This is a genomic window from Macrococcus epidermidis (assembly GCF_024205965.1).
In the GTDB taxonomy this organism is placed as follows: Bacteria; Bacillota; Bacilli; order Staphylococcales; family Staphylococcaceae; genus Macrococcoides; species Macrococcoides epidermidis.
On the sequence record NZ_CP073819.1, the window covers coordinates 1 to 461,373 of the forward strand.

498 protein-coding genes, 2 tRNA genes, 8 pseudogenes, 4 riboswitches and 2 other annotated features (1 of these 514 only partly in view) are annotated in these 461,373 nt (G+C 33.5%); of the genes and pseudogenes, 374 read left to right on the forward strand and 134 right to left on the reverse strand.

The features are described 5' to 3' along the window. Window positions 1-104: 104 nt before the first annotated feature. From dnaA to budA, 12 genes are all read left to right on the forward strand, one after another. Window positions 105-1,442 carry a chromosomal replication initiator protein DnaA gene (gene dnaA, locus KFV12_RS00005; protein WP_111716956.1) on the forward strand — a complete coding sequence of 446 codons (1,338 nt, stop codon included), beginning with the start codon at window positions 105-107 and terminating at the stop codon, window positions 1,440-1,442. A gap of 173 nt (window positions 1,443-1,615) precedes the next feature. Beyond that, window positions 1,616-2,752, forward strand: coding sequence for a DNA polymerase III subunit beta (gene dnaN / locus KFV12_RS00010; RefSeq protein WP_239242259.1), 1,137 nt, complete (start codon window positions 1,616-1,618; stop codon window positions 2,750-2,752). Between the two features lie 170 nt (window positions 2,753-2,922). Continuing rightward, the gene (locus tag KFV12_RS00015) at window positions 2,923-3,819 is read left to right on the forward strand and encodes an ABC transporter ATP-binding protein (protein ID WP_254256953.1); all 897 of its coding nucleotides are present in this window, start codon (window positions 2,923-2,925) and stop codon (window positions 3,817-3,819) included. Continuing rightward, entirely contained in the window at window positions 3,812-5,053 is a 1,242-nt protein-coding gene (locus tag KFV12_RS00020) for an ABC transporter permease (protein ID WP_111716952.1), read from the forward strand. The genes KFV12_RS00015 and KFV12_RS00020 overlap by 8 nt, the downstream gene beginning before the upstream one ends. A 129-nt stretch (window positions 5,054-5,182) precedes the next feature. Continuing rightward, on the forward strand, window positions 5,183-5,902 hold the full coding sequence (locus KFV12_RS00025) for a DsbA family protein (protein ID WP_254256954.1): 720 nt from the start codon (window positions 5,183-5,185) through the stop codon (window positions 5,900-5,902). Further along, window positions 5,902-6,321, forward strand: coding sequence for a disulfide oxidoreductase (locus tag KFV12_RS00030; RefSeq protein WP_099581655.1), 420 nt, complete (start codon window positions 5,902-5,904; stop codon window positions 6,319-6,321). Before KFV12_RS00025 ends, KFV12_RS00030 begins: the two co-directional genes overlap by 1 nt. 149 nt (window positions 6,322-6,470) lie before the next feature. After that, on the forward strand, window positions 6,471-6,689 hold the full coding sequence (gene yaaA / locus KFV12_RS00035; protein ID WP_096077751.1) for a S4 domain-containing protein YaaA: 219 nt from the start codon (window positions 6,471-6,473) through the stop codon (window positions 6,687-6,689). After that, window positions 6,689-7,798, forward strand: coding sequence for a DNA replication/repair protein RecF (gene recF, locus KFV12_RS00040; protein ID WP_240838293.1), 1,110 nt, complete (start codon window positions 6,689-6,691; stop codon window positions 7,796-7,798). The genes yaaA and recF overlap by 1 nt, the downstream gene beginning before the upstream one ends. 7 nt (window positions 7,799-7,805) lie before the next feature. Next, the gene (gyrB, locus tag KFV12_RS00045) at window positions 7,806-9,728 is read left to right on the forward strand and encodes a DNA topoisomerase (ATP-hydrolyzing) subunit B (RefSeq protein WP_302054721.1); all 1,923 of its coding nucleotides are present in this window, start codon (window positions 7,806-7,808) and stop codon (window positions 9,726-9,728) included. A 27-nt stretch (window positions 9,729-9,755) separates the two neighbouring features. Next, entirely contained in the window at window positions 9,756-12,419 is a 2,664-nt protein-coding gene (gyrA, locus tag KFV12_RS00050) for a DNA gyrase subunit A (protein WP_254256955.1), read from the forward strand. A 191-nt stretch (window positions 12,420-12,610) separates the two neighbouring features. Further along, window positions 12,611-14,278, forward strand: a complete 1,668-nt coding sequence (gene alsS, locus KFV12_RS00055; RefSeq protein WP_254256956.1) for an acetolactate synthase AlsS — start codon at window positions 12,611-12,613, stop codon at window positions 14,276-14,278. Window positions 14,279-14,288: 10 nt separating this feature from the next. Then, window positions 14,289-14,990 carry an acetolactate decarboxylase gene (budA, locus tag KFV12_RS00060; protein WP_254256957.1) on the forward strand — a complete coding sequence of 234 codons (702 nt, stop codon included), beginning with the start codon at window positions 14,289-14,291 and terminating at the stop codon, window positions 14,988-14,990. 42 nt (window positions 14,991-15,032) lie between these two features. On the opposite strand, the gene KFV12_RS00065 is transcribed toward budA, so the two are convergent. Beyond that, the gene (locus KFV12_RS00065) at window positions 15,033-15,842 is read right to left on the reverse strand and encodes an NAD(P)H-hydrate dehydratase (protein ID WP_099581668.1); all 810 of its coding nucleotides are present in this window, start codon (window positions 15,840-15,842) and stop codon (window positions 15,033-15,035) included. Window positions 15,843-15,941: 99 nt separating this feature from the next. Continuing rightward, window positions 15,942-16,149, forward strand: a binding site (T-box leader). Window positions 16,150-16,200: 51 nt separating this feature from the next. On the opposite strand from KFV12_RS00065, the gene serS reads away from it, so the two are divergent. From serS to KFV12_RS00100, 7 genes are all read left to right on the forward strand, one after another. Further along, window positions 16,201-17,472, forward strand: coding sequence for a serine--tRNA ligase (gene serS, locus KFV12_RS00070; protein ID WP_111716938.1), 1,272 nt, complete (start codon window positions 16,201-16,203; stop codon window positions 17,470-17,472). Between the two features lie 263 nt (window positions 17,473-17,735). Further along, window positions 17,736-18,251 (forward strand): YceI family protein, encoded by a 516-nt coding sequence (locus tag KFV12_RS00075; protein ID WP_111717025.1) that lies wholly within the window; start codon window positions 17,736-17,738, stop codon window positions 18,249-18,251. 140 nt (window positions 18,252-18,391) lie between these two features. Then, window positions 18,392-19,309 (forward strand): DUF2232 domain-containing protein, encoded by a 918-nt coding sequence (locus tag KFV12_RS00080; RefSeq protein WP_170122549.1) that lies wholly within the window; start codon window positions 18,392-18,394, stop codon window positions 19,307-19,309. A 24-nt stretch (window positions 19,310-19,333) separates the two neighbouring features. Further along, window positions 19,334-21,301, forward strand: coding sequence for a DHH family phosphoesterase (locus KFV12_RS00085; protein WP_111716934.1), 1,968 nt, complete (start codon window positions 19,334-19,336; stop codon window positions 21,299-21,301). A gap of 2 nt (window positions 21,302-21,303) precedes the next feature. Continuing rightward, window positions 21,304-21,750 (forward strand): 50S ribosomal protein L9, encoded by a 447-nt coding sequence (gene rplI / locus KFV12_RS00090; protein ID WP_111716932.1) that lies wholly within the window; start codon window positions 21,304-21,306, stop codon window positions 21,748-21,750. An 18-nt stretch (window positions 21,751-21,768) separates the two neighbouring features. Further along, window positions 21,769-23,166 carry a replicative DNA helicase gene (dnaB, locus tag KFV12_RS00095; RefSeq protein WP_099581677.1) on the forward strand — a complete coding sequence of 466 codons (1,398 nt, stop codon included), beginning with the start codon at window positions 21,769-21,771 and terminating at the stop codon, window positions 23,164-23,166. Window positions 23,167-23,487: 321 nt separating this feature from the next. After that, on the forward strand, window positions 23,488-24,783 hold the full coding sequence (locus KFV12_RS00100; RefSeq protein ID WP_254256958.1) for an adenylosuccinate synthase: 1,296 nt from the start codon (window positions 23,488-23,490) through the stop codon (window positions 24,781-24,783). A gap of 81 nt (window positions 24,784-24,864) precedes the next feature. Here KFV12_RS00100 and KFV12_RS00105 read toward each other — a convergent pair whose 3' ends face one another. Then, entirely contained in the window at window positions 24,865-25,752 is an 888-nt protein-coding gene (locus KFV12_RS00105; protein ID WP_240838285.1) for a YitT family protein, read from the reverse strand. A 132-nt stretch (window positions 25,753-25,884) separates the two neighbouring features. Between KFV12_RS00105 and KFV12_RS00110 the strand changes: the two genes are divergently transcribed. From KFV12_RS00110 to KFV12_RS00170, 13 genes and pseudogenes are all read left to right on the forward strand, one after another. Continuing rightward, window positions 25,885-25,959: transfer RNA gene (locus KFV12_RS00110), tRNA-Glu, on the forward strand. Between the two features lie 17 nt (window positions 25,960-25,976). Further along, window positions 25,977-26,049, forward strand: a tRNA-Asp gene (locus tag KFV12_RS00115). A gap of 170 nt (window positions 26,050-26,219) precedes the next feature. Next, window positions 26,220-26,921, forward strand: coding sequence for a response regulator YycF (gene yycF, locus KFV12_RS00120; RefSeq protein WP_096077737.1), 702 nt, complete (start codon window positions 26,220-26,222; stop codon window positions 26,919-26,921). Between the two features lie 6 nt (window positions 26,922-26,927). Then, a complete protein-coding gene (gene walK, locus KFV12_RS00125) occupies window positions 26,928-28,766 on the forward strand; it encodes a cell wall metabolism sensor histidine kinase WalK (RefSeq protein WP_111716928.1) in 1,839 nt (612 codons plus the stop codon). Further along, window positions 28,759-30,072 carry a YycH family regulatory protein gene (locus tag KFV12_RS00130; protein ID WP_239242217.1) on the forward strand — a complete coding sequence of 438 codons (1,314 nt, stop codon included), beginning with the start codon at window positions 28,759-28,761 and terminating at the stop codon, window positions 30,070-30,072. The genes walK and KFV12_RS00130 overlap by 8 nt, the downstream gene beginning before the upstream one ends. Further along, window positions 30,072-30,863 carry a two-component system regulatory protein YycI gene (locus KFV12_RS00135; protein WP_239242216.1) on the forward strand — a complete coding sequence of 264 codons (792 nt, stop codon included), beginning with the start codon at window positions 30,072-30,074 and terminating at the stop codon, window positions 30,861-30,863. Before KFV12_RS00130 ends, KFV12_RS00135 begins: the two co-directional genes overlap by 1 nt. 17 nt (window positions 30,864-30,880) lie before the next feature. Then, on the forward strand, window positions 30,881-31,672 hold the full coding sequence (locus KFV12_RS00140) for an MBL fold metallo-hydrolase (RefSeq protein WP_254256959.1): 792 nt from the start codon (window positions 30,881-30,883) through the stop codon (window positions 31,670-31,672). Window positions 31,673-31,971: 299 nt separating this feature from the next. Next, window positions 31,972-32,451, forward strand: a complete 480-nt coding sequence (rlmH, locus tag KFV12_RS00145) for a 23S rRNA (pseudouridine(1915)-N(3))-methyltransferase RlmH (RefSeq protein WP_096077733.1) — start codon at window positions 31,972-31,974, stop codon at window positions 32,449-32,451. A 77-nt stretch (window positions 32,452-32,528) separates the two neighbouring features. Further along, entirely contained in the window at window positions 32,529-33,047 is a 519-nt protein-coding gene (locus KFV12_RS00150; RefSeq protein ID WP_164952774.1) for a GNAT family N-acetyltransferase, read from the forward strand. After that, on the forward strand, window positions 33,044-33,424 hold the full coding sequence (locus tag KFV12_RS00155; RefSeq protein ID WP_164952775.1) for a cytidine deaminase: 381 nt from the start codon (window positions 33,044-33,046) through the stop codon (window positions 33,422-33,424). The genes KFV12_RS00150 and KFV12_RS00155 overlap by 4 nt, the downstream gene beginning before the upstream one ends. Before the next feature lie 73 nt (window positions 33,425-33,497). Beyond that, window positions 33,498-34,169 (forward strand): type 1 glutamine amidotransferase, encoded by a 672-nt coding sequence (locus tag KFV12_RS00160; protein WP_164952776.1) that lies wholly within the window; start codon window positions 33,498-33,500, stop codon window positions 34,167-34,169. Further along, entirely contained in the window at window positions 34,159-35,094 is a 936-nt protein-coding gene (locus KFV12_RS00165) for an alpha/beta hydrolase (protein WP_164952777.1), read from the forward strand. Before KFV12_RS00160 ends, KFV12_RS00165 begins: the two co-directional genes overlap by 11 nt. 138 nt (window positions 35,095-35,232) lie before the next feature. Beyond that, window positions 35,233-35,435: pseudogene (locus KFV12_RS00170) on the forward strand (elongation factor G-binding protein); the annotation flags it as partial. Between the two features lie 261 nt (window positions 35,436-35,696). Here the strand turns inward: KFV12_RS00170 and KFV12_RS00175 are convergent. Together KFV12_RS00175 and KFV12_RS00180 are read right to left on the reverse strand one after the other, a co-directional pair. Next, window positions 35,697-36,074, reverse strand: a complete 378-nt coding sequence (locus KFV12_RS00175; protein ID WP_164952778.1) for a BlaI/MecI/CopY family transcriptional regulator — start codon at window positions 36,072-36,074, stop codon at window positions 35,697-35,699. 16 nt (window positions 36,075-36,090) lie between these two features. Next, complete coding sequence (locus tag KFV12_RS00180) at window positions 36,091-37,794, reverse strand: M56 family metallopeptidase (protein ID WP_164952779.1); 1,704 nt, start codon at window positions 37,792-37,794, stop codon at window positions 36,091-36,093. A gap of 99 nt (window positions 37,795-37,893) precedes the next feature. On the opposite strand from KFV12_RS00180, the gene mecB reads away from it, so the two are divergent. Together mecB and KFV12_RS00190 are read left to right on the forward strand one after the other, a co-directional pair. Continuing rightward, window positions 37,894-39,921, forward strand: a complete 2,028-nt coding sequence (mecB, locus tag KFV12_RS00185) for a PBP2a family beta-lactam-resistant peptidoglycan transpeptidase MecB (protein ID WP_210152341.1) — start codon at window positions 37,894-37,896, stop codon at window positions 39,919-39,921. 456 nt (window positions 39,922-40,377) lie between these two features. Further along, window positions 40,378-40,662, forward strand: a complete 285-nt coding sequence (locus KFV12_RS00190; protein WP_275952341.1) for a phosphotransferase — start codon at window positions 40,378-40,380, stop codon at window positions 40,660-40,662. A gap of 143 nt (window positions 40,663-40,805) precedes the next feature. Here the strand turns inward: KFV12_RS00190 and KFV12_RS00195 are convergent, their stop codons facing one another. Beyond that, window positions 40,806-41,309 (reverse strand): hypothetical protein, encoded by a 504-nt coding sequence (locus tag KFV12_RS00195; RefSeq protein WP_164952753.1) that lies wholly within the window; start codon window positions 41,307-41,309, stop codon window positions 40,806-40,808. Window positions 41,310-41,322: 13 nt separating this feature from the next. Further along, the gene (locus KFV12_RS00200) at window positions 41,323-42,003 is read right to left on the reverse strand and encodes a colicin E3/pyocin S6 family cytotoxin (RefSeq protein ID WP_168869161.1); all 681 of its coding nucleotides are present in this window, start codon (window positions 42,001-42,003) and stop codon (window positions 41,323-41,325) included. Between KFV12_RS00200 and KFV12_RS00205 the strand changes: the two genes are divergently transcribed. After that, on the forward strand, window positions 41,885-42,199 hold the full coding sequence (locus KFV12_RS00205) for a MepB family protein (RefSeq protein WP_164952782.1): 315 nt from the start codon (window positions 41,885-41,887) through the stop codon (window positions 42,197-42,199). The genes KFV12_RS00200 and KFV12_RS00205 overlap by 119 nt on opposite strands. A gap of 46 nt (window positions 42,200-42,245) precedes the next feature. Here the strand turns inward: KFV12_RS00205 and KFV12_RS00210 are convergent. Then, window positions 42,246-42,663, reverse strand: a pseudogene (locus KFV12_RS00210) (VOC family protein). A 159-nt stretch (window positions 42,664-42,822) separates the two neighbouring features. Here KFV12_RS00210 and KFV12_RS00215 point away from each other — a divergent pair. The 5 genes from KFV12_RS00215 (at window position 42,823) to KFV12_RS00230 (ending at window position 44,555) form a co-directional block, all read left to right on the forward strand. After that, window positions 42,823-43,113 (forward strand): hypothetical protein, encoded by a 291-nt coding sequence (locus tag KFV12_RS00215; protein WP_254256961.1) that lies wholly within the window; start codon window positions 42,823-42,825, stop codon window positions 43,111-43,113. A gap of 11 nt (window positions 43,114-43,124) precedes the next feature. Then, window positions 43,125-43,304: a helix-turn-helix transcriptional regulator gene (locus KFV12_RS00220; protein ID WP_436970152.1), complete on the forward strand. Its 180-nt coding sequence runs from the start codon at window positions 43,125-43,127 to the stop codon at window positions 43,302-43,304. Window positions 43,305-43,329: 25 nt separating this feature from the next. Further along, a complete protein-coding gene (locus KFV12_RS13260) occupies window positions 43,330-43,455 on the forward strand; it encodes a hypothetical protein (RefSeq protein ID WP_302054722.1) in 126 nt (41 codons plus the stop codon). 144 nt (window positions 43,456-43,599) lie between these two features. Beyond that, window positions 43,600-43,794 (forward strand): hypothetical protein, encoded by a 195-nt coding sequence (locus KFV12_RS00225; protein WP_254256963.1) that lies wholly within the window; start codon window positions 43,600-43,602, stop codon window positions 43,792-43,794. A gap of 17 nt (window positions 43,795-43,811) precedes the next feature. Next, window positions 43,812-44,555 (forward strand): hypothetical protein, encoded by a 744-nt coding sequence (locus KFV12_RS00230; RefSeq protein ID WP_254256964.1) that lies wholly within the window; start codon window positions 43,812-43,814, stop codon window positions 44,553-44,555. Window positions 44,556-44,769: 214 nt separating this feature from the next. Here the strand turns inward: KFV12_RS00230 and KFV12_RS00235 are convergent, their stop codons facing one another. From KFV12_RS00235 to KFV12_RS00245, 3 genes are all read right to left on the reverse strand, one after another. Continuing rightward, window positions 44,770-45,300: a hypothetical protein gene (locus tag KFV12_RS00235; protein ID WP_254256965.1), complete on the reverse strand. Its 531-nt coding sequence runs from the start codon at window positions 45,298-45,300 to the stop codon at window positions 44,770-44,772. A gap of 11 nt (window positions 45,301-45,311) precedes the next feature. Further along, window positions 45,312-46,484 carry a trypsin-like serine peptidase gene (locus tag KFV12_RS00240; protein ID WP_254256966.1) on the reverse strand — a complete coding sequence of 391 codons (1,173 nt, stop codon included), beginning with the start codon at window positions 46,482-46,484 and terminating at the stop codon, window positions 45,312-45,314. A 300-nt stretch (window positions 46,485-46,784) separates the two neighbouring features. Beyond that, entirely contained in the window at window positions 46,785-47,396 is a 612-nt protein-coding gene (locus KFV12_RS00245; protein WP_254256967.1) for a hypothetical protein, read from the reverse strand. A 354-nt stretch (window positions 47,397-47,750) separates the two neighbouring features. Here KFV12_RS00245 and KFV12_RS00250 point away from each other — a divergent pair, with 354 nt between their 5' ends. The 6 genes from KFV12_RS00250 to KFV12_RS00275 all read left to right on the forward strand — a co-directional run bounded on the left by KFV12_RS00250 (window position 47,751) and on the right by KFV12_RS00275 (window position 55,992). Further along, on the forward strand, window positions 47,751-48,242 hold the full coding sequence (locus KFV12_RS00250) for a matrixin family metalloprotease (protein ID WP_254256968.1): 492 nt from the start codon (window positions 47,751-47,753) through the stop codon (window positions 48,240-48,242). An 11-nt stretch (window positions 48,243-48,253) separates the two neighbouring features. After that, window positions 48,254-48,901 carry a cell surface protein gene (locus tag KFV12_RS00255; protein WP_254256969.1) on the forward strand — a complete coding sequence of 216 codons (648 nt, stop codon included), beginning with the start codon at window positions 48,254-48,256 and terminating at the stop codon, window positions 48,899-48,901. A gap of 53 nt (window positions 48,902-48,954) precedes the next feature. After that, window positions 48,955-49,956, forward strand: coding sequence for a hypothetical protein (locus tag KFV12_RS00260; RefSeq protein WP_254256970.1), 1,002 nt, complete (start codon window positions 48,955-48,957; stop codon window positions 49,954-49,956). Window positions 49,957-50,354: 398 nt separating this feature from the next. Beyond that, complete coding sequence (locus KFV12_RS00265; RefSeq protein ID WP_254256971.1) at window positions 50,355-51,266, forward strand: abortive infection family protein; 912 nt, start codon at window positions 50,355-50,357, stop codon at window positions 51,264-51,266. Between the two features lie 40 nt (window positions 51,267-51,306). Then, window positions 51,307-52,164 carry an abortive infection family protein gene (locus KFV12_RS00270; RefSeq protein ID WP_254256972.1) on the forward strand — a complete coding sequence of 286 codons (858 nt, stop codon included), beginning with the start codon at window positions 51,307-51,309 and terminating at the stop codon, window positions 52,162-52,164. Between the two features lie 93 nt (window positions 52,165-52,257). After that, window positions 52,258-55,992 (forward strand): restriction endonuclease subunit S, encoded by a 3,735-nt coding sequence (locus KFV12_RS00275; protein ID WP_254256973.1) that lies wholly within the window; start codon window positions 52,258-52,260, stop codon window positions 55,990-55,992. 539 nt (window positions 55,993-56,531) lie between these two features. On the opposite strand, the gene KFV12_RS00280 is transcribed toward KFV12_RS00275, so the two are convergent. The 12 genes from KFV12_RS00280 to KFV12_RS00335 form a co-directional block, all read right to left on the reverse strand. Continuing rightward, the gene (locus KFV12_RS00280) at window positions 56,532-56,720 is read right to left on the reverse strand and encodes a hypothetical protein (RefSeq protein ID WP_254256974.1); all 189 of its coding nucleotides are present in this window, start codon (window positions 56,718-56,720) and stop codon (window positions 56,532-56,534) included. A 3-nt stretch (window positions 56,721-56,723) separates the two neighbouring features. Next, the gene (locus KFV12_RS00285) at window positions 56,724-57,065 is read right to left on the reverse strand and encodes a hypothetical protein (RefSeq protein WP_254256975.1); all 342 of its coding nucleotides are present in this window, start codon (window positions 57,063-57,065) and stop codon (window positions 56,724-56,726) included. Between the two features lie 11 nt (window positions 57,066-57,076). Next, a complete protein-coding gene (locus tag KFV12_RS00290) occupies window positions 57,077-57,529 on the reverse strand; it encodes a hypothetical protein (protein WP_254256976.1) in 453 nt (150 codons plus the stop codon). Window positions 57,530-57,562: 33 nt separating this feature from the next. Continuing rightward, window positions 57,563-57,940 (reverse strand): hypothetical protein, encoded by a 378-nt coding sequence (locus KFV12_RS00295; RefSeq protein WP_254256977.1) that lies wholly within the window; start codon window positions 57,938-57,940, stop codon window positions 57,563-57,565. Then, window positions 57,933-58,472: a hypothetical protein gene (locus KFV12_RS00300; RefSeq protein ID WP_254256978.1), complete on the reverse strand. Its 540-nt coding sequence runs from the start codon at window positions 58,470-58,472 to the stop codon at window positions 57,933-57,935. Before KFV12_RS00300 ends, KFV12_RS00295 begins: the two co-directional genes overlap by 8 nt. Before the next feature lie 14 nt (window positions 58,473-58,486). Further along, entirely contained in the window at window positions 58,487-58,726 is a 240-nt protein-coding gene (locus tag KFV12_RS00305) for a hypothetical protein (RefSeq protein ID WP_254256979.1), read from the reverse strand. Then, entirely contained in the window at window positions 58,701-59,183 is a 483-nt protein-coding gene (locus tag KFV12_RS00310; protein ID WP_254256980.1) for a hypothetical protein, read from the reverse strand. The genes KFV12_RS00305 and KFV12_RS00310 overlap by 26 nt, the downstream gene beginning before the upstream one ends. Before the next feature lie 5 nt (window positions 59,184-59,188). Further along, window positions 59,189-60,073 (reverse strand): HTH domain-containing protein, encoded by an 885-nt coding sequence (locus tag KFV12_RS00315; RefSeq protein WP_254256981.1) that lies wholly within the window; start codon window positions 60,071-60,073, stop codon window positions 59,189-59,191. A 178-nt stretch (window positions 60,074-60,251) separates the two neighbouring features. Beyond that, complete coding sequence (locus tag KFV12_RS00320) at window positions 60,252-60,695, reverse strand: JAB domain-containing protein (RefSeq protein WP_133353683.1); 444 nt, start codon at window positions 60,693-60,695, stop codon at window positions 60,252-60,254. 21 nt (window positions 60,696-60,716) lie between these two features. Further along, window positions 60,717-61,220, reverse strand: a complete 504-nt coding sequence (locus KFV12_RS00325; protein WP_254256982.1) for a DUF1643 domain-containing protein — start codon at window positions 61,218-61,220, stop codon at window positions 60,717-60,719. Window positions 61,221-61,238: 18 nt separating this feature from the next. Then, window positions 61,239-61,565, reverse strand: a complete 327-nt coding sequence (locus KFV12_RS00330; protein WP_188017757.1) for a DUF960 family protein — start codon at window positions 61,563-61,565, stop codon at window positions 61,239-61,241. Between the two features lie 62 nt (window positions 61,566-61,627). Then, window positions 61,628-61,987 carry an SAUGI family uracil-DNA glycosylase inhibitor gene (locus tag KFV12_RS00335; RefSeq protein ID WP_254256983.1) on the reverse strand — a complete coding sequence of 120 codons (360 nt, stop codon included), beginning with the start codon at window positions 61,985-61,987 and terminating at the stop codon, window positions 61,628-61,630. Window positions 61,988-62,464: 477 nt separating this feature from the next. Between KFV12_RS00335 and KFV12_RS00340 the strand changes: the two genes are divergently transcribed. Continuing rightward, a complete protein-coding gene (locus KFV12_RS00340; RefSeq protein WP_203545933.1) occupies window positions 62,465-62,659 on the forward strand; it encodes a hypothetical protein in 195 nt (64 codons plus the stop codon). A 284-nt stretch (window positions 62,660-62,943) separates the two neighbouring features. On the opposite strand, the gene KFV12_RS13335 is transcribed toward KFV12_RS00340, so the two are convergent. The 3 genes from KFV12_RS13335 to KFV12_RS00355 are packed head-to-tail and all read right to left on the reverse strand — an operon-like array spanning window position 62,944 to window position 65,121. Further along, window positions 62,944-63,684: an ABC transporter permease gene (locus tag KFV12_RS13335; protein WP_367304756.1), complete on the reverse strand. Its 741-nt coding sequence runs from the start codon at window positions 63,682-63,684 to the stop codon at window positions 62,944-62,946. After that, entirely contained in the window at window positions 63,681-64,427 is a 747-nt protein-coding gene (locus tag KFV12_RS00350; RefSeq protein WP_254256985.1) for a lantibiotic immunity ABC transporter MutE/EpiE family permease subunit, read from the reverse strand. The genes KFV12_RS13335 and KFV12_RS00350 overlap by 4 nt, the downstream gene beginning before the upstream one ends. After that, on the reverse strand, window positions 64,420-65,121 hold the full coding sequence (locus tag KFV12_RS00355) for an ATP-binding cassette domain-containing protein (protein WP_254256986.1): 702 nt from the start codon (window positions 65,119-65,121) through the stop codon (window positions 64,420-64,422). The genes KFV12_RS00350 and KFV12_RS00355 overlap by 8 nt, the downstream gene beginning before the upstream one ends. Before the next feature lie 196 nt (window positions 65,122-65,317). On the opposite strand from KFV12_RS00355, the gene KFV12_RS00360 reads away from it, so the two are divergent. The 9 genes from KFV12_RS00360 to KFV12_RS00395 all read left to right on the forward strand — a co-directional run bounded on the left by KFV12_RS00360 (window position 65,318) and on the right by KFV12_RS00395 (window position 75,880). Next, window positions 65,318-65,500, forward strand: coding sequence for a gallidermin/nisin family lantibiotic (locus tag KFV12_RS00360; protein ID WP_254256987.1), 183 nt, complete (start codon window positions 65,318-65,320; stop codon window positions 65,498-65,500). 27 nt (window positions 65,501-65,527) lie between these two features. After that, entirely contained in the window at window positions 65,528-65,713 is a 186-nt protein-coding gene (locus KFV12_RS13340) for a gallidermin family lantibiotic (RefSeq protein ID WP_367304757.1), read from the forward strand. Between the two features lie 63 nt (window positions 65,714-65,776). Beyond that, the gene (locus KFV12_RS00365; RefSeq protein WP_254256988.1) at window positions 65,777-68,794 is read left to right on the forward strand and encodes a lantibiotic dehydratase; all 3,018 of its coding nucleotides are present in this window, start codon (window positions 65,777-65,779) and stop codon (window positions 68,792-68,794) included. After that, window positions 68,787-70,556: an ATP-binding cassette domain-containing protein gene (locus KFV12_RS00370; protein WP_254256989.1), complete on the forward strand. Its 1,770-nt coding sequence runs from the start codon at window positions 68,787-68,789 to the stop codon at window positions 70,554-70,556. Before KFV12_RS00365 ends, KFV12_RS00370 begins: the two co-directional genes overlap by 8 nt. 7 nt (window positions 70,557-70,563) lie before the next feature. Continuing rightward, the gene (locus KFV12_RS00375) at window positions 70,564-71,877 is read left to right on the forward strand and encodes a lanthionine synthetase C family protein (protein WP_254256990.1); all 1,314 of its coding nucleotides are present in this window, start codon (window positions 70,564-70,566) and stop codon (window positions 71,875-71,877) included. Window positions 71,878-71,954: 77 nt separating this feature from the next. Further along, the gene (locus KFV12_RS00380; RefSeq protein ID WP_254256991.1) at window positions 71,955-72,644 is read left to right on the forward strand and encodes a response regulator transcription factor; all 690 of its coding nucleotides are present in this window, start codon (window positions 71,955-71,957) and stop codon (window positions 72,642-72,644) included. After that, the gene (locus KFV12_RS00385) at window positions 72,634-74,010 is read left to right on the forward strand and encodes a sensor histidine kinase (RefSeq protein ID WP_254256992.1); all 1,377 of its coding nucleotides are present in this window, start codon (window positions 72,634-72,636) and stop codon (window positions 74,008-74,010) included. The genes KFV12_RS00380 and KFV12_RS00385 overlap by 11 nt, the downstream gene beginning before the upstream one ends. Before the next feature lie 27 nt (window positions 74,011-74,037). Further along, on the forward strand, window positions 74,038-75,417 hold the full coding sequence (locus tag KFV12_RS00390) for a S8 family peptidase (protein WP_254256993.1): 1,380 nt from the start codon (window positions 74,038-74,040) through the stop codon (window positions 75,415-75,417). Window positions 75,418-75,505: 88 nt separating this feature from the next. Beyond that, the gene (locus KFV12_RS00395) at window positions 75,506-75,880 is read left to right on the forward strand and encodes a hypothetical protein (protein ID WP_254256994.1); all 375 of its coding nucleotides are present in this window, start codon (window positions 75,506-75,508) and stop codon (window positions 75,878-75,880) included. A gap of 166 nt (window positions 75,881-76,046) precedes the next feature. Here the strand turns inward: KFV12_RS00395 and KFV12_RS00400 are convergent, their stop codons facing one another. The 7 genes from KFV12_RS00400 to KFV12_RS00430 form a co-directional block, all read right to left on the reverse strand. Beyond that, window positions 76,047-77,672 (reverse strand): recombinase family protein, encoded by a 1,626-nt coding sequence (locus KFV12_RS00400; protein WP_254256995.1) that lies wholly within the window; start codon window positions 77,670-77,672, stop codon window positions 76,047-76,049. A 2-nt stretch (window positions 77,673-77,674) separates the two neighbouring features. Next, window positions 77,675-79,042 carry a recombinase family protein gene (locus KFV12_RS00405; protein WP_254256996.1) on the reverse strand — a complete coding sequence of 456 codons (1,368 nt, stop codon included), beginning with the start codon at window positions 79,040-79,042 and terminating at the stop codon, window positions 77,675-77,677. A gap of 165 nt (window positions 79,043-79,207) precedes the next feature. Then, window positions 79,208-81,037, reverse strand: coding sequence for a DUF927 domain-containing protein (locus KFV12_RS00410; RefSeq protein WP_254256997.1), 1,830 nt, complete (start codon window positions 81,035-81,037; stop codon window positions 79,208-79,210). 51 nt (window positions 81,038-81,088) lie between these two features. Then, a complete protein-coding gene (locus KFV12_RS00415) occupies window positions 81,089-81,451 on the reverse strand; it encodes a hypothetical protein (RefSeq protein WP_133353691.1) in 363 nt (120 codons plus the stop codon). Window positions 81,452-81,592: 141 nt separating this feature from the next. Further along, entirely contained in the window at window positions 81,593-81,841 is a 249-nt protein-coding gene (locus tag KFV12_RS00420) for a hypothetical protein (protein ID WP_133353692.1), read from the reverse strand. Between the two features lie 141 nt (window positions 81,842-81,982). After that, window positions 81,983-82,927, reverse strand: coding sequence for a hypothetical protein (locus tag KFV12_RS00425; protein WP_133353693.1), 945 nt, complete (start codon window positions 82,925-82,927; stop codon window positions 81,983-81,985). A gap of 44 nt (window positions 82,928-82,971) precedes the next feature. Further along, window positions 82,972-83,802, reverse strand: coding sequence for a GIY-YIG nuclease family protein (locus KFV12_RS00430; protein WP_254256998.1), 831 nt, complete (start codon window positions 83,800-83,802; stop codon window positions 82,972-82,974). A 150-nt stretch (window positions 83,803-83,952) separates the two neighbouring features. Between KFV12_RS00430 and KFV12_RS00435 the strand changes: the two genes are divergently transcribed. The 3 genes from KFV12_RS00435 to KFV12_RS00445 are packed head-to-tail and all read left to right on the forward strand — an operon-like array spanning window position 83,953 to window position 85,888. Continuing rightward, window positions 83,953-84,537: an NUDIX hydrolase gene (locus KFV12_RS00435; protein WP_254256999.1), complete on the forward strand. Its 585-nt coding sequence runs from the start codon at window positions 83,953-83,955 to the stop codon at window positions 84,535-84,537. Between the two features lie 23 nt (window positions 84,538-84,560). After that, a complete protein-coding gene (locus tag KFV12_RS00440; protein WP_254257000.1) occupies window positions 84,561-85,127 on the forward strand; it encodes a GNAT family N-acetyltransferase in 567 nt (188 codons plus the stop codon). Further along, window positions 85,124-85,888 (forward strand): APH(3') family aminoglycoside O-phosphotransferase, encoded by a 765-nt coding sequence (locus KFV12_RS00445; protein WP_254257001.1) that lies wholly within the window; start codon window positions 85,124-85,126, stop codon window positions 85,886-85,888. The genes KFV12_RS00440 and KFV12_RS00445 overlap by 4 nt, the downstream gene beginning before the upstream one ends. Before the next feature lie 53 nt (window positions 85,889-85,941). Here KFV12_RS00445 and KFV12_RS00450 read toward each other — a convergent pair whose 3' ends face one another. Then, a complete protein-coding gene (locus KFV12_RS00450; protein ID WP_254257002.1) occupies window positions 85,942-86,358 on the reverse strand; it encodes a glyoxalase superfamily protein in 417 nt (138 codons plus the stop codon). A 159-nt stretch (window positions 86,359-86,517) separates the two neighbouring features. Between KFV12_RS00450 and KFV12_RS00455 the strand changes: the two genes are divergently transcribed. The 9 genes from KFV12_RS00455 (at window position 86,518) to KFV12_RS00495 (ending at window position 90,529) form a co-directional block, all read left to right on the forward strand. After that, the gene (locus tag KFV12_RS00455) at window positions 86,518-86,808 is read left to right on the forward strand and encodes a hypothetical protein (RefSeq protein ID WP_254257003.1); all 291 of its coding nucleotides are present in this window, start codon (window positions 86,518-86,520) and stop codon (window positions 86,806-86,808) included. Further along, window positions 86,808-86,999 carry a helix-turn-helix transcriptional regulator gene (locus tag KFV12_RS00460; RefSeq protein ID WP_111715962.1) on the forward strand — a complete coding sequence of 64 codons (192 nt, stop codon included), beginning with the start codon at window positions 86,808-86,810 and terminating at the stop codon, window positions 86,997-86,999. Before KFV12_RS00455 ends, KFV12_RS00460 begins: the two co-directional genes overlap by 1 nt. Before the next feature lie 25 nt (window positions 87,000-87,024). Further along, a complete protein-coding gene (locus tag KFV12_RS00465) occupies window positions 87,025-87,192 on the forward strand; it encodes a hypothetical protein (protein WP_254257004.1) in 168 nt (55 codons plus the stop codon). Between the two features lie 150 nt (window positions 87,193-87,342). Beyond that, on the forward strand, window positions 87,343-87,492 hold the full coding sequence (locus tag KFV12_RS00470) for a GNAT family N-acetyltransferase (RefSeq protein WP_254257005.1): 150 nt from the start codon (window positions 87,343-87,345) through the stop codon (window positions 87,490-87,492). 3 nt (window positions 87,493-87,495) lie between these two features. Next, on the forward strand, window positions 87,496-87,855 hold the full coding sequence (locus tag KFV12_RS00475) for a GNAT family N-acetyltransferase (RefSeq protein ID WP_302054736.1): 360 nt from the start codon (window positions 87,496-87,498) through the stop codon (window positions 87,853-87,855). Next, window positions 87,852-88,274, forward strand: a complete 423-nt coding sequence (locus tag KFV12_RS00480) for a cytidine deaminase (protein WP_254257006.1) — start codon at window positions 87,852-87,854, stop codon at window positions 88,272-88,274. The genes KFV12_RS00475 and KFV12_RS00480 overlap by 4 nt, the downstream gene beginning before the upstream one ends. Before the next feature lie 31 nt (window positions 88,275-88,305). Next, complete coding sequence (locus KFV12_RS00485; RefSeq protein ID WP_254257007.1) at window positions 88,306-88,977, forward strand: type 1 glutamine amidotransferase; 672 nt, start codon at window positions 88,306-88,308, stop codon at window positions 88,975-88,977. Further along, window positions 88,967-89,902, forward strand: a complete 936-nt coding sequence (locus KFV12_RS00490; RefSeq protein ID WP_254257008.1) for an alpha/beta hydrolase — start codon at window positions 88,967-88,969, stop codon at window positions 89,900-89,902. The genes KFV12_RS00485 and KFV12_RS00490 overlap by 11 nt, the downstream gene beginning before the upstream one ends. A 177-nt stretch (window positions 89,903-90,079) precedes the next feature. Continuing rightward, the gene (locus KFV12_RS00495) at window positions 90,080-90,529 is read left to right on the forward strand and encodes a MepB family protein (RefSeq protein ID WP_254257009.1); all 450 of its coding nucleotides are present in this window, start codon (window positions 90,080-90,082) and stop codon (window positions 90,527-90,529) included. 45 nt (window positions 90,530-90,574) lie between these two features. Here KFV12_RS00495 and thrS read toward each other — a convergent pair whose 3' ends face one another. Continuing rightward, window positions 90,575-92,491: a threonine--tRNA ligase gene (thrS, locus tag KFV12_RS00500; protein WP_254257010.1), complete on the reverse strand. Its 1,917-nt coding sequence runs from the start codon at window positions 92,489-92,491 to the stop codon at window positions 90,575-90,577. Between the two features lie 345 nt (window positions 92,492-92,836). On the opposite strand from thrS, the gene KFV12_RS00505 reads away from it, so the two are divergent. Genes KFV12_RS00505 through KFV12_RS00525 form a run of 5 tightly spaced genes read left to right on the forward strand, consistent with a single transcriptional unit; the run spans window position 92,837 to window position 95,581 of the window. Next, window positions 92,837-93,445 carry a hypothetical protein gene (locus KFV12_RS00505; protein ID WP_254257011.1) on the forward strand — a complete coding sequence of 203 codons (609 nt, stop codon included), beginning with the start codon at window positions 92,837-92,839 and terminating at the stop codon, window positions 93,443-93,445. A gap of 51 nt (window positions 93,446-93,496) precedes the next feature. Then, complete coding sequence (locus KFV12_RS00510) at window positions 93,497-94,090, forward strand: GNAT family N-acetyltransferase (RefSeq protein ID WP_254257012.1); 594 nt, start codon at window positions 93,497-93,499, stop codon at window positions 94,088-94,090. Further along, window positions 94,087-94,707, forward strand: a complete 621-nt coding sequence (locus KFV12_RS00515) for a hypothetical protein (RefSeq protein ID WP_254257013.1) — start codon at window positions 94,087-94,089, stop codon at window positions 94,705-94,707. The genes KFV12_RS00510 and KFV12_RS00515 overlap by 4 nt, the downstream gene beginning before the upstream one ends. Window positions 94,708-94,747: 40 nt before the next feature. Continuing rightward, on the forward strand, window positions 94,748-95,305 hold the full coding sequence (locus tag KFV12_RS00520; protein WP_254257014.1) for a histidine phosphatase family protein: 558 nt from the start codon (window positions 94,748-94,750) through the stop codon (window positions 95,303-95,305). A gap of 18 nt (window positions 95,306-95,323) precedes the next feature. Next, on the forward strand, window positions 95,324-95,581 hold the full coding sequence (locus KFV12_RS00525; protein WP_254257015.1) for a hypothetical protein: 258 nt from the start codon (window positions 95,324-95,326) through the stop codon (window positions 95,579-95,581). Window positions 95,582-95,628: 47 nt separating this feature from the next. Here the strand turns inward: KFV12_RS00525 and KFV12_RS00530 are convergent, their stop codons facing one another. Further along, entirely contained in the window at window positions 95,629-96,042 is a 414-nt protein-coding gene (locus KFV12_RS00530; protein ID WP_254257016.1) for a carboxymuconolactone decarboxylase family protein, read from the reverse strand. Window positions 96,043-96,144: 102 nt separating this feature from the next. Here KFV12_RS00530 and KFV12_RS00535 point away from each other — a divergent pair, with 102 nt between their 5' ends. The 12 genes from KFV12_RS00535 (at window position 96,145) to KFV12_RS00590 (ending at window position 107,642) form a co-directional block, all read left to right on the forward strand. After that, window positions 96,145-96,558, forward strand: a complete 414-nt coding sequence (locus tag KFV12_RS00535) for an Lrp/AsnC family transcriptional regulator (protein ID WP_254257017.1) — start codon at window positions 96,145-96,147, stop codon at window positions 96,556-96,558. A gap of 219 nt (window positions 96,559-96,777) precedes the next feature. Beyond that, on the forward strand, window positions 96,778-97,287 hold the full coding sequence (locus KFV12_RS00540) for a GNAT family N-acetyltransferase (protein WP_254257018.1): 510 nt from the start codon (window positions 96,778-96,780) through the stop codon (window positions 97,285-97,287). A gap of 28 nt (window positions 97,288-97,315) precedes the next feature. Next, window positions 97,316-98,032 carry a TspO-related membrane protein gene (locus KFV12_RS00545; RefSeq protein ID WP_496113277.1) on the forward strand — a complete coding sequence of 239 codons (717 nt, stop codon included), beginning with the start codon at window positions 97,316-97,318 and terminating at the stop codon, window positions 98,030-98,032. Window positions 98,033-98,628: 596 nt separating this feature from the next. Continuing rightward, window positions 98,629-99,102, forward strand: a complete 474-nt coding sequence (locus KFV12_RS00550; RefSeq protein WP_254257019.1) for a glycosyl-4,4'-diaponeurosporenoate acyltransferase CrtO family protein — start codon at window positions 98,629-98,631, stop codon at window positions 99,100-99,102. Between the two features lie 26 nt (window positions 99,103-99,128). Next, complete coding sequence (gene fni / locus KFV12_RS00555) at window positions 99,129-100,166, forward strand: type 2 isopentenyl-diphosphate Delta-isomerase (protein WP_254257020.1); 1,038 nt, start codon at window positions 99,129-99,131, stop codon at window positions 100,164-100,166. After that, window positions 100,163-101,659, forward strand: coding sequence for a phytoene desaturase family protein (locus KFV12_RS00560; RefSeq protein ID WP_254257021.1), 1,497 nt, complete (start codon window positions 100,163-100,165; stop codon window positions 101,657-101,659). The genes fni and KFV12_RS00560 overlap by 4 nt, the downstream gene beginning before the upstream one ends. 9 nt (window positions 101,660-101,668) lie before the next feature. Then, window positions 101,669-102,535 carry a phytoene/squalene synthase family protein gene (locus KFV12_RS00565; protein ID WP_254257022.1) on the forward strand — a complete coding sequence of 289 codons (867 nt, stop codon included), beginning with the start codon at window positions 101,669-101,671 and terminating at the stop codon, window positions 102,533-102,535. Window positions 102,536-102,539: 4 nt separating this feature from the next. Further along, entirely contained in the window at window positions 102,540-104,021 is a 1,482-nt protein-coding gene (locus tag KFV12_RS00570; protein ID WP_254257023.1) for a phytoene desaturase family protein, read from the forward strand. Further along, window positions 104,018-105,064, forward strand: a complete 1,047-nt coding sequence (locus KFV12_RS00575; RefSeq protein WP_254257024.1) for a glycosyltransferase family 2 protein — start codon at window positions 104,018-104,020, stop codon at window positions 105,062-105,064. The genes KFV12_RS00570 and KFV12_RS00575 overlap by 4 nt, the downstream gene beginning before the upstream one ends. Window positions 105,065-105,125: 61 nt before the next feature. Beyond that, window positions 105,126-106,526, forward strand: a complete 1,401-nt coding sequence (locus tag KFV12_RS00580; RefSeq protein ID WP_254257025.1) for a dihydrolipoyl dehydrogenase family protein — start codon at window positions 105,126-105,128, stop codon at window positions 106,524-106,526. Between the two features lie 146 nt (window positions 106,527-106,672). Further along, window positions 106,673-107,164, forward strand: coding sequence for a TspO/MBR family protein (locus KFV12_RS00585; RefSeq protein WP_133420147.1), 492 nt, complete (start codon window positions 106,673-106,675; stop codon window positions 107,162-107,164). Window positions 107,165-107,237: 73 nt separating this feature from the next. Then, window positions 107,238-107,642: a MepB family protein gene (locus tag KFV12_RS00590; protein ID WP_302054737.1), complete on the forward strand. Its 405-nt coding sequence runs from the start codon at window positions 107,238-107,240 to the stop codon at window positions 107,640-107,642. A 46-nt stretch (window positions 107,643-107,688) separates the two neighbouring features. On the opposite strand, the gene KFV12_RS00595 is transcribed toward KFV12_RS00590, so the two are convergent. Further along, window positions 107,689-108,105 carry a VOC family protein gene (locus KFV12_RS00595; RefSeq protein ID WP_254257027.1) on the reverse strand — a complete coding sequence of 139 codons (417 nt, stop codon included), beginning with the start codon at window positions 108,103-108,105 and terminating at the stop codon, window positions 107,689-107,691. Between the two features lie 220 nt (window positions 108,106-108,325). Here KFV12_RS00595 and KFV12_RS00600 point away from each other — a divergent pair, with 220 nt between their 5' ends. The 5 genes from KFV12_RS00600 (at window position 108,326) to KFV12_RS00620 (ending at window position 111,965) form a co-directional block, all read left to right on the forward strand. Beyond that, the gene (locus KFV12_RS00600) at window positions 108,326-108,781 is read left to right on the forward strand and encodes an HIT family protein (protein ID WP_254257028.1); all 456 of its coding nucleotides are present in this window, start codon (window positions 108,326-108,328) and stop codon (window positions 108,779-108,781) included. Between the two features lie 383 nt (window positions 108,782-109,164). Further along, window positions 109,165-109,737, forward strand: coding sequence for a helix-turn-helix domain-containing protein (locus KFV12_RS00605; protein WP_254257029.1), 573 nt, complete (start codon window positions 109,165-109,167; stop codon window positions 109,735-109,737). A 187-nt stretch (window positions 109,738-109,924) separates the two neighbouring features. Continuing rightward, window positions 109,925-110,551: a DUF4004 family protein gene (locus tag KFV12_RS00610; RefSeq protein ID WP_254257030.1), complete on the forward strand. Its 627-nt coding sequence runs from the start codon at window positions 109,925-109,927 to the stop codon at window positions 110,549-110,551. After that, on the forward strand, window positions 110,529-111,251 hold the full coding sequence (locus KFV12_RS00615; protein WP_254257031.1) for a polymer-forming cytoskeletal protein: 723 nt from the start codon (window positions 110,529-110,531) through the stop codon (window positions 111,249-111,251). Before KFV12_RS00610 ends, KFV12_RS00615 begins: the two co-directional genes overlap by 23 nt. 129 nt (window positions 111,252-111,380) lie before the next feature. Further along, the gene (locus tag KFV12_RS00620) at window positions 111,381-111,965 is read left to right on the forward strand and encodes an NUDIX hydrolase (RefSeq protein WP_254257032.1); all 585 of its coding nucleotides are present in this window, start codon (window positions 111,381-111,383) and stop codon (window positions 111,963-111,965) included. A gap of 105 nt (window positions 111,966-112,070) precedes the next feature. Here the strand turns inward: KFV12_RS00620 and hxlB are convergent, their stop codons facing one another. Both hxlB and hxlA read right to left on the reverse strand, forming a co-directional pair. Next, complete coding sequence (hxlB, locus tag KFV12_RS00625; protein WP_254254410.1) at window positions 112,071-112,619, reverse strand: 6-phospho-3-hexuloisomerase; 549 nt, start codon at window positions 112,617-112,619, stop codon at window positions 112,071-112,073. Continuing rightward, window positions 112,606-113,241, reverse strand: a complete 636-nt coding sequence (gene hxlA / locus KFV12_RS00630) for a 3-hexulose-6-phosphate synthase (protein ID WP_254257033.1) — start codon at window positions 113,239-113,241, stop codon at window positions 112,606-112,608. The genes hxlB and hxlA overlap by 14 nt, the downstream gene beginning before the upstream one ends. A 99-nt stretch (window positions 113,242-113,340) precedes the next feature. Here hxlA and KFV12_RS00635 point away from each other — a divergent pair, with 99 nt between their 5' ends. The 4 genes from KFV12_RS00635 (at window position 113,341) to KFV12_RS00650 (ending at window position 118,917) form a co-directional block, all read left to right on the forward strand. Beyond that, entirely contained in the window at window positions 113,341-113,706 is a 366-nt protein-coding gene (locus tag KFV12_RS00635; RefSeq protein WP_164954010.1) for a winged helix-turn-helix transcriptional regulator, read from the forward strand. A 117-nt stretch (window positions 113,707-113,823) separates the two neighbouring features. Next, a complete protein-coding gene (locus tag KFV12_RS00640; RefSeq protein ID WP_254257034.1) occupies window positions 113,824-116,085 on the forward strand; it encodes an ATP-binding cassette domain-containing protein in 2,262 nt (753 codons plus the stop codon). Window positions 116,086-116,269: 184 nt separating this feature from the next. Then, the gene (locus KFV12_RS00645; protein WP_111715968.1) at window positions 116,270-117,421 is read left to right on the forward strand and encodes a zinc-dependent alcohol dehydrogenase; all 1,152 of its coding nucleotides are present in this window, start codon (window positions 116,270-116,272) and stop codon (window positions 117,419-117,421) included. 677 nt (window positions 117,422-118,098) lie between these two features. Next, window positions 118,099-118,917, forward strand: a complete 819-nt coding sequence (locus tag KFV12_RS00650; RefSeq protein WP_254257035.1) for a catalase family protein — start codon at window positions 118,099-118,101, stop codon at window positions 118,915-118,917. A 115-nt stretch (window positions 118,918-119,032) separates the two neighbouring features. Here KFV12_RS00650 and KFV12_RS00655 read toward each other — a convergent pair whose 3' ends face one another. Further along, entirely contained in the window at window positions 119,033-119,737 is a 705-nt protein-coding gene (locus tag KFV12_RS00655; RefSeq protein WP_111715971.1) for a M15 family metallopeptidase, read from the reverse strand. A gap of 46 nt (window positions 119,738-119,783) precedes the next feature. Continuing rightward, window positions 119,784-121,217: a protein adenylyltransferase SelO gene (locus KFV12_RS00660; RefSeq protein WP_254257036.1), complete on the reverse strand. Its 1,434-nt coding sequence runs from the start codon at window positions 121,215-121,217 to the stop codon at window positions 119,784-119,786. 141 nt (window positions 121,218-121,358) lie between these two features. On the opposite strand from KFV12_RS00660, the gene nagA reads away from it, so the two are divergent. Beyond that, complete coding sequence (gene nagA, locus KFV12_RS00665) at window positions 121,359-122,501, forward strand: N-acetylglucosamine-6-phosphate deacetylase (protein WP_254257602.1); 1,143 nt, start codon at window positions 121,359-121,361, stop codon at window positions 122,499-122,501. A 161-nt stretch (window positions 122,502-122,662) separates the two neighbouring features. Here the strand turns inward: nagA and KFV12_RS00670 are convergent, their stop codons facing one another. After that, on the reverse strand, window positions 122,663-123,136 hold the full coding sequence (locus KFV12_RS00670; RefSeq protein ID WP_254257037.1) for a pyridoxamine 5'-phosphate oxidase family protein: 474 nt from the start codon (window positions 123,134-123,136) through the stop codon (window positions 122,663-122,665). 178 nt (window positions 123,137-123,314) lie between these two features. Between KFV12_RS00670 and KFV12_RS00675 the strand changes: the two genes are divergently transcribed. The 3 genes from KFV12_RS00675 (at window position 123,315) to KFV12_RS00685 (ending at window position 125,380) form a co-directional block, all read left to right on the forward strand. Then, window positions 123,315-124,229, forward strand: a complete 915-nt coding sequence (locus KFV12_RS00675; RefSeq protein ID WP_254257038.1) for a LysR family transcriptional regulator — start codon at window positions 123,315-123,317, stop codon at window positions 124,227-124,229. 91 nt (window positions 124,230-124,320) lie between these two features. Then, a complete protein-coding gene (locus tag KFV12_RS00680; protein ID WP_111715979.1) occupies window positions 124,321-124,707 on the forward strand; it encodes a CidA/LrgA family protein in 387 nt (128 codons plus the stop codon). Continuing rightward, the gene (locus KFV12_RS00685; RefSeq protein WP_111715981.1) at window positions 124,694-125,380 is read left to right on the forward strand and encodes an LrgB family protein; all 687 of its coding nucleotides are present in this window, start codon (window positions 124,694-124,696) and stop codon (window positions 125,378-125,380) included. The genes KFV12_RS00680 and KFV12_RS00685 overlap by 14 nt, the downstream gene beginning before the upstream one ends. A gap of 58 nt (window positions 125,381-125,438) precedes the next feature. On the opposite strand, the gene KFV12_RS00690 is transcribed toward KFV12_RS00685, so the two are convergent. Further along, window positions 125,439-125,960, reverse strand: a complete 522-nt coding sequence (locus tag KFV12_RS00690; protein WP_254257039.1) for an NADPH-dependent FMN reductase — start codon at window positions 125,958-125,960, stop codon at window positions 125,439-125,441. Between the two features lie 187 nt (window positions 125,961-126,147). On the opposite strand from KFV12_RS00690, the gene KFV12_RS00695 reads away from it, so the two are divergent. Beyond that, window positions 126,148-126,972: an arylamine N-acetyltransferase family protein gene (locus KFV12_RS00695; protein ID WP_254257040.1), complete on the forward strand. Its 825-nt coding sequence runs from the start codon at window positions 126,148-126,150 to the stop codon at window positions 126,970-126,972. A 43-nt stretch (window positions 126,973-127,015) separates the two neighbouring features. Here the strand turns inward: KFV12_RS00695 and KFV12_RS00700 are convergent, their stop codons facing one another. Continuing rightward, window positions 127,016-128,464, reverse strand: a complete 1,449-nt coding sequence (locus KFV12_RS00700; RefSeq protein ID WP_254257041.1) for a YhgE/Pip family protein — start codon at window positions 128,462-128,464, stop codon at window positions 127,016-127,018. Between the two features lie 264 nt (window positions 128,465-128,728). Here KFV12_RS00700 and KFV12_RS00705 point away from each other — a divergent pair, with 264 nt between their 5' ends. From KFV12_RS00705 to KFV12_RS13345, 6 genes and pseudogenes are all read left to right on the forward strand, one after another. Next, a complete protein-coding gene (locus tag KFV12_RS00705) occupies window positions 128,729-129,922 on the forward strand; it encodes an NAD(P)/FAD-dependent oxidoreductase (RefSeq protein ID WP_254257042.1) in 1,194 nt (397 codons plus the stop codon). Window positions 129,923-130,050: 128 nt separating this feature from the next. Next, on the forward strand, window positions 130,051-130,707 hold the full coding sequence (locus tag KFV12_RS00710; RefSeq protein ID WP_133446963.1) for a helix-turn-helix domain-containing protein: 657 nt from the start codon (window positions 130,051-130,053) through the stop codon (window positions 130,705-130,707). A 123-nt stretch (window positions 130,708-130,830) separates the two neighbouring features. Further along, window positions 130,831-131,250, forward strand: coding sequence for a helix-turn-helix domain-containing protein (locus KFV12_RS00715; protein ID WP_133423530.1), 420 nt, complete (start codon window positions 130,831-130,833; stop codon window positions 131,248-131,250). 21 nt (window positions 131,251-131,271) lie between these two features. Beyond that, complete coding sequence (locus KFV12_RS00720) at window positions 131,272-132,150, forward strand: SDR family oxidoreductase (RefSeq protein WP_111715989.1); 879 nt, start codon at window positions 131,272-131,274, stop codon at window positions 132,148-132,150. A gap of 343 nt (window positions 132,151-132,493) precedes the next feature. Further along, entirely contained in the window at window positions 132,494-133,057 is a 564-nt protein-coding gene (locus KFV12_RS00725) for a TetR/AcrR family transcriptional regulator (protein ID WP_254257043.1), read from the forward strand. A gap of 99 nt (window positions 133,058-133,156) precedes the next feature. Continuing rightward, window positions 133,157-133,288: pseudogene (locus tag KFV12_RS13345) on the forward strand (isochorismatase family protein); the annotation flags it as partial. 40 nt (window positions 133,289-133,328) lie between these two features. Here KFV12_RS13345 and KFV12_RS00730 read toward each other — a convergent pair. Then, window positions 133,329-133,757, reverse strand: a complete 429-nt coding sequence (locus KFV12_RS00730) for an organic hydroperoxide resistance protein (RefSeq protein WP_111715993.1) — start codon at window positions 133,755-133,757, stop codon at window positions 133,329-133,331. Between the two features lie 125 nt (window positions 133,758-133,882). Between KFV12_RS00730 and KFV12_RS00735 the strand changes: the two genes are divergently transcribed. The 7 genes from KFV12_RS00735 to KFV12_RS00765 all read left to right on the forward strand — a co-directional run bounded on the left by KFV12_RS00735 (window position 133,883) and on the right by KFV12_RS00765 (window position 140,473). After that, entirely contained in the window at window positions 133,883-134,329 is a 447-nt protein-coding gene (locus KFV12_RS00735; RefSeq protein WP_111715994.1) for a MarR family winged helix-turn-helix transcriptional regulator, read from the forward strand. A 67-nt stretch (window positions 134,330-134,396) separates the two neighbouring features. Further along, window positions 134,397-134,747 carry a hypothetical protein gene (locus KFV12_RS00740; protein ID WP_254257044.1) on the forward strand — a complete coding sequence of 117 codons (351 nt, stop codon included), beginning with the start codon at window positions 134,397-134,399 and terminating at the stop codon, window positions 134,745-134,747. 98 nt (window positions 134,748-134,845) lie between these two features. Continuing rightward, entirely contained in the window at window positions 134,846-136,603 is a 1,758-nt protein-coding gene (locus tag KFV12_RS00745; protein WP_254257045.1) for an ABC transporter ATP-binding protein, read from the forward strand. Between the two features lie 64 nt (window positions 136,604-136,667). Next, window positions 136,668-137,336: a response regulator transcription factor gene (locus KFV12_RS00750; RefSeq protein WP_111715999.1), complete on the forward strand. Its 669-nt coding sequence runs from the start codon at window positions 136,668-136,670 to the stop codon at window positions 137,334-137,336. Then, window positions 137,333-138,472 carry a sensor histidine kinase gene (locus tag KFV12_RS00755; RefSeq protein WP_254257046.1) on the forward strand — a complete coding sequence of 380 codons (1,140 nt, stop codon included), beginning with the start codon at window positions 137,333-137,335 and terminating at the stop codon, window positions 138,470-138,472. The genes KFV12_RS00750 and KFV12_RS00755 overlap by 4 nt, the downstream gene beginning before the upstream one ends. Window positions 138,473-138,554: 82 nt before the next feature. Then, window positions 138,555-139,742: a COG4705 family protein gene (locus KFV12_RS00760; protein ID WP_242444237.1), complete on the forward strand. Its 1,188-nt coding sequence runs from the start codon at window positions 138,555-138,557 to the stop codon at window positions 139,740-139,742. Window positions 139,743-139,765: 23 nt separating this feature from the next. Further along, a complete protein-coding gene (locus KFV12_RS00765; RefSeq protein ID WP_254257047.1) occupies window positions 139,766-140,473 on the forward strand; it encodes a phosphatase PAP2 family protein in 708 nt (235 codons plus the stop codon). Window positions 140,474-140,632: 159 nt separating this feature from the next. Here the strand turns inward: KFV12_RS00765 and KFV12_RS00770 are convergent. After that, window positions 140,633-141,739, reverse strand: a pseudogene (locus KFV12_RS00770) (CocE/NonD family hydrolase); the annotation flags it as partial. Here KFV12_RS00770 and KFV12_RS00775 point away from each other — a divergent pair. The 5 genes from KFV12_RS00775 (at window position 141,739) to KFV12_RS00795 (ending at window position 146,531) form a co-directional block, all read left to right on the forward strand. Then, window positions 141,739-142,005 (forward strand): TetR-like C-terminal domain-containing protein, encoded by a 267-nt coding sequence (locus KFV12_RS00775; protein ID WP_111716007.1) that lies wholly within the window; start codon window positions 141,739-141,741, stop codon window positions 142,003-142,005. The pseudogene KFV12_RS00770 and the gene KFV12_RS00775 sit on opposite strands and share 1 nt — an antisense overlap. Window positions 142,006-142,049: 44 nt before the next feature. Then, on the forward strand, window positions 142,050-142,634 hold the full coding sequence (locus tag KFV12_RS00780) for a DUF1349 domain-containing protein (RefSeq protein ID WP_254257048.1): 585 nt from the start codon (window positions 142,050-142,052) through the stop codon (window positions 142,632-142,634). Between the two features lie 152 nt (window positions 142,635-142,786). Next, the gene (brnQ, locus tag KFV12_RS00785; RefSeq protein WP_436970160.1) at window positions 142,787-144,145 is read left to right on the forward strand and encodes a branched-chain amino acid transport system II carrier protein; all 1,359 of its coding nucleotides are present in this window, start codon (window positions 142,787-142,789) and stop codon (window positions 144,143-144,145) included. 185 nt (window positions 144,146-144,330) lie between these two features. Next, a complete protein-coding gene (gene abc-f, locus KFV12_RS00790; RefSeq protein WP_254257050.1) occupies window positions 144,331-145,929 on the forward strand; it encodes a ribosomal protection-like ABC-F family protein in 1,599 nt (532 codons plus the stop codon). 80 nt (window positions 145,930-146,009) lie between these two features. Beyond that, window positions 146,010-146,531 (forward strand): hypothetical protein, encoded by a 522-nt coding sequence (locus KFV12_RS00795; RefSeq protein ID WP_254257051.1) that lies wholly within the window; start codon window positions 146,010-146,012, stop codon window positions 146,529-146,531. Window positions 146,532-146,563: 32 nt separating this feature from the next. Here the strand turns inward: KFV12_RS00795 and KFV12_RS00800 are convergent, their stop codons facing one another. Beyond that, on the reverse strand, window positions 146,564-147,517 hold the full coding sequence (locus KFV12_RS00800) for a VOC family protein (RefSeq protein WP_254257052.1): 954 nt from the start codon (window positions 147,515-147,517) through the stop codon (window positions 146,564-146,566). A gap of 192 nt (window positions 147,518-147,709) precedes the next feature. On the opposite strand from KFV12_RS00800, the gene KFV12_RS00805 reads away from it, so the two are divergent. Together KFV12_RS00805 and KFV12_RS00810 are read left to right on the forward strand one after the other, a co-directional pair. Further along, complete coding sequence (locus KFV12_RS00805) at window positions 147,710-148,669, forward strand: ring-cleaving dioxygenase (RefSeq protein ID WP_254257603.1); 960 nt, start codon at window positions 147,710-147,712, stop codon at window positions 148,667-148,669. A gap of 11 nt (window positions 148,670-148,680) precedes the next feature. Further along, on the forward strand, window positions 148,681-149,250 hold the full coding sequence (locus tag KFV12_RS00810; protein ID WP_254257053.1) for an alpha/beta hydrolase: 570 nt from the start codon (window positions 148,681-148,683) through the stop codon (window positions 149,248-149,250). Between the two features lie 65 nt (window positions 149,251-149,315). Here the strand turns inward: KFV12_RS00810 and KFV12_RS00815 are convergent, their stop codons facing one another. Further along, window positions 149,316-149,978, reverse strand: a complete 663-nt coding sequence (locus KFV12_RS00815; RefSeq protein WP_254257054.1) for a hypothetical protein — start codon at window positions 149,976-149,978, stop codon at window positions 149,316-149,318. A 209-nt stretch (window positions 149,979-150,187) separates the two neighbouring features. On the opposite strand from KFV12_RS00815, the gene KFV12_RS00820 reads away from it, so the two are divergent. Both KFV12_RS00820 and KFV12_RS00825 read left to right on the forward strand, forming a co-directional pair. Next, window positions 150,188-150,721, forward strand: a complete 534-nt coding sequence (locus KFV12_RS00820; protein WP_254257055.1) for a YqeG family HAD IIIA-type phosphatase — start codon at window positions 150,188-150,190, stop codon at window positions 150,719-150,721. 1 nt (window position 150,722) lies between these two features. Next, entirely contained in the window at window positions 150,723-151,541 is an 819-nt protein-coding gene (locus KFV12_RS00825) for a VanW family protein (protein ID WP_254257056.1), read from the forward strand. Between the two features lie 18 nt (window positions 151,542-151,559). On the opposite strand, the gene KFV12_RS00830 is transcribed toward KFV12_RS00825, so the two are convergent. Beyond that, complete coding sequence (locus KFV12_RS00830) at window positions 151,560-152,075, reverse strand: hypothetical protein (protein ID WP_254257057.1); 516 nt, start codon at window positions 152,073-152,075, stop codon at window positions 151,560-151,562. Window positions 152,076-152,462: 387 nt separating this feature from the next. Between KFV12_RS00830 and KFV12_RS00835 the strand changes: the two genes are divergently transcribed. Beyond that, on the forward strand, window positions 152,463-153,380 hold the full coding sequence (locus KFV12_RS00835) for a hypothetical protein (RefSeq protein WP_254257058.1): 918 nt from the start codon (window positions 152,463-152,465) through the stop codon (window positions 153,378-153,380). A gap of 171 nt (window positions 153,381-153,551) precedes the next feature. Further along, on the forward strand, window positions 153,552-154,058 hold the full coding sequence (locus KFV12_RS00840; protein ID WP_111716021.1) for an LURP-one-related/scramblase family protein: 507 nt from the start codon (window positions 153,552-153,554) through the stop codon (window positions 154,056-154,058). A 101-nt stretch (window positions 154,059-154,159) separates the two neighbouring features. On the opposite strand, the gene KFV12_RS00845 is transcribed toward KFV12_RS00840, so the two are convergent. Beyond that, entirely contained in the window at window positions 154,160-155,113 is a 954-nt protein-coding gene (locus tag KFV12_RS00845) for an NAD(P)-dependent oxidoreductase (protein WP_239242162.1), read from the reverse strand. Window positions 155,114-155,293: 180 nt separating this feature from the next. Here KFV12_RS00845 and KFV12_RS00850 point away from each other — a divergent pair, with 180 nt between their 5' ends. The 6 genes from KFV12_RS00850 (at window position 155,294) to KFV12_RS00875 (ending at window position 159,478) form a co-directional block, all read left to right on the forward strand. Further along, window positions 155,294-157,027: a pyruvate oxidase gene (locus KFV12_RS00850; protein WP_254257604.1), complete on the forward strand. Its 1,734-nt coding sequence runs from the start codon at window positions 155,294-155,296 to the stop codon at window positions 157,025-157,027. Window positions 157,028-157,112: 85 nt separating this feature from the next. Further along, window positions 157,113-157,526: a hypothetical protein gene (locus tag KFV12_RS00855; protein WP_254257059.1), complete on the forward strand. Its 414-nt coding sequence runs from the start codon at window positions 157,113-157,115 to the stop codon at window positions 157,524-157,526. Continuing rightward, a complete protein-coding gene (locus KFV12_RS00860) occupies window positions 157,513-158,007 on the forward strand; it encodes a pyrimidine dimer DNA glycosylase/endonuclease V (RefSeq protein WP_133423546.1) in 495 nt (164 codons plus the stop codon). The genes KFV12_RS00855 and KFV12_RS00860 overlap by 14 nt, the downstream gene beginning before the upstream one ends. Further along, window positions 158,000-158,488 carry a cupin domain-containing protein gene (locus KFV12_RS00865; protein WP_254257060.1) on the forward strand — a complete coding sequence of 163 codons (489 nt, stop codon included), beginning with the start codon at window positions 158,000-158,002 and terminating at the stop codon, window positions 158,486-158,488. The genes KFV12_RS00860 and KFV12_RS00865 overlap by 8 nt, the downstream gene beginning before the upstream one ends. Before the next feature lies 1 nt (window position 158,489). After that, window positions 158,490-158,852, forward strand: a complete 363-nt coding sequence (locus KFV12_RS00870; protein WP_254257061.1) for a DoxX family protein — start codon at window positions 158,490-158,492, stop codon at window positions 158,850-158,852. Window positions 158,853-158,971: 119 nt separating this feature from the next. Then, window positions 158,972-159,478 (forward strand): PepSY domain-containing protein, encoded by a 507-nt coding sequence (locus tag KFV12_RS00875; protein WP_254257062.1) that lies wholly within the window; start codon window positions 158,972-158,974, stop codon window positions 159,476-159,478. Window positions 159,479-159,536: 58 nt separating this feature from the next. Here KFV12_RS00875 and KFV12_RS00880 read toward each other — a convergent pair whose 3' ends face one another. The 5 genes from KFV12_RS00880 to KFV12_RS00900 all read right to left on the reverse strand — a co-directional run bounded on the left by KFV12_RS00880 (window position 159,537) and on the right by KFV12_RS00900 (window position 163,170). Beyond that, window positions 159,537-159,860 carry a branched-chain amino acid transporter permease gene (locus tag KFV12_RS00880; protein WP_111716032.1) on the reverse strand — a complete coding sequence of 108 codons (324 nt, stop codon included), beginning with the start codon at window positions 159,858-159,860 and terminating at the stop codon, window positions 159,537-159,539. Then, window positions 159,857-160,561 carry an AzlC family ABC transporter permease gene (locus tag KFV12_RS00885; RefSeq protein ID WP_111716034.1) on the reverse strand — a complete coding sequence of 235 codons (705 nt, stop codon included), beginning with the start codon at window positions 160,559-160,561 and terminating at the stop codon, window positions 159,857-159,859. The genes KFV12_RS00880 and KFV12_RS00885 overlap by 4 nt, the downstream gene beginning before the upstream one ends. Window positions 160,562-160,684: 123 nt before the next feature. Beyond that, window positions 160,685-161,986, reverse strand: a complete 1,302-nt coding sequence (locus KFV12_RS00890) for a PepSY-associated TM helix domain-containing protein (RefSeq protein WP_111716035.1) — start codon at window positions 161,984-161,986, stop codon at window positions 160,685-160,687. Window positions 161,987-162,115: 129 nt separating this feature from the next. Next, entirely contained in the window at window positions 162,116-162,667 is a 552-nt protein-coding gene (locus KFV12_RS00895; RefSeq protein WP_254257063.1) for a histidine phosphatase family protein, read from the reverse strand. Then, window positions 162,664-163,170, reverse strand: a complete 507-nt coding sequence (locus KFV12_RS00900; protein ID WP_436970153.1) for an SF0329 family protein — start codon at window positions 163,168-163,170, stop codon at window positions 162,664-162,666. Before KFV12_RS00900 ends, KFV12_RS00895 begins: the two co-directional genes overlap by 4 nt. Window positions 163,171-163,439: 269 nt before the next feature. On the opposite strand from KFV12_RS00900, the gene KFV12_RS00905 reads away from it, so the two are divergent. The 13 genes from KFV12_RS00905 (at window position 163,440) to KFV12_RS00965 (ending at window position 175,894) form a co-directional block, all read left to right on the forward strand. Next, complete coding sequence (locus tag KFV12_RS00905) at window positions 163,440-164,273, forward strand: phosphate acyltransferase (protein WP_254257065.1); 834 nt, start codon at window positions 163,440-163,442, stop codon at window positions 164,271-164,273. Continuing rightward, the gene (gene buk / locus KFV12_RS00910) at window positions 164,273-165,343 is read left to right on the forward strand and encodes a butyrate kinase (RefSeq protein ID WP_239242153.1); all 1,071 of its coding nucleotides are present in this window, start codon (window positions 164,273-164,275) and stop codon (window positions 165,341-165,343) included. The genes KFV12_RS00905 and buk overlap by 1 nt, the downstream gene beginning before the upstream one ends. Before the next feature lie 86 nt (window positions 165,344-165,429). Beyond that, window positions 165,430-165,723, forward strand: coding sequence for a HesB/YadR/YfhF family protein (locus KFV12_RS00915; protein ID WP_111716040.1), 294 nt, complete (start codon window positions 165,430-165,432; stop codon window positions 165,721-165,723). A 200-nt stretch (window positions 165,724-165,923) separates the two neighbouring features. Next, on the forward strand, window positions 165,924-167,318 hold the full coding sequence (locus KFV12_RS00920; protein ID WP_111716042.1) for an amino acid permease: 1,395 nt from the start codon (window positions 165,924-165,926) through the stop codon (window positions 167,316-167,318). Window positions 167,319-167,920: 602 nt separating this feature from the next. Further along, window positions 167,921-168,961, forward strand: coding sequence for a PTS sugar transporter subunit IIC (locus KFV12_RS00925; protein WP_254257066.1), 1,041 nt, complete (start codon window positions 167,921-167,923; stop codon window positions 168,959-168,961). A 59-nt stretch (window positions 168,962-169,020) separates the two neighbouring features. Beyond that, complete coding sequence (sdaAB, locus tag KFV12_RS00930; protein ID WP_239242151.1) at window positions 169,021-169,698, forward strand: L-serine ammonia-lyase, iron-sulfur-dependent subunit beta; 678 nt, start codon at window positions 169,021-169,023, stop codon at window positions 169,696-169,698. Between the two features lie 47 nt (window positions 169,699-169,745). Next, window positions 169,746-170,639, forward strand: coding sequence for an L-serine ammonia-lyase, iron-sulfur-dependent, subunit alpha (sdaAA, locus tag KFV12_RS00935; protein WP_111716046.1), 894 nt, complete (start codon window positions 169,746-169,748; stop codon window positions 170,637-170,639). Window positions 170,640-171,072: 433 nt separating this feature from the next. Beyond that, window positions 171,073-173,073 carry a catalase gene (locus KFV12_RS00940; protein WP_254257067.1) on the forward strand — a complete coding sequence of 667 codons (2,001 nt, stop codon included), beginning with the start codon at window positions 171,073-171,075 and terminating at the stop codon, window positions 173,071-173,073. A 174-nt stretch (window positions 173,074-173,247) separates the two neighbouring features. Continuing rightward, complete coding sequence (locus tag KFV12_RS00945) at window positions 173,248-173,547, forward strand: hypothetical protein (RefSeq protein ID WP_254257068.1); 300 nt, start codon at window positions 173,248-173,250, stop codon at window positions 173,545-173,547. 131 nt (window positions 173,548-173,678) lie between these two features. After that, window positions 173,679-173,993 (forward strand): LytTR family DNA-binding domain-containing protein, encoded by a 315-nt coding sequence (locus KFV12_RS00950; RefSeq protein WP_496113279.1) that lies wholly within the window; start codon window positions 173,679-173,681, stop codon window positions 173,991-173,993. Window positions 173,994-174,074: 81 nt separating this feature from the next. Next, entirely contained in the window at window positions 174,075-174,914 is an 840-nt protein-coding gene (locus KFV12_RS00955; RefSeq protein ID WP_240838959.1) for an ABC transporter ATP-binding protein, read from the forward strand. A gap of 1 nt (window position 174,915) precedes the next feature. Further along, window positions 174,916-175,608: an ABC transporter permease gene (locus KFV12_RS00960; RefSeq protein ID WP_254257069.1), complete on the forward strand. Its 693-nt coding sequence runs from the start codon at window positions 174,916-174,918 to the stop codon at window positions 175,606-175,608. A gap of 112 nt (window positions 175,609-175,720) precedes the next feature. Next, on the forward strand, window positions 175,721-175,894 hold the full coding sequence (locus tag KFV12_RS00965) for a hypothetical protein (protein WP_170122511.1): 174 nt from the start codon (window positions 175,721-175,723) through the stop codon (window positions 175,892-175,894). A gap of 13 nt (window positions 175,895-175,907) precedes the next feature. On the opposite strand, the gene KFV12_RS00970 is transcribed toward KFV12_RS00965, so the two are convergent. Both KFV12_RS00970 and KFV12_RS00975 read right to left on the reverse strand, forming a co-directional pair. Continuing rightward, complete coding sequence (locus KFV12_RS00970; protein WP_111716061.1) at window positions 175,908-176,279, reverse strand: DUF1722 domain-containing protein; 372 nt, start codon at window positions 176,277-176,279, stop codon at window positions 175,908-175,910. Continuing rightward, window positions 176,269-177,162: a TIGR01777 family oxidoreductase gene (locus tag KFV12_RS00975; RefSeq protein ID WP_254257070.1), complete on the reverse strand. Its 894-nt coding sequence runs from the start codon at window positions 177,160-177,162 to the stop codon at window positions 176,269-176,271. The genes KFV12_RS00970 and KFV12_RS00975 overlap by 11 nt, the downstream gene beginning before the upstream one ends. 228 nt (window positions 177,163-177,390) lie before the next feature. Here KFV12_RS00975 and KFV12_RS00980 point away from each other — a divergent pair, with 228 nt between their 5' ends. From KFV12_RS00980 to KFV12_RS00990, 3 genes are all read left to right on the forward strand, one after another. Next, complete coding sequence (locus tag KFV12_RS00980; protein WP_111716064.1) at window positions 177,391-178,965, forward strand: alanine/glycine:cation symporter family protein; 1,575 nt, start codon at window positions 177,391-177,393, stop codon at window positions 178,963-178,965. Window positions 178,966-179,027: 62 nt separating this feature from the next. Then, the gene (locus KFV12_RS00985) at window positions 179,028-179,888 is read left to right on the forward strand and encodes an ABC transporter permease subunit (RefSeq protein ID WP_254257071.1); all 861 of its coding nucleotides are present in this window, start codon (window positions 179,028-179,030) and stop codon (window positions 179,886-179,888) included. After that, entirely contained in the window at window positions 179,885-180,790 is a 906-nt protein-coding gene (locus tag KFV12_RS00990; RefSeq protein ID WP_111716067.1) for an ABC transporter permease subunit, read from the forward strand. The genes KFV12_RS00985 and KFV12_RS00990 overlap by 4 nt, the downstream gene beginning before the upstream one ends. Before the next feature lie 11 nt (window positions 180,791-180,801). Here KFV12_RS00990 and KFV12_RS00995 read toward each other — a convergent pair whose 3' ends face one another. After that, complete coding sequence (locus KFV12_RS00995; RefSeq protein WP_254257072.1) at window positions 180,802-181,524, reverse strand: alpha/beta hydrolase; 723 nt, start codon at window positions 181,522-181,524, stop codon at window positions 180,802-180,804. A gap of 73 nt (window positions 181,525-181,597) precedes the next feature. On the opposite strand from KFV12_RS00995, the gene KFV12_RS01000 reads away from it, so the two are divergent. The 4 genes from KFV12_RS01000 to KFV12_RS01015 all read left to right on the forward strand — a co-directional run bounded on the left by KFV12_RS01000 (window position 181,598) and on the right by KFV12_RS01015 (window position 185,516). Beyond that, a complete protein-coding gene (locus KFV12_RS01000; protein ID WP_111716071.1) occupies window positions 181,598-182,305 on the forward strand; it encodes a DNA alkylation repair protein in 708 nt (235 codons plus the stop codon). A gap of 112 nt (window positions 182,306-182,417) precedes the next feature. Then, window positions 182,418-183,557 carry an MFS transporter gene (locus tag KFV12_RS01005; protein WP_254257073.1) on the forward strand — a complete coding sequence of 380 codons (1,140 nt, stop codon included), beginning with the start codon at window positions 182,418-182,420 and terminating at the stop codon, window positions 183,555-183,557. A 103-nt stretch (window positions 183,558-183,660) separates the two neighbouring features. After that, the gene (locus tag KFV12_RS01010; protein WP_111716075.1) at window positions 183,661-183,972 is read left to right on the forward strand and encodes a DUF485 domain-containing protein; all 312 of its coding nucleotides are present in this window, start codon (window positions 183,661-183,663) and stop codon (window positions 183,970-183,972) included. Further along, window positions 183,969-185,516: a solute symporter family protein gene (locus KFV12_RS01015; protein ID WP_254257074.1), complete on the forward strand. Its 1,548-nt coding sequence runs from the start codon at window positions 183,969-183,971 to the stop codon at window positions 185,514-185,516. The genes KFV12_RS01010 and KFV12_RS01015 overlap by 4 nt, the downstream gene beginning before the upstream one ends. Before the next feature lie 72 nt (window positions 185,517-185,588). On the opposite strand, the gene KFV12_RS01020 is transcribed toward KFV12_RS01015, so the two are convergent. Together KFV12_RS01020 and KFV12_RS01025 are read right to left on the reverse strand one after the other, a co-directional pair. Further along, a complete protein-coding gene (locus KFV12_RS01020) occupies window positions 185,589-186,260 on the reverse strand; it encodes an ABC transporter ATP-binding protein (protein ID WP_239242136.1) in 672 nt (223 codons plus the stop codon). A gap of 1 nt (window position 186,261) precedes the next feature. After that, a complete protein-coding gene (locus KFV12_RS01025; protein WP_254257075.1) occupies window positions 186,262-187,287 on the reverse strand; it encodes an ABC transporter permease in 1,026 nt (341 codons plus the stop codon). Window positions 187,288-187,368: 81 nt separating this feature from the next. On the opposite strand from KFV12_RS01025, the gene KFV12_RS01030 reads away from it, so the two are divergent. The 3 genes from KFV12_RS01030 (at window position 187,369) to KFV12_RS01040 (ending at window position 190,839) form a co-directional block, all read left to right on the forward strand. Beyond that, complete coding sequence (locus KFV12_RS01030) at window positions 187,369-188,040, forward strand: response regulator transcription factor (protein ID WP_254257076.1); 672 nt, start codon at window positions 187,369-187,371, stop codon at window positions 188,038-188,040. Next, window positions 188,033-189,382 (forward strand): sensor histidine kinase, encoded by a 1,350-nt coding sequence (locus tag KFV12_RS01035; RefSeq protein WP_254257077.1) that lies wholly within the window; start codon window positions 188,033-188,035, stop codon window positions 189,380-189,382. The genes KFV12_RS01030 and KFV12_RS01035 overlap by 8 nt, the downstream gene beginning before the upstream one ends. 143 nt (window positions 189,383-189,525) lie before the next feature. Continuing rightward, window positions 189,526-190,839 (forward strand): TcaA second domain-containing protein, encoded by a 1,314-nt coding sequence (locus KFV12_RS01040; protein ID WP_254257078.1) that lies wholly within the window; start codon window positions 189,526-189,528, stop codon window positions 190,837-190,839. 69 nt (window positions 190,840-190,908) lie between these two features. On the opposite strand, the gene KFV12_RS01045 is transcribed toward KFV12_RS01040, so the two are convergent. From KFV12_RS01045 to KFV12_RS01060, 4 genes are all read right to left on the reverse strand, one after another. Beyond that, window positions 190,909-193,563, reverse strand: coding sequence for a cation-transporting P-type ATPase (locus KFV12_RS01045; protein WP_254257079.1), 2,655 nt, complete (start codon window positions 193,561-193,563; stop codon window positions 190,909-190,911). A 126-nt stretch (window positions 193,564-193,689) separates the two neighbouring features. Further along, entirely contained in the window at window positions 193,690-194,478 is a 789-nt protein-coding gene (locus KFV12_RS01050) for a homoserine O-acetyltransferase/O-succinyltransferase family protein (RefSeq protein WP_254257080.1), read from the reverse strand. Continuing rightward, window positions 194,479-195,756, reverse strand: coding sequence for an O-acetylhomoserine aminocarboxypropyltransferase/cysteine synthase family protein (locus KFV12_RS01055; RefSeq protein WP_254257081.1), 1,278 nt, complete (start codon window positions 195,754-195,756; stop codon window positions 194,479-194,481). A 91-nt stretch (window positions 195,757-195,847) separates the two neighbouring features. Beyond that, a riboswitch (SAM riboswitch) is annotated at window positions 195,848-195,943 on the reverse strand. A gap of 77 nt (window positions 195,944-196,020) precedes the next feature. After that, the gene (locus tag KFV12_RS01060; RefSeq protein ID WP_239242128.1) at window positions 196,021-196,881 is read right to left on the reverse strand and encodes a PPK2 family polyphosphate kinase; all 861 of its coding nucleotides are present in this window, start codon (window positions 196,879-196,881) and stop codon (window positions 196,021-196,023) included. Between the two features lie 132 nt (window positions 196,882-197,013). Here KFV12_RS01060 and KFV12_RS01065 point away from each other — a divergent pair, with 132 nt between their 5' ends. Further along, window positions 197,014-197,481, forward strand: a complete 468-nt coding sequence (locus tag KFV12_RS01065; protein WP_254257082.1) for a GNAT family N-acetyltransferase — start codon at window positions 197,014-197,016, stop codon at window positions 197,479-197,481. A 41-nt stretch (window positions 197,482-197,522) separates the two neighbouring features. Here the strand turns inward: KFV12_RS01065 and KFV12_RS01070 are convergent, their stop codons facing one another. Further along, window positions 197,523-198,353, reverse strand: a complete 831-nt coding sequence (locus KFV12_RS01070) for a formate/nitrite transporter family protein (protein WP_254257083.1) — start codon at window positions 198,351-198,353, stop codon at window positions 197,523-197,525. A gap of 125 nt (window positions 198,354-198,478) precedes the next feature. Next, the gene (locus tag KFV12_RS01075) at window positions 198,479-198,922 is read right to left on the reverse strand and encodes a GNAT family N-acetyltransferase (RefSeq protein WP_302054724.1); all 444 of its coding nucleotides are present in this window, start codon (window positions 198,920-198,922) and stop codon (window positions 198,479-198,481) included. Window position 198,923: 1 nt separating this feature from the next. Next, window positions 198,924-199,030: riboswitch (TPP riboswitch) on the forward strand. 70 nt (window positions 199,031-199,100) lie between these two features. Here KFV12_RS01075 and KFV12_RS01080 point away from each other — a divergent pair. From KFV12_RS01080 to KFV12_RS01240, 33 genes are all read left to right on the forward strand, one after another. After that, window positions 199,101-199,685, forward strand: coding sequence for an ECF transporter S component (locus KFV12_RS01080; RefSeq protein ID WP_239242125.1), 585 nt, complete (start codon window positions 199,101-199,103; stop codon window positions 199,683-199,685). Between the two features lie 3 nt (window positions 199,686-199,688). After that, window positions 199,689-201,101: an ABC transporter ATP-binding protein gene (locus tag KFV12_RS01085; protein ID WP_239242253.1), complete on the forward strand. Its 1,413-nt coding sequence runs from the start codon at window positions 199,689-199,691 to the stop codon at window positions 201,099-201,101. Then, entirely contained in the window at window positions 201,085-201,876 is a 792-nt protein-coding gene (locus KFV12_RS01090) for an energy-coupling factor transporter transmembrane component T family protein (RefSeq protein WP_254257085.1), read from the forward strand. The genes KFV12_RS01085 and KFV12_RS01090 overlap by 17 nt, the downstream gene beginning before the upstream one ends. Window positions 201,877-202,163: 287 nt before the next feature. Next, window positions 202,164-203,498 (forward strand): sodium-dependent transporter, encoded by a 1,335-nt coding sequence (locus KFV12_RS01095; protein WP_254257086.1) that lies wholly within the window; start codon window positions 202,164-202,166, stop codon window positions 203,496-203,498. A gap of 240 nt (window positions 203,499-203,738) precedes the next feature. Continuing rightward, window positions 203,739-204,308, forward strand: a complete 570-nt coding sequence (gene ahpC / locus KFV12_RS01100; RefSeq protein ID WP_239242122.1) for an alkyl hydroperoxide reductase subunit C — start codon at window positions 203,739-203,741, stop codon at window positions 204,306-204,308. 109 nt (window positions 204,309-204,417) lie between these two features. Next, window positions 204,418-205,941, forward strand: a complete 1,524-nt coding sequence (ahpF, locus tag KFV12_RS01105; RefSeq protein ID WP_254257087.1) for an alkyl hydroperoxide reductase subunit F — start codon at window positions 204,418-204,420, stop codon at window positions 205,939-205,941. A gap of 97 nt (window positions 205,942-206,038) precedes the next feature. After that, the gene (gene modA, locus KFV12_RS01110) at window positions 206,039-206,815 is read left to right on the forward strand and encodes a molybdate ABC transporter substrate-binding protein (RefSeq protein ID WP_254257088.1); all 777 of its coding nucleotides are present in this window, start codon (window positions 206,039-206,041) and stop codon (window positions 206,813-206,815) included. A 114-nt stretch (window positions 206,816-206,929) separates the two neighbouring features. Beyond that, complete coding sequence (locus tag KFV12_RS01115) at window positions 206,930-207,526, forward strand: YdeI/OmpD-associated family protein (protein ID WP_111716114.1); 597 nt, start codon at window positions 206,930-206,932, stop codon at window positions 207,524-207,526. 174 nt (window positions 207,527-207,700) lie between these two features. Then, window positions 207,701-208,930, forward strand: a complete 1,230-nt coding sequence (locus tag KFV12_RS01120) for a carboxylate--amine ligase (RefSeq protein WP_254257089.1) — start codon at window positions 207,701-207,703, stop codon at window positions 208,928-208,930. Between the two features lie 180 nt (window positions 208,931-209,110). Then, entirely contained in the window at window positions 209,111-210,994 is a 1,884-nt protein-coding gene (locus KFV12_RS01125; protein ID WP_254257090.1) for an FUSC family protein, read from the forward strand. Between the two features lie 116 nt (window positions 210,995-211,110). Continuing rightward, window positions 211,111-212,421 (forward strand): MFS transporter, encoded by a 1,311-nt coding sequence (locus KFV12_RS01130; protein WP_254257091.1) that lies wholly within the window; start codon window positions 211,111-211,113, stop codon window positions 212,419-212,421. Between the two features lie 189 nt (window positions 212,422-212,610). Beyond that, window positions 212,611-214,092 (forward strand): Rossmann-fold NAD(P)-binding domain-containing protein, encoded by a 1,482-nt coding sequence (locus KFV12_RS01135; RefSeq protein WP_254257092.1) that lies wholly within the window; start codon window positions 212,611-212,613, stop codon window positions 214,090-214,092. A gap of 41 nt (window positions 214,093-214,133) precedes the next feature. Continuing rightward, entirely contained in the window at window positions 214,134-215,300 is a 1,167-nt protein-coding gene (locus KFV12_RS01140; RefSeq protein ID WP_239242114.1) for an ABC transporter permease, read from the forward strand. Next, window positions 215,297-216,226, forward strand: coding sequence for an ABC transporter permease (locus KFV12_RS01145; RefSeq protein ID WP_254257093.1), 930 nt, complete (start codon window positions 215,297-215,299; stop codon window positions 216,224-216,226). Before KFV12_RS01140 ends, KFV12_RS01145 begins: the two co-directional genes overlap by 4 nt. Further along, the gene (locus tag KFV12_RS01150) at window positions 216,223-216,894 is read left to right on the forward strand and encodes an ABC transporter ATP-binding protein (protein WP_239242112.1); all 672 of its coding nucleotides are present in this window, start codon (window positions 216,223-216,225) and stop codon (window positions 216,892-216,894) included. The genes KFV12_RS01145 and KFV12_RS01150 overlap by 4 nt, the downstream gene beginning before the upstream one ends. 18 nt (window positions 216,895-216,912) lie before the next feature. Beyond that, complete coding sequence (locus KFV12_RS01155; RefSeq protein ID WP_239242111.1) at window positions 216,913-217,284, forward strand: iron chaperone; 372 nt, start codon at window positions 216,913-216,915, stop codon at window positions 217,282-217,284. 146 nt (window positions 217,285-217,430) lie between these two features. Then, window positions 217,431-218,066, forward strand: coding sequence for an FMN-dependent NADH-azoreductase (locus tag KFV12_RS01160; RefSeq protein ID WP_239242110.1), 636 nt, complete (start codon window positions 217,431-217,433; stop codon window positions 218,064-218,066). A 282-nt stretch (window positions 218,067-218,348) separates the two neighbouring features. Beyond that, on the forward strand, window positions 218,349-219,125 hold the full coding sequence (locus KFV12_RS01165; RefSeq protein ID WP_239242109.1) for a hypothetical protein: 777 nt from the start codon (window positions 218,349-218,351) through the stop codon (window positions 219,123-219,125). 17 nt (window positions 219,126-219,142) lie between these two features. After that, on the forward strand, window positions 219,143-220,501 hold the full coding sequence (locus tag KFV12_RS01170) for a TcaA second domain-containing protein (RefSeq protein WP_254257094.1): 1,359 nt from the start codon (window positions 219,143-219,145) through the stop codon (window positions 220,499-220,501). A gap of 208 nt (window positions 220,502-220,709) precedes the next feature. After that, complete coding sequence (locus KFV12_RS01175; RefSeq protein ID WP_254257095.1) at window positions 220,710-222,473, forward strand: acyltransferase family protein; 1,764 nt, start codon at window positions 220,710-220,712, stop codon at window positions 222,471-222,473. 77 nt (window positions 222,474-222,550) lie between these two features. Further along, window positions 222,551-224,302, forward strand: a complete 1,752-nt coding sequence (locus tag KFV12_RS01180; RefSeq protein ID WP_239242106.1) for a sensor histidine kinase — start codon at window positions 222,551-222,553, stop codon at window positions 224,300-224,302. Next, entirely contained in the window at window positions 224,302-225,021 is a 720-nt protein-coding gene (locus tag KFV12_RS01185) for a LytTR family transcriptional regulator DNA-binding domain-containing protein (RefSeq protein WP_254257096.1), read from the forward strand. The genes KFV12_RS01180 and KFV12_RS01185 overlap by 1 nt, the downstream gene beginning before the upstream one ends. A gap of 118 nt (window positions 225,022-225,139) precedes the next feature. Beyond that, a complete protein-coding gene (lrgA, locus tag KFV12_RS01190) occupies window positions 225,140-225,571 on the forward strand; it encodes an antiholin-like murein hydrolase modulator LrgA (RefSeq protein WP_111716139.1) in 432 nt (143 codons plus the stop codon). A gap of 8 nt (window positions 225,572-225,579) precedes the next feature. Continuing rightward, window positions 225,580-226,287, forward strand: coding sequence for an antiholin-like protein LrgB (gene lrgB / locus KFV12_RS01195; protein ID WP_111716242.1), 708 nt, complete (start codon window positions 225,580-225,582; stop codon window positions 226,285-226,287). A 161-nt stretch (window positions 226,288-226,448) separates the two neighbouring features. Continuing rightward, window positions 226,449-226,979 (forward strand): tyrosine-type recombinase/integrase, encoded by a 531-nt coding sequence (locus KFV12_RS01200; protein WP_165983379.1) that lies wholly within the window; start codon window positions 226,449-226,451, stop codon window positions 226,977-226,979. Window positions 226,980-226,991: 12 nt separating this feature from the next. Further along, on the forward strand, window positions 226,992-229,292 hold the full coding sequence (gene mbhE, locus KFV12_RS01205; RefSeq protein ID WP_239242103.1) for a hydrogen gas-evolving membrane-bound hydrogenase subunit E: 2,301 nt from the start codon (window positions 226,992-226,994) through the stop codon (window positions 229,290-229,292). After that, entirely contained in the window at window positions 229,279-229,704 is a 426-nt protein-coding gene (locus KFV12_RS01210) for a monovalent cation/H+ antiporter subunit B (RefSeq protein ID WP_111716144.1), read from the forward strand. The genes mbhE and KFV12_RS01210 overlap by 14 nt, the downstream gene beginning before the upstream one ends. Next, a complete protein-coding gene (locus KFV12_RS01215; RefSeq protein WP_099579211.1) occupies window positions 229,701-230,027 on the forward strand; it encodes an NADH-quinone oxidoreductase subunit K in 327 nt (108 codons plus the stop codon). The genes KFV12_RS01210 and KFV12_RS01215 overlap by 4 nt, the downstream gene beginning before the upstream one ends. After that, the gene (locus tag KFV12_RS01220) at window positions 230,020-231,486 is read left to right on the forward strand and encodes a proton-conducting transporter transmembrane domain-containing protein (RefSeq protein ID WP_111716146.1); all 1,467 of its coding nucleotides are present in this window, start codon (window positions 230,020-230,022) and stop codon (window positions 231,484-231,486) included. The genes KFV12_RS01215 and KFV12_RS01220 overlap by 8 nt, the downstream gene beginning before the upstream one ends. Before the next feature lie 4 nt (window positions 231,487-231,490). Further along, window positions 231,491-231,976 (forward strand): Na+/H+ antiporter subunit E, encoded by a 486-nt coding sequence (locus KFV12_RS01225; protein WP_133423607.1) that lies wholly within the window; start codon window positions 231,491-231,493, stop codon window positions 231,974-231,976. Continuing rightward, window positions 231,973-232,251: a Na(+)/H(+) antiporter subunit F1 gene (locus tag KFV12_RS01230; protein WP_111716149.1), complete on the forward strand. Its 279-nt coding sequence runs from the start codon at window positions 231,973-231,975 to the stop codon at window positions 232,249-232,251. Before KFV12_RS01225 ends, KFV12_RS01230 begins: the two co-directional genes overlap by 4 nt. A gap of 43 nt (window positions 232,252-232,294) precedes the next feature. Further along, on the forward strand, window positions 232,295-232,630 hold the full coding sequence (gene mnhG, locus KFV12_RS01235; RefSeq protein WP_239242252.1) for a monovalent cation/H(+) antiporter subunit G: 336 nt from the start codon (window positions 232,295-232,297) through the stop codon (window positions 232,628-232,630). 19 nt (window positions 232,631-232,649) lie between these two features. Further along, window positions 232,650-233,558: an alpha/beta hydrolase gene (locus tag KFV12_RS01240; RefSeq protein WP_254257606.1), complete on the forward strand. Its 909-nt coding sequence runs from the start codon at window positions 232,650-232,652 to the stop codon at window positions 233,556-233,558. A 23-nt stretch (window positions 233,559-233,581) separates the two neighbouring features. On the opposite strand, the gene KFV12_RS01245 is transcribed toward KFV12_RS01240, so the two are convergent. The 7 genes from KFV12_RS01245 to KFV12_RS01275 form a co-directional block, all read right to left on the reverse strand. Then, window positions 233,582-234,415: a YitT family protein gene (locus tag KFV12_RS01245; RefSeq protein WP_111716154.1), complete on the reverse strand. Its 834-nt coding sequence runs from the start codon at window positions 234,413-234,415 to the stop codon at window positions 233,582-233,584. A 64-nt stretch (window positions 234,416-234,479) separates the two neighbouring features. Then, window positions 234,480-237,161, reverse strand: a complete 2,682-nt coding sequence (locus KFV12_RS01250; RefSeq protein ID WP_254257097.1) for a YhgE/Pip domain-containing protein — start codon at window positions 237,159-237,161, stop codon at window positions 234,480-234,482. Between the two features lie 139 nt (window positions 237,162-237,300). Then, the gene (locus KFV12_RS01255; RefSeq protein WP_254257098.1) at window positions 237,301-238,290 is read right to left on the reverse strand and encodes a HesA/MoeB/ThiF family protein; all 990 of its coding nucleotides are present in this window, start codon (window positions 238,288-238,290) and stop codon (window positions 237,301-237,303) included. Continuing rightward, window positions 238,287-239,054 carry a thiazole synthase gene (locus tag KFV12_RS01260; protein ID WP_239242099.1) on the reverse strand — a complete coding sequence of 256 codons (768 nt, stop codon included), beginning with the start codon at window positions 239,052-239,054 and terminating at the stop codon, window positions 238,287-238,289. The genes KFV12_RS01255 and KFV12_RS01260 overlap by 4 nt, the downstream gene beginning before the upstream one ends. 1 nt (window position 239,055) lies before the next feature. Next, a complete protein-coding gene (thiS, locus tag KFV12_RS01265) occupies window positions 239,056-239,253 on the reverse strand; it encodes a sulfur carrier protein ThiS (protein WP_096077580.1) in 198 nt (65 codons plus the stop codon). Beyond that, the gene (locus KFV12_RS01270) at window positions 239,237-240,292 is read right to left on the reverse strand and encodes an NAD(P)/FAD-dependent oxidoreductase (protein WP_254257099.1); all 1,056 of its coding nucleotides are present in this window, start codon (window positions 240,290-240,292) and stop codon (window positions 239,237-239,239) included. Before KFV12_RS01270 ends, thiS begins: the two co-directional genes overlap by 17 nt. Before the next feature lie 29 nt (window positions 240,293-240,321). Continuing rightward, a complete protein-coding gene (locus KFV12_RS01275) occupies window positions 240,322-240,894 on the reverse strand; it encodes a thiamine phosphate synthase (protein WP_254257100.1) in 573 nt (190 codons plus the stop codon). Window positions 240,895-240,977: 83 nt separating this feature from the next. Continuing rightward, window positions 240,978-241,081: riboswitch (TPP riboswitch) on the reverse strand. A gap of 94 nt (window positions 241,082-241,175) precedes the next feature. Between KFV12_RS01275 and KFV12_RS01280 the strand changes: the two genes are divergently transcribed. Next, window positions 241,176-241,622 (forward strand): hypothetical protein, encoded by a 447-nt coding sequence (locus KFV12_RS01280; RefSeq protein ID WP_099579187.1) that lies wholly within the window; start codon window positions 241,176-241,178, stop codon window positions 241,620-241,622. A gap of 70 nt (window positions 241,623-241,692) precedes the next feature. Here KFV12_RS01280 and KFV12_RS01285 read toward each other — a convergent pair whose 3' ends face one another. From KFV12_RS01285 to KFV12_RS01295, 3 genes are all read right to left on the reverse strand, one after another. After that, window positions 241,693-242,118 (reverse strand): hypothetical protein, encoded by a 426-nt coding sequence (locus tag KFV12_RS01285; RefSeq protein WP_239242096.1) that lies wholly within the window; start codon window positions 242,116-242,118, stop codon window positions 241,693-241,695. A 104-nt stretch (window positions 242,119-242,222) separates the two neighbouring features. Next, complete coding sequence (locus KFV12_RS01290) at window positions 242,223-243,005, reverse strand: TerC family protein (protein WP_111716169.1); 783 nt, start codon at window positions 243,003-243,005, stop codon at window positions 242,223-242,225. Window positions 243,006-243,350: 345 nt separating this feature from the next. Next, complete coding sequence (locus KFV12_RS01295) at window positions 243,351-243,959, reverse strand: DedA family protein (protein WP_111716171.1); 609 nt, start codon at window positions 243,957-243,959, stop codon at window positions 243,351-243,353. A gap of 172 nt (window positions 243,960-244,131) precedes the next feature. On the opposite strand from KFV12_RS01295, the gene KFV12_RS01300 reads away from it, so the two are divergent. Beyond that, window positions 244,132-244,491, forward strand: a complete 360-nt coding sequence (locus KFV12_RS01300) for a hypothetical protein (protein ID WP_254257101.1) — start codon at window positions 244,132-244,134, stop codon at window positions 244,489-244,491. Window positions 244,492-244,571: 80 nt separating this feature from the next. Here the strand turns inward: KFV12_RS01300 and deoD are convergent, their stop codons facing one another. Then, window positions 244,572-245,288 carry a purine-nucleoside phosphorylase gene (gene deoD, locus KFV12_RS01305; RefSeq protein ID WP_096077572.1) on the reverse strand — a complete coding sequence of 239 codons (717 nt, stop codon included), beginning with the start codon at window positions 245,286-245,288 and terminating at the stop codon, window positions 244,572-244,574. Window positions 245,289-245,409: 121 nt separating this feature from the next. Between deoD and KFV12_RS01310 the strand changes: the two genes are divergently transcribed. Beyond that, window positions 245,410-246,219 (forward strand): PTS sugar transporter subunit IIC, encoded by an 810-nt coding sequence (locus KFV12_RS01310; RefSeq protein ID WP_254257607.1) that lies wholly within the window; start codon window positions 245,410-245,412, stop codon window positions 246,217-246,219. 15 nt (window positions 246,220-246,234) lie between these two features. Next, window positions 246,235-247,227: a D-2-hydroxyacid dehydrogenase gene (locus tag KFV12_RS01315; RefSeq protein ID WP_239242094.1), complete on the forward strand. Its 993-nt coding sequence runs from the start codon at window positions 246,235-246,237 to the stop codon at window positions 247,225-247,227. 100 nt (window positions 247,228-247,327) lie between these two features. Here the strand turns inward: KFV12_RS01315 and modB are convergent, their stop codons facing one another. Further along, on the reverse strand, window positions 247,328-247,999 hold the full coding sequence (gene modB, locus KFV12_RS01320; protein ID WP_239242093.1) for a molybdate ABC transporter permease subunit: 672 nt from the start codon (window positions 247,997-247,999) through the stop codon (window positions 247,328-247,330). 289 nt (window positions 248,000-248,288) lie between these two features. Between modB and KFV12_RS01325 the strand changes: the two genes are divergently transcribed. From KFV12_RS01325 to KFV12_RS01350, 6 genes are all read left to right on the forward strand, one after another. Then, window positions 248,289-248,888 (forward strand): C39 family peptidase, encoded by a 600-nt coding sequence (locus tag KFV12_RS01325; RefSeq protein WP_240838607.1) that lies wholly within the window; start codon window positions 248,289-248,291, stop codon window positions 248,886-248,888. A 10-nt stretch (window positions 248,889-248,898) separates the two neighbouring features. Beyond that, complete coding sequence (locus tag KFV12_RS01330) at window positions 248,899-250,041, forward strand: acyl-CoA dehydrogenase family protein (RefSeq protein ID WP_254257102.1); 1,143 nt, start codon at window positions 248,899-248,901, stop codon at window positions 250,039-250,041. A gap of 132 nt (window positions 250,042-250,173) precedes the next feature. Continuing rightward, window positions 250,174-251,103 (forward strand): ABC transporter substrate-binding protein, encoded by a 930-nt coding sequence (locus KFV12_RS01335; protein WP_254257103.1) that lies wholly within the window; start codon window positions 250,174-250,176, stop codon window positions 251,101-251,103. 122 nt (window positions 251,104-251,225) lie between these two features. Beyond that, window positions 251,226-251,777, forward strand: a complete 552-nt coding sequence (locus KFV12_RS01340; protein WP_239242086.1) for a biotin transporter BioY — start codon at window positions 251,226-251,228, stop codon at window positions 251,775-251,777. 130 nt (window positions 251,778-251,907) lie between these two features. Beyond that, window positions 251,908-252,249 (forward strand): hypothetical protein, encoded by a 342-nt coding sequence (locus KFV12_RS01345; protein WP_239242084.1) that lies wholly within the window; start codon window positions 251,908-251,910, stop codon window positions 252,247-252,249. Further along, window positions 252,224-252,511: a hypothetical protein gene (locus KFV12_RS01350; RefSeq protein WP_254257104.1), complete on the forward strand. Its 288-nt coding sequence runs from the start codon at window positions 252,224-252,226 to the stop codon at window positions 252,509-252,511. The genes KFV12_RS01345 and KFV12_RS01350 overlap by 26 nt, the downstream gene beginning before the upstream one ends. A 35-nt stretch (window positions 252,512-252,546) precedes the next feature. Here KFV12_RS01350 and fdhD read toward each other — a convergent pair whose 3' ends face one another. After that, complete coding sequence (gene fdhD, locus KFV12_RS01355) at window positions 252,547-253,338, reverse strand: formate dehydrogenase accessory sulfurtransferase FdhD (RefSeq protein ID WP_254257105.1); 792 nt, start codon at window positions 253,336-253,338, stop codon at window positions 252,547-252,549. Window positions 253,339-253,529: 191 nt separating this feature from the next. On the opposite strand from fdhD, the gene KFV12_RS01360 reads away from it, so the two are divergent. The 11 genes from KFV12_RS01360 to KFV12_RS01410 all read left to right on the forward strand — a co-directional run bounded on the left by KFV12_RS01360 (window position 253,530) and on the right by KFV12_RS01410 (window position 265,533). Next, window positions 253,530-257,204: a nitrate reductase subunit alpha gene (locus KFV12_RS01360; RefSeq protein WP_436970154.1), complete on the forward strand. Its 3,675-nt coding sequence runs from the start codon at window positions 253,530-253,532 to the stop codon at window positions 257,202-257,204. Next, on the forward strand, window positions 257,194-258,744 hold the full coding sequence (narH, locus tag KFV12_RS01365; protein WP_111716195.1) for a nitrate reductase subunit beta: 1,551 nt from the start codon (window positions 257,194-257,196) through the stop codon (window positions 258,742-258,744). The genes KFV12_RS01360 and narH overlap by 11 nt, the downstream gene beginning before the upstream one ends. Then, entirely contained in the window at window positions 258,737-259,315 is a 579-nt protein-coding gene (narJ, locus tag KFV12_RS01370; RefSeq protein ID WP_240838620.1) for a nitrate reductase molybdenum cofactor assembly chaperone, read from the forward strand. The genes narH and narJ overlap by 8 nt, the downstream gene beginning before the upstream one ends. After that, window positions 259,308-259,982: a respiratory nitrate reductase subunit gamma gene (narI, locus tag KFV12_RS01375; protein WP_086037887.1), complete on the forward strand. Its 675-nt coding sequence runs from the start codon at window positions 259,308-259,310 to the stop codon at window positions 259,980-259,982. Before narJ ends, narI begins: the two co-directional genes overlap by 8 nt. Before the next feature lie 17 nt (window positions 259,983-259,999). Continuing rightward, complete coding sequence (locus KFV12_RS01380) at window positions 260,000-260,467, forward strand: GAF domain-containing protein (protein WP_254257106.1); 468 nt, start codon at window positions 260,000-260,002, stop codon at window positions 260,465-260,467. Window position 260,468: 1 nt separating this feature from the next. Beyond that, a complete protein-coding gene (locus KFV12_RS01385; RefSeq protein WP_240838623.1) occupies window positions 260,469-261,497 on the forward strand; it encodes a sensor histidine kinase in 1,029 nt (342 codons plus the stop codon). Window positions 261,498-261,507: 10 nt separating this feature from the next. After that, on the forward strand, window positions 261,508-262,158 hold the full coding sequence (gene nreC, locus KFV12_RS01390) for a nitrate respiration regulation response regulator NreC (RefSeq protein WP_240838625.1): 651 nt from the start codon (window positions 261,508-261,510) through the stop codon (window positions 262,156-262,158). An 11-nt stretch (window positions 262,159-262,169) separates the two neighbouring features. Further along, window positions 262,170-262,676 (forward strand): hemerythrin domain-containing protein, encoded by a 507-nt coding sequence (locus KFV12_RS01395; protein WP_188018007.1) that lies wholly within the window; start codon window positions 262,170-262,172, stop codon window positions 262,674-262,676. 167 nt (window positions 262,677-262,843) lie between these two features. Continuing rightward, window positions 262,844-264,001 carry a nitrate/nitrite transporter gene (locus KFV12_RS01400; RefSeq protein WP_240838628.1) on the forward strand — a complete coding sequence of 386 codons (1,158 nt, stop codon included), beginning with the start codon at window positions 262,844-262,846 and terminating at the stop codon, window positions 263,999-264,001. A gap of 18 nt (window positions 264,002-264,019) precedes the next feature. Then, complete coding sequence (locus tag KFV12_RS01405; protein WP_254257107.1) at window positions 264,020-265,015, forward strand: ThiF family adenylyltransferase; 996 nt, start codon at window positions 264,020-264,022, stop codon at window positions 265,013-265,015. 11 nt (window positions 265,016-265,026) lie between these two features. Continuing rightward, entirely contained in the window at window positions 265,027-265,533 is a 507-nt protein-coding gene (locus KFV12_RS01410; protein ID WP_239242076.1) for a MogA/MoaB family molybdenum cofactor biosynthesis protein, read from the forward strand. Here the strand turns inward: KFV12_RS01410 and moaC are convergent, their stop codons facing one another. Further along, complete coding sequence (gene moaC, locus KFV12_RS01415; protein ID WP_239242074.1) at window positions 265,534-266,010, reverse strand: cyclic pyranopterin monophosphate synthase MoaC; 477 nt, start codon at window positions 266,008-266,010, stop codon at window positions 265,534-265,536. A gap of 65 nt (window positions 266,011-266,075) precedes the next feature. On the opposite strand from moaC, the gene KFV12_RS01420 reads away from it, so the two are divergent. The 7 genes from KFV12_RS01420 to desA all read left to right on the forward strand — a co-directional run bounded on the left by KFV12_RS01420 (window position 266,076) and on the right by desA (window position 271,349). Next, entirely contained in the window at window positions 266,076-267,323 is a 1,248-nt protein-coding gene (locus tag KFV12_RS01420; protein WP_254257108.1) for a molybdopterin molybdotransferase MoeA, read from the forward strand. Then, window positions 267,317-267,820, forward strand: a complete 504-nt coding sequence (mobB, locus tag KFV12_RS01425; protein WP_254257109.1) for a molybdopterin-guanine dinucleotide biosynthesis protein B — start codon at window positions 267,317-267,319, stop codon at window positions 267,818-267,820. Before KFV12_RS01420 ends, mobB begins: the two co-directional genes overlap by 7 nt. Continuing rightward, window positions 267,807-268,247 carry a molybdenum cofactor biosynthesis protein MoaE gene (locus tag KFV12_RS01430; RefSeq protein WP_239242068.1) on the forward strand — a complete coding sequence of 147 codons (441 nt, stop codon included), beginning with the start codon at window positions 267,807-267,809 and terminating at the stop codon, window positions 268,245-268,247. The genes mobB and KFV12_RS01430 overlap by 14 nt, the downstream gene beginning before the upstream one ends. A gap of 5 nt (window positions 268,248-268,252) precedes the next feature. Further along, complete coding sequence (locus KFV12_RS01435; protein ID WP_133423641.1) at window positions 268,253-268,486, forward strand: MoaD/ThiS family protein; 234 nt, start codon at window positions 268,253-268,255, stop codon at window positions 268,484-268,486. Continuing rightward, window positions 268,487-269,119, forward strand: a complete 633-nt coding sequence (gene mobA / locus KFV12_RS01440) for a molybdenum cofactor guanylyltransferase (protein WP_239242066.1) — start codon at window positions 268,487-268,489, stop codon at window positions 269,117-269,119. Beyond that, window positions 269,097-270,110, forward strand: coding sequence for a GTP 3',8-cyclase MoaA (moaA, locus tag KFV12_RS01445; protein WP_254257609.1), 1,014 nt, complete (start codon window positions 269,097-269,099; stop codon window positions 270,108-270,110). The genes mobA and moaA overlap by 23 nt, the downstream gene beginning before the upstream one ends. A 225-nt stretch (window positions 270,111-270,335) precedes the next feature. Beyond that, a complete protein-coding gene (gene desA / locus KFV12_RS01450) occupies window positions 270,336-271,349 on the forward strand; it encodes a Delta(5) desaturase DesA (protein WP_254257110.1) in 1,014 nt (337 codons plus the stop codon). A gap of 58 nt (window positions 271,350-271,407) precedes the next feature. Here desA and KFV12_RS13350 read toward each other — a convergent pair. The 3 genes and pseudogenes from KFV12_RS13350 to KFV12_RS01470 form a co-directional block, all read right to left on the reverse strand. Further along, a pseudogene (locus tag KFV12_RS13350) lies at window positions 271,408-272,456 on the reverse strand (SDR family oxidoreductase). A gap of 74 nt (window positions 272,457-272,530) precedes the next feature. After that, a complete protein-coding gene (locus KFV12_RS01465; protein ID WP_254257112.1) occupies window positions 272,531-273,721 on the reverse strand; it encodes an MFS transporter in 1,191 nt (396 codons plus the stop codon). Window positions 273,722-273,836: 115 nt separating this feature from the next. Beyond that, window positions 273,837-275,288 carry an NAD-dependent succinate-semialdehyde dehydrogenase gene (locus KFV12_RS01470; protein ID WP_239242059.1) on the reverse strand — a complete coding sequence of 484 codons (1,452 nt, stop codon included), beginning with the start codon at window positions 275,286-275,288 and terminating at the stop codon, window positions 273,837-273,839. Between the two features lie 120 nt (window positions 275,289-275,408). Between KFV12_RS01470 and tcaB the strand changes: the two genes are divergently transcribed. Next, window positions 275,409-276,605 (forward strand): putative multidrug effflux MFS transporter TcaB, encoded by a 1,197-nt coding sequence (gene tcaB, locus KFV12_RS01475; protein WP_254257113.1) that lies wholly within the window; start codon window positions 275,409-275,411, stop codon window positions 276,603-276,605. Between the two features lie 90 nt (window positions 276,606-276,695). Next, window positions 276,696-277,580 (forward strand): nuclease-related domain-containing protein, encoded by an 885-nt coding sequence (locus tag KFV12_RS01480; RefSeq protein WP_254257114.1) that lies wholly within the window; start codon window positions 276,696-276,698, stop codon window positions 277,578-277,580. A 208-nt stretch (window positions 277,581-277,788) separates the two neighbouring features. Here KFV12_RS01480 and KFV12_RS01485 read toward each other — a convergent pair whose 3' ends face one another. After that, on the reverse strand, window positions 277,789-278,493 hold the full coding sequence (locus KFV12_RS01485; RefSeq protein WP_170122516.1) for a M50 family metallopeptidase: 705 nt from the start codon (window positions 278,491-278,493) through the stop codon (window positions 277,789-277,791). Between the two features lie 70 nt (window positions 278,494-278,563). Beyond that, window positions 278,564-279,907 (reverse strand): ABC transporter permease, encoded by a 1,344-nt coding sequence (locus KFV12_RS01490; protein WP_254257115.1) that lies wholly within the window; start codon window positions 279,905-279,907, stop codon window positions 278,564-278,566. 210 nt (window positions 279,908-280,117) lie between these two features. Here KFV12_RS01490 and KFV12_RS01495 point away from each other — a divergent pair, with 210 nt between their 5' ends. Next, window positions 280,118-280,711, forward strand: coding sequence for a TetR/AcrR family transcriptional regulator (locus KFV12_RS01495; protein WP_111716874.1), 594 nt, complete (start codon window positions 280,118-280,120; stop codon window positions 280,709-280,711). A 9-nt stretch (window positions 280,712-280,720) separates the two neighbouring features. Here KFV12_RS01495 and KFV12_RS01500 read toward each other — a convergent pair whose 3' ends face one another. Continuing rightward, window positions 280,721-281,998 (reverse strand): DUF1958 domain-containing protein, encoded by a 1,278-nt coding sequence (locus tag KFV12_RS01500; protein WP_254257116.1) that lies wholly within the window; start codon window positions 281,996-281,998, stop codon window positions 280,721-280,723. A gap of 301 nt (window positions 281,999-282,299) precedes the next feature. Between KFV12_RS01500 and KFV12_RS01505 the strand changes: the two genes are divergently transcribed. After that, a complete protein-coding gene (locus tag KFV12_RS01505) occupies window positions 282,300-283,517 on the forward strand; it encodes a NupC/NupG family nucleoside CNT transporter (RefSeq protein ID WP_111716871.1) in 1,218 nt (405 codons plus the stop codon). Window positions 283,518-283,717: 200 nt separating this feature from the next. Here KFV12_RS01505 and KFV12_RS01510 read toward each other — a convergent pair whose 3' ends face one another. After that, a complete protein-coding gene (locus tag KFV12_RS01510; protein WP_239242050.1) occupies window positions 283,718-284,257 on the reverse strand; it encodes a hypothetical protein in 540 nt (179 codons plus the stop codon). Between the two features lie 344 nt (window positions 284,258-284,601). On the opposite strand from KFV12_RS01510, the gene KFV12_RS01515 reads away from it, so the two are divergent. From KFV12_RS01515 to KFV12_RS01530, 4 genes are all read left to right on the forward strand, one after another. After that, window positions 284,602-286,197: an L-lactate permease gene (locus KFV12_RS01515; RefSeq protein ID WP_111716868.1), complete on the forward strand. Its 1,596-nt coding sequence runs from the start codon at window positions 284,602-284,604 to the stop codon at window positions 286,195-286,197. Between the two features lie 46 nt (window positions 286,198-286,243). Next, window positions 286,244-287,182: an L-lactate dehydrogenase gene (locus tag KFV12_RS01520; protein ID WP_111716866.1), complete on the forward strand. Its 939-nt coding sequence runs from the start codon at window positions 286,244-286,246 to the stop codon at window positions 287,180-287,182. A 136-nt stretch (window positions 287,183-287,318) separates the two neighbouring features. Then, complete coding sequence (locus KFV12_RS01525; protein WP_099579106.1) at window positions 287,319-288,170, forward strand: YitT family protein; 852 nt, start codon at window positions 287,319-287,321, stop codon at window positions 288,168-288,170. Window positions 288,171-288,182: 12 nt separating this feature from the next. Next, window positions 288,183-288,908, forward strand: a complete 726-nt coding sequence (locus KFV12_RS01530; protein WP_254257117.1) for a glucosamine-6-phosphate deaminase — start codon at window positions 288,183-288,185, stop codon at window positions 288,906-288,908. Between the two features lie 26 nt (window positions 288,909-288,934). Here the strand turns inward: KFV12_RS01530 and KFV12_RS01535 are convergent, their stop codons facing one another. Further along, window positions 288,935-289,972 carry an NAD(P)/FAD-dependent oxidoreductase gene (locus tag KFV12_RS01535; RefSeq protein ID WP_111716862.1) on the reverse strand — a complete coding sequence of 346 codons (1,038 nt, stop codon included), beginning with the start codon at window positions 289,970-289,972 and terminating at the stop codon, window positions 288,935-288,937. A gap of 146 nt (window positions 289,973-290,118) precedes the next feature. Between KFV12_RS01535 and KFV12_RS01540 the strand changes: the two genes are divergently transcribed. From KFV12_RS01540 to KFV12_RS01595, 12 genes are all read left to right on the forward strand, one after another. Next, window positions 290,119-290,931 carry an ABC transporter ATP-binding protein gene (locus KFV12_RS01540; protein ID WP_254257118.1) on the forward strand — a complete coding sequence of 271 codons (813 nt, stop codon included), beginning with the start codon at window positions 290,119-290,121 and terminating at the stop codon, window positions 290,929-290,931. Next, window positions 290,924-291,940: a FecCD family ABC transporter permease gene (locus KFV12_RS01545; protein WP_111716859.1), complete on the forward strand. Its 1,017-nt coding sequence runs from the start codon at window positions 290,924-290,926 to the stop codon at window positions 291,938-291,940. The genes KFV12_RS01540 and KFV12_RS01545 overlap by 8 nt, the downstream gene beginning before the upstream one ends. Continuing rightward, window positions 291,940-292,938 (forward strand): FecCD family ABC transporter permease, encoded by a 999-nt coding sequence (locus KFV12_RS01550; protein ID WP_240838672.1) that lies wholly within the window; start codon window positions 291,940-291,942, stop codon window positions 292,936-292,938. Before KFV12_RS01545 ends, KFV12_RS01550 begins: the two co-directional genes overlap by 1 nt. Before the next feature lie 101 nt (window positions 292,939-293,039). Further along, entirely contained in the window at window positions 293,040-294,104 is a 1,065-nt protein-coding gene (locus tag KFV12_RS01555; protein WP_254257119.1) for a GTPase domain-containing protein, read from the forward strand. A 9-nt stretch (window positions 294,105-294,113) separates the two neighbouring features. Continuing rightward, a complete protein-coding gene (locus KFV12_RS01560) occupies window positions 294,114-295,784 on the forward strand; it encodes a glycoside hydrolase family 13 protein (RefSeq protein ID WP_254257120.1) in 1,671 nt (556 codons plus the stop codon). 267 nt (window positions 295,785-296,051) lie between these two features. Beyond that, window positions 296,052-298,238 (forward strand): thermonuclease family protein, encoded by a 2,187-nt coding sequence (locus KFV12_RS01565; RefSeq protein WP_254257121.1) that lies wholly within the window; start codon window positions 296,052-296,054, stop codon window positions 298,236-298,238. A 106-nt stretch (window positions 298,239-298,344) separates the two neighbouring features. Beyond that, the gene (locus tag KFV12_RS01570) at window positions 298,345-299,046 is read left to right on the forward strand and encodes a FadR/GntR family transcriptional regulator (RefSeq protein ID WP_111716849.1); all 702 of its coding nucleotides are present in this window, start codon (window positions 298,345-298,347) and stop codon (window positions 299,044-299,046) included. A 129-nt stretch (window positions 299,047-299,175) separates the two neighbouring features. Continuing rightward, window positions 299,176-299,910: a (Fe-S)-binding protein gene (locus KFV12_RS01575; RefSeq protein ID WP_254257122.1), complete on the forward strand. Its 735-nt coding sequence runs from the start codon at window positions 299,176-299,178 to the stop codon at window positions 299,908-299,910. Then, window positions 299,910-301,343 carry a LutB/LldF family L-lactate oxidation iron-sulfur protein gene (locus tag KFV12_RS01580; RefSeq protein WP_111716845.1) on the forward strand — a complete coding sequence of 478 codons (1,434 nt, stop codon included), beginning with the start codon at window positions 299,910-299,912 and terminating at the stop codon, window positions 301,341-301,343. Before KFV12_RS01575 ends, KFV12_RS01580 begins: the two co-directional genes overlap by 1 nt. Beyond that, the gene (locus tag KFV12_RS01585) at window positions 301,343-302,035 is read left to right on the forward strand and encodes a LutC/YkgG family protein (RefSeq protein WP_302054726.1); all 693 of its coding nucleotides are present in this window, start codon (window positions 301,343-301,345) and stop codon (window positions 302,033-302,035) included. Before KFV12_RS01580 ends, KFV12_RS01585 begins: the two co-directional genes overlap by 1 nt. 117 nt (window positions 302,036-302,152) lie before the next feature. After that, complete coding sequence (locus KFV12_RS01590) at window positions 302,153-302,833, forward strand: class I SAM-dependent methyltransferase (RefSeq protein ID WP_239242041.1); 681 nt, start codon at window positions 302,153-302,155, stop codon at window positions 302,831-302,833. Window positions 302,834-302,836: 3 nt separating this feature from the next. Continuing rightward, complete coding sequence (locus KFV12_RS01595) at window positions 302,837-303,601, forward strand: VOC family protein (RefSeq protein ID WP_254257123.1); 765 nt, start codon at window positions 302,837-302,839, stop codon at window positions 303,599-303,601. Here the strand turns inward: KFV12_RS01595 and KFV12_RS01600 are convergent. After that, window positions 303,594-303,851, reverse strand: a complete 258-nt coding sequence (locus KFV12_RS01600; RefSeq protein ID WP_239242040.1) for a hypothetical protein — start codon at window positions 303,849-303,851, stop codon at window positions 303,594-303,596. The genes KFV12_RS01595 and KFV12_RS01600 overlap by 8 nt on opposite strands. Window positions 303,852-303,969: 118 nt before the next feature. Between KFV12_RS01600 and KFV12_RS01605 the strand changes: the two genes are divergently transcribed. The 8 genes from KFV12_RS01605 (at window position 303,970) to KFV12_RS01640 (ending at window position 314,644) form a co-directional block, all read left to right on the forward strand. Beyond that, window positions 303,970-305,220 (forward strand): lipid II:glycine glycyltransferase FemX, encoded by a 1,251-nt coding sequence (locus tag KFV12_RS01605; RefSeq protein WP_254257124.1) that lies wholly within the window; start codon window positions 303,970-303,972, stop codon window positions 305,218-305,220. 30 nt (window positions 305,221-305,250) lie between these two features. Next, window positions 305,251-306,036 (forward strand): pyrroline-5-carboxylate reductase, encoded by a 786-nt coding sequence (gene proC, locus KFV12_RS01610; RefSeq protein ID WP_111716833.1) that lies wholly within the window; start codon window positions 305,251-305,253, stop codon window positions 306,034-306,036. 442 nt (window positions 306,037-306,478) lie between these two features. Beyond that, a complete protein-coding gene (locus KFV12_RS01615; RefSeq protein WP_111716831.1) occupies window positions 306,479-307,327 on the forward strand; it encodes an NAD(P)-dependent oxidoreductase in 849 nt (282 codons plus the stop codon). Window positions 307,328-307,450: 123 nt separating this feature from the next. Continuing rightward, window positions 307,451-310,633 carry an efflux RND transporter permease subunit gene (locus KFV12_RS01620; RefSeq protein WP_302054727.1) on the forward strand — a complete coding sequence of 1,061 codons (3,183 nt, stop codon included), beginning with the start codon at window positions 307,451-307,453 and terminating at the stop codon, window positions 310,631-310,633. A 60-nt stretch (window positions 310,634-310,693) separates the two neighbouring features. Beyond that, window positions 310,694-310,799, forward strand: a riboswitch (SAM riboswitch). A gap of 71 nt (window positions 310,800-310,870) precedes the next feature. Continuing rightward, window positions 310,871-311,881 (forward strand): methionine ABC transporter ATP-binding protein, encoded by a 1,011-nt coding sequence (locus KFV12_RS01625; protein WP_254257125.1) that lies wholly within the window; start codon window positions 310,871-310,873, stop codon window positions 311,879-311,881. Next, complete coding sequence (locus tag KFV12_RS01630; RefSeq protein ID WP_111716828.1) at window positions 311,882-312,544, forward strand: methionine ABC transporter permease; 663 nt, start codon at window positions 311,882-311,884, stop codon at window positions 312,542-312,544. 85 nt (window positions 312,545-312,629) lie between these two features. After that, entirely contained in the window at window positions 312,630-313,472 is an 843-nt protein-coding gene (locus KFV12_RS01635; protein ID WP_254257126.1) for a MetQ/NlpA family ABC transporter substrate-binding protein, read from the forward strand. A gap of 11 nt (window positions 313,473-313,483) precedes the next feature. Further along, window positions 313,484-314,644, forward strand: a complete 1,161-nt coding sequence (locus KFV12_RS01640) for an aminotransferase class I/II-fold pyridoxal phosphate-dependent enzyme (protein WP_111716825.1) — start codon at window positions 313,484-313,486, stop codon at window positions 314,642-314,644. Between the two features lie 32 nt (window positions 314,645-314,676). On the opposite strand, the gene mspA is transcribed toward KFV12_RS01640, so the two are convergent. From mspA to KFV12_RS01660, 4 genes are all read right to left on the reverse strand, one after another. Then, window positions 314,677-314,997, reverse strand: a complete 321-nt coding sequence (gene mspA, locus KFV12_RS01645) for a membrane stabilizing protein MspA (protein WP_111716823.1) — start codon at window positions 314,995-314,997, stop codon at window positions 314,677-314,679. Beyond that, window positions 314,994-316,139, reverse strand: coding sequence for an MFS transporter (locus KFV12_RS01650; protein WP_254257127.1), 1,146 nt, complete (start codon window positions 316,137-316,139; stop codon window positions 314,994-314,996). The genes mspA and KFV12_RS01650 overlap by 4 nt, the downstream gene beginning before the upstream one ends. Before the next feature lie 95 nt (window positions 316,140-316,234). Then, complete coding sequence (locus tag KFV12_RS01655; RefSeq protein ID WP_170122542.1) at window positions 316,235-316,393, reverse strand: SE1832 family protein; 159 nt, start codon at window positions 316,391-316,393, stop codon at window positions 316,235-316,237. Between the two features lie 3 nt (window positions 316,394-316,396). Then, window positions 316,397-316,870 carry a GyrI-like domain-containing protein gene (locus tag KFV12_RS01660; protein WP_254257128.1) on the reverse strand — a complete coding sequence of 158 codons (474 nt, stop codon included), beginning with the start codon at window positions 316,868-316,870 and terminating at the stop codon, window positions 316,397-316,399. Window positions 316,871-316,947: 77 nt separating this feature from the next. Here KFV12_RS01660 and ybaK point away from each other — a divergent pair, with 77 nt between their 5' ends. Genes ybaK through KFV12_RS01675 form a run of 3 tightly spaced genes read left to right on the forward strand, consistent with a single transcriptional unit; the run spans window position 316,948 to window position 319,434 of the window. Further along, a complete protein-coding gene (gene ybaK, locus KFV12_RS01665) occupies window positions 316,948-317,430 on the forward strand; it encodes a Cys-tRNA(Pro) deacylase (protein WP_254257129.1) in 483 nt (160 codons plus the stop codon). After that, a complete protein-coding gene (locus tag KFV12_RS01670; RefSeq protein WP_239242032.1) occupies window positions 317,420-318,502 on the forward strand; it encodes a metallophosphoesterase in 1,083 nt (360 codons plus the stop codon). Before ybaK ends, KFV12_RS01670 begins: the two co-directional genes overlap by 11 nt. Window positions 318,503-318,528: 26 nt before the next feature. Then, window positions 318,529-319,434: an AEC family transporter gene (locus tag KFV12_RS01675; RefSeq protein WP_254257130.1), complete on the forward strand. Its 906-nt coding sequence runs from the start codon at window positions 318,529-318,531 to the stop codon at window positions 319,432-319,434. 46 nt (window positions 319,435-319,480) lie between these two features. Here the strand turns inward: KFV12_RS01675 and KFV12_RS01680 are convergent, their stop codons facing one another. From KFV12_RS01680 to KFV12_RS01695, 4 genes are all read right to left on the reverse strand, one after another. Then, window positions 319,481-320,266 carry a glucose 1-dehydrogenase gene (locus tag KFV12_RS01680; RefSeq protein WP_254257131.1) on the reverse strand — a complete coding sequence of 262 codons (786 nt, stop codon included), beginning with the start codon at window positions 320,264-320,266 and terminating at the stop codon, window positions 319,481-319,483. An 18-nt stretch (window positions 320,267-320,284) separates the two neighbouring features. Beyond that, window positions 320,285-321,136, reverse strand: coding sequence for a GRP family sugar transporter (locus KFV12_RS01685; protein WP_254257132.1), 852 nt, complete (start codon window positions 321,134-321,136; stop codon window positions 320,285-320,287). Between the two features lie 162 nt (window positions 321,137-321,298). Beyond that, the gene (locus KFV12_RS01690) at window positions 321,299-322,150 is read right to left on the reverse strand and encodes a GNAT family N-acetyltransferase (RefSeq protein ID WP_254257133.1); all 852 of its coding nucleotides are present in this window, start codon (window positions 322,148-322,150) and stop codon (window positions 321,299-321,301) included. 5 nt (window positions 322,151-322,155) lie between these two features. Then, complete coding sequence (locus KFV12_RS01695) at window positions 322,156-322,968, reverse strand: HAD-IIB family hydrolase (protein WP_254257134.1); 813 nt, start codon at window positions 322,966-322,968, stop codon at window positions 322,156-322,158. Window positions 322,969-323,098: 130 nt separating this feature from the next. Between KFV12_RS01695 and KFV12_RS01700 the strand changes: the two genes are divergently transcribed. After that, complete coding sequence (locus tag KFV12_RS01700; protein WP_254257135.1) at window positions 323,099-325,228, forward strand: DNA topoisomerase III; 2,130 nt, start codon at window positions 323,099-323,101, stop codon at window positions 325,226-325,228. Between the two features lie 77 nt (window positions 325,229-325,305). Further along, complete coding sequence (locus KFV12_RS01705; RefSeq protein WP_254257136.1) at window positions 325,306-326,823, forward strand: SLC13 family permease; 1,518 nt, start codon at window positions 325,306-325,308, stop codon at window positions 326,821-326,823. Window positions 326,824-326,875: 52 nt separating this feature from the next. Here the strand turns inward: KFV12_RS01705 and KFV12_RS01710 are convergent, their stop codons facing one another. After that, the gene (locus KFV12_RS01710; protein WP_111716801.1) at window positions 326,876-327,592 is read right to left on the reverse strand and encodes a PepSY domain-containing protein; all 717 of its coding nucleotides are present in this window, start codon (window positions 327,590-327,592) and stop codon (window positions 326,876-326,878) included. Between the two features lie 254 nt (window positions 327,593-327,846). Between KFV12_RS01710 and KFV12_RS01715 the strand changes: the two genes are divergently transcribed. Beyond that, complete coding sequence (locus tag KFV12_RS01715) at window positions 327,847-329,184, forward strand: NCS2 family permease (RefSeq protein WP_254257137.1); 1,338 nt, start codon at window positions 327,847-327,849, stop codon at window positions 329,182-329,184. Window positions 329,185-329,221: 37 nt separating this feature from the next. Here KFV12_RS01715 and KFV12_RS01720 read toward each other — a convergent pair whose 3' ends face one another. Further along, window positions 329,222-329,620, reverse strand: coding sequence for a hypothetical protein (locus KFV12_RS01720; RefSeq protein ID WP_096077504.1), 399 nt, complete (start codon window positions 329,618-329,620; stop codon window positions 329,222-329,224). A 424-nt stretch (window positions 329,621-330,044) separates the two neighbouring features. On the opposite strand from KFV12_RS01720, the gene rpsJ reads away from it, so the two are divergent. The 44 genes from rpsJ (at window position 330,045) to KFV12_RS01940 (ending at window position 356,277) form a co-directional block, all read left to right on the forward strand. Then, a complete protein-coding gene (rpsJ, locus tag KFV12_RS01725) occupies window positions 330,045-330,353 on the forward strand; it encodes a 30S ribosomal protein S10 (protein WP_096077503.1) in 309 nt (102 codons plus the stop codon). A 26-nt stretch (window positions 330,354-330,379) separates the two neighbouring features. Continuing rightward, a complete protein-coding gene (rplC, locus tag KFV12_RS01730; protein WP_099578991.1) occupies window positions 330,380-331,042 on the forward strand; it encodes a 50S ribosomal protein L3 in 663 nt (220 codons plus the stop codon). A gap of 28 nt (window positions 331,043-331,070) precedes the next feature. Beyond that, entirely contained in the window at window positions 331,071-331,694 is a 624-nt protein-coding gene (gene rplD / locus KFV12_RS01735; RefSeq protein WP_099578989.1) for a 50S ribosomal protein L4, read from the forward strand. Next, entirely contained in the window at window positions 331,694-331,969 is a 276-nt protein-coding gene (rplW, locus tag KFV12_RS01740) for a 50S ribosomal protein L23 (RefSeq protein ID WP_096077500.1), read from the forward strand. Before rplD ends, rplW begins: the two co-directional genes overlap by 1 nt. A gap of 47 nt (window positions 331,970-332,016) precedes the next feature. Further along, window positions 332,017-332,847 carry a 50S ribosomal protein L2 gene (gene rplB / locus KFV12_RS01745; protein WP_096077499.1) on the forward strand — a complete coding sequence of 277 codons (831 nt, stop codon included), beginning with the start codon at window positions 332,017-332,019 and terminating at the stop codon, window positions 332,845-332,847. Between the two features lie 66 nt (window positions 332,848-332,913). After that, the gene (rpsS, locus tag KFV12_RS01750) at window positions 332,914-333,192 is read left to right on the forward strand and encodes a 30S ribosomal protein S19 (RefSeq protein WP_012656110.1); all 279 of its coding nucleotides are present in this window, start codon (window positions 332,914-332,916) and stop codon (window positions 333,190-333,192) included. 22 nt (window positions 333,193-333,214) lie between these two features. Next, on the forward strand, window positions 333,215-333,592 hold the full coding sequence (gene rplV, locus KFV12_RS01755) for a 50S ribosomal protein L22 (RefSeq protein ID WP_099578987.1): 378 nt from the start codon (window positions 333,215-333,217) through the stop codon (window positions 333,590-333,592). A gap of 27 nt (window positions 333,593-333,619) precedes the next feature. Further along, window positions 333,620-334,273 carry a 30S ribosomal protein S3 gene (gene rpsC, locus KFV12_RS01760; RefSeq protein WP_096077496.1) on the forward strand — a complete coding sequence of 218 codons (654 nt, stop codon included), beginning with the start codon at window positions 333,620-333,622 and terminating at the stop codon, window positions 334,271-334,273. Between the two features lie 2 nt (window positions 334,274-334,275). Further along, window positions 334,276-334,710 (forward strand): 50S ribosomal protein L16, encoded by a 435-nt coding sequence (gene rplP / locus KFV12_RS01765; RefSeq protein ID WP_086041700.1) that lies wholly within the window; start codon window positions 334,276-334,278, stop codon window positions 334,708-334,710. Then, window positions 334,700-334,912 (forward strand): 50S ribosomal protein L29, encoded by a 213-nt coding sequence (rpmC, locus tag KFV12_RS01770; protein WP_041635771.1) that lies wholly within the window; start codon window positions 334,700-334,702, stop codon window positions 334,910-334,912. Before rplP ends, rpmC begins: the two co-directional genes overlap by 11 nt. 26 nt (window positions 334,913-334,938) lie before the next feature. Beyond that, the gene (gene rpsQ / locus KFV12_RS01775; RefSeq protein ID WP_096077495.1) at window positions 334,939-335,202 is read left to right on the forward strand and encodes a 30S ribosomal protein S17; all 264 of its coding nucleotides are present in this window, start codon (window positions 334,939-334,941) and stop codon (window positions 335,200-335,202) included. Window positions 335,203-335,232: 30 nt separating this feature from the next. Continuing rightward, window positions 335,233-335,601, forward strand: coding sequence for a 50S ribosomal protein L14 (rplN, locus tag KFV12_RS01780; protein WP_086041702.1), 369 nt, complete (start codon window positions 335,233-335,235; stop codon window positions 335,599-335,601). A gap of 31 nt (window positions 335,602-335,632) precedes the next feature. Next, entirely contained in the window at window positions 335,633-335,941 is a 309-nt protein-coding gene (gene rplX / locus KFV12_RS01785; protein WP_099578983.1) for a 50S ribosomal protein L24, read from the forward strand. A gap of 23 nt (window positions 335,942-335,964) precedes the next feature. Continuing rightward, on the forward strand, window positions 335,965-336,510 hold the full coding sequence (rplE, locus tag KFV12_RS01790) for a 50S ribosomal protein L5 (protein WP_096077493.1): 546 nt from the start codon (window positions 335,965-335,967) through the stop codon (window positions 336,508-336,510). Between the two features lie 28 nt (window positions 336,511-336,538). After that, the gene (gene rpsN / locus KFV12_RS01795; protein ID WP_036787751.1) at window positions 336,539-336,724 is read left to right on the forward strand and encodes a 30S ribosomal protein S14; all 186 of its coding nucleotides are present in this window, start codon (window positions 336,539-336,541) and stop codon (window positions 336,722-336,724) included. Window positions 336,725-336,753: 29 nt separating this feature from the next. Then, on the forward strand, window positions 336,754-337,152 hold the full coding sequence (gene rpsH / locus KFV12_RS01800) for a 30S ribosomal protein S8 (RefSeq protein WP_096077492.1): 399 nt from the start codon (window positions 336,754-336,756) through the stop codon (window positions 337,150-337,152). A gap of 28 nt (window positions 337,153-337,180) precedes the next feature. After that, entirely contained in the window at window positions 337,181-337,717 is a 537-nt protein-coding gene (rplF, locus tag KFV12_RS01805) for a 50S ribosomal protein L6 (RefSeq protein ID WP_099578981.1), read from the forward strand. Between the two features lie 27 nt (window positions 337,718-337,744). Further along, a complete protein-coding gene (rplR, locus tag KFV12_RS01810; RefSeq protein ID WP_096077490.1) occupies window positions 337,745-338,107 on the forward strand; it encodes a 50S ribosomal protein L18 in 363 nt (120 codons plus the stop codon). A gap of 18 nt (window positions 338,108-338,125) precedes the next feature. Then, the gene (rpsE, locus tag KFV12_RS01815) at window positions 338,126-338,623 is read left to right on the forward strand and encodes a 30S ribosomal protein S5 (protein WP_099578979.1); all 498 of its coding nucleotides are present in this window, start codon (window positions 338,126-338,128) and stop codon (window positions 338,621-338,623) included. A 14-nt stretch (window positions 338,624-338,637) separates the two neighbouring features. Further along, window positions 338,638-338,817, forward strand: a complete 180-nt coding sequence (rpmD, locus tag KFV12_RS01820; RefSeq protein ID WP_099578977.1) for a 50S ribosomal protein L30 — start codon at window positions 338,638-338,640, stop codon at window positions 338,815-338,817. A 27-nt stretch (window positions 338,818-338,844) separates the two neighbouring features. Further along, a complete protein-coding gene (rplO, locus tag KFV12_RS01825) occupies window positions 338,845-339,285 on the forward strand; it encodes a 50S ribosomal protein L15 (protein WP_096077488.1) in 441 nt (146 codons plus the stop codon). Then, window positions 339,285-340,574, forward strand: a complete 1,290-nt coding sequence (gene secY, locus KFV12_RS01830; protein WP_111716800.1) for a preprotein translocase subunit SecY — start codon at window positions 339,285-339,287, stop codon at window positions 340,572-340,574. Before rplO ends, secY begins: the two co-directional genes overlap by 1 nt. Window positions 340,575-340,591: 17 nt before the next feature. Beyond that, complete coding sequence (locus KFV12_RS01835; RefSeq protein ID WP_096077486.1) at window positions 340,592-341,239, forward strand: adenylate kinase; 648 nt, start codon at window positions 340,592-340,594, stop codon at window positions 341,237-341,239. Window positions 341,240-341,290: 51 nt separating this feature from the next. Continuing rightward, entirely contained in the window at window positions 341,291-341,572 is a 282-nt protein-coding gene (locus KFV12_RS01840; RefSeq protein ID WP_099578973.1) for a KOW domain-containing RNA-binding protein, read from the forward strand. Window positions 341,573-341,592: 20 nt separating this feature from the next. Next, window positions 341,593-341,811: a translation initiation factor IF-1 gene (infA, locus tag KFV12_RS01845; RefSeq protein WP_001118443.1), complete on the forward strand. Its 219-nt coding sequence runs from the start codon at window positions 341,593-341,595 to the stop codon at window positions 341,809-341,811. Between the two features lie 35 nt (window positions 341,812-341,846). Then, entirely contained in the window at window positions 341,847-341,960 is a 114-nt protein-coding gene (gene rpmJ / locus KFV12_RS01850; RefSeq protein WP_003156543.1) for a 50S ribosomal protein L36, read from the forward strand. Between the two features lie 22 nt (window positions 341,961-341,982). Further along, window positions 341,983-342,348 carry a 30S ribosomal protein S13 gene (gene rpsM, locus KFV12_RS01855; RefSeq protein ID WP_096077484.1) on the forward strand — a complete coding sequence of 122 codons (366 nt, stop codon included), beginning with the start codon at window positions 341,983-341,985 and terminating at the stop codon, window positions 342,346-342,348. A 20-nt stretch (window positions 342,349-342,368) separates the two neighbouring features. Continuing rightward, window positions 342,369-342,758, forward strand: a complete 390-nt coding sequence (rpsK, locus tag KFV12_RS01860) for a 30S ribosomal protein S11 (RefSeq protein WP_096077483.1) — start codon at window positions 342,369-342,371, stop codon at window positions 342,756-342,758. Window positions 342,759-342,841: 83 nt separating this feature from the next. Then, on the forward strand, window positions 342,842-343,786 hold the full coding sequence (locus KFV12_RS01865; RefSeq protein WP_099578971.1) for a DNA-directed RNA polymerase subunit alpha: 945 nt from the start codon (window positions 342,842-342,844) through the stop codon (window positions 343,784-343,786). Window positions 343,787-343,805: 19 nt separating this feature from the next. Further along, window positions 343,806-344,174 (forward strand): 50S ribosomal protein L17, encoded by a 369-nt coding sequence (gene rplQ, locus KFV12_RS01870; RefSeq protein ID WP_096077481.1) that lies wholly within the window; start codon window positions 343,806-343,808, stop codon window positions 344,172-344,174. Between the two features lie 296 nt (window positions 344,175-344,470). Continuing rightward, a complete protein-coding gene (locus KFV12_RS01875; RefSeq protein ID WP_254257138.1) occupies window positions 344,471-345,271 on the forward strand; it encodes an energy-coupling factor transporter ATPase in 801 nt (266 codons plus the stop codon). Then, a complete protein-coding gene (locus KFV12_RS01880) occupies window positions 345,268-346,122 on the forward strand; it encodes an energy-coupling factor transporter ATPase (protein WP_254257139.1) in 855 nt (284 codons plus the stop codon). Before KFV12_RS01875 ends, KFV12_RS01880 begins: the two co-directional genes overlap by 4 nt. Further along, window positions 346,115-346,918 carry an energy-coupling factor transporter transmembrane component T family protein gene (locus KFV12_RS01885; protein WP_111716794.1) on the forward strand — a complete coding sequence of 268 codons (804 nt, stop codon included), beginning with the start codon at window positions 346,115-346,117 and terminating at the stop codon, window positions 346,916-346,918. The genes KFV12_RS01880 and KFV12_RS01885 overlap by 8 nt, the downstream gene beginning before the upstream one ends. After that, window positions 346,919-347,737 carry a tRNA pseudouridine(38-40) synthase TruA gene (truA, locus tag KFV12_RS01890; protein ID WP_254257140.1) on the forward strand — a complete coding sequence of 273 codons (819 nt, stop codon included), beginning with the start codon at window positions 346,919-346,921 and terminating at the stop codon, window positions 347,735-347,737. A 197-nt stretch (window positions 347,738-347,934) separates the two neighbouring features. After that, window positions 347,935-348,372, forward strand: a complete 438-nt coding sequence (gene rplM / locus KFV12_RS01895) for a 50S ribosomal protein L13 (RefSeq protein ID WP_096077476.1) — start codon at window positions 347,935-347,937, stop codon at window positions 348,370-348,372. A gap of 19 nt (window positions 348,373-348,391) precedes the next feature. Beyond that, window positions 348,392-348,784 carry a 30S ribosomal protein S9 gene (gene rpsI, locus KFV12_RS01900; RefSeq protein WP_096077475.1) on the forward strand — a complete coding sequence of 131 codons (393 nt, stop codon included), beginning with the start codon at window positions 348,392-348,394 and terminating at the stop codon, window positions 348,782-348,784. A 580-nt stretch (window positions 348,785-349,364) separates the two neighbouring features. Next, window positions 349,365-350,090, forward strand: coding sequence for an ABC transporter ATP-binding protein (locus KFV12_RS01905; protein WP_254257141.1), 726 nt, complete (start codon window positions 349,365-349,367; stop codon window positions 350,088-350,090). Continuing rightward, complete coding sequence (locus tag KFV12_RS01910; protein WP_254257142.1) at window positions 350,074-351,003, forward strand: ABC transporter permease; 930 nt, start codon at window positions 350,074-350,076, stop codon at window positions 351,001-351,003. Before KFV12_RS01905 ends, KFV12_RS01910 begins: the two co-directional genes overlap by 17 nt. 9 nt (window positions 351,004-351,012) lie before the next feature. After that, the gene (locus KFV12_RS01915) at window positions 351,013-351,735 is read left to right on the forward strand and encodes a response regulator transcription factor (protein ID WP_254257143.1); all 723 of its coding nucleotides are present in this window, start codon (window positions 351,013-351,015) and stop codon (window positions 351,733-351,735) included. Further along, the gene (locus KFV12_RS01920) at window positions 351,719-352,795 is read left to right on the forward strand and encodes a sensor histidine kinase (RefSeq protein WP_254257144.1); all 1,077 of its coding nucleotides are present in this window, start codon (window positions 351,719-351,721) and stop codon (window positions 352,793-352,795) included. Before KFV12_RS01915 ends, KFV12_RS01920 begins: the two co-directional genes overlap by 17 nt. 368 nt (window positions 352,796-353,163) lie before the next feature. After that, on the forward strand, window positions 353,164-353,496 hold the full coding sequence (locus KFV12_RS01925; RefSeq protein WP_254257145.1) for a DUF488 domain-containing protein: 333 nt from the start codon (window positions 353,164-353,166) through the stop codon (window positions 353,494-353,496). Window positions 353,497-354,400: 904 nt separating this feature from the next. Beyond that, window positions 354,401-355,471 carry an LPXTG cell wall anchor domain-containing protein gene (locus tag KFV12_RS01930; RefSeq protein ID WP_254257146.1) on the forward strand — a complete coding sequence of 357 codons (1,071 nt, stop codon included), beginning with the start codon at window positions 354,401-354,403 and terminating at the stop codon, window positions 355,469-355,471. A gap of 150 nt (window positions 355,472-355,621) precedes the next feature. Further along, window positions 355,622-355,810, forward strand: coding sequence for a CsbD family protein (locus KFV12_RS01935; protein WP_254257147.1), 189 nt, complete (start codon window positions 355,622-355,624; stop codon window positions 355,808-355,810). Window positions 355,811-355,926: 116 nt separating this feature from the next. Continuing rightward, window positions 355,927-356,277, forward strand: coding sequence for a DoxX family protein (locus tag KFV12_RS01940; RefSeq protein WP_240838735.1), 351 nt, complete (start codon window positions 355,927-355,929; stop codon window positions 356,275-356,277). 99 nt (window positions 356,278-356,376) lie between these two features. On the opposite strand, the gene KFV12_RS01945 is transcribed toward KFV12_RS01940, so the two are convergent. The 3 genes from KFV12_RS01945 to KFV12_RS01955 all read right to left on the reverse strand — a co-directional run bounded on the left by KFV12_RS01945 (window position 356,377) and on the right by KFV12_RS01955 (window position 360,744). Continuing rightward, entirely contained in the window at window positions 356,377-357,066 is a 690-nt protein-coding gene (locus tag KFV12_RS01945; protein ID WP_254257148.1) for a helical membrane plugin domain-containing protein, read from the reverse strand. Next, window positions 357,066-360,035 carry a formate dehydrogenase subunit alpha gene (gene fdhF / locus KFV12_RS01950; protein WP_111717194.1) on the reverse strand — a complete coding sequence of 990 codons (2,970 nt, stop codon included), beginning with the start codon at window positions 360,033-360,035 and terminating at the stop codon, window positions 357,066-357,068. Before fdhF ends, KFV12_RS01945 begins: the two co-directional genes overlap by 1 nt. A gap of 169 nt (window positions 360,036-360,204) precedes the next feature. Further along, window positions 360,205-360,744: a hypothetical protein gene (locus KFV12_RS01955; protein ID WP_111717196.1), complete on the reverse strand. Its 540-nt coding sequence runs from the start codon at window positions 360,742-360,744 to the stop codon at window positions 360,205-360,207. A 190-nt stretch (window positions 360,745-360,934) separates the two neighbouring features. On the opposite strand from KFV12_RS01955, the gene KFV12_RS01960 reads away from it, so the two are divergent. From KFV12_RS01960 to KFV12_RS02000, 9 genes are all read left to right on the forward strand, one after another. Further along, window positions 360,935-361,552, forward strand: a complete 618-nt coding sequence (locus tag KFV12_RS01960; RefSeq protein WP_111717198.1) for a CDP-alcohol phosphatidyltransferase family protein — start codon at window positions 360,935-360,937, stop codon at window positions 361,550-361,552. Beyond that, window positions 361,539-362,477, forward strand: coding sequence for a phosphatidate cytidylyltransferase (locus KFV12_RS01965; RefSeq protein WP_254257149.1), 939 nt, complete (start codon window positions 361,539-361,541; stop codon window positions 362,475-362,477). Before KFV12_RS01960 ends, KFV12_RS01965 begins: the two co-directional genes overlap by 14 nt. A 16-nt stretch (window positions 362,478-362,493) precedes the next feature. Beyond that, window positions 362,494-363,120 carry a lysophospholipid acyltransferase family protein gene (locus KFV12_RS01970; RefSeq protein WP_111717202.1) on the forward strand — a complete coding sequence of 209 codons (627 nt, stop codon included), beginning with the start codon at window positions 362,494-362,496 and terminating at the stop codon, window positions 363,118-363,120. Between the two features lie 37 nt (window positions 363,121-363,157). After that, the gene (locus KFV12_RS01975) at window positions 363,158-363,769 is read left to right on the forward strand and encodes an FMN-binding negative transcriptional regulator (protein WP_254257150.1); all 612 of its coding nucleotides are present in this window, start codon (window positions 363,158-363,160) and stop codon (window positions 363,767-363,769) included. Window positions 363,770-363,866: 97 nt separating this feature from the next. Continuing rightward, entirely contained in the window at window positions 363,867-364,178 is a 312-nt protein-coding gene (locus KFV12_RS01980; RefSeq protein WP_254257151.1) for a thioredoxin family protein, read from the forward strand. 126 nt (window positions 364,179-364,304) lie between these two features. Next, window positions 364,305-364,745, forward strand: coding sequence for an Rrf2 family transcriptional regulator (locus KFV12_RS01985; protein WP_254257152.1), 441 nt, complete (start codon window positions 364,305-364,307; stop codon window positions 364,743-364,745). 103 nt (window positions 364,746-364,848) lie between these two features. Beyond that, a complete protein-coding gene (locus KFV12_RS01990) occupies window positions 364,849-366,060 on the forward strand; it encodes an NADH:flavin oxidoreductase/NADH oxidase family protein (protein ID WP_254257153.1) in 1,212 nt (403 codons plus the stop codon). A 109-nt stretch (window positions 366,061-366,169) separates the two neighbouring features. After that, window positions 366,170-366,733, forward strand: a complete 564-nt coding sequence (locus tag KFV12_RS01995; protein ID WP_254257154.1) for a DapH/DapD/GlmU-related protein — start codon at window positions 366,170-366,172, stop codon at window positions 366,731-366,733. 11 nt (window positions 366,734-366,744) lie between these two features. After that, window positions 366,745-367,275 (forward strand): NAD(P)H-dependent oxidoreductase, encoded by a 531-nt coding sequence (locus KFV12_RS02000; RefSeq protein WP_254257155.1) that lies wholly within the window; start codon window positions 366,745-366,747, stop codon window positions 367,273-367,275. Window positions 367,276-367,336: 61 nt separating this feature from the next. On the opposite strand, the gene KFV12_RS02005 is transcribed toward KFV12_RS02000, so the two are convergent. After that, window positions 367,337-367,585, reverse strand: coding sequence for a hypothetical protein (locus KFV12_RS02005; RefSeq protein WP_254257156.1), 249 nt, complete (start codon window positions 367,583-367,585; stop codon window positions 367,337-367,339). A gap of 1 nt (window position 367,586) precedes the next feature. On the opposite strand from KFV12_RS02005, the pseudogene KFV12_RS02010 reads away from it, so the two are divergent. After that, window positions 367,587-367,703 (forward strand): annotated as a pseudogene (locus KFV12_RS02010) (winged helix-turn-helix transcriptional regulator); the annotation flags it as partial. A gap of 47 nt (window positions 367,704-367,750) precedes the next feature. Here KFV12_RS02010 and KFV12_RS02015 read toward each other — a convergent pair. The 3 genes from KFV12_RS02015 to KFV12_RS02025 are packed head-to-tail and all read right to left on the reverse strand — an operon-like array spanning window position 367,751 to window position 369,808. Beyond that, window positions 367,751-368,071 carry a CHY zinc finger protein gene (locus tag KFV12_RS02015; RefSeq protein ID WP_111717217.1) on the reverse strand — a complete coding sequence of 107 codons (321 nt, stop codon included), beginning with the start codon at window positions 368,069-368,071 and terminating at the stop codon, window positions 367,751-367,753. 12 nt (window positions 368,072-368,083) lie between these two features. Then, window positions 368,084-368,749, reverse strand: coding sequence for an ABC transporter ATP-binding protein (locus KFV12_RS02020; RefSeq protein ID WP_099578899.1), 666 nt, complete (start codon window positions 368,747-368,749; stop codon window positions 368,084-368,086). 9 nt (window positions 368,750-368,758) lie between these two features. Next, window positions 368,759-369,808, reverse strand: coding sequence for an ABC transporter permease (locus tag KFV12_RS02025; protein WP_111717219.1), 1,050 nt, complete (start codon window positions 369,806-369,808; stop codon window positions 368,759-368,761). Between the two features lie 225 nt (window positions 369,809-370,033). Here KFV12_RS02025 and KFV12_RS02030 point away from each other — a divergent pair, with 225 nt between their 5' ends. The 13 genes and pseudogenes from KFV12_RS02030 (at window position 370,034) to isaB (KFV12_RS02090) (ending at window position 383,352) form a co-directional block, all read left to right on the forward strand. Continuing rightward, window positions 370,034-371,215 carry an NAD(P)/FAD-dependent oxidoreductase gene (locus KFV12_RS02030; RefSeq protein WP_111717221.1) on the forward strand — a complete coding sequence of 394 codons (1,182 nt, stop codon included), beginning with the start codon at window positions 370,034-370,036 and terminating at the stop codon, window positions 371,213-371,215. 82 nt (window positions 371,216-371,297) lie between these two features. Beyond that, on the forward strand, window positions 371,298-371,852 hold the full coding sequence (isaB, locus tag KFV12_RS02035; protein WP_111717222.1) for an immunodominant staphylococcal antigen IsaB family protein: 555 nt from the start codon (window positions 371,298-371,300) through the stop codon (window positions 371,850-371,852). Between the two features lie 184 nt (window positions 371,853-372,036). Beyond that, on the forward strand, window positions 372,037-373,755 hold the full coding sequence (locus KFV12_RS02040) for an ABC transporter ATP-binding protein (protein WP_111717224.1): 1,719 nt from the start codon (window positions 372,037-372,039) through the stop codon (window positions 373,753-373,755). A 111-nt stretch (window positions 373,756-373,866) separates the two neighbouring features. Further along, on the forward strand, window positions 373,867-375,762 hold the full coding sequence (locus KFV12_RS02045) for a heavy metal translocating P-type ATPase (protein WP_111717226.1): 1,896 nt from the start codon (window positions 373,867-373,869) through the stop codon (window positions 375,760-375,762). 32 nt (window positions 375,763-375,794) lie between these two features. Then, a complete protein-coding gene (locus KFV12_RS02050; protein WP_111717228.1) occupies window positions 375,795-376,019 on the forward strand; it encodes a heavy-metal-associated domain-containing protein in 225 nt (74 codons plus the stop codon). A gap of 41 nt (window positions 376,020-376,060) precedes the next feature. After that, window positions 376,061-376,726: a Crp/Fnr family transcriptional regulator gene (locus tag KFV12_RS02055; RefSeq protein WP_111717230.1), complete on the forward strand. Its 666-nt coding sequence runs from the start codon at window positions 376,061-376,063 to the stop codon at window positions 376,724-376,726. Between the two features lie 89 nt (window positions 376,727-376,815). Then, a pseudogene (locus tag KFV12_RS02060) lies at window positions 376,816-377,949 on the forward strand (SulP family inorganic anion transporter); the annotation flags it as partial. A gap of 41 nt (window positions 377,950-377,990) precedes the next feature. Continuing rightward, a complete protein-coding gene (locus KFV12_RS02065; RefSeq protein ID WP_254257157.1) occupies window positions 377,991-378,392 on the forward strand; it encodes a universal stress protein in 402 nt (133 codons plus the stop codon). Window positions 378,393-378,530: 138 nt separating this feature from the next. After that, window positions 378,531-378,824: a metal-sensing transcriptional repressor gene (locus KFV12_RS02070; RefSeq protein ID WP_099578879.1), complete on the forward strand. Its 294-nt coding sequence runs from the start codon at window positions 378,531-378,533 to the stop codon at window positions 378,822-378,824. An 8-nt stretch (window positions 378,825-378,832) separates the two neighbouring features. Next, a complete protein-coding gene (locus KFV12_RS02075; RefSeq protein WP_254257158.1) occupies window positions 378,833-381,211 on the forward strand; it encodes a heavy metal translocating P-type ATPase in 2,379 nt (792 codons plus the stop codon). Between the two features lie 34 nt (window positions 381,212-381,245). Next, window positions 381,246-381,449, forward strand: coding sequence for a copper chaperone CopZ (copZ, locus tag KFV12_RS02080; protein ID WP_254257159.1), 204 nt, complete (start codon window positions 381,246-381,248; stop codon window positions 381,447-381,449). 142 nt (window positions 381,450-381,591) lie between these two features. After that, a complete protein-coding gene (locus KFV12_RS02085) occupies window positions 381,592-382,596 on the forward strand; it encodes an ABC transporter ATP-binding protein (protein WP_254257160.1) in 1,005 nt (334 codons plus the stop codon). A gap of 108 nt (window positions 382,597-382,704) precedes the next feature. After that, window positions 382,705-383,352, forward strand: coding sequence for an immunodominant staphylococcal antigen IsaB family protein (isaB, locus tag KFV12_RS02090; protein ID WP_111717241.1), 648 nt, complete (start codon window positions 382,705-382,707; stop codon window positions 383,350-383,352). A gap of 50 nt (window positions 383,353-383,402) precedes the next feature. On the opposite strand, the gene KFV12_RS02095 is transcribed toward isaB (KFV12_RS02090), so the two are convergent. The 3 genes and pseudogenes from KFV12_RS02095 to KFV12_RS02105 form a co-directional block, all read right to left on the reverse strand. Further along, the gene (locus tag KFV12_RS02095; RefSeq protein WP_254257161.1) at window positions 383,403-383,801 is read right to left on the reverse strand and encodes a DUF3147 family protein; all 399 of its coding nucleotides are present in this window, start codon (window positions 383,799-383,801) and stop codon (window positions 383,403-383,405) included. Window positions 383,802-383,816: 15 nt separating this feature from the next. Beyond that, on the reverse strand, window positions 383,817-384,176 hold the full coding sequence (locus KFV12_RS02100; protein WP_254257162.1) for a DUF3147 family protein: 360 nt from the start codon (window positions 384,174-384,176) through the stop codon (window positions 383,817-383,819). A gap of 161 nt (window positions 384,177-384,337) precedes the next feature. After that, a pseudogene (locus KFV12_RS02105) lies at window positions 384,338-385,733 on the reverse strand (L-cystine transporter). Between the two features lie 131 nt (window positions 385,734-385,864). Between KFV12_RS02105 and KFV12_RS02110 the strand changes: the two are divergent. The 10 genes from KFV12_RS02110 to KFV12_RS02155 all read left to right on the forward strand — a co-directional run bounded on the left by KFV12_RS02110 (window position 385,865) and on the right by KFV12_RS02155 (window position 393,615). Next, on the forward strand, window positions 385,865-386,449 hold the full coding sequence (locus tag KFV12_RS02110) for an HD domain-containing protein (RefSeq protein ID WP_254257163.1): 585 nt from the start codon (window positions 385,865-385,867) through the stop codon (window positions 386,447-386,449). After that, entirely contained in the window at window positions 386,442-387,143 is a 702-nt protein-coding gene (locus KFV12_RS02115) for a class I SAM-dependent methyltransferase (protein WP_254257164.1), read from the forward strand. Before KFV12_RS02110 ends, KFV12_RS02115 begins: the two co-directional genes overlap by 8 nt. Next, window positions 387,140-387,661 carry a hypothetical protein gene (locus tag KFV12_RS02120; protein ID WP_254257165.1) on the forward strand — a complete coding sequence of 174 codons (522 nt, stop codon included), beginning with the start codon at window positions 387,140-387,142 and terminating at the stop codon, window positions 387,659-387,661. The genes KFV12_RS02115 and KFV12_RS02120 overlap by 4 nt, the downstream gene beginning before the upstream one ends. Before the next feature lie 155 nt (window positions 387,662-387,816). Then, a complete protein-coding gene (locus tag KFV12_RS02125) occupies window positions 387,817-388,365 on the forward strand; it encodes a GNAT family N-acetyltransferase (protein ID WP_254257166.1) in 549 nt (182 codons plus the stop codon). An 89-nt stretch (window positions 388,366-388,454) separates the two neighbouring features. Next, a complete protein-coding gene (locus tag KFV12_RS02130; protein WP_170122556.1) occupies window positions 388,455-389,633 on the forward strand; it encodes a PAS domain-containing protein in 1,179 nt (392 codons plus the stop codon). 13 nt (window positions 389,634-389,646) lie between these two features. After that, window positions 389,647-390,336, forward strand: coding sequence for an MOSC domain-containing protein (locus KFV12_RS02135; RefSeq protein ID WP_254257167.1), 690 nt, complete (start codon window positions 389,647-389,649; stop codon window positions 390,334-390,336). Between the two features lie 11 nt (window positions 390,337-390,347). Continuing rightward, window positions 390,348-390,836 carry a kinase gene (locus KFV12_RS02140; RefSeq protein WP_254257168.1) on the forward strand — a complete coding sequence of 163 codons (489 nt, stop codon included), beginning with the start codon at window positions 390,348-390,350 and terminating at the stop codon, window positions 390,834-390,836. Between the two features lie 168 nt (window positions 390,837-391,004). Then, window positions 391,005-392,036: a threonine aldolase family protein gene (locus tag KFV12_RS02145; protein ID WP_254257169.1), complete on the forward strand. Its 1,032-nt coding sequence runs from the start codon at window positions 391,005-391,007 to the stop codon at window positions 392,034-392,036. A 10-nt stretch (window positions 392,037-392,046) separates the two neighbouring features. After that, window positions 392,047-392,649: a class I SAM-dependent methyltransferase gene (locus KFV12_RS02150; RefSeq protein WP_254257170.1), complete on the forward strand. Its 603-nt coding sequence runs from the start codon at window positions 392,047-392,049 to the stop codon at window positions 392,647-392,649. Window positions 392,650-392,754: 105 nt separating this feature from the next. Further along, the gene (locus tag KFV12_RS02155; RefSeq protein WP_254257171.1) at window positions 392,755-393,615 is read left to right on the forward strand and encodes a prephenate dehydrogenase; all 861 of its coding nucleotides are present in this window, start codon (window positions 392,755-392,757) and stop codon (window positions 393,613-393,615) included. Between the two features lie 3 nt (window positions 393,616-393,618). Here the strand turns inward: KFV12_RS02155 and KFV12_RS02160 are convergent, their stop codons facing one another. Then, window positions 393,619-393,945: an SdpI family protein gene (locus tag KFV12_RS02160; RefSeq protein ID WP_239241976.1), complete on the reverse strand. Its 327-nt coding sequence runs from the start codon at window positions 393,943-393,945 to the stop codon at window positions 393,619-393,621. 94 nt (window positions 393,946-394,039) lie between these two features. Continuing rightward, window positions 394,040-394,257, forward strand: a binding site (T-box leader). Window positions 394,258-394,306: 49 nt separating this feature from the next. Between KFV12_RS02160 and argS the strand changes: the two genes are divergently transcribed. Further along, the gene (gene argS / locus KFV12_RS02165; RefSeq protein ID WP_254257172.1) at window positions 394,307-395,980 is read left to right on the forward strand and encodes an arginine--tRNA ligase; all 1,674 of its coding nucleotides are present in this window, start codon (window positions 394,307-394,309) and stop codon (window positions 395,978-395,980) included. Between the two features lie 109 nt (window positions 395,981-396,089). Then, the gene (locus KFV12_RS02170; protein WP_111717279.1) at window positions 396,090-396,452 is read left to right on the forward strand and encodes a YbaN family protein; all 363 of its coding nucleotides are present in this window, start codon (window positions 396,090-396,092) and stop codon (window positions 396,450-396,452) included. 34 nt (window positions 396,453-396,486) lie between these two features. Here the strand turns inward: KFV12_RS02170 and KFV12_RS02175 are convergent, their stop codons facing one another. Next, a complete protein-coding gene (locus tag KFV12_RS02175; protein ID WP_111717281.1) occupies window positions 396,487-397,497 on the reverse strand; it encodes a LacI family DNA-binding transcriptional regulator in 1,011 nt (336 codons plus the stop codon). A 195-nt stretch (window positions 397,498-397,692) separates the two neighbouring features. On the opposite strand from KFV12_RS02175, the gene KFV12_RS02180 reads away from it, so the two are divergent. The 9 genes from KFV12_RS02180 (at window position 397,693) to KFV12_RS02225 (ending at window position 407,465) form a co-directional block, all read left to right on the forward strand. Next, entirely contained in the window at window positions 397,693-399,864 is a 2,172-nt protein-coding gene (locus tag KFV12_RS02180) for a PTS transporter subunit IIBC (protein WP_239241972.1), read from the forward strand. A 51-nt stretch (window positions 399,865-399,915) separates the two neighbouring features. Continuing rightward, the gene (locus tag KFV12_RS02190) at window positions 399,916-400,734 is read left to right on the forward strand and encodes an endonuclease/exonuclease/phosphatase family protein (protein ID WP_254257173.1); all 819 of its coding nucleotides are present in this window, start codon (window positions 399,916-399,918) and stop codon (window positions 400,732-400,734) included. An 86-nt stretch (window positions 400,735-400,820) separates the two neighbouring features. After that, on the forward strand, window positions 400,821-401,183 hold the full coding sequence (locus tag KFV12_RS02195; RefSeq protein WP_199798236.1) for a cytochrome b5 domain-containing protein: 363 nt from the start codon (window positions 400,821-400,823) through the stop codon (window positions 401,181-401,183). A 150-nt stretch (window positions 401,184-401,333) separates the two neighbouring features. After that, window positions 401,334-401,861, forward strand: a complete 528-nt coding sequence (locus tag KFV12_RS02200) for a sigma-70 family RNA polymerase sigma factor (RefSeq protein WP_254257174.1) — start codon at window positions 401,334-401,336, stop codon at window positions 401,859-401,861. Next, window positions 401,858-402,880, forward strand: coding sequence for a hypothetical protein (locus KFV12_RS02205; RefSeq protein WP_254257175.1), 1,023 nt, complete (start codon window positions 401,858-401,860; stop codon window positions 402,878-402,880). Before KFV12_RS02200 ends, KFV12_RS02205 begins: the two co-directional genes overlap by 4 nt. A gap of 198 nt (window positions 402,881-403,078) precedes the next feature. Next, window positions 403,079-403,753, forward strand: a complete 675-nt coding sequence (locus tag KFV12_RS02210) for a response regulator transcription factor (protein ID WP_239242245.1) — start codon at window positions 403,079-403,081, stop codon at window positions 403,751-403,753. Then, the gene (locus tag KFV12_RS02215; protein WP_254257176.1) at window positions 403,750-404,631 is read left to right on the forward strand and encodes a sensor histidine kinase; all 882 of its coding nucleotides are present in this window, start codon (window positions 403,750-403,752) and stop codon (window positions 404,629-404,631) included. Before KFV12_RS02210 ends, KFV12_RS02215 begins: the two co-directional genes overlap by 4 nt. 112 nt (window positions 404,632-404,743) lie before the next feature. Next, window positions 404,744-405,493, forward strand: a complete 750-nt coding sequence (locus tag KFV12_RS02220) for an ABC transporter ATP-binding protein (protein WP_239241969.1) — start codon at window positions 404,744-404,746, stop codon at window positions 405,491-405,493. Window position 405,494: 1 nt separating this feature from the next. Further along, a complete protein-coding gene (locus tag KFV12_RS02225) occupies window positions 405,495-407,465 on the forward strand; it encodes an FtsX-like permease family protein (RefSeq protein ID WP_254257177.1) in 1,971 nt (656 codons plus the stop codon). Between the two features lie 339 nt (window positions 407,466-407,804). Here the strand turns inward: KFV12_RS02225 and KFV12_RS02230 are convergent, their stop codons facing one another. After that, the gene (locus KFV12_RS02230; RefSeq protein WP_254257178.1) at window positions 407,805-408,344 is read right to left on the reverse strand and encodes a hypothetical protein; all 540 of its coding nucleotides are present in this window, start codon (window positions 408,342-408,344) and stop codon (window positions 407,805-407,807) included. Between the two features lie 278 nt (window positions 408,345-408,622). Between KFV12_RS02230 and ppdK the strand changes: the two genes are divergently transcribed. The 3 genes from ppdK to KFV12_RS02245 all read left to right on the forward strand — a co-directional run bounded on the left by ppdK (window position 408,623) and on the right by KFV12_RS02245 (window position 413,534). Next, window positions 408,623-411,241, forward strand: a complete 2,619-nt coding sequence (gene ppdK, locus KFV12_RS02235; protein WP_239241967.1) for a pyruvate, phosphate dikinase — start codon at window positions 408,623-408,625, stop codon at window positions 411,239-411,241. 13 nt (window positions 411,242-411,254) lie between these two features. Further along, entirely contained in the window at window positions 411,255-412,079 is an 825-nt protein-coding gene (locus KFV12_RS02240; protein ID WP_111717300.1) for a pyruvate, water dikinase regulatory protein, read from the forward strand. A gap of 138 nt (window positions 412,080-412,217) precedes the next feature. Next, window positions 412,218-413,534, forward strand: a complete 1,317-nt coding sequence (locus KFV12_RS02245) for an APC family permease (protein ID WP_254257179.1) — start codon at window positions 412,218-412,220, stop codon at window positions 413,532-413,534. 36 nt (window positions 413,535-413,570) lie between these two features. Here the strand turns inward: KFV12_RS02245 and KFV12_RS02250 are convergent, their stop codons facing one another. Then, window positions 413,571-414,641 carry an NAD(P)H-dependent flavin oxidoreductase gene (locus KFV12_RS02250; protein WP_254257180.1) on the reverse strand — a complete coding sequence of 357 codons (1,071 nt, stop codon included), beginning with the start codon at window positions 414,639-414,641 and terminating at the stop codon, window positions 413,571-413,573. A gap of 128 nt (window positions 414,642-414,769) precedes the next feature. Between KFV12_RS02250 and KFV12_RS02255 the strand changes: the two genes are divergently transcribed. The 4 genes from KFV12_RS02255 (at window position 414,770) to KFV12_RS02270 (ending at window position 418,397) form a co-directional block, all read left to right on the forward strand. Further along, entirely contained in the window at window positions 414,770-415,999 is a 1,230-nt protein-coding gene (locus KFV12_RS02255) for a YncE family protein (protein ID WP_254257181.1), read from the forward strand. Between the two features lie 73 nt (window positions 416,000-416,072). Then, on the forward strand, window positions 416,073-416,501 hold the full coding sequence (locus KFV12_RS02260) for a VOC family protein (protein WP_133446834.1): 429 nt from the start codon (window positions 416,073-416,075) through the stop codon (window positions 416,499-416,501). 86 nt (window positions 416,502-416,587) lie between these two features. Next, window positions 416,588-417,541, forward strand: a complete 954-nt coding sequence (gene corA / locus KFV12_RS02265; RefSeq protein ID WP_254257182.1) for a magnesium/cobalt transporter CorA — start codon at window positions 416,588-416,590, stop codon at window positions 417,539-417,541. A 1-nt stretch (window position 417,542) separates the two neighbouring features. Next, on the forward strand, window positions 417,543-418,397 hold the full coding sequence (locus tag KFV12_RS02270) for a hypothetical protein (protein ID WP_254257183.1): 855 nt from the start codon (window positions 417,543-417,545) through the stop codon (window positions 418,395-418,397). A 77-nt stretch (window positions 418,398-418,474) separates the two neighbouring features. Here KFV12_RS02270 and KFV12_RS02275 read toward each other — a convergent pair whose 3' ends face one another. From KFV12_RS02275 to KFV12_RS02300, 6 genes are all read right to left on the reverse strand, one after another. Then, complete coding sequence (locus KFV12_RS02275; protein WP_086041794.1) at window positions 418,475-418,675, reverse strand: cold-shock protein; 201 nt, start codon at window positions 418,673-418,675, stop codon at window positions 418,475-418,477. Between the two features lie 256 nt (window positions 418,676-418,931). Next, a complete protein-coding gene (locus KFV12_RS02280; RefSeq protein ID WP_254257184.1) occupies window positions 418,932-419,255 on the reverse strand; it encodes a hypothetical protein in 324 nt (107 codons plus the stop codon). Between the two features lie 110 nt (window positions 419,256-419,365). Then, window positions 419,366-419,566: a cold-shock protein gene (locus KFV12_RS02285; protein ID WP_099578802.1), complete on the reverse strand. Its 201-nt coding sequence runs from the start codon at window positions 419,564-419,566 to the stop codon at window positions 419,366-419,368. Window positions 419,567-419,920: 354 nt separating this feature from the next. Further along, a complete protein-coding gene (locus tag KFV12_RS02290; RefSeq protein WP_096077387.1) occupies window positions 419,921-420,121 on the reverse strand; it encodes a cold-shock protein in 201 nt (66 codons plus the stop codon). 271 nt (window positions 420,122-420,392) lie between these two features. Next, window positions 420,393-420,791: a hypothetical protein gene (locus KFV12_RS02295; protein ID WP_254257185.1), complete on the reverse strand. Its 399-nt coding sequence runs from the start codon at window positions 420,789-420,791 to the stop codon at window positions 420,393-420,395. A 105-nt stretch (window positions 420,792-420,896) separates the two neighbouring features. Next, the gene (locus KFV12_RS02300; protein WP_254257186.1) at window positions 420,897-421,838 is read right to left on the reverse strand and encodes a DMT family transporter; all 942 of its coding nucleotides are present in this window, start codon (window positions 421,836-421,838) and stop codon (window positions 420,897-420,899) included. 162 nt (window positions 421,839-422,000) lie between these two features. Between KFV12_RS02300 and KFV12_RS02305 the strand changes: the two genes are divergently transcribed. Together KFV12_RS02305 and KFV12_RS02310 are read left to right on the forward strand one after the other, a co-directional pair. Next, window positions 422,001-422,564 (forward strand): winged helix-turn-helix domain-containing protein, encoded by a 564-nt coding sequence (locus KFV12_RS02305; protein WP_254257187.1) that lies wholly within the window; start codon window positions 422,001-422,003, stop codon window positions 422,562-422,564. Between the two features lie 117 nt (window positions 422,565-422,681). Continuing rightward, complete coding sequence (locus KFV12_RS02310; RefSeq protein ID WP_254257188.1) at window positions 422,682-423,833, forward strand: MFS transporter; 1,152 nt, start codon at window positions 422,682-422,684, stop codon at window positions 423,831-423,833. A 42-nt stretch (window positions 423,834-423,875) separates the two neighbouring features. Here KFV12_RS02310 and KFV12_RS02315 read toward each other — a convergent pair whose 3' ends face one another. The 5 genes from KFV12_RS02315 to KFV12_RS02335 all read right to left on the reverse strand — a co-directional run bounded on the left by KFV12_RS02315 (window position 423,876) and on the right by KFV12_RS02335 (window position 426,703). Next, entirely contained in the window at window positions 423,876-425,114 is a 1,239-nt protein-coding gene (locus tag KFV12_RS02315) for an acetylornithine deacetylase (protein WP_254257189.1), read from the reverse strand. Between the two features lie 87 nt (window positions 425,115-425,201). Then, complete coding sequence (locus tag KFV12_RS02320; RefSeq protein WP_254257190.1) at window positions 425,202-425,468, reverse strand: zinc ribbon domain-containing protein; 267 nt, start codon at window positions 425,466-425,468, stop codon at window positions 425,202-425,204. Between the two features lie 11 nt (window positions 425,469-425,479). Then, on the reverse strand, window positions 425,480-425,851 hold the full coding sequence (locus tag KFV12_RS02325) for a VOC family protein (RefSeq protein WP_111717326.1): 372 nt from the start codon (window positions 425,849-425,851) through the stop codon (window positions 425,480-425,482). Between the two features lie 13 nt (window positions 425,852-425,864). Beyond that, window positions 425,865-426,245 carry a DUF1761 domain-containing protein gene (locus tag KFV12_RS02330; RefSeq protein WP_111717327.1) on the reverse strand — a complete coding sequence of 127 codons (381 nt, stop codon included), beginning with the start codon at window positions 426,243-426,245 and terminating at the stop codon, window positions 425,865-425,867. Then, window positions 426,245-426,703: an SRPBCC family protein gene (locus tag KFV12_RS02335; RefSeq protein ID WP_254257191.1), complete on the reverse strand. Its 459-nt coding sequence runs from the start codon at window positions 426,701-426,703 to the stop codon at window positions 426,245-426,247. Before KFV12_RS02335 ends, KFV12_RS02330 begins: the two co-directional genes overlap by 1 nt. Window positions 426,704-426,860: 157 nt before the next feature. Between KFV12_RS02335 and KFV12_RS02340 the strand changes: the two genes are divergently transcribed. From KFV12_RS02340 to KFV12_RS02410, 15 genes are all read left to right on the forward strand, one after another. Continuing rightward, entirely contained in the window at window positions 426,861-427,463 is a 603-nt protein-coding gene (locus KFV12_RS02340) for a Type 1 glutamine amidotransferase-like domain-containing protein (RefSeq protein ID WP_254257192.1), read from the forward strand. An 82-nt stretch (window positions 427,464-427,545) separates the two neighbouring features. Next, window positions 427,546-427,983 (forward strand): VOC family protein, encoded by a 438-nt coding sequence (locus KFV12_RS02345; RefSeq protein WP_367304762.1) that lies wholly within the window; start codon window positions 427,546-427,548, stop codon window positions 427,981-427,983. 436 nt (window positions 427,984-428,419) lie between these two features. Next, the gene (locus KFV12_RS02350; RefSeq protein ID WP_254257193.1) at window positions 428,420-429,295 is read left to right on the forward strand and encodes an ABC transporter ATP-binding protein; all 876 of its coding nucleotides are present in this window, start codon (window positions 428,420-428,422) and stop codon (window positions 429,293-429,295) included. Further along, window positions 429,282-430,019, forward strand: coding sequence for an ABC transporter permease (locus tag KFV12_RS02355; RefSeq protein WP_111717335.1), 738 nt, complete (start codon window positions 429,282-429,284; stop codon window positions 430,017-430,019). The genes KFV12_RS02350 and KFV12_RS02355 overlap by 14 nt, the downstream gene beginning before the upstream one ends. After that, entirely contained in the window at window positions 430,020-431,090 is a 1,071-nt protein-coding gene (locus KFV12_RS02360; RefSeq protein WP_254257194.1) for a sensor histidine kinase, read from the forward strand. Then, window positions 431,087-431,683, forward strand: a complete 597-nt coding sequence (locus KFV12_RS02365) for a response regulator transcription factor (protein ID WP_111717339.1) — start codon at window positions 431,087-431,089, stop codon at window positions 431,681-431,683. The genes KFV12_RS02360 and KFV12_RS02365 overlap by 4 nt, the downstream gene beginning before the upstream one ends. 114 nt (window positions 431,684-431,797) lie before the next feature. After that, complete coding sequence (locus tag KFV12_RS02370) at window positions 431,798-432,103, forward strand: ArsR/SmtB family transcription factor (protein ID WP_254257195.1); 306 nt, start codon at window positions 431,798-431,800, stop codon at window positions 432,101-432,103. Between the two features lie 10 nt (window positions 432,104-432,113). After that, on the forward strand, window positions 432,114-433,406 hold the full coding sequence (locus KFV12_RS02375) for an arsenic transporter (RefSeq protein ID WP_302054739.1): 1,293 nt from the start codon (window positions 432,114-432,116) through the stop codon (window positions 433,404-433,406). A gap of 13 nt (window positions 433,407-433,419) precedes the next feature. Then, window positions 433,420-433,815 (forward strand): arsenate reductase (thioredoxin), encoded by a 396-nt coding sequence (gene arsC / locus KFV12_RS02380; protein ID WP_436970155.1) that lies wholly within the window; start codon window positions 433,420-433,422, stop codon window positions 433,813-433,815. A gap of 1 nt (window position 433,816) precedes the next feature. Beyond that, window positions 433,817-434,002, forward strand: a complete 186-nt coding sequence (locus tag KFV12_RS02385; RefSeq protein ID WP_254257197.1) for a DNA-directed RNA polymerase subunit alpha C-terminal domain-containing protein — start codon at window positions 433,817-433,819, stop codon at window positions 434,000-434,002. A gap of 395 nt (window positions 434,003-434,397) precedes the next feature. Beyond that, complete coding sequence (gene lpdA, locus KFV12_RS02390; RefSeq protein ID WP_254257198.1) at window positions 434,398-435,753, forward strand: dihydrolipoyl dehydrogenase; 1,356 nt, start codon at window positions 434,398-434,400, stop codon at window positions 435,751-435,753. An 18-nt stretch (window positions 435,754-435,771) separates the two neighbouring features. After that, on the forward strand, window positions 435,772-436,722 hold the full coding sequence (locus KFV12_RS02395) for a thiamine pyrophosphate-dependent dehydrogenase E1 component subunit alpha (RefSeq protein WP_111717348.1): 951 nt from the start codon (window positions 435,772-435,774) through the stop codon (window positions 436,720-436,722). A gap of 12 nt (window positions 436,723-436,734) precedes the next feature. Continuing rightward, window positions 436,735-437,757: an alpha-ketoacid dehydrogenase subunit beta gene (locus KFV12_RS02400; RefSeq protein ID WP_111717350.1), complete on the forward strand. Its 1,023-nt coding sequence runs from the start codon at window positions 436,735-436,737 to the stop codon at window positions 437,755-437,757. A 16-nt stretch (window positions 437,758-437,773) separates the two neighbouring features. Continuing rightward, the gene (locus KFV12_RS02405; RefSeq protein ID WP_254257199.1) at window positions 437,774-439,078 is read left to right on the forward strand and encodes a dihydrolipoamide acetyltransferase family protein; all 1,305 of its coding nucleotides are present in this window, start codon (window positions 437,774-437,776) and stop codon (window positions 439,076-439,078) included. A gap of 170 nt (window positions 439,079-439,248) precedes the next feature. Next, entirely contained in the window at window positions 439,249-440,691 is a 1,443-nt protein-coding gene (locus KFV12_RS02410; protein WP_254257200.1) for a sucrose-specific PTS transporter subunit IIBC, read from the forward strand. 70 nt (window positions 440,692-440,761) lie between these two features. Here the strand turns inward: KFV12_RS02410 and KFV12_RS02415 are convergent, their stop codons facing one another. Together KFV12_RS02415 and KFV12_RS02420 are read right to left on the reverse strand one after the other, a co-directional pair. Beyond that, entirely contained in the window at window positions 440,762-441,286 is a 525-nt protein-coding gene (locus tag KFV12_RS02415) for a transcription repressor NadR (protein ID WP_099578762.1), read from the reverse strand. A gap of 12 nt (window positions 441,287-441,298) precedes the next feature. Next, window positions 441,299-442,381, reverse strand: coding sequence for a cysteine desulfurase family protein (locus KFV12_RS02420; RefSeq protein WP_254257201.1), 1,083 nt, complete (start codon window positions 442,379-442,381; stop codon window positions 441,299-441,301). An 81-nt stretch (window positions 442,382-442,462) separates the two neighbouring features. Here KFV12_RS02420 and KFV12_RS02425 point away from each other — a divergent pair, with 81 nt between their 5' ends. The 4 genes from KFV12_RS02425 to KFV12_RS02440 all read left to right on the forward strand — a co-directional run bounded on the left by KFV12_RS02425 (window position 442,463) and on the right by KFV12_RS02440 (window position 446,262). Beyond that, window positions 442,463-443,902 (forward strand): L-aspartate oxidase, encoded by a 1,440-nt coding sequence (locus KFV12_RS02425; RefSeq protein WP_254257202.1) that lies wholly within the window; start codon window positions 442,463-442,465, stop codon window positions 443,900-443,902. Beyond that, window positions 443,868-444,701, forward strand: a complete 834-nt coding sequence (gene nadC, locus KFV12_RS02430; protein ID WP_239241942.1) for a carboxylating nicotinate-nucleotide diphosphorylase — start codon at window positions 443,868-443,870, stop codon at window positions 444,699-444,701. The genes KFV12_RS02425 and nadC overlap by 35 nt, the downstream gene beginning before the upstream one ends. Further along, window positions 444,694-445,785, forward strand: a complete 1,092-nt coding sequence (nadA, locus tag KFV12_RS02435; protein ID WP_436970156.1) for a quinolinate synthase NadA — start codon at window positions 444,694-444,696, stop codon at window positions 445,783-445,785. Before nadC ends, nadA begins: the two co-directional genes overlap by 8 nt. 66 nt (window positions 445,786-445,851) lie before the next feature. Then, the gene (locus KFV12_RS02440) at window positions 445,852-446,262 is read left to right on the forward strand and encodes a hypothetical protein (protein ID WP_254257203.1); all 411 of its coding nucleotides are present in this window, start codon (window positions 445,852-445,854) and stop codon (window positions 446,260-446,262) included. 32 nt (window positions 446,263-446,294) lie between these two features. On the opposite strand, the gene KFV12_RS02445 is transcribed toward KFV12_RS02440, so the two are convergent. After that, window positions 446,295-446,759, reverse strand: coding sequence for a GNAT family N-acetyltransferase (locus KFV12_RS02445; protein WP_111717362.1), 465 nt, complete (start codon window positions 446,757-446,759; stop codon window positions 446,295-446,297). 86 nt (window positions 446,760-446,845) lie between these two features. Here KFV12_RS02445 and KFV12_RS02450 point away from each other — a divergent pair, with 86 nt between their 5' ends. After that, entirely contained in the window at window positions 446,846-447,565 is a 720-nt protein-coding gene (locus KFV12_RS02450) for an AAA family ATPase (RefSeq protein ID WP_099578748.1), read from the forward strand. 14 nt (window positions 447,566-447,579) lie between these two features. On the opposite strand, the gene KFV12_RS02455 is transcribed toward KFV12_RS02450, so the two are convergent. Both KFV12_RS02455 and KFV12_RS02460 read right to left on the reverse strand, forming a co-directional pair. Further along, window positions 447,580-448,398: an N-acyl homoserine lactonase family protein gene (locus KFV12_RS02455; RefSeq protein ID WP_254257204.1), complete on the reverse strand. Its 819-nt coding sequence runs from the start codon at window positions 448,396-448,398 to the stop codon at window positions 447,580-447,582. A 121-nt stretch (window positions 448,399-448,519) separates the two neighbouring features. Next, a complete protein-coding gene (locus KFV12_RS02460; RefSeq protein WP_170122561.1) occupies window positions 448,520-449,032 on the reverse strand; it encodes a DUF402 domain-containing protein in 513 nt (170 codons plus the stop codon). A gap of 218 nt (window positions 449,033-449,250) precedes the next feature. Here KFV12_RS02460 and chrA point away from each other — a divergent pair, with 218 nt between their 5' ends. The 3 genes from chrA to KFV12_RS02475 all read left to right on the forward strand — a co-directional run bounded on the left by chrA (window position 449,251) and on the right by KFV12_RS02475 (window position 451,802). Beyond that, window positions 449,251-450,405 carry a chromate efflux transporter gene (chrA, locus tag KFV12_RS02465; RefSeq protein ID WP_239241940.1) on the forward strand — a complete coding sequence of 385 codons (1,155 nt, stop codon included), beginning with the start codon at window positions 449,251-449,253 and terminating at the stop codon, window positions 450,403-450,405. Between the two features lie 96 nt (window positions 450,406-450,501). Next, window positions 450,502-451,032 carry a DNA-3-methyladenine glycosylase I gene (locus KFV12_RS02470; RefSeq protein ID WP_111717368.1) on the forward strand — a complete coding sequence of 177 codons (531 nt, stop codon included), beginning with the start codon at window positions 450,502-450,504 and terminating at the stop codon, window positions 451,030-451,032. Between the two features lie 11 nt (window positions 451,033-451,043). Then, the gene (locus KFV12_RS02475; protein ID WP_239241939.1) at window positions 451,044-451,802 is read left to right on the forward strand and encodes a class I SAM-dependent methyltransferase; all 759 of its coding nucleotides are present in this window, start codon (window positions 451,044-451,046) and stop codon (window positions 451,800-451,802) included. A 94-nt stretch (window positions 451,803-451,896) separates the two neighbouring features. On the opposite strand, the gene KFV12_RS02480 is transcribed toward KFV12_RS02475, so the two are convergent. After that, window positions 451,897-453,030, reverse strand: coding sequence for an MFS transporter (locus tag KFV12_RS02480; protein ID WP_240837307.1), 1,134 nt, complete (start codon window positions 453,028-453,030; stop codon window positions 451,897-451,899). A 213-nt stretch (window positions 453,031-453,243) separates the two neighbouring features. On the opposite strand from KFV12_RS02480, the gene KFV12_RS02485 reads away from it, so the two are divergent. From KFV12_RS02485 to KFV12_RS02495, 3 genes are all read left to right on the forward strand, one after another. Next, on the forward strand, window positions 453,244-453,873 hold the full coding sequence (locus KFV12_RS02485) for a tetratricopeptide repeat protein (RefSeq protein ID WP_170122562.1): 630 nt from the start codon (window positions 453,244-453,246) through the stop codon (window positions 453,871-453,873). Between the two features lie 80 nt (window positions 453,874-453,953). Continuing rightward, the gene (locus KFV12_RS02490; protein WP_111717376.1) at window positions 453,954-454,454 is read left to right on the forward strand and encodes a GNAT family protein; all 501 of its coding nucleotides are present in this window, start codon (window positions 453,954-453,956) and stop codon (window positions 454,452-454,454) included. 158 nt (window positions 454,455-454,612) lie between these two features. Next, entirely contained in the window at window positions 454,613-455,959 is a 1,347-nt protein-coding gene (locus KFV12_RS02495; RefSeq protein WP_254257205.1) for a YjiH family protein, read from the forward strand. 45 nt (window positions 455,960-456,004) lie between these two features. Here KFV12_RS02495 and KFV12_RS02500 read toward each other — a convergent pair whose 3' ends face one another. From KFV12_RS02500 to KFV12_RS02515, 4 genes are all read right to left on the reverse strand, one after another. Further along, on the reverse strand, window positions 456,005-456,304 hold the full coding sequence (locus KFV12_RS02500; RefSeq protein WP_254257206.1) for a hypothetical protein: 300 nt from the start codon (window positions 456,302-456,304) through the stop codon (window positions 456,005-456,007). Continuing rightward, window positions 456,301-456,627: a heme oxygenase gene (locus KFV12_RS02505; RefSeq protein WP_111717381.1), complete on the reverse strand. Its 327-nt coding sequence runs from the start codon at window positions 456,625-456,627 to the stop codon at window positions 456,301-456,303. Before KFV12_RS02505 ends, KFV12_RS02500 begins: the two co-directional genes overlap by 4 nt. 12 nt (window positions 456,628-456,639) lie before the next feature. Beyond that, a complete protein-coding gene (locus KFV12_RS02510) occupies window positions 456,640-457,356 on the reverse strand; it encodes an SDR family NAD(P)-dependent oxidoreductase (RefSeq protein ID WP_254257207.1) in 717 nt (238 codons plus the stop codon). A gap of 534 nt (window positions 457,357-457,890) precedes the next feature. Then, window positions 457,891-458,154, reverse strand: a complete 264-nt coding sequence (locus KFV12_RS02515) for a SunI/YnzG family protein (RefSeq protein WP_096077344.1) — start codon at window positions 458,152-458,154, stop codon at window positions 457,891-457,893. Window positions 458,155-458,314: 160 nt separating this feature from the next. Here KFV12_RS02515 and KFV12_RS02520 point away from each other — a divergent pair, with 160 nt between their 5' ends. Next, a complete protein-coding gene (locus KFV12_RS02520) occupies window positions 458,315-459,478 on the forward strand; it encodes a CynX/NimT family MFS transporter (RefSeq protein WP_239241932.1) in 1,164 nt (387 codons plus the stop codon). A gap of 18 nt (window positions 459,479-459,496) precedes the next feature. Here KFV12_RS02520 and rarD read toward each other — a convergent pair whose 3' ends face one another. Further along, complete coding sequence (gene rarD, locus KFV12_RS02525; RefSeq protein WP_240837299.1) at window positions 459,497-460,402, reverse strand: EamA family transporter RarD; 906 nt, start codon at window positions 460,400-460,402, stop codon at window positions 459,497-459,499. Between the two features lie 165 nt (window positions 460,403-460,567). Between rarD and KFV12_RS02530 the strand changes: the two genes are divergently transcribed. Both KFV12_RS02530 and KFV12_RS02535 read left to right on the forward strand, forming a co-directional pair. Further along, window positions 460,568-461,263 carry a hypothetical protein gene (locus tag KFV12_RS02530; protein WP_254257208.1) on the forward strand — a complete coding sequence of 232 codons (696 nt, stop codon included), beginning with the start codon at window positions 460,568-460,570 and terminating at the stop codon, window positions 461,261-461,263. Beyond that, window positions 461,247-461,373, forward strand: partial view of a DNA alkylation repair protein gene (locus KFV12_RS02535; RefSeq protein ID WP_254257209.1) — the start only. It continues 569 nt past the right edge of the window; only the first 127 of its 696 coding nucleotides appear in the window; the start codon lies at window positions 461,247-461,249; the stop codon falls past the right edge of the window. The genes KFV12_RS02530 and KFV12_RS02535 overlap by 17 nt, the downstream gene beginning before the upstream one ends.

Consider the following 461,373-nt stretch of genomic DNA (forward strand, 5'->3'; position numbering starts at 1 on the left):
GTGTATAGTTTGTGGATAAACTATTCAAACCTGTGTTTTATGTTTATTCACATTTTTAATACTGTGTATAACTTTGAAATTTTTTTATAAGAAAGAGGAACATTATGAGTGGAATCGATACGATATGGGATAAAGTTTTAACAAAATTACAGACAAAACTAACGAACGCAAGTTACGATACTTGGTTTAGTGAAACAAAGATCAAATCTCTGGATAACAATCAAATCGTTATTTTAGCACCAACTTCTTTCAATGCAGACTGGCTGAAAAAAAATTATTTAAACTTAATTCAGGAAGTAATAGAAGAAACTATCGGAGAACATTTAAATATTAAAGTCATTTCTGATGAATTTGATGATTCCGATACTGATTTTCAGGCAAATAAACCTGCTGAAAGACCTGCTTCTCAGGAAATTTTGCCAAGTCAACTCAACACTGATAATACCTTTGACACTTTCGTCATCGGAAGCGGTAATCGCTTTAGTCATGCAGCAAGTTTAGCAGTTGCTGAAGCACCAGCAAAAGCATACAATCCGCTGTTTATATATGGTGGCGTAGGATTAGGTAAGACACATCTAATGCACGCAATTGGTCATTACGTTATGGAACATAAGGAAAATGCAAAGGTCGTATATACTTCAAGTGAAAAGTTTACGAATGAATTCATCAATTCTATTAAAGACAACAAAACTGAAGAATTTAGATCGAAATATCGTAATGTTGATGTACTGCTTATAGATGATATTCAGTTTTTAGCTGGAAAAGAATCGACACAAGAAGAATTTTTCCATACATTTAACGAACTTCATCAAAATCATAAACAAATTGTAATTTCAAGTGATCGTGCTCCAAAAGAAATTCCTACTTTAGAAGAACGTTTACGCTCACGTTTTGAATGGGGATTAACGACAGACGTTACCCCACCTGATCTTGAAACACGTATCGCAATATTACGTAAAAAATCAGAGGAAGAAAATATAGAGATTCCAAATGAAGCAATGCTTTATATCGCCACTCAAATTCAATCAAATATTCGTGAACTTGAGGGTGCTCTGACAAAAGTTGTTGCCTATTCTAAATTAGTAAACCGTGAACTAAACTCTGATTTAGTAGCTGAGGCTTTAAAAGATATTATCGCTTCTAGTAAACCAAAGAAAGTAACGATTCAGGATATTCAGGAAGCTGTTGGTGCTTACTATAATATACGTCTAGAAGATTTCAGTGCAAAAAAACGTACTAAATCTATTGCATTTCCTAGACAAATTGCAATGTACTTAGCACGTGAGCTTACTGACTTTTCTTTACCTAAAATTGGTGAAGAATTTGGTGGAAGAGATCATACAACTGTCATACATGCGCATGAAAAGATCAGAAAAAAATTAGAACATGATAATAGTTTGAAAAGTGATTTAAAAAATATCGAAAAAGATATCAAGGGATAAAGTTAAAATTGTGTATAACTTTTTGCGACATATAAACAAGTTATACACATGTGGATATCTACGCTTCACTCAGTTCAATAGACTTATCCACCTATTCACAGCCCTTACTACTATTATTACGATTTTAAAAGAGATAAAATATATATATAAATATCATTTTAAGGAGCTTATTCATTATGAAATTTACAATTCAAAGAGATCACTTTATTACTCAATTGAATGATACATTAAAAGCCATTTCTCCAAGAACAACTTTACCAGTGTTAACGGGTATTAAATTAGATGCTTTTGATAACAAATTAGTATTAACAGGGTCAGACTCAGAAGTATCGATTGAAATTACGATTCCTACTGAACAAGGCGACAATGAAATTTTATCTGTTGATACGAAAGGATCAATCGTATTACCAGGTCGTTTCTTTGTAGATATCATTAAAAAATTACCTGCAGATACTGTAACGATTGAAACAAACGATAACTTCCAGGCAAAAATTACTTCAGGACAATCAGAATTTAATGTATCGGGTATTGATTCAGATCAATATCCATTATTACCACAAGTAAGTGAACAAGAAGCAATAACTTTGCCAATTAAAGTATTAAAAAATATTATCAAACAAACTAATTTTGCAGTGTCCACGTCAGAAACACGACCAGTGTTAACAGGTGTTAACTGGATGATAAGTGATGGTATATTAAACTGTACTGCAACAGATTCACATCGCTTAGCTTTAAGAAAGTTGCAACTGGAAAACACGAACATTGAAACAATCAATGTCATTATTCCAGGAAAAGCATTAAGTGAGTTAAATAAAATTATTGATGATACTGAAGAAACAATCGATATTTTCTTTGCATCAAACCAAGTATTATTCAAAGTTGGTAATATTAACTTTATTTCACGTTTGCTTGAAGGAAATTATCCAGATACATCACGTTTATTCCCGGAAAGCTATGAGACGGCATTATCTATTAATAATGGAGACTTTTTCCACGCGATTGATCGTGCTTCATTACTCGCGCGAGAAGGAGGAAATAACGTTATTAAATTATCCGCTGTAGAGAATGCAGTAGAATTATCTTCTACTTCTCCTGAAATCGGTACGGTGAAAGAAGATGTTAAGACAAATAAATTTGAAGGAGAAGGTATCAAAATTTCCTTTAACTCAAAATATATGATGGATGCACTACGTGCCATTGATAATGATGATGTTCAAATCGAGTTCTTTGGAACGATGCGACCATTTATTCTGAAGCCCGAAGAAGATGAAAATTTAGTTCAGCTTATTTTGCCGATAAGAACATATTAATTTAAAAGCTTAAGCCAAATTCTGGTTTAAGCTTTTTGTTTTGACAAATAAAGTTTTTATTTTGACAAATATACTTGTCATAAAATATGAAATATATTACTATTTTAAGTGAGATAACATTATTTTCTTAAAGTATGGAAATCCTCAAAAACTATGATGGAGGTAGTAAAATGCTGATTCTGGAGAATGTTAGTAAAGAATTTAATGGTTTCAAAGCAGTAGACAATGTCAATATTTCTGTACCTGCTGGTGAGATGCTTGGTTTCTTAGGCGGAAATGGTGCGGGAAAAACGACAACATTTCGCATGATTTTAGGTCTTCTATCTAAGACGGCAGGAATAATTACATATAACGGTAAACCGATTGATTATTCTGTCACTGACAAAATAGGTTACTTACCTGAAGAACGTGGCTTAAATCCAAAATTAAAAGTAAGTGAACAAATTCAGTATTTAGCCCAGTTAAAAGGTATGAACAAAAAGGATATTGATAAAGCTCTGGATTATTGGCTCGATCGTTTCGATGTACCAGAAAATAAAAATAAGAAAATCGAAGACTTATCTAAAGGTAATCAACAAAAAATCCAATTGATTGGTGCCATCATTCATAATCCATCACTACTAATCCTGGATGAACCATTTAGTGGTCTTGATCCAGTGAATGTAGAATTGTTAAAATCAGCTGTTAAAGAAATCAATGAAAATGGTGCTACGATTGTATTTAGTTCGCATCGCATGGAACATGTAGAAGAGATGTGTGAACATGTATGTATTTTGAATAAAGGTAAGACGGTTGTTTCAGGAGAAATTAAACAAGTGAAACATGATTTTGGCAAGAAAGAAATTATTATCGAAGGACAACATGATTTTAGTACGTTAGCGAATATTCCTGGCGTAACAAAATTTAGTCAAAATAAAAATGATGTGCGTATTCAAATTGCTAATGGAGAGGTAGCACCTATCATATTCGATGCTGTTAAACAAATGGGCTATGTTTCAAGATTCCAGGTCAATGAACCATCTCTAAATGAAATATTCATTGAGAAAGTAGGTAATAGACATGAATAAATTTATACCGACATTTTGGTTAACATTCTGGAAAAAAGTATCGAGTAAATCGTTTATCATTTCGACGTTGATCGTAATACTAGCGATTATCGCATTAAGTAACGCTGATAAAATTTATGATTTCTTTGATAAAAGTGAAGATGATATTACTGTTATTTCTTCCGAAGACAAAACATTATCAACCGTATTTAAAAATGAATATCAAAAATTAGATAAGAAAAAGAAGTTAAAGATAGTTGATCTTGAAGCGGGGAAAAAAGGTATAAAAAATGAAAAATATAAAGTATTGATTGATATTAAAGAAAATACAGATAAAACAATTGAAAGTAAGGTTTATACACTAGATAGCTTAGGAACAGATGAACTGATGCAGATACAATCAACATTGACTGCTTTTCAAAGCAATAATATTGCAAAGTCTCTAAATCTTGCGCCTGATAAATTAGCAAAAGTTTTATCACAGGCTAAAGTTGATAATGAAGTTATTAAACCATTAGATGCTAACGATAAAGTGTCAGAGGAAAGTAAAGCAGTAAATACAGCATTAGTGTATGCAGGAATCTTTTTAATTTTCTTCATTACGATTAACTATGGAAGTCAAATTGCTACAGAAATTGCTCAGGAGAAATCATCACGCGTTATTGAAATGATTGTCACAAGTATTTCACCAATTACACATTTAATGGCTAAGATTATTGGAGTCATTGCAGTAGCGTTGGTACAGATTATCATCTATGCGATTACAATTTTTGTATGTGTTCAAGTATTTAATTTAAATAAAACGATTGAAAGTTTTGGATTTAAATTTACACAGGAAAATGTTCGTGTACTTATGTATGCACTTATTTTCTTAATTTTAGGCTTATTGCTATATATCAGTTTAAGTGCGATTGTCGGTTCTCTTACAAACCGTATAGAAGATATAGGTCAAGCGATAATGCCGGTCACATTTTTAAATATGGCGGCATTCTATATTGCGATGTTTAGCTTAACAACACCAGACACAATGCTTGTTAAGATTACAAGCTTTATTCCTTTCTTCACACCACAAGTAATGTTACTCAGAACCATTTCTCAGAAAACGAGTGATGCTCAGATTATCATTGGTATCATTATTTGTATCGTTACAATTATTGCACTGTTTTTTATCGCAGCAAAAATATACAAGGGCAGTGTATTCAGTAACGATAAAGGACTGATTAAGAATTTTAAAAGAGCATTGCAAACAAAATAGTTCACAAAAGATTAACTATTTTATTGTGGCATTGTTATTTTATTTAATATAATATTTATACTATGTATTTTAAAAATATATAAAAATAAATAACAAATTGTGTATACACAATAAAGAGAGGTCAATTCGATGAAGAATAAAAGCTCATTAATTTTTACGATGGTTCTTACATTACTAGTTGTAGGAGCATTAGCAGCAATGGTGATTATGAAGCAAAAAGATAAAGCTGAAACAGATAGTGTCGACACATCGACAGTTGATTCTACAGTCAATAACAATCAAGGTAAAAATCCTGTGGACACTAATAAAGTCGATCTTAAAGGTCAACCGATGATGGGGAAAAAAGGTGCGAAAGTTACAGTCATTGAATTTGGAGATTTTAAATGTCCAGCATGTAAATATTTTGATAGCAATATGAAACCTGAACTCAAGAAAAAATACTTTGATACAGGGAAAGCAAACTATTACTTTATTCATACACCGTTCCATGCTGAAGAATCAATTTTAGGCGGACTTGCTGGTGAAACAGTATTAAAAAATGATCCTGATAAATATTGGGCATTCCATGATGCATTATTTAAATTACAAACGCATAATGGTTCTCAAGATAAATGGTTAACGATGTCTGCAGTTAAGAAAGCACTTAAAACAGCAGGCGTAAAAGACGAAGCAAAAATAGTTGATGCAATTAAAGCGAATAGTGAGAAAGCTGCTGTTCAAAAAGATATTGATTTATATCAAAAACACAATATCACTTCTACACCAACAATTATTGTTAACGGTAAAGCACTTGCTGATCCGATGAACATCGATGCGGTTACAGAAGCTATTGATAAGGCGTTAAAATAATGAAAAACACTAAATATTTTTATATTTCCTGGGTAATTGCACTGGTTGCGATGTTAGGTAGTTTATATTTTTCAGAAATCATGCATTATGTACCTTGTGAAAAATGTTGGTATCAAAGGATTTTAATGTATCCTTTAGTGATTATCGCTGGTTTTGCAGCATTTACAAATGCATATCACTATAAATATTTGATTATGACATTCTCTGTTATCGGGTTTTGTATTTCAGTTATTCACTATATGGAACAGAAGATTCCCGGATTTGCACCAATCAAACCTTGTGTTGGTGGTGTTCCTTGTAGTACACAGTATGTGAATTATTTTGGTTTTATTACAATTCCGTTTTTAGCGGGAACAGCATTTTTGTTAATTACAGTGATGATGCTACTCGTTAGAAAATCAAATGCAGATGCAAAATAAAGGATTTTAAAAACAATATGGAATGTTCATAAATAAAAACGTTGAATGATAAGCATTCAGCGTTTTTATTTATGTGAAAAGACATGCATTTTTTAATGATTAAAGGTATAATTATATAATGACTGACATGGAATAGGAGTGAACCGTGAATGGTAAATATAGTCGAACTAAATAGTGAGATTACGTTAGGTCAATTTCTAAAAGCAGAAGGGATTATCTCAACGGGCGGACAAGCGAAATGGTATCTGCAGGATAACCCGGTAATGTTGAACGGAGAAGAAGAAAACAGACGTGGTAAGAAGCTTCATCAGGATGATCTTTTAGAAGTTGAAGGCGAAACTTACAAGATTACTTACACGGAAGCATAATGAAGTTAAAATCATTATCCTTATCGCATTATCGTAATTATGATTCCGTCAAATTAGACTTTAGCGATGAAGTAAATATTTTGATAGGTATTAATGCACAAGGAAAGACAAATCTTTTAGAAGCGATATATTGTTTAGCGATGGCTAAAAGTCACAGAACTTCAAATGATAAAGAATTAATTACCTGGGGTGAACAATTTAGTCATATTGAAGGTGACTTAGCATACCGACATGGCGTCATGCCATTATCACTCACAATTTCATCAAAAGGTAAAAAAGCGAAAGTGAATCATTTAGAACAAAAGCGACTGACTGAATACATCGGCCATATGAATGTCGTTTTATTTGCGCCGGAAGACTTAAATTTAGTTAAGGGTAGTCCGCAAATAAGACGCCGCTTCATCGATATGGAAATCGGCCAGATATCTGCTGTTTATCTTAATGATTTATCCAACTTTCAAAGAATACTCAAACAAAAGAATCATCATCTGAAGCAACTTAAAATCTCAGGTAATAATGATACAACGATGCTTGAAGTATTGAATGAACAATTTGCGGAATATGCGGTAAAACTTACGCAGCGACGTAAATCATTCATTGAAAAACTGGAGGAACTTGCCCTACCTATTCATCAAGGTATTACAAAACAAAAAGAAAACTTAAAATTACAGTATGTATCAAGTCTTGAATATATTGATGACGTACAGGCCATGATTGAAGCCTGTGTTACATTGCTAAATAAAGAAAGTAAACGTGAGATAGAACGTGCACAAAGTTTATTTGGCCCACATCGTGATGATATTACTTTTGCCATCAATGATATTGACGTGCAAACGTACGGATCACAAGGTCAACAGAGAACGACAGCTTTATCAGTGAAGCTTGCTGAAATAGAATTGATTAATCTGGAAGTGGGAGAATATCCGATTCTATTGTTGGATGATGTATTAAGCGAGCTCGATGATTTAAGGCAGACACATTTACTTACGACAATTCAACATAAAGTTCAAACATTTGTAACAACAACATCAGTGGATGGTATTGAACATGAAACAATCAACAGAGCGAAATTATTTAATGTTTCTGATGGACATATTTCGACTAATTGAAGGCTAGGTGACAATCTTGGAACAAAATTTAGATCAATATGGTGCTGACCAGATACAAGTATTAGAAGGATTAGAAGCAGTTAGAAAAAGACCAGGGATGTATATCGGCTCTACTGCATCACGTGGTTTACACCATTTAGTATGGGAAATCGTTGATAATAGTATCGACGAAGCATTAGCAGGATATGCGGATGAAATTGAAGTAGTAATAGAAAAAGATGACTGGATTAAAGTTACAGATAACGGGCGTGGTATTCCTGTTGAAATGCATAAGAAAATGGGTCGTCCTGCTGTTGAAGTTATCTTAACAGTACTGCATGCCGGAGGTAAATTCGGCGGTGGCGGATATAAAGTTTCTGGTGGTTTACATGGAGTAGGTTCTTCTGTCGTTAACGCCTTATCATCGACTTTAGAAGTATATGTACATAAAGACGGACAAATTCATCATCAGGCATATCATCAAGGTGTACCTGCTTTCGATTTGAAAGTTATTGGTGAGACAGATAAAACTGGAACAGAAATACGCTTTAAAGCAGATCCGGAAATATTTACGGAAACAACAGTTTATGAATACGAAATTTTACAAAAGCGTATACGTGAACTTGCTTTCTTAAACAAAGGCATTAAGATTACAGTGCGTGATGAACGTGAAGAAGAAGTAATTGAAGATGAATACCACTATGAAGGTGGTATTAAGTCTTATGTTGAATTGTTAAATAAATCTAAAGAAGTATTATTTCCTGAACCGATTTATATTCATGATACGCGTGATGATATTGAAGTAGAAATATCAATACAATATAACAATGGTTACTCAACAAACCTTTTAAGTTATGCAAATAACATTCATACATATGAAGGTGGAACACATGAGGATGGCTTTAAACGTGCATTAACACGTGTCATTAATAACTATGGTGCTAAAAATAAACTGATTAAAGAAAACGATGAGAAATTATCAGGGGAAGATGTACGTGAAGGAATTACTGCGGTAGTGTCTATTAAACATGGTGATCCTCAGTTTGAAGGACAAACGAAGACGAAACTAGGCAATACAGAAGTACGTCAAATTACAGATAATCTATTTGCGGAAAACTTTGAAAGATTCTTAATGGAGAATCCACCAGTTGCTCGCATTATCGTTGAAAAAGGTATTATGGCATCTCGTGCGCGTCTTGCTGCGAAGAAAGCACGTGAAGTAACGCGACGTAAATCTGGCCTGGAAATTTCTAGTCTTCCTGGTAAACTTGCAGACTGTTCAAGTAAAGATCCATCAATAAGCGAATTGTACATCGTTGAGGGAGATTCTGCCGGTGGATCAGCGAAGTCTGGTCGCGATTCTAAGACACAGGCAATTCTTCCGTTACGAGGTAAGATTTTAAACGTTGAAAAAGCGCGATTAGATCGTATTTTAGGAAATAATGAAATCCGTTCTATGATTACTGCGATGGGTACTGGTATCGGTGGCGAATTTGATATTTCAAAAGCAAGATATCATAAGATTGTTATTATGACCGATGCAGATGTTGATGGTGCGCACATTAGAACACTATTACTTACTTTCTTCTATCGCTTTATGAGACCACTACTTGAAGCGGGATATATTTATATTGCACAGCCACCATTATTTAAAGTGGAACAAGGAAAGAAAAAATATTACGTCTATAATGAACGTGAATTAAATAAATTAAGAGAAGAATTACCAGCTACACCGAAGTGGCAATTAGCACGATATAAAGGTTTGGGTGAGATGAATGCTGACCAGTTATGGGAGACGACAATGAACCCTGAGAACCGTTCGATGTTACAAGTGACTTTAGGTGATGCGATAGAAGCGGATGAAGTTTTTGAAATGTTAATGGGTGATGTTGTTGAACATCGTCGTACATTTATCGAAGAAAACGCCGTTTATGCAAACGTTGATGTATAAAGATAGTATTTTAAGGAGGCGCCATTTATGGCTTTAGAGCACGATTCAAAACTACAAGACCAGAATATTGTCAAAGAGATGAAGGATTCGTTTCTTGACTATGCGATGAGTGTAATCGTTTCTCGTGCGTTACCGGATGTACGTGATGGTATGAAACCTGTACATCGTCGTATATTATACGGAATGAATAATCAAGGAATGACGCCAGATAAACCCTATAAGAAGTCTGCACGTATCGTAGGAGATGTTATGGGTAAATATCACCCACACGGTGACTCTTCAATTTATGAGGCAATGGTTCGTATGGCACAAGATTTCAGCTATCGTTATATGCTCGTTGATGGACAAGGAAACTTTGGTTCTATGGACGGCGATGGTGCAGCTGCGATGCGTTATACTGAGGCGCGTATGTCTAAGATTGCTATGGAATTAATGCGCGATATCAACAAAGATACGATTGATTTTACAGATAACTACGATGGTAACGAACGTGAACCAGTCGTGCTACCTTCTAGATTCCCAAACCTGCTTGTGAATGGTGCGTCAGGAATTGCGGTTGGTATGGCAACAAATATTCCTCCACACAACTTAACAGAAGTGATTAACGGTGTGTTAGAGTTAAGTAAAAATGCTGACATTTCGATTCCTGAATTAATGGAATTTATTCAAGGTCCTGATTTTCCTACTGCAGGCTTAATACTAGGACGTAGTGGCATCCGTCGTGCTTATGAGACAGGTCGTGGTTCTATCATTATGCGTGCGAAAACTTTAATTGAAACACGTCCTAATGGTAAAGAAACAATTATCGTAACAGAAATTCCTTATCAAGTGAATAAAGCACGTTTAGTAGAGAAGATAGCGGAACTTGCCCGTGATAAAAAGATTGATGGTATTACAGATTTACGTGATGAGACAAGTTTAAAAGAAGGTGTGCGTATCGTTATTGACGTTCGTCGTGATGCGAATGCCAATGTGATCTTAAATAATTTATATAAATTAACACCATTACAAACATCTTTCGGTGTGAATATGTTAGCGCTTGTTGATGGACAACCGAAAGTTTTAAATATCAAACAAGCAATCTATCATTATTTAGAGCATCAAAAAGTAGTGGTTCGTCGTAGAACGCAGTATAACTTGAAGAAAGCTGAAGATCGTGCACATATTTTAGAAGGATTACGTATTGCATTAGATCATATCGACGAAATTATTGCTTTAATTCGTGGTTCAAAAAATGATGCTGAAGCGATGGCAGGCTTAATGGAACAATTTAAGCTTTCTGAGCGTCAGGCACAAGCAATTTTAGATATGCGTCTGCGCCGATTAACAGGACTTGAACGTGACAAAATTGAAGAAGAATACCAGGAATTACTGAAATATATCGATGAATTAAGAGCCATCTTAGCGGATGAAGAAAAATTACTGGAAATTATTCGTGAAGAATTAATTGAAATCCGTGAAAAATATGGCGATGAACGTCGTACAGAAATTACTGCAGGTGGATTTGATCATTTAGAAGATGAAGATTTAATCGATGAAGAAAATATCGTTATTACTTTAAGCCATAATAACTATATTAAACGTTTACCAGCATCAACATACCGTACACAACATCGTGGTGGACGTGGCGTTCAAGGTATGAATACTTTGGACGAAGACTTTGTTAGTCAAATGGTAACGACGTCAACTCATGATAATGTATTATTCTTCACGAATATGGGACGTGTATATAAAGTTAAGGGCTATGAAATACCTGAACTGTCTCGTCAATCAAAAGGAATCCCAATCGTTAACGTATTAGAACTGGAAAAAGATGAAAAGATTAGCACGATGATTGCGGTGAAAGACTTAGAACGTGAAGATGCCTTTATTATATTTGCGACGAAACAAGGTATTATTAAACGTACGAATCTTTCTCATTTTGCGCGCATTAATAAAAACGGTAAGATTGCAATTAACTTTAGAGAAGACGATGAACTGATTGCTGTACGTTTAACAGATGGTAATAAACAACTAATTATCGGTACAAAAAATGCATCACTCATCCGTTTCGAAGAAGATAAACTGCGTCCACTCGGAAGAACAGCTGCAGGTGTAAAAGGTATTTCATTACGCGAAGGCGATGAAGTAATAGGACTTGACGTTATTGAATCTAATGGTGAACATGAAGTATTGATTGTTACTGAAAATGGTTATGGTAAACGTACGGGTGAAGCAGAATACCGTATTTCTAACCGTGGTGGTAAAGGGATTAAAACAGCAAGCATTACTGAGAAGAACGGTAATCTTGTTTGTATCACAACAGTTAACGGTGACGAAGATATTATGTTGGTGACGAATCAAGGTGTAATCATTCGTTTAGATGTTGCTGAATTCTCTCAAAATGGTCGTTCAGCACAAGGTGTTCGTTTAATTAAGTTAGGTGAAGGACAACTTGTTGCGACCGTTGCAAAAGTAGAGAAAGAAGAAGACGTCGATGTAATTGACGAAGATAAGTTGCCCGGTGAAGTGATAGCCAAACAAGAAACGACATTAACAGAAGAAGCATTAGAAGATAACAACGAAGATATTGAAGCTGAAGACGGCCATGTTGTTGGTACGCTTGAAGATGAAGAAGATGACACTCAAAAAGATATTTTAGAAAATTCATCTTTCGATGATATTTTTGAAGACGAAGAAGAAACAGAATAAATTAAAAAGACTAAAGCCCAATTTTTAAGTTGTGCTTTAGTTTTTTTATTTCCCGAACAGTATTGAAAACGCTTCAATATTGTTGGAAACGTTTTATATGTATTTTAAAGGCGTATCATTTGAAGTAAGCATGCATTCGTACTAGCATTTAAATTGTAAAAAATATAATTCTAATTAGGAGCGTTAATATTATGAAAAAATCTGGTGGAGATTTATTCGTTGATACATTAATTAATCATGGTGTGACACATGTATTTGGAGTACCTGGAGCGAAAATCGATAAAGCATTTGATGTTTTAGAAGATAGAGGGCCCGAAGTCATTGTGACACGTCATGAACAAAATGCGGCACTTATTGCACAAGGTATCGGTCGTATCACAGGTAAACCTGGTGTTGTACTTGTAACAAGTGGACCTGGGGTAACCAATTTAGCGACAGGATTAGTGACCGCAAATTCTGAAAGTGACCCGGTTGTTGCGATTGGTGGTAATGTTAAACGAGAAGACAGTTTAAAACGTACACATCAATCTTTAGATAACGCTGGTCTGATGAGTCACGTTTCTAAATATTCAGTTGAAGTTCAGGATGCAAACAGTATTTCTGAAGCAGTTACAAATGCTTTTCGTGCCAGTGTTGAAGGGCGTAAAGGTGCAGCTTTTGTAAGTATACCTCAAGATGTTATATCTGCAGAAAACGTGGAGGTAAATGCGATAGAAGTAAAAGAACCACCTGTTTTAGGACCGGCACCTAATTTTGAAATTGATACTTTAGCTGAAAGAATTAAACAAGCCAAGTTACCTGTATTTTTACTTGGTATGCGTGCATCATCTGAAGAAAATACTGCCGCAATAAGAAAATTTATGACGAATAATGCGATACCAGTTGTAGAAACCTTCCAGGGATCTGGCATTATTTCAAGAGAATTAGAAGAACATTTCTTCGGACGTATTGGATTATTTAGAAATCAACCCGGTGATGAATTATTAAAACATGCAGATTTAGTGATTTCAGTGGGTTATGATCCAATTGAGTATGATCCGGTGATTTGGAATAAAGAGAATGAAAAAACAATTATTCATATTGATGAAGTGCAAAGTGATATTGACAATCATTATGCACCGGTAACGGAATTGATCGGTAATACTGCGCTCACAATTCAACGATTAGATGAAAAATTAGAGCCAGATGATATACAGCTTGATGAAAATGCTCAAAAAATATTATTAAATATTGCAAATATGATTCAAAAGAAATATGAATTACCTGAAGATTACTTGAATGCTGAGAAAGTAAATCCTAAACATATCGTTAAAGCAGTACGTGAATTAATTGATGATGAAACGACAGTTACTGTAGATGTAGGATCTTTATATATTTATATGGCACGTTATTTTAGAAGTTATGCACCACGTCATCTCTTGTTCTCAAATGGGATGCAGACATTAGGTGTAGCACTGCCTTGGGCGATTGCAGCATCAATTGTCCGACCAGGTAAAAAAATTGTTTCTATGGCGGGAGATGGAGGTTTCTTATTCTCAGGTCAGGAACTTGAAACTGCAGTAAGACTTAAAGCGCCAATCGTACAACTTATTTGGAATGATGGCCATTATGATATGGTTAAATTTCAGCAGGTAAGTAAATATGGTAAAGGTGCAGCAGTTGACTTAGGTCCTGTTGATTATGTTAAATATGCAGAATCTATGGGTGCAAAAGGATATAAAGTGAATCACTCTAGTGAATTAGAAGATGTACTGAAGAAAGCAATGGCAGAAGAAGGACCAGTTATCGTAGATATTCCTGTAGATTATAGCAACAATGCAAAATTAATGGAAGATTTATTACCAGACGCTACAAACTAGGAGGATAACGATGAATAACTTATATCAATATTCAACAATGGGTGCACTTGTAGGAGGTATGTTTGAAGGTACATTTAAATTGTCAGATGTACTTTCAACAGGAAATTATGGTATCGGAACAATGGATGGCTTAAATGGTGAACTGATTGTTTTGGACGGCACACCATACTTAATTGAAAGTACAGGGAAAGTACGCATTGTATCACCTGAAGAAACAACACCATTTGCAAGTATGATGGACTTTAACCCGACCAAGACATTAACTTTTAAAGGTAGTTTAAATAAAGAACAGTTAGACGAAGAAATATTAAAAGCAATGCAGGGTATGAACTATTTTCATGCAGTAAAGATTACAGGTAAATTTAAATTGATTAAAGCAAGATCAGTGAAGAAACAACAACAACCCTATCCGAAACTAGTCGAAGCAGTGAAAGAACAGGGCTATTTTGATATTCAAGATACAGAAGGGACGTTGTTTGGATTTTATACACCCCATTTTATAATGGGTATTGGTGTTGGCGGTTATCATGTACATTATTTAAGTGATGATGAGACACAAGGTGGTCATGTATTTGATTATGAGATTGAAGACGTGAAAGTTGAACTTGCCTTGCAGGAAGATTTTATCTTAAAAATGCCGGATACCAATCATTATCGTGAAAATGATTTGAATGATCCGGAAATGCTTAAAGATATAGAGGCAAGCGAATAGAAAAAGCAATCCTGAATCAGTTGATTCAGGATTGCTTTTTTTCTATGCTTCTAACTTCTTCATCATATATGGTAATTCATCGATAATACGACTTGCTGGTACAACATACATTTCCTGGGCTAATTGATCTCCGATTAAGCTATGAATAAATACAGCTTGTTTAATAGCTTCTTCTGTATCGAATTGACCTAGGAAACTTGCAATAATACCTGCTAATGCATCTCCCATACCGCCTGACGCCATTGCTGCATTACCGACAGTAATTTTATAATCACCGCTTTTTAAATATAATTCTGTTTCATGTTTCTTTAATATAACATGTGCACCTAGTTCATCAGCTTTAGCACGGTTACGTTCAGGTGTCTGTTCTGCAATAGGAATGCCGCTTAATCGTTCCCACTCCATTTGGTGGGGTGTGAAGATAACGTTACATTTCGGTAATGGATGTTTTAATTTGCTTAATATAGTAATAGCATCACCATCTATAATTAACGTTTGATGTTCCTGAATGTGTTGAAATAATAATGTTAAAACATTATTACCCTGGAAATCCAGACCAAGTCCAGGACCGATTAAAATACTATCTGCATTGTCTATTAGTTTTGTCAGACGTTTTATATCATTAATGTCAGATACCATTGCTTCAGGACATCTTGAATGCAATGCTGTATGATTTGTATTGTGTGTAGCAACTGTTGTGAGTCCGCCACCACTGTATACACAAGCACGAGCTGCCATCATAATAGACCCACCCATATTCTGGTTGCCACCGATGAGCAATATGCGACCGTAATCCCCTTTATGTGTAAGTACTTTGCGTTTTGGAATGCTGATAGACTCAATAATTTGCATTATTATTCTCCTTATAATGTGATATCCTTATTCGCTATAGAATGACATAAATAGTTGTCATTCTTATATCTATATGATACTATATTATCAAATAAGATAATAAATTTGTCATTTGGGATAAGTAATGTTGAGGTAATTTTTAGAGACATAGCGGTTGGTGAAAGCTATGATACTACATACATGAAATTCTACCCATAATTAAAGTTTGGCAAACCGGTGATGAGCCGTTATGTAATGGAGAGAATAGTTGAGACGAAAGTTTTAACTATTAATTAGGGTGGCAACGCGTAAATACCACGTCCCTTTTTGGGATGTGGTATTTTTTTGTACCCAAAAATAAAATTAGGAGGCAATCAACATGTTAGACATTAAATTATTTAGAAATGATGCTGAGTTTGTTAAGAAAAAATTAGAAATGCGTGGTATTGATACGTCAATCGTCGATGAAATTTTAAATTTAGATTCAAAAACACGTGAATTGACTGCACAGACTGAGGAGTTAAAAGCAAAACGTAATAAAGCAAGTGAAGAAATCGCACTTAAAAAACGTAATAAAGAAAATGCAGATGATGCAATCGAAGCAATGCGCGCAGTTGGTGATGAGATTAAAACGATCGATGCAGAATTAAATACAGTATCTACAGATTTACGTGATAAATTAGTACGTTTACCTAACTTGGTAAGTGATGAAACACCTTTCGGTAAAGATGAAGATGATAATGTAGAAGTACGTAAATGGGGTACACCACGTGAGTTTGATTTCGAAGCGAAAGCACACTGGGATATCGTTGAAGATTTAAAGATGGCTGATTTTGAACGTGCTGCTAAAGTATCTGGTGCACGATTTGCGTTCCTAACTAAAGATGGTGCGCGTCTAGAGCGTGCTTTAATGAACTTTATGCTGGATACTCATCGTGAAAATGGCTATCAGGAGATGGTGACACCGCAACTTGTAAATGCTGATTCTATGTTCGGTACGGGTCAATTACCGAAGTTTGAAGAAGACTTATTTAAAGTTGAAAAAGAAGGATTATATACTATCCCTACTTCAGAAGTGCCTTTAACAAACTTTTATCGCAATGAAATTATGACATCTGATATGTTACCGACTAAATTTACTGCGATGACAGCGTGTTTCCGTAGTGAAGCGGGATCAGCGGGTCGTGATACACGTGGTTTAATTCGTATGCACCAATTCAACAAAGTTGAGATGGTTCGTTTTGAAACACCTGAAAATTCATTTGCAGCATTAGAAGAGATGACACGTCATGCTGAAGCAATATTAGAAAAATTACAAATCCCTTATCGTACGATTAATTTATGTTCTGGTGATATTGGATTTGGAGCAGCAAAAACATATGATGTTGAAGTTTGGTTACCAAGCTATAACGCATATAAAGAAATTAGTTCTTGTTCAAATATGACTGATTTCCAGGCGAGACGTGCAAACATTCGTTTCAAACGTGATAAAGATGCGAAAGCTGAATTTGTGAATACATTAAACGGATCAGGACTTGCGGTTGGTCGTACGTTCGCAGCAGTGGTTGAGAACTACCAAAACGAAGACGGTTCAATTACTGTTCCGGAGGTACTTGTTCCTTACATGGGCGGACAAACAGTTATTAAATAATCTGGATAAAAAAATAAATTGTTTAAAATAATTTAGACAAGGTATCTGTAAAAGAGGTATCTTGTCTTTTTATTTTAAACATATGGTAATCAAAAAAATAAAAAAACAAAATAATATATTTTTTATACTTGCATATATTTAATATATCTGATATATTAAATATATAAGTTAGAAATAAGGAATGATTACATATGTTTAAAAAACTTTTTGGTAAAGACAAAGCAACAAAAACTAAAACAAATAACGAAAGAGGTAATTTAACAATGACAAACTTTACTTTAGACAAAACACACTCAGGAATTGACTTTTCGATTAAACACATGATGGTTTCAAAAGTTAAGGGAGAATTTACAGATTTCGATGCAACAGTTACTGGTGATATCAATGATTTATCTTCTTTAAATGTTAAAGCATCAGTTAAAGTTGATTCAATTGATACAAACAATGCTGATCGTGATGGTCATTTAAAATCTGGAGATTTCTTCAATGTAGAACAATACCCAGAAATCACTTTCGTATCTAAATCATTAACAAACAACACAATCACAGGTGACTTAACAATCAAAGATGTAACAAACGAAGAAACATTTGATTTAGAATTCAACGGAGTTCACAAAAACCCAATGACTGGTGGAGATGTGACTGGTTTAGTAGTATCAGGATCAATCAACCGTGAAAAATATGGTTTAACTTGGAACCAAGCGTTAGAAACTGGCGGCGTTATGGTTGGTAAAGACGTTAAATTTGAAGTTGGTGCGGAATTCTCAATCGAAGGTTAATTAATAATTTTTAGACTGCCTAATTATTAGGTAGTCTTTTTTTGTATTTTTAATAAAAATGTACATACATTGAGGTATTTTAAGTAAAGTTGTAAAATAGAATAGTTATAGAAATATTTTTTAGAAAGTGAGAATTTATGTTGAAGTTTGATTTAAGTAAGACAATTATCGTTACGATGATTATGATGATGGCAACGTTACTGATAAATTTCTTGCCATTTATGGCATTCATTATCGCTCCGTTTTTGCTTTTACCGACTGTATATTTGTTCTGCAGGTCGCGTAATAGTTTTTATATCATGAGCTTAATCGTAATACTTATTACTATTTTTATGTCGATATTTACGATGCAGGTCATAATGGGATCGATATTTGCTGGGTATATCATAGGTCAATTATTGATAGAACGTACATCAAAAGAACGCATGCTATATATCCTTACAGTTTTTTATAGTATATATACACTTGTATCGATTATCTTCCTTCAGGTAACTGACTATTTACCTAAAGTACAGACGTGGTTTAAGCCAACAATTGATATTTATAATGAATACTTGTCTAAAGGTGTTAAAGAAGGCACAATTCCTGCTTATCAGTTAGAAATGTTTAATACAAGTATGAATGAAGTGATTAAACAAGTGCCTGGAATTGTTATTTTAGCGCTATTTTTATTAGCCTTATTACAATTGGTGATAACTTTACCTGCATTACGCCAGTTTAAGATTGCAACACCTAACTTTAGACCGTTATCTACATGGCAGATGCCGAAAGTACTATTAATTATTTATTTATTTGTACTATTAGCGCATTTTGGAATATCAGAAACTGATTATGTTCCACTCGGAATCGTGATAAACTTAAGATATGTATTAGAGTGGATGTTATTCATTCAAGGATTATCTTTATACAGCTATTTTATAAAGATGAGAAAGATTCATCCGATTGTCAAAGCTTTTATATTCTTTATCGCGTTTTTATACGCGCCCATTACGCAACTTTTCGGAATTATTGATTTGATGGTAAACTTAAAGAAAAGAGTGCCGAAAAAGTTTAAGTAATAAATAATTTAATGAGGTGTCACAATGAATAGAAAGTACAATAAGCAAACATTAATTATGCCATTTATTGTTATGTGTCTCGCAGCTTTTATTGTCACAGGAATACTTTATACGGTACATCCTATGACAGCGATGGTTACATTCGGCATACTTTTTGTCATCACGTGCATCAGTCTTTTCTATTTAAGATATGGTATCAGACACAACGAATCTTATATTGCGAATTTATCAACATCTATTGATAAGGGAAAACGTTATGCAATTAGTGAATTACCCATCGGTGTCATTCTTTTAGATGAAAATGAGCATATTGAATGGCATAATCATTTTATTAATGAGAAGATTACTGCCCCTATTATTTCAGAATCTATTCATGATTTGTTTCCTAATTTGCTGAATCAACTTAAAAATACAGGCGTAAAAGAAGCTACTGCCAACTTTGAATCTTACAAATTTAAAGTAACATATGGTGAAAATTTAAATACTTTGTATTTCTTCGATATTACCGATAAAGTTGAAATAGAACAATTATATGATGAAGCTAAACCTATTATTGGAATATTGTTCCTGGATAACTTTGATGAAATTACACAAAACATGGCTGATGCACAACGTACGGAAATTAATAGTATGATGTCGACTGAAATTAATAAATGGGCTGAAGAAAATAACGTATACATTAAACGTTACCAATCAGATCAATATATGATGTTCTTTAATCAAAAGATCTTACATAAAATTGAAGAGACAAAATTTAATTTATTAGATAATATTCGTGATAAAAGTCGAGAAATCAAAACACATATCACTTTGAGTGTCGGTATTGGTGAAGGTTCTGAAAATTTACTGGATCTTGGTACTTTAGCTCAATCAAGTTTAGATTTAGCACTTGGCCGTGGCGGCGATCAGGTAGCGATTAAGAACATGAATGGAAACGTTCGATTCTATGGTGGTAAAACTGATCCTATGGAGAAACGTACACGCGTTAGAGCACGTGTTATCTCTCATGCACTCCGCGATATTTTAATCGAGGGTGAAAACGTCATTATTATGGGACATAAACGTCCTGATATGGATGCGATCGGTGCTGCAATTGGTGTTGCACGCTTTGCTAAGATGAACAATTTAAAGGCAAATATCATTTTAAATGATTATGATGTTGATGATACTTTATCCCGTGTTATGGCTGAAATTGCAGAAAAACCTGAGCTCGATGAAATATTTGTGTCTTCTGAAGAAGCATGGAATTTAATGACGAAGAAGACGACATTGGTTATCGTAGATACACATAAACCTGAAATGGTGATTGATGAAAGTATATTAAATAAAGCGTATCGTAAAGTGGTGATCGATCATCATCGTCGTGGTGAATCATTTATCGATAGTCCACTGCTTGTGTATATGGAACAATATGCAAGTTCTACAGCAGAGCTTGTAACTGAATTACTGGAATATCAACCGACAGAACATAAGTTGACGCGTTTAGAGGCAACGGTAATGCTTGCCGGTATTATTGTTGATACACGTAACTTTACGCTGCGTACAGGTTCCAGAACATTTGATGCAGCAAGTTTCTTAAGAAACCATGGTGCTGATACGATTCTTTGTCAGCATTTCTTAAAGGATGATATTGAAACGTATATTAAACGTTCAGAAATTATTCGTACCGTGCAGTTAGAAGATAATGGCATAGCAATTGCGCATGGCCCGGTAGGTGAGATCATTCATCCGGTTATTGTTGCACAAGCTGCTGACGAGCTTTTAGGTATCGAAGGTGTTGAAGCATCTTTTGTGGTGGCAGAGCGAAAAGAGAATGTCATCGGTATTTCTGCGAGATCGTTAGGAGAAATAAATGTTCAGCTTGTTATGGAAAGTATGGGTGGCGGTGGTCATTTATCAAATGCTGCAACACAACTTGAAAATGTCACGATCAATGAAGCAATTTTGCAATTACAACAAACTATAAATGAACAAAGTGAAGGAGAAGATTAGTTATGAAAGTTATATTTACGCAAGATGTTAAAGGAAAAGGTAAAAAAGGCGAAATTAAAGAAGTACCAGTAGGTTATGCAAATAACTTCTTATTAAAGAATAAATATGCTGTAGAAGCTACACCAGGAAACTTAAAGCAGTTAGAAGCACAAAAGAAACGTGTTGAGTTAGATAAGCAGCATGAATTAGAAGAAGCGGAAAAACTAAAAGAGAAATTAGAATCACTGGAAGTAAAAGTAACAGCGAAATCAGGTGAAGGTGGCCGTTTATTTGGATCTGTAAGTTCTAAACAAGTAGCTGATGCTTTAAATAAGCAACACGGTATTAAACTTGATAAACGTAAAATGGACTTACATGATGGTATCAGAAGTCTAGGTTATACGAATGTACCGGTTAAATTACATAATAAAGTAAGTGGTACATTAAAAGTTCACGTTACAGCAGAATAAAATTTCGAGGAGGATAATATGTCAGATTATCTTGAAGGTAAGAAACTGCCTTTTAATTTAACAGCTGAGCAATCTGTATTAGGTGCTATCTTTATTGATAATGAAGTATTATCTTCTGTGCTTGAAACATTATTGCCGCTACATTTTTACAGACAAAGTCATCAGAATATATTCCAGGCAATGCTTACTTTGTCTGAACAAAACGATGTTGTAGATATCATCACTGTTATGAATCAAATGACGCAGGACGGAACGCTTGAAGCGAGTGGCGGTGAACTTTATCTTATTGAATTGTCAGAGAAAGTTCCTACTGCTAGAAACGTTGATTTCTATGTGGATATTGTTTACCGTGATGCCGTAAAGCGTCGTTTAATTCATGTTGCTGATAGTATTATGGCAGATGGGTATAATGAGTCACTTGATTTGGAAACATTACTTGCAGATGCTGAAAAACGTATAATGGAAGTATCAACCAATCGAGGCGCAGATGGATTTAAAGAAATTAAAGACGTGTTAACACAAGTCTTTAATAATGCGGAAGAACTTGATAATAATAAAGGGCAAACGCCAGGCATACCAACCGGATATCGTGACCTGGATCAGATGACTGCAGGTTTTAACCGTAATGATCTGATTATTATTGCTGCACGACCATCAGTTGGGAAGACAGCGTTCGCTTTAAATATTGCCACACAGGTGGCTACAAATGATCATCCGTATACGGTAGCGATATTTAGTCTTGAGATGGGTGCGGATCAACTTGCGACACGTATGATTTGTAGCACAGGGAATGTTGATTCAAATCGACTGCGTACTGGACAGATGGACGGAGAAGATTGGAATCGTTTCACAGTCGCTGTTGGTAAATTATCTCGAACAAATATTTTTATTGATGATACGCCAGGGATTCGTATTACAGATATCCGTTCAAAATGCAGACGACTTCATCAGGAACATGGACTGGATATGATATTGATTGACTATCTACAGTTGATTCAAGGGTCTGGAAGTCGCTCAAGTGAAAATAGACAACAAGAAGTCTCTGAAATTTCACGTATGTTAAAAGCATTAGCACGTGAATTAGAATGTCCTGTGATCGCTTTATCTCAGTTATCTCGTGGTGTAGAACAACGACAAGATAAGCGTCCGATGATGAGTGATATTCGTGAATCCGGATCGATTGAACAAGATGCGGATATTGTTGCCTTCTTGTATCGTGATGATTATTATAACCGTGGACAAGGCGAAGATGGCGAAGAAGTGGAAGTTGATGCAGGTGCACAAGATGAGAATGGGGAGATAGAAATTATTATCGCGAAGCAGCGTAACGGTCCTACAGGGACTGTTAAACTGCACTTCTTGAAACAATATAACAAATTTACTGATATTGATTATGCACATGCGGATATGATGTAAAAAAAAACTATAAAACACGTACTTTAAATCAAAGGATATATTTAAAGTACGTGTTTTTGTTTGTAATTTACAAATAAATTTCATGAATGTTTGTACTTATTATATTGATTTTTGAATAAAAATATTAAATTTCAAAACGAAAAAACAGTATAAATCAAATGCAATAAAGAAAAATATTCATTTATACATTCCTAAATACTTAAAACCTTAATTCATGAGGAAAAATTATGTATAATTATTAATGTTCGGTTTTTGGTTGATTTTTCAGCTATATATTGATAGAATGGCTAAGGTTAGTCAAGAAAATTTGGAGGTGCACGCATGTCATCAATCGTAGTTGTTGGGACGCAGTGGGGAGACGAAGGTAAAGGTAAAATCACAGATTTTTTAGCTGAACAGGCAAATGTGATTGCTCGTTTTTCAGGTGGTAATAATGCAGGTCATACTATTAAATTCGGTGGAGAAACGTATAAATTACACTTAGTACCATCAGGAATTTTCTATTCAGATAAATTATCAGTAATCGGTAATGGCGTTGTTGTAGATCCGGTTGCTTTATTAAAAGAATTAGATGCATTAAATGAACGTGGTATAAGTACAGATAACTTACGTATCTCAAATCGTGCCCAAGTTATTTTACCGTACCATTTAAAACAAGATGAATTAGAAGAAGAAAAGCGTGGCGACAATAAAATCGGTACAACGAAAAAAGGTATTGGACCGGCATATGTTGATAAAGTACAACGTATCGGGATTCGTATGGCTGATTTATTGGACGAAGAAACATTTAGAGCAAAGTTAGAAGAAAACTTAAACGCTAAAAATGAATTATTCGAAAAAATGTTCAATGCTGAAGGATTCACTTTTGATGAAATCTTTGAACCTTACTTTGCTGCAGGACAACGATTGAAACAATACACAGTGGACACTGCAAAAGTATTAGATGACGCTTTCGAAGCAGAAGAAAAAGTATTGTTTGAAGGTGCACAAGGTGTGATGCTTGATATCGATCATGGTACGTATCCATTTGTTACATCAAGTAACCCGATTGCAGGTAACGTAACAGTTGGTACTGGTGTAGGACCAACTTTTGTTGATAAAGTTGTAGGCGTATGTAAAGCTTATACATCACGTGTAGGAGATGGGCCATTCCCAACTGAACTATTCGATGAAGATGGGCACCATATCCGTGAAGTAGGTCGTGAATACGGTACAACAACAGGACGTCCACGCCGAGTAGGTTGGTTTGATTCAGTTGTATTACGTCATTCACGTCGTGCGAGTGGTATTACAAATTTATCAATTAACTCTATTGATGTATTAACAGGTTTAGAAACTGTTAAAATCTGTACGGCATACGAATTAGATGGTGAAATTATTACTGAATACCCTGCTAACTTAAATGCATTAAATCGTTGTAAGCCAGTATTTGAAGAGTTACCTGGATGGACTGAAGATGTTACTGGTGTTAAGACGATGGAAGAATTACCAGATAATGCACGTCGTTATTTAGAGCGTATTTCTGAATTATGTAATGTTAAGATTTCTATCTTCTCAGTAGGACCAGATAGAACGCAAACAAACTTACTTGAAGATTTATGGCAAACTGATAAATAAGCTTTAAATAAATGATAAATATAAAAATAGCAATAAAGGAATCTATTAAAATAGACTACTTTATTGCTATTTTTGTATGTTTTAATGAATATCTCTCTTTTTGAATCTTCCGCCTTTAACTTCCGATACGTTGCCGATTGCAACAAATGCACTTTCATCATAATGATTAACGATGTCTTTTAATTTAAATTCTTCTAGACGAGTAATGACACAGAAGATAACTTTCTTATCTTCACCAGTATAAGCACCTTCTCCAGTTAAATATGTAACACCACGACCTAAACGGTCATTAATAGCATCACCAATTTCTTCGTGCTGATCACTTATAATCCAGACAGATTTAGATTCATCTAAACCTTGCTGGACGATATCAATCGTTTTAAAAGCAATAAAATAGGCGATTACTGAATACATTGCTGATTCCCATGTAAAGATGAATCCGGCAGCAACATAGATGAAGAAATTAATAACCATAACGATTTCTCCGACTGAAAACGGAGATTTATTACTAATAAGAATGGCAAGAATTTCAGTGCCATCTAATGAACCACCATAACGAATGACGAGTCCAACACCAAGGCCAAGAATCACCCCACCAAAGATAGTAACTAGAAATTTCTCATCCGCAAAAGGAGGAACGGGATGTAATAGAGCTGTACCAATTGATAAAATAGTAATGGCATATAAAGTTGATAGAGCAAATGTTTTACCGATTTGTTTATATCCTAGGTAAAAGAATGGGATATTTATTAAAAAGATAAATAATCCAAGAGGTAGTTCAAGTAAATGTGAAGCCATAATTGAAATACCTACAATACCTCCATCGAGTAATTTGTTAGGTACTAAAAAGAGTTCGAGTGCCACTGCCATGAGAATTGCACCTAAAGTAATGAAAGAAAAACGCTTAATCTTTTCTTTTAAAGGCAGCTTTTTGTGTTGTTTTACCACTTTTTCCAAGGGTATCGACATAACATGCTCCTTTCTTTAATAATTCAGAGTATATATATATCAATTATACTAAATTTTTTAATATTTTTTAAAAATAATGCTTGATAAATGTAAATTCAACATGCTATAATCAATCTTGTGCTATTAATTAATGGCCCCTTGGTCAAGCGGTTAAGACACCGCCCTTTCACGGCGGTAACACGGGTTCGAATCCCGTAGGGGTCACCATTTAATTTAATACATAAGGTCCCGTGGTGTAGCGGTTAACATGCCTGCCTGTCACGCAGGAGATCGCGGGTTCGATTCCCGTCGGGACCGCTAATTAGTAAGGCAATCGCCTTACTCATTCATATTTAGAAGTTAGACTTTTGTCTAGCTTCTTTTTTTATGTGGAAGGTATAAAATGCGACCTTATAGAAAAAAGTACAAAACAGTGGTAAATTATAGAGTAGGATATTATTGAATTTTACCAGAGAAGAGGGACGCCAATGTCGAGAAAAATCGTTGTTGTAGATGATGAAAAACCGATTGCAGATATATTAGAATTTAACTTGAAAAAAGAAGGCTATGAAGTACATGTTGCTTATGACGGTGATGATGCTGTAGATCTTATCTATGATGTGCAACCAGATATCGTATTGTTAGATATCATGTTACCTGGTCGTGATGGTATGGAAGTATGTCGTGAGGTGCGTAAGAAATATGATATGCCGATTATTATGTTAACAGCTAAAGACTCTGAAATTGATAAAGTATTAGGCTTAGAGTTAGGCGCTGACGATTATGTTACGAAACCATTCTCAACACGCGAATTGATTGCCCGTGTTAAAGCGAATTTACGTCGTCATTACACACAGGCACAAACTGAAGAAAAAGAAGAGTCGACAGATATCGTTATTAAAGATATTATCGTTTATCCTGAAGCATATTCTATTAAAAAGCGTGGTGTAGATATCGAACTTACGCATCGTGAGTTTGAGCTATTCCATTACTTAGCAAAACATATCGGGCAGGTAATGACGCGTGAACACTTACTGCAAACAGTATGGGGTTATGATTATTTTGGAGATGTGCGTACAGTGGACGTTACTATCCGTAGATTACGTGAAAAAATTGAAGATGATGCAAGCCATCCGGAATATATCGTAACACGTCGTGGTGTAGGATACTTCTTACAAACGCAGGAGTAGTGCAGAATGAAAACGTTATATAAAAAGCTTCAATCTTTGCACATTAAACTCGTTGTAATCTATGTATTACTTATTATTATCGGTATGCAGATTATTGGGTTATATTTTACGAATAACTTAGAAAAAGAGTTAACGAAAAACTTTGAAACAAATATTAACCAGCAAATAAAATCAATCAATTATGATATAAGAAATATATATAAAGAAAATAAAAAAACACCGAATAGAATACAACGAGAGATTCAAAAGACTGTTGATGAATATGCATTGCGTACAGAAATCGATACAATCCGTTATGTTGATAATTCAGAAGTTATTTTAGCGACAAGTAGCGATTCAAACCGTGAGAGTATTAATCAAAAGATTAATGATAGCCAGATTAAAATGTCTCTTTCTTTAGGTAAAACAAATGATCGTGTAAAACTGCGTGATGATCCCGGTGGTAAAGTACGTGTCTGGATTAAAAATTTCCCGATCAAAGATAACAATAAAATTTTAGGTGTTATCCATGTCGAGGAGTCCATTGAACCGGTTTACGCACAACTTATGAAGATTAACAGTATCTTTATTATCGGTACAGGATTGTCTTTATTAATAACAATCATATTAGGATTCTTTATTGCCCGCACTATTACGAAACCAATTTCAGATATGCGTAATCAGGCATTAGAAATGTCAAAGGGTAATTATACAAATCGTGTTAAAGTTTATGGAAATGATGAAATCGGTGAACTTGCTTTAACATTTAATAACTTATCGAAACGTGTGCAGGAAGCACAAGCGAACACTGAAAGTGAGAAACGTCGTCTTGATTCTGTAATTACACACATGTCTGATGGTGTTATTGCGACGGATAGACGTGGACGTGTACGTATTGTAAATGAAATGGCATTAAAGATGCTCGATATGAATAAAGATGAAGTAGAAGGTCGTCACGTATTAGATATTTTAAATATTGAAGAGCATTATTCGTTAGATGAATTACAAGATATCGCTGGTGGTATTGTTATTGACCTTAATGAGAAAGAGCAGTTAATTGTGCGTGCTTCATTTTCTACAATTATTCAGGATACAGGATTTATTACGGGTTACATTGCCGTATTACATGATGTTACTGAACAACACCACGTTGAGAATGAACGTCGTGAATTCGTAGCCAATGTTTCACATGAATTGCGTACGCCGCTAACTTCTATGCGCAGTTATATAGAAGCTTTAGAAGAAGGTGCATGGAAAGACGATGATTTAGCACCCCAATTCTTAAGCGTTACACGAGAAGAGACTGATCGTATGATTCGTCTTGTAAATGACTTACTGCAATTGTCTAAGATGGATAACACAGATGATCATCTTAATAAAGAACTGATTGATTTCAATATGTTCATTCATAAAATTATTAATCGTTTTGAAATGTCTGAAGGTAAAAATGCTACGCTTATTCGTGATATTCCGAAGACGGGTATATTCGTTGAGATTGATCCGGATAAGATGACACAAGTATTTGATAACGTGATTACGAATGCATTGAAATATTCAAAAGGTAAAAAGAAAGTTGAATTCCACGTGAAACAAAATACTTTATTTAATCGTATGACCATTCAAATTAAAGATAATGGTATTGGAATTCCATTGAATAAAGTAGATAAAATCTTTGATCGTTTCTTCCGAGTAGATAAAGCAAGAACGAGAAAAATGGGTGGAACAGGTTTAGGACTAGCCATTAGTAAAGAAATCATTGAAGCACATAATGGACGTATTTGGGCAAATAGTAAAGAAGGATTCGGTACATCAGTTTATATTACACTTCCGTGTGAAGTATTAGATGACGGTGATTGGGATGTTTAAGAGTATCTTAAAAGGGATTATTCTGTTAACACTCGTGATATCTAGTATAGTGTTGACCTATAAAATATGGAACTTTAGACCGAACCTTGCAAATATCGAAACGTCTATTACTAAAACAAATACAGCACTTAGTCCAAAAAATGTAGATGATATCAACAGTATCTTTCTACCCTATCAAGTCGTTGTATATTCAGATAATAATATACATGGCACAACAGATAAGGATATGTTACTTGAATTTGTTAAACGCATTTCAAGTTTAAAAGTTTCTGACATTAGTGATAAAAATCAAGGTATTTCATATATGTCTAAATCTTTAAAAGATAAATTTGTTATTTTAGATTATGCTGGTGAATTACCTGTTGCCATGTATTTAACAGATATATTAGAAGATACAGTAAAAGGTGATAGTAACGCGCAATTTAAACGCATTATTATTGATAGTCATAAACAACAAAATATCATTCTTTACATGATGACAAATGATAATCGTATGTTAGAAATTGAAACAAATGGTTCTAGTAAAGCATTTAACACATTAGTAAAATCATCTCGTAAATCGATGGAGAGTTATACAGGTGTTATTACAAATGAAAGAACAACTGATGAATTAACAAGTTTATATGTACCGGAAAAGCCGAAACAAACGCAAGCATACAGCTACCTGGCAGATAATATTAATGTAGATGACATTAACAAAGCGGTACTCGGCGATAAAAATAGTATTATTGAACGTTCGGACAACAATCGTTCTAAAACTTACAATTCAAACACAGGTATTGTAAAGATGACGAATAATGAAAACTATAAATTTAATAATTTATCAGAAGTCGATCATGGGAAACCAAATCCGATGAATAACTTGATTAATTCATTTAATTTTATTAGTGAACATCGCGGATTTACGGATGACTATCGTTATTTTGGCGTAAGGCATGCGGATAGTGCAATTAAATATCAAATGTTCTTCAAAGGATACCCGGTATTCAATCGTCGTGATTTATCTGAAATAGATATTATTTGGGGAGACGATAACATTTATGAATATAAACGTGGACTGTATACAACAAGCGTAGCAGTACCAGCAAAGCAAAAAGTTAAACAACTCCCGACAGCTGAAGAAGTACGTTTTGCATTAGCATCGAATAAACATTATCAATTTGAACGTGTATCGAACATGATGATTGGTTATAATATGGAACGCTCAGATGAAGAAACCATTCAATCAACGTTATCATTTAAACCTGCATGGTTTATTAAATATAATGATGAATGGAAAGAGTATGATAATGGGAGGCTGAAATAATGGATTGGAAACATGCCACATCGTTATTTATCTTTGTATTCCTGATTATCAATATTGCTCTAGGCTTTATCTATCATGAGAAAGTTCAACGCGCAAATATTGTTGAAGATGCTAAATCAGAACGTATTGATTTTGATAAAGAAGGTATCAAGTTACCAGAACTACCTTCTGCGAAGCATGTGATGATGAATATTATGTCTGCAAAGAGTGCTGGATTTACAGAAAACTCAGCTGACTTTGATAAAAAAAGCGATGAATTAAAAACAGTCGTAACTAGTGAAGTCAAACCTAAAATTAAATTATCTAAAATCGAAGAAAGAGCGATAATTAGTGGCTTAAAAGAGTATATCAATATTGAAATAGATAAAGGAAAAGAATATACACTTAGTGGCATAGATAGAAAAAAACATATTCTTTACTTTGATCAAGTATATGGGAAGTACCCGATTCTAAATAATGATAAAGCACAGCTCGCATTTCGATATAATGATAATAATGAAGTGACATCTTATAAACAAACCTATCTTAAAGATATACAAGAAGGATTAGGAAAGAATAACGAAAAGAAAAAAGTGATTCCAGCGAAAGAAGCGATTGAAGTATTGTACTATCAAACAGCTTTAGAACGTGGCGATACAGTGACATCAGTGAGGCTTGGATACTATTCAATCGTACGAGAAGTACGTGGACAAGTGTTGAAACCAACATGGCAAATTGCAGTGTTAAAAGCAGATGGCACTTCAAATACGTATTATGTAGATGCTGTGAATCCAGAGCAACCAATTTTGTAAATTAAGTGAGTGATTTGATGATTAATATGTCAGTACTAGCAAGTGGTAGTACAGGAAATGCGATATATGTTGAAAGTGAGAAAGGATCACTTTTAGTAGATGCAGGACTTACAGGCAAGAAAATGGAAGGTTTGTTTGAACAAATCGACCGTAAAATAGAAGATTTAAACGGTATACTTGTGACGCATGAACATATCGATCATATTAAAGGATTAGGTGTGTTAGCAAGAAAGTATAAGTTACCGATATATGCGAACGAGAAAACGTGGGAACGCATTAATCGTGCTGATGGAAAAATACCCGATGAGCAGAAATTCATTTTTAATCCATATGAAATTAAGACATTAGCAGGAATGGATATTGAATCATTTAATGTTTCGCATGATGCGGTAGATCCACAGTTCTATATCTTCAATAATAACTATAAAAAGTTAACGGTGATTACAGACACAGGATACGTATCAGACCGCATGAAAGGTATGATACATGGATCAGACTGTTTCGTATTTGAAAGCAATCACGACGTAGATATGCTGCGTATGGGACGCTATCCATGGAGTACGAAACAACGTATATTAAGCGATATGGGACACGTATCGAATGAAGATGCAGCTTATGCGATGAGAGATGTGATTACAGGAAGTACGAAACGCATCTATCTATCGCATCTATCACAAGATAACAATATGAAAGACTTAGCGCGTATGAGTGTTGAGCAGGTGCTGAATAAACATGATATCGATACAGTGAATGAAGTGATGATACATGATACAGATAAAGCAGTACCGACGAAAATATATGAAATTTAGTGGCAATATATCAAACTAAATAAAAATATCGAGTAAATAAATTATTAACAAGTGGATAAGTCAGGTTATTCACGAAAAAATGTGTATAACTAGGGGTAACTTTGTGGATAAGTACCGATTTATACACAATGTATAAAGATGTCCGGTAAAATGGGCATCTTTTTTTATTTTTATACAGAGTAAAATGTTACATTTGCTATTATTAATGATGAAAATATGATTATAATAGGATTGTGAAATGTGTATATGTGAGTAACCTGTGGATAAGTAGGATAACTTTGTAAAGGAAATGAATAAAAATGAAAATAACGATAATAACTGTGGGTAAATTGAAAGAAAAGTACTGGAAGATGGCAGTGGATGAATATGTGAAGCGACTTGGTGCATATGCGAAAATGGAATTGATTGAAGTGGCGGATGAGAAAGATTCGGATAATATGAGTGAGAAAGATATTGAGATTGCGAAGAAGAAAGAAGCGGATAGAATACTATCTAAAGTGAAAGATGACAGCTTTGTGTATACGCTGGAGATACTAGGTAAACAACTCGATTCTGTTCAATTATCAAAAGATATTGAACAAAAGATGAATACCGGTAAAAGCCATCTGACCTTTATCATCGGTGGATCAAACGGCCTGCACCAATCCGTTATGGACCGCTCAAACTACGCCCTATCATTCAGCAAGATGACTTTTCCACATCAAATGATGAAGGTGATACTGCTTGAGCAAGTCTATCGAGGGTTTAGGATTATTAGGGGGGAAAGTTATCATAAATGATGCGGTTTTTAACAATCTTCAATAACGTTTTTTGAGTACACTTTACATAAATTATTGAAATAGAGAGTGTGATTTTTATGACGATACTAGAAACAGACCGTTTAATTTTAAGGGAACTTCGAAAAGAAGATAAATTTAATCTTTCTAAAGTATTATCTGATTCTGAGTCTATGCAACACTATGGTCATCCGTTTAATGAGCATGAGGTTGAAGAATGGATTAAGTGGAATATCGAAAATTATGCTACATATAATTGTGGTCTATGGGCGATTATTCTGAAAGAAGATGGAACTTTTTTAGGTGACTGTGGTATAACGATGCAAAATATTGATGGAGAGGTACTACCTGAGATTGGATTTCATATTATCAAAGAATACTGTAACAAAGGTTATGCCTCAGAAGCGGCGAAAGCATGTATGGACTATGCTTTTGATTTTTTAGGATTTGAACAAATATATTCATATTCAACTATAGATAATCTACCTTCTCAAAAGGTAGCTGCAAAAATAGGAATGAAGAAACATAAAATATTTGATAAGAACGGGCTACAACATATTGTTCAAATAGCTATCAAAGAAAAGGAGAGCATAATGTGAGTATCGAACAAAAATTATTTGATGAAGCTAAATCTTTTATTATTAAACGTTTCCCTAAAGGATGGGGAGGTGCTGCGGCGATGTATTCCAAGAAAGGTGAAATTTATATTTCAGTTGCTCCCGAGGTTATAAATGCTTCAACAGAATTATGTATTGAAACAGGAGCGATTTTAGAAGCTCATAAATTTGATGATATTATTACACATAGTATCTGTGTTGTAAGAGATGATGAAAATAGTGAATTTAAAGTTTTAACACCATGCGGTACATGCCAAGAAAGATTACTTTATTGGGGGAACAATGTTAAGGTGGCTGTCACTAATGACAGTGATAATTTAGAATATAAGTCATTAAGAGAGTTACAACCGTTCCACTGAACAAATGCATATGATGATATCGAATATAAAGAGTATTTATAAAATCTAATTATAAATAGAGAGGAACAATTAAATGAAAACATACATACTGCAACACGTACCATTCGAGAATCCAGGGATACTTGAAGAATTAAATGCAAAGGTTATTAAGTTATATGAGAATAATCATATCTTACCTGAGGAAAAGGATATCGATATGCTTATTGTACTAGGTGGTCCTATGAGTGTACATGATGATATTCCGTGGCTTAATCATGAGAAGGAACTAATAAAAGATTTGATAAAAAATAATAAGCCTTTACTTGGAATATGTCTTGGTGCTCAGTTAATCGCAGAAGTTCTTGGTGGTAAAGTTTATTCTAACCCTAAAGGAAGGGAAGTTGGATTTGGTATTATTAACAAAGAAACTAATGAATACTCGTTCCTTCCTCAACAGTTAGATGTATTGCACTGGCATGGAGATACCTTCACATTACCTGATAAAGCAAAAAGACTATACAGTTCAACGCATTGTGAGAATCAAGCCTTTATCTATAATGAAAATGTGATTGGATTACAATTCCATATGGAAACGACAAAAGAGACGTTAAGTGATTTGGTGGAAGCGGATCGTGAATATATAACAGGTAACGTTTTAAACAATACAGAGGAAGATATTATGACATATGATATCTCTACTGAAAATCAGGAAGTATTACTAAGTATGGTGAATTACATAAGTGGAGGTCGACTAAGTGGAAAGTAGAGTACATAAAGAACTATTAGAAACATTTAAGAAACTGACACCGATGGATTTGTCGGAAGAAAAGCTTCCTTCAATACGAACAGCTAATAAACTGTTAATCAAGCCTTATATTGATGAAGCGATTACTCAGAAAGAATACTTTGCCAAGCATGATGAGGAGGATATACAAGTTAGGCTTAAAGTCTATGCTCCTGTGAATCAGACAGATACATTACCTGTGGTGTTATTCATCCATGGTGGCGGTTATATGTTTGGATCGGTAGAGGGTAACGATGCTAAATGTGCACGATATGTAAAAGACGTGAATTGTGTTGTAGTATCTGTAGATTATCGATTAGCACCAGAGAATCCATATCCTGCAGCAATTGAAGATTGTTATCTAGCACTTCAATGGATTGTTGAAAATAAAGATCAACTTAATATTGATGTTAATAGACTTGCAGTAGTTGGTGGAAGTACTGGTGGTGGACTAACGGCAGCTTTAACGTTATTAGCAAGAGATTGTAAAGGTCCAAAGATTAAGTTTCAAATGCCGTTATTCCCAATGATTGATGATAGCTGTACCACATATTCAAGTAATGAATTTGATGATAAAAGAGTATGGAGTAAGGAACTGAATCAGTTCGCCTGGTCAATGTGTCTGAAAGGTGTTGAAGGTGAGACACCTAAGTATGCTGCACCACTGCGTGAAACAGACTTTAGCAATTTACCACCTACGTATACGACAGTCGGTTCACTTGATCCGTTTAGAGATGAGACGATGAATTATGTAAAAGCATTAACAGAAGCGGGAGTACCTGTAGAATTTCATTTATATCCAGGTGGGTATCATGAATTTGAAGCAATGGTTCCTGATTCTGAGATAAGTAAAAGAGCTGTATCAGATTCTATTCGAGCGCTAAATGAGGCTTTAAATACAAATTAATATGTAAGGTGGTATTTGAAATGTCGGGATATCTTTGGTTTGTTGTTTTCATACCATTATTTATTGCATTGATAGTCACAATTAATAATAAAGATAATAATCAATAGATGATTAGCTTTTCTTAAGAACCATTTTAAGATTGATACAAAAGAAATTTCATATTTAGGATGGAATGATAATTCTTCTAACCGAAAATATATCGTTTATAAAAATTTAATGATAAATTCGAAGGTATATATGGCGAAATTTCACCAAATAAAGTAAAAGGATTCTGTAAAATACGTAACAAGAACCTAGAGGTTATAAATAATCTTTATGAATTTATTTTTAAAACAAAATAGTTCTAAACAACCCTAATCTTTAGAAATTATGATTAGGATTTCTACATTTATTTACCAATTTTTTAATATTTACAAGCTGTCAAATAAATGTAAAATCTCTCTTATAAATAAAATAAAAAAATAAAGTAAATGCATGAATTTAAATTGATACATTAATAAATATGAATTAGTATGTATTTAAATAACACTGCACATAAAAAGCCAATTATATTAAATTTCATTAGTGAATTGATATAATTGGCTTTTAAATTTTGGTAATAATTATATTTCTATTTTATCAAGTAATTTTTTCAAATCCTTTATTTCTTCTTCGGTCAATTCTTCAGGTGTACCAAAGTTCATTACAAGACTACTAAGGGTGCCATCGTAAAGTTTATTTAAGAAGGATTTTGTAGAATGTTTTTTATAAATATCTTCATCTATAATCGGTGCATACATGTAGACATTTTGTTTTCTTTTTTTTGATAGAAAATCTTTATCAACAAGTCTTCCAATTAAAGTTCGAATTGTTTTGGGACTCCATTCATTATCATTAAGTACCAGATCAATAATTTGTTTAGCACTCAATGCCTCATTACTTTTCCAAATAACTTGCATTATTATAAATTCACTAGAAGGTAATTCTTTTATTTTATTCATAGATTTATACATCCTTTTAATAAAAGTGATTTGTTTTGATAATTTTTTCAGAAATCTTTTTAGCTATTTCTCCATTTGCCTCATCATTTTTTTTGATTAATGTTGCAAATACATATGGTTCCTGATCTTGTTCAAAACCACCTACATACCAGCCTTTTATCTCATGTTTATTAATAATAGCAGTACCAGTTTTCCCCCACATCTTATAGTTATTTTTAGAAGTATATAGAGAATTTTTTACTAAATCAGTATATTTTGTTTTAAATAATGAATCGTTGATATAGAATCGCTTCAATATCATAGTTTGTTCTAATGGAGAAATTTTCAAGTTAGATTCTAACCAGTACGGCCTATTTAAAGAAGATTCAATATTGCTATTCCCATAATTTAATTCAGATAAATAATGTGATAAATCTTTCTTATCAGTATAATTATCTAATGTTTCGAAGTACCAATTTACCGAATATCTTAATGCTGTATCGAGGTTTTGATTTCTATTCCATACCTTAAAAGGTGTTTTCTTTCCGTTCCAAAGTAATTTATTTTGATTTATGGAAATTGTTTTATTGTTAAGGTGAAAAATACTGCTAATCAGTTTATAAGTTGAATCAGGAGATGTTCTTTCTAACGCTAAGTTTTGGTTATAGATAAAAAATTTATCACGTTTAATGTTGTATACAACAATACTTCCTTCATATCCGGAAAAATATTTTTGTAAGTTAACATTCTTATAATTTAATGATTTTAGATTGACATCAGAGTAACTAGAATTTGATATATTCTCATATGCCATCAATGGCTTAATTGTAATGAGTATTAGTAATGTAGAACTTAGAAAAAGAATTCGTACTTTATTAGAAACGGATATATAATCATTTCTACTTATAAAAGCTATTCGTTTTTTTAAAAATTTAGTGGGTGAACCAAAGTTCAATATAAAGTGTTCTTTTTTACTGTTTATAAGACTGATTTTCAATAATGTCATGCCATAGATTTTTCTTTCAGCTTTTGATGAACTTTTAATCACTTCCATGTCACAAGCTGTTTCTAAATCATTTACTACATTTTTCGATATGAAATGAGCAAAAGGATTAAACCAAAAAACAATTTTATTGATAATAAAAAGATAATTTTTAAAAATATCTTTTCTTCGTATATGAGTAATTTCATGTTTAATAATTGCATCTATTTCCCTGCTGTCTAATTTCTTATGTAATTTTGCAGGTATAAATATTGCGTGCTTACCAATCCAGCATGTAAAAGGTGAGGTTGTTTCTTGAGAAATGTATATATTGTAATCATATTTGCAAGAATAATTTAATGATAGTTTAGAATTGTTAACTATTTTTATAAGCTTTAATATCACCATTAAATAGTAAAGAAAGTATATAAAAATACCAATAAACCAAAAGGAATTAACTAACTCTTGAAAATTATAATTTATGTTGGATATTGAAACCGCTAAATCTTTCGTATCTATTTTCCTGATAGGAACTGGAAGTGGATTTAAATTTTTACCGATTGGTTCAATAAGTAATTCTGCATTTTTAAAGGGCGAAAAATTAAATTGTATTAAAGGTATAAATGTACTTAACAGTACAATAACCCAAGGAAATATTTTATAATCTACTCTTTTATATTTATACAGTAATAATTTATACATTTTAGCGAGAGTATAAGATAGTCCACTTATTATTATACTAACAATTATAAAGTTCATTAGACACCTCCAATATAATTATAACATATTTTGACTGATGATTACATTTGTGATATATTACATTTGTAATATATCACAAATGTAATCAAGGAGGTTGTTATGAAAAATAAAGCTTTAGCAATTTTAATTACATGTATTTTCCTTTTAATAGCATATAATTTTGTGAAAAAAGATGAAGTTGATAAAATATTTGATGCTATTGAATTAAGGGATTCGGATTATCTGAATGAGCACGCGACATTCTTATCTAAAAGTCTTTACGACAAAGATCAGAGATATAAAAGAATGGATAAGATTGATGCTTCTCTTGGTATTAAAGAAGTGAAAGTTAGTAATGTACGACTCGTGCAAAAGAAAAAAAATCAACGTCAATATAGTGCGAAATTAATTTTTAGAACTAAATTTGGTAATTTTTCTAGAGAAGGAAATTATTCTTTTGAAAAGGATGAAATAACAAAAAAATGGCTTTTGGATTGGTCACCTGAGGTTATAATACCGGGATTGACTGATAGAAATCAAATCAGTATAGAAACCTTGGAATCTTTCAGAGGAAAAATACTAGACAGAAACGGGATTGATTTAGCGAAAGACGGAATTCATTACGAAGTTGGAATAGATATTAAAAATTTAAATAAAAAAAATAAGAAAAATATTTCAAAATTATTATCAATAAGTGAATCGACACTAAATAAAAAATTAAAACAAACATGGGTAAAAGAAGGTGTTTTTGTACCTTTAAAATCGTACATAGAATTGGATGATGAACTTAAATTGGGTATCCAAAAATATCATTTGACGGTTAATCAAACAAAAGGTAGGGTTTATCCATTAAGAGAAGCAACAGTACATCTTTTAGGGTATGTTGGAGAAATTAATGCTGAAGAATTAAAGAATAAAAAGTTTAAGGATTATGATGAACACTCAATCGTAGGAAAAAGTGGTATCGAACTACAATATGATAAACAATTGCAAAATGAAGATGGTTATAAAGTTATCATAACTAGTGATGATGCATTAAATAATGATGAAGATGTATTGTTAGAAAAGAAACCAAAAAATGGACAGGACATTATATTAACAATTGATAGCAAAGTACAAAGAAGTATATATGGTCATTTAAAAGAAGATAATGGTTCAGGAGTAGCCATGAATCCTAAAACTGGTGAATTATTAGCTTTAGTTAGTTATCCTGCATATGACCCCTATGAGTTTATGTTCGGCATTTCCGACGAAAACTACAAAAAGATAGTTAATGATAAGAAAGAGCCCCTGTTAAATAAATTTCAGACAACCTCTTCCCCAGGATCTACTCAGAAATTAATAACATCTATCATAGGATTGAATAATGGGACTATAGACGCATCAACTAGCTACAACATAGTAACTAAGGGATGGCAGAGAAATTCTTCATGGGGAGGATATGAAGTTACAAGGTTTGAGGAAGTTAATGGAGATATTGATTTAGGAAAAGCAATAGCACATTCTGATAATATATTTTTTGCAAGAGCTACCCTCGATATGGGTTCCGAAAAATTTATTAAGGGCATGAAAGCTTTAGACATTGGGAAAAATATTCCTTCTGATTATTATTTTCAAAAAGGACAAATTGCAAATCCAGAAAGTTTAAAAAATAATTTTAAAAATGAAATATTACTAGCTGATTCAGGATATGGCCAGGGAGAAATACTTATAAGTCCAGTACAAATATTATCTATTTATAGTGCTTTAATTAATGAAGGTAAAATGATGAAACCTAAATTATTTGAAACAACAAAAGAAGACATTTGGAAAAATCATATTATTTCAAAAGATGACCTAGATATATTAACAAGAAGCATGAGAAAAGTAGTTACTGGGACACATAGATTGGATACAGAAAGAAATTATGCACAGTTTGCTGGAAAAACTGGCACTGCAGAATTGAAAACTTCTAGAGAAGAGGGGTTAGGAGCTCAAATCGGTTGGTTTGTTGGATATGATCAAAATAATCCCAATATGATGTTAGGTATAAGTGTGAAGAATGTAGAGAATAAAGGTATGTCGAGTTATAATGCACAGAAATTTGCAGCCGTAATGGATGATTTATATATGGAGGGACAAATAAAGTATGATCCGAATGTTAAATAAAAAATCAAAGGGATTATGGATAAATATAGCTTGTGTAGTAGGAATAATTATAATATTTCTACTAAAGAAAAATTTAGATTGGTCGTATTTATATCATAGACATGGAAATATACTTTATATCATCTTATCACTATTTGAAAATTTGATTTATAGTATCCCTTTAATAACAGGGATATACAAAGTTTATAAAAAAAATATTCATCCTTTACGCCTAACTTTCATGTATCTTTTTATGTCTATTGGTTTTGTTGTACTCTCTAGATTTATAGCATTAATAACTTTATTAATACAAGATCCAAATTATAGCTTGATTTGGTATTTTCTTATAGTAAGTATCCTAAACTACACTACCATATTATATTTATTAGTATATTTAGTTTATTTAATCATATGTTGTGTTTTAATGATGAGTAATAAAATATTAATGAGAAAAAATCAAATCTAATTAAATGTCTGATTTTTTTTAAAGATAATCAACCAGAAGAAGAAATAAGCTACACGCACGGTGATTTTTGTACGCCAAATATTTTGATTAAAGATGGTAATATTTCAGGTTATATTGATTTGGGCCGAGGTGGTCTTGGTGATCCTTATCGAGATATAGCACTTTGCTATAGAAGTTATCTTTACAATACAGAAATCAATGAAGAAGAATTGAAGAATGAGTTAGAACACCTTTTAGGTTTTAAGTTAGATATGCAAAAGGTTAAATATTATATTTTAGTGGATGAGCTCTTTTAATGGAGATATAGTTATTAGCAATTAATTTTATTGTTGAAGTTGGTAGCAGTAACGAATAAAAGTAGCACTGAATCAAATCAGTCGCTACTTTTAAACTAAGAAAGTAGCGACTTAAACAAGTAGCTACTTTCTTTATTTTATTGTCACCTACTAATCCAAGTCCATAATACATTTGTCACGAATATTACTTTTTCTTTGTCTTTCTTTATGTAGTATAGTATATCAAATTTATCCTCTTCGTCTAAATTAACATAATCAGTAAAATTCATTTCCGTTACAGATACCTTACGTGTGAACTTCAAATTATATTTACTTTCAAGTTGTTTGATATAATTAGGAATTTTTTCTGATTGTTCTTGTATAAGGTTTAAATTTAAATCATTATTATCGTCACTAATAATTAAATGACTATTCAAAGCATTTATCTCATCAATGATATACATAAAAGCCGCAGATTCAGGAATAGAATCTTTAGTATTTTCAATCAGAAAATCAATAACTTGATATTCATAACCGCTTATATTTTCGTTAACATAATTTATTTGAGGGACATATAATTCTACATATCCACTATATTCATTTAACTTTTCGTTATAATCATATAATGTCGATTTAAATTTCCTCTTAAGTCCTCTATTTTTCTTCATAAACTCTCACTTTCTATACTTTTATTTTTCTACCCTTTACTGCCGGTTTAGTCATTTGTCCTGTTAAAGGATCCATAACTCCGATATGTACTCCATTAGAATTGTATACTTCTATTTCTTTGTGTCTATTGTCCCATTCGTAGTATCTCTTATTTTTTCCTGATCCGCTAGTCTTTCTACCATTTTTCGCACTTTTAAATTTTTTCCATACCGGACTATTTGATTTTGTTACAGCAAGTCTCGCTAGTCTTACAGGATCTTTCCCGTACTTTTTAATGGCTTGTTTAATACCATACCTAACAATGTAACCTATTATTAGAGGGTTACTTCCATTAAATTCTTTTTTTGAATATATAATTTCTTCATTGTTATCTAAATTTTTAACTATAACTTCATAATCATCTTCTGATACGAAATTAATAATAGAGTATGAATATTTCTGAAAACTATTATCTCTATCATTTAATACTATATTACCTTCATTGTTTTCGATATCGTAGTTTAGTTCGAAACTTGTATCTTCAGATTCTCCAATAATATTTAGAGTTTCTGAATTTTTGTTTTCATGAATTTCTATGACTTTAGAAAGATTGTCGATTTCATCTTTACTTACACTTTCAACCTTTAAATTAGAAAAATCATATTCATTTTCTGCTGCACTTAATTCTAATCCTCCGAATATTCTAGATAACAATAATGAGGGACAGTTTGTTTTCCCTGTTAGCGTCTTAATTGAAAAAGGTATTATTCAGTCAGCAAATTCAAAAGGCAAAATGGCTTTTAGAGTCTATCCGCCATGGGTCAAAGATTTGAATAAAACTGCAATGGTTAGTCAGAAATGGCAGACTGAACATTTTTATAAGATGGGTGAATATAAGTTTAATATGTAATATATAGAACAGTAGCGATTTAAAATTCTAATCGCTACTGTTTATTCTAAAAGTTTTTAGAAGCACTATTCATTAACTTCTCAAAACCCTCATCACTAATATTCGATTCCGTTAATGTGATTTGATAACCATCAGGATCAATAATAGTCATTTCCTTCGCATTCCACGGCATCTGTTCTAACGGTTGTAACACATACTTCTCGGATATCGACTTTGCTATTGTTTCGATATCATCAACAAGAATATTAATGAAAAAGCCATTACCACTACTAAAGTCATCAGACTGAATCAACATGATATCCTGATACTTCCTAAGTCTCAAGTGATTCATAATTACTTCATTCTCTTCATTTCGAAACTTGAAAACACTTTGAAATCCTAAGTTGTGACGATACCACTTCTCAGCTTTTTCAATACCTTCCACCAATATTTTAATAAACAAGCGGCATTTGATAGAATTCCATGTCATCACCTCCTTACTTTAATCGTAAGGTATGACGTGACGTTAGAGTAAATGGGAAAATATATTGGGAATGATAAATGTTAAAAGTTCTTTACATTTTAGTGTAAATATTATACTATAATAATGTAAAGAACTTTTAACATTTTGAGGAGGGATTTAGATGAGAAGACCAGATGAGATGGAATTACATCAATCAAACCAGAGCATTAAATTCAGTTGGTTTTTCGGTATGGGAATGCTGCTCATTATGAGTATCTATCACTTTGTTGTTAATGGTAATCTTTCTAATTCATTTTTAGTGATATTATCAATGTTGATAGTTTATCGAGTTAATATAATGATGATGCAAAGCAAAATGGGAAATGACAAAATAAAACCTATTTTAATAACAATGTTCCTTGTATTCGCAATTTGTCTTGTAATAGGTTTGGTATATGGATATTTAAGCTGATGAAAAACAATTTGAAGATATTAAGAAAAGAGAGAAAAATAACCCAAGAGCAATTAGCAAAATCAATGGGTGTAACGCGACAAACTATTATTGCTATAGAACAAGATAAATACGACCCTACGCTAAAACTGGCATTAGCTTTAAGTGAATACTTTGAAACGACTGTGAATGAAATCTTTTATATGAAATAGAACATCTATAAGGAGGTTAATATTTATGAATAAAGATCTGAAATTTACTGATTCTGAAGAAACGATTAAACCAGGAGAAAGAGTTATTATCGAGTTTGACTTTCCCCAAAATTTGAACTTTGTCGGAAGAGCAGATAAAGTCCTATTATAAAAAACTCTTTCTGAGATTTATTTAGAAGAAAATTATATCACTGTTGATACAAAATTGTAGGACTTTTTATGTTCGAACAAACTTGATCTAGACTATACAGTAACAATCTTTAAATTAGTTTTAGATGAAAATGGAGAGCCTAGAATGACAAATGTTGTAGACATTGATGAATCGATTTCAAAAATGAAATTTATACATATTCTCGATGAATTCATTATTTCAAAATCTCGAGAATTATCGATCGAATTTGAAATATTAATTAATTTATATAATAATCTTACTTATAAAAATTCATTGGATTACTATAACGATCTTAACAAAAATTTAAAGCAATTATAAATAAAGGATGTATTATTATGAAATGTATTAATTGGGAAGCAGCTGGAGTATGGGTAGCAGCATTGGCATTAATAGCTTCTACTGTTACTTCTTGTGTTGGTATTCAAGACACGAATGAAGCATTAAGAGAATCTATAAAAGCAAATGAATCTGCAAAGATTGCTAATAATTTAACGAAAAAACAGATTAAGAATGATGAGAAAAATAATATTTTAGAAGAAAAAGAAAAAGTATTAGTTTACTTTAATAAAGCTGAATCTAATCTTGAGACGATACGCCTTTATAGTGATAATATTTTATCGGATGTTGGGCTAATGTCAAATATTAATAAAAGGGATTTAATTTTTTTCAATAATAAAATAAAGCAAACATCTTTCGATATTGATGAGAATATTATATCAACCTTATCAGCATTAAAAATTACGAATAGAGAATTCAAAAGACTAAATAATATTGATGATGTAAATAAATTGAACATTAGTAAAATGAATCGAAAGTATATCAAGAGATTATATAATATCCATACAATCAATAAAGAGATTAAAGCTAATGTAAAAGTAATTGATAAAAGAGTCGAAAAAAGTAAAAGTGCCACATTTTATAATAGTGACTTAATACTATGTGATGGAACAAATGACAACTATTTAAGTAATATTATTCGAAAGATAGAAGAATATCAACAAGATATAATAGTTGATCTTAATAGAAGAATGAGTGTAGCCACAAATAATGAGCAAGATTTAAAGGTTTGTAAACAATAAATAAATCATTATACATATATAAACTATTTTAAGAGGTGTATTATGGAAGTTAACATTGAGGGTATAAATTACAATGTATTAGATGCCTTAAATAATATTACTTTAGCAGATTCTTTTCTTATAAATAAAAAGACCTAATTTTTCATTCATAATGAAAAGAATTAGGTCTTTTTTGGTATATTATTATTTTTTAATCTATATATTAATCTAGTAGTTACTCTAAATCATTTGTATATGATAAATATAGAAATTCAGTTGCATAGTATTTACCTTTAATTTTCTCAAAAGTAATATTCATATACTCATTTCCAAAATATTTTTTACCATTTCTAGTTACTGTTTTAAAATCTTTATCATATAATGGATAAATCTTAGAATATTCATATTTTTTTGAATTATCTTTAATATTTATCATACTTACGCGACTATTATTGTATTGATAATTGAGGATTACGTTATTATTTTTCCCATAAATATATGAAGTTCTTAAATTTTTTCCGCTCTTAGTTAATTTAGGAGCGCCCCATTTTTTAATAACATTCGATTTGCTCATAAGGAAATTAACACCATAATAACTATAAGTATGATTATTAATTGCAATAACTGTTTTTGAATTTGTAAGGTTCGGAAGTTTTAAATCTTTATTTGCCATATTTAACTGTTTTGCATTGGCTTCAGAAACTGTCCCCAATATCATAATAAGTAATACGGAGATAGAAACTAGAATAAATTTAATTTTTTTCATTCGATATACTCCTATTTATTTTCTACTTTTACAAATTTTTCGTTTATATATCCATATAATATGTCATTTTTATCATACAATGAAAGATATTTATTACCATCAGGTAGGTTATAATAGTACTTTGCATGAAATACTTTTCCTAACATTCCTGAAGTGGACGATTTTTGAAGAGAAAGTGCTAAGTTACTCCAAATTTTTTCGTTCTCTTTATTAATAGTAACTTGAACTTTAGAATCCCCATATACTCTTCCTGGATATGCATTCATCCAATATAGTAAATAGTCATATGTTTCTTCTGTAAATTTGATTCCTTTATTGTACTGTTGGTTTAATACGCTTGAAGTTTGATCTGGACTAGTAGACGTAGTGTGTAACCCCACTAATAGTTTCGCGCTATTCCAAATAGGAGAACCACTCTGCCCATCATATGTATCAAGATCGTGATAAAAAATGTGGTCAGTATAATCGATCATTTTTCCTTTAGTATTATACATTGTATTTTTATTCAAATCAGTTGGAAAACCAGCTGTTTCAAGAGTCTCACCTTTAGATAACATTGTTGTTAAACCCATCCAACCTGTAACATTACCAAGTTTTGTTTCTAATTTAATCATTCCTATATCACTATCATTATTTACCTTCGGGCTAATCCACTTTTTTGGAATCAAAAATTTATTGCTTAAACCCATTCCTTTACTGTAAGTAGTGCTTGATGTGAGGCCTGCTACTACTTCACATTTTGTTGCAAATTTTTCTGATGGTGTGTCATACAAAAGGTGTGCAGCGGTAAGTACTGAATCGCTGCTTATTATTACACCAGTACCCTCTTTGATAGACTTATCGGGATAGGAACATACTACTTTTGTTATGTGATTATAAGGATCAACAGCTAAATTTTTAACTATATTTCTATCATCGATAGGACCAATGACTGATCTTTCTAAATAGGCAGGGGAAGTAGTCTTCGAATTTAGTTGCTTATAAGTTAAACTATCTTTTGATAAAATACCAGGTTGAGCCAAGTCAATCGGTTTATGAGGTTTTAGAGAAACTCTAGTTTCAGATTTCTTTATTTCATTATTGATATCAAAGTTACTCAAAGTACCAGTATTAGCATAACTTATATTTGTTTCTATTAATAAAAATAAGGATATAGCTAGTAAAAATATAGATGTTTTTTTCATGAATCCTCCGAAAGTTACTGAATTTAATGACTTTTAAATTAACTAAATATAAAATCTGTTACTTATATTAGCAACAGATTTTATACATTTTAAGTTTTAAAAATTATTGTGTTGTTTATTTACATCTCTTTTTATAAACAACATGAAAAGGGAATTACATATGGTTAAAAATAGAACGATTTTAATACCTACGGAACCAATATCAATGATATTGTAAACTTGTAATACTATTACTAACCAAAACATAACATTTAACAATATAAAAATTTTATTATATTTAATCATAGTAGTTTTACCAAATTAATCTTTCCAAATTCCAAAAGTATATCTGATATAATTTGTCACATCCATATATATTTTACTTGATTTATGTGCACTTTTATAAACGCGTAAATCATGTGCTAATAAATCTGCATAACCAGCAGAAGGTATTCCAATTACTGCAACTCCAGGCACCAAAGATGCAAGTAATATCCTTCTAGATGCTGATTCCCACTGGCCAGCTTGATAATCTACTGCGGCATTTGTTCTGAAGATATGTCTTACACCCCAATAATATTTTTTGATTTGATGTGCCGGACGTTTAGAACTTTCCAATAAGCTCGCTTCATTAACTATTTCTTTAGTTGTAGGATCAACAAAGTTGCCAGATGAGACTAAACTATCATTGGTAATTTTTAAAGAGGCATTTACCCTTTTAACTATTTCAGCTGGAGTATCACTAGGTAAGTTAGCAACAAATTTACCTTGAGAAACCGAAATGTATTTATCATACTTTACCAAATCTAACGGTGTATCTACAGTTGTAGTTGATTCGGCTTGGGCAACATTAGGTTCTTGTAATAAGATACTAGATAGAGATGTGGACATGATAACTGCAGCTACTGAGACAGATAAAACTTTTTTATTCATTATGAATACTCCTAAGTAAAACAAATTTTATTACTTCTAAAGTATATTCCTAAAAAATTACAATGTAAACATTTATTTTAAAATATATTTAGTTAAATATATCATTTTGAAATAAAAGAGAATTATATAAAGTAATCCCGAAAAATTAGATTTTAAGTCTAATTTTTCAGGATGTAGTTTATGTATAATATTAATGGTTAAAAATCTCTTTTTAATAATCATAATACTTTTTATAATTCTATTTACACTTTTGGAATAAGATGATAAATTGGAAATAAATAAAAATGTGGTACCTATATAATATATTATATTATTTTAAAATTACACTTTTTTAAAATACAAGGAGGATGGGTTATGAAAAAAAGATTAAAGGTTGGAATAGCAATTTGTATATTGGGTGTTTCGGGACCATTAGTTGCTGAAGCGGTATCTATTAAGTTAAATACTTGGGACTTAGTAGATGGTGGAAAGCATATGGACTATGATGGAAACTCGAAATATATGTCTAGAGTAAAATATGGAGCTGGTGTATGGAATGACTACAAAAGTGGAGTTATTAGAGCAGATTCCGCCTCTGTTTTACAAGATGTTTATTGCAGTGATACTAGTAAAAATAATAGTGTCAATGCAACAACTTATGCGACAGGTAAAATAATCTTTAATAAATATAATATGGATAAAGCAAGTGAAAAAGAACAAAAAAATGTTGCGATTCATGAACTAGGTCATGGATTAAGACTTGATCATAATCAAAGTGGAGATATTATGTATAAATACTCCTCATCAGATATTACGCTTTCAGCAAATGATAAAGCATCATATACAGCAGCCTATAAAAAGTATTAAGGAGAACAATAATGAAAAATAAAAAAAATTATATAGCGTCATTAGTCGTAATAGGATGTCTAGTAGTTGGTGTAGGTATAGAAAATAAAGTATTTGAAAAAAATGATGTTAAACGAGTACCTATTCATACAGTAGGAGCAAGCTATGATTTAAACATCGATAATCCTTTGGAGGTTGTTGGGGACTCGGATTACGTATTTGTGGGGAAAGTCAGTAAAAATACAGGAACTAGATATGAAAATCCTGTGCCCATTGAAATATCTACAGGAGAAGTAAAGTATATTGGTGAAGCCTATACTCAATATGAAGTAGAGGTTATTTCAAATATAAAAAACGATTTAGTTATAAATAAACCTATTAAGATAGAAAAGTTAGGTGGAATTCGGGAAGATGGTTCCGCATATGATGTGTTAGAGGAAGATGTTTTACCGGAAGTAGGGAAAACATATGTTTTTGTGGCCTACGCCCAACCTGATGGATCTTTGTTGGTGTCTGGAGCGAATTCAAATATTGAATTTGATGAAAGTTCTAAGGAGCTTCAGAATGATAAGCTTTTAGAAAATACTGAGGAATATAAACAATATGAGGATGCTGTCAAAAATGAGATAGTTCCTATTGACAAGGTGGAAATGGAGTCTAGATATGATGACTCAAAATAATATATTTAAGGATATCCTTGAGGATATCCTTAAATATATTTAGGAGGAAAATTATGAAATATAAAATATTTTGTATTATGGTACTCATACCATTTCTAATAATGTCTATTTCAGGTTGCGGACATGCGATGATTAAAGATGAACCTAAAATTTTAGTAAATGATCTTTTGGATATGGAGCGAGGTTTGTTTAAAAAGTATAGTTTGGCACCTGGATATACAATCTCAGATTTAGAAAGAAATATAGAAAAAAATGGATTAAAAATCAAAGTGAAAAAAGATTTGAAAAAGCAAAGCACATTTATAGTTGGGAAAGATCATTCACTCAAAGTTATGACGGACACTGATTCAATTAAAGTGAACAATGATAATTTGATAATTACTGACATTGAAATAGTTCCTAAGCAAAAGCAATGGACAGAAAAGAGTTTAGAACAAACATTATCTAATCCATTAGGGATCACTGTCAAAAATAACGAAAAAATAGCTTATTACAGTAAGTTTCTCACTATTACATATACTAAAATGAAAAAGCAGTGGATAGCAGAAAAAATTTCTTATCACAAGCCGCAAAAAATAATTATATATTCTAGAGTGGACTATGGTATAGATGTTAATAATCCCCGAGAAGTTGTAAAACATGCTGATTATGTCTTCGCGGCTACTGTGATGGGTAAGAATAAAACACGTTATGAAAATGAAAGTATGAATTTTGATGGTTCAAAATTTGCAGAAGCTTATAGTAGTTATGATATTGCAATTTTATCTAATATAAAAGGAAAACTCCCTTTAAATAAAAGAATGACGATTGAAAAAATGGGTGGAATCAGAAAAGATCACTCTGCATATGATATTCCTGAGGGAGATATAATTCCAAAGAAAAATAAGAGCTATATTTTCATAGCTTATCGACAACCGGATGATAAATTGTTAGTATCTGGAGCGAATTCTACCATAGCTTTAGAAGAAAAATATAATGGTAGAATACTAAAAAATCTAAACCAATCTAAGATTTACACAAAGTACAAAAAATTAATTAATGTAGAAAATAGTTAGATTAAAATTGACTGGAAATGAAACTAAGAAGATGATTACAGATTATCGAAAGAAACAATTCATCTAATGGTAAAAGTGAGAAGAATGACTAGACTTGTTGACTCTCCAATAGTTAATTTAGATCTTTGATGAGAATAAAGAACATGAAAAGATTATAATATCTTATGTAAAGAGCAAACTGTATTTACGTTTAATCAAAAAACCGCACTCTTAACCGATACGCTGAAAGTTATCATAAATGATGCGGTTTTATTTCTTGATTAATTACTAATACTTTCAAAGAAGTTATATGGTCTTAGCTACTATTGAAAAAATTTTGATAATATATTGACTGAAATTTTTTAGATGGAGTTTAGAGAGTATTTATAAATGATAAGTATATTTTAAAGGAGAATATTATGAAAGTTTCGGAAACATCTGTTAGAGATATATTAGATATTATTGAAATATCTAAAAGTGATGAGACATTTGATTATACTGGAAGATTAGATGAAGTGAATTTCTTGTCTCGTATATTTAACTTGAAAGAAATAAAGTCAAATGATTGTCGATATAACAATATGTATGATGATATAATCCAACACACCATTAGAAATAATGATTGGGAAGATAATTGGATTTTTTATGATGAAAGATTAAGCATAAGAGGAAAAAACTTCATTAAGTTTATAGAAGAAATCTTTCATCCTGCAGTAAGAATAGAGAATCAAAGTTGGCGATTATATATTAATAAAATTAATAATGTTTTAAAATATGATAAATTGAAGCTTGGAATATCATCAGATTTGATTGATGGAAGAGAGAAATATAAATTCACACGCTTATCTTCTGATACTTTGGTACAAACCTATTTATTGGAATTAAGAAATCAGTTTAGTTCTAAATATATAGATTCGCAAGTAAATATCATGTTAGCATGTATTGATTCTAATCCTAATGTTGCGATAGGAAAAGCGAAAGAACTGATTGAATCATGTTCTAAAACCATTTTATTAGAAATCAATGGTGAATATGATAAAACAGCTGATTTGCCTACTCTTACTAAACAGGCGATGAAAGCTATAGGATTATCAGCAAAGGAACAAGATAAATCAAATAATGCAGGTATGATTTCTGCGAAAATATTAGGAAGTTTGAATTCCATTCCGCATGGAATGGCAGAGTTACGTAATGAATTTGGCGATGGTCATGGTAAGGAGAGTACATTTATATCATTGCCCCCAAGATATGCAAGGTTAGCTGTAGGTACAGCTACAACTTTAGTAAATTTCATGTGGGATACTTTTCAAGATAAAAAATTAAATCTTTAAGCATATTGCTATGTAATCAGTATTTCAAGGAGGAGAAAAAATGAAAAAAATAATTATAAATGATGAAGTAATTGCGGCATTATCCCTAGCAGTAGATGATAAAGGATCAAACTCTACAAGAAGAGATCCCTCTCACTCCCAAATTGAAAGTTTAATTAACCGTTTTGGATTAGAAGATTTTGATCCATCAAATGGTGATAAACCAGTAGGAAAAAGAAAAAGGATATATGGTTTATTGTCTAGTACACTCGAATCACCTAGCGAAGAATTAGGGGAACAGTTTGCATTTTCTTTAATTGACATGATAAGAGGATTAGGTGGTTTTAGGAAGGAATCTTTAAACTATATAGGAGAGGAAGCTGTAGCAAATTTAAAAGAATCTCTTAAAAATACAGGTTATACTTTGAGTCTAAATGGGGTTATTCTTGAGCCATTGCTGGATAATATGAATGAACTAGAGAAAGAAGAAGTGCTTATGGGTTATGTGAATCGAGCTAAGAAAGGACATCAAGATGCAGCATTAGTTGTAGGAACTAGCAAAGATTTACTAGAAGCAACTGCTCTTCATATTCTCACGAAAGTGTATCATTATGATAAAGATACTTATATTAATTTCCCTACTTTATTAGGACAAGCTTTTTTAGCGGTAGATTTATGCTCTAATAATAATGAAATTAATGGTGATGATCAATCAATAAATGCTAGGAAAGAAGTGGAATATTCTCTTTATAAGCTTGGATGTTCAATAAATAAATATAGAAATAAGGTAGGAATAGGTCATGGTAGGCCGTTTGTACCTGAAATATCAGAAGAATATTCGAAAGTTGCTATTGAATCAATGGGGATGATTGCAGAGTTGTTATTATCAAAATTAAAAAATACTGAAAATAAATATTAAGTGGTACTTTCAATTTTATTTTTGTTATTACTAACTATATATTCTATGTCATAATTACGGTAAAATAAACACATGGCATTGGAGGAAGAGGATATGAATGGCAAAATAAATGAACAATTATTACAAGATTTAATTAAGATAGGATTTATATTTTTGGAGGGAGATAGCAATAAACTGATATATAAAGCTTTGTATGATAACAAAGTAATAAATACTTTTATTGTAGACTTTTCAGATAAGCCTAAAGGTTTAATAAATTGGGGGAATATAGAACCTAATGTTAAAAATAGAAGAAGTTCAAACTTGTCAAAAAAAGAATATCTAGGGCAACTTTATTGGGTAATAAAATTAGTAGAGTCTGGATATCCTCCTGAAAAGATAGTAATTGAAGAAAAAGTGCAGCTAGGTCGAAAAGAGGGATTCATTGATATCTTGATTCTAGACTATAACAATGAACCTTTTATGATTTTAGATGCTAAGACAAATGGAATAGAGTTCGATAAGGAATTACATTTATTAAAGAAAGCAAAAGGACAAGTAGCAAGCTATTTCAGTTATAATTCGAAAATAAAATATATAGGTGTAGTAAGTGCAGAATTTTTAGATACTTTTATTAATGATGAGTCATTTATAGTTTCAACAAATAATTGGAATACATATGGAAGTGTCAGTTCGTTTGCTAAAACTTTAGGTACAAATGAAAGTTTAGAAAATGCTTTTAGAATATCGACAACTATTTATCCTTATGATACAAGTTCAGTGGACCTCCGCCCAACAGATTTAGTTGAGTTGACAGAAGCATCTTCTTCTAAGATGTTCCATAAATTTTTGACTATATTAAGAAAATATGGTGTATCTGATAAAACTAATGCGTTTAATAGAGTTTTGAATTTATTTATTGCCAAAATAGTAGATGAATTTAACACACCTGATAAACAGAAATTAAAGTTTCAAGTACATAAGAATGAAACAAACGAACAATTATTGGCTAAGTTGGAAATGTTATACTCTAAAGGGATGAGAGATTTTATACAGGTTAATATTGATAGTGATAGAGAATTAATAAAAATAAGGGACATAATTGAAAATAATATTACAGATATTAGGGATAAAGACAACTTAATCAGATTGATTGAACATACTCAGAGTAAAGCAAGTTCTAATTTCCAATTTAAAGATGTATATGATGACTTAACATTTGAAGAAAATGCTAATCTGCTTAAAGAGTTAGTTTTGTTAATTTCTCCGTTCAAGCTAAAATATCCAAAGAAACAGCAGTTTTTAGGTGATTTTTTCGAAATGATACTATCTAATGGCTTTAAACAAGAAGCTGGCCAATTTTTTACTCCTGTACCGATTGCGAGGTTTATGGTTGATTCACTCCCAATTGATGAAATAATAAATGATAAAGTAAAATTAGGTAATCCAAATCATATTTTACCAAAAATGATTGATTTTGCGTCTGGTAGTGGTCATTTTTTAACTGAATATATGGATGAAGTACAACGAGTTATAAATACGACTGATTTTGATAATATTTCACAATCTACAAGTAGAAAAATTAACTCATATAAAGTTTCACCTTTTGACTGGGCTGAGAATTACGTATATGGTATTGATATTGATTATCGTTTAGTAAAAACTTCAAAAGTAAGTACATTCTTAAATGGTGATGGTAATGCCATCATCCGAAGGGCTAATGGACTAGACAGTTTTTCTTCTGACGATTTTGTTGGTGATTTATTCCAAAATAGTAACAGGCAAACAAACGAAAATTTTGATATATTATTAGCAAATCCTCCATATCATGTAGATGAATTTCGACAACAACTGCCTAATCTAGATAATGATTTCACTTTGTCATCTTATATAACTGAAAATAGTTCAGAAATTGAAGCTATATTTATTGAACGAGCATCTCAGTTACTAGGTACAGGTGGGGTAATGGGAATTATTTTACCCTCCTCAATTTTAGATACATCTTCGAAAATATATACTGAGGCTCGTAAACTTTTACTTAGAGATTTTGAAATTAAGGCAATTGTCAAAAATCCTAAAACTACTTTTATGGCGACGGGAACAGAAACCGTAATAATTTTTGGAGTAAAAAGATCGAAAAAAGATGTAGAAAACTTAAAAAATATTCTAAATCAGCCTGTTGAATCATTAGTTTCAAAAACTATTAATGGAAATCCTAATTTTTTAAAAGACTACGTTCATGAATTATATAATTGTAGTATAGATGATTATTTAGATATGCTAAATGAGCATTATGAAGGTAATAACATTCAGATCGAAGAATATTATTCTACATTTGAAAAATTCAAAAAAAAATTTAAAAGTTTCAACCATTTTGCATTAACGACAGAAAAAGAAAAAATGTTATATTATGCTCTTACAAATAACGAAATAATTGTAGTACAATCTCCAGAAAAAAATAGTAAGGTTGAAGAATTATTATTGGGATATAAATTTTCTGATAGAAGAGGTTATGAAGGTATTCAGCCTCGTGTCAAAAATTATAGTATAGAAGAATTATCGTTGCTATATGGAAAAAATGGTATATTTATAAGTGATATAATTAGAGGGATGTTTTTAAATAAAGAAGTACGCCCAGAAGAAATTGTAGAACCTTTCTATTCGAAACTAAAGCTCAATAAAAATATTCATTTTAATTCGAATGATGCAAATTTTAAAATTCGATTATCATATGAGGGAAAGCAAGTCGTAGGATATGAAGGTGATGAAACATTACCATTAAGAAAACTAGTAAATTTTTCTAATGGAACTTCTATAACACAAAGAGAACTAGAAGTTGGTGATATACCTGTAATTGCTGGTGGAAGAAGTCCAGCATATTTTACAAATGAACATAATCGAGATGGGAATGTCATTACAATATCTCAAAGTGGAGCGTATGCAGGATATGCGGCCTACCATGAAACACCTATCTTTGCTTCAGATTGTTTTACTATGGAAGCAAAAGAAGATTCGCCATATACTACTAAGCAAATATATCTATTATTAAAACAAAAACAGGATGATATATATAAATTTGCATCTGGATCCATACAAAAGCATGTGTATTCAACAGATTTAGAATCATTTAGAATTCCCGTCCCAAGTAAAAAAGAAGAATTAAACAAATTTATTAATGAAATATCAGATAAAGCGATTAAAGTAACAGATATAGAAGTCAAGATAGTTGAAATGAAACGTACATTAAGAGAATATATAAATAAATTTGTCGAAGATTATATGCCGAAAAGTATTAAATTAGGTAGTTTACATGAACAAGATATAGTTTCCATAGGTGGTGGGAAAAGAATTCCTAAAGAATTAGATTATTCACCATTTAAAACTAATCATTACTATCCAGGCATAGGGGATTTCGAAGATGAAACAATAAATTTAAATACGTCTAAATATATTAATGATTTTACTTTTGAAAAGATTAAAAAGTATGAATTATTAGATGATGATGTGTATGTATCAGCCGCTGGTACTATTGGAAAAGTAGGCATTAAACCAAAAACTAATCATGATATTACGATTTCATTAACAGAGAATGCTCACAGAATTAGGATAAAAGATTATAGTATAATTCATAAAGAATATTTAATGTATATATTAACAAGTAAAACAATTCAAAAGAATCTCATAGAAGAATCTGTAGGAGTGGGTACCCCTAAGCTAAGTATTAATTCATTAAAAGATATCAGAGTCCCTATTGTGAGTATACGAGAACAAGAAGAGTTTACTAAGCAAATCAATATATACAATTCTGAAATACAAAATTTATATAAACAATTAAAAGAATTGAATTAATAAATATTAATTACTATTTCATCTGTTAGGATTGATTGGACTATTATTGAACTATCATCATCGATGATTAATGCAAGCCTATTTTCATCAACTAGCTTCTGAATTATATCGATAGTATCTAGTAACTGCTTAATAACCGCTTCAGGCTACACACGAGCAGTCTTCTTATCGTCAAAGCGTTCATACGTAATATTCTCTGAATCGTCAGCGTTATAACCAAGGATGAAACGAAATCTATTGCTATCATTAAGGACTTTTAACGCTTTATGCAACTCGTTGATATCTTGTTTTCCGATGTAACAACTGCCATAGTCTCTTAGGTCTTGGTTGATTTTATAATCGATGTAGATAAGATCTTTATTCTATCAGCAAGTATCATAAAGTGCCTCCTGATGATTGATTTTGTTATTATTATTTTATAACGACATACACGTATTGTGTAAAATTATCCATGAAAATTTAGAATATTTACATATAGTTAAAAAACTAAAAAAAAATAAAATACGCTCATCTCTGCAATTAGAGATGAGCGTACTTTATTATTTAACAACTTTATCTTTTTTCTTCCAGCGTGGTGCTAAAAATCCAACGTAAATAGTTACAAACAATAAGAACGACCAGAATAGGATAGATAGGTATGAAATACCATCCAAAGCTAAACCGACTTGTATAACAATGAATACACATAAAAACTGCAATAATAAAATTTTAATAATTTTAGCTGCCATTAATTATTCCCCCAATTGTTTTTCATAACGATCATCTAAACGTTGTTGAAGTTCATTTAATTCTTTGTTACTCATTCCGTCTTGTCCTGTTAGTAGGCTCATTGTCATGCTACCATACATCATTGGAATCCATATCAATATCATCATCACAAATGTAAGTGCAAGTACTGGAATCGTGTCTAGTCGTTTTAATCCTTCAACAAACTTACCGAATAATCCTGACGCATTATTCTTTAAATCTTTATCTTCAGCATATTGTTTTGATTTAGCAACATATACCTTTGCTTTTTCGTCTAACTTAGCTTCTTTAATTTTTTCTTGTATGTTCTTCTTATAATCTGCCATACTAATTCCTCCTAGTAACTTAGTTCTCGATTCGAGATTTTATATTCGTATATTTTATCTTTCAAAAACTTCTTATCTTTGATTTGGAATGTAAGCTCTTCTGGAAAGTCATCAAACTTGTATTCAAATGACCAATGATGATCCATGTCACCACGAACTGCATATTTGTCTACTTCTATTTCTTGTCCGTTAATGTTGAAAAGTTCTAATGGTTTACCACGGTCTAATAATGCAAAGTCTTCATCTGGATCAAAGATAACTTCGTGATCTTTTGGTCGGTAAATATTGACGGTTACATAAATAACGTCTTGGAATCTACTAACACCTAAAAATTGTACTCTATAGTCGTCTATAACAATTGTGTCCTCTTCATGTATATCAATCTTTTTGCTACCACAACTATTTAAAAGGAACGTTATAAAAATTACGAAGATTAAGAAGAATATGAGTTTTAATCTTTTCATGCTACAAAGTTCTTCCTCTCTCCAATAATTAAATTACTGATACTTTTTCCAAATCTTATTATTATAGTCATAATAATATCCTCTGCTCTCTAAAAGAGATTTAGTAGCAGTACCGATATTCGAATCATAATCATCAGATTCTTCATTATGCTTGTGCCATTCCATGAGTTCTTTGTCTGAAAGATCTTCCATTAAAGTTCTCATAGTACCATTACTACCTGTTGTTTCCCAAATCGCTTGTACTAATGCAACTGCTGTCAAACCAGCATATTTTCCAGTTGTCTTTGCAGTTGATAAAGCTTTATTACCTGTAAATTTAGCAGCTTTAAGTGCCGTTTTTCCGGTAATAGTAGCAGCTTTTTTACTATTGTTACCTACAACTTCAGTTAATTTTGAAAACTTTTTATTCATTAGAATACCTCCTTTTGCCTTCCTTTTGAATATTAAAATCAGTAGGATTTTTAGCACATTTGTCAATAATGTCAGATATGTCGTTTTTCAATGGTCCTTTAATTGTTAACATTCTTTTTGTTGTAGAGATGAGTGCTGCAGTTGAGGCTGATAGTCCTATTAAAGGTAATACTAATCCACCAGTTGAGAATGTGGCTAAAGCTAATCCGCCAATTCCAAGTTTCCCTAATTGTTTGAATGGTTTGTTATCAAAAGTTACATTAATACCATTAATTTTTTTGTCTTTCGACTGACCTACTGTAATTACATAATTATGTTTACGATGTTTTAGATAGAAACTAGATATTTCTGCACCATCAAGAAAAACTTTTATAAAAGCACGTTTTGTTGATTTTGAACCTGTGTTGATTACCTCATCTTCTTTAAGCTTTTCTGTATAAGTTGTTAATTTATAGTCTTTTTCTAATGCTAATTTTTTAAGATTTTGTTCTAAGTTATGGACATTTATGTATTCGTAAAATGTAAATTTCATTACTTATTTCTCCTTTATCTATTGATTGTTGTATTCATTAATTTATAATTTCTATCTTCTAATAGATGTTTTACTGTAATCATCTTTGTATAATGATTTTCCGAACCAGAATATTTGTTGTACATTTGAATTAACTGTTCATCTGTAGATTGTGTTAACTTTCGATCGATATTTACTACATCAGGTGATAACTCAAACTCTTTCTTTTTAAAGAACATATTTTTGATATTAAGTATCTGCTTTTTCAGATTCAATCATCTCCTGACATACCATATAGCATTCATCGACATGTCTTTTCCCTAAAGCGTACATAGCACTATAACTAATACCACCAGAAACAACAGCTCCGATAACCGGCACAAATTTAGCTATTTGCTTATCACGAAGTTTTTTGAAGCCCATTGTTTTCAGTACTTTGATTACTAATTCCTTTGTAAGATTCTTTCCAATGAACTGATTTCCCACTGATGTAACGATTACAAGTATCTTTTGTTTTTCCGCAGCATCCAGATCATCAATTTGATCATTGGACAGTCCAAACTTTTTATTAAACTTATCAACGACTTCCATTATCAAGCCGATGTCAGCAGCTACATCAACTCCTGGAACAGGAACGGCAGCAATTGCACCACTAGTTGTAGCACGCTGTTTAACAATACGCATCGCTGCTTTTTTTGCCTTATCCAGATCTTTTTGATTAGTTATTTTCATTAATATCACTCCAAGTCATCTTTATCTATTTGTTGAGTGAAGTAGACTTGATTAAGACATAGAAGATAATCATAGAAATCTTTTGAGTAGGGACTGTTAATCAAACGTATGTATGGACTGTGAACTAAAAGTACTTCGAAAACATTTTTTCGAGTCATATTGAATGAAACAATAATCGTCGCATCTGTTATGGACTCTATAAGACTTACTTCGTAAATATCTTTTAATGTATGCCAAACTTCTTTTGTCATTTCAAATGTTGATATATTGTCCTCATGTTTATCCTGTCTCTTTTCAAGTTGAATAGATTGTATGCTAGAAATTCTGATAGATGTTTCTTCTCTTCCCTGTATGTAAACTAGAAAAAAGTCAGAGTGTTTATAGTAAATTTCTAAAGGTGTAGTGTTTGTTATAACATCTTGGATAGTTACGATGTTGATTATGTTCTTCTGTAAAATAGCGTTTTGAATTTGACTAATGATTTTATAGTCTGATTCTGAATTAATGACTGTAAATTGTTTTAATAAACGTACAAGTTCATTCATATCGTGGTTATAATTTTCGGTGATAATAGTCTTAAGCGTATCGTAAATCTTTTCATGCATAACTGGCGATAGGGAATATAGTTGGGTCAAAATCATTCGTAACGGATAACTGTCTCTGTGAGATAGATGATTAGAAATACTATATGCATTCAATGAATGGTTATAGATGATTTCCTGCCTGTATAAATGTTCATTTGAGTCACTTAGATAAGTCCTGATTTCATCTATATCTCTTTGTACCGTTCTAGGATTTACACCAAATTCATACGCTATTTCTTCTTTGTTTATATATCTATTCTTTATCAATCGGTTATATAGAATTAACAGTCTTTGTGCTCGATTCAACGTCTTAATCACCACCCTCCATCCAATGGTTTAATTATAGAAAATGACATAGACACGATACGTCAAACCTTTATAAAAAATATAAATATTTTACAGATGATAATTGCTGGATCTAATGCTATTTCGTATATAACAAAGCAAAAAAATAAAACGGTTAGACAATATATGTCTAACCGTCTTAAATATGTCCACTTTCTTTAAGTGAGATAAATTCACTATCGGTGAAAATAATATGATCTAGGACAGTAATACCTAACAAATCACCTGCTTGTGTAAGTTGTCTTGTTATATTTATGTCCTCATAGCTAGGTTCTGTATTACCGGAAGGATGGTTATGTCCAAGTATAATATTTGCGGAATTGCTTAGAATAGCTGTTTTAAATACTTCTCTGGGATGTACAACAGATGCATTTAATGAGCCGATAGATACAGTTTGAATGTGGGTGGGTTCATTTTTAGTATTGAGAGCAATCATTATCATCTGTTCACGATCTGAATCACCCGCAAACTTCTTTAGAATGTGATAAGCATCTTCTGGCGATTTGATTTTTCTTTCGGAGTACCACATTACCTTTTCTTTTATCATTTGAAGGGACACAATATTAATTTTCTTTTTTGTCATTATATTTCATTCCTTTATATATTATTTTAGAACCCATTCATGTCTTGCGATGGGATTAAGTGGGTGAATATCTTCTGAATTAGTAGGGTTGATAAGATGTTTGATTTTCTTTTGATGTGGTTTCAACATCTTCATCACTTCTTCTGCTCGAGGGATTACTTTGGGATTCTTACCGTAGGAGCCATAAGCGATAATGATTGTATCTGATTCCTTTGCAGCATCCATGATGTGTATGTCAGTATGTTTGTCGTAGCCATCATCTAAGTATTTCTTGTTATGTGGAGATTTGATATTCGAGTATAGGTTAACCATATGAATTGTCCCGTATCCAAGCTTTGAAAGCTGATTAAGCGTTAGAAATGTAGTGAGATCAAGATATAAGGTTCCCTCATTTGCAGGGAACTTAGTGATAATAGTGCATGTTTTCTGGTTGGTATCCCAGGACTTTGTGAGTAGATATCTATGATTTCCGTCTTCGCTGAATACAGCATTCGTTGTAAGTGTATTTGTTATTTTAGTAAACATAGTTAAGCTCCTTTATTATTAGTATTCATCCGGCAGTAACATTACAAAATATTTAAGGTCTACGGTATCTTCTCGGATAACGTAGACCTTTTGTCTTGTGAAAACTTCATTCGATATGAATTTATAGGTATTAGAATATGGTGGTTGTTCCTGTAGATGCTTAATACAAATGACATTATCTTTATCTGTTTTTCTGATGTGAAAGATACTTAAGTAATCTGGTGTTTCATTATATTTTGCCGCTTCTTCTTCTCTTTTTAGCACGAGCGACCATATGATGTTAATGATACTGCTTGGAATATGTTCATCAATCCCACGTGTGATATACGTCTGATATTTACTCATTACGATCATCTCCAAACTTGCTGATAATTTCATTGATTACAACGATAGTGACTTGTGCAAACTTAACCCACTGTTTCATTTTGAACACTCTCCTTGTTAGTATCGAGAAGATGTAACTCATCGATAAAAATACTTCTACCATCTGTTAGATAGATTAATTTCAACTCTTCCTCTTCGATATAACCCATTGCGATGATCTGTTTGTCATCTTGTACGATAAATGGATAAACATGTTCATCATCTAATGTCATAGAAAAATAGGTGAAGGTATCAACTTCCTTATCTGCACTTAGATCTCCATATAAATCCTTACCATCAAATATTTCACCTAAAGTTGTTTCTACATGTTCGAAATACCAGATATCATTTAGATACTTAAAGCGCCTTTCTACAAACTTACATAGCTGTTCTGATAAACTCATGAATAATTCCTCCCTGTCTATATTCGATGTGTATGGTACATCGGATATATAATATATATTCAAAAGAGAATTAATTACGATTGCTGTATAGTGATATTGGAATGAAGTGGGGGGAGTACATAAATAAAAGAGGATAATTTTGATGAATATAGAGTTGAATTTATTGTCTCAAAAACGATACGGTTTTTTAATAGTTGGACGTTGTGATACGCAAGTGCGTATCATTTTTCCTACTATTTTTTCTACATAATCCAGTTCCCGTTTTCCCGTATTTTTTCGAGTATAAAGTTAAGTGTCATTTAAATTTTCATAATGAAATCGGGCTTATTAATAATATATTCAAAAATATTTACGGGATTACGGGAAATACATAATTTAATATTTTAATAAATAATTAATAGAAATTTTACACTATGAGTTAAATTGAAATTGTATAATCGAATTGTATTCATATTACATTAAGAGGAGAGTGTGGAAATGCAACAAGAATCGTTAATGGAAGAAATCTTCAACTCTAATGTTTTGAGTGAAAAGCAAATTAAGATCAATATGTTTCTGTGTTATAAGGCACTTAAGGAGTCTAAGGATTTCTATGAAGCATTACCAAAGCTTATGGAGTGCAAGGATGCTTTGGTGACTGAGTATTACATTACAAAATCATTGAGTAAGTAAGCTTTCCCGTTTTCCCGTAGTATTTCAGATATAAAACGAATTATTAATTAATTGTATTACGATATTGCTGTAATTAGTAATGTATTTAAAAATATTAACGGGATAACGGGAACAGATCATATCCCTAGATATAGTATGTTATAAGACAAAAATAAAGAGAAAGCGCTGAGTAGCGCTTTCTCTAATTGTTTACCGTCATATACTTCAAAAGAAATTGCTTGATTATTGTTAGATTAATAACTAAAAATAAAGAAAGGATAGTATTATCCTGGAGCTATTTTTCCTTAACCTTTTCTTGAAAAATAGATAACTATATATCTTAAAAAGTAAAATGTGATGAAACTACTCATAATAAAAAAAATCAATATATATCTATTTAAAAAAAGTGTGTTATACATATTCATATGACTGGTTAATAATGTGGTCATTCTTGCTGCCCATGTGAATGGGACAACAATCCAAATCCCATTACCTAAAGCTGTAAGACCAATAATTGCAGTGAATAATGAACTACCAGCAGCAATAAATAGCATAGTAGTGAAACTAAATATAATATTAATGAAAAAGAATATCACAAATGTTGTTAGAAAAGATAACCAACATATTAAAAAGCCTATTCCAAAATGTATCAGTGTATCAACATTGGTATTAGCAAAAGATAAAATTAGAATAGTAATAGAAGCATTTAAAATATACATACACGTAATTATAAAGAAAGAAAAAACAAATTTTAAATTTAAAAGTTTAAAATAATAACCATTAATACTAAATATATTTTTTAAGTTACTAGGATCTTTTTCTATGTCCCAAAATAATGTTAATAAAAAACATATTGTAGCAGGTAATAAGAATGTTAGTATTGAAAAATAATTAAAAAAATAACTGTCACTATTAAAGTTTTGTTTAATAATAAAAGAGTATCCAATTATTAAAACATTAAATATTAGAGGAAAGATTAAGAGAAACTTTTTAAAAAATGATCTCTTAATCTTAAGAAATTCAGATGATAATGAGAAAGCAATCATGTATCTTCACCTCTTCTATTTTTTAATAATATAATGGCAATTAATGATAATATAATAAATATTCCAAAAGATAATATGCATGTTGGAATAACTATTTCAGGCGTGTTTAATACATCTTTTTCTGGCAGTAAAGTTCCATTTGGTCTAGTTTTTACAATGGGAGTTATAGCTCTTAAACCCCAAGACCAAGGTATAAAATACCAAAAATCCGAAGTAATACAGAAAACAGAAATAACCATGCCTATGACATTAAAAATAACTGCAGATAATGGTTTTAAAAGTCTCCCTACTATAAATGAAAAAGGAATTATAAATAAAGTTGTAATCCATAACACTAAAGATGCATAACTGACACTATATATTTGAATATTACTTCCATATAAAATGAATTGAATAATAATAGAAAAAATTGTAATCATAAAGTTTGCAGTTAGTGAATATAAACTTAAGGTGATAATTTTTGAGATCCATATCAATCGAGTATCGAGTAAAAATAGATATTTATCTGTAGAAGCTTTTTTTTCTCTATCTAAGCTTTGAAACACTAAAACACTTAACCCAATAGGTAAAAATAATGTTGGCCACCAGTTATATATTAGAGGTATAAAGTAATTTATGTCTGAATACATTAATGTAGTAAATGGAATGCATAATAGTGATATAAGAAATGGATATAATATTAAAAAGATATGACTAAAAGTTCGTTTTCCTTTTAGGTGTTCTACAGAAATATAATTAAGCATCGTAATTCTTCTCCTCTCGATATAAAATCTCTAAAAAGAAACTTTCTAAATCTTGATTGTTTGGTATAACTCCTTCGTATTTTAAGTCACCTTTATTCAATATGCCTACAAATTGAGTCATATGTTGGATTTCTGAAAGATTGTGACTTGAAACAATAACTGTGATTCCTTTTTTAGGAAACGATTTAATTAGTTCTCTTAATTCTTTAATTCCAATAGGATCTAAACCGTTAGTTGGCTCATCTAAAATTAATAAGTTAGGATTTCTAAGTAGAGCCATAGCAATTCCTAATCTTTGTTTCATTCCTAATGAAAACTGAGATGCCTTTTTATTTTTAGTGTTTTTTAAATTAACTATATCCAAAACTTGTTTAATTCTATCTCTTTCTACATTAAATAATTTAGAAAAAACTAATAAATTTTCTTCTGCAGTTAAGTTTTTATAAATTGCAGGTTCTTCGATTAAAGAGCCTATTGAAATATTCTTTATATTTTCTTCACCGTTATACAAAATCGCACCATCTGATTTCTTAATACTTCCAGTAATCATTTTAAGTATTGTTGATTTCCCTGCACCATTTGGTCCTACTAAACCATAAACTATATTTTTTTTAACATTAATACTTACGTTGTTTACAACAGTATCTTTTCCATAGCGTTTTGTTAATTTATTTGTCTGAAGAATATATTCCATTTTAGTTACACTCCTTTGTATGAAAGCCTATTTGATAGTAAACATTATTACACTTAAAAATAAAGTAATTATAAAGTTTGAAAATTATTTTTTTTGTTTATTTTTTTTTTATAAATAGTTTATAAGAAATTTATAATTGGACATTATTATTAAATTTGTAATCGATTACAAATAATATAAAAGGAGAATTATAATTATGCCAAAGTATGATGATTTTGATTTGAACTTAAAATCTAATGAAGCTACTAACAATGGAACAGACCCTCGAGTTACTAGTCTTGCTGCTTGTACTCCAGGAACTTGTAATAAAGAGTGTCCTAAAACAAACTGGTTATGTTCAAACGTTTGTGTAACTAAAACATGCTGGACTTGTGCCTAAAACTATTTGAGAGAGAGGATTTTTAATATGCCAAAATACGATGATTTTGATTTAAATCTTAAGTCAACTAAAAGTAATGATAGTAATGAACCTAGAATTACAAGCTTAAAATTCTGTACTCCAGGAACGTGCAACAATACTTGTAAAGGTGATTCAACCTTAAAATCCAACTGTTGTGGTGGATCGCTTATTTGTTCTTTAGGTGGATGTTAATTATAATTCAAAAGGCGGATGTGTGAATGCATGTCCGCTTTATCTATAGAGGTGGAGTGTTTAATGGAGTTTTTGAAAAATTACATGATTAGAGTTCCAATACAATCTAAAAATTTATTGAATTTATTAGACGATATAGAAAAAAATCTTTATAAACTTAAAAATAATTCAGTCTTCTGTGAACAATTATTGATAGCTTCCCCATCTTTATATGACACACTAGTAAATAAAAATTTCAATGAATTATCTACAAAAAAGAAGAGGAATTTTATCAACTCAATTGTTAGTTATATAAATAGGGCTGTCACAAGAACAACTCCTTTTGGATTGTTTTCAGCAATCAATGTTTCTAATATAGATGAAAAAAATGATAAATTTAATAATACTTCATTTTATAAAAATGTTAGATTAGATATTGAATTTATTATGAATTTGGTTCATCAAATTGAAAAAAACAATTATAAATTATTAAGGTATAGAAAAAATAATGCCACATATAATATAGGGGACAGAGTATTTTTGCCATATAGTACAAAAAATAAGGATGAAAGAATTAGCATAAACAGAAGTAAACCAGTACAGTTAATATTTGATTTGTTTAAGTCAGAAAAAGAAATCCATTTTAACAAATTATTGGGGGCATTATTAAAAGAATATCCTGATAAAAATCCAAATATAATTGAAAATTATTTATCTCAAATTATAGAAAAGGAATTCTTAATTTCTACATTAAGACCGCCTCTAACAAATACAAATGAATTAAAGTGGTTGATAGAAGAATTAGAAAAAGAAGAGAATTTTAAAGATATCGTAGAAAGTTTAACTAAAATACAAGATAAAATTACAGAATATTGTTTGACTGAAATTGGATTAGGTAGTGAATTATATTTAGAAATTATAAAAAATTTGAGTAAATTAGTAGATAAAAAACCGAAAAGTTATTTACAAGTTGATACATATTTTACAGCAAATGAATCGGTATTAAGTTATTCGGATATAGATGACTTAGAAGCCTTTTTAGATTTTATTATAAGCCTACACTCATCTAACAAGATAAATTATTTAGAGGAATATAAAAATAGGTTTTTAGAAAGATATGGAGAGTATATTGAAGTTCCATTATATGAACTTTTGGATGAATCATTAGGAATAGGTGCACCAAATACATATACTAAGCCTCAAAACAAATATATAAAAAATGATGTTATGAATGACGAAAATATATTAGAGAAAAATTATTTTATTTCTAAATATATAGAAGCCGTAAAAATGAAGAAAGATATTGTAATTGATGATTTTTTCGTATTTTTTAAAAAAGATAAAAAAGAGATAAAATATCCAATTGGGCTTGAGCTAAATTTTAATATTAAAACTTTAAATGGACAAAATCAATACTACTTAGGACCAAATATTGGCTCAAATAAAGCTGGGAAGTCATTTGGGAGATTTTCTTACATTAATGATGATGTAAAGAATGTTATAGCAACAATAGAGAAAGAATATATTAATAGATCGCAAGAAAGTATTTATAATATTTCGTACCTTCCTCAAAATATTAGATCGGCTAATGTAACTAGGGACTATTCTATTTTGGAAAATAGCATATCAATTAATACAAATGCGTTTAGTGTGAAGCAAGAGTTATCTTTAGATGATATATTAATTGGAGTTGAAAGTAATAGATTCTTTATAAGAAATAGAATAACTAATGAAAAAATATCTGTTATGAGTAATAATATGCTAAATCCTAGTATAGCAGATAATGGGATAAGATTGCTACAAGAAATATCATTACAAGATGATTTGTACTGGAGCAACTTTCCTTGGAATAAGTATTATATGAACTTCTCTTATATACCAAAAATAAAGTATAAAAATATTGTGATTGAACCAGAAACTTGGAAGATAAATAAAGTTAATCTTAAATTAAATGGCAATAAACTTACTTTGGCTAACTTTATGAGTGCATTTAAGAACTACAGTGATTTAATGAAAATTCCTAATGAATTCTATTTACAAAGTGCGGATAATAGAATCTTAATAGATTTAAATAATGATGTTTATGATGAAGTTCTATTTAAGAAATTTAAACAGTTAGATGAAATTATTATTTGTGGTAAAGAAGAAAGGGAAAACCTAAAAGTTGGTAATGATAATAAACCGGTAGAAGTAGTTATTCCTTTTATCAATTTCAGTTGTAAAGAAAAAAATAATGATAAATACAATAGGCCTGTAAATAAACTTAATTCTGAAAGCTTGTACCTCCCCTTAGAAGAGTGGATATATTATAAGATTTATACCCCTAAACAAAATGAAGAAGAGTTAATAAAATATTTGGAGTATATTTGTGATAAAAGTAAGGATTATATTGATAAGTATTACTTTATTAGATACTCTGATCCATTACCACACATTAGATTTAGAATTAAATATAAAAATAATAAATTAAATGAGATAATCAAAGAATTTAATAAAATAATGAATAAGTTAATAATTAATAAAACTGTTAAAGACTATTCGATTGAAACATATATACCCGAAAATGAGAGGTATGGTAATAAAAATTTGATGTGTCTAGCTGAAAGCCTATTTCAAATAGATAGTGAAGTAGTTTTTGCTATGTTGAAATCAGATTTAAAGGTTGAAAAGTTGGGGGTTTTATCAGTTTTACATTATTTAAATTCATTTGGAATTTCATATGATAATCAAATAAGACTGTTAAGTAATTCTGTATCTCATAATAAGTATATAGACGAATATCAAAAATTCAAGAATGAATTTCAAGAAGAATTGGATTCTTATAATGATTGGGCCAAGTTTGCTTCAATTTCTTTGGAAAATCGTGATTTAATAGCAACTTTAAATAATAGAAAAAAACCTATAAATAATTTTATTGAAAAGCTGATAAATGATGAAAATATACAAAATAGTGAAGACGATATCATTATGAGTATTATTCACCTTCATTGTAATAGATTTTTAGGTACAAATAGATTGTTGGAGGAAAAGATTTACTTTTATGCGTTGAAAGTGCTACATTCACAGCAATTTAAGCGAAAGATGTTGATGACAATTGAATAAGCAAAGTATAAATCATCTTATAAATGTATTTAAAACGTTAAATCTAATTTATAACGTTAATAAGAAACTTATCATTACAATCTTTATTCTTACAATATTAACGGGTTTATCACCTGCAGTATCAGTAATATTATCACAAGAATTATTAAATAGTATACAGATAAGGAATGAAGGTATAAATGTAACTATAAAAATCTTTATTATCTATATTATATTCTCAATATTATCTGATATATTCTCTAGCATAAAATCCTATGTATCTTCGAAGCTACAAATATTATTAAACTATAAATTGAATTATATGTTAGTTAGTAAATGTAGTAAGTTAGCAGTAGAAGATTTTGAAAATACAGAAACATATGATCAAATTAGCAGACTAGAGAATGATATTTCAACAAAACCTTATCAGACTTTTGAATCAACATTAACTTTTATTTCATCATTTATAACTTTTATCTCTGTTGCTAGTATTCTATTTGTCTGGAAGTCATGGGTAATTGGAGCTGTTGTAGTAGTTCCTGTTATTTCATCGATATATTATCTAAAGATAGGAAAGCAAGAATTTTTGATGAGATATAATCGAAGTAGCAAGGAACGAGAAAGTTGGTACATAGAATATTTAATGACACATGATTTCGCGTTTAAGGAAATTAAGGCTAATAATTTGAAAAATTACTTCATTGATAAATACTGGAGTATTAATAAGGCTTTTATAAAACAAGAAAATGATATAAATAAAAAGAGAGCATACATTTCAATTTTATTTAATATCACACAAGAGATAGTTAGCGCATGTATTATATTATTGGCAGTTACAGAAGCTGTCAAAGGAAAGCTACTAATAGGTAATGTTACATCATATATTAGATCCGTTGGGACAATACAATCATGTACAATGGGTATGATTACTTCTATCTATACTATTTACAATAGTAACATGTATATGGATTTGATGGAAAAATTTTTAGCATTAAAAGAAGAAGATAATGAAGGTATAATAATAGATAGTATAGAAAGCATTTCTTTTCGTAGTGTGTCATATAAGTATGAGGATGAACTGGTATTGAAGAATGTTTCTTTTGATATTAAAAAAGGAGAGAGTATTGCCGTTATTGGCAAAAATGGTTCTGGTAAAAGTACATTATCTAAATTGATTACAGGAATATATGCTAAATATACAGGAGAAATATATATTAATAATATTAATTTTAAGAAGATTAATAAAATTCAGTACAGAAATCATCTATCAGTTTTATTTCAGGATTTTTTGAAATTAGAAATGAGTGCATTTGATAATGTTTCATTGGGTGATAAATATAATCAACACAATATCAAGAAAGTAAATAATGTACTTAGTAATTTAGGAGTCGACTTTTTAAAGGGTGAGAATAAAGAATATGATTTAAATAAACAATTAGGAAATTGGTTCGAGAATGGCCAAGAATTATCAGGAGGTCAGTGGCAAAAAATCGCACTTGCAAGAACACACTACAAAAATAGTGACGTTTATATATTTGATGAACCAAGTTCCGCATTAGATGCTTCATCGGCTAACAATGTATTCGAAGAATTTTACAACGTTTCCAAAAATAAATTGGGTATATTTATTACTCATAAAATTAGTGCTGTTAAAGACTTCAATAAAATAATTGTACTTGATAAGGGGAAAATTGTGGGAATGGAGAAACACTCTGTATTAATGGAAAATTGTTGTTTATACAAAGAGTTGTACTTGGAAGAAACTAAATTTGAGAGGGTGTAGAAAAAGTTTGAATAATACAATTACATTGGTGAGAGACTTATCTTTAAGGTTGACGAATCATGAATTTATAGAACATGAAACTCTAAAAGAAGATAATTATTTAATTTTTGATAATCAAAAGTTTTATCCATATTCTCCTTTAACACTAAGTCATGGTTTACCAGGATTATGCATGCTTTATTCAGAGCTGAGCTATCATTATCCTGATGAGAATTGGATGGAATACTGTAATGATTATATACAAAAAATGATGAAATTAATTAGTGAAAATGGGTTGAAAGATATCTCTATGTTCTCTGGATGTGCGGGGATCGGTCTTACATTGCTTATATGCTCTAAAAAAGGATTATATTACAAAAACTATCAAAGTAGTATAGATTCATATATTAAAATATTAATTAATGAAAAACTAGTTGAATTAAAAAAATCTAATGAAACGGTAATTCATGATTACGATGTTATACAGGGTCTCAGTGGAACTTTGAATTATATGCTACTCAACGATAAGCAAGAGTTTTTCGACAAAGAAATAAAGTTAGTTTTAGAATACTTTATAGAAAAAACAGAATATAAAACGATGAATGATAAAGAAGTTTTGAAATGGCATATTCCAGCAAAAAATTTATTTTTAGATTATGAAAAAGACATGTTTCCAGATGGTGTTCTAAACTTAGGACTATCCCATGGGATAGCAGGGCCTTTAGTTGTTATGTCAAAAGCATATAGCAATGGGTTTAAAAGTAAAGAATTAAAAAAATCAATAATTAGGATTAGTGATACACTAATAAGGTGCATGGACAAAAAAAATAAAAACTGGTTAGGTATGGTGGATATAAATAAAGTAGATAATAATGACAATTCTGCTAAAGATGTTAGAAATGCATGGTGTTATGGTATGCCTGGAGTTTCATATTCTCTACTACTTGCTTCAAAGGCATTGGAAAGTGACTTTTTATATAAGACAGCTTGTGATTTGATGGAAAACGGTATAGGTAACTACCAAGGGATAATCTCTCCAACTTTTTGCCACGGATATGTTGGATTAGCATATTTATACAAAATATTTTATAAAGAAACTAAAACTCACGCATTTCTTTTGGAATCTAAAAATTTGAAAGATATTGTTTTGACTTTTTATAAAGAAGAATCTCCTTTTGGATTTAAAAATATTGAAAGTGATATGGAAGAAAGTAATCACCCTATAGAAAAAGAGCTTTCTACAATTGGACTATTAGATGGAGTTACCTGTATATTACTCTGTTTATTGGCTATAGAGAAAGATAAATATACTGATTGGGATGCTGCTTTTTTGTTAAATTAATATTATACCTCAGTATTGAATAAAAGCCCTAGTAAGAAGGGAGGATCCTAATTATTTTTAATAATTAGATAAAAAATATGAACAATATTATTTATGTGGAAGATGATAAAAATATTTCTAAAGTTGTTTCTGAATATTTGGGACATTTCGGTTATAAAACTACAGTTGTTGATTCATTTAACAATTTTCAAAGATATAGGAATACAAAATATGATCTTATTTTATTAGATATAATGCTACCAGAAATAAGTGGAATAGAAATTTGCAAAAATATAAGAAATTTAACAACGTGCCCAATAATTTTTATCAGTGCATTAAGTTTGGAAGATGATATTATCAGTGCATTAGAATGTGGTGGAGATGACTATATAACTAAGCCTTTCAGTTTAAAGCAACTCAAAACTAAAATAGATATACACTTAAGAAGAGAAAAGAGAAACAATAGTACAATCTCAGAAAGGTTGATTACAGGTAATTTAATTATCGATACTAGAAGAAAAGAAATTTTGATAAATAATCAATTGTGTGATTTTACAAAGAAAGAATACTTATTAATAGAAAAATTAGTGAGGAATAAATATTGTGCAGTTAGTAAAGAAAAGTTATTTGAAACAATTTGGGGATACAATAATGACAGCAATATAAACACAGTGACAGAGCATATAAAAAAAATAAGGAAAAAGTTGTCCGAAAGTGATCCAACTACATCCTATATACAGACTAAATATGGTTTCGGATATTTCTGGGAGGAGAAAAGTGAAAGGTAAATCACTCAAAAAATCTTTTGTTTTTACTGTCATAAAGATTGTTGTTACTACATTGTTATCTATTATATTAGTTTTGTCTGCATGGATTATTTGGACAAATATATTTCCTAGAGATTACTATGATAGTAGTTATTATCCTAAAATAAAAAAAGAAGTGCTAGTAAATAAACGAAATTTAATTTCAAATAAAAAAGTAGTTATTGATAATAAAGATACGAGATTTGCTTACGGATTATATTATAAAGGTAAATTAATTAAGTATACAGATAATTTTAAGTTATATAATACAGATAATTTAATCGATTCGACTACCTCAGATTCTTTTGTTAATGACAATTTGACTTATCGAGTAGAATTATTAAAAAATGATTTGAAAATCATCGCAATATATCCAGCTTTTTCTACAGGTAATAGCTATATCGATATATATAATGGAATATTACAGAATTTATTACTAGTGTCTCCTTTGTTTCTATTTGTATGTTCTTTAATTTACTATACATCAAAACTCTATAAAAATATTAGTAATAACTTTGATGATATTAATAGTTATCTAAAATATGTTGAAGATGATAATCTTGAGAATGATTTAAGAAGTTTTGAAGAGAAAGAATTTCAAGAACTTTCAAACAGTATTAATTTAATGAAATCGAAACTTAAAGTCTTGTTAGTAGATCAACAAGAAAAGATTAGAATACAAAATAATTTGTTTTCTTCGTTAGCTCATGATATAAAAACTCCATTGACAATTATAAGTGCTGAATCTGAAATGTTAAGTTTGACACATTCTAAAAATAAAAATTCAGAAAATAGGTATGATATTATATTTTCTGAAATTTCTAGAATAGATAAATTGGTAACTGAGTTACTAACTATTTCTAAATTGAATAGGTATGATTATACCTTAGATATTGAAAAAATAGATTTAAAAATTACTATAAATAATCTGCTGAGAGAATTTAACTCCCTTTTAATAAGAAAAAATATTCAAGTTAAATTTAATATTTCAAGTTCAAATTTCTATATAGAAAGAGATAAATTGATAATAAATAGAGTTTTACAAAATATAATATCTAATGCTCTTGAGCATATAATGAATAATGGAACGTTAAAAATAGAAATTGAAAAAAAAAATAAAAAGATAAATCTAATTATATCTAATACAGGCTCTCAATTTCCTGAAGATTATCTGAATAGTGAATTTATACCATTTTATTCTAGTAAAAGACAAAGAGATAAAAAACATTTCGGTTTAGGTTTATATATGTCTAATATTATGCTTAGTAAAATAAATTCTCAGTTATTTATACAAAATAAAAATAATTGTGCAGTTGTTACAATTTCCTTTAATAATAGTTATTTATAAAATTTTAATGAAAATGTAGGGGTTTTAATGAAAAAAATAATTGTAATAATATTTATATTATTTCCATTCATGAATACTGCGCTGATGTTTGCATATGGTGTCGAGAATGATACAAGTTATTCATTCGTATTAGATAATAATGATAATTGGAACAACAAATTGAGACAAATTGAAAGTATTAGTGGGAAAAAAGTTGAATATTCTGTTAAAGAAGTGAATTTAATTGATATTAGCACAACACATAATATAGCAGAAAAAATTAACGGCTTGCCATTTGTGGATTCATACAGTGAAACTTCAGTGATTTCTCCACCAAAAGTATATAAAAAAAATATAATTAATAATTCATCCGTTTTGCCTAAAGCATGGGATTTACAATGGGATATGAAACTTGTTACTCATAATGGAGATTCCTATTCTATAACAGAGGGTAGCAAGAATACCACAGTTGCGATAATTGATTCTGGTATATATAAAGATCATCCAGATTTGAAAGGAAATTTTATTGGTGGTAAGAACTTAGTGCCTTATCTTGGTTTTGATAGTAAAGAAAAAGAAGAAACAGGTGATATAAATGATTTAGATGATGATTTAGGTCATGGAACATTAGTGGCTGGACAAGTTGCCGCAAATGGAAATATTAAGGGGATAGCACCTGGAGTGAGTTTGAAAGTATATAGAGTATTTGGAAATTCATCTGCTAAATCATCTTGGATCACGAAAGCTATTATTGAAGCAGCCAATGATGATTCTGATGTAATAAATCTAAGTTTAGGTGATTATTATCTTAATAATAGGTCGAATAAGAAAATAGATAATAAAACTGATATTAAAGCATACAAAAAAGCCATTAACTACGCCAATAGCAAGGGGAGTGTGGTTGTAGCTGCAGTGGGCAATGATGGATTGAATGTTAGAAATAAATTAGAAATGCTTAATTTTTATAAAGATAAAAAACAAACATACGACATTAAAGGAAAGATAATAGATGTACCTGCAGACTTACCTAATGTAGTAACAGTCTCTTCTACCGGACCTAATAATGAGAAGTCTATTTTCTCTAATTATGGAGAAAATTTTGTTGACATAACAGCACCAGGTGGAGATTATAAATTACTCAATAAATATGGTGAAGATTTTTGGAATGAACAAGGAATGATTCAGAAGGAGTTTATATTGAGTACTTCTATAAACGGATACTATGATTATCAGGTTGGAACTTCGTTAGCTGCACCAAAAGTATCTGGAGCTATTGCTCTAGTTATTGATAAATATAAATATAAGGATTCCCCTGAAAAATCTATTAGTCACATATATAAGTATGGAGTAGTGGACAGAGAAAATAGCATTATCTTTGGTAAAGGGAGTTTGGATATTTTTAGTGCATTAAAAGCTCACTCTGAATAATTTACTTAAATAAAATAGCAATTTGGATCAAAACAACTACAACCTACTCCGTTATAATTAAATACAAAATATATAAGGAGTGATTTATATGACTGATTGGTTTTTAACAGGTATTAATCCACAAATGTTTATATTGAAGAGAGAAGGAGAATATTATCATGTAATTAGTTGTGAAAATGATATTAAAGAAAATGAATTTTTAGTGGTTATGAGAAGTTTAAAAACTAAAAATATAAAGGATACAAATTACAAATTAGAATTAGAATACACATTCAAATATGATAAATTAGCATTTATATGGGTTATTATCGAGGATTTTGAAGGTAACTATCTTTATTTTAAAAAGCATCAAATAGTCGATACATTTGGTAAATATAAAGATGTATTGGAAATTTATAAAAATGCAGATGTTATAAATTTTGGATTTATGGTATATGGATATAATGAGTTAATATTTAAGTAGATGAAAAAATATTATATACCTAACTATATTTAATGCTTATGAGAATCCCCGTTACCCCGTAGAAATTAATGTATATCATTTTTTTAATGCAGTTTTAGAGTTGCGTGATAATGCTATTAATATAGCTGTGTATATCACCTGAAAATAACGGGGAAACGGGTTGCAACTAAATTCCTAGATACAAAATATCATTAGACAAAAATAAAGAGGAAGCGCTGAGTGGCGCTTCCTCTGGTTGTTTATCATTGAATACTTCTTTCAAGACTTCTGGTGTGATCTTGAGTGATATAAAAAACTCATATTTCTTACCTGGTTCTTTGTGTTTTCTAAAGTGAATTTCTTCAATGACTGATAGATATAGAGCTTTAAGTTGATGCTTCTCCAAATGTTCTACGTCTTTGAAAATAGCCTCCAGTGCTGTCCTAACTTCATCAACTGATATAGTGGGTATATGGTCACTTTTAAGCTTTTCAGTGAGTAATAGAATTTCGTTTTCGATTTCAGTGATGTTATTCTGATATTCATTGATACTATCTTTAAGTACGAGAGCTAAGTCAGGCGAAGATGCTAAAGCTACAGTTAAGTTATTTAGCTTTGTTTGTAATTCGTCCAGTTCAGCTTTTTTGATGTTGATATTACGATCTATTTGGATGGGTTGTTCTTTGAGTCGTTCATTCGCTTTTTCAACTACTTTATCCAGAATTTTATCATTGTTAATTACTTCGATGATTCTATTCATGACGTAAGGCTCTATAAGATCAGCTCGTACTGAATTTGCTGAACAGACAGACGCACCTTTATTTTTAAATTGACTGCATGAGTAATAACGAATCTTTTTCTTCTCACCCTTAACCGTGTTGACGGTATTGGCTGCAGCATGTGCATGACCGCAGACGGGGCATCGGATCAATCCAGTTAATACATTTGTCCCTTTGCCATGAACTTGAGGCTTCTTGCTCATTTCAGACATACGGCGATGAACTTTATCCCACAGATCTTTTTCAATGATTGGTTCTTGCTTACCTTCTGCGATAATAGGATTAGGATTATAGCCTTTACGTCTCTTCTCATTCCACCCGATGTATTGTTGGAACTTGATTTGACCTATATAGAATACATTATTAAGGATATACTTCACACCGGCAATATCGAATGGATTACCTTTCTTTGTTCTAAGTCCTTCTTTGTTCAGACCATTCGCAATTGCACGATAACCTTTACCATTGGCATATTCATTGAATATACGTCTAACAATTTCAGCTTCTGATTCATTAACCGTTAAGTGTTTCTTATCATTAGGTATCTTGTCATAACCCAACAAACTATTCCCATTATAATAACCATTTTTTGCTCTCTTTGTTTGACCTAAAATTACGTTCTCTACAATTTGATTACGTTCATATTCTGCCATGCTAGCCATGATTTGAAGTAAAAGTTTTCCAGTTGCACTAGAGGTATCCATTTTTTCACTTACACTTTTAAACTCTATATTATACTTTTGATATTCTTCAACCATTTTTAATAAATCTGATGTATTACGTGCTAAACGGTTTGCTTTATAAACCATAATGATATCGAACATTCCGTTTCTTGCATCTTCATTCATTTGTACAAGTGCAGGTCGATTCATGTTCTTACCACTAATACCTCTATCGACATAAATATCATAAACGTCGTAATTATTTTTAGCACATATGTCTTTTAGCAATGCTATTTGTCCATCAATACTAAATCCTTCTTCTGCTTGAGCTACTGTAGAAACCCTTGCGTAAATCGCTGCTTTTTTATTCATGATTATACCTCCATTTTCAATTTTTCATTACTAGCGTCCTGCGTTACTGCTACTAAGTTCACGGGATAATCTTTTATATAAACCGCTTTAAGCTCTCTTTGTTCGCTGATAACAATCTGATCTATATATGGTTTAATTTCTTCGAGTGTTAAACGTTTACTCACTTTATTTAAGATAGGTGTTAACTTAGTGTTATCGATATTAGGAATTGTTTTAATATTTTTTGTTTTTTGATTAACCTGTTGAGCAAAATCATCAGCATTGATTTTGCCTTCTGCTAACTGCTCAACAAGCTTTGTTCTTAATTTTTCGCTATTTGACTGCATTTTAATTTGGTCTTTGCGTATACGCTCAATTGCCTGCTTAATGGGCTTATAAGTTTTTTCACCCACTAGGAAACTTTGAATGGTTTGAAGTACATTATCCTCGATATCCCTGCCATTAATAGATACGAATGGACAATAATTCATTGAAGTTTTCTTGTGATTTCTGCATACATAATAGTAATGTGTCTTATCGTTTCGTTTAACCTGATGAGTAGTCAATGTACTTCCACAGCATGGGCATTTTAATAATTTCTTTAACTGACTTTTCGTTTGATGCGTTGCTAAACTTTTATTATTTCTTATGGTAGCCACTTCTTTAAATGTGGTTTGGCTGATAATTGGTCTGTATAGGCCGTTTAATTCAATTCCGTAAGGTGTCTTCATCACACCTGTATAGGACTTGTTAAGTAATATATTACGAACTTGATATTCTGGTAATAGGGTACCGCTTTGTTGAAGTTCTTTGCTGATTGCTTTGTATCCTTTACCTTGAATGTAACGCTCGTAAATGAACTTAACTGTCTTAGCTTCATCTTCATGGATGATGTATCTTCCCTCTTTATAAATATAGCCGAAGGGGGCATTTGTACTTATCATCTGTCCCTCACGAACTTTTTGTAAGTTACCGTTCCTTACAAATGTAGATATGTTGTCTAATTCCATTTCAGCAAGTGCTGAGATAACCTGTAACTTGAACCGATCGAATGCTTTCGACAAATCAAAGATACCGTCTGAAACGCTTATGACTTTAATACGCTTGTTTTGACATACATCTAGGAACTCTAGCGTATGTTTTAAGTTTCTTCCGATGCGGTTTAGTCGGTAAACCAGTACGGTCGTTACTTCAGAATCATCCTGTAGTTGTCTTAGCATTGTTTGATACTGTGTTCGTTTATCATTGCTGCCTGAACCTGTATCAGTATAAAAAGTAATATCGTCGGTGGATATGCCTTCACGTATTGCCAATTGAATAATTGCATCCTTCTGTGCTTCTAATGATTGTTGCTTTTTAGTACTGACACGTGTGTATGAGAGTACCTTCATTTTAATCACCTCCAAAGTGATAATATAATCTTAAAATGGATTTAGATGATTGGAATATAAAGCCTAACGAATTCTCGTTAGGCTAAAGTATTTAGTCACGTTCCAGTTCTTCGAGAACAAGAGTTGTGAGTAATTCAATCAATTCATCCATGCCTGTTTTCCCCTTTACAAACCCTCAAATAAATCAGCGTTAACATATTTGTTGGAAGGTTTATTGATATTATTCGTACAATCATTTGTAACATTAGCTTCTTTATCACTCACTTTAGGTTGATTCGTATTTCCATTGTTTTGTGTCTCTAGACCTAATAGTTCAGCATATGATTTATCAATTTTTATAGTGTAAAATGGAACTATATTTATTTGGCCATCATCATCAGTTATTCTTGTTCGATTATATAAACGATCTTTTTCGTTCATTATTAAATATCCCGCATCTTTAAGTGCCTTTATAACGATTTTAGAATCCTGAAAGTTTGCTTCTCCGATTAATATACTGAATGCATCTTTTAAGATATTCACCTGAATAAAGCTTTGTGTATTAGACTTACCGGGTGATACTAAATTGATTAACCCGTAATTATCTGTATGAGCTGTTAATTTTTTGCCTGTAGAAAATTTACTTCGATTTTTAGCAACAAATTGTACGATTGCGTCAATTGCTTTTTCTCCCATTGAACGATTAGTTATTGTATCCCAGTGATAATCGATAAATATTTGTCTTATATCATTCGTCTTTAACTTTAGTCCTGGAATTTCATCCGCAAGTACCAATTCCAAGTATTCCACTGATAACATTATTACTGCATACGAATCAACCATTCGAGTTCCTGTGTTGGATGTATCTTTCTGTAGGGCATTGAGGAACCATTTTTTATGTTTGTTAAAATGGTTTTCAATATCCTTTATGTCATTACAACCCAATAAATCAGCAATTTCTTTTAGAATATGCCCGTAGTTACTTTGTACTACTTTTTTTATATTATCTGAATTCGTTGCACTCTTCGTCCATTTACCATTAAGTTCGATAACCCTAACATTTAATCCATTGTTTTTAGCAGTGTGTTGATTTTGAAGTAATGAAAATTCCCCTGTAGAAATTATCACAGTGTTCCATCGTCGAACAGGTTTGGGAGAACCGTCTTGATTCAAACGTGCTTTCTCGGAACCTTCAGTTATGGAGTATATTAGGGGTGTCATCTTAGTGATCTCAGACATGGAAAGCTCGTCGAATGCAAATGGAACTCCGAAATTATCATTTAGAGATTGTACTATGCCATTTTGTGTTGCTAACCAACTCTTAAGTAACCCATGTTGGCCTTTATCAGGACTTCCAGATGTCGAGAGAGCTAACATAGCACTTGTTGTTTTTCCAGAGCTTGAATCTCCAACGAAGTGAAAGAATAATGAATTAATTTGTGTTATACCATTATTAAATAAGTACGAGTTAATCAAACCACTTATACCGACTGCTGTTGCAAGTTCAAGCTGAGGTGTTCCAAGCACTTCGTTTTGGAACATTTTAATCCAGTTAGCTAAAGTTCCTTTAGCTTTTATGTTAATTTTTGAAGATGTGATGGGTTTCACACCCTGAAAATTATCGGGTGTAAACGTGTCCTCTAAAAGAATAAATTGATCATCGGTCTCTGTTACAATACAACCTACAGAAGGGTATTCGATTACTTTAGGCAAAGTATCACGCATCAACTGCAGTGCATAAGATATATCGGACATTTTTAGAGGGTTAAGAGTGAACCCTTTTTCTACCAACTTCTGAATATTCCTTAGATTCAGTATGCTAGCATGTTCTTTAACTACCACTTCTCCATTTGTTATCTCTAGTGATTCATCTCCACTAAGTGGATCTAAAAATCGCTTACTAATTGTGATATTAGGACACAATTTCTCTAAAAATTCATCATCTTTCTTTTTTACTGTCTTATATAGACCAGATGCTTTCCATGTATACTTATCAATTGTAATGTTCTCTATCATCTTTTTTACCACCTTTAATTTATATTTGAGTCCAACATTGCACTATGTGAACTAATATTTGTAGAAGAAATCCGCATCAATAAAGTCACTTGGGTTACTAACAAATTCACAATTTAGACAGCTCATCATATATAAGTAAAAAGCATCGAGTATCTCACATACATCGTCATCGTAAGCCTCAGCATACTCTTCTGTAATGGTAGCGCTTAGCACATCACCTAAGAAAAAAGAAGCACCACGAGGTAATTTGTCGACATAATCAATCATTTCTTTTAATAAATCGTATGACTTTACTGACATTTTCCTTCTTGCAGTAAAATTAATTTCAACTATGTCCGTCCTTTTATCGAACTCAGACATGCTGAATTCTGTGATAACCTTGAATTTATCATCTTTCCATAAAAAATTTCTCAAAATTAATCATCCTTTTCTGATTTTTTTGAATCTCACCACTTACTAAATTTAAATAAGAGGTCATTGAAGTTTATGACATTATTCATTTCCATGTATATAACAGCCTTAACTCATGATTAATCCACAACTATGATGCCTATGCTATTTTATTCTGTAATATTGCAAAGGATAGCGATTAGGATTTACTATTCCAAACTTATGAGCATTCTTCTTCATGTAACAAGCCAACATTCTACCTGCTTCTTGTTGTTCTGTAGATGAACAGATACAATATGGCAGAGAATCAATTAGTTCCTTTGACGTAAAAACAACTCCGATTGGTTTATGGTGTGCTTTAGCTAGCATGACTTTATACATTTTCTGCATTTGAATGCTTTTATGTGTCTTCATAAAAATACCTCCATATTGATTTTTCAAGTAATGAGATTACTTGATACATTTATTATGCTTTAATGAACAAAAAAACCCTCCCTAACATTTTTTAAATTTTTGTTAGGGAAGGCTTTTTTGTTCATTATTTGCTTTAATCATTTATTTAATACGTTTATCTATTTTTATATAATTTGAAAATATTTTTTGTTTAGGTTGTTCTACTTCTTTTAACGCTTTCTCAATTTCTTTAACAAGCTCAGTTTTATATTGTTTTACAATGAGTTTATCATACTGTTTATCGGCATCTTTTCTATTTAACTTACTTGTATCTATAGAAGGATTGACAAAAACTTTATTGATTAGTTCCGAATAATATGAATAGGAAACTGTGTTTGTTGTGCTTGGATTTAATATTTTCCTTGCATCTGAAATAGTCATTATAATTCGATTATCAAAAAGATCATCATTATTATAATCTTTTGTATTTGATTCATGTTTAGAAAAATCTCCAATATAATCATAAGCTATTTCATCAACCTCATTTATAAAATTATCATATATTCTTTTTTTTTCTTTAAATGATACAGAATTGGGTCTAAAAAGGATAGTGGCCATTCGTGTGATAGGATTAAATCTAGTATCATTAAGCTCAAATTTAAGAGCAAAAATAGACAATGCATTATTATAATCTTCTTGGTCTTTGATGCAAATTTCAATAAAATTCAAAAGATCAAGTATTTTATTATGATCTTCTATTCTCATTACATTCATAGTTCCATTTTTAATAAGAAGATTATATTGGTCATTATCAATAAGTATTTTGAGTAGATAGTGTACATTGCTTAATTCAAAAGAATATTGCTTATCTTTTTTGAAGTTATTATAGTTAATATGTAGTAATAAACATAATTTTTTGAATGCTTTATCTAACTTATCAGCTTCTACTTTTAATGTATCATCGCTTATAATTTTCTCTTTCGCTTGTTCTAAGTATGTTTGTGTAAATGATTCTAAGGTTTCTGGTTGAATATTATTTTTTTTATTGAACAAAGACAAACGTGCTAAATCCTGTAAATTAATAAATATTTCTTTATTATTTGTCATCAAATTATCTCCTTTGATAAGTTTTATTTATTTGGAATTAATCGTTAGTTGGAATTATAACCAAACTTCCGACTTTGCAATGCTTCTTTCCAGTATGATTCTCTTTGAAGTACTAATTTATCATCAACCTTACCATTGTAGTTCTCAAGTATCGTATACTGAAAATTTTCCTTAACGTAGTGAAAGCCTTTTTCTTCTACCAATGCTACAAGCTCTTTATTACCACCATGACCATTAGCTACATAGTTAGACCATCTTGTAAGCAACATCTTACTCATGCTTGTTGCTGATCCAACGTACAACTTGCCATTACTTTTATCGGTGATGAGATAGACTGCTTTTTGATTTTCAAGGGCAGCAATCCAGTCACGTTTACCACGATGAATAATTGTAGCGAGTCGTTGATAGGATAACTTAACCTTGTCATAACCCGGGAAGTCATCACCGTCATAAATTGTAGGTAATATCTGTTGAACGACTAACTCTTGATGTAAGTCTTTGTAAAAACGTCCCTGAGCCATGAACGATTTCTTAAACTTGATGATAACTCGACCATAATATTGTTCGTATTGAGGCAGTTCAACACCTTCATAATTAATGCCTTCTAATACATCTAGCTCTTTAGTCACCTTCTTAATTGTCGTAAGTAACCATGTATCGTATGAAAGTTTGAGTAAACATACGGCTGTCTGACCTACATTAAAGTATCTCGATTTGTTCCTCCAAAACAGCCATTGTGTATTCACTTCTTCTGGATTTTGCTTAAATACTTCCATAGGATCAACAAAACCATTTGATTGGTTGAACTTGATTTTCACATGATCCATTTCTTCTTCTGTAAAGCCAAGTAAATCGTTGAGCTTTATATGTGCCATAATACCTACTCCTTCTTCTAGCTAAGTATAATAATATCAAATTAGCGTGATTGTGAGATAATAGAATTGAAACAAATAAGATAGATTTTCTTATTTACTTATCGTAAGAATAACGAAAATATCAAAATAGTATGAAAAAGGTGAAAATAAATGAGTGAGTTATTAAATATTTATTATAAAAATAGAAAATTAAAAGGTGTAGATAGTAGACAGAAAGTACATCAACAAGGGGAATGGCATGAAACGTTTCAATGTATATTTACACAAGATGACAATATATTTCTTCAAAAAAGAAGTTCTAATGTTAAAGATTATAAAGGTATGATTGATGTAACAGTTGGAGGACATCTATTAAATAATGAAACAGTCGATAATGGAACGCGTGAGATTGAAGAAGAGATGGGGCTTCAAGTAGGCTTTGAAAGTTTAAGTTTTTTATGTACGCTTCCTGAGGAGATGACTTCAGGTGACATGATCGATAGAGAATTTATAAATATATATACTCTAGAGGTGTCAGAAGAAGATGTAAGTAGTATTCAGCATGATACAGAAGTAGAATATTTATTAAAGATAAACTTGGAAGATTTCTATAATTTTTGTATAAACAACGCTGAGAATTGCAAAGGATATAAAGTTATTAGCGAGGAAGAGATTACTTTTACAAAGAGTGATTTTCTGCCCTACAGCAATGCATACTTTATGTGTATCGGTGCGTTACTATACTATAGGAAGTAAGGAATAAAAAAAGGGGTAATTTTATGAAAATTTTAGATTATTCATCAAAATATGAAGACTCATGGATTCGATGTAGAACCTTATCATTTCTTTACACGCAGTACTACGATGATGTTCTTCAAACAAAACCTAAAATCGATGGTATTGAATTAATTTGTGTAGAAAACAATCAAGTGATTGGATTGCTCGATATCGAAATTAAAAATGCTTATTGTAGCTATGATAAGCATCAAAAAGGCGCAATGATAGAAACAATCGCAGTTCATCCTGATCATCAATCTAAAGGTATAGGTCAAAAATTATTAGAAGTTGCTGAAGAAAGAATGAAATTAGAAGGTATCGAATATTTAGAAGCTTGGACTAGAGAAGACGATTCAAGCAATCAATGGTATATAAAAAATGGATTTTCTCAATTCAACTCATATTTTCATGTATTTACAAGTGGAGATATAAAGACTAGCAATCCTCATTTTCACCCGATTTTTACATTTGGACATGTAACAGATAGAAAGCAAATTGATGAAACAGTAGTAGACAGAATTTATGAGTGTAGGGGCTATGTGAAAAATCTAATGGAGGATTTATCGTGAGAATAGATAACATAGTTATACCAAATGAAATTGCAAGGCATATAAACAATCTTAATTATAAAGTTGATGATATAGGTCGTTCCCATTCATCTGTTATTTTATTTGATGATTATGTTCTGAAAATAGAACGTGTATCATCAGAAACAGAAAACGAAATTAAATTAATGAAATGGTTAAATGGTAGATTGCCTGTACCGAAAATAATTGAGCATTGTGTGAAGAATGACAAAAGTTATTTGCTGATGACCCGATTAGAGGGTGAGATGTTAAGTAAAGATGGTGATTCACTTGAATTATATACAAAAGCAATAAATAAGTTGAAAGAAATTGATTTTAATGACTGCCCAGTAGATAATCGATTACAACATTATTTAAAGAAAGCAGAATATAATGTTGAAAAAGGTTTAGTGGATATTGAAGATGCTAACCCAGATACATATGGCCCAGAAGGGTTTAAAGATCCACAAGAGCTATTATCTTGGTTAAAAGATAATCAACCAGAAGAAGAAATAAGCTACACGCACGGTGATTTATGTATGCCAAATATTTTGATTAAAGATGGTAATATTTCAGGTTATATTGATTTGGGACGAGGTGGTCTTGGTGATCCTTATCGAGATATAGCACTTTGCTATAGGAACTATCTTTATGATAATCAGAGTAGTGAAGAAGTTATCAAGAGTAAACTCGAATTGCTCTTAGGATTTCAATTAGATATGCAAAAGGTTAGATATTATATTTTGGTTGATGAACTTTTCTGATTGCTGTAATAAACTAAGAAAGTAGCTCTTTAAACAAGTAGCTACTTTCTTTATTAATAGTTTTTAGAAACACTATTCATTAATTTCTCAAAATCTTCATCACTAATATTCGATTCCGTTAATGTTAGTTGATAACCATCAGGATCAATGATAGTCATTTCCTTCGCATTCCACGGCATCTGTTCTAACGGTTGTAACACATACTTCACGGATATCGACTTTGCTATTGTTTCGATATCATCAACAAGAATATTAATGAAACAACCATTTCCACTACTAAAGTCATCAGACTGAATCAGCATGATATCTTGATATTTTTCCAATCGCAAGTGATTCATAATAACTTCATTATTCTCATTTCGAAACTTAAACACACTTCTAAATCCTAAAGTATGTTTATACCATTTCTCAGCTTTTTCAATATCTCTCACTAATATTTTATTAAACAACGGCATTTGATATAATTCCATGTCATCACCTCCTTACGTCAATCGTAAGGTATAACGTGACGTTAGAGTAAAGAGGAAAATATATTAGGAATGATAAATGTTAAAAGTTCTTTACATTTTAGTGTGAATATTATACTATAAGAATGTAAAGAACTTTTAACATTTTAAGGAGGAATTTAAATGAGAAAACCAGATGAGATGGAATTACATCAATCAAACCAAAGTATTAAATTGAGTTGGATATTCGGTATGGGAATGCTGCTGATTATGAGTATCTCTCACTTTGTCGTTAACGGTAGTCTTTCTAATTCATTTTTAGTGATGTTATCAATGTTGATAGTTTATCGAGTTAATATAATGATGATGCAAAGTAAAATGGGAAATGAAAAAATAAAACCTATTGTAATAACAATGTTCCTTGTATTCGCAATTTGTCTAATACTAGGTTTGGTATATGGATATTTAAGCTGATGAAAAACAATTTGAAGATATTAAGAAAAGAGAGAAAAATAACCCAAGAGCAATTAGCAAAATCAATGGGTGTAACGAGACAAACTATTATTGCTATAGAACAAGATAAATACGATCCAACCCTAAAACTGGCATTAGCTTTAAGTGAATACTTTGAAATGACTGTGAATGAAATCTTTTATACGAAATAGAACATCTCTAAGGAGGATAATATTTATGAATAAAGATCTGAAATTTACTGATTCTGAAGAAACGATTAAACCAGGAGAAAGAGTTATTATCGAGTTTGATTTTCCCAAAAATTTGACCTTTGTCGGAAGAGCAGATAAAGTGCTAGAAAAAATTATTAAAGAAAATGATGGAATGATTAAGAAAGCTGACTAATAAACAACGGTCAGCTTTCTTATTAATTTTTAACCGCACACTTAACCGATACACTGAGTCGTATCATAAGTGATGCGGTTTTTAACAATCTTCAATAACATTTTTTGAGTACACTTTACATAAATTATTGAAATAGAGAGTGTGATTTTTATGACGATACTAGAAACAGAACGTTTGATTTTAAGAGAATTACGAACAGAAGATAAATACTCTCTTTCTAAAGTATTGTCTGATTATGACTCTATGCAATACTATGATCATCCGTTTAATGAGCATGAGGTTGAAGAATGGATTAAGTAGAATATCGAAAATTATGCTACATATAATTGTGGTCTATGGGCGGTTATTCTGAAAGAAGATGGAACTTTTTTAGGCGACTGTGGCATAACAATGCAAAATATTGATGGAGAGGTTCTACACGAGATTGGATTTCATATTATCAAAGAATACTGTAATAAAGGTTATGCATCAGAAGCGGCAAATGCATGTATGGAATATGCTTTTAATGTTTTGGGGTTTGAAAAGATATATTCAACTATAGATAACTTGCCATCTCAAAAAGTAGCATCAAAAATAGGAATGAAAAAACATAAAGTTTTTGATAAGAACGGGTTACAACATATTGTTCAAATAGCTATCAAAGAAAAGGAGAGCATAATGTGAGTATCGAACAAAAATTATTTGATGAAGCTAAATCTTTTATTATTAAACGTTTCCCTAAAGGATGGGGAGGTGCTGCGGCGATGTATTCCAAGAAAGGTGAAATTTATATTTCAGTTGCTCCCGAGGTTATAAATGCTTCAACAGAATTATGTATTGAAACAGGAGCGATTTTAGAAGCTCATAAATTTGATGATATTATTACACATAGTATCTGTGTTGTAAGAGATGATGAAAATAGTGAATTTAAAGTTTTAACACCATGCGGTACATGCCAAGAAAGATTACTTTATTGGGGGAACAATGTTAAGGTGGCTGTCACTAATGACAGTGATAATTTAGAATATAAGTCATTAAGAGAGTTACAACCGTTCCACTGGACAAATGCATATGATGATATCGAATATAAAGAGTATTTATAAAATCTAATTATAAATAGAGAGGAACAATTAAATGAAAACATACATACTGCAACACGTACCATTCGAGAATCCAGGGATACTTGAAGAATTAAATGCAAAGGTTATTAAGTTATATGAGAATAATCATATCTTACCTGAGGAAAAGGATATCGATATGCTTATTGTACTAGGTGGTCCTATGAGTGTATATGATGATATAACGTGGCTTAATCATGAAAAGACATTAATCAAATCATTGATACAAAATAATAAACCTATACTTGGAATATGTCTTGGAGCGCAATTAATCGCAGAAGTACTTGGTAGTAAAGTTTATCCTAACCCTAAAGGAAGGGAAGTTGGATTTGGTATTATTAACAAACAAACTAATGATTACTCATTTCTTCCACAACAGTTAGATGTATTGCACTGGCATGGAGATACCTTCACATTACCTGATAAAGCAAAAAGACTATACAGTTCAACGCATTGTGAGAATCAAGCCTTCATCTATAATGAAAATGTCATTGGATTACAATTTCATATGGAAACGACAAAAGAGACATTAAGTGAATTAGTGGAAGCAGATCGTGAGTATATAACTGATAACGTTTTAAATAATACAGAGGAAGATATTATGACATATGATATCCCTGCTGAAAATCAGAAAGTATTACTGAGTATGGTGAATTACATTAGTGGAGGTCGTGTAAGTGGAAAGTAGAGTACATAAAGAATTACTAGAAACATTTAAGAAACTGACACCCATGGATTTGTCGGAAGAAAAGCTTCCTTCAATACGAACAGCTAACAAACTGTTAATTCAACCTTATATTGATGAAGCGATTACGCAGAAAGAATACTTTGCTGAGTATGATGAGGAGAATATACAAGTTAGACTCAAAGTCTATGCTCCTATGAACCAGACTGATACATTACCGGTCGTGTTATTTATCCATGGTGGCGGTTATATGTTTGGTTCGGTAGAGGGTAATGATGCTAAGTGTGCACGATATGTAAAAGACGTGAACTGTGTTGTAGTTTCGGTGGATTATCGATTAGCACCAGAGAATCCATATCCTGCAGCAATTGAAGATTGTTATCTAGCACTTCAATGGATTGTTGAAAATAAAGACCAACTTAATGTTGATGTTGATAGACTTGCAGTGGTTGGAGGAAGTACAGGTGGTGGACTAACGGCAGCCTTGTCATTATTAGCAAGAGATCGTAAAGGGCCAAAAATTAGGTTTCAGATGCCGTTATTCCCAATGATAGATGATAGCTGTACAACATATTCAAGTAATGAGTTTAATGATAAAAGAGTGTGGAGCAAGGAACTGAATCAGTTTGCCTGGTCTATGTACCTAAAAGGTGTTGAAGGTAACACACCTAAGTATGCTGCACCAATGCGTGAAACAGACTTTAGCAATTTACCACCTGCATATACGACAGTTGGTTCACTTGATCCCTTTAGAGATGAGACGATGAACTATGTAATAGCATTAACAGAAGCGGGAGTACCTGTAGAATTTCATTTATATCCAGGTGGGTATCATGAATTTGAAGCAATGGTTCCTGATTCTGAGATAAGTAAAAGAGCTGTATCAGATTCTATTCGAGCGCTAAATGAGGCTTTAAATACAAATTAATATGTAAGGTGGTATTTGAAATGTCAGGATATCTTTGGTTTGTTGTTTTCATACCATTATTTATTGCATTGATAGTCGCAATTAATAATAAAGATAATAATCAATAGATGATTAGCTTTTCTTAAGAACCATTTTAGGTATAAGTATTATCCACTTAGTGATCTTTGGAGGTTTATTTTGGAATCCAATAATATATGGAATAAAATTTTTGAGGATAGAGAAGTTGTTATAAAACAAGACAAATGGAACGAAGAGTATGAGGGTTTAAATATTTCAAGTGGAAATTTTAATTTTAAAAGTAGATTAGCAAAGAAAACTCCTAAGAAACCGGGATATTTCGTTGCTATATGGAAGAGAGATTCCCTTAATAAAAATATACCTTTTAATGAAGATGATATTGGCGATTACCTTGTAATTAATATTCTTGATGACTATAATGAAGGTCAGTTTGTTTTCCCTTTTTCGATCCTAATCGAAAAAGGTATTGTCAAAGCAGATAATTCAAAAGGCAAAATGGCTTTTAGAGTCTATCCGCCATGGATCAAAGATTTGAATTTAACTGCAATGGCTAGTCAGAAATGGCAGACTGAATATTTTTATAAGATGGGTGAATATAAGTTTGAATAATAAGCATAAAATAAGTCCAAAGCTAATAAAGCTTTGGACTTAATTTTATACTAATAATTCTTTGCTATTAATTTCCTTTTTCAATTCCTTCATAAATGTTGTGATATCTTTTGATACATTCTCAGAGTGACCGTATTTTCTAACAGATAATGAATTATTATTTTGTTCCTCATCACCCACTACAATAGTGTAAGGAATTTTATTCATTTGACTTTCTCTAATTTTCTTACCTAGCTTTTCGTCTCTGTTATCAATATTTACTCTGATGTTTTCCTGGGCAAGTACTTTTTGAATTTGTTTTACATAGTTAATATTATTTTCAGATACTCCAATAAGATTCACTTGAGTTGGTGCCATCCATAATGGAAATGCTCCTTTAAAGTGTTCGATTAATATTCCGAAGAAACGATCAAGTGAACCGAATATTGCTCGATGAATAACTACTGGTCGTTCTTTTTCATTGTTTTCATTTACGTATGTTAAATCGAATTTTTCAGGCATTTGGAAATCAAGTTGCACAGTAGCACATTGATGACTTCTATTTAATGCATCTTTAATATGAATATCAATCTTAGGACCGTAGAAAGCACCGTCACCTTCATTAATACTATAAGGTAGGTTTAAGTTATCTAAAACATTTGATAATGATTTTTCAGCTTCTTCCCATAGACTTAATTCTCCTAGATATTTTTCTGGACGAGTCGAAAGTTCTATTGAATATTCAAATCCAAAAATGTTATACAGGTAATCAATGAGCTCTAATACATTTTTAACTTCCTCTTGAATTTGAGATTTCATTACAAAAATATGTGCATCATCTTGACAGAACGTTCTTACTCGAAGTAATCCATTTAAAGCTCCGCTAAACTCATGACGATGTACTTGTCCAAATTCAGCTATTCTAAGTGGTAAATCTTTATAAGATTTTAATTCATTTTTAAATATCAACATATGACCAGGACAATTCATAGGTTTTAATGCAAAATCATTGTCATCAACCTTTGTAAAATACATATTTTCATGATAATGATCCCAATGTCCAGAAGCTTCCCAAAGTCTTTGATTCATCATTAAAGGTGTTTTAACTTCTTGGTATCCTCTTTCTAATTGAATCTCTCTTAAAAACTCTTCCATTTTATTTTTAATGAACTGACCATTTGGTAGATAGAAGGGCATCCCTGGAGCTTCTTCGGAAAACATGAATAGTTTCAGTTGCTTACCTAGTTTTCTGTGATTTCTTTCATCCGCTTCTTTTAAGAAGTCAAAATAATTATCTAGTTCTTCTTTGGATGCAAACGCTACACCATATATTCGTTGAAGCATCTTATTATTACTATCACCTTTCCAGTAAGCACCTGCAACTTTTGTTAATTTAAAGTGATTTACATATTTAGTACTTGGTACGTGTGGACCTGTACATAAGTCTGTAAATTCACCTTGTTGATATATTGAAAGTTGTTCATCTTTATGGCTTTCTATGATATTCACTTTATAAGAATTATCTTTAAATACATTCTTAGCTTCTTCATAAGATATCTCAGAACGAATGAATGTAAGGTTTTCTTTCTGAATTTTTTTCATTTCTTTTTCTATTTTGCTTAAGTCACTCTCGCTGATAGATTGATCTAAGTCTATATCATAATAAAAACCATTTTCAATAACTGGTCCAATAGATAATAGTGCATTTGGATAAATTCTTTTAATTGCTTGGGCTAAAACGTGTGCTGCAGAGTGTCTCATAACTTCAATACCTTCAACTGTATTAATGTTATAGAAACTTAGTTCTGAATCTTGATGGATGGAATAGGTCAAATCAACTAAGGTTCCATTGACGCGGCAAACAATGGCTTCCTTAAATAAAGAATTACTAATCGATTTTGCAACTTCACTTGCTAGAATTCCTTTTGGATATTCCTTTTTACTTCCGTCTGGAAATTTGATACTAATTTGTTGATTTGACATTTAAATCTCTCCCTAATTTTATTTTTTTATAATAAAAAGACTCGTCCCTCAAAAAAAAGGGACGAGTCTTCTATTACCCGCGGTTCCACCCAAAATTCCATCATTAATGATGACACTCTAGCATGTTTAACGCACATGAACGTGACATGTTTCCATATCATTTATTGTTAAGGTAGTAATTTTATTATCTAATTTAGGAATCTCTCAGCAATTATTCCCTCTCTGTTAATCGACCAAATAAAATCGTGTCCTTGTATGTAATATTAAATTAAACATATGATATAATTGATTGAATATTTTGTCAACATTTTCATTTTTAAAATTGAATATAAAAGGAGTCATAAAGTGCCTAAATTTAAAGGGATTATTATTGAGGGTTATTCATACACAGGAAAATCGTCTATATTTAATGAAATAAAGAAATTACAAACATTATCAAATAAAGAACGTTCAGCAGTCTATATTACAGAACACTTCACTCAAATTCTCAACGTTAACGAACATGATGAGATAATTGAAATAACAAAAGATAATCATATTTCGTTATTAGAGTCGCATTTGGATTATTTGTCTCAACTATCGAATTGGATTAATAATGAGATAAATCATGGTAAATCTTCTAGTGACTTTTACTATATGATTGAGAGATATCATTTAAATCATATAGTACATTTTGGAAATCATCATGAGATTATTCAAATACAAAATAAATTAATGGAATTAAATCCACTTTGTGTTCTGTTAACTGTTTCTAAGAGTGAAATGAGCAAACGAATCCAGCTTAGATATCCGAAAATAAGTAATGATGACTTAAAAAAAGAATATGAAAAGTTTGAAAAAATTCAAGAAAGCTATATAAAAGCAGCTAGCAATACAGTTGTTCCGTATAAGATTGTAAATACTGATAGCATGGATTGGGAAAGTTTAGCGAGTCAAATTTATTCTCATATATAAGAAATAACTACAAAATTTTTAATAAAAAAGAAATGGAAAAGGGGTAATTTTTTGAAAATTTTAGATTATTCATCAAAATATGAAGACTCATGGATTCGATGTAGAACCTTATCATTTCTTTACACGCAGTACTACGATGATATTCTTCAAACAAAACCTAAAATCGATGGTATTGAATTAATTTGTGTAGAAAACAATCAAGTGATTGGATTGCTCGATATCGAAATTAAAAATGATTATTGTAGCTATGGTAAGTCTCAAAAAGGCGCAATGATAGAAACAATTGCAGTTCATCCTGATTATCACTCTAAAGGTATAGGTCAAAAATTATTAGAAGTTGCTGAAGAAAGATTGAAATTAGAAGGTATAGATTATTTAGAAGCATGGACTAGAGAAGATGATTCAAGCAATCAATGGTATATAAAAAATGGATTTTCTCAATTCAACTCATATTTTCATGTATTTACAAGTGGAGATATAAAGACTAGCAATCCTCATTTTCACCCGATTTTTACATTTGGACATGTAACAGATAGAAAGCAAATTGATGAAACGGTAGTAGACAGAATTTATGAGTGTAGAGGTTATGTGAAAAAATTTATGTATACAGAACTAATAATAAATTTAAGAAAGAGTGTTATATGAAGATACTAATTGCACAACCTAGACAAGAAGAAGAAATAACCCAATTGAGAGATGCTATTACTATTCATCCTGAAGTAGATATTTTTTTATTTCCAGAAGGATATATTTCAAATAGCGATAAATTAATGGATGTACAAAAACTTGCTAATGAAAATAATAAAATTATTATAAGTTCCTATAGGAAAAACAATAAAGATGTTGCAGTAGTTATTGATGAGTTTGGGAAAGTAGTATATTCGCGTGATAAGACAGGATCTTCTCCTATCGAAAAGTTAGTCCATCACTTGCATTTCAAGTTAGGAAAATATAATGTGGGTTATATTTTATGTATGGAAATTCTAAAAGGATATCGCGATTTTAATACTGACATACAACTAGATATCATTTTTCACCCCATAGGTGTAGGAATGTTCAGTGAAGAACAATTAGAAGAATGGCTAGAAGCGGCAAAGAAATTAGCAATAAAAACAAAATGTAAAGTAATAGGTACAAGTCATGCTGATGGATCTTATAGGAATTGTGGAGTTTCAATTCCTATTGCATATGTGATTGATGAATATGGAAAAGTATTATTTTTATCTAAAAATAATACAAAATCTAATATAGTAGATATTTAATTCATGAAAATAATCAATTAATAAATATAGGAGTACTTTAATGAAAAAATCTATATATCTCGTAAGACACGCTGAATCAACTAAATCTGATTTAGACGAACGAAATAGAGGACTAACTTTAAAAGGTGTAGAGGATGTAAAGAAAGTAACACAATACTTTGAAAAAATTAATGTAAGCAAGATATATTCTAGTCCGTATAAAAGAGCAATAGATACAGTTAAACCATTATCGATAATTAAGGGATTAGATGTTTCATTGGTAGAAGATTTGAAAGAATGTATTTTTTCAAGCCATACTTTACAAGACTGTGAAGTATATCCATTAGTCGAAAAATTATTTGATGATAAAAAGTATAAAGAACAGGGTGAAAGTTTAGAAGAAGTTCAAATTAGAGGAATATCAGTTATCCAAAAGATATTAAATGAAAATCATGAAACTGTGGTAATAGGAACACACGGTGTAATTATGACCGCGATACTGAATTACTATAATAATAAATATGATTATGAATTTTTAAGAAGTACTTCCAAGCCTGATATTTACGAAATGGTTTTTGAGGATAAACAATTTGTGGATAGCATTTCTTGGAATGCTTAAGAAAAATGTGGTTTGTATATGAGAGAACAATATAACGTATTAGTTTCGCCGTATATGATAAAGGAGATCGAACCATTGTTTTGTATATTAAACGACAAGATATGCAAATTTGACAATTCGTTGCTAGTAGTGAAATTTGCACATGGTTTAGGATATAAATTATATATGAAAAGAAATATTGCAACGACCTACTACGATTATATTATGACACCTGAAGAATCAGTAAAATTTTATGAAATGATTTGGGACAAAAGATTTGTTGAATTTATAGATTAAAGAAGAGGTAACCGCATTTTTGTGGTTACCTTTTTGATGTATGATGTTTAATCTTCAGCAGTAAGTTTTAATATCGATCCAAAATGCTGTTGAGCTGTAGTGAATAAAGTAAAAGTAATTAATTCAATAATTTCTTCATTTGTCATTGAATCTTTTAATAACTGAATAGTAGATTCAGGTACATTTTCTTTCATTTTTAAGTACACTTCTACAAAACCAATACAAAGTATAGATTTTTCGTCTTGAAATTTATTAGTAGGTCTACCCTTTGCTTTGCAGTAAAGACATCCATTTTCTTGCGCAAGTACTCTTCTTAATTCTTCTTTTAATTCTTTACTCAATGCGCCGTCTTCACTTAAAACGTCTGCTAGGTTATTCCAAGGGTTAAGGATAATTTCATTGTGGCCTAATAATTTTTGAAAAGGTGTATTTCCAATCTTACTATAATTTATTAATGTCATATTATCATCTCCTTGAGTTAATAATAAACGTGATATAATAAAGATTGAATAAATTAAATAAGGAATTAAAGTATGTGAGCTTTAATAAAAGAGGTAATTTAAATGGAAGACTTAATTAATGAGAAAATATTAAATACATTAGAAATGAACAGCCGAATTACGATTAATGAGTTAAGTAAACAGATTAATTTATCTGCTCCTGCGGTAAGAGAGAGAATAAATAAAATGGAGGAGCAAGGAATAATAAAAGATTATACGATTAATATTGATTATAAGAAGTTAGGATATGATGTTGAGATTCTAATTGAAATTATCATTAAAAACAATAGATATAAAGATTTCAAGGAGTTCATATCTGAACAGGATAATGTGGAATTTTGTTATCGTGTATCTGGAGAAGCATGTTTTGTTTTTAAAGTTAGATTAGAAAATATGGATGCAGTCGAATCATTTATTGATCTCTTACAGCCATATGGACATACCAAAAGCCAGTTTATTTTTTCGTCAGTTATATAATATATATGAATAGAGAAAGGTATAGAATATTGATAAATTAACCGCACTTTAAAACGAGACGCTGAAAGTTATCATAAATGATGCGGTTTTTTCTAGGAAATACCGCAGTCTTGAGAGATACACTCAGGCGTATCATAAGTGATGAGGTTTTTAACAATCTTCAATAACATTTTTTGAGTACACTTTACATAAATTATTGAAATAGAGAGTGTGATTTTTATGACGATACTAGAAACAGAACGTTTGATTTTAAGAGAATTACGAACAGAAGATAAATACTCTCTTTCTAAAGTATTGTCTGATTATGACTCTATGCAATACTATGATCATTCGTTTAATGAGCATGAGGTTGAAGAATGGATTAAGTGGAATATCGAAAATTATGCTACATATAATTGTGGTCTATGGGCGGTTATTCTGAAAGAAGATGGAACTTTTTTAGGTGACTGTGGTATAACGATGCAAAATATTGATGGAGAGGTACTACCTGAGATTGGATTTCATATTATCAAAGAATACTGTAATAAAGGTTATGCATCAGAAGCGGCAAATGCATGTATGGAATATGCTTTTAATGTTTTGGGGTTTGAAAAGATATATTCATATTCAACTATAGATAACTTGCCATCTCAAAAAGTAGCATCAAAAATAGGAATGAAAAAACATAAAGTATTTGAAAAGAACGGGTTACAACATGAGTTATTAAGGTTATGTTGTGTCTATATTTAAGAAAAAATTTATAGAAGAGGTATGACTTATGAATAAAATAAAAATTATCATTTACTGGCTAATTTTCCTTGGTATGTTGACAATCAATTATCTTTCTTCATTCAATGTTGGTAATGAAGCAGACAAATATCAGCCACTGATTCAGCCTGCAGGATGGGCATTTTCCATTTGGGGGCTAATTTATGTGCTGTTGTTAGTATGGCTGGTTCTTCTTACAATTGATTTATTTAAAACAGATTATAAAACTTCTTTTGGCTACTGGCCAGCTACAAACTTTGTTCTGAATGCTTTATGGATTTACGTATTTTCAGAGTATTCTAAATGGCTATCCACATTAGTGATTATAGGGTTATTAATTACTTTAATAGTACTTTACAGAAAAGTTCAATATCGAAGTTATGATAAAATTGTCTTTGGTATTTATTTTGCCTGGACTACTGTTGCCACTATAGTTAATATCTTCAACTGGGTGAAGTCAAGTGGAACGTCGACAGTATTCAGCTTAAATGAACTGACATGGACGCTAATTATGTTGATAATAGCTACATTACTTGCTGTATATATTTCTGTAAAATATCGTGATTTTATTTATCCGATGGTTTTTATCTTTACTTTTATTGCAATCAGTATAGAAAATGGAATTAGTAAGGATGTTCTAAGTATTGTTATAGGAATTTGCATAACTATACAGTTAATCGCAGTTATCTATACCATGGTTAGAAACGTGAAAATCATTAGAAGCTAAACATATTATTTGAATATAATCATAATTTATAAAGATAGCGAAGACATACAGAACACCTCTAAATTTGAAATCAATCAAATTTAGAGGTGTTTTATAATGAACTAAAAGAGGATTTTAATCTTATAATCAAACTAAAAATAGACGGTCATTTGTAGATAAACTGTAAGTACAAAAGTAAATAGAGTGTGAATTGAAAATTATTTAAGATGTAAAATACTACTTTTAATTTAGAAATCAATTAATGCTCCGAATTCTTTACTTCTAATTTTAACAACTTTTTGTTAATCCACTTTATAAACCTGTTACTACTCATCGAATAAGACTTATATTACAAGTTCCAATTATTATTGTATTGTGTGCAATTATAGGAAAATAATATTTTTCTAAAATTTGAATAAATTGATAACATATAAACTTTAGGAAGTTTATTCATTAAAATAATTAGAAGGTATCATATATATAATTATTATGAGTATTATATACTCGCTTAATAAAAATATATAATGGTATGATAATGGTGATAGTTAGCAATTTATAGATTAATGCTAATTATGGGCACAGCTATATTTAAGCTGTTTTACAGTAAAGGAGGATTTATGAGGCCTATTAAACTAATAGTTATAAATAGTATAGCATGGTTCACAGCACATATAATCATAGCCTCGTTATCAGCGAATATTTCAGACAGATATTTTCAACATAATAAATTATTTAAAACTTTCAAGGTTGAACGATCAGGTGACATTTGGAACGAGTTATTCAAGGTTAAAAAATGGAAATCATTTTTACCTGATGGTTCTATTCTTATAAAGCATGGCTATAACAAATCAGAATTACCTGACTTCAGCTCTTCGACTATTAATAAATTCATCATTGAAATGCGACGTGCTGAGTTTACACATTGGATCTCAATGTTACCTGCACCGTTATTTTTCTTATTTAATCCACGTTATGCAGCATGGATTAACGTACTCTATGCATTAATTAGCAATTTTCCATTTATAATTACCCAACGTTATAATAGGCCAAAACTCGAAAAAATTTATCACTATAAGCAAAATAGAAAATAAAGATTAAATAGTAAGAGGGGGATTATGTGGATAAAAGAATTTCGAGGAAAGATGAACATATTCAGTTGGCTTTAGGACATCCAGATATAGAGGTATCAGATTTTGATTCTATCGATCTTATTCATCAATCTTTACCAGAATGTGATGTTAAAGATGTTAAGTTAAACACGAGAATTAATAGTATCAATTTGAATACTCCAATCTATATAAATGCAATGACAGGTGGAAGTAAATGGGCTCAAGAAATAAATGAGAAACTTGCTATTGTTGCACGTGAAACTGATAGCGCAATGGCAGTAGGATCTACGCATGCAGCGTTAAAAAGCAATCAATTAAAAGAAACATATTCAGTTGTCCGTAATATATACAAAGGTCCTCTATTTAGTAATGTTGGGGCTGATGTTCCTTTAGAATTCGCTAAAAGGGCAGTAGATTTCTTGCAGGCTGATGCACTTCAAATTCATGTGAATGCTCCTCAAGAACTGATTATGCCTGAAGGTAATAGAATTTTTAGTAATTGGCTAAGTCATATTGAATCCATTGTAAATGAGATAGATGTTCCGATTATTGTTAAAGAAGTGGGGTTTGGTATGAGTCGTGAGACTATGCTCAAGCTTAAAAGTGTGGGAGTAACGACGATAGATGTAAGCGGAAGTGGTGGAACTAACTTTATTCACATAGAGAATGAAAGAAGAACCTTGAAAGACTTCTCTTATATGAAAGGGTGGGGCCAAACTACTGCTATATCCTTGTTAGAAAGTAAAGGAACTGGATTAGAAGTTTTAGCCAGTGGTGGCATTAGAAATCCACTTGATGCTTTGAAATGTATGGTTCTTGGTGCGCAAGCAGTAGGTATTTCCCGCCCAATATTACTTAAAGTTGAAAATGAAGGTATAGAAGATGCAATTAAATATATTAATGATTTTAAAGAGCATTTAATAATACTTCTCACCATGTCAGGTAAAACTTGTATACAGGATTTGACTTCAATTAACTATATTCTCAAAGGTGATGTATGGAGTTGGTATCAACAAAGAAATGAGAACATGGGGTGGAATACATGAAAAAAGTAATAGTTATCGGAGCTGGTGTAGCAGGACTTGCTAGTGCAATTCGTTTGCAACATGAAGGTTATGATGTAGAAATTTATGAAAAAGAGTCTTTGCCTGGCGGAAAAATGCATCAGATTGAAAAGGATGGTTTTTTCTTTGATTTAGGACCGACAATTGTAATGATGCCTGAATTGTATCGGGAAGTTTTTGAACTGGCTGGTAGAAATCCAGATGATTATATACCGATGCAAAAACTGAATCCAATGTTCTCAGGATATTTTAATAATGGAAGAGAGAAAATCGATATTTCCAATGATTTAGTAGAACTTATGCAACTTTTTGAGATGTCTAGTGAAAAAGATGCAGAGGGATTCTTAAGATATATCAGCGATTTATACAGCCGCTTTAATATTGCAAAAAATTATTTTCTTCAAAGGCCATTTAGAAATAAAAAAGATTTTTATAACCTTAATATGATAAATCAAGGATTAAAGTTGAGAACACTAGGTAATGCAGAGAGCACGATGAATAAGTATATAAAAAATAAAAAGCTTAGAGATATGATTAGCTTTCAAACATTGTACATCGGAATCTCACCTTCTAAAAGCCCATCTTTATATACAATTATCCCGATGATAGAGTTTTTGTATGGAATCTGGTTTATTAAAGGTGGAATGCATACAATGGCAAAAGCCATGGAGCGCTTATTCATAGAGCTAGGGGGTAAAATTCACTATAAAACAGAAGTCCAGGAAATAAAAATAGAAGATGGTATTGCCCAGGGAATTATGATAGATGATGAACTTATACCTTCAAACTATGTAATGTGTAACGCTGACTTTCCATATGCTATGAAATCACTTGTGACATCAAAAGAAGCTAAAGGAAAGTATACGGATGAGAAGATAGATGAATTAGATTACTCATGTTCATGCTTTGTTTTATATTTAGGTACAAACCGTAAATATGAAGAAATTGAGAATGTTCATAACTTTGTATTTGCTGAAGATTTGGATGACAATATTAAAAAAATATTTGATGGGCGCAAGATAGAAGATCCATCTCTCTATATGTATATTGCTTCAAAGATTGATCCATCACTTGCACCTCCTGATAAAGATGGGTTATATGTACTTATGCCTGTATCAGAGCTTTCTACTGCACAATATGAATGGAATGAGGAAACAAGGAAATTCTATAAAGATAAGATTCTCGATAAGTTAGAAAAACTACCCGGTATGAAAAATATCAGGAATGAGATTATTACTGAAATGATGATGACACCAGCTGAGTTTAAGAAAAATTTTAATGCTTATAATGGTGCAACATTTGGTTTGCAGCCTACACTTTTTCAGAGTAATCATCTACGTCCTCAAAGCAAAGCCACGCACTGTGAGAACCTATATTTTACTGGCAGCAGCACCCACCCAGGAGCAGGTGTACCTATCGTACTCCTGTCATCTAAAATTGCTGCAGGCGAGCTTATGCTGGATGACAAAGGTTAAGGTGAGACTATGAATGCAATCTATACAGACTACAAATATTGCAGAGAAATTATAAAACGTCACTCAAAATCATTTTATTATGCTTTTAAGCAGCTCCCGGAAGATGATGCAAATGCAGTATATGCAATATATACTTTTTGTCGTATGGCTGATGACATTGTAGACCAGACTGCTTCTGTTGATTATAGAAAAGCAGTTCTTGATACTTTTAACAGTAAACTTCTCCAGTTTGAAGAAGGAATTTTGATTGATGAACCCATGTGGCGCGCATTAAAAGATGTACATCAACGATATCCCCTTGATTTGACAGCTTTTAAGATGCAGATAACAGGTCAACAGATGGATTTAATGTATACACAACCTGAAACGATTAAAGATATTGAACGTTATAGTTTGTATGTTGCAGGTTCTGTCGGAAGAATGCTGCTGCCGATTCTTTCGACTAATGTTACTTTAGAAATGAAGGAAAATGCAGAAAAACTAGGCATTGCGATGCAGATTACCAACATCTTGAGAGATATCGGAGAAGATTTTAAACGATACCAACGTGTCTATATTCCAAAACAGATTATGAATAAGTTTAACTATACAAATCAACAACTCGCATCCTTTGAGATCAACAGTGATTTCATCAATATGTGGGAATATCTTGCTGAATATGCTGAAAACCTTTATGACGAATTCCTTCGTTATATAAACCAATATCACATTCATGCACGACTACCTCTATTATTATCTATGCTCGTATACAAAGAGATACTAAATGAAGTCAGAAGGAATAACTATGATTGCCTTACTAAAAGAAATCATGTTTCAACATTAGACAAGTATCGTATACATCAAGAAGCAATAGTATATTTGAAAGGGGAGAAATAATCATATGAATAATAAAACTGTAGTAGTTATTGGTGGAGGTCTGGGAGGTTTATCTGCTGCAATTACATTAAGGCAGGCAGGGTTCAATGTATCATTATACGAAAAAAATCGTCATTTTGGTGGAAAGCTTAATCGTCTCACCCAGGATGGCTTTGGATTCGATCTTGGACCTTCTATTCTGACAATGCCATATATCTTTGAGAACTTATTTAAAGGTAGTCACAAGCGAATGGAGGATTACGTTGATATCATTGAACTACCATTACAATGGAGATGTTTCTTTCCATCCGGTCATATCTATGATCTTTATAAAGATCTTGAAGCAATGCAGGAAAACAACGAACATCTCACTGCCAAAGATATAAATGAGTATAGAAATTTTCTGGCATATGCAGGACGTATTCACGAATTGACAAAAGATAGTTACTTTGACCAGGGTATCGATACAAAATTAAAGTTAATCAAACATCATGGACCTATTAAAGCGATCAAAGGTTTTGATTATTTCAGTACGATGCAACAGGCTATCAATCGCTATATATCGAATGAGGAATTTAGGGATATAATCGGATATTTTATCAAATATGTAGGCTCTTCCTCTTATGATGCACCTGCTGTGCTCAATATGATGAGTCATATGCAATATCAACAAGGAGAATGGTATGTTCCTGGTGGTATGCATCTGCTAGGAGAAGCAATAGTAAAGCTCGCTGAAGAGATAGGGGTCAAACTTCACCTAGATAGCGAAATAGTAAAATTAGAAACAGAAGGCAAACGTATAGTCGCTATGGAACTTGTGGACGGTAAGCGCATAACTGCAGATTATTTCGTTTCTAATATGGAAGTTATACCGTTATATGAAAAGCTAGTGAATCCACCAAAAAACTTAGCATCATTAAAGAAAAAATTTGAACCTGCAAGCTCAGGTCTTGTACTTCATATTGGAGTAAATAAGGAATACCCTCAGCTTCAGCATCATAATTTCTTTTTTTCTAATAATTCTAAGAAAAATTTTGAACGTGTATTTAATGAAAAAAAACTACCGATTGATCCTACGATTTATGTAGTAAACACTAACAAAACAGATAAAGCACAAGCGCCAGTGGGGCATGAAAATATTAAAATACTACCGCATATTCCTTATATTCAAGATAAACCATTTACGAAGAAACAATACCAGGAACTAAGAGAAAATGTTTTAGTAAAGCTTGAAAATATGGGACTTGAGGATTTACGTCGACATATCGTCACAGAAGATATGTGGACACCTCATGATATTGAAGACATTTATCTTTCAGATCGTGGTGCGATTTATGGTACGTTATCTAATCGTAAAAGCAACAATGGATTTAAGCATAGAAAGCACAGTGAACATTTTGACAACCTTTATTTTGTTGGTGGCACAGTTAACCCAGGTGGAGGTATGCCTATGGTAACTTTGAGTGGACAACAGGTAGGCAGAATGATAAAGGAACAAGAACAATGATTGTTCTGTGGAGTTTAATAAGTATTGTATCAGGATTACTGCTATTTGTTCGCAGACCACTCATTAACACGATTCCGACACACAGCCGTAAAGTCAGTGTGATTATTCCTGCGAGAAATGAAGCACATAACTTAAGAAAATTGCTCAGTTCTTTTGATTTATCAGATGTATATGAATGTATAGTTGTAGATGACGGATCAACGGACGATACTGCTCGAATAGCAAAAAGTTTAGGTGCGATTGTCATAAGTTTTGATAATCAATCTGACTGGAAAGGGAAGTCAGCAGCATGTTATAGAGGTGCTGAAGCAGCGAATGGAGATATTCTTTTGTTTTTGGATGCTGATACACATTTCCATGACACAAAAGCAATCCAGCGTATTACTACTGCCTACAAGGATGGACTCATGTCGATACAACCATATCATGAAATGAAACAATGGTACGAACAAGGATCATTATATTTTAATATACTTACAGTATTGGGTCTAAATGCGACCTCAATCTTTAAAGGTGAAGATGGTGTGTTTGGACCATGTGTGATATGCAGAAAGCAAGATTATATTACAACGGATGGACACCGTGCAGCAGCAGGTCAATTGATTGAAGGTTTTGGTCTAGGCACAGTATTCAAAGCGCATCAGTTTAAGCTTTATAATCATATCGGTAAGAATATAATCCATTTTCGTATGTATCCAGATGGAATACATGCTATGACAAGAGGATGGATGAAACATTTTGCTGCAGGTTCTGCCGCAACAGATAAGCGTGTGTTAGCACTTATCATTTTATGGATGTCAGGAGCTTTTATTCCCTTATTAGTAGTGATATGTCCAGAAAAATGGTTAATAATAATAATACTTTATCTTATGTATACAATTATCTTATACTGGATATCTAGTATGCTTGGAAATTTTAAATTACTAACAATTATGTGCTATCCGTTAGTTCTCGCTTATTTCGTATTTGTATTTACGAAATCCATTGTCGCGATTTATATCAAAAAAGAAGTGAAATGGAAAGGTCGTAATATTAATCTGTAAAACTTAGAAGAGATTGTAATCATATAGTTTATTAATATCATAAAAATTAAGGAGTAAATATATGAATAATAATCACTATGATGTCATTTATATTGGTAGTGGTCATGCAGCATGGCATGGTGCACTGATATTAAATCAAATGAAAAAACGTGTAGCAATTATTGAGAAAGATAAAATTTCAGGTACGTGTACGAATTATGGGTGTAATCCTAAAATCTTATTAGAAGGTCCATTTGAAGCGGTAGAATCTCTGCAACATTATGAAGATATTTTGAAAAACACACCACAAATTGACTGGTCAAAATTAATGGAATACAAACAACAAACGATACGTCCTCTGCATAAAGGATTAGAAAGTATATTTGAATCACAAGGTATCGATATTATTAAAGGTGAAGGTATCCTAAAAGATAATCATACTGTAAATGTAGGCGATACGGACTATAAAGCAAAGTATATTGTAATTGCAACAGGTCAAAGAAGTAATGAGCTTGACATAGAAGGTAAGGAATTAACTCATAATAGTACAGATTTCTTAGATTTAATAGAATTTCCAAAGCGTATTACATTCTTAGGTGGCGGTTTCGTCAGTATTGAATTTGCATCTATTGCTGCGAAGATGGGCAGTGAAGTTTCAGTTGTTGTACACTCTGATAAAGTGTTAAAGCCATATCACCAGCCTTATGTGAAGAAACTGATTGAGAAACTTGAGGCAGAAGGCGTAAAATTCTATTTTAATATTGATGTCACGAAATTAGAGAATATCGAGAATGGTTTAAAGTTATCGGATGATAAAGCATTCCAACTTGAAACTGATTATGTAGTAGATGCAACAGGCCGTATACCAAATGTTGAAAATATTGGACTTGATCAAATAGGAATAGATTATGATAAGCATGGTATCAAAGTAAATAAATATATGCAGACAAATATACCTAACATCTATGCAAGTGGAGATGTTGTAAATAAGAAAATACCGAAATTAACGCCAACTGCTACATTTGAATCAAATTATATTGCATTGAATATACTAGGTAGAGATGCAGATATGAAAAAGTTCCCATTAAAAGCACTTAAACTTATACCGATTAAATATCCGGCAATTCCAAATGTGGTGTATTCACTACCAAGAATTGCACATGTTGGTATGTCAGTTGAGGAAGCAGAACGAAAACCTGGATATAAAGTAAAAACCGTTAAATTTGGAGAACAGTTGGAATTTCAGTATAAACACGAACGTGAAGCAGAAATGAAGGTTGTTCTTGATAGTAGAAATAGATTAAAAGGTGCGGTTATCTATGGCAGTGCGGCAGATGATCTGATTAATATATTGACAATTATCATTAATAAAAAAATGAGCGGACGTGAAGTGAATAAGATGATATTTGCTTTTCCAAGTGCATCAAGTGGTGTTATCCAACTGATTGGTATGCATATGTTGGGTGTAGATATTAATTTATAATATTAGCCCCCAATCGACTGTAAACAGAGTTTTTAAACTAATGTAAAGCAAAGCTAAGTATTTTAAAAAACAGGAAATTTTTAAATAAATATTGATAAAAGAGTTTTATGGATTAACGATATATTAAAAATGAGGGGGAAAACATGATGACTGATTTGAAAAAGATAACGAGAAGAGTATTACCACTTGCAGGGGGATTAATTATAGGAAGACTGACAGCTAAAGCCCAAGATGATTATAAACAATATAAAAAACCACCATATTCACCACCAGCTATTGCTTTCCCTATTGTATGGCCAATACTTTATACATCAATGGGTATAGCATATGATAAAGCATATGAAAAAGCGGAAGATAAAGCAGAAAGAAAAGAACTAAAAAGCGTGCATTATACTCAGTTAGGCCTAAATTATGCATGGTCTTTATTGTATTTCAATTTAAAATTAAGAAAAATATCATTGCTTGAAAGTTATGTATTACTAGCCGCAGGTAATATTGCAGCTAATAAGTTCTACAAATTTGAAAAAACAGCAGGATTATTGATGATCCCATATGTTTCATGGTTAAGTTATGCGAGCTATCTGAACGGTGGTAATTGGATTTTAAACAAAGATAAAGAAGGTTATACAAGGGATTAATTAAATAGAATTAATATATTTAATAATTTCTCCGACGGCTCATAAGATTGAAGGAATTTCTTTCGTAGTTAATATATTATTTCAAAAAGGTTGGAATGAAGAATATGAAGGTATGAATTTATCATGTAAAGTATTTAGTTTCAAAATTAGATTAGCAAAGAAAACTCCTAAGAAACCTGGATATTTCGTTGCTATATGGAAGAAAGATTCCCTTAATAAAAATATAACTTTTAATGAAGATGATATTGGCGATTACCTTGTAATTAATATTCTTGATGACTATAATGAAGTTCAGTTTGTTTTCCCTGTTTCGATCCTAATCGAAAAAGGTATTGTCAAAGCAGATAATTCAAAAGGCAAAATGGCTTTTAGAGTCTATCCGCCATGGATCAAAGATTTGAATTTAACTGCAATGGTTAGTCAGAAATGGCAGACTGAACATTTTTATAAGATGGGTGAATATAAGTTTAATATGTAATATATAGAACAGTAGCGATATAAAATTCTAATCGCTACTGTTTATTCTAAAAGTTTTTAGAAGCACTATTCATTAATTTCTCAAAATCCTCATCTTTAATATTTGATTCCGTTAATGTGATTTGATAACCATCAGGATCTACAATAGTCATTTCCATAGCATTCCACGGCATCTGTTCTAACAGTTGTAACACATACTTCTCGGATATCGACTTTGCTATTGTTTCGATATCATCAACAAGAATATTTATGAAACAACCATTACCACTTTTAAAGTCATCAGAATGAATCAGCATGATATCCTGATATTTCAAAAGTCTCAAGTGATTCATAATTACTTCATTCTCTTTATTGCGAAACTTGAAAACACTTTGAAATCCTAAGTTGTGACGATACCACTTCTCAGCTTTTTCTATATCTTTTACCAATAATTTATTAAACAACGGCATTTGATAGAACTCCATGTCATCATCACCTCCTTACAATAATCGTAAGGTATAACGTGACGTTAGAGTAAAGAGTGAATTATGAAAAAATAATATTTTCCTCAGAGAAATTTATAATAGTACTTGGATTCAGTTGAACAACAATAAATAGAAGGTACAAATTAATATAAATACTGTGGTATAATTAACTGAATATTTAGTTTTCTAAAGTGTATTTTTAATATACAGGAGGAAGAAAATGACCTGGAAAGAAAATAGAATCTTATCAGCAAAGAATGGCACGAATCCAATGGTAATAAAAGAATTAAAAGGAAGCTATGTTGTGTTTGGTGATGTACAATTTCTGGAAGGATATTGTGTTTTGCTTCCTAAAAGAGAAGTAAGGTTATTAAATGATCTTACAATAGAAGAACGACAAGATTATTTATTGGATATGAGCTTAGTAGGTGATGCCATGATGAAAGCATTGAATCCTACAAGAGTAAATTATGAGATATTAGGCAATAAAGATCACTTCTTGCATGCACATTTATTTCCTAGATATGAATGGGAAGATGAGTCGGTGAAATATATGCCAGTGTGGGCGTATGATGCTTCCAATTGGTCGAATGAAGAAACGGCTTACGATCCAGATAAACATGATGAAATTAGAAATAAGATAAAGAACGAACTTGAACAGTTGTATAAAATATAAAACCATAGTCGATATCATCATTTTGATATCGACTTTAATTATAATAAACCGCACTCTTAAGAGATACGCTGAGTCGTATCATAAGTGATGCGGTTTTAAAAACGCGACATGAAATAAAGGTATACCTATCTTTTTCTGTCTGATTATAATGATTAATTGAAAGACATGTCATTTTTGACATGTCTTCCTTAATTTTATAGAGAAATTTTAATTAGAGTTATAACCGAACTGTCGACTTTGCAATGTACCTAATAAGCCAAATTATTTCCCAAGAAATAATTATTATAAAATATTTTATAGCCATTAAATTATAGTATTATAAAGATATTAGATAGCACGAAATCTTTAATCAAGTTACGGTTAGTGTGAAGGAGCTGTTGAACATGGATGTAGGCAATCAAATTAGATATTACAGAAAAGAGAACGATTTATCTCAAGCAGAATTAGCAGAAAAGATATTTGTCTCAAGTCAGACGATATCGAATTGGGAGAATGAAAGAAGTTATCCGGATTTACATAATTTGATTGAGCTTGCTTCTTTGTTTAACGTTTCTTTAGACCAACTTGTTAAAGGAGATGTTAAAGCAATGAAGAACGCGATTGATCACAGTAATATGGATAGGTACGGGAATTTAATGATGCTTTTTACATTGTTAAGTGCTATATCTTTTGGCGCTGCTTTTAAATTTAGTGATGGATGGTTTGGTTTTCTTGTTCCGCTACTTTTGTGGATGATTTCATTTTATTTTGCCAATAAGATTGAGCGATTGAAGAAGAAGTATGATGTTCAAACATATAAAGAGATATTAGATTATATGGAAAATGGTGAAGTAATACAACATACACCTAGAAATGAAAAGAAATTTAAAAGGGAAAAAATAATAATCGTGTCATGTTTTACAGCAGCATTTGGTATTCTAGTGCTTATTAGTATATTTCTATTCCAGTTACTATAATAGGTATTTGAATAAAACTCATAATCTTTTCACAATCGAAAAGGTTATGAGTTTTTTATTTTTTCAGGAATTGATTATTCACCTAATTTTGTCGTGAGCGATTAAGAGGATAAACAAATAAATTTTGAAACTTTTATCACTTTACTAACGTAACAATGTTATGTTACACTATTTTCGAGGTGATGATATGGAGGATTTAATATCTAAAAAAGAGTTGCTACAAGTATGTGATATTAGCTACGGTCAGTTATATCGTTGGAAACGTAAGAAGCTGATTCCTGAAGATTGGTTTATAAGAAAGTCTACTTATACAGGTCAAGAAGCATTTTTTCCTAGGAATAAGATGATTGAGCGTATAGAAATGATAAAAACATTAAAAGATGATTATTCTTTAGATGATTTGTATAGAATGTTTGAAGAGGGTTATGAAGTTGTTGAACAAGAAGACTATAGTAGTAGTTTGTTTGCAGAGCCTTATTGGGAAATTGCAGAATCAATCTTTAACAAACGTAACAATGTTTCGCATAATGAAGTTATGACACTGATGTTTATAGAACTTACCTTAAATTCGGGATATTTTTCCAAAGAAGAAGTATTAGAAAGTGCACAAACGTATCACCACAGTGAAGTAAAAGATGTAAATTATTATTTTGTGCGAGCAATGGGAGTGTTCATTCTAGTTTGCGCAAAAGAGATAGTAAATATAAGTGAAAATGCAAAGATTATTTATGAATTAGATGATACAAAAATTCAATTAGCTGTAAAACAAAAATTGAAAAGAGGTAATCATAATGAAAACGAATCTAAATATTAATGCAATGACAACGATAGCTACTGGAGAGTATGGTGAAATTAAAGTTACAGGTTTAGGATCAGTAACTGGAGATATTAAAGCTGACTTAATTAAAGTAAGTGGAAAAATGGATGCTGAGGGTGATATTTCAGTTAGAGATTTTAAAGTATCAGGAATGACTAGCATCGAAGGTTCATTAAAAGCTGATACTATGAAAACAAGCGGTAAGGCTAATGTTGAGGGAAGTATAGAAGGTAAAGACGTCCATGTATCTGGTATGTTAGATGTTGAAGGAAATATTACGGGTGAACGATTAAAAGTATCTGGTTATTTAACAGTTGAAGGTGATATCGAAGTTGATCATTTTGAATGTAGTGGAAAAATTGAAAGTGATGGTTTGATAAATGCCGAAACGATTAATATTACGCTTGGGAATAATTGTTCAGCACAAGAAATCGGTGGAAAAGAAATCACTATACTAGATGGAAAGACAACTGATAATAAAGGTTTATTTGCATCATTGTTTACAGAAAATAAAAGTGGAAAGCTGTCTTGTGATTTAATAGAAGGTGATGAAATTCGTCTAGAAAATGTGTTATGCGATGTAGTAAGAGGAAAGAATATTATCATTGGTAAAGGTTGTATAATAGAAAAAGTTGAATATACAAACACAATAGAAGTTATTGATGATGCAATTATTGATGAACAGATAAAAATATAAATGAAGACAATCACTTCTCGAAATTTGAGAAGTGGTTGTTATTATAATCTGATAGATTAAAGTACATTCATTTATTTAGTAATAAAATAATTGATGAATAATACCAGTTCGAGGTAAAGGAGTATTTGAATGAGTGAGTTATTAAATGTTTATTATAAAAATAGAAAATTAAAAGGTGTAGATAGTAGACAGAAAATACATCAACAAGGGGAATGGCATGAAACATTTCAATGTATATTTACACAAGATGACAATATATTTCTTCAAAAAAGAAGTTCTAATGTTAAAGATTATAAAGGTATGATTGATGTAACAGTTGGAGGACACCTATTAAATAATGAAACAGTCGATAATGGAACGCGTGAGATTGAAGAAGAGATGGGGCTTCAAGTAGGCTTTGAAAGTTTAAGCTTTTTATGTACGCTTCCTGAGGAGATGACTTCAGGTGACATGATCGATAGAGAGTTTATAAATATATATACTCTAGAAGTGTCAGAAGAAGATGTAAATAGTATTCAGCATGATATAGAAGTAGACTATTTATTAAAGATAAACTTGGAAGATTTCTATAATTTTTGTATAAACAACGCTGAGAATTGCAAAGGATATACTGTTATTAGCGAGGAAATGATTACTTTTACAAAAAGTGATTTTCTACCTTACAGCAATGCATACTTTATGTGTATTGGTGCGTTACTATTCAATAAAATGTAAGTGAGAATGATATCCTTAAAGTTATCATAAATGATGTGATTTTTCATAACAATAAAGCGACTCTCTAAAATTGTAGAGAGTCGCTTTATATTTTGTTTCGGATTATTATTCTAAATTTGCATGATTATTCTGCATTGTTTCTTCATCAACATTTAGTACTTCTTGAATCGTTAACACGACACTGTCTAAATAGATTTGACTGCTCTGCTCAAAGAGACTGCCTAAAGGTTGTTTTGAACCTTCTGCATCGTATTTTGTACCAGCAGGTAATACGATGGTTAAGTCTGCAATATCAGCAATGGGTGATTCGTCTTTTGTTGATAATAATAATACATATGCTTCATTATCTTTCGCTGTTTGTGCGAGCAATTTTAAATGAGCTGTAGATCCTGAACCTGATGCTATAACAAAGACATCATTTTTCTGGATTGATGGTGTAGTTGTTTCACCTACGACATAAGCCTTTTTGCCTAATTGATTTAATCTCATGGCAAAGCTCTTAATGACAAGACCTGAACGGCCTTTACCAGCTACAAATATTGATGATGCATTCATAAGCTTTTTTGAAAATTTTTCTGAATTTGTTTCATCAACATGTGATAATGTCTGCTTTATTTCATTTAAAATTAATTCAAAATGATTAAGCATGTGCATCAACGATTTCACGACATTTTTTAGCAGCAGCTTTTGGATCATCAGCATTTGCGATACCGCCACCTACGATGAGTAGGTCAGGTTTTTCGGCTGCTACTGTTTCGATTGTATCAGGTTTAATACCTCCAGCTACAGCTACTTTAGAATTTGAAATCACTGATTTCACAGTACGTAAACTTTCTAAAGGTGATACTCCTTCAGCTTGTAAATCATAGCCAGTGTGAACTGCGATATAATCAGCACCCATTTTATCTAATTCAGCTGCGCGCTGTTCTAAATTTTGAACTGCGATCATATCAACTAATAGTTCTTTACCGTGTTTGTGTGCTTCTTCAATAGCGCTTTTAATTGAAGCATCTTCAGCCACTCCTAAGATTGTTACGATATCAGCACCAAACTTTATAGCTTGGCTGACTTCATATCCAGCAGCATCCATAATTTTTAAGTCTGCTAATACTTGTGTGTTATTAACTGATTTACTCATATGTTCAACGGCAGATAGCCCTTCGTTTATAACGATAGGTGTTCCAATTTCTACGATATCAATATATTCTTCTACTTCTTGAGCTAACTTTGCTGCCTCTACTTGATCTAATAAATCGATTGCTAATTGTAATTTCATAATAATTTCCCCTCTCTATCTTTTATGTTCCCATTATGGTATTATTTAAACAAAAAAACAATACTGACATTTTAGTCACCATAGAAAGGAAGAATGAATATGTTCATTGAATATAATAATAAAGAATTTTATACATCGAAAGATTTAGCCTTATCTGTAATTGGAGGTAGATGGAAAATTGCAATCATTTATCATCTCTTACATGATGATAGATTAAGATTAAGTGAATTACAAAACAAATTGCCGGACATCAATCAACGTATGTTAATTAGGCAGTTGCGAGAATTAGAGCACGACAAAATTATTGAAAGAACCGTCTATCCAGTCGTTCCCCCTAAAGTAGATTACAAGTTAACAGAAATAGGATTAAAACTTGATAATGTTGTTTCTTCAATTTGTAATTGGGGTGATGACTTTTTGGCAACAATTAATCGTGATAATGGCGATAATTCAAATGAAAAATAAGATTTATTTAAGATGCTATTAGAAATTAAGATTTATGTATGTAGTATAGCTAAAACAGACTTTAATAAAATCTGATAATCAGGGTATATAAACTATAAATTACTATGGAGTGATTCAATGAAACCGATCAAGATTATTGGAGCAAAGCAGAATAATTTAAAAGATATATCTCTTGAGATACCGAAACATAAACTGACTGTCTTTACAGGACGCTCGGGTTCTGGGAAGTCTTCTCTAGTATTTAATACGATTGCTGCAGAAAGCGAGCGCCTATTAAATGAAACGTATAGTACTTATATACAAAATCAGCTTAATCATTATGATAAACCTGTTGTCGATCGTATTGAGAATTTGCCTGTATCAATGGTCATTGGACAAGATAGAATTGGTGGAAACTCAAGATCCACGGTAGGAACAATTTCAGATATCTATTCTGGTGTGAGATTATTGTGGTCACGTATTGGACAGCCATTTGTAGGATATTCTATGGATTTTTCTTTTAATAATACGAATGGTATGTGCAAAACGTGTGATGGGTTAGGTTATGTAGAAGATATTGATTTAAATGAGTTATTACATTTCGATCGTTCACTAAATGAAGATGCAATCAAGTTTCCATCTTTTGGACCTAATACATGGCGTGGTAGACGTTATTTAAATACGGGATTATTTGACAATGATAAGAAATTGAAAGATTATTCTAAAGAAGAGATGGATACATTTTTGTATCAAGAACCTATAAAATTAAAAAATCCACCATCAAACTGGCCGAAGACGGCTAAATATGAAGGATTAATTTATCGATTCAGAAGATCATTTCTAATCAACGATACATATGAAAAGAAGAAATTTATTAAAGATGTGAATCGTATCGTTACAAAGCAGGTTTGCCCGGATTGCAAAGGTAAACGTCTAAATGACAAAATATTAAGTTGTAAAATCAATGGCTTAAACATTGCTGATTTTTGTGAACTAACGATAAATGATGAAATTAAGTTCTTGAATAACATTGTTGATCATAAAGCACAGTATATTATTGAACCTTTAGTCAAACAATTAGAAGCGTTAAAACGTGTTGGTTTAGGCTATTTGACATTAAGTCGAGAAACGACCACTTTATCAGGGGGAGAATCTCAAAGAATTAAGTTAATTCGTCATTTAAATAGTCCACTTACGGATTTAGTCTATATTATTGATGAACCAAGTGTGGGCCTACATCCTGAAGATATTGAAAATATTAATCAAATCATGCTGTCAATTCGTGATAAAGGTAATACCGTGCTCGTTGTTGAGCATGATCCTGATGTCATTAAGATTGCAGATTATTGTGTTGATATCGGACCAGGAAGTGGTAAGCATGGAGGAGAAGTTATATTTACCGGGAAATATAATGAATTGCTCAAAGGTAGTAGCCCGACTGGTAAGGCGTTATCTCAGCCACACGCATTTAAATCGGAAGTAAGAGTGTCAAATGAAAATCTAGCACTAAAAAATATTACGAAGAATAACTTGAAAGATGTATCAGTAAATATCCCTAAACATGTGTTAACTGTTGTAACAGGTGTTGCAGGTTCCGGTAAAAGTACGTTAATACAAACAGGACTGCGTGAAAGAGAAGATGTGATTTATATCGATCAGAAACCTGTAAATGCGACAAATCGCTCCAATTTACTTACCTACCTCAATGTCTTTGATGATATTAGATCATACTATAGCAAAGAGACAGGGCTTAATAAAGGAATGTTTAGCTATAATTCTGAAGGTGCATGCCCAAATTGTAACGGTAAAGGCGTCATAAAGACGGAGCTTGCATTCATGTCAGACTTTGTTCAGCAATGCGAAGTATGCCACGGTAAACGCTATCGTCCAGAAGTACTTGATGCAAAAGTTAAAGGATATTCTATCGCAGACATGCTTGAACTCTCAGTAGAAGAAGCAATCGATTTCTTTCCGATAGCAAGTGTTAATCAAGTGTTGAACAGTGTAAAGCGTACAGGACTAGACTATATGACTTTAGGGCAGTCATTAGATACTTTATCAGGTGGGGAAAGTCAACGTGTGAAACTTAGTCGATATATTAATGAAGGTGTGACAGATAAGATATTTATCTTTGATGAACCTACAACAGGTTTACATGAAGCGGATATTGATAACTTAAAAAGCATCTTTGATTATTTAATTGATGAAAATAATACAGTGATTGTAATAGAGCACAATTTAACAATGATGACTTATGCAGATTGGATGATTGACATTGGACCACGTGCAGGATTAGACGGAGGAAAAGTACTCTATAGTGGAGTGCCTAGTGAAATTGTTTATGAAGAAAAATCATTAACAGGTAAGCATTTGATGAGATTTGTTAATCAAAACAATTAAAAATATTGCACATAAACAGATGCTTATATACAAAAAATAGTTTTTCACTATGTTTTCTAAATGTCACTGTAAGGAGTGTAGAGATGGTTCCAAACACTGCTAGTTATTTAATCAAGATGTTTATTACTCCAAGTACGGGGTACTAATTTCGTATGTAACACAATATAAAAGGGGAGTGTTGTATATGAAGGCAGTAACATTTCAAGGTAAGAAGAAAATGAAAATGAAAAAAGTTCCAGATCCAAAGATAATTGAGCCAACTGATGCAATTATTAAGATTACCGCTTCGGGTATATGTGGGTCGGATTTACATTTATATCATCAAGGCGATATGTTTATGGATAAAGATTTTGTTATCGGGCATGAACCGATGGGAATTGTTGAAGAAGTCGGTAAAGACGTTAAAAAACTAAAAAAAGGTGATCGTGTAGTCATTCCGTTTAATATAGGTTGTGGCGACTGTTTCTACTGTAATAATCAAATGGAATCGCAATGTGATCAATCTAATGAAGAACCTGCCAACTGGAAGATGGATAACGGTGCATTATTTGGTTTTGGGAAGATGCACGGCAATTTCTGGGGTGGACAAGCAGAATATTTAAGAGTTCCTCATGCTGATTTCTCTTCATTTGTAGTCCCGGATAGTGATTTAAAAGATGAACAAGTATTATTTTTATCTGATGTAGTACCTACTGCATATTGGAGTGTTGAACATGCAGGTGTGAAAGCAGGAGATACTGTTATTGTATTAGGATGTGGTCCTATTGGATTAATGGCACAAAAATTTGCAAAGCTAAAAGGTGCTGATCGTGTTATAGCAATAGATAATGTCGAACATAGACTAGAGCATGCCAAAAAATATAATGGTGCGGAAGTTTATAATTTTGATAAAGAAAAAGAAATAGGAAAGTTATTAAAAGAACAAACAAGTGGTGGTGCAGATGTGGTTATCGATTGTGTTGGATTTGATGGCGCACAATCAAGCCCAGAACCAAAACTTTCAAAAAAATCTCAACAAAGAGGAACAATTAGTCCGATTATTACTGCTGCAGAATCAGTTCGTAAATTTGGTACGATTCAACTGACAGGAATTTATGGTACACCAGCTGATAACTTTCCACTTGATTTAATATTTAATAGGAATGTTCGTTTAACCACTGGGCAGGCACCAGTTATTCACTTAATGCCTAAATTATATGAAATGATTAAAGATGAAGTATTTGATCCAACTGAAATTATCACGCATACTTTCCCACTAGAAAAAGCGGATGAAGCTTATAAAGTTTTCGATAAAAAGCGTGATAATAATATTAAGGTTGTATTTAAGCCAGAATAATTATTTAAGGATAAGTTAGGAGAGCAATACATTGCTCAAAAGCGTTAAATCTGAAAAGATATAAAACTGATTTGGTTATATATTTGAGACTGGTCTGGCGGTTTTTATTGACGAGATTATTTTTTATTAGTTTTTGTAGTGGGAACACTGTTATGATGAGATGACAAAAGAAATCTGTTCAGCATCTGATGGTGTATTATTAACTGCGATGTGTGGCTTTGTTGTAATGCCATGTTTATTTTTACATACCGACGCGCATAAAGAAAGTAGTCAGATATACTAGCAATTCTGGATAGGCAATGCAGTAATAGGCATAGGTACTTTTCAGATTTATGATGGAATTATTAATTTAAAAAGGTCTGGTGCATAAGTAAGTAAACCTTCGATTTACCATAGCTAAGCGAAATTCGAAAAAAATTTTCGGGTTTCGCTTTTTATATATACATACATAAAAAATATTAACCATAGGAGAGGTGGTTATGAACTGGAAAGAAAATTTCATGAAATCTATTAATAGGCATTGGATAATGTTTTGTATCAAATTATTTTATCTGATGATTTGAGACGATAGACGAATCAAATATGTATATTTTATTTGTTTCAGCATTTTACATATAATACCAAATGATGTAAAGACCTCTTTTTTAGGGTAATTAAAAACTAAAGGAGGAGATTTTATGAAAGATAAAGCACTTTATATCATCCAGACCATCGAAAGGTTAGCGAAAACTTCAAAAGGTGGTAAGCGTGCGCATACGAAAGGATTTAATTATTCTGGAGAAGTTAAACTGAATGTTGAAGGACAAAAGGTTTTAGGTCAGTATCACAATGCTCGTGTTAGATTATCGGATGCTTTAACAACTAAAAATCATATTACAAAGTTAGTTCCACTAAAAGGTATGGCGATTCGTTTCGAAGGATCTAATCCCTTCGATTTAGTATTAGTGACATTTCCTTATTTTCCGTGGACTAAGGCCGACTCAATATACAAGATTGCACAATATAGCAATGCAATTCATGATGAAGATAACGTAGGTGTTAAGCTTAATTTATTCAGACATTTAATGAAGATTGAAGGATTCAATAAAGATTTGAAGAAATTTATCTTCAATCAACCAATACTGCCAACGTTTAAAGAGAAAACGTATTACAATCTACATTACTTTAAAACGAATGAGGGTAAATTTGTAAGGTTTAGAACAACGTTAAAAGGTGAAACGATTATTTTACAAGCAGAGATTCACCAACAACCCCATCCTATCTCTGAATTACCGAATGATTATCAGTTGGTTGAAATAGGTACTATTCAAATTAGAGAAGCGGTTAAAGAAAATATTGAGGTCTTTGATTTATTTCAAACGGGTTCTAACTTAACTCCGTTAGCTGATGATGAGATAATTCAATTAAGATCAGAACTTTATACAATTTCACATCAGAGAAGGAGTGCAGAAGGTATTGATTATGATAATGTTATACCTTTAGATAAGCTGGATTAATAAACAGTCGATTTGAATGTGTTATTTATTGCAAAAAGTGAAATGCGATATTTAATCGTATTTCACTTTTTTAATATGAGAGAATTAGTATATATAATTAAGTAAGAGCAAAACATTAGTATTTACAAATCACACCACGTACTGTGTGTTTGCCGGAAGATAGACGTTTCTTCCCCTGAATACCGAAATACTCTTCTAATGTTACGTTATTATATTTGATACGTGCTGCATGTGTACGTCCTACATATCGAATATGCCAAGGTTCATACATAAATCCTGTGATTTGTTCTTTACCTTTTAGATATCGGATGATAAATCCGTATTTATGAGCATTTTTCTGAAGATATTTTGACGCAGCGGTATATTCAAATGATGTCGATAATGTACCATAATTCGTGCCATCTTTAATATCCATAGCAAGCCCCAATTGATGTTCACTTGTACCAGGTCTTGCTGAAATACGGTTTGCATAAGCTTGTCCGTAAGATGCGACATAACTATTATAAAGATATTGCTGTGTTGCATACGATCTATAGCCATATGCTCCAGTTTGACCAACGATTTCAAGATTGATACCTTGCTTTCTAGCATCTGCTTTCATCTTGTTGTACCACTTAATCATCGTTTTATTGGCACCTGGATTATATTTTCTTGACATATAGTATTGTTTATTCGCTATAGGTATACCATTGATTTTAGATATTGTCTTATTACTGACATGAATAGAACAACTTTTATGGTTAGCTGCATGTGTCTCATGTAATGGGGATGTTGTGGCGACAATTAAACCAACCAGGCTCAATTTAGCAAATGCATTCATATGAAGTCTCCTTATAATATGTTCTTGTTATATTATACTATGCTTTTTATGTCCCGCAATACGTCTGATATACTCTGTCAGTTGGAGGGGCTGGACTTAAATACTGTGCCTCATGATGATCATCAAAAGGATGACTTAATGCTTCAAGTAATTGATGTAACTTCGTATAATCCTGAGCAAGTGTAGCATCACTCAGTGCTTCTTCTACGAGATGATTTCTTGGGATTACTGCGGGATTGACGGATTGCATTAAACTAAATGCATCGGTTGTTTCATCTTGTTGAATAATATCTTCCCATCGTTTATACCAGGCTTGTACATCATCGTGTTTAAAGCATCCTTCTTCTTTAAATGTGTGAGTCGCTAAACTTCTGAAAGTCTTCGTAAAGTCGAGTTCATATTTCTCTAATAATGCAAGTAAATCAATCACGAGTTGGAAGTCTTGTTGTTGAATGTTCTCAATGCCAATCTTTTGACCAAAGCGTTTCATATAATGAGAAACATATAAATCCTGAAACGTACCAAGTGCAGTTTCTGCATATTGTATTGCTAGTGCATCATCATCATCAATTAATGGAATAAGCGTTTCAGCAAAGCGTGTTAAGTTCCAAAGTGCGATACTCGGCTGATTATCGTAAGCATACCTACCATATTGATCGATTGAGCTAAATACAGTCGATGGATGATACGTATCCATAAAAGCACAAGGACCATAATCAATTGTTTCACCACTAATCGTCATATTATCTGTGTTCATTACACCATGGATAAATCCAATCGATTGCCATTGTGCGATAAGAGAAGCTTGCTTTTCAATCACTATGTTAAGTAAAGAAAGATATGGGTTATGATCGTGCTTTATTTCTGGATAATGACGTGATATTGCGTAATCTGCTAATTGTTTAATATTATTTTTATTCTCAGTGCGCACTGCATATTCAAATGTGCCGACGCGTAAATTACTTTGAGCAATGCGAACAAGTACAGCACCTGGTAAAGATGTTTCACGGTAAACATTGTCTCCGCTGAGGGACGCTGCAAGACTTCTTGTAGTAGGAATATTTAATTGATACATCGCTTCACTAATAATATATTCTCTAAGCATCGGACCAATAGCAGCGCGACCATCGCCTGAACGAGAAAAGATTGTACGACCAGAACCTTTTAACTGTATATCATAACGCTTGTTGTCTTCTGTCAAATGTTCACCAAGCACATGTGCACGTCCATCTCCAAGCATTGTGAAATGACCAAATTGATGTCCGGCATATGCATGTGCAGCAGGTAGACTTCCTGGCAGTATCTCTTTTCCTGATAAATATTCAGGATAATCTTGAATGGATACATCTATATTAAGTTGCTCCGCTAATTTTGTATTAAATATAACAACTTCAGGTTGAGCGGGTTTGTCGGGCTGACTAATTTCATAAAAGTCATCAGATAACTTTAAATAAGAGTTGTCGAAACGAAGATTAAACATGTGAACCTCCTTGAAAGGATATTGTAGTTTCATCTTAACATTAAGACGGACAAAATGATGATATTTTAAATTAATGATAAAATAATGATGGATAAGATATTACTGATATTTTCTTATAAAGTCTAACAAGAAAGAGATGATCTGATGCGTTACGTGATTAAAAGTAAAAACATATTTACTGAAGAAGGTATAGTTGATGGTTATATTGTTATTAATAATAAAAAGATAGAAGCCATTCAAACGGGTTTATATTCTGGAGAAGGCAGTGTATGTGATTATCATGATGCTTATATAATGCCAGGATTTATAGATATTCATATTCACGGTGGATATGGTGAAGATGCTATGGATGCATCATTTGAGGGACTAAAGCATTTATCGAAATCTTTGCTGAGCGAGGGCACAACATCATTTCTTCCCACAACAATGACACAATCGAATGACAATATTATTCAAGCACTTCAAAATATAAAAAATGTGCACAATGATGAATATGAAGGTGCAGAAATATTAGGAGTACATTTAGAAGGTCCGTTTATTTCTGAGGAGAAAATTGGTGCACAAAATCCTAAATACGTTCAGCAGCCAAATGTAGAACAACTCAAAACATTCCAGGAACAGTCAGGAGATTTAATAAAGATTATTACATTTGCACCTGAAAAAGAGGGTACAAAAGAAATGATTGAAAGTTTCCCTGAGATTATATTCTCAATTGGGCATTCTGCTGCAACTTATGAACAGGCGGAACAAGCAGTAGCTAACGGTGCACGACACATTACACATCTTTATAATGGCAGTTCAGGTTTCCAGCACCGTGAACCTGGTGTAGTAGGAATGGCGCTTACTAATGATAATATTCATACGGAATTAATAGTAGATGGATTGCATGCACATCCGGCAAGTGTAAAACTTGCCATAACAGCAAAAGGTAATGAGAAATTTTATTTAATTACAGATGCAATGAGAGCGAAAGGAAAACCAGATGGTGTTTATGATTTAGGGGGCCAGGCAGTAACTGTGAAAGATGGAGAAGCCAGAATAAGTTCTGGCGCACTTGCAGGTAGTGTATTAAAGATGAATCATGGTCTTAAGCAATTATTAGAATATAGTGGGAAAGATTTAAGCGAACTTTGGCGAGTGACAAGTCTAAATCAGGCGATTGCTTTAAAGATAGATGATAGTAAGGGTTCAATTAAAGAGGGAAAAGATGCGGATATTGTTATACTAGATGAGAATTTTGAAGTTATATCGACGATCAAGTCAGGTAAACGATATGAATTTTAATTATGAATTAAATTATAAATCTTGTGATAGAAGGGAATGTAAAATAAACTGCGAAGTAGAGGTGTACGCACGCTACTCACATAGTCTATTTTACATTCCCTAAAATTGGTGTTTTTATTATTATAGAGACCAATTTATGACTCGGCCACTTTTTTTATATTTTATAACTCTATAGATTTATTGATTGAAGTATCGCTACCAGTATCATTAGAAACTAATGATTTAATACCTTCTACAACAGTTTTAACTTTATCATCTGTTGCCCAGTATTCAGCTGAATCTGGTACAACTTTAATAAGCACTACATTTGGATCATCATGTGATGTGCTTAAGAATAGTTCAATCCCTTTACTCCAATATTCTTTTTTCTTCGCATCATCATTTATAATTTCAGCATGTCCTGCGATGGATACATAACCTTTTTTCGTAAATGCTAAATTCACACGGTTATCATTTTTTATTTCTTCAGTTTTCTCTGTAAGTGTTGATAAGAACCATATGTTACCTTGATCATCTACATCTTGATAACTCATCGGTCTAGATACTAATTTATCTTGGTGGATTGTTGTTAACATTGCAATATCGTTCTTCTCGATTAACTCAAATAACTTATCATAAGATTGCTTGCTGCTCATACTTAATCCCTCCATATTATTGATATTATTATAATACCCATACTAATAGGAGATTATTCATATATATATAAATTTATTGACTATAATGATATATACTTGAATGTAATAGACGGTATTTATTAAAGTGTTATGCCCAAGTATTCGGAGCAATAATGGTAGAATAACTGAAGATATTATATTGTATGCTGAAAAAGGTGATGATCATATGGATATTAAGCAGTTAAAATACTTTGTAGAGATTGTACAACACAAAAGCATGACAGAGGCCGCTAATCAATTATATATGTCACAATCTACATTGAGTAAGGCGGTTAGAGATTTAGAAAAGGAATTTAATACTTCATTATTCACTCGTCAAAACAGACGTCTTATACTTACAGACGAAGGAAAGTTACTATATGATCAATCTTTAGAATTGATTCGGTTATACAATCAATTACCGGATGAATTACATCAAAAAGACGGTAATGAAACCGGGCATATTCGTTTTGGATTATCTACGATTGCAGATGCTAATAAATTCATGAATACTTTTCAAGCTTATCATGATAGATATCCGAAGATTACTTATCAATTGACACAGGGCGGTGGAAAGTCAATTGAGCAGAAAATATTGAGTAATCAATTGGATCTTGGTATAACATCACTTCCGGTTGATACAAATAATTTTGATTACTTACCGATTTATAAAGAGCATTTCTATATTGTTTTATTAAAGAATCACGTGTTATGCAATAAAAATGTTATTAAATTAAACGATTTAAAGGAAGAATCGTTTATTATGTTTGATGAAGCTTACTATATCAATGATTTAATTCAGACAGTATGCAGACAACAGGGGTTTGTACCGAAAGTCATCGCTAAGATAACGCAATGGAATATTATAGAGTATTTAATTACATCGAATATAGGTGTAACGATATTACCGGAAAATATTGCTAAGACACTCAATAAAAACCCTGAAATAACAATTGTACCGATTGAAAAAGAGATACTTTCATGGGAAATCGGTGTAATCTGGAAAAAGAACGTTTACTTAAATCAAGTATCTAGAAAATGGATTGATTATATGACGATTCATTTAAATCAATGATACATGAATTTTTTCATAAAATCTATCGATAATTGCTATTTTTATCGATAGATTATTTGTATTACAATAGTATAGCTGGGGGGCGAAATGAATGGCGAAAAAAATCATGATTACGCTATTTCAATTACTATTGATTATTTTAATTACGAGTGTGGGCAACTTACTGCAACAATTTCTGCATCTACCGATTGCAGGTAGTATTATCGGTCTTGTATTATTTTACATCTTACTTATGACTGGCGTGGTAAAGGAAACCTGGATTAAATCAGGTGCCAATTTATTTTTGACGACAATGATATTCTTCTTTCTGCCTTCTATTGTAGGAGTAAAGAATATTATAGGCCAAATGGATAGTAACTTTGTAATTTTCTTTTTATTGATCGCATTTGGTACTGTCACTGTTGCCTACTTATCAGGTTATATTGCAGAGAAATCTATCAATCGTATAAAAGGTCGTGTACAAGATGTTAGTCATTAAAACAATTAGCATGATTATTATTACAATAGTTTTCTTTATCATCGCCAAGATGATACAAAAAAAGTGGCATTCACCTTTACTGAATCCCGCAATTATAGCAGGTATTGGTATAATCGTGATTCTACAACTATTTCATATCAGCTATAACACGTATATGTTGGGTGGGCAATGGATTAACTACTTATTAGGCTGTACAGTAGTGAGTTTGGCTTATCCTTTGTATTTACATACCGATAAAATAATAAAATATGCACCGACGATTTTTTTGAGTGTATTTTCAGCGATTATCCTTAACTTTTTACTTATATTCAGTACGTTAAAAATCTTAGGATATGCTAAAGAAGATATCGCTACTTTACTTCCGCGATCAGTTACGGCAGCAGTGGGATTGCAAATTTCTAAACAAATTGGTGGAGATGATACCATTACGATATTGTTTATATTGGCGACAGGGATAATTGGCAGTATTTTAGGTTCCTATCTCCTCGAGAAATCAAACTTTCAATCAAGTATCGCTAAAGGAATGTCTTTCGGGAATGCATCTCATGCTTTTGGAACTGCAAGAGCTTTAGAAATTGATAACGAATCAGGTGCATTTAGTTCTGTAGCAATGATACTTTCAGCAATATTAAGTTCATTTTTATTACCTATATTTTTAATGTTTTTATATTGAAAAGAGACCTTTTATTGATATTAAAAGGTCTCTTGTTTTATGAGTGTATAATCTGATTTTATGGTTTACTATTAATGTTTTGTATGAAAGTCTTTACCTGTTCGTTGATAGCTTCATCCTGGAACCATCCATCTTCTCGTTGACGACGTTTATTGTAACTAATAAGTAATTGCCATTCATCCTTCAACTCTGCACCCGTAATACTTAAGTGTCTATTCAGTGCTTCAACTGCATGCTTACCAATAGGTGAATGAATAACAAATGCGACTGGTTTTTGCATGAGCGTAGCTTCTGATAACATCCATTCTAATGCATTTTTAAGAATAGCAGGAACGCCCCCCATATATTCAGGGCTGACAATGATTAAAAAATCAGCTGCTTTAATTTTATTTCTCATTTGATTAACGATTTTATAGCGCTCCTGAAACTCAGTTTGAGGGTTAAATAACGGTAATTCTTTTACTTCATAAATGACATCAAATGAATGACCTAATATAGTAAGTTCGCTACCAATTTTCTCGAGTACTTTTAAATTGGTTGAATTTGGATAAGGATTTCCGCTAATGCCAACAATTTTCATGGGTTTGTCTCCTATATTTTTTATTTATTGTATTGAAATAGTATTGTAAAGCAACCTTTTTATCAAGCAATCAACACTTTTAATATTACAATCGATACTTTACTGATATAATCAACAAAGTTGAAACGGACACTTCTCTCATATATAATTTGCTCATATTATATTATTAGAGATTAAGGAGAAAAACATGGCTGTATTACCAACACATAAAGAAGCTTTATCAAATAAACAAGAAGAAAAGATAGATAACTATATAAAATTTCAAGACGAAAAAGAAATTAAACATTTAACGATAGATTATCTGAATGAATTAATAGCACACTATATGTTAAAAGTTCCTTTTGAGAATATTAACGTTCAAAATAAACAGGAAATCAATTTAACACTCGATGGACTTTACGATAAAATCATCTCAAATCATCGAGGAGGTTACTGTTATGAAATGAATACATTCTTCAGACATTACTTGCAGAAAAAAGATTTTGTTGCCTTTAATACATCAGCAACGATTGTTACACCAAAAGGAAGAAGTCGTGAAGGTTCCCATATGACAACTATCGTAGAAATCGATAATAATAGTTATATCGCTGATGTTGGCTTTGGAGATTTACCGATGAAAGCTATTCCAATTGGTACTCACGAACATTTTGAAACTGTTATGGATATTAATGGAACATTTCGTGCCATTCAGATAAACAATCAAATTTTCGTACAAAAGCTTGTGGACGGGGAATACAAAACGAAATATGAAGCAAGTATTCATGCACAGGATTTACAGGATTTTAAAGACAATATAGAATATAATCAATACAATCCGGAATCTATTTTTGTTAAGCAGTTGTTAATTACAATGCCAAATCCTGATGGACGTAAAACTATGACGCATCGTCAAATGACAATAACAGATCACGGGGAAAAAACAACAACTCCCGTGAATAAAGATAATTATCGTAAGCTTTTGGAAGAAAACTTTGGGTTAAATATAGATATTAAACGAATTGATGAACAGTAAAAAATGCCTCGGTTGCGATTGCAACCGAGGCGTTATTTCATTATTAATCTAAATCTCTCGTATTTAAGCGTATATTTTTAAGATTTAATCGACCTAAGTAAGCGAAGTATAGCAGGCAACCGGCAACGATTCCAATTATAGCGATAATTGTGATAGCTGTATTAATCGGAATATTGCCTTCAAAATCGAATATTGATTCTCTTAATGCTTTGATGACATAAGTCATCGGTGAATATGTGTGTAGTGTCTGGAAGAATTTATTAGTTAACTGTATCGGGAAAGTGCCTTCACTTGAACCGAGTTGCAAGATTAATAAAATAATCGCCAGGAATTTTCCGATGTTGCCGAATGCTGCTACCAAAAATGATACGATCAGTACTGCAGCAATAGACCAAACGATTAAAGTAAGTGTGAAGTATCCACGATTGGCAATTTCGATATCTATTACGTACTGTGTAAATAAAGATAAGAATAAACCTTGTAACAAACCGTGTATTAACATTAAGCCAAGTTTGTTCAGCCACCAGTTAACAGCGCTCTTTGATTCCCCTACGCGTTTATCGACTGGATAAATTGTAACAAATGCTATGGCCCCGACATATAGACTTAAACTTAGTACATAAGGTGCGAAACTTTGTCCATAGTTTTCTACCTTTGTGACATTATGTTCAACTGTAGTGACTGGATCACTAATGGTCATTGCATTATCTTTGCTAAAAGATAGATTGTCGGTTTGCTTTAATGATTTATCGATATTTTTAGTGATTTGATTTGTATTTTCAGCGAGTTTATTTAATCCATCAGTGATTTGACTTGAACCGGTGATGAGTTGATTAAACTGCTCATTTTGTAATTGAGGTAATGCAGTTTGGGTTTTAGCAAGCCCACTATCAACTTGTTTAGAACCATTTGCTAAATCAAGCTCAGCTTTTTCCATCTTCTTCAAACCACTAGAAAGCTCTTGAGATTGACCACGCATATCTTTAATTGAACCAAATATTTTCTTTAAATAAAGTTCACGCAAAGATAATGAAATGTTATCTTTAACCGCTTGAATACTCTTGTCACCAATACTTTGTCCGGAATAGCTATAACCTGGGTTAGTTTGAACGTGCATTTCCATATGTTTAGGATTTGGATTGAGCATTGTAGAAGCATCATCTGAGAAGTTTTTAGGAAACTCGATGACAGCAAAGTAATCTCCTTTTTCAATGCCATTTTTAGCTTTTTTTGAATCGATGAATTCCCATTTGAAATCATCATTTTCTTTGAGTTTCTCGATTACTCGATTCCCAAGATTCTCTTCTTTGCCTTGAATCTTAGCGCCTTCGTCATTATTAACGATTGCAATGGGAAGATCTTGTGTCTGACCGTAAGGATCCCACATAGAGTAAATGAATACGGCACTATAAATAATCGGTAAGAATAAAATAACGATTAGCGATAAAAATAAGACAGGATGTTTCTTTAAAGCCTGAAAGTCTTTGAACATGTTTATTTACTCCCTTTTATTATATTAGTAAAATAAAAATATTATTTGCAGACAATTATAATAATTTTTATTTCAAAATACATTTTACTAGTATAGTATATGTAAAATTACAACACAAGTTATTTGTTCTAAAGCATTTAAAAAAATTAACTTTTGTTCAACACAAAAAATAATAAAATTAGACAACGCTAAAACTTTAGATTATACAAAAATGAAATGGGTATGATGAAAATAATATAAAAATTAAGAAGCGGGAGGTTTGTTATGCATAACGGGAAATTATATTGGCCGGAAACTTACGTAAAGAAAAACTATTTGGATGAAACTGAATCGCATTATGATGTAGTGATTATTGGGGGTGGAATGAGCGGGGCATTGACAGCATTTAGAGTTGCACAGGCAGGACATCATACATTACTCATTGATAAAGGTGAAATAGGGAGTGCGAGCAGTGCAGCCAACACTGGGTTAATGCAATATATGAGTGATAAATTGTTGCATGAATGTGTAAAAGACTTTGGAGCGCTTGAAGCCTATCACTTTTATAAAGCAAGTAAAGAAGGTCTGGAGGATATCGAAGCGATTTCGAAATTATTAGACGCGCGCGTAAATTTCATTAAACGTGACAGTCTATTTATCGCTTCTACTAAGCGTGATAAAAAAATCATTAAAGATGAATACGAGGTGTTGAAACACTTTGATTTCCCGGTAGATTACGTCGATCCAGAGCAACTTGAAGAAGTATATGGGATTAAAAAATACAATGCACTTATTACACATGAAGATGCTGAAATCAATCCTTATGTATTTGTGAATGAAGTCGTAAAATACGCACATAGTAACTTCCATTTAGATGTTCTTGAAAATACTGAGTTAGTGAAGTATGAGAAGAAGGAAGAACAAATATTATGTCAGTTAAATGATAGAGTAATTATAACTAATAAACTAATTATGACAACAGGATATGCGAAAAATAAAATAACGAAACGTTATATTCATCGTGAAGAATTTGTCGCAAGTTATGCAGTTGTGACGCAGCCGATTGAAGAAAATCAATTCTGGAAAGATAAAGCGATGATTTGGGAATCTGCAAGACCATACTTATACATAAGACATGTCCCGGGAAATAGAGTGTTAATTGGTGGATTGGATGAGAAGACAGATAAGATACCTAATGAAAAACATATTCAAAAACAAGGCCAACGATTAATTAAAGCGTTTAATAAACTGTATCCGGACATTGAATTAGAAGTAGCGTATGCGTACGGTGCAAGATTTGGTGAAACGAAGGATGGGAAACCATTTATCGGGAAGATAGAAGAAGATGCTGAAGTATATGGATTATATGGATATGGTGGCAATGGAACAGTTTACTCCTCATTTGGTAGCAAACTACTGCTGGATATGAACGAAGGGAAGTACAATCCGTTATCTGAGATTTTTAAGTTGAAGCGATAATTAATAGATAGATAGTTAATAAATAAGCATTCTACACATCGTAGAGTGCTTATTTTTATGGTTTCTACATTTGAGAGGTAGCTTCAGTGTATAGTAAAAGTAATAATGATTTCGAGGAGGACAACTAAATGGAAATCAATAAAGCGATAAAAGAAAATCGTATATTAAAAAATTTAACACAAAAAGACCTTGGAGATATATTAAATGTTTCTGATAAAACAATATCAAGTTGGGAAACAGGACGAACTTATCCTGATGTTTCTATGATAATAAAATTAGCAGAAACGTTTGATTTATCTCTAGACACATTTTTAAAAGGAGACGATGAGATGATTAAAAAAATTGATAAAGATTTACGGTTTAAGAATATTTATAAATACCTTCTTCTATTCATTGGATTGTCTATTATTACTTTGACCCTCTTTTTATATATTTATCAGGATAGAAATGCGATGGTTGATAGATTCAATCCATTAATGGAGTATAAAATAGGATATGCCGTATTACCCAAGGAAGTTACTTATAACGATGGAAAGAAATATAATTCAACTAGAAAAAAGAAACAATATCCAGATCAATATAAAAATATTGTTGTATTAGACTCACCATTTGGGGACACCTCTGTTTTAGATTTTTATGGTGGGAAACCTCCAGAAGGAAGAAATTACGCAATAGTAAAACATAAAGGTCAATATGTAGAAAAAATGGCTTTTATAAAATGGGAAGCAATACCGGAGTTATATCGACAAAATATGGAGAAAGATTTTATAGGCATTCCATATTAACTATTCCCAGGGGAATAAGGACTATAAATCATTTTATAGTCCTTATTTTGTTGTATTATAAAGATATTAGATGGCGAGAATTAGCTTTGGCAAGTTATGGTGGATGGGAAGGAGCTGTTGGATATGGATGTTGGAAATCAAATAAGAAAATATAGAAAAGGAATGGATTATTCTCAAGCAGATTTGGCAGAGAAGATTTATGTTTCAAGTCAGACAATATCAAACTGGGAAAATGAGAGAAGTTATCCTGACCTATATAATTTGATTGCACTCAGTGTTCTATTCAACGTTTCTTTAGACGAACTTGTTAAAGGAGATGTAGATGAAATGAGAAATGTAATTGATAAGAGTAGTATGAGTAAGTATTCGTGGTTGATGTTAATCTTTATGGTATTAGGTTCACTTTCTATTGGGCCAGTACAGAAGTATTTAGGAGATTGGGGTTTAGTTATAACATTTGGGTTACTGCTCGTAGGAGTTAACTATGCTTTTAAAGTTGAAAAACTATTAATTTCTCAAATTCGGGGTATATATACATTATAAATTTTTAAGGAGGAATTACAAATGAGTAACAATCCATTAAATAAGTATTTTAACGAAAAATATGAAGAGCAGCCACAGGAATATCCTGGTATTCAAAGTAAGATGACACCTGTTCCTGATTGTGGTGAAGAGAGTTATAAAGGTGCTGAGAAGTTAGTTGGTAAGAAAGCGCTAGTTACAGGCGGAGATTCTGGTATAGGTCGTGCTGCTGCTATTAGTTATGCTAAAGAGGGCGCAGATGTTGCAGTTAACTATCATCCGGATGAACAGTCTGATGCTGAAGAGGTTAAACAAGTTATCGAAGCAGCTGGTCAGAAGTGTGTATTAATTCCTGGTGATCTTCGTGATAAGCAATTTGCTAAAGATATGGTAGATAAAGCTCACGAAGCGCTTGGTGGGTTAGATATATTAGTATTGAACGCTGGTATGCAGCAATATGAATATGATATTGAAAACTTAGATGAAGCGCAATTACGTGACACTTTTGAAGTGAACGTGTTCTCTGGTGTCTTCTCAATTCAAGCTGCATTGAAATATTTACAACCTGGTGCAAGTATTATTTTGACAAGTTCTATCCAGGGTGTAAAACCAAGTCCACATTTATTAGACTATGCAATGACGAAGAGCTGTAATATTTCATTGACGAAAGCATTAGCAGCACAACTTGGCCCTAAAGGCATCCGTGTCAACGCTGTAGCACCTGGTCCAGTTTGGACACCACTTCAAATTTGTGGTGGACAACCGCAAGAGAAAATTCCTGAATTTGGTAAGAAAGAACCGTTACAACGTGCTGGTCAACCTGTAGAACTTGCTGATGTATACGTGTTACTTGCGAGTGATAATGCAAGCTTTATTACAGGTCAAGTGTATGGTGTAACTGGTGGTTCTCCAATTAATTAATATATTTATTAAATTTATTAAAATTAACGACTTATTTGCATATAGATATGAAAAGACATGCCAGCCGGCATGTCTTTTCATTATGGTTTTTATTGTTGTGTTTACTATTTCGTTCGTGAATTCGGTAAAGTCAATGCCATGATCCAATCATAAATAAGATTAATGCTGTATTGAATAATCGTCTTGTAGAATATTTAGACGTTAAGTAAGAAAATTGGAATCATAATACCATAAATGAGCATAAATATTGTCGTCAACCTTTCACTTGTAAACGGACACTATTCTCACTTATAATAATCACATCAGTAATATTTGTCAATAAAATGATTTTTGGAGGTGACGTATGAAGCAACGAAGTGATGCCATGCATAATAAAAAACGTATACTAGAAACAGCAAATCGTTTATTTAGTGCAAATAGCATCAGTGAAGTGGCGATGAAGCAAATTGCTACGGATTGTGGTATTGGACAGGGCACTTTATATCGACATTTCAGTAGTAAAGCAGAGATTTGCCAAGCTTTAATGGATGAAGCGATAGAGGAGATGTTTGTAGAGATTAAAAAGATTCAACAAACGCAGTTATCAGATTCTGAAAAGGTGAAGGAAATCCTTCATTCATTTGTTACATTAATAAGTGATAATCGAGAGAAGTTAGAGGAAATGAAAACTGAAGGCAGTAAGCGTAAAGTTATGATGGACTTACATTTCTATCCACAACTTAAAGCTGCTTTATTAAATTTAGTTGAAGCATTGAATATTGTAAAAGATGCAGATTTCCATACAGATATTATGCTAAATTCATTTTCGAAAGACGTATTTGAACACCATTGTATTGAAAAAAACGTTCAACCTAAAACATTTGCAGATAGAATTCACTACATATTTATTGAAAGATTAATGGAATAATTTAAATACGAATCTAATAATAATAACGGAAAAAGATGATAGACTTTAAAAAAACAGCACTTGTATTAATCGATTAACAAAAAGGAATATTAGTATGGATATAATCAATACTTTATTACAGATATGATGAGTGCGCCTAGAGCAGATTTACATCAATTTCCGATTGATAATGTATTTCCTGTAATGGGTCAAACGATGACACCTGAAGCATTTTTAGATTTAGTGAAGTAACAAAAAAGACGTCTACGTAAGTGTAGGCGTCTTTCATCTATTAGTCAGTAGTTACTGATAATTCAATATTAATGCTTTCTTTTAAAGCTTTTGAGTAAGGACAGAAATTGTGTGCTTTTTCTACGAATGATTCAGCAGTCGCTTGATCTAAACCTTCAATGCGGACTTCTAATTCAGCAGCTAACTTAAAGCCACCATCAGATTCATCTGAAATTAACTTTGCAGTACCTCTTACTTCAGGGTCGATATCGGTATGACCGGCTTTTTTTAATAGTAATGTTAAAGCACTGTTAAAGCATGCTGCATAACCTGCTGCAAATAATTGTTCAGGATTTGATTCAGTTGTACCTTTACCGCCTAATGCTTTTGGTGATTCGATGTCTAAATAGAATGTGTTATCTTCACTAAACACCTTACCGTTACGACCACCTTTACTAATCACTGTTGTTTCATATAATACTTTATCCATTCTAAAGACTCCTTTTCGATTTATTAATCGCGCGCGATTGATAAATATAATATTAAACTTTATAATCTTTGAGGTCAAATGATATACTTATTAAAATAAAATATCGTGAACGATTGGAGGAAAAGATGAATACGCAAGGAAATAATTTGTCAAAACAATTATGCTTTTCATACTATAATGTGAATAGATTGTTTAATCAGTTTTATAAATCGTCATTAAAATCATTTAATCTGACTTATACACAATACTTAGCATTAGTCAGTTTATGGGAGAAACCGAGTCAAACTTTAAATGAATTAGGAAAAGAGCTGGATCTTGCAAGCAATACATTAACGCCACTACTTAAACGTTTAGAAGATAAGGGGTATGTGATGAGATTACGCCCTGAGAAAGATAAACGCCAATTGATCGTGCAGTTAACTGAAGAAGGGCGTATGTTACAAAAGAAAGTTGAAAACCATCTGTTAACATGTTTCTCAACGATTGAAGGTTTGACTGAAGAGAGAGCAAGTGAATTGATAGCAGAAAACAATCGTTTGATAGAGGCGATTCAAAAGAGTAATCTTAAGTGAATATCTTAAAGAGATGAGATATTATAAGGTGATATAATGAGTATAAATATGATGAGGAGGACTGAGTGTGTTAAAAGAACAGCTGGATGGAGTATTCATAAAAGAAGAAGATGGTTATTTTGATGAAGATAAAGTCGGTGCACAATTCTTTAGTATGATTAAACAATTATCTGGAGAAGAAGCATATCAGTTAATCGACGAAGCGATTAATTATTTATTGCATTCAACAGATACTGAAGTTATTGCATATATGTTGGAATTTATCTCAAGCCTATATGGTATTGCCGGAACAAACGAACTGACAGATTTACATGAAATGAAAGCTTCCGTCATTGATCGTCAAGTAGAAATCTATGGTAATCAGTTTACGCATAATGTATTAAATAATTTAAAACGAGAATTAGGCACTGCGACGTAAAGGGTCGTTCATATGTTATCTGTATGGAAAATATGTATATAGTAATCTTCTAATTATAAAATTAGAAATGTCAGTGTAGATATTATAAGGAGGACATAATGGATCAACTATATAAAAAACAAAGTTCCTCTAATAAAAACTTTAAAACAAAAGATTTTATAAAGTTTGTAACAAAGATGAGTCCTAAAAAGAGAGTATTTATGATAGGTATGTTTTTTACGCTATTAACGAGTGGTGCAGCACTTATCGTACCTCAGCTTACAAAGAATTTAGTGGATGGTAGCAGATTAACTCAGATGAATATGTCATTGCTTTTTACTTTGATTCTGGCATTTGTTGCTCAGCTTGGATTTGGAGCATTAGGTAGCTATTTATTACGCTTTAGTGGTGAACATACTGTAAAGTCATTACGTGAACAACTGTGGGATCACCTGCTTACATTGCCGGTTAAGTATTATGATGATCATAAATCAGGAGAAACGAGTTCAAGATTAGTCAATGATACGACTGTCATTAATGAATTGATGACCTCACATTTCCCTAACTTTATTTCTGGGGGAATTCAGTTGATTGGCTCGATGATTATTTTATTCATCATGGACTGGAAGATGGCAGGATTAATGTTCTTAGCCGTACCAGTAATCGGGCTGATTATGGTACCAATCGGGAGAATGATGTCTAAAATCGGTCGTCAGTTACAAACAGCGACTGCAGCTTTTAATGCAGATGCCAGTGAGAAATTATCAGAAATTCGTTTAATTAAATCGAGTAATGGTGAACAATATGAGAAACAATCTGGACGAAATCTCATTATGAACGTATTTAAGTTAGGGATTAAAGATGCGAAGATTGAAGCGGTCTTACAACCGATTATGATGACAGCAATGATTGGATTATTCGTAGTAGTATTAGGATACGGTGCGGTACGTGTACAAGATGGTAGTTTAACAAGTGGACAGTTCGTTGCGTTCTTGCTTTATCTATTTAATATAATGATGCCAGTCGGAAGTTTCGCGACATTCTTCTCACAATTACAAAAAGCAATGGGAGCAACAGAACGTGTTGTTCAATTAATGAATATGCCATCAGAAGCCATTGATAAAGGGATGACAAAAAATGTTTCAGGTGAAACAATTATGTTTAATAACGTTTCTTTCCAATACGAAGAAGATCGTCCAATCTTGAAAAACATTTCGTTTGAAGCGAAAGAAAATACCGTCGTAGCGTTTGTCGGACCAAGTGGTGGTGGGAAATCTACTATCTTCTCATTACTAGAACGTTTCTATCATCCGAGTAATGGTGAGATTAAGATTGGTAATACTAATATTAATGATGTACAACTCCATTCATGGCGCAGTCAAATAGGATTTGTGTCTCAAGACAGTGCAGTGTTTGCAGGTACAATTCGAGAAAATTTACAGTATGGATTAGATAGAAATTTATCAGATGATGAGTTATGGAACGGCTTATCTTTAGCGTATGCAGCATCATTTGTTAAAGATTTCTCGGAACAATTAGATACCGAAATTGGTGAACGTGGTGTCAAATTATCTGGCGGACAGAAACAAAGAATTGCGATTGCACGTGCTTTCTTGCGTGACCCACAAATCTTAATGCTCGATGAAGCAACAGCATCACTTGACTCACAATCAGAAGAGCAAGTTCAGCGTGCATTAAATCAATTGATGGAAAGACGTACTACACTCGTTATTGCGCACCGTTTATCAACCATTGTTGATGCTGATAATATTTACTTCGTTGAAAAAGGTATGATAACAGGATCTGGTACGCATCAGGAATTAATTTCAACACACGTATTATATCGAGATTATGTGAAAGAACAAATCGTTAATTAATGCCTATGATGAATGTCGAATCCCCTTTATAATAAAATTAATATATGAGGGGAGCGTTGGAATAATGAAAGTACTATTAATTGAAGATAATGAAACATTAGGTGGATTTCTCAAAGATATTTTAACTTTGAAAAAATATAATGTTGAATGGCTAAAAGATGGTAACGATATTGAATATTATTGCCAATCGGGCGGATATGATATTTTATTATTAGATTGGATGTTACCATCTACAACAGGTATTGAAGTTATTAAAAAATTACGTGCACAACATATTCTGCTTCCAGTCATTATGCTGACTGCAAAATCTGAAGTGACTGATAAAGTTGAAGGACTTACTATAGGCGCAGATGATTATTTAACAAAACCGTTTGATATGGACGAGTTAGAAGCGAGGATGATAGCAGTCGTAAAACGTTATCAAGCGATAGGAAATAATACTAAATCCATCGGAAATATAACTTTTGATATTATCAAGCATGAATTTTTAATTGAGTCATCCGTAATTAATTTATCACAAAAAGAATATCAATTATTAGAACTATTATTTTTAAATCAAATTGTTTCACGTGATATGATTTTGGATAAAATTTGGACGATTGATCAAATTGTAGGAGACAATAATATAGATGCACTCATCCGTTTATTAAAGAAAAAGCTGGAAGCTGTCCATGCCACTGTAAAAGTTAAAAACATACGTGGGGTTGGATACAAGCTGGAAGTGATAAAATGAAATCCTATCATTTTAGAGATGCTTTCATCCGATACACTATTTTACTCTCATGTATTATGCTTGTTTTATATGGAAGTTTAGTATTTGTCTATAATGCACAAGTAAATACTGAAATTAAAGAAACTTCTGAACAAAATTTAAAAGATTTGAAGTTAGTTATTCAATCTAAAGAGATTATCAATCAAGGTAGATATTATATTATTGAATCAAAGGGACATATTGAAAATCATTCGAAATTATCCGGACACACGGTTTCGGGAATATTAGATAAAATGAAAAATCGTAATACATTCAAATACGAAGGATCAGAAGGTATTTTTAATATCAATAAAGATAGTGTGAATCGTCAAACGATTTATAGCATTACTGACGTATCTGATTACGAGGAGACAAAAGATTTATTATATAATCTGATGTTATTTCTAATGCTATTTACACTCATTCTTATTGTCGGCGCTGCCTATTATCTTGCGATTAAACCGATTAGAGCATATGAAGAAATGTTACAGGAACATCAGACATTTATTCAAAATACAACACATGAAATGAAGACACCAATTGCTTCTGTGTCGCTTGGTATAGATTATATTAAAGCGCTGGAATCAGATCTTTCAGAGCAAAGCTTACAATCATTAACTAAAATGAAGCAGGAAATTAATTACATGCAATCATTAATCTCTAAAACTTTAAATATTTCTTCTGAAAAAGATACTGTACCAGTTGATATTATTCCGATATTAAATTATACGATTGAACAATTTGAAAATTTGTTTCAAATTAAAGTTGAGAGAATCTATGAAGCGTCAATAATTTATGCTGTCGACGAAGAAGATATAAAACAAATTATGACTATATTATTGGATAACGCAATTAAACACAACGATTCTTTAGTGAGTATTTCTGTGAAAGCTATGATAAAAGAACAACGATTGGTTTTAGAAGTTGCCGATAATGGTGTTGGCATTCGACAAGATCAAATCCCATTTGTATTCGATCGTTACTATCGAGGTAATAATGAAACAGAAGGGTCAGGTATAGGATTAGATATATTAAAAGTAATTGTAAAACAATACAGTGGGACGATTGAAGTACAATCAGAACAAAATAAACAAACCAAATTCATTCTAATTTTATAGAATGAATTTGGTTTGTTTTCAGTTTCATTTCAGTTTCTATTGTTATATTCATTTCAACAAATAAGTAATGGAGATGAAAACAATGGATGCAAGAACGAAAACAATGTTGAATAAAGTGCCTCAGATTACCGTATTCTTTTGGATTATTAAAATTTTATGTACGACTGTCGGAGAAACATTTGCAGATTTTATAAACTTTAATATCGGATTAGGATTAACGGTTACAACTTTAATTATGGGTGTAGCTTTGATGATTGCTTTAATACTACAATTCAAGTCGATTCGTTATCGCCCTTCAATTTATTGGGTTACTGTTGTACTGTTAAGTGTTTTTGGGACGTTGGTGACAGACAATTTAACAGATAATTTAGGAGTACCGTTAGAAGTTAGTACAATTGTATTTTCAATTTTATTAGGATTAACATTTTTACTATGGTATATTAGTGAAAAAACTTTGTCGATTCACTCAGTTTTTACATTAAAAAGAGAAGCGTTTTACTGGTTAACGATTCTTTTCACATTCGCATTAGGTACTGCAGTTGGAGATTTATATTCTGAACAACTAGGATTTGGTTATTTATATACAGGTATTGGAGTTTCATTGATTATCGCAGCAATTTATATTGCATTTAAATATTTTAAACTCAATAGTATATTAGCATTCTGGATGGCATACATTTTAACGCGTCCGCTCGGTGCATCGTTAGGTGATTTATTATCTCAACCTAAGGCAAATGGTGGTTTAGGGTTTGGTACGACAATGACAAGTATTATTTTCTTAGTAGCCATTTTGGGCATTATCATCTATTTAGCAACTTCAAAAATAGATAGAGTGGAATCAACGAATGTTGCAACGACAACTCTTAATCCTCAGCAACAAAAACGTGTTTTATTTCAGACGATAATTGTACTTGCTTTATCTTTAGTATTAGGTGTTGGCGGGTACTCTGTAAGAATGCACAATATTAATCAGGCTAATCATAAAGTAAGTTTTAAATCTGAAATGAAACAGTTTGCAGCGATAGAATCGAAATTAAATGATGCTTCGAAAAAGCAGGATTATAATCTTGCAAGTCAAAAAGCAGACCAATTAGAGCATGATTGGGATAAACAAGAACCAAAACTTAGAGCATTAGACAGTAAGCAATGGACACAAGTAGATGTGACGATCGATAGGGTATTATCAGCAGCGAGAGATAGTCACCCAAGTACAGCAAAAATTGCAAGTGCAGTGAAACACTCTCAAGATGTAATCCATACGCTTAAATAAAATCGTATGAAGGAGGTTGTTTCATGATAGATTATCGTTATTCCAAACGATTTATTATCATTATTTCAGTATTTTTCTTAAGTATATTTTTAAGTATCTCAGCAGGTTTGGAATTAAAAGTAAAATGGATTCATCATATGGATTTATCTACATTTAATTGGTGGATGTATCATTTTGGAGAACCACAAATGAATTTTTCGAGTGGGTTTATTACTGGTTATTTTACGATATTTGCAAAATACTTTGATGTATTGACTGTAGTCGGTATGACATTAGTAACAGCGGTTTATTTTATTCGCAAACATTACTATGTTTTCAGTATATGGCTAATTACAGTAGTAGCATCAGGAGGAATATTAGGCATCCTATTAAAAAAGTTGTTTCATAGACCAAGACCATATGATCATCTTTTACAGGATACTGGATTTTCATTTCCTAGTGGACATTCGCTTTCAAGTACCTTGTTTGCATTGATTGTATTAATCATCTTAATTCCTAGATTGCAGAAATTTTTTCCACAATTTATAGCGAATGTTTTAGTGCTTGTATGCTGGTGGAGTATTTTACTAAGCAGAATGTACTTTCATGCACACTTTTTAACAGATGTTATCGGTGGTGTTACATTTAGTGTGTTCTGGATAATGCTCTGTATGGTAATGTATGACAAGATATTTGAACCGGTTGGAAATAAAATAATAAAAAATAATAATAAGTTAAATTTAATGAAATAAAAAATAGCTGATGGATAGACGGTATGTCTATCTGCAGCTATTTTTATAGTTTTATCTGTTAAGAACTTATAGTAAATGTAATTATATACTATATCTGATAATATTGGTGTATATTGTTGCCGTTTATTAAATTAATGGAACTAATAAATGGCTATCATATTATCCACCTGTATAAATGGTATGTTTGCCGTTATTGATTGTTTCTGTATGTTCGTATCGTGTTTTTAGTCCGAATGAGCTATTACCTTTAACAATTTCACTCGCTTTAATAACTACTTGAATACTCTCACCAGCTTTAAAAAATGTACCTGAAGGTAATAATTCAATTTCAACTGAGACTATTTCATGTGGAGATAGTTTTAACTGACGTTCATGTTTTAGCCAAGGCTGTAGTGGTGTAGATTTTGTTTCATCTAATTCTCGATGTGATACACGTAGCCAACCTGTGGCAACTTGACCATTTTCAATGTGGTTGAAGTCAGGAAAATACAGTTCGTTACCATGTTTATCTAATTTCTTAATACCAGCAAATAAATCCATATCTTCATTATCAGTAGATACCCATAATTTTAATTTCATATTACCAGTAAGTTCGGTATCTTGTTCAAATACTTTTGTGAATCGTACTTCATCGTTTTCAGATGATGTATCATATGAAATACTTTCCTGTTCATCACTAAGAGTATCTGTCATTTTTAATGTTTTCGCATCTAAATAATAAGGCATTGCTTTTGTTTCTGGTAATGGCCAATTTGATGCAGTTTTACGTGTACCTTTATAGAATTTATCTCTTAATTCATATGTAACACTTGGCGTTTCTTCCCAATCGTTATCCATATCTTTTAAGAAGTGGTCAAAGAACGCTTTTTGCATTTCTAATGCTTCGCGCGTGTAGTATGTTTCCCACTCTTTACGACCGTGAATGTATAACCATTTTTGTTTTGACCCTGCTTGTTTAAATCCTTCAAAACTACCACGATTATGAAGACCTTGTGTTGACCAACTTGCACAAGCTAGAATAGGAACCTGGATGTCTTTTAAGTTAGCTTGCTTACCTCTCCAATAATCATCAAACAATGTATGATTATTTTGAAGTTCAACTAAATTTTCTATTTGTTTATTGTCTGGCCATCTTGTAACTAAACCTTGATACCAGAATCTAAAGAAGCCTGTATCGGGAATACCACCATGGAACGCTACTTCACGATACATATCATTTAACCCTTCCCAAGGAATCATTGCTTTTAAATGATTCGGTTGTAATGATGTTTAAGCTAGATAAAGATAGTTGCATAGAGAGGAAACTTTATTTATTATTGAATGAACATTTAAATAAATTTATGAAACGCAATGAAACAATAGGTGATATACCTTTTGATTACTTTATGAGCTATATTACAGGAGCGGGTATTGCTTTGATAAAATACTGGATATTAGATACTAATAGGATACCAAGCGAAGATTTAATTAAACACTTTTATAAAATTGTCACACGAGGTCCAGCACAAATTATTGCCGAGGAAGTAGAATAATATTTAATAATTCAACGTTCTTATAGATAATAGGAGTGAAAATAGTGGAAACTTTCAATAATCTTAAATGGACACGAGCCCCAAAGATTTATGATATTACAGATGAACGTATTCAAATCACGACAGAACCTAATACAGATTTATGGCAAAGGACGTATTATGGGTTCCGAAATGACAATGCTCCTGTATTACAAATGACAACGACAGAAACTTATTTCTCGTTTACAGTAAGAACAGATTTTAATACGAAACGTCGCTTTGATCAATGTGGTGTGGTGATATATTTAGATAGTGACAACTGGTTAAAAGCATCTATTGAATATGAGGATGATACGTTTCAGCGTTTAGGTAGTGTTGTCACAAATAATGGTTATTCTGACTGGTCATCATTTGATATTACTAGTGACATAACGTCTATGTGGTACAGACTGAGCCGCCGCGAGAGTGATTACTGTATCGAGTATTCTGAAGATGGTAAAGATTTTAAACAGATGAGAATTTGTCATTTGAATGAAGGGCAAGGAGAAATTCAGTTTGGTATTTATGCTTGTTCTCCTGAAGCATCATCATTTGTCGCAGAATTTACTCATATGAACGTAGGCCCTTGTCAATGGGAACCACATGTATAGTAAGTACTAAAACCACGAAGCTCATCACTTCGTGGTTTTTTAAATATTTTAAAAATTCAATTCATTTCACTGCTTTATAATGCTATAATAAAAAACTATATTATTTATTCTTTTAATAATAGAACAAAAAATTATTTTATTGCTCTGGAGGGATCCCCATTAATACAAAAACGAAACTTTCATTAAAAGAAAATATCTTTATCGGTTCTATGCTGTTCGGTTTATTCTTCGGAGCAGGTAACTTAATCTTCCCGATTCATTCAGGACAGATGAGTGGGGCAAATGTCTTTGTTACAAATCTTGGATTCTTAATTACAGCGATTGGATTACCTTTCTTAGGTATTATTGCAATTGGTGTTTCTAAAACGAATGGTTTATTTGATATTGCTTCACGTGTGAATAAGACATATGCGTATATATTTACAATTGCACTTTATTTAGTAATCGGTCCATTGTTTGCTTTACCGCGTCTTGCAACAGTGCCATTCGAAATCGCATTCACACCATTTATTGCTAAAGAAAATGTTCGTCTTTATTTATTTATTTTTAGTCTGTTATTCTTTAGTATCGCGTGGTTCTTTGCAAGAAGACCATCTAAAATATTAGATTATATCGGTAAATTTCTAAATCCTTTATTCTTGTTATTATTAGGTGTATTGTTTATTCTTGCATTCGTAAAACCGATGGGTGGCATAGATGCACCAATTCAGCCGGAATATAAAGATGGTGCTTTACTTAAAGGATTTATTGATGGATACAATACATTAGATGCTTTAGCTTCACTTGCTTTCGGTATTATTATCGTAACAACGATTAAAAAGCTAGGTATTACGAATCCATCTGATATCGCAAAGGAAACAGTGAAGTCAGGTTTCTTAAGCATTGTACTTATGGGTGTAATTTATACATTACTCGCACTGCTCGGGACCATGAGTTTAGGTCAGTTTAAAGTAAGTGAGAATGGTGGTATAGCATTAGCGCAAACCGCGCAGTATTACCTGGGCAATTACGGTATTATTTTACTGTCATTAATTATTATCGTAGCTTGTTTAAAGACAGCGATTGGCTTAATAACAGCTTTCTCTGAAACATTTACTGAGTTATTCCCGAAACGTAGCTATATCATGTTTGCTACGGTAGTAAGTATTGTTTCATTTATACTGGCAAACGTAGGTTTAACTAAGATTATTGAGTATTCGATTCCCGTCTTGATGTTTTTATATCCACTTGCGATTACATTAATACTGTTAACTTTAATCAGTGGTTCTTTCAATGATTCAAAAATTATCTATCAATGGACGACTTTTGTCACGATGATTGCAGCGATTATTGACGGTATAAAAGCTAGTCCTGCATTTCTTTCAAAATCTGCTTTTGGAGAAAGTGTAGCTACTTTCGGTGAGAAATTCTTACCTTTCTCTGCCATCGGTATGGGGTGGGTATTGCCTGCATTGATTGGTTTTGCAATAGGATTTATTTTGTATAAAATGCGTAAACCTGTTAAACTGTAAACAAATATAAAAGGAGGCATCAATATTTAGAGATGATCATTCGATAATGAAAACTGAGCAAATTAAATTGCACAACGTTTGAATTATCGGGATGAGTCTGTCTATTTATTGTATGTCTATCGTTCATAGGCTTATTTTGTGTATCCCAAACGTTGTGCGGGATACTTTTTTTATGAGGTGAGTTTATGAGATTAAATAAAACAGACATTTATGCAGGGGAAAAATTATTGTTCAAAGATTTACACTTTGAAATAGAAGCAGGTAAGCATGTTGCTTTGCTTGGAAACAATGGCATCGGCAAGACGACAATACTGAATACATTGATAGCGCAAGATGAAGAAATTGGACTGCTGGAACAACAACTTAAACAGTCGGACGTATCCGAATTAACGGTAATCGAGTATATAATGCAAGGACGACCAGAATTATATCAGTTGAAAATAAATTTAGACACAGATATGAATGCAATGAGTGATTACCTGGAACAGGATGGTTATACATTTGAATCTGAGATTATTACGAGGATGCATAAGTTTAATTTATCTGAAAGTGATGCTGAAAGGAAAGTGGTAACGCTGTCAGGTGGAGAGCAAACAAAAATATCTTTAATATGTTTGATGCTATCAGGGAAGACAGAGTTTATCTTTGATGAACCCACAAACCATATTGATGATGAAACGAAAGATTGGCTCGTAAACTGGATGAAACACAATGATTTTACGATTCTATATGCCAGTCATGACAGAGCGTTTATTAATCAAACAGCAGATTATATATTGGAGTTAACACGTGATGGATTAAGGAAGTTTCATATGACATATGATCGATATAAATCACAGATTGATCTAGAAGAGAAGACGAATGCAGCACGCGTTGAAAAAGAACAAAAAGAAAAGAAACGTATGAAACAAATGATTCAACAGATGCGTGAATGGCATCATGAAATGAATCATAAAGCGAGTGTACGAGATTTCGGGGAGCAGAAAAAGCTTGCCAAAATGGCAAAAAGGATGAAGGCACGAGAATCGAGATTGAATCATGAAATGTCAAATTTTGAAGGTAAAGTAGAAAAAGCAGTGCGTACGGAATATGATATTGAAGCGAGTGAAATCAATAATAAATACGTATTGCAATGCATAGATGTAAGTCATGCATTTGATGAACCATTATTTAACCATGTTACTTTTTCATTAGAACGCGGAGAAGTTGTTCAAATTAAAGGTAAGAATGGCTCAGGAAAATCAACGTTACTCAAATTGATTACCGGAGAAATACCGATACAACATGGAGAGATAAGAATGCCACCCACACTTGAAATAGGATATTTTTCTCAGAAACTTGAGAATTTAATATCAAGTCATACCGTCCTGGAAGAAATAACAGCACTTGAAATTGACGTAACTCAGGCACGCACGATACTAGCAGCATTCAGATTTGATGCATCACGTATGGATGATCTCGTTCAAAATTTGTCTATGGGAGAGAAGTGCAGGCTATCATTTGTAAAACTCTATTTCTCAAAAGCACATCTACTTGTGCTCGACGAGCCGACAAATTATTTCGATATTGAAATGCAGGACATTATCGGTAATCTGATTAAACAATTTAAAGGAACAGTGCTCTTTGTCAGTCATGATGCATATTTTAGTGACATGATTAAGACCCGTACATTAACGCTGCAGGATAAACACATAGTAGACTCAAAAACGACAATTGATGAAACAATTAATACGGAAGCACTTACAAAACAACTTAAGCATGTAGATAATTTAGAAAACAAATAATTTATACTTGATAACGCTTACAAAAACACTCGTGTATTATACAATGTAGATAAGATAAAAGTGTAGAGTGAGGTGTAAATGTGCGTAACGAACAAAAGTTGTTACTTCCGGTATCTATATTAGCAATACTTTTATTTATGGGTATCGTTTGGCTGAAGATGCCGCATGATGAACAAGGTAAACAAGAAGTGAAGACAGAACATATTACTGCAGTAGAGAAAGGGTTATATGATTCGGCAGAAGATGCGCAGAAGGCAATGGTGAAAAATATTATAAAGACAGATGATGTAGTTTCTGCTATTTATACACCAAATAAAGCATGGAAGACACAGTTCTATGTGATTCAAGTATCTTATCACAAAAATAAATCAACATATACCGGGTTTGCATTTGCAGTGCCGGAAGGAAATCAATATCGATTAGTACTGGGTGACGTTAATATTAAGACATATGACGGCATGCAATCGAAAAAAGATACGATGAAGGTAGGCAAAGATACAGTTCAAATGTATGTAGGAAATCCGGTAAGTAATCCTTTTGAAGACAGTATTCGACACTCGTTTGTTGAAGATCAGGTAGAAGTAGCGTATCAGGTGCAATAGATAATGCCGAAGCGGAATCGCTTCGGCATTATTTATAATAAGTTTGTTTCTATTGTTGTACGCTTAGATTCCAGATATTCCGGTAATACAAGAGGAATGGTATCAAAATCTAAACTTTCTTTATTCGGTTGAGGTGGTTTTGTACCATCCATGGTAGCAACTTCGAATAATATGTTGTTTGGATCTCTATAATAGATAGATTGGAAGAACTCACGATTTTTAATGTGAGAGTTCATAATATTTCTCTGTTCTAAACTGTTTTCTAACACCTGTAACGCTTCGATATCTTCAGATGATAAAGCTAGATGGTGAATTGAACCGATACCAGAGATACTATCATGAGATACGTCATCATGAATAATGTGTAACTCATGGCGGTCCTTTTTCTTATAATTGCTCATGATGGTTACTTTATTCTTTGAATCAAAGAAGTCAATTGTCTCTATTGTTTCAAAATCGAAATAGTGTTTAATTTCCTTGATTGTAGCCTGGTCATAACGTGTACGTAGATGGACAGAATCGAGAGCGATAATACGATGTTCTTCTGGGATTTCTGTATGTTCTGGAACAACATAGTCAGTGATATCCTCTTCTGAGTGCATCACGGCTAAACCAAGATTCGTATCATCAGGTCCTTCAAATCTTAATATGTAACGACCAGCATATTGCTCTAAGCCATAATGACAAATATCAAAATTATCGAATCGCTTCATAAAAAACTCAAGCGAACTTTTAGATTGAACTTTGAACATTAAACGCTCAATATCATTTGTTCCAAACTGCTTGTCAACCCCTTCAGTAATTTCGAAGATCGTCACTTCGGTACCTGGACGTCCGGTCTTATCACCGAAGAATAAGTGATACATATTATTGTCATCTTGATTGACAGTCTTCATAAGTAAATCCAGACCAAGTACTTCTCTATAGAACTCAAAAGACTTTCGTGCATTGCGGTTAACGATGGAAACGTGGTGGATAATTGTCATAGAACTCTTCCTATCTGTATGTTTGATATAACTTATTATGTACTGTGAGTATAAAGTGTTGCAAATATTTAATATTATTAGTATATTATTTGTACTAAGTATAATAATTATATCCAAAGTGTTGAAAAGCAATTAGAAATATTAGAGAAGATATAATTATAAATCAGAACAGGAGTGAATCAAATGAACGAAATGAATCAATTAACAGGAATCCACCATGTAACAGCAATTACAAGTAGCGCTGAGAAAATCTATGACTTTTTCAATGATATTTTAGGTTTAAGATTAGTAAAGAAAACAGTTAACCAAGACGATATTAATACGTACCATTTATTCTTTGCAGATGATGAAGGTAATGCCGGAACAGATATGACATTCTTTGATTTCAAAGGTATTTCAAAAGGACAACATGGTACAAATGAAATTGCTAGAACTTCATTTAGAGTACCGAATGATAAAGCAGTAGAATATTTCTTAGATCGCTTTGAATCATTTAATGTAAAACATGATAGTATTCAGGAAATGTTCGGTAAAAAGATTTTACCTTTTGAAGATTTCGATGGTCAGTTATATCAAATTATCTCTGATGAGCATGATAATGGTGTAGCACCTGGTGTCGCATGGAAAAATGGACCTGTACCTGAAGAATTCGGTATTTACGGATTAGGACCAGTGTTTATTACAGTAAATCAATTTACGGCATTTAAATCAGCATTTGAAGCGGTATATTTATTTAAAGAAACTCAATCAGAAGGTAATTATCACTTATTTGAAACAGGAGAAGGCGGTAATGGTGCATCGGTAATTATTGTAGACGACACTACAAGTCAAACAGCTTATCAAGGATTCGGAACAGTGCATCATGTAGCTTTCCGTGTACCAGATGAGGAAACACTTAGAGCATGGATTGAACGATTAGATTCATTTAACTTACCAAACTCTGGTTATGTTGATCGATTCTTCTTTAAATCACTTTATGCTAGACTTGCTATGCCGATTCTATTTGAAATTGCAACTGACGGTCCTGGATTTATGGGTGATGAACCTTATGAAACATTAGGTGAGAAATTATCATTACCTCCATTTTTAGAAGGACAACGTGACTATATCGAATCACAAGTAAGACATATTGATACAGTGAGAAGTAAATAAGGAGGGAAATGATGAACTATTTCTATCAGAAAAATGATTCAAATGAATTAGTTGTTTTATTTCATGGCACAGGAGGAAATGAATATCAGTTATTAGGCATCGCTGGTGAATTATTTCCTGGTGCTGATGTATTAAGCTTTGAAGGTGATAGTGGCAGTGGAATGAGCAGACGATTCTTCCCGCCTTTAGTGAATGGTGAGATGGATCGTAATGCATATAATGATGCGGTCCGTCGTGTAACAAAAGTAATAAATGAACTAAATTTAGATTATGATAAGGTAACTTTCCTAGGTTATTCTAATGGCGCTAACTTTATTATAGGATTCTTAGAGAATGCTATTGAGATAGATGTGGCAGTATTAATGCACCCATCAGATTTAAAGTATGACGTATCGAATGCTAAACGTAATACGAAAGTAATCATAACAGCGGGTGCAAACGACTATATGGTATCACCTGGACAAGCTAAAGCATTAGAAATGCAGTTTAAATCATCATTCGCTGATGTAAACTTTATGTTGTTTGATGGTGGCCATGAAATAACAGAAAAAGAGATTCAGCAATTGAAAGAGATAATATAAAGAAGCACTCAGTTCATATTGAACTGAGTGCTTCTTTACTATAATCTCATATTTTGCAGTTTTAGTTATTGATTAATATAATCATACACAATATCTATTTGTTCTTTAAAGCTACCATTAAATTTATTATCAAAAAAAGCACTACCAATAGTAAATGACCAGGGAGAAATACCTTTGATTTCATCTAAACGTTCGAATGAATCAATACTACCAGCTACACATACTGGTGCATCAAGAGCATTAACCACAGTTGAAATAAGTGTTTTTGCATCACCGGTATAGCGATAGCCTAGTAAATCTAATCCGTAAACTCCTTTATCTAAATAACTTTGAGCCTGTTTAATAATTTTATCAATCTCTCCACTCAGAATAGAAGGTCGATTAGTGATATCACCGATAAATGGCATATATTTAATATGGTGTTCATTACAAAATTTATGAATAGAATCAAAATAGACCGTACCCATTAATATGTCACAACCACAAGTTGCTGCAAGTTTAGCACCTTCTAAAGATTCTTTCTCAGTATATTCCACTACCTCTAAACATGTCGTTTTTCCATGTTCTTTCATCATACTAAATAATAATTTCATATCTTCTGCTGATAATCCTTTATCTTTAAATCCCCAATATTTTGCTTTAGATTCGATACAAGCCTCAAATATTTCACTTGCATTTTTTACAGTAAAATCATTATAAGTTAACATTACTATTAATTCACTAGTCATCGTTGAGTTCATCCTTAAGTATTTTATTAAAAATATTATCATGAAAAGATATGAATTACAATTTATTCCTTGAAATTAATGTAAAAAATAGTAGTAAATAAATGAACGTCTATTAGTGGGATATTGACATAACTTTACACTTAAAGTACATTAAAACTTAAGAAATATACTTTAAATTAGTTAAAATGATTGAGATAGGAGTAGTTCTGGTGATTAAAATTATTTATCCGTTTGCGATGATAGATTCTGTATTTGATATTGATTTTAATGCAGTAAAGTCTCAAGGTTTTAACGCTTTAATATTTGATATTGATGCTACATTAGTTCCACATGGAGCTGATACAACCACTGAAATAGATGAATTATTTCAAGAGATACATAAATTAGGTTTGAAAACGTTGTTATTATCTAATAATAGTGAGGAACGTATCTCTGAATTTAACCGTAATATAAATACGTTATTTATTCCGATGGCAAATAAACCGAACAAGTTGAACTATTTAAAAGCAATCGAAATGTTGGATGTAAAAAAGGAAGAAGTACTATTAATAGGGGATCAGCTTTTCACTGATGTGTTAGGAGCAAATAGAGCAGGTATTAAAAGTGTCTTAGTGAAATATTTGATGCATGAAAGAGAAACGAATATCGGCAAGAAAAGAAAAGTAGAAGCAATGCTGCTCAAGTACTACAAATTGAAGAAAAGCTACTCTACACGCCTTGAAAATATTGAGAAGAGGGTTTAATATGGCTAAACAAAGAAAATTGTTTTCTGAAATTCATCCATTTTTTTACGTGATATCGGTAAAAAAAGAAAAATTGAAACGACGATTGCAAAATAGAAAGAAAAGTTTTGCATCTATATTAGAAAAAGATAAGTTACCGAATGTAATTTATGCATATAATTCTAATTTAATTAAAAAAGGAAAAGGTATTGATCCAAAACTACAATACAATAAAGCATTCAATATTGATAAATCTGCAAAAACTATGAATGGACTAATAATTCACCCTGGTGAAGAGTTTTCTTTTTGGCATTTAGTAGGAAATGCGAATAAACGAAATGGATATAAAGATGGGCGTGTCATTATTAACAATGAAGTACAAGCCGGAACTGGTGGAGGTTTATGCAACTTAGCGAATACAATCAATCTTCTTGTACAGCATAGTCCTTTAGAGATTACGGAATTCCATACCCATTCAGATGCATTGGCACTGGATGAAGGTGAAAGAAAACCACTTAGAAATGGTACATCTGTTGCTTATAATTATGTCGACTACCGATTTAAGAATAATACCAATCAAGATGTTCAACTCTGTGTTTGGGTTGAAGATGAGAGGCTGTATGGTGAATTACGAAGCAAACATCCTGTTACGAATCAATATGAACTGATTGAAGAAGATCATCATTTTACAAAGCAAAATGAGAAATTTTATCGCCGCTCGATGATTTATAAAGTAACAAAAGATGCTGAAGGAAAAGTACTCTCTAAAGATCTTATTTTAAAGAATAAATCAGAAGTGATGTTTGACTATGATTTAATTCCAAAAGAATTAATAAGATAAAAGCCCGGACGGGCTTTTTTATTTTGTATTAAATTTCACATCATCTTTATGATTAAAGTCATAGAAAGAATAAGTAACTTCATGGGGTTCAAATCCTTTAAATACTTCATGTAACTTTACTTTTTGTATATGATTATTTTTGAGAGTAAATGTGACATAACCTTTTTCGAGCTTGTTATCAACTGATGTTTTCATATTTTCTAATGCCTTTTTAATTTCTTTACTATTAGCTGCAGTCTTATCTGTGTATAGTGGGTACATACCACCCGAATTAAGTTGAATTAACTTAGGATTATCTTTAATTTGGAACGTATATTGGTTGCCTTTGATTGATGGATTTTTAGATGCTTCAAAAAGATCTATAAAATGATGATATCTATTATGCGCTATCCCTGTAGATTGGAAATCTTTACCTACATTCATTTCCTTTGACTTGCTTGTCATTGATTCATTACTAAATTTATATAGTTTATCCTGCTTAGCACCAATTGTTAGAACAAAATCTCCTTTTTGAGGTGTTTTCTTCTTATTCATAAACTGCTTCATAAAAATTTCATTATCATTATCCCTGACAAAATCATAATTAAATGCACCGTATTTATTTTCAATCTTTTGAGGTGTGCTGTCAACCTTCTCTTTATAAGATAATGTTTGATAATCTTTTACTTTAAGCTGTTTGACTGCTTCTTGTTGCGCTTTTTTCTCATTGGATGAATTATTCTACTGGTTTACAGCCGGTGAGTAGTAATAATGCAACTAAGGGATAGATTATTGATTTTTTCATAAAGTATAACTCCTTACATATGATATATTTTTACCCAAATACAAAAGAAAAATAACATTTGCAAATAGAATATACATTTATTGTATGAAAAGGATATAATAATTTTAATTGTACGAATTACTTTATGAAGAGGTGTTATGTTGAAAGCTGTAGATATATTGATAGATAAATTACCTAATGAGTTACAAAAAATTGTTGTAGATTGTGACGCTAATGAAGTGATGGGTTATTTTATGGAAGAAGAAGCGAACACAGAATTAGCCTATTTGGTTTCAAATATTGCTACGCATATGGATACAGTTGAGGCGCATACCATGGGACAATTATTGTTTGATATCGCTGTTAATTGGCTGGATCAATCCTATTATTTAGCAGCCTTTCATGGTTTCAGAATTTTAGAATTACAAGAATTTAAAGATGTTGCATCGATGAAAGCATTTATTGGTAATGCAGAACACCCTGATTATGATATTATTCCAAATGCACGTTTTAGATATGTAGCTGAAAAGATTAAAGCCATCGAACCCATTTACAAACTTCAAATTCCTGATAATGTACATGAAATTGAATTGCCGGATATACTGGATAAAAAAGTGATGAAAGCTATGAAAGGCAAAACTTATGGCTTTAAAGATGCTAAATTCGGTATTACGAGAAAAGAATTTGAAGCAATCTTTGGTGAACCGACAGAAGCATTGATCAATATGGGAGAAAAATACGTAACTGCATTGTATTACCGCAGTCGATATAATAATACAATCATCTCTCCGTTCTTTAAAGGAGCAAAAGGGATGGATGAACAGAACTATGTATTTACTGATATTAATTATTATTATGAAATGCATGAGAATATTAGTATTAAGGCATTCATGAAAGTATGGGGTAAACCTGAGCAAAAAGGGATAGCTTTAGGTAATACAAGTTATCGCTATGGCAACGTGAATTTCTCGTTTGATAAGGATTGGGAAGGAAAGTTTTACGTGAAACAAGTGTGGTTTGGTAATGATGAAAGTGCACAAAAAGAACGCGAAAGATTTGATTTTGAGGAGCATTAAATGGTGAAATATAAAGCTATGAAAGTGCCGGATATTTTGAACGAAGAAGTTCTAAAATGAACATAGAATATTATTTGATAAATAGTTATAAACCTTTTATGTGTAATTTTTCATTAAATGATTAAATGCGTTATAATATACTTAAATAATTTAGAATAGGAGCTGTTGAAATTGAGACTTTATGCAAAGAAAAAGTTACTTTCGTGGACTCAAGATTTTTCGATTATGAACGAACAGGATGAAATCGTTTATACGGCGAAAGGTCAGCATGATTTATTAGGACGTAGAAAGCTAAGAATTCTTGATACAAATGGTAATGAGTTAGCGTTTATTAAACAACGTGCAGCAGCTTTTTCTACAACGATGGATGTATCAGTAAATGGTTATGAGACACTAACGATTCGCAAGAAGATGTTATCGTTTAGACCGACTTACCTTATTGAAGGAGAAGACTGGATTGTACGTGGTAACTTCTTAAATTATGAATATACGATTGAAGATGGATCTGGACGTATTGTTGCTGAAATCAGTAAACAATTCTTCCAATGGAGAGATACATTTGGCATTGATATTATTGATGAAAGTGCAAATGTAGCACACGTTATTGCGATTGTTATGGCGATTCACACAGACATGCAGGAAGGGAACACCACAGCTGCAACATCGGCAATATTATAGGTTGTTATCGCAGAAAAAGAAAAGAGGAAATCAACTTCGGTTGATTTCCTTTTTCAAGTTATTTCATATCTCTTATATATCTATACCTATATTTCTATTTCTTAATTAACGATATAATCTGGTTGTTTGTTATTCAGTTTCTTGTATACATTTTGTGTAACGATATCGGCCATCATATCACGCGCTTCAAATGTTGCGTTTCCGATATGTGGTGTGATGACTACATTGTCTAATTTTTTTAGTTTTTCATTGATTTCAGGTTCGAATTCAAATACATCTAAAGCTGCACCTTCAATGACTTTCGCTTCCAATGCATCAGCAAGTGCTGCTTCATGAACGACCGGCCCACGTGATGCGTTGATTAAATATGCAGTCGGTTTCATCATTTCGATTTGTGCTTTATCAATCATATGTTTCATTGATGGATTGTATGCAGAGTTAATTGTAATGAAATCAGACTGTTGAAGTAGTTCTTCAAGTGATACATATTTCGCGCCAGTTGATGCCTCACGATCTTCATGACGGTTTGGTCCTGTATAGAGAATGTTCATATCGAAACCTTTCGCACGGCGTGCCACAGCTTGTCCGATTTCTCCTAGACCAATAATACCAATTGTCTTACCTGAAACTTCACGGCCACGGAAAAATAAAGGAGCCCAACCGTTAAATCCTGTCGTACGGCATACTTTGTCTCCTTCAACCACACGTCTTGCTGCAGCAAGTAGTATAGCAAATGTCAGATCTGCTGTTGCATTTGTTGAAGCTTTTGGCGTATTAGTAACGTCGATGTCTTTTGTACGTGCATATTCACTATCAATATTGTTAAATCCAGCACCATAATTAGCGATGATTTTTAAATTTGGTGCAGCATCAATGACATCTTTATCTACATTAGTAGAGAGTAAACTGATCAATGCATCTTTATCCGCAATACGTTTAATTAGTTCATCTTTAGTTATTAGTTTATCTCCTTTGAATACATCAACATCGTCGAAATTTTCCTCTAAGTACTGTAGACCCTTTTCTGGTATTTCACCGGCTACTAAAACTTTCATTGTATTTCCTCCTCATTTTATATGATGCGTATATGTATATCTTAACAAAAATGATATATCGTTTGCACATAATGGAAATAGGGATTATACCTATAAGATGAGTAATTTGATTACTATTGTTTGCAAGGGGTAATGTAAATAATATGTATAAATATGAGTGGAGAAAGGAATGTGAACGACTTGTCAAAACTAAAAGCGAACCATGCACTTGTTAAAGCACTTAAACATTGGGAGATTGACCATGTATATGGTATTCCAGGTGATACGATAGATACAGTGATTGATGCATTGAAAGGTGCTGAAGATGAGATTAAATTTTATAATGTACGCCATGAAGAAGTGGCTTCTCTTGCAGCAGCAAGCTATACGAAATTAACAGGTAAAATTGCGGTATCTGTTGCAATTGGTGGACCTGGCGCAATTCATTTGTTAAATGGTATGTACGACGCTAAGATGGATAATATTCCACAGCTTGTCCTCGTTGGTCAAGCTAACACAGATTTATTAGGTACAAAGTACTTCCAGGAGTTAGATTTAACAGCAATGTTTGCTGATGTTGCTGTGTATAATAAACAACTCGATCAGGCGGAAAATGTATTTGAAGTTGTCAATGAAGCGATACAAACAGCTTACGATAAAAAAGGTGTCGCAGTGCTTTCGATTCCCGGTAATCTATTAAGCACAAAAATAGAAGATCACACAGACAAAACGCCTATAAAAACACCAGAACAAAATTTTGAGATTGATCAGACAAAAATTACGGAAGCAATAAAACTGATTGAACAAAGTAAGCATCCAGTAGTGCTTGCCGGAACAGGAACGAAGCATGCTAAAGAATTACTTGTGCAGTTTATTGAACATGCACAATTACCTTCTATTGTGACTTTACCTGCAAAAGGATTAATTCCTGATACCCATCCAAATATGTTAGGGAACTTAGGGAAAATTGGTACGAAACCTGCATTTGAAGCAACTAAAGAAGCGGACTTATTGATTATGATTGGTACAAACTTTCCATATGTAGATTATCTACCGGATGAAGATGTACCATGTATTCAAATTGATAATAACCCGGAAAAGATTGGCACTCGCCATAAAGTGACAGTACCATTGGTGGGTGATTCAAAAGAGATATTGCAATTATTAATTGAAAAATTACCAGCAATAAAAGAAAGACCATTCTTAGAAGCATGTAAAGAAAATATGGCGGAATGGAATAAATGGCTTGATGAAGATAGAGCAAATAACAGTTTTCCTTTACGCCCAGAGCGTATCATGGCAGAAATTGATAAGATCGCAGATGAAGATGCAGTATTCTCGATTGATGTAGGAACATCAACCGTATGGGGAACAAGATATTTAAGACTTGATCATAATAATCGCTTCTTAACTTCACCATGGTTAGGTACGATGGGCTGTGCTTTACCTGGAGCAATCGCAAGTAAGATAGCGTATCCAGATCGTCAGGCAATTGCAATTACAGGTGACGGAGCTATGGCAATGGTAATGCAGGACTTTGCTACAGCTGTATACCATAACTTACCGATGATTATTGTTGTATTAAATAATAAACAGTTATCATTTATTAAATATGAACAACAAGCAGCGGGTGAATTAGAGTACGCGATTGATTTTGGAGATATTGACTTTGCTAAATTTGCAGAAAGTTGTGGTGGAGTAGGTATTACTGTTACAAAACCAGAAGAACTTGCAGGTGCCTTTAGACATGCAAAAGATGTGAACAAACCAGTAATTATTAATGCGTATGTAGACCCAGATGCAGCACCACTTCCTGGACAAATTGTATGGGATGAAGCGTTAGGATATGCTAAATTTGAGTTACGTTCATTATTAGAGGAAAATAAATTTGAAAAGATGCCACCGTTAAAAACAATTATGAGAAGATTCTTTTGATACAATATAATAATGAAAGAGACAATCACTTAAGATGTTGATTGCTTCTTTTACTAAATAATAAGCATCGAGGAGAAAATGACACGTGCTTAGAAAAATTATACTGGGAATGTTATCCGGACTTTCATTATATATATTGTTGTTAATAGGCGATTATTGTTTTGGTACAAACACTGTCCGACTATTATTAAATATTGATTTTTTGACACATCAAAAAGAAATGGTTTTATGGAAAGAGTTATTACCACACTTTTTCGTTAGCATCATCCTCTTCAGTACGCTAGAACAATTATATCGAAAAGAAACATTATTCAAAATAGCGCTACTAATAACTATACTTGTTTTTATTTTGCTGTATTTATTATTAATAAATATTGCAGTATATCAACAATATTCATCTTCTTTACCGATGTTTTTAGTTTGGATGGTAGGTCATGTTATCTATTTATATATCGTATATCAATTTATAAAGGAAGAAGATCACCGTGCAAATTTTTAGAGTTAGCGAGAATCATGAAATATCTGCACGTTATTTAGATAATAGAAGATTGTCTAAACAAGTGTTAGAACTTTATCAGATTATTCGTGTGTGTTTATCGGCATTAAATATTATTGATGGGAACATTAGATACTTACACCATCCCATTGTTAAACATGTGTATAATGAAGGTCATCCATATATTTTAGATTGCTTTGCTATGCTAAAAGTGATGGATGATGAACATACACGAAGAGGCGGTAAACGTTCGGAAACATTTAAGAAAGACATCGACATTCTGGCTACTATTATTTCCGAACATAAGCATTTATTTAATACAGCAGCCCTACCACCATTATATGTATATGGTCCAGATAAGATTTATGGAGAGAATGCTTATATAGCTTATCAGAATTTACTATATGAAAAGTGGTTAAATGATAAAATAGCACCACGGTGTAGTTTTAAAATTAATAAAATTATGGAGAAAGAAAATGAATAAAGATCAATTGATTAAAAAATTACGTATGCAGCCACATCCTGAAGGTGGCTATTATTATGAAACATATCGCTCAAATGAAGTAACTGCTGATGGTAGAGCACTATATACAAGCATCTATTTTCTTTTAGAAACAGGAAATATCTCACATTTTCATCGGATAGATTCAGATGAATTATGGTATTACCAGGGAGGGGATTCACTTACCGTTCATATGATTTATCCCGATGGTAAGTATGAAGCAGTTAAATTAGGATTAGACGTAATGAATCGAGAAGTACCACAATTTTTAGTACCGAAACATACTATCTTTGCATCAAGCGTTGAAGAGGATAATGCATGGAGTTTCGTTGGATGTATGGTATCACCTGGATTTACATTTGAGGGATTTGAATTATTTACGAAAGATGAATTAAAGCAAGTGTATCCGCATTTAGAAGGTGTCATTGAGAAATACGCACTAACAACAATAGAGGAGCAATAAAATGAAATTAATAAAATTATTACTGAAAACGATACTAGGATTAGGATTTTTTACGGCAGGAGTACTTCATTTCCTAAGAGAGCCGAATTTTACGAAGATTGTTCCAGGTTATATACCCTTTAAAAAGGAAATTGTCTATATTTCCGGGGTAATTGAGATGATAATGGGTGTTTACTTGATTATCAAAAAACCAAGTGAAAGTGCTAAGAAGTTAATCAATATATTTTTATTAGGCGTATTTCCGGCGAATATTTATATGGCAAGAAAAGGAATTCCATTAGGTGATAAACGACTACCGAAGAGCGCTTTATATGGGAGATTACCATTGCAATTCGTATTGATGAAATTGATAAAAGTTTTATAAAACTCATTCTCGCTTAATATTTAGATTATATGGTGATTGCTATACGTATTGATAATATTTGTTTGTATATATCAAATTTTGGGTATAAATTTAATAACTCAAAAAAGGAGCTGAATATGATGAATAAATATATAAAACAATCTTCAGTACTCGTTCTAGGTGCATCATTACTACTAGGGGCCTGTGGCAATGAAGATGATAAATCAGTTGATTATAGCGAAGTAAAGACGGATGCGACTCAGGCGATTGAAATTGCACAAAAAGAAGTTAAAGGTGATCTTGAAAGTATCTCTTTTGACTATGATGATAAAGAGAAAAAGTGGGCATATGATGTTAATTTAAGAGATGGAAATGAATCTCATGAAGTGACAGTTGATGCTGTAAGTAATAAAGTACTTAAAAAAGAATCAGAAAAAGAAAATGACAAAGAAACGACAATCAATTATAAAGATGTAACGCCAGTTGAAGACATCATTGAAGTTGCTAAGAAAGAATATAACGGAGATGTGAAAGAATGGAGTTTAGATGAAGATGATGGCGTAGTAAAATATGACGTTGAACTCGCTAAAGATGGAAAATCAAAAGAATTTGAAATTGATGCTAAAACTAAAGAAATCATCAAATAGATGCTTAATCATAATATAGAAAAAGCTACAATTCGATAAGAATTGTAGCTTTTTCTGTTTAGACTAATCGAATAAGTAACATATAGTATAGCGTTCCTACAGCGATAGATAAAAGCATATTACGTTTCCATGAATGTAATACGATAATCAAAGTAATTGCAAGTATTGCAGGAATATTGGCAGAAGGTAAACTCCATTTAATATCCTTTAATGCATATACAACAAGTAATCCAAATACAGCGGGAGGTAATACACGACCTAAATATTCAATAAGCTCAGGTAATGGTTTATCTCCTTTAAATACGATGAAAGGTAAGAAGCGGGTTAACATTGTAGCGATAGTAACCGAAAAGATAATAATTAGCTGTTCTGCTATCGTCATATGCGCTCACCAACTCTCGTCAAAGGACGTTTAAAGACAATGAAAATGATGAGCATAATAAACATGGTAGGAAGAACAAAGTAAGACTTACCAAATATTAATAGACAGACAATAGAAATGATTATACCGAGCGTTGAAAAGCGTCTTCCACCTTTGAACCATTGTTCAAGAAAAATAACTAAAAAGAGTGCTGCCATTACAAATTCCAAACCTTCCAAGTCAACTGTAATAAAGCCCCCAATAATACTTCCTAGAAAAGAACCAGTTACCCAGTATAAATGATTGAATAACGTAACATACGTCATAACTAATCCTTTGTCGACATTTTTAGGAATGGACATTGTTTGATTAATAACGAATGTTTCATCACACATGCCAAATATTAAATACCATTTCTTTCTCCCGGTACCTTTAAATCGTTCGAGCATTGCAATCCCATAAAACAGATGTCGTGCATTAATCATCAGCGCGAGAATAAAAGCGCTAAATGGATTAAAGATACCAAGCAGCATCGTTGCTGCTACAAATTCCATAGAACCAGCAAAAATACAAGCACTCATAAGAACAGCCATCCATATCGGATGTCCTAAAGAATGCATGTATATACCAAAAGTCATTCCGAGAAAGATAAACCCAGTTAAAATTGGAATAGTGGGTGGAAATGCAACCTTTAATGCGAGTTTATGTCTGTTTTGATTCATACAATCAGCTCCGTACAATATATTATGACTTATCTTACATGAATAAATGATGTCACACAATCACAATTGTTTGAAAATTAAAAAAAGTAACTGGAATTATCCAGCTACTCAATTAGTTCTATATTATATCGCGTATTTCTTCTTGCTCATCAGTAAAATGAGCTCGATAAATGCAATGATTATGAGTGAGATGCCAAATAGAGGCATTAAAATTCCCATTAGAATAAGTAATATTGCGAAAAACCAAGTATATTTCATATAAGGCTGTGACTTAGGTGTTGATAGTTTACCTTTTTGTTTACGCATAAAGTAAATTTTAATTCCGAAGAAAGTCAGCACTAATAATCCAGCTAAGAATAATAAGTTAATGACTTTATTTGCTAGCCCAAATAAATTCCCTTCATGAAGTGGGATACCGACTGCAATAAATTTTGCAAGTATACCATAGTCATTAAAGTCGTAAATTGCAAGTTTCATTCCCGAATATTGATCAAGATGAATAGTGCGTTCGTCTAGTGGATTTGCATCTAGACCAGTCACACCTGTTCCAGCAGCTTTAGATAATACATAGGTCCCCTTATCATCCATCGGTACAGTGATACTATAAGGCTTCTTAAATCCTTCCTCTTGCGCAATTGCATTGATATGGGTAATCGGTAGTCTATTGCCGTCGTGAGATTTAGAATTTGTATGTTCACCACGTGTTGCCCATGCAATCTCATTATTAGATACAGGTGGCGTCTTTACGGATTCAGGGTAACCGACAAGTGAATGATTTACTGCAAAGTCATAAATTTTTGCACCTATAAATCCTGACCAGGGTAATCCAGTTAACACAATTAGTAATAAAGGAATACTTAAAACTGTACCGAGTATTGCATGGAACTTCGCTTGATTTTTACGTTTGATTTTAGAGGTGCTGTTTGTAATATATTTACGGAAGAAAGTCATGAATAATCCTGTAATGATTAAGAATATTGCCCAGCAACTTGCAAGCTCCACTAAATAATTAATAAAGGTATTACCAGTTAATAGATTTGAGTGCATTTCACGAGAGAAATTTGAAAATAATTTAGAAGGTTCTATTTCACCTTTCACTTGATTATGATGATCTAGATAGACAACTTTAGAAGTATCATCTGGTCCCATTATAGATACACGTGTGTTGTAATCGCCTTTTAGGAAACTTATCTTCATAACATGATACCCAGGATGACTGTTGAGTATGTCATCAATACCATCATTAAGCGATTGTTCTGGTTGATTCGTTTGTTCAAATAATAAATCGTGATTTAATTTGTTTTCTACTTCTGGATAGAATAAATACATGATGCCTGAAATACTTAATGTAATGATTAGGGGTGTAATGAAAATTGCTGCATAAAAATGCCATCTCCAAAACACATTATTAAAATACTTTTTCACAAAATTTCCTCCATATTTTCACAAGTTAAAATAAATATTAGCATAAAAGACATAAATAAAAATCACAAGATTGTGAATATAATAGGTCAGAAATATGGAAATTTTGTGTATGAGTTAATTTTAAGATGATCATTCAATAACTGCCATTATCATTTGACCACTTTTAATTTTATAATGAACTTTCTTATTCGAAAATTCTTTGTTGTTTATTATACAAAGCAGGGCATCTATTACACCTTGATGCGTAATGATAAGGACTTTATCAGAAGAGTGATATTTTGAAAGGAATTTTTGATACCATTTATAAATTCTTTCGTAAAATTGAGCGGGACTTTCACCTTGTGGATAAGATTCATCCCAATCTAGTGTATTCCAAAAGAGACCTGGAAATCTCACTAATGCCACATCATTATCTATTCCAGCTAGAAGACCATTATTTACTTCACGTAAACAATCATCTAAAATTATTTCTTTTGAAAATAGTAGTCGATTTCGAATGATATTTGCTGTTTGAACTGTTCTTTGAAGATCGCTTGCTATAATAAAATCGAATTCAATGTCTTTTATTTTTTGTGATAGTGATTCTACTTCCTTTACACCTTCTTCAGTCAATGGTTCCTGTGACCAACCACCTCTTTTGTTAAGCGTATCCTGCCCATGTCTTACAAGGTAAAGTCTCATGCATTACTCTCCCAGCTCTGCTTTCTAATTTCGTAAAATTGCTGAACTAATTTATGTTCGTTGCTTATATCAAGCGTACTAAATCTTCGTTTGCCTAATCGTTTATCTAACATTGCAAAAGCTCGGATGAGCACGTGAGAATGTTGCATTGCTTCCTCTACGGAGAGTAAAAAATAATCGAAGAAGTCTTCTAAATGATAAACAGCATATTTCCCTTCTGCTTCTGCTGCATCTCTAATTGTTTTTTCAAATAAATCTATTTTCTTATCATCACAATTAAATGGTTGATATTCTTTCCCAACACCTTGCTTTTCTAACTCAAATGATTTTAAAGCAAACTGGATATTATCTGCTGTAAATATTTCTTGTTTATCAAATGTTATAGTCATTCGTGCTTCCTCGTCGTGAGATTTTCTATAAACAATTCGATTGATCGAAATACGATTTTTTAGTGGATCATAAATAAAGTCTTCAATAAGTTGTTTTCTTTTTGTCCATCTCAATTTATCACCTAATTTCTTTTTTATGGTTCAATATTATATTAAGTGTTTATATATTTCAATTATATGCAAAATGACATTTATTTATTATATATATTAAATTTTTTAGACAAGGAAATTTAAATACAATATATTATTGAATGGTATTAATAAAGTGTTTAATGGCTGCTATATGATTCCTTTACATCTATTTTCGAATGTGAGAAAATACTATCGAACAAAAATATTATCTAGTCTTAGTACTAGGTTATAATCAGAAAGAAGGAATATAGATGATTAAGGTAGTTATTCCTGGTGGTTCAAGGCCAGAGATATTAGAAGTGATAACAAAAGCGAAACAATTATATAAAGATGTTGTATCTTTTTTCGTATTTGATACAGAAGAGAATATTGATTCAAATGACGTATGGATATATGAACAGTGTGAAACTGAGGAAGATTCTGTTAAACGTGCGGTAGAAATGGCGGCAACTGGAGATGCCCAAGTGCTTATGAAGGGGATGGTTCAAACGCGTACGGTATTAAAAGAAGTACTTCAAAAAGAACATAATCTTTGTAATCAATCAGTATTATCTCATGTGGCACTTGTTGATTTACCGGGAAATAACAGGCAGTTATTATTAACGGATGCTGCAATGAATATCACACCAACTTCTGAACAGTTAAAGCAAATTGCTGATAATGCCATTGATGTAGCGCATCGCATAGGTATTTCGCAACCTAAAGTGGCTATGATTAGTTCTGCAGAGACATTTAATCCGAAGATGCCATCTTCAGTATTAGCAAGTGAGGTCGTTTCATTATTTAAAGGTAGTGAAAATGCGCTTGTAACTGGTCCTATTTCTTTTGATTTAGCTACTTCTAAGGAAGCTGCAGATCATAAAGGGTATGACGGCGTTATTCAAGGCGATGCAGATATCTTAGTAGTACCTACAATTGATGTTGGTAATGTATTGTATAAAGCTTTCTCAGTAATAGGAAATGCTGTAATAGGAGGTACAATTGTTGGTGCAAAAGTACCGATTGTACTTACTTCACGCAGTGATTCTCCAGAAAGTAAATTGTACGCTCTAGACTTTGCAGTACGACAAGTGAGGGACATATAATGGACGGAAAATATATATTAGTCATTAATCCAGGTTCAACTTCTAGTAAGGTTGCTCTATATTGTAGTGATAATTGTGTGGACGAAAGTATTTTTAGATATACGGTTGAAGAGATTGGAAAGTATGATACAGTAATGGATCAAATTGAGATGCGAGAAGAGCGTTTACGTACTTTCTTAGAGTCTCATAATATTTATCCAGGTGATTTAGCAGCAGTTGTTGCCCGTGGTGGACTGATGAAGTCGATTATTGGAGGCACGTATTTGGTGAATGAAGAGATGGTAAATGATCTTCGTTCTGGTACATATGGTATGCATGCTTCAAATTTAGGAGCAATCATCGCTAATGATATTGCGCGTGATTACGGTGTGAAAGCATATACAGTAGATCCGGTTGTAGTGGATGAATTTGAAGATCTTGCACGCATTTCAGGATTTAAAGGAATTGAGCGCCGAAGTGTATTTCATGCATTGAATCAAAAGGCTGTAGCACGTAAGGTGTTATCTGAAGAGGGTATGGATTATTTTAATGCCAATGTGATTGTTACCCATATCGGTGGCGGTATTTCAATTGGTGCACATCAGTCAGGGCGAGTTATTGATTGTGTAAATGCATTTGATGGCGAAGGACCTTATTCTCCCGAGCGAACTGGGCAACTACCATTAATAAATTTTGCGAAGCTCATTATTGAAGAAAAGTTAAATATTTCACAAGTGAAATCAATACTAGCTGGAGAAGGTGGTATGAAGTCTTATTTAGGTGAAATTGATATTCAAACGATTGAACAAAAAGCTTTAAACGGAGATAAGGAAGCAAAGCTTTATTTTGATGGCATGTGTTATCAGATTGCTAAAGGTATTGCTGAAATGGCAGCGGTATTGAAAGGTGATGTAGATTATATCATTTTAACAGGTGGTGTGAGTCATTCCCAATATGTTGTTGATAACATAAAATCACATGTTGAGTGGATTTCTGAAGTAAAAGTAATGCCTGGCGAAGAAGAATTACTAGCTTTATACGAAGGTGTCATGCGTGTGTTGAAAGGTGAAGAAACAGCCTTAACATATTAGTTATTTCAATGAAGACATAATTTAAGACTTTAATATTAGTCTGATGATATAATTTCTTCAGCAAGACTTATTATGGGAGGTACGATATGAATATTTATATTTCAGATAAAGCACTGCAATGGTTCAAAGACGAAGTTGGTTTAGAAGCAGGACAGGCAGTTAAATTCTATGCTAAAATTTATGGTTCAAGCAAGATTCAGGAGAGTCACTCTTTAGCATTTAATGTGGATCCGGATTATGATAAAGCAATTGCAAAAGTTGAAGCAGATGGTATTATTTTCTATGTTAACGAAATGGATGAGTGGTTTTTCAAAGATTACGATTTATATATTGAATATGATGAAAAATTACAAGAGGTTGCTTACGATTATAAAAAATAAAAGGAAATAATCTATTTGAAAATAATTTTTTCAAAAAAGTTTAAAGCGTTAAAGCACGTGGGTGTAAGGGTTTTCTCTTGCACCCTTTTCATATTCTCCTAAAGTTTATAAATAGTACTTCTAATTTTCTGAAATTATAGTATAATTTCAGAATAGTAAAGAATGTTTTAATATTTAAAAAACAAAAGGGGATAGAAAAAATGGAAGACAATCATTTAAAGAGAGGTCTTAGTTCAAGACAAGTCCAAATGATCGCATTAGGTGGTACCATTGGGGTAGGTTTATTCATGGGTGCATCAAGTACGATTAAATGGACTGGACCATCAGCAATTTTAGCTTATTTAGTTGCTGGATTATTTTTATTTTTAGTAATGCGTGCGATGGGGGAATTAGTTTATTTATTCCCTACAACTGGATCATTTGCTGATTATGCTTCAACATACTTACACCCGGTGTTTGGTTATGTTACAGCATGGGCAAATATATTCCAGTGGGTTGTAGTTGGTATGAGTGAAGTAATCGCTGTTGGACAATATATGCAATATTGGTGGCCGGATTTACCTACTTGGATTCCAGGTATCATCGTAATTGTGACTTTAGCATTAGCGAATATGGCTTCAGTTAAAGCATTCGGAGAATTCGAATTCTGGTTTGCAATGATTAAGATTGTAACAATTGTTTTAATGATCATAGCAGGTTTAGGTATTATATTATTTGGATTTGGTAACAATGGTAATCCTATTGGATTTGGTAACTTAACGGAACATGGTGGATTCTTCCCTAAAGGTATCGTAGGATTCTTCTTTGCACTTTCAATGGTAGTAGGTTCTTACCAAGGGGTAGAATTAATCGGTATTACTGCAGGTGAAACAAAAGATCCACAGAAAAACGTAGTAAAAGCAGTCAATGGTATTATTTGGCGTATTTTAATCTTCTACATTGGTGCAATCTTTGTTATCGTAACTGTTTATCCATGGGATGAATTAGGTAACGTAGGTAGCCCGTTCGTAGCGACATTTGCTAAAGTTGGTATCACAGCTGCAGCAGCAATTATTAACTTTGTAGTGATTACAGCAGCAATGTCTGGTTGTAACTCAGGTATCTTCAGTTCAAGTCGTATGATATACACACTAGCAAACGAAGGTAAAATGCCACGTGCATTTGCAAAAGTTATGAAAAATGGTGTACCAGTTTATGCTGTACTTACGATTTCAATTGGTATCTTTATCGGAGTAATTTTAAATGTAGTATTACCAATGTATATTGATGGCGCAGCAAATATTTTCGTATATGTTTATAGTGCATCTATCTTACCAGGTATGATTCCGTGGTTTATGATTTTATTCAGCCATTTACAATACAGAAAACAAAGACCTGATTTAGCTGAAAATCATCCATTTAAAATGCCATTCGCGCCATTCTCGAACTACATTACAATTGCTTTTTTAGTAATGGTATTAATCGGAATGTTAATTAATGATGAAACACGTGTATCAGTTATTATTGGTATCATCTTCTTATCAGCTATGGCAGGTGTATACTTCTTAAGAGGATTCCAAAAATTAGATGAAGGTCGTGACTTCTTAGATAAATAATTAAGAATAACAAATTAATATATTTTCATACCGTTCGTTTTAGCTCATGCTAAAATGGACGGTTTTTTTTGTTATAACAGAGATGTTACATGCATATCGAATATTTATTAAAAAATATATTAGAATTTAAAAATGTTATTAAAGTAAATTATGTTATATTTTATCAAATATAAATAATATTTTATTTATACCACACACTCTATCATTTTTGTAATATAATACTTTATCTAATTAAAGAATATCAGATAATTTAAAACCTTTTAAATTCATTGATTTTAAAAGGTTTTGAATTATTAGTGATAAAAATCACATTTAAATATTTATATATGTATAACAGAAATTAAATAAATAAAGGCTTTAAAGCGGTGAAGTGTAGGAGTAACAAGACTGTTCTAATTCCGAAATAAAAATCAAAGCATAATTATACATAATAAAATATAAATATACAAAATCTATTCATATTTTGTTCATTGTATCCGTTTTCAAAAATGATATGATTAATTTGTGAAAAAGATAACAAACTCTTTTGATGGCCATTGAAAGATGATGAATGTCGAAATTCAAAGTATAAAAATTAATCTTAAATAAAGGAGAAATAATCAATGGATATTATTATTGGCGTAGGAACATTATTAGTTGTACTTATTTGTATGTCGTTATTTTTAAATTTTGCACCGTATGGTAAAGAAGGTCTTCAAGCACTCTCCGGAGCTGCATGTTCAACATTTCTGCCACAAGCATTTCTAAGTTATGCTATTGGAGGAGTGTTTGATATTCCTTTCTTTGTACAAGTTGGAGACACACTTGGTGGAATTGGCGGTTTAGCAGTTGGAATTTTAACATGTATTAAATTAGGGATTTCACCAGTATATGCTTTAATCGTAGGTTTATCATTATTAAAAGTAAAGTTATTACCAGCATTTATTGCTGCGTATGCAATTAGCTTCTTGATCAAGCAAATAGAAAAACGTGTACCGGAAGGTTTAGACTTAATTGTTGTCATCTTAGTAGCACCTGCATTAACTACATTAATTGCTTTAGCAATTCAACCTTCTGTTATTGCGGTATTAACTCAAATTGGATCAGCAATCACTGCAGTAGGTGATGCAAATCCTTATGTATTGGCAATTGTTCTTGGAGCTATTATTCCTGTAGTAGGCATGACACCGTTAAGCTCTATGGTATTAACAAGTCTATTAGGATTAGTTGGTACACCGATGGCTATAGGTGCCTTATGTTGCACAGGTAACTCATTTGCAAACTTTGTATTATTTAAAAAATTAGGATACGGAACTAAAGCAACACCATTTGCTGTAGCGATTGAACCATTAACACAAATTGATATTATTGCAGAAAAACCAGTTCAGCTTTATGGATCTAATGCAATTATTGGTATGGTAAATGCTTGTATTATCACAGCGTTTGGTTTAGTTATCAACGTTACTGGAATGGCGACACCGATTGCAGGATTTATTGTAGCTTTCGGATTTAACGATACTGTTCCTGTTCTACTTTGTGGATTAGCAGTAGCATTCTCAAGTATCGTTCTAGCTTGGTTATTTGCAACATTCTTTAAAAATCATGATATTTCAGTATCTGTAAAGATGCCTACTTTAAAAAGAACTACAAAACAAAATGCTTAGCAAATAAATATATCACAAGGTTAAAAAATAAATTGTTAAAATATTAGGAGGAATTAATGATGGCTAGAACATCAGATTATAAAAGTGCATTCGATATTATAGGTCCAATTATGATTGGCCCTTCAAGTTCACATACAGCAGGAGCAGTTAGAATAGGATTGGCGTCGAGACATATTTTGGGTGAGGAACCTAAGAAAGTAAGTGTTTCATATTATGAATCTTTTGCAGAAACACATCTAGGACATGGAACAGATTTAGCATTAATCGCCGGGATTTTAAATTTTCCAACTGAAGATCCACGCGTAAAAGATTCTATAGACATCGCTAAGGAAAAAGGTATTCAAATTGAATTTATTGAAGAAAAAGGACCAAGTAAAGGTGAACATCCTAACACAGCGCTTGTTAGATTAGACAGTGAACATAAACATATTGAAGTATGTGGAAACTCTATAGGTGGTGGTACTATTAAATTGAGAAGTATTCATGTCAATGGAGCCTGTGCACTTCTCAACCATACTTTACCAATACTTGTTTTGTATGGAGAGCAATCGGTAGGAGAATTTAATAGATGTATTAATGATCTTGCAGAAAGTGGTTTACAAATCAACGAGGAAATTAAATCACAAAAAAATAACAAATATATTGTAGCTTTACATTTACACAAACCGATTAAACCAGCATTATTGCAAAATATTAAAGAGAAATATCCACAAATAGAATTTTCAAATCTAGTATAGATTTAGAAAGAATATTATTGATTCAAGTAAAATGAGGAGGAACTAAAATGTATAACTCAATTAAAGAAATTATAGATACTGCAACACAAACTGGTAAATCATTTGCTGAAATGATGACAGAGATGGAGATGGAAACGTCTGATATGACGTATGAAGAAGTAAGAAATAAAATGAAAGAGAACCTAAAAGTAATGAAAGCTGCTGTTCTACGTGGCTCCTCGGGGGAGGGTGTGAAATCTGTAACAGGTCTAACTGGACAAGATGCAATTAGAATGAAAAAATATCGTGAACAAAATGAACCTTTATCCGGTAGCGATGTTGCAAAAGCATTGCAGTATGCTATTGCTACAAATGAAGTGAATGCTGCAATGGGTTTAATATGTGCAACGCCTACTGCAGGGTCATCTGGAACAATACCTGGTGTATTATTTTCTGTTGAAGACAAATTAAATTTAACTGAAGAACAGGAAATAGATTTCTTACTGACAACATCATTATTCGGTATTGTAATTGCCAATAATGCATGTGTTGCCGGTGCAATGGGTGGATGTCAGGCAGAAGTAGGTAGTGCTTCAGCAATAGCAGCAGCTGCAGCAGTAGCGATAAAAGGTGGAAAACCTGAACAATCTTCACATGCATTAGCACATGCTTTAGGAAATCTACTTGGTCTTGTATGTGATCCAGTCGCAGGTTTGGTAGAAATACCATGTGTTATGAGAAACACAATTGGAGCAGGTAATGCACTGATTGCTGCTGATTTAGCTTTGGCTGGTATTGAGTGTAAAATTCCTGCAGATGAAGTAATCGAAGCAATGAACAAAGTTGGCCGTAGTCTTCCTGCAGAATTACGAGAAACAGGCTTAGGAGGACTTGCTGGAACTCCAGCAGGTGAAGAAATGAAGGCAAGAATATTTGGTGCCAAAAATCCTGTGTTTAATTAATCCAGATTTTTTAATTAATCATGATATTTGGAATGACGATGTAACTGGATATAGTAATAAAGGATTGTAAAAATTAGTGTGACAAGAAAAGATTTTGCGAAGAGATCAGCGGTAGATCCTTTCGTTAATAAAGTCATATCGATAACTGAAATGATAATAAAACAAACAATTGAAATTAGAACACGTATTAGATAGTATTTCACATCAACTCACCACTTTCCAAGCTTTAACCTATTATATAAAACGCTTACATCAAAGTAAATAACTATAATGATAAGTTTAGATGTAAGGTCAAAATTACTAAAATTGCATTCTACAATTAGAATGCAATTTTTTATTATATAAAATTCCATACAAAAAGTGTACAACGTTTCTATTTATTTGAAATGGGAATAAGTAATTTGTATGTAAATATAATATAGGGGGCACTACAATGACTAATGAAAAAGATAAGCAATTAGAAGCATTTCGTAGAGACCATTCTGAAGATACACCGTTAACGACAAACCAAGGTTTAAAAATGGCAGAAGATGAATTTTCATTAAAAGCAGGGGAACGTGGTCCGACATTATTAGAAGATTTTCATTTCAGAGAAAAGATGACACATTTCGACCATGAACGTATTCCTGAAAGAATTGTTCATGCGCGTGGTTATGGGGCACATGGTGAATTTGAATTATATGAAGATTTAAGTGAATATACTAAAGCAAAATTTTTAACAGATACGAGTAAGAAGACGCCTGTATTTGTTCGTTTCTCTACTGTACAAGGTTCAAAAGGATCTAACGATACTGTACGTGATGCGCGTGGATTTGCAACAAAATTTTATACTGAAGAAGGTAACTATGATTTAGTAGGAAACAATATTCCAGTATTCTTTATTCAGGATGCCATTAAATTCCCTGATTTAGTACACGCAGTTAAACCAGAACCACATAATGAAATTCCTCAAGGTGGAACAGCTCATGATACATTCTGGGATTTCTTTGCACAAAACCCAGAGTCAACACATATGACAATGTGGACAATGAGTGACCGTGGTATCCCGAAAAGTTTCCGTACGATGGAAGGTTTTGGAGTGCATACTTTCCGTTTAGTAAATGCGGAAGGGAAATCACACTTCGTTAAATTCCACTGGAAACCATTGCTTGGAACACATTCATTAGTTTGGGATGAAGCTCAAATTATCGCTGGTAAAAATTCAGATTATAACCGTGAAGACTTATACGAAGCAATCGATAAAGGTGATTACCCTGAGTGGGAATTAGGTCTTCAAATTCTTCCTGAAGAAGATGAATTTAAATTTGATTTTGATATACTAGATCCAACGAAATTATGGCCAGAAGAAGAAGTGCCAGTAAAACGCGTTGGTAAAATGACTTTAAATCGCAATGTAGATAATGTCTTTGCAGAAACAGAGCAAGTTGCATTCCATCCAGGACATCTTGTACCTGGTATTGACTTCAGTAATGATCCGTTATTACAAGGACGTTTATTCTCATATACTGACACGCAATTATCACGTTTAGGTGGACCGAATTTCCATCAGTTACCGATTAACAGACCAGTATGTCCGTTTGCTAACAATCAACGTGATGGTATGCATCAAACATTTGTCCATAAAGGACAAACTGCATATCATAACAATGCGATCAATAATAACAGTCCACACACAACACCAGCTGAAGAAGGTGGATTTGAACATTATCATGAAAAAATCGATGCTCATAAAGTGCGTGCTAGAAGTGAAAGCTTTAAAGAACATTATTCACAAGCGAAAATGTTCTATAACAGTTTAAGTCAACCAGAAAAAGAACATTTGCGTGATGCGTTTGCTTTCGAATTAGGAAAATGTAAACATGACTTTGTAAAAGAAAATGCGGTTGCAAATATTAATAAAGTAGATAAAGATTTAGCGACTCAAATTGCTGAAAAAATTGGTGTTGATGCACCTACTGCAGATGAAGAAGTTAAGTCAGATAAAAAATCTCCAGCATTAAGCATGGAAAATACAGTTAAAAAATTAGATACTTTATCTGTTGCTATATTAGTAACTGAACAATCAGATGAAGCTAAGATCAAAAAATTAATAACTACACTTGCTGATAATAAAGTAAATTATAAATTAGTGAGCGAGAAAGCATTTAAATTAGGTGAATTGAAAGTGTCTGAAACATTTGATACAGTACATTCTACGTTATTCGACGGTCTGATTGTATTAGATGTTAAAACACCATTATTACCACCTGTGAAAGATTTCATTGAAGCAGCTAACCGTCACTTTAAAACAATCGGTTATGATGCATCTGTTGCTAAAGCATTAGAAGAAACTGCTGTTGATGTAACACAACCAGGCATTGTTGAAATGAGTGATGATACAAATAAATATTTAGATGCGCTTGTTGTACAAAGACATTGGGATAGAAAACTATAATAAATATTTGAAAATGAATGAAAAAATAAAATGATTAATTAAGTTACTTTTAAAGTCTGTGAATTCACAGGCTTTTTTTGATATTCGATAATCCAATATGTACATTACGGTTCATGTATAATAGATTTATAGTATCTATATATTTCCTATGACATACTACTATTGGGAGGATGTATGACTGAATTAATTAATCATTTACAAACATTAGATTTCAAAGATCATGCATGTATTGTTTCTAATATGAATCAACAAAAAGAAATTATCACTCATTTTGAGGGAAGAGATGTATGGATAGAAACTTTTAATACACCTTTTCATGAACGTTTAACAGTAAAAGAACAATTAAAATTTTATATGAGATGGTTTAGTGCAACACATAATATAGATGATGTTTTACGACAGTTTATGTTAATAGAATATAGCAATGTGAAAGTAAAGAAAATATTAATGATACATATGATGAAAAGAAAATAAATAATAAAGAAAATGATAAAGTCAGAGGAAATATTAATGACATACAAAATATTTCCCAAGAAATAAATTCGAATTTTTCCCGTAGTAACGTATTTAGAATAACTGTTAAAACAGAAGATAAGACATTATTTATTAATCCTGAAGATATCGACTATATTGAGGGAGCAGAAGGAAAGGTAAATATTCATTTTAATAATGAATCATTTAAAGCAGATTATACTTTGAATGAACTTGAAGAAAAATTAAAGGTGTATGGCTTCTATAGATGCCATCGTTCTTATATTATCAATCTGCAGAAAGTAACAGAGATGATTACATGGTCGAAGAATTCATATTCGATTAAAATAGATGGTTTAGAAAATACATTCGTACCATTATCACGTAACAGAGTGAAAGAAATTCAAGGATATTTTAATAGTCATACGGTACAGTTCACGGAAAATTAAGTACATTTAACGTGTATTTTATAGTGAGAACCCCTAGTCTCTAATACAATTTGGGTAACAAATTGATTGGAGGCTATTTTTATGACACTTATACAAATGAATGATGTAGTAAAGATGTACGACAGTAAAAAAGCAGTTGATCATTTATCTTTAAATATTAATCAAGGTGAGATATTTGGATTACTCGGACCGAGTGGCTCAGGGAAGACAACGACGATTAAGATGCTAACAGGAGAAACATCTATCACAGAAGGTAGCATTCAAGTATTTCAATATAAAGATAAAGCACTTCAAACAGCAGAGTTTAGAGAACAAATAGGTATTCTCTCTGATAACAGTGCACTATATGAAAGGTTAACAGTATTTGATAATTTAAAAATGTTTGCAGGACTTTATAAGCAGCCTGTAAATAGAATCGATGAGGTACTTTCATTTGTACAATTAGAAAATGAGAAGAAAACAGTGGTTAAAAAGTTATCGAAAGGGATGCGTCAAAGAATATTGCTTGCAAAAGCTCTAATACATCAACCTAAACTATTATTCCTGGATGAACCAACTTCAGCCCTAGACCCAAATACGACAAGACATATTCATAAAGGTTTATTAAAATTAAAAGAAAGTGGAACAACTATATTCTTAACAACACATGATATGGATGAAGCGGAAAGTTTATGTGATCGCATTGCGTTAATTAATAACGGAAAACTTATTGCACTGGATACACCAGATAATTTGAGATATCAACATTCAGATCAGACAATTACTGTGGAAATGAATAATTTAGAGAAGAAAAGAGTGCATAAAGAAGATGTAATGCAAATTACAGATTTACTCAATACGAAACAAGTGAAACGTATTTATACAAACGAACCGACATTAGGCGAAGTATTTATTAAAGTGACCGGAAAGGAGCTTGTTTAAGATGAAGATGAATAGAGTAATGGCAATTGCAGAAAAAGATTTCAAAGAATTTATGAGAAACATGATGTTACTTACAATGCCGATATTGCCCATATTGATGGCTTTTATGTTTACTGCTTCACCGGTTCCGAATGAGATGAAAGCTAATCTTGGCGTTACTGTGCTGGCCATTTGTTTTGTAGGCGTAATAACAATTGGAATGATGACGATGATGGCAGAAGAGAAGGAGAAACATACATTACGTGGCTTAATCAATTCACCGGCTTCGATGTTTGATATTATGTTAGGAAAGAGTATGGTTTTACTAATCATGTTTTTAATTTCAACGGTATCTTGTTGTTATATTTTAAAATACAATCCAGTAACTGACTGGAAATCAATCTTGAGTTTTATAATGCTATTTTTATTCTTTTTATCTTTAGGTGTTATGATTGGTCTATTAGTAAAATCAGTTTCTCAAACAAGTTTATATTCATTGCCTGTGCTATTCATTTTTGCAATGTCACCAAATTATATTAATATGGGCATTGATAAAGATACAACATTTATGAAAATTAATGAATTTACACCTATGATGCAACATTTTAGATTAATTGAAACTGGTGATATCAAACATTTAGCAATTGTTGCAATCTGGTTAGTGATTAGTTTATTAATTACTTCAATCCTTTTCAAGAAAAATTCAATTGATTAGCAAACGAGAGCCGATGTCGGCTCTCGTTTCGTTTTTTCTGCTATACAAATCAATTAATGAAATTCCACAATTAGTGTAAACTATATATACCAATATTAGAATGAGGGATATTATGCACAAAGATTTTGTAACAGATGAAGAGATTCATGCAATGGGTGTGCCTTTTGATTTACTATCTACCTGGATGACGAATGGTTTAATTCAGGTCGCGTACCAGGCAAATCATATTCGCTACTTCTGGACAAAGGATGTAAATTTATTAAAACAGCAATTTAATATAAAATAAAACAGCGGCATCTTTAAAATAAGATACTGCTGTTTTTTAAATATTGTACATCATATTTTTCAGCAAGCTGCTTAAGTAATGTATGAAGTTCTGATTCTTTATTATCAAAGTTTTGAATAAATGTTCGATATTGTGATTTTTCATCTTCAGTAGCAATTTTTTTGAAATATCCCCACATATGCTGATAGCTATTTAACTTCGAGCCTCGCGTTGGTGTCATGCGATATGTTTCATCAATAATTTGTTCTAATATGTGTATATCATCCAGTTGTTCACGCATCAGTTGACGAATAAAATTATATTGATTCTGGTTATAGTACATCACTTTATACTTTTCTTTTCGCCACAGCTTTTCAACTGCTTTCTTTCTTTCTTTATTCACCATACAACTGCTCCAGAGCTAACTGAACTGTAGGATATTTAAATGTATATCTGGCCTGCAATAGATGATCAGGTAATACGCTTTGTCCTTTTGTAACCATTACGGATTGCTCTCCTAGTACAATGTCCATTACTTTGTTGGGTACTTTTGTCCAGTGTGGTCGGTGTATAACACGCGCAATGGTTGTTCCGAGCTGTTGTTGTGTTACAGGCTGAGGAGAAGTCATATTAAATATACCTGTTAATTGTTTGTCATAAATATAAAGCATACTTTCTGCAAGATCCTCGATATGAATCCAGCTGTAAGGTTGCTGTCCATCACCAATATTACCACCTGCAAAGTATTGATAAGGCTTTAACATCAAAGGTAATGCCCCACCTTGGTTAGAAAAAACTACTCCAAATCTGCAGATTGCTGTTTCTACACCTAAAGCTTCAATTTTTCGAGCTGCTTGTTCCCATAGATAAATAGTCTTTGATAAGAAATCAAACGGTGAGAATACATTGGTTTCGTTATAAGTTAAAGATTTAGAAGCGGGATAATAACCTACCGCACTTGCTGATATAAAGAGTGGTTTCTTGTTAAGAGATTTGAATAATGGCATAAGCTTTTCAGTACTTTCAACACGACTTTTAATGATCGCTTCTTTGTGTTCTTTCGTCCATCTGTTATTTAAGGATGCACCAGCCAGATTAACTACTAAATCTAGTTGTGGTATTGCCTGATACCAATCATCTTGTTGCCAGTTGACATAGCTGATGCCAGTCGAACTTTGTTTATTGCTTCTCGTTGTAATATAAATATGCGCATTTTTATATTTTTGCTGAATAGTGTTTATAAGAGCTGAACCTACTAGTCCTGTACCGCCTGTGATTAAAATGTTCATATGCAACCTCCACCAGTATTGGTATTTTATACTATTATAGCGATTATCAATTATTTATTCATTGGAAATGATTATTTATTGATCATTAAACCCCTAAATCGCAATGATTTAGAACGAATATTTAATTAAATATTCAGAATAATCAATAAATACTATTGCAACATGTAATATGTGACTATATAATAAAAAAGTAAGTATTTTTCGTTTATACATTAAAGGGGTGTAGTTATGGAAAGTATTGTGAGTTTTCTAAATGAAATTGTGTGGAGTAAACCGTTAGTGTATGGGTTGTTAATTACAGGGATTTCATTTTCATTAATGATGAAGTTCTTTCAAGTCAGACATTTAAAAGAGATGATTCGACTAATGTTCCAAGGGGAGAAGTCGCCTACAGGGATTTCTAGTTTCCAGGCAATTGCTTTATCGCTTGCTGGACGTGTAGGGACGGGTAACATAGTCGGTGTTTCAACAGCGATCTATATCGGTGGTCCAGGAGCAGTATTCTGGATGTGGATGACAGCATTTTTAGGTGCAAGTTCAGCGTTTATTGAGTCTACGCTAGCACAAATTTATAAACGTGAAATTAATGGGGAGTATCGCGGTGGACCAGCTTACTATATAGAAGCAGGTATGAAAGGTGGATTTGCAAAAGGGTACGCTGCATTGTTTGCGGTACTTGCAATTATTTCTACAGCGTTACTTTTACCGGGTATTCAGTCGAATGCGATTGCGAGTTCAATGAAGAACGCATTTGGTGTTGAAGGATGGATTATCGGGGTAGTGCTTGCGATTGTTTTAGCTTTAATCATATTTGGAGGGGTACGCTGGATCGCTTCAGTAGCAACAGCAGTAGTACCATTTATGGCGATATTGTATATTTTACTCGCAGTAGTGATTATCGTAATTAATTTTGATAAAGTACCTGGATTAATGGCATTGATTATTAAATCAGCATTTAATATGGAATCGGCATTTGGTGGAATTCTAGGTGCGATGATTGAAATCGGAGTAAAACGTGGTCTTTATTCAAATGAAGCAGGACAAGGTACAGGTCCGCATCCTGCAGCAGCTGCAGAAGTTTCACATCCTGCTAAACAAGGATTAGTTCAGGCATTCTCTGTATATGTCGATACATTGTTTGTTTGTACAGCAACAGCGTTAATTATTTTATTATCAGGAACGTTCAATACGACAGATGGTACGATGAAAGGTGATATGCCAAATTTAATTAAAGATGGTGGTATATACGCAGTTAATGCAGATGGCGTGAAAGACTACTCAGGAACTGCAATGTATGTTCAGGCGGGTATTGATAAAGCATTCCATGGAAGTGGCTATCAGTTTGATCCGGCATATTCAGGCATTGGTTCATATTTCGTAGCAATTGCATTATTCTTCTTTGCGTTTACGACGATATTAGCATATGCATATATCGCAGAAACAAATGTATCTTATTTAACGAAGAATAGTAGCGTGTCTTTGAATAAGTTTTTAATAAACGTTGCACGTTTAATTATTGTTGGCGCTACATTCTATGGTGCGATAAAAACAGCGGATGTGGCATGGGCAATGGGTGACTTAGGTGTAGGATTGATGGCATGGTGTAATATTATCGCAATATGGATTCTGCACAAACCTGCATTACGTGCGCTTAAGGATTTTGAGAGACAGAAGAAAGAGAAAGGGTCAGGGAAATATGCGATATATCAACCAGATCCAAGCGAACTACCGAATGCGACATTCTGGACAGTAGATTATCCGGAACGTTTAAGAAAAGAACACTTTGATGAAAAAGTACATTAAGCATTAAAGACAGCCATTGCTGTCTTTTTTGTGTTTAATATTCAGAGAGGAGTGCCACGCTATTGAATAAAATATTTGTGAATGGAGTAAAAGTAATATTAGTATTAATTAATTTTTTTCTATTGAGTGCCTTTATTTTACTTTTTAATCAGAATTTTAAATTTGATTTATCTCATTTTTTTGAGGCTTTCCCCCAATTTATTAAACAGTTAATGCATATCGATACAGTCACTTTTAAGACACCAGGTAGTTACATAGAACATCCGTTTTTATCTTTTATCTTTAGACCATGGCGAAATTCAATGCTTATTTTATTTTTAAGTATAATGCTCGGTACTATTTTAAGTATATTATGTGTTGTTATAGCTAAAAGATTTAAGTTAATTGATTACATAATGAAGCGATTCGTAAAAATTTTAGGTTATTTACCGGATATCTTTTATATTCCTTGTGTCATTATCTTTATTATCTTTTTTTATCAGCAAACAGGTATATTAATAATGGAAGTAGCAAGTTACGGGGAACAGGAAGCGATTGTATTTCCAGCAATCATGCTGTCTGTAATTCCATTTGTCCAGTTATATAAAATTTTGGATCAGGTGATTACTGAGGAACTGGATAAAGATTATGTAGTACTCGCACGCGCAAAAGGACTCAATGATTTTGAAATTCTGCACAAGCATGTCTTGTCAAATGTATGGATAACATTTTACATCAATTTTAAGCAGGTCGTCTGGATGACGCTATCCAGTCTATTAATTATGGAAGTCATATTAGGTTATTTTGGCGCTACACAATTCTTATATTATTATCACGCCCCCATAATGTTGATGACGATATTGGTACTAATGTTTGTTCCGATATATATCGCGTTATTTATCATTCAGAAACTCGTTGAATTTAGAACGGGGGTGAAGTTATGAGGAAGTTATTTAAGATATGGCTGGCATTGATTATCCTCATCTTACCTTTTATAACAAGTGTCTTTTACTTTGATATGCTTCAGAACAAAGTAAAAGTATATAAATTTAACGTGATGACAAGTGAAATAAAAAATCCAGTGCCACCTGGCGTTGTCAATTGGTTCGGTACTGATCGCTTCGGCGCGTCAATATTTATGGAGAGCTGGCATGGATACCGCATCACGTTTATCTTTGTCATTGGTATTGTTCTTATTTCATTTATCATTGCTGTTATTCTGGGAAGTTATCTCGCTTTTCGTAAAGGAACAGCAGATATTGTTACAGATGGATTTTTGAATGCATATTATTTTATACCGCAGGCAATCGTTACATATATGTTGTTATTTCCGGTACTGACAGCAATAAAAGGTAAGTTTAGCTATGATATGCCGTTTAGAATAGGGTATATGTTAGTCGTGATTGCACTTGTGATGGTACCAACGACAATGGTAGTCGTTAGAGATCAGGTGAAACAAATATTGAATACAGAATACATGGATGCTGCAACCGTAATTGGTGCCAGCAAGACACAAAAATTAATACGTCATGTTTATCCCAATATTAAGAATAGATTATTGATTATCTTTGTCCGCATGTTATATCAAGCATTAATGGTACTCAGCCATATTTCATTTTTCCGTATTTTCTTTGGAGGAACGAAGACATGCGATGGTTTTGAAGCATGTTTAGGCAATGATTTTACACTTATTATGCCAGAGCTTACGACATTATTAGGGTTTCATATGCCAGAGTTGTATTCTTCATGGTGGACATTTATGGTACCTTGTACATTTGTCGTGTTGATTTTAATAGCAATCCAAATGTTGGCCGATGCACTTGAAACAGAATATAAATCTATGTAAAAAGCAGGATATTAAATATCCTGCCTTAAAAAATGCAATATATCTGTATAAAGTTTTTCTTTATCCTTACTTACTGTCATTAAATGGCCGGCATTAGCATAATGATCAATAAATGTTTTGGACTGAATACTGTTGTAAATAAATTGAGCGCTGTCATGATAGCTCGTATCATCCCGATCACCATACAGTATGATTGTCGAACTATTGATTTTATTTAAGTTGTTCATTATATCTTTAATATAATCAACAAACTTACTGGCACCTGTGTAATTATCGATAAGCTGATAATTTGATTCAGGAAAAGGCTCAGAAGAAATGACTTTGTGCATTCTCGGTGCAAATTGTTTCAAACGGTATTTTATACCTTCAGGATCTTTTTTCATCGGAACACTCATCACGATAATTTGATTAACATCGTATTTTTCTGCGAGCTTAAGTGAAAATAGACCGCCTAAAGAGACACCAATTATAGAGATATTATTATATTGTTCCTTTAATTTTAAAAAGCTATCTTCAACTGTTTGCCACCAGTTATCGATATCATATTTCACAAAATCCTGGATAGGCAATCCGTGCCCTGGATAGGATGGGATAAGCACCGTGTATCCTTGCTCGTGTAGATGGTAGCCCAGTTGTTTAACGTCTCTAACTGTTCCGGTAAATGTATGAAGAAGAAGTATCGCGTGCTCATTTCCTTCTAAAAATATGGGATCTGGATTTTTTACTTTTATCATTGGAGTACCTCCATAGTAATCAGTATAATAAATGTAATATTCATTATACTACGAGTAACAGGGAGATGGAAAAATGACGTTTGAAGAAGTAATGGCAGAACTTGAATCTCTTGGCAAAGAACGTATGAAGAAAATATATATGGGCAATGGCGCAAAAGAACCTTTATTCGGTGTAGCAACGGGTGCAATGAAGCCAATGCGTAAAATAATCAAGAAAGATCAGGAGCTTGCAGATAAGCTATATGCGACTGGTAACTATGATGCAATGTATTTCGCCGGTGTAATTGCAGATCCCAATGCTATGACAGAAGAAGATTATGAGCGATGGATTGATGGCGCATACTTTTATATGTTATCTGATTATGTTGTAGCAGTAACGCTCTCAGAAGCAGATATTGCGCAGCAAATTGCGGATAAATGGATTGATTCTGGAGAGGATTTAAAGATGAGTGCCGGCTGGAACTGCTATAGCTGGTTACTTGGACATAAGAAAGACGATACATTTGATACCGAAAAGTTAAGTAAGATGCTAGATCGCGCTGAGAAAGAAATTCATACTGCTCCTGATAGAACGAAAGTAGGGATAGGTAACTTTATTCAATGTGTAGCAATTTCATATGTAGATTTACATGATAAAGCAACAACAGTTGCAAAGTCAGTTGGTGCCGTACCATTTAATCGAGAGCACAAACCAACTGGCGAAGTGAAACCATTAGAGACGATTGAGAAAGCGATTGAGAAAAATAGGATTGGTTTCAAACGTAAATATGTACGCTGTTAGTATTTACAGAATATAATAAATTGATATAATGAACTAAATAGGTGACAATTAATTTTGTTGGCAACTTGCAGCGCCTTCCATTTGGAAGGTGCTATTTTTTTGGAGGATAAATATGAATAAGAATCTATTAATACTGGCAATGCTTACATTTCTTGCAGGTCTTACCGAGCTAGTGGTCTCAGGTATATTGCCTTATATCGCGAAAGATTATCATGTATCAATTCCGATGGCAGGTAATTTGATAACAATTTTTGCGTTATTTTTTGCGCTTGCAGGACCGATATTGATGTCGTCAACAGCAGCGTTCAATAGAAAAAAGCTACTGATTGGTTTCATCATATTATTTATTTTTGGGAATGTATTGAGTGCGTTAAGCATAAGTTTTACGATGCTACTAATATCCAGGGTTATTCTTGCGATATGTGTTTCAATGTTAATTGGCCTCGGGTTATCATTATCGGTCAATGTAGTTTCTCAAAGTTTTCAAACGAAAGCCATTAGTATGATAATGATGAGTATAAGTGGTTCACTGGTGTTAGGAATTCCACTCGGTATATTAATTACAGAACGATTCAATTGGCAGATGATCTTTTTGTTTGCGGCCACTCTATCTTTAATTATTTTAATTTTAGTAATTTTATTTTTTCCGAGTATTCCAGGAAAAGAAGCGACGTCATTTTTTAGTCAGTGGGGCGCTTTGAAAGATCATCGAATACTATTTACACATATGCAATCGTTCTTATTTTTTGTGGGTCAAAGCATTTTGTATATGTATTTAACCCCTTACTTTAATCAGTTAGGCTTACAAGCATCTATGGTAAGTCTGCTGTATTTACTGTACGGTGTAAGTGGTATAGTCGGAAGTGGTTTAGGAAGTATATTTATAGAGAAACTAGGTGTTAAAAAGACATTAACGATGTTAATGACAGTTTATATCTTTGTTTTACTTGCTTTTATTGTGACACAGTATAATGTATGGACATTAAGTATCAATGTCATGTTGTTAGGCCTAACTGGATGGTCGATGAATGCACCGACACAAATGCGCTTAATTCAAATTTCAGATACAAATGCAGGTTTTAATCAAACATTTAGTACGTCATCTACACAATTTGGAATGGCACTCGGAGCAGCAATAGGTGGTCTTATCATTGCCTGGCATTTACCTTACAATGCTTTAATGATTATAGGGAGTATATTTATTGTTTTAGCTTTGTTATCCATTAAATATTCTTATAAAGCCGTTGATTAATATATCAACGGTTATTTTATTTTAAAAATTGACAATATTCTGACAAATTAATAAAATGAAACTTGGGAGGAATTTTTACACGACATAAAGGGGAGATGATTTCATGAATCAACAGGATTATAACAAAATTGCAGCATCGAAAGATTTCAATGATTTAGTTGCAGCGAGAAAAAAGTTTATTTTTCCGATTACGTTGTTCTTTATCGTTGCGACATTGCTCTTTCCGATTCTGACAGGTTATACGACAATTTTGAATAATATTGCTTTCTGGAATATTTCATGGGCATGGATTTATGCATTCTTATTATTTGTGATGGTCTGGACATTAGTCACAATTTATATGCGTAAAGCGAAGCAGTTCGATGCCGCAAGTGAGCGAATCATTAATGAGTATAAAAGGGGGTCTCGCTCATGAATATAACAGTCATTATTATGTTCTTATTTTTTGTAAGTTTAACGCTACTTATTACATATTTTGCTTCAAAAAGAACGAATTCTGCTGAAGATTTTTATACAGCGGGTGGAGGTTTAACAGGCTGGCAAAATGGTTTAGCGATTGCAGGAGATTATTTATCGGCAGCATCATTTCTAGGTATTGCGGGAGCTATCGCACTTTGGGGATTCGATGGCTTCTTCTATAGTATTGGCTATTTAACGGCATATTTAATCGTATTATACATCGTTGCTGAACCATTAAGAAATTTAGGGAAATATACTTTAGCAGATATGATCGCAGCACGTTTTGAATTAAAAAAAGTTCGAGCGATGGCTGCAGTTTCATCAATCACGATAGTAATATTCTATATGTTAGCACAGCTTGTTGGAGCAGGTGCATTAATTCAACTGTTATTTAATATTCCATATACTTGGGCGGTTATTATTGTTGGCATTATGATGACGGTTTATGTATTGTTTGGGGGGATGACAGCAACAAGCTGGGTTCAAATGGTTAAAGCGATTCTTCTAATGGTTGGAACGCTCATCATTTCTTTTCTGGTATTAAAATACTTTAATTTCAGCATTGCTGAAATGTTTGGTCAGATGAAAAATATTAAATCAGCTGACTTTAAAGGAGAATATATTAATCCAGGTTCCCAAGGTAAATCACCTCTTGATAATATTTCGCTGATTATTGCCCTGTTATTTGGAACGGCAGGGTTACCACATATATTAATGCGTTTCTTTACGGTGAGTGATGCTAAAACAGCAAGAAGCTCTGTAATGTGGGCAACTTGGATTATCGGTATTTTTTATATTTTAACGATATTTTTAGGTTTTGGTGCTGCTAGTCTTTTATCTCGTGAGGAAATTATAAAAGCGAATCCTGCTGGAAATATGGCTGCACCGTTACTTGCAGATAAACTTGGTGGAGATTTGCTCATGTCATTTGTCTGTGCTGTAGCATTTGCAACGATTTTAGCAGTTGTTGCAGGCCTTGTGTTATCAGGAGCTTCTGCATTTGCACATGATATTTATGGTGAGATTATTAAGAAAGGTAACATTAGTGAGAAAGAACAAATGAGTGCAGCAAAGATTGCCTCATTAGCAGTTTCTATTCTTTCAATTGTATTAGCGTTATTTGCACAAAATATGAACGTTGCTTTCTTAGTATCATTGGCATTTTGTGTAGCAGCGAGTGCAAACTTACCGGTAATTGTTTATACGATATTCTGGAAGAGATTTAATACGCAAGGTGCTATAGCAGGAATCGTTGTAGGACTTTTGACATCTATTATATTAGTGATTTTAAGTCCGAATGTTATGAACCCGGCAGGAACAGGTTTTATAAATATGGATCCTATTTTCCCGCTTGCTAATCCTGCGATTATTTCTGTTCCAGCAGGTTTTATTGCAGCATTCCTAGGTACATTTTTAGGTAAGGCAGATACAGAAGAGAAATTTAAGGAAGTTCAGGTCAAGTCAGTGACGGGTATCGCAACTTCAGAAGTTACACATTAAAGAAAAATAAGAAATTCTCCCATAATAATAAACCAAAGACGTTAATATGTCTTTGGTTTATTATGTTTATATTTATCTTTCTTTTACCATCTTTCCGCCTTCTAAACGATAAAGATGATCGGCATATTTAAAAATACGATCATCGTGAGTGATGATGATACACGCACTTTGTTGTGCTTTTACACGTTCACGAATCGCTTCAATGACTTGTGTTGCACGCTCAAAGTCAAGACTTGCTGTAGGTTCGTCAGCAAGTATTAATGAAGGTTCATTCATGAAGGCTCGTGCAATGGCAACACGTTGTTTTTCTCCACCCGATAAATTTTTAGGATATTGTTTTGTACGATGTCCAAGACCGAAAGTGTTGAGTAATTCATCAGCACGTTTACTTGCTGTTTTTTTATCCATTTTATTTTCAAGCGCTACGTGCATCAATTGTTCTTTCACTTTTAAGAATGGAACAAGATGTGAGGCTTGAAAGATAAAACCTATTTCACTTAAACGAAGTTGTGTAAGTTCATGCTGTTTCAATGTAGTTATTGATTTATTCTCAATCAGTACATCACCACGCGTTGGTTTAAGTAATGCACCAATAATCGTGAGTAGTGTACTTTTCCCGGAACCAGATGGACCATATAGACATACGATTTCACCTGGTGCGACTTCAAAATTGATATCTTTTAATACTGTTACTTCAGTATCACCTTGTTTAAATGATTTTGTAAGATGTTTCACGTGAATCATACTATTCTCCTCCTATTGCTTCTATTGGATCAATCTTAAGCACCTTGATGATAGATAACATTACACCAATAAACGATACAAATAAGAACAGTCCAGCTAGAATCATAATAAGATTATTATTTAGATAAAATGGCATGCCTGGCGGCATAAAGTTATTGATAGCGGTAATAATAAAGATAGCTAATGACACACTAAAAATTACTATAATAAATACTTCCTGAATCAGTTTAAATATAAGTTTTTTATGACTTGTTCCAATCGCTTTTAAAATGCCGTATTCAGTTGTCTTCTGAATCGTAATGATATAGAAGAATACCGTGATGACGATAGCTGAGATTAAAAATAAGAAAAATACCATTAAGTTTAAAGGCATTTGCTCAGCTTCATAACTTGGGATAGCTTTCATCGCATCTTCAGGTATTATGATTTTAGAATGTTTTAAGTCTTGTTTTAACTCTTTAATTGAAACATTGTCTAATACATGTTGATTAATGATTGCTGTGTTGATAGCTTCATGTGGTACAACTTTGTTATAAGTTGCTTGATTAACAAGACCTACAGGCATGTGCGAATACATTTGAAATTTTTCAAAGTCTGAAATACGTAAACTTTCATTGCTATCTACAATATTTAGTTTATCTTTTAAGTCATACGACTTGTTAAGATGAACATCTAGAGCGACATCGCCTTCTTTTGGCAATGCATGTAATTTAGAAATGGTAGTCAGTAAAAACTTATCGTTGTTTTGAATTTTAATCGGTTGCATCTGAACTAAAGGAATATTAAAATCTTTTAAAACTTTTACATCTTCTTTATCAAGTGGTGCGTTGAGCAAATTGTTATCTGCATCTTCTGAAACGACAAAATACTTACCATCCATATGTTCTATAAATGAAATATTATCTTTTCCTAAACCTTGTGCTAAACTTGAAACAAATAATACCAGAAATGCTAATAGAAATATGATTGCTGCAATCAATACATATTTCATTTTGTAATACTTAATTTCTTTAAGTGCTAAATTCATAATGATCACCTTTCTCGTTTTGTTGATAGTGTTATCATAAACAATCAATATGAACAGAATATGAACAAAGGAGTATATTGGATGAAAAATAAAATTTTAATTGTAGATGATGAACAAAGTATAAGAAATCAAGTGGTGGAAGGATTTATAAAACATCATTATGAAGTATATAGCGCAGGTAGTGGAGAGGCTGCCCTTAAAGTTCTGGAAAATGAGAAGATAGATTTGTGTGTAGTTGATATTATGATGCCCGGAATGAACGGATTTGAATTATGTGAAACGATAAAAGAGAGTCATCAACTGCCGGTTATTATGCTTACAGCACGTGATGCGTTGGGTGATAAACGCATCGCATTTGAAGCGGGTAGTGATGACTATGTTACAAAGCCTTTTGAATTTGACGAATTACTTTTTAGAGCGAATGCAATCTTGAAACGTTATAACTTAGATATCACATCAATTAAAATAGGAAATGTGGAACTAGACCAGGATTCATATGAACTCCATATACATCAGGACACACTTTATTTGCCACGTAAAGAATTTGAACTACTGTATTATTTAGTTAAACATCAACCTAATATCGCTACGCGTGAGCAATTAATTGAAGCAATTTGGGGGCTTGATTTTGAGGGAGATGAACGTACCGTGGATGTTCATATTAAACGTATACGGAAGCGATTAGAAAATTATGATACGCAAATGGAAATCGTAACAGTACGTGGTGTAGGGTATAAGGTGCATCATGTTTAAACATTTATCTACAAGGTTTATTGTTACAATGCTTCATGTCATGCTCATTAGTGCAGTAATTGCTTTTGTAATTTCTAATATGTATTATCACGTCATATTGAAAGAACAAAATGATGCAAGGGTGACGCAAGTATTATTATCTCAAAAAAAATATATTGAAAAACACCCTGAAATAAAACCACAAGCGTTTTTTGCGCAACTTGGGGATTTGAATTTTCAAGTACTGGCAATCAATAACCATGATTTAAAAGAAAATTATGGAACAAAATTTAGATTAGATAACCTCAAATTAGATACGATTAAAATGGAACGAGATGGCGTTTATCACGGTATTAAAAATCGCCCATTCAATCTATTTATCACTGGATTTTTTGATAATGAATCAAGAAATACAGTAGGCACGAAAATGCAGATCAATCATCAGCAATATACAGTATTTATAAGACCAGATGTTGGTGAAAGTATGCATGAATTTCGATCATTTTTAGCGGTATTACTGCTTTTAACGATTGTCATATCAATATTGCTCGTCTTTATTTCTTCTAAGTTTATTGTGCATCCAGTAATCGAACTAAAAAAAGCTGCACAACGTATTGGTGAGCAGAGTGGTTATCAAACATCGGTTAATCGTAAAGATGAATTAGGTGTCCTTGCTGAAGAAATGAATGAGATGAGTAAGAAGATAAAGCAACATGAGGAAATCAATCAGCGCTTTGTGGCAAATGTAAGTCATGAAATACAATCTCCAATTACAAATTTAATCGGACAAATAAAAAAATTGAAAGAAACACAAGATTTGAGTTTACTTAATCAGATTGAACATCAATCATTACGTTTAAGTGGTCTGACGAAGCAGTTATTACTTTTATCCTCAATTGAGCAGAATAAAATATCATTAACGAAACAAAACTTTAATTTTAAAATGCTTATTCAGGAAGTTATTCGAGATAATATGTACACTATTAATCAGAAAGATATATTTTTGAGTACCACGTTAGAAGATGTATATGTCCTGGGAAATAGAGATTTATGCTATCAAATGATTACTAATTTATTATCGAATGCGATTAAATATAGTCCGAATGACAGTGAAATTCATATTGAACTGAAAGAAGAACAGAATAATAAACAATTCATTATTGAAGATTATGGTCATGGGATGACTGATGAGACGAGAAAAATGATTTTTGAGCGTTTCTATAAGTCGAATGTGAACGAAGATAATGTCACTTCAAATGGTCTAGGCATGGCAATCGTTAAAGTGATATTAGATGTACATGACTTTACTATCGATATTGAGAGTGAAATAGATATGGGAACAACGATAAAAATCAAACTTTAAAAAGCATAATAAGTGATTAACTAGCTTAAAGTAACAAATAAATAATCAGAATTATTTTTCGGATTAATTGAGGCTTATAGGTTCGTTTTGTGCTATCAGATATAATTAGGAGTATATAGTAAATTATACTCCTGGAGGTTATTATGAAATACTGTAAAAATTGTGGACATGAATTAAAACCAAATCATAAAGTCTGTACGAACTGTGGTACAAAAGTTGAACAAAAAGAAGACCAAATTGTGACGCCGATTCAAAATTATGAAAAAACACAAAATCAAACATTTACAGATCAATACACAAATGTATCACAGCAAACAAAAATTCAAAGACAACCGATGTCTAAAAAAGCGATAATTTTATTAAGTACAGTAATAGGTTTTATTGCTTTATTAGCTCTGGCTTATTTTATACTTGGACAGCAATTTTCTTACAATAATTCTGTCACTGCTATTACAAATGCAATTCAAAAAGATGATGCCAAACAATTATCGGATCTTTTAAAAAGTGGAGATGCTTACCTTTCTGAAGAAGAAGCTAAAGCTTATATTGCATACAATAAAGCGAAGGGTATTGATCTAAAGACAAGCCTATTAGAAGCGAAAAAAGAAATTGATAATAACGAAAGTGGTACATCTATTACACATGACGCTAGTGAAGTAATGAATGTAGCAAAAGACGGAAAAAAGTATGGCCTATTTGATAAATATAGCTTCAAAGTCCCTCAGAAAGAAATCTATTTATCACCCGGTTCAGATGGTATTTTGAATTATAAAGTTAATGATAAACCTGTTGCAATTGAAACAACAATGTATGAGCAAGTTAAATTAGGTAACTTTGTATTAGGAGATTATCAATTTGATGCTCAAAAAGAAATAGAAGATGAAAAGATTAATGGGGAACTAGTTATTAATATGAGTGAATCCGATGTTGCAGTTGAAAAATTTGATGAAGATAAGATTGCAGAGTTTCAGGAACGTTCTCAAGAAAGACAAGAATTGATGCAGGAAGAACAAGAAGAGCGTAGAACAATAGATACGAGTTCAAGAGATTTTCTGAATTCTTATATGTCTAAAGATAGAACAGATGGCTATAACGATATTGAAATTGGGATGGATAAAACAGAAGTTGAACAATTATTAGGTGATGAATCAGATTTAGTAGATCCTGATAATGACAACTTATTGAAATATGGGAATATGGGTATTGAATATAAAGGTGATAAAGTAGAACAAATCTATATTATCCCGAATGCTTACGATGTCGCAACGAAAGATGAAGCAGAGGAAGCGTGGCAACCGAATGACTGGAATGGGGAGATGAATGGAGATTCCGCCCAGGTTATAGATAATGATAGAAAAGGAAATAATTTTGCAATACTTATTGTTTATGACGACGATGATAATATCAAATATATATTCCAGCAGAAACAAACAAAAGATGATCCATGGATAGAATAACATACTATTCATTATAAATACCCGTAGCACACTTAAACGTGCTACGGGTATTTGTTTATGCGAAATATCTTATGCCTCATATTTAAATATGTTTCTTGTAATCCATTTCTCGATTTCAATCAGGATAAAAACAGCAGTTCCGATACCTAACGGAATCACCCATTGTGAAAATGTTAGTGGAGCAGTTTTTAATATCGTATTAAAAAATGGCACATACGTAATGAGTAATTGTAGTGTGATGAATAAACCAGAGACGATAAATGCGACTTTATTCTTAAAGAAATCTTGATTAATTGCAAATTGATTTAAGTGTCGGCAATTAAATAGATGGAAGATTAAAGCAAATACTAGTGATTGCAATGTGATTGTATTCAGTACAGTTTTATGTAAATCAAGATGACTTAAATACATATTTGCAAGAAGTATTCCACCAGCTACAATGACTGATACGAGTAGTATTCTAAATAAGAAATAATGACTTAGTAACGGTGTAGATTTATGTCTTGGCTTTCTGTTCATTGCACCTGGTTCGAGAGGTTCAAATGCAAGTGCAAAAGATATGGTAATCGCTGTTACCATGTTCACCCAAAGTACCTGGATAGGAGTAAGTGGTATGGATATGCCGAATAGAATCGCTGCTAAAATGAGTAGTCCTTGAGAACCGTTTGTCGGTAAAATGAATAGTATTGTTTTCTTCAGGTTATCATAGACACGACGTCCTTCACGTACCGCATCTACAATTGTTTCAAAGTTATCGTCAACCAGTATCATACGCGCGGCATCTTTAGATACTTCAGTTCCTTTAATGCCCATTGCAACACCGATATCAGCACGTTTTAATGCTGGTGCATCGTTAACACCATCACCGGTCATTGATGTTATTTCATCATGTTTTTGCAATGCTTTTACGAGTTGTAATTTATTCTCCGGACTTGTTCTAGCAAACACATCGTATTCAATCGCGGCTTCGTATAATGTTTCTTCATTCATATTATCGAGTTCGCGACCTTCAATGGCCTTAGTACCATCACCGATTCCGAGTTGTTTCCCAATTGCCATTGCAGTTTCTTTATGGTCACCTGTAATCATTTTTACTGCAATTCCGGCTTTTTGACATTCTTTTACTGCTTTTATTGAAGATTCACGTGGAGGATCTATAATCCCTACTAACCCAAGCAAGGTGATGCCACTTTGTAAATCGTCATGTGAGAGTGTGGTTGTGTCACTAGGCACATCTTTATATCCTGCTGCAATTAATCGTTTACCTTCTTTAGCGATTACACTTAGTTTATTTTCCCAGACCTGCCTATCATCAGAATTGGTAAATACACGATCAAATATTCTGTCAGGTGCTCCTTTAATATAAATACGTTTCTTGCCCTGATCTTCGACGAGATATGCCATATATTTATAAAGTGAATCAAATGGGATTTTATCGATTGCCTGTAAGTTTGGAATTTCTAAATTAGTTTTATGTACGAGTGTCATTAAGCAGCCTTCAGTGGGCTCACCGGTAATTTGAAAATGACCATTTTCATCTTGTGAGAGACGTGCTTCATTGACTGTTTTAACGCATGTTAGGAACTGGTATAATTCTTGTTCTGCTTCTGGTGTTTCAGTATGCTTGGGTATAATTTCTCCGATTGGTTCATAACCTGTGCCCGTAACTTCATAACGATTATGCATTAAATCAATTGAAGTTACAGTCATTTCGTTTTTTGTAAGCGTACCAGTTTTATCGGTGCAAATCACGGAAACTGAACCTAAAGTTTCCACTGAAGGTAAGTTCTTTACGATGGCATTATTCTTTGCCATCGACTGAACACCAAGTGCTAAAATAATTGAAATAACAGCAGGTAATCCTTCAGGTATGGCACCAACTGCAAGCGCGATAACAGATAAGAGTAGTTCGCCGGCTGGATAATTGTGATAAAACAAACCAAATAAATAAATTGCGATAGAAATTACAACAATACCAATACTCACTGATTTACCGAACTGACCGGTTTGTTGCATCAATGGGGTTGTCATCTGTTCTGTGTCAGTCATTGCCTGATTAATCTTACCAAGTTCAGTGTCTTTGCCGATTGCAACAACTACACCGATTCCAGAACCTGAAGTAATAGATGAGCTTGAATAAGCCATATTTTTTCTATCACCGAGTACAGCATCTTCTGAGATTTGACGTGTATTTTTTTGGACTGGGACAGATTCACCGGTTAAAGCTGACTCTTCAATCTTTAAATTATTCGCTTCTATTAATCGTAAGTCTGCAGGTATCTTCTCACCGGATGATAAAATAACGATATCTCCGATTGTCAATTGTTCGCCTGGAATAGTTTGACTGCGACCATCACGAATTACTACGGCCTCACTCGTCATCATTTTACGAATACTTTCTAATGCTTTTTCAGCACGCGATTCCTGTACATAACCAATGATTGCATTAATCACTGCAACAAGAATGATAACCGACATATCAAGAAAGTGTCCTAAAAATCCTGTAATCGCTGCAGCAACTAGTAATACATATATTAAAATATCGTTAAAGTGGCCGAAAAACTTAATGATTTTAGGCTTCTCTCGCTTTGCTGGAAGTGCATTTAGACCATAAGTTGACTGGTTTGCTTCCACTTGTTCATGGGACAAACCGCTATTTATTGAGGTGTTAAACACATGAAGTGTGTCATCGATAGAGCGTTGATGCCATTTTTCATTTTTCATAACGAACATTCCTTTGCGTATAGTATTACTCTTATCGTAACGCAAATAATTAAGTAATTCTAACGAAAGGAATGTATATAAAAGGAATTAACACAATGTTTAAAATTTTGTAAACTTTTAACATTATCACTTACTTTTGTCTGTGCTAAGTATCGTTACAAAGGCATTGAAGAATGAATCAGCAAAAGGTTTCCATCGCTGTATTACCAAATCACTAGAATTATCATGAGCGTAGTAATTTTCAAGGAATGAAATTGTTAGCCCTTTTTTACAATCACGAATATATTCCGTATGCAGCGTATTAGGTGCATACTCTAAATGGCCATTAATATAAATATCTTTATTATCTTTTGATATTAATAAATCTGCACCAAATTCAGGATGAGTGCTGATTATGGTTAAGTCAGTCTTATCTTTAATATCTTGTATCACAAAATTTGTATAGCGTGATTGGGGTATATAGTAGCTTTGAAAATTATTTGTTAAAGGATGATCCACCAGAACATTATAAGCATATACACCAAACAATTTCTTATTACCTTTAAAAGTGAATTTCTCAATATTGTAATAGTGATGTAACGCAAATTGTGCTGCCCAGCAAATAAACAACCGCGTATGTTGTTGCGCTTTAGACCAATCTATGATGCTTTTAAGTTCTTCATAATAATAAACAGATGCAAAAGGAAGATGCTCTACAGGTGCTCCTGTTACGATTAACGCATCATAATCGTATCGTTGAGCTTGTTCGAAATTTATATAATGTTGCTTAGCATAATTTCTTTTTTCAGTATTTGTTTGATGTGTATCTAAATATAAAAAATCAATCATAGCTGTTTTAAAATGATGTTTAAACTGCAGTTCCGTTTCGAATTGATTTGGCATTAAATTAACGATTAGAATACGAGGAACAACCAATTAAATCACACTTAATCCTTGTTCCAGGTCTGCGATAATATCATCGATATGTTCAATGCCAATAGAAATTCGAATCGTTTCTGGACTTACACCTGCTGCGAGTTGTTCATCTTCTGTAAGTTGTGCATGTGTAGTAGAAGCGGGATGAATGATAAGCGATTTTGCATCTCCAACATTTGCAAGTAAAGAGAAGAGCTCAAGTGATTCGATAAACTTCTTACCGGCTTCACGTCCACCTTTAACTCCGAACGTAAAGATAGAACCTGCACCTTTCGGTAAGTATTTTTCTTGCAATGTTTTGTATGGACTGTCTGGTGTATCTGCATATTTAATCCAGGCAATCTTATCGTGATTGGAAAGAAACGCGATTACTTTTTGTGTATTTTCCACGTGACGCTCTACACGAAGCGAAAGTGTTTCTAATCCTTGGGTTAATAAAAATGAATTGAACGGTGAAATTGCTGCACCAGTATCTCTGAGTAGGGTTGTGCGTATCTTAAAGGCATAGGCAGCTTCACCAAAAGCTGCGGTAAAAATGAGATTATGATAGCTTGGATCAGGTTCGGATAAGTTTGTAAACTTACCATTATCCCAGTCAAAATTACCACTATCAATAATGACGCCACCAATTGAAGTACCATGTCCTCCTATAAATTTCGTTGCGGAATGTACGACAATATCTGCACCAAACTCAATTGGACGACACAGATAGGGAGAAGCAAAAGTATTATCGACGATTAAAGGAATACCATGATTGTGTGCAATGTTTGCAAGCGCTTCAATATCTTCAACATTTCCTTCAGGATTACCGATAGTTTCTACAAAAATAGCTTTTGTATTATCTTTTAATGCCTCTTTTACATGTTCTAAATTTGTCGTATCCACGAGTGTTGTTTCAATACCGAATTTCTTAAATGTGTGTTCGAATAAAGTGTGTGTTCCACCATATAAACTTGTAGTTGCTACGATGTGGTCACCGCTGTTCGCAATCGTTTGTATCGCATAAGTAATGGCAGCCATTCCTGAAGCGACAGCGACACCTGCTACACCACCTTCAAGTTCAGCAACACGTGTCTCAAAAGCAGCTGTTGTAGGATTTGTAAGTCTTGAATATATGTTACCTAATTCTTTTAAACCGAAGAGATTTGCAGCATGTTCCGTATCGTTGAATATAAATGATGTTGTTTGATAAATCGGAAGTGCACGTGCGTTCGTTTCCTTGTCGATAACTTGTCCTGCATGAACTTGCAGAGTTTCAAATTTGTAATGATTTGTCATAATGAATTCCTCCTGGCATTAAATTGTATTCCACACTAAATTTAATAAGAGGAGCAAAAAAATGAGCCTACCTCAAAGAAGTAGACTCATAAGCTCATCTTTCAGGTTATACCTGCTGGAATTAGCACCTAATTGAATAGGTTGCTGGGTTTCATAGGGCCAGTCCCTCCACCACTCTGGATAAGTAATATTTAGTTGTAAGAATTAAACATAATTCTAAAACGATTATTCTGAATTGTCAAATATTTATTTTGAAATTATTTGTTAGTTATTTTTTAATTTATTGATATATTCCTCTAGTTTCTGTTGATTTTCTTGTGAAATTTCAGGAAACTCAGGTTTTAATCGCTTTATTGTATCTATCATAACTTCTGTAACGATACGTCTTGTATGCCATTCATCATCTGCAGGTAAAATGAACCACGGACTATGTTCAGTAGATGTAGCTTCTAACATTTCAGAGAATATTTTTTGATAGTCATCCCAATACTCACGTTCTTTTACGTCATTGAATGAAAACTCCCAGTTCTTATCTTTATTAGTCATTCGCTCAAGTAAACGATCACGTTGCTCATCTTTGGACATGTTGAAGAAGAATTTAATCACTTCAAATCCATTTTCAGTTAAATAACGTTCATAGTCATTGATTTGACGGTATCGTGTTTTCCAAATTGATTCATCTATTTCATTATTTGGCGTTTCATGTTCTTCAACAGAATCATGTATTCTTGGCGCAAGTACATCTTCATAGTATGAACGATTAAAAATTCCAATTTGCCCACGCTCAGGTAACCCTTCATGATAACGCCATAAATAGTCGTGTTTAAGCTCTGTGTCATTCGGCTTACCGAAAGAAGTAGTCTTTAATCCTTGTGCACTTAGGTTAGAGAAGATATAACTGATAACTTCATCTTTTCCGGCGGCATCTAGTGCCTGCAGCACAACGATGATACCATTTTTTTCAGCAGCATGTAATTTTAGATGGAGCTTTTCAAGTTTTTCTGTTAAATCAGGCATGATATCGACTTTTATTTTATCGTTATTTTGTTTTTCATTTTCTGATGTTTTATAATTATTGAAATCAAATTTAGTATTGGGTATTACTTTATATTGGTTAATGTCCATAGAAACCCTCCATATCTTTTTTGAATGTTTTCCCTAGCAGATATAGAAGTAAACAGTATTTATATCAATTTGTTATAATTTAATAATAATCCTTATGCAATAAGATGACTTAAGAGAGGAAGAGAGCACTTTATGAAACTTATTCGATATACAAAAAACCACGAAGATTTACTATTACAATTTAAGTTAACTGAAGAACAATTAAAGTTTGTGAAAAGTCCGGAAGTAAACATCAGTGTGGCAAAAGAAGATACTAATCGCACACCAATTTTTGGACTAAATGAAGCGGGAATACCTGTTGTATTTTTTGTGTTACATGAACATAGTGAGTTTGAAAACAAATTTGAAGTGGATAACAGTATATACATAAGATCTTTTGCGACTGATTATAGGCATTTAAGAAATGGTTATGCAAAACAAGCGTTAATTGCTTTACCGGAATTCATTATGAGTCATTTTCCGCATATAAAATATATAACGTTACTTGTGGATGTCCCTAATACGGTTGCACACGACATGTATTTAAAACTTGGATTTGAACAAGGTAATCAAATAGAGGGCGAAAGATATCCAGCTTATTGCATGATCAAAAAAATATAAAAAATGCGTGAAGTTTACACTTCACGCAAATAAAAAGTTATTTAGTTTCTGATGACATCGTCTCTTCTACCGTTTAAGTATGCATAAACTAATCCGATAAATAAACCACCACCGATATAGTTACCGATATATGCGTAGAAAATATTTTTGAGTACATCGATCCAAGATAATGCATCGATATTGTAGAACATCATTCCGGCAAACAATCCAGCATTGTAAACAACGTGTTCGTAAGCCATAAATACAAAGATAACTACTCCGATACCGATAAAGAATACTTTAGCTAATACTTCCTTACATTGTAATGAAATATAAATACCGATATTGATAAAGAAGTTAGCGAATATCCCTTTAATTAGAATTGCATGCCAACTTGATGCTATTGTTTTTGCATCTACTGTTTTTGTTAATGCTGCTACCATTTCAGGTGTCATAACTTTAGTGCCTGTCATCATTCCAAATAAGATAAATCCACCAATAATATTTCCCAGGAAACATAACGTAAATATTTTTATAATTTTACCCATTGTGATTGTTTTGAAATAATAACCCACTGTAAAGAACATAAAGTTACTTGTTAATAATTCAGAATTAGTAAGTACGATCATTACGAGTGCGATACTGAATGCAATTGCCCCTACTAAATTGATAAGCCCTGCATTTTCAGTTGAAGCAAATTGTGTCTTAGCTGCAAGTTGAAGCACTGCCATAATAGCTAGTAAAAAACCTGACATAATCGCTTTTAACATATAGCGCCCAGGTGTCTTATCTACCATCACTTCTTTCATTGCTACTTGATTTAATACGTTTTCAATGTTGCCTTTCGAAGCATAAGTATCTTCGATAGTTTTAGCTGGAATTTCAATAGACATTTTAGTGCCTCCTCATGTGTTTTTATCACAGTAAATTTAAAAAAATAAATTAAAATATGAATATACAACTATATTATATCCGTTATATAAAAAAGTGTATAGACTCATTTGTGAAAAAGATAACATTATATAATTTTAAGCGCCATGATAAAATCTGTTTGTGCTTCATCGCCCATTTGAAAGACATGAGAATCTATATGTTTAAATCCCATTCTATTGTAAAATGCAAGGGCATTTTGATTATGCTCCCACACGCCTAACCAAACTTTTTTTAAATGATAATACTTAGCACGTTCAATTGCTTTGTTGTAAAGATGTTTACCAATGCCTTGTTTTTGGTAGCGATTATCAACATAGATGCGTTCAATTTCAAGTGTATCTTCTCCCATAGCTTCAGTTTGTGCATCATTTATATTGATTTTTAAATAACCTGCAACGTCATTATCTGAGTAAGCGAAATAGAATTCTGAATTGGGGTTGTTCAATTGGGCTTTCATCTTTTCTTCGGTGAAAGAAATTTTGAGTTGACAAAATTTAGTTTCGCGAGTACTGTAAAAATAACAAATCAAATAAGCGCACTAGGGGTGTTTTATTAAAAACTGAGATAAGGCTGTAGCCTTAGACCCTTTGAACCTGATCTAGATGATACTAGCGTAGGGAAGTGTATAGTCACAGTATAAGTGTGGCTATTTTTCCGTACGCAGTCTTCTCTATAGAAGGATGCGTATTTTTTATGGAGGAATGAAAATGAACAGAAATAGTCAGGGTTTGAAGTTGTCAGAAATTTTAGTGACAGTATTAGTAGCAGTATTATTTGCAGTAGCGTACAATTTTGTCTGGTTACCTTATGAGGCAATGAAACCACTGGGGCTACATTTTGAACAGTTAATATATGGTGTTTGGTTTATGGCTGCAGTTGTGGCGTATTTAATTGTTCCAAAAGCAGGAATTGCATTACTGGCTGAGTTTGCAGCAGGTGCAGGAGAGACAATTGTAATGGGGAAATTTGATATTCCGACGTTTGTTTTTGCATTTTTACAAGGTTTGGCATGTGAATTTGTATTTATGTTATTCAAATATCAATCACGTAGCATGATGGTGTGTATATTAGCGGGCGTTGCAGCTGCAATTATAAGTCTGCCAGTTGAGTATTTCTATGGATATATGTCTGAAGTAGCAGGATGGAACGTGCTGCTTTATATTATAATGCGTTTGATTAGTGGCGCATTAGTAACCGGGGTGTTGTCATATTTAATTGTTAAAGCATTGGATCAGACTGGTGTAACGAAGCTATTCAGAACATCAACTCAATCAGATTACGATAGTTTATAGATGATGTTATCTGTTAGAAATTTAAGATTGAAATATCCCGGTGAAACAGAAAAGATATTTGACGGTATCGATATTACGATAGCAGAGAAAGAAAAAGTATTATTGCTCGGACCTTCAGGTTCTGGAAAGAGCACATTGTTGAACGTACTAAGTGGCATCGTCCCTGAGTTGATCGATTTACCGATGAAATATGATGTATTAGAACGGGACATGAATGCTAGTGTTATATTTCAGGATCCAGACAGTCAATTTTGTATGCCGAAAGTATACGAAGAACTAGCTTTTATTCTGGAAAATCAAAATGTTGATAAATCGCAAATGAATCAATTAATTAATGATGTTTTGATTAAAGTAGGACTGGATGTTGAACCCTCACAACAAATCAATCAACTCAGTGGCGGTATGAAACAGAAACTCGCAATTGCTGGGTCATTGCTGCAGAATGCTGATACGTGGTTTTTAGATGAACCTACAGCGATGCTCGATAGCGATGCAACAAAGCATTTATGGGAATTGATGATCGATTTATGGCAGGATAAGACAGTACTTATCGTAGAACATAAAGTTGAGCATATCTGGCGATATGTTGATCGTATTATTCTGATGGATGCTGATGGTAAGTTGGTTACACAAGGCACACCACAAATTATTCTTGAGCAACATGAAGATTTATTGAACCAGTATGGTGTATGGCATCCTAATGCATATAAGTGTGCACCAAAACCATTGCATTATGAGCATATGTCAAATGAATTTGAACTCGTGTTAAAAGATGTGGCAGTAAAACGTAAAGAAAAGACGTTGTATCATATTGATAAACTTGTCGTTAGCAGTCATGAATGGATTGCGATTACTGGAAAGAACGGAACAGGAAAAACAACGTTATTAGAATCTTTGATGCAGCTTATCCCGTATAAAGGTTTGATGCAATACGATGATAAAACTTTGAAGAAAGTAAAAGATGCAGCGCGTAATATGTACCTCGTCTATCAAAATCCTGAACTGCAATTTATTCAAGGTAGTGTATACGATGAAATCTTCTTTAACTTTCAATTTTTAGATAAAAGCCGAGCTGGGGAACGTACATCAAATTTATTAAAGCAATTAAATCTGTACCATCTAAAAGATCGTCATCCTTTTGAACTTTCCATGGGACAAAAGAGAAGATTAAGTGTTGCGACTGCATTGAGTACAAAAGCTGATATTGTGTTACTAGATGAACCGACATTTGGGCTGGATAGTCATAATACGTTCGAACTTATTGAATTATTTAAAGCGCGTGTGCAATCTGGTCAAACGATTATTATGGTGACGCATGATGACGAAATCATAAAGCGATATCCTTCTACCGTGTTACGCATTCAGGATGGAATACTTTCTGAAATGAGGAGGGGTGATGATGTACGAACAGTTTAAGATATATCATACATTTATGGATCATGTGAATGTGATTACGAAGTTGATATTAGGGGTTTTACTATTTGCACTTGTCATATTCATTCATCATTTTGACTGGATGCTATATCTAGCGATTATTATGTTTATCTTTATGATTGGATTGAGTGGTGTGCGTTTGAAACTTATTACGGCTTTTGTAAGTGTAATGCTATTATTTAGTTTCACTTCGTCATTATTTATGATTTTCTATGGTGACGGCAGTACTACGCTATTTCAATGGGGCATCGTGCATATTACAGAAGAAAGTTTATATAGAGGAATACATTTATCACTTAGAACAATTACAGTCAGTTTCTTTGGTTTAAGTATTGCGTTTACAAGTGAAATTGTAAAAGTATTCTATAGTTTGATGCAACATTTAAAGGTGAAACCTAAATATGCCTATGCCTTTATGGCAGCAATCCGTATGGTGCCGATGATGTTTGAGTCATTCTTCCAATTACGCAATGCATTGAAAATGCGTTATCACGTTATAGATTCGAGCCAATACAGAGGATTGAATCGCATAAAGCATTTGATTATCCCGCTATTAAGTCAAAATATTAGACGTGCACATCGTCTGTCTGTTGCAATGGAGAAAAAAGGATTCCATAATGGTACTAGAACTTACTATTACCATGTGCCATTTAGCTATCGGGATATTTTATTGATAGCTGTCTTTTTGATAATGGTTGTAAGTGCTTATTTATTGGCAATGTATTTTCCGATAACGCATATAACAGATGTACGTTAAATAGATTTGTTTGACGCATAAACAATATACTGATAGAATTATCAGTAATCTTAAACAAGTGAGGTAATTTAGAATGAAGACTTTTGTACAGAACAGTGCAAAATTAAATATGTGGTGGCAGCTGTCATAACTTATATTTATGCCCGTCATAGATATAAGTGTCTATGGCGGCTTCATTCGCGTTACTTGAGGCCGGTTGCGTATGCATAAGGTCTCTTTTTTGAGGTCAATGCATGTGCATTGGCCTCTTTTTTGTTTAAAAAATTATATGAAGTGAGGGATTACACATGGAAAAAAGAACTGTTTGGGGATCGAAAATTGGTTTTATATTAGCAAGTGCAGGTTCGGCGATAGGGCTTGGTGCGATGTGGAAATTCCCGTATGTCATGGCTGATAATGGTGGTGCAGCATTTTTAGTATTGTTCATGATATTCACATTATTTATAGGTATGCCGTTATTACTAGCAGAATTTGTAATAGGTAAACATGGAAAGACGTATAGCACAGAGGTATTCGGAAAAATTACTGGTAATAAATATTTTAACCTAATCGGTCATATCGGTAATGTTGGTGTTTTCTTCTTACTTAGTTTTTATAGTGTAATTGGTGGATGGATTTTACTCTATATGATGAGGACTGTTTATGTAATAGTTACAAATCAACACACGAAGAATTACGAGGGATTATTTGGTCAATTGATTAGTAACCCGATATATGTAATACTTGGCGCTGCATTATTTATTTTTCTTACTGCGATAATTGTTTCCCGTGGTATTCAGGATGGGATTGAAAAAGCTTCAAAAATCATGATGCCTATGTTGTTTATTGCATTTATTGTGATTATCATTCGTTCTTTAACGCTTCCAAATGCAATGGATGGTGTTGTATATTTTCTGAAACCTGATTTTAATTCACTGAATGCAGAAGGCGTACTTTTTGCTTTAGGTCAATCATTCTTTTCGCTTTCAGTAGGGTTTGGTGGCATGTTAACATATGCATCGTATTTAGATAAGAAGACGGACATTGTCCAATCTGCCTTTTCTGTTGTAGGTTTAAATATACTGGTTACGATACTAGCAGGTCTTGCAATATTTCCTGCGACTGCCTCACTAGGTATTGATAATACGCAAGGTCCGGGTTTATTGTTTATCGTTTTACCGTATGTATTCGATCAGTTGCCGTTCGGCAGTATCTTTTATCTTATATTTTTATCGCTATTCTTTTTTGCAACTATTACTTCATCTATCTCTTTAATTGAAATTAATGTTTCAAATGCAATTAAAAATGAAGAAAAGAAACGAAAAAAATATGTGTATGCAATCGCCTTACTATTGTTTATTTTATGTATACCTTCTGCATTATCGAATGGTACTTTAAGCCAGATGAAGTTTTTAGCGGGAACATTCTTTGATAATATGGATTATTTAGTTTCGAATATTATGTTACCGATTGGAGCATTATGTTATGCGTTATTTGCGGGTTACAAACTAGATGCTGTAATTGCAAAGCAGGAATTAATGGATGAAAAATATCGAGGGTTATTTAAACTTTGGGCATTCTTGCTGCGCTATGTTATTCCGCTAGTTATACTGGCTGTATTTGTTACTTTAATGCTCAAGTAAATGAGAATAAGTTACTGTAATTGATATTGAAAAAAGTAATCTTTATGCCATTTAAATACAGTAACTATTTTTATTCAAAAAAATATTAAATAATACGTCAAATATTTTTCACAATTTTAAAGTTTGAGTTGGTTGACTTAAAACGAGCATCATGTAATAATAAGTTTTGTAGAGATTAGAATTATTCTAATCTGGGGGCTGTCTAAAATAACTTATTTAAATTCTCAGGAGGAATTACACATGTCATTAATTAACAAAGAAATCTTACCATTTACTGCGAATGCTTATGATCCAAAATCAGATGCGTTTGTTGAAGTATCAAATGAATCAATGAAAGGTAGCTGGAATATCGTATGCTTCTACCCAGCAGATTTCACTTTCGTTTGTCCAACTGAATTAGAAGATTTACAAGATCAATATGAAACGTTACAAGGTTTAGGAGTTAACGTATATTCTGTATCATGTGATACGCACTTTACACATAAAGCATGGCATGATCATTCAGAAGCTATCAGCAAAATTCAATATACAATGATTGGTGACCCATCTCACGTTATTGCTAACAACTTTGATGTATTAGATGAAGAAGCAGGCCTTGCACAACGTGCGACATTCTTAATCGATCCAGATGGTGTTGTTCAAACAATGGAAATCAACAATGATGGAATTGGTCGTGATGCTTCAGTATTAGTAGACAAAGTTAAAGCTGCTCAATATGTAGCTAGCCACGATGGTGAAGTTTGTCCTGCAAAATGGAAAGAAAGCGGAGAAACTTTAACACCTGGTTTAGACTTAGTTGGTAAAATCTAATTTAATCAACAATAAATAAATATTAAAAGACTGCCACAACGCAAATTTTTGCGTTGTGGTATCTATTGTAATAAAATATAGAAATTTATCCTTTAAAGGAGGAAATGTAATGTTAAACGATACATTAAAGCAACAATTAGCTCAATATTTAGAGTTAATGGAAGGCGACGTTGTAATTACAGCGAGTGCTGGAGATGATAAAACAAGTAAAGATATGATGGACTTACTCACTCAAATCAAAGAGATGTCTTCACTTATCACTTTAAAAGAAGCACCTTTGAAACGTACACCCAGCTTCACATTAGCACGTCCTGATGAAGAAGCACGTATTACATTTGCCGGTGTACCACTTGGACACGAGTTCACTTCTCTAGTCTTAGCTTTATTACAAGTAAGTGGTCGTGCACCTAAAGCAGATCAATCTGTTATTGATCAAATTAAAAAGTTAGAAGGACCTTTTAACTTTGAGACATTCATTAGCTTAACTTGTACGAAATGTCCAGATGTTGTACAAACTTTAAATATGATGGCGGTATTAAATCCAAATATTACACATACAATGATTGATGGTGCAGCATTTAGAGAAGAATCTAAAGATATTATGGCTGTTCCTACAATGTTCTTAGATGGTGAAGAATTTAGTAGTGGTAAAGCGACTGTTGAAGAGATTATCGGTAAACTTGGTGGTGGAGCAGATGCTTCTGAATTTGATGCGAAAGAAACATTTGATGTATTAGTAATCGGTGGCGGACCCGCGAGTGGTAGTGCAGCAATTTATGCAGCACGTAAAGGTTTACGTACAGGTATTGTGGCTGAACGTATCGGTGGTCAAGTTAATGATACTGCTGGTATTGAAAACTTTATTACAGTAAAAGAAACGACTGGACCAGAATTCTCGCAAAACTTAAAAGAACATATTAACAGTTATGATATCGATGTAATGAATGCTGTTCGTGTTGAAAAGTTAGAAAAAATTGATGATTTAGTACATGTTACTTTAGAGAATGGTGGTAAACTAACATCTAAAACATTAATTATCGGAACAGGTGCAAAATGGCGTAACATGAACGTGCCAGGAGAAGCTGAATATCAAACAAAAGGTGTAGCATATTGTCCGCACTGTGATGGTCCATTATTTGAAGGTAAACGCGTTGCAGTTGTAGGCGGCGGTAACTCAGGTGTTGAAGCAGCAATTGATTTAGCAGGTATTGTTAAACATGTTACATTACTAGAGTTTGGTGAAGAATTACGTGCAGATAAAGTACTACAAGATCGTTTAGCATCATTAAATAATGCTGAGATTATTAAATCAGCTGCAACAAAAGAATTAACTGGTGATGCTACATTAAAAGCGTTGACGTACGTTGATCGCAATACAAATGAAGAACATACGCTTGATCTGGAAGGCGTATTTGTTCAAATCGGTTTAGTACCGAGCACTGAATTTGTTGGAGACTTAGTTGCTAGAAATAACCGCGGTGAAATTATCGTTGATAAAAATGGTGCTACAAATGTACCAGGTATTTTTGCTGCAGGGGACTGTACAGATCAAACATATAAACAAATCATTATTTCTATGGGTTCTGGTGCAACAGCAGCATTAAGTGCGTTTGATTATTTAATCAGAAATTAATTAAATGACGGATTTAAGTTATAAGACATATTACGTTATGACGTAGTATGTCTTTTTTATATGGTAAAATATACATAATAATTCTAGGAGGTAAGTAATGAAGAAAACATTTTTAATATTTATTGTCTGTATATTACTTAGTGGCTGTGTAAATCAAGAGAAAGAACAAGGAAGGTCACAGGAAAAAGTAATACTTACTGTCTCAGCGGCAGCAAGTTTAAAAAATGCATTAAATGATATCGAAAAATCTTATGAAGCCGAACACAAGCATGTTGATATTAAATTTAATTATGGTGCGTCTGGTGCATTAGCGCAACAGATAATGTCCGGTGCTCCGGTTGATATATTCTTTTCAGCTGCACAGGATAAAGTTGATGATTTAGTAAAAAATAAATCTGTAGATAAAGAGGATACAAAGTCTTTACTGAAAAATCATCTCGTGCTTATAACAGAAGAGAAACTAACATCTCTTGATGATTTACAACAAGAAAAGATAAAAAAAATTGCACTTGGCAATCCGGAATTAGTACCTGCAGGCGAATATGGTAAACAAGCCTTAGAAAACAAAAAACTATATCAAAAAGTCAAATCAAAATTAGTATTAACGAAGGACGTACGTCAAGTATTGACCTATGTAGAAACCGGTAATACTGAAGCAGGTATCGTATACACATCAGACCTCAAATCAACAAATAAAATAAAGCATACACTCAAAATTCAAGATGATTTACATGAACCGATAACATATCCAATTGCTAAAATAAAAGACACTAAACATAAGAAAGAAACTGAGGAACTTTATCAGTATTTACAGAATAATCAAAGTAAAAAAGTGTATCAAAAATATGGTTTTGATATTAATGAAAAGGAGTAGCGATGCTGCTTCTTTTTTAAAACAAAGAACAATTAAATAATGAAAATTCATTAAATTTAATTCCCCTATATAAATAGATATTGTTTATAATAAAGAAGTATTGGAGGAAATCGTATGACGGAATTATCAACAGAACAAAAACTAGAAAAATTTTTTAATAAAACTTCACAATGGCACGATGCTTATCAATTGTTAAGATCGATTATAAGAGAATTTGATCTTGAAGAAGATTATAAATGGATGCATCCTTGTTATACAATGAAAGATAAAAATGTGTTACTGATACATGGCTTTAAATCATATGTTGCTATATTATTTCATAAAGGAGTAATGCTTGAAGATAAATACAATCTTTTAATTCAACAAACTGAACATGTTCAAGTTGATCGTCAATTACGCTTTTCGTCAGTAGAAGAGATTGAAGAAAAAGCAGATATGATACGTTTTTATATTAAAGAAGCAATTCGAGTTGAGAAAACAGGCATAAAACCTCCTAAAAAAGAACATGGACCATTAGAAATTCCTATCGAATTAGAAGAAGCATTTAAAGAGAACGAACGTTTAAGAGAAGCGTTTTATAAATTAACACCTGGTCGCCAACGTGCGTACGTCATTGAAATTAATAAAGCGAAACGCAGCGAGACGAAAAGGAATCGTATAGAAAAGTATGCTGATAAAATTTATCAGGGAAAAGGTTTATTAGAACGATAACAAATAATAATGTCATACGCTTTAAAAATATAATGTTATAATATGTTAAAGAAAATATTTGTATTTTAACAATACTTGGTGAATGTATACTTGCATTCATTACCATACAAAAATATAATGAATTAAGCAGCTTGGAAAGTCTGGAACAAAACTACTATATAAAGGATAATGAACATGGCTAAATTTAACTTTATCCCAATAATTTTGGGTGCAAACATACATGCGTATGCTGCAGCAGCAAGTTTTCATAAAGATTATAAGAAAAAGTCGGTCATCGTCGCAGCCGATTATTTATCGTTCACTAAATTTTCTAGTCTTATTAGCGATTATTATATTGATAAAATGATATATGATGACAAAGTTTTCATCGAAACATTTGAGCGCATTGCAAAGAAATATCGTAAGAAAAATCGTAAACTATTGCTTGTCGCAACGACAGATGAATATGTTAAGATGCTAATTAAACATGAAGCAAAATTGAGAGAAGATTTTACCTTTAATTTTCCGACACAAGATTTATTTAACCAATTATATTATAAGAAACATTTCTATGAGACGGTTGCTTCATACGGTATTGATATTCCTACGACATACCACTTTAATTTAGCTACCATCGAAACATTTAATGAACCTATTAGATTCCCGGCAATTATTAAAGTTGATGATGGCACAGCTTACTTTAATTTAAAGTTTAAAGGGAAGCAGAAAATTTATGTCCTTGATGATTACGTTGGAATTAATGAGACGATTGAATTACTTCATAATAATGGCTATCGTGAGGATATTATTATTCAGGAATTTATTGAAGGAAGCGATCAGGACTTGTGGGACATCGTTTATTACGGTGATTCAAATGGAAAAGCGCAAGTGATTACATTAGCACAAGTATTGTTACAAGAACCTGCAATGACAGCTATCGGTAATTATACAGCACTCATTTCAAGATATGATAAAGATTTGATGGATAAAGTGATTAAGATGATGGAAGGTATGCATTATACCGGATTTGCTAACTTTGATTTAAAATATGATCATCGAGATGGTAAATACAAGTTTTTCGAGGTTAATTTACGTGCCGGCCGTTCAAGTTCTTACGTCAAAGAAACAGGGTATTCAATTGCGAGATGTTATGTAGAAGATTTAATTTTAAATCAATCCCATCCAGTGAAATATTTAGATACAACACATTTATTTACGGTAGTACCTAAAGATATTATATTAAAATACGTAAAACAAAAATCATTACGTAAAGAAATTAAACAACTTATTCACAAACATCAATATTATAATCCACTATTTTATGCAAAAGATCGTTCAGTAAAGCGGAAAGCTTATCTGATGATGAGAAATGCCAAGTATCATCTGAAGTATAAAAATAGTGAGTGGTATAAAGAACAGAAATAATCACTTTATAGTGGTTATTTTTTTATTTGTCGTTTATTTTTTTATCTTATTATCTGTTTATATTATACCTATATCTTTATACCTTTATATGAACTCAAATGATTGTTATAGACATTATAAAAAAATATTCCATGTTAAAATGTTATCGTATAAAAATAAAAATAAGTCAGGTGAGCATAAGTGTATCATTATTACAAATCGTTAATATATGTTGATATCGATAAGATTAATGTTTCGAAAGGCGTCATTCAATTTATATTGATGTTAATACCTATGATATATGGTTATTTCATTGATAATTTACCATTTGGATTGTTGATATCACTTGGAACATTATCTAATATCTATGTATTTGGCGGAACTTTACAATCTAAATTAAAAACAGTAACGATTGCCACTTTAACATTAGCTTTTGCAATGGCTCTCGGTACGATTACGGCTGGTAATATGGTTTTATTCGGTTTTTTATTATTTGGATTTACAGTAATACCGTATTACGTATGTAATGCGCTCGAAATTAAAGGTCCTAGTTCTACTTTCTTTTTAGTGGCATATGGACTATCGTCAATTATGCCACATGCACCAGAATTATTTTTAAATCGAGCGGTGTTGGTTGTAATAGGTGGTCTAATTACAATTGTAGTTATTTCAATACATAGTAAGTTATTTGATAGAAATTATGAACGTGAAATTGTAATTAGTGATTATCGTATGCTGCAAAAGTTATTAAAAGCATTCTATGATAACGCTGCTTTTAATGAAGCACATAAGACAGCAGTGCGCTCTTTAATGGCTTCAAACGATGCGCTTTATGCAGCGCGTCCTGCTTTCAGTAAAGATGGTGGAGAATATGAGCGTACTTTATTATTACATCACTTGGCTGAAGGGATTTATTCAGAAATATTAGATTTACATTTAAAGAATATTCGTCCTATCCCAGGTATTTTAATAGAAATGATGAATTATATCGTTGATATGGTAACAGACGATAAGACGACCAAACCAAGTTGGAATAAAGCAGTTAAACTTTCAGAAGAATTTAGAAATTTGGAAAACAATTTGTATAAAGTAGAAGAAATTCTTTTTGCACCGGTCGAACAGATTAACTATAAAAGTGAGAATAGTCGCCCACATTTCATGCGTAGATTATTATCAAATATCACACCAGAATCAAGTGTATTCATGATGACAATAAAATATGCTGTGATAATGGGTTTAGCCATATTCATAGCATTATTATTTCATATCGATCGTCCGTACTGGGTGGCTTTGACTGTACATTCAGTACTAATCGGTAATACAACTGTCACAAGTCTGCAACGCGCTGGTGCCAGATTTATCGGCACACTCTTAGGGATCATTGTGGCAGCTATAATTATCAGTATAAATCCTGATTTACTTATTGTAGCGATTATTATTGCTATAACTGGAGGTATCAATGAAGTTTTTGTTGGATCAAACTATGCACTCGCAATGATTTCAATTACAACACAAGTGTTGCTTATGTCAGGTATCGCAGCTGGGCATATTTCATATTCTTTTGCATATTTAAGGATAATAGATGTTGTTATAGGGGTCATCATTGCAGTTCTTGGTGTGCTAATTCTTGGTAGAACAACTGCAAGTGAGAAGCTTCCGAAGTTCATTACAGATTTAATTCACGTAGAGGCAGCAACTTTCCATTATCTTTTTTCACAGAATCATTATGCAATACGAGATCGTTATCAAGATATGTTTAAACTTTATTTAAATGTCGCGAATGTCAGAATGACTTATACAAATGCATATGGTGAAATTTCTAATAATAAACAACAGGTGCTACATTATTATCCAGCCATTCACTTATTAGAACAAATTAATTTTTCTTTACAGCGTGTTATCAAAGATGACGTTCAGTTTGTAATAGATAATGAAATGATGGGACAATATTTACTTGCTTTTGAAAATTGCGCGAAATACTTTGAACGAGGTAGTAACCATTCACTTATTGATTTAAAGCCACTAGAGAGGTATCATCAAATTCATTATGCATTAATGGACTTACAGGATTTTAAAGTTAAATGAAGGGTTTAATATATTGCTTCACTTCTTTTTCTTTACAATAATGAAACAGAAAATTTATGGTATTTGTATAAAACAATCGCTAAACTATGAGTATTACAGATCATAAGGAGCAACTAATGAAGAAAGATCTTAAACTATTATTGTCGTTACCTATTTTTAGCTGGGCACTCTATGATTTCAGTAATACAATTTTTAGTGCAAATATCGTGACATTGTTTTTTCCACAATTTGTAACAGAACAGTTTGGCGTTGATCCTGTAACTGAGCAGGTATCATCAACCTGGATTGCTTATTCAGCAAGTGTAGCAGCATTGCTTCTCATTGTATTAAGTCCGATTTACGGAGTATATATTGATAGAACGCAAAAGAAGAAGCAATGGGTTATCATCTTCACTGTAGTAGTGTTTATTTGTACTTTTCTGATGGGCTATATTTATGAAGCGGATATTAAACAACAGATGTTCGGCATTCCAGTTTCATTTTTGCTGATTATTATCTTATTTACGATTGCGAAATTTATGTATAATTCGAGTCTTGTATTTTACGATGCAATGATGAGTAGTTTAGCACCAAAAGAAGATCACTCAGTATTATCTGGATTTGGAGTAGCGTTAGGCTACATGGGAACATTATTTGGTGTACTTACGATAATGGCTTTAGTAGGTACTGAAGATGCTGGAAAGACGTTTATTCCAACCGCTATTTTATTTTTAGTATTTAGCATACCTATTTTTATCTTTGGTAAAGATGGCAATAAAAAGACGATGAAACAACATGTATCTCAATCAAGCTTAACATCAGGCTATAAAGAAGTCTTAGAAACTTATAAGCTTGCTAAGAACGAACCCGCAATATATGTATTCTTAATTGTTTATTTCTTCTTAAATGATGCTTTGGCGACTGCCATAAGTATGATGCAACCGTATGCCACTACTGTAGTAGGGTTTACTTCAAGTGAATTTATTAAAATATTTATGATAGCAACGATTTTCAGTGTAATAGGTGCCTTTGTATTTGGATACATTGCTAAAAGAATAGGTTCTTTAAAAGCGTTGCATTATGTCGCGCTAGTATTAATGATTGCGCTTATTATTGCAAGTATTCCTTTACCTAAGTCGGCATTTTATATTTGTGCGATTCTTTTCGGAATTGCAATGGGTTCTATCTGGGTTATCTCTAGAACGCTTATCATAGAACTCTCACCGGAAGCTCACGAAGGACAATTCTTTGGTTTATTCTCAATGAGTGGTAAATTATCTGCAGTTTTTGGACCTTTTGTTTATGGAACGATTACTCTGCTATTAAAAGATTATGGACCGTTAGCAAGTCGTATTGCTATCTTATCTTTATTTGTGATGGCTCTTGGTGCTTATCTATTACATTTCAAAGTAATTCGATTAAGTAATGCAGGTAACGAAAGAATGTAGTATGAAATTTAATCTTTAACTGTAATATGTTTATTCAAAGTGGTTTTTACATAATTTCATTGCTAAGTAAAAAAATTTTCATAAATAATATTATTTATGGTTAATTTTGTGAAAAGTATTCCGTAATGATTTCTATTTTGATATGATGAAATAGAGCGAGATATTAAATACAAAAGTGGAGGATATGGTATGAAAAAGTCAAAAGGGTTGATCTTAGGAATCATAGCAGCACTTGTATTATTAGTCGGTGGCGGGGGAGCAGCAGCGTATTACTTTTTAACGAACACACCGAAAAATGCGTATCTTTTAAGTGAAAAAGAATCAATGGAGTCGTTGCAAGATTATTTCAATGAGCGTTTTGAAAATGAAACAAAATTCCAAGAGAAAATGCAGGATGATAATTATGCAGTAAATATGAAGTTAGGTGCAGATATTCCGGAAGCATTTGTATCACAAATGGGTATTTCAAAATCAGTAATTGATTCATCAAATATCGTATTTGATGTAGCACATAATAGTAAAGATAAATTATCAAATTTAAGCATCACACCTACGATTGCTGATAATAAACTTGGTGAGTTTGCGTGGCAGGCAGATAACAAAAATCAATACCTTTCTGCCCCAGTGTTAAATGATGTATTAAGCGTTCCAAATGATAAAATTATTGAAACGATTGAAAAAATATCTGGAGATCCAACTTCAGTTGAAGATATGACAAATGATTCTTTAAATCTGAACAACCTTTTAGGTGGCGCACAACTTTCTCAAGAAGATATGAACAAAATCATCGAGCGTTACAGTAAAACATTTGCTGATAATGTAGAAGATGATCAATTTAAAAAAGATAAAGAAAAAGTTAAAATCTTTGATGAAGAGAAGGATTTAGAGAAGTTAACAATGACGTTACAACCAAAAGATACAAAGAAAATCATCGTTGCAATGTTAGAACAAGCAAAAGATGACAAAGAATTAAAAGATTTATTTACAAAACAAGCACAAGGTGTAGACTACGATAAAGAGTTAGATAAAGCACTAAAAGAAGTGAAAGATCAAAAAGAATCTGAGTTTCCAAAAGTAATCTCAACAATCTTTGTTGATGGTAAACAAATTATGAAACGCAATCTGGTGATGACAAGTAATGAAGAAGAAGTTAAATTAGATGCTTTAACAAAAGTTGATGACAATTTAAAACTAGAGGTTAAAGGTTCTGCTAAAGATGCTCCAGATGCATTCGTGTTAACAGGAGATTCAACTAAAAAAGATGAAAATTATAAAGATGATTACAAAATTGTCATTAATCAAGATGGTGCAAGAGAAATATCATTTGTAAATGATTCTAAAACAGATGGTGATAAACGTACTGACAAAGGAACAATCGATTTATCTCAATTAGCTGGACAGGATTTAAAATTAAATTATACAAATGATTTAGTAACAGATATCGGCAACAATGAACAAAAGCAAAAAGCAGAGTTTACTGTAAATGTTCAAAATGAACCGGTTAAATTGATGTTTGATGCTGTGACAAAATTAAAGCAAGATGTGAAAGTGAAATCTGACGGTGCTAAAGACTTAAGCACAATGTCTGATAGTGACCTCCAACAATTGCAGGATGATATTAGTGAGAACTTTAATAAAATTTTTGAAGACGTTTCTAAAGATTTAAATTAATAAAGTTAATGGTTATTGATTAAAAATAAGGGGTGATAAATGTGAAACTACAACTGTTCAGCATTTATCACTCTTTTCTTATGAAAAAGTGGTATTTACTGGTCTATATATTAGTATTGTTTTTTGTATTGTTTGCGACACTCATAGGATTATCTGTGATGAAAAGTCAGGAAGACGATAAGTTTTCGATTGGATTAGTAGATGAAGATCAATCTAGAGAAACGAAGTTGATACTAGATGCAATTGGCGATGGAAAGAGTATGGGTAACGATATTGAATTAAAGCAGTTTGAAGCGACTAAGGCTAATAATGAATTAAAGCAACATCATCTAGATGGTTATTTCGTGTTCGATCAAGGAATGACTGAGGCATTTTACAAGCAAGGCGCATTACCGATTTCTGTTTACACATACGATAAAACATCGCTTGAGAGTATTATCATCTATCAGTTAACGGATTCCGTATATAGTCGTTTGATGCTTTCTATCGGTGGCGCTGGAGCGTATAAAGCATTATATCCGGAGTCAAGTGATGATGCGATGTTAATGATGATGACGGATATGCTTTTTACGGGTCTGAATCGTAATGGTGCCTTTGATGAGCAGCCGGTTAAACTTTATGATAACTATCAGTATTATACTATTTCAGTTTATTTTATCAGTGTTTATGTACTGTTTTTATCACTGTTTAATATTTTGAAGATGAATCAGGCGCATGCTTTGAAAGAACGTCTATCAATGTTTCATTTTTCATATGAAAAACTAACATTGACACGTGGGTTAATAAGTTTATGGTATACACTTTTATTTTCTGCAGTAGTATTGTATGTTTTATTAAAATACTTAGATGTATCTTTTGAAAGTTATAACCTAATGCCGCTTTTAATTATTTTATTCTTATACCTCATAATGATATTTGTGGTGATGATGCTTATTGAACTCGTTAATAATGAATCGTTTCAATTGATTCTTAAAGTAATGATAACGGGTCTTATCATTTTATTTTCCGGAGCAACAATCCCTTCGATATATTTTAAGGATGTATTAGGCGGTATATTGTATCATCAACCGTTTAGTCATATTTTTAATAAAGTACTGGAATTGATATTGAATAACTATTTTATAAAGACTCCTATTCTGTTCTATTGGATATGTATTATATTGATAAGTCTATTGATATTACAACTGATATGGAGGTATAGACGATGAAATCTATCTTATACCTCGTAGTGCAAAAACAATGGAAATCATATTTATTATTGTCATTGCTGATTGCTGGTATACTACTCACTTGTTTTATAATGCAACAAAAAATGAATGCAGTGTTTAAAATGCCGATAGTTGTGCAGGATTTAGATCATTCTCAATCATCAGAGGCATTGATTGCCATGCTTAAAAACAATCATGATATGACTGTTAAAATAATTGGTGATGAAGAAAATTTTATAGAAGATCATGTGAAGACTAAAGAAGCGGTGTTAAGTTTATCAATTCCTGAAGGTTTTAATGAAGCATTAAAGCAACAATCTTTAAGAGATACGATTATACTTTATTATCGAGATGATTTTATTGGGGCTATTGCCCAGGAAATAGTAAGTAAAACATTATTTGAAGCTCAGATTCCTTATATCGTGAAATATCATATTGATAAAGAGAAGCAAGTAAATATTGAAGAAGTTAAGAAGATGTATTATCAGAAAACACCGGAAAGTCGTATGAAACAAATTGCAGTTTCAAAATCACAAGATGAATCAATTTCTTTAAGTACAATATTCGCGCTTATTTTATTTGTATCATCTATACAAGTGATACTTCATTATCATTTAAAGCAGGACGCAGCACTTGAACGCATGTATATGTTTGACAAGACAAAGTATTATTTACATATAACGTATATCATGGTTCACGTTTTCATAATCATGTTATCAATTATCTTTGCAGCATTGTTCATGAATCAAATGATGAGTATAAAGTTTTATTTTGTATGCTTCTTATTCACACTTATTTATGAATTCGTATTAAGTTTATTACTCTTTAAAGTCAATACAACAAGTCATCGTCTATTTATGACGACTACTTTCACATTGATGATTGTGACCGTCTATATGCTGTTATCGATAGGAGGAAGTATATGATAGAAGTTAAAAACTTAACTAAGCGATATGGGAAAAAAGAAATCTTTAATCAGTTGAACACAACTTTTGAAGATAGGGCTGTAACAATCCTGTTAGGTGAGAATGGCGCTGGGAAATCAACATTGTTACGAATGATTGCAAAGCTGGAAACGCAAGATGCAGGAGAAATTATTTATTTTGGTGAGGATCTAAGTCATAAATCTTTAAAGAATCGTTTAGGCTACATACCTCAGGACATCGCTTTATTTGAACATTTATCAGTGCGTGATAATATAAAGTTCTTTAAAGGTCTGTATTCTTCTCCTATCGATGATAATCTATTAAATACTTATAAAGATGCTTTAAATATTCGCGAAGATAAGGCGAAAGTTCAATCACTATCTGGAGGGACGAAACGTAAAGTGAACATGTTAATCGGCTTACTTGGAAATCCAGATATAATTATTTTGGATGAACCTACTGTTGGTATTGATTTGAAATCGAGATATGACATTCATCGACTGATTAATCAGCTGAAACAAAGTAAACTCATTATTTTAACGACGCATCACTTAGATGAAGTTGAGGCGATTGGAGATCATATAAAATTAATTGGCAAAGATCCATTTTATAAACAGGTACTGACTGATAAAGACTGGACATTTGAAGATATGCTACAATTGAAATAAATGAATATGGAGGAAGTTATGCATAAATTTGAACCGTTCTTTGACAAACTAACAAACATCAATCATCTCGGTAAGATTCAGGATTTATTTGAATGGATTGAGACAAATTTTCCGGAATTACAACGTGAATATAAATGGAATACACCGATGTATTCAGATCACGGCACGTTTATACTGGGTGTCAGTACAGCAAAAGCGCATATTTCAATAGCACCGGAAAATCAAACGATGGCGCATTTTAAAGATAAGATAGCAGAAGCTGGATACGCTCAAACTGCAGGTCTTTTCAAAGTAAAGTGGGACCAGGAAATCGATTATGATTTATTGAAAGCAATGATTAAGTATAATATAGAAGATAAAAAAGATGTTGATACTTTCTGGAGAAAATAATGTAGTAAGAACCAAGGAATATTTTCCTTGGTTTTTATTTTTGAATGAATAAACATTCTAGTTGACTAATTTACAGAATGTAATATAATAATTATATCGAGTATAAAAATTAAACTAAAAAACACACAAAAGAGGAGTTTTTACACATGACTAAAGTATTATACATTACAGGACATCCTAATGATGAAACAGTTTCATTCTCAATGGCTACAGGGAAAGCATTTATTGAAAGTTACAAAACAGCTCATCCAGATCACGAAGTTAAACATATTGATTTATATGAAACATTTATCCCACTAATTGATAAAGAAGTATTTGCTGGTTGGGGTAAATTACAATCAGGAGAAGCTTTCGAAACTTTAACTGAAACTGAGCAACAAAAAGTTGCACGTTTAAATGAATTAAGTGACGAATTTGCTGCGGCAGACAAATATGTATTCGTTACGCCAATGTGGAACTTGTCATTCCCGGCAATTGTTAAAGCTTATATTGATGCAGTAGCAGTAGCTGGAAAAGCATTCAAATACACTGCTGAAGGTCCAGTTGGATTACTTACAGATAAGAAAGCGGTAATCGTTCAAGCACGTGGTGGTTACTATTCAGAAGGTCCAGCAGCAAACTTCGAAATGGGTAACCGTTATTTACAAACAATTTTAGGTTTCTTCGGTATTCCAAGCGTTGAAGAAATTATCATTGAAGGTCATAATGCACAACCAGAACAAGCAGAATCAATCAAAGCTGCTGCAATTGAAAAAGCTGAAAGTTTAGCAAAAACTTTCTAAATATAAATGAAATTTTAATAATAATGAATAAATTACAGCCATCGATTCCTTTGAATCGTTGGTTTTTTTAATTTTATTAATTATTTTCTATTTATAAATATTATTTTAGCTTTTAATTGCAATTAAGGTGTTAATTATTTTGAAAATAATTCAATAAATTATCAAAATAACTAAAATTAACGGTATTCGAGTGTTATTCCACATTCAATTTATGGATGGTATAATTATATTAAGGATAAAAACGCTATTAATAATATATATTACCAATTAAGAGGTGAGTCAATGAGGACAATAGAACTCTATTTGAAGTTGAAGTCGTTACAACAAAGGTTACCTAAAATTTATGAGGATGATTACAAACAAAGTATTGCACGAGCGATAATATTTACAAATGGATCAATCGATGAAGTCGAATTCTTAACAAGTGCCGACAAGATGGATATTATTTCTGTTTATCAGCAGTTAAAAAATGAACAATTTGATTTTAATGTTTCTAACGAACAAAAAGCGATGCATTATGTTAATAATCTCCACGGAGATACGAAAACAAAATCTCGTTCTTTTAAACGAACTGAAATGATAAATTTTGTAAAAGAAAAGTTGATAAAGTCGCATCCTAACATTGAATTTATACATTTGAAATATAACGTTCTAACTTGCAAGTTAAACAATCAGACGTACACAGTATATGTCAGTACATCAAGAGATTATGAGTTTCTTAATACTACAGAAGAAATTAATCCAAAACGCGTATCTGCCTGGCACAAAGGCAATGATGAAATATTTTCAAGTTATGATTATTATGCAATGTGTGTAAAAATTGATTCGAAATCTGAATATGTCACTGAACAATCAAATGGCATTGAAGGCATTTTTATGAATCAGCAGGAATTAAATAAGTGGTTAAATGAAAAAGAGAAGAATCAAAGTGGCATGATTAACTGTTATGTACATTACCATCAACCCAAATCGAACAGAGAAATTATTGAGGTAATAGACGCACGTGAACGTCCACAATTAAATTTAAGACATTTGTTAGATAATACATTTAAATTATAAAGATTAGAGGGAATCCAATGAAAATTTGTAGAAATTGTGGCGCAGAAGTAAAAGATCACGTTAAAGTATGTACGAATTGTGGAACGAAGTTTCCGGAAGATGCTGTCGAGGAGAGACGTGTGCCTAGTGATGAGAAATTAGTTTATGAAAGAAAGCAGAAGCAGCCTGTAGAAAAACCAGTTAAAAAAAGTAAAGGAAATTCAATATTACCTTTACTAATCGGATTACTTGCCTTACTTGCATTACTATTTGGATTGTATAAGTTCTTTGAACATAAATTTTCACCAGTTAATCAATCTGAAGAAATAAAACAGGCATTAATAGATAAAGATTATAATAAATTATCATCTATTTTAAGTGTCGGTGATAAGAATTTGTCAGAAAGTGAAGCAAAAGCTTTTGCTCATTATATTGCCGCAAGTGGTGATACAGAAAAGTTTGGTGAAAAACTTGTTACTACGACAGAACAAATGATCGATAATAAACAGCCTGACAGTATGGTCAATGTAGGTGGTAAAGATGCAATACAAATTACATCAGACAAAAAGAAATTTGGTATGTTTAAAAATTTCTCATTTAAAGTTCCGGAAGTACCGATTTATTTAACCGGAAAAGATGGTAAAAAGATTGTGATCAAAGTGAATGGTGAGGAGCAGGACTATACACCGACATTAAATTCAAGAGAAAGATTAGGAAATTTTCCGCTTGGCAATTATGAATTAGACGCAACAAAAACTGCGATAAATGGTGAAGTTCAAGGTAAACTGCTGATCAATATGTCAGAAAGTGATGATGCTCAAGAAAGTTTTGATGTGGCTTATATCAAAACAAATGTTGAAATTCCAGAAGCTGTAGATAAAGATTCAGTGATGGTCTATGTTAATAATGAAGAAATGGATTTTGATGTGAACGGTGACAATGTATTTGGTCCATTTCTAGCTGGAAAAAAACTGAAGATTTATGCTGAAGGAGAAGCGGGCAACCAAACATTAGTCACAAATAAAGAAATTGAAACGCCATCAGCATCTAGTGACAATCCAGCGGATATTGATTTAATATTTGATACGAGTGAACTTACACAAGAACCTGCAAAAGAAACGATTATCGTCAGAACGTCAGATGAAGAAGATGCATCAGAACAAATTACTGTAACAAGAGAGAACGTTCAAAGTTTAGCTGAAGCATGGAGTGGTGTAGGTTTTGATTATAATCGTTATGAATATAGAACGCCAGTTTATGAAAATGGTAAATATGGCTTTGGTATATTCGATGAAAATGGAGAGATTGTCGGTTCGTTTGATGTATATAAAGATGGTACGATAATAGAATATGATGAAGACGGCGAAATTATCAGAAATGGTAATATTAATGATTAAACGTCATTGCTACAGTCCTTTTATTTAAAATATTAGGGCTGTAGTTTTTTTGGTTGGAGTGAAAATATGTTATAGTGAAAGTTGAAAATATGACAAATTTAAACATATTACAACATAATTTGGGTTGTAAATTTATAGAAATAATTGTATTATTAATAAAGTATTTCATTTATGTTACGTTTATGTTAAAAAGGTGGTCAGTTTTACAATGAATAAACAATACTTTCCTGGTTTAGACGGCATGCGTGCAATTGCAGTGATTGCGATTATCATATTTCATCTTAATCCGAAATGGTTGCCAGGAGGATTTCTAGGTGTAGATACATTTTTTATTATCTCAGGATATTTAATTACCACATTGCTAATTAAAGAATACGAAGCGAATCAATCTATCAACTTAGCCCATTTCTGGTATAAACGTATTAAACGTCTATTACCTCCAGTTTTGTTTATGATGTTTATCGTCATACAGTATATTATTTTCTTTGATCGAGCGTTGTTATTTCAAGTGAAAAAAGATATGTATGCTGCGTTACTATATATTTCAAATTGGTGGTACATTTTTGATGGTCTGGATTATTTTCAGAGCCTCGAACCCCGTCCATTGAAACATTTGTGGTCTCTAGCTATCGAAGAGCAATTTTATCTCTTATTCCCCTTCATTTTATTAATGTTATTTAAAACTATTAAGAAAAAATCTAATATATTTATTGTATTTTTTATAGTGTCATTAGTTTCTATGTCAATAATGTGGATGATGTATGATCCTTCAAAGAGCATATCTCGTATATATTTTGGTACTGATACTCGCCTTCAGACATTATTATTAGGAGCATTGCTGGCACTGATATGGCCGGCATATAAATTGAAGAAAAATCCACCAAAAGTAATCGTTTGGGTTATCGAAATGATAGGATTAGTTGGCGCAATCTTTTTAGTACGATCATTCTTTCTGTTTACAGAGCATAGTGCATCAGTATTTCAAGGTGGCTTATACATCTTAGGAATATTCACTTTGTTATTTATTATGTCTAGTGTTCATCCTGATACATGGATGTCGAAATTTTTAAGCTTACCTGTATTAACATGGATTGGTCGATATTCATATAGTTTGTATTTATGGCACTACCCTATTATCGTGTTGATGCAATCTCATTTTATACAAGGACAGATACCATGGTATGTACATGTGATTTCTATCATTCTTACAATGATTATGGCAATATTCAGTTATCAATTGATTGAACAGCCATTTAGAAAAAAAGGATTAAAAGCTTTTGTAGATGTGAAATCATTAAAAGCATTTATAACATTATTGGTAAGTTTATATTTACTGGTTTCAACACCTTATCTAATTAAAACAGTGAAAGCAGAGTCGCAAAATAATGAAAAGATTGTAGTTACACAAACAAAATCAATTGCACCAGCTATAAAACGCATCTCTCCTTTGCAAATTGAAGATGCGTCCAAACCATCTACTGAAATTGCTAAAGTCTATCCTTATGCGCCTCTTTTTATAGGAGATTCAGTGCTAGTAGACATTGATTATCAAATTAGAAATGTGTTTCCAAATGCTACGATAGATGGTGAAGTCGGACGTAATATTTATAAAGCCATTCCTGTGGCAGATAAATATACAGATTTTAATAGAAAAGATGCCGTTGTTGTTCTCTATTTAGGTACAAATGGTGATTTTGAGGATATCCAGATGAATACGATCCTTAAAAAGTTTGATAAAGCGCAAGTATTTTTAGTCACTGCCCGTGTACCGAAAGATTATGAAGCACATGTTAATGCAGAGATGTATCGATTTTCAAAAAAATATAAAAATATACACATTATAGATTGGTATAAAGTTTCACAGGGACATCCTGAATATTTTGCCCCAGATGGTATTCACCTTGAGTACCCAGGTATAAAAGCGATGGTTAAAGTGGTTACAGATGAAATTATAAAGGTTGTCGAAAAATAGATGTATCATAAGGATAGGGAAGCCTATCCTTTTTGTTTTGATTATGGTTATAATGTGGATGAATAAGGAGGACACTCATGTTAGAATTATTTATTTTATTACTTGAACGTGTGGGATTAATTATACTTGTAGCCTATATATTAATGAACATATCCCATTTTAAAATGGTGATGAGCGAACGCGAAAAATTATCTTCACAAATACAGTTGATTATCATCTTTGGTCTATTTGCTGTAGTCTCTAACTTTACGGGTGTTGAGATACGAGATAATCATGTAGTATCCAGCCAAATATTCAGGACGATCTCAGATGATGCTGCAATTGCCAACACACGTGTACTAACAATTAGTGTAGCAGGACTTGTAGGTGGTCCGATTGTCGGTTTTACTGTAGGAATCGTATCTGGAATTTCCAGATATTTAATTGGAGGTGTTGATGCATATACATACGTTATATCTTCAATTATTATCGGCTTAGTCTCCGGTTATTTTGGGCATAGAGCGAGAAAGAACGATCAATATCCTACGATTGTTCAGGGGATGATTATTGGAATTGTTATGGAACTCATTCAAATGATATGTATTATCAGCTTTGCTTCAAATTTTGATAATGCTCTGGATTTAGTATCATTTATTATTTTACCGATGACACTCATTAACAGTTTAGGTACTGCAATATTTTTATCTATTATTATTTCAACATTACAACAAGAACAGCATATGAAAGCTGTACAGACACATGAAGTATTAAATCTAGCCAATCAAACTTTACCTTATTTCAGATTAGGATTAAATGAATCAAGTGCAACTGAAGCGGCTCAAATTATTAAAGATTTGATGAAAGTGTCTGCCGTTTCAATCACAAATAAAACGGATATATTAGCGCATGTTGGAGCAGCAAGCGATCATCACGTTCCGAAAAAGAAAATTATTACAGACCTTTCAAAAGAGGTCATACGCTCAGGTGAGATAAAAGAAGCACATACAACAGAAGAAATTGGTTGTACGTATCCAGGTTGTCCGTTAGAAGGTGCCATTGTTATTCCGTTATACGTTAATCAGGAAGTGGTAGGCACTTTGAAACTATATTTTACAGATAGTAAGAAGCTTACATACGTAGAACGCCGTTTGGCAGAAGGTTTAGCGGATATCTTCTCTAGTCAAATTGAATTAGGTGAAATTGAAATGCAAAGTAAGCTGTTAAAAGATGCTGAAATTAAATCTTTGCAGGCTCAAGTTAATCCACACTTCTTCTTTAATGCGATGAATACAATTTCAGCGCTTATACGGGTAGACAGTGAAAAAGCGCGTGAATTATTATTGAATTTGAGCAATTTTTTCAGATCTAATTTACAAGGTGCAAGACAAAATACCATTACGATAGAGAAAGAAATTCAACAAGTCGAAGCTTATTTATCTTTAGAGCAGGCGAGATTTCCAAATCGCTTCAATATTCATTTCGATGTAGCAGAAGATTGCGTCAATGCACAAGTACCGCCATTTATCATTCAGATACTTGTGGAAAATGCGATTAAGCACGCATTCCATAATCGTAAAACAGGTAATAATATCGATGTCGTCGTAAGAAAAGATATCGATGAAATTGAAATTTCTGTAGAAGATAATGGAAATGGTATTCCAAAGGATAAAAGAGATAAAATAGGAATTATTGAAGTAAACTCTACATCTGGTACCGGTAGTGCACTGGAAAATTTAAATAAGCGTTTAGTGGGACTATATAATCGTGATGCGAAATTGAAATTTATCACTGGAGCGCACGGAACGAAATTTTACACGCATATCCCTTATGAAAGAGAGGAGTTATTATAATGAAAATATTAGTCGTCGATGATGAACCGTTAGCGCGCAATGAATTGATGTATCTCATCAATAAGATTGATGACAGTCACGATATAGAAGAAGCGGATTCGGTTGAAGAAACGTTGACAGCCCTACTTGCAGATACGTATGACTTATTATTTTTAGATATTAACCTCATCAATGAAAGCGGACTTGATTTAGCACAGAAGATTAATAGAATGAAAACCCCACCATTGATCGTATTTGCAACAGCACATGATACTTTTGCGGTGAAAGCATTTGAATTAAATGCACTCGATTATGTATTAAAGCCTTTCGAAATGAAAAGAATAGAAGTTGCACTTGAAAAAGCCCGAAGTAGAGTAGAAAAAGATCATACAGAAGGAACGAAACAGTCCACGGGAACGCTTTCAATTCAGATAGACGATAAAATATATGTAATTAATACGCTTGATATCATTGCATTGTACGTTGAAGAAGGCAAGTTACATATCATCACTTTAAAAAATGAATATACGATTAATGAACCGCTTAGTGCTTTTGAGAAAAAAATGCCAGAAGATATCTTTATACGTATACATCGTTCAAGTATTATTAATAAAAACCACATAAAATCAGCAGAACAATGGTTTAATAACACATATCAGGTAAAGTTAACAAAAGATGTGAAACTACAGGTATCCAGATCATATATTAAGCAGTTTAAACATGAGATAGGGCTAAAATAATTTTAGCCTTATCTTTTTGCATTTCAACTATCTATTTTTGCATCTCAACATGAAAACGTTTTATTTATTATTTTTCGTTGTATGATGAACTCAAGATAAATATCGGGAGGTCATTACAATGACAAACAATAAAACGTATAACTTTTTTCATCAAGTCATCGTGATATCAGTAATTTTACTTATTTCTAAGATTATCGAATCATTTATGCCGATACCGATGCCTGCATCAGTAATTGGACTCGTATTATTATTTATATGCTTATGCACAGGTATTGTTAAATTAGGACAAGTAGAACGTGTAGGTACAGCATTAACGGATAACATCGGATTATTATTCGTTCCTGCAGGTATTTCGGTTGTGAAATCACTCGGTCTTATCAGTGAGCATCCATTTTTAATCATCGGATTAATCTTCATTTCAACATTATTATTATTATTATGTACAGGATTCTTCTCACAAATGATTGTTATGACAACTGAACGTAAAGAGAAATCAACTGTAAAAAATGAAAAAGAAGTAAAAAATTATCGTAAAGCTGAGGTGCGTTAATCATGACAATGTTAGATCACTTAGGAGTGAATACAGTATACTTTGGGATATTACTTACAATCGTACCATTTGTTATCGGACAAATATTATTTAAAAAATCAAATGGCTTCTTCTTATTCGCACCATTGTTTGTAGGAATGGTCTTTGGCATTGCATTTCTAGCGATTACCGGCATTGATTTTGATACGTACAACAAAGGTGGAAGTATTATTAGTTTCTTCTTAGAGCCAGCTACAATTTGTTTTGCCATTCCGTTATACAAAAAACGTGATGTATTACAAAAATATTGGTTACATATTATTGGCGGCATTGCGTTAGGAACAACGGGCGCTATCTTTGGTATATATGGTGTAGCGAAGTTATTCGGATTTGGTAAAGAAATTATTGCTTCTATGTTACCTCAGGCAGCTACAACTGCAATCGCCTTACCAGTTTCAGATGGTATCGGTGGTATTCCGGAATTAACATCACTCGCTGTAATCTTAAATGCTGTGATCATCTATGCATTAGGTAATAAGATGCTCCGCTTCTTCAGAATTAGTAATCCAATTGCAAGAGGACTTGCTTTAGGAACAAGTGGTCATGCATTAGGCGTATCTGCTGCTACAGAATTAGGTGAAACAGAAACTTCAATGGCAAGTATCGCGCTCGTAATTGTAGGTGTAATTGTTGTAGTGATTATCCCGATACTTACACCAATCTTGCTCGGGGTTTAAAAATAAAGTTAAAAGTAAATAACGAAATGACGAAGTACAAAGTCCAGATGAGATATATCAATCTTATCTGGACTTTTTTATTTGAATATTATATTTTTGAGCAGTATTTTTTAATGTTACATAAATATATGTTATTATTTTTATGTAACATAGGAGGAGACATGATTAAATCCCAACCAATAAAAACGACCCATGAAATTCACATGATGAAGACTTATTTATTGAATGAGCGTACAAGAGATTATCTATTGTTTGTTCTTGGTATCAATATACCTATGAAATTACAAGAACTATTAGAATTAAAGTGTCGTGATCTTGTTTTTAAAGATGGTTGTTATCAATTTATCGTTAACGACTATACCATCTATTTAAACAAAGAAGATAGCAGCATTCTAAAGCGATTTGTTGCAACAAAGTCACCTGATGACTATATCTTTGAATCGATGAAGACGAAATCTCCGTTAACAAGGCAACAGTTTCATAGAATATTAAGTGCGGCATCAACTGCAATAGGTTGTAAACATTCGATCGGTCCTCAGGCATTAAAGAAAACATTTGCATATCATGCGTATCACCAAGGCATTCACATATTTGATTTGATGCATATTTTAGGTCATAATACTAAGTCAGAAACATATCGATTTATTGATGTTAATCCACCAGATCACAAAACAATCCAAATAAATTTGTAAAGGATGTGAACGATGCTTTTTAATATTATTTTACTCGGCGTTTGTATGATATTGTTCATACAATTATTTCAGAAGCATTTAGCAAAACCATTCACTGCAATTGTCGCTTTACTATATCCCGTTATTGCGATGATTCTTATGATGATAACACCAAAGCATACAGCAAATACGTTATCATGGATACCTGAAGCGGGACTTATGTTCTCATTAAAAGTTGATGCTGTGTCCTACTTTTTCTTTGTAGTCATTTCAATGATCAGTATCCTTGTTCTCTTTTATAGTATTTTTTATATGAAAAAATATGCGAGACATACATATTTTTATAGTAGTCTAATCCTTTTTATTATTGCGATGTACGGCGTAGTTCTAGCAAATAATACGATTATATTGTATTTTTTCTGGGAACTAACGAGCGTAGCTTCATTTCTGCTTATTTCATTTCACTTTACTAAAAAAACATCTTATCTGGGTGCTTTAAAATCCTTTGTTATTACCATCTTAGGTGGAAGCCTAATGCTTGTTGGCCTGTTAACCTTAAATCATATTGCTGGTACTGCACAGATTGATGACATATTAACTCAAACTGAACTTACCAACCATCCATTATTTATCATGAGTATGACATTAATTTTTATGGGTGCTTTTAGTAAATCTGCACAATTTCCTTTCCATATTTGGCTACCTGACGCAATGGAGGCACCGACACCAGTCAGTGCATTGCTGCATTCGGCAACAATGGTTAAAGCAGGAATATATTTATTAATTAAATTGTTACCTGTTTATAGTGGTAATCATATGCTTACAGGAGTGATCATTTCAGTTGGTATTTTGACGATGTTTATCGGAAGTTTTATTGCTATTTCAAAGCATGATATGAAAGCCTTGCTGGCATACTCGACAATTAGTCAGCTAGGTATGATGGTTGTACTCATAGGCGTGATTGCATTACCCCATACGGTGATTTCAGAAGGAGTGAGAGGTACAGCGTACAGCGCTTTAATACTTCTTATATTAAGTCATGCCTGTTATAAAGCAACGCTCTTTATGGGCACAGGTATTATAGATTTAGCAACAGGTACACGTGATATGAATCAATTGTCTGGCCTGAGACAGCAATTACCTATTGTATTTGCTACGATGCTTATTTCAGCTGTCTCGATGGCAGGATTACCTTTTTTAAGTGGTTTCTTATCTAAAGAGCTGTTTATCACAGCATTATATGAAATCAACGATGCACATTTGAGTTTACTTATATTATTAATCATCGCTATTCTGGGGAGTATAGGTACTTTTATTTATTCTTTCGTATTAATAATCAGACCATTTATGGGTAAGCAATCAATAAAGATAAAAGCACAACAACCACTCATATATATGAGTAGTATTATTTTAACGTTCGCAACCATTTCTATTTTCTTTATCCCAAACATTATCCAGCATCATTTGATACAACCCATTGCACAAGAGCAATCAGCATTAAAGCTTAAGCATATTACTGCTTGGCATGGCTTTACACCGCCATTATTTATAACGATGTTCATTTTCGCTGCTGGTTTTATAGTTTTATATACTGGCTTGTATCGTAAAATTTACGATAAGTTTAACGATGTGTCATTAAACAAAGTGTACGACTTTATAGGTAGAACAAAAGATAACGTCTCAACTAAGATTTTATCATTGGTAATGAGGGGGACTTTAAATGTTTATGCGTTATACGTATATCTCTTTATTATCATCTTAATATTACCTAACTTATTAATAACTATGGATATAAAATGGTCGATAAAATATGAAATTACTATATTTACGATGATTATCGGAGTAATTATGATTATTAGTGCATTAGGATTATTAGTTGTGAAAAGCAGAATGACTGCGGTAGTGCTCACTGGATTGGTAGGCTATGGTGTATCTATCTTATTTATGGAACTGAAAGCACCTGATTTAGCATTAACACAACTTGTTATCGAAACAATTACAACGGTGTTGTTCTTAGCATGTTTCTATCATTTACCGAATCTAAAGAAAGAAACATCTTCATTGATATATAAAGTATTTAGACATGGTATAGCTTTCTCCATTGCTACCATCATCTTTTTAATCATGATTCGAAGCAATCAAATGGATTCATTTGCGACTATTTCTGCTTACTATAATAATAGTTACCAGTTAGTAGGTGCAAAAAATGTCGTTAATGCAATCTTAGGTGATTTCCGCGCGTTTGATACGATGCTCGAGGGGGTTGTAATTATGATTGTTGGATTTGGAATATATACAATATTAAAGAAAGGAGCTACACATGAGGGAAAATGATTTGTTACTTGAGAGTATTTCTAAAATAGTAATAGTAATTATATTAACATTCGGCTTCTATATCTTTTTCAATGGACATAATGCACCAGGTGGTGGTTTCATTGGAGGCTTGGTCTTTAGTTCGGCATTTATATTAATGTTTCTGACGTTTGATGCTAAACGGATAAGAAAATTACTTCCATTCGAATTTCATAAACTCATCTCGATAGGTATTATTATTTCATTATTTGTTATGGTTGCACCTATATTCTTTGGACATGCATTTTTAAATCATGAAGATATATACATTCACTTACCAATATTGAACGAAGTTCATTTATCAAGCGTTACATTATTTGAATTTGGCATATTATTAACGGTTGTCGGAGTGATAATGACGATATTATTATCGATTAGTGGTGATATTAAATGACGATACTTACCATTATTACTGCAACCTTAGTATATGTTGGTGTAAATCTTGTGTTATCTAAAAATTTAATACGTGTTGTATTAGGGACAAGCATATTAAGCCATGCAGCACATTTATATTTAATATCAATGTCATTTCCAGGGACGGATTTACCTTTTGTAGAAAAGAATAACCCAGATGTAGATGCATTGCCACAAGCTTTAATCTTAACAGCTATTGTCATTAGTTTTGCCACAACCGCATTGTTGTTAGTTTTAGTATATAGAAACTATCAAATGAATAAAGATAATCAAGTTGATAGTTTAGGAGGTACAGATGAGTAACTTATTGATTGTACCTGTATTGATTCCTATATTATTGGGTGTATTTACGTATTTAAAGGACAAAAGAATATATACCATTGCTATTGCTACATTATCTATAAGTTTAATTACTACTATTGTCTTAGCTTATTCATCTATAAAAAAACCTATTATTTTAAGTTTAGGTGGTTATAGTGCACCATACGGCATCCAGCTTTATGGGGATCTTATGAGTTTGTTGTTCGTTATTGTGAGTATCGTTGTAGTGATTGTTGTGCTATATTTCCAATATATTAACCAACTCAAAGACTTAACAGTACCTTTTATTTTATTTATTCTTGCTGGTGTAAATGGTTCTTTCTTAACTGCGGATATCTTTAATCTATTTGTAATGTTTGAAGTCATGTTACTGTCATCGTTTATATTAATTGTTGTCGGTAAGAAAAAATATCAGTTTAAGGCGAGTATTACGTACGTTGTATTAAATTTAATTGGTTCATGGGTATTTCTGATTGGGATAGGCATTTTGTATCGCGTATATGGTACATTAAATTTCGCTCATTTAGGAATGCGAATGCAGGAAGCTGGATTTGTTCCCGAGCATGCCGTCATCGTATTATTATTTGTCGTAGTATTCAGTTTAAAATCAGCATTATTGGTATTCATATGGTTGCCGAGATCTTATAGTGTGTTGTCTTACGAAATTGGTGCAGTCTTTGCGGCGCTATTAACTAAGGTAGGCGTCTATGCGATGATAAGAACAACGACAGTAATCTTTGTACCTTATCAATCCATGTTGTCATCGATTATTTTGTATATGGCTACTGCTACAGTCATTATCGGTATGTTAGGCGTTATTAAATATAAAGAAATTAAATTGATGTTTTGTTATCAGATTATTTTATCTATAGGAATCATCTATTATGGTATTTCTACATTTAGTCAAAAAGGTATAGATGGTGCAGTGATGTATACGTTAAATGATATGTTGGTGAAATCATGTTTATTTCTTTTAGCAGGTCTCATCGTAAAAAGATTTGGCCTTATCAATATGAAATATAAACAAGGATTATTTTATCATGCTAAAGCTACCGCCATTATTGTGCTATTTTTTGTATTTGCGATAGGAGGAATGCCGTTTACAGGAGGATTTCCGGGGAAATTATTGATACTGCAAGCTGGTATGGATGCGCATCCACTAGGTTATGCAATAGTAATGGTTATTGGGACTTTCGTAGGAATGTTTGCGATGATGCGTATGTTTATCACATTGTTCTTTGGAGAAGAGGATGGATCTTGTGTTCAGCTGACCGATGCACAAAGACATGCATTAAATAAACCATATAGTAAGAAGTTGACTGTCATTGGCGTGGTTTTAGTCATCACATGTATGATTTCTATTTTTGCTGCACCATTACAACAACATTTATCAGCAATTCATTACGATCGATATATAGAAAATGTCATGATGGGAGGATAAGATTATCGCACAGGTTGTATTAAATTTATTTATTGCTATGATTTGGGTGCTTATGGTTGATGAAGATCAAATCTATTTATCGACGTTTATAAAAGGATATTTAATCGGTATTATAATTCTCTACATCATACATCGCTTTTTCGGACATCAGTTTTATTTATGGAAGTTAATGATTTTATTAAAGCTTGTTTTGATCTTCAACTATGAACTGATGAGCTCAAGTCTTTCAACGATGTATCACATCTTATTTATTCCGCATAAGATTGCTCCGGGGGTTGTCACATATAATACATCAATGAAGAAGAACTGGGAAATTACAAGTTTAATGATGCTGATTATATTAACACCAGGTTCAGTAGTGCTTCGTTTATCACATGATAATCAGAAATTATTTATTCATACATTACATGCGACACCATCAGAAAATATGAAATTATTAAAATCTATTAAACGCTATGAACGCGTTATTAAGGAGGTAGGAGAAACATGAATATGATACTGATTCAAGCTGCACTCGTAATATATGGTATTGCTATAATGATAGTGTTATATCGTGTTATTGCTGGACCTTCTTTACCGGATAGAGTAGTAGCTTTCGATAGTATTGGTGCGATGGTCATGTCAAGTGTGAGTATTATATGTTTAATCATGGATACGACGCTATTCTTAGAAGCGATTTTAATTATTGGTGTATTGTCGTTTATCAGTACAATCGCAACATCAAGATTTATCGAGCGAGGTGTTATCTTTGAACGTAAACGATAGCATCAATCTTATTCTTTCGATTGTTATTTTTGTAGGTAGTATTATGGCACTTATTAGCGCAATAGGCATATTGATATTTAAAGATGTTTATACACGAAGTCATGCAGCGACAAAAAGCTCCACACTTGCTGTATTACTTACGTTAATCGGTGTTTTCGTTTATTTTATCGTCAATGATGGTTATGTGAGCTTTCGGTTGTTGCTCGGTATATTTTTCTTATATTTAACAAGTCCTGTCGCTGGACATCTCATTACACGTGCTGCGTATAATAGTGGTGTAGAGATGAAAGTCGAAGGTTCAAAAGGTAAGCATTTAAATGATTTGCTGCCTACTCAAAAGAAAACTTCTAAGGACAACGCGTTATTAAAAGATAAATAATGGAGTGACAAGCGTGACGATGCAATCAATGTTATTTAACACATTTATAAAGGTAATGGATCAATATAAAGATATTTTTAATCAGAAACCTGAAGGGATTCGAGCTACAAAAGATGTTGTCTATAGCAATCGTAAACAGAATGCCACGCTGAATATTTATTATCCATATCATCGGAAGGAACGTTATCCAATCATTGTTAATATTCATGGTGGGGGATATGTTTATTCTACAAAAGAAACATATGAAGCATATTGCATGACCCTCGCGTCGCATGGCTTTGCTGTAATAAGTTATGATTATGACTTAGCACCAAAGCTGAAATATCCTACACCAATTGTCCAGCTTAATGAATGTATGCACTGGTTACATGAAAACTATGAACAGTACAATTTAGATATTAACCAGTTATTTATGATAGGAGATTCAGCGGGTGCTCAAATTATGGCACAGTATGTAACAATACTTACTAATCCTGAATATCACCAACTTTTTCAGATGAAGTTGCCACAAGTCAAAGTTTCAGGTATTGCGATTAACTGTGGTTTCTTTAATGCAATCGATATAGCGATTGCAAAGAAAAAGTCATTTATACGCTTTATGGTGAGAGGATTAATGGAAGATTATGTTGGTAAAGATTTTCACATGAAACAAAGCGAAATTAACTGTGAACCATTTATCAATAAACGATTTCCGCCAACGTTTGTAGCGAGTAGTGTAAACGATTTACTTGTGGGTAAAGCTCCGGATATACTCATTGATTTAAGAAGAAGTGGTATTAAAACGATATACAGAGAGTATGGTAAAGGTGACTTTTTTGCCCAACATAACTTTCAAATGGATATTAGAAGATCGAATGCGAAGCAATGTACTTTAGATGAGATGAAATTTTTTAAAAGTATAATAGATGAACACAAAAGCACACTGTAAATGAATACAGTGTGCTTTGTTTTTTATTGATTACGTGCAAAATTTCCATGCACTTCGGTTGTTTCATAAACATTGATAAAACAATTTTCATCATGGGTTTTAGCGATTTTGATGACATTAGGTAATTCATAACGTGTAAGCACCATTGTAATCATGTGTTTTTTATCGTTAGAATAACCGCCATAAACATCTGTCACTGTTATACCACGATAGATCTCATCAATCAGTCCTTGTCTAACACCTTCATAGTTTGAAGTGATAATATTAACGGTTAGTTTAATATTAGATGTAAAGATTGTATCAACAGTCTTGCCGGTAATATATATTGAAAGTAAAGTCATCAATGCGAGGTTCCAATCAAATAAGAAACCTGAACAAATAATAATAATGCCATTAAGAATCGTCATAATGAGACCGATAGATATATTGCTATTTTGACTGATAATCATCGCAACGATATCCATGCCGCCTGTAGTACCAGAATATTTTAGAATGATGCCTACACCGATACCGACGATTACACCCCCAAAAATCACATTTACAAAAAGTTCATTTGCGATGCTTTCTGTTGGAATGACAGTAAGGAAAAATGAAACAACAATTACACTAAGTATTGTATTGTACATTACAGATTTATTTAATTTCATAAATCCAAGTATCAATAAAGGCAGGTTTAATAAAAGGTTTAACAGACCTGCATCGACATGCAATAATTTATTTAATAGTAAAGCAAGTCCACCGATTCCACTGCTCAATACATCATTAGGTAATAAGAAGACATTAAACGCAAATGCAATAAGAAACGATCCCACTATTGTAATGAATGTCTTGAATAATAAGTTATCCTGATAATTCATTTGAAAAACTCCTTTAATCATGTAAAGCCATTATATCAACAATATTTTAAAAATAATAGGGTGCTTATTCTACTAAGTTACTCGCCTGACTTCGAGAATAGAATCCTTTCTTAATAGGTTCAAATCTAGGTTTCATTGCTAAACCGAACGCAAAAATAATGGCTGTTATCAAATATAAAAATCCAAGTTTTGACCATGTCAGTTCAGGGGTGATACCACCTACAGCTTCTCTCAGTAAGTCTACAGCGTAAGTAAATGGCAGGAACGGATGTATACGCTGGAAGAACAATGGTGTAACTTGAACAGGGAATGTGCCACCCCCACCGGCAATTTGTAATACCATAATAATGATGGCAACAGCTTTACCGATATTACCAAGTAAACTTACAAGCGTATAGACGATAACGGTAAAAGCAAGTCCAACGAGAATGGCAAATATCACATTATAGATAGGATGTTTAGCATACGCATCTAAAATAAACAAGTTCCCAAGTACGACGATTATTGCCTGGGCGATACTGATTAGAAGGAATAAAATCATTCGGCCAAGATATATTTCACGCAAACTAAACTTGTCTTTAATCGCCGGATCTTTTAATTCAGTAGTAAGTAAGTTACCACATAGTAACGCTCCTACCCAAAGTGCTAATGCTGTATAGAACGGTGCACTAGCAGAACCGTAATTAGGTATTGGAAATACTTGAGTTTCATCAAGTTGAATAGGTTTAGCAAAATAATCAGATTGATTTTTCATATCATTTTTCAGCAAGCTCACAAGCTTATTTAAAGTATCTTTATGATCAAAACTTCTTAGTTTTTTAGCAGATTTTTGTATATCTTTTTCGATAGCAGGTAACTCATCACGTGCAAATTGAGCGAGCTCATGAATACCATCTTGCGCACCTGGAAGATTGTTCTTTAATAATTTTGATGTATTATCATATTTATTTAACACTCCAGGTAAGTCGTTTTCAGCAAAGTTACTAAGACGTTCCAGGTCGCTTAATACACTTGGTAAATCAGATTGTACAAAATTACTGGCCTGACCAATTTTGGATTTGAATAACGGATAATTTGTCTGTGCTGTGTGATTAATTTGTTTAAAGCGTTGTTCCAGAGATGGAAGTTGTTGATTAATTTGATTCAATGTTGTGTTCGCTTCACTCGTAATGCGTGATGCTTCATTTAATATCTCGTCGACTTTATTAGCAAACGACTGAGCTGTGTTTAATTTTTGTGCAATCGAATCCAGGTCACCACTTAGGTTTGATAGTCCTCGATCAAAAATATCCGGCATTGTGGTATTAGCGAACGTACTCAAATCTTTAAGTGCAGTTCGTGCTGAATTAATCGCTTCCTGATTGATATTAACAGCTTGATTTGACTTAGATTGTGATATAGCATTTGAAATTGTTTTATTGAGTGCATCGAGTGACTGGTTAACGTTACTCAATTCATTTGAAATCGAATTTGTATTAAATCCTAAATCATTAACATCATTCATAATACGAATCAATTCATTATTGAAACGAATCGCTTGATTAATATTATCCTGATATACTGTTAAATTTTTTGTCAGTGTCTCAGTTGCTCCTGGCTTTTGTTCTGCAAGTTCATTCAATTGATCTAACATTTCCAGTGTTGTATTTGCTTGTTCGCCGGTTAATGTTGAGAGTGCACCAAGTCCGTTTTGAAGTGCGGTGTGAGCAGGTTTAATATCGACCGTACTTAACTTTTCTTGTCCTTTTTTATTTATTTCCTGAGCTGTATTAATCTTGTTATGTACTTTAGGCATAGCATCTTGGGAATGATTTAATACCTGTTGTGCTTTAGTGGTAGCTTCAATACCTTGTTGTACCGTATTATTAATTTCTGGAAATTTTTGCTCAATTGTATTCGCTCTTTGTAAAGCATTTTCAATGCGCGGCAAATTATTATTTAGCTTAACAATCATTTGACCTAATGCATTTATATCTGATGCGTGCTGATTTGCTACAATAATTTTGTCAGCACCACCATTTAGTTTGTCACGATATTGATTTAAACTGTAGAATTCATCAGCATATTTTGAAATATCACCTTGATGTTCATCAATTTTAATTACAGCTTTTCTAAATCTTTCGATATCTGGAAGTGCACGTTCAGCATCGAATACTGCATTCTCAATTTTATGATAAAGTGGAATCTGTTCCTCTATTTTGATACCAGCACGATTACTTTCCTGTAATAGTGCTTTTGTGGCAGCGTCAACAAACTTCTCGTTTAATGATTCTGTAATGGCCGTAGCTCCTGCATTGGTCATTTTAGGTGCAATCGCATTAATTTTTTGATTCACTTTATAATCGATATGGGCACGTTTTGGTTTTTTATGAAATATACTTGTCATATCTTTAGAGAAGTCTTTTGGAATGTGAATAATCGCGTAATATTCACCCATACGCAATTTGTGATTGGCATCTTTCAAGTTATCTTTAAACTGCCAGTTAAATTTATCGTTTTGACGTAGAGATTTTACAAGTTGGTTACCAACATTTACTTCTTTTCCTTTTACTTCGGCACCGGTGTCATGATTGATGACTGCCACTTGGAGATACTTCGTATTGGAATATGGATCCCATGATGACTTCAAATTAAACCATGCATAAAATGATGGCAAGATTGATAATCCGATGAGTAAGATGATGAAACTGGGAGTGCGTTTAATATTTTTTAAATCATGTAAGAATAGTTGATATGCGTTTTTCATTTGAACCCTTCTTTATACTAATATAGTAATTTTATAAATTAACATAAGTTTCTTAGAAATATATTTAAAATGAGTATATATCAATATAACAAATAGGGTAAAAAGATACAACAAAAAAGACATATAAAAATATGTCTCTTTATGTTTGCACATGCTTGATTAAATCTTCTATAACTGCGGTAGCTTCTTCACTTGAATAGACATCAAATACAATAATGCGACCGTTACTGAGGAGATGTATCTTATGTTCCCGAAAAGAAAGTAATTTAAAATGTTCATTTTGATGAATAATATATTCGTTAATCGTGTTAAACAGATTAGAAGATACATGCGTTTGATATTTTCCGCGACACATCTTAGTAACAAAGGATAAAGATTGTTTAAGTGCTGGATAATCTTTATTCACACATGTAGGGCATGCAGGATTGTGTATGGCATCGATATTTCTACTTTTAAATATCATTTTTTCACAATCTATTGTAGTAAGTTTTCCTGAAAAATGACCATGACTGATATAGTGCATTACTTCTGAAACTTGAATACTTGCAACGAGGTGAGCAGTTTGTGGCATAATACCTGAAATAGCACAATCTTGTCCGGTAGTAGGTTCATTAGGCAGAATACATCTCAAGCATGGTTGATTTTCTATACCATAAACAGTGCCATATACATTTAGACACGCCCCATATATCCATGGCATATTATGTTTATGGCACGCATCATTAATGATATAACGCGTTGCAAAATTATCAGTACCGTCAATGACGAGAAGCGGTTTATATTTTTCAATAATGGATTCGATATTGTTTACTGTTACTTCTTCAGATAGTGTAGTCACTTTTACATTGCTATTTATACGGTTGATGTGTGACGCTAATGCATCGACTTTTAAAGTATAAGCAGTGCTATCAGTTTCATCAAAAAGACTTTGACGATGTAGATTACTAAGTGACACAACATCCATATCACAAATTACTAGATGTCCTGCACCGCTTCTGCCAAGCATTTCACTTACTGTACTTCCCAAAGCGCCGCCTCCAATTATAAGAAATGTGCTGCTGCTTAATTTATCTTGTGATTTTTGCCCGAAACCAGGTGATTTGATTTGTCGATCAAATCGTTCGCTCATAGAAACTCAAGGCCTTCCATAGGGCTTGATGCTTGGGCAGTATATTTCTTAGGGATGCGTCCCGCTTCAAATCCTAGTTGACCAGCCTGTACGGCATATTTCATTGCTTCAGCCATCTTAATCGGGTCTTTTGCATTTGAGACTGCTGTATTGAGTAACACTGCATCTGCACCGAGCTCCATCGCAAAACTAGCGTCTTTAGGTGAACCGATACCTGCATCAACGATAACAGGGACGTTAACCGCATCAATGATATATTTTAGATTTAATGGATCATTGATACCAAGACCAGTTCCAATCGGTGCACCAAGTGGCATAATAGCATGACAGCCTAATGCTTCTAATTTTTTTGCAAGGACGACATCACAAGGGATGTATGGGCATACGATATATCCTTTTTCTAAAAGCATTTCACATGCTTTATATGTTTCGATACTATCTGGTAGAAGCGTTGTATCATCACCGATAATTTCAACTTTAATCATGTCACACATACCTGCAATACGTGCAATTTCTGCAATCTTTACCGCTTCTTCAGCTGTTTTAGCACCTGCTGTGTTCGGAAAGGTGATGTATTTATCTAAATCTACAGACTCTAATGGATTAGGGAGTGATTTATCATATAAACTCATGCGTCGTACTGCAAAAGTTAAAGCATTCGTTTCACTGATTTCAACTGCTTGTTTTTGTGTTTCGCCATCTTTAAACTTACCTGTTCCTAATATTAAACGAGAAGATAATTCCAAGTGTCCTATTTTTAACATATTAGCCGCCTCCAACGAATTCTAGTAATTCTAATTTTTGTTCGGGTTTTAAAGTGATAGATTGCCATTTAGATTGTTCGATGGGAACATCATCCACTAGCGCTACAATCCTCTTTTTATCACTTGTAAAAGTTGCGAGTAAGTCAGATAAATTTGTCTTGTCTGTTTCAAAAGGCTCATCGTTAATGTATATTTTCATAAATTTCTCCTATCTTAAAATCGTTTTGAAATTGTTGATACAGTTCACCGTCTTGTTCAAAGATCATTTGACGAATAAATTCTCCGGTAATACGTGATAATAAGATACCATTACGGTAGTGTCCTGTTGCTACAAATAATCCTTCATCTAACTGATCGAGGACAGGTCGATGCAACGTGCTATCTGGTCTAAATCCACAATCAATGCTGACGAGGGTGCTTTCTCGTAATATCGGGATGAGTTTAAACGTTTCTTCAAGTAACCACTTTATACCTTCTGCACTCGGTTGTTGATTTGTATCAAGTGAAGTTGTCGCACCTATCAAATAATGATTGTCTGATTTAGGGACAATATAATGTCCGTTTGTTTGGAAAAGTGTCTCTTTTAAATGAAGATCAGGATGATGTAACGTCAGTACCTCTCCCTTCACACCTTGCATCGGAAAGTCTATATCAAGCATATTGAGTAATGGTTCGCTTTTACATCCTGCAGCAATAATGACTTTTTCTGAGATGATGGTTTTATCGCTTATTGATAAGTGATATTTATCATCTACGTAGTTAATGGACTTGACGTAATCTGAAATATGAGGAATATCTTGATTTGCATGCTGTATAACGGTTAAATATTTACCGGCATTGACTTGACCATCTGTAGGAATCCACATTGCCTGGTCAAACACATTACTGATTGAACCATTCGCGTAAGAAGATAACGATTTTGAAGCGATCCACTCAAATTGTTCATGTTTTGAATTTAGAAATAAGTATTGAGCTTTTAGTTTCTCTTCATCTCCAGGTGAAGCAATTTTAAGCAATCCATGTTGTTGTAAGTCAATAGTTAATCCAGTCAAGTTTTCCAGTCGCTGAATATGATCAGGCATCATTTGCTGACCAAGTATAGAGAGTCTGTATAAAGGACTATCTTCAGTAAATTCATTTTGTGCCCCGAGCATACCGCCAGCAGCGTGTGTTGCTCTATAACCATGTACATCATCTATGATTGCAATATTATCTGTATGGTCTTTGAGTGCGTACACAATATTTTCTCCGATAATTCCTCCGCCTATTACAACGATGTCGTACGTAGTAACCACTCCTTTTTTACAGAAATAAATTCCTGTTTATTAGTAAATAACCTGATACCTGCAAATCCTGAAAATTTAGTGTTTAACTGTCTTATTGTGTCGATGTTGATGCCGCCTAATGCGATAACAGGCATATCGACATGAGTGACTGCATCAATTTGAGCTGCGGCTCTAGGTGGTAAATCAGGTTTGGATGGTGTAGGGAAGACATGACCAAATAAAATAAATGATAAATTAAGCGATTCAGCGTGTTTGGCTGATGCCAAAGAATGAACGCTTTGACTGACTTTTATTTCCGGATAATCATTTCTAAAGGCATCTATTTCAGAATTACTTTCTTTAAAGTGAATTCTCGTTAAATGACATGCAAATAAAATATTTGGATTGTTATGCACGATAATTTTATCTTTAGGAATTCTTGTTATCAGCTGATTTATGAAATGAATGATCTCTTTTTCTGCTGCATCAAACCTTAAAATAACGCCATCTATTTCATCATGAACCTGGATGATTTGATTGAGAACGGTGATTGAAGGTTTTGACGATGTAATCATGATAAACACACGTTTCACCTCGAAAAAACACCCACTAACTAAAATAAGCTAGTGGGTGTTGGAATTAGTATAATTAAAAACACTAAAATTCAATCACGCTTCCCTACGTTGGTTCTAACCAAGTCAGGTTCAAAGAGTCGGAAATCATTTCCTCTCAGCCCGGTTGTGGGCACCCCTAGCAAATATTTAATTCTGTATTAAGCCTACCACTAGTTAGAGTGAATTTCAATCATCTCAAATTCATGATAAAATAAATTAACGATAAAATGGGGTGTAAAAGGATGAATGAAGAAGAGAAGTTATCTTTATTAATTGATGAACGTACAGAACTTATTCAAAATGAGACGGTGTATGACAAAGCAGAAATTGAACAAAATCATACGGATTCTGTAGAGGTGGTGCTTGAACCAGCGATACAACAAGAACGTATGTCTTCTGAAGAAATTTTAAGAGAAATAGCAGAAGAAGAAGAACTTGAAGAAGAATACGCGCAAGCAGTTGAAGAAGTGAAATTATTTAAATATATTGTCCATACGATCAAATTTCATGAAGGAGATACAATTACAATCCATCAACTGCGCAATATATGTGCACATAGTGAAGCTGAATTATTACCAGATGATTTAGATGAACAATTAAATGATTATATTGAAGCGGGATATATCAGAATTAATGATGACAAAATATATATCACATTCTTAGGTGAGCATGTAAATACTCTGTTATAAGTGTTTATTACATCAAAAAAGCAAGCAAGAGTGGAACAATTTAGTTCCACTCTTGCTTGTTAGTCAGAGATTAATCTTTCAGTAAAAATGCTTCTTCGTCTCGTGAATGAATTTCGTTAACGATAATTAAGCTTCTAAAATAATCGATAATTTGAGTGGAGAACCCTTCGTTCTCCATTTGTGTTTTAATCTTAGCCACGACTTGGCGCATAATATCATGATCGCGTGTGAGTTGTTGTACTTTATCATGTAGTTCAGGATTATTATTTTCCGCTTCTGTGTAGAAACCATCTGCTTCTTCCTCAGCATCCGCGTGACTTATGACGCGTGATTCAAAGAAATCAACGAGCGCAATTACTTCCTGGATTACTTCTTCATCAGTACCATTTTTATATGTTCTAATCAATTCATCCGTCATATTCACAGCAAGACTTAAACCTGTATCGTGAATTTGTTTATGTGCATGTAGTTGTCTTAGTGATGGTCCGACTGGCATACAATCATCTCCGTTCAGTATATTTATCACTATTGTATTATAGAAAATATAATAAAAAGACTAGGGAATTCCCTAGTCTTAATTATTCAGATACGTAGTGATCATTAATGTTGATGACTTTGTCCACGTTTACTTGTAACAAAACCAATCACTAAGATTGAAAGTAATACTCCCCAGAAGATCAGTTGCCATTGTAATGAGTGAGGGAAGTCGTGAGGTAATACATGAATCGATTCATGTGCTAATACAAGCACGACAAGTTTGATACCAATCCAGCCTACAATCGCAAATGCTGCAGCTTCAAGTCCAGGATATGTTTCCAGGATTTTAATGAAATATGTTGCGGCAAATCGCATTAACACAACGCCAAGCATACCTCCAATAAACATTACCGTAAACTGTCCAGCGTTAAGTCCCATGAAGTCAGGACCAACTTTAGGTAAAGTAACCGCGATTGCGATTGCAGCTAACATTGAATCAATCGCGAATGCGATATCTGCACCTTCAACTTTCAGAACAGTCATCCAGAAACCACTACCTTTAGGCATTGCTTCTTCTTCTGCAATATCAGGAACACTTTCATCATCGACATGGTTTTTCTTTTTGAAATAAGTATATAAACTCTTTATCGACATAAAGATTAGATATGCTGCACCAAGTGCTTGTATCTGCCAATACTTAGCTAAGAATGTAATAAAGAATAATGAGATAAATCTAAAGATAAATGCTCCCATTAAACCATAAAATAAAGCTTTCTTTCTTTGTTCTTCCGGTAAATGCTTTACCATTACCGCCATAACAATAGCATTATCTGCTGCGAGTAAACCTTCCAAAACGATTAAAACAATTACTACCCATGCATACGCCATTAAAATACTTGGATCCACTATAATTCCTCCTTAATTTTAATGAATATAAAAAGACCCATGCCAAATATATTGGCAAAGGTCTCACTGAACAGTAATTGTTCCATAACGCCGGAAGTTCCAAAACTTCGTAATGACGACGATACGCTTAGGGTCTCCCCTTGAGCTACTCCCCTTCGACATAAGTCTTAGGATATTCATTTGTTGATTTATTCAAATTATGAATAAATATCATTAAAAATATCTTAACACAGAAATGTGTATAAAGCTATAATTTTATTTTATATGAATAATAATAGATGATGAGGATGATATATTTAATGCTGTTATAAACATTAAATGTTTAAAAATGAAGCATATAAATATTTAGTTTTTCTTTCTGCGATAGAGCCAGATAATGCCTCCGATAATGATAACCGCCATTAAAATATAAAACACATTAGAATAAAGATCGAAATAGTGGAGTACAACTTCCCAGTTCTGACCTAACACCATACCAAGATATATTAAGACTGCATTCCAGATGAGTGTCCCGACTGTCGTATACAAAACGAATGGAACGATAGACATTTGACTCAAACCAGCAGGAATGGAAATTAAACTGCGAATCAAAGGGACAAATCGGCATAAAAATACTGCGGTATAGCCGTATTTGTGAAACCATTTATTTGCACTGTGTAAATCATGAATATCAAGACGCAATATAAAGCCGTATTTATCTACAATTTTTTCAATTCTTCTAAGACCAAGTATATGTCCGGCATAATAAAGAATAATAGCTCCGATAACTGCTCCAAGTGTTGAAGCGATAAGCATTCCTATGAATGTGAGTTTTGGAGACTGGTCAACCATAAAACCGCCAAATGTTAAAATAACTTCTGATGGGATAGGAGGAAAAACATTTTCAAGTAATATTAAAAAAAATACTCCAAAGTATCCAAACTGTTCCATAACTTTCATAATCCATTCCTGCATATCGTCACTCCAATAGTTTTAGTAAATACTATTTTAACGTAATGTAATATATAAATTCAAAATAAATGATAATTTTAAGCATAGTATTTAGATTTTTATTACAATTTATAATGATTATCAGGGGCTTTAAAGGGTATAAACAAATAAATGAAGAACTTTTAGGAGTGACATGATGAATCAATTTAGACAAATTACAGCATCTGAATTATTCCCTACTGAACAATTGGGGCCAGAGATTTATGGGACTGTGCATTTTCAAGTCGGAGAGACATCTGAATTTAGTGGTGCATATATTACAACGAATGAAAGATTATTTATGAATGTCGATATGGGTGAGAAAGTTTATGAGCGTGTTGTAGGTTATAATGAAATGAATGATGCATCTATAACTGATGAAGGTGTTTTATTAGATTTTCATATGGGTGGTATCCCGATGACGAATATTACAAAAGGTGATGCACAGGAATTTGTGGACTTTGTAAACCAGCAAATTGAAAAAGTAAAAGAAAGACAGGATAACGTTTCAGAATAATAGTTTAAAAGCACCTTGATACATTTGTATCAAGGTGCTTTTAGCATAGATAAAAAAGTATTTTAGAATCTGTTTAAAGATTATTCTACGATTTCTAATGCAATTTCCATCATTTTTGTGAATGAAGTTTGACGTTCTTCAGGTGTAGTTTCTTCATGTGTTAATAGGTGATCACTTACTGTAAATATCCCTAATGCCTTCACATCTCCGCCAGCGTACGCTGCATTCATATAAAGACCAGCAGATTCCATTTCAACAGCTAAAATACCCATTGAACGCCATTTATCAGTAGCTTCTTTGTTAGCATTGTAGAAAATATCTGATGATAATACGTTACCAACGTGGTTTGGAACACCTTTTTCATCAGCTAATTGTTTTGCACGCGCTAATAAACTGTAATCAGCGATTGGCGCAAAGTGTCCTGGTAAACCATATTGTGCTACATAATTTGAATCAGTTGATGCACCTTGAGCGATGATTACATCGTATACATTAATACCTTCCTGCATTGCACCACATGAACCTACACGAATTAAGTTTTTAACACCGAATGTATGGATTAATTCATATGAATAAATACCGATTGATGGGATACCCATTCCTGTTCCCATAACTGAAATCTTTTTCCCTTTATACGTTCCTGTATAACCAAACATGTTACGTACTTCATTAAATTGAACGACATCTTCTAAATACGTTTCAGCGATAAACTTTGCACGTAATGGATCTCCTGGTAAAAGAATAGTTTCTGCGATTGGATTGTTTTCCGGTTTAATATGAGGTGTTGATTTAGACATAATGTAAGTCTCCTTTATATATAGTATTAATTTCAGTCTACAGAGTAATACAATTTATTTCAAGTCGCAGCGTGATAACCTCAGCGATAAATTAATTATGGTATAAAAACTAAAAACTGTAATTGTCGGAACAGCAGCATTCGTTGGTAGTGGTGCTGCAGTATTCCAGGATAAAGCGTGGATGTTAGTAGGTATAGGTGACTTAATCAATACGATGTTAACAGCATCAATTTCAGTCTTAATTATTTTATGGATTAAAGATAGATTAGGTTCATTGAATATCATCTTATTACCGATTATCGCCGGTGGATTAGCAGGACTCATCGGTATACTATCATTGCCATATGTTAAATTAATTACAAGTACTTTAGGACAGTTGGTCAATAGTTTTACAAATCTACAACCTGTATTAATGTGTGTGCTTATCGCTATTGTATTCAGTATTTTAATTATTTCTCCAATATCTACAGTTGCGATTGCAATGGCTATCGGTATTTCAGGTATGGCGTCAGGTGCTGCGAATTTAGGTGTGGCAGCTGCAGCGACAATGCTTGTTATTGGCTCTCTTAAAGTAAATAAATCTGGTATTACATTAGCGATATTAATGGGTGCAATGAAAATGATGATGCCAAACTTAATTAAATATCCAATCATCATTTTACCGATTGCAGTTACAGCTGCGATGAGTGGATTGGCTGGTGCTATATTCAATATTCAGGGCACTCCGGCTTCAGCAGGATTTGGTTACTCTGGATTAGTTGGTCCGATTAATGCATTGAAGTTTATGGATGGAAATATAGGAATAAATTTAGGTATACTTGCATTAGCTTATATTGTGATTCCTGTTATTACAGGATTAATCGTGAACACTTTATGCCTTAAATTTAAAATTTATAGTCCTGAAGTGTTCAAATTCCAATCTGGAGAATAAGGAGTGGATTGATGCATGAAAATATTAATGTATGGTACTAGAGAAGACGAAAAAGAAGCCGCCTTAGCATGGGCACAAAAAGAAAATGTTGATGTAATTTTTAATGATGGTCCCTTAACAATGGAAACGGTAGATTTATTAGATGGATATGAGGCTGTGACAACGAGTCAGACAGCGCAATTTGATGATAGATTATATGAAATAGTAGCAAATAAAGGGATTAAGCAAATTGCACAACGTTCAGCAGGTTTCGATATGTTTGATTTAGATTTAGCTACACAACATGGATTAATCATTTCGAATGTACCAAGCTATTCGCCCAATGCAATTGCTGAATATGCAGTAACCGCAGCGATGAATATTATCAGAAATACTGAAAAGATTCAGCGTAAAGTAAGAGAGCATGACTTTACATGGAATAAAACGATTATTAGTAAAGAAATGCGTGCAATGACAGTGGCAATTATCGGTACAGGTCGAATTGGTAGTATTACAGGACGAATTCTTAACGGTTTTGGCGCGAAAGTGATTGGTTATGATTTGTATCCAAATGAAGATGCTAAAGCGTTCCTAACGTATACAGATACTTTAGAAGAAGCGGTGCGTCAGGCAGATTTAATTTCTATTCATATGCCGCTTACAAAAGATAATACTTATATGTTCAACGCAGATTTATTCGCTAAAATGAAAGACGGAGTCTATATCGTCAATACTGCACGTGGTGGTATTGTCGATACTAAAGCGTTACTTGATGCATTAAATTCAGGAAAAGTAGCTGCTGCTGCATTAGATACGTATGAAAATGAAGCGCCATACTTCCCAAAAGATTTCAGAGATAAAGAAATTGAAGATAAAGTATTGTTGGAGTTAATCGCACGTGAAGATGTACAAGTATCGCAGCATATTGCATTCTATACTGAAACAGCAGTTATGAATTTAGTTGAAGGTGGTTTAAATTCAGCGAAAGAAGTTGTAGAAACCGGCAGCTGTGAGAATAGAGTTAATTAATATAATTTAAAAATGAAAGAGACAAAATTTTGTCTCTTTCATTTTTTTAATTTTTATGATTTATAAGTTAAAGTACTTTCAATATTTCTTAAGAGAAAAACTATCTTCTAAGTAACTGTGTGGTCATCATCAACAGGAAAGAAAGTATGATCATAATTGCAACCCATCCCCAGGCAAGTGTCATATCATTATTATCTATAGCAACATAGATTGCTGTTGGCATTGTTTCGGTGATGCCTGGAATATTACCTGCAAATATAAGTGTGGCACCAAATTCACCGATCGCTCGGGCAAAGGATAATAAAATGCCTGTGAGCAAGGCCGGTTTAGCAAGCGGTAAGATGATATTTGAGTAGATTTGTCTTTTTCTTGCTCCGTCTACAACTGCAGCATTGATGATGGTTTGAGGTACTTGTTCGATACCTATTTTAAGGGATTGATACATGAGTGGCAGTGCGACAAGTGTTGATGCCAGAATAGCAGCATAGATTGTGAATATTATTGGTTGATTGAAGAGTTGTTCAATTAACTTTCCGATGATGCTTTTCTTTCCGAATAGTATTAGTAGTATGAACCCGACGACGGTTGGGGGTAAAACCATAGGCAGCATGATAAGGGATTCTAAAATAGATTTCCCTGGAAATGATCTGGTGCCTATAAAATAATGAAGCGTTATACCGATGATAAGACTAAGGAATGTTGCAACTGTAGCGACTTTTAATGAAATGAGAATCGGCGATAAAAATGTATCGCTAGTAATAAGTTGTTGCATTGCTCCCCTCCTTATCTTTTCTTCTGGTTAAAGATTTAAGCTTATTATAGCACTATATATGTTTCCTGATAATAACACGATGGAGGGTAATGAAATGAAAAAGAATTAAAATTACTGCATGATTCTGCTTCATTTATTAAAGAAATTATTGCAAAAGCACAAAAAGTGAAATAGCCATTAATACATTTTTAGAGAGACGAAAGTCTCTCTTTTTGTGTGAACAATATATTTGATTATTCATGGAATTTACTATTTAATTACAGATAAGAAGAGACAGGCGGCGATGATAATGAATAGATTAATACTTAACATTAAACCGAAGACACAGTGGTTTCCGCATTTTTATCTATTAGGATGTGAAGCAGTAGCAGTGTCGATGGGATTAAGATATAAAGGTGTTAAATTATCTGCAAGAAAGATTTTAGCTGAAATTCCGAAACATAAAACAAATCCTTTTAAAGGCTATGTTGGACCGAAACGCATCATCAAAACGGACCGGCATCAAACTGTCTTTCCGAACGTGATGGTGGATTATTTAAAACCCTATTATACAGCGCAAGATAGTACTGGAAAATCAATGGCAGAATTAGAACAAGCAATTTTGAATAATCACTCTGTCGTACTTTATGCCACACATTTTAAAGTTGATCCGATTTTAAGAGAATTTAAAGTTGAAGGACGAAAACTTGAATTTGTATCGAACATACATATTACTTTACTTGTAGGTATGGATGATACATTTTATTATATGATAGATCCACTATGGGCAAAATTTGGATGGATTAAACTTCCGGCACTTTTTCCGATGAAACAACAATTAATAAAAGTGAAAAGAAAAACATTAGAGAAAAGGTACGAGAATGCAGGTCGAATGAGTATTATTATTTGAGGTGAGTGAAGTGGAAGAAACATTGTTTTTAGAGACAGAATTAGAAAGAAAATGGCGTGATCTATTTCATCAGAATAGAGAATGGATTGAGAAGCGTGCACGAGATGCAGATCTTTATGCTGAACTCAACCATGAATTAATAGACTGGCTCATAGCACACGATTATCACAAGTTAACACTGCCAGTAGAACATGGTGGTATGGGTGCTAATATTAAAGAACTGATTTATATACAAGCACAACTCGCACAGCTCGATGAATCAACGGCATTATCGATTGGATGGCATCTTGGTATTGTAGGTGAAGTGTTTGAAGGTGATTTATGGTCTGAAGCAATGATGACTGAATTTATTGATGATATTCATAACGGTGCCATAACGAATCGCATTGTGTCAGAAAGTGAGATGGGTAGTCCTACAAGAGGTGGTAAACCACGTACGAATGCGCAACTCATCGATGATAAATACGTGATAAACGGTACGAAAACATTCGCTTCTATGAGTGAACGACTTACACATTTTATTGTAGGTGCCTTTGATCCTGAACTTAAAGCGATGTGCTTTTATTATGTACCGAGTCATTTAGAAGGTATTGAAATTGTGAAGACTTGGGATATGGTAGGCATGCGTGCGACAGCGAGTCACGATATTATCTTTAATAATGTTACGATACCAAAAAAATATTTGCTGGAAGTAAATCGTGAACGTCGACCGAATGCATGGTTAATGCATATCCCTGCCATTTATCTCGGTATGGCAGAGCGCGCTGTAGATGAAGCGGTAAACTTCAGCATGCACTATCAACCAAATTCTATCGATACATCTATTTCTGAGATTCCGCATATTCAGGATAAAATAGCAAAAATGGAAATATTAAATATGCAATCACGTCACTTTATCTATCATGCGTGTGATATGCATTTAGCAGGTAAAACAGATGGCTTAGGGGAAACATTTGGGCTCGCAAAATATATTGTCGTCAATAATGGACTACAAGTAATCGATTTAAGTATGCGTATTTTCGGTGCGAAAAGCTTAGAGCAAACACGTGTGATGGAACGATTATATCGCTCAATGCGCGCTGGTCTGCATAATCCACCGATGGATGATGCTGTAGAAAGAATGATAGTGAATAAAATATTGCGTGAAGCATAGACTTGGATACCCAAGTCTATGCTTTTTGTGTAAAATTGACATATTTTAATTTGAAAATAACATTTGATTAATTTCTGAAACCATTTATAATTAAATGGTATTGATAATCAATCTCAATTAGGAGGATGAAAAATGAAAAAGTTTTTAGTGTTGTTAATCGCATGCATTATGGTTCTTGCAGCATGTGGTGGTACGAGTGATAAAAAAGAAACAAAAGATACTTCAGGGAAAGCAGAAATGGTAGATTTCAAATTAGATAATGGTAAGACAATCAAGATTCCGAAAGAACCGAAACGAATCGTAGTAATGGGCGCAAGTTATGTCGGAAATCTATTAGATTTAGGTGTTAAACCAGTAGGTGCTGATCAATATGCATTCCAATCAGACATTTTAAAACCTAAATTAAAAGGTGTAGAAAAATTAAATGCGGGTGAAATCGAAAAAATTATTAAATTGAAACCAGACTTAATCTTAACGTTCGATACAGATAAGGACAATTCAAAATATGCTAAAATCGCACCAACAATTCCTTTTACTTATACTAAGCATGGCTATCTAGATGTACATGAATTATTAGGTAAAATTGTTGGTAAAGAAAAAGAAGCGAAAGCTTTTGTGAATCAATGGAAAGAAGAAACGAAAAAAGATGGTGAAGAGATTAAACAACATTTGGGTGAAGATAAAACATATTCAATCTTCCAATTCTTCCAAAAAGAAATATATGTATACGGAGATAACTGGGGTCGTGGTTCAGAAATTATTTACCAGGCGTTTGATTTAAACATGCAGGATAAAGTTACGAAAGACGTTAAACCTACTGGCTGGAAAAAAGTTTCTGCTGAAAGCTTAGGCGATTACGCAGGAGATATCGTACTTGTTTCTAGTGATACAGGAAAAATTTCAAATACAGTAACTGAGTCTAAAGTGTGGAAAAACATGGATGCTGTTAAAAATAATAAAGTCGTACAATATGATGCGGAAGATTTCTGGTTCAATGATCCAATTTCTTTAGAGCATCAAAGAAAAGTATTAAAAGAAGCATTATTAAAATTAGAAAAATAAATTATTTCAAGCTAGCTGAGACTAATGTCTCAGCTTTTTTTTAAGACGATTGTAAACTTATTATTTATTTAGGTTAACGCTATTGCTATAATAAGATTATTCTGTCAGAAAAGAGGAAGATTATGAAAACAAAAGATTTGGTCATTGTCGGCATGTTTACTGCATTAATTGCTGTGTTAGGTTTATTACCGCCAATAAGTATTCCAGGTATCCCAGTACCATTCACATTTCAGAATTTAGGTTTTATTTTAGCGGGTTGTTTACTGGGTAGTCGATTAGGAGGGTTATCTGTTCTTATCTTTACAATCTTAGTAGCTATTGGACTACCAGTTTTGTCAGGTGGACGTGGTGGTTTTGCTTTATTTTTTGGTCCGACTGGAGGTTATATTCTTTCATTCACACTCATTGCGTTTTTAATCGGATTATTTGTTGAACGTATGAAGTCTCCAAAAGTGTGGCAAGTGTTTCTGATTAATGCATTAATTGGTGCATTTTTATGTAATTTAATTGGTGGTACGTTTATGGCATTTAATTTAAAGCAGGATTTATTCACTGCGCTTAAATCAGTGATGTTATTTATCCCTGGTGATTGTATAAAAGCACTGATTGCAGCAATACTTGCGGTAAAATTACGTAATAACCCATCTATTCAAAAAAGTTTACGCATAAATTAATATGCGTAAACTTTTTTTCTTGTATAGAAAAGGAAATATTACATTATACATGTTAATATGATGATAATCATATACATATTTACGTTTTTCCTATGATTTAAGAAATATATATAAGAGAGTGGGAAATAAATTGGAAACGATAGCAATGCGATTTTCTCGTAAAGATGTGGAATTAATGAATGGAAAAGATTTTAGAGTACCTGATGTGTTATTGATAAAGCCATGGTATGTTTCAAGATTCCATCAGGAAAGAAAAAGTTGTCAGCATATTAAACAGTTGATTACACAAAACCAACTAGAAGTAGAAAAAACGTATGCTGTGAAAATTAAGCTGATAGATCAGAGAACGATTAAACATGTGGATCAATATACATACGAATTAAATTATTATTTTGATGATGTACTGAAAGCAACGGTGATATCAACTTATATAGAAGAGGTGTCTCATGCAGTTTCAAATCACATTGGATGAATTAAAACAATACCGAGATGCAGTTGCTGAAGTTTCGGATGATGCATTAATAGAAAAGAAAGTACCTGGCAATTTAGTGATGCATAAAGTAATAACATTACTCAATGTTCCTGAAGTGATTTCTAACCAGGCAACGTTCAAAAATGAGGTGTTTGTAGACGAACGACTATTCCTTGATCTATTTCAGGCAAACGACGTGATTGAATATAAAGTGACATATGGCAGGCAGCTAAAGTTAGCTGGTACGATTCAATTAAAATAAAGTAGAGGACTTAATGATTAAGTCCTCTACTTTATTTATTCAGTTATTATTCTTTCAGGATGGCTGTATACATTAAATGTATCATTTCGTACAAAACCTACAGCAGTAATATTTAAGTCTTCAGCAAGTCCTATTGCTAAATCGGTAGGTGCAGATTTACTTAATATTATACCGACCCCAATTTTAGAAGCTTTTATTAAAATTTCTGAAGATATTCTGCCAGAAAAGATGAGTATTTTATCTTTTATTGAGATGTTATTTAATATACAGTGCCCGTACAGTTTGTCGAGTGCATTATGGCGACCGATATCATTGCGGTGTAAGTAGAAATCTTGTCCATCACTGAGTGCAGCATTGTGCAGACCACCAGTCACTTTAAAATCTGTACTTTGACTTTGCATCGTATGCATCAAATGAAAGATTTCATCAGGTTTGATTGAACGTGTTGTCGTAGCAACTTTTGACGTTTTCATATCATTGACAAAATAAAACTGGCGACTTTTACCACAGCAAGAACTAATCATGCGTTTTGTAAATTGACTTTGTGTTGTATCCACTTCATGCGCTAATTCGATATGACATAATCCTTTAGAATCATCAAGATGAAAATTTTTTATGTCACTATGTTTTCTGATAACGCCTTCAGATGCTAGGAAACCCATCGTAAGTTCTCTTAAATACTTCGGTGTACATACAATTGTAGCGAATTCCTCTTTATTCACATATAACGTCAATGGAAATTCATTCGCAATTGAATCCTCAACATTTATAAATTTACCATCTATATATTTCATCATTTTTTTATGTTGATATACTTCATGACTCATTCAATCAACTCCTATATACATATTATATTACAGTACATTTTAAAATTATATGTTGTAATTGACTTGCTCCTACAATTGTTTGTTCTGGGGATTACCCTACATGCTTAGGGAAATCCCCAATAGTAATCATTTGTGAAACGTTTCATAATCTATGATAAGAGGGCAAAACTGCAATTAAAGGAGTGTTATGAATGGCAATTGGTACGGGATTACGTTTTTTTAAACCTACAGAAAGATTTAATGGCAATTGGTCAGTTTTAGAAGAGAAGAGTCGTGAATGGGAGAAAATGTATAGACAACGCTGGAGCCACGATAAGGTAGTACGTACGACACACGGGGTAAACTGTACAGGATCATGTTCATGGAAAGTGTTTGTGAAAAACGGCATTATCACTTGGGAAAATCAACAAATTGATTATCCTTCATGTGGACCTGATATGCCTGAATTTGAACCACGTGGTTGTCCGCGTGGCGCATCATTCTCATGGTACGAATATTCACCATTACGTATTAAGTTTCCATATGTACGTGGTGTATTATGGCGCCTTTGGCAACAAGCTTTACAAGAACACGGAGACCCTGTTCGTGCTTGGCAATCAATCGTTGAAGATCCAGAAAAAGCACGTAGCTATAAGCAGGCACGTGGTATGGGCGGACATGTCCGTGTCAATTGGAGAGAAGTGACGCAACTGATCGCATCTCAATTGATTTACACAATCAAGAAATATGGCCCAGACCGTATCGCAGGTTTTACGCCGATTCCAGCAATGAGTATGATCAGTTACGCAGCTGGGGCACGTTTCATCTCTTTACTTGGTGGAGAAATGTTATCATTCTACGATTGGTATGCTGATTTACCACCAGCATCACCACAAATTTGGGGTGAACAAACAGATGTACCTGAATCAAGTGACTGGTACAATGCAGGATATATTATTATGTGGGGTTCTAACGTACCATTAACGCGTACGCCAGATGCTCACTTTATGACTGAAGTTCGATACAAAGGGACGAAAGTGGTTTCTGTAGCACCAGACTATGCTGAAAACGTAAAATTCGCAGATAACTGGTTAGCACCAAACCCAGGTACAGATGCTGCTCTTGCACAAGCAATGACGCACGTTATTTTAGATGAGTTCTATGAACAAAGACAAGAACCGATGTTTATTAACTACGCAAAACAATACACAGATATGCCTTTCTTAATAATGTTAGATGAACATGAAGATACTTTAAAAGCAGGCCGTTTCTTACGTTCAAGTGATTTAGGTGACACAAGTGAACATAGCGAATGGAAACCTGTGGTGTTCGATGATATTTCCAAGCAAATCGTTGTACCGAATGGAACAATGGGACAACGTTGGGAAAAAGATGTGAAATGGAATATTAAATTAGAAACAGCAGATGGTACAAAAATTGATCCATCAATGACGATTAAAGATAATGAATATGAAGTTGTTGAAATTGTATTCCCGTTCTTTGATAACGCAGGCAACGGTACATTCAAACGTCCGATTGCTGCGAAGAAAGTAACATTAGCAAATGGAGAAATAAAATACGTTGCAACGATTTACGATTTAATGTTATCTCAATACGGTGTTAATCGATTCAATACGAATTTAGAAGCGAAAGGTTATGACGATGAAACTTCAATCTACACACCAGCATGGCAATTAAAAGTAGCAGGCGTTAAACCTTCAGTTGTGGTCCAAATTGCACGTGAATTTGCACAAAACGCAATTGATACTGGTGGCCGCTCGATGATTATCATGGGTGCAGGTATAAACCACTGGTTTAACTCAGATACGATTTACCGTTCAGTATTAAACTTAGTAACACTTTGTGCAACGCAAGGTGTAAACGGTGGAGGTTGGGCACATTATGTTGGTCAGGAAAAATGTCGTCCAATTGAAGGCTGGTCAACAATCGCATTCGCAAAAGACTGGTCAGCACCACCACGTCTACAAAATGCGACAAGTTGGTTCTACTTTGCGACAGACCAATGGAAATATGAAGAAGCGGGTGTAGATACTTTAACATCTCCATTAGCTGAAAACGTAAAATATACGCACCCAGCAGATTACAACGTATTAGCTGCACGTTTAGGATGGTTACCATCATATCCACAGTTCGATAAGAATAGTCTGTTATTCGGTGAAGATGCACGTGACGCTGGTAACTTCACGAATGAAGAAGTATTAAAACGTGCTGTTGAATCTGTAAAATCACGTGAAACAAAATTTGCAGTAGAAGATCCGGACGCGAAACAAAACCACCCGAAAACTTTATTCGTATGGCGTTCAAACTTAATTTCGAGTTCAGCGAAAGGGCAAGAGTACTTTATGAAGCATTTATTAGGTACGAAACACGGCTTACTTGCAGAACCAAATGAACGAGAGAAACCAGAAGAAATCACATGGAGAGAAGATACTGAAGGTAAATTAGATTTACTTGTAGCACTTGATTTCCGTATGACAACAACACCTTTATATGCAGATGTTGTATTACCGGCAGCAACATGGTACGAAAAACATGACTTATCTTCAACAGATATGCATCCATTCGTACATCCGTTCAATCCAGCTGTTGACCCACTTTGGGAATCTAGAAGTGACTGGGATATTTACAAATCTATCGCGAAGACATTCTCTGAAATGTCAGAACGTCATTTACCAGGTACGTTTAAAGATGTCGTAACAGCACCACTTGCACATGATTCACAACAAGAAATTTCAACACCGATGGGTATTGTCAAAGATTGGACAAAAGGCGAAGTAGAACCGATTCCAGGTAAGACGATGCCAGGATTTGCAGTCGTCGATAGAACATATACAGATGTATATGATAAATACGTGTCTGTTGGACCATTACTTGAAAATGGTAAAGTCGGCGCACACGGTGTTGCGTTCAGCGTTAAAGAACAATACGATGAGTTACGTTCAATGGTAGGCACTTACGAAGATGATACAGTGAAAAATGGTAAGCCGAGAATTGATACAGCGAAACGTGTTGCAGATGTTATCTTAAATGTATCGTCTGCAACGAACGGTCAAGTATCCCAAAAATCATATGCTGATTTAGAAGAACAGACAGGTATGGAATTAAAAGATATTTCAGCAGAACGTGCAGCAGAAAAAATTACATTTGCAAATATTACTGCACAACCACGTGAAGTAATTCCAACAGCTGTGTTCCCGGGCTCTAATAAATTAGGTCGTCGTTATTCACCATTTACAACAAATATTGAACGACTAGTACCTTTTAGAACGTTAACTGGACGTCAAAGTTACTACATCGATCATGAAGTATTCCAGCAACTTGGTGAAGCTTTACCAGTGTATAAACCAACTCTGCCACCTATGGTATTCGGTACGAAGGATAAACAGATTAAAGGTGGCGTAGATAGTTTAGTGTTACGTTACTTAACGCCCCACGGTAAATGGAATATTCATTCAACATACCAGGATAACCTTCACATGTTAACTTTATTCCGTGGTGGTCCAACGGTTTGGATCAACAACGAAGATGCAGCAAGTCATGAAATTTATGATAATGACTGGTTAGAAGTTTACAACAGAAATGGTTTAGTGACAGCACGTGCGGTTGTTTCTCACCGTATGCCACGTGGCACAATGTTTATGTATCATGCACAAGATAAACATATTCAAACACCAGGGTCAGAAATTACAGATACACGTGGAGGCTCACATAACGCACCGACACGTATTCACTTAAAGCCAACGCAACTTGTTGGTGGATATGCGCAAATTAGTTATGGATTCAACTACTACGGACCAATCGGAAACCAACGTGATGTTTACGTTGCTGTTCGTAAGATGAAGGAGGTTGATTGGCTTGAAGATTAAAGCTCAAGTTGCAATGGTGATGAATTTAGATAAATGTATCGGCTGTCATACATGTAGTGTGACATGTAAGACGACATGGACAAATCGTCCGGGTGCTGAATATATGTGGTTTAACAACGTAGAAACGAAGCCGGGTATCGGTTATCCAAAACGTTGGGAAGATCAGGAGCAATATAAAGGTGGATGGCAATTGAGTCGTAAAGGAAAGTTAGAGCTGAAATCTGGTTCTAAACTTTCTAAGATTGCCTTAGGTAAGATCTTCTATAATCCTGATATGCCGGAAATGAAAGATTACTATGAACCATGGACGTATAATTATGCTGATTTAACGAATGCAAAAGAGAAAAAGCACTCTCCGGTTGCTCGTGCAGAATCACTAGTTACAGGTAAGAAAATGGATTTAGAATGGGGACCAAACTGGGAAGATGATTTAGCAGGTGCTCATATTACTGGTCCAACTGACCCGAACATTGAAAAAATCGAAGAAGAAATCAAATTTAATTTTGAACAGACGTTTATGATGTATTTACCGCGTTTATGTGAACACTGTTTAAATCCAAGTTGTGTCGCAAGTTGTCCGAGTGGTGCAATGTATAAACGTGATGAAGATGGTATTGTCCTTGTAGATCAGGATGCATGTCGCGGATGGCGCTATTGTATGACCGGTTGTCCTTACAAAAAGGTTTACTTCAACTGGAAAACGAATAAAGCAGAAAAATGTACATTCTGTTTTCCACGTGTTGAAGCTGGTCTTCCGACAGTATGTTCTGAAACTTGTACTGGTCGTATGCGTTACTTAGGGGTGTTACTGTATGATGCAGATAAAGTATTAGAAGCAGCATCAGTTACAGATGAAAAAGATTTATATCAATCTCAACTTGATTTATTCCTAGATCCGTTTGATCCAGAAGTAATTGCGCAAGCTGAACGTGATGGCATAAGTCAGGAATGGATTGAAGCAGCACAAAATTCACCAGTATATAAATTAGCAATTGAATATAAATTAGCATTCCCATTACATCCTGAGTATCGTACATTACCAATGGTTTGGTATTGCCCGCCACTTAGTCCGATTATGAACTACTTTGAAGGAAAGGATTCAATTAAGAATCCGGATATGATTTTCCCGGCCATTGAAGAAATGCGTTTACCAATTCAATATTTAGCGAATATGCTGACAGCAGGAGATGCTGAAACAGTGAAGCGCGCATTACAAAAAATGGCGATGATGCGTAGTTATATGAGAGCTATTTCAAGCGGTAAAGATTTCGATGAATCAAGACTTGATCGTGTTGGTTTAACAGCACAACAAGTAAAAGCAATGTATCGCTTACTTGCGATTGCTAAACATGAAGATCGTTTCGTCGTTCCGACATCACATAAAGAAGGTTATGTAAATACGTATAGCGCTCAAGGTGGCGAAGGTTATACAAGTGACAACTTCGGAGCAGATTGTGATGGTTGTGGACCAGTACCAGCTGGTAAATCAGGAAAAGAAGTGTATGAAGATAACTTCTACGGAGGCATTTGGCGTGATTGATTTAAATAAATTATACGAGTATAAAAAGTCATTCGGATTTTTTAGCCACCAGCTCGTTTATCCTGAAAAATTAAACTTCCATCCTAAAGCTTTTGAAGGTGTGTTTGACAACGATCATCCAGCTTATGAAGCGGTCAATCAATACTGGAAAGATATGCATGAAATTAGTCTGTCAGAAATACAGGAAGTCTATACTTCTACATTTGATTTCGAGAAAAAAACGACATTATATATGACATTTGTGAAGTTCGAAGATAAAAAAGAACGCGGACAAATGCTTGCACGATTAAAAGTATTATATGAAATGTTCGGTTTAGAAATGCCGTCATCTGAGTTATCGGATTTCTTACCTTTAATGTGTGAATTTATTTATGCAGCTGAATGGCGTGGGGATGATCGCGCTGAAGAAAGTATGCAGCTAGTACTTATGGTCATTGAAGACGGTACTTATAATTTGCTCGGTGCATTAGAGAAGATTCAAAGTCCATACTACAATTTAATCCTTGCTATTCGTGAAACTTGTAAAGCGTGTCTATCAATAGACGATAAAGAGGTGACATCACATGCTTAGTCAATTACTATGGGTAATCTTTCCATACGCATGTATTGCTATATTTATTATCGGTCATATTTTCCGTTTTAAGTATGATCAGTTCTCATGGACTGCGAAGTCAAGTGAGTTTGTAGAAAAGAAACAACTGATGTGGGGAAGTATTTTATTTCATTTAGGTATTATTCCAGTTATAATGGGCCACATTGTCGGGCTTGGAATTCCTGCAAACTGGTTAAGAGCAATAGGTATAAATGATCATATTTATCATATCGGAGCGGTATACATTGGAAGTATTTTTGGTATTGTAACGCTTATCGGTATGTTATTATTAACAGCAAGACGGATCACGAATCAAAATGTAAGGCATTTAAGTTCTGCATCAGATATATTAGTAAACTTATTGTTATTGTTGATTGTATTCTTAGGTTGTTATTCAACAATCGTAACGAATGCTACAACACCAGATTTTGATTATCGTGCGACCATTTCAGAATGGTTTAGAGGGTTGTTAATTCTTAGACCTCAAGCAGAATTTATGCTAAATGTACCACTAGCATTCAAACTGCATGTCATCTCTGGATTTTTAATTACAGCACTATGGCCATTTACACGACTCGTTCATGTGTGGAGTGTACCAGTAAACTATGTAGGTCGTAGTCATATTATTTATCGTAAACATAGATAACGGTTAGGAGAGGTAGCATGGAAGCGATACACTATAATTATCAAGATGAAGTAGATCAATTAAAAGATAAATTAAATGTAGATTTTGTTGGCCTTGCAATGCCCTCTGATCTAATCTTACAGACTGATATACATTGGACATTTGTATCGGGAGCTACAAACGAAAGATTTAAAAAAATAGAACTTCAAAAAGGAAAGGGTATCGCCGGATTTGTTCTCAAATCCGGCCGTTCCTGGATAGAATTAGATATTTCAACAAGCAGTATTGCAACGCATATTTTTGATTTTCCGATAGTGAGATTCGAGAAGTTAACTAATTTTATGGCTATACCTCTTTGGAAATATAATAAAGTGGCAGCGGTTCTACTTGTCGGCAATAGAGAACAACGTCCATTCAATCTAGAAGTTTATGAAACAATTAATGGTGAGTTAGATAAAGGATTTGGTGCATTTTATCGTAAGGATGTGATTAATAGTGTCACTTAGTATGAATCAATTTAATCAGAATTTATTAGAAGAACTGATCAAATATTATTACAATGATACGGAAGAATTAATCATTTTCATCAATGCGGATAACTCAATTATTACGATGAATGATGCTGCAAAACGAGTACTAAATTACGAAAAGAATTTAGATGTGTTACTTGAAAGTTTTTGTTCAACTTGTATGGGTTATACAAATGAACATGCATTGATGACCTGTATGAATTGTTTTATGAAAGAAGATAAAAACAATCAATCATTTCAACTCTTTTTAAAGAATGAAATTGGAGAACCTGTTGCATATTCAGCATCTTATGTAGTACTTCAGAATGCACCAAATGTGAAAGTCCTTACATTACAAAATGTTTCTCCACAACTTAGAACGCAGGAGATGCTACATCAAAAAACTATCACGAAAAAAATTATCAATGCACAAGAGAATGAAAGAAAAAGAATTTCTCGAGAATTGCATGATAGTGTAGTTCAGGAACTACTCAATGTTGTGGTTGATTTAAGATTGCTGAAATATAAAGATGATGAAGATAGAAATAAGCATATACAGCTCATGGAAGGTTCAATGTCACGACTGATGAATGATATTCGGAATTTATCGCTTGAATTGCGTCCTTCCTCACTTGATGATCTGGGTCTTGTTGCAGCATTTCGCTCGCACTTCAAACAATTAGAGAAGAACTATGGTTTAGATGTCCAGTTCGATACAAACATACAGTCGGAGCGCTTCTCAAATGAAATAGAAACTGCAGTTTACCGTATAACACAGGAAGCGATACTTAATGCTTTAAAATATGCAAATGTTGATGTGGTGCACGTATTAGTTCAAAAAGAAATAGATGAACTGATTGTAGAAATTAGTGACAATGGAGATGGATTTGAGATTGGACAGACACCTAAAGGCACAGGGCTAGGTTTATATGGAATGCAGGAACGTGCAGAAATCGTAAATGGCTCTGTAAAAATTAACAGTGAGAAAGGTAAGGGGACTTTTGTAACACTCACCATTCCACTGTAGGGGGAGTAACATGAAAATAGTAATTGCTGATGATCATGCAGTGGTCAGAACTGGTTTTTCCATGATTCTTAACTATCAGAAAGACATGGAAGTTGTTGCAACTGCTGCTGATGGATTAGAAGCATTTCAAGTTGTAGCAACACATAAACCGGATGTGTTAATTATGGATTTAAGCATGCCACCAGGAGAATCTGGATTAATTGCAACCGGCAAAATTAAAGATGCATTTCCTGATACTAAAATATTGATTCTTACGATGTATGATGATGATGAGTATTTATTTCATGTATTAAAGAATGGCGCCAATGGCTATATATTAAAAAATGCACCGGATGAAGAACTGATTCAGGCAGTAAAGACAGTTTATGCTGGAGATACTTATATTGATCCGAAGATGGCAACCTCACTTGTTCATGAGCTCATTCATCATGATAGTGAATACTCGGCAAAAAATGATCACTTAAAAATACTATCTAAAAGAGAGTTAGAGATTTTACCACTCATCGCTAAAGGCTATGGTAATAAAGAGATTGCAGAGATGCTCTTTGTTTCTGTTAAGACAGTCGAAGCACATAAAGCAAGAATAATGGATAAGTTGAACTTAAAATCAAAGCCTGAGCTAGTAGAATATGCTTTAAAGAAAAAATTATTAGATTTTTAGGACGTGGAGATATGCAACAATTCCAGACAAAGATGAAAGCATTACGCATATTAGAAAATGAGCATATGCTCATTAGAAGTTTAATGCATGAATGGTTTAGTGAAATGCAAATTGTTAAAACATGTGCACCGCTCGCACGTTTTGAACATGTAAACAACATACGTAAACTGATGACAGCGTTTATTCCCATATTGATTAAGCATCAGGAAAAGGAATCCCGCTTCTTCTTTCCTATCCTAGGTTCTTACATCGGAACAGATCAAGGTCCCATTATTACGATAGAAGCAGAACACGATGAGATGATGCAGTATTTTGATCACTTCTTAGAGGTGACAAAGGTGATGAATTACGAAGTGGATGATATCCCTTTAATCATGCAGGATTTAAATGAAGGCTATGAAATCTGTATGGTACATATGTATAAAGAAGAAAATGTACTGTTTCCGATGGCAGAAAAAGTATTCAAGATTAAAGATGAAGATTTGCTGCTGGAAGTAGTGAATACAAAGATAATATAACTTTGAAACGCAGAATAATAATTATTCTGCGTTTTACTTTTTGTACTGTACAACATATAGGGAAACTTTCCTCATCATAGGGGAAATCCCCAATTATATACGTACTTAAAAAGCCTTAAAATAAGTTTGTATAAATAATCACAAACTTATAAAAAAGGGTGAAACGTATGAACAAAGCATCAGGTAAAGTGCAGTTAACGCTTCAAACGTTCAGTTTATTAGCTGGATTTATGGCTTGGACAATTATTGCACCGTTATTACCATTTATGTCTCAGGACTTCTCAATTCCTGAAAGTCAGAAAGCAATCATTTTAGCAATTCCAGTTATTTTAGGTTCTGTATTACGTATTCCATTAGGATATTATGCAAACTTAATCGGTGCACGAAAGGTATTTTTAGGAGCATTTATATTCCTGCTCATTCCTGTATTTTTACTTAGTATGGCGCAATCGACTACAATGTTGATGATTGCCGGTCTTTTTCTAGGGGTTGGGGGCGCAATCTTCTCTGTAGGTGTTACAAGTGTGCCAAAATATTTCCCTAAAGAAAAGCATGGTCTTGCTAACGGTATTTACGGTATGGGTAACATCGGTACGGCAGTATCAGCATTTGCTGCGCCACCTTTAGCGAACGCGATTGGCTGGAGTAACACAGTAAAATCATATTTAATCGTTATGGCTTTATTTGCTTTACTGAACTTCTTATTCGGTGATAAAGATGAACCGAAAGTTAAACAACCATTGATGGATCAGATTAAAGGTGTATTGCCAGAGTATAAATTATACTTATTAAGTTTCTGGTACTTTATCACTTTTGGCTCTTTCGTAGCATTCGGATTATTCTTACCGAACTTTTTAGTTAATAATTTTGGTTTAGATAAAGTTGATGCTGGTATTCGAACAGGTACGTTTATCGCAATAGCAACGTTGCTACGCCCTGTAGGAGGTGTGCTTGGTGATAAGCTACGTGCAATGGATGTATTAAAGGTTGTATTTGTCGGATTAATCATTGGGGCAGCAATGCTTTCTATTAATCATCAAATCTTCTTCTTCACTGCAGGATGTTTAATCATCTCTGCTTGTGCTGGTCTAGGTAATGGTCTGATTTTTAAATTAGCTCCAACTTACTACTCTAAACAGGCTGGTATTGTAAACGGTATTGTATCGATGATGGGTGGTTTAGGTGGTTTCTTCCCGCCGTTAGTCATTGCTTTTTGTGCGGCAAGCTTTGGTACGAATAAACCGGCTTTCGCTTTCCTTGCAGTGTTTGGTATAATTGCCTTAATAACAATGTTCTGGATGGATAAAAAAGAAGGTAGAAAGTAACGGAATTGAGGGGTAGTCATGACAAGGTACGGTAGACAAATAAAGTTTTACGGGATTGGTGAAAGTGGTCAATCATTCATCGAAAATGCTACAGTTGGTATTGTTGGGTGCGGCGCATTAGGCACACACTTAGCAGAATCTATTGCTAGAAGTGGCGTAAAAAAAATTGTTATCGTCGATCGTGACTATGTCGAAGTTTCAAATTTGCAACGACAATCACTTTTTAAAGAATCAGATGCTGAACTGAGCACGCCTAAAGTTGTGGCATGTGAACGAGAATTAAAAGCTATACGCAGTGATTTAGAAATTGAAACTTATATAGCACATTGTGATGCGTCGCTTCTTGAAGCGGCGTTTTTGCAATGTGATTGTATATTAGATGCGACGGATAACTTTGAAACGCGATTGGTTATCAATGATTTTAGTTATAAATATAATATACCGTGGATTTATGGTGCATGTGTAGAATCTACATATGTTGCCTGTCCATTTATTCCTGGTGTAACACCATGCTTTAACTGTGTAATGGGTATACTTCCTGTAATGAATAGAACATGTGATACTGTAGGAATTATAGAGCCTGCTGTGAATCTTGCGACAAGCTATCAAATGATGTATTGTATGAAAATTTTAAGTAAAACACCATTTGATGCTAAACTCATATTCGGAGATGTATGGCAGATGGATCATACAGCTTTGAAGTTCTCTAAAATGTTCAATGAAAAATGTATAACATGTGGTGACGATAAGACGTTTCCTAATCTATTGTTTAAGCAAACGGAAACGATGCTTTGCGGGCGAGATACAGTACAATTTATGACGTTAAAGTTCAATGAAGAGGAACTTATTCGTCATTTAAAAGCACAAAATATTGTGTTTAATGTAAATCCTTATTTCATAAGGTTTAAGTTTATGGATCGACCTATGATATGGTTTAAAGGTGGCAGGTTATTGATTCATGAAGTGAAGACAGTCAATGAAGCTAAAAAAATCTATCATCAGTTATTTGGGTAGGAGGAAAATCAATGCATAACGAACATGATAATATCGAGCGTAAACCATTAAAAGTTGCAGTAATAACGGTGAGTGATACCCGTGACTTTGATACAGATAAAGGTGGCAAAGCAGTGATTCAGCATTTAGCTGATATAAATATTTCTGTCAATAAAGCCTACTATTCAATCGTAAAAGATGATCAGGCGGAAATTCGAAAGGTGATTCAACATCTTTTACACGAGAAAGTAGATGTGATTATTACAACTGGTGGAACGGGAATTGCGAAGCGCGATGTAACGATAGAAGTGGTGAAGTCAGTCATCGATAAAGAAATGGAAGGTTTCGGAGAGATTTTCAGATTTTTAAGTTATACAGAAGATGTAGGACCGCGGGCGATTCTTTCACGTGCGATTTGTGGCACGAAAGATAACACGGTAATCTTCTCAATTCCTGGTTCGGTCGGTGCTGTAAATTTAGCAATGAAGAAGCTCATTACACAACAGATTCATCATATTGTGCATGAGCTTACAAAATAATTAACGTTTAAAATCGCCATTTTTTCCGCCAGATTTTGAAACTAAATATGTCGGTCCGATAATCATGCCTTTATCGACTGCTTTAGTCATATCATAGATCGTCAACGCTGTGGCGCTTGCTCCAGTTAATGCTTCCATTTCTACACCAGTCTGACCGGTTGTTTTAACAGTGCAAGTAATCAGTATTTCGTAACCATCTGTTGTATCCCATTCAAATGTAATATCGATACCACTCAAATTAAGCGGATGACACATTGGAATAATTTGTGCGGTGTTTTTGGTAGCCATAATACCTGCAACTTGTGCAACGCCAAGCACATCGCCTTTTTTATTTGTATGGTTGATAATCTGATCGTAAATGATTTCATTTACTTTGATTGAACTTTTAGCGACTGCAGTGCGCGTAGAAATTTGTTTATCCGAAACATCTACCATCTTAGCTCTACCTTGTTCATTAAAGTGAGTCAATTCGCTCATAGAATTACTTCCTTTCTTATATACTTATATTAATCATACTACAATTTTAGAGCGGGAGGATATATATGTTAGAGAGAAGAACACCAATACCTGTTAGTGAAGCGATTGAGAAATGTATCAAATATGCCAAGCGAAAAGAAGTTAAAGAAATTAACTATCTTGACAGTTTAAATTATGTTTTAGCAGAGGATATCATCGCGACTTATGATATCCCCATGTTTAATAAGTCTCCATATGATGGCTTTGCAATTCGTAGTGAAGCAAGTGCTGGAGCGAGCGGAGACAATCGCGTCGCTTTTAAGGTAGTTGACCATATTGGGGCTGGTAGTGTAAGTGAGAAATCACTCAAAAATAAAGAAGCAGTACGCATTATGACAGGTGCTAAAATTCCTGCAGGTGCTGATGCAATTGTAATGCTTGAACAGACTGTAGCTACAGATGATGGGTTTACACTAAGAAAGCCATTTACGAGGGGTGAGAACATTTCATTCCAGGGTGAAGAGTGCAAAAAAGGTGATACTATCCTCAAGCGAGGTACGATCATTAATGCTGGAGTGATTGCGGTACTTGCAACCTTTTCTTATGCAACAGTGAAAGTATATCAAAAGCCATCAGTTGCAATCATCGCAACAGGAAGCGAGCTTGTTGAAATCGATGAAGCACTATTACCCGGAAAAATAAGAAACTCAAACGGCCCGATGATTATGGGGTTATGTAAAGAGATGAATATTCAAGTGTTGAATTATCATGTAAAAGCGGATGATTACGAAACACTTTTTAATGCAGTGCGTGATGCATATCAAAATCATGATATTGTTATTACGACAGGTGGCGTGAGTGTCGGTGACTTTGATTATATGCCACAAATTTATAGAGACTTAGCGGCTGATGTATTGTTTAATAAAATTGCGATGCGACCAGGTAGTGTAACGACAGTAGCAGTAAAAGCAAATAAATTCTTATTCGGGTTATCAGGTAATCCAAGCGCATGCTATACAGGATTTGAATTATATACACGTCCAGTGTTACGAACAATGATGGGTGAAAGAGACGTTTACCCAACGTTTGTAAAAGCAATATTATCCGAAGATTTTACGAAAGCTAACCCTTTCACGCGTTTTATACGTGCGGATCTTGACTATAGAACGATGACTGTAAAACCAAGTGGTTTCAATAAAAGTAATGCAGTAATAGCAATTGCTAAGAGCAATAGTATGATTATATTGCCAGGTGGTACGAGAGGATTTGTTGCAGGTGATACGGTTGATGTATTAGTGAATAGATTGTCGCCATCAGACGGTGTCCCATGGTAAAAATATTACAAGTAGTAGGATATAAAAAAAGTGGCAAGACAACAACTATGAATACAATGATACGTTTATTAAAGACTAAAGGATTAACAGTTACTGTTATTAAACATCACGGAGACAAAAATGGTGACGAAATAGATATACCTAAATCACGTGATCACATTACTTATATGGAAAGTGGTGCTGATGAGAGCATCGTACAAGGTTATCAATATTTACACAAATTGATAAAACAAGAAGATATAGATGTGCTGAATAACTTAGAGTATATTATTCAACACGAAGTTACTTCTCAACCGGATGTAATCCTTATAGAAGGTTATAAGCAGGCAAACTATGATAAAATAGTATTATTTAAATCGACTAAAGATGAGTTGGATTTAAAAAGATTAAACAATATAAAATTAATGGTTGATACTTCAAAAGATCAACAGGAATGCACTACAATGATAGAGACATTTATAAACAAATGGGTGGATGATACACGTGAAACAATTTGAAGTTGTAACGATGCCAATCGACGTTGAGCATTATAGAAAAATGACTGTAACACCGCATCAAGGTGCAGTATGTGTTTTTACAGGCATTGTCCGTGAATGGACACAAGGGGTTAAAACAGAGTATTTAGAGTATGAAGCATATATTCCGATGGCTGAGAAAAAGCTCGCACAAATCGGTAAAGAAATTAATGAAAAATGGCCAGGGACTATTGTAAGTATCGCGCATCGTATCGGTAATTTACAAGTGTCAGAAATTGCAGTGGTAATCTGTGTTTCTAGTCCGCATCGTAAAGACAGCTATGCTGCGAATGAATACGCAATCGAACGTATAAAAGAAGTCGTTCCAATCTGGAAAAAAGAAATTTGGGAAGACGGAGAAGAATGGATTGGTGGTCAGCGTGGTTACCATCCAAATTACAAAGGATGATATAGATGAAAGTATTATATTTTGCACATATTAAAGCTAAAGTAAATCGTTCTCAAGACGAGTTTACATTTACTGAGCCTATTTCAGTAAATGATTTGAAAGCACACTTAGGAAAGACATATCCAAACATTCAAGGCGAAAGCTATCAAATAGCTGTGAATGAGGAATTTGTTAAGGATGACGAAATAATCCATAACCACGATATTGTTGCACTCATCCCGCCAGTAAGTGGTGGTTAGATGATAGGAGTTATTCTTGCAGGTGGTAAATCTTCTCGTTTTGGAAGTCATAAATCGTTATACCCACTTGATGAGAAACCATTCTATGAACATGTTTATCATACAATGATTGAAAGTGGTATAGAGCGAATTGTATTGAGTTCAAATAAGATGTTATCGCAATATTTTATAGATGATATAAAGATGCGTCAACTTGATATTGAAGTGATTGTTGATGAAGTATCTTATAAAGAATGTGGACCATTATCTGGTATTTATGCAGTAATGCATGCAATACCAGATGAAGACTATTGTGTAATTTCTGTTGATACACCTTTTGTCACTCCAGTTGCAATTCGGTACTTAAATGAAATGGCAGGTATACACAATAGATCAAATGCTATCTTATATCAAGACAATGAGCAAATACACAGAACGATAGCTGTATATCGATATGCGTTATTACCAATCGTAAAAGAATCACTTGATACAGGAAGACTTGCATTAAAAGAATTGACGCAGCAAAGTACAACATTGATTCATATTAATCGCATTAACAGCACACCGTTTTGGTATGAAAATATCAATACTAAAGAAGATTTAAAACGTGTCCTCAAATTAAGGAGTGGATATTATGGGACAAATAACAGATAAATTAGGGCGCCCGATCCGCGACCTTAGAATTTCAGTAACGGACCGTTGTAATTTTAGGTGCACATATTGTATGCCGAAAGAAATATTCGGCGATGATTATGTCTTCTTACCGAAAGATGAGTTACTTTCATTTGAAGAACTTGTGAGGTTGGCAAAAATTTATGCCAAGTTAGGTGTGAAAAAGATTCGAATCACAGGTGGGGAACCTTTACTACGACGTGATTTACCAAGTTTGATAGAAGCACTTAACAACATTGAAGGTATTGAAGATATCGGTCTTACGACAAATGGTCTTTTATTAAAAAAACATGGACAGGCGTTATATGATGCAGGTTTACGCCGTATCAATGTATCACTTGACGCGTTAGATGAATCATTTGAAGCAATCAATGGGCGTGGTATTACAGCGAATCAAATTTTAGAACAAATTGATTATGCAGTATCTATCGGTCTGAAAGTGAAGATGAATATGGTCATTCAGAAAGGTTTAAATGATGAACAGATGATACCGATGGTGCAATATTTTAAAGATAAGAAAATCACGTTACGTTTTATTGAATTCATGGATGTAGGTAATGATAACGGATGGAATTTTGATAAAGTCATCTCAAAAAAAGAAATGATCGAAGTCATTTCCGAAGCTTTTGATATTCAACCAGAAGCACCAAAATATTTTGGTGAAGTTGCGAAATATTACACACACGACAATGGTGCAAAACTTGGATTTATTACGAGTGTTTCTGAGTCGTTCTGTTCAACTTGTACGCGCGCACGTTTAAGTTCTGACGGTAAGATATTCGGGTGTCTTTTTGCGACAGATGGTTATGATATCAAATCGTTTATGAGAAGCGGTGTCAGCGATGAAGCGCTTGAAACGAAACTTACTCAACTTTGGAACAATCGAAGTGATCGTTATTCGGATGAACGTACTGAAGAAACAGTGAAAAATAGAAAGAAGAAAAAAATCAATATGAATTATATCGGTGGATAATTTTATTTCCTATACTAATATAATTTTTAGAATATATGCAATGTGATTGTATAGTGTTTAACTGCTTATTAATAATAGTAAAATAGCATTTGGTCTGTTTTTAAGACTAGGTGCTATTTTTTGTGTTTTATTATTTAGATGAAACGTTTATAATAGTTAAGTAAAGACTTTTTGTAACTGATTAGGGAATACTGGCTTCATTATTATTTTATTTAGAGGTGACCTATGGAAAGGGATAAAAAGTTAATGTTAAGAAAAGCAGTAAAGCCGTATGAGAAATCTGAATTTCAGTTGAGTATCATACAAATTTTTAATACGCTTGTACCTTATTTACTATGTATCATTTTAGGGATGTTTGCGTATCAGATTTCGCCATTGATTTCAATTGCACTTGGTGTAGTTGGGGCGTTCTTTTTAGTACGTAGTTTCATTATTTTCCATGATTGCTGTCATGGTTCATTTTTTAAGAACAAAAAGTGGAATGATCGTTTAGGCAATTTCACAGGGTTTTTAACGTTATTTCCATATCAACAATGGCGCAGAGAACATAATATTCACCACGCTACGAGTGGGAATTTAGATAAAAAAGGTGTCGGTGATATTTGGATGATGACAATTGAAGAATATGAAGCTGCTGATAAGAAGACGCAACTTGCTTATCGCATATATCGAAATCCATTTGTGATGTTTGTTATTGGCCCGATTTATCTATTGCTTGTTTCAAATCGATTCAATCGTAAAGATGCAAGACAAAAAGAAAAAATCAACACATGGTTGCATAATATAGCAATTGTTGTAGTATATGGAGCAATTATTTATTTCTTCGGTTTTGGATTGTTTGCTGCAGTATTTATTCCAGTAATGTTTGTCGGAGGAATGCTTGGGATTTGGATGTTCTATGTTCAGCATACCTTTGAAGAGTCTTACTTTGAAGAAAATTCAGAGTGGGATTATGTAAAAGCTGCGGTTGAAGGTAGTTCGTATTATAAATTGCCAAAATTATTGCAGTGGTTGACTGGTAATATAGGTTTTCATCATGTGCATCACTTAAGTCCGCGAATTCCAAATTATTACCTGGAAAAAGCACATGAAGAAACACCGCCTTTACAGCATGCAACAACAATTACTTTAAAGACAAGCTTAGAATCAATACGATATAAGTTATATGATGAGAAAAAGAAAGTGTTTATTACTTTCAAAGAGTATTATCAAAACTATGCAAATAAAAAAGTAATATAAAGTAACTAACGTGTTACTGAACTGAAAAAAAGGATTTGGACATATGTCCAAATCCTTTTTAAGATTTAAAAAATACTTCAATGATATGGTCGAGTTGTGCTGTCGTAAGTGTCAGTGTGTTTTCCCCTGTTTTATCAAGCATTGATTTTGTATTGGTTTCATCAAAAGTGATTGATTTTTTAAAATAAGGTTCGAATACATCGATATAACCATTCAGGATAGCTTCCTGGTCATTCATCGTATGTTGATCGCTTGTAGGTGCAACGGTTAGTTGATCGAAGTTTAAATACTTTTTAATAATGTCTAGTACTGCCAAGTTTTCAGGAGGTCGGTTATTTGTAATATGATAAATTTTCTTATCTTCAGCATTTGGTATTGCACGTGTTAATACACGAACGACATAATCAACTGGAACTAAGTTAGAAGTACAGTTATCATCTACAAATAATCGATATGTATGTTTGGCGCTTTCCGGATTACGATCCATCTTGCGTTTGAAAACTTTTAAAGCTTTCATGAAGCCATACATCGTAAACTTAGAGTCTGCTTCGCCTGTAACTGAATCTCCGATGATAATTGCAGGTCTTAAAATAGATGTTTTCATATGTGAAGCAGCAACTAAGTACTCGGCTTTTACTTTGCTTTCTTCATAAGGATTATTTGTTTCTGCATCAATGTCGTGTAATATTTCTTTTGCATCTTCATTATGCCTACAGTATAAGCTGTAGATACATAAAGGAAATGATTCGTATTGATTTTTTCAGCAAAAGCTAATGCATGTTTAGTACCTTCGTAATTAATCCTAAATAAATCTTCTCTTAAATCTTCGTCAAATTTTACAAGTGCCGCTAGATGATAAAAATAATCCATAGCAGGAAGACGCGAAATCGTATTGTTATCTACGCCAAAATCTTCTGCAGTAATATCACCTTTAATAAAATGTAATCTGTCTTTGTTGTCTTCTGTAATAAGTTTATTTTTACGATGCTCATCACGATACAGAACATAAAGTTCATAATCTTTATTGTTAAGCAAGTTATTAATTAGTTGGGCTCCTACAAATCCTGTTGCGCCCGTTAAAAATATTTTCAAAGTTTTCACATCCATTATTTTTGTTAAGTACTTTCTATTGTGCAATAAATTGTATGAATAAGTAAAGAAAAAACCAAGACAAAAAAGTCTTAGTTTAATGCATCATAAATATGTGCCTTTCTTCCATGTAAGATGAAATATACAATCATACCGATGACTACGACAATACCCATATAAAAATACAAGCCATGTAATCCGATAATTGGAATGAAGATACCTAATAAATACGGTCCAAAACCTAATGCAAAATCTAAGAAGATAAAGAAAGTAGATGTAGCGAGACCGATTTTTTGAGGTTCCGTTCGTTTTACCGCAGCAGCTTGCGCGATTGATAAAAAGTTGCCATACCCGAATCCTAGTAACATCGCACTGATTATTAGCATCATAGGAGTGTGCGTTAAGCTAAGTGAGAGTAGCCCTGCAATAAATGCGAGCATTGCAGGTACCATAACGACATTTGTACCTCGTGTATCCATTAGTCGACCTGTAAATGGTCTGGATAATAATACGACAATAGCATATGCTAAGAAAAAGAAGCTACCGGCAGTGACCATATTATTCTCTTTTGCAAAAAATGAAATAAAACTGAGTACGCTAGAGTAAGCAGTACAACAAATTAACACAACGATTGCAATAGGAATAGCATTCGTATCGATAAAATTAGAAATGTGTAGACCTTTAGGTGCCTGTGATTTTAATCCTTCTAGATCTTCATTGACTTTGATGCTTGGTAACATGAAAAGTGCGATTAACGCTAATGCTAAACAGAAAATAAATAGTTGTCTGAACGTTATAAATTGTAATAAGAACATTCCCAGGAAAGGTCCTACAGCAGTTGCCATTACAGCGCTCATGCTGAAATAACTTATACCTTCACCACGTCTTTTCTTTGGGGTAATAAATGCGGCAATCGTACCTGTAGCGGTAGAAGCTATCCCGCAGCCTATACCGTTTAATAAACGAACAGTAATAAGAACGGTTAGATCGAATGAAACAAAGTAAAGTGCAGTTGTTACAACAAATATAATGACACCAATTACAAGTGTTTTTTTCTGGCCGATGATATCAATATATTTTCCAGCCCAAAATCTGCCGAATAAGCTTCCAACAATAAAAATACCTGAAACAAGACCAGCTGTACTTGTTGAAACATGATAATGTTCAACAGCGTAACCACCGATTGTAACAAGTAATAAAAACATTGAAAGCATAATAATGAAATTGATTAGTGACACGAGTACAAATTCTCTTGTCCATAATTTATCTACTGAATGTGACAAATAATCATTCCTTTCTTAAGTGATATATTGAAAATCAATAACTAAGATATTATAGGCCTGTTTCATCTATAAGTAAATATAATAAGCTTAAGGGAAATGTCCCTTAAGCTTAATTTTATAAGAATTTAGTGTTAATAAATTTAGCGGTAACGTATTCTTTAATACCGAGGTGAGAATTTTCTCGGCCGAATCCTGAATGTTTTACACCACCAAATGGGGTTTCAGGATTTGAAATCGCTACTTCATTTATACCAACCATACCATACTCAAGCGAAGTAGCTATCGTTTGTATCGTTTTGCTATCTTTAGCATAAGCATAACTTGCTAAACCGAACTCACTGTCATTCGCCATTTCGATGACTTCTTCTAAAGTATCAAATGTTATGATTGGAATAACTGGACCAAATGTTTCTTCATAGAAGATATCCATTGTGCGATTAACGTTATCTAAAATTGTAGGCTGGAAGAAGAAACCATTATCATATTCATCACCTGTTAAGCGATGACCACCTGTAACAAGTGTTGCACCTTTATCAGTTGCATTAATAATTTGTTTCTTAATTTTATCTATAGCATCTTCTCGTATAAGTGGTCCAACATTCGTATCTTCATTAAGGCCGTTTCCAACTTTAAGTGCTTCAACTTTTTCAGTAAGTTGTTTTAATACATCATCTTTAATAGATTTATGAACGAAAATTCTATTTGGTGCAATACAAACTTGTCCGTTATTACGGAATTTTGCAGCCATTAATCCTTCTACCGCAGCATCGATATCTGCATCTTCATTGATAATAAATGGCGCATGTCCACCAAGTTCAAGTGACATTTTTTTCAATGTATCAGCTGATTGTTCATAGAGTGCTTTACCAATAGGTGTAGAGCCTGTGAATGTTATCTTCTTAACTAATTTTGAAGAAGTCATTGCTTCACCTATTTCTTTAGAACTACCCATTACGATATTGGCAACACCTTTAGGTAATTCAGCTTGTTCGAATAATTCGAAGATTGCTAATGCTGAAAGTGGCGTATCACTTGATGGTTTAAGGATAACTGTATTTCCTGCTGCAAGTGCAGGTGCGATCTTTCGAGTAATCATTCCTGATGGGAAGTTCCATGGTGTGATGGCACCAACGACACCAACGGGTTCATAGGCAATTTCATACTTATGGTCATTTGGTGCAGGTATTGTTTCACCATAGAGACGACGTGCTTCTTCAGCGTTCCATCTGAAACTTTCAGCACCGGCTAGTACTTCTAGCTTAGATTCTTTTAGTGGTTTACCTTGTTCAATCGTCATGATTTCTGCAAGACGATCAGCATGTTCTTCTAGTAAATCAGCAATGTTGTGTAAGTATTTAGTACGATCTTTTAATTCTAAACTTTTCCATGGTTGAAAAGCATCATGGGCTGCCTGAATTGCATCTTCTACTTGTGTCTCGTCAGCTTGTGCAATTTTAGCGATGACTTCTCCTGATGCAGGATTAATTAAATCTTTATATTCAGCGGTCTTTACCCATTCGCCATTGATAAATAGATCTTTATGAACATTGTTAATTGATTCTGTCATTTATATCCCTCTTTCTATATTTTGCTTGTAGTTATATTTTCCCTTGCATAATGAAGTTAAACAAGTGATATGCTTTGTGAGTTAATGTATACTATTAATTATTTCATTACGGAGGATGTTATGGAACAAGTAGTAAGAAAAGAACAGAATAAATTCATATTAGTAATTGTATTGGGACTATTAGCAGCATTTGGTCCACTTTCACTAGATATGTATCTTCCCGCATTACCGAGTGTAGCAGATGAGTTGCATACGACAGCATCGAATGCGCAATTAAGTCTTACTGCATGTATGATTGGGCTTGCCGTCGGACAAATTTTTATAGGGCCACTCAGTGATACTATCGGAAGGAAGAAGCCACTGGCAGTTGTTTTGTTAGTTTACGCGTTATCATCATTATTGGCAGCTACAAGTACTAATATTGGTATGCTCGTATTATTCCGATTTATTCAAGGATTTTCTGGTGGTGCAGGAGCTGTACTTTCCAGAGCGATATCGAGTGATTTATACAAAGGAAAAGATTTAACGAAATTTATGGCAGTATTAATGCTTGTAAATGGATTAGCACCCGTATTAGCACCTGTTATCGGCGGAGTAATTTTAAGCGTGTCAACATGGCAAACAGTGTTTATCATACTTGCGATATATGGCGGGTTGATGTTTTTTCTTTCTTTTACATTAAAAGAAAGTTTGCCGAAATCAGCCCGTAATGAAGGGGCATTGAAATCGATCGTGAATGATTTCAAAAAATTACTCACTAATAAACAGTTTGTAACGGTATTAATGTTACAAGCTTTGACTTATGGGATTTTGTTTAGTTATATCTCAGGATCACCTTTTATTACCCAGAAAATATATCATATGAATGCGCAGCAGTTTAGTTATCTATTTGCTTTCAATGGTGTTGGTTTGATTATATTTAGTCAACTTACAGCGAAGTTAGTAGATAAAATGAGTGAAGTAGACATATTGAAGTTAGGTCAGACGATACAACTCGTTGGAATGTTAGCAACAAGTATCATACTCATATTACATTTACCGATGTGGTGTTTATGGATGAGTTTCTTCTTATTAATCACACCGGTTAGTATGATTGGAACAACAGGATTTTCCATTGCGATGCAGGTGCAGAAACAAGGAGCAGGTAGCGCATCTTCAATTTTAGGATTGATGCAATTTCTAGTAGGTGGATTATTGTCACCACTTGTTGGTGTTATGGGAGAAACATCTGTCGTACCGTTTATAGTGATTATCGTGATATGTAGTTTACTGGCACAATTTATACGAATTAAATTTTTAAAAGACATCACTTTGTAGTGGTGTTTTTTTATGTAAAATTTATACAATTGTAATAGTAATTTTACAACGATTTGTTATATGTAAGGTATCACATAATGGAGGACAATCATGATTCAACCACCACGAATTGTTGTACTTGAAGATATACTGAAACGTCGTTTGCCATCGTATGAATACAGTGAAGATTATCATCGCAGTTACTATGGTTATTTAGGTGAGTTGCAATTCTTAAACGAATTTCCTGTGGAAGATAAATATATTCAGCTGTTCAATATTTGTATAGGGTTCGAAGGTCAGTCTTTTGAAGTTGATCGAATGATTTTAACCGGAGAGAAGATATTTGCATTTGATGTAAAGAATTATTTCGGGAAATTTGTGAACGAAGGAATGGTCTGGAAAAAGCCTGGCTTTAGTATAAAGAATCCAGAAGCACAATTTATGACGATGCATGAAACATTGACAGGTCTTATTCAATGGATGGAAACAGGGCATTCTGTTGAAAGTAAAATGATATTTATTAATAAAGGATTTTCATTTCAAAATAAAGTTATTGGCATGGTAAAGTATTACGATATAGGTCAGGTTATGAAATCCGTTGGAGAATGTGCTGCGGCGGGAGAACTCGAAAGTAGGATGGCAAGTTATTTTAATGATATCCATAGACCAATTAGTTTATATGATCGAAGGCCGAATTTTAACTTTGAAAAAGTTAAGCGCGGACTACAATGTACGAAGTGTGGTTTGGAAATTAACATTATTTGTGATAAGACGAAAGCGATTGTGTGCAAAGGGTGTTTGAAGCGCATGAAGAAGATGGAATTGATTAGAGATAACTTAATAGAATTAGAAGTATTGCTGAATCGCCCGATAACAACAAAGGATGCTCATCGCTGGGTAGGAAGAGAGTTGAGAAATACTACTTATAGAGTGTTGGAGAAGTATTTTAAAAAAGACGGGGAACAGTACTTTTATTTCACGAATTATTATAAATAAATTTAAGATAGTATGGCCCGATTGGACTAAGGAATCGTGCCAAACAAGATGAAATGGCCCGATTCAGGAAGAGAACCGTGCCAAAACAAGCAAAATGGCCCGATTGGACTAAGGAACCGTGCCAAAACAAGCAAAATGGCCCGATTCAAATAAGGAACCGTGCCAAAGCAAGCAAAATGGCCCGATTCAACAATAGAATCGACCCATTTCATCCCAATATCAAGACTTTCACAACGTACCAGCAACTTCCGAGTTGCACTATTATAAACAATAAATAATAAACCAAAACTGGCAATCTTGTTAGACGGCTTAACATTGCACCATCCCAAGAGGTATTCCCCTGGAAATAGATGATAGTCATCGTATAGCTTGATAGAATCGTGTCAGCTAATAGAACTCCTAGCACGATATAAATAATCCAATCTCCAACCACCCACATTGAAACAACATCCTGATAACGATAATACAAATAACATCCACCGGCAATTAATAACATCACAACAAAAGGAAATATCTTTCTAGATGTTTTTACAAAATAATAGAGGAAAACAAGTCCTAGTAATATCCAAAAACCGATTTGCCACGCTCTCGATAAACAAAATACTCCAAGTATTAAAAATAGGGGTGGAAACATATAACCTGCGATAAAAGTAGCAAATCGATTCCAACCAGATGTCGTATGTGAAACAGCATAACCGTTACGTCCAGTTGAAAGTCGTTCAGTTCTTCTTGTCACGATAACGATGTCGCTTACATTTCCCCCGGTTAACTGACATATTAATGCATGTCCGAATTCGTGCAATAATGTTGGTAAATAACTCAACCACAACATCAATACATTCGGCCGATTATAGTAATACAATGATAATATTAAATAAATGCTAGCAAATGCTAACAATAAAAAAGTATTCAAATGGTTCACCTCATAAAGATAGTAGCATAAAAAAAGATGCGACTCCTCAATCTGGAGTCGCATCTTTTAGTTATGCTTCTTTTCCTTTATGTGGACGAATAACAGCTGCTAATATAATTGCAACAACACCGAAAATGCCAAAGCCTAAATACATTTGCATCGGTACATTAAATTCTAAGTTATGTCCTAAATAAATAAGCTGTCTAATTCCATCACCATATATTCTGAAGGGATTCCAATCAAATAAATAATCTTGATAAAATTTAGGTAACATTTGTTTTGGTAAAGTTAAAAGTTGCATACTAAAGAATAAAACGACCATGAATAATGGGATAGCAGGCATACCTAACCAAGACATTAATCCTAATATTAACATGATAAATCCGAACATTGCGATACTGATATAAATACTTACGCTAAATGTATCTGGCATATTAAATCCAAGTACAGAAGTAATGAACCAAACACCACAGAATCCACCAACTATCGCCGCAACTGAAGCGGCAACAATTTGTACAATTGATGCGACGAAACGATCACGTTTTTCTATAATATTGGAATTTCTAAACGCAAAGTATAATAACACTGAAGAAATGAGTGACCCTAACCAGATTGGTGTAAAGAATAACATTGGCGCATTACCCATTGCTTGATGATCTTTTATTTCATTTATTACTGTGTGTTCAACTTTAACAGGATGCATTAACTGATTCATTGTTTTTGCTGAAACTTTCACGTTTGCGTTATCAAGTTGAGTAACAGATTGTTGTGCTAAAGTATCATTTATTTTAGTTGTCATGTTAGTTAAGATACCATCTGTTATTTGAGCACCTTGTGGAGAAGCGCCTTGATTGATAGATACTTTTAATTCAGCTTGTTTAACTTCAATAGGTTTCAATAAATCTTTATTTGCTTCTAACACTTTAGCTTGTTTCGCTTGCATTTGTTTAGCAATCTCCTGAGCTTGTACAGGTGTAATTTCACCGCTTGCAATTTTTTTCTGCATTTCAGCTTGAGCAGATTTTGCCTTTACTGCACCCTCTGCTTTTTTAGCAGTTTGAATTTCTTTACGCATTGCACTTGTGGCATCATATGTAAATGTTTTCGGAATGACTATTGAACCGTAATATTCTATATCTTTAAAGCCTTTTTCTAAAGCCTTTTCAGAGTCAACCTCTATAAACTTAACGGTATCAGTAAATTTTTTATTTGATTGTAGTTTCTCTAAAAATGTTTTACCGATATTTTGTGTTTTCCCCTGAACTTCAATACCTTCATCTAAATTAACAACTGCGATAGGCATTTCCTTTGGTTTAGGATTATATGCAGGTGAAAAGGCAAGTGATAATAATCCGATGAGTAATAAAGCGATAAAAGGTACTAGATAAATCAATTTGTTTTTTAAAATTTTCATAATACTGTCCTCCTAATGAACAATCTGTTGATTAATTAATATATTGTTTATTATAATCTGATTAACAAACGGTACAATAATCAAAAAAAGACAATATGATTGTTAATCAACAATAAAATAACTATTTGTTTAATAAAAGACATTTTATTGAAAAATAATCATCAAAGCTTAATGAAATTTAGTAAAGAATATTATTAAGGAGTGAAAGCTATGGAGGATAGAAGAATTAGAAAAACAAAACGAAGTATTAGAACAGCTATATTAGAATTGATGTTAGAAAAATCATTTGACAATATAACTGTCAATGACATTGCAACACAGGCTGATATTAATCGAGGAACGTTTTATTTACATTATATTGATAAGTATGAACTTCTTGAAAGTATAGAAGATGAAATGATTGGTAGGTTTATAACGTTACAAAAAACAATGGACATCAGTAAAATTATTCATGAAAACAATCTCTTTCAGGAAGTATTTATTAAAAAAATTATGTATATTCTAAAAGAAGACAAACTATTCTTTAAAGTAATGCTCCATCCAAGTTTAAACACAACATTCGAGTCCAAGTTCCGAAAAATTATTCAAGAAAACTTTGAACGCATGATTGATTTAGATTATATACAGGGAGTTCCTTTTAAATATTATTTTTCATTTATTTCGAGCGCACAAATTGGTGTCATTAAACATTGGGTGAGAACAGATATGCAGGAATCACCTGAAGAAATTGCAAGATTTGCATATGAGATGGCTTATAATGGACCTATTCGTTTATTACAACAAGAATTAAAAAAGAAGAATTAAGCGACATGCTTAGTTCTTCTTAATTTTCGGCCAATAATAGTAAACCAATATCCCGAGTCCCAATAAAAATGAAGAAATTAAGGCGGTCATTATTGATAAATAATGATCGTTCCAAAACTTCTTCAATTTATATTGCTGGTAATCTTCGTATTTGACACTTGCAGGTTTATAATCATTTGATACAAATTGACGTTCATAATCATAATGAACACTACCATCTTTTAAAATTAATTTCCCAGGCTGATTTTTTTTCACGATATCATATAAATCATTATGAACATAGTATTCTTTACCGTTAAATTTATGTACGCCTTTTGTTAAAACCTTCTTATATTCATATTTATTAAATGCATCCTGCATCACAGCGTTAGCCATTTTATTTCTATTGTATTCCGCATCAGGATCTAGCCAATGTTGTACACCTAGAACGACTGCGATAACACGCATGTTTTGCTGTTTAGCGGTAACTGTTACATTGAAACCAGCTGTATCACTAGAACCAGTCTTTAATCCGTCTGCTCCTTTAAAAGGATATTGTCCTCCTTCTAAAGAATGGTTGTATGTATGGAAAGATTCTTCATCTTCAGTGCCGGGTTTAACAGTAACAAACGCTTTTTTAGTAAACTTTAAAATTTCTGGATGTTCGTTAACTAGATGCTGGCTTAATATTGAGTAATCTCTCGCAGAAGTTAAGTTATCTCCATCTGCTTGATAACGCTTTGGTTTATATTGAAGAAGCATATTATTTGGTGCACCGACAGGATTTAAGAAACGTGTATTTTTCATACCAAGTGCTTTTGCAGTTTTATTCATACGATCCACAAAATCAGAATCGTCTTTTTCTACTAAATTCACTAACATATAAGTTGCCGCGTTACTTGATGGCGTTACTGCGAGCTGAATAAGATCAGAGACCTTATAAGTGGCACCTTTTCTAAACACGTTATTGCTTAACATCGGTAAACGAGCAATCGTCCAATATTTGTCGTTAACTGTTACTTTCGTATTAAAAGTAATTTTTCCTTTTTCCATTTCTTCCATTAACAAATATATTGACATCAATTTAGACATAGAAGCGGGTGGTGCTTTGGTATCAATATTATCACCATATAGAATCTGACCATTTTTTTCTGCAATAACAATCGTACCTTTAGGATTATATTTAGGAGCTATATTCATCCCTTGCTGTGTTGCAATTTCAGATGGTGTCACTGCTGAAATCGATCCTGTAAATGAAAAGAAAAGAATAAAGCTTACAATTAAGCTTTTTAAATTAAAAATTTTCATGATATAAAACTCCTATGTTCTGTTTTCAATGATTACATTTTATCATAATACCCTAATAGAAAAAGACATTCATCATTTTTGAAAAATATTTTTTCGTAAATAGAGTGTAATATGACAAAATAAAAAATAAAATACAGATGATATTATTGGTAAAACGTTTTCAAAACTTTTAATATTCGAGATTTGAAAAAATAATAGCATCGGTATGAAAAAATGTTCGTAAATAAATGAAAATAATTGTATTGTTTGCAAGTTTATCATGCTATAATCTTTAAGATAAAAAATTTAAAAGGTGGAAATCATGAATACTTATTTATTACTTAATGTTTTAGGTATCTTTGTCTTTATTTTAGTCGCATTTGTTTTCTCTCGTGACAAGAAAAATATCGACTGGAAATCAGTCGTTATTATGTTAGTTGTTAACTTATTTTTAGCTTGGTTCTTTACGCAATTCCCTTGGGGACGTAATGGTGTAAAAGCTGTAGCAGATGCATTTAGCTGGATGTTACAAGCAGCTTATGTAGGTATCGGAATGCCGTTTGGTAGCTGGACAGCACCAGGACCTGGAAAAATGGATATGGCAGTTTCAGCATTATTACCGATTCTTTTCGTAGTACCTTTATTTGATATTTTAATGTATATCGGTGTGTTACCATTTATTATTAAATGGTTCGGTTGGTTAATCGGTAAAGTAACTGGTCAACCTAAATTTGAATCATTCTATTCAGTTGAAATGATGGTCTTAGGTAATACTGAAGCTTTAGCGGTATCAAAAGAGCAAGTTAGTCATATGAATGCAGCACGTGTACTTACTGTTGCGTTGATGTCGATGAGTTGTATTTCAGGTTCAATCGTTGGTGCTTATGTAACAATGGTGCCTGGTGAATTAGTGTTAACAGCAATTCCATTAAATATTATTAACGCAATTATTATCGCAACTATTTTAAACCCAGTTAAATTAACACCGGAAGAAGATTATGTTGTTGAAATCAAACATGAAAATCGTCAACCATTCTTCTCATTCTTAGGTGACTCTGTATTAGGTGCAGGTAAATTAATCTTAATCATCATCGCTTTCTTAATTGCATTCGTATCACTAGCGGCATTTGCTGATATGTTATTATCTTTATTAGATAAATACATTGGCATGCAAATTCGTTTAAAAGATATTTTAGGTTTATTTATGTTCCCATTCGCAATTCTTTTAGGATTACCTTTTGGTGAAGCATGGACTGTCGCAGGACATATGGCAACTAAAATCGTTACAAACGAGTTCGTAGTTATGATCGGAATTCAAGATGCAATGAAATCAATGGACAACCACATGAAAGCGGTACTTGTTACATTCTTAATCTCATTTGCCAACTTCTCAACAGTAGGTATGATTATTGGGGCGTTAAAAGGTATTGTCGATGTGAAAACTTCTGACTTTATCGCTAAATATGTACCTATGATGTTACTAGCAGGTATTTTAGTATCACTTTTATCAGCAGCATTCGTTGGTTTATTCAGCTGGTAAGAATTAATATTAACTTCATATTGAATTAATAAAGACTTGTTATAATATATATGTAATAAAGCGAAATATAAGGGAGACGGTTCTTTTGAAAAGACTGTTAAGGGATCTTAGAAGACGCTTGAAACGTGCATTTAAATCGAATAAGAAGTCATTAGCAAACTAAGACAGGGTTGGAGATATCTCCGACCCTGTCTTAGTTTTTATTTTGTTGTCATAAAGCCCGTAAGTTTATAACTGCCCTTTGATTTTACGAAATCAAACTTATTTTTAATATTGTAATGTGCTTTATAAGTATATGTTAAACCGTTCTTAATACGTTTCGTATTTGCAGGTGTACCATATACTTTTTTAATTTTAGCTGTAGAAATGGCATAGTCATCAAACTTAAAGTATATACCTCTAAGTTTTGAATTATTATGGAGCTTATTATTTTTTAAACTAAAGATAAATGTTGCATTTCGTGATTGATATACACCGTTACGTAATTTTTTATAAGCAATCTGGTTATTTTTCATCACGCGCTTGAATATTCCGTATTCAGTATTAATGTTTACACCATCGTACGTGAAACCATTCTTATTTATTGCATTCTTAAAAGTTGTCTTTAAAACTGTACTATCATCCATATCACCTTTGTGCCAGTAATAATATCCTGCAGCATCAGCATAGTTCGGAGCAATAAACGTCATCGAAAGAGTGCCAGCAAGTAATGTTGAGCCGATAGTTATTGTTTTCTTCATTGTTTCGTCCCCCATAAAAATGATTTATTTTGTTATTATTTGCATTATATTTAGTTACAGTTTACCCTTTAATTAAGCAAAATAATCATCTCATTCAGTGTTTTAGCTGAAATTCGTTAGTTTAAAGACTATTACACTAAGTATTTTGCTTAAATTGACATGTTTTAAAACATATATTTAGAATTTGTGAAAATAATCACAAAAAATGCTTGCATATCATTTCATAACGTTGTAGTATGGAACTGTATTAAGGGTATTCGATTTAAGATAGTAACAGTTTTCTTTGTTTTCATAAAAAGTAAATATCCTAAAAAACAAATTTTAGAAAGAAAGAAGGAAAAGAGATGTTCGTAGAATCGTTCGATCCATTCAACAATTTAGCTTTATCAGCAATTGTTGCCGCAGTACCTATTATAATGTTTTTATTATGTTTAACAGTTTTAAAAATGAAAGGTATCAACGCAGCAATACTTACGCTTGTTGTAACTGCGTTAATTGCATTATTCGTATTTAAAATTCCTGGTGCTGTAGCAGCAGGTGGTGTAACAGAAGGAATTGTACAAGGTTTATTCCCGATTGGTTATATCATCGTTATGGCTGTTTGGTTATACAAAGTTGCTGTAGAAAGTGGGAAATTCCAGGTTATTCAAGATTCTATTTCTGGTATTTCTGCTGACCAACGTATTCAATTATTATTAATTGCATACTGTTTCAATGCATTCTTAGAAGGAGCAGCAGGATTTGGTGTACCAATCGCAATTTGTGCTGTTTTACTTGTACAATTAGGTTTTGAACCATTGAAAGCTGCGATGTTCTGTCTGATAGCTAACGGTGCATCAGGTGCTTTTGGAGCAATTGGTATACCTGTTGGTATTATCAACACATTAGGTTTAAAGGGTGGCGTAACAGCAATGGATGTTTCACAAACGTCTGTATTCACGTTACCTATTATTAATATAGTTATCCCATTCTTATTAGTATTTATTCTGGATGGTTTTAAAGGTATTAAAGAAACATTACCTGCAATTTTAGTTTCAGGATTAGTTTACACTGGTATGGGAATTGTTATTACTTTATTCATGGGACCAGAACTTGCTGCGTTATTACCAGCTTTAATTGCGATGGCAGCATTAGCTTTATTCTGTAGCAAATGGCAACCAAAAAATATTTTCCGTTTAACAGACGATGAAGTAAAAGTAACGAAACATCCAGCGAAAGAAATCATTACTGCATGGAGCCCATTCTATTTCTTAACTGGTTTAGTATTGTTATGGAGCTTACCAGCATTCAAAGCATTATTCGCTGAAGGTGGGCCATTAGCAAAAACAATTCTTACATTTACAATGCCTGGTACGTTTAATGAAACACTTGGCAAAGGTGTAATGATTAAACTAGACTTAATCGGTGCAACGGGTACTGCTATTTTAATCGCAGTATTACTTACAATTGCGTTCTCACCGAAAATTAATATCGGTAAATCGATTGAATTACTTGGTCGTACAATTAAAGAATTATGGATTCCAATCGTAACGATTTCAGCAATATTAGCTATCGCTAAATTAACAACATATGGTGGGTTAACTGTAGCAATGGGTCAAGCAATTGCCAAAACAGGTTCGATTTTCCCATTACTTTCTCCAATTTTAGGTTGGATAGGTGTATTTATGACTGGTTCAGTTGTAAATAACAACGTATTATTTGCTTCAATTCAAGCGACTGCAGCAAGCTCTATCGGTACAAATCCAGCATTGCTTGTAGCAGCAAACACTGCTGGTGGTGTTATGGCTAAATTAATCTCACCACAATCAATTGCAATTGCATCTGCAGCAGTTGGAGCAGTTGGGGAAGAATCAAAATTATTAAATATGACGCTTAAGTATAGTATCGCGTTACTCGTATTTGTATGTCTATGGACTTTTGTATTAAGTATTATGCTTTAATTCATAGCATTAATAAATTCAAAATAAACTTAAAGGAGAAGTTGAAATGACTAAATTTAAAGGTAATAAAGTTGTATTAGTAGGTAACGGCGCAGTTGGATCAAGCTATGCATTCGCAATGTTAAATCAAGGTGTTTGTGATGAGTTCGTTATTATTGATTTGAACGAAGCGAAAGCTATCGGAGATGCAATGGATTTAAATCACGGTGTTGTGTATGCGCCAAATCCAATGAATATTAAATATGGTACTTACGCAGATTGTTCAGACGCAGATTTAATCGTAATTTGTGCGGGTGCAGCTCAAAAACCAGGTGAAACACGTTTAGATTTAGTAGGTAAGAATATGAAAATTTTCAAATCTATCGTTGATGAAATTATGGCGACTGGATTTGATGGCATTTTCTTAATCGCAACAAACCCTGTAGATGTTTTAACATATGCAGTTCAAAAATTCTCAGGGTTACCAGAAGGACGTGTAATTGGTTCAGGTACGATATTAGATACTGCACGTTTTAGATTCTTGCTTAGTCAAGAGTTTGAAGTAGCTGCTGATAGTGTGCATGCATATATTATTGGTGAACATGGAGATTCAGAACTTGCAGTATGGAGTAGCGCAAATGTTGCTGGAATGAAAGTAACAGACCTTCTTAAAGACAACAAAGAGAAAATGGAAGAAATCTTTGTTAATACACGCGATGCTGCATATGAAATTATTAAAGCAAAAGGTGCAACATACTATGGTGTAGCAATGGGGTTAACGCGTATTTCTAAAGCAATTTTAGGTAATGAAAACTCGGTATTAACAGTTTCGGCAAAATTAAATGGTGAGTATGGCCATGACGATGTGTATATTGGTGTACCGACGTTAATCAACCGTAATGGTATCAGTAAAGTATTTGAAACACCATTATCAGCTGAAGAACAAGAAAAATTTGATAAATCGGTTGCAACTTTAAAAGCTATCCAAGAACCTTTCTTTAAATAATAACGTTTAAAATAATATATTTCGGGGCATCTGTAAACAGATGTCCTTTTTTATGCCGTATTGTTGAAAGAGTGTATAAAATTCGATACACTTACAACCGACTTCAATTATTATTTCATTCTTAAAGGAGGAAAAGATGAACTATTTTAAAAATTTAAAACTTACCTGGAAATCAGTCTTTTTTGTACTTTTAGGCTCTTTAATATTTTCTCTTGCAGTGAACGTTTTCATTATACCTGCCAATTTAGGTGAAGGTGGCGTAACGGGGATGTCACTTATCTTCCTATATAGCTTCGGTTGGTCTCCTGCGATTACAACGCTATTAATGAACCTGGTATTACTCGCTGTAGGATATAAATTTTTATCGAAACGTTCTATGGCACTAACGATTATTTCTATTGTTGCACTTTCAGTATTTTTAAAAATAACTGAGCCGTTACAACTTCATTTAAAAGAAGTGTTAGTGAGCACGATTTTCGGTGGATTTTTAGTAGGTATTGGTATCGGTATGATCGTGCTTGTAGGAGGTACTACAGCTGGTACAACGATACTTGCGCGTATTGCCCATAAATACTTAGATGTAAGCACATCTTATGCATTGTTATTCTTTGATTTAATTGTTGTGGCGATTTCATTAACTGTTATCCCGGTGGAAAAAGCACTGTTAACAGTTTTAAGTTTATATTTAGGTACTAAATCGATGGATATGATCATAGAAGGATTAAACCCTAAAAAAGCGATTACGATTATTTCGCAAAATCCGGATCCAATTGCTAAAATGTTAGATGAAGATATTGGTCGCGGCATTACAATACTCAATGGTCGTGGGTATTATAGTAAAAGAGAGACAGAAGTTCTGTATTGTGTTATTAATAAATTACAACTTACAAAGACAAAGCGTATGATTAAAAAGATTGATGAAAATGCATTTGTTGTCGTCCATGATGTTCGTGATGTTCTAGGAAATGGTTTTATCAATGAAGATTAAGGAGAAATAATGATGGAATTTATTAATTTAGGGAATGCATCACTTGCTGCTCAATATGTTGCGATTGAATTATTTAGAGAAATCAAGTGTAATCCACATACTAAACTAGGCTTAGCAACTGGTGGTACGATGGAACCTGTATATGCTGAATTAGTGAGACTGTTAAAATCAAACCCGGTTGATTTATCTCTTATACAAACATTTAATCTAGATGAATATTTTGAATTAGATAAGCAAAGCCCGAAAAGTTACCTTTATTACATGAAACATCATTTATTTGATCATATTGATATTAAGCCGGAACAATATTATTTCCCGGATAATGATAGAGAGAATCTGGATGAGGATAATAAAGCTTATGATGAATTGATAATGAAAGAACATCCTATTCATCTTCAGTTGCTTGGCATTGGGACGAATGGTCATATAGGTTTTAATGAACCAGGTACACCGTTTACGTCCAATACGAGAATGGTGGACCTTTCAGAAGAAACGATTCGAGCGAATGCAAGATTTTTCGATACAATTGACGAAGTACCTACGCAAGCAGTGACGATGGGTATAAATACGATTATGCAATCAGATAGAATTATTCTTTTAGCGACCGGAGAAAAGAAAAAATCTATCATTCGACAATTATACGATATGACACAACCAAATGAAGCGATACCAGCGAGTGTATTGCTGCATCATCCGAATGTATTGATAATTACGGACAATGATGCTTCACCATTCTAATGAGAGGACTAATTTAGTCCTCTTTTTTATGATTCAAATAATTTTTTCTTTATCTTTTCATTTTCTTCTTCGAATATTGGATTGTGACTTGAAACGATGCCGTATGATAGTGCATTTGGGTCAAGATACATTTTAATCTGATTAATAGAAGTCGCTGCGTCATGGAAACAACCGATAATCAAGTTGACTTTCGCATCGTGTTTCAATATGTCACCGATAGCATAAATACCTGGCGTGTTCGTAGAAGTATTCGCATTTCCTTTAATATAAAAATCATCAACACGTTCAAATTGAACTGAACTGTCATTTAATAGCTCGCAGTCCATGTGGAAACCATGATTGATAATGACATCGTCGACATCTAAAATTTGAATTGTGTCATCAGTATTATGAATAATTTCAACTTGTTTAATTTCGTCCTCTTCTGCAATTAGAGAATGAATTGTTTGGTTTGTCATCTTGACTACTCCTAATTCATCCAGTTGGCGCACTGTCTCTTCGTGACCTTTAAAATCTTCTTTACGGCATATAATATGCACACTTTTTGCAATAGGAGCGATATCATGTGCCCAGTCAACTGCGGCATTTCCACCACCAGAAATAAGAACGCGCTTATCTTTAAAGCGTTTTAAAGAAGGGACGACATAATGTAGGTTATTAACTTCATATCGATCGGCACCTTCAATATCCAGTTTAATCGGCTTGATGATACCTGAACCCACTGCCACGATAACAGTTTTGGAGTGATAAGATTTATCGTTTGTCTCTACGATAAAGTGAAAGTCATTTTCTTTTTTTATATCGGTTACGACGGTGTTTAATATGACTTCAGGATTAAATGTAGTGCCTTGTTTAATCAAATTCTGCATAATCTCTGCTGCAGGTTGCGGCGGAATCCCACCAGCATCCCATACGATTTTCTCAGGAAAAAGATTAAGTTTACCACCTAAAGTATTGTTCTGATCAATGATGCGTACTTTCAAACCTCGTAATCCTGCATAAAAAGCAGCATAGAGACCAGCAGGCCCACCACCGATTATCGTTATATCTAATAATTGCTTCATAATTTATATCTCCCTAATTATCTTGCGTTGTAAGTTATTATACTATAAAATATAACAGTATTGATAATGATTATCAATTATATGAGAGTGATTATGATTTATAGTATGAAATATTTTGTTATGGAAAATATGAAAGAAGGATATATATGAATCGATTAGAAGGTAAGCAGATTACCATTAATTATGGCGAAAGGGATATCATTAAAAATTTAGATGTTTCCATTCCTGATAAAAAAGTGACATCTATTATAGGGCCGAATGGATGCGGAAAATCAACGTTATTAAAAGCATTGTCAAGAATATTAAACGTAGCGCAGGGTGAGGTTGTATTAGATGGAAAGAATATTCATCAGCAACCGACTAAAGAGGTTGCTAAAAAGATTGCAATCCTACCGCAATCACCTGATGTGGCAGATGGATTAAGCGTTTATGAACTGATCAGTTATGGCAGATTTCCTTATCAGAAAGGATTTGGTAGACTAACTCAGCTTGATCATCAGGAAATTGAATGGGCGATGCGTGTCACAGGTACAACAGATTTCAAAGATAAGAATGTTAATGATTTAAGTGGTGGACAACGACAACGCGTATGGATTGCTATGGCATTAGCTCAGAAGACGGATATTATTTTTCTGGATGAACCAACAACATATCTAGATATTTCGCATCAATTAGAAATTTTAGAACTTGTTAGAGATTTAAACGAACAGGAAAATTGTACGATTATAATGGTTCTCCATGATATTAATCAGGCAGTTCGATTTTCTGATCATATTATTGCAATGAAAGATGGGAATATCATTAAGCAGGGAGATACGATGAATGTTTTGACTAAGGATGTCTTAGAAGAAGTATTTAATATAGATGCCGAGCTCAGCGTAGATCCACGCAATGGAAAGCCGATGCTTGTAACCTATGATTTATTATGCAAGCACTATAGCAGGGATACAGATGAATAAACAAAGTACATTTACAAATAAACGATATATATTTTCCGGGAAATTATACATTGTCATTCCTTTGCTTCTTCTTTTATTGCTGGCAATGTTAATTGTTTCATTTATGTTGGGTGTAAATAACTATAGTTTTAAAACGATATATGATGCGCTATTTCATTATCGAGATATTTCTGAACATAATATTATTCGCGATATACGTATACCTAGAGAGATAGCTGCCATGCTCGTTGGGATGAGTCTTGCATGTACTGGTGCAGTCATGCAGGGCGTGACTAAGAATCCTTTGGCAGATCCTGCTTTAATCGGACTTAACTCAGGAGCAGCTTTAGGTATCAGTATTTTATTTGCATTTACGCGTGGAGCGAACTTTTTTGCGATTATACTGGCTGGATTTATCGGTGCAATTGTAGGAGGATCCATTGTATTGATGCTCGGTTTAAGTAAAAAAGGTGGCTTTAATACGATGCGTATTATATTAGCTGGAGCAGCTGTGAGTAGTTTGTTATTAGCAATTGCTGAAGGGATTTCATTATATTTTAGAACGAATCAAAGTTCGATGCTTTGGTCTAGTGGTGGTGTTGCTGGTACGACCTGGACACAACTAAAATATGCATCCCCGATAATATTAATTGTTATCATCTTCATACTGCTTATCGGTCATCAGCTTACTGTGTTATCTTTAGGTGATGAAATGGCACAAAGTTTAGGGGTCAATTTAACGACGATTAGAATTATATTCTCATTATTAACGATGATTTTAGCCGGTGTCGCAGTGGCAATGGCAGGTTCCTTAGCATTTGTTGGATTGATGATTCCACATATTGCACGTCTTTTAGTTGGCGTAGATTATAGAAAGTTGCTACCTGTCGCAACGCTTTTAGGTGGAATATTTCTTGTTTGTGCTGATATACTGGCACGTATGATGGGAGAGTCTCCAGTAGGTGCAATCATTTCAATTATAGGTGTGCCTTTCTTTATTTATCTCGTAAGAAAGGTAGGAATTTCATAATGCATACAAAAATTAAAAATGTGTTTGTACCAACTATTTTGATTATAATTTTATTTGCAATCATTACAGTGAGTATGACTGTTGGGGATTTTAAGATGTCACCATTACAATTCTTAAAAACATTATTTGGTATGGGAAATGAAACTGATACGATGGTGCTATATGAATTTCGTATGCCAAGATTACTTGTAACGATATTGTGTGGTGCTGCACTTAGTTTAAGTGGTGCACTACTGCAAAGTATTACTAAAAATCCACTGGCAGATCCAGGTATTATAGGGATAAACGCAGGCAGTGGCTTCTTTATAGCATTGCTGATGATATTCATGCCGGTCGACAGCAGTAATTTTGTATATGTACTGCCGCTATTTAGTTTGATTGGTGGTCTGATTACAGCAGCGACAGTATTTCTGTTGAGTAGTTCTAAACGTGGTTTAAATCCGATGCAAATGATTCTTATAGGGGTTGGGTTGTCTACTGCCCTCGCTGGTGCGATGATTATGATGACATCGACATTTAATAAAGAAGATGTTGAATTTATCTCTAAATGGCTAGGTGGTAATATATGGGGTGATACATGGCCATTCGTCTGGATGATTATTACCGTATTAATTATCACGATACCTATCCTTTTGCTGAAACTAGATATACTAAATATTCTTAATACACATGAACATATTTCAACAGGTCTTGGCATAAGGATTAATAGAGAAAGATTAGTGATTCTGATTATTTCTGTAATGTTGTGTGCAAGCGCAGTTTCAATTTGTGGTAGTATAGCATTCGTGGGTTTGATAGCTCCTCACATTGCACGTCAATTAGTTGGTCCGAGACATCAGGTTTTTATTCCGATTACAATATTGTTAGGTGCGATACTTTTAAGTTTTGCTGATACTTTAGGTCGTCTTTTAATAGAACCTGCTGGCATGCCTGCAGGTATCATAGTAAGTATTATTGGAGCACCATACTTTCTTTATTTAATGCGTAGAGGATTGTAGTGCGATGAAAGGTACATTTTCTGACTGGAAATGTGCCTTTTTATGCTTGTTGTGAACAGAGAGGGGAATAAGAATAGAAATAATGTGGAAGGGTGACAGTTATGGAGAAGCATCCATTAATCAGAGCATACGAAACGTTTATTAGAAATAGATCGCTGAATAAAATAGGAATTATAGGACAACCAGATGCAGGAAAAAGTGCATTGATTAATGCGCTGTGTCCAGCTAAAGCACATACATCTGTGCATACAGATGCTACTTTAGAAACTACGACTTATCCATATAATGATTATGGATTTTTGGTGGATTTTCCAGGTGTTGGGACAGAAGAAGTAACTGTTCAAAAATATAAAAAGATTATTCAGAATGAAGCAGCGATAGAACATTACTTTTATATTTTTTCAAGCAAAATCAAAGAAGTAGATATTGAGATGATTAAATATTTAAGCAAACAAGATAAGATGATTACGTTTATCTACAACAAAGTAGATGCGTTAATCGATGTGAACGGTAAAGATGACAAAGAAATATTAATGCGTGATAAAGATACGGAACTAAAAGTGACGTTAAAGCCTTATATAAAGATGCCACTTAACTATCACTTTACAAGTGCTTTAGATGGTACAGGGATTGAAACACTTAAATTACATATTGAAAGTATATTTGAAGAAGAACAAAAAGAATATATGCAAAGATACAATGATGCTGCTTATCTCGATAGTTATTTGAATTATAAAGTAAACTCATCATTTCCTAAACTGTTCACGCCGAGCTTTAAAAAGATTGTCTTAAAGGAAAATTTTAAAGTTATTGAACGTACGATAATGACACATTTTAAAATCCAGGAAGATGACATAATGGAGCGTCGAAAAGAATGGATTGATATAGATAAATTTGTCCGTGAGTTTGAAGAAATGAAAGAAAAAGATAAAAATAATGGGCTGTCGCAACTGATGGAGTTTACAAAAATTGTGCAATTAATTAGAACATCGTTTAAAATGAAAAGTATCAACCCTGTAACAGCGGCTGTTTCTTCTATTTTAGAGATGGGCTTGACAAATACATTTCCAATATTTCAAGCTGTTGCTAAATATGTAGAAGAAATTAAGCAGATTGCACGTGAAGTGATAGAAGATGACCAAAGACAAAATAATAATGCACAATAGGAGGTCGCTATGGCGGTAGAAAGAAAATGGTGGAAAGAAGCGGTATGCTATCAAGTTTATCCAAGAAGTTTTAAAGATTCAAATGGCGATGGAATCGGTGATATTAATGGAATTACTGAAAAGCTTGATTATTTGAAAGCATTGGGAATAGATGTAATATGGGTGAGTCCGATATTTGAATCGCCTAACGATGATAATGGCTATGATATTAGCGATTATCAAGCAATCATGAGAGATTTTGGCACGATGGAAGACTTTGATCGATTATTACATGAAGTGCATGAGCGAGGTATGAAACTTATCTTAGATCTTGTAATCAACCATACAAGTGATGAACATCAATGGTTTGTTGAAGCTCGAAAGAGTAAAGATAATACATTTCGTGACTGGTATATATGGAAAGATGGTAAAGCAGATAAAGAACCGAATAACTGGGCAAGTATATTTGAAGGCTCGGCATGGGAATATGATGTGACAACTGATCAATATTACATGCATGTATTTAGCAGAAAACAACCCGATTTAAACTGGGAAAATAAAGATATGCGTCAAGCAATCTATAATATGGTGAACTGGTGGCTTGATAAGGGAATCGATGGTTTTAGAGTAGATGCTATCAGTCACATCAAAAAAAGTTTCGAAAAAGGTGACTTACCCAATGTTGATAAGTTAGGCTACGCTGAATCTTTTGATGGCCATATGAATCAGCCTGGGATTCAAAACTATTTACAGGAATTAAAAGAAAACACTTTTGATAAGTATGACATAATGACTGTTGGTGAGGCAAACGGTGTCACAACTAAAGATGCTGATGAGTGGGTTGGCAAAGATAACGGTAAGTTTAACATGGTCTTTCAATTTGAACATTTAAATCTATGGGATCACAATGTAGGTAAAAGTTTTGATATATTAGGTTACAAAAAAGTATTAAGTGAATGGCAGAAAGGATTAGAAGCAACAGGATGGAATGCATTGTTCATTGAGAACCATGACCGTCAGCGTGTTTCATCTACATGGGGTGACGATGTAAATTATTGGTTTGAAAGCTCCACAAGTCATGCTATTGTATATTTCTTGTTGCAAGGTACGCCGTTTATATATCAAGGTCAGGAAATTGGGATGACCAATTATCCTTTTGAAACAATAGATGATTTCGATGATGTGCATGCTAAAAATATTTATAATCAGGAACTTAAAAAAGGAATGACAAAAGAAGCGGTGTTAGAAATGTTAGGGCGTATCTCAAGAGATAATACGCGTACACCGATGCAATGGGATGATACAAAAAATGCAGGTTTCACAACGGGTACACCTTGGTTAAAAGTGAATCCAAATTATGAAGAGATTAATGTTTTCGTACAGGAAAGAAAAGAAGATTCACTATTAAATTTCTATAAAAAAATGATTCAATTAAAGAAGGAAAACTTAACATTAACATATGGAACATTTGATTTAATCTATCCGGAAGACAAAAATGTTTTTGCATATACGCGTACATTAGATGATGAACAATATATTATTTTTGGAAATTTAAGTCACGACAAAGTCACTTTAAAGACAGATGAAAAGCTCGATTTAGCTAAAGAAAAACAAGTATTGAACAACTATCCAATTGATAAACAATCAGCTGATGTATTTACACTGATGCCTTTTGAGGCAAGAGTTTATAAAGTGCATTAATGATAGGAGAGGCTAGGACAGAAGTGTTCTGCCGCAAGCAAAAACCGGACAAAACTAATAAATCGCGCTTTGATTTATAGTTTTTGTTCGGTTTTTGTCGTAGGGCAACTTCTGTTCCGCCGTTTAAGATGTTAAACAGAAGAGAGCTAAGACCTATGTTTCACCCTTATTTATTTAACAATAAATTTACAAAAAATAAATATGAAATACACATACAACTGATACAGTGAATAAGTAATATTAATTCACATTTGAGGAGTAAAGGACATGAAACAAATCTTAAGACTCGTATTAGTAGTTGCATTAATGATTTCAATGATGCCTTATTCAAAAGAAGCGCATGCGGCATCTAATTTATTAATTTCTGAGTATGTAGAAGGTTCTAGCTATAACAAAGCACTTGAAATTTATAACCCAGGCGATACACCAGTCGATTTATCAAATTATAGTCTTGTTACTTTTACGAATGGTGCAAACAGAACAACTGGAACGGTTACAGCTTTAAAGTTATCAGGTACGATCAATGCAAAATCAACATATGTTGTTGCAAATCAAAATGCTGGTGAAGCGGTGTTATCAAAGGCGCAACTTACAACAGGTAGCGCTGTAATGAATTTCAATGGTGATGACACAATCGTTTTATTCCAAAATTATGATGCAGTAACTAAAGATGGCGTTATTCAGGATTCTATCGGACAAATTGGAGTAGATCCAGGAACGGATTTCGGAACAGACGTTTCAACATTAGATATGACGTTAGTACGAACAAACGAATTAATGACAGCTGATACAAATATTGAAGATGCATACAATCCAAATCAACAATTTATTGCATTACCGAAAGATACATTTGATCAACTAGGTCAGTTCGATGGTACAGTTATAGCACCGCCAGCAGAAGTTGCTAAAGATGAGTATCAAGTGAAAGTTTTACGAGTAGTAGATGGAGATACGATTAAAATTTCACCTGCTATTATGGGCGCTGATACTATTCGTTTCGTGAATATGGATACAGCTGAAACATATCATTTAGATGCGTATGACGAAAGTTTAATTACAACAGACTTAAACCATAATCAAAAATATTATGGAGAATTAGCGAAAAAAGCATTGAATGAAAAATTAACTGCGGGTATGGATATTACAGTGAAGGTGAACAAAGATCACATTACGGATGACTACGGACGTGTATTAGGACAAGTTATCCGCACGAGTGACAATGTGAACATTAATTTAGAGATGGTAAGAGAAGGTTTTGCTGCAACTTACTTTATCTGGCCAGTATTAAGTATGGATGACTATAACATGTTTCAATCAGCAGTAAAAGCAGCGCAAGATGCTGGAATTGGTATGTGGAATAGAGAAAATCCTCAAATGGAATTGCCTTTTGCATTCCGTGCACGATATGATGGCAAAGGTTTCTTAAGATATGTTGGTAATTCTGATACGAAAGTATTTTATGATCCGCAAAACTACGATCAGGTACCAGTAGATAAACGTATCTTTTTTACTAAAGAAGAAGCAATTGCACAAGGTTATACACCAGCTTCAGGAAATGGTGAAGGAGAAGTCGTGACTGAACCAGCAAAAGTGATGGATATTCAGACAGCTCGTGAATCAGGTAAAGGTACTAATGCAATTGTAACTGGGACAGTGACACATATTGACGGTTATAACATTTATATTCAGGACAATACTGGTGGCATTGTTGTCCGCAGTAAAACAGTAAAACCTAATATTGGTGATGTCATTGAAGCTACTGGAGAAACAAGTGAATATTTCGGATTATATCAAATCGAATCTGAAAATATTAAAGTAACAGGCTCTTCAAAAGTGACACCTGAAATTAAAGACTTATCTGCTATCGGTGAAACAGAAGAAGCAGAATTAATTACAATTAACGATGTTACAGTAAAATCAGTTAATGAGCATCAGGAATATACAGTAGAAGATGAAAACGGCAAAACGTTTATGATTAAAGTAAAATCAGGATTAGAAGTAGGTAAAACATATCATGCTATTACAGGTGTAGTAACATACAGTTATGATAACTATAAATTACTTCCAGTAGATATTGTAGAAAAAGAAATCGTTAAAGAAGTACCAAAGACTTTATCTGGAATAGCTTTCTTAGATCAAAACCACAATGGTAAATTTGACCGTCCAGATAAATTATTAAAAAATATAAAAGTGTCAATCTACAAAGAAAATGAACTTGTTGAAGAAGTGGTTACTGACAACAATGGTGAATATAAAGCATTATTATTAAACGGTCACTATACATTACGTTTCGAACAACCAAATGGACTTATTGAAACGTTTAATGATAAAGGTAATGACGAAGTAGATTCAGATATTATCAATGGGGAAGTCAAATTAGAGATTAATGAACTTGATAAACAAAATATTTCAGCTGGATACACAAAACCGGTTGGCAAAATGAAGCATAAATAATATTGCTAAAGACAGGGTAATTACCTGTCTTTTTTATTTTTAAAACCTCACACTTAACTTATCCTTTGATATAATAGCACCAATAGGGCATATCGGAGGAATGAATGTGGTAAGAATTGAAAAGAAGAAATTATATGAAGAGATTGCAGATCGCATTATTATGCAAATCAAAGAAGGTGAATTTGAGATCGATGAAAAACTGCCATCGATTCAAAAACTCGCTCAAGATTATGGCGTAGGACAAGCATCTATTAGAGAAGCTTTAAATGCTTTGCGTGTAATGGAACTCGTTGAAATCCGTCATGGTGAAGGAACGTTTGTAAAGCATATTAAACCTAAAGTCTTTTCTAAAGAGATGTCAGTATATACTAAAAAAGATATTATTGATTTATTAGAAGTACGTAAAATTATAGAAGTTGGCGCTGCAGGTCGTGCTGCTGTGAAGCATTCAGAAAAGGATTTACAGAATATTAAAGATGCACTCGAGCAGATGAAACTAGCAGTACATAATAAAGCAATTGGTGAACAAAGTGACTTTGCTTTCCATTTAGCGATTGCTAAAGCTACTAAGAATGAGTTGTTAGCTCAACTATTAGTAGAAGTATCAGATAAAGTGAAGACAACAATGAAAGAGACGCGTAAAATCTGGATTTATACAGAAACGAAATCTATCGAGAAGTTATATAAAGAACATCTTGAGATTTATGAAGCAATCAAACAAAAAGATATAAAACTTTCTGAAGAAAAGATGCTTAAACATTTAGAAGAAGTGGAATATGTACTATTAGAACATTTAGAAACAAAGTAAGAATGGAATTTTGTCACTTGCATTTAGATTATCATTCCAATAAAATAGTACTGTTAGAGATACAGTCATCCGATGACTGAAAATTTTATCAATATTGGGCGATATTGATAACTAGAGGGGTGTTTCATTATGAAAGTAAGTTTATTTAGTACATGTTTAGTAGACGTTTTTGAAAAAAGAGTGGGTATTGCAACTGTAGAATTACTTGAAAAATTAGGTTGTGAAGTGGACTTTCCTGCGGCACAAGTATGTTGTGGGCAACCGGCATATAATTCTGGATATCATGTAGAAACGAAAAAAGCCGCACAAAACATGATCAAAGCTTTTGAAAATTCAGAGTATGTTGTAGCACCGTCTGGTTCATGTATTACAATGTTTAAACATTATCCAGATTTATTTAAAGATGATATGGTGTGGCGTGATCGCGCACAACGTTTGGCGGATAAATCTTATGAAGTAACACAATTTATCGTTAATGTTCTTGGTGTTACGGATGTAGGTGCCAAGTTAGAAGGTAAAGCAACAATGCATCCATCATGCCATAATACACGTTTATTACATAATTCAGAGCCACCGAAGAAGTTATTATCAGCAGTAGAAGGATTAGAGATTGTAGAGCTACCTGAATATTACAATTGTTGTGGATTCGGTGGAACATTTGCTGTTAAGATGAATGATGTTTCAGGTGAAATGGTCGATGAAAAAGTAGATTGTATCGTAAAAAGTGGTGCCGATTATTTAGTTGGCGCAGATGCAAGTTGCTTAATGAATATTGAAGGACGTTTAAAACGTCGAGGTGAAAAAGTTAAGGTTTACCACATCGTAGAAATCCTGAATAATAATACAGAGGCGGTGACTGTATAATGAGTATGAAAATTGGTAATGAAACATTTAAGAAAGCTGTAAAAACAGAACTTAAAGATGATTTTATGCGTGGTGCGGTCTCTAGTGCCCAAGATAGATTGCGTGAACGAAAAATAAAGTCTCAGGAATCACTAGGTAACTGGGAAGAGTGGAGAAGTCACTCTGAAGAGATCCGTCAGCATACATTAGCGAATTTAGATTATTATTTAAATATGCTCGCAGAAAATGTCGCAGCAAAAGGCGGACATGTATTTTTTGCTGAAACTGCAGAAGAAGCAAATGAGTATGTTCAAAAAGTATTAGTAGAAAAAAAGGCGAAAAAAGTAGCAAAGTCAAAATCAATGGTTACAGAAGAGATTGATTTGAATAAGGCGATGGAAGCTGTTGGTTGTGAAGTCATCGAAACAGACTTAGGTGAATATATTTTACAAGTTGATGATCACAATCCACCATCACATATCGTTACACCAGCTTTACACATGAATAAAGATCAGATTCAGAAAGTTTTTACTGAAAAACTAGGTTACACTAAATCAAATAGTCCTGAAGATTTAGCTTTATTTGCACGTAAAAAGCTTCGAGAAGAATTCTTGTCAGCAGATGTTGGTATTACAGGTTGTAATTTCGGTGTTGCTGAAAGTGGATCTTTCACATTAGTAACGAACGAAGGTAATGCACGTATGGTAACAACATTACCAAAAACACAGATTACTGTGATGGGTATGGAACGTATTGTACCAACACACGAAGAATTAGAAGTATTAGTTTCTATGTTAACGCGTGCAGCTGTTGGACAAAATTTAACAAGTTATGTGACAACTTTAACAGGCCCTCGTGCAGATGATGAAATCGATGGACCAGAAGAATTTCATTTAGTTATCGTTGATAATGGACGTTCTAAAATATTAGGTACACAATTCCAATCTATTTTACAATGTATCCGTTGTGCAGCTTGTGTTAACGTGTGTCCTGTATACCGCCAGGTTGGAGGACACTCTTACGGTTCTATCTATCCAGGACCAGTCGGTGCTGTATTGACACCTTTATTGGGTGGTTATAAAGATTATAAAGAACTACCATATGCATCAACACTATGCGGTGCGTGTACGGAAGCATGTCCTGTTAAAATCCCGTTACATGACTTATTGTTAGAACATAGACGTGTCATTGTGGAAGAAGAACACATGTCTCCTGTAGCAGAACGATTAGTCATGAAAGGATTTAGTATGGGAGCATCTCATGCAACTTTATTTAAATATGGCACTAAGATGGCCCCTTCAATGATGGCACCATTTGAAAATAAACAAGAACATATGATAACAAAAGGACCGAAACCATTACATGCCTGGACTGATACACGCGATTTCCCAATGCCGGATGAAGAGAATTTCCGTGACTGGATGCAAAACAGATTGAAAAGAGGTGCGAAATAATGAAAGGAACAATTCAAAATAAAGATTCGTTTATGAGTAACATCTCAAAAAATCTTAATCGTGCAATGCCTGAAAAGGTAGAAATCCCTGAGTGGAAATTTAGACCACAAGATAAAACATTAACAGGACTTTCTCAAGATGAGTTGTTGGATGTTTTAAAGCAGCAATGTGAATTTATCCATACTGATTTAGTTGTGACTAATTCAAATGAAGTAAATAAAACTTTATCAGATATTATTGCGAAATATGGGAATGGTGAAGTAATTGCTACAAATGATAAACGCTACGCAGAATATGGTATTGATTTAGCTGCTCAAGATGCCTTTATCTGGGATGAATCTAAAGGTGCTGAAAATTTACATGTAGCTGAACGTGCGAATGTCGGCATTACAATTAGTGAATCAACATTAGCTGAAAGTGGGACAGTTGTATTATATGCAGATAAAGGGATTGGTAGAAGTGTGAGTCTTTTACCAGCAACTTATATTGCGATTGTACCTAAATCTACTATTGTGCCAAGATTTACACAAGCTGCTCAAGAAATGAATGAAATGATGAAAGACGCAGCTAACTTTCCAACTTGCATTAACTTAATTACTGGACCATCTAACTCAGCGGATATAGAGATGAAACTTGTAGTAGGTGTTCATGGTCCAATTAAAGCAACATATATTGTTTTAGATGATAAATAATATTCCAGCCTGGAGCAAAAGCTCCAGGTTGTTTATTTTGCTATTGCTTTAATAAATATTATGTTTTGTATAGAATAGTGTTAACGTTCATAAAATAAATTTTTATGGAGGCATGAAATGACGATATTTAATAATAAAGTTGCCAATAAGTATGATGCATATTTTGAAACGAAAAAAGGACGATATGTTTGGCAAGTTGAAACAGATTTAATGAATCAATTGATTGATATTGAAAGTGGTATGCGTGTGCTTGAAATTGGTAGTGGTACAGGTATATATAGTATTCCATTTGCACAACAAGGGTGTAATGTAACAGGTATCGATATTTCAGGTGAAATGTTAGCAATTGCACGTCAGAAAGTAATTGAACAGCAATTAAATTTAGATTTTATACATATGGATGCTAATGCGCTTCATTTTTCTGAGAATACTTTTGATCGTATTTATTCGATGGGTGTATTAGATTTTGTAGATGATTTAGAACATGTTTTTGAGCAAGCCTATCGTGTGTTAAAGCCTGGTGGTAAAATCTCTATTGCTGTTGTTAATCGAGATAGTGCTTGGGGGAAACGTTATATGGACCCGCAATATAATAAAGGAAAAGTGTATGCACATGCCCATTTTAAAAATTTAAATGAGCTGATGCGTATTCATCCGGAAGAAATAATAGGCTCAGGAGAGTGTTTATTCGTTCCGCCCGATGCGGAGGAAAGTGAATTTACTTTAGAGAATGAAAGATTGATGAGTGACAATGCAGGTGGATGGATTAATGTCGTGTGGCAGAAGAAAGAAGGATAATTAATGAAAGAAAAAAATATCGATATTCAATTCGATCATATTATACATTATATAAATGGCATTGAAGACTTTCGTTTTCCGGGTAATAAATTAAATATTATCCCAGGAGGAAAACATTTGTCGTTAGGCACTAAAAATAGTTTAAGTAGAATAGATTTATCTTATATCGAATTTATCGACGTATTTGATAAACAATTAATAGAAGCTGCGATGAAAGATGATAAAGAATATTTGAGTTTCGCGAGTACATTAGGAAGAACTAATTATACTGAAGGATTTAAACGACTATGTTTTAGAACGCATGACATTTATGCCCTAAATCATCACTTTAAATCGTTAGGTTTAAAGACATTAGGACCATTAAAGATGGAAAGAGTCACACCTCAAGGTAAACTGATACAATGGGAACTTTTATATATAGATGACGAACGTAATTTTGAGTTACCTTTCTTTATACAATGGGGAGAGTCGGATAAAGAAAGACAGAAAGTATTAGAAAGTGAGATGCAATTGCACCTTCATATCGACACGATTGTTATCGAAACGCATGACTTTGATAGCATTGCAGAAATATTTGTATCGTGGCTTGATTATGAAGTAATAGGTGGGGTTATCAATACATATTTTCTATTAAAAAAAGAAGGATTACCTCATATTAAGTTAGTCCCTGGAAATGAAAACAAAATCAGAAGATTAGAAATGAAAACACAAGATGACAGTCTTAAAGGCGAACATCTTGTGCATGATGCAGTATATGCATTTATTTAACGTAAACATAATTGTAGATGACCATAACGATTAAATAGATATGATAAGAAGTAATAATAATTGTTAAAGCTGCAAGTATTTTTGTAAATGATGTAACGCGTGTAATTAAAAATAATATAGACAAAATAACTGCAAAACCAGCAGAAATGATATGGACACTCAATAAATTAATAGAAGCATCGGTTGATATAGTATATATAAAATATGCGTTGATAACCGTAAGTAACACTAATAATAAATTTTTCAACATATAAAAAACCTCATTTTTTATAGAATAATGTTAAAATAATAAAGTAACATTAACATTAGTTCAATTATAACAATAAAATAATAAAAATTGTTGCGTAACGTATGAAAGGATTCTTATTATGACAGTTTCAAGAATGAATATAAGTAATGAAGTACATGATCATTTCGTAAAAACACATGATAACGGAGATTTATTACAACTAACGGATTGGGCAGCTTCAAAATCTCGTTCAGGTTGGTATGCACGACGTATTGCTGTTGGTCGAGATGGTGAGATTGTCGGGGTAGGACAATTACTGTTCAAGAAAGTACCTAAATTACCATACAAACTTTGCTATATTTCTAGAGGATTTATTGTTGATTACAAAGATAAAGAAGCGGTAGAAGCATTAGTAAAGGATGCAATCAAAGTTGCAAAATCAGAAAAAGCATATGTGATAAAAATCGATCCTTATGTTGAAGTAGAATCAATGGGTAATATGGTACAACAATTAGAAGCATTAGGCTTTATACACCGAGGATTTGGTGATGGCTTAAGTTCAGATTACATTCAGCCTCGAATGACGATGGTGACAGATATTAGTGTTGACGATGAAACTTTGCTTAAATCATTTGAAAGAAACAATCGTTCAAAAGTGAAACGTAGTTTGAAGATGGGAACAGATTGTATTAAAGGTGATAGAACGGATTTAGGTACATTTGCTGAATTGATGAAAGAAACAGGAGCGCGTGATGGCTTTTTAACGCGAGATGTTTCCTATTTTGAAAACATTTATGATGCATTGAATCCAAATGGCGATGCCGAATTATTTTTAGTGAAATTAGTACCAGACAAAGTCCTTCGAAATTTAAACCAGGAACTTACCGATATTGAAGTACAGAAAGAAAAACTCACACAAAAGAAAGATCAGAAGAAAGCACAGAATCAGCTAAATGATTTAAATATTAAACAAGAGAAAATTCAAAAACAAATTGCAGCGTTAGAAACTTTAAAACAAACGCACCCTGAAGGCAAAGTATTATCAGCTGCATTACTAACGTTTGCTGGTAAAAAGTCATACTACTTATATGGCGCTTCGAGCAATGAATTCAGAGATTACTTACCTAACCATAATATGCAATTTAGTATGATGCAATATGCACGTTCAGTTGGCGCTACAAGTTACGATTTCGGTGGAACGAGTAAAGAGCCAGATAAAGACTCAGAGTATTTTGGATTATGGCAATTTAAGAAAGTCTGGGGTACTAGATTGAGTGAAAAAGTTGGAGAATTTGATTATGTATTAAATCAACCGATTTATCATTTAATAGAAGTTGTTAAACCAAAAATGACAGATCTTAAGAAGAAGATTAAAATAAGAACTAAGTAAAAGTTAATATAATAATTGAGGTGACAGCTTTTGAGAATAGCATTTATCGGTGGCGGTAAAATGGTTACAGAGATGGTTAAAGGGTTAAACAGAAGTGGACTTACTAGAACGGATTTAGGTATTTGGATGAGAAATAAAGATAAACTTCAAAGCTTTAATGCAAAACATAATATTACACCACTTACAAAGATGAGTGATATTACACAGTACGATGCAATTATTCTTGGTGTGACACCTAACAATTACCGTGAAGTTACTTCAAAAATGGCAAAACAAATACGCGAACATCATATTCTTATTTCTATCGTCGGTGGATTATCTATTCAGGAGATTGATGATGAATTTGATGAGCACCCAAAAATTATTCGACTTATGCCTAATACACCGGTGGGGGTTAATGCTGGTGTGCTAGCGATGAGTAAAAATGAATTTGTCGAGAAAAAAGAAGCAAAGCAAGTGGAAGAAATAATGAAACGTTTAGGCTATACACATTGGATTGATGAATCTTTAATGCACTTAATGCCTGCTGTGACTGGATCCAGCCCGACGTTTATATATCTTCTCATTGAAGCGATGGCAGACAATGCTGTGAGTGAAGGATTAAATCGTGAGCTTGCATATCAAATGGTTAGTGAGATGATTATTGGTGCAGGAACGATGGTACGTCAAACGAAAGCGCATCCCGGTGTATTAAAAGATCAGGTAACAACACCAGGTGGTTCTACAATTCAAGGTGTAAAAATGTTAGAAGAAAAAGGTTTTAGAGATGCTATCTCAAAAGCGATGGATGCGATTAACGCTTTTAATAAAGGTTAAGAGGCTGACACGAAAGTGTACAGTCTCTTTTTTAGTTAAAGATGCTAAAAATTGATTGTTTTGTATTCATATATAGAAACGGATTTACAAATGTAACGTATAATATAAATAGGCAGTTAAAGACGCTAAATGAAGTTAAAAATATCGCAAGTAATCTGTAGGTAATATTTTTAGAGATGCTTAGATCATTAGAAAAATGATAATGTATGCCTATCAGAAAAGTAACGATACAAAATATTAACCAAAAATATATGGTTAGAAAAATAATGCCACTATGAATAAAGTAACTCAAAAAAAATACAATATGCATGACAATTAGCATCGTCATCATTACTCTTTGCATGGTTTAACCTCCAATCACTTATATTGTAATATATATTGATTGATAAAAATATAAAATAATAAAAATATAAAATAATATAAATATTAAGGAGTTGTTATGATGAAAATAGGATTTATCGGAACAGGTGTTATGGGACGTAGCATGGCAAGTCATTTGGGTGAAACATTATTCGTGCATAACAGAACGAAAGAGAAGGCTGCGTCTTTAATAGAAGCTGGCGCTGTGTGGTGTGAATCACCAAAAGCAGTAGCTGAACATGCTGACATCGTATTCACGATACTTGGTTATCCTGTAGATGTTGAAGAAACTTATCTTGGTGAGAATGGATTAATTACAAACGGTAGAGAGCATCAAATATTTATTGACTGTACTACGAGCAGTCCTGAACTTGCTAAGAAATTGTTTAATGCAGGACAAACAAAAGGAATTGAAGTGCTCGATGCACCGGTTAGTGGAGGCGATATTGGTGCCAAAAATGCCACGCTTTCTATTATGGTAGGTGGTAATGAAACAACGTTTGATCAAGTTTATCCGCTATTAGAACGCATCGGTAAATCTATTGCTTATTTTGGCGCTGCAGGAAGTGGACAGCATACGAAGATGGCGAATCAAATAGCAATCGCTTCTAATATGCTAGGTGTTGCAGAAAGTCTTTATTATGCAAAGTCAACCGGATTAGATGTTGAGCGTGTACTTGAAACAATTTCGAAAGGTGCTGCTGGAAGCTGGTCATTATCTAACCTTGCACCACGTATGTTAGTTGATGACTTCGCACCGGGTTTTTATACACATCACTTTTTAAAAGATATGAAGATTGCTTTAGAAGAAGCAGAGAAAATGAATATTCAATTACCAGGTTTATCTCTTGCATATGAATTATACGATACACTGTCTGATGCGTTGAAGCAGACGACAGGCACACAAATTATCTATAAAAAATATCAGTAAAAGATATAAAAGAAAAGAAAATATTAATATTTAATGAAGTTGTGTGATATTAGGTGCTTTATTTGGATAAATCATGTAAAATTGCCTATTGTTAAGAAGTTATATATGAATGGAGGAAAAGTCTTGATTAAGAAAATAATTGATTTTTCTTTGCATAATAAACTCGCTATCTGGTTGATGACATTAATTATTTTAGCAGCTGGGGTTTATAGTGCAACGAAGATGAAGATGGAAATGTTACCAAGTATGTCAACACCGGTAATATCGATTACAACACCTTATCCAGGTGCTACACCTGAGGATGTTTTAGAAGGTATAACCGATCCGATTGAAAAAAAAGTTAAGAATTTATCAGGTGTAGAAAAAGTAACAAGTCAGTCTCTTGAAAACGCTTCTGCTGTAACGGTGCAATATAAATTTGGTACAGATATGGATGAAGCACAAAATGAACTGGAAAAGCAGATTGATAAAGTTGAGATGCCTGAAGGTGCTATGGATAAACAAGTATCTCAAATGTCGATGTACACTTTCCCGATTATCAGCTATTCAATTTCTAGTGATAAATCAGATATCAAGACTTTAACAGAAAAGATAAAGAAAGATTTAGTACCTGAAATTGAAGGTATTGAAGGTGTAACAAACGTTACATTTTCAGGACAGGAAGTTGAACAGGTTGAACTTCAGTTTGACGACAAAAAGTTAAAAGCGAAAAAGTTAACTGAAGATAGCGTATTACAGTTTATTAAAGGTGCTACAATGGATGCGCCACTTGGATTATATACTTTCGGTAATGATTTAAAGAGCATTATTGTAAATGGTCAGTTTACAAATGTAGAAGCATTAAAATCGCTTAAAATTCCGGTGACAGATAGTAGTGCTACTCAAAGCCAAACAGCCCCAAGTCAGTCGGCACAAATGCCACAAGATCCGGATCCGGCAGCACAGAAGGCTATGATGGAAGCGATGAAAAATGCCAAAGTGCCAACTGTGAAGTTATCAGAAGTAGCAGATATAAAAACAGTGCAAAGCCGTGAATCAATTTCTAAAACAAATGGTAAAGACTCATTAAGCGTGCAGGTTATCAAATCAGACGATGCGAACACTGTAACTTTGGCTAATGAAGTAAAAGAAAAAGTTAAACAATTTAAAAAAGACAATCCTGATATGAGTGCCGTACTTATGATGGATCAGGCAAAACCGATTGAAGATTCAGTTAAGACGATGGCGGAAAAAGCGATTATCGGTGCGATATTTGCGGTTATTATGATTTTGATCTTCCTAAGAAATATTCGTTCAACTTTAATTGCGGTTGTTTCTATTCCGATGTCTATTTTAATGGCGATGCTTATTTTAAAACAGATGGACATTTCACTTAACATTATGACGTTAGGGGCGATGACCGTTGCAATTGGACGTGTTATTGATGACTCGATTGTCGTTATTGAGAATATATTCCGTCGTATGTCGCTTAAAGGTGAGAAGTTAACAGGATTTGCATTAATCAGCAGTGCAACGAAAGAAATGTTCATTCCAATCATGAGTTCAACGATGGTTACAATCGCTGTATTCTTACCATTAGCTTTAGTATCTGGGTCTATTGGTGAAATCTTCAGACCATTTGCATGGACCGTTGTATTTGCATTACTTGCCTCACTTTTAATTGCGATTACTATCGTGCCGATGCTTGCACATACATTCTTTAAGAACGGTATTAAAGGTCATCATGACGATGAAGAGAAGGTTGGAAAGATTGCTGGATTCTATCGCAAGATATTAGACTGGTCATTAAGACATAAAGCGATTGTATCTGCATTAAGTGTGTTATTACTTGTGGGTAGTCTATTCTTAACACCTTATTTAGGTACGTCATTTATTTCTACAGGTGAAGATAAGTTACTGGCATTAACATACAAACCGAAACCAGGTGAAAAAGAAGAAGACGTTGTGAAAAAAGGTGAAGTAGTTCAGAAAATATTAGCTAAAAATGAAAACGTTGTGAATACACAGTTTTCTGTTGGTGGAGAAAATCCATTCAACCCTGTCGCATCTAATGATATGGCAATGATGGTTGAATACAAGAAAGATACACCAAACTGGGAAGATGAAGCGGATAAAGTGTTAGCGAAAATTGCTAAATTAAATCATGAGGGCGATTGGAAAAACCAGGACTTCGCAACAGGTGGTGCAACAAATGCGGTTACAGTAACCGTAAATGGACCATCGACAGAAGCTATTCGACCAGTCGTTGAAAAGTTAGAAAAAGAATTAAAAGATGTAAAATCATTAACAAATGTCAATACGTCACTTTCAGATAGTTACGATGCGTATACTTTAAAAGTAGATCATAATAAATTATCTGAGTTAGGTTTAACAGCTGGACAAGTTGCAATGACATTAAATCAACGTGGCGATGATAAAGTTGTAACGAAAGTTGGCGAAAAAGGACAATCAACGGAAGTAATCTTAACGAAGAAAAAAGAAGATAACTGGACGAAAGAAAAGTTAGAAAATACAAAACTTACATCACCATTAGGTAAATCAGTGAAATTAAGTGATGTTGTAAAGATTGAAGAAACTAAAACTTCTGACACGATTAAACGTGAAGATGGTAATATTTCAGCATCCGTTGAAGGTAAAATCAAAGGTAAAGATGTAAGTAAAGCAACACAAGATGTAACAGAAAAGGTTAATACTTTAAAACACCCTGATAATGTTGATGTTCACGTTGGTGGAACAAGTGAAGATATTGGAGAAAGTTTCTCTCAACTCGGGCTTGCAATGCTTGCAGCAGTAGGTATTGTTTATCTCATCTTAGTATTAACATTTAAAGGTGGACTTGCACCACTTGCAATCTTATTCTCATTACCATTTACAATTATCGGCGTAATATTAGGACTATTAGCTTTCAAAGAAACTTTATCAGTACCATCTATGATTGGTATGTTAATGTTAATTGGTATCGTTGTAACAAATGCTATCGTATTAATTGACCGTGTCATTAACAAAGAAGCAGAAGGTTTACCGACACGTGAAGCAATTTTAGAAGCTGCAACGACTCGTGTACGTCCAATACTTATGACAGCACTTGCTACAGTTGGCGCATTAATGCCGTTATTATTTGGTGGAGATGGTTCGGTATTAATTTCTAAAGCGCTTGCTGTAACGGTAATCGGTGGTTTAGTATCATCCACGTTATTAACATTAATTGTAGTTCCGATTGTATATGAATTATTGATGAAAATGCGTAATAAATTTACGAAAAGTAATACAACAACAGAGCGCGTAACCGTTGTAAATAAAAACTAAAGAATTCATTGACAATTGAAAATTTGAGTACTAATATAAATACCATATTAAAAATTAAATATCTTATCCAGAGAGACTGAGGGAATTGGCCCTATGACGTCTCAGCAGCGGGCTCTTACGAGTACTGTGCTAAATCCAACAAGCTATTATGCTTGATAGATAAGTGACTCATATATTACGTCATTGCTATTAAGCAATGACGTTTTTTTCTTTGGATAAGTAAGTGGAGGGAATAGATTGGCGATACAGTTTATTGATGTCAATAAGACATACAGAAGGAACGGTAAGACGACACAAGCGTTGAAAGATATTTATTTAATGATTCCAACCGGAAAGATATTTGGACTTATTGGTTATAGTGGTGCTGGAAAAAGTACTTTGCTCAGAACAATAAATTTACTCGAGAGACCTACGAGTGGCCAAGTGCTTGTCAATGATGTAGATATTACAACGTTAAACAAACAGAAACTACAAAAAGAACGATTAAACATAGGGATGATTTTCCAGCAGTTTAATTTAATCCAATCTAAGACAGTAGCGGAAAACATCGCATTCAGTTTAAAAGCAGCACATTTCCCTAAGAAACAGTATGATGATCGCATTACTGAATTACTTAATCTTGTAGGACTAACCCATCGCCGTGATAGTTATCCAAGAGAGTTGTCTGGAGGACAAAAGCAACGTGTCGGAATTGCACGTGCGCTTGCCAATGATCCGGAAATATTGTTGTGTGATGAAGCGACGAGTGCGCTAGATCCAGAGACAACAAAAAGTATATTAAACTTGATTCGCGATATTAATCAGAAATTAGGGATTACTGTCGTTGTAATTACGCATGAGATGGATGTCATAAAAGAAATTTGTGATGAAGTGGCCGTAATGGATAATGGAGAAATCGTGGAACATGCAGATGTATTTACTGTGTTTTCTAATCCACAAAGTGATTTAACAAGACACTTTGTAAATGATATCTATCATCTGGAATTACCAGATCAATATACGAAATTAAATGATGAACATAAAGAAATTATTACGGTTAAGTTTATTGGAGATAGTGCAGAAAGTGCCTTTATCAATAATTTATATAAGAAATTTAACTGCGATATCTCGATTATTCAAGGTAGGATTGAATACATACAGAATCAACCGATAGGTATATTAACTTTCGAAGTTACAGGTGATATTCAAGAAAGAATTGCTATAAATGAATACATAAAGAAATCGAACGGAATCGAGAGGGTGGCATAAATGAGCGATAAATTTCAAACACTTCTACCAGAATTATATAAAGCATTTTTAGAAACGATTTTAATGTCTAGTATTGCAATTACACTCTCTGTTCTTATTGGATTGCCACTTGGTATCCTTCTTTATTTAACACGCAATCAATTACTTTTACCGAATGGACCACTTAACTCGATATTAGGATTTATCGTCAATATCATCCGTTCGTTTCCGTTTATCATTTTGATGGTAGCGATACTGCCATTTGCTACCAAGATTGTTGGGCAGTCCCATGGTCCTTATGTTGCAAGTGTCGCTTTAACGCTTGCCGCTGTACCTTTATTTGCTAGACTTATCGAAACATCTTTAAAGGAAGTCGATAAAGGTGTCATTGAAGCATGTGTAGCTACTGGTGCATCACTTAAACAAATTATTATGGACGTGTTAATTCCAGAAAGTATGTCAGGGATTTTTCAGGCAATTACTTTAGCGATTATTAGCATACTAGCTTATAGTGCAACTGCTGGTGTTATCGGTGGCGGAGGTATTGGTGACCTTGCCATTCGATATGGATACTATCGTTATGACAACGTTACGATGATTGTAACAGTCATTATACTCATTATACTTGTACAATTGATTCAAATAACTGGTGACTTTATCAGTAAACGTGTAGATAAAAGATAATAAGTAAAAACGAAAGATTAAAATAAAAAATATAAACGAAAATAATAAAGAACGAAAAAATTAACGCAACGAAAGAAGGAAGAATATGAAGAATATAGTTATTTTTATATTGTCAGGCATCATTGTTATATTGTTATCCGGGATATTATTAGATAAAGGTAATCCGTTTGAGCGTCAAAATGCGGATGTAAAAAGTACGCAAAGTAAAGATAAAGGCAAAGTTAGTATTGGTGCAACGAGTGGACCTTATGCTGATATGGTAAAGAAAGCAATTCAGCCTGGTCTTGAAAAATTAGGCTATACAGTAGCGCTCGTTGAATACTCTGATTACATTCAACCGAATAAATCATTAGCAAAAGGTGATTTAGATGCAAATTTATATCAGCACATTGAATTTATGAAACAGTTCAATGCCCAAAATAAGACGAATCTTGTTGCGACAGGACAAGTTCCAACTGCGCCGATGGGTATTTATTCTGGTAAATATAAATCATTTGATGAAGTACCTAATGGTGCAGAAATTGCAATTCCAAATGATCCAGTCAATGCAGCACGTGCTTTTAAGACATTAAAATTAGCACATCTTATAGATATTAAACCGGGGACAAACGAACTTACTATTTCAGAACGCGATGTCATTAACAACAAGAAAAATTTAAAGTTTGTTGCAGTAGAAGCGGCGCAATTACCACGTAGCAAAGATAGTATAGGATTATCAGCTGTTCCTGGTAACTTTGCATTAGCTTCTAAAATTGATTTAAAATCAGCATTACAGTTAGAGAAGATGGATGAACATTATCGAAATCGTATCGTTGTTAACAAGAAAAATGAAAATAGTCAATTAACAAAAGATATTAATAAAGTAATAACATCTAAAGCCTTTGATAAAGTAATAGATGAATCATTCGTTGGATTTGATAAACCATAGGAGGCAGTGTAATGGCATACACAAAAATATTAGAAACAATTCCGGAAAGTTATTTTGGTAAGACGATGGGACGTAAACTTGATGTTGGAAGTAAACCCCTCATAAATATGGCGGTAGGGATACCTGATAAACCAGTACCTGATAGCGTAATTCAAGCACTGACTGAAAGTATTCAAAATCCACAGAATAATAAATACGGTGTGTTTAGAGGGAAAGAAACATTTAAAGCTGCAATTAAAAAGTTCTATAAAGACGTATATGATGTTGAATTAGACCAGGACAAAGAAATTTGTATTTTATATGGTACGAAAAGTGGGTTAGTGCATCTACCGACATGTGTGATTGAGCCGGGAGATGGTGTATTATTACCAAATCCGGGATACACGGATTATTTAGCGGGTGTGAAACTTGCTAGAGGGGAACATTATGAGCTGAAACTGTATCCGGAAGAACATTATTTACCTGATTTCGATAAAGTAGATGAAGCAAAACTTAATAACACAAAACTAATCTATTTAAATTATCCAAGTAACCCTACTGGTGCAGTTGCAACAAAAGCATTCTTTGATGCGACGATCAATCGTTTTAAAGACACAGATACAAAAATTGTGCATGACTTTGCATATGCTGCATTTGGGTTTGATGCAAAAAATCCTAGCATCTTGCAATCACCAGGTGCTAAGGATGTGGCGATTGAAATCTATTCATTATCTAAAGGTTTTAATATGTCTGGTGTACGCGTGGGATTTGCTGTAGGTAATGCAGAAATTATCGAGAACTTGAACTATTTCCAGGATCACACGCAAGTGGGTATGTGGGGTGCCATTCAGGACGGTGCTGTAGCGGCATTAGAACTTGGTGAATCGTTTTTAAATGAACAGAATGAATTATTTAAAAGACGTCGAGATAAAGTGACTCAAGCTTTAATTGAAGCAGATATTCCGTTTGAGCCGATGCAAGGTGGCATATTTATCTGGATAAAAGTGCCGGATGAATTTAATAGTGAAGAATATGTAGATTTCTTACTAAAGTCACAAAGTATGCTTACAACACCGGGACTTCCGTTTGGAAGTTTAGGTGATCAATACATTCGTGTTTCACTTGCAGTAGATGATGCTCAAGTGGATGAATTTATTGAACGCATTAAAGAAACAAATGTTCTTTATGAATGATAAAAAAACAGGATGCTATTTTGGCATCCTGTTTAAATATATATGGCTATAATCACAATAACCATTAAAGCGATAACAAGTGAAAAAATATCTAGAATTCTTTTTGCTTTTGAATCATTAAATTTATGTTTATAAGCTGCGATTTCAATATTCATCAATAAACATATCGCAAGTAATGTAATCCAGAACTTCATATTTCCCGGGATATGCATTACAGATGTAAATATAAAGAAGCAATACCCTAATCCTAATATAATACGTAATATATTTAATATATTCAATTTAAGATGATAGATACTCGTGTAACTTACAATAAGATACATCAATGTGAACAAAGTGATTAAAAAAATCATACTGTACGTCCTTTCTTAAAGTACATCATTAAGACGATTGTACCTATAACTGTCATTATTGCACCGAAATAAAATGGTGCATCAATTTGTTTTGATAAAATTCCGGTAAAAGCAAGTGGACCAAGAATACGTCCTAAGCTATCCATACTGTAACTGATAGAAGTGAGTTTACCCATATTACTACGATTGCCTTCTTTAGTCAATCTGCTTGTAAGCAACGTTCTAACTAATGCGTTACCAGCCATTAGAAGTACTAAACATAGTCCTGCATACCATAAATTCATAGAGAATGGTAATAGGATAAATGCGATAACTGTTAATATCTGACCTGTAATAATAACAGGTTTTTCTTTCCCATCTTTTACTTTACGTAAATAACCACCTTGAAGACCGGCATTGATCAATCCACCGATCATAAAAAGAAGACCCATTTGAGTAGTTGTGATATTTATTTTCTCAATTTCAAAGAGCTGGAAAGTACTTTCCATACCACTCATCGTAAACATAACGATAAAAGTTGAGATTAAGATGAATATAATTTGTGGTGTCAGCATTTTTGAAGTACCTAGCGCAGTTTCTTTCGCACTGTTTCCGTGATAAGTTTCCTGTAAAGTTAGCATTGATAATATTGCAATTAGTACCAGTATGGCACTTGTGACAAAGTATGGCACCTGATAACTGATGCCGGATAACAAGCCACCAACTGCAGGACCGAAGATGAAACCAAGTCCAATCATCATTCCCATGAGTCCCATATATTTATTACGTTCTTCTTCACTTGTCATATCACTCACCATGCTTGTTGTCGTTGAGAAACAAGCACCGGAGAAGATACCACCTATAACACGTGCAGTATAGAGCATTGCCAGGTTATCGATAAAAAGACCGAACAAAAAGAAGCTTAATGTAAATCCGATAAGTCCGATGAACAATATTTTTTTACGGCCAATTTTATCTGATAGATATCCCCAAAATGGTGCGGCTAAAAATGAAAATATTGAATAACTGGCTAGCAATAATCCCATATGAAATGCATTTAAGTGCATACTATGCACAAGTGCCGGGATTACAGGAATAACAATGCTAAAGCCAAAATATATAAAAAACTGAATTGCCATAAGTAATTTGATTTGTTTGTTCATAAAGTCACTCCAAAAAAAATTTAATACATATATTGTAACGAATAATAGTGGAAAAGAATATAAAAAGTCACGGTTTTTTACCGTGACAGATCGCATTACATTTTATCGCGTGTTTCCTGTATTGCTTTTTCGATTTCAACAAGCTTTTGTTCTAATTTAGGTGAAGATTGACCGGTTGATTCAACCTTCTCTAAATCGTTTTGGATTCTTATATATTCTTCTTTAAGTTCTAATAATTGTTGTTCTAAATTCATTATTTACTTCCTTTCTACAGGTATCCAGATTTCTACTTTCGGGTTATCGGTTTCAAAATTCATATTTAGCGGGTAGAATTCTAAATCAGCAGTTTGCAATGGTCTGAATGGTGCATCTTTAAACCAAGTACCGTAAATATACTCAAATGTTTCCTGAATAGCTGTTGGAATGGGACCGATTGCATCAAATACAACCCATTTAGACGCAGGGATATAAGCTGTTTCGTAATTTTCATGCGGTTCTTTAGTCGCAACTGAAATTAAGTAATTTAAATGTTCAGATGGTTCTGTTTTAATGCATGCACCGATGTGACCTTTTAAAGTATCTACATCATTTAATTTTTGTAAGTCAGCAAGTGTGCCGTTGTGTTCAAGCTCATCCCAGAGTGGTTTGATTTCTCCCATTGTTTCGGTAGTGAATTCTCTTTTTAAACCACTAAGATAAAATGCGCCGAGCGATACAACTTTATATGTCATATAAAAACCCCCTTCTAAAAGAAATATACATGAAAAGTGGTATATTATAAAGTGACAAGAATATTGGAGGCATGTATATGAGTAAAAAAGTAAAAACAAACGCATTAAGAAAACTTGATCAAAAGAAAATTTCTTATGAAACGTTCACATATTCGATAGAAGAAGATCAAGTTGATGGGATTACCGTAGCGAATAAAATTGGCCAACCAGTTGAAGAAGTATATAAAACATTAGTACTACAAGGTAAAAATAATTATTATGTCGCTGTTATTCCAGTTGAAGCAACGCTTAATATTAAAGCTATCAGTAAAGTAGTTGGTGAGAAGAAGTTAGAAATGCTTGCTGTAAAAAATCTAGAAAAAACAACAGGTTATATTCGTGGTGGCTGTTCACCGGTAGGTATGAAAAAACAATTTCCCACTGTAATTGATGCATCTGCTCAAACACATAAGAAAATTATTGTCAGTGCAGGACAAATAGGTATCCAGATGAAAGTTAATGTAGATGAACTCATACAATTAATCAATGCGAAAGTGAGTCGGATTACCGATGAAGATTAAAGATAACTACATGACAATGTCAATTAAAGATAGACGTACAATCGTTGTCTCAGATATTCATGGCAATATAGATTTATTTAAAGATTTGCTTTTAAAAGTAGCGTATACAGAAGATGATCGGCTCATTATTTTAGGTGATATTATCGATAAAGGTCCTAAAAGTATAGCACTCGTTGAATTTGTAGGAGAATTATTGAAAAATGAACATGTTCACATGGTTCTCGGGAATTGTGACTGTATCTTCGATGAATTAGAAGAAGATTATTTGTACAATTATATGAAACGCCGTCATACACTTGTACATGAAGCGCTGGATAAACTCGGTAAGACACTGGATGATTATGAATCACAAAGTGATATGGCTAAGGACGTGCGTAAGCATTTTAGTTACATTCATGATATCGTTCGTGATTTACCTTTAATGATTGAAACAGAAGATTTCATATTTGTACATGCAGGTATAGACCAATATGATTATATGAATACGTCTCGTTATAACGCACTGAACATGCCATATTTCTATAATGCAACGCATGATGCTGAAAAAATGGTTGTGGTCGGTCATTTTCCGACATGTAACTTTGTTGAAGATGGACTTATGAATAACAACATTAAGATAAATGAAGCGTCACGTATCATTGATATCGATGGTGGCAATCAAGTGAAATATAGTGGCCAACTTAACGCGTTAATCATTGAATATACAGATGATGCATACACATTAAATACTTTGGCGGTAGATGATTATAAGAGAAAGGTTGTAATTCAGGATTTCGAAGTGGCCTATCAGGAGCCGCATACGTTTACTTATCCGCATTTTGAAATAGAAGTATTTGATGGGGATGAATATTTCACGCAGGCAAAACACATACATACAGGAATAGACTTTATGGTAAAGACAGAATTTATTAAAGCAATTGAAGATGGCTACCGTCTAAAAGATGATTACACCGATTATTTCATGGATGTATCAATTGGAGAAGAAGTTGCTATCATTGATGATTCATACTTAGGGTATACACTTATTATGAAAGATGGTATTACTGGTTGGGTACCTGAAGAAGTATTGTAACAAGCTATTAAGAGAGAAGGTTTATCATGACACAAAGCTTTATTATGATTATCGCTTTGATTATGCTCGGATATATTTTGAAAAAGCTAAAATATTTAAAAGAAGAAGATGGAAGAGTACTCGCTACTTTAGTGATGAATGTAACATTACCTTCCCTTGTGATTGTGACTTTAAGCGGGGTAGAAATTGATGCATCATTGATTATGCTTCCGATTATCATGATTATATATGCAGTCATCGCAAAATTTTTAGCAATCCTTTTGTTTCTGAAATATAATAATCAAATTCGTGGCTCAGTAGGTATGATGGCTTCAGCTTTTAATATTGGATTATTTGCTTATCCACTGGTTGAGCAGATGTTTGGTGCTAAAGGATTACTGTACTTTGGAATGTTTGATATTGGTGGAGCTATTATGATGTTTGGTGTAACTTACTTTGTCGGCAGTTACTTTAGTGAAGGGGGAGACACGTTTGATATTAGATATTTATTGATGAGTATGTTAAAGACCGTACCGTTAATGACATATATCATCATGCTGATATTTAATGTGATTCACTTTAAATTACCGTCTCAAGTGCTGGATTTCTTTGAAATCATATCAAAAGCCAATCTACCGTTATCCATGATTTTATTAGGTGTCTTTTTAAACTTTAAAATCGATAAGTATTACTTACCGATTGCAATGAAATACTTAGCGTTCCATTATGGATTAGGGGCATTTGTCGGTGCGATTTGTTACTTCTTATTACCGTTTAATGAGATGTTTAGAACGACTCTACTTATTGGTTGGCTATTACCGATAGGTGTGGCGATTATTCCGTATGCAATGGAATTTAAATATAAGACCATTCCACTGATCAGTATGATAACAAATATTACGATAGTGATATCGATTGTGATCCTGTATATATTTCAGTTGATAATGCTATAAAAGAAGAGCGTAGGACAAATTAACTTTGTCTTACGCTCATAATTTTTTATCCTTTACCACCCATGAATGATGGATATTTTGTCATACCACCATCAACATAGATTGTTTCACCTGTAATATAACTTGCATTTTCACTCGCTAAGAATATTGCCACATTTGCTACCTGGTGAGGTTCACCGATTATTCCCATAGGAATCATTCGTTCTGTTTCTTCACGTGTTTTATCATCGCTAAACTTTTCTTTTGTATGTTCAGTTACAATGGCACCAGGTGAAATATTATTAATGCGAATGCCTTTAGGTGCAAATTCCATACTCATCGTTTCCATCATTAATTTCATGCCACCTTTACTTGATGCGTAATTCACATAGTTTGGCCATGGAATGACATCATGTACACTTGAAATATTAATGATATTGCCTTTTTTACCGGTTTCGATAAAATGTTTACATGCTTCTCTACTACCGACAAATGCACCGGTTAAGTTAATGTGCATGACATTATTGAATGCTTCGGCTGACATTTCGACTGATGGTGTTGCTTTCTCATATCCCGCATTATTAATCATAATATCTAAACCACCAAAGGTATCAATTGCGGTTTGTATAATGTTAACAACATCTTCTTCTACCGAAACATCTCCTTGCACAGTAATTGCGTCTCCTCCATTTTTCTTAACGATTGCAGCAACTTCCTCTGCTGTATCTTTACTTGAGTTATAATTGATAACTACTTTACATTGTTCTGTCCCGAATGCTTCTGCCATCGCTTTACCAATACCGCTAGATGCACCAGTAATAACGACAACTTTATCTTTTAGATCTTTATACATATTTTTCTCCTCCTATACTTATTGTTTGGCTAGTCCTAATAAAAACGCTGCTATAATAATAAGGACAATCCCGATTGCGATGCCAATATATTGTTTCTTTGTCTTCTTTTCTTTTAAAATAAAAATGCCACCCAATGTTGAAACGACGACTAACATTTGTGAGAATGAGAAACTGGTTGCAACACCGACTTTTGGTTGTGAATAGAACAAAGCCATATTACCAAGTGCCCATACAACACCAGGGATAATATTTTTTAAAATATTTTTCTTTTTAGATTGGTGTTTGAAGCTTAATAAAATACCACCAATCAACATACCGATGGCCTGTGGAAATAGTGCATCCCATCCTTCAACGCCGAAGAATTGTCCGATGACAACGTATGTAACATAACCGATTGTAGAAATTATAAGTATAGGTAAAGCTTTCTTATAGTTATTATTACCACCATCTTCATTGTCATCTTTTAATGAAGTTAATATGACTCCGACAACAAGTAATAATAATGCGGCAATACCTAAGACTACGGCTTTAATAGTTGTCCATTCGTTAAAGAATATTACAGATATTAACGTAGTACTTACAAGTTGTAATCCAGTTGAAATAGGCATTGTTTTTGAAACACCGATTAGTTCAACACTTTTAAGTTGATTACCTTGACCAAGTGCCCAAAAAGCACCCGAAATAATACCGACAGCTAGTATTTTCAAATTTAATTCTGGCTGTACAATAAAGTATGTAATTGATCCAATAATAAATGCACCTAACACTGTACCCATAATTTGTTCATATGGTGAACCACCAACTTTAACGTTGATGAGTACAACACTTCCCCAAAGTAATGCAGGGAGTAATGCGATTAATAAATCCATGTGTTCACTCCTTCTCTCCATATCGATAACTAACTTTTACCCTTAATTATTTTTACTAAAACGAGTATCTTTAATCGAAAAAAAATCGAGGTGACTTATTAAACTAAAAATTAGTTTATAAAATCTACCTCGATGATAATATATAGAATTAGATGATGTATTTTACTCTACTGTATATTTAAAATGATTCATTTCATTGATTTTTTTAAATCCAATCGCTTCATAGAAAGCGATATTCTTTTCACGCTTACTTTTCACAGAAATCTGAACGCATTTTGCATGATGTTTATTGAAAGCGTGATCTACGGCAAAAGACACAAGCTCATGACCGATACCTTTATTTCGATACTGTGGATGGGTTGCTAAATATTCGATATTACAAACATCATCGTCGTTGATTTGAATCCAAATACAGGCCTTGACAAGACCTTCATTTAAATAAAGGTAAAGTTCATGTGATTGTCCGACAGTGGAAAGTATCTTCTCACATTTCGTTTTATAGTCTGCTTGTAAATCTTTCATAAGTAAGGTGAAACTTTTCTTATAAATAGGTTTATACTTGATGATTTGTGGTGCAATAGCTGTCGTCTTATTTTCTTCAGCTTTCATCGTATATGTTGTACCTAAATACTGTGTGCGAAGATGCTTCATCACAGCCTGACCAAATCGATGATCTTCATGGAAACTGAAATAATACGTGGTTGTACTTGGATGATTGCGTAAGAAATCCTGCCACATGACTTCTATCATATTAAGCGTTTCTTTATCTGTCTTTGTAGTAATTGGTCCAAGAATATTGGCTTCTGTCTCATTGATGTGTTCTATACCAAAGGCTGCAATGATCTCCTCACCTTCAGTAATTTGCAACATATCTTCTGGATTAATATTGTTCAGTTGGTCGATAATGCTTTGTTTTGTAACACGTATATTTCCTACGTGGTGTTTACTATCCTGGTTTAATCGGAATAAGAAATCAGCTAATAATTGTATATCTTTCATTTGAGAAATGTACAAGTCTTTCACTCCTTGAAATAATGCTGTAATACTTCTAATATACCTTTATTATATGATGAATTGGTATGGTGTTTATATTTAGATTTTGCTTCTTCAGTTGCATTACTTACTAAATACCCATGTTTGACACTGTTGAGCATTAATAAGTCGTTCCCGCTATCGCCAAAAGCAAAGGTATGGTCTTTATCAACATTGAATTTTTCCATTAAATACTGCACTACTGCATGTTTACCGGCAATAGATGGATAAAAATCTACATCGTAATGATTTTCCGGATCACCAATTTTAGGGTTACACTTGCTGACGTTAACGATAAAATTATGTTTTTTACCAGTTGTCTTAATTAAATCAATATTTTCAGTATCCAGATCTCCTAATGAACGATAATAATAGTTACGAGAAAATGGTGCATTTTCAAAAGGGATTTGTGTGATAAGGTCTATATTTTGTTGTTTAAGTTGTTCTTCTATATTGAGAATGACGCTTTTATCAAAATTTAATTGTTGAAATTTATTATGATATGTTTCATCTCTAATCAGTCTATTATTTTTTACATAATATATCTCAGTGCCTGAGTTAGTCGAAATAAAATGTGGATAGTGTCTGTAATTTCCTTTTTCAAAACAAGCTTCTATCATTTCTTTAGTGCTTGCAGAAATAATGCCGAAAAGAATTCCTTTAGCTACAACATTTTGTTCTAAAAATGCGTCTAGGGCGAGTACATCTTCAGGATTACTTAAATCATGTGCGAAAAACGTTTCGTCAAAATCCGAACAGATCAAGTATTCAACATTTTCCGGGAAATGAAGTGACTTCATTACATCCCCTCCTTATTTTATTTAAGCATAACGGAGTCATTATTAAATAACAATTGTAAATATCAAAAAAACAGATGATTCTAAAAATCTGTTATAATTTAAGAAATCAAAAGAGAATAGGACGGATAATATGAAATCAGTAGTACTTGCTGAAAAGCCTTCAGTAGCACGTGATATAGCGCGTGTATTGAATTGTAATCAAAAGAAAAATGGATATATGGAGAACAATCAGTATATCGTAACATGGGCATTAGGGCATTTAGTGACAAATGCAGACCCTGAGCAATATGATAGTAAATATAAGACTTGGGATATGAAAGATCTTCCGATATTACCTGAACGTATGAAATCAGTAGTAATCGGTAAGACGCGTAAGCAGTTTAACGTCGTGAAAAGTCAGATTGAACGTCAAGATGTGAATGAAGTAATCATCGCGACAGATGCGGGTCGTGAAGGAGAGCTTGTAGCGCGTTTAATATTAGAGAAATGTAAAGGGAATAAACCTGTTAAACGTTTATGGATTTCATCAGTTACAGATGGAGCAATCCGTGAAGGATTTAAAAAGCTAAAGCCGGGGAGTGCGTATCATGGTTTATATCAAGCCGCACTTGCGCGTAGTGAGGCAGACTGGATTGTTGGTATTAATGCAACACGTGCTTTGACGACGAAATATGTTGCGCAACTTTCAACTGGACGTGTACAAACGCCTACATTACAAATGGTGAAAATCAGACAAGATGCTATCAATCAATTTCAACCAAGAAAATATTATGGTTTAAATATTGTTGTTGATGGGGTGACTTTTAACTGGCAGTCACCAAATAGAATCTTTGATGAAACAGTTGTAGACGAACTTATTAAAGCATTGCAAACCGAAAAAGCAGTTATAAGCGATGTTGTAACGAACGAGAAGAAACGATATCCAGGTAAGCTATATGATTTAACTTCTTTGCAGCAAGACGCATATCGCAGATTTAAATATTCTGCTAAAGAAACGTTAAGCACGATGCAAAATTTATATGAATCACATAAACTTGTGACTTATCCACGTACTGATTCAAACTATTTAACGACTGATATGGTAAGTACATTAAAAGATCGTGTAGCTTCACTTTCATCAATTGAATATCGTACACAAGTTGTTGAATTATTAAAGTCACCAATCAAAGGTGGCAGCCATTTTATCAATGACGCTAAAGTAAGTGATCATCATGCGATTGTACCGACAGAAGTGCGTGTAAATCTTGATAGCTTAAGTGGACGAGAGCAAAATATCTATATGTTGATAGCGGAACGTTTTTTAAGCAATTTATTACCACCGAATGTCTACGCAGAACAAAAAGTCACTGTAAATATTGGTGGGTCTATTTTTGTAGCGAAACAGGAACAAACTGTAACATTAGGATTTAAGGCATTAAATCATCAAGCTTCTTTAGAAAAACATCATCGTTTCGTAAAAGGCACGACTTTAGAAAACATTAAAATTAATAAAACAACGCATGAAACTGAGCCACCTCCATATTTAAATGAAGGCACATTATTAAAAGCGATGGAAAATCCAAGTAGCATATTTGAGATTGATAAGACAGCACAATCGACGCTCAAATCTGCTGGTGGTATTGGTACCGTTGCCACGCGTGCAGATATTATAGAAAAACTTTATAATTTAAATGCGATAGAGAACTTTAATGGCAATATTAAAGTGACGAATAAAGGACGACAATTGTTAGAACTTGCACCAAATGCGTTGAAATCACCAGAACTTACGGCTGATTGGGAACATAAGCTCACGTTAATTGAGAAAAATAAATATGATAAAAATAAATTTATAGGTGAGATGCGCAAATTCACGAAAGAGATTATCGATGAGATTAAATCAAGTGAAGATAAATTTAAACACGATAATTTGACGACAACAGAATGTCCAACGTGTGGTAAATTCATGTTGGAGAAAAAGACGCGTAATGGTAAGATGCTCGTTTGTCAGGATCCAACATGTGGCACGAAAAAGAATGTGCAACGCAAAACAAATGCACGCTGTCCTGAATGTAAAAAGAAATTAACGTTACATGGTAAAGGTCCGAAAGCGATGTACAGTTGTATTTGTGGTTTCCGTGAAACGCAGGAACAAATGGATAAACGATTTAAATCACGTAAAACTGGTAAAGTATCGAAAAATGAAATGAAGAAGTATATGAAAAAAGAGGAAGAACCGATTAACAATCCATTTGCAGACGCTTTAAAAAACTTAAATCTTTAGTAGATTTTGTGAACATTGTTACCGTTTTCACAGAACATGATACAATAGGATTGAATAAAGTTAAGGGGGCTTCTACTATGGAAGAAGTTAAAAAGAAGTTGAATTTAAAGCCGTATTGGATTATTTTAAGTTTTATCGTCTTAATTGCTATCATATTACTACCGACACCAGCAGATTTGCCGATTATGGCTAAGATGGCACTTGCTATTTTAGCATTTACAGTGATTATGTGGGTCACTGAAGCGGTGAGTTATCCGGTTTCCAGTATGATGATCGTAGCATTGATCATCATGTTGATAGGTTTTAGTCCGATTCAAAAATTAGGTGCAGCAATGGGTAACCCAATGGTAGCAGGGAAACCATTAGCTGAAGATGCGATGTTCGGTACACAAAATGCATTGAAAATTGCATTCAGTGGATTCTCGAGTTCTGCAGTAGCACTAGTTGCAGCAGCGTTATTCTTAGCAACTGCAATGCAGGTAACCAATTTGCATAAACGTCTTGCATTACTTGTCTTATCTGTAGTTGGTAATAAAACAAATGCGGTTGTAGCAGGTTCGATCATTGTTTCAATTATACTCGCATTCTTTGTGCCTTCAGCTACGGCAAGAGCAGGTGCTGTAGTACCAATTTTATTAGGTATGGTAACAGCATTTGGTGCAAAAAAAGAATCACGACTCGCAGCCTTACTTGTTATTACTGCTGTTCAGGCAGTGTCTATCTGGAACGTAGGTATAAAGACAGGTGCAGCACAAAATATGGTCGCTATGGGATTTATCAATAAACAATTTAACCAGGATGTATCTTGGGGTGAGTGGTTTATGTATGCAGCACCATGGTCAATATTAATGTCAATTGCCTTATATTTCATTATGATCACAGTTATTAAGCCTGAAACGAAAGAAATTGAAGGCGGTAAAGAGTTAGTGAAGAAACAACTTGCTGAACTTGGTCCGGTTACTGCAAGAGAATGGCGACTCATCGCTATTTCAGTAGCATTATTATTCTTCTGGGCAACAGAAGCGAAGTTACACCCAATTGATTCTTCTTCTATTACGCTAGTAGCATTAGCGATTATGTTAACACCTAAAGTCGGTGTATTTACGTGGAAAGATGTTGAAAAGTTAATTCCATGGGGAACGATCATTGTATTTGCGATCGGTATCTCTCTAGGAAATTTATTACTGCAAACAACAGCAGCCCAATGGCTAAGTGATAAAACGTTCGGATTAATGGGGTTAGAACATATGCCGTTACTTGCAACAATCGCTTTAATTACTTTGTTCAACATTATCATTCACTTAGGCTTTGCAAGTGCTACTAGTTTAGCGAGTGCCTTAATTCCAGTGTTTATTGCCTTAACTGCAACACTAGGATTAAAAGATAACGCTATTGGTTTTGTGTTAATTCAGCAATTTGTCATCAGCTTTGGCTTCTTATTACCAGTATCAGCACCACAAAACATGTTGGCATATGGTACAGGTACATTTACGGTAAAAGACTTCTTAAAAACAGGTATCGCATTAACAATTATCGGTTACTTACTTATCCTGTTATTTAGTGCGACGTATTGGCAGTGGATAGGATTGTTATAAAAAAATATAATGAACAAGAGCACAGTGAAAAATTCACAGTGCTCTTGTTGTGTTATGCATCTTTAGATAAAATTTTCATATCTTTCGCATCAAGTTCAAATTCTTTAGATTTACCATCTTGACCTTTTAATTCAACGTTATATTTAAATTTACCATCATCGTGATCAAGTGACCACTCTTTAATATCTCCGTTGTAAACTTTTTGTGCAGCTTTTATGATTTTATCAGCTGGAACAAATTTACCGTAATCAAAAGTCTTTACGTTATCTTCATCATCTTCTACTTGAGTAGAGATAATTTTGTTTTGTTCAGCATTTACTTTAATTTCATGTGTCTTCTTATTTGTATCAATTAAAGATATAGAATAGATCCATTGACCGTTATCACGATCGAATGAAATACTTTCTAAATCACCAGGAATTTTCTTTTGAGCAGTCTTGATAGCATCTTCAGGCAATACTTTAATATCATCTAATTTAATAGAAGCTTCATTTTTATCGTTATCATCATCAGCTTCAGTAGCTTCATCTTCATTATCTACGTCATCTTGTTCTTCTACGCTACTGTCGCCTTCTTCTTTTGCATCGTTCTTTTCGTCAGCATTATCGTCTTTGTCATTTGTATCCGTTGCTTTTGTATCCGTTTTTTCTGTTTGTTGTTCTTGTTTAGACTCGTCTTTTGGAGATTTTTCAATATCTTTCGCGTCATTATTACATGCTGCAAGCGCAAGTGCCGAAGATAGAATTAAACTTAATATTTTAAATTTCATAATAATAATTCCTCCTTTGTTATTTATATTTTGTATTCCCAAAATATAGACAAAAAAACATTCAAATGATTTATATGCATTTTTTATTATGATTAAGACATAATGACTATAGAAAGTTTAAAAGATATGACTTTAGGATAAGAAAAATAACTAAAATACGAATATTAAAATTAATATTCATAAAATTGTATTGATTTTTCCGAACGTTGAGATTAGACTATACAAGTATAAAAATTAAAAAAGGGAAGTGCACAATGAGAAATTATTTTAAATTTGATGAATTAGGCACGAATTATAAAAGAGAGATACTTGGTGGATTAACGACGTTCTTATCAATGGCGTATATTTTAGCGGTTAACCCAGCAATGTTATCTTTAGCAGGCGTTAAAGGTATTCCTGAGAGTATGCGTATGGATGCGGGTGCAGTTTTCGTTGCTACAATTTTAGCTTCAATCGTCGGTTGTTTATTTATGGGGCTTATTGCGAACTATCCTATTGCCTTAGCACCAGGTATGGGACTTAATGCATTCTTCGCATTCACGGTTGTATTACAATATAATATTCCATGGCAAACTGGATTAACAGGTGTATTATTCTCTGGTATCTTCTTTGCATTGCTTACGATAACCGGTCTTCGAGAAACGATTATTAATGCAATTCCATTTGAACTTAAAATGGCAGTGTCAGCAGGTATTGGATTATTCATTACTTTCGTTGGTTTAAAAGGTGCTGGTATCGTTCAGGCAAATGAAGCGACATTAGTATCTTTAGGGAACTTACATGATCCTCATGTATTGCTTGCTGTAGCAGGTATCGTACTAACGATAATTTTAATGGCTAAACGTATTCCGGGTAGTATTTTTATCGGAATGATCATTACGGCTATTGCAGGTATGTTGTTCGGACTAATCGATGCACCGAAGCAAATCATTGGAGCAGTACCGAGTATTGAGCCGACTTTCGGTAAAGCATTCGATGCTTTTAGTAACCCTTCTGAATTATTAAACTGGAAATTCATTTCAGTTGTACTTACATTCCTATTCATCGATTTCTTTGACACAGCAGGAACATTAGTTGCTGTTGCAACACAAGCAGGTTTAGTAAAAGATAATAAATTACCAAGAGCAGGACGTTCGTTATTTGCAGATTCATTAGCGACAATTACGGGAGCAATATTCGGTACATCTACTACAACATCTTATATCGAGTCATCTGCAGGTGTAGCAGTTGGAGCACGTACAGGATTTGCAAGTGTTGTTACAGCAATCTGTTTTGCATTGGCTTTATTCTTCTCACCATTAATGTCAGTAGTTACGAGTGCAGTAACAGCACCCGCGTTAGTGATCGTAGGTGTATTGATGGTTAGTAATTTAAATAAGATAGAATGGCCGAAGTTCGAAATCGCAGTACCGGCATTTTTAACAATTATTATGATGCCATTAACATATTCAATCGCTACAGGTATTGCATGTGGATTTATCTTCTATCCTATTACGATGGTTATGGCGAAACGTCATAAAGAAGTGCATCCAATTATGTACTTCATGGCAGTAGTTTTTATTTGTTATTTTGCTTTCGTACAACATTCATAAAAAAATTGCGGATTCTACTATTAGAATCCGCAATTTTTTAATTTTTATATTCTCTTACTGTTTCACCGGCACGACGACTATTGTAATGCGTTGTATTGCCTCTATATTCGCGCGTATTTAACACGATTCCGATATAAACTAACATTAAGAAGAACATTAACCAGTGCATAAACATTCCTACAACTGGAATGAATGCTATGGCGTTTGCAATAATGCCTACTACAGCAATTGTAGAAAGTGAAAATCTCGCTTCATTTGAGCGATCAAGTGCGGTGATGAGTAACATGATGATGTAAATCGAAATATTACTACCAAGCGGTGCCCAACCTAAAGATAAGACATAAGTACCTCCTAAGAAAGGTAATCCCATAAACCCTTCAGAAAACAACATAATAAAACCAAGAATCAATAAAATAATACGTATTGGACTTTTCATTTTTATACCCTCCAAAATTTAAAAGTAACAAATGAAACTTTTTCTTTGTATATACATTATAACATGGTATAATCATATTCTATGTAAAAACGCTCAGTTAGACATTTTAAAGTTTCTTCTATATTAAATACAGAATAATAAGCGCTTAATATATAATTAATTCATATATATCTATACCTTGAATTTTTGATATTTACTAATAATTAATAAAGATTTAGATAATCTTAAAAATATATTAACAAATATCATGAAAACTATTGCTTATTCATTTATATTCGTGTATTATATCTACTGTTGGACTTTAAAAAGCGATGAAGCGAGAGGTTACTGACACACCCGGCCGCTTTGCCATGGCGATGTGTTTGACAATTTTCGTGGAGAAGTCTATCAAACCAAAATAGACGTTACAAGAGGAGGTAAAATTATGGCAAAACAAAAAATTCGTATTCGTTTGAAAGCGTATGATCACCGCGTGATCGATCAATCAGCTGAGAAAATCGTAGAAACTGCAAAACGTTCAGGTGCAGAAGTATCAGGACCGATTCCGTTACCGACGGAAAAAACAGTTTATACAATTATCCGTGCCGTTCATAAGTACAAAGATTCTCGTGAACAGTTTGAACAACGCACACACAAACGTTTAATCGACATTGTTAACCCTACACCTAAAACAGTTGATGCTCTTATGGGCTTAAACTTACCATCAGGCGTAGACATCGAAATCAAATTATAATAATAAAGTAGGAGGTGCGACTTTCGATGACCAAAGGAATCTTAGGAAGAAAAGTTGGAATGACACAAGTATTCGCTGAAAACGGTGAATTAATTCCAGTAACAGTAGTAGAAGCAGCACAAAACGTAGTATTACAAAAGAAAACTGAAGAAGTTGATGGTTACTCATCAATCCAAATCGGTTTTGAAGACAAACAAGCTTACAAAGCAACGCGTAAATCAAACAAATTTGCGACGAAACCAGCTGAAGGCCATGCTAAAAAAGCAGGCACAGCACCTAAGCGCTTCATTCGTGAATTCAGAAACGTAGATGCTTCTGAATACGAAGTAGGTCAAGAAGTCACTGTGGACGCGTTCCAAGCTGGTGACATCGTTGACGTAACAGGAGTTTCTAAGGGTAAAGGTTTCCAAGGGGCTATTAAACGTCACGGTCAATCACGTGGACCTATGAGTCACGGTTCTCGTTACCACAGACGCCCAGGTTCAATGGGTATGGCATCTGACGCTTCTAAAGTATTTAAAGGTAAAGCATTACCAGGCCGTATGGGTGGTAATACAGTTACGATGCAAAACTTAGAAATCGTTAAAGTAGACGCTGAAGCGAACGTTATCTTAGTTAAAGGTAATGTACCAGGACCTAAAAAAGGTTTAGTAAAAATTCAAACTTCAATTAAAAAAGGTAATAAATAAGTAACCACGAAAGGAGGAAACAAACATAATGGCAAATTATGATGTATTAAAAGTAGATGGAACAAAAGCTGGTTCAATCGAATTAAACGAAAGTGTATTCGGAATCGAACCTAATCAACATGTATTATTCGAAGCAATTAACTTACAAAGAGCTTCTATGCGTCAAGGAACGCACGCAGTTAAAAACCGTTCAGCAGTACGCGGTGGCGGACGTAAACCTTGGAAGCAAAAAGGTACTGGACGTGCGCGTCAAGGTACTATCCGTGCTCCACAATGGCGTGGTGGTGGTATCGTATTCGGTCCAACACCAAGAAGTTATTCATACAAAATGCCTAAAAAAATGCGTCGCTTAGCTTTACGTTCAGCGTTATCAGCTAAAGTGAAAGAAAACGCATTTACAGTTTTAGAATCATTAACTTTTGATGCTCCTAAAACAAAAGAATTCAAAAACATGACTACTACTTTAGAGTTACCAAGAAAAGTATTATTCATCGTTGAAGCTGAAGATGTAAACGTAGCATTATCTGCACGTAACATCCCAGGCGTAACTGTTATTACTGCTACTGGCTTAAACGTTTTAGATATCGTTCATGCGAATCAAGTAGTAATGACGAAAGGTGCAGTTGAAAAAGTAGAGGAGGTGCTTGGTTAATGGAAAATCGCGATATCATTAAGCGCCCCGTTATCACTGAACGTTCATCTGAACAAATGGCACAAGATAAATACACATTTGATGTAGATACGCGTGCAAACAAAACTCAAATCAAAATTGCTATCGAAGATATCTTTGATGTAAAAGTTGATAAAGTAAACGTTATGAACTATAAAGCTAAGAAAAAACGTGTTGGCCGTCACAGCGGTTACACAAACAAAAGAAGAAAAGCGATCGTTACTTTAAAAGACGGTTCAATCGACTTCTTCAGCTAAAATTAAACTAAAAAATAAACATTTACCATTAAGGAGGTAAAACGACAATGGCAATTAAACATTATAAGCCAATAACAAACGGTCGTCGTAATATGACAGGTTCAGATTTCGCTGAAATTACGTCAACGTCACCTGAAAAGTCATTACTTGAGCCCCTTCCGAGAAAAGCGGGTCGTAATAACCAAGGTAAGTTAACAGTACGTCACAGAGGTGGCGGTCATAAACGTCAATACCGTGTAATTGATTTCAAACGTAACAAAGATGGTATCCCAGCGAAAGTGGCTACAATCGAATACGATCCAAACCGCTCAGCAAATATCGCTTTATTACATTACTTAGACGGAGAAAAACGCTACATTATCGCTCCTAAAGGATTAACAGTTGGTACACAAGTATTCAACGGTCCTGAAGCTGATATTAAAGTAGGTAACGCATTACCATTAGCAAACATCCCAGTAGGTACAGTAATTCATAACATCGAATTAAAACCTGGTAAGGGTGGCCAATTAGTACGTTCAGCTGGAGCTTCAGCTCAAGTACTTGGTAAAGAAGGTAAATACGTATTAGTTCGTTTAAAATCTGGTGAAGTTCGTATGATCTTAGCTACTTGCCGTGCTACAATCGGTCAAGTTGGTAACGAGCAACACGAATTAATCAACATTGGTAAAGCGGGTCGTTCTAGATGGAAAGGTATCCGTCCAACAGTTCGTGGTTCTGTAATGAACCCTAACGATCACCCACACGGTGGTGGTGAAGGTCGTACTTCAATCGGTCGTCCATCTCCAATGTCACCATGGGGTAAACCAACGCTTGGTAAGAAAACTCGTAAGAAGAAAAACCGTTCTAACAAACTTATCGTTCGTGGACGTAAAAAATAATAATAACTTACTTAAGTTAGCGGCATAGACCGCTAACGACAGGTAAGACATGAGGGAGGCGCCATAATGGCTCGTAGTCTTAAAAAAGGACCTTTCATCGATGATCACTTAATGAAAAAAGTTGAAGCATTAGAGGAAGGCGGCAAAAAAACAGTAATCAAAACTTGGTCTCGTCGCTCTACAATTTTCCCGAACTTTATCGGACACACTATCGCAGTATACGATGGACGTAAACACGTACCTGTATACGTAACTGAAGATATGGTTGGACATAAATTAGGTGAATTCGCACCAACTCGTACTTACAAAGGTCACGGTGCAGACGACAAGAAAACTAAACGCTAATTTCAAATAAGGAGGAATAACCATGGAAGCAAAAGCGGTTGCAAGAACAATCAGAATCGCACCTCGTAAAGTGAGATTAGTTTTAGATCTTATCAGAGGTAAAGAAGTAGCGGAAGCTATCGCTATTTTAAAATTAACAAACAAAGCATCATCACCAGTAGTTGAAAAGTTATTAATGTCAGCATTAGCTAATGCAGAACATAACTATGATATGAATATTGATACTTTAATCGTTAAAGAAGCTTATGCAAACGAAGGACCAACTTTAAAACGTTTCCGTCCACGTGCACAAGGTCGTGCAAGTGCGATTAACAAACGTACAAGCCACATCACAATCGTTGTTGGCGACAAAGAAGTAAAAACTTCAAACAAAGCAGTAACTACAGAAGAAGCAAAATAATTTCAATCTCATTAAGGAGGGAATACAGTGGGTCAAAAAATTAATCCTATCGGACTTCGTGTCGGAATCATTCGTGACTGGGATGCGAAATGGTATGCAGAAAAAGATTTCGCTACTCTATTACATGAAGACTTAAAAGTTCGTAAATATATCGCAGAAAACTTAAAAGACGCTTCTGTTTCTCGTGTAGAAATCGAACGCGCAGCGAACCGTGTAAACATCGCTATCCACACTGGTAAACCTGGTATGGTTATCGGTAAAGGCGGATCAGAAATCGAAAAATTACGTAACGCATTAAACAGCTTAACTGGTAAACGTGTTCACATCAACGTTATTGAAATCAAAAAGGTTGATATGGATGCTACATTAGTTGCGGAAAACATTGCACGTCAATTAGAAAACCGTGTATCATTCCGTCGTGCTCAAAAACAAGCGATCCAACGTGCTATGAAGTTAGGTGCTAAAGGTATCAAAACTCAAGTATCAGGTCGTTTAGGCGGCGCAGACATCGCGCGTGCTGAACAATATTCAGAAGGAACTGTTCCACTTCATACATTACGTGCTGACATTGATTACGCACATGCAGAAGCAGACACTACTTACGGTAAATTAGGTGTTAAAGTATGGATCTATCGTGGTGAAGTTCTTCCTACAAAGAAGTCTAGTGAAGGAGGAAAATAGTAATGTTATTACCTAAACGTGTAAAATACCGTCGTCAACATAGACCTAAAACAACTGGTCGTTCTAAAGGCGGAAACGAAGTAACATTTGGTGAATATGGTTTACAAGCAACTACAGCTGCTTGGATTACATCTCGTCAAATTGAATCAGCTCGTATTGCAATGACTCGTTACATGAAACGTGGCGGGAAAGTTTGGATTAAAATCTTCCCTCACACACCATATACTAAAAAACCATTAGAAGTACGTATGGGATCTGGTAAAGGTGCAGTTGAAGGATGGGTAGCAGTAGTAAAACCTGGACGTATTATGTTTGAAATCGCAGGCGTATCTGAAGAAGTAGCGCGCGAAGCATTACGTTTAGCATCTCACAAACTTCCAGTGAAAACTAAGTTTGTAAAACGTGAAGAATTGGGTGGTGACACAAATGAAAGCTAAGGAAATTAGAGATTTAACCACTTCAGAAATTGAAACTAAAGTAAAATCGCTTAAAGAGGAACTTTTCAACCTACGCTTTCAGTTAGCTACAGGTCAACTTGAAAATACAGCACGTATTCGCGAAGTGAAAAAATCAATCGCGCGTATGAAAACTGTTGTACGTGAAAGAGAAATCGAGCAACAAAAAACTGAACAAAAATAATTTTTAAGGAATAGGAGGGAACTCTTGTGAGCGAAAGAAACGATCGTAAAGTTTACACAGGTAAAGTTGTATCTGACAAAATGGATAAAACTATCACTGTTGTAGTTGAAACTTACAAAACACATTCTTTATACGGCAAACGTGTAAAGTACTCTAAAAAATATAAAGCACATGATGAAAACAACACAGCGAAAATGGGCGATATCGTAAAAATTATGGAAACACGTCCTTTATCAGCTACAAAACGCTTCCGTTTAGTAGAAGTTGTTGAAGAATCAATTATCATTTAATAAGTAAATTAGATAAAGGAGGTAACTCGAATGATCCAACAAGAATCACGCTTGAAAGTAGCAGATAACTCTGGTGCTCGTGAAGTATTAACTATTAAAGTATTAGGCGGATCTGGTCGTAAAACAGCTAACATCGGTGACGTAATCGTATGTACAGTTAAAAATGCTACACCAGGTGGCGTTGTTAAAAAAGGTGACGTTGTTAAAGCTGTTATCGTTCGTACTAAATCTGGTGTACGTCGTAACGACGGTTCATACATCAAATTTGACGAAAACGCTTGTGTTATCATCCGTGATGACAAAGGACCTCGTGGAACACGTATCTTTGGACCTGTTGCACGTGAATTACGTGAAGGTAACTTCATGAAAATCGTTTCATTAGCACCTGAAGTATTATAATAAACACTAATAAAGAGGAGGTGTCTACGACATGCATATTAAAAAAGGCGACAAAGTTATCGTTATCACAGGTAAAGATAAAGGTAAAACAGGAACAGTAATCGAAGCTCTTCCTAAAAAAGATCGCGTAGTTGTTGAAGGTGTAAACATCGCAAAAAAACACCAAAAACCTACTCAAATGAATCCTGAAGGCGGCATCGTTGAATTTGAAGCTGCAATTCACGTTTCAAATGTTATGTTAATTGACCCAAAAACAAACAAACCAACACGTGTTGGTACGAAAATAGAAGATGGCAAGAAAGTACGTGTAGCTAAGAAATCTGGAGAAATCATTAAATAATTATCTGGAAGGAGGTTCTCACATTGACACAAACACGTTTAAAAGAAAAATTCATTAAAGAAATCTCACCTGAAATGATGAAGAAATTTAATTACGCATCAGTGATGGAAGTACCAAAAATCGAAAAAATCGTAGTAAACATGGGTATCGGTGACGCTGTTCAAAACTCTAAAGTCTTAGACTCAGCAGTTGAAGAATTACAAGCAATCACTGGTCAAAAACCAATGGTTACACGTGCTAAAAAATCAATCGCAACATTCCGTTTACGTGAAGGTATGCCAATCGGAGCAAAAGTTACTTTACGTGGCGAAAGAATGTACGAATTCTTTGATAAATTAGTAAACGTTTCATTACCTCGTGTACGTGACTTCCGTGGTATCTCAAACAAAGCGTTTGACGGTCGCGGTAACTACACATTAGGTGTAAAAGAACAATTAATTTTCCCTGAAATCGATTATGATAAAGTAAGTAAAACACGCGGAATGGATATCGTTATCGTAACTACTGCTAACACTGACGAGGAAGCTCGTGAATTGTTAACACAATTCGGTATGCCATTTCAAAAGTAATCTCTAATATAAAAGGAGGCTAAATTTAGTGGCTAAAAAATCAATGATCGCTAAACAACAGCGTAAACAAAAATTTAAAGTACAAGAATACACTCGTTGTGAACGTTGCGGACGTCCACATTCAGTATTACGCAAATTCAAACTTTGCCGTATTTGTTTCCGTGAATTAGCTTATAAAGGTCAGATTCCTGGCGTTAAAAAAGCAAGCTGGTAAAATTCAAACCTGAAAGGAGGATATTTTAAATGACTATGTCAGATCCAATCGCAGATATGCTAACTCGCGTACGTAACGCAAACATGGTACGTCACGAGAAATTAGAATTACCTGCATCAAACATTAAAAAAGAAATCGCTGAAATCCTTAAACGTGAAGGATTCGTTAAAAGTGTTGAATATATTGAAGATGATAAACAAGGTGTTATCCGTATGTTCTTAAAATACGGTTCTAACAACGAACGTGTTATCACTGGTTTAAAACGTATCTCTAAACCTGGTTTACGTGTATACGCGAAAGCTGATGAATTACCAAAAGTATTAAATGGTTTAGGTATTGCATTAGTTTCAACTTCTGAAGGTGTATTAACTGATAAAGAAGCGCGTCAACGTAACATCGGTGGAGAAGTATTAGCTTACATCTGGTAAGAATTATTAAAGAAGGAGGTGCCGACTAATGAGTCGTGTTGGTAAGAAGATTATTGAAATCCCAGCTGGGGTTGACATTAAAATCGACGGTAATACTGTAACGGTTAAAGGACCTAAAGGTGAATTAACTAGAACATTTAACGAAGAAATGACATATAAATTAGAAGACAATACTTTAGAAGTAGTTCGTCCATCTGATTCTAAAGCTCATAAAACAATCCACGGAACTACACGTGCTTTAATCGCTAACATGGTTGAAGGTGTATCTAAAGGATTTGAAAAGAACTTAGAATTAATCGGGGTTGGTTACCGTGCTCAAATGCAAGGTAAAAACTTAATCCTTAACGTTGGATACTCTCACCCAATTGAAATCGTAGCTGAAGATGGTATTACATTATCAGTAGATAAAAATACGAAAGTAAAAGTTGAAGGTATTTCTAAAGAACGTGTTGGAGCAATCGCTTCAAATATCCGTGCTACTCGTCCTCCAGAGCCTTACAAAGGTAAAGGTGTACGTTACGAAGGCGAATATGTTCGTCGTAAAGAAGGTAAAACTGGTAAGTAATCTCTAAAATAGGAAAGGAGAATATTCATGATCACTAAAATCGATAAGAACAAAGTGCGTATGAAAAGACATGCTCGTGTACGTAGTAGATTAGCTGGTACTACTGAGCGTCCTCGTTTAAACGTATATCGTTCAAACAAACACATTTACGCACAAGTGATTGATGACGTTAAAGGTGTAACTTTAGCTCAAGCATCAACACAAGATAAAGGTTTAGGCTTAGAAGCTACTTCAAATGTTGAAGCAGCAGCTAAAGTCGGTGAAGCAGTTGCTAAATTAGCAGTAGAAAAAGGCGTTAAAGCAGTTGTATTCGACCGCGGAGGATATTTATTCCACGGACGTGTAAAAGCATTAGCTGATGCAGCACGCGAAAACGGTTTAGAATTTTAATAAAAGGAGGAACTCTTAATGCGTCGTGAAAAAGAAGTTAAAGAATTTGAAGAACGCGTAGTTACCATCAACCGTGTATCTAAAGTTGTTAAGGGTGGACGTCGTATGCGTTTCACTGCTTTAGTAGTTGTTGGAGATAAAAATGGTCGCGTTGGTTTCGGTACTGGTAAAGCACAAGAAGTACCAGAAGCGATTAAAAAAGCAATCGAAGATGCTAAGAAAAACTTAATCACTGTTCCTCGTGTTAAAGGTACAACACCTCACGAAGTTACAGGTAGATTCGGAGCAGGAAGCGTATTAATCAAACCTGCAGCACCTGGTACAGGAGTTATCGCTGGTGGTCCAGTCCGTGCCGTGTTAGAATTAGCTGGTATTACTGATATCTTAAGTAAATCATTAGGTTCAAATACACCAATCAACATGGTTCGCGCTACTGTTCAAGGTTTAAAAGAACTTAAAGTTGCTGAAGATGTGGCTAAATTACGTGGTAAATCAGTCGAAGAATTATACAATTAAGGAGGGCATAAACAATGGCTAAAATTAAGATTACCCTCACTCGTAGTATTATCGGTCGTCCTGAAACACAACGTAAAACTGTTAAAGCTTTAGGGCTTAACAAAATGCATCAAACAGTTGAAGTTGATGACAACCCTGCGATTCGTGGGCAAATTAACAAAGTAAGTCACTTAGTGACAGTAACAGAAGCATAAAATTTTTAAGAATAAGGAGGTGCCGAAATGAAATTACATGAAATGAAACCAGTTGAAGGCGCTCGTAAAGAACGTAACCGTGTTGGTCGCGGTATGGCTTCAGGTAATGGTAAAACAAGTGGACGTGGTCACAAAGGTCAAAAAGCACGTTCTGGTGGTGGAGTACGTTTAGGTTTTGAAGGTGGACAATTACCTTTATTCCGTCGTTTACCAAAACGTGGATTTACAAACATTAACCGTAAAGACTATGCGATTGTTAACTTAGACCAATTAAACCGTTTTGAAGAAGGTACAGAAGTAACACCAGCTTTACTTATTGAATCAGGTGTAGTATCTAACGAAAAATCAGGTATTAAAATTCTTGGTAATGGTGAATTAACAGCAAAGTTAACAGTAAAAGCTCATAAATTTTCAGCTTCAGCGAAAGAAGCAATTGAAGGTAAGGGCGGAACAACTGAGGTGATCTAATGTTTGATACGCTTATTAGTTTCTTTAAAGTAAAAGAAATACGTAGCAAAATCATCTTTACACTCGCAATGTTAATTATCTTTAAAATCGGAACATATATTCCGGTTCCAGGTGTCAACCCAGCAGCGTTTGAAAGTCAGACCAATAAAGGTATTACTGATTTGATGAATACGTTTGGTGGGGGAGCACTGCAAAACTTCTCCATTCTTGCAATGGGGATTATGCCCTACATTACTGCATCAATCGTCGTTCAATTACTGCAAATGGATGTTGTACCCAAGTTTACAGAATGGTCTAAACAAGGTGAAGTTGGACGTAAAAAGCTAACGCAATTTACGCGTTACTTCACAATTGTATTAGCATTCATTCAAGGGTTTGGTATGAGTTATAGTTTCAATAACATGTTAGGTGGTCAATTGATCACGAATACAAGTATATGGAACTTCATTCTTATCGCTATCGTGTTAACAGCAGGTACTGCATTTTTAATGTGGTTAGGTGAACAAATTACACAACACGGTGTTGGTAATGGTATTTCTATTATCATCTTCGGTGGTATTTTATCTTCTATTCCACCAGCGTTAATTCAGTTCTATCAACAATCATTTGTTGGTGCGAACGATACAACAATGGCAGTTTTAGAAGCGATTGGTATTTTTATTGGTATGATACTTCTTACTGCTTTTGCAGTATTCGTACTTCAAGCAGTTCGTAAAATTCCAATTCAATATGCGAAACGCACAACAGGTAACAGATTAGCACCACAAGCAACATTCTTACCGTTAAAGGTTAATGCTGCTGGGGTTATTCCGGTTATCTTTGCAATGGCGTTTTTCATGCTTCCGAAGACGTTACAATTACTCTTCCCGAAAGCGGATTGGGCAAAAACTTTAGCAGCACATTCTGATCCGGCACAGCCGATCGGTATGATTGTATATGTAATATTAATTATTGCATTTGCTTACTTTTATGCATTTGTTCAAGTTAATCCTGAACAAATGGCTGACAATTTAAGAAAACAGGGTAGTTACGTGCCGGGAATTCGTCCTGGTAAAAATACTCAAAACTATATTACAAAAGTTCTTTATCGTTTAACTTTTGTTGGTTCTTTATTCTTAGCAGGTATTGCAGTGTTACCATTAATCGTTTCAGATTTCTTAAACTTACCGCAATCATTACGCATTGGTGGAACAAGTTTATTAATCGTAATTGGGGTGGCATTAGAGACAATTGCTCAGTTAAAGGCTCAACTTGGTCAACGTGAATATAAAGGTTTTAAAAGACGTTAATGTCTGGAGGGCATTTTATGAATATCATTTTAATGGGCTTACCTGGCGCAGGTAAAGGGACTCAAGCGAGTGAAATTATTAAGAAATACCCAATTCCTCATATTTCTACTGGAGACATGTTCCGTGCAGCTATCAAAAATAATACTGAGCTTGGTCAAAAAGCAAAGTCATTTATGGATAACGGCGAACTTGTTCCAGATGAAGTTACGATTGGTATCGTTCGTGAAAGATTGTTAGAAGAAGATGCTAAACGCGGTTTCCTACTTGATGGTTTCCCAAGAACAGTTGAGCAGGCTGAAGCACTGAACGAAATGTTAGCTGCTGTGGATCGTAAGATTGAAGGTGTAATTAACATTGATGTTCAGGAAGAAGAATTGATGAACCGTTTAACGGGACGTCGTATTTGCGAAACTTGTGGGACAACTTATCATTTAGTGTTCAATCCACCTAAAGTAGAAGGTATTTGTGATATTGATGGTGGAAAGTTATATCAACGTGCAGATGATAATCCTGAAACAGTTCGTACACGTTTAGACGTAAACATTAAACAAACGAAACCATTACTTGATTTCTATACAAATCAAGGTGTGCTTTTCAATGTTGATGGTTCGAAAGACATTAAGGATGTTACTACTGAAGTTGAGAAGGTATTAAATCAGCTTTAATCGTTTACCGAGATTCACCTCCTGGTGAGTTGCTTAAGTGGATGTGATCAGTTGAATCAAGTAAGTATTGGTCAAATTGTCACGAGTAATCGTGGCAAAGATAAAGGGTTACCTGGAGTCATTATTGCTATTATCGATCATCGATTTGTACTTGTTGCAGACGGAGATAAACGGACTTATGAATATCCAAAGAAAAAGAACCTGTCGCATTTAATACTAAGTGATGAACACTCACCTGAAATTAAATCGAGTATTTCTGAAGCAGGTTTTGTAACAGACGCTAAATTACGTTACGTTTTGCAAAAATATACCGCTCGAATTTCGGAATCTTGATAAAAAGGGGGAATTTGAAAATGGCTAAACAAGATGTAATTGAATTAGAAGGTACTGTATTAGATACTTTACCAAATGCAATGTTTAAAGTAGAATTAGAAAATGGTCATGAGATCTTAGCGCATGTTAGCGGTAAAATTCGTATGAACTACATCCGTATTCTACCTGGCGACAAAGTAACTGTTGAAATGAGTCCTTACGATTTAACTCGTGGACGCATTACGTATCGTTATAAATAATAAGAACTCCAATATTAAATTAGGAGGTAAGAAACATGAAAGTTAGACCATCAGTAAAACCCATTTGTGAAAAATGTAAAGTTATTCGCAGAAAAGGTAAAGTAATGGTAATTTGTGAAAATCCAAAACACAAACAAAAACAAGGATAAGAAAACAGGAGGTGCAATATAAATGGCACGTATCGCAGGTGTAGACGTACCACGTGAGAAACGCGTAGTGATCGCATTAACTTACGTTTATGGTATTGGTAAAACAACAGCTCAAAAAATCTTAGCAGCTGCTAATGTTAACGAGAGTACTCGTGTGCGCGACTTAACAGAAGATGAATTAAACAGAATCCGTGAACAAGTAGATGGATACAAAGTTGAAGGTGACTTACGTCGTGAGATCAACTTAAACATCAAACGTTTAATGGAAATTGCTTCATACAGAGGTATTCGTCACCGTCGTGGTTTACCAACACGTGGACAAAATACTAAAAACAATGCACGTACTCGTAAAGGTCCAGTTAAGACCGTTGCTAACAAGAAGAAATAATAAGTAAAGGAGTGAGCTAAATGGCACGTAAACAAGTATCACGTAAGCGTAGAGTTAAAAAGAATATTGAGTCTGGTGTTGCACACATCCGTTCAACATTCAACAATACAATCGTAACAATTACTGATGAATTCGGTAATGCTTTATCATGGTCATCTGCTGGTGCGTTAGGTTTCAGAGGTTCTCGTAAATCTACACCATTCGCAGCTCAAATGGCATCAGAAACTGCATCTAAAGCAGCTATGGAACATGGTTTAAAAACTGTAGAAGTTACTGTTAAAGGACCTGGTCAAGGTCGTGAAGCAGCAATTCGTGCGTTACAATCAGCTGGTTTAGAAATTACAGCGATTAAAGACGTTACACCAGTACCACATAACGGTTGTCGTCCACCGAAACGTCGTCGCGTATAATTTTCAATTAGTATCAAAGACACTTATAATAGTATATGGAACTAAAATAAAATTATTCGACGTTGTTGAAGGAGGATTATTACATGATTGAAATCGAAAAACCTAGAATTGAGACAGTTGAAATTAGTGAAGATTCTAAATTCGGTAAATTCGTAGTTGAACCGTTAGAACGTGGTTATGGTACAACATTAGGAAACTCCTTACGTCGTATCCTATTATCTTCATTACCAGGTGCGGCTGTTAAGAATATTGAAATCGAAGGTGTCTTACATGAATTCTCAGCTGTTGAGAATGTAGTGGAAGATGTTACAACAATGATCATGAACATCAAAAAGCTTGCGCTTAAAATCTACTCTGATGAAGATAAAACGCTTGAAATTGATGTAAAAGATGAAGGCGTTGTTACTGCGAAAGATATTATGCATGACAGTGATGTTGAAATTTTAAATCCTGATTTAAAAATCGCAACAGTATCTAAAGGTGGACACTTAAAAATGCGTTTGGTAGCAAATGCAGGACGTGGTTACACTTTAGCTGAAGATAATAACACAAGTGATTTACCAATTGGAGTAATTCCAGTTGATTCAATCTACACACCAGTTGAGCGTGTAAACTACACAGTAGAGAATACACGTGTTGGTCAAAGTACTAACTTTGACAAATTAACTTTAGATGTATGGACTGATGGATCATTAACACCACAAGAAGCTATTTCTTTAGGTGCTAAGATTATGACAGAACATTTAAACATCTTCGTTGACTTAACTGATGAAGCACAAAATGCTGAAATCATGATTGAAAAAGAAGAAGATCACAAAGAAAAAGTACTTGAAATGTCGATTGAAGAACTTGATTTATCAGTTCGTTCTTATAACTGTCTGAAACGTGCAGGTATTAATTCTGTTCAGGAATTAGCCGACAAATCAGAAGCTGATATGATGAAAGTTCGTAACTTAGGACGCAAGTCTTTAGAAGAAGTTAAATTTAAATTAGAAGACTTAGGTCTTGGATTAAGAAAAGAAGACTAGTTAAAGGAGGTTACGATTCATGGGTTACAGAAAATTAGGTCGTACATCAGATCAACGTAAAGCTATGTTACGCGATTTAGCAACTTCTTTAATCGTTAACGAGCGAATCGAAACGACTGAAGCACGCGCGAAAGAATTACGTAAAATCGTAGAAAAATTAATTACTTTAGGTAAACGTGGAGACTTACATGCTCGCCGTCAAGCAGCTGAAGTTTTACGTCGTGTTGAAATTTTAAACGAAGATGAAACTACACAATTCGCAATTCAAAAATTATTCTCTGACATTGCTCCTCGTTACACAGAGCGTCAAGGTGGATATACTAGAATTATGAAAGTTGGACCACGTCGTGGAGACGGTTCAGAAATGGTTATCATCGAATTAGTATAATAATAATCATCATGGATTTAGGGATCACTTATCTTACACATACACACATAAGCAAATGAGTGCAACGATAATGTTTGCCACACACAGATATTGTCTAGCTCAGAGTACTTCGCCATAATAGAATAACGTTTTGCGTGACCTCTAGGCGGAGTGCGCGCTTTTTTCATTATTAAATCCGGAATTCCGGGTTTTTTATTTATATACAGACATTTTGTTTTGTGTTAATGATTTATGGTATAAATAATTAACAGAACATGAAATGTATTGATTTAAATTAAAAAAAGAAAGGTGAATGTATGGAACCGATCATTACAATAAACAATTTATCATATACTTATGATGGTCAGAGTATTCCCGCAATTGACGATCTTTCTTTAACGATTAATAAAGGCGAATGGATTTCCATTGTTGGTCATAACGGTTCAGGTAAGTCGACTTTACTTAAACTGATCGGTGGTATTGAACCTATCCAAAAAGGTGACATTACAATTAATAAAATCAAACTCAGAGAAGATACAATCCAATCTGTACATGAACAGTTAGGCATAGTATTTCAAAATCCGGATAACCAATTTGTTGGTGCAACAGTTGAAGATGACATTGCCTTCGGATTAGAAAATTATGGTGTCCCTCATGATGAAATGCATGTACGTGTAAATCAGGCTTTAGAGGCCGTTGAAATGTCACATATGAGAAGACATGAACCACATCATTTATCTGGTGGTCAGAAGCAGCGTGTAGCGATAGCAAGCGTATTGGCGCTACAACCTGAAATCATCATTTTAGACGAAGCGACATCAATGCTGGATCCTGAAGGGCGTACTGAAATATTAAGAATAATAAAGCGTGTACAACAAACACATCGGCTTACAATTATACATATTACGCATCATCTGGAAGAAACGCTGGACAGTGATCGCATCTTTGTAATGAACAAAGGCAGTGTTGTGCTGTCCGGCACACCGGAAACGATATATAAAAGTGCTGATGAATTAATCTCTATAGGACTTGATTTGCCATTTGAAATGAAAGTAAATCGACTATTATTTAATCAGGATGAATTTATAACAACAGAGGAGTTGCTCAAGAAACTATGAAGATACAATTAAACGACGTTGGTTTTCATTATTCTAAAGACACTCCTTTTGAAGTTCGTGCTTTAACAGACATTAATATGACGTTTGTTGAGAATAAATTTTATGCGATTATCGGACATACTGGATCAGGTAAATCTACTGTGATTCAGCATTTAAATACACTGATTAAACCGACAGAAGGTAACATCGATATTGATGGACAAGTGATAACTCACAAAACGAAGAATAAATATCTCAAACCTATACGAAAAAAAGTCGGGATGGTCTTTCAGTTTGCAGAGCAGCAATTATTTGAAGAAACTGTGCTTAAAGATATCATGTTTGGTCCTTTGAACTATGGTATAGCGGAAAAAGTTGCTGAGGCACGCGCACGTGAACTATTTAAATTATTTGGTATGGATGAGTCTGTCCTTCATAAAAGCCCGTTTGAGCTCTCTGGAGGGCAAATGCGACGTGTTGCAATAATGGGAGTACTTGCGATGAAACCTGATGTACTAATCGTTGATGAACCAACAGCAGGACTTGATCCGAGAGGACAACAGGAAATTATGACTTTGTTTCATCAGCTGCAGCAAGATTTAGGGATCACTGTTATATTAGTTACACATCAAATGGACCAGGCAGCCCGTGCTGATTATTTATATGTGATGCATCAAGGAGAGTTAGTAGATCAAGGTACACCTCAAGAAATATTCAGTAAAGATTTAACACACTTTGACATCCATCCACCTGAGATTACACAGTTACAAAGAAAGTTTGAAACAAAATATAATACTAAATTGCCATACACTGCGCTTTCGATAGAAGATTTTAATGCAATGTATCAAGAATGGAGGAAAAGCCATGCTTGATAAAATGATTCTTGGTAGATTTGTCCCAATTGACTCTTTCGTACATTCGTTAGATCCGAGAGCGAAGTTGATCTTTGTATTTATTATGACGATACTCGTTTTCTTTATGGATAACTGGTATGGTTATCTGTTTGGTTTTGTATTGGTATTCCTCATTATTAAATTATCTAATCTTAAATTTATGTTTGTTTTTAATGGTATTAAGCCTATCCTGTTTTTAATCATTTTTACATTTTTAATGCATGTCTTTTTGACGAAGGGCGGAAGAACATTATTCGACTGGGGAATATTTAATATTCAAATGGATGGTGTATTGATGGGGATAATGATTTCATTTCGCTTTATTATTATTATCTTCTTATCGACAGTAATGACACTCACGACAAGTCCAATCGCTTTGACTGATGCAATTGAATCAATATTAAATCCATTCAAGAAAATAAAGTTACCAGTACATGAACTTGCGCTAATGATGTCTATCGCTCTTCGTTTTATTCCAACATTGATGGATGAAACGCAGAAAGTAATGAAAGCACAAATGTCTCGAGGTAGTGATTTAGCGAGTGGGAACGCATTGCAACGCTTCAAAGCAATTGGACCATTGCTTATTCCGTTATTTGTATCAGCATTTAAACGCGCAGATGATTTAGCGATTGCCATGGAAGTAAGAGGATATAAAGGAGACACTGGACGCACAAAATATCGACAACTTAAATGGCAAACGAAAGATACACTTACGATACTTACACTTATTCCAATCGGTGTCATCATATTTATATTAAGGAGCATCACATAAATGGAACGCATATTGTTACAACTCTCATATAACGGTGCGGACTTTCAGGGATTTCAAATTCAGAATGAAGGTCGCACCGTGCAATATGAATTAGAACGTATATTAAAACGCATGCATAAAGATTTTATCAGAATTCATCCGTCCTCTCGAACAGATAAAGGTGTACATGCATTGATGCAGTACGTCCATTTCGATACACCATTGTCACTACCGACAAATAAATGGCAACATGCCTTTAATTCTGCATTACCAGACGATATATATATCAATCAAGTGACAAAGATTAATGCAGATTTTCATTCCCGTTATGACTGTGTAGGTAAAGCATATCGCTATAAAGTTTATAAAGCGCCTCATAGAGATGTGCTGAAAAGAGGCATTGAAACGCATATTACTGAAACATTAGATACTCGAAAGATGAATGAAGCGGCACAATACTTCATTGGCACACACGACTTTACATCGTTTTGTTCGGCGAAGACAGAAATTGAGAATAAAGAACGTACAATGTATAAATTTGAAGTGATAGAAACTGATACAGGTTATGAATTCTTCGTCATTGGAAGCGGCTTTCTTTATAACATGGTCCGTATTATGGTGCATTTCTTAATGGACGTAGGACGAGGGAAAAGACAAGGGTCAGAAATACCCGCAATCATTGCAGCCAGTGATAGAACGAAAGCAGGAAAGACAGCGCCAGCTGAAGGATTATATTTAGAAAAGATCTATCTGTCACCTGAAGAACTCACACAAGATATACCGAAAGGGACAACCATCACACTTAAACCAACCCGCAGACAATTAACACCACAATCTTAAATCCGTTATAACGAATATGAATAAAAATAAATAAAAAGAATTTGGGAATAAGATTGACAAACACCCTTGAAATGTTATAAGATAGACAACGGTATTGTTTAATATCAACCACGACAATAAGCCCCGGAAACTTATTGTGTTACAGATATATAAGCAGGATTCAGAGGGAATTTTTTTTATTTTAGGAGGAAAATATAATGCGTCAAACATTCATGGCAAACGAAGCAAACATTGACCGCAAATGGTACGTAATTGATGCTGAAGGTAAGACTATGGGTCGCCTTTCATCAGAAGTTGCATCAATCTTACGCGGTAAACATAAACCAACATTCACACCACACGTAGATTGTGGAGATCACGTTATCTTAATTAACGCTGAAAAAATCTATTTATCAGGTAACAAAGCAGAAGACAAAATTTACTACCGTCACTCATTACACCCAGGTGGAATTAAATCTATCTCAGCTGGTGAATTACGTGAGAAAAACCCAGTTCGTTTAATGGAAACATCAATTAAAGGTATGTTACCAAAAGGTTCTTTAGGCGACAAAATGTTCAAAAAATTACATGTTTATGCTGGAGCAGAGCATCCACATGCAGCACAACAACCTGAAAACTACGAGTTACGTGGTTAATTAAGAGGAGGACAATACATTGGCACAAGTTGAATATAAAGGCACAGGCCGTCGTAAACATTCAGTAGCACGTGTTCGTTTAATTCCTGGAGAAGGAAACATCACAATCAACAACCGTGACGTACGTGACTACTTACCATTCGAATCATTAATCTTAGACTTAAACCAACCATTCGATATTACTGAAACTAAAGGTAACTATGACGTTTTAGTAAACGTTAAAGGTGGCGGTTTAACTGGACAAGCACAAGCAATCCGTCATGGTATTTCTCGTGCATTATTAGAAGCAGATCCTGAGTACCGTGGATCATTAAAACGCGCAGGCATGTTAACACGTGACCCACGTATGAAAGAACGTAAGAAGCCAGGTCTTAAAGGCGCTCGTCGTTCACCACAGTTCTCAAAACGTTAAGCTGCAGCTGTTGCGAATTTATTCGCTTACAGATGGAGTTCGCAAATTGCGTCAGCAATTTGTGTTCAACTGAAAATACGTTTAAAGCACTCTTTGGATTATTCCAAAGAGTGCTTTTTTGTGTTTATATTGATAGATTCAGTTACCCCTAAGTGATATTTGAGGCAATTCTATGCAATCGGAAAAATTAGAAATCCTTTAATATCAAAGTTTACAACAGTATATACAATTGTACGAAATCCTAAAGTTTTTTGAACGTAAAAACCAGGTCTTAAAGCGTCAGTCACTCACTACAGTTCTCAAATTGTTTCAGCAATTTTTTTCAAAAAAATATACGTTTACAGCACTTTCCAACTCATGTTGGGGGGTGCTTATTTGTTTCAAAAATAATAAATTGATATCCTTTGAATCAATTTATTGAAAATCATTGAAATTCAAAATTGTATAAATTCATTAATACTTATTAAAGTGCTTATAACCTCGTGAAAAGATAAAGCATTTCATTGTTTAGTAAGTATTTTCTATTAATTTACCTTCTGTTTACTTTTAAACTTTAAGATTAATTTAAGGAGGGAATAAAATGAATAAATCAGTATTAAAATTAGATGAAGTAAATAAAATAGTTAAAGGTGCACACTTAATTCAAAATATTTCTTTTGATATAAAAGAAGGAGAAATTGTTGGATTTTTAGGTGCTAATGGTGCAGGTAAGACAACGACAATGAGAATGATAGTAGGATTGTCGAAAATAACATCTGGTGAAATCCAAATTTGTAATAGCAGTATTAATACCAATTTTAAAGAAGCAGTTAAAAATATTGGTGCAATAATCGAAAATCCAGATTTTTATAATTATTTGTCAGGATATGAAAATTTAAAACTTTGTGCAAATCAATATGATAATGTGACTGAGGAAAGAATACAAGATGTCATAAAGTTGGTTAGATTAGATAATAAAATACATCAAAAGGTAGCACATTATTCTTTAGGAATGAAACAACGTTTAGGTATAGGACAAGCGATACTACATCAACCAAAATTATTAATACTTGATGAACCTCTCAACGGATTAGATCCAGATGGTATAAGTGAATTTAGATTATTGATGAATTATTTAGCCAAAAAAGAAAATACTGCAATTTTAATATCAAGTCATTTATTGACTGAAATGAGTTTGGTAGCAGATAGAGTTGTTATTTTAGATAATGGAAAAATAATTGGAAGAGAAGAGATTTTAAATGATCAGTTTGACTTAGAGAAAAAATATAGAGAAATTGTAGGAGGATATCATGAAAGTTTTAATTAAAAATGAACTATATAAAATGAAGTCACGTAAATTGTTATGGGTTATCTTGATTTTTCTAATTGTTTTTGCAATTGCAAGTATCATTTCACAATATCAACCAAATTATTCGGACAATTGGAAATCTGAGTTGAATCAAGAAAATAAGAATTATGAAACGCAATTAACTATTGATAATATTCATCCTATACTTAAAAAAGATATAGAAAATAAAAAGAAAATAAATGAATATCGAATAAAAAATAACATCCCACCCGTCAAAGAAAATGTATTTGAGGATATGTTAAAAACGTCAGGTCTAATTGAATTTGTTATTATCGGGATGATAATCTTATCTTCAGATATTGTTTCGAGCGAGTTCTCGAATAAAACAATTAAATTTTTATTAATTCGTCCATACCATCGTTGGCAATTTATTATAAGTAAATTTATAAGTTTAATTATAATCTCGACTATTTTGTTAATAATAATTGGTGTAGTTACATTAATAACTTCTATGATTGCTAATCAATTTAATTTTGAATCAACTAATTTATTTATTAATCAAAATAATGAAATTTATAACGGTAATTTGTTAAAATTAACATTGCAATTTTATGGATCAAGTTTGGTATCAATTATATTTTATGTTTCATTAGGTTTAATGATTTCAACATTATTAAGAAGTAGTATGTTGGCAGTCGGATTATCACTATTGATCATGATTACCTCAAATAGCTTAGTAGCTCTTTCTGAAAAAATTGACATTTTAAAGTATACTCCTGTTCCAAACATTGATATGAGTTCATTTATATATCATTTAAATCTAAATGATGATATTAATATAGTTTTTGCTATATTGACACTATTCATATATGTAATTGTATTTATTATCATTAGTATTATATACTTTGAGAAAAAGGATGTTACTAGGTAGGTGTAAGGATTGAAAGATTATAAAATATTGATAGTAGATGATGAGATAGGTCTTACTTTCATGCTAGAAAAAGTATTTCAAAAAGAGGGTTTTAATAAAATTATTTGTAAACATGACGGAAAAACTACTTTAGAATATATTCAAAATAACAAAGTAGATTTAATATTACTAGATATTATGTTACCAGATATGGATGGTTTTGAACTTTGTAAAAAGATAAGAATGCAATCATTCGTTCCTATCATTTTCCTTACTGCAAAATCAAGTGATTTAGATAAAATAACGGGTTTAACTGTCGGCGGTGATGACTATATAACTAAACCATTTAATCCATTAGAAATAGTTGCACGTGTTAAAGCAAAATTTCGTAGAGAAGAAAGTTATAACCAACATTATAATTTGAAGCATTATAATTATGGATATCTTATAATCGATGAAGAAGCTGGAGAAGTATTTGTAAATAAGAAAAGTATTAGTTTACCAGCAAAAGAATATGAGTTACTATTATTCTTTATTAAAAATCCTAATCAAATATTTACAACATCTGAAATTTATTACAAAGTATGGGGGATGGATAATTTTGGTGTTGAAAAAACAGTTTCTGTGCATATAAATAGATTAAGAAAAAAAATTGGATTAAATACAAATAAATCTTCACCAATTGTCAATTTGAGAGGCATTGGATATAAATTTGTTCCACCAAAGGAAGATGATTATGCTGAAGAGAAATAAAGTAGCTTTCAAGTTTATTGTTCATTTTATTACACAACAAATTTTGTTACTAACTGCTTTATTTATTCCAGCTATACCTTTTTTAATTTTTAATGGTGAGGTGCCAAATAATCAGAATTTAGCAGTAGCAGCATTCTTCATGTATGTTCTTTATTGTATATTTTATGGATATTATATTGCAGTTCCTATCATTAATATCATAAACAATTTAAATAAATTATCTGAAGGTAATTATATTGCAAGCAATAAGAAAAGTAATTTATTCTTTTCAAAATATTTATATAAAGAAGTTTATGAAGATCTAGAGAATTTGGCGACAACTTTGCAACAGAATGAACTGAATAAAATAAAATTTGAAGAAGAGAGGTATAACTGGGCATCTGGCATCGCTCATGATATTAAGACTCCTCTAACTTATATTACAGGATACTCAACTATGCTTTTAGAAGAAAAATATAATTGGAATCAAGGTGAAAAAAAAGAATTCCTACAACAGATTAAACTTAAGTCTGAACATATTGAAGATTTGATTGGGGATTTAACTATAATATTTCAAATAGAGCAAAATAAGTTAATGATAGTAAAAAAAGAAGAAATAAATTTAATAGATTTTTTAAAAGTAATTATTAAAGAAATTGCAATATTGAACCCAGAATATATCTATGAATTTAATTCTTTAGAGAATGAAATAATATGTTGTATAGATAAGAAACTATTTCAACGTGCAATAACAAATTTAATAATTAATGCAGTGACTCATAATCCAAAAGGGACAAAAATTATTATTGATGCCTCTATACATGCAAATTATATCGAATTAAGCATAATAGATAATGGGAATGGGATGAATCAACAAGCAGTGAATCGTATATTTGAACAATATTATAGAGGTACTGATACATCTATCCCATCTGGAGGGACAGGATTAGGCTTATCTATCGTTAAAAGTATTGTAACTATGCATGAAGGTACTGTAGAAGTAGAATCAAAATTAGGATATGGAACAAAGTTTAAAGTAAGCATACCTTACGAGAATAAGTATTCCAAACCTAAGGGATAGAAATAATATAGTAACAACTAGCCAATAGTTTATTTAGTTACCCCAAAGTGATATTTGATGCAATTCTATGCAATCGAAAAAATTAGAAATCTTTTAATATCAAGGCTTACGACAGTATATACAACTATACGAAAACCTAAAGTTTTTTGAACGTAAGAAACCAGGTCTTAAAGCGTCAGTCACTCACCACAGTTCTCAAAACGTTAATATTGCCAAAGCTGTTGCGAACTTGTTCGCTTACAGATTTGTGTTCCATAAGAACATTCAACACTCTTCAGCATTCGCTGGAGGGTGTTTTCTTTTATTTCAATATAGATTTAGTGTTACGATGGACTAAGCGGAATAAATCTATACTTGAGGTGATTAATATGTACAAACTTGCACGTATTTATGATGAAGATATACCTAAAGGAAAACGTGTGTTAGTTGATCGTGTTTGGCCGAGAGGGATAAGTAAAGAAGATGCTAAGTTAGATGAATGGTTGAAAGATATTGCACCGAGTACGGATCTTAGAAAGTGGTTTGATCATGATCCAGACAAGTTCAATGATTTTAAGAAAAAGTATAAAGAAGAACTTAAAGATAATGATAAGGTTAAGGAATTAAAGGATATGAAAGGTACGGTTGTGTTACTTTATGGTGCAAAAGATGAAAAACATAATCATGCTGTTGTGTTGAAAGAGTATTTGAGTCAGAAATAGCAGGAAATAGATGCGTAAATAGAAATCATACTTTACTGATGTAATGTATGATTTCTTTGTTTGTTATAAACTATTAATTATTTTTTCCATAACAATCGATATGCCACTGCCGCAAAGAATATACCGGAAATCATGTCTCCGATACCGTATATAGAGAAAAATATTTTTGTGAGGGTATCAGGTATTTCATGCAGCTTATTACTCTCGCCAATCAACCAGTCTGCCCATACGTATACATACAGTGCTTTTTCGATTGCGAAAAGCAGGACAAGATATGGTACATGTTTATATTTTTTAGAGATTGCGATATACGCAAATCCCCATAGGATGATTGAAACTTGTCCGACCCACGAAAAAACTACAGGATAATGGATTCATAAATAATTTAGAGAAGATTAAAATCCCAAACAAATTGTAAAGACCAGCAAGTATAAAACCAGTGGAGGTACTTATTTTTTTCATCGTATCACCTCTTGAAAATATGGATTGAAAATAGGTAATAAATATTAGCTAATGTTTCTATAATGCATGTCTTAATAATATTATTACCTCAAGGTTAGATGAATAATCATATCTCGTGGGTATAACAGATTTAAATTTGATGAATCTTAATAGATATTAAGTTATAATATCCTTAAGTTATTTTAATATAATAAATGGTATAGAGTTAGAAAAAAGATTAACGATTATTACAACAATTATTATTTATGAATAATATAAAAATTAATGATTTAATTAGATGATAAAGCATTGTATTAAAACGTTTTGGTGAAAATGTATGGTTGGTATTAAATGATATTCATGGATTTAAACATAGGCTGCATTTGCTAAAGAAAAATATTGAAAAGTATGTTACAATAATTAAACTGAAATAAATAAACTAATATATTAGGGGATAATTTGAATGGGAAAATATCAACTAACAAAAATAATTATTGCAGCATGTTTAACCGTATCGCTTACGGTACCGTTGTCAAAAGCGGAAGCGAGTACTGTCTCTGAGAAAATAAGGAATGATGCTGATCAACTACGCACTGATCTTGAAACAAAGAAACAGTCAGTAAAACAAGAAATTGAGCGTACTAAAGCGGATATAAAACAAAATCATGAAGTGATTAATAATGTGAAAGAAGATATAAATGTTGTGAAGGAGAAGCGTGATGACATAGAGCAACAGCATCAAGAATTTAAGGACAAAGCAGGTCGAGTGATTGAGACAGTAAAACAGGATAAAGCTGAATATGACGATGTGAAGCAGGACGTTAAGAATCGAATTGATTCTAAAGTAGAGCATATTGAAAATAAAGCGCAGAGTGTAGAGCATGCAAAAGATAAAATTGTTATTAATACGCCGAGTTTGCCTAACGTCACGATTAAAGATAAATGGTTTAATGATAATGACAAACAAGCACTTCAAGGATTATTGGATAAGCTTGAGCAAAAAGCGATTACGGATTTACAATATGAAAGAAAAGTGATTGATATATTAAATGATACGTTGAAATCGTATTTAAAATTACATCAGCATGATTTTAATTTTAATCATCTATTAAATAGTGGGTTTGATATTTCTACATTATCAGAAAGAAATAGAGCTTTGATTGAAAGACTTCAAAATTTAAAGAGCCATAATAAGATAAGTGATGATTCTTTTAACATGCAATCACTAGATATCCTAAAAAATGATCTTAAAGAAAAAGCTGATAAATTAGAGCGACTCAACGCAAAATTGAAGTCAGAAGATTCGTCTGATTTAACAAGTGGTTTTGCTGATAATTTTGTAGATAATATTGAAGCGGAACCTGCAACTCAAACAACCGCACCAGTTAAACAAATGAGTACAAGTAATTCGATGCATCAATCTAGTTTACCTGATTCAGGGGAACGACGTAATACTACTTTAGTTTCAGTTGCTATTTTACTGTTAGCTATAGCTATGATTAGTTTCCTTTTCTCAAGAAAACGCAAAAAATAATTTTATAATCAAATGGCACATCACTGTTAAATTATGCTATTGCACAACTATTATTATAATTTAAGACTAAAATGTATATTATTGGATATAATAACTAGAAAGTATTATAATATAGATGAGTAAATAAATAAGGCAAAAGGAGAGATATAAATGTCAGAAGGTAAATTCGATCAAATTAAAGGCAATGTACAAGAAAATGTGGGTAATTTTACGGGAAACAAAGCATTAGAAAATGAAGGTAAAGAAAACAAGGCATTAGGTAAAGTGAAAGAAACTGTTGAAAATGTTTCGGATGATATTAAAGGTAAGATTGATGATTTAAAAAACAATAAAAATTAGTTTTACTGAAACGTATGGGGCTTATGACCATACGTTTTTCATTTAAATCTAATGTTTTTAAAGTTATTTTTAAGGTTATAGTACTAATAACTATTAATAATAAGGGAGCAGATACGATGTTAAATTATATCAATAACTTATTCATCGCTAAAGAAATGTTTAACGCAGGTAAGGGAAAGCTTCAGGAAGATGAAAGCTTAGTTAAAATGTTTGAAGAGTTTGGTTACTCTAAAGAATTTATGAAATTAATCGGTGGCGTTGAAACGACTGGTGCAGCGTTACTAGCTTTATCTATTTTTAATAAGAAATTTAATCAGGCAGGTTCATTACTTGTTGGTGGTGTGATGTTAGGTGCAATCTATTCGCATTTAAAAGCTGGACAAGGTTATGATGCTACGAAGAATGCGAGAAATATTTTAGCATTGAATACTGCATCGTTACTTGCAAGTTTTAAAGATGAGAAGTAATTTAAGCTTTGTATTTAAAATCAATCATTAAACAATAAAACCACAAGTCTTCTTTTGAAGACTTGTGGTTTATTTTAGTTCTCAATTTTATTGTTGATATTACTTTCTCATCAATAATGCACTAACACCTAATGCTGCAGCACCTGCTACAACACCGTAAAACTTTGCGTTTGATTGAGATGCTTCTTTATGTGTGATAAATTGTTGTTTCACTTCATCTTTCGCTACTTTACTTGGTAACTCAACATGATGCATATCTTTAACTTCACCTTTATTTGTATGCACAGGATCAACGATACCTTGTTCTCTCTTCAGTTGATCGAATGACGTGCCGAATCCTTTAACGAATTTCGTTAATACAATAGATCCTTCAATAAAGTCTTTATTTGTTAATACGTTAAGTAATCCTAACCAACCTAAAGGCTTACTTTGGTTATACTCAGTTGAAAGTTTCAAACCTTTGTTAAACTTTAAAATCATTGGCTCGATATCGCTGAAGTTAAATTTACCTAATCCTTGAACAAGTAATAAAGCATTTCTAATAGCCTGATCTGTCTCGGTTTCATTAACAGCTTTTAAAATACGTGTTAAGATAGGATCACTTTGCGCTAATGCAGCATTTGCTGCATTTAATGCTTCATGATCATCAAGTTGCTCAAGTAATCTGAATAATTTGTTCAGTGTATCTTTATGTTGAATTAACTGGTCTTCTAACTCACGTAATTCTTTTGCACGTACCGCTTCAACATCCACTTCCATTGGTTTAACTACTCTTGTAGGTTGCGCCATTATTTATCACCTCTTTTTGATTTAACGATATCTCCAGGGAATACGTAATCAGCTCTATTCCATTTACCTTGAACATTTACGCCCATTTGAGGTACACGGTTACCGAAACGGAAGTTGTTTTCTGGTAATGGTGATTTTCTACTATTATCTAAGATGATTAATTTAGCTTTAGTTTCTTTATATGCTGGTGTTGAAGTATCTTTATCAGCGATAGAACTAGATAGTAGGTTAATTGCTGCATCGCCATTATCGTTCATTGGTAAGTATACTTCTTTACCGAATACGCGGTCAGTAATTAATACGCGAACATCAACTTTACCATAAGGTGATTGAAGTCTTACTAAGTTACCAGTATGAAGACCTTTTTCATCCGCTAGCTCTTGAGATACTTCTAAGAATGCTTCTGGTGTTTCCATTGCAAGACCTTTAACTTGATAAGTCATATTACCTTCATGGAAGTGCTCAAGTAGACGTCCGTTGTTAACATGGATATCGTATTCTTCAGCATATTCTGTTGGTTCAGTCCAGTCAACAGGGAAGAAGTTAGCTTTCTTATCTTCAAATGGGAACCCATCTGTAAATAATAATGGTGAATCTGTACCATCTTCATGAACTGGCCATTGTAAACTGTTAAAGCCTTCAAGTCTATCGTATGATACACCAGAATAAATCGGTGTAAGTGATGCGATTTCATCCATGATTTCACTTGGGTGGCTGTAGTTCCAATCTGCACCTAAACGTTGTGCGATTTCCTGAATGATTCTCCAGTCTGGTTTAGTACCTTCTAAAGGTTCCATTACTTGATATAAACGTTGGATACGACGTTCTGTATTTGAGAATGTGCCTTCTTTTTCAAAACTTGGAGATGCAGGTAGGATAACATCTGCATATTCAGCAGTTTTTGAGAAGAAGATATCCTGAACAACGAAGAATTTTAATTTCTCGAATCCTTCACGTACGTAGTTGATATTAGAATCAACGATACCCATATCTTCACCTTTAAGGTATAACACATCTAATTCGCCTGCATGCATGGCATCTACCATTTGGTGGTTATTCTGGCCAACGTTTGGATTCATTTCAACGCCCCATGCTTTGCTGAACTTATCAAGTACTGCTTTGTCAGCAATCTTTTGGTAACCTGGTAAATGTGTTGGCATACTACCCATATCAGAAGCACCTTGAACGTTATTGTGACCACGTAATGGATATGATCCTGCACCTGGTTTCATATAGTTACCAGTAACAAGTAACATATTAGAAATCGCAGTAGAAGTATCACTACCTCCACGTTGTTGTGTAACACCCATCGCCCACATAACTACAGTAGATTTCGCTTCGTGAATCATTTCTGCAATCTTGATGATTTCAGCTTCACTCATGCCAGTATGTTTAGCAGCATATTCAATTGTATATTTTTGTAATCCTTCTACTAAAGCTTCGTAATTATTTACGTGTTTATCGATGAACGCTTGATCTTGCCAGTTATTATCGATGATGTATTTTGTAACAGCATTTAACCATACTAAGTCACTACCTGGGTTAGGACGGACAAACATATCAGCACGCTCAGCAAGTTCATGTTTACGGATATCTACAACTAATAATTTAGCACCACGTAATTTTTGGGCACTCTTTACACGTGTTGCGATAACTGGATGTGCCTCAGCAGTATTTGTTCCTAAGCCGATGATTAATCCAGCGCTTCCGATATCAGTAATTGAACCTGAATCGCCACCATAACCTACAGTTCTCCATAGTCCCATTGTTGCAGGTGATTGACAGTAACGTGAACAGTTATCAACGTTATTTGTTCCTACAACCTGACGTGCTAATTTTTGCATTAAGAATGATTCTTCATTCGTACATTTTGATGATGTGATAAACGCTAATTTTTCTGGACCGCGTGTATCGATTGTTTCTTTGAATTTGCTTGAGATTAAGCTCAGTGCTTCTTCCCATGTTGCTTCTCTAAAGCCATCAGCTTCACGAATCAATGGTTTCGTTAAACGCTCACCTGAATTTACAAAATCCCAACCGAATTTACCTTTAACACAAGTTGAAATTTGGTTTGCTGGACTTTCAGGACTCGGTTCAACTTTTAAGATTTCACGGTCTTTTGTCCATACTTCAAATGAACATCCAACACCACAGTATGTACATACTGTTTTAGTCTTTTTAATTCTATCTTTACGCATTTCTGCTTCAACATCTGAAATTGCCATTAACGGCGTATAACCAGTTTCAACAGCTTTTGTAACTTCTACTGCTGGACGGAATGCATCTTTCAGCATACCTGTTAAGAAGCCAGCTTCACCGACCATACCAACTTCCATCATTGCATTACATGGACATACTGTTGAACAGTGACCACAATTTACACATGAAGAATCATCGATATTTAAATCAGTATTACCGTCCCAGATAACACGAGGTCGTTCTAATTCCCAGTCAATCATTAATGTTTCGTTTACCTGTACATTCTGACAAGCTTGAACACAGCGACCACAAAGTATACATTGATCTGGATCATAGCGATAGAATTTACCGACATTCTTTGGAGCACCTTTTGGTGACTGCGCAGTTGCCTGGTGATCGATTTTTAAGTTTTTAACTGTATTATGTACTGTACAATTACCATTATTAAAATCACAAACAGTACAGTAAAGTTCATGATTTGCTAATATTCTATCCATAGCGATCATTTGTGCCTCAAATGCATCGCTTGAGCCCGTTCTAACAACGTCTCCGTCTTTTAATTCTGTACTACATGCACGAACGAGTTCCCCATTAACTTCAACGATACAAGCATCACAAGTTTCAATGGCCCCTAAATCTGGATGATAACAAAGTGCTGGTACATCAATACCTTTATAACGCAAGTAATCTAAAATACTTACTTGAGTAGGGACATCCATTGGTTTGCCGTTTAAAATAATGCTGACCATTTGAGATGTTGCTTCTTTCATATAAAAACCCCTTTTCATATTTAAGTTTCTAAAACAATATTTGTGCCCAATTTAATTATACGACTAATCGATAAATATTCAAAATAATGTTTAAAGAAATTACATAAAATTTAACATTACTTCTGAAGAATATTTTATGCTAACTGATTTTATAGTAAACGCTTTCAAATTAAATGCCATGAACACTAAAATAAATAGTGTATACAAAAATCCAAACGACTACCCAAATCGTAAGTTTTGTTTTGTATTTTAAGTTTTTACATAAATAGTGAGAAAGAAAATATGCCAATATTGAAACAATCATAAATCGTAATAAACGTGCAGGGATAGAACCTATAATAAATATTGGTAAACTCATGTGGTTTGGCGCTTCAAATCCAAACAGTTTATATGGTACTCCGAATATCGGGCCAGAAATAAGACCGGTGAAAGGGTGATTATTCATAGCCGTTTCAACATGCTCTATCATATAAGGTTGAACAGAAGGAACAGCTAATAATATGTTTTCTACTATGTCAGGATTATGTTTTGCAGTTAAATATATAATTATCCCTCCTGCAAGTGCACCGATGAGTGTTAGTATAAGAACTTTAGTAACTTTTTTTATATTTTTTTCAGTAATGGCAATATAAGATAAAAAAACGTCTGGAATGATAAAAAATATTGTTGCTTCAGCAAATCCCCATAACAATGCGATTAAACTGACCATAATTATCCCCTCAAAACAAATATTTTATGCAAAATGTATTTTATAATTAAAATAGTAATGTGTATAATTACATTAAATATATCATATTAAAATTAATGAGATGAAGTACATGGATAAAAATAAAACAATAAATTATTGTGATAAAAAGCAAGGAGAATTGTATGATTAGTATTTATGAAAGGAGAATTGTATGATTAGTATTTATGAACTGAAACCAAAATTTCAACAATTATTAATGCCTATCGTTGATAAGTTGCGCGCGGTAGGGATGACACCAAACCAAATAACAGTGAGTGCATTGGTTTTATCTATTATTACGGGAGCGATCATTGCATTGAATTACAACAATAGATGGATTTTTTTACTGATGCCGATAGTGATGTTTGTACGTATGGCACTCAATGCAATAGATGGCGTTATGGCAAAGAAATATAATATGAAATCTAATCTAGGTATGTTACTTAATGAAATTGGTGATGTAGTTAGTGATCTTGTATTATTCTTACCTTTTATATTGATAGTGCATGATAAAGGAATCTCTGTTCTTTTGTTTATTGGTTTTTCAATTGTTAGTGAAATGGCAGGAAGTCTTGTCCAGATTATCGGCGCTAAACGCATGTATAATGGTCCGATGGGTAAAAGTGACAGAGCATTCTTGATTGGTTTAGTATCATTATTGATTGCATTGAATATAAAAATTATTCCTTTTATACATATCATCCTGTACATCGCAACATTACTCATTATATTAAATACGTATATAAGAATCGCTAATGGATTGAAAGGAGCATCATATGAATCTGAATAGGTTGTCGGATGAAATGATAACTGTATTGATTGGTATTTTCATAGTACTCATCATTTCAACGATTATTAGTCAAATATTACTCAGGAAATATCCGAATAAAGATACTGGAAATATTTGGTTGCGTGTGAAATCGTGGTGGATGATGTGTATTATTTTCGCGCTCGCACTCATAATACATAAAACAGTGTCCCTTATCTTTATGGCATTTCTTTGTTTTATCGCATTAAAGGAATACTTTTCATTAATTCCAACAAATCGAAGTCATCGTTTAGTATATTTATGGGCGTATTTATCAATACCGATACAATTTATACTCATTTATAAAGGTTTTTATGGATTCTTTATTGTATTCATCCCTGTTTATATGTTCTTGTTTATTCCAATCCAGGCATTGATTGTTGGAGAAACGAAAGGATTTTTACATTCTATGGCAACGATTCAATGGGGAATTATGCTGTTTGTCTTTAGTTTAAGTCACTTAGCATATTTAATAGTGTTGCCGGGTGATGATAATATGGTATCTGGTGCAAGTCTAGTATTATTTTTAGTGATACTTACACAAGCGAATGATGTATTTCAATATATTACCGGAAAACTCTTTGGTAAACGAAAGATTATACCGAAAGTTAGTCCTAACAAAACATGGGCAGGATTTATTGGAGGAATCATTCTTACAACAATTCTCGCAACAATTTTAGGTCCTTTACTTACGCCTTTTACTTTAGCAGGAATGATTATTGCAGGAATATATATCAGTGTTAGTGGGTTTATTGGTGATGTGAATATCTCAGCACTGAAACGTGATTTAAATATAAAAGATACATCTCAGGCAATACCCGGACACGGCGGCATATTAGATCGTGTTGATTCGCTGACATATACTGCACCACTATTCTTTCATTTTACAAGATTCTTCTATTTTTAGAGAGGTGACGTAATTTATGCGCAATATATTGTTTGCACTGATTGTTCGTCCCATTGTATTTGTTGTTTTAGGGTTGAATATTAGAAACTATGAAAGATTACAGCAATCAGGTCCGTTAGTATTAATCGCCAATCATAATAGCCATCTGGATACAATTGTATTAATGAGTCTATTTAAAGGGAAGAGTTTTCGTCATGTACGACCAGTGGCTGCTGGAGATTATTTTCTGAAGAATAAACTATTAAGCTGGTTCTCAACAAAAGTAATGAATATTATACCGATTGAACGGAAGATGACAAAAGATTTTAAAGGGATGTTTCAACCGATATTAGATGAATTAGATAATGATGGTATTATCATATTGTATCCAGAAGGATCACGTGGTGAACCTGAGAAATTATCAAAATACAAATCAGGTATTTATTATTTAATGAGAGAAAGACCGGAAATACCGATTCAGCCAATATTTATGCATGGTTTAGGAAAAGCATTGCCGAAAGATAGCTTTATACTCGTGCCATTTTTTGTTGATATCTTTATAGGTGAACCATTCAAGTTCACTGCCGATAGGAAGTTATTTATGGAAGACGTAACAAATCGATTAAACGTTTTAAGAGATGAAGGAAACTTTAAAGAGTGGTAGTCTATTAAATAAATAATAATTATTAGGGGATGTTTGTATGTTTTTACCACAATTGTTTAAAGTAGAAGATTTTAATGCGCTAATTACTTTCTTGAAAAGAAATTCATTTGCAACGGTTATATCATCGCAAAACGATGTACCTTACGCATCCCAGGTACCAGTCATGGTTGATGTAAATGATGATGAAATTGTGTTGTCATTTCATTTAGCAAGACCAAATCCGCAAAATAAAACGCTTACAAACAATGATAATGTACTGATTCAATTTACCGGTGCACACGGTTATGTATCGTCTTCTTGGTATGAACAAGAAGAAGTTTCTACGTGGAATTATCAGGCAGCGCAGCTAAAAGGAGAATGTGCTGTACTCGATCAAGATGAACTGATGGAAGACTTAAAACGTTTGACTGATCATTATGAAACAGGTGACAATGCGAGAACTTTTGATACGTTAAGTGAAGATGTATTAAAACAGGCTAAAGGGGTTATCGGATATAAAGTAAAGGTTCGTGAAGCGGGTCTTAAATATAAACTAAGTCAGAATAGAAGTGACAAAGATTATAAAAATATCGTCTTGAATTTACGTGATAGTGATAATCAGGATGATAACCGCTTAGCTGATGAGATGGAAAAGATAAGAACGATATAAGGGATAAATAAATACAGGTTATTGATTATAAAATAAGCAAATAAAATGAATAAAAAAATAAAACGTAGTATGATGATACCACTTTGGAGGTGTGGTAATGGAACATATTAAGGATTATGACACATTGGTAGATAAAATGAATCAAGAGAAGTTTGTATTATATGTAATGAGTGAGGGATGTAGTGTTTGTCACGCAGACCTTCCAAAAGTAGAACGCTTAGTTGAAAATTATGATATACCGAGTGCAAAGATTTTAGTCAATGAAATCCCAGAATCTGCGGGTCAGTTGTCTCTATTTACTGCTCCGGTGATTATATTAAACGCGCAAGGTAGAGAATTTCATAGACAAGCACGTATTATAGACTTTGAAGCATTAGACTACCGTCTAAGTCAGTTAAATGATTTATAGGGAAAGTGAATAAATACAATATGAAATGACAACTTTGGTTGTCTTTTTATTTTGACTTTTTATCAATGCATGGTATATTTGTATCTGTATCAGATACAACAACAAAACGGAAGTGAGATGAAGTTCATGGATATTAAATTTTCAGTTGCACTGCACATTATGGTAATGATATCAGAATCAACAGAGGTTCAGAATTCAGACACTTTAGCGAATAGCGTAAATACGAATCCAAGTTATATCAGAAAGATTACAGCATTATTAAAGAAATCAGATTTAATCGAAAGTACACAAGGTAAGAGTGGGATGTCACTTCTTAAATCAAGTCGAGATATTAATTTATTAGAAATTTATCAGGCAGTACATCCAAAAGAAGTGAAACTATTAAATGTTCATACAGACGTAAATCCAGAGTGTCCTGTCGCTCAGAATATTGAAACGGTGCTCAATCCGATATTTACAGATGCCGAACAGCAATTATTTCAATCATTAAAAGCAAGAACGTTAGAAGATGTTATTAAACAAATGAAGGAGAATCATAATGAAAGCCATTCAAATCAAGCAATATAGTAAAGATATTAAAGTAGACACTAATAAAATAATATCGATAATTGATTATAAAAAGTAATTATATAAAAAGAAATTATATAAAATAATATTAGGAGTGAAATACATGTCAGTAGAAAAATTATTTGAACCACTTGTATTAAGCAATGGTGTAACGATTAAAAATAGATTATATAAAGGCGCGATGAGTGAAGGGATGGGTGACAAAACACATCGTCCTACAGAAGAACTGGTTAATGCTTATAAACATTGGGCTGATGGTGGTATAGGGATGTCACTTACAGGGAATGTAATGGTTGATAGACGCTATCTTGGTGAGCCAGGTAATGTCGTCATTGAAGATGATAGAGATTTAGATATATTAACACGTTGGGCAGATGCAGGTAAACGTAACGGTAGTCATATTTGGATGCAAATTAATCATCCAGGTAAACAAAGCCCTAAATCAGTATCAAAGCAACCAATCGCACCAAGTGCTATCCCGATTGGAGGAGATGCTGGTAGTGCATTTAATCCACCGCGTGAAATGACAATCAATGAAATTAAGGAAACGATTGAACGCTTTGTTACAGCTGCAGTAGTAGCGAAGAAAGCAGGATTTACTGGTGTTCAGATTCATGGCGCACATGGATATTTAGTAAGTCAGTTCTTATCATCAAGAGATAACCGACGTTTTGATGAGTATGGTGGGACTTTAGAGAAACGTATGCAATTCTTAATTGATATTTATACAGGAATGAGAAACGCGCTTGGAGAAGATTTCCCAATCAGCTTGAAGATTAATTCAACAGACTTTAATGATAAAGGATTCTCATTAGAAGATTCAATTGCAGTGATCAAGAAAATGGCTGAATTAGGTATTGATCATATTGAAATATCAGGCGGAGATTATGAGAAACCTGAAATGATGGGTGACGGTGAAGTATATTTCTTGGATTATGCGAAAAAAATCAGTGACATTGTAGATGTACCAATCTCAGTTATCGGTGGATTCCGAAAACAAGAAAGTATGATTGATACGATAACGAATACAAATGTAGCAATGATTGGTATTGCAAGACCACTAGTCTTAAATCCTGAATTACCAAATCAACTTCACAATGGCACATACGAAGATATGACGATTCCAAGACTGACAACGAAAGTGAAGTCACTCGATAAAAAGTTAGGTGGTTTTATCGGTATTGCATATTATGAACAGCAAATCAGAAGACTCGGAAACAATCAAAACCCTGTAGTCCATACAAACGCATGGAGTCCATTATTTGATCTTGCTAAAACACATGGTGCCAGAGCATTCACGAAAAGAAGAAGATAATTATTATCCGGGATGTTTTTACATCTCGGATTTTTTACGTCCATTCCTATCTTAAATAGATGATTTCATTTATTAAGCAAATCAATTTATAGTAAACTTAAGAAAAGGAGTGATATTCATGACTTTACTAGAACGAATTCAGAACATCGAAATATTAAAAGATGATCCAATTTATGATGAGATTCATGAGCATAAAGGAAACAATGAAAGATTATCATTTGAAATAAATGATGGTTATAAAAAAAATTCAGAAGTATTAAAAATTCTTGGTGAAATGACGAGTCAAACGATTGATGAAAGTGTTGTCGTCTCTCTGCCATTCTATACTGACTACGGAAGACATATTAAATTAGGGAAAGAAATCTTTATCAACAAGAATGTAACGTTTGTTGATTTAGGTGGTATTGAGATAGAAGATAATGTGTTAATCGGACCATCAGCAAGAATAATATCAGTGAACCATATTGTAGATCCAGCGAAACGACGTGGTCTTGTCGTAAACAAAGTGATCATTAAGAAAAACGCATGGATCGGTGCGAACGTCACTGTATTACCTGGTGTTACAGTTGGAGAGAATTCAATTGTTGCAGCAGATTCAACAGTAACAAAAGACGTTCCACCGAATACCATTGTGGCCGGCACACCTGCTAAAGTAATTAAGGAAATTGAATAGGAGCTGATTTGATGAGTACACTTGTTATTATCACTCATCCAGAAATGCATATATCAATTGTTAATCGTATGTGGAAAGAAGCTTTAATTGAAGCGGATATTGATGTCGTGGATCTTTACGAATTATATCCGGATTCAAAGCTGGATGTTTCTGAAGAGCAACAGAGGTTGCTAAAATACGATAAAGTGATTTTTCAATTCCCGTTCTATTGGTATAGCAGCCCACCATTGTTAAAACAATATCTTGATGAAGTATTCTTGTTTAACTATGCATATGGACCAAAAGGAACAAAGCTAAAGGATAAATCTTTTGGGTTAGCTGTCACTGTAGGTAGTCCGGAATCGGATTACACTGCAAAAGGATTCAATAAGTTTACTATGGATGAATTATTGACTCCATTTGAAGCAACGTTCCATTATGTTGGTGCGCAATATGTTGGATACTTCGCGCAATTCGGCACCGTCAATCATGCGATTGAAAGTGAATTGAGAGAAGGTACAAAACGATATATTGAATTTGTGAATAGACAATATGAGAGATGAACTTAATTAAATAAAGAGTAAGTACTGGTAATTGAAATTTATCAGTACTTACTCTTTTTTTCTAGTGATTCAATCCATACTCATAAGAAACACCTAGATTCTCACGTAATGTTTCACCCTCATATTCTGTATGGAATAATCCGCGTTCTTGTAAGATAGGAACAACTTGTTCTACGAAACCTTTAACACCAGCATGTGATGAGTCTGGAACGATTGAGAATCTGTCTGTCGCATCTGCAACAGCTCCTGGCATACGCCACGTCTTAAATTCACCACCATAACCAGAAACCATTTGTAACGCAAGTTTCATCTTACCGCCTCGCGTTGAATATTCATTAACAGAGATGGGACAAGAGATATTACCGATTCTTAAAATGATGGAGTCTTATGGCAAGAAGCATGGGGAACAGGCAGAAGATTATATGTAACATAATTAAAAGCACAAGAAAGGAGTTTAATTCCTTCCGTGTGCTTTTTAAATTTCAAAATAATAGTGAAAATGATTTTTACATCCCGGATTGAATGGATGCGTACAGTTAGGACATTGTGTAACATTGACATACACATTAATCGGGATTTCTGTTTGGCAAACACCACATAAAACAGCTGTCACTTCAGAATGTATCGGATATTTTTCAGCTGGAGATTTATGATTAATCTCTTCATAACACAAATGACAAGGATAATATGTATTGCTATCAGGGAACCTATAGCATACTACATCTACAGGCGCGTTATAATGCGCACATCTTCCTTGTTCATCTACTGCTATACCTTCTATAAGGTGTTCCGTCATATATTCCACCTCTTACTGTTGTTCTAGTATCCCATCTTCCATATGGTACACTTTATCGAAATACTCAAGTAACCTCGTATCATGCGTTACAACAATCGCTGCCTTATTACTGTCTTTAACGATTGTACGAATCATTTGAATCACTTCAACTGCACGTTTCCCATCTAAACTTGCTGTCGGTTCATCAGCCAGAATAAGCGAAGGGTTAGTGTACATCGCTTTAAGAATTGCAACACGTTGACGTTGTCCGCCTGAGAGTTCAGCAGGGAATTGATTGAGCACATTTTCAAGGCCTAGTTGTTTTACCTGACTTTGAAATTCAGCTGTTTCAATATGATTTTTATTCACTTTGTCTAGTAACTTAAACTGATCTTTGACCTTCAGGAATGGGACTAAATTTGACGACTGTAATATAAATCCTATCTTCTTTAGACGTAGTTTCGCGCGTTGTTTCTCTGAAAGTTTACTTACATCATCATTATCGATTATTATTGTACCGTTTGTTGGTTGCTGAAGTAATCCGGCGATGGTTAAGAATGTACTTTTACCAGAACCAGATGGGCCGATGACAGCTACCATTTCTCCTGCATTGATATGGAAATCAACAGGTTTTAGTGCTTCGACATAAGTTTGGTCTTTACCAAATGATTTGTTAACTTCTTTTAATGTTAATACCATATGCTCACCTTATCCTATCGTTTTTAATGGATCTACTTTTTGGATTGAACGGATAGAGAATAATCCACCGATAATCGCTGTTAATATAATAACGCCGGCATAAATTCCAATCATTGACCATACAAACTTTATTGGTACAACATCAGGTATGATGTTAGCAGTGATTATAGTAAGTATCAGTGCAATGACGACAGCGATAACTGATAAGATTAACGTCTGGATGATTAATGATCGCGCTAAGAAGCCATTGCTAATCCCTTGTGCTTTAAGTAGACCAAATACGGGTGCTTTTTGAATCGTTAATATATAAAGGAATATCCCGATAATAAATGTTGCAATCGTAAATAAGAAATAACTCATGACATCTAGTGTCAGCTTTTGTTCTGTGTAACCTGGCAACTTAGTAATAAACGTTTCTTTATCAATTGCTTCAAAGTCACTATCGATTTTTTGGGCTTTATAATTCGAATCTTTAATTAAAAATGCATTCGCTTTGTCTTTCAAACGGTTCATAGAAAGTTTGTCTGCAGTTGCATTATTACTGTACAACACATTCGCTGCATTATATTTTGCGTTATTTGTAAATCCAACGATCTTTAAATCTTCATCACTACCAGCAATATCCACAGTATCTCCGAGTTTAAAGCCTTTTTGTTTTAATCCATCGTTCGCAACCACTTCGTAATCATCGTTAAAGGACTTACCTTCTGTAATATTAGGATTGATGAATGTGTCTTTATCTATTCCGAATAACAATGTATTTTGTTTTTTATCACCTTTTGCGATGATCACTGCAAGATTCTTAATTGGCGCGACTTTATCGAACTTATTATCCAATGCATCTTGCTCCATTAAAGATTGTGCTAAGTTTCTGTTAGATTCTTTCGTGACGACAATTGCATCTGGATTCCATTTATCAATTGCTTCTCGGTTCATTCCCATTAAGCCATTAGATAGTCCGGAAATTAAAAATAATAAATATGAAATTAAAACAAGTACACCGATAATCAGTGAGAACTTGAGTTTGTTATGCATGATTTCTTTCCAGGCTAAGAACATCTGTTTTCCTCATTTCTATAAAATTTAATGTCTAGATATAGACTCAATTATAGATTAATTGCGACATAATAATGAGTAATATGCATTAAAAATAATCTTTCTATTAAAAGCCTACTCATTTTATTATACCAATAGTCAATTTATCATGCGAGGTATATGCAAAATGAATGGAAAAGTATATAAAGGGTATTGAATATAACGAAGACATTTATAAGGGGTGAGATAATGATAAAAAAATCCAAAGTTATAATACTTGGAGCAGGTGCTGGTGGTATATCAACTGCAAGTAGATTAAAAAATGCAGGGGTAAAAGATATACTTATTATTGATTATGCGGATAAACATGCATATCAGCCAGCCTGGCCACTTGTAGGTTCTGGGGATGAGAAGAAGAAAGATACGGTTAAGCCTATGAAAAAAGTTATACCGAATGGAATTGATTACGAACAGCAAAAGGTGAAATTTATTCAGCCGGTAGAACGTAAAGTTCATTTGGATAACGGTGAATATGTGATGTATGAATATTTAGTGGTAGCACTTGGCATCCAGCTTGATTTCAATAAGATAGAAGGTTTAGAAGAAACTTTAGGAAAGAATGGTGTATGTACGAACTATCTTTATGATTATTTAGACTATACGTACAAGACGTTGAAACAGACAAATGATGGCAATATCATTGTAACGAAACCGAAATCAGTAATTAAAGGTGGGGTCTCACCAGAAAATTCAATATTTACTTTTGATGAGTTTGTTCATGACAAGAAAAAGAATCAACCACATTTAATCTTTAAGACGGGAAAAGATACGCTATTTCCTGTAGAAAAGTATAGAGCATATATTGAAAAACATTTGAATAATAAGGATATTGAGTATGGATTGAATCAGGAACTTGTGAAAGTTGATGGCAAGAACCAGCGTGCTACTTTTAAAGATTTAGTTGCTTTGGAAACATATGAAGTGCCATTCTCGATGCTACTTGTTACACCGCCGATGAGTGCACCTGACGTCGTGAAGCAATCTACTTTAAGTGATGCTGAAGGATGGCTGGATGTAGATCCAAATACATTACAGCATGTGCGTCATCTAAATGTATTTGGAATAGGAGATTGTACGAACTTGCCAACAGTAAAGATGGGAGCTGCAGTGAGGAAACAAGTGCCTATTCTTGTGAAAAACTTATTATCACAAATGAATAATAGACCGTTATCTAGTCATTATGATGGCGCAACGGCATGTCCTGTAGCAACTGAATATGGACAGGCGTTTATCGCAGAATTCGGATATGATATGAAACCGAAAGAGTCGATGCCGATCGATCAAGGTAAGACCAATCCATTGCTATATCAAGTGAAGAAACGTGCGATTCCATTTATGTACTGGCATGCGATGTTAAAGGGCAAAGGTTAAGTGATGTTTTACGTATTCGCAGTAGGGTAAAGTAATCGTGTATACGAGCCAATAGGAAATAGTATATTAGGAGTGGTAAAAAATGAAGAAGCTTGCAAAAGTAATAGGTGCAACAACATTAGCCGCAACAATGTCTCTAGGTGTAGTGCAGGGTGAAGATGCACTTGCTAAACAGAAGATGGTCAAGGTTCAAAAGCCTTATTATAACTATTCAGGATACACAAGTGGAAATGCTAAATTTGTATTAGATAAAGACTTTGTGCGTGCTGTAAAAGTCAATAATGTGAAGATTAATAAACATAAAGTTGATTTACAACGCATTGTTTCAGGTGTATCAGGTACAGGTTACACAAAAGATGTATATGATCAGAACTATACGTTCTTTAAACAAGGGGACAAAAATCCATATACAGCTACTTTAGGCGTGAAGAACAAAGAGCTGAAAATGAGTAGTGTAAAAAAAGTATATGGTAATGATTATCTATTTAAAGGAAAACTCATATCAGATGGCAATAAAGCTATTCCATCAAAAGTTGATGGTGTATACATCTATAATCTGAATGGTAACGCTATACAGTTTGTTGTTGAAAAAGGATATGTACAGAAAATAATACTTGGTCATGTCGGAATGGCTTAATTAAGGGTGGAGATGAATCTCCGCTCTTTTATTATGAAAAATAAGAGTATTAAGGATGATAACATTGTAAGAGAGATTTCTATTGATGCCTTAATTACAGGATATGTTAATATTGATTTATATACTATATAAAATATGTATTTTTGTTAATGTATTTAAGTAATTTAATTAAGGAGTATCGTATATGAAATCATTTTTCCAATATTATAAACCATATAAAGGTCTGTTTATGCTGGATTTCGGTTCTGCAGTGTTTGTTGGAGTTTTAGAACTTGTCTTTCCACTGATTACGAGTCTTTTCATCGATAAGCTGTTACCGACAAAAGACTGGAATATGATTGTGCTCGGTGCAATAGGACTATTTCTTGTGTTTTCCTTTGTTACAGTTCTTAAGTTTATCGTCACGTATTGGGGACATAAGCTTGGAACAAATATAGAACGTGATATTCGTAATGAACTTTATCGTCATCTTCAGCGATTAAATTTCGGATTCTTCGATAACAATAAGACAGGGAAACTTATCGGTCGACTCACAAATGATTTGATGGATATTGGGGAACTTGCGCATCACGGTCCAGAGGAAGTGTTTGTCGCTGTAATGACAGTTATTGGGGCACTTCTCATTATGCTCACGATTGATGTGAAGCTTGCGCTTATTACATTCTGTATCGTACCGGTGATATTTATCTTAACAATTTATTTCAACAAAAAGATGACAACACAATTCCGCAGATTATTTGGCAATGTTTCTCAGTTTAATGATGTTATTAGCGAAAGTATCGGTGGTATTCGTCTTGTACAAGCATTTGCTAATGAACGCTTTGAAGAGAAGCGCTTCCTACAGACAAACGAAGACTTCCGTGCAACGAAATTAAAAGCATATAACTTTATGTCATGGAATAGTTCGATTGGTTATCTGGCACAGAAATTTACGTTGATTATTGTATTGATTCTTGGATGTTATTTCGTATTGAATAATGCAATGAGTTACGGAGAGTTTGTAGCATTTATTATGATTACGGATATATTATTTAAGCCGCTTCAATCGATTAACTTGATTATTGAATTGTTTCCAAAAGGGATTGCAGGGTTTAATAACTTTCAGGAACTGATGAAGACAACAACAGATATTAAAGATGCACCGAATGCGATTGCGTTTGAAGGCACACCTCAAGTGATTTCATACGAAAATGTAACATTTAAATATGGTGATAAGACAATACTTGACGATTTATCATTTACAATAAATCGTGGTGAAAAGATTGCTTTAGTTGGTCCAAGTGGTGGAGGTAAAACGACAATTTGTTCGATGTTACCAAGATTTTACGATCCGGTTGATGGACGTATCACAATTAACAATGTAGACATTAAACAGATGACACTTGAATCTTTACGCAGCAAAATTGGGCTTGTACAACAAGATGTGTTCTTGTTCAGTGGTACGTTAAGAGACAATATTGCTTATGGAAATTTAGAAGCAACGGATGAAGAGATTATGGATGCAATAACTAAAGCGCAATTGAAACCATTCATTGATACACTTCCAGAAGGGATACATACAATTGTTGGTGAACGTGGAACGAAACTTTCAGGAGGACAGAAACAACGTGTGTCAATTGCACGTATGTTCTTAAAGAATCCGGAAATTATTATACTTGACGAAGCAACAAGTGCGTTAGATGTTGAAACTGAGAATCGAATACAATCAGCATTTAAACAGTTATCTGAAGGTAGAACGACATTAACCATTGCACATCGACTTTCAACGATAAGAGACGTAGATCGCATCTTTTATATTGAAGATGGCCATATTGCAGAGATGGGTAGTCATGAGGAACTCATTAATCTGAAAGGAAGATACTACAAGCTACAACAAGCTCAATATGCGCAAGTGCTGGGATAAATATTTTTTAAAGAGAGTGTGTCAATAGACACACTCTCTTTTCTTGATACCTATCAATGTTTAATATTTTGAAACTTGTTACATTACAAGTAAGAACAGGAGGTAATTAAAATGCAACGTTTCATTATGAAAAGTAAAGATTACATTATGGTATTGTGCGGTATATTAATTGTTGTTGGATTGATAGCAGAATTTGTGCTTAAAGTTCAATTAATTTCTGAAATATTACTAGGTTTAGCATCGATTCTTGCTGTATCACCAATTTTGATACAAGGATATCATTCTTTACGTGTGAAGGTGATTAGCATTGATGTTTTGGTCTCTGTGGCTGTATTAGGTGCATTGCTAATTAGGAACTTTGAGGAGGCAGCAATTGTATCATTTCTATTTTTACTGGGTGCATTTTTGGAAAAACGCACGTTAAAAAAGACAAGATCAGCTATACAGTCGCTCGTTACACTTGTGCCTGAAAAAGTAGTAATCTTACGAGAGCATGGCAAGACTGAAACTATCGATATTGATGATGTCGCAACTAATGATATTTTATTAGTAAAAACAGGAGACAAAGTGCCGGTAGATGGTCATGTTGTTTATGGAAGCGGTGCATTGAATGAAGCAAGTATTACAGGTGAATCAAAATGGGTTCAGAAGAGCTTAAATGATAAAGTATACGCTGGAACAATAGTTGAGAATGGAACTATTCGTATTCTAACTGAGACAGTTGGAGAAGATACATTATTCGGTAAAATAATTGAACTTGTTGAAGAAGCACAAGATTCAAAATCAGCAGCAGAAAAATTCATTGACCGTTTTTCAAAATATTATACACCATTTGTACTATTACTAGCTGTAATCGTTGGGATTTTGACGAGAGATGTGGCATTAGCAATTACTATCCTGGTATTAGGCTGTCCAGGAGCATTAGTAATTGGTGTACCAGTCTCAAATGTAACCGGTATTGGAAATGGAGCCAAACATGGTGTACTTCTGAAAGGCAGTGAAATGATAAACGACTTTAGTAAAGTAGATACAATTGTTTTTGATAAAACAGGAACTTTAACTGAAGGCAATCCTACCGTTGCCTATAAAAAAATTATTGGTGAAAATAAACAATCTATATTATCTTACCTTTATAGTATTGAACATGAGTCGAATCATCCACTCGCAAAAGCAATTTTAAATGATATCGGAAGTCAGAAAATAGTTCGTTTTGATAAAGTTGATGTAATTAAAGGAAAAGGTATTGTGGCTTATAGCGGCGATAAGAAAATTATTCTAGGAAATTTAAGTTTAATGCATAATTATGATGTTGAAATCAATAATAATAATCGTGAAAAAATAAATAAATTAATTGAATCCGGTCAATCAATAGTGCTTATGGCAATTAATAAGGAGTTGGAAGTAATGATCGGTATTCAAGATCAATTAAGACACGATGTAAAACGAAATTTATTACAACTTAAACATCAAGGAGTAAAAAAATTAATCATTTTATCGGGAGATAATCAAGGAACAGTGAATCGTGTAGCTGAGCAACTACCGATTGATATTGCATTGGGCGGGATGTTACCCGAAGATAAAGCTGAATATATAAAGATGTTACAACATAAAGGAGAAAAAGTTGCATTTGTAGGAGATGGTATTAATGACAGTCCATCACTAGCAACTGCAAATATTGGTATTGCGATGGGCGGCGGAACAGATGTAGCAATTGAAACTTCAGATGTCGTACTTATGCATTCTGCAATGGAGCAATTATCCTATGCTCATGGGTTAACTAAAAAGATATCCAATAATATGAAGCAGAATATCATTATCGCACTCGGAGTTGTATTAGTATTATTGTTAAGTTTAATATTCGCTGAATGGATGAATATGACAATTGGAATGTTGGTTCACGAGGTGAGCATTATCGTTGTTATATTAAATGGTATGCGATTAATGCGCTATCGAAATAATACCAAACTTGATAGATATCAAGTTAATAATAAGCAAAAGGCGATATAATTGAACTAAATCATATAAAGGAGTGAACGGATATGAAAGCAACAATTCAACTAGAAACATTGTCTTGTCCATCATGTATTCAAAAGATAGAAGGTGCAGTTAAAAGTGTGTCAGGAGTAAACAAAGACTCTTTAAAGGTATTGTTTAATGCGAGTAAAGTAAAAGTAGATTTCGATGAACACATAACAGAAGTTGAGTCAATCAATTCAGCAATTCAAAACATGGGTTATGAAGTAATTAGTTCGAAAGTGAAATAATAATATGTTATTTTAAACATAACAGTAATGGAGGTGAAAAGATGAAGTGTCATCATCATTTTTGTGTAGAAAGAGTGCCGCTATTTAACCATTTGTCGTATGAAGAACAGGAAATGATCAATAATTTAGTTACACATCACCACTTTAAAAAAGGAAATACCATCTTTTCACCAGAAACTGAACCACAACTATCATTAGTTGCACAAGGTGTAATGAAAGTCTATCGATTATCATCGAATGGTAAAGAACAATTGCTGCGTATTGCAGAAGTCGGAGATTTTGAAGGAGAAAATTTTGTGTTAGGTGTTAACAATGAAAGCCTATATGGTGAAGCAATCACTGATACAGAAATCTGTGTATTAAAACAGAGTGATTTTCAAAATTTACTTCTACAGTACCCTAACATATCACTGAAATTACTTACAATTAATGCTATGAAGATGGAAGAAGTTGAAAAACAAACACAATTCTTAACGATGGAAAAGATAGAAGAACGACTAGCATTATACTTGTCATATCTTCATAAAACATCAGATTCATCTTACATCGAAATACCCATGAAAATGAAGGAACTTGCCGCTTTTTTAGGGACAAGTCCCGAAACAGTGTCTAGAAAATTTAAATTATTAGAAGATAAAAATATTATTGAAAGAGATAATAAACTGATTAAAGTAATTGATGAAAAAAAACTATATAATTTTCAATGACTATATTAAACATATAGTCATTTTTTATTGTTCTTTTACAATGGATATTGTATTGTTATATTTTGGTTAGAATAAATTCGGAGGTCTTTATGAATCAATATTTACAACGAGAATGGCTAGATAAACCATTTCAAAATATATTAGCGGGTATTGTTGTATCTCTCGCTTTAATCCCTGAAGTTATCGCATTTAGTGTTATTGCTGGAGTAGACCCTATGGTCGGATTATATGCATCATTTATTATTGCGGTGACGATTGCTTTTACAGGTGGCCGATCAGCAATGATATCAGCAGCAGCTGGTGCGATTGCATTATTGGTATTCCCGCTTGTTAAAACCTATGGGGTCGATTATTTACTTGCAGCAACAATCTTAATGGGTATCCTTCAAGTGATATTTGGCATGCTTAAAGTCGGTAAATTGCTTAAATATATTCCAAATACAGTGATGATGGGATTTGTTGATTCACTAGCAATCTTAATATTTAGCTCTCAGTTACAACATATATTCGGACTGACAGGTGTTACTTATGTATTTGCGATTGTTACAATTGCGATTGTTTATATCGTTCCGAGGTACTTTACGAAGATACCGGCACCGCTCATCGCAGTGCTATTGCTAACAATCATTTCAATTATGACAAATGCCGATGTTAGAACAGTGGGTGATCTTGGAGAAATTAAACGTACTTTACCACATTTCTTTATTCCGAATGTACCATTTAATCTGGAAACTTTATTGATTATATTGCCATATAGTTTATCGATGGCTGTTGTGGGACTTGTAGAAAGTTTACTTACTGCAAAGATTGTCGATGATGCACTGGAAAATGAAAGTGATAAAAATGTTGAATCTCGTGGACAAGGCATTGCTAATATCGTTGCTGGATTTTTCGGTGGTATTGGAGGGTGCGCAATGATCGGTCAATCTGTAATGAATTTGAAGTCAGGCGGCACAACAAGATTGTCATCGTTAGTTGCAGGTAGTTTTTTAATGTTTTTGATCATTGTGTTAGGGCATTATGTGATTCAGATCCCAATGTCTATTCTTGCAGGTATTATGGTTGTAGTATCCTTTAGTACGTTTGACTGGGGAAGTTTCAAATTCTTACGCAATGCTAAAGCTACAGATATTATCGTAGTACTTGTTACAATTATACTTGTTTTAGCAACGCATAATTTGGCGATTGGAGTTATTGTAGGCAGTATGATTAACTTTATCTTTAATAGAAATGATTATCTTAAGCAAACGGAAGAGGTGTAGAGATGTATCAGTCAGTAGTTATAGCGGTGGATGGTTCTGATAATAGCTTCAGAGCAGCGAAAGAAGCATTGAAGATAAATGCTATGAAATATACATTATTAAGTATCGTTTCACATGAAGATTCAAAAGATGCAGTACTGCATAGTGAAACAAGCAGTGTTGATCAAAGAAAATCTTTAATTCAACCCATTATAGAAGAATATCAGAATAATGATATAACATATGAAGTTCGCATAGAACATGGGGTACCGAAAGATACGATTATTCAAATAGGAAATACGCATGAATACGATTTACTTGTGATTGGAACGCGTGGTCTTAACGCATTTCAGGAAATGGTGATGGGAAGCGTCAGTCATAAAGTAGTGAAAGAAGTAAATATACCGGTGATGGTTGTGAAATAAAATGAGTAAGCTAACTTTTAGAGCGTTAGCTTATTTTTTTATAGAATTTTTCAAATCTTATATATTGACACATACCCCTTATGGGTATAAAATAGAACTAAATTAATACCTGATAGGGGTATATGAGAGGATGATAGTATGGAGCATCAACATACAGTAACACCAAGAACTGAAGAAGAAAAAGAAAAGATGTTAAAACGTTTAAAGCGTATTGAGGGACAAGTTCGTGGTATTCAGAAGATGATTGAAGAGGATCGATATTGTGTTGACATATTAATTCAAATTAGTGCAATAGAAAGTGCATTGAAGCAAGTAGGTTTCTCCGTAACAGAACGTCATATGAATCATTGTGTGAGTGATGCAATTAAAAAAGGTGAAGGTGCCGAATCAATTGATGAATTAATGAAAGTACTTCGCCAATTTGGAAAGTAGGTGGCAATATGAAAGACGTTACATTACCCATAGAGGGTATGACTTGTGCAGCGTGTTCTACTCGAATAGAGAAAGTACTCAATAAAATGGACGGTGTAGATGCAAAGGTTAATTTGACGACTGAAAAAGCCAGCATACAATACGATTCTGATAAGGTAAGTATAGAAGACATATCACAAAGAATTGATAAGTTAGGTTATAAAGTAAAACCTGAACATATTGAGCTTGATGTTATGGGTATGACTTGTGCAGCGTGTTCATCAAGAATTGAAAAGGTACTGAATAAACAGCCGGAAATTAAGAATGCTACTGTTAATCTTACGACAGAAGAAGCAACAATCGATTATTATCCAGGAAATATGGATACACAAATGATTATCGAACGTATTCGTAAGCTAGGTTACGATGCAAAACTTAAAAGTTCGGATGAAAATAAGGCATCAGCGAAAGCGGATGAATTGAAGAAGAAAAAGATTAAACTCATTATCTCAGCTTTATTATCATTACCGTTATTACTAACAATGTTAACGCATCTGTTTGGTATCCATTTGCCGCATATCTTTATGAACCCGTGGTTCCAGTTAGCGTTTGCTTTCCCGGTACAATTCATTATTGGCTGGCAGTTCTATGATGGAGCCTATAAAAATTTACGAAGTGGCGGAGCGAATATGGATGTGCTTGTTGCATTAGGTACAAGTGCTGCATTTTTCTATAGTGTTTATGAAGGGTTGAAGACAATTAATAATCCAGATTACATGCCACATCTATATTTTGAAACAAGCGCAGTATTAATTACATTAATATTGTTCGGTAAATATCTTGAAGCAAGAGCGAAGTCACAGACAACGCATGCATTATCTTCATTACTTAATTTACAGGCAAAAGAAGCAAGAGTGATAAGAGACGATAAAGAGATAATGATACCTGTAGAAGACGTTATCGTTGGAGATACATTAATCATCAAGCCGGGTGAGAAAGTACCGGTTGATGGTGAAATTATTAAAGGTCATACATCTATAGATGAATCGATGCTTACAGGCGAATCGATTCCTGTCGAGAAAACTATCGGAGCAAATGTCTTTGGAGCAACGATGAATAATAATGGTAGTATTACAATTCGTGCAACGAAAGTGGGTCGTGATACCGCATTGCAATCTATCGTGAAGATCGTTGAGCAGGCGCAAGGTTCAAAAGCGCCTATCCAGCGTCTTGCTGATATTATTGCAGGATACTTTGTACCAGTAGTGATAGGGATTGCGATTATAACATTTATTATCTGGATGATATTTGTGACACCTGGTCAGTTTGAACCAGCATTAGTGGCTGCCATTGCGGTGCTTGTTATTGCTTGTCCTTGTGCTTTAGGACTAGCTACACCAACATCTATTATGGTTGGTACCGGACGTGCAGCTGAAGCAGGCATTCTTTTTAAAGGCGGAGAACACTTAGAAAGAACACATGAAATTGATACGATTGTATTGGATAAAACAGGTACGATTACAAAAGGTGAACCTGAAGTAACTGATTTTACAGGCGATGAATTAACGCTACAATATCTTGCAAGTAGTGAAAAAGCTTCTGAACATCCATTAGCAACCGCAATCGTAAAATATGCAAAAGAAAAAAATATAGAATTATTAGAAACTAGTCAATTTAATGCAATACCTGGCCATGGTATTGAAACAGTTATCGATAACCATACCATACTCATCGGTAACAGAAAGCTAATGACAGATCATCATATTGATATTGATTCAAGTATCAATCGAATGCAGCAATTTGAAGCAGAGGGTAAAACGGCCATGCTGATTGCTATCGATAATGAGTTACGTGGTATTGTAGCAGTATTAGATACAGTGAAAGATACTGCGAAACAAGCTATAGAAGAAATGAAAGCAATGGGCTTACAAGTTGTGATGCTGACTGGAGATAATGCCATTACAGCAACCGCAATCGCGAAATCTGTTGGTATTACAGAAGTCATTGCTGAAGTGCTGCCAGAACAAAAGTCTGATAAGATTAAGGCACTGCAGGATGAAGGAAGAAAAGTTGCTATGGTAGGAGACGGCGTCAATGATGCGCCAGCGCTTGCGTTAGCGGATATCGGTATCGCAATTGGCACAGGTACAGAAGTCGCGATTGAAGCAGCTGATGTTACGATTCTAGGCGGAGAGCTTACACTAATACCTGAAGCGATTAAAATTAGTCACGCAACAATTAAAAATATAAAACAAAATTTAGGATTCGCATTTGGATATAATATTCTTGGTATACCAGTTGCAGCCTTAGGATTACTTGCACCATGGATAGCAGGCGCTGCTATGGCTTTATCATCAGTAAGTGTTGTGAGTAACGCCTTAAGACTAAAAACTGTTAAAATAAAATAGAACATATAAAATACTAAAAAGTGAGGGAATTATTATGAAAACAATTCTTAAAGTAGAAGGTATGACATGTTTACATTGTAAAGAAGCGGTAGAAGGTGCAGTAAATAAATTAGATGGTGTTAAATCAGCTGCAGTTGATTTAGAAGCAGCAAATGTAACAGTTGATCACGAAGAATCAGTAACTGTTGAAACAATGAAAGAAGCCATCGAAGATCAAGGATACGATGTAGTTAAATAATAGATTAATAAGTATCATGTTCCGTTATGGAATGTGATACTTTTTTTATTACTTATTTATTAACATTTATATGGATGAATTATCAATAACACATCAAAATTTGATATGCTAAAGATAAGTATAAAGAATGAGGATATCTACTATGATTGAATTTAAAAATATATCAATGCAGTTTAAAGATACAATAGCTATCGATAATTTAAATCTTATCATTAGCTCAGGTGAGTTTGTCAGTATACTTGGACCGTCAGGATGTGGTAAGAGTACTACTTTATTTATGCTTGCAGGATTACTACAACCTACAGCAGGAGAGATTATCATAGACGGTAATGATGTAACGCATTTAAAGGCTGATGCACGCAATATTGGTATGGTATTTCAGGATTATGCGCTTTATCCACATATGACTGTCTTCAATAATATTGCCTTTCCACTGAAGATGAAGCGATTATCGAAACGTGAGATAAAAGAAAAAGTAGAATATGCTGCAAAGCTAGTAGAAATTGATGCATATTTAAACCGTTTACCAAAAGAACTATCTGGTGGACAACAGCAACGTGTTGCAATAGCACGAGCTATTGTTAGAGAACCAGAAATATTATTGTTAGATGAACCTTTATCAAATTTAGATGCAAGATTAAGAGTATCAATGCGTGAGGAAATCAGAGCGATACAACAGCGTTTAAATATTACGACGTTATTTGTTACGCATGATCAGGAGGAAGCCTTGAGTATAAGTGATAAGATTGTCATGCTGAACGAAGGAAAAATGATGCAATACGATACACCATATAACATGTATCATCATCCAAAACATGTGTTTGTTGCAACTTTCATCGGACGTCCACCTATGAATATATTGAAATTAGATAAACAGCAATCAAAGCAGTTAAATCCAAATCTAAATATCGATACCGATACAATGATCGGTATTCGCCCGGAACACATTATCATCTCAGAGCAAGGTTATCCCGTGACTATTAAACGTGTTGAACTATTAGGGAAAGATATCGCTGTTACAGCTGAGGATGCACAACATAGGCAGATAAAATATTATACAAATACTAATCCGTTAATAGGAAATAAAGTATATTTAACAGCTGCTTTAGAAAATATTCACCTCTTTGATTCATATGGCAATCGCTAATAACGCCTCTCATACTTTAGACCTATATTGATTGGAATGAATTGACAAATAGAGGTTGTGGAAGTAGTATTAATGAGTAATGAATTTATCTAAATAGGAGAGATTACGATGACAACAAAAATGATCAATAAATTAATCGCAACTGCAGCTGTTTCTACAGTTTTATTAACAGGAGTAAATGTTGCTAAAGCAGATACAGTAACGACAACTAAAACAACAACAACAACTACTGTAGTGACAACAGTTACAAAAACTGATGAAGTAAAAAGTGGAGCAATCAAAGCAGGTACAACTACGACTACAACTAAAGCGACACCAACAAAAAGTGCTACGAAAGTAACAGAACCTTATTATAACTATAATGGTTATACTTCTCGTAACGCTGATTTCGAATTAGATAAATACTTCGTACAAGCATTAAACTACGGTAACTTTAAATTAAATAATTTATCAGTTACTAAAACACCGACTATTCAATCTAAACCGGTTAAATCTATGGTAAATGATACTGTAGTTTACAAAACTAAAGGTGTAATTACATCTATGAGTTTCCCAGTTAAAAAAGGAGTTATTAAAAAAGCTGATTTCTTAAAAGCACATGCTGCAAATACTTTAATTAGTGATAAAACTTCAAAAAGCAAGAATTCAGTAGCAACTTTCAAAACAAAAGTTGGATCTTACTCAGCAAACTTTGATAAAGCGGGATACTTAACTTCAGTTAAAATCAATCCATCAGTTGTAACTTATACAAAATAATAATAAAGAAATAGGGAGACGAATATTCGTCTCCCTGTTTCTTTATATTTTTATTTATGAACTGCAATATGCTTTGCAGTAGATTTATGCGTTGCGAGAACAGTAACTTTAGCGACAATCGTTGAAATCATCACAGCACTAATGAACCATGTTGCAAAACCAACCATTATACTGAGTGGCCAGTTAGAAGTTGTACTTAACATTCCCCATGTAGCAAGAATTGAACATAGACAACCGGACATACCAAATATTGCACCACGACAAACGTGACTAGCAAGTTCATCACCATATTCAAAACCTGCAATGAGCATTGATAATAAGAAGACAGCAGGAAAAGTAGCGAATATACCGCCAAAGTCTTTCCATGGTATAATACACGACACGAAATAACTGAATGCTACTGTAGAACCACCGATTAAGAATTTAAGCATTAATACTTTTGGTTTCATAGAGAGGACTTCCTTTTACATATTTTTTAATACAAATAATGCGCATGAAATAACGAACCAACACCCGACAGAGAAGGCAGCACCTTTTTTAAATCCATGTTTCGTTACATAGATTGAAGTGAGTGCGACAGTAAAGATACAACTTGTTATGCCCATGATTGCACCGCTGCTTAAATTCATTGAAGCATTAACTAATTCATCGCCGCTATGGTCAACTGATAAAGAAAGAATCGCTGCCAGGAATACAGCAGGCATTGTAGCGATAATACCACCGAGCTTACCACCGACTTTACCTGCGATGATTGAAGCGGCAGTTACTGCAATACCACCAATGATAAAGCGCAACAACAAACCGGTAAATGAAATACCGAACATATAGATCATCTTCTTTTCTAAATTTAACGTGATTTATTTCACATATTAAGATACGCCCATTCTGTGTTGTTGTAAATAGATAGCATTTATATATCATAGGATTGTCACAATTGAATAAAATAGGAACAACCCTCACCTATGAATAAGTGAGGGTTGTCTGTTTAAACTTCTGTATTCTCAACTACAGCGTGTTTATCATTAAATATATTTTTATTGAAGTTTCCTAAGAATTTAGAAGTTAATGTTCCTGAAAGCATACTACCATTTACATTAAGCGCAGTACGTCCCATATCAATTAATGGTTCAACTGTGATTAATACCCCTGCAAGTGCAATTGGTAATCCCATCGATGATAGAACGATGATAGCAGCAAATGTTGCACCACCACCAACACCGGCTACACCGAATGAACTAATCGCTGTGATAATCGCTAATTGAACGATAAATTCAGGTGAAAGTGGATTAATACCAGCAGTTGGTGCAATCATTACTGCAAGCATTGCAGGATAGATACCGGCACAACCGTTTTGACCCATCGTCGCACCAAATGATGCTGACATATTTGCTGTTGCATCATCTACACCTAAAGCGTTTTTTTTGTGCTGCGATATTTAAAGGAATTGTTCCAGCACTAGAACGAGATGTGAAAGCAAATGCTAATGTTGGGAAAACCTTTTTTAAATATTGAATTGGATTTAATCCTGTTAATGTAATGATAAGTAAATGAATGATGAACATTGTTCCTAAAGCAACATAAGATGCTAATACGAATTTACCCAGTTCGACTATACCCGCGAAGTTTGTACTTGCAATCATATTTGCCATTAATGCAAGTACCCCGTAAGGTGTTAAGCGTAAGATGATTGTTACAAGTCGCATTACAACAGCAAATACAGCATCAACCATGTTTGTAAACATAGCAGCATGTTCCGGTTGTTTTCTTCGAACCCCAAGTACTGCAATGCCAACTAAGAATGAGAAGATAACGACAGCGATTGTTGAAGTAGGTCTTGCACCTGTCATATCCATAAATATATTGCTCGGAATAAAATTGACGATACGTTGTGGCATTGTCTTTTGTTCCATCGTATCGTAACGTTCTTGAATTTCAGTACCACGTGTCTTTTCGTCTTGACCAATGCTAATATCTTCTGCGTTTAAATCAAATAATAACGCTGATGCGATACCGATTGTTGCGGCAATTAAAGTTGTAGTAATCAATATTCCGATTACCCAGCTGGCCATCTTACCAAGTTGATCCGTAGTATTTAAATTAATGATAGAACGGATGATAGATACCATTACAAGTGGCACAACAATTAACATTAATAGCTGAACGTAACCACTACCGACAATACTGTACCAATCTAGCGTACCTAAAGTTACTTTAGAATCAGTACCGTAAGCAAATTGAAGTCCGATTCCCAACAAAATCCCTAAAATCATACCTGTGAAGACGCGTTTAGAGAAAGAAATATGTTTCTTGTTCATGAATATAAGTATTCCTATGAGAATACTAAGAATTAAGACATTTAAAAAAATAAACCCGTTATCCATTGGTTTATACCTCCATAAATAGTGAATTTGATTGTACTTTAGGATAACATTGACTGTAATGATAAAACAATAGCATTCGTAAAAATTACGTAATTAGACAAAATTAAATTTCTTAAAGTAGGTGTAAAGGCATGAATGAAATCCATAAGGTATATGCTTTTGCTCGTGAAATCGAGCAGTTAAAAACGATTCAAAGAAAAAGTGATACGTTAGATGGAAGATATGAAAATAGTGCTGAACATTCATGGCAGGCAGCACTTGTTGCGATGCAGTTTGAACAGTTCTATCCTGAACAAGTAGACATTAATCAGGTGATCAAGATGCTATTGGTTCATGATTTAGGTGAAATCTATGCAGGAGATACATGGGTATTTGATGACCAGGCGAAAAGTGACTCGTTTGATAGAGAACTTGAATCTCTGAAGAAAGTAGTTTCAATGTTAGATGAAGATGATCAGAAGGTCATAATAGATTTATGGACTAACTTTGAGCGTGGTGATAATCATGACGCAAAGTTTGCGAGAGTGATTGATGCATTAATCGCTTTGATTAATCTGTATGAAGTAAGTGAAGAGAATTACAATCCATATAATCTGACTAAATCACAGGTGACAAATAAAAAGATATTTATTAAGAATGATGCGCCAGCAATCTGGGAACTCGCTGAAGAAATTATTGAGAAGTGTGTTCGGAAAGGATTGTTGAGGGATGCGTGAGTTCGATGCGATACGTTCTGCAGAAATTGAATACCATGATGCTTTTTATAAATCTACGAAATTATATGAACCTGGTAGTTGGATAGGAAAGCCAGTCGCAAACGTAATGGAAGCATTTGAAATGATAGACAGCTCAAAACCACTAAAGATTTTGGATTTAGGTAGTGGTGTTGGTAGGAACGCGATCGCCATTGCACAGATGTCGATAGATGGCACAGTTATAGATTGTGTTGATTTACTGCCATCAGCAATTGAAATACTTAATGACAATGCTAAAGCGTATCATGTTAAAGATAAAATTAATGGAATTGTATCTACTATTGAAGATTATCAAATCAATAAAGAATATGATTTCATCATTGGTGTTTCAACACTTGAACATGTCAATGATGAAGCGGCGTTTAAAAAAGTATTAAAAAATATAAGAAATCATCTCGTAATCAATGGTGTTGCCTGTTTAATTATTAATTCTGAAGTTCAAGAAAAAGATATCGAAACAGGAGAATTATTAGTACCGCAGTTTGAAGTGAATATGCTGACAAAGGATATGCAGAAATTAGTTCATGATATTTTTGTGGGATTTGAATTTGTTAAAGAAGAAATAAAATTATTGAATTACAGAATTAATCGTGCAGGTAAGGATGTTAATTTAAGTACGAATGCAGTGACATTTATTATTAGGAGGACGATATGATAATAGAAGGTAAAGAAATTCATTTCGGTATAGACAAACCGGTTCCTTATTTCCAGGTAAGCGATGAATACAGAGTTCGATTTGGTTATGAAATGATGAAGGGAAGTTTAATAAAGCAAATACTTACGGACACATATTCTGATGATAATTTTGATATGGAGTTTTTATTGAGGGTAATTGAAGGTCATTATATTCAAAATGAAAAAACGAATTTAGGTCGTTATTTCAAAATTACAAATTGGAAAGAAGTATTTCATAAAGGTGCTGAAGAGGTTGATTACATCAATGTAATTGTAAAAGGTATTGAGCTCAAACCATTGATAAAATATATAACGAAAGTCATTTGTGGGAATGAAAGAGAGTCATTTATTATATTTTATAAATCAGATAAAATCATTTATGTAAGTAATGATGTAATCGATATTGTCAGTCATGATACGAAGTTTATTGAAGTAATGAAGAAAAAATATGAAGGTATTTATGACACGTATTGGGTAGGTAGACCTAACGACGAATAAAATACTGGCAATGAACACATATAAATCGCGTTTATAAACATTTATAACCAAATTTAAGTCATTCCATAAGGGATGACTTTTTATTGACGTTTTTACAGATTTCCCATAAGCTAATAAAAATCGAAAAATTTAGATAATAAGAAAAGAGGACAGACATGAACAGACTATCTATTAAAATTGATGAGCGTATTGAACTGGTACAAGCAGAAATATTTCATGGGGAAGATTTGTATAATGTGATTGATCAAAATAGAGAGCACCTAAGAACATTTTTGACTTTTATAGATATCATCACTGAACCTGCACATGAAACTGCATTTATTAAAAAGATGATGAATGAGTTTGCGCAAGGGACGGGACGTTTATTTTTGATATTTGTTGATGGAGAGTTATCTGGAACGCTAGATTTACATGCGATTAATCAAGGATTTAAGAAGGCGGAAATCGGTTACTGGTTGAAAGAAGATTTAAATGGTCAAGGGATTATGACGAAATCAGTAATTGCTTTATGTGATTTTGCATTCAATCAAATGGGTTTGAACAAACTATCGATCAGTGCTGATGTTGACAATATTGGTAGTAATAAAATTGCAGAGAAATCTGGATTTGAGTTTGTTGGTATGGATAAACAGGATGTTTTATTATACGGTGAATTTAGAAACATGAATCGTTATGCTTTATTGAAGGAAGATTTTAAGCGATAGACTGACGATTTTGTGAATGTTTGTGAGAAAGGTCCCAGCATTAATTTGTAAGGTGTATATTAAATGTATCTTATATAATGAGGTGTACTATGATAAATTTCGAACTTACTAATGAAATAAAATCAATACTGACAAATATTCAAAGTAATAAGGAAGATCATTCAGTTGCTAACTTAGAAAAATATTCGTTGGTTGATTTCTTAATCGCTGTTATACAAATACATTATACGGAAGGTATTTCTTCAATAGAAGAAATTCATAAATTGATTGATATGTATAATTGTCATATGAACGAAATGATACAGGAAGTATATATTTCACTTGACGATGATCATCCGTTAAATATTATGAAAAGAGAAAATGATACATTCATTACTGTTTTAGAACGTATGGAAAAGAAATTGACGATTGTAGCATCTAAAAAAGACAGTTCAATGCTTGAAGAAGATTTAAAAATAATAGGTGCATTATATGCACATTATAACCGTAAAGAAAAATTGATATTTCCGATATTAGAACGAAAACAAGTTTATACATTACCAAGAAAGATTTGGGCACTTGATGATGATAATCGCGCTACTTATCATCAATTCAAAAACCGTCTAAAACGAATTGATGAAATTGAGTTTAAGCATATTAGAAAATCGTTTGATACGTTAAATAAAGGTATGAAGCAAATGATATTGCATGAGGAAGACATTCTTATTCCTTTAATTCAGGAATTATTTACAGCACAGGAATATGAAGTTATCGCCAATGAAAGTAAAGCATTTGGTTATGCAGTAGATGTTAAATCAGTATGGTCTGATAAAGATAAAGTATATCCAACAAAAGAAAAGAAAAGTGAAGATAAAAATCAAAACATTAAAATAGGTGGCGGTTACTTAACCTTGAAAGAAGCGGAATTAATACTTAATAATATTCCGTTAGAACTGACATTTGTTGATAAGAATGGATTATTTAAATACTTTAATGAAATTACTGAATCTGTGGATATGATGTTTATTCGCACACCGATTTCTATTGGTAGAAGTGTAGCGAATTGTCATCCACCGAAGAGTTTGAAGAAGATGATGCAAGTTATGCGTAAACTTAAAAATAGAGAGCAGGAAACTGTGACAATGTGGTTTAAGAAAGGTGAAGAATATATTTATGTAACATACAAAGGCGTCTTTGATGAAAAAGGTGAGTATCAAGGAATTCTTGAATACGTTCAGGATATTCAGCCGTTCCTGGATTTGCCGAGTGTCGTTAAACGTGATATTTAAAAGGGGTGTTAGTATGCATGTTGAAATGATGTTTATCGGAAAACCGAAACAACTAGGTAGTGAAGAAGCTTCAGATAAATTAAATCAGTCATGGATTTCAGCTATCAATCGAGATGCCGTTTCAAGTGGAAACCTGACCGAACATGGCTTTGAAGATGATGAAGTTGCGGATAAAAAGCATCATGGTGGTGTAGACAAAGCTGTATTTTGCTATGCAATCGAACATTATCCGTTATGGCGAAATGAATTGAGTAAAGATATACAACCAGGTGGTTTTGGTGAAAATCTCAGTGTTACACATATGAATGAACAAACAGTATGTCTAGGTGATATCTATCAAATTGGTAATGCACTTCTTCAAGTTACGCAACCACGTAAACCATGCTGGAAGCCGGCAAGAAAATATCGAGAAATAGAATTATCTAAGATCACTGAAGAAAATGGTAGAACTGGTTGGTACTTAAAAGTGCTTCGTCCTGGAGTAGTGAGTGTAAATAATAAAATTGAGTTAATTGAAAGATGTTATCCAGAGTGGACGATTGAAAAGTGTAATGAAGTGATACATTTTTCTGATGATTTAAGTCTAGTGAAGGAATTATCTGAAGTTGAAGTTTTGGCTGACTCATGGAAAGTCAGTTTAAAGAAAAAACTATCAGGAGAAATTGAAGACAAGACACATAGATTATATGGACCGAATATTTAGTGGGTGATATGATGGGAAAATTTATTATTTTAAGAGGTAATTCAGGAAGCGGTAAAACCTCAACTGCTAAATTACTGCAAGAAGCTCTAGGTGAAGGGACGATTCTTATTTCTCAGGATTTATTGAGAAGAGAAATGTTACGTGTTAAAGATAAGGTTGGTAATATTTCGACTGAATTGATGAGAACAATGATTGAATTTGGTATGGAACACTGTAAATATGTTGTAGTAGAAGGAATATTAACACGTCGTAAACATGGAGATATGTTGATAGAGATGGTTAATAAATATAATGATGCATCTTACGTTTATTACTTTGATATTCCATTTGAAGAGACTTTGCGTCGCCATCAATATAAACAAAATGTTGAATTTGGTGAAGATGAAATGCGTCAATGGTTCCTGGACAAAGATTATTTAGGAGTAGAAGGAGAATTTATTATTACGGAAGAATTGTCTCAAAAAGATATAATTGAGATGATAAAAGAGCAAGTGATGTAAGAAGCAGATTATAGCGGGATTTGAAGGAAATAATTAAAGATTTCGCTAAAATTATGGAATAATAGCGGAATCTGCTCGAAGAAACTAAAGATTCCGCTAAAACGTGTGAGTAATAGCGGTATCGAGCTATAAAAGATTAAGATACCGCTAAAACTAAGGAGAGATAACATGATTCGATTTGATAATGATTATTCAACTGGTGGACACCCGTTAATTCTAGAACGTTTAGTAGAAACAAATGATGAACAGCACCCGGGATATGGCGTTGATGACCACTGCACGCGCGCAGCTGAATTAATAAAAGAACATTGTAGTGGAGATGTTGATGTTCACTTCTTAGTTGGTGGTACACAAACTAACAAGACAGTGATTGCATCAATGCTACGTCCTCATCAGGCTGTCATTGCAGCCGATTCAGGGCATATCGCAGTTCACGAAACAGGTGCAATCGAAGCAACGGGTCATAAAGTGATTACAATTCCGGGTATCGATGGGAAGTTACGTCTGGAAGATGTAGAAAATTATGTTGAAGATTATTGGAATGATGTGACATTCGAACATATTCCGCAACCGAAGATGGTCTATATCTCGCAACCAACTGAATTTGGGACATTATATTCTAAGCAGGAGTTAACGGATTTATATGATTTCTGTAAACAAAAAAATATGTACTTAATGGTTGATGGAGCACGTTTAGGTTATGCATTAGCGGCTAAGGAAAATGATGTAACGATTAAAGATCTTTCTGAACTCAGTGATGTATTCTATATCGGTGGCACTAAAGTAGGCGCACTATTTGGAGAAGCAGTAGTGTTTACTAATGATGCATTAAAATCTGATTTTAGATATTTCATTAAACAAAACGGTGGAATGCTTGCAAAAGGTAGATTGCTCGGTATTCAATATGAGGTACTCTTTGAAGACAACTTGTATGAAGCAATTTCAAAACATGCCGTTGAACATGCCGATAAATTGACGAAAGCATTTGAAGAAAAGGGTATACAAATGAAATATCCATCACCTACGAATCAAAGATTTCCAATATTAACGAAAGCGCAGATTGAAACACTTCGTGAGAAATATACATTTGCTGATTGGGAGAAAATTGATAACAATTTGTTTGCAGTACGCTTCTGTACGAGCTGGTCAACAAAGCGTGAAGATGTGGATACATTAATTCAAGATATTAAAGCACTTTAAGGAGGAACTTATGAATCATTGGGATGATAAGTTTAAAGATGACACATATCTATATGGTGAGGAAGCGAATCAATTTGTTAAAGAACAATTTCAAGATAAAGGTAAAGGATCAATTGCATGTTTTGCTGAAGGTGAAGGGCGTAATGCAGTATATTTAGCGCAATTAGGATATGATGTTGCTACATTTGATTATTCTAAGGAAGGTTTAAAGAAGACAGAAAAATTAGCAGAGAAGTTTAATGTACATGTGGAAACTAACTTAAAGGATCTTACAGTTGAAGAAGCAGTAGATAAAGCGCAATTTGACAATGCTGTAATGATCTTTGGTCACGTTGAAGAAGATAAACAACAAGTATTATTTAATAATATGATTCAGTCCGTTAAAGCTGAAGGGAAAATATACTTTGAATTATACGCAAAAGCTCAGATTGATTATGGCACAGGTGGACCAAAAGATATTTCTATGTTGTATGATTTAGGGAACGTTAAAAAATATAGTGAATCTAACGATGTTAATATTATCGAACTCGCTGAAAAAGAAGTTGTGCGACACGAAGGTGATAAACATAATGGAAAATGTCGTGTTATTCAAGGTATATTGGAAAAACAATAATGAATTTGCATTACTCAAAATGGGTAATGCAATTTTTATTTATCTTTTGCTTTATATGATATTTACTGCTACGATTTTAATCATTAAAACAATCGAGGTGTATTTATGAACATTGCTATTATTGGATTGGGTGTAATCGGTGGGACTTTCGCCAAAGCAATTCGTGCAAGCTATGGACAAAGGCATCGTATAATGGCAATCGATGTAAATCATGAGACTTTGAATATGGCGATAGCTGATGGGGTCATTGATGTTGGTGAAACGAGTAATCAGTCCATCCTGAGTGAAGCTGATCTGGTTATTTTTGCGATATACCCTAATATGATAAAGGATTTTATTCTTTATCATCGAGATAATTTCAAAGATGGCGCAACGTTAACAGATACTGCTGGCGTAAAGTCGGTGGTGATGAAAGATGTGGAAGAAATACTACCTCATAATGTTTCTTTTATTTTCGGTCATCCAATGGCGGGCCGAGAAAAGAAAGGATATGCATACGCAGATGCTAGTGTATTTCAAGACGCAAACTATGTCATCACGAAGTCAGATTTGAATTCAAATCAAGAGTTAGAAGCATTTAAACAATTTTTATATCCGCTCGGTTTTAAACGTATCACAGTTACAGATGCTGTGATGCATGATGAGATGATTGCACATACGAGTCAGTTAACGCATGCAATTGCCGTGTCGTTAATCAACAGTGATGATAGATTGGATGAAACGATAAAATTTATCGGTGATAGTTATCGTGATCTTACGCGTATTGCTAATATGAATGAATCTCTCTGGCCGGAATTATTTAGCCATAATAAAGAAGCTTTACTGGATAATATGGAGCGTTTTGAAGATGCATTTACTACTTTGAAAGAAGCGGTTAAAAATGATGACTTGAAGGTGATGGAGAGCATTTTCAAAGCATCAAGTCATCGCAGAATTCGCTTGGAACAAAGTGATATGAAGAAGTGAATATCATAACTTTTTGAGTCTATTTTCAGTTTTGAGGTAAACGATAATAACTGTAATCAGTAATAAAATAATAGATGCAATTGAACTTTGCTCTTCATAGCCTATAGTTATTTCAATCAAGAGTTGAACAATGCCGATGATGAGTAAGATTGGGCACAGTTTTTGGATAAGTTTTGTAGAATATTCCTGCGCCAATTGCCAATGTCTTTCACTTTGTAGAGACCTTGGTGTACGGTATCCGGCAAAGTAGTTTGGTTTATCGGTAAGGATTGTTTTATAGAGAAGCGTGTCAATAATATATAATGCGATAGCCATAATAATTGTAATCATATTAGCACCTCCGTTTTCTTGATGATAACAGTTTATAAAATTTATTTCTATTTTCTTTTTATTATAATCATGCTATTATATTAAATAATTTAATAACAATTTGTTTACACGAAGAGAGTAATATTGATTTGTTCATAAGTAGCGAGCTATAGAAGGTGGAAGTATAGCATGATAATTGATATGAAGCGCACTTCGTAAATGATATGTTGAACTTATAGTAGGGATATCCGGTGGAAACATCGTTAACAATCATTGAGTATGTCTGTTGACATGAACAAGAGTGGTACCGTGAATCTAGCATTCGCCTCTTTTTTTAGAGGTGGATGCTTTTTTATTTTATAAATTTTTAGGAGGAGAATAGATGAAACATTTATTAGCTAATATTTTAAGAAAAGAAATTGAAGTATTGAGTGAAACTGAAATATTAAAGTTGATTGAATATCCGAAGCATGCGCATCAAGGAGATTTATCATTCCCATGTTTTACGTTAAGTAAGCATCTGAAGAAGAGTCCAATGATTATTGCACAGGAAATAAGCGAGCGTTTGAATGATGAACAAATTGATAAAGTTGAAGTTGTGAATGGCTATTTAAATGTATATTTTAATAAACAAACACTAGGAACAAATGTTATTCAGGAAGTATTGCGCGATAAAGAAAGCTTTGGTGCTCAAAATATTGGTCAAGGTAAAGTGATAACGATGGATATTTCTTCACCGAATATCGCCAAACCTTTCTCGATGGGGCATTTAAGATCAACTGTTATCGGTAATGCAGTAGCCAATATTACAGAGAAATTAGGTTTTAAACCAGTAAGAATAAATCACCTTGGAGACTGGGGAACGCAGTTTGGTAAATTGATTGTAGCTTATAAAAAGTGGGGGAATGAAGCTGACGTTAAAGCAAACCCAATACCTGAATTATTCAAGCTATATGTTAAATTTCATGACGAAGCAGAACATGACGAAGCTTTAAATGAAGCGGGAAGAACGGCATTTCTAAAACTAGAGCAAGGTGAAGCGGAGCATGTAAGACTCTGGACATGGTTCAGAGAAGTTTCGCTGCAATCGTTTAATGAGATATATGCACGTCTTGGTGTTTCTTTCGATTCGTATAATGGAGAAGCATTTTACAATGACAAGATGGATGCTGTCGTAGAAAAGTTAGAAGCATTAAACTTACTCGTTGAAGATCAAGGTGCAGAAATAGTGAAACTTGATGATATGCCGCCAGCGCTGATCAAGAAAACGAATGGCTCAACTTTGTATATTACAAGAGATTTAGCAACAGCAATCTATAGAAAAGAAAGGTATGATTTTTCTGAGTCATATTATTTTGTAGGTAATGAACAGTCACTTCATTTCAAACAATTGATAGCAGTATTAAAGATGATGGGTTATGAGTGGGCGGAAAATATGGAGCACATATCGTTTGGTATGATCTTAAAAGATGGCAAAAAGATGTCTACGAGAAAAGGGAAAGTTATCTTTTTAGAGGAAGTGCTGGATGAAGCGGTGAATATGGCGAAACAAAATATAATCGCGAAATCAAATGAGATTGAAGACATTGATAAAGTAGCTAAACAAATTGGTATTGGTGCTGTAATATTTAATGACCTGAAATACGATCGTCAAAACGATATTGAATTTGATTTAGAAGATATGTTAAAAGCTGAAGGCAATACGTGTTTATATCTTCAATATACAAACGCTAGAATCCATGCCATTGTTAGAAAGAGTGGACTGGAAACAACTCACATTAAAGTGAATGAAATAGATGATGTGGCATGGGATATCGCTAAAGATTTAATGATGTTTGAAGAAGTCATCTATAATGCATATGTAAAGCAATCTCCTGCAGAGATTGCTAAGTATTTACTGCAGCTTGCACGTCACTTCAATAGTTATTATGCGAATGTAAGAATATTAGATGAGACAGCAATGATGGAAAATAGAAAAGGTTTATTATTAGCAGTTTCTATCGTAATAGAAGAAGGATTAAGCTTACTAGGTATTGAGACACCGAGAGCACTTTAATATATTTATAGCGTTGAATGAAACTTCACTAAAATGATATATCCTCATCAAACATTTCATCAAGAATTTTAGTATAATGTGGATATTATCATATTTAGGAGGATATCTCTTGAGGTTATTATTATTATCCGTTGGAGTTATTTCGACCATCCTCGGATTTGTTGGTACATTTTTACCGCTCTTACCAACGACACCATTCTTATTGCTCGCAGTCTTCTGTTTTGCGAGAAGTTCAGATAAGTTTCATAATTGGTTAGTGCGAACAAAAATTTATAAATCTTACGTTCAGGAGTTTTATGAACGTGGTGGCTATACATTGAAGAAAAAGTTTCAGTTATTATTAAGCGTCGTTATTGTTGTAGGGATTTCGATTTATTTAGTGGATAATATTTATGTAAAAATTGGACTTAGTGTAATGCTGTTGATGCAGGCAATTGTTTTGTTTACGGTAATAAAGACGTTAGATGAATAAAAGCTTATGACAAATTTGTCATAAGCTTATTTTTTTACTTTAAGTTAATAACAGTTTCACGTTCGATTAATTCATGAGGCACAACAATCTTAGTGTTAGAAATGTCTTCTCCATTCAAATGTTTAATAAGCATTTTGACTGATTCGTGACCGAGTTTTGCGGTATCGATATCAATGGTAGTTAAGTATGGGTGTGTTAATGTCGAGAGTATCGAGTTATTAAAGCTGATAACAGAAAGATTATCAGGCACTTTATAGCCGTACATTTGTACAAGCTGCATAACACGTAGTGCAAATATATCGTCAAGCACCACGATAGCAGTTGCTTTTGTTCGGATCAAAGTATCTTCAAAGTCAGCATAATCTGTATGTTCTATAATTGGAATACTATCAAATACTTTGAGTTGATTGAGCATCATTGCCTTCTGATAGCCGAAATATCTTTCGAAATAAATACCTTCTTTAATCGTATTAGTAACAAAAAGAATATTGCGATGACCATTTTCAATCAAATGTTCTGTAGCATGTTGGCCAAGTAACTGATTGTCATTGTCAATATAACTAATTATATTATGCTGTGTATAAGGTTGCCCAATGAGTGTAAATGCAATTTGCTTTTCAAGCAAGTATTTTATTACGGGATCACCTTGGTGAGCATATGCTAATATGAAACCACCAACTTGCTTTTGCTTGTGCATCACTTTAACATCTTCTAATAAATCTTCTAAGTTCTTAGCTATAGCCACCGCAGTAGTCATATTATTTCTTCTTGCTTCATCATTAATAGCTTCGATTATTTCTAAGAAGAATGGATTGGCCATTCGTTCTTTTGAATTGAGTGGAGGTAGGATAATTCCTATTGCATTTGAAGTTTGCTTCCCTAAGTTTCTGGCAGCGATATTTGGAACATAGCCCATTTCCTGCATCACTTTCTGAACTTTTCTTCGAGTAGCTTCAGAAATAGAAGGATGATTATTAACAACACGTGAAACTGTTGATGTAGCGACACCAGCTTGTTGTGCAACATCTTTAACTGTAATGGCCATAATAATCCTCCGTAAGTCTTTTTCTTAATAATATATGCAACCGATTGCATTGTCAATGATGGTTTTTGCACAAAATTTCATAGCATTTATGCAAATAAAGTATATTATTTTATGAATTACTGTTTACAAAACAAATTTCTGATGATATATTTATCTCAAGTAATGCAACCGATTGCATAAAAAGGAGAAAAAATTATGAAACAGTTATTAAGCTTTGAATTTTGGCAAAAGTTCGGTAAAGCACTGATGGTTGTTGTAGCAGTAATGCCAGCAGCAGGTCTTATGATTAGTATTGGAAAATCGATCCCATTAATTAGCCCAGACATGCAAATGTTAATCACAATTGGTGGTGTCATTGAAAGTATTGGTTGGGCGATTATCGGAAACTTACATCTTCTCTTTGCGTTAGCTATTGGGGGAAGTTGGGCAAAAGAAAGAGCAGGCGGTGCGTTTGCAGCAGGTATCGCATTCGTATTGATTAACCGTATTACAGGGGCAGTATTTGGTGTTAACAGTGCAATGCTTGCAGATGATAAAGCATTCACGCATACATTATTCGGCACAAAGATTATGGTTAAAGGTTTCTTTACGAGTGTATTAGAATCACCGGCATTAAACATGGGGGTATTCGTTGGTATCATCGCAGGTTTCGTTGGTGCGAATGCATATAATAAATACTATAATTATAGAAAGTTACCTGACGCATTATCATTCTTTAATGGTAAACGCTTCGTACCATTCGTTGTTATTCTTTGGTCAACTATCGTTGCATTAATTCTTGCTATCGTATGGCCATACATTCAAGCAGGTATTAACAACTTTGGTTTATGGATTGCTACAAGTAAAGATACAGCACCAATCTTAGCACCATTTTTATTTGGATTCTTAGAGCGTTTATTATTACCATTCGGTCTTCACCATATGTTAACGATTCCGATTAACTATACACAACTAGGTGGAACTTACGAAATATTATCAGGTTCACAAGCAGGTACAAAGGTATTCGGACAAGATCCACTTTGGTTAGCTTGGGCAACAGACTTAGTGAACCTAAGTCACGCTGGAGATACAAGCCAATATAATCAAGTATTAAACGACTTTACACCAGCACGTTTCAAAGTAGGACAAATGATTGGTTCAACAGGTATTTTAATGGGTCTTGCACTTGCAATGTACCGTAACGTTGATAAAGATAAATTACCAAAATACAAATCAATGTATTTCTCAGCAGCATTAGCAGTATTCTTAACAGGAGTTACTGAGCCGTTAGAATTCATGTTCATGTTTGTAGCAGTACCTTTATATGTTGTTTATGCATTCATTCAAGGTGCAGCATTTGCGATGGCAGACATTATTAATTTACGTGTACACTCATTCGGTACAATTGAATTATTAACAAGAACACCACTTGCGATTAAAGCAGGATTAGGTGGAGATTTAATCAACTTTGTATTAACGACAATCGGATTTGCAGTAGTAACTTACTTCTTAGCAAACTTCTTAATTAAGAAGTTCAACTTCGCAACACCTGGACGTAACGGAAATTATGAAGCAGACATGGCAGAAGAAACAGGAACATCAAATGTTCAAGCGGATGATCAAGTTGTACAAATTATTCATTTACTAGGTGGTAAAGCAAATATTAAAGATGTTGATGCATGTATGACACGTTTACGTGTAAGTGTAAATGATAAAGGATTAGTAGGTAATGAAGCAGCTTGGAAAAAGGCTGGTGCGATGGGATTAATCGTTAAGGATAACGGCGTTCAAGCAGTTTATGGTCCAAAAGCGGATGTATTAAAATCAGATATCGAAGATTTATTACAATCTGGTGCTGATATTCCAACGCCAAAGCAAACTGTTGTAGAACCAACTGTATTAGATAACACAGATACTAAAGGATTTACTGGTACTACGAAAAACTTATATTCAGTAGCAGATGGTGAAGTTATCAGTATTGATCAAGTCAATGATCCAGTATTCTCACAAAAAATGATGGGTGAAGGATTTGCAGTGAAACCAGCTGACGAAACAGTTGTAGCACCAGTTGATGGTGAAATCGTAAGCATCTTCCCAACAAAACACGCAATTGGTATTAAAACAACAGATGGAATTGAAGTACTTGTACACATGGGTATTGAAACTGTAAGTATGCAGAAGCCAGCATCACGTGTAGTCGTAAATGATGGACAAAAAGTTAAAGTAGGCGATACGTTAGCGATTATGGATATCGAAACAGTTCAAGCTGAAGGCAAAGATACGACAATTATTGTAGTCATTACGAACAGTGAACGCGTTGAGTCTTTAACATTGGATAAATCAGGTCAAGTCGCAAAAGCTGAAAACATCGGTCACATTGAAATATAATAAAGGGGTAGCTTCGGCTGCCTTTTTATTTTGATTAAAGGAGAGAATAAGATGAAGTTGCTAACACTAAATACGCATAGTTGGTTAGAAGAACATCAAGAAGCTAAGATTGATCAAATTGTAGCACAAATCATAAAAGCAGATTATGATGTCATTGCATTACAAGAAGTGAATCAATTAATTAAGAATACGAACGTCGTATCTGATCAAAATTATTGCCTAGGTAATGATAACATTAACATAAAAGATGATAACTTCGCTTATATCATCGTGAATAAATTAAGAGCCCAAGGTCATAATTATTACTTTAGCTACGCGATGAGTCATATCGGTTATGATAAATATGAAGAAGGCAGTGCGATACTATCAAAACAACCAATCAAACCATATTCAGAATTTGTTTCAATAGATCAATCTCCTGATAACTATCGTTCAAGAAAAATATTATTTGGTGAAACTCAAGTGAACAGGAAATCAATTGTTGTGGCAAGTTGTCATTTCTCTTGGTGGTTAAATAATCAGGATGGATTTAGTTATGAATGGATGAATACAAAGCGTATATTAGAACAATATAATCAACCATTGATTGTTATGGGTGACTTTAATAACCCAGAAGGTACAGAAGGCTATGACTTCGTATTAGACAACAGTGATTTACTAGATACGTATACAAAAGCTGAAGTTAAATACGGCCATCATACAATTGAGAAGAATATCGCAGGATGGGAGAACAATGGCGGAAAGTTACGCATTGATTTCATTTTTGCGAGCAATGAATTTAAAGTGCAATCGAGTAAGACAGTATTTGATGGTTTGAATGCACCGATTGTTAGTGACCACTTTGGCGTTGAAGTTGAAATCACAGAATAGTCATATATTCTCTATATTTAAAGTTGTTTGCAGGTAGGAATTGCAATATGCTTTAAGTATAGAGATTTTTTATGAGGAGGATGATGATGAAAAAATTAATGTTAATCACAGGTGCAATCTTAGTTGCAGTATTTATGGGATTTGCTTTATTTATGAATCAAGGTGGCGGAGAAGATAAGTTGAAACGTGACTTTACGCCGGCTGAAGAGAAGATAATGAAAGACAACGTTTATGATGCAGAAAAGTTGAAAGCATTTGACGGTAAAGACGGACATAAATCTTATGTCGCTGTTGATGGTGTTGTATATGATGTCAGTGACGTTGAAATGTGGAAAGGCGGAAAGCATAACGGTTTAGAAGCAGGTAAAGATTTAACAGAGGGATTCAAATCATCACCTCATAGTGGAGGATTCCTAAAAGAACTTAAAGTTGTAGGATCATATAAGTAAGTGCGAGACACCTCAGGAATGAGGTGTTTTTTTTATTTGCTGAAATTGAGTGGCACGATAATTTTGAATATCGTGCCAAATTTTTTTTGTGTTCAATGATAGAATTTAATCAACACGTACGAATATATAAGTAGTACTGGAGGGTGAGACATGAACGAGTGTGATTTAAAGATTATTCAATTGATTCAATCACGTGATGAACAAGGGATTCAATTATTGTTACAGCAATATGGTGGATTGATGAAATCAATTTGTAAGAAAAATTTATATCATTTTGACAGTCATTTAGATGAATGTATCAATGATTGTTTATTTGGAATTTGGAATAACATCCATCAATTTGATGCGAGTAAAAACTCATTTAAGAACTGGATATGCGTCATTGCAAAGTATCAATCAATAGATATGTTACGCAAATATCAAAAAGACAAAGCAACTGAGACGTTGGAAAATAATATAGTGTATTTAGACCAGGGATTAAAGTTACATGAACAAGCATGGTTTGATTTGATCAAAGATTTATCAGAAGTAGATCAACAAATATTGACGATGATTTATTTAGAAGGTTATAAGCCTGAAGAAGTAGCTGCAATGTTGGGACAAAAGACGAGTAATATTTACAATAGAGTATCTCGTGCTAAGACAAAGCTGAAATTTGCAAAGGAGGATTCACAATGAACAATATATATAGAAAACTCAATGATATTCAATTTGATGAAGTGATTGAAGAAGAAACAATGACAGAGGTTGAACAACAACAATACTTTAATCAGTTCAAAATGAAAAATAAACAAAAACAGCCTTCAAAGATGAAGAAAAGAACGATTCAAATTGCAGCAGCAGCTATGTTACTGGCTGGAGGTTTACCATTTATGAATCATGATATTCAAGCAAATGCTGTTAAAATGATTGAGAACATCACGTATTCATTTAAAGATATAATCACACCACAAGCTGAGAAATACGCAACGCATATTAACGAAACAATTAGCTTAAGCAAAGCTGACGTGAAACTAACAGATGTATTTATTAATGATAAATATTTGACGTATAATTTGTTAGTTGATGCTAAAGGTAAAGACAATGCCCTTCATATTGCAGACCCATTATCCGTAAAAATTAATGGTAGAGAAATGATGGAAGGACTTTCTGGAAGTAGTGAATATTTAAAAGAAAAGAAAGTGCATAGTGATATTGGTATCATTCATCTGCGAGAAATACCACCCCAAGGGAAGTTAAATGTTGAAATGACTTTTGGTAGTTATGAGGGAAATGGTAAAAACTTTGGATATAAATTTAAAGTAAATACATCCGAATTAAATAAAAAAGTTAAATCAAAAATGATGAACGAGACAGTTCTAGTGGGGAAAGAAAAAGTAGATGTTCAACAGGTATCGATTAATCCATTATCAGCACACATCAAGTTATCTTCTAGTAATGAATTTAACTATGATATTAATTTATATGATGAGAATGGAAAAAAATACTACTTTAATTTAATTTCTAGGCATGAGAAAAGTGGTGAATATCAATCTACATTGGTATTTAATCAAGATATTGATTCTACTGGTAAAATTGATGATTTATATAAAGCGAAGTCTTTGGATTTTGAAATAATCGATAATGGTAAGACGCATAATGGACAGAATAATGTAAAAAATAAAACCAATAAAAAAGCATTACATGTTGAATTCTAAAGTAGTAACACCTCAGTAATGAGGTGTTTTTTTGTTATGAAGTTTTGGGCGGTTCTATTTAGGAACCGTCCTGAATTATTATATTTGGGGCGATTCAAACAAGGAACCAGCCCAAAATAATACGTCATCATCCTAAATCCTCAACTTACACGCCACATTTATGTCATAATAATAAAAAACGACGGTGGTGGTGAGATGATGAAGGTTTTGATTGTAGAGGATGATTTGGTCATCGGGAAGATGCTCGCTGAGGAACTGAAGAAATGGCAGCTAAAACCTATCTTAATAGAAGATTTTAATCACGTGATGGATGCTTTCAACACAAATGCACCAGAACTTGTACTACTCGATATTAATTTACCAGCATTCAATGGTTATCACTGGTGTCAGGAGATTCGTAAAGTTTCTACTGTTCCAATAATTTTCATTAGTTCTCGTAATGATAGTATGGATCAAGTGATGGCGATGCAGATGGGTGCTGATGATTTCATTGAAAAGCCGTTTAATATGACGGTCACGATTACTAAGATTCAAGCGCTATTACGCAGAACATATGATTTCACTACTCAAGTAAATAATTTAACTGTAAGTGCGTGTGAACTTCTACTAGAATCGGCAAAACTCAAATATAATGATGAAACTATTGACCTCACACACACAGAACTTCAAATCATACATGCTTTATTCCAGAATAAAGGGAAGTTTGTCAGCCGTCATACATTAATCGAAAAATGTTGGGAGTCAGAGCATTTCATTGATGATAATACCCTTGCAGTGAATATGACGCGATTACGCAAAAAGCTTCAAAAGATTGACCTTCATGATTTTATTGAAACGAAGAAAAATGTCGGATACCGCGTAGGTGATGTATGAGTTTCTTTAAAACGATTCAACGTGAAATTTATATTGTTGTATTAATCTGTGCATTATTTTTCTTAATATTTTTTATGTATAATGTACCCATGCAAGCGTATCTCTTAAGTATAGGGATTTCCACATTCACATTAGCGATTTACTGGAGTATTCGCTATTTAAACTATAAAAAAGAACGTACACTCTATGAAGCAAATGAAGATTTAAGAATAGAAAATCACCGTCTCCGTAACGAATTTATTAATTATCAAAGTGAAGTGGAATCGTATTTCTTATTATGGGTTCACCAAATCAAGACCCCGATCACGGCATCTAAATTACTCCTTGAAGATCCGGATGAGCAAGTTGTATCGAAAGTTCGTAATGAAATATTACAAATAGATAATTACACAAATCTTGCACTCAACTATTTGAAACTCATGAACCAGAAGACAGACATGGTATTTATGGAAGTATCAATTGATGACCTGGTACGACCACTTATTAAGCGTTATGCGATTCAATTTATTCATCATCAAACGAAACTGCATTATGATAAAAGTGATTTTAAAGTATTAACAGATGCGAAGTGGTCTTCGATTATTATAGAGCAGATCTTAAATAATGCACTGAAATACGCTAGGGGAAAAGATGTCTGGATCGCATTTGATGAAATAACAAAGACATTATCTATTCGTGATAACGGTATTGGCATCAATACAAGTGATCTACCGAAAATATTTGATAAAGGTTTCTCTGGTTATAACGGTAGACTAAGTGAGAAATCAAGTGGTATTGGTTTATATATCGTCAGCTCAATTTCTAAGCGATTAGGTCATAAAGTAAGTGTTATATCTACAATAAACGAAGGTTCGACATTCACGATTCAATTTAAATAACGCCAATCTTTCATTTTTGTAAGATTAGTAGCTGTCTTTGTAAGAATAGATAAAGGCAGCTTTTTCTTATGATGCGTAAGATAAAGGTAACAACAAACAAGGAGTGAATGAAATGTTACTTAATATAAAAAACGTTAAAAAAGTATTCGGTAGAGGTGCAAACCAAACAGTTGCTTTAAAAGATATGAATTTCTCAATTAATGAAGGTGAGTTCGTTGCAATAATGGGTGAGTCAGGTTCGGGTAAGTCTACATTATTAAATATTATCGCAACATTCGATACACCAACTGAAGGATCTGTAACAATCGGTGGACAAGATTTAAGTTTGCTTAAGAATAAAGAGGTGGCAAAGTTTCGTCGTGATACTTTAGGATTCGTATTCCAGGATTTCAATGTATTACATACGATGAGTAATGCGGATAATATTTTAATGCCGCTAGTACTTTCAAATATGAAACCTAACGTCATGGAAGAAAGATTATCACGCCTTGCACCAAAGCTTGGTATTTCAGAACATCTGGAAAAGTTCCCGAATCAAATTTCTGGTGGTCAACAACAGCGTGTAGCAATTGCCAGAGCATTAATTTCAAATCCTAGTTTATTGCTGGCTGATGAACCAACAGGCGCATTAGATTCTAAAACTTCAACGGATATTATGAATTTATTCCAGGATATTAATAAAGACAATCAAACGATTCTTATGGTTACACATTCTACGATTGATGCAGCGTATGCAAGTCGTGTCGTATTTATTAAAGACGGTATTTTATATCATGAAATATACCGAGGAGATGAAACACAAAACGACTTCCAAAAACGCATTTCTGACAGTCTAGCAATGCTTTCAGAAAGAGGTGAGTAGGATGATGCAATTATTATTCAAGCTAGTAATGAAGAACTTTAAAGCATTAAGACAAATATTTATACCATTTTTATTAGCAACAAGCGTTATGATGGGATTACAGTATATTATGCTGTCGATGATAAATAATGATTATATCCAAAAGCGGCATGCTGACTTACCGCAGTTGCTTGTCTATTCAAACATCCTGGTTGGTTTATTAACGGTTGTGTTTATCATTTATGCGAATCGCTTCGTTATGAAACAACGTCGACAGGAGTTCGCATTAAATATGATACTTGGGTTAGAAAAGCGTCATATAAGATTGATGTTATGGTTCGAAGCAATCATACAATTTGTAGTTATCAGTGTTATTAGTATCATTGGTGGTTATTTATTTGGAAACCTGATCTTCCTGATGTTAAATAAATTAGTTAAGACAAAAGGTATGTCACTGATGAACTATCCATTTGATTTCAAAGCAGCAGCTATTACGCTATTCATCATGGCAATCACTTTTTGTATATTGTTTATAATAAATAACATTACACTTACGATGCAAAGTCCAACACAATTAATGCGCACTCGACTTGCTGGTGAGAGGGCAACGCCGAAATGGAAGCTTGCAGTGCTGTTCATCATCGGGATTTCTACTTTAGGTTATGGTTATTATTTAGCACTGGATGTAAAAGGTGTACTAGATTCTCTTCAATCTATATTTTTTGCAGTACTACTTGTAGGTGTTGGAACATATTGTTTATTCATGTCGTTAACTATAATTGTGTTGCAGTTGTTGAAAAGAAATAAGAATATTTATTATAAGCCTAATCAATTTTTTTCGATTTCTGGATTATTATCGCGTATGAAATCTAATGCGGTAGGACTTGCTAGTATTACAATGCTTATGACGTTTTTAATGGTGACGCTCGGGATGTCACTTTCTGCATATCGTGGTATTGAAGCACAAGTTGCAGGTAGTATGACCCAACAATACGAAATTAATTTATATGGGGATCAGAAAAAACAAGTTAAAAATATCCAGGAAGATATCAGTAAAATTGCTGACGTTGATAAATTTAGGTATAGTGAACTGTCATTCTTCCCAATTATTAAAGATGGCCATAAATTAGTACCGATAAATGATCAGGTTGGACTTAAGTTAAAAGGTAAAGATATGACGTATGTTGTACTTACAACTGAAAAAGACCATAATATTGCACGAGACGAGCAAGTTTCAGTAAAAGACGGTGAAATCATTGTCAGTACAAACGCAGATAGATTTAGTCATGATAAAACGTTAAAGATTATGGGTAAAGAGGTAAAAGTACAGATAGAGTCTGAAAATTATATCGGCAATCAAGTTGCTATTGATGCGATGTATATTATTGTTAAAGATAAAGCTCAATTTGATGCATACAGAAGTTATTTTAAATCATTGAATAATCAAACAAACAAAATAGAAGTTCCAGAAGCGAGTGGAACACTTGGTTTTAACGTGGATGCACATGAAACAACTTTAAAGAAAGCTATTCCAAAGCTTCAGAAGAAATATGGCATACGTATTGAAAATAAAGAAGATGTTCAAAAAACAATTTATGAGTTAAATGGAGGATTAATATTTATCGGTATTGTCGTATCAATTACGTTACTTACAGGTGTGTTCTTAGTGCTATACTACAAACAACTATCTGAAGGATATGAAGACAAACGCAACTACGACATTATGCAAAAAGTAGGATTACCACAAGAATTGATTAAGAAGACGATTAACAAACAGATTATCTGGATTTTCGGTTTACCGATTATTATTACTGTTATTCATACGCTGTTTGCGACGAAAATTATATTTAATTTACTTGGTGTATTAGGTATTCGTGATAAAGCGATGTTCTTTTCAAGTTATGGTATTGTAATGCTCGTAATTATGGTCGTTTACGGTATCATGTATCTGATTACATCGAGAACATATTATAAAATTGTTAATGAGAAATAAAAATTGGGGCGATTCTAATGAAGAACCGTGCCAAATCAAGCGAAATGGCCCGATTTTGATGAAGAACCGTGCCAAACAAAGCGAAATGGCCCGATTCCAAAGAAGAACCGTGCCAAACAAAGCAAAATGGCCCGATTCCAAAGAAGAACCGTGCCAAATCAAGCGAAATGGCCCGATTTTGATGAAGAACCGTGCCAAACAAAGCAAAATGGCCCGATTCCAAAGAAGAACCGTGCCAAACAAAGCGAAATGGCCCGATTCCAAGGAAGAACCGTGCCAAACAAAGCAAAATGGCCCGATTCCACTAAAGAATCGGGCCATTTTAACTATCTTAAATTTCTACTCAAACGTCTTCACAAATGCTTCAACATTTTCAGCTTTTTCCCACGCATCCACGTTCATTGGATCGATATGAATAATCGGCCCACCTTCAGTCGTGATGTATTCACCTTGTTCAGTGCCTAATCCATCAACGAATACTGTCTTACCGTGCAATGTGTAGTAATCTTTCAATTCATCTTTCATCTTGTTACGTACAGCGATGTATTCTTCAACATCACTATTTTCGTACATGTAACCTTCGATTAAAGTGTAGCCTGGAACAATACCTTCATGGTCTTTAATTGTTGCAACGTATGACCAGTCAATAACGATAGTGTGATCACCAGAGAATGAGTGACGCGTTAATGGATAAACACTTCCACGCCATTCGATTTCTGCATAATCCGGAATATTCTTATATTCCATCGTATATTCTTTCTCAGATTCATACGCTGTAATGAATGGTACAACTGCTAACCATTCTTTAATCTCTTCAACTGTGTCGAACATTCCTACGATGTGATGTTTTTTACCATCAATAAACTCTAGTTGATACATATGAATCTCCCCTTAAAAAAGTTTTCTTAAAGATAAACTTTAAGTTACTTCGATTATAATAAAGCGTTTTCATTTCTGCTACTGAATGGTAAAACTTTTTCAACTTTTTTCTGACAAGTTCACAATACCTTCATATTTAAACAGATATTTCTAAAAAAATTTATTAAATTGTCTTTTTATGATTGTCATAAAAGTTTTAATGTGACATACTAATTAACATAATAGTATAACCTAATGGGTTAATTGGTATAACACAAAAAATGATGAGGTGACTAAATTTGAGTAAATTTGTATATGCATTTGAAGAAGGAAGTCAAAATATGAAAGACTTGTTAGGTGGTAAAGGCGCAAACCTTTCAGAAATGATGCGTCTAGGTTTACCTGTTCCTAACGGATTTACAATCACGACTGAAGCTTGTATCGAATATTTAGATCGTGGTGAACAATTATCAGACGAAGTACTTACACAATTAGATGAGAAGTTAAAAGAACTAGAAGATAAAACAAATAAAGCTTTCTCTTCAGATGAAAATTTACTATTAGTATCAGTACGTAGTGGTGCGAAAATCTCTATGCCAGGTATGATGGATACGATTTTAAATTTAGGATTAAATGATGAAAATGTTGAAAAATTAGCTGCAAAGACAGAAGATGCACGTTTTGCGTATGATTGTTATCGTCGTTTGCTACAAATGTTTGGTAGTGTTGTATACAATATTCCGATGCCAGCATTTGAAGAGTACTTTGAAGACTTCAAAAAAGTTAAAGGGCATGCAACTGATGCTGATGTACCAGCTGAAGATTTGAAAGAGATTGTTGAACAATATAAAGAAATCTATATCGAAGAAGCACATAAACCGTTCCCGCAAGATCCAAAGAAACAGTTAACTGAAGCGATAGAAGCGGTATTTAAATCATGGAACAATGATCGTGCACGTATTTATCGTGATTTAAACGAAATTCCTCATGATATCGGAACAGCTGTAAATGTTCAGGAAATGGTATTTGGTAATAGTGGTGATCGTTCTGGTACAGGTGTTGCATTTACACGTAACCCGGCGACAGGTGAACATAAATTATATGGTGAATACTTATTGAATGCGCAAGGTGAAGACGTTGTAGCAGGTATTCGTACGCCGAAAGCAATCGAAACTTTAAATGAACAAATGCCGCATGCATATGAAGAGTTCGTGAATGTAACGAAGAAATTAGAAAGTCATTACAAAGATATGCAGGATATCGAGTTTACGATTGAAAATGAAAAGTTATTTATCTTACAAACGCGTAACGGGAAACGTACTGCAAAAGCTGCGATCAACATTGCTGTAGATATGGTAAATGAAGGTGTCATTTCGAAAGAAGATGCTGTTGCAATGGTAGATGTTAAATCAATTGATCAATTGTTACATCCTAACTTTAATGAAGAAGCATTAAAATCTGCTGAATTAGTATCAGACAAAGGTTTACCAGCTTCTCCAGGTGCTGCAACAGGTGTTATCGTCTTCTCGGCATTAGATGCAAAAGCGAAAGCTGAAGCAGGTGAGAAGGTTATATTAGTGCGTCCTGAAACTTCTCCAGAGGATATTGAAGGTATGATTGCTGCTGAAGCGATTGTAACGACACATGGTGGTATGACGAGTCATGCTGCGGTAGTAGCACGTGGTATGGGTAAATGTTGTGTAACGGGATGCTCTGATCTTGAAATTAATACGAAAGAAAAATACGTAAAATATGCCGGTAAAACTTTATCTGAAGGTGATGTTATCTCAGTTAATGGTTCAACAGGTGCAGTATATATTGGTGAAATTGAAACGACGAAAGCGGAAGCAAGTGATGTCTTTGAAGAATTTATGGGCTGGGCAGAAGAAATCGCACGTTTATCTGTACGTATGAATGCGGAAACTGAAGGTGATATTAAATCAGGTTATTCATTTAACGCAAAAGGTATCGGTTTAGTACGTACTGAGCATATGTTCTTTGGTGAAGAACGATTAATTGAAATGAGACGTTTCATCTTAGCATCTACTTACGAAGAACGTGTAGAAGCATTAAATAAAATCAAAGTTTATCAAACAGAAGATTTCGAAGGTATCTTTAATTTATCTCAGGACCGTCCGTCAATCGTACGTTTATTAGATCCGCCATTACATGAATTCTTACCGAAAGGTGGAGAAGAAGTTAAAGCAGTGGCCGACCAGTTAGGCGTTACGACAGATTTCTTAGAAAAGCGTATCAGTGAATTACATGAATTTAACCCGATGCTTGGTCACCGAGGCTGTCGTTTAGCGATTACTTATCCTGAATTATATGAAATGCAGACTGAAGCAATCATTACAGCTGTGTTGAATTTAAAAGAAAAAGGTATTGAAACAAAGCCTGAAATTATGATTCCTTTAGTTTCAACTACACAAGAATTTGTCATCTTAAAAGATGTTGTTAAGAAAAAAGCACAGGAAATCATGGATGCAAAAGGTGTACAAGTTGACTACCTAATTGGTACAATGATTGAAACACCACGTGCATGTCTAGTTGCAGGAGAACTTGCTCAGCACTCTGAATTCTTTAGTTTTGGTACAAACGATTTAGCTCAATTAACTTATGGTTTCTCTCGTGATGATGCCGGTAAATTCATCAACGAATACATTAACCGTGAAATTCTTAATGTCGATCCGTTCCAAACATTAGACGTTGAAGGTATGGGACAACTTATTAAGATTGCAGTTGAAAGCGCAAAATCAGCAAACCCAGCCATTAAGATTGGTGTTTGCGGTGAGTTAGGTGGAGATCCTAAATCAATTCATTTCTTTAATGATTTAGCAATTGATTATGTCTCATGTTCACCATTCCGTGTACCAGGTGCTATTTTAGCGACTGCGCAAAGCCAGGTGAAAAAATAGTAGGAGGTACATTTTGAGTAAATATGAAACGAAAGATTTATTAATCTATATCATTTCAGATTCAATTGGTGAAACCGCTGATAGAATGCTTCATGCAACGTTATCTCAATTTCCGAAACTAACATCTGTAAGTGTGAAGAAATTTTCATTCATCAAAGATGAAGAAGAGTTTAAGAACATTTTAGAACTGGCAAAACAAAAAGAAGCAGTCGTAGTTACAACGCTTGTAAACCCTGAATTTAATCGTCTGGGACAAGCATTTGCCAAAGAAACTGGACTTTCATATATCGATTACATGACAGGCTTGATCAGAGTCATACAAAATCATACTGATATGGAACCGGTCGGTGAAAGTGGCGCACTGAGAAAGATGGATGAAGAATACTTTAAGCGTATTGAAGCGATTGAGTACTCAGTGAAATATGACGACGGTAAAAACTTTCATAATTTAGCAGAAGCAGACGCTGTTATTGTTGGTGTTTCAAGAACTTCAAAGACACCGTTAAGTATGTATCTAGCAAATAAAGGGTTTAAAGTTGCGAACATTCCTTTAGTGCCTGAATCACCTATTCCTGAAGAAGTATATCAACAAAAGAACTTAAAGGTATTTGGACTGACTGCAAGTCCGAACTATATTATGAATATACGTACAGAACGTATTAAAGTTTTAGGACTTTCAGGACCAGGACAATATAATGATTTGAAACGTATTAAAGAAGAATTGAGCTATGCTGAAGAAGTATTCAATCGATTAAATGCTACTGTTATTAATACAGAGTATAAGTCGATAGAAGAGTCGGCATTCTATATTGAACAACATTTAAGGAAACGTAAATAATAATATCCAGGATTGAGACGGAATTTGTCTCAATCTTTTTTGTTTTAAAGTAAGATATATTGAAAATTAATTTATCAAAACACCATACGAGAATGACAGTTTTATGATATTATGGTTGAGGATTAAAAGGAGGTAATTATGGAAAAGGGAATGAACAAAGGTATAGGATTTTTTTCAGCTTTAGCACTTGTAATGGGGACTGTTATTGGTTCAGGTGTATTCTTTAAAATATCTAACATAACTGAAGTAACAGGAACACCAGGTATGACGTTGTTTGTATGGCTATTAGGTGGTTTGATCACGATATGTGCCGGACTGACAGTAGCAGAACTTGCAGCAGCAATTCCGAGAAATGGTGGACTGACGACATATATTGAATATACGTATGGTAAGTTTTTTGGATTTTTAGCAGGCTGGGCACAAAGTTTTATTTACTTTCCGGCAATGATTGCAGCACAATCGATTGTATTTTCACAGCAAATTGATAATTTATTTCATATTGGAAAGGGATGGCTATTTCCGGTAGCAGTTATCGCAATGGTTTCAATATTATTGATTAACTGTCTGGGCTCGAAGGCTGGTGGGATATTGCAATCAGTCACTTTAGTTGTAAAGCTTATTCCGATTATCGCTATCGTCGTGTTTGGTTTAATGCAGACTGGCGATGTTCAGGTATCATTAATACCTACGACAGGTGATACAGGCATTAATTTCTTTGTAGCCCTTGGTGCTGGATTGCTTGCGACAATGTTTGCTTATGATGGATGGATTCATGTCGGTAATATTGCCGGGGAAATGAAAAATCCGAAAAGAGATTTACCATTAGCAATCACATTAGGTTTAGGTCTAGTTACAATTATTTATTTACTGGTAAACGCAACATTTTTATTTACATCACCAATTGCTGAACTGAAAGGTAATTTAAACGCAGCAACTGATACAGCAGTAATCTTGTTTGGCCAGTCTGGTGGAAAATTAATTACCATCGGAATAATGGTATCAGTGTATGGTGCATTAAATGGTTATACGATGACAGGAATGCGTGTACCAGAAGCGATGGCGAAACAAAATTTATTACCGTTTAAAAATGTATTCACGAAACTTACAAAAAGTGGTGCGCCATGGATGAGTGGTTTGATTCAGGTCGTTATTGCGATTATTATGGTTTCTCTTGGTGCTTTCGATTCAATCACAAATATGCTTGTATTTGTAATCTGGGCATTTTACTGTATGGCATTTTATGCGGTATTTGTATTACGTAAGAAAGAAAAAGAACTCGTTCGTCCTTATAAAGTACCGTTGTATCCAATCATTCCTATGATTGCTTTACTGGCAGGACTGTTCGTTATGCTTAATACTCTAATTACGCAATTTGGGTTAGCATTAACAGGGACTATCATCACGCTTTTAGGAATACCCATCTATCTTTATCAGATGAAAAAAGAACAATATTAAAAAGCTCTCGAATGAGAGCTTTTTTTGTGCTGTATTTTATATATTATTCATTTTAAAATCCAGTATTAACTGATCGGTATGTGCCACGATTTCTCTAAATAAACCTTGTGCATTGATTTTCTTAGCAAGTGTAGGTGCCTGACCACACCACATATGAAGAATAGCAGTGTCACCGTTCTTAGCTGCGCTTTGACGAATACTCGTCGTTAAATCATTTTGAAGCGGATAAGGCAGTATATTTGTACCACTCGTTTCCAAATCATTAATAAAATTATTTTCTATACCACGCGCACTTTTACCGCTGAATACTTTTGTTACGGTTGTATCCTCAGGTTGTGCATGGATGATTGCTTCTTTATGATCGTTTGGTGCCTTACTTTCATGCGTTGTTAAGAAAGCAGTCCCCATTTGCACACCGCTCGCACCTAACATAAGTGATGCAAGTATACCGCGCGCATCCATTATTCCACCTGCTGCGATTACAGGTAGAGACACGCTATCTACAATTTGAGGAATCAATGCCAATGTGCCGATTGAACGCGTTTTTGTAAACGCGCCTTTATGTCCACCTGCTTCAAAGCCTTGTGCAACCACCATATCTAATCCACTTTGTTCAATCATTCTTGCTTCTTCAATTGAACTTGCTGTACCGATTGTTATAATACCTTTCTTTTTTAGCAGATTAATAATCTGTTGTGCCGGGATGCCAAATGTAAAACTTACAACTGGAACTTCCATATCCATTAACAACTGAATTTTATCAAGAAAAGTTTGTTCAGAGTGTATTTTAACATTTGCTGTCTTTAAATCATATTTATCATAATAAGGTTTAAGTTTCTCCTGCATCATTTGAATGGCACTATCGTCGTATTGAATATCTTCAGGCACGAACAAATTGACAGCAAAAGGTTTATCGGTAAGCTTGCGTACAGCCTCAATTTCATCGCTTAACACATCAGTGGTCATATATCCAGCACCAATTGTTCCTAACCCCCCCTCATTACTGATTGCTGCAACAAGCTCTGGTGTTGTGCTTCCAGCCATGCCCGCCTGTACAATTGGATATGCAATGCTTAATTGATCTGTCAATCGTGTACTGTTCCACATATCGTTCACCTCTTTGTTATCATACTGTCACTATAACATATTAATAAATTGAAACTAAATTTTTCAATGTGACATTACTTAATTTATGCTATATTTAAATAAAAAATGGAAAAGAAGAGGAGAACATTATGCGTGCGATTCAATATTTAATGTTATCAGCAATGATACTCGTGGCTGGATGTGCAAACGAAGAACAGAAAACAACCGAGAAATCAACAAACACAGAACAAACGACTAAAGAAAACAAAGCAGAAAAAGTGACGACTGAATCAAAAGATTCGTCTGAAGAAGATGTAACCGCAGATCAAATTGATAAAGATAGACCAGCTTCGAATACAACAACGATGAAATTAATCGATACAATAAGTGAAGGACCGATTACTCCAAAATCAGTTGTCGCGAATAATAAAGGTCAGGTTATTGCAAACAATATGATGTACCAGCATACAATTACAGTTTATGATGCGAAATCACGTAAACTCATTAAAAAGTTATCGGATACAGTAGACTTTAAAAAGTTCGGTATCGAAGGTTTTGATAAACCTGTAAGTGGTGCACCAGTTGAAGCAGTTTGGACAAAAGATGGGAAGTATGCGTATGTATCTCAATATCAATTAACAGACCATGGTGCAGAAGCAGAAGATATGTGTTCAGCAGGTAAAGCAATCGCAGAATCTGTCGTATATCGTTATAATGCTGAAAAGCAAGACTGGGATCAGGTCATTCAAGTTGGTCGTGTGCCAAAATATGTAGCACTTACGCAAGATAATTCAAAATTACTTGTTTCTAACTGGTGTGATAAATCATTATCAGTAGTAGATACTAAGACAGCTAAACAAACAGAACAAATCCCATTAAATGCAATGCCACGCGGTATTGTATCACTGCCAGATAATAAAACAGCTTACGTTACAGCGATGTTCTCGAATGAAATTTATAAAGTGAATTTAGAAACAGGGAAAAGTGAAATGATTCTGAAGACCGGACAAAGACCACGTCATTTAGTACTCGATAATCAAGGGAAGACAATCTACATTACGGTGGCGGGTGCTAATGAACTATTAAAATATGATGTTGCAACAGATAAAGTTATTGCGCGTGCTACTACAGGAAAAGAACCACGTTCAATGGCAATTTCACCAGACAGTACAGCAGTGTATATCGTTAATTATGATGAGAATACAGTATCAAAATTTGATACGAAGACGTTGAAAGAAATCACGCGTGTTGAAGCAGGATTTCATCCAATCGGTATCACTTATGAAAATACGACAGGTGATGTATGGGTAGCAAACTATGGTGGTACAATCTCTGTTTATGATGATAAAGTAGCAGCATCAACAGCTACATCAAAATAAGTTATCATTATGTAAAATAAATTAAGTTGTGATATATTTAATTTGAATTACAATATACATTTGGAGGTCTATCATGACAGAATTAATTCCTTACTTAGCGTTTGAAAGTGCAAAAGAAGCGCTAGCATATTATGAAGAAGTATTTGGAGCAACAGACGTTAACAGATTACCAGTAGGAAAAGAACAGGCAGGACAATTTGGTGTAGACCCGGAACAAGCTGAAGAGATGACAATGCATTCTGAATTTAAAGTAGCGGGACATAAATTATATGCAGCAGATAGATTTGGTAAAGCTGGAGATTTCAATAATAGCATGACATTATCTTTAAACTGGGACAAATCAAATGCTGAAGATACTGCAGCAATGACTGAACTATTCAATAAAGTAGCAGCACACAATGAGACGAAAGTGCATATGCCGATTGAAGAGCAATTCTGGGGCGGTGTGATGGGCGCATTAGATGATAAATACGGTGTACACTGGATGTTTAACGGAAACTAGAATAAAAAATTAATCAGACCAAAGTTAAAATAGCTTTGGTCTTTTTATATGCTATTAAAGTATAATGATGTGTGAGGGGGGAGAGTATGGCATTAAGTATTTTGTATCATGACGATAATAAACTAAAACGTGTTAATACAATAGATGATTTACCAAAAGATGCAACCTTCATTTGGTTTGACTTTGAAGGGGCGAATGAAGAAGAGAGTGAACTTTTTAAACAACATTTTGACATTAATGGATTAACGATAGAAGATGTAATACACAGTAATTCAAGACCGAAATATAAAAATTATAATGCATATGAGTATTTAGTATTCCAGAAGTTTGAACGCGATACATATGAAGCAGAAACGATTAATGTGCTCCTGAAAGATAATGTTTTTATTACCTATCATGATGAAGATATTGAAGCAACAGATGAAATAGATGCTTTAGCGAAAGAATTAGAAGAAGAAGCACCAAGTAATTTGACACCAAAAGTAGCAGCAATGATGTTGCTTGATAAAATAGTAGATTTCTATACGGAGACTGTAGAATCGATAGAAGATAATGTGCTTAGTTTTGAAAAAAGACATTCTAAAGATAAGAAGGAACATTATATAATGGATGACATCTTTGATTTAAGAGCAAAATTGATTCGTATCAAAGGGATTATCGTACCAATGAGTGAACTGGTAGATGAATTAGAACGTGATCAGCATATGATAGAAACAGAACACGATCATCATTATATTCACCATATTCAGGACCATATGATTAAGCAGAAGAATATTATAAAAAATTCGCAGGAACTCACGGATGAAATAAGAAATAACTATGAATCGTATAACAACTATAGAATGAACCGTGTAATGCAGATGTTAACCCTCGTATCAACTGTATTTCTACCATTGACATTGATTGCAGGAATTTACGGGATGAACTTTGAGTACATGCCGGAACTGAAATGGAAGTATGGATACTTTACAGTACTGATCGTAATGGCGTTATTATTAGTTGTAAGTATGGTGTATTTTAAAAAGAAGAAGTGGTATTAACATGTTAGGATTATTTAAAAAGAAAAGACCAAAACCAGAAGTAGATGAATCTAGAATTGATTTAAATATTAGAAAAGAATTAGAGAAGACATTTATAAAAAGACACGTGATGAATGAAAAAGCTGTGAATGCAATCGTAAATATCTTTAGGAAATACCCACAAGAAATAATAATCGTTCATAGTTTTTCGAGTGAACCTAGATATAACAAAGAAAGTTTTAGGATTAAAATTGAAGAGATAATGAATTTGTCTTTTGCGGAGCAAATTGGGTATATAGACACTTTATTATTGATATATGACAGTGAATATCAACCATTAATTTATTGGAACATAATTAGTGGAAACTTATATATTCATCCTAAATTTGAAGATATCACAATTGTTGAAGATACTTTTAATCTTACTGAAAATTATTTATGGGAATCCTTCAATTCAGATGTTAAAGACACAATATATTTTGTTGATACTAAAATTAGAGGATATAAATCCATTGGATGGTCAGCTACATGGGATTCACTTGAGTTCTTTGAACTAGTAGAAGCGTTTAATATCACAGGAGCAATATTAAATGAAGGTTATGAAGAAACGCATGAAATTTTAGAACAATACAAAGTTGAATATGAAAAATATGAAGGTTTCTTACTTATCAATGGAAATATTCATCCTGAATTTTTAATGAAGTATTATAACATTAATGGAAATCAGGGCACTATATGTGAAATGGCACTTTTTGTTGATATGAAAGAACCAATTTCTAAAGAAATGATTAAAGGGAAATATGTAGATATAAAAGACTATAAGGTTATATTACCTATAGATGATTATGATGATATTCTATGTTTCTTTAATTTTTAGTATTTCCTTAAGGATGTATTATTAATTTTATGCAAAAAAAATAAGCCCCTTGAGGGCTTATTTTTCAACATTAAATATTATAATTTAACGATGTTAGCAGCTTGAGGTCCACGTTGACCTTCTTCGATATTGAATTCAACTGCTTGACCTTCTTCTAAAGTTTTGTAACCGTCTCCTTCGATAGCACTGAAGTGAGCGAATACGTCGTCTCCACCTTCAACTTCGATGAATCCAAAACCTTTTTCTGCGTTAAACCATTTAACTGTACCTTGTGTCATAATAATGACCTCCAAATAATTATTAAATAATATCTAATGTTTTACATAAGAAAACTTCACATATTTCAAAAAGCAAACCCTTAACACGATTACTTTTTGTAATATGTGAAGTCCTTACGTTTCTTGCATATGTTCGATATATTTGTACTAAGTATATAACGCATATCAAGTTTTGTCAATGTATTTGTAACTTTAGTTTATTTTCACCTGGTAAGTGTGCCATAAATTGTTGAATAGAGTAGCATGAATCTACTTCTTACATAAAGCTTTTATTTTCTTTAATGTAACTATAAAGCAACACGATTAAAGTTGCGCCTAAGTAAACGAGTTCAGGCACGTCCTGAATGATATTTAATGGTTTGGAAGTATCAAGTGTTATTAATTTATAGAATGAAAAGAAGAACAGGATGCCGATAACATAATCGAACGCTTTTGCATAAGCAGAAGTTCCGATCATTCTTTTTTCTTTATCTACTGGGTGTTTTGTTTTAAACATCGTCGTTTGACCATATATTTTATATTTAAATAATTCGAACAAGATGAAAGTTAGAATAACGATACCAGCAAGTAATTCTCTCATGAAGACACTCCTTATGGTTTTTTATACCAATAATGTTAACATATGAATAAAGCATTCTCAATAAACAAAAAAAATAAGCCCCTTGAGGGCTTATTTCTTCACATTAAATATTATAATTTAACGATGTTAGCAGCTTGAGGTCCACGTTGACCTTCTTCGATATCGAATTCAACTGCTTGACCTTCTTCTAAAGATTTGTAACCTTCACCTTGAATAGCGCTGAAATGAGCGAATACGTCGTCTCCGCCTTCAACTTCGATGAATCCAAAACCTTTTTCTGCGTTAAACCATTTAACTGTACCTTGTGTCATAATAATGACCTCCAATAAATTATTAAATAATATCTAATGTTTCTCCTACAAAGAAAAATTCACATATTACAAAAAGTCTCGACTTAACACGATTACTTTTTGTAATATGTGAAGAAGCTTTGTTTGTTGCATATGTCCGATATATTTGACTTAAGTATATAACGGATCGTTTAATAAGTCAAATATGTGTTCTTGTGATTTGGTCTTAATATCTCGATAAAGTGCGTAGGTATCAGTCAAATTGAGTGAAATATTTATTTTTATATTGCCTAATTGGATCAATAATAGCTGTAAAAATGAAATTATAGATAAAAAAAATAAGCCCCTTGAGGGCTTATCTTTCAACATTAAATATTATAATTTAACGATGTTAGCAGCTTGAGGTCCACGTTGACCTTCTTCGATATCGAATTCAACTGCTTGTCCTTCTTCTAAAGTTTTGTAACCTTCACCTTGAATAGCGCTGAAGTGAGCGAATACGTCGTCTCCGCCTTCAACTTCGATGAATCCAAAACCTTTTTCTGCGTTAAACCATTTAACTGTACCTTGTGCCATAATATAATGACCTCCAATAAATTATTAAATAATATCTAATGTTTTACAAAGAAAACACTTCACATATTACAAAAAGTGTTGTCTTACATTATTACTCTTTGTAATGATGTGAAGAGCCTTAATTTCTTGCATATGTACGATAATATTTGAATTTATTATATAATGATTCATCACAATTGTCTAGTATTTATAGTCACTTTAATACAATATGAGTAAAATAAGAATTTATTTTACGTGTGTTGAGGCATATATTAGGAGAATTGAAATAGTCTTATTGTACCAGGTGGTGCTGTAAATATTCGATAAATTGAATGAAACCATGTTTCTCAACAGTCATATCGTATGCATTATCAGTGCGGTGAGAAGAATCATGATTTTCTAATAAAGCTTTTAAGTGAATCGTAATATCGATAGTCGTTTCATGAATATTCTTGATATCGATATATAATGATGGTTCTACAAAATGATATTTACCTGTGTTCAATGATTGAAGGTGACTGAGTATAATCAGATCTTCTTCATATAATATATGTTTAAATAGTAAGTTACGATGCCCATTAGTAAAAGCAATTTCAAATTTCACTACTTTTGGATCATGTTCAATACTGTATACTTTATAGATCATTGATGTACTATTGTTGATATCCATTAAAGGAAGCGTGTTATTCATCATGATCACCTCGATACAATTATAGCAAAATATGTAATATAAATGAAAATGATAAATAGTAATCACGACGTTAAATGAAATTTCCTAAATACAAAGAAGATATATTTAAAATAACCTGATCATCACTACAGCACATACTAACAATCCTAAGCCTAACATTTGAACACGTGTAATTGGGACTTTTTTGGCACCAATTAAACCGAACATATCAATGATAATGCTGCATAAAATTTGCCCGAATAAACAAATGACGACTACTAATCCAGTACCTATTATAGGGACGAGATATGCCATAAGTAAGACAAAGAAAGCACCGATAATCCCACCGCACCAGATCCATATAGGCTTATCTTTGCCAAATGCCAAATTAAAATTGCTTAAATTCTTATACACAAAAGTTAGAACAATAAATAACATCAAAGTTCCTACTAAAAATGAAATAAACGCAGCGTGAACAGCTGAGTGGAGTAAGCTGCCTAAATGCCCATTAATTGCAGATTGACTGGCCATAAGCATCCCTCCAATAACGCCTAACAACTGAAAAGGTAATTTATTGCTGCTGCTACCTTGAATATGGATGGCCTGTCGTTTCTTTCTCAGGTAATCTGGTAATACGATTACACACAATACACCGAGTAATAAAATAACAATTCCGATGAATCGCAGAATGGTGAAACTTTTCTCGGGTGAATAAAATAATCCAAAATGATCAATAAGCATACTCATAATAATTTGCCCCATAATTGGAAGTACCACTGTTTGCACGCCGCCTAGTTTCGGAAAAAGTAAAATGTTTGTCGTAAGACCGATAAGACCGAAAATACCACCTAGCCAGATCCATAACGGATTGTTGAAGAAAATTGATGGTGCGATTAAAACACTATGTTTAGTCGCGAGTGTCATGATGAATAAAAAAATTGTTCCCACTAAAAAAGAAATAAATGATGCTACAAATGGTGATAAAACATATGTGCGTAACCTAGAATTAACTGCAGTTTGCACAGGAATCATCAGCCCAATAACAAAGGCAAGCAATATATATAACATAACAACACTCCTAAAATATAATAAAATAATCATACACGATTTGAGAGTGAATTACATAAATTAGATGCAAATTTTTTGGTAATGTAGAATATAAGGTTGTTAAATATTATTTTTATTTTTATGTTAAAATTATTTTAAACGATAAAAACTGTAGGTGAGGAAATGGGAAATGAATTACTGAAAATATTAATTGATGAAAAAGCTAATCAAATCATTCAGCTGACACGGGATAAAGCGATGACAACGAAAGAAATTGCAAAAGCTTTAGATGTAAAGACATCAAATCTGTATTATCCTATTAAGAAACTGATGGAAGTTGAAGCGTTAAAAATAGTTGAAGAACGACAAATCAAGAATATGACTGAATATTATTATTCAAGTGAACACTTAAATAAATCACCAATTAATTTTGATTTTCCAGCAATAAAAGAAAACTTCGATACTATACTAGCGTTTTACACATTAGAAGTTCAAAAAGTATTCGATGCACTCAAACGAGATGCTGATAAACATGGTGAATTGTCTGAAGAGGAATTAAAGAAGATCAAAACACCAAACAGTGCTCAAATGTCTAATTTAGAAGTGCAATTACCGTATGAACAATGGATGGAATTAATGAATGAAATGAGAGCTTTAAGTCAAAAGTATGAAGAAAAGTATAAAGATTTAGAACATAAAAATGTGTATCAAATTCAACTGTCATCATATAAAGATGAAACTGAGTAGAGTAGCAGAAGCTGCTCTATTTTTTTTGTATGGAAAAATTGTCTGATAATTTTTATTGACTTATTTATTTTTATCAGTAAGATATATTTTAACGATAAAAATAATAGGAGTGATAATATGTCGAACAAAAATTACCTTTTAACGGGAAGGCTCATTTCAGCGTTAGGTGATTCAATTTATTCAGTAGCAATTATGTGGTATATCTTTGATGTGACAAAAGATGCTTTTATTACGAGTGTCACTTCAGCAATTATCTTTACACCAGGTATTCTTTCTGCTTTTGCTGGCCCGGTAATTGATCACTTCAATCGCAAGAAGATGATGCTAATCGCACAAATCATGCAACTATTAATTATGATCTTTATTGCAGTGATGTTCTATTTGAATCTTATGCCTATAAGTGTATTATTATTTAGTCTGTTTATCTTAGGATTAATAGAAGTAGTAGAAGGTAATGCGGAAAGTGCATTGTCTCCTTTGGTGATGGAAGAAGATGAACTTATTGGATATAACAGTTTTGTAAGTACAGGTTCAACGATTATAGGTGTCATTGCAAAATTAATAACAGTTTGGCTAGTCATGAAAGCTGGTATAGAAAGTGTTTATTTTCTAAATGCAGCGACCTTCTTCCTAGCTGTGCTATTCTTCTCCAAGATAAAATACAGCCATATTGATAACGGCGTATTTAATACTGAAATTTACAGAACTTCTATAACTGATGGATGGAAATATTTCGTGGGTAATAAGTTGTTTTTATTTACCTTACCTGCTATGATCGCAAACTTTACAGGTAGTATGACCAATGCGATATTGCCGGCATTTACTTATAGTAGAGGTGGAGATTATGCATATGGCTATTATTTAACGGCGAGTGTTGTCTTCGCTTTGATAGGTTCTTTGATTACTCCTAAATTTAAAGATGTAGATATTAACAAGATATTAATGATTTCTCCATTGATATCTGGTGTATGTATGGTACTTACAGCTATCGTTCCAAATTATTATGCTTCAATTTTCTTTTATGGTTTAATGACGTTATCAATTATGGTGCTAAATATCAGTATGTTTACTTATATTCAGAAGATGGTTGATAACAAAGTGTTAGCACGTGTAGGCACTATAATGAAAAGCACTATGTATGGTAGCGATGCCTGTTGGATCATTGCTTGGAGGCGTTGTGGCAAAACAATTTGGTGTAGATGTGCCAATTTATATTTCAGGCATTGGATTTATGAGTTTGACAGTAGTGTTTCTGCTGTTACAGCGTAAAGGTGGAAAGATTGATATACAAAAAACCGTCTAAGTGTATACTCAGACGGTCTTTGCTTTTGGTGACTGATACCATTCTTTTAGGAATGCGTATAATACCTGAGAGAATCGTTCTAACTCTGTTGCACTAATTCTTTCGTCCACACTATGTGCTTCAGATAATTGTCCTGGCCCATAAAGGATCGTCGGTATACCGAAGTCTGCTAACCATCCACCATCTGTAACAGTTGAGCTCATTTCGTGTTTTAGAGGTGTATTGAATACTGATTGATGAGATGTCGCTAGCAGTTCGAATCCTGGATGATCTGTAGGTACTGTAAAACTTGGGAAGATTTCGCCTTTATCTTCAATCATTGAAGTGCCGCCCCACTCAAAAGAAAGCGGATTTTCTCTTAACCATATATCAGCATCGGCTACTTTATTTAAATAATCTTCTATTTCTTTCGTAATATCATGATAATTTTCTTCAGGTAAATAATGAACCGTAATCCAGAGTTTACATTCATCTGCAATAAAGGCTGGATGTCTGCCACCTTCAATGACAGCTGGATTAATCGTATTTGCACCTGCAGGCATTCCAGGACTTGATTTCATTACTGCCCAGTGCTGTTCAAGTTCTCTTAAAGCGGTGATCACTTTCATCATTTTTTCGATTGCACTGGCCCCAAACAAACCACCGCCTGCATGGATGGTATTCATTCTGGCGCCATCGTGGATGGTATTATTGCTTTTAACAGTAATCCATCCTGTAATAACGCCACCTTGACCTTGTGCTACACAGTCACTTGTGTCTAAAACCAGTGCTAAATCAGCTTTAGGAGATTGTTCGCAGGCAGTTTTTGTCCCGGCTTCTCCAACTTCTTCTCCGACGACTGAATGAACAATAATATCTCCTTTAGGCTGAATGTTTTCGTGTGATAGTCTTTCCAATACATAAAATAATGCACTCATGCCACCTTTCATATCACTGACACCTCGTCCGTATAACCAGTCATCAACTTGAGTGAGCTGAAATGGCGGATATATCCATTCATCTTCGCTTACTTCAGCAACATCCACATGTCCGTTTAATATTAATTTTGGAGCATTTGCATCCGTACCTTTTAATGTTGCTACGATTACGGAATCATTTTTATACAGTGGAATTCTTTCGATTTGAAAGTTAAGATTTTTTAGTAGCTGTTCAATTTCATTTTGTAATGGGTCTGTATTTCTTGCTGGAGGACTTTCAGTATTATAACTGATTAATAAATCGAGTATGTCGTAAAGTCGGTTGTTCAAATCAATCACTCCTTCATCATGTTGATTTAAGTATAACAACGAATAGGATGAATTTGGAAATGAAAAGGGGATGTCCGAAGACATCCCTTATTTCCATCGTTCTAATTTCTTCAATTGCATCGGATAGAAAGCTTTCATCATAAATTTAGCAACTGGATTCCCTTTGCCATTTGAAATACCTTGCTTACCGCGTTCAAGCATTTCTTCCATCGTAATATTAGGATCAATATACTTACCGTCTTTGTAACAATAATTACAATACTTAGGGCTTAAGCTCCCATCAACTTCTGTACCACGAACATCTTCACCGTGCAGATTAAGTGGCATACCACAACTTTGACAAAATTTCTCCATATGAATGCTCCTTATACATGTTGATCAAATAATAATGTATTACCGTCTAAATCTTTTACCATAAAATATCCTGGGCCAGATTCGTTCTCAGCTGTTAACGGTGTGATGAAATCATAACCTGCTGCCTCTAATTTAGCTGCGATTTCACGTACATCTGTACCAGCAATTTCCTGACCTTTCTCATTCCATTTCGGATTAAACGTCATCATAAACTCTTCAAACATTCCTTGAAATAATCCGATACGTGCTGCACCATTACTTAACACAACCCAGTTTTGCGTAATGTCGCCACTGACTTGTTCAAAGCCTAATGTTTGATAAAACTTAAGTGATGCATGAATATCCTTTACCGGTAAACTTACTGAAAAATTGCCTAATTCCATCAATCTTCACTCCTTATCCAAAATAGTATGCTGCTAACGTCATGATCATAATACAAATCAGTTTGTAACTTTCATTAATTGCGATTAATTTAAAGGATTTCATTTCAAAGAAATAGTTTTTAAGAGCTGAAAAGATAGAAATAATTGCAATCGTAAATCCAGCACAGAAAATATTTAAATCTGTGTGCGACAATATGAAAAATATGAGTAGTGATACAAGAATTTCTACTACAAAACCTGTAATCATTTGAGGTGTACCACTACCTGCTGCTTTGATTTGTTCATCTGAAATGCCGACTTCGCGTTGCCATAACTTACCGAATAATACGGTATACCAAAGTGCGCCTACCATAAAGGCTAATGCTCCGGCAATAATTGCTGCTAATATACTCATTAATTGTTCTCCTTCATTGCTTCTACTTTTACGCGCTGCATAAAATCATCAACAACTTTTTGATTTTGTTTTTTTGGCATTAATTTAAGCATCGCTTTTCCAGCAAAGTTGACTCCTTTATTCGAACCGCTGTAAATGAAGCGCGTTTCGTTCTCAGAAATCTTTTCTAATACATAATCAGCTTCAATATCAAACATCTTGGCAAGCTGAAATCCAGACTTATTATGCTTACGAGTAGGTGTATCCTCATGATCTAGATCAGTGACTATATACTTCATCACTTTGTTGCTTTCTTTGTATGATTGCTCATACGTCGAACCAACAACACCAGGTTTCTTTTCTAACACTTTCATTTCGACAACTTGAGGCATAATGCGTTGTATATTCTCTAAATCAAATAAAGACCAGACTTTCTCGATATTCACAGGTAATATCATTTCTTCTTTCCAAGTTAGCATAAGTAACCTCCAAAAGTTTATTCAATTTAATCTTAAACGATATTTTATAAATTAGCTAAAGTAAAGTGAGAAAATACACTGATAGGAATGATTACGGTTAGATTTGAATGGAAAAATTCAGAAGTATAAATTATATTTTAGAAAAGGAGAGATGACCATGACTGTTTTAATATCAGGTGGGGGAACGAAAGAAAGTAATATTATTGTTAATCAATATTTTGCTGATTTAATTAATAATGGCTCTGTATTGTATTTCCCAAATGCAGGTGATGAAACAATCAGGACTTATCAAGAAAGCTATAAGTATGTTAAAGGTATGTTTGAAAGTGTAGGGATTCACAACATCGATTTATGCGTTGATTTCAATCAAATCACAGAAGAAATATTGGATAAATATGATGCCGTATATATTAGCGGTGGATCCATATCTAAGTTAGTTGGTGAAATGAGAACAGCAGATATCGTAGATTTAATTACTAATTTTGAGAAAGAACATGTGATTTACGGACAAAGTGCTGGAGGAATATCATTAGGTAAAGATGTATCTTATTTTGAAGAAGCAAAGGAAACTAAACCATTAGGATTAATTGACTATGCGATTACCTGTCATTATAAAGATGAATATTATGAGCGTGTATTTAAAGGAACTAAAATAAATACATATTGCATTCGTGATAATGAAGCAGTACTTTTTGATGGAGATGATGTTAAATTCATCAATGGAATTTCATTATATATAGAAAGAAATAATTTTGAATAAATTTTACTTAAATCATATATCCGATTATACTAAAAGCGTGAATTAAAATTGTACAAAATATAAAACTAAAGGGGATTACAACATGATTAAAGCGGTTCAGTATTTCAATTTCCACAATTCATTAGAAGTGTTAGGTTTTTACGAGAAGCATTTAGGTGCAAAGATTATTAATAAGACGATGGGCGATGATGAAATGTTTAGAGATATGCCTGAAGAGTACAAAATGCCTGAAGAAGTTGCAAAACAGTTTGTAATGAATGCTGAATTTGAGATTTTAGGACAGCGTTTTATGATTAGTGATTCTTGGGGACAACGTGAAGTGAACAATGAAGGTACATCAGTTTGTTTCACATTTGATGGTAACGATGAAGAAGATGTTAAGCAAGCGACAGATTTCTACCATAAAGCGATTGAAGCGGGTTGCAAAGAAGCGATGCCACTTGGTCAAACAGAATGGTCTAAATTATATGGTTACTTTAATGATCCATTCGGTGTAACTTGGATGATTAACGCTTGTTAAACATATGGAATGCTTTCTCCGTTTGGAGGAAGTATTTTTTTGTGAAGATTTATCGGCCAAGAAATCCAGAAAAATGGCCAAATCCCGAAATGATGGCCGATAAATCAAAAATATCGGCATAGAAATCCAGAAAAATGGCCAAATCCCGAAATGATGGCCGATAAATCAAAAATATCGGCCATGAAATCTGGAAAATGGCCAAATCCCGAAATGATGGCCGATAAATCAAAAATATCGGCCAAGAAATCCAGGAAAATGGCCAAATCCCAAAATTATGGCCGATAAATCAAAAATATCGGTCAAGAAATCCTAAACAATACAACGTTTTACATCCTCTTCATCATCTATATGACAAATGTCATCTCAATTTCATGACGTATGTGAATTATCATAGAATGCTCTTTCCTGTTTAATATAGATAAGGAGGGAGATAACGATGATTACGATTCACAACCTAAGTAAAGATATCGGTAAGAAACATATTTTAAAGCATATCAATCTAACGATTAATAAAGGCGATACAATCGCATTAGTTGGTCCGAATGGTGCGGGTAAATCAACGTTAATTGATTGTTTGTTAGGTAATAAGAAATTAACTTCAGGTGATATTGATGGACAGCACTTAATACTGGATCATACAAAAACAAGTGTTTTATATCAACAAACATACTTTACACCGAATATGAAGGTTTATCAGATCATAGAACTATTTCAGAATCTTTATCCGAATGCTTTGACCAAAGAAGAGATAAAAGCCATTACATTATTTGATGATGCATTATTAAACACGGAAGCAGAGAAAATTTCAGGTGGTCAAAAGCGTATTTTAGATGTGGCACTAACTTTAATCGGACGTCCGGAGTTTATTATTTTAGATGAACCGACTGTCGGAATGGACACTTCAACACGCAGAAGATTTTATGATTTAATCAAAACGTTGAAATCAGAAGGTAAAACGATACTATTTACATCACATTATATAGAAGAAGTTGAAAGTTTATCTGAGCGTATTGTTGTTCTGCACCAAGGTGAAATCGTACGTGACTCTACGCCGCGTGCACTAAGAGAAGAATCTACTCAGAAACAACTCGTATTACCTAAGAAATATGAGAATGTCACGAAACAAATTTCTGATATTGCATTCTCAAAAATTGAGGGTGAATATATAGTGATACATACATCTCTAGTAGACGAAGTGATTAAAGTGTTGATTGATCAACAAATTAGTTTCGAACATGTTGAGATTACAAACGAGTCATTATTAAATAGAGTATTTAAAGCTGTGGAGGAGGAGCGTCATGAAACAGTTTAAAGCGATGTTAAAATATGAAATGATTGATTTAAGTCAACGTAAAAGTGTATTTATTTTATCTACATTATTGCCGGTGATCTTTTTCTTAGTGTTTTCTTCGGTTATGAAAATTCCAGACAAAAATATTCAAGAACATTTTGTTCGTGATTATATGTTATCGATGACGACATTTAGTCTGACGAGCTTTGCGATCATTACCTTTCCTTTAGAGATGATCAATGATAAAGAGAAAGGCTGGAGTAGAGCGCTGTTTCGTACACCGCTCAATCCTTCATATTACTATATATGCAAAGTGATAAAAATATTGATGATGTATATGTTGTCGATTCTGATTGTATTTTTAGTAGGGCATTTTATTAAAGGTGTTAATATGAGTCTGATAGAATGGTTAGTTTGTTACTTTGGACTGCTATTTGGTGGACTTATATTTTTAACATTTGGCATTCTGTTGTCACAATTTAAAGATGCACAGAAAGTAAGTACTTTCGGTAATATTCTATATTTAGGATTAGCAATGCTGGGTGGACTGTGGTTCCCGGTAATGACATTTCCAGAGTGGTTGCAACCGATTGCAAAACTTACTCCAACATATAACTTTAAAAATATTGCTGCCGGACAGTTTGAGAAGCATTATCCATTTGAATCTATTGGTATTTTACTACTCTATGCTGTTATATTTATAATGATGAGTATATGGATCAGAAGGAGAACGGAAGTGATTTAATTGAACTGGCTATTTATTAAAATATTACAGTACGGAACGTCTTTAATATTTCTGATATTTCCTATAACTGAGATGCTTGCTACAGAAGAAATGAGTTGGAAAGTATTCAAATTGTTCTTTATTTTACTTTATATTTTTTCGGCAGTATTTATGATGAATAGCAATACAAGTAAATATATACCTATTGTTATTGGATGTTTACTTACGTCTATTACAGTATTTATTCATTTTTGCAACTTCGGTAACATATTGTTCTATTTATTTCCTATATCTTATGTCCCATATATACTTAGAAAAAGAGTGAATTCTCTGTATGGGAAAATAACGATTGGTAGTTTTGTGCTCAACTATATTGCAATTTGTGTGCAGGACTATGCATATGGCTTGGAACTCATTCCACATTTTTTCTTTGTATTGATGATGGCCGTTTCTATGGATTATTTTGCTGAACATTCTCGTAAAATATATGAACTGAACATTAAGAATGAAAAGCTTGCGTTGCTTTCTACACAAATTGAACGTAATCGTATTTCTCAGGATTTACATGACTCACTCGGGCAGGTATTTAGTACGCTTGCTGTCAAATCTGAACTTGCGGTGAAATTGATCGATAAATATCCTGATATGGCGAAAGAGGAGTTACAGGAAATTCATTCACTATCACAGGAATCATTATATAAAGTAAGGTCAATCATTGAAGATATTAAATCGACTACAATTGAGGATGAAGTAACACAAGTTGAGAAAATATTGAATGATGCAAATATTGAAATTGAGAGAAAGGTTCATTACGAGTCTGTTAATGAAATTCAGCAGCATGAAATTAGTATGCTGATTAAAGAACTGATTAATAATGTTATCAAACATAGTGAGGCAACGAAAGTTCAACTTCTTATTAATCAAGTTGATAACATATTAAATTTATCATTGAGTGATAATGGTAAAGGATTATCAAATGGTATGAGTTTAAAAAGTATCGAAGCGCGAGCGCACGCAATGGATGGTATCGTGAAAACGAAAAGCTTAAATCCAGGACTTGGCGTATATGTCACAGTAGAGGTGAAGTCATGAAATTACTACATGCAGAAGACCAAAGTATGTTACGTGAAGCAATGAAAAAACTTTTGGTGATTAGTGGTACGTTTGATGAAATTGTAAGTGTGTCGAACGGCGCAGAAGCAATCAATGCTATTGATGACTCATTTGATATTGCATTGCTTGATATTGAAATGCCAGAAAAGAGCGGATTAGAAGTGCTTGCATATATTCGAGAACACAAGTTAGATGTAAAAGTTATTATAGTCACAACATTTAAACGTCCTGGTTATTTTGGACGTGCTGTAAATTTAGATGTGGACGCATATGTATTAAAAGAACGCTCAGTAGATGAACTTACAGAGACGATTCATTCTGTCATGCAAGGGAAAAAAGAGTATAGTCCAGAACTACTACCTTTAATGCTCACTAAAAATCCATTAACTGATAAGGAGCAGGAGATATTAAAGTTAATAGGAGAAGGATTGACGAGTAAAGAAATCAGTCAAAAGTTATTTTTGAGTGATGGCACCGTCCGTAATTATACGAGCATTATTTTAGAAAAACTCGGAGCAGATAACAGAGTACTTGCATGGAAGATGGCAAAAGAATTGGGATTTATAGACTGAAGACTGTAAAAAATGCAGTCTTCTTTATTTTTAATTTAAATATAGACGTTCATCTATATTCGATGTATACTAAAAGTGAAATATAGACAATCATCTATATAAAGAGGTGAAACGATGGATTATGAATATTTGGCTAAGCTGTTGAAAGTATTATCGGATAAGAATCGTCTGGAAATTGTGGATTTACTGAGCTGTGGTCCGTTATGTGCATGTGATATTTTAGAGCATTTTGAATTCTCGCAACCGACGTTATCGCATCATATGAAACAGTTGAAACAAAGCGGTATCGTAACGAGTTGGAAAGAGGGTACGAACGTGATGTACGCTAACAACTTAGAAGTCATCGAGCAAATCGTCAAATTACAAAATCAAATCTTTGTACCACATCAAAATTGTGTGTGCAAAACAAATGAGGTATAGGTAAATCATGATTACGGTAATCGCAATTTTAATATTTCTTTTAACTTTAACACTTGTCATCTGGCAGCCGAAGAATCTTTCAATTGGATATTCTGCTGTAGGTGGCGCCATACTCGCACTTATTTTTGGTGTTGTGGATTTCAACGATGTCATTGATGTAACGAACATCGTTTGGAATGCGACATTTACATTTATCGCAGTGATATTAATCTCGCTCATACTAGATGAAATAGGTTTCTTTGAATGGGCAGCATTACATATGACGCATCTAGCAAAAGGGAATACCTTTAAAATGTTTGTTTACGTATGCATATTAGGTGCCATCGTTGCAGCATTTTTCGCAAATGATGGTGCAGCTTTAATTCTTACACCGATCGTGCTGGCGATGGTGCGTAACTTAAACTTCAACGAAAAGATGGTCTTCCCCTTTATTATTGCGTCAGGATTTATCGCTGATACAACAAGTTTACCGTTAGTTGTAAGTAACCTTGTGAACATCGTGTCAGCTGATTATTTTGATTTATCATTTATGGAATATGCGAAACATATGTTTCTACCGAACATATTCAGTTTAATTGCAAGTATCACAGTGCTCTGGTTATACTTTAATCGTAATATACCAACAACTTATGATAAGGATACGTTACGTGAACCGAAGTCAGCGATTAAAGATATGAAATTATTTAAGATGTCGTGGATTGTATTAGCGATTCTATTAATAGGATATTTAGTGAGTGACTTTATTAACTTCCCGGTAAGTATCATTGCAGCACTCATTGCATTTATATTTATTATGTTCGCAAGACAAAGTCCTGCTGTAAATACAGGCAAAGTAATTAAAGGTGCACCGTGGGCAATCGTCTTCTTCTCAATCGGCATGTATGTTGTCGTATATGGATTAAAGAACGCAGGACTGACAAGTTTACTCGCAGGTGTAATCGATAATATTACACAAACAAATTTATTTGGTTCAATTATAGGTATGGGCTTCTTATCAGCAATACTCTCATCTATTATGAACAATATGCCAACCGTATTGATTGATTCAATTGCAATTAAACAAAGCCAGGCATCAGGGATGCTTCAAGATGCTTTAGTATACGCTAACGTTATCGGATGTGATTTAGGACCTAAGATTACGCCGATCGGAAGCCTTGCAACGTTACTCTGGTTACACGTATTGAGTGGTAAAGGTGTTAAGATTTCTTGGGGAACGTATTTTAAAACAGGCATCGTCATTACAATTCCCGTATTGTTTGCGACGCTCGTAGGATTATATATATCGATGAGATTATTTGGTTAAAAGGAGAATAATTATGACTAAAACAATCTATTTTTTATGTACAGGAAATTCTTGCCGTTCACAGATGGCAGAAGGATTTGGAAAAGAATATTTACCTGAATGGAATGTATATTCTGCGGGAATTGAATCACACGGAGTAAACCCAAAAGCGATTGAAGCAATGAAAGAAGTAGGTATTGATATTTCAAACCATACTTCTGATGTAATTGATAAAGACATCTTAAATAATGCAGACTTAGTTGTAACATTATGTGATCATGCAAAAGATGTATGTCCGGTTACACCACCACATGTACGTACTGAGCATTGGGGATTTGAAGATCCTGCTGGACAAGACTGGTCAGTATTTCAGCGAGTACGTGATGAAATTGGAACACGTATCAAACACTTTGCTGAAACAGGTGAATAAAATGGAACTACCAAAGATCAGCAAACCAGCATTGCGCGCACTTGGTAGTATCAATGTGAAGACATTAGAAGACGTTATGAAATATAGTGAAGCAGAGTTATTAGCTTTACATGGATTTGGCCCAAAAGCCATTCGTATCTTAAAAGAAGTAATGGAAGAGCAAGGATTGAAATTTAAAGAAGAATAAATATATAGAAATTGCACCGTTCATTATTTGAACTGTGCAATTTTTTTGCCAATAGATATTTTTGTAAGGAATATCACACATTTTAATTATTTGCTTTCCCTCACGTTGGATAATATTAAAAAAACATTTTGGTATAGAGACGAAAATTGAAATATAATTTCAAAAATATTTTTATTAATTTATTATTTATATTGAAAAATAATACAAACCAAAATATAAAAATATATAAAGGATTAATCTATTATTTAAATATAGTGAATGGCTACTTAATAAATGTTCTCTTTTTGATATTTTATTTCGTCACAAAATAGTTGCAAAATATTCTGATAAATTAATTGTAAACGTTTACAATTAGGTTTAAAATAAAGTTGTGAAATAAGAAAGAGGTGATAAGGTTGAAATATAATTATGATGTCGCCATCATTGGCGGAGGTCCAGGTGGTTATGTAACGGCGATTAGATTAGCTCAATTTAATAAGAAGGTCATTTTGTTTGAAGGAAAAAATTTAGGAGGAACTTGCTTAAATGTGGGATGCATTCCTTCTAAAGCAATGCTGAGGATTTCAGAGGTTATGTCCACAATTAAAGAAGCGGAAAAGTTTGGGATTATAACTAATGAAGTGAAAGTGGATTACTCCAAAGTAAAGAGTTATAAAGAGGATGTAGTGAAAGAATTAGTAAATGGAGTTGGATATTTGCTTAAGAAGAATGGTGTTAAAGTGATAAATGAATTCGTAACAGAAATCAAAGATCATGATATTAAATACGCTGAAAATAAAGTTTCGGCAGAAAATATTATTTTGGCAACAGGATCTCAGCCTTTTATCCCTCCAATCGAAGGATTAAATAGTATTCAATATGATACGACAGACACTATTTTTACGTGGAAAACTTTACCTAAGTCACTCGTTATCATTGGTGGAGGTGTAATTGGAGTAGAAATGGCACAAGCGTTCGCACCACTTGGAGCAAAGGTAACACTTGTTGAGGTTGCTGATGATATTTTGATGACGGAAGATCAATCAGCACGTAAATTAGTAGAAAAACATTTAAAACAAGAAGGTATTACCATAATTACTAAAGCAAAAATCTCCAAAATAGAAAAAGACGAAATTACAGTTGGTAATGAAACAATACCGTTTGAAAAAATACTTATAGCCACTGGACGCAAAACAAATTTAGAACTTGCAGAGCAATTGGGTTTAGAGCTTAGTGAAAATAAAAAATTTATTGAAGTAAATGACTATATGCAAACTTCACAAAAACACATTTATGCCATTGGTGACATTATTCCAGGTTATCAACTTGCACATGCTGCAAGTCACGAAGGATTAATTGCCGCTGATTATATAGCTAATAATAACCATCACAAGTTAGACCAGACTAAAGTGCCACGTTGTGTGTATACAACACCTGAAATCGCTTCATTTGGCTTAAGTGAAGAACAGGCAAAAAAAGATTATGATGTAAAAGTTTCAACTTATAACCTCGCTGGCAACGGTAAAGCAATTTCATATGGAGATTCTACGGGATTTGTAAAAGTAATCAGTGAAAAGAAATACGGTGAAATTCTCGGTGCAGTTATTTGTGGTGCACATGCAACAGAACTAATAAGTACTATCTTAGCTGTAAAAAATGCCGAAGGTACAATGGACGAATTAGCACATCAAATTTTTGCACATCCAACAGTTTCAGAATCAATAGGAGAAAGTGCTGAAGATTTCTTTGGATTAAGTATTCATCAGCCATAAAAAAGGGAGGAATAAACAATGGAAAAGGAAAAAGCACTATGGATTTATCGAAAAATGAATGAAATTCGTGAGTTTGAGGATGAAGTGCATAGAATATTCTTGACTGGTACGATTCCAGGTTTTGTACATTTATATGCAGGAGAAGAAGCAATAGCAGTAGGAGCTTGTGCAGAACTAAATGATGCTGACTATATCACAAGTACACACCGCGGACATGGACATGCTATTGCTAAAGATTGTGATATTTTAGGTATGATGGCTGAGATTTATGGACGTAAAGATGGCTTAAATAAAGGGAAAGGCGGTTCAATGCATATTGCTGAAGTTGAAAAAGGTATCCTAGGTGCCAACGGAATCGTAGGTGCTGGATTCCCACTTGCAAATGGTGCAGGTCTTTCTATTAAAACATTAAAACAGGATGCAGTTGCCGTATGTTTCTTCGGTGATGGTGCTTCAAACGAGGGTACTTTCCATGAAGGTTTAAACTTTGCTTCGATATTAAATTTACCCGTAATTTTTATCTGTGAAAACAATGGTTTTGGTGAAGCGACACCCCATAGTTATGCATCAGCTTCAGAAACTGTGGCTGAACGTGCATCATCTTATAATATGCCAGGGCATCATGTAGATGGTAAAGATGTTGTAGAAGTTAATGAAGTAATGATTGAGGCAGTGAAACGTGCAAAAGCTGGAGAGGGGCCAACTTTAATTGAATGTAAAACATATCGTAACTATGGTCACTTTGAAGGAGATGCTCAAAGTTATAAATCAGATAAGGATGAATTACGTGACTTAGATCCAATTGTTATTTTTAAAGAACGTGCTTTAAAAGAGGGTTGGATGACTGAAGATGAAGCGAAGAAAATTGAAGATGAGGCAAAAGCATTAATTGAAGAAGCGGTTAAATTCGCAGAAAATAGTCCATTACCAGATGACTCTTCACTACTTGAAGATGTCTATGCAGATTAAGGAGGAATAATCATGACAAGAGAACTCACATTTATGCAAGCGGTTACTGAAGGAATCGACCAGGCAATGGAGAAAGATGAAACTGTTATTTTAATGGGAGAAGACGTTGCTGGTGGTAATACAATTGAGCATTTAGATGGAGATGAAGCGTGGGGCGGCGTGTTCGGCTTAACGAAAGGTATCGTAGGTAAATATGGTCGTGAACGTGTTATTGATACACCAATCGCCGAACAAAACTATGTTGGTGCGGGTGTAGGTGCCGCTGCAACCGGACTTAGACCGATTGTTGAATTAATGTTCAACGATTTCATTGGATATGCACTAGACGCATTACTTAACCAAGGTTCAAAAATGCGTTACATGTTTGGTGGTAAAGCAAAAATTCCTATGACGATGCGTACAGTGCATGGCGCAGGTGCTTCAGCGGCCGCTCAGCACAGTCAATCATTATATGGTATGTTCGGAGCAATTCCAGGTATAAAAGTAGTTGTACCATCCAACCCATATGATGCAAAAGGATTATTACTTGCCGCAGTTGAAGATGATAACTTAGTTGTATTTTCTGAAGATAAAACATTATATGGTATGAAAGGTGAAGTACCAGAAGAGTATTATACTGTTGAAATAGGCAAAGCAAAAATTGTAAGAGAAGGTACAGACCTTTCAATCGTTGCGATTGGTAAAATGGTACATGTAGCACTTGAAGTAGCGGATGAATTAGAAGGCCAAGATGTTTCAGTTGAGGTTATTGATTTAGTAACAGTAGCACCGTGGGATCAGGAGACAATATTGAATTCTGTAGAGAAAACAAATCGATTAATTGTAATAGACGAAGCAAATCCACAAAGTTCTACAGGTCATTCAATTGCAGCTGTTGTTGGTGACAAAGCATTTGATTATTTAGATGGACCTGTTAAAGTTATTACGGCACCACATACACCTGTTCCTTTTGCTGAGAACCTTGAGAAACTATACATTCCAAATAAAGATAGAGTGCTTAAAGAAGCAGCAGAAATTATTGATGATTTAAAATAATGCGAGGTGAAGTTAAATGAGTAAAAGAGTTGATATGCCGAAGCTAGGAATGACCATGACAGAAGGTACAATAGATGAATGGTACAAATCTGTAGGTGATGCTGTTAAGAAAGGCGAAGCATTATGTATGATTGCTTCTGAGAAATTAACGATGGATGTTGAATCTCCGGATGATGGACAACTACTTGAAATCACTGTTGAAGCAGGAGGTGTTGCGAAAGTTGGTGAGCAAATAGGACTTGTTGGTGCAGAAGGTGAAGAGAGCGATAACAAGCCGTCAGGAGACGATGAAGCACTAAGTGAATCTGGTGAACCCACTGATGAACGTGAAGCAATTAAAGATGCTGCAGAGAAATCAGATAGCTTTGAGCGTACTCACGATAAGGAAATTAATGAAAATGCAATTGAAGAAGAGGGTCATCCAACTGAGCAACCTCAACAATCTGATAAGAGAATATTTATCACACCGCTTGCTAAGAAAATAGCACAAGAAAAAGGTATAGATTATTCACAAATTAAAGGTACGGGTGGTAACGGACGTATCACAAAGCGTGATGTTGAAAATGCACCAGCTAAAGCACAGACTGAGCAAGCAGCTCCAGCTGAAGTTCATGCCGTTGCCGAGAAATCTATTACACCGAAAAACTTAAGCCCAATGCGTAGTGCGATAGCTGCGAACATGATGAACAGCTTACAAACGACAGCACAATTAACATTACATCAAAAAGCAAATGCAGATAAACTATTTAAATTTAATAAAAAACTTAAAGCTGAAGTTAGTAATAGCGAACTAGATATTAAAGTAACTGTTACGGCATTGATTACTAAAGCTGTTGCATTGGCATTAAAAGAAGATGAAAAAATGAACAGTACTTATGATGAAGGCATTTTAACGAAACATGATGATGTGAATATCGGAATAGCAACTTCGCTTGACGATGGATTGATGGTACCGGTAATTCATGATGCAGGTAGTAAATCTATCGGTGACATTGCAGTGCAAATCTTAGAACTATCTGACGCAGCAAGAAACGGTAGTTTAGAGAATGAGAAGATGAGTGGCGGTACGTTTACGATTACAAATATCGGGACATCTGGTATTGAATATTTCACACCAGTGCTAAATGCACCTGAAGTAGGTATTTTAGGTGTAGGATCAGTGCAAAATGAATTAAAATTAGTTGATGGTGAAGTGAAAGAAACGAAAATCTTACCGCTCAGCTTAACAATCGACCATCAAATTATTGATGGTGCAGACGGTGCAAACTTCTTAGCTACTTTAATCAAATATATTGAAAATCCATTTTTATTAGTACTATAAATGATGAGAAGCTTGAGACAGGTGGTCTCAAGCTTTTTTTTTATAAAAATATTAAATGTAAGCGTTGACAGAAAGTGATTTTGGGAGTAAGATTAGTTTAAATTAAGCACATAGTTCACGGACATATTTTTTTATACCAAAATGGAACCGGTTCCAAAGGAGGAAATGGAATGGATTACAATCAAGTTTCAAAAGATATTCTAGCTGCTATCGGTGGCAAAGAAAATATCGATGCAATGGCACACTGTTCAACGCGTTTACGTTTAGCTTTAAAAGATGAGAGTATCGTAGACCAGAAAGCATTAGACAATATGGATGCGGTAAAAGGTACTTTCTCAACAGGTGGTCAGTACCAAATTATTATCGGAGCAGGTACAGTCAATACTGTATTTAACGAAATGAGCAAGATGACCGGTATGGATGCTGCAACGAAATCAGAAGTAGCGTCTAAATCTACGAAGAAGATGAACCCACTACAACAATTTGTTAAGATGCTTTCAGATATTTTTGTGCCAATTATTCCAGCAATCGTAGCTGGTGGTTTATTGATGGGGATTAATAATTTATTTACAGCAGAAGGACTATTTTATGAAGGTAAGACAACGGTTATTCAAGCTAACCCAGGATTAGCTGGTCTGGCAGATTTTATTAATTTACTTGCTAATGCACCATTCGTCTTCTTACCAATCTTAATTGGTTTTAGTGCCGCAAAACGTTTCGGAGGTAATCCGTATCTAGGTGCAGCACTTGGTATGATCTTAGTGCATCCAGCATTATTAAATGGTTATGATTTCCCGAAATATGTTGCAGCTGGTAAAGATATTCCTTCTTGGGATTTACTTGGACTGCATGTTCAAAGTGTAGGGTACCAAGGTCAAGTGTTACCGATTTTAGTAGCGAGTTGGATATTAGCGACAATTGAGAAGAATTTACGTAAAGTCACACCATCTTGGTTAGATAACTTAACAACACCATTAATTTCTTTATTCGTTACTGGCTTCTTAACATTTCTATTCGTTGGACCGTTAACACGTACAGCAGGTACTTATTTAACAGACGGTTTAACATGGTTATATGAAACGGGTGGATTTGTAGGTGCGATGATCTTCGGATTCTTCTATGCACCAATCGTTATTACAGGAATGCACCACTCATTTATCGCAGTTGAAACACAGTTGATTGCAGATGCTGCGAAAACAGGTGGATCATTTATCTTCCCGATTGCTGCAATGAGTAACGTTTCTCAAGGTGCAGCAACATTAGCGGTATTATTCATTACAAAAAATGAAAAATTAAAAGGTATCGCATCAGCTGCTGGTATCTCAGCGTTATTAGGCATTACTGAACCTGCAATGTTCGGGGTTAACTTAAAATTACGCTATCCATTCATCGGCGCGATTATTGGTTCAGCTGTTGGTTCAGCATATATCGGTTTAATGCAGGTTAAAGCGACAGCTTTAGGTGCTGCTGGTTTACCGGGTGTTATCTCGATTGCACCAGGAAGTTACATGAATTATGTTATCGCAATGGCGATTGCAATCGTTGCTGCATTTGTGGCAACATTCATCTTATCAAAACGTCCAAAAAACAAAGCGATTGAAGAAGAAGCATAATTTATATCATTAATTCAATATAAAATATTAATAAGGCCAGGACAACGCGTCCTGGCCTTATTTGTAATGTTTACTCATAATCATAAATAAATCCATGTGCTAATAAATCACGTTCTGCATTATCGAGTATCTTTTCGGATTTAGCTGAGATTACATGTTCATGTATACCGTATGTGAGTTCTGCAAGCATTCTGCCGTTATCTTCGGTCATATCATTTGAGAATTCATAACAATCTTCTACAGAATTGAGCATCAGGTTCGCTGTAATTTTACCGTACACTGGATGATTGACGGATACATTATCAATCATTGCGCCATTTTCAACGATAATCGTTAATTCTTCTAACATTCTGCTATTGTCATGTTTTACGGTAATCGTACGTTTATATTTCTCACCTGTTTGAGGTGTCGCTTCAAAGATATATCCTTTCTTTGTCGCTTTAATGCCGATTTCTTCTTCACGCAATTTTGCAATATCTGAAACAATGATTTGCCTTGAAACATTAAATTGTTTCGCTAATGCAGCGCCTGGTATAGCAGCTGTACTTTCTTTAATCAGTTGTGCAATTTGTCGTCTTCTTTCCTCTGTTTGCATAGACTTTCACCTTTATGTTATTTGATTGATGACTTCTAAAAAAGTATTGATTTCTTCTTCTGTTGTTAATGTACTAAGTGATACCCGAATATATTGATGTACCGAGTAACTTTGCTTTGTAATCAATGTTTCTAAGCCTCTTGAATGCATTGTACCATGCCCACATGCAGTTCCGGTAGAGATTAAGATATTGTGTTGTGACAGTTGCTGCATGATATATTGTCCGTCTGTTTTATTGATAAGGATCGGAATAATATTTTTAAGCTGTGGTTCGAATTTCATCGGTACGTATAATGCTGGATCGAGCGTAGTAATAATTTTGTGATTGAATTGTTGTATCGTGTCTGATTGTTTATAGTCTATCAATGCTTGTGTCATCGCAACAAGTGACGGTACATCCACCGTGCCGTTTCTCATATGATGTTCGTGATGATAGAACGGATTGGTTATGCGCAATGCTTCTTCTCTAATTAGAAGGGCACCAATCCCTTTTGGACCGAAAAATTTATGTCCGCTAATTGAAAGTGACGTTACATATTGCGTTGGAATTACTAACTTACCAGCTGATTGCACTGCATCAATGTGAAATGGAATATTAAATTGATTTGTTAATTGTCCTATTTGCTCAATTGGAAAGATATAACCTGTTTCAGAACTAACATGAACACAGCTTACACATGCTATTGTTTCATGATATTGCTGTATAAATTGTTCTGTCAGAGTTAGATCAATCATGCCAGTTTCATCTTCTGGGAAGTAGTGTATGTCGTAACGAGCATGTTCGTGTAACGCTGCATAGACAGATGGATGTTCAAATTTAGACGTAAGTACGATTGTTTTATTTGATTCATGATAGAGATAATTGTTTAAAGCCATTTCGTTTGCATGAGAGCCACTGGTTGATGTTACAAGTGTAAAGTTAACTGTAAAGTATTCGTTCAGTGCATTCTCGCAGTTGTGTACGATATCTTTAACCATATCGCCACCACTATGCAAACTCTCAGAATTATAATAAAATTTTTGATTTGTATCAAAGTAACGTTGCATTGCACTCGCTGACATAGGTGATGTTGCAGCATAATCTAAATTTATCATCGAATTACCTCTTGTAATTTTATTGTTTATGTGACAATATAATTGTAAAACTAATGTAAATATATTGTAAAGGTGTTTTTTATGTATGATGTAATTATTGTCGGTGGTGGTATTAGCGCACTCAGCCTGTTAAGTTATCTTCCGAAACACTATAAAGTTGCTGTCGTGATGGAGAACAATGCTTCTTCGAGTGTTATGGCACAAGGTGGCATTGCGTCATCTTTATTTGAAAGTTCGATTGAAAGCCATGTGCAGGACACTTATATAGCTGGATGCAATTACGGAGATATTGATGTTATTCGTAAGATGATTGAAACGGGAAATCATGTTGTTCGGGATTTAATAAATAGAGGTATCGAGTTCGATCAAAAATCAGGATTGTTTGATTTAGGTATGGAGGGCGCGCATGCTGTACCTCGCATCTTTCATATGAATCACGATCAGACAGGACAATCCGTTTGTGCTTTTATGCGTTTGCAACTTCAACCACAAGTTGAAATGATTTATGGTCGTTTAACGGCATTACATAAAGATGTATATGGAAAGGTTTGCGGTATTTCAGTAGATGACAAAATATTACCGGGACAATTTGTTGTACTTGCCACCGGTGGATATAGCGGTATGTTTCAACCTGCCTCGAACCCGAGTGTATCTGGTGTGTATGCACAAATGCTCGCACTACTTTCAGGGTGTACATTACGTGACCTTGAAATGATACAGTTTCATCCGACGATGCTTACGATTGATAATAAAGCAATCTGTCTCGTCTCTGAAGCAGTAAGAGGTGCTGGTGGCGTATTGGTGAATGAACATGGTGAAGCAATTATGGCAAAGTATTTGCAGCGTGATCTGTCACCACGGCATATTACGAGTTACGAAATATTCAGTCGCATACAAAATGGAGAACGTATTTATTTAGACATTTCAAACATACGCAATTTTGCACAGCAGTTTCCATTCATTCATGCACAGTGTGAGCAATTTGGTTTATCGGAACGCATTCCTGTTGCACCGGGTGCACATTACACGATGGGTGGTATAGCAGCAGATGTAAATGGTGCGACAGCAGTAGATAACTTATTTGTAATTGGTGAAGCAGCATGTACTGGTTTCCATGGTGCGAATCGACTTGCAAGTAACTCACTGCTGGAAGGGCTTGCGATGGGGAAATTGCTGGGAGACACATTGATAAATAAAACGTTAACGCCACCAGGCAGAATTTTTTCTACTGTAAATATTCAATATAATAGTGATTTTGATCATGAATCATTTATGAAGTATGTAGGTATCGTAAGGGATACTGACAGCTTAAACAAATACTTAAGCACGCTTAATTCAAATGATACTTTAACAGCATTTGCACGCCTTATTGCAGAGTGTGCGATAAATCGTACTTCAACACTTGGTGCACATGTGATAAAGGATAAAGATGTATCAAACAGTGACAAAACAAATATCGTAAAACATTTAAATGGAGGAACAACTGTTGAATTTAATTCGCTTAGAACAAAAGTTACGTGATTTTATGGATGAAGATTTATCATATGGAGATTTATCATCCGCTATCTTTGATAACAATACTACAGGTACGATGCAACTGATTGCTAAAGAAGATGGCTATTTTTGTGGTGAAGATGTTATCTTACGAGGGTTTAATATTTTAGATAAGTGTGATGTCGTTTGTTTCAAACATGATGGGGATACGTTACATAAGGGTGAGGTTATTGCTAAAATCTCTGGAAAAGTAAAGCATCTATTACAGGCAGAGCGTACTGTATTAAATATGATTCAACGTATGAGCGGGATTACGACAGAAACGAAAAGGTATATGGAGAAAATAGCACATACGTCAGCTCAAGTGACAGATACACGTAAAACAACGCCGGGACTTGGCATGTTTGAAAAATATGCAGTACGTATTGCAGGTGCCAGCAATCACCGTAGAAATCTTAATGACGGAATCATGTTAAAGGATAATCACATTGCATTTATGGGGTCGATTGAAGCAGCAATGCAAAGTGCAAATGCATTGCGTGGTCATATGGATAAGATTGAAATTGAGATAGAAGATGAAGAAATGCTTAAAGCAGCAATTAAAGCTCAGGCCGATATCATTATGTTTGATAATTGTACGCCGGAATTTATTAAAGCGCATATTCATCTTGTGCCAGATCATATTATTACAGAAGCATCTGGTGGCATTAATATCGACACGATCAAAGCGTATGCCGAAGCAGGTGTCGATTATATTTCAGTTGGTAAGTTATTTCATGGTGCCAATGCACTCGATATTTCAGGAAAGGTGGATATCAATGATTGATTTATTAAAGTCAGGACAAATCCCTGAACAGTATTTACAAATGTCGAAAGAGGCGCTTGAAGCAAGGGTGAAAGAAGTAAAAAGTTTGCTTGGTGATGATCTATTTATTCCTTGTCATCATTATCAAAAAGATGAAGTCGTACAATTTGCTGATGCAGTAGGTGATTCGTTAGAACTTGCAAATATTTGTAAGACGAATACAGCGAAGTTTATCGCATTTTGTGGTGTACACTTTATGGCAGAAACTGCTGATATGCTGACAAATGATGATCAGATTGTATTGTTACCAGATTTAAGAGCAGGTTGTTCGATGGCAGATATGGCGAATATCCATCAGGTGGAACGTTGTGACGCATATTTAAGAGCTGAATTTAATATCGACTGTCTACCACTGACGTATGTCAATTCTACAGCAGCAATTAAAGCGTTTGTCGGTAGGAAAGATGGAGCATGTTTAACAAGTGGTAACGCACATAAAGTAGTGAGTTGGGCACTTGCGCAGGATGAAATCATACTCTTCTTACCAGACCAGCATTTAGGACGCAACACAGCATATGATTTAGGTGTTCCGTTAGAACAGATGGCAATCTATGATCCGATTCAAAATAAACTTGAATATGATGGTGAAATAAGTGACTTACGTATCATCTTATGGAAAGGGCATTGCTCAGTGCATGAGAAATTTACGGTGCAAAATATTGCCCAAGTAAGAAAGCAGCATCCGGATATGCGTATTATCGTTCATCCTGAATGTACTTTTGAAGTGGTTCAGCAAAGTGATGATGCAGGATCTACACGAAAAATCCTGGAAGAAATTACGAACGCAGCACCTGGCTCTGAGTGGGCAATCGGTACAGAAATGAACTTAGTTAATCGCATTATAAAGCAAAATCCAGATAAAGAAGTCATCTCACTTAATCCATTTATGTGTGCATGTCTGACGATGAATCGTATCGACTTACCACATCTTGTATGGTGTCTCGATAAGATAATAGAACATAACTTCGAAAACCAGATTACAGTAGATCATGAAACGACGACCTATGCTTTAAAAGCATTAGATAAAATGTTATCTCTGCAGTAATCGTTATAAATGTAATAAATCTATAAATGCATTATAATAAACATAATGTTGAATGGAGGAATTACAATGAATAAATGGGTAAAAAGAGGTTTAGTAGTCGGCGCATTAACAGTTGGTGCCGTACAAGGCGTTAAATATTTAGAGAAATACGAGATGGTTAAAAAACGTCTGAATGATTTAAAAAACGTTAAAGAATATAACGACTTACGTAAAGCGATTATGGAAGTTGTTCATGCATTTAACAACAACAACGCACCACGTCTAGAACAACAATTCCAGAACAATGATTTTGTTACTGATCAGACTGAACCGACAAATAATGTGCAGGAAGAAACGATTGGTGAAGCGGTAAAACGCGTGTTAGATACACCAGTTGTAACGAATTTAATCGGCGATAAAGCAGATATCGATATGATGAAAGATTTAATCGATGAAACAGCTGAAGTTGAAAAGCTAATCAGAAGCTGGTTTAACTAAAAAGATTGAGACAAAATTTTGTCTCAATCTTTTTATATTTCCAGTCTATAAATATATTGTTCACCTAAAGCGCCCTCAATGCGACGACCTGTATCTTCGAAGTCAACACGTTCATATAGTTTTTGTGCTGGGATATTGGCATGGTTTACACCCAGAACAATAGATTTGACATGTGTAAAATGTTTCCTAATGTAAAACGGTAATTGCAGCATTGCATGTTTACCATGCCCTTTTCCGCTATATGAATGATCCATAATCAGACTAGTAAGCAGTAAAGATTGTTTTTCATCTGTATACTGAAATCTTCTATCAGTACGATGCAATAAGAAGAAACCAATCGGCTGATTTCGATTAATAATCACGACACCATGTACATTATCGTTTATTTCTTCGATACTATATTCTGGTAATTGTGTATACTTTAAAGCTTCAGCTGGTTGATAGAATTGCCTTAATCTCTCTTTGTACTGCTCATCATATGGAACCAATTGAACCATCTTTGCACCTCGAATGACAATAAATTTTTATTATTACTTTTTTTACTATATTATTAATATAACAGAAATTTTTATGAGGTGAAAAGATGTTTATCAAAAGTATTGCATCAAATTTTAAGCCACATGAAGCAACACCTTACTATATGAAAATCCCTGCGATAAAAAAATTAGAACGTATTGATTTAACCAATCCAGTAACTATCATCGTCGGAGAAAATGGAACAGGGAAATCAACTTTAATAGAAGCGATTGCAGTGAATTATGGGTTAAATCCAGAAGGCGGAGGCAAGAACTTTAACTTTGCAACGAAACATTCACATGCAGGACTATATGAAGAAATAAGACTTGGAAAGATGGGTGTACCGAGCGATACATTCTTTTTACGTGCAGAAGGATTTTATAATGTGGCAACTGAAATTGAGCGGCTTAATGCGATTGACGGTAGACTGCTCAATAGTTATGGTGGTAAAAGTTTGCATGATCAATCCCACGGTGAATCATTTCTAGCGTTACTTAAATATCGATTTCGAGCGAAAGGTTTATATATTTTAGACGAGCCTGAAAGTGCTTTATCACCGATGCGTCAAATGTCGATGATTGTTAGGATCAATGATTTAGTAAAGCGTGGTGCGCAGTTTATTATCGCAACGCATTCTCCAATTATTATGGCGTATCCAGGTGCTGATATTATTCAGTTAAATGATGATGGATATGAACGAATTGATTACAGAGAAACAGAACATTATATCGTTACAAAGGCATTTATCGATAAACCAGAAAAGATGATTGAGACTTTATTAGAATAGTCTCAATCATCTTTTTATAATGTGATGATTTCTTCTTTTAAACTGAGGTCATGACTTGTTAATATTTTCTTACATAGAGAATCTTTACTTACGTTATTAATCCAGAGTAAAGCCTTCTTTAAATCATAGTGATTCATCACATGAGCTGGAATAATAATATCTTCATAAGATGCATTGACCAGTGCAGCATCACTCGTGATTAAAATATATTCTCCGGCACTATTCATTACTTTCACCATAAATAAACCAACGCTGTGACCTGGAGCATGAATGAGCTGTACTGTCTTATCTCCGAATAGATCATATGATTGGCCACTTGGGCCAATGCCCGTTTGGTCAAACTCAAAGCATGTTAAATCTATATCATTCCATAACTTTTGAAGATAACGCATTACACGTTTATTGGATTCTAATATTTCTTCACGACTTGCAAATATATATTTGGCATCTTTAACCTGACGAACACCGCTTACGTGATCGCTATGTAAATGTGTAAGTAACACATAATCTAAGTCGCCTGGTAGTATTCCTCTTTTACTGAGTTGCTCGTCTATCGATTGTCCTTTAGGTAATGTAGCGCGATGAATGAGTCGCTGTAATCCCAACTCTTTATGTTCTTCTGTGCGCACGCGTTTATGCCAGCCTGTATCAACAAGTATTAATCCTTTCGGGTGTTCAATCAGGAAACATGCGATAGGATATTGTTTGCGGTTTTTCTTACATGAAATAAATCCAAGCTTTGTAAGTGGATTTAGGGATTTAGTCTGTGTCGTAACGGTGCGATCGACAGTAATAAACCCTGTCTGAATAACATGTATACTAATTTTTGACACGTAAATCCCTCCGTTCCAGTTAATGTTACAACTAGCGTATCATATTATTTATAAAATAGTATTCCTTTATTGTTACAAGTTGTTAAAGATGTATAAAAAAAGATACTCTAAAAAGAGCATCTTATTTTATCGGACCATCGACATCTTTAAAATTATCGATGCCGAATGGAAATACATTATTTTTTATATTTGTTTTAAGTTCCTGCAGTGAAACGAGTGCGAAATTGGTTAACTGCAATGGATAGTTATATCGCTTCGTACTATCTAAGAACATGTCATTATTTCTTAAAAACCATTGTCCTGTATTCGATTTGACATAATCCATATCCAGGTCGATATATGTAATGTTGCCTTCATCATCCATTTGGCAAGGTGTTGAGATATTACAAAAAATCTTAACAGGTTTATATTGTTCATCGATTGAAATTGATACCGTATATCCATGATATTTAGAAAGAAAATGAAGCGTATCGTAATCAAGTAAATATGCTTCGTCTTTAATGAAATGTTTTAATAGAGAATTTTTTTCACATACTACAAAAAAGTAATGTGGTGTTTCAGAAAGTAATTTCCCTTCTACTTCTACGTGAGGTCTATCTGGATATTTATGTGATTTTATCTTTACTGTATTCACTATCTGGACCTCCTAATTTAATGTGTAGGTTTATTATAATATGAAATCGTTTTCCATGCATTGATTTCAACAGTTCTCTTTAATAATGTCATAAATTCGAGAAATTTTAAACCGTAACTCTATATATTCTCTTAAACCTTACATAATCTTTAAAGTGTTGTAACATAACTGTACTGAATATTCGTTATGATAAGTTTAACAAATCAATGGGGTGGGTTATGGGACGTTTATTAGAAATATTTTTAGTAGCACTAAAACTTGGCGTGACGAGTTTTGGAGGACCGGTTGCGCATCTTGGTTATTTCCGAGCTGAATATGTCGAGAAAAGAAAATGGCTAAGTGATAAAGTATATCAGGATCTTGTCAGTCTATGTCAGTTCCTGCCTGGGCCAGCATCGAGTCAGGTCGGTATCGGTATTGGTTTAATGCGTGGAGGGATACTCGGCGCAATATTAGCCTTTTTAGGCTTTACATTACCGTCAGTCTTTGTCCTGATTGCGTCAGTGTACTTTATGAAGGCACTCGATATGGATCTGGATTTTATAAAAGGGTTACTCATCGTTGCAATTGCCGTCGTTTTGCATGCATTAGTTGGTATGGGTAAGACCACTTTAAATAATTTAACAGCAATCATGATCTTTTTACTCAGTTTAGTCACTGCACTTGTATTTCCAACAGCATTTACGCAAATCTTAATTATTATCACTTCAGGATTAATTGGTATGTTATTGTATAAAGTTGAAACGAAAAAAGATGCGCCCATCTCTATTCAAGTTTCGAAATCAATGAGTATTGCTGCATTAATACTACTTGTTATTTTAATGATTGGACTACCGATTATTGCCCAGGTGATTAATAATGAATGGCTACATATGTTTGATAGATTATTTCGCGGAGGATTACTGGTATTTGGTGGAGGTCATGTCGTATTACCACTGTTACAAAGTGCCTTCGTACCGGATATGATGGATATCGATACATTCCTTGCTGGATATGGCTTAACACAGGCGATGCCTGGTCCATTGTTTACCTTTGGTTCATTTGTTGGCGCAAGTTTATTTGGTGTAATAGGTGGACTCGTCGCAATGGTAGCAATCTTCTTACCCGCCTTTTTATTAGTGATCGGAACTTTGCCATTCTGGGCTGTTATTCGTGAGCATCGATTGATGAAACAGGCATTAAAAGGAATAAATGCTGGTGTTATCGGTATTTTAGGAGCTGCATGGATAAATCCTATTATCATGCATACTGTAACACATTGGATGGATGTTGTATTTAGCTTAATACTTTTTGTTTTATTATATTTTGTAAAATTGCCGCCGTGGGTTATCGTAGTGCTCGGTATTATTATTGGATTTGTATTTTATAGATAAGTGCACAATTTATATTGTGTGCTTTTTTTGTGGTAGTAGAGTGGTTGCTTAAATGATACAATAAGTAAGTAATTTACAAAGAAAAAAGGTGATAGCATGAGATTTACCTGGGCAGATAGTCATCCATTGATGGCCGAATATTATGAGAATGAATGGGGTATTGCATCGCATGATGATGCGTATCTCTTTGAAATGCTTGTACTTGAAGGTATGCAGGCAGGTCTTTCATGGCTGACAATATTGAAACGCAGGGAAGGCATACGTGCTGCACTCGATCAATTTGATTATCATAAAATCGCAAATTATAATGCAGATGATTTTAATCGGCTGATGAAGTCAGATGCGATGATTAAAAATAAATTAAAGATTGGTAGTATCATTAATAATGCGCAGAAATTTATTGAGATTCAGCAGGAGTTTGGTAGTTTTGATCGATACATATGGTCATTTACAGACTTTAAACCAGTGGTTACATATTTTGAAGAAGAAAGTTTAGTGCCTGCAGATAACGCTTTATCTCAACAAATTAGTAAAGATTTGAAGCAACGTGGTTTTAAATTTGTCGGGCCGGTAATAATTTATGGATTTTTAGGTGCAATAGGTATCATTCAAGATCGATTACGTTAAAGAGGTGTTATATGGATAGTAAAGAACTTTTTAGTGAAAAAGTAGAACAGTATCGGAATTCCAGACCTAAATATGCTTGTGCGTTAATGGATTATATGAAAGAAACTTTTTCAATTGATGAGACGACAACGATTGCTGATATCGGCGCGGGGACTGGTATATTCACTGAACTATTACTGGATTTAGGCGCAAAAGTTATTGCGATTGAACCGAATAGTGCGATGGCAGCACAACTCCGTCTGGCACTAAAGTGTAAAGAACTTGAAATACATGAACGACCAGCAGAAAGTACAGAAATTGAATCTCATACCGTTGATATGATTACTGCAGCACAAAGTTTTCACTGGTTTGATCACGCTGCGTTTAAAGCAGAATGCAGAAGAATATTAAAAGGGAATGGCCCGGTTTGTCTTGTCTGGAATACGCGTATAGAAGAAGCACCGATTAATGTAAAGACCGCAGAAATTTATTCAGCGTTCTGTCCAAACTTTAAAGGATTTATCGGTTATGGTGGTGGGGTACAGTATTCTGAAGAAAGTATCTCAGATTTTTTTGAAGGTCAATATGATAAGCAGTCATATCAATTTCCATTAACATATGACAAACAAGGATTTATCGATCGTGCGTTATCCGCATCGTATGCTTTAGTGGAAGGCGATAGACAATATGATACGTTTGTAGAAAAGTTAGCGAACCTGTTCGATGCGTTCGCTGAAGATGGCAAAGTAATCGTGCCAAATGAATCAGTACTTTATTACGGAACAATATAAATTTACATCTAATATTTATAATAAAAAATAAACACACTTTATCAGTTCAATAGATAAAGTGTGTTCTTTTTTAGTTATTTTGTTCAGACTAAAATTAATCTCTCTTTATGGACACAGCTAATCCTAAACAAATAATCGCAAATAAGATTGATAAATAAGGCGCAACAGACAAAGAGAATGTTTCTACAATAATACCACCAATTAACGCACCAAATCCGATACCCGCGTTTAATGCTGACATGTTCCATGCCATGATAGTACTTGAATCACCTTCTACTTGCTTTATGATACCGATTTGAATGGCTGGGTTTGTTCCCCATTCAAAGATATTCCAGACAAGCATCACGAATAGTAATACGAAGTAAAATGGCAAAGCGATATTAAAGAAAAATAATGATAGCGTAAATACAGATAAGGCGATAATCAACCATTGCTTACTACCAATTTTATCTGCCATCATCCCACCTAAACTTGTTCCCGCAATACTACCTAAACCACAAACAAATAATAGAATAGAGACGTGTTGCAGCGTATACCCATGACTGATCATTAACGGGCTAATATAAGTAAACACGATATAGTTTGAAGCTAATATAAAGAATGTGATACCAATATATTTTGCAGCTTCTTTAGGATACAGTAGTTTTGAATGTTTGTTTTCATCTTCCGCTTGTACATTAATTTTATTTGGTAACTGAAGCATTAAGAGGATGGTTGCAATAATACTTACTATAACAATCATCCAGAATGTCGCACGCCAACCGAACATTTCTCCGATTTTTGTGCCGAGAGGTACGCCAAATACATTAGCGCCACTAAATCCGATGTATACCAGACCTAACATTTTCCCGCGTTCTTCAGGTCTGCTTAATACTACGGTTAAAGCTAATAATTTCACGACAATGATACTCGATGCCGCAGAAGCGATAATCCGTCCGATGACGATGACAGTAAATGTATCCCCAACCGCATTAATCGTATTTCCGATAATAAAGATAATCATGCTGATGAGCAATATCCATTTCGGATTATATCTTTCGGTAAGTTTCACGAGGATTGGACCACAAATAGCAACCGTAAAAGCGTAGATAGTGACTAATTGACCGGTCAGTGATTGATTAATATTTAAATCATCACTGATAAGCGTTAAGATACCTGCAACTACGAGTTCCACCATTCCAACAACAAAGATGCTAAGTATAAAAGTAAATAATTTAAGGCGTGTCATAATAGATCCTTTCAATATAGCGTGCATTAGAAATTATATCAGTAAAAATAAAAAAGTACATCCTTATGTTATCAGATGAATAATTATGATAAACACTATACAATAAAAGAGAGGTGAGCATCATGGGAGCAATACTTTCATTGATTGGCGATATATTTGCAGCAATAGCAACAAGTCTATTACAACAAACAAAACAAAGCGAGGAGCATGACAATGAATTATAATGAACAAATCGATTTAGTATTTGAACAGTTTGAGAATGGGGATATTGAAGAGGCGACAAAATTATTACAGGAAATTGGCAATCATATCAATCCAGGTGATGAAGATTACGCGGACTATCAATTAAATGCGGCATATATTTATGCAGCAGATAATCACTTTGATAAAGCACGCGAATCATTAAATAACTTATTAAATTCTGAAGATGCAGAAGAACAACAAATGGCATATCATCAATTAGGATTAGTAGAAAGAATGGATGCAGAGTTTGATCAGTCGATTGCATACTTTAAGAAAGAAGCTGAATTAATCGATGCTAACTTTAGTGATGATACGATTAAACGATCTGTAAATTTATACGAGTTAGGATATGTACAATTATTAAATAATCAATATGATGAAGGGAAAGCGTCACTTGAAGCATCTTTAAAATTAGCTGAACAGTCAGAAGATGATTTAAGTATTGCGATTTCTAACCGTGCATTAGGTGAATTATATGCTGCACAGGAAGAGATGGATAAAGCTAAATCTTACTTCACAGAAGCGAAACGCTATTTCCGTAAAGATGGCGATGATATGGGTGTTGCTGAAATTGAAGCTTTAGAAGCGGCAATTTTCTAAAAATTCATTGTCAAAAGCGTTATAAAAGGTCATAATGATAATGAAAAGGTTTTCATAATGGTTGACGAGGAGTGATTGGCATGATTCAGGAACTAACAAAAGAACAACTTCAAGATGCTGTGGATCGAATTGCTGAGATTTATTTAACAAATTTCGAAGATGCGAGAAGCCATAAAGAAATGGTTGCAAATATTTTAAAATACAGTGAAACACCAGGATTTAAAGCATTGATTAGTCATCAGTTTGGTAATATCAATGGTTATTTGTATGGCTATCCGAGTGAAAGTAAACAATTTTATCGTGAATTAATCGATCGATATTTAACAGCTGATGAGAAAGAGAAATTAAATGGTGCATTTGAGATTCTTTCAATCGCTGTTGATAAGAGTAGCAAGCATAGCGGTATAGGAACGAAGTTACTTGCAGCACTTCCTGCAGGTAAATATTATTTAACAAGTGATGTACATGATATCGTTGCGAATACATTCTACTATAAGAATGATTGGCAACTGTTAAAAGGTAATATGCATTTACATCCAAGTATCCCTGATAAAAATTTATATTACAAAGAAGTAAAATAAAACTGTATACCCGATCGAAACTATCGATTGGGTATTATTATGGTCTTTATTATTAGAATATTCAAAAAAATGAATGTTTTGAAAGGGTATTTACACAGTAATTTTAGTGTGTTAATGTATAAATATTAATTTTTGTGAATAAAAAATGGAGGAACGTAATGAAACAATATGATAAGAAGACCTGGAAGATAGGTCAGCTGAAATTTATTATTTTAAGTATTATCGGTATATTTTTATTTTTAACACCACTACAAGTTGATGGTAAGACGAGTTTGCCTGTGGCTGTACTTGCCAAGTGGTTTTTAAATGTACTGGGTAATACAACACCAACATTGATTTATAGTGTAATTATGATTTCGATATTATTTACATTTTATTTTAGTTTTATTAGTAAACCTAAATCATCTTATATTAATACTTTATTTAATGTGAATTGGATATGGTGCATTGTTAGGTTAATAGGTGCAGTATTTGCAACGATTGTTTATTTTAAAATGAATGTTCCTTTTGTTGATACAGAAGCCACAGGACAATTAATTTATTCTGGGTTATTGCCAACTTTAATTGCAGTCTTTTTCTTTGCAGGTCTGTTTTTACCATTTTTAATGGATTATGGTTTACTTGAATTTTTAGGACCGATGTTCTCAAAAGTAATGCGTCCGTTATTTACATTACCGGGACGTTCTGCAGTAGATAATTTAGCTTCATTTATCGGAGATGGTACAGTAGGTGTAATGATTACGTCGAAACAATATGAAGGGAATTTCTTTACACGTCGAGAGGCGACTGTTATTGCAACATCATTCTCAGTTGTATCGATTACGTTTGCGATAGTAGTGTGTGATCAAGTAGGGTTAATGAATCATTTCTTCGCCTTTTACGGGACAGTTATCGTATCATGCTTAATTGCAGCGATGATTATGCCACGTATCTGGCCATTATCAAAAGTGCCAGATCAATATGCAGATGGCAGTACAGAAATTATTGATGAGACGACACCTGAAGGACATACGATTGTAAGTTATGGTTATCACAATGCGACAGTTAAAGCGATTAAAGCACCAGGATGGAAGCTGTTCTGGTTATCAGGGGTGAAGACTGTTGGGGATATGTGGTTTGCCGTATTACCTGTTGTAATGGCAATCGGAACATTAGCAACGATTGTCGCAGAACATACGAAGTTCTTTACATATATAGGGCTGCCGTTTGTACCTTTACTTAATTTATTGCAAATACCAGACGCAGTTGCTGCATCTGAAACGATATTAATTGGATTTGCAGATATGTTCCTGCCTTCAATTTTAATCTCAGATGTAAAGTCAGATTTAACACGTTTTATCATTGGTGCACTCAGTATTTCTCAATTAATCTACTTATCTGAAGTAGGTGGGGTAATTTTAGGTTCTAAAATACCGGTCAGCTTACCGAAGCTATTTGTTATCTTTTTGATGAGAACGATTATATGTCTTCCAATTATTACGCTTATGGCACATTTAATCTTCTAAGGTATAAAATCAAGCCCGAACTGTTTAAGCAGTTCGGGCTTCTTTTTATAAACATTCATATATTTCTACCGACTCAAGTGTATGTTTAGTATCAACTGCAAACCAAATGGCATTCCAATCCTCTTGACTACGTTCAAACGCTGTGCGTGCTTCGTAATCAGCTATTGAATTGTAGAAAATATCTAGTACGAATGTCGTAGTTGTATCATTTGTTTGTCTATACAATTTAATATCAGTACTCGATGGCGTTGAATTAAATTTAGGATCCGCAGATACTTGAAACTTATGCATCAGTTCAGGTAGATATTCATTTTTAGTTGTGTAGGTGAATACAACTTTAATCATTTACTAACCTCTGTTTCAAGCTTTGCAATTACTATTTCTGAACCTAACATCGGTGATTCCTGTTTCTCAGATTCTGACTTATTACCACGTTGTGCGTGTGCTTTTTTAAATGCATCACTTGTTTTCCATGCTTCGAAATCTTCTAAAGTTTCCCACCATGTGTTTACATGTAGTTCGTCATATTCATCTAAATTCTGAATTGACCAAGTTTCGATTTTAGTAAATCCTTTTAGCTCTGTAATGTCGCCACCTTTAGTAAACATTGGTGCCATTTTTTCAGCAAAACCTTTTTTCATTTTAATTCTATTTGTTACGATATACATTATTTTACCTCCTTATTTTTTAATTGGGTTTGTCGCCCAGATTTGAGTGTGTTTAACAAATGTACGTCGATTTAATTTTAATTGGCTCACAATAACTTCAGCAATATCTTCAGGGTGTGTCATTGATTCAGGTTCAAGTGACGGTTCACCGATTAAGTCTGTTAGCACTGCTGAAGGGTGAATAAGAAATGTACGGATATTATGCGGGCGCATTTCTCGCATAAAGCTATCAGACATACCAGTAAGTGCAAATTTTGTAGCTGAATAAGCACTTGAATTGGCATTAGCATTCACTGCTGACATAGAGCTCATATTAACGATATCGCCTTGACCTTGTTTAATCATGACTGGTGCTACTTCCTGCATAAAGCGGAATGGACCGTATACATTTGTCTGGATGAGCTCATCTAATAACGCTTCTGATGTTTCTAAGAAAGGTGCATTTTTCATTACACCTGCGTTATTTACTAATATATCAATTCGCTCAAATGTTTCAAGAACATGTGCGACACATGATTTTATATCTTCTGCATTTTTATTATCACAAACAATTGCTGTCGTATCGATGTCGTATTGATCGAGTGTTGTGATAGCTGATTCTAACTTATCAAAGTTACGTCCGGTAATTGCGATATTTACGCCTTCCTGTGCTAAAGCTTTCGCAATTTCAAGACCGATACCACTAGAACCACCTGTAATTAAAGCAACTTTTCCTTTTAATTGTTCCATTGTATTGCCTCCTTTATCTTCACGTTTATAGTAACAAAACTTGGTGGAAAGAGGATAGTAATATGAATGATGATGCTTATTAAAGAAGGCGAGTGGTGGAATAGGTGCTAGTGTATGTCATCTTTTCCGGATAATCGTACTATCCGGAAAAGACGGGCGGAAAATAGGTGAGAGATGTGTCATCTTTTCCGGATAATCGTACTATCCGGCAAAGACAGACGGAAAATAGGTGAGAGATGTGTCATCTTTTCCGGATACTCGTACTATCCGGAAAAGAGGGGCGGAAAATAGGTGAGAGATGTGTCATCTTTTCCGGATACGCGTACTATCCGGCAAAGACAGACGGAAAATAGGTGAGAGATGTGTCATCTTTTCCGGATACGCGTATTATCCGGCAAAGACGGACGAAAAATAGGTGAGAGATGTGTCATCTTTTCCGGATACGCGTACTATCCGGCAAAGACGGGCAAAAAATATAATACAAATAAACATAAAAAGAGGCCGTATATAAAACCGGCCTCCATCGTATTACAATTACTTATTTAATTCATTGATGATTTTTTTGTCGTTGTGTGTGTAGATGATGTATTTTTTATCTTTAGTGTCTAAAAGGATACGATTAGTTTTACCAAAAGTTGAACCGATACGTACTACTTTCTCATCGTTATTCTCATCTGCACCAGCGTAGATGTTTGTATCTTCTTTTACGCTTAAGATGTCTTCGTTCGGAATTGTGATGTCAGCAACACGCCATTTGATATTTACTTCTTTATCGTTCTTAGTAATTCTCATTGCCATTTTTAATACACATCCTTATTTATTTGATACCATAAATATACTCCTTTTTATGACGACTTACAATTAAACCGATGTTTTTTCCCGAAAAAAAATGAAAATTACGTGATATGATTGAATTAACAAACAATCGTTAAAAATAGAGCGATTAAGGAGGAGAAAATTGAATAAAAAAATTCAAATGTTGATATTACTACTCGGTGTTGTTGTCGTTGCTTCGACATTACGAGCACCGCTTACAGCAATTGGCCCGATGATTTCAGAAATAGGTGATGCATTAGATCTTCCGAAAGCCTTACTTGGAATGCTAACAACGATTCCGCTGATTATGTTTGGCATGGTATCACCGTTTGTGGCGCGTTTCTCTCGTTCAGTAGGGATGAGCGCTGCATTGATGATTGGCATGTTTATTCTACTCTGTGGTCTTATCATTCGTATTATTCCTAACATCCCTATGTTGTTAACGGGTACGGTATTGATTGGTATTGGCATAGCGATAGGAAATGTAATACTTCCGAGCTTTGTAAAATGGCGTTTCCCTCAACAGATGGGATTGATGACGGGCGTGTTTGCTGCAACGATGAATATGACAGCAGGTATCGGTGGTGGTTTAAGTGTGCCATTGAGTATGGTTAATGATGGAGGGTATCAATATTCATTAGGATTCTGGATATTATTTAGTATTGCAGGTATTTTACTATGGATGCCACAACTGAAATATAATCCAAGATTAACTGTAACAGAAAGTAAGCGTCCTATATATAAATCTAAACTTGCGGTTGCAATTGCTTTAATGATGGGATTTCAGTCGATGAACTTTTATTCAACTGTTACATGGTTTCCTGATATTTTAATGTCATATGGCGTTAGTCAGGAAGCAGCGGGTTATTATTTAATGCTCAATCAGTTTGCTCAGTTGCCGATGACTTTTCTAATGCCTGTTATTGCAATGAAAATGAAAAATCAACGTCCACTTGTGTATTTATTTACAGCATTATTTCTAATTGGCTTCAGTGCATTGCTAGTTAACAAGACGATATTTATCGTAATTGCCATGATAGCGACTGGTCTAGCAGGTGGTGCGGCATTTAGTTTATGCATGTTGTTCTTCTCACTACGTGCCAGGACTACTGAAGATGCGATTGAATTGTCTGGTTTCAGTCAATCCGTCGGGTATTTTGTAGCTGCTATTGGTCCGATGTTGCTCGGATATTTACATGATGTATTTAATAGTCACACACCGAGTTATATTATGTTCTTTGTGATTACGATTGTGATGTTTATTTTTGCTTTTATCTCAAGTCAGAATAAATATATCTTTGAATAGAAAAACTGCTCAGTGATGTTAACTGAGCAGTTTTTTACGTTTCATTGTCTTAAATTGCATATACTTACTATAACTATAAAGGATAAGACCCGTCCATATACAGAAGAATGTTATAAGGTCGGTCATACTAAATGACTCCCCGAACAAAAAGACACCTTGTAGCAATATTAAAGTTGGTGAAATATATTGTAAGAAGCCGATTAAAGATAATGGGATACGCTTTGCGCCTGCTGTAAACATGATGAGTGGTACTGCAGTAGCGACCCCGGCAAAAAGTATTAGAAAACTCGTGTGATTCATACCGAAGTGCTGTTCACCTTGTCTTGCTAAAAGGAAGAGACCAAGCATTGCTACTGGTAATGATATGATTGTTTCAAGTGCGATACTATAGATAGCATCGATATTGACAAACTTCTTCATCAGCCCATATAATGCAAAACTCATAGCAAGAATAATTGATATGAGTGGGAAAGTACCGCTGCTGATTGTCATATAAAATACACCAATTGCTGCAAAGATAATCGCAAACGTCTCTAGTATATTAAAACGTTCTTTCATAAAAATAAATCCAAGTGCGATACTCATCAATGGATTGATGTAATATCCAAGACTAGCCTGCAATACATGATGGTTGTTAATCGCCCAGATAAATATACCCCAGTTCACCATAATTACGATACTAGCGATAATCAGTGCAATCAATTCTTTTTTACGATTGAATAACGCTTTCGTATCTGTTTTAAAGGTGCTCCATTTCTTTAATGCGACAATCAAGATCACCATAAATACAGCTGACCAGATAACGCGATGAAATAATATCTCATAAGGGTTGAAGGTATTGACTGAACGCCAATATGTAGGAAGTAATCCCCATAATAAATATGCACCACCTGCATATAGTACCCCTTTTGTATTTTCCTGCATATATACACCTCCGCCTTTTCTATCATCATCATAGCAAAACTCTATTATGTCGTGCTGAAATGATGCTTAAGTACAGGATAAATAGTGTTTCTACACATTTTTAGTGCATGTGGTATAATACTTACATTGTATGTCGTTAATTTCATACATCTAAGGAGAGAAACAATGAAAAAGTGGATAAGTATTTTGCTCATGTCAGTAGTACTTTGTGCGTGTGGTAAGGCAGAAGATGCACCTAAAAAAGTCGATCATAAGCCTGATATAGAAGTGAAAGTAAAACCACCAGTTGATAAGAAAAAGACTGATGATACTAAAAAAACAGCAAAAAAAGAAAAGAATAGTACGAAAGAAAAGAAAGAAAAAAACAGTACAGCAACTACAAATAAAACTGTTCAAACATCAAGAGGTTATGATACAGAACGGTATAATCTTGCAAGAACTTGCCTTGTAACTCCGGGCAAAGAAAAAACAGCTGATTGTCAGGATATTAGTCACACTTCTGAATATTCGAAAGCGTGGAACAATCTGACGAGTGAGGGCTATATTTGTAGAAGTGGTCAATGTAATTTGGCAGTTCAAACCGAAACTGAAGAGAAAACGATTGAAAAACAAGAGAAGGTCACAAATGAACAGAAGAGCACTGTCCCGATTACAACTGAAGTCATCCCTGCTAAACCGGATAAGACGACAGAACCAAAAACGACAGAACCAACTACGGAACCGCCTCAAACTTCTGAATCTGATGAAGTAAGAACGACAGAACCGAAAACGACAGAACAAAAAAATACGCTGACAAAAGAGGATACAGCGCAACAATCGAGGTCAGCAGTGCAGGACAATTCAGATGATAACAATCAATGATATTAAAGCAGCATACATTCCTCTAAAAAATAATGATCATCAACATTCGATGGAAAGTTATATGAAAAATAACTTTCCATTTCTCGGTATTAAGAAGAGTGTAACTGCGC

What these genes read in the sequence shown, in the direction of transcription:
- KFV12_RS00705 (WP_254257042.1), top strand. Translation starts at nt 128,729, where the DNA reads ATGCATAACGGGAAATTATATTGGCCGGAAACTTACGTAAAGAAAAAC.
- KFV12_RS01220 (WP_111716146.1), top strand. Translation starts at nt 230,020, where the DNA reads ATGAGTAACTTATTGATTGTACCTGTATTGATTCCTATATTATTGGGT.
- KFV12_RS01210 (WP_111716144.1), top strand. Translation starts at nt 229,279, where the DNA reads ATGAGGGAAAATGATTTGTTACTTGAGAGTATTTCTAAAATAGTAATA.
- KFV12_RS00970 (WP_111716061.1), bottom strand. Translation starts at nt 176,279, where the DNA reads ATGGTGAATAAAGAAAGAAAGAAAGCAGTTGAAAAGCTGTGGCGAAAA.
- chrA (WP_239241940.1), top strand. Translation starts at nt 449,251, where the DNA reads ATGGGACGTTTATTAGAAATATTTTTAGTAGCACTAAAACTTGGCGTG.
- KFV12_RS00745 (WP_254257045.1), top strand. Translation starts at nt 134,846, where the DNA reads ATGGATCAACTATATAAAAAACAAAGTTCCTCTAATAAAAACTTTAAA.
- KFV12_RS01970 (WP_111717202.1), top strand. Translation starts at nt 362,494, where the DNA reads ATGCGCAATATATTGTTTGCACTGATTGTTCGTCCCATTGTATTTGTT.
- KFV12_RS13260 (WP_302054722.1), top strand. Translation starts at nt 43,330, where the DNA reads ATGAATAAAGATCTGAAATTTACTGATTCTGAAGAAACGATTAAACCA.
- KFV12_RS00320 (WP_133353683.1), bottom strand. Translation starts at nt 60,695, where the DNA reads ATGACAAAAAAGAAAATTAATATTGTGTCCCTTCAAATGATAAAAGAA.
- KFV12_RS02040 (WP_111717224.1), top strand. Translation starts at nt 372,037, where the DNA reads ATGAAATCATTTTTCCAATATTATAAACCATATAAAGGTCTGTTTATG.
- KFV12_RS00400 (WP_254256995.1), bottom strand. Translation starts at nt 77,672, where the DNA reads ATGAATAAAAAAGCAGCGATTTACGCAAGGGTTTCTACAGTAGCTCAA.
- sdaAB (WP_239242151.1), top strand. Translation starts at nt 169,021, where the DNA reads ATGGCTAGAACATCAGATTATAAAAGTGCATTCGATATTATAGGTCCA.
- KFV12_RS00260 (WP_254256970.1), top strand. Translation starts at nt 48,955, where the DNA reads ATGAAATATAAAATATTTTGTATTATGGTACTCATACCATTTCTAATA.
- KFV12_RS01595 (WP_254257123.1), top strand. Translation starts at nt 302,837, where the DNA reads ATGAAAGAAAAAAATATCGATATTCAATTCGATCATATTATACATTAT.
- KFV12_RS02385 (WP_254257197.1), top strand. Translation starts at nt 433,817, where the DNA reads ATGGAACTACCAAAGATCAGCAAACCAGCATTGCGCGCACTTGGTAGT.
- KFV12_RS01615 (WP_111716831.1), top strand. Translation starts at nt 306,479, where the DNA reads ATGAAAATAGGATTTATCGGAACAGGTGTTATGGGACGTAGCATGGCA.
- KFV12_RS00310 (WP_254256980.1), bottom strand. Translation starts at nt 59,183, where the DNA reads ATGAAAATAACTAATCAAAAAGATCTGGATAAGGCAAAAAAAGCAGCG.
- KFV12_RS02480 (WP_240837307.1), bottom strand. Translation starts at nt 453,030, where the DNA reads ATGACACGCCTTAAATTATTTACTTTTATACTTAGCATCTTTGTTGTT.
- KFV12_RS01325 (WP_240838607.1), top strand. Translation starts at nt 248,289, where the DNA reads ATGAATAGATTAATACTTAACATTAAACCGAAGACACAGTGGTTTCCG.
- KFV12_RS01550 (WP_240838672.1), top strand. Translation starts at nt 291,940, where the DNA reads ATGCATACAAAAATTAAAAATGTGTTTGTACCAACTATTTTGATTATA.
- KFV12_RS00615 (WP_254257031.1), top strand. Translation starts at nt 110,529, where the DNA reads ATGAAAACGAATCTAAATATTAATGCAATGACAACGATAGCTACTGGA.
- KFV12_RS00135 (WP_239242216.1), top strand. Translation starts at nt 30,072, where the DNA reads ATGGATTGGAAACATGCCACATCGTTATTTATCTTTGTATTCCTGATT.
- rplP (WP_086041700.1), top strand. Translation starts at nt 334,276, where the DNA reads ATGTTATTACCTAAACGTGTAAAATACCGTCGTCAACATAGACCTAAA.
- KFV12_RS02130 (WP_170122556.1), top strand. Translation starts at nt 388,455, where the DNA reads ATGATAAATTTCGAACTTACTAATGAAATAAAATCAATACTGACAAAT.
- KFV12_RS00940 (WP_254257067.1), top strand. Translation starts at nt 171,073, where the DNA reads ATGACTAATGAAAAAGATAAGCAATTAGAAGCATTTCGTAGAGACCAT.
- KFV12_RS01340 (WP_239242086.1), top strand. Translation starts at nt 251,226, where the DNA reads ATGAAAACAAAAGATTTGGTCATTGTCGGCATGTTTACTGCATTAATT.
- corA (WP_254257182.1), top strand. Translation starts at nt 416,588, where the DNA reads ATGGCATTAAGTATTTTGTATCATGACGATAATAAACTAAAACGTGTT.
- KFV12_RS00980 (WP_111716064.1), top strand. Translation starts at nt 177,391, where the DNA reads ATGGAAAGTATTGTGAGTTTTCTAAATGAAATTGTGTGGAGTAAACCG.
- KFV12_RS00250 (WP_254256968.1), top strand. Translation starts at nt 47,751, where the DNA reads ATGAAAAAAAGATTAAAGGTTGGAATAGCAATTTGTATATTGGGTGTT.
- KFV12_RS00075 (WP_111717025.1), top strand. Translation starts at nt 17,736, where the DNA reads ATGACAAACTTTACTTTAGACAAAACACACTCAGGAATTGACTTTTCG.
- rplX (WP_099578983.1), top strand. Translation starts at nt 335,633, where the DNA reads ATGCATATTAAAAAAGGCGACAAAGTTATCGTTATCACAGGTAAAGAT.
- KFV12_RS01090 (WP_254257085.1), top strand. Translation starts at nt 201,085, where the DNA reads ATGTACGAACAGTTTAAGATATATCATACATTTATGGATCATGTGAAT.
- KFV12_RS01405 (WP_254257107.1), top strand. Translation starts at nt 264,020, where the DNA reads ATGACAAGGTACGGTAGACAAATAAAGTTTTACGGGATTGGTGAAAGT.
- KFV12_RS00730 (WP_111715993.1), bottom strand. Translation starts at nt 133,757, where the DNA reads ATGGATAAAGTATTATATGAAACAACAGTGATTAGTAAAGGTGGTCGT.
- KFV12_RS01535 (WP_111716862.1), bottom strand. Translation starts at nt 289,972, where the DNA reads ATGAAGCAATTATTAGATATAACGATAATCGGTGGTGGGCCTGCTGGT.
- KFV12_RS00700 (WP_254257041.1), bottom strand. Translation starts at nt 128,464, where the DNA reads ATGTTCAAAGACTTTCAGGCTTTAAAGAAACATCCTGTCTTATTTTTA.
- hxlA (WP_254257033.1), bottom strand. Translation starts at nt 113,241, where the DNA reads ATGAAATTACAATTAGCAATCGATTTATTAGATCAAGTAGAGGCAGCA.
- KFV12_RS01395 (WP_188018007.1), top strand. Translation starts at nt 262,170, where the DNA reads ATGCAACAATTCCAGACAAAGATGAAAGCATTACGCATATTAGAAAAT.
- KFV12_RS02505 (WP_111717381.1), bottom strand. Translation starts at nt 456,627, where the DNA reads ATGTATATCGTAACAAATAGAATTAAAATGAAAAAAGGTTTTGCTGAA.
- KFV12_RS01705 (WP_254257136.1), top strand. Translation starts at nt 325,306, where the DNA reads ATGGAAGAAGTTAAAAAGAAGTTGAATTTAAAGCCGTATTGGATTATT.
- KFV12_RS02200 (WP_254257174.1), top strand. Translation starts at nt 401,334, where the DNA reads ATGAACGAGTGTGATTTAAAGATTATTCAATTGATTCAATCACGTGAT.
- KFV12_RS00325 (WP_254256982.1), bottom strand. Translation starts at nt 61,220, where the DNA reads ATGTTTACTAAAATAACAAATACACTTACAACGAATGCTGTATTCAGC.
- KFV12_RS00380 (WP_254256991.1), top strand. Translation starts at nt 71,955, where the DNA reads ATGAACAATATTATTTATGTGGAAGATGATAAAAATATTTCTAAAGTT.
- KFV12_RS02260 (WP_133446834.1), top strand. Translation starts at nt 416,073, where the DNA reads ATGACAGAATTAATTCCTTACTTAGCGTTTGAAAGTGCAAAAGAAGCG.
- KFV12_RS00435 (WP_254256999.1), top strand. Translation starts at nt 83,953, where the DNA reads ATGAGTGAGTTATTAAATATTTATTATAAAAATAGAAAATTAAAAGGT.
- KFV12_RS01630 (WP_111716828.1), top strand. Translation starts at nt 311,882, where the DNA reads ATGAGCGATAAATTTCAAACACTTCTACCAGAATTATATAAAGCATTT.
- KFV12_RS00025 (WP_254256954.1), top strand. Translation starts at nt 5,183, where the DNA reads ATGAAGAATAAAAGCTCATTAATTTTTACGATGGTTCTTACATTACTA.
- ybaK (WP_254257129.1), top strand. Translation starts at nt 316,948, where the DNA reads ATGAGTAAAAAAGTAAAAACAAACGCATTAAGAAAACTTGATCAAAAG.
- KFV12_RS00160 (WP_164952776.1), top strand. Translation starts at nt 33,498, where the DNA reads ATGAAAACATACATACTGCAACACGTACCATTCGAGAATCCAGGGATA.
- KFV12_RS00340 (WP_203545933.1), top strand. Translation starts at nt 62,465, where the DNA reads ATGCAACAAGAATCGTTAATGGAAGAAATCTTCAACTCTAATGTTTTG.
- KFV12_RS02440 (WP_254257203.1), top strand. Translation starts at nt 445,852, where the DNA reads ATGAATAAATGGGTAAAAAGAGGTTTAGTAGTCGGCGCATTAACAGTT.
- KFV12_RS00410 (WP_254256997.1), bottom strand. Translation starts at nt 81,037, where the DNA reads ATGATAGAGAACATTACAATTGATAAGTATACATGGAAAGCATCTGGT.
- KFV12_RS00275 (WP_254256973.1), top strand. Translation starts at nt 52,258, where the DNA reads ATGAATGGCAAAATAAATGAACAATTATTACAAGATTTAATTAAGATA.
- KFV12_RS00225 (WP_254256963.1), top strand. Translation starts at nt 43,600, where the DNA reads ATGACAAATGTTGTAGACATTGATGAATCGATTTCAAAAATGAAATTT.
- KFV12_RS00815 (WP_254257054.1), bottom strand. Translation starts at nt 149,978, where the DNA reads ATGACTAGTGAATTAATAGTAATGTTAACTTATAATGATTTTACTGTA.
- KFV12_RS00835 (WP_254257058.1), top strand. Translation starts at nt 152,463, where the DNA reads ATGTTGAAAGCTGTAGATATATTGATAGATAAATTACCTAATGAGTTA.
- KFV12_RS00830 (WP_254257057.1), bottom strand. Translation starts at nt 152,075, where the DNA reads ATGAATAAGAAGAAAACACCTCAAAAAGGAGATTTTGTTCTAACAATT.
- KFV12_RS01835 (WP_096077486.1), top strand. Translation starts at nt 340,592, where the DNA reads ATGAATATCATTTTAATGGGCTTACCTGGCGCAGGTAAAGGGACTCAA.
- KFV12_RS02000 (WP_254257155.1), top strand. Translation starts at nt 366,745, where the DNA reads ATGAGTACACTTGTTATTATCACTCATCCAGAAATGCATATATCAATT.
- KFV12_RS01285 (WP_239242096.1), bottom strand. Translation starts at nt 242,118, where the DNA reads ATGCCAGTCGGACCATCACTAAGACAACTACATGCACATAAACAAATT.
- KFV12_RS02065 (WP_254257157.1), top strand. Translation starts at nt 377,991, where the DNA reads ATGTATCAGTCAGTAGTTATAGCGGTGGATGGTTCTGATAATAGCTTC.
- KFV12_RS00020 (WP_111716952.1), top strand. Translation starts at nt 3,812, where the DNA reads ATGAATAAATTTATACCGACATTTTGGTTAACATTCTGGAAAAAAGTA.
- KFV12_RS00690 (WP_254257039.1), bottom strand. Translation starts at nt 125,960, where the DNA reads ATGAAAATTGTTGGCATTAGCGGAAATCCTTATCCAAATTCAACCAAT.
- KFV12_RS00540 (WP_254257018.1), top strand. Translation starts at nt 96,778, where the DNA reads ATGACGATACTAGAAACAGAACGTTTGATTTTAAGAGAATTACGAACA.
- KFV12_RS02085 (WP_254257160.1), top strand. Translation starts at nt 381,592, where the DNA reads ATGATTGAATTTAAAAATATATCAATGCAGTTTAAAGATACAATAGCT.
- KFV12_RS01380 (WP_254257106.1), top strand. Translation starts at nt 260,000, where the DNA reads ATGGAAGCGATACACTATAATTATCAAGATGAAGTAGATCAATTAAAA.
- KFV12_RS02180 (WP_239241972.1), top strand. Translation starts at nt 397,693, where the DNA reads ATGAAACAGTTATTAAGCTTTGAATTTTGGCAAAAGTTCGGTAAAGCA.
- KFV12_RS01545 (WP_111716859.1), top strand. Translation starts at nt 290,924, where the DNA reads ATGAATAAACAAAGTACATTTACAAATAAACGATATATATTTTCCGGG.
- KFV12_RS01515 (WP_111716868.1), top strand. Translation starts at nt 284,602, where the DNA reads ATGTTCGTAGAATCGTTCGATCCATTCAACAATTTAGCTTTATCAGCA.
- KFV12_RS02015 (WP_111717217.1), bottom strand. Translation starts at nt 368,071, where the DNA reads ATGACGGAACACCTTATAGAAGGTATAGCAGTAGATGAACAAGGAAGA.
- KFV12_RS01335 (WP_254257103.1), top strand. Translation starts at nt 250,174, where the DNA reads ATGAAAAAGTTTTTAGTGTTGTTAATCGCATGCATTATGGTTCTTGCA.
- KFV12_RS00735 (WP_111715994.1), top strand. Translation starts at nt 133,883, where the DNA reads ATGAATACGCAAGGAAATAATTTGTCAAAACAATTATGCTTTTCATAC.
- KFV12_RS00560 (WP_254257021.1), top strand. Translation starts at nt 100,163, where the DNA reads ATGAAAAAAGTAATAGTTATCGGAGCTGGTGTAGCAGGACTTGCTAGT.
- KFV12_RS02340 (WP_254257192.1), top strand. Translation starts at nt 426,861, where the DNA reads ATGACTGTTTTAATATCAGGTGGGGGAACGAAAGAAAGTAATATTATT.
- KFV12_RS00465 (WP_254257004.1), top strand. Translation starts at nt 87,025, where the DNA reads ATGAATAAAGATCTGAAATTTACTGATTCTGAAGAAACGATTAAACCA.
- KFV12_RS13335 (WP_367304756.1), bottom strand. Translation starts at nt 63,684, where the DNA reads ATGATTGCTTTCTCATTATCATCTGAATTTCTTAAGATTAAGAGATCA.
- KFV12_RS00765 (WP_254257047.1), top strand. Translation starts at nt 139,766, where the DNA reads ATGATAGATTATCGTTATTCCAAACGATTTATTATCATTATTTCAGTA.
- KFV12_RS00455 (WP_254257003.1), top strand. Translation starts at nt 86,518, where the DNA reads ATGAGAAAACCAGATGAGATGGAATTACATCAATCAAACCAAAGTATT.
- KFV12_RS00360 (WP_254256987.1), top strand. Translation starts at nt 65,318, where the DNA reads ATGCCAAAGTATGATGATTTTGATTTGAACTTAAAATCTAATGAAGCT.
- KFV12_RS00230 (WP_254256964.1), top strand. Translation starts at nt 43,812, where the DNA reads ATGAAATGTATTAATTGGGAAGCAGCTGGAGTATGGGTAGCAGCATTG.
- KFV12_RS02325 (WP_111717326.1), bottom strand. Translation starts at nt 425,851, where the DNA reads ATGGAATTAGGCAATTTTTCAGTAAGTTTACCGGTAAAGGATATTCAT.
- KFV12_RS00595 (WP_254257027.1), bottom strand. Translation starts at nt 108,105, where the DNA reads ATGGAGTTCTATCAAATGCCGTTGTTTAATAAATTATTGGTAAAAGAT.
- KFV12_RS00605 (WP_254257029.1), top strand. Translation starts at nt 109,165, where the DNA reads ATGGATGTAGGCAATCAAATTAGATATTACAGAAAAGAGAACGATTTA.
- rplW (WP_096077500.1), top strand. Translation starts at nt 331,694, where the DNA reads ATGGAAAATCGCGATATCATTAAGCGCCCCGTTATCACTGAACGTTCA.
- KFV12_RS01385 (WP_240838623.1), top strand. Translation starts at nt 260,469, where the DNA reads ATGAATCAATTTAATCAGAATTTATTAGAAGAACTGATCAAATATTAT.
- KFV12_RS01605 (WP_254257124.1), top strand. Translation starts at nt 303,970, where the DNA reads ATGACAGTTTCAAGAATGAATATAAGTAATGAAGTACATGATCATTTC.
- KFV12_RS01580 (WP_111716845.1), top strand. Translation starts at nt 299,910, where the DNA reads ATGAGTATGAAAATTGGTAATGAAACATTTAAGAAAGCTGTAAAAACA.
- KFV12_RS01710 (WP_111716801.1), bottom strand. Translation starts at nt 327,592, where the DNA reads ATGAAATTTAAAATATTAAGTTTAATTCTATCTTCGGCACTTGCGCTT.
- KFV12_RS01955 (WP_111717196.1), bottom strand. Translation starts at nt 360,744, where the DNA reads ATGGTCAGTTTAATCGCATTGTTATGGGGATTTGCTGAAGCAACAATA.
- KFV12_RS02495 (WP_254257205.1), top strand. Translation starts at nt 454,613, where the DNA reads ATGAAACAATATGATAAGAAGACCTGGAAGATAGGTCAGCTGAAATTT.
- KFV12_RS02345 (WP_367304762.1), top strand. Translation starts at nt 427,546, where the DNA reads ATGATTAAAGCGGTTCAGTATTTCAATTTCCACAATTCATTAGAAGTG.
- KFV12_RS00685 (WP_111715981.1), top strand. Translation starts at nt 124,694, where the DNA reads ATGTTAGTCATTAAAACAATTAGCATGATTATTATTACAATAGTTTTC.
- KFV12_RS02100 (WP_254257162.1), bottom strand. Translation starts at nt 384,176, where the DNA reads ATGTTCGGTATTTCATTTACCGGTTTGTTGTTGCGCTTTATCATTGGT.
- hxlB (WP_254254410.1), bottom strand. Translation starts at nt 112,619, where the DNA reads ATGCACATGCTTAATCATTTTGAATTAATTTTAAATGAAATAAAGCAG.
- KFV12_RS00805 (WP_254257603.1), top strand. Translation starts at nt 147,710, where the DNA reads ATGAATCAATTAACAGGAATCCACCATGTAACAGCAATTACAAGTAGC.
- mecB (WP_210152341.1), top strand. Translation starts at nt 37,894, where the DNA reads ATGAAAAATAAAGCTTTAGCAATTTTAATTACATGTATTTTCCTTTTA.
- rpsK (WP_096077483.1), top strand. Translation starts at nt 342,369, where the DNA reads ATGGCACGTAAACAAGTATCACGTAAGCGTAGAGTTAAAAAGAATATT.
- thiS (WP_096077580.1), bottom strand. Translation starts at nt 239,253, where the DNA reads ATGAAAATATACATTAACGATGAGCCTTTTGAAACAGACAAGACAAAT.
- KFV12_RS02230 (WP_254257178.1), bottom strand. Translation starts at nt 408,344, where the DNA reads ATGTATCAACTAGAGTTTATTGATGGTAAAAAACATCACATCGTAGGA.
- KFV12_RS01260 (WP_239242099.1), bottom strand. Translation starts at nt 239,054, where the DNA reads ATGTTAAAAATAGGACACTTGGAATTATCTTCTCGTTTAATATTAGGA.
- deoD (WP_096077572.1), bottom strand. Translation starts at nt 245,288, where the DNA reads ATGTCTAAATCAACACCTCATATTAAACCGGAAAACAATCCAATCGCA.
- KFV12_RS00130 (WP_239242217.1), top strand. Translation starts at nt 28,759, where the DNA reads ATGTTTAAGAGTATCTTAAAAGGGATTATTCTGTTAACACTCGTGATA.
- KFV12_RS00565 (WP_254257022.1), top strand. Translation starts at nt 101,669, where the DNA reads ATGAATGCAATCTATACAGACTACAAATATTGCAGAGAAATTATAAAA.
- walK (WP_111716928.1), top strand. Translation starts at nt 26,928, where the DNA reads ATGAAAACGTTATATAAAAAGCTTCAATCTTTGCACATTAAACTCGTT.
- KFV12_RS01960 (WP_111717198.1), top strand. Translation starts at nt 360,935, where the DNA reads ATGATTAGTATTTATGAACTGAAACCAAAATTTCAACAATTATTAATG.
- KFV12_RS01350 (WP_254257104.1), top strand. Translation starts at nt 252,224, where the DNA reads ATGCAGTTTCAAATCACATTGGATGAATTAAAACAATACCGAGATGCA.
- KFV12_RS00920 (WP_111716042.1), top strand. Translation starts at nt 165,924, where the DNA reads ATGGAAGACAATCATTTAAAGAGAGGTCTTAGTTCAAGACAAGTCCAA.
- KFV12_RS01495 (WP_111716874.1), top strand. Translation starts at nt 280,118, where the DNA reads ATGGAGGATAGAAGAATTAGAAAAACAAAACGAAGTATTAGAACAGCT.
- KFV12_RS01420 (WP_254257108.1), top strand. Translation starts at nt 266,076, where the DNA reads ATGTTAGAGAGAAGAACACCAATACCTGTTAGTGAAGCGATTGAGAAA.
- dnaB (WP_099581677.1), top strand. Translation starts at nt 21,769, where the DNA reads ATGTCAGATTATCTTGAAGGTAAGAAACTGCCTTTTAATTTAACAGCT.
- KFV12_RS02445 (WP_111717362.1), bottom strand. Translation starts at nt 446,759, where the DNA reads ATGGTTCAATTGGTTCCATATGATGAGCAGTACAAAGAGAGATTAAGG.
- rplQ (WP_096077481.1), top strand. Translation starts at nt 343,806, where the DNA reads ATGGGTTACAGAAAATTAGGTCGTACATCAGATCAACGTAAAGCTATG.
- nreC (WP_240838625.1), top strand. Translation starts at nt 261,508, where the DNA reads ATGAAAATAGTAATTGCTGATGATCATGCAGTGGTCAGAACTGGTTTT.
- sdaAA (WP_111716046.1), top strand. Translation starts at nt 169,746, where the DNA reads ATGTATAACTCAATTAAAGAAATTATAGATACTGCAACACAAACTGGT.
- KFV12_RS00655 (WP_111715971.1), bottom strand. Translation starts at nt 119,737, where the DNA reads ATGAATGCATTTGCTAAATTGAGCCTGGTTGGTTTAATTGTCGCCACA.
- KFV12_RS01720 (WP_096077504.1), bottom strand. Translation starts at nt 329,620, where the DNA reads ATGAAAAGTCCAATACGTATTATTTTATTGATTCTTGGTTTTATTATG.
- KFV12_RS02045 (WP_111717226.1), top strand. Translation starts at nt 373,867, where the DNA reads ATGCAACGTTTCATTATGAAAAGTAAAGATTACATTATGGTATTGTGC.
- KFV12_RS01540 (WP_254257118.1), top strand. Translation starts at nt 290,119, where the DNA reads ATGAATCGATTAGAAGGTAAGCAGATTACCATTAATTATGGCGAAAGG.
- KFV12_RS02400 (WP_111717350.1), top strand. Translation starts at nt 436,735, where the DNA reads ATGACAAGAGAACTCACATTTATGCAAGCGGTTACTGAAGGAATCGAC.
- mbhE (WP_239242103.1), top strand. Translation starts at nt 226,992, where the DNA reads ATGCTTTTTAATATTATTTTACTCGGCGTTTGTATGATATTGTTCATA.
- KFV12_RS00245 (WP_254256967.1), bottom strand. Translation starts at nt 47,396, where the DNA reads ATGAATAAAAAAGTTTTATCTGTCTCAGTAGCTGCAGTTATCATGTCC.
- KFV12_RS01360 (WP_436970154.1), top strand. Translation starts at nt 253,530, where the DNA reads ATGGCAATTGGTACGGGATTACGTTTTTTTAAACCTACAGAAAGATTT.
- KFV12_RS02250 (WP_254257180.1), bottom strand. Translation starts at nt 414,641, where the DNA reads ATGTGGAACAGTACACGATTGACAGATCAATTAAGCATTGCATATCCA.
- rpmD (WP_099578977.1), top strand. Translation starts at nt 338,638, where the DNA reads ATGGCTAAAATTAAGATTACCCTCACTCGTAGTATTATCGGTCGTCCT.
- rplO (WP_096077488.1), top strand. Translation starts at nt 338,845, where the DNA reads ATGAAATTACATGAAATGAAACCAGTTGAAGGCGCTCGTAAAGAACGT.
- KFV12_RS01935 (WP_254257147.1), top strand. Translation starts at nt 355,622, where the DNA reads ATGTCAGAAGGTAAATTCGATCAAATTAAAGGCAATGTACAAGAAAAT.
- KFV12_RS01940 (WP_240838735.1), top strand. Translation starts at nt 355,927, where the DNA reads ATGTTAAATTATATCAATAACTTATTCATCGCTAAAGAAATGTTTAAC.
- rplN (WP_086041702.1), top strand. Translation starts at nt 335,233, where the DNA reads ATGATCCAACAAGAATCACGCTTGAAAGTAGCAGATAACTCTGGTGCT.
- KFV12_RS01635 (WP_254257126.1), top strand. Translation starts at nt 312,630, where the DNA reads ATGAAGAATATAGTTATTTTTATATTGTCAGGCATCATTGTTATATTG.
- KFV12_RS01150 (WP_239242112.1), top strand. Translation starts at nt 216,223, where the DNA reads ATGATAGAAGTTAAAAACTTAACTAAGCGATATGGGAAAAAAGAAATC.
- KFV12_RS00520 (WP_254257014.1), top strand. Translation starts at nt 94,748, where the DNA reads ATGAAAAAATCTATATATCTCGTAAGACACGCTGAATCAACTAAATCT.
- KFV12_RS01245 (WP_111716154.1), bottom strand. Translation starts at nt 234,415, where the DNA reads ATGAATTATCAGGATAACTTATTATTCAAGACATTCATTACAATAGTG.
- KFV12_RS01025 (WP_254257075.1), bottom strand. Translation starts at nt 187,287, where the DNA reads ATGAATTTAGCACTTAAAGAAATTAAGTATTACAAAATGAAATATGTA.
- KFV12_RS00870 (WP_254257061.1), top strand. Translation starts at nt 158,490, where the DNA reads ATGAAATTAATAAAATTATTACTGAAAACGATACTAGGATTAGGATTT.
- KFV12_RS01065 (WP_254257082.1), top strand. Translation starts at nt 197,014, where the DNA reads ATGAAACTTATTCGATATACAAAAAACCACGAAGATTTACTATTACAA.
- KFV12_RS02025 (WP_111717219.1), bottom strand. Translation starts at nt 369,808, where the DNA reads ATGTTCTTAGCCTGGAAAGAAATCATGCATAACAAACTCAAGTTCTCA.
- KFV12_RS01020 (WP_239242136.1), bottom strand. Translation starts at nt 186,260, where the DNA reads ATGATTCACGTGAAACATCTTACAAAATCATTTAAACAAGGTGATACT.
- KFV12_RS00925 (WP_254257066.1), top strand. Translation starts at nt 167,921, where the DNA reads ATGGATATTATTATTGGCGTAGGAACATTATTAGTTGTACTTATTTGT.
- KFV12_RS00905 (WP_254257065.1), top strand. Translation starts at nt 163,440, where the DNA reads ATGATTAAGGTAGTTATTCCTGGTGGTTCAAGGCCAGAGATATTAGAA.
- KFV12_RS02225 (WP_254257177.1), top strand. Translation starts at nt 405,495, where the DNA reads ATGATGCAATTATTATTCAAGCTAGTAATGAAGAACTTTAAAGCATTA.
- rlmH (WP_096077733.1), top strand. Translation starts at nt 31,972, where the DNA reads ATGAAAATAACGATAATAACTGTGGGTAAATTGAAAGAAAAGTACTGG.
- KFV12_RS02510 (WP_254257207.1), bottom strand. Translation starts at nt 457,356, where the DNA reads ATGGAACAATTAAAAGGAAAAGTTGCTTTAATTACAGGTGGTTCTAGT.
- KFV12_RS02255 (WP_254257181.1), top strand. Translation starts at nt 414,770, where the DNA reads ATGCGTGCGATTCAATATTTAATGTTATCAGCAATGATACTCGTGGCT.
- yycF (WP_096077737.1), top strand. Translation starts at nt 26,220, where the DNA reads ATGTCGAGAAAAATCGTTGTTGTAGATGATGAAAAACCGATTGCAGAT.
- KFV12_RS02135 (WP_254257167.1), top strand. Translation starts at nt 389,647, where the DNA reads ATGCATGTTGAAATGATGTTTATCGGAAAACCGAAACAACTAGGTAGT.
- KFV12_RS00710 (WP_133446963.1), top strand. Translation starts at nt 130,051, where the DNA reads ATGGAAATCAATAAAGCGATAAAAGAAAATCGTATATTAAAAAATTTA.
- KFV12_RS00295 (WP_254256977.1), bottom strand. Translation starts at nt 57,940, where the DNA reads ATGAATAAAAAGTTTTCAAAATTAACTGAAGTTGTAGGTAACAATAGT.
- nadA (WP_436970156.1), top strand. Translation starts at nt 444,694, where the DNA reads ATGATTGATTTATTAAAGTCAGGACAAATCCCTGAACAGTATTTACAA.
- KFV12_RS01180 (WP_239242106.1), top strand. Translation starts at nt 222,551, where the DNA reads ATGTTAGAATTATTTATTTTATTACTTGAACGTGTGGGATTAATTATA.
- KFV12_RS00720 (WP_111715989.1), top strand. Translation starts at nt 131,272, where the DNA reads ATGAGTAACAATCCATTAAATAAGTATTTTAACGAAAAATATGAAGAG.
- KFV12_RS01295 (WP_111716171.1), bottom strand. Translation starts at nt 243,959, where the DNA reads ATGCAGGAATGGATTATGAAAGTTATGGAACAGTTTGGATACTTTGGA.
- KFV12_RS01200 (WP_165983379.1), top strand. Translation starts at nt 226,449, where the DNA reads ATGATTAAATCCCAACCAATAAAAACGACCCATGAAATTCACATGATG.
- KFV12_RS00330 (WP_188017757.1), bottom strand. Translation starts at nt 61,565, where the DNA reads ATGAGTAAATATCAGACGTATATCACACGTGGGATTGATGAACATATT.
- truA (WP_254257140.1), top strand. Translation starts at nt 346,919, where the DNA reads ATGGAACGCATATTGTTACAACTCTCATATAACGGTGCGGACTTTCAG.
- infA (WP_001118443.1), top strand. Translation starts at nt 341,593, where the DNA reads ATGGCTAAACAAGATGTAATTGAATTAGAAGGTACTGTATTAGATACT.
- KFV12_RS01945 (WP_254257148.1), bottom strand. Translation starts at nt 357,066, where the DNA reads ATGGCGCAACCTACAAGAGTAGTTAAACCAATGGAAGTGGATGTTGAA.
- KFV12_RS01700 (WP_254257135.1), top strand. Translation starts at nt 323,099, where the DNA reads ATGAAATCAGTAGTACTTGCTGAAAAGCCTTCAGTAGCACGTGATATA.
- KFV12_RS01695 (WP_254257134.1), bottom strand. Translation starts at nt 322,968, where the DNA reads ATGAAGTCACTTCATTTCCCGGAAAATGTTGAATACTTGATCTGTTCG.
- KFV12_RS01010 (WP_111716075.1), top strand. Translation starts at nt 183,661, where the DNA reads ATGAATCAACAGGATTATAACAAAATTGCAGCATCGAAAGATTTCAAT.
- KFV12_RS00845 (WP_239242162.1), bottom strand. Translation starts at nt 155,113, where the DNA reads ATGAAAGTTTTAGTAGCCGGTGAAATACCAGAAAAGGGTCTACAGTAC.
- KFV12_RS01865 (WP_099578971.1), top strand. Translation starts at nt 342,842, where the DNA reads ATGATTGAAATCGAAAAACCTAGAATTGAGACAGTTGAAATTAGTGAA.
- KFV12_RS01120 (WP_254257089.1), top strand. Translation starts at nt 207,701, where the DNA reads ATGGCTAAATTTAACTTTATCCCAATAATTTTGGGTGCAAACATACAT.
- KFV12_RS02475 (WP_239241939.1), top strand. Translation starts at nt 451,044, where the DNA reads ATGGATAGTAAAGAACTTTTTAGTGAAAAAGTAGAACAGTATCGGAAT.
- KFV12_RS01300 (WP_254257101.1), top strand. Translation starts at nt 244,132, where the DNA reads ATGAATCAATTTAGACAAATTACAGCATCTGAATTATTCCCTACTGAA.
- KFV12_RS00600 (WP_254257028.1), top strand. Translation starts at nt 108,326, where the DNA reads ATGACCTGGAAAGAAAATAGAATCTTATCAGCAAAGAATGGCACGAAT.
- KFV12_RS00750 (WP_111715999.1), top strand. Translation starts at nt 136,668, where the DNA reads ATGAAAGTACTATTAATTGAAGATAATGAAACATTAGGTGGATTTCTC.
- mobB (WP_254257109.1), top strand. Translation starts at nt 267,317, where the DNA reads ATGGTAAAAATATTACAAGTAGTAGGATATAAAAAAAGTGGCAAGACA.
- KFV12_RS01155 (WP_239242111.1), top strand. Translation starts at nt 216,913, where the DNA reads ATGCATAAATTTGAACCGTTCTTTGACAAACTAACAAACATCAATCAT.
- KFV12_RS00610 (WP_254257030.1), top strand. Translation starts at nt 109,925, where the DNA reads ATGGAGGATTTAATATCTAAAAAAGAGTTGCTACAAGTATGTGATATT.
- KFV12_RS00575 (WP_254257024.1), top strand. Translation starts at nt 104,018, where the DNA reads ATGATTGTTCTGTGGAGTTTAATAAGTATTGTATCAGGATTACTGCTA.
- KFV12_RS02285 (WP_099578802.1), bottom strand. Translation starts at nt 419,566, where the DNA reads ATGACACAAGGTACAGTTAAATGGTTTAACGCAGAAAAAGGTTTTGGA.
- KFV12_RS01410 (WP_239242076.1), top strand. Translation starts at nt 265,027, where the DNA reads ATGCATAACGAACATGATAATATCGAGCGTAAACCATTAAAAGTTGCA.
- rplF (WP_099578981.1), top strand. Translation starts at nt 337,181, where the DNA reads ATGAGTCGTGTTGGTAAGAAGATTATTGAAATCCCAGCTGGGGTTGAC.
- KFV12_RS01650 (WP_254257127.1), bottom strand. Translation starts at nt 316,139, where the DNA reads ATGAACAAACAAATCAAATTACTTATGGCAATTCAGTTTTTTATATAT.
- KFV12_RS00715 (WP_133423530.1), top strand. Translation starts at nt 130,831, where the DNA reads ATGGATGTTGGAAATCAAATAAGAAAATATAGAAAAGGAATGGATTAT.
- KFV12_RS01660 (WP_254257128.1), bottom strand. Translation starts at nt 316,870, where the DNA reads ATGACATATAAAGTTGTATCGCTCGGCGCATTTTATCTTAGTGGTTTA.
- moaC (WP_239242074.1), bottom strand. Translation starts at nt 266,010, where the DNA reads ATGAGCGAATTGACTCACTTTAATGAACAAGGTAGAGCTAAGATGGTA.
- KFV12_RS01875 (WP_254257138.1), top strand. Translation starts at nt 344,471, where the DNA reads ATGGAACCGATCATTACAATAAACAATTTATCATATACTTATGATGGT.
- KFV12_RS01985 (WP_254257152.1), top strand. Translation starts at nt 364,305, where the DNA reads ATGGATATTAAATTTTCAGTTGCACTGCACATTATGGTAATGATATCA.
- KFV12_RS02205 (WP_254257175.1), top strand. Translation starts at nt 401,858, where the DNA reads ATGAACAATATATATAGAAAACTCAATGATATTCAATTTGATGAAGTG.
- KFV12_RS01585 (WP_302054726.1), top strand. Translation starts at nt 301,343, where the DNA reads ATGAAAGGAACAATTCAAAATAAAGATTCGTTTATGAGTAACATCTCA.
- KFV12_RS02310 (WP_254257188.1), top strand. Translation starts at nt 422,682, where the DNA reads ATGTCGAACAAAAATTACCTTTTAACGGGAAGGCTCATTTCAGCGTTA.
- KFV12_RS02095 (WP_254257161.1), bottom strand. Translation starts at nt 383,801, where the DNA reads ATGAAACCAAAAGTATTAATGCTTAAATTCTTAATCGGTGGTTCTACA.
- KFV12_RS02410 (WP_254257200.1), top strand. Translation starts at nt 439,249, where the DNA reads ATGGATTACAATCAAGTTTCAAAAGATATTCTAGCTGCTATCGGTGGC.
- KFV12_RS00015 (WP_254256953.1), top strand. Translation starts at nt 2,923, where the DNA reads ATGCTGATTCTGGAGAATGTTAGTAAAGAATTTAATGGTTTCAAAGCA.
- ahpF (WP_254257087.1), top strand. Translation starts at nt 204,418, where the DNA reads ATGTTAAACGATACATTAAAGCAACAATTAGCTCAATATTTAGAGTTA.
- KFV12_RS00825 (WP_254257056.1), top strand. Translation starts at nt 150,723, where the DNA reads ATGGCTAAACAAAGAAAATTGTTTTCTGAAATTCATCCATTTTTTTAC.
- mspA (WP_111716823.1), bottom strand. Translation starts at nt 314,997, where the DNA reads ATGATTTTTTTAATCACTTTGTTCACATTGATGTATCTTATTGTAAGT.
- KFV12_RS02055 (WP_111717230.1), top strand. Translation starts at nt 376,061, where the DNA reads ATGAAGTGTCATCATCATTTTTGTGTAGAAAGAGTGCCGCTATTTAAC.
- KFV12_RS00885 (WP_111716034.1), bottom strand. Translation starts at nt 160,561, where the DNA reads ATGAATCAAAACAGACATAAACTCGCATTAAAGGTTGCATTTCCACCC.
- KFV12_RS02070 (WP_099578879.1), top strand. Translation starts at nt 378,531, where the DNA reads ATGGAGCATCAACATACAGTAACACCAAGAACTGAAGAAGAAAAAGAA.
- KFV12_RS00105 (WP_240838285.1), bottom strand. Translation starts at nt 25,752, where the DNA reads ATGTCGATACCCTTGGAAAAAGTGGTAAAACAACACAAAAAGCTGCCT.
- KFV12_RS02355 (WP_111717335.1), top strand. Translation starts at nt 429,282, where the DNA reads ATGAAACAGTTTAAAGCGATGTTAAAATATGAAATGATTGATTTAAGT.
- KFV12_RS13340 (WP_367304757.1), top strand. Translation starts at nt 65,528, where the DNA reads ATGCCAAAATACGATGATTTTGATTTAAATCTTAAGTCAACTAAAAGT.
- KFV12_RS00395 (WP_254256994.1), top strand. Translation starts at nt 75,506, where the DNA reads ATGACTGATTGGTTTTTAACAGGTATTAATCCACAAATGTTTATATTG.
- rpsE (WP_099578979.1), top strand. Translation starts at nt 338,126, where the DNA reads ATGCGTCGTGAAAAAGAAGTTAAAGAATTTGAAGAACGCGTAGTTACC.
- copZ (WP_254257159.1), top strand. Translation starts at nt 381,246, where the DNA reads ATGAAAACAATTCTTAAAGTAGAAGGTATGACATGTTTACATTGTAAA.
- KFV12_RS01880 (WP_254257139.1), top strand. Translation starts at nt 345,268, where the DNA reads ATGAAGATACAATTAAACGACGTTGGTTTTCATTATTCTAAAGACACT.
- KFV12_RS01185 (WP_254257096.1), top strand. Translation starts at nt 224,302, where the DNA reads ATGAAAATATTAGTCGTCGATGATGAACCGTTAGCGCGCAATGAATTG.
- KFV12_RS02005 (WP_254257156.1), bottom strand. Translation starts at nt 367,585, where the DNA reads ATGAAACTTGCGTTACAAATGGTTTCTGGTTATGGTGGTGAATTTAAG.
- rpsH (WP_096077492.1), top strand. Translation starts at nt 336,754, where the DNA reads ATGACTATGTCAGATCCAATCGCAGATATGCTAACTCGCGTACGTAAC.
- KFV12_RS00975 (WP_254257070.1), bottom strand. Translation starts at nt 177,162, where the DNA reads ATGAACATTTTAATCACAGGCGGTACAGGACTAGTAGGTTCAGCTCTT.
- yaaA (WP_096077751.1), top strand. Translation starts at nt 6,471, where the DNA reads ATGGTAAATATAGTCGAACTAAATAGTGAGATTACGTTAGGTCAATTT.
- KFV12_RS02175 (WP_111717281.1), bottom strand. Translation starts at nt 397,497, where the DNA reads ATGGCCATTACAGTTAAAGATGTTGCACAACAAGCTGGTGTCGCTACA.
- KFV12_RS02305 (WP_254257187.1), top strand. Translation starts at nt 422,001, where the DNA reads ATGGGAAATGAATTACTGAAAATATTAATTGATGAAAAAGCTAATCAA.
- KFV12_RS00460 (WP_111715962.1), top strand. Translation starts at nt 86,808, where the DNA reads ATGAAAAACAATTTGAAGATATTAAGAAAAGAGAGAAAAATAACCCAA.
- KFV12_RS01095 (WP_254257086.1), top strand. Translation starts at nt 202,164, where the DNA reads ATGGAAAAAAGAACTGTTTGGGGATCGAAAATTGGTTTTATATTAGCA.
- KFV12_RS00965 (WP_170122511.1), top strand. Translation starts at nt 175,721, where the DNA reads ATGCACAAAGATTTTGTAACAGATGAAGAGATTCATGCAATGGGTGTG.
- KFV12_RS01525 (WP_099579106.1), top strand. Translation starts at nt 287,319, where the DNA reads ATGAACTATTTTAAAAATTTAAAACTTACCTGGAAATCAGTCTTTTTT.
- KFV12_RS00285 (WP_254256975.1), bottom strand. Translation starts at nt 57,065, where the DNA reads ATGGCAGATTATAAGAAGAACATACAAGAAAAAATTAAAGAAGCTAAG.
- KFV12_RS02320 (WP_254257190.1), bottom strand. Translation starts at nt 425,468, where the DNA reads ATGGAGAAATTTTGTCAAAGTTGTGGTATGCCACTTAATCTGCACGGT.
- KFV12_RS01215 (WP_099579211.1), top strand. Translation starts at nt 229,701, where the DNA reads ATGACGATACTTACCATTATTACTGCAACCTTAGTATATGTTGGTGTA.
- KFV12_RS00695 (WP_254257040.1), top strand. Translation starts at nt 126,148, where the DNA reads ATGGCTGTATTACCAACACATAAAGAAGCTTTATCAAATAAACAAGAA.
- KFV12_RS00030 (WP_099581655.1), top strand. Translation starts at nt 5,902, where the DNA reads ATGAAAAACACTAAATATTTTTATATTTCCTGGGTAATTGCACTGGTT.
- KFV12_RS02030 (WP_111717221.1), top strand. Translation starts at nt 370,034, where the DNA reads ATGATAAAAAAATCCAAAGTTATAATACTTGGAGCAGGTGCTGGTGGT.
- KFV12_RS01060 (WP_239242128.1), bottom strand. Translation starts at nt 196,881, where the DNA reads ATGGACATTAACCAATATAAAGTAATACCCAATACTAAATTTGATTTC.
- KFV12_RS02420 (WP_254257201.1), bottom strand. Translation starts at nt 442,381, where the DNA reads ATGATAAATTTAGATTATGCTGCAACATCACCTATGTCAGCGAGTGCA.
- KFV12_RS00550 (WP_254257019.1), top strand. Translation starts at nt 98,629, where the DNA reads ATGAGGCCTATTAAACTAATAGTTATAAATAGTATAGCATGGTTCACA.
- KFV12_RS02295 (WP_254257185.1), bottom strand. Translation starts at nt 420,791, where the DNA reads ATGAATAACACGCTTCCTTTAATGGATATCAACAATAGTACATCAATG.
- KFV12_RS00265 (WP_254256971.1), top strand. Translation starts at nt 50,355, where the DNA reads ATGAAAGTTTCGGAAACATCTGTTAGAGATATATTAGATATTATTGAA.
- KFV12_RS01015 (WP_254257074.1), top strand. Translation starts at nt 183,969, where the DNA reads ATGAATATAACAGTCATTATTATGTTCTTATTTTTTGTAAGTTTAACG.
- KFV12_RS00955 (WP_240838959.1), top strand. Translation starts at nt 174,075, where the DNA reads ATGACACTTATACAAATGAATGATGTAGTAAAGATGTACGACAGTAAA.
- KFV12_RS02485 (WP_170122562.1), top strand. Translation starts at nt 453,244, where the DNA reads ATGAATTATAATGAACAAATCGATTTAGTATTTGAACAGTTTGAGAAT.
- KFV12_RS00420 (WP_133353692.1), bottom strand. Translation starts at nt 81,841, where the DNA reads ATGAAGACACATAAAAGCATTCAAATGCAGAAAATGTATAAAGTCATG.
- KFV12_RS01230 (WP_111716149.1), top strand. Translation starts at nt 231,973, where the DNA reads ATGAATATGATACTGATTCAAGCTGCACTCGTAATATATGGTATTGCT.
- rplV (WP_099578987.1), top strand. Translation starts at nt 333,215, where the DNA reads ATGGAAGCAAAAGCGGTTGCAAGAACAATCAGAATCGCACCTCGTAAA.
- KFV12_RS01920 (WP_254257144.1), top strand. Translation starts at nt 351,719, where the DNA reads ATGCTGAAGAGAAATAAAGTAGCTTTCAAGTTTATTGTTCATTTTATT.
- KFV12_RS00760 (WP_242444237.1), top strand. Translation starts at nt 138,555, where the DNA reads ATGGATGCAAGAACGAAAACAATGTTGAATAAAGTGCCTCAGATTACC.
- KFV12_RS00915 (WP_111716040.1), top strand. Translation starts at nt 165,430, where the DNA reads ATGAATATTTATATTTCAGATAAAGCACTGCAATGGTTCAAAGACGAA.
- KFV12_RS00280 (WP_254256974.1), bottom strand. Translation starts at nt 56,720, where the DNA reads ATGGCAGCTAAAATTATTAAAATTTTATTATTGCAGTTTTTATGTGTA.
- KFV12_RS00535 (WP_254257017.1), top strand. Translation starts at nt 96,145, where the DNA reads ATGGAAGACTTAATTAATGAGAAAATATTAAATACATTAGAAATGAAC.
- KFV12_RS00570 (WP_254257023.1), top strand. Translation starts at nt 102,540, where the DNA reads ATGAATAATAAAACTGTAGTAGTTATTGGTGGAGGTCTGGGAGGTTTA.
- KFV12_RS00960 (WP_254257069.1), top strand. Translation starts at nt 174,916, where the DNA reads ATGAAGATGAATAGAGTAATGGCAATTGCAGAAAAAGATTTCAAAGAA.
- arsC (WP_436970155.1), top strand. Translation starts at nt 433,420, where the DNA reads ATGACTAAAACAATCTATTTTTTATGTACAGGAAATTCTTGCCGTTCA.
- KFV12_RS02450 (WP_099578748.1), top strand. Translation starts at nt 446,846, where the DNA reads ATGTTTATCAAAAGTATTGCATCAAATTTTAAGCCACATGAAGCAACA.
- KFV12_RS01400 (WP_240838628.1), top strand. Translation starts at nt 262,844, where the DNA reads ATGAACAAAGCATCAGGTAAAGTGCAGTTAACGCTTCAAACGTTCAGT.
- KFV12_RS01030 (WP_254257076.1), top strand. Translation starts at nt 187,369, where the DNA reads ATGAAAAATAAAATTTTAATTGTAGATGATGAACAAAGTATAAGAAAT.
- KFV12_RS01040 (WP_254257078.1), top strand. Translation starts at nt 189,526, where the DNA reads ATGAAATACTGTAAAAATTGTGGACATGAATTAAAACCAAATCATAAA.
- KFV12_RS00355 (WP_254256986.1), bottom strand. Translation starts at nt 65,121, where the DNA reads ATGGAATATATTCTTCAGACAAATAAATTAACAAAACGCTATGGAAAA.
- KFV12_RS00100 (WP_254256958.1), top strand. Translation starts at nt 23,488, where the DNA reads ATGTCATCAATCGTAGTTGTTGGGACGCAGTGGGGAGACGAAGGTAAA.
- KFV12_RS00755 (WP_254257046.1), top strand. Translation starts at nt 137,333, where the DNA reads ATGAAATCCTATCATTTTAGAGATGCTTTCATCCGATACACTATTTTA.
- KFV12_RS00180 (WP_164952779.1), bottom strand. Translation starts at nt 37,794, where the DNA reads ATGAACTTTATAATTGTTAGTATAATAATAAGTGGACTATCTTATACT.
- KFV12_RS02050 (WP_111717228.1), top strand. Translation starts at nt 375,795, where the DNA reads ATGAAAGCAACAATTCAACTAGAAACATTGTCTTGTCCATCATGTATT.
- rpmJ (WP_003156543.1), top strand. Translation starts at nt 341,847, where the DNA reads ATGAAAGTTAGACCATCAGTAAAACCCATTTGTGAAAAATGTAAAGTT.
- KFV12_RS00175 (WP_164952778.1), bottom strand. Translation starts at nt 36,074, where the DNA reads ATGAATAAAATAAAAGAATTACCTTCTAGTGAATTTATAATAATGCAA.
- KFV12_RS01685 (WP_254257132.1), bottom strand. Translation starts at nt 321,136, where the DNA reads ATGGATTTATTAATCGCATTACTCCCTGCATTACTTTGGGGAAGTGTT.
- rplD (WP_099578989.1), top strand. Translation starts at nt 331,071, where the DNA reads ATGGCAAATTATGATGTATTAAAAGTAGATGGAACAAAAGCTGGTTCA.
- KFV12_RS01925 (WP_254257145.1), top strand. Translation starts at nt 353,164, where the DNA reads ATGTACAAACTTGCACGTATTTATGATGAAGATATACCTAAAGGAAAA.
- KFV12_RS02115 (WP_254257164.1), top strand. Translation starts at nt 386,442, where the DNA reads ATGCGTGAGTTCGATGCGATACGTTCTGCAGAAATTGAATACCATGAT.
- KFV12_RS01965 (WP_254257149.1), top strand. Translation starts at nt 361,539, where the DNA reads ATGAATCTGAATAGGTTGTCGGATGAAATGATAACTGTATTGATTGGT.
- KFV12_RS02515 (WP_096077344.1), bottom strand. Translation starts at nt 458,154, where the DNA reads ATGGCAATGAGAATTACTAAGAACGATAAAGAAGTAAATATCAAATGG.
- KFV12_RS00635 (WP_164954010.1), top strand. Translation starts at nt 113,341, where the DNA reads ATGTTCATTGAATATAATAATAAAGAATTTTATACATCGAAAGATTTA.
- KFV12_RS01555 (WP_254257119.1), top strand. Translation starts at nt 293,040, where the DNA reads ATGGAGAAGCATCCATTAATCAGAGCATACGAAACGTTTATTAGAAAT.
- KFV12_RS01165 (WP_239242109.1), top strand. Translation starts at nt 218,349, where the DNA reads ATGAGGACAATAGAACTCTATTTGAAGTTGAAGTCGTTACAACAAAGG.
- KFV12_RS01590 (WP_239242041.1), top strand. Translation starts at nt 302,153, where the DNA reads ATGACGATATTTAATAATAAAGTTGCCAATAAGTATGATGCATATTTT.
- isaB (WP_111717222.1), top strand. Translation starts at nt 371,298, where the DNA reads ATGAAGAAGCTTGCAAAAGTAATAGGTGCAACAACATTAGCCGCAACA.
- KFV12_RS00140 (WP_254256959.1), top strand. Translation starts at nt 30,881, where the DNA reads ATGATTAATATGTCAGTACTAGCAAGTGGTAGTACAGGAAATGCGATA.
- KFV12_RS02160 (WP_239241976.1), bottom strand. Translation starts at nt 393,945, where the DNA reads ATGATTACAATTATTATGGCTATCGCATTATATATTATTGACACGCTT.
- KFV12_RS00680 (WP_111715979.1), top strand. Translation starts at nt 124,321, where the DNA reads ATGGCGAAAAAAATCATGATTACGCTATTTCAATTACTATTGATTATT.
- KFV12_RS00390 (WP_254256993.1), top strand. Translation starts at nt 74,038, where the DNA reads ATGAAAAAAATAATTGTAATAATATTTATATTATTTCCATTCATGAAT.
- KFV12_RS01670 (WP_239242032.1), top strand. Translation starts at nt 317,420, where the DNA reads ATGAAGATTAAAGATAACTACATGACAATGTCAATTAAAGATAGACGT.
- KFV12_RS02155 (WP_254257171.1), top strand. Translation starts at nt 392,755, where the DNA reads ATGAACATTGCTATTATTGGATTGGGTGTAATCGGTGGGACTTTCGCC.
- KFV12_RS00945 (WP_254257068.1), top strand. Translation starts at nt 173,248, where the DNA reads ATGACTGAATTAATTAATCATTTACAAACATTAGATTTCAAAGATCAT.
- KFV12_RS00525 (WP_254257015.1), top strand. Translation starts at nt 95,324, where the DNA reads ATGAGAGAACAATATAACGTATTAGTTTCGCCGTATATGATAAAGGAG.
- KFV12_RS01170 (WP_254257094.1), top strand. Translation starts at nt 219,143, where the DNA reads ATGAAAATTTGTAGAAATTGTGGCGCAGAAGTAAAAGATCACGTTAAA.
- KFV12_RS02500 (WP_254257206.1), bottom strand. Translation starts at nt 456,304, where the DNA reads ATGATTAAAGTTGTATTCACCTACACAACTAAAAATGAATATCTACCT.
- KFV12_RS00430 (WP_254256998.1), bottom strand. Translation starts at nt 83,802, where the DNA reads ATGGCACATATAAAGCTCAACGATTTACTTGGCTTTACAGAAGAAGAA.
- thrS (WP_254257010.1), bottom strand. Translation starts at nt 92,491, where the DNA reads ATGTCAAATCAACAAATTAGTATCAAATTTCCAGACGGAAGTAAAAAG.
- KFV12_RS01080 (WP_239242125.1), top strand. Translation starts at nt 199,101, where the DNA reads ATGAACAGAAATAGTCAGGGTTTGAAGTTGTCAGAAATTTTAGTGACA.
- KFV12_RS02145 (WP_254257169.1), top strand. Translation starts at nt 391,005, where the DNA reads ATGATTCGATTTGATAATGATTATTCAACTGGTGGACACCCGTTAATT.
- KFV12_RS02405 (WP_254257199.1), top strand. Translation starts at nt 437,774, where the DNA reads ATGAGTAAAAGAGTTGATATGCCGAAGCTAGGAATGACCATGACAGAA.
- KFV12_RS00645 (WP_111715968.1), top strand. Translation starts at nt 116,270, where the DNA reads ATGAAGGCAGTAACATTTCAAGGTAAGAAGAAAATGAAAATGAAAAAA.
- tcaB (WP_254257113.1), top strand. Translation starts at nt 275,409, where the DNA reads ATGGAACAAGTAGTAAGAAAAGAACAGAATAAATTCATATTAGTAATT.
- KFV12_RS01135 (WP_254257092.1), top strand. Translation starts at nt 212,611, where the DNA reads ATGAAAAAGTCAAAAGGGTTGATCTTAGGAATCATAGCAGCACTTGTA.
- KFV12_RS00995 (WP_254257072.1), bottom strand. Translation starts at nt 181,524, where the DNA reads ATGATAAAAGTAAAAAATCCAGATCCCATATTTTTAGAAGGAAATGAG.
- budA (WP_254256957.1), top strand. Translation starts at nt 14,289, where the DNA reads ATGAATAACTTATATCAATATTCAACAATGGGTGCACTTGTAGGAGGT.
- KFV12_RS02365 (WP_111717339.1), top strand. Translation starts at nt 431,087, where the DNA reads ATGAAATTACTACATGCAGAAGACCAAAGTATGTTACGTGAAGCAATG.
- KFV12_RS01510 (WP_239242050.1), bottom strand. Translation starts at nt 284,257, where the DNA reads ATGAAGAAAACAATAACTATCGGCTCAACATTACTTGCTGGCACTCTT.
- KFV12_RS00670 (WP_254257037.1), bottom strand. Translation starts at nt 123,136, where the DNA reads ATGAGCAGCAAGCAATCTTATGATAAGTTATTTGAGTTAATCGAGAAG.
- KFV12_RS00725 (WP_254257043.1), top strand. Translation starts at nt 132,494, where the DNA reads ATGAAGCAACGAAGTGATGCCATGCATAATAAAAAACGTATACTAGAA.
- KFV12_RS02020 (WP_099578899.1), bottom strand. Translation starts at nt 368,749, where the DNA reads ATGGTATTAACATTAAAAGAAGTTAACAAATCATTTGGTAAAGACCAA.
- KFV12_RS02140 (WP_254257168.1), top strand. Translation starts at nt 390,348, where the DNA reads ATGGGAAAATTTATTATTTTAAGAGGTAATTCAGGAAGCGGTAAAACC.
- KFV12_RS01715 (WP_254257137.1), top strand. Translation starts at nt 327,847, where the DNA reads ATGAGAAATTATTTTAAATTTGATGAATTAGGCACGAATTATAAAAGA.
- KFV12_RS01975 (WP_254257150.1), top strand. Translation starts at nt 363,158, where the DNA reads ATGTTTTTACCACAATTGTTTAAAGTAGAAGATTTTAATGCGCTAATT.
- KFV12_RS00195 (WP_164952753.1), bottom strand. Translation starts at nt 41,309, where the DNA reads ATGAAGAAAAATAGAGGACTTAAGAGGAAATTTAAATCGACATTATAT.
- KFV12_RS00810 (WP_254257053.1), top strand. Translation starts at nt 148,681, where the DNA reads ATGAACTATTTCTATCAGAAAAATGATTCAAATGAATTAGTTGTTTTA.
- KFV12_RS01600 (WP_239242040.1), bottom strand. Translation starts at nt 303,851, where the DNA reads ATGTTGAAAAATTTATTATTAGTGTTACTTACGGTTATCAACGCATAT.
- rarD (WP_240837299.1), bottom strand. Translation starts at nt 460,402, where the DNA reads ATGCAGGAAAATACAAAAGGGGTACTATATGCAGGTGGTGCATATTTA.
- rplR (WP_096077490.1), top strand. Translation starts at nt 337,745, where the DNA reads ATGATCACTAAAATCGATAAGAACAAAGTGCGTATGAAAAGACATGCT.
- KFV12_RS00235 (WP_254256965.1), bottom strand. Translation starts at nt 45,300, where the DNA reads ATGAAAAAAATTAAATTTATTCTAGTTTCTATCTCCGTATTACTTATT.
- KFV12_RS00270 (WP_254256972.1), top strand. Translation starts at nt 51,307, where the DNA reads ATGAAAAAAATAATTATAAATGATGAAGTAATTGCGGCATTATCCCTA.
- KFV12_RS01885 (WP_111716794.1), top strand. Translation starts at nt 346,115, where the DNA reads ATGCTTGATAAAATGATTCTTGGTAGATTTGTCCCAATTGACTCTTTC.
- mnhG (WP_239242252.1), top strand. Translation starts at nt 232,295, where the DNA reads ATGGCACTTATTAGCGCAATAGGCATATTGATATTTAAAGATGTTTAT.
- KFV12_RS00485 (WP_254257007.1), top strand. Translation starts at nt 88,306, where the DNA reads ATGAAAACATACATACTGCAACACGTACCATTCGAGAATCCAGGGATA.
- KFV12_RS00205 (WP_164952782.1), top strand. Translation starts at nt 41,885, where the DNA reads ATGACTTTAGAAAGATTGTCGATTTCATCTTTACTTACACTTTCAACC.
- KFV12_RS01500 (WP_254257116.1), bottom strand. Translation starts at nt 281,998, where the DNA reads ATGAAAATTTTTAATTTAAAAAGCTTAATTGTAAGCTTTATTCTTTTC.
- KFV12_RS00515 (WP_254257013.1), top strand. Translation starts at nt 94,087, where the DNA reads ATGAAGATACTAATTGCACAACCTAGACAAGAAGAAGAAATAACCCAA.
- KFV12_RS02270 (WP_254257183.1), top strand. Translation starts at nt 417,543, where the DNA reads ATGTTAGGATTATTTAAAAAGAAAAGACCAAAACCAGAAGTAGATGAA.
- KFV12_RS00880 (WP_111716032.1), bottom strand. Translation starts at nt 159,860, where the DNA reads ATGACGATAGCAGAACAGCTAATTATTATCTTTTCGGTTACTATCGCT.
- KFV12_RS02275 (WP_086041794.1), bottom strand. Translation starts at nt 418,675, where the DNA reads ATGACACAAGGTACAGTTAAATGGTTTAACGCAGAAAAAGGTTTTGGA.
- KFV12_RS02210 (WP_239242245.1), top strand. Translation starts at nt 403,079, where the DNA reads ATGAAGGTTTTGATTGTAGAGGATGATTTGGTCATCGGGAAGATGCTC.
- KFV12_RS02190 (WP_254257173.1), top strand. Translation starts at nt 399,916, where the DNA reads ATGAAGTTGCTAACACTAAATACGCATAGTTGGTTAGAAGAACATCAA.
- KFV12_RS00450 (WP_254257002.1), bottom strand. Translation starts at nt 86,358, where the DNA reads ATGGAATTATATCAAATGCCGTTGTTTAATAAAATATTAGTGAGAGAT.
- KFV12_RS01145 (WP_254257093.1), top strand. Translation starts at nt 215,297, where the DNA reads ATGAAATCTATCTTATACCTCGTAGTGCAAAAACAATGGAAATCATAT.
- ahpC (WP_239242122.1), top strand. Translation starts at nt 203,739, where the DNA reads ATGTCATTAATTAACAAAGAAATCTTACCATTTACTGCGAATGCTTAT.
- KFV12_RS02280 (WP_254257184.1), bottom strand. Translation starts at nt 419,255, where the DNA reads ATGAGAGAATTACTTGCTGGTATCGTTATTCTAACTTTCATCTTGTTC.
- KFV12_RS00440 (WP_254257000.1), top strand. Translation starts at nt 84,561, where the DNA reads ATGAAAATTTTAGATTATTCATCAAAATATGAAGACTCATGGATTCGA.
- KFV12_RS00585 (WP_133420147.1), top strand. Translation starts at nt 106,673, where the DNA reads ATGACTGATTTGAAAAAGATAACGAGAAGAGTATTACCACTTGCAGGG.
- KFV12_RS00895 (WP_254257063.1), bottom strand. Translation starts at nt 162,667, where the DNA reads ATGAGACTTTACCTTGTAAGACATGGGCAGGATACGCTTAACAAAAGA.
- KFV12_RS01655 (WP_170122542.1), bottom strand. Translation starts at nt 316,393, where the DNA reads ATGAATTTAGAACAACAATTATTAGAACTTAAAGAAGAATATATAAGA.
- KFV12_RS02125 (WP_254257166.1), top strand. Translation starts at nt 387,817, where the DNA reads ATGAACAGACTATCTATTAAAATTGATGAGCGTATTGAACTGGTACAA.
- KFV12_RS00545 (WP_496113277.1), top strand. Translation starts at nt 97,316, where the DNA reads ATGAATAAAATAAAAATTATCATTTACTGGCTAATTTTCCTTGGTATG.
- KFV12_RS02335 (WP_254257191.1), bottom strand. Translation starts at nt 426,703, where the DNA reads ATGCTAACTTGGAAAGAAGAAATGATATTACCTGTGAATATCGAGAAA.
- KFV12_RS02245 (WP_254257179.1), top strand. Translation starts at nt 412,218, where the DNA reads ATGGAAAAGGGAATGAACAAAGGTATAGGATTTTTTTCAGCTTTAGCA.
- KFV12_RS01530 (WP_254257117.1), top strand. Translation starts at nt 288,183, where the DNA reads ATGGAATTTATTAATTTAGGGAATGCATCACTTGCTGCTCAATATGTT.
- alsS (WP_254256956.1), top strand. Translation starts at nt 12,611, where the DNA reads ATGAAAAAATCTGGTGGAGATTTATTCGTTGATACATTAATTAATCAT.
- KFV12_RS01035 (WP_254257077.1), top strand. Translation starts at nt 188,033, where the DNA reads ATGTTTAAACATTTATCTACAAGGTTTATTGTTACAATGCTTCATGTC.
- KFV12_RS02425 (WP_254257202.1), top strand. Translation starts at nt 442,463, where the DNA reads ATGTATGATGTAATTATTGTCGGTGGTGGTATTAGCGCACTCAGCCTG.
- KFV12_RS01275 (WP_254257100.1), bottom strand. Translation starts at nt 240,894, where the DNA reads ATGATTACATCGTCAAAACCTTCAATCACCGTTCTCAATCAAATCATC.
- rpsJ (WP_096077503.1), top strand. Translation starts at nt 330,045, where the DNA reads ATGGCAAAACAAAAAATTCGTATTCGTTTGAAAGCGTATGATCACCGC.
- KFV12_RS00800 (WP_254257052.1), bottom strand. Translation starts at nt 147,517, where the DNA reads ATGACAATTATCCACCACGTTTCCATCGTTAACCGCAATGCACGAAAG.
- KFV12_RS01160 (WP_239242110.1), top strand. Translation starts at nt 217,431, where the DNA reads ATGACTAAAGTATTATACATTACAGGACATCCTAATGATGAAACAGTT.
- KFV12_RS00065 (WP_099581668.1), bottom strand. Translation starts at nt 15,842, where the DNA reads ATGCAAATTATTGAGTCTATCAGCATTCCAAAACGCAAAGTACTTACA.
- KFV12_RS01250 (WP_254257097.1), bottom strand. Translation starts at nt 237,161, where the DNA reads ATGAAAAACGCATATCAACTATTCTTACATGATTTAAAAAATATTAAA.
- rpsM (WP_096077484.1), top strand. Translation starts at nt 341,983, where the DNA reads ATGGCACGTATCGCAGGTGTAGACGTACCACGTGAGAAACGCGTAGTG.
- KFV12_RS01575 (WP_254257122.1), top strand. Translation starts at nt 299,176, where the DNA reads ATGAAAGTAAGTTTATTTAGTACATGTTTAGTAGACGTTTTTGAAAAA.
- KFV12_RS02330 (WP_111717327.1), bottom strand. Translation starts at nt 426,245, where the DNA reads ATGAGTATATTAGCAGCAATTATTGCCGGAGCATTAGCCTTTATGGTA.
- KFV12_RS01480 (WP_254257114.1), top strand. Translation starts at nt 276,696, where the DNA reads ATGATTCAACCACCACGAATTGTTGTACTTGAAGATATACTGAAACGT.
- KFV12_RS00470 (WP_254257005.1), top strand. Translation starts at nt 87,343, where the DNA reads ATGACGATACTAGAAACAGAACGTTTGATTTTAAGAGAATTACGAACA.
- KFV12_RS00255 (WP_254256969.1), top strand. Translation starts at nt 48,254, where the DNA reads ATGAAAAATAAAAAAAATTATATAGCGTCATTAGTCGTAATAGGATGT.
- KFV12_RS00290 (WP_254256976.1), bottom strand. Translation starts at nt 57,529, where the DNA reads ATGAAAAGATTAAAACTCATATTCTTCTTAATCTTCGTAATTTTTATA.
- KFV12_RS01910 (WP_254257142.1), top strand. Translation starts at nt 350,074, where the DNA reads ATGAAAGTTTTAATTAAAAATGAACTATATAAAATGAAGTCACGTAAA.
- KFV12_RS00620 (WP_254257032.1), top strand. Translation starts at nt 111,381, where the DNA reads ATGAGTGAGTTATTAAATGTTTATTATAAAAATAGAAAATTAAAAGGT.
- KFV12_RS01255 (WP_254257098.1), bottom strand. Translation starts at nt 238,290, where the DNA reads ATGAGCGAACGATTTGATCGACAAATCAAATCACCTGGTTTCGGGCAA.
- lrgB (WP_111716242.1), top strand. Translation starts at nt 225,580, where the DNA reads ATGTTAGATCACTTAGGAGTGAATACAGTATACTTTGGGATATTACTT.
- KFV12_RS00215 (WP_254256961.1), top strand. Translation starts at nt 42,823, where the DNA reads ATGAGAAGACCAGATGAGATGGAATTACATCAATCAAACCAGAGCATT.
- KFV12_RS01280 (WP_099579187.1), top strand. Translation starts at nt 241,176, where the DNA reads ATGAATGAAGAAGAGAAGTTATCTTTATTAATTGATGAACGTACAGAA.
- serS (WP_111716938.1), top strand. Translation starts at nt 16,201, where the DNA reads ATGTTAGACATTAAATTATTTAGAAATGATGCTGAGTTTGTTAAGAAA.
- rplC (WP_099578991.1), top strand. Translation starts at nt 330,380, where the DNA reads ATGACCAAAGGAATCTTAGGAAGAAAAGTTGGAATGACACAAGTATTC.
- KFV12_RS01990 (WP_254257153.1), top strand. Translation starts at nt 364,849, where the DNA reads ATGTCAGTAGAAAAATTATTTGAACCACTTGTATTAAGCAATGGTGTA.
- KFV12_RS02195 (WP_199798236.1), top strand. Translation starts at nt 400,821, where the DNA reads ATGAAAAAATTAATGTTAATCACAGGTGCAATCTTAGTTGCAGTATTT.
- KFV12_RS02395 (WP_111717348.1), top strand. Translation starts at nt 435,772, where the DNA reads ATGGAAAAGGAAAAAGCACTATGGATTTATCGAAAAATGAATGAAATT.
- KFV12_RS01000 (WP_111716071.1), top strand. Translation starts at nt 181,598, where the DNA reads ATGACGTTTGAAGAAGTAATGGCAGAACTTGAATCTCTTGGCAAAGAA.
- KFV12_RS00335 (WP_254256983.1), bottom strand. Translation starts at nt 61,987, where the DNA reads ATGAGTTTATCAGAACAGCTATGTAAGTTTGTAGAAAGGCGCTTTAAG.
- KFV12_RS00085 (WP_111716934.1), top strand. Translation starts at nt 19,334, where the DNA reads ATGAATAGAAAGTACAATAAGCAAACATTAATTATGCCATTTATTGTT.
- KFV12_RS01565 (WP_254257121.1), top strand. Translation starts at nt 296,052, where the DNA reads ATGAAACAAATCTTAAGACTCGTATTAGTAGTTGCATTAATGATTTCA.
- desA (WP_254257110.1), top strand. Translation starts at nt 270,336, where the DNA reads ATGGAAAGGGATAAAAAGTTAATGTTAAGAAAAGCAGTAAAGCCGTAT.
- KFV12_RS01070 (WP_254257083.1), bottom strand. Translation starts at nt 198,353, where the DNA reads ATGTCTATTGAAATTCCAGCTAAAACTATCGAAGATACTTATGCTTCG.
- KFV12_RS01045 (WP_254257079.1), bottom strand. Translation starts at nt 193,563, where the DNA reads ATGAAAAATGAAAAATGGCATCAACGCTCTATCGATGACACACTTCAT.
- KFV12_RS00530 (WP_254257016.1), bottom strand. Translation starts at nt 96,042, where the DNA reads ATGACATTAATAAATTATAGTAAGATTGGAAATACACCTTTTCAAAAA.
- KFV12_RS00865 (WP_254257060.1), top strand. Translation starts at nt 158,000, where the DNA reads ATGAATAAAGATCAATTGATTAAAAAATTACGTATGCAGCCACATCCT.
- dnaA (WP_111716956.1), top strand. Translation starts at nt 105, where the DNA reads ATGAGTGGAATCGATACGATATGGGATAAAGTTTTAACAAAATTACAG.
- buk (WP_239242153.1), top strand. Translation starts at nt 164,273, where the DNA reads ATGGACGGAAAATATATATTAGTCATTAATCCAGGTTCAACTTCTAGT.
- KFV12_RS01055 (WP_254257081.1), bottom strand. Translation starts at nt 195,756, where the DNA reads ATGACAAATCATTACAAATTTGAAACTCTGCAAGTTCATGCAGGACAA.
- KFV12_RS02530 (WP_254257208.1), top strand. Translation starts at nt 460,568, where the DNA reads ATGAAAAAGTGGATAAGTATTTTGCTCATGTCAGTAGTACTTTGTGCG.
- KFV12_RS01980 (WP_254257151.1), top strand. Translation starts at nt 363,867, where the DNA reads ATGGAACATATTAAGGATTATGACACATTGGTAGATAAAATGAATCAA.
- KFV12_RS00640 (WP_254257034.1), top strand. Translation starts at nt 113,824, where the DNA reads ATGAAACCGATCAAGATTATTGGAGCAAAGCAGAATAATTTAAAAGAT.
- KFV12_RS00875 (WP_254257062.1), top strand. Translation starts at nt 158,972, where the DNA reads ATGAATAAATATATAAAACAATCTTCAGTACTCGTTCTAGGTGCATCA.
- KFV12_RS00775 (WP_111716007.1), top strand. Translation starts at nt 141,739, where the DNA reads ATGTTTAAGCTAGATAAAGATAGTTGCATAGAGAGGAAACTTTATTTA.
- recF (WP_240838293.1), top strand. Translation starts at nt 6,689, where the DNA reads ATGAAGTTAAAATCATTATCCTTATCGCATTATCGTAATTATGATTCC.
- rplM (WP_096077476.1), top strand. Translation starts at nt 347,935, where the DNA reads ATGCGTCAAACATTCATGGCAAACGAAGCAAACATTGACCGCAAATGG.
- fdhD (WP_254257105.1), bottom strand. Translation starts at nt 253,338, where the DNA reads ATGAGTCATGAAGTATATCAACATAAAAAAATGATGAAATATATAGAT.
- KFV12_RS00425 (WP_133353693.1), bottom strand. Translation starts at nt 82,927, where the DNA reads ATGACAAATAATAAAGAAATATTTATTAATTTACAGGATTTAGCACGT.
- KFV12_RS01560 (WP_254257120.1), top strand. Translation starts at nt 294,114, where the DNA reads ATGGCGGTAGAAAGAAAATGGTGGAAAGAAGCGGTATGCTATCAAGTT.
- KFV12_RS02220 (WP_239241969.1), top strand. Translation starts at nt 404,744, where the DNA reads ATGTTACTTAATATAAAAAACGTTAAAAAAGTATTCGGTAGAGGTGCA.
- KFV12_RS02290 (WP_096077387.1), bottom strand. Translation starts at nt 420,121, where the DNA reads ATGGCACAAGGTACAGTTAAATGGTTTAACGCAGAAAAAGGTTTTGGA.
- KFV12_RS00150 (WP_164952774.1), top strand. Translation starts at nt 32,529, where the DNA reads ATGACGATACTAGAAACAGACCGTTTAATTTTAAGGGAACTTCGAAAA.
- KFV12_RS01520 (WP_111716866.1), top strand. Translation starts at nt 286,244, where the DNA reads ATGACTAAATTTAAAGGTAATAAAGTTGTATTAGTAGGTAACGGCGCA.
- rpsS (WP_012656110.1), top strand. Translation starts at nt 332,914, where the DNA reads ATGGCTCGTAGTCTTAAAAAAGGACCTTTCATCGATGATCACTTAATG.
- rplI (WP_111716932.1), top strand. Translation starts at nt 21,304, where the DNA reads ATGAAAGTTATATTTACGCAAGATGTTAAAGGAAAAGGTAAAAAAGGC.
- rplB (WP_096077499.1), top strand. Translation starts at nt 332,017, where the DNA reads ATGGCAATTAAACATTATAAGCCAATAACAAACGGTCGTCGTAATATG.
- argS (WP_254257172.1), top strand. Translation starts at nt 394,307, where the DNA reads ATGAAACATTTATTAGCTAATATTTTAAGAAAAGAAATTGAAGTATTG.
- KFV12_RS01640 (WP_111716825.1), top strand. Translation starts at nt 313,484, where the DNA reads ATGGCATACACAAAAATATTAGAAACAATTCCGGAAAGTTATTTTGGT.
- KFV12_RS02350 (WP_254257193.1), top strand. Translation starts at nt 428,420, where the DNA reads ATGATTACGATTCACAACCTAAGTAAAGATATCGGTAAGAAACATATT.
- KFV12_RS00990 (WP_111716067.1), top strand. Translation starts at nt 179,885, where the DNA reads ATGAGGAAGTTATTTAAGATATGGCTGGCATTGATTATCCTCATCTTA.
- KFV12_RS01505 (WP_111716871.1), top strand. Translation starts at nt 282,300, where the DNA reads ATGAATACTTATTTATTACTTAATGTTTTAGGTATCTTTGTCTTTATT.
- KFV12_RS02110 (WP_254257163.1), top strand. Translation starts at nt 385,865, where the DNA reads ATGAATGAAATCCATAAGGTATATGCTTTTGCTCGTGAAATCGAGCAG.
- rpmC (WP_041635771.1), top strand. Translation starts at nt 334,700, where the DNA reads ATGAAAGCTAAGGAAATTAGAGATTTAACCACTTCAGAAATTGAAACT.
- KFV12_RS01930 (WP_254257146.1), top strand. Translation starts at nt 354,401, where the DNA reads ATGGGAAAATATCAACTAACAAAAATAATTATTGCAGCATGTTTAACC.
- KFV12_RS01085 (WP_239242253.1), top strand. Translation starts at nt 199,689, where the DNA reads ATGTTATCTGTTAGAAATTTAAGATTGAAATATCCCGGTGAAACAGAA.
- KFV12_RS01005 (WP_254257073.1), top strand. Translation starts at nt 182,418, where the DNA reads ATGAATAAGAATCTATTAATACTGGCAATGCTTACATTTCTTGCAGGT.
- lrgA (WP_111716139.1), top strand. Translation starts at nt 225,140, where the DNA reads ATGACAAACAATAAAACGTATAACTTTTTTCATCAAGTCATCGTGATA.
- KFV12_RS00580 (WP_254257025.1), top strand. Translation starts at nt 105,126, where the DNA reads ATGAATAATAATCACTATGATGTCATTTATATTGGTAGTGGTCATGCA.
- KFV12_RS01175 (WP_254257095.1), top strand. Translation starts at nt 220,710, where the DNA reads ATGAATAAACAATACTTTCCTGGTTTAGACGGCATGCGTGCAATTGCA.
- KFV12_RS02215 (WP_254257176.1), top strand. Translation starts at nt 403,750, where the DNA reads ATGAGTTTCTTTAAAACGATTCAACGTGAAATTTATATTGTTGTATTA.
- mobA (WP_239242066.1), top strand. Translation starts at nt 268,487, where the DNA reads ATGATAGGAGTTATTCTTGCAGGTGGTAAATCTTCTCGTTTTGGAAGT.
- abc-f (WP_254257050.1), top strand. Translation starts at nt 144,331, where the DNA reads ATGAGATTAAATAAAACAGACATTTATGCAGGGGAAAAATTATTGTTC.
- KFV12_RS01435 (WP_133423641.1), top strand. Translation starts at nt 268,253, where the DNA reads ATGAAAGTATTATATTTTGCACATATTAAAGCTAAAGTAAATCGTTCT.
- KFV12_RS02150 (WP_254257170.1), top strand. Translation starts at nt 392,047, where the DNA reads ATGAATCATTGGGATGATAAGTTTAAAGATGACACATATCTATATGGT.
- KFV12_RS01130 (WP_254257091.1), top strand. Translation starts at nt 211,111, where the DNA reads ATGAAGAAAGATCTTAAACTATTATTGTCGTTACCTATTTTTAGCTGG.
- gyrA (WP_254256955.1), top strand. Translation starts at nt 9,756, where the DNA reads ATGGCTTTAGAGCACGATTCAAAACTACAAGACCAGAATATTGTCAAA.
- fdhF (WP_111717194.1), bottom strand. Translation starts at nt 360,035, where the DNA reads ATGAAAGAAGCAACATCTCAAATGGTCAGCATTATTTTAAACGGCAAA.
- KFV12_RS01490 (WP_254257115.1), bottom strand. Translation starts at nt 279,907, where the DNA reads ATGAAAATTTTAAAAAACAAATTGATTTATCTAGTACCTTTTATCGCT.
- KFV12_RS00660 (WP_254257036.1), bottom strand. Translation starts at nt 121,217, where the DNA reads ATGTTTAATCTTCGTTTCGACAACTCTTATTTAAAGTTATCTGATGAC.
- KFV12_RS02300 (WP_254257186.1), bottom strand. Translation starts at nt 421,838, where the DNA reads ATGTTATATATATTGCTTGCCTTTGTTATTGGGCTGATGATTCCTGTG.
- KFV12_RS01470 (WP_239242059.1), bottom strand. Translation starts at nt 275,288, where the DNA reads ATGACAGAATCAATTAACAATGTTCATAAAGATCTATTTATCAATGGC.
- KFV12_RS02120 (WP_254257165.1), top strand. Translation starts at nt 387,140, where the DNA reads ATGATAATAGAAGGTAAAGAAATTCATTTCGGTATAGACAAACCGGTT.
- KFV12_RS02470 (WP_111717368.1), top strand. Translation starts at nt 450,502, where the DNA reads ATGAGATTTACCTGGGCAGATAGTCATCCATTGATGGCCGAATATTAT.
- KFV12_RS00405 (WP_254256996.1), bottom strand. Translation starts at nt 79,042, where the DNA reads ATGAAGGTACTCTCATACACACGTGTCAGTACTAAAAAGCAACAATCA.
- KFV12_RS01315 (WP_239242094.1), top strand. Translation starts at nt 246,235, where the DNA reads ATGAAAATATTAATGTATGGTACTAGAGAAGACGAAAAAGAAGCCGCC.
- KFV12_RS01115 (WP_111716114.1), top strand. Translation starts at nt 206,930, where the DNA reads ATGACGGAATTATCAACAGAACAAAAACTAGAAAAATTTTTTAATAAA.
- isaB (WP_111717241.1), top strand. Translation starts at nt 382,705, where the DNA reads ATGACAACAAAAATGATCAATAAATTAATCGCAACTGCAGCTGTTTCT.
- KFV12_RS01680 (WP_254257131.1), bottom strand. Translation starts at nt 320,266, where the DNA reads ATGTATAAAGATCTAAAAGATAAAGTTGTCGTTATTACTGGTGCATCT.
- KFV12_RS01905 (WP_254257141.1), top strand. Translation starts at nt 349,365, where the DNA reads ATGAATAAATCAGTATTAAAATTAGATGAAGTAAATAAAATAGTTAAA.
- KFV12_RS02370 (WP_254257195.1), top strand. Translation starts at nt 431,798, where the DNA reads ATGGATTATGAATATTTGGCTAAGCTGTTGAAAGTATTATCGGATAAG.
- KFV12_RS00350 (WP_254256985.1), bottom strand. Translation starts at nt 64,427, where the DNA reads ATGCTTAATTATATTTCTGTAGAACACCTAAAAGGAAAACGAACTTTT.
- KFV12_RS00300 (WP_254256978.1), bottom strand. Translation starts at nt 58,472, where the DNA reads ATGAAATTTACATTTTACGAATACATAAATGTCCATAACTTAGAACAA.
- KFV12_RS00240 (WP_254256966.1), bottom strand. Translation starts at nt 46,484, where the DNA reads ATGAAAAAAACATCTATATTTTTACTAGCTATATCCTTATTTTTATTA.
- secY (WP_111716800.1), top strand. Translation starts at nt 339,285, where the DNA reads ATGTTTGATACGCTTATTAGTTTCTTTAAAGTAAAAGAAATACGTAGC.
- KFV12_RS00650 (WP_254257035.1), top strand. Translation starts at nt 118,099, where the DNA reads ATGAAAGATAAAGCACTTTATATCATCCAGACCATCGAAAGGTTAGCG.
- modB (WP_239242093.1), bottom strand. Translation starts at nt 247,999, where the DNA reads ATGCAACAACTTATTACTAGCGATACATTTTTATCGCCGATTCTCATT.
- KFV12_RS02490 (WP_111717376.1), top strand. Translation starts at nt 453,954, where the DNA reads ATGATTCAGGAACTAACAAAAGAACAACTTCAAGATGCTGTGGATCGA.
- KFV12_RS01675 (WP_254257130.1), top strand. Translation starts at nt 318,529, where the DNA reads ATGACACAAAGCTTTATTATGATTATCGCTTTGATTATGCTCGGATAT.
- KFV12_RS02075 (WP_254257158.1), top strand. Translation starts at nt 378,833, where the DNA reads ATGAAAGACGTTACATTACCCATAGAGGGTATGACTTGTGCAGCGTGT.
- modA (WP_254257088.1), top strand. Translation starts at nt 206,039, where the DNA reads ATGAAGAAAACATTTTTAATATTTATTGTCTGTATATTACTTAGTGGC.
- KFV12_RS02415 (WP_099578762.1), bottom strand. Translation starts at nt 441,286, where the DNA reads ATGCAAACAGAGGAAAGAAGACGACAAATTGCACAACTGATTAAAGAA.
- KFV12_RS01240 (WP_254257606.1), top strand. Translation starts at nt 232,650, where the DNA reads ATGCAATCAATGTTATTTAACACATTTATAAAGGTAATGGATCAATAT.
- narI (WP_086037887.1), top strand. Translation starts at nt 259,308, where the DNA reads ATGCTTAGTCAATTACTATGGGTAATCTTTCCATACGCATGTATTGCT.
- KFV12_RS00365 (WP_254256988.1), top strand. Translation starts at nt 65,777, where the DNA reads ATGGAGTTTTTGAAAAATTACATGATTAGAGTTCCAATACAATCTAAA.